The sequence below is a fragment of the Grimontia kaedaensis genome (assembly GCF_023746615.1).
Lineage (GTDB): Bacteria > Pseudomonadota > Gammaproteobacteria > Enterobacterales > Vibrionaceae > Enterovibrio > Enterovibrio kaedaensis.
Window position 1 is genome coordinate 2,360,187 of sequence record NZ_CP082275.1, and the last position, 461,373, is coordinate 2,821,559.

The 461,373-nt window shown below is 48.0% G+C and carries 385 protein-coding genes, 24 tRNA genes, 3 other RNA genes, 8 pseudogenes and 1 riboswitch (2 of these 421 running past the window's edge); of the genes and pseudogenes, 199 read left to right on the forward strand and 221 right to left on the reverse strand.

Annotated features, from left to right (window positions below; translation table 11 throughout):
* The 3 genes from K6Q96_RS10685 to K6Q96_RS10695 all read left to right on the forward strand — a co-directional run.
* On the forward strand, nt 1-1,873 hold the 3' portion of the coding sequence (locus tag K6Q96_RS10685; RefSeq protein WP_251875644.1) for an efflux RND transporter permease subunit. Its footprint begins 1,256 nt before the window's first position; only the last 1,873 of its 3,129 coding nucleotides appear in the window; its start codon lies beyond the left edge, outside the window; its stop codon occupies nt 1,871-1,873.
* Between the two features lie 55 nt (nt 1,874-1,928).
* Nucleotides 1,929-2,456 carry a copper-resistant cuproprotein CopI gene (copI, locus tag K6Q96_RS10690; protein ID WP_251875646.1) on the forward strand — a complete coding sequence of 176 codons (528 nt, stop codon included), beginning with the start codon at nt 1,929-1,931 and terminating at the stop codon, nt 2,454-2,456.
* 73 nt (nt 2,457-2,529) lie between these two features.
* Nucleotides 2,530-2,694 (forward strand): hypothetical protein, encoded by a 165-nt coding sequence (locus K6Q96_RS10695; protein ID WP_251875648.1) that lies wholly within the window; start codon nt 2,530-2,532, stop codon nt 2,692-2,694.
* 6 nt (nt 2,695-2,700) lie between these two features.
* Here the strand turns inward: K6Q96_RS10695 and K6Q96_RS10700 are convergent, their stop codons facing one another.
* Together K6Q96_RS10700 and K6Q96_RS10705 are read right to left on the reverse strand one after the other, a co-directional pair.
* Nucleotides 2,701-2,862, reverse strand: a complete 162-nt coding sequence (locus K6Q96_RS10700) for a hypothetical protein (protein ID WP_251875650.1) — start codon at nt 2,860-2,862, stop codon at nt 2,701-2,703.
* A 9-nt stretch (nt 2,863-2,871) separates the two neighbouring features.
* Nucleotides 2,872-3,216 carry a hypothetical protein gene (locus K6Q96_RS10705; protein WP_251875652.1) on the reverse strand — a complete coding sequence of 115 codons (345 nt, stop codon included), beginning with the start codon at nt 3,214-3,216 and terminating at the stop codon, nt 2,872-2,874.
* Nucleotides 3,217-3,708: 492 nt separating this feature from the next.
* On the opposite strand from K6Q96_RS10705, the gene K6Q96_RS10710 reads away from it, so the two are divergent.
* Nucleotides 3,709-4,620, forward strand: a complete 912-nt coding sequence (locus tag K6Q96_RS10710; protein ID WP_256481719.1) for a LysR substrate-binding domain-containing protein — start codon at nt 3,709-3,711, stop codon at nt 4,618-4,620.
* Nucleotides 4,621-4,681: 61 nt separating this feature from the next.
* Here K6Q96_RS10710 and K6Q96_RS10715 read toward each other — a convergent pair whose 3' ends face one another.
* From K6Q96_RS10715 to K6Q96_RS10740, 6 genes are all read right to left on the reverse strand, one after another.
* Complete coding sequence (locus K6Q96_RS10715; RefSeq protein ID WP_251875656.1) at nt 4,682-5,584, reverse strand: DMT family transporter; 903 nt, start codon at nt 5,582-5,584, stop codon at nt 4,682-4,684.
* Entirely contained in the window at nt 5,577-6,641 is a 1,065-nt protein-coding gene (locus tag K6Q96_RS10720; protein ID WP_251875657.1) for a PLP-dependent cysteine synthase family protein, read from the reverse strand. Before K6Q96_RS10720 ends, K6Q96_RS10715 begins: the two co-directional genes overlap by 8 nt.
* Nucleotides 6,638-8,005 carry an alanine racemase gene (locus tag K6Q96_RS10725; RefSeq protein ID WP_251875658.1) on the reverse strand — a complete coding sequence of 456 codons (1,368 nt, stop codon included), beginning with the start codon at nt 8,003-8,005 and terminating at the stop codon, nt 6,638-6,640. The genes K6Q96_RS10720 and K6Q96_RS10725 overlap by 4 nt, the downstream gene beginning before the upstream one ends.
* A 227-nt stretch (nt 8,006-8,232) precedes the next feature.
* A complete protein-coding gene (locus tag K6Q96_RS10730) occupies nt 8,233-9,264 on the reverse strand; it encodes a hypothetical protein (protein ID WP_251875659.1) in 1,032 nt (343 codons plus the stop codon).
* A gap of 222 nt (nt 9,265-9,486) precedes the next feature.
* The gene (hchA, locus tag K6Q96_RS10735; protein ID WP_251875660.1) at nt 9,487-10,353 is read right to left on the reverse strand and encodes a glyoxalase III HchA; all 867 of its coding nucleotides are present in this window, start codon (nt 10,351-10,353) and stop codon (nt 9,487-9,489) included.
* 75 nt (nt 10,354-10,428) lie between these two features.
* Nucleotides 10,429-11,370 (reverse strand): NADP-dependent oxidoreductase, encoded by a 942-nt coding sequence (locus K6Q96_RS10740; protein WP_251875661.1) that lies wholly within the window; start codon nt 11,368-11,370, stop codon nt 10,429-10,431.
* 119 nt (nt 11,371-11,489) lie between these two features.
* On the opposite strand from K6Q96_RS10740, the gene K6Q96_RS10745 reads away from it, so the two are divergent.
* A complete protein-coding gene (locus K6Q96_RS10745) occupies nt 11,490-12,407 on the forward strand; it encodes a LysR family transcriptional regulator (protein ID WP_251875662.1) in 918 nt (305 codons plus the stop codon).
* A 192-nt stretch (nt 12,408-12,599) separates the two neighbouring features.
* Here the strand turns inward: K6Q96_RS10745 and K6Q96_RS10750 are convergent.
* Nucleotides 12,600-12,690, reverse strand: a tRNA-Ser gene (locus K6Q96_RS10750).
* A 353-nt stretch (nt 12,691-13,043) separates the two neighbouring features.
* On the opposite strand from K6Q96_RS10750, the gene K6Q96_RS10755 reads away from it, so the two are divergent.
* From K6Q96_RS10755 to K6Q96_RS10765, 3 genes are all read left to right on the forward strand, one after another.
* Entirely contained in the window at nt 13,044-14,681 is a 1,638-nt protein-coding gene (locus K6Q96_RS10755; RefSeq protein ID WP_251875663.1) for an acetolactate synthase large subunit, read from the forward strand.
* Nucleotides 14,682-14,699: 18 nt separating this feature from the next.
* Entirely contained in the window at nt 14,700-16,091 is a 1,392-nt protein-coding gene (locus K6Q96_RS10760) for an aldehyde dehydrogenase family protein (RefSeq protein WP_251875664.1), read from the forward strand.
* Nucleotides 16,092-16,268: 177 nt separating this feature from the next.
* Nucleotides 16,269-17,729 (forward strand): PAS domain S-box protein, encoded by a 1,461-nt coding sequence (locus tag K6Q96_RS10765; protein ID WP_251875666.1) that lies wholly within the window; start codon nt 16,269-16,271, stop codon nt 17,727-17,729.
* A gap of 31 nt (nt 17,730-17,760) precedes the next feature.
* Here the strand turns inward: K6Q96_RS10765 and K6Q96_RS10770 are convergent, their stop codons facing one another.
* The 4 genes from K6Q96_RS10770 to K6Q96_RS10785 form a co-directional block, all read right to left on the reverse strand.
* Nucleotides 17,761-18,969 (reverse strand): NupC/NupG family nucleoside CNT transporter, encoded by a 1,209-nt coding sequence (locus K6Q96_RS10770; RefSeq protein WP_251875668.1) that lies wholly within the window; start codon nt 18,967-18,969, stop codon nt 17,761-17,763.
* Nucleotides 18,970-19,401: 432 nt separating this feature from the next.
* Nucleotides 19,402-20,097, reverse strand: coding sequence for a VC0807 family protein (locus K6Q96_RS10775; RefSeq protein ID WP_062661012.1), 696 nt, complete (start codon nt 20,095-20,097; stop codon nt 19,402-19,404).
* Between the two features lie 458 nt (nt 20,098-20,555).
* Nucleotides 20,556-20,632: transfer RNA gene (locus tag K6Q96_RS10780), tRNA-Asp, on the reverse strand.
* Between the two features lie 42 nt (nt 20,633-20,674).
* Nucleotides 20,675-20,765, reverse strand: a tRNA-Ser gene (locus K6Q96_RS10785).
* Nucleotides 20,766-20,999: 234 nt separating this feature from the next.
* Here K6Q96_RS10785 and K6Q96_RS10790 point away from each other — a divergent pair.
* A complete protein-coding gene (locus K6Q96_RS10790) occupies nt 21,000-22,379 on the forward strand; it encodes a bifunctional NUDIX hydrolase/phosphatase PAP2 family protein (RefSeq protein ID WP_251875670.1) in 1,380 nt (459 codons plus the stop codon).
* Nucleotides 22,380-22,441: 62 nt separating this feature from the next.
* Here the strand turns inward: K6Q96_RS10790 and K6Q96_RS10795 are convergent, their stop codons facing one another.
* The 4 genes from K6Q96_RS10795 to K6Q96_RS10810 all read right to left on the reverse strand — a co-directional run bounded on the left by K6Q96_RS10795 (nt 22,442) and on the right by K6Q96_RS10810 (nt 26,384).
* The gene (locus K6Q96_RS10795) at nt 22,442-23,791 is read right to left on the reverse strand and encodes a dicarboxylate/amino acid:cation symporter (RefSeq protein ID WP_251875672.1); all 1,350 of its coding nucleotides are present in this window, start codon (nt 23,789-23,791) and stop codon (nt 22,442-22,444) included.
* Nucleotides 23,792-24,127: 336 nt separating this feature from the next.
* Nucleotides 24,128-24,607 (reverse strand): hypothetical protein, encoded by a 480-nt coding sequence (locus K6Q96_RS10800; RefSeq protein ID WP_251875674.1) that lies wholly within the window; start codon nt 24,605-24,607, stop codon nt 24,128-24,130.
* Entirely contained in the window at nt 24,604-25,536 is a 933-nt protein-coding gene (locus tag K6Q96_RS10805; RefSeq protein ID WP_165013092.1) for an ABC transporter ATP-binding protein, read from the reverse strand. The genes K6Q96_RS10800 and K6Q96_RS10805 overlap by 4 nt, the downstream gene beginning before the upstream one ends.
* Entirely contained in the window at nt 25,533-26,384 is an 852-nt protein-coding gene (locus K6Q96_RS10810) for an ABC transporter ATP-binding protein (RefSeq protein WP_251875676.1), read from the reverse strand. The genes K6Q96_RS10805 and K6Q96_RS10810 overlap by 4 nt, the downstream gene beginning before the upstream one ends.
* Nucleotides 26,385-26,548: 164 nt before the next feature.
* On the opposite strand from K6Q96_RS10810, the gene K6Q96_RS10815 reads away from it, so the two are divergent.
* From K6Q96_RS10815 to K6Q96_RS10835, 5 genes and pseudogenes are all read left to right on the forward strand, one after another.
* Nucleotides 26,549-26,929: a cysteine-rich CWC family protein gene (locus K6Q96_RS10815; protein ID WP_251875678.1), complete on the forward strand. Its 381-nt coding sequence runs from the start codon at nt 26,549-26,551 to the stop codon at nt 26,927-26,929.
* Nucleotides 26,930-27,001: 72 nt separating this feature from the next.
* Nucleotides 27,002-27,226 (forward strand): annotated as a pseudogene (locus tag K6Q96_RS10820) (PTS fructose transporter subunit IIB); the annotation flags it as partial.
* A 210-nt stretch (nt 27,227-27,436) separates the two neighbouring features.
* The gene (manA, locus tag K6Q96_RS10825; RefSeq protein WP_251875681.1) at nt 27,437-28,624 is read left to right on the forward strand and encodes a mannose-6-phosphate isomerase, class I; all 1,188 of its coding nucleotides are present in this window, start codon (nt 27,437-27,439) and stop codon (nt 28,622-28,624) included.
* A 373-nt stretch (nt 28,625-28,997) separates the two neighbouring features.
* On the forward strand, nt 28,998-32,222 hold the full coding sequence (locus K6Q96_RS10830) for a glycoside hydrolase family 3 protein (RefSeq protein ID WP_251875683.1): 3,225 nt from the start codon (nt 28,998-29,000) through the stop codon (nt 32,220-32,222).
* A 349-nt stretch (nt 32,223-32,571) separates the two neighbouring features.
* Nucleotides 32,572-32,937 carry a DUF805 domain-containing protein gene (locus K6Q96_RS10835; protein WP_256481720.1) on the forward strand — a complete coding sequence of 122 codons (366 nt, stop codon included), beginning with the start codon at nt 32,572-32,574 and terminating at the stop codon, nt 32,935-32,937.
* A gap of 44 nt (nt 32,938-32,981) precedes the next feature.
* On the opposite strand, the gene K6Q96_RS10840 is transcribed toward K6Q96_RS10835, so the two are convergent.
* A complete protein-coding gene (locus tag K6Q96_RS10840) occupies nt 32,982-33,266 on the reverse strand; it encodes a Bor family protein (protein ID WP_251879632.1) in 285 nt (94 codons plus the stop codon).
* Between the two features lie 632 nt (nt 33,267-33,898).
* Nucleotides 33,899-34,174: pseudogene (locus K6Q96_RS10845) on the reverse strand (tryptophan synthase subunit beta); the annotation flags it as partial.
* A 457-nt stretch (nt 34,175-34,631) separates the two neighbouring features.
* On the opposite strand from K6Q96_RS10845, the gene K6Q96_RS10850 reads away from it, so the two are divergent.
* The 3 genes from K6Q96_RS10850 to K6Q96_RS10860 all read left to right on the forward strand — a co-directional run bounded on the left by K6Q96_RS10850 (nt 34,632) and on the right by K6Q96_RS10860 (nt 37,579).
* Nucleotides 34,632-35,657 (forward strand): calcium-binding protein, encoded by a 1,026-nt coding sequence (locus K6Q96_RS10850; protein ID WP_251875685.1) that lies wholly within the window; start codon nt 34,632-34,634, stop codon nt 35,655-35,657.
* Nucleotides 35,658-35,817: 160 nt separating this feature from the next.
* Nucleotides 35,818-36,534: an AraC family transcriptional regulator gene (locus tag K6Q96_RS10855; RefSeq protein ID WP_251879633.1), complete on the forward strand. Its 717-nt coding sequence runs from the start codon at nt 35,818-35,820 to the stop codon at nt 36,532-36,534.
* Between the two features lie 103 nt (nt 36,535-36,637).
* A complete protein-coding gene (locus tag K6Q96_RS10860) occupies nt 36,638-37,579 on the forward strand; it encodes a DMT family transporter (RefSeq protein ID WP_251875687.1) in 942 nt (313 codons plus the stop codon).
* 12 nt (nt 37,580-37,591) lie between these two features.
* Here K6Q96_RS10860 and K6Q96_RS10865 read toward each other — a convergent pair whose 3' ends face one another.
* Nucleotides 37,592-38,851, reverse strand: a complete 1,260-nt coding sequence (locus K6Q96_RS10865; protein WP_251875689.1) for a sensor histidine kinase — start codon at nt 38,849-38,851, stop codon at nt 37,592-37,594.
* Nucleotides 38,848-39,534 (reverse strand): response regulator transcription factor, encoded by a 687-nt coding sequence (locus tag K6Q96_RS10870; protein ID WP_251875691.1) that lies wholly within the window; start codon nt 39,532-39,534, stop codon nt 38,848-38,850. Before K6Q96_RS10870 ends, K6Q96_RS10865 begins: the two co-directional genes overlap by 4 nt.
* A 125-nt stretch (nt 39,535-39,659) precedes the next feature.
* On the opposite strand from K6Q96_RS10870, the gene K6Q96_RS10875 reads away from it, so the two are divergent.
* Both K6Q96_RS10875 and K6Q96_RS10880 read left to right on the forward strand, forming a co-directional pair.
* Nucleotides 39,660-40,673, forward strand: coding sequence for a glycosyltransferase family 2 protein (locus K6Q96_RS10875; RefSeq protein WP_251875693.1), 1,014 nt, complete (start codon nt 39,660-39,662; stop codon nt 40,671-40,673).
* Nucleotides 40,670-42,100 carry an ArnT family glycosyltransferase gene (locus tag K6Q96_RS10880; RefSeq protein ID WP_251875695.1) on the forward strand — a complete coding sequence of 477 codons (1,431 nt, stop codon included), beginning with the start codon at nt 40,670-40,672 and terminating at the stop codon, nt 42,098-42,100. The genes K6Q96_RS10875 and K6Q96_RS10880 overlap by 4 nt, the downstream gene beginning before the upstream one ends.
* Nucleotides 42,101-42,144: 44 nt before the next feature.
* Here the strand turns inward: K6Q96_RS10880 and K6Q96_RS10885 are convergent, their stop codons facing one another.
* Together K6Q96_RS10885 and K6Q96_RS10890 are read right to left on the reverse strand one after the other, a co-directional pair.
* Nucleotides 42,145-43,041, reverse strand: coding sequence for a DMT family transporter (locus tag K6Q96_RS10885; RefSeq protein WP_251875697.1), 897 nt, complete (start codon nt 43,039-43,041; stop codon nt 42,145-42,147).
* 169 nt (nt 43,042-43,210) lie between these two features.
* Nucleotides 43,211-43,468, reverse strand: coding sequence for a hypothetical protein (locus K6Q96_RS10890; RefSeq protein ID WP_434802145.1), 258 nt, complete (start codon nt 43,466-43,468; stop codon nt 43,211-43,213).
* On the opposite strand from K6Q96_RS10890, the gene K6Q96_RS10895 reads away from it, so the two are divergent.
* From K6Q96_RS10895 to K6Q96_RS10920, 6 genes are all read left to right on the forward strand, one after another.
* Nucleotides 43,467-43,694: a hypothetical protein gene (locus K6Q96_RS10895; RefSeq protein WP_251875699.1), complete on the forward strand. Its 228-nt coding sequence runs from the start codon at nt 43,467-43,469 to the stop codon at nt 43,692-43,694. The two genes, K6Q96_RS10890 and K6Q96_RS10895, sit on opposite strands and share 2 nt — an antisense overlap.
* A 95-nt stretch (nt 43,695-43,789) precedes the next feature.
* Entirely contained in the window at nt 43,790-44,275 is a 486-nt protein-coding gene (locus K6Q96_RS10900) for an acyl-CoA thioesterase (RefSeq protein ID WP_251875701.1), read from the forward strand.
* 571 nt (nt 44,276-44,846) lie between these two features.
* Nucleotides 44,847-46,214 carry a calcium-binding protein gene (locus tag K6Q96_RS10905; protein ID WP_251875703.1) on the forward strand — a complete coding sequence of 456 codons (1,368 nt, stop codon included), beginning with the start codon at nt 44,847-44,849 and terminating at the stop codon, nt 46,212-46,214.
* Nucleotides 46,215-46,278: 64 nt separating this feature from the next.
* Nucleotides 46,279-47,496: a hypothetical protein gene (locus K6Q96_RS10910; protein ID WP_251875705.1), complete on the forward strand. Its 1,218-nt coding sequence runs from the start codon at nt 46,279-46,281 to the stop codon at nt 47,494-47,496.
* Nucleotides 47,497-48,084: 588 nt separating this feature from the next.
* On the forward strand, nt 48,085-51,174 hold the full coding sequence (locus K6Q96_RS10915; protein ID WP_251875707.1) for a calcium-binding protein: 3,090 nt from the start codon (nt 48,085-48,087) through the stop codon (nt 51,172-51,174).
* A gap of 200 nt (nt 51,175-51,374) precedes the next feature.
* Nucleotides 51,375-53,195: a hypothetical protein gene (locus K6Q96_RS10920; protein WP_251875709.1), complete on the forward strand. Its 1,821-nt coding sequence runs from the start codon at nt 51,375-51,377 to the stop codon at nt 53,193-53,195.
* Nucleotides 53,196-53,478: 283 nt separating this feature from the next.
* Here K6Q96_RS10920 and K6Q96_RS10925 read toward each other — a convergent pair whose 3' ends face one another.
* Together K6Q96_RS10925 and K6Q96_RS10930 are read right to left on the reverse strand one after the other, a co-directional pair.
* Nucleotides 53,479-54,639, reverse strand: a complete 1,161-nt coding sequence (locus K6Q96_RS10925; RefSeq protein WP_251875711.1) for a CHRD domain-containing protein — start codon at nt 54,637-54,639, stop codon at nt 53,479-53,481.
* 205 nt (nt 54,640-54,844) lie between these two features.
* Nucleotides 54,845-55,474: a glycine-rich domain-containing protein gene (locus K6Q96_RS10930; RefSeq protein WP_251875713.1), complete on the reverse strand. Its 630-nt coding sequence runs from the start codon at nt 55,472-55,474 to the stop codon at nt 54,845-54,847.
* Nucleotides 55,475-55,836: 362 nt separating this feature from the next.
* Between K6Q96_RS10930 and zwf the strand changes: the two genes are divergently transcribed.
* From zwf to gnd, 3 genes are read left to right on the forward strand one after another with little or no spacing between them, the layout of a single operon-like run.
* Nucleotides 55,837-57,333, forward strand: a complete 1,497-nt coding sequence (gene zwf / locus K6Q96_RS10935; protein ID WP_251875715.1) for a glucose-6-phosphate dehydrogenase — start codon at nt 55,837-55,839, stop codon at nt 57,331-57,333.
* A 1-nt stretch (nt 57,334) separates the two neighbouring features.
* Complete coding sequence (gene pgl / locus K6Q96_RS10940; RefSeq protein WP_251875717.1) at nt 57,335-58,054, forward strand: 6-phosphogluconolactonase; 720 nt, start codon at nt 57,335-57,337, stop codon at nt 58,052-58,054.
* A 13-nt stretch (nt 58,055-58,067) separates the two neighbouring features.
* Complete coding sequence (gene gnd / locus K6Q96_RS10945; RefSeq protein ID WP_251875719.1) at nt 58,068-59,516, forward strand: decarboxylating NADP(+)-dependent phosphogluconate dehydrogenase; 1,449 nt, start codon at nt 58,068-58,070, stop codon at nt 59,514-59,516.
* 56 nt (nt 59,517-59,572) lie between these two features.
* On the opposite strand, the gene K6Q96_RS10950 is transcribed toward gnd, so the two are convergent.
* From K6Q96_RS10950 to K6Q96_RS10985, 8 genes are all read right to left on the reverse strand, one after another.
* Nucleotides 59,573-60,262 (reverse strand): GNAT family N-acetyltransferase, encoded by a 690-nt coding sequence (locus tag K6Q96_RS10950; protein WP_251875721.1) that lies wholly within the window; start codon nt 60,260-60,262, stop codon nt 59,573-59,575.
* On the reverse strand, nt 60,259-60,729 hold the full coding sequence (locus K6Q96_RS10955) for a DMT family transporter (protein ID WP_251875723.1): 471 nt from the start codon (nt 60,727-60,729) through the stop codon (nt 60,259-60,261). Before K6Q96_RS10955 ends, K6Q96_RS10950 begins: the two co-directional genes overlap by 4 nt.
* Nucleotides 60,726-61,352: a nitroreductase family protein gene (locus K6Q96_RS10960; protein WP_251875725.1), complete on the reverse strand. Its 627-nt coding sequence runs from the start codon at nt 61,350-61,352 to the stop codon at nt 60,726-60,728. Before K6Q96_RS10960 ends, K6Q96_RS10955 begins: the two co-directional genes overlap by 4 nt.
* A 101-nt stretch (nt 61,353-61,453) precedes the next feature.
* Nucleotides 61,454-62,053: a Crp/Fnr family transcriptional regulator gene (locus K6Q96_RS10965; protein ID WP_251875726.1), complete on the reverse strand. Its 600-nt coding sequence runs from the start codon at nt 62,051-62,053 to the stop codon at nt 61,454-61,456.
* 680 nt (nt 62,054-62,733) lie between these two features.
* On the reverse strand, nt 62,734-63,702 hold the full coding sequence (locus K6Q96_RS10970) for a LysR family transcriptional regulator (RefSeq protein ID WP_251875727.1): 969 nt from the start codon (nt 63,700-63,702) through the stop codon (nt 62,734-62,736).
* A 65-nt stretch (nt 63,703-63,767) separates the two neighbouring features.
* Nucleotides 63,768-65,015, reverse strand: a complete 1,248-nt coding sequence (gene apgM, locus K6Q96_RS10975) for a 2,3-bisphosphoglycerate-independent phosphoglycerate mutase (RefSeq protein ID WP_251875728.1) — start codon at nt 65,013-65,015, stop codon at nt 63,768-63,770.
* Nucleotides 65,012-65,794 (reverse strand): hypothetical protein, encoded by a 783-nt coding sequence (locus K6Q96_RS10980; protein WP_251875729.1) that lies wholly within the window; start codon nt 65,792-65,794, stop codon nt 65,012-65,014. The genes apgM and K6Q96_RS10980 overlap by 4 nt, the downstream gene beginning before the upstream one ends.
* Nucleotides 65,795-65,805: 11 nt before the next feature.
* Entirely contained in the window at nt 65,806-67,221 is a 1,416-nt protein-coding gene (locus tag K6Q96_RS10985) for an SLC13 family permease (protein WP_251875730.1), read from the reverse strand.
* A 740-nt stretch (nt 67,222-67,961) separates the two neighbouring features.
* On the opposite strand from K6Q96_RS10985, the gene K6Q96_RS10990 reads away from it, so the two are divergent.
* The 5 genes from K6Q96_RS10990 (at nt 67,962) to K6Q96_RS11010 (ending at nt 70,132) form a co-directional block, all read left to right on the forward strand.
* A complete protein-coding gene (locus K6Q96_RS10990; RefSeq protein WP_251875731.1) occupies nt 67,962-68,417 on the forward strand; it encodes a RidA family protein in 456 nt (151 codons plus the stop codon).
* Nucleotides 68,418-68,655: 238 nt separating this feature from the next.
* Complete coding sequence (locus K6Q96_RS10995; RefSeq protein ID WP_251875732.1) at nt 68,656-69,198, forward strand: carboxymuconolactone decarboxylase family protein; 543 nt, start codon at nt 68,656-68,658, stop codon at nt 69,196-69,198.
* Nucleotides 69,199-69,296: 98 nt separating this feature from the next.
* A complete protein-coding gene (locus tag K6Q96_RS11000) occupies nt 69,297-69,437 on the forward strand; it encodes an OsmC family protein (RefSeq protein WP_251875734.1) in 141 nt (46 codons plus the stop codon).
* A 3-nt stretch (nt 69,438-69,440) separates the two neighbouring features.
* Nucleotides 69,441-69,677, forward strand: a complete 237-nt coding sequence (locus tag K6Q96_RS11005; protein WP_251875736.1) for a hypothetical protein — start codon at nt 69,441-69,443, stop codon at nt 69,675-69,677.
* A gap of 26 nt (nt 69,678-69,703) precedes the next feature.
* The gene (locus K6Q96_RS11010; protein WP_251875738.1) at nt 69,704-70,132 is read left to right on the forward strand and encodes a hypothetical protein; all 429 of its coding nucleotides are present in this window, start codon (nt 69,704-69,706) and stop codon (nt 70,130-70,132) included.
* 131 nt (nt 70,133-70,263) lie between these two features.
* Here the strand turns inward: K6Q96_RS11010 and K6Q96_RS11015 are convergent, their stop codons facing one another.
* A complete protein-coding gene (locus K6Q96_RS11015) occupies nt 70,264-70,860 on the reverse strand; it encodes an OsmC family protein (protein ID WP_251875740.1) in 597 nt (198 codons plus the stop codon).
* A 137-nt stretch (nt 70,861-70,997) separates the two neighbouring features.
* Between K6Q96_RS11015 and K6Q96_RS11020 the strand changes: the two genes are divergently transcribed.
* The 3 genes from K6Q96_RS11020 (at nt 70,998) to K6Q96_RS11030 (ending at nt 73,410) form a co-directional block, all read left to right on the forward strand.
* Nucleotides 70,998-71,477 (forward strand): Lrp/AsnC family transcriptional regulator, encoded by a 480-nt coding sequence (locus tag K6Q96_RS11020; RefSeq protein ID WP_251875742.1) that lies wholly within the window; start codon nt 70,998-71,000, stop codon nt 71,475-71,477.
* 329 nt (nt 71,478-71,806) lie between these two features.
* Nucleotides 71,807-72,514 (forward strand): hypothetical protein, encoded by a 708-nt coding sequence (locus K6Q96_RS11025; RefSeq protein WP_251875744.1) that lies wholly within the window; start codon nt 71,807-71,809, stop codon nt 72,512-72,514.
* An 8-nt stretch (nt 72,515-72,522) separates the two neighbouring features.
* Entirely contained in the window at nt 72,523-73,410 is an 888-nt protein-coding gene (locus K6Q96_RS11030) for a hypothetical protein (RefSeq protein ID WP_251875746.1), read from the forward strand.
* Between the two features lie 238 nt (nt 73,411-73,648).
* Here the strand turns inward: K6Q96_RS11030 and K6Q96_RS11035 are convergent, their stop codons facing one another.
* Nucleotides 73,649-73,939 (reverse strand): hypothetical protein, encoded by a 291-nt coding sequence (locus K6Q96_RS11035; protein ID WP_251875748.1) that lies wholly within the window; start codon nt 73,937-73,939, stop codon nt 73,649-73,651.
* 329 nt (nt 73,940-74,268) lie between these two features.
* Between K6Q96_RS11035 and K6Q96_RS11040 the strand changes: the two are divergent.
* The 3 genes and pseudogenes from K6Q96_RS11040 to corA form a co-directional block, all read left to right on the forward strand.
* Nucleotides 74,269-75,024 (forward strand): annotated as a pseudogene (locus tag K6Q96_RS11040) (transporter substrate-binding domain-containing protein); the annotation flags it as partial.
* Nucleotides 75,007-75,252: a ribosomal protein L7/L12 gene (locus K6Q96_RS11045; RefSeq protein ID WP_251879634.1), complete on the forward strand. Its 246-nt coding sequence runs from the start codon at nt 75,007-75,009 to the stop codon at nt 75,250-75,252. The pseudogene K6Q96_RS11040 and the gene K6Q96_RS11045, both read left to right, overlap by 18 nt.
* 207 nt (nt 75,253-75,459) lie before the next feature.
* Entirely contained in the window at nt 75,460-76,416 is a 957-nt protein-coding gene (gene corA, locus K6Q96_RS11050; protein ID WP_251875750.1) for a magnesium/cobalt transporter CorA, read from the forward strand.
* Between the two features lie 28 nt (nt 76,417-76,444).
* Here corA and K6Q96_RS11055 read toward each other — a convergent pair whose 3' ends face one another.
* From K6Q96_RS11055 to K6Q96_RS11065, 3 genes are all read right to left on the reverse strand, one after another.
* Nucleotides 76,445-77,539 (reverse strand): 2OG-Fe(II) oxygenase, encoded by a 1,095-nt coding sequence (locus tag K6Q96_RS11055; protein ID WP_251875752.1) that lies wholly within the window; start codon nt 77,537-77,539, stop codon nt 76,445-76,447.
* A gap of 87 nt (nt 77,540-77,626) precedes the next feature.
* Nucleotides 77,627-78,262, reverse strand: a complete 636-nt coding sequence (locus tag K6Q96_RS11060; protein ID WP_251875754.1) for an SCO family protein — start codon at nt 78,260-78,262, stop codon at nt 77,627-77,629.
* 9 nt (nt 78,263-78,271) lie between these two features.
* Nucleotides 78,272-81,241 (reverse strand): galactose oxidase-like domain-containing protein, encoded by a 2,970-nt coding sequence (locus K6Q96_RS11065; RefSeq protein WP_251875755.1) that lies wholly within the window; start codon nt 81,239-81,241, stop codon nt 78,272-78,274.
* Nucleotides 81,242-81,542: 301 nt separating this feature from the next.
* On the opposite strand from K6Q96_RS11065, the gene K6Q96_RS11070 reads away from it, so the two are divergent.
* Both K6Q96_RS11070 and K6Q96_RS11075 read left to right on the forward strand, forming a co-directional pair.
* Nucleotides 81,543-82,073 (forward strand): YbhB/YbcL family Raf kinase inhibitor-like protein, encoded by a 531-nt coding sequence (locus K6Q96_RS11070; protein ID WP_251875756.1) that lies wholly within the window; start codon nt 81,543-81,545, stop codon nt 82,071-82,073.
* A gap of 7 nt (nt 82,074-82,080) precedes the next feature.
* Nucleotides 82,081-82,851 carry a helix-turn-helix transcriptional regulator gene (locus K6Q96_RS11075; RefSeq protein ID WP_251879635.1) on the forward strand — a complete coding sequence of 257 codons (771 nt, stop codon included), beginning with the start codon at nt 82,081-82,083 and terminating at the stop codon, nt 82,849-82,851.
* Between the two features lie 400 nt (nt 82,852-83,251).
* Here the strand turns inward: K6Q96_RS11075 and K6Q96_RS11085 are convergent.
* The 3 genes from K6Q96_RS11085 to K6Q96_RS11095 form a co-directional block, all read right to left on the reverse strand.
* A non-coding RNA gene (locus K6Q96_RS11085) (RtT sRNA) lies at nt 83,252-83,397 on the reverse strand.
* A gap of 45 nt (nt 83,398-83,442) precedes the next feature.
* Nucleotides 83,443-83,588, reverse strand: a non-coding RNA gene (locus K6Q96_RS11090) — RtT sRNA.
* Between the two features lie 45 nt (nt 83,589-83,633).
* A tRNA-Ser gene (locus K6Q96_RS11095) sits at nt 83,634-83,724 on the reverse strand.
* A gap of 357 nt (nt 83,725-84,081) precedes the next feature.
* Here K6Q96_RS11095 and K6Q96_RS11100 point away from each other — a divergent pair.
* Complete coding sequence (locus K6Q96_RS11100) at nt 84,082-84,441, forward strand: HopJ type III effector protein (RefSeq protein ID WP_251875757.1); 360 nt, start codon at nt 84,082-84,084, stop codon at nt 84,439-84,441.
* Nucleotides 84,442-84,483: 42 nt separating this feature from the next.
* Here the strand turns inward: K6Q96_RS11100 and K6Q96_RS11105 are convergent, their stop codons facing one another.
* The 15 genes from K6Q96_RS11105 to K6Q96_RS11175 all read right to left on the reverse strand — a co-directional run bounded on the left by K6Q96_RS11105 (nt 84,484) and on the right by K6Q96_RS11175 (nt 96,520).
* Entirely contained in the window at nt 84,484-85,416 is a 933-nt protein-coding gene (locus K6Q96_RS11105) for a DHH family phosphoesterase (RefSeq protein WP_251875758.1), read from the reverse strand.
* Nucleotides 85,417-85,600: 184 nt separating this feature from the next.
* Nucleotides 85,601-86,566: an arginine deiminase-related protein gene (locus K6Q96_RS11110; protein ID WP_251875759.1), complete on the reverse strand. Its 966-nt coding sequence runs from the start codon at nt 86,564-86,566 to the stop codon at nt 85,601-85,603.
* A gap of 192 nt (nt 86,567-86,758) precedes the next feature.
* Nucleotides 86,759-87,253, reverse strand: coding sequence for an Lrp/AsnC family transcriptional regulator (locus K6Q96_RS11115; protein WP_251875760.1), 495 nt, complete (start codon nt 87,251-87,253; stop codon nt 86,759-86,761).
* Between the two features lie 112 nt (nt 87,254-87,365).
* Entirely contained in the window at nt 87,366-91,391 is a 4,026-nt protein-coding gene (locus K6Q96_RS11120; RefSeq protein ID WP_251875761.1) for a zinc-dependent metalloprotease, read from the reverse strand.
* A gap of 12 nt (nt 91,392-91,403) precedes the next feature.
* Nucleotides 91,404-92,207: a hypothetical protein gene (locus K6Q96_RS11125; protein ID WP_251875762.1), complete on the reverse strand. Its 804-nt coding sequence runs from the start codon at nt 92,205-92,207 to the stop codon at nt 91,404-91,406.
* A gap of 705 nt (nt 92,208-92,912) precedes the next feature.
* Nucleotides 92,913-92,989: transfer RNA gene (locus K6Q96_RS11130), tRNA-Met, on the reverse strand.
* A 37-nt stretch (nt 92,990-93,026) separates the two neighbouring features.
* Nucleotides 93,027-93,102: transfer RNA gene (locus K6Q96_RS11135), tRNA-Gly, on the reverse strand.
* Between the two features lie 32 nt (nt 93,103-93,134).
* A tRNA-Met gene (locus K6Q96_RS11140) sits at nt 93,135-93,211 on the reverse strand.
* 37 nt (nt 93,212-93,248) lie between these two features.
* Nucleotides 93,249-93,324: transfer RNA gene (locus tag K6Q96_RS11145), tRNA-Gly, on the reverse strand.
* Between the two features lie 32 nt (nt 93,325-93,356).
* Nucleotides 93,357-93,433, reverse strand: a tRNA-Met gene (locus K6Q96_RS11150).
* A gap of 63 nt (nt 93,434-93,496) precedes the next feature.
* A tRNA-Gly gene (locus K6Q96_RS11155) sits at nt 93,497-93,572 on the reverse strand.
* A 4-nt stretch (nt 93,573-93,576) separates the two neighbouring features.
* A tRNA-Cys gene (locus tag K6Q96_RS11160) sits at nt 93,577-93,650 on the reverse strand.
* Between the two features lie 157 nt (nt 93,651-93,807).
* Nucleotides 93,808-94,416 carry an alpha-ketoglutarate-dependent dioxygenase AlkB family protein gene (locus tag K6Q96_RS11165; RefSeq protein WP_251875764.1) on the reverse strand — a complete coding sequence of 203 codons (609 nt, stop codon included), beginning with the start codon at nt 94,414-94,416 and terminating at the stop codon, nt 93,808-93,810.
* A gap of 97 nt (nt 94,417-94,513) precedes the next feature.
* Nucleotides 94,514-95,122 (reverse strand): 2OG-Fe(II) oxygenase, encoded by a 609-nt coding sequence (locus tag K6Q96_RS11170; protein WP_251875766.1) that lies wholly within the window; start codon nt 95,120-95,122, stop codon nt 94,514-94,516.
* Nucleotides 95,123-95,236: 114 nt separating this feature from the next.
* On the reverse strand, nt 95,237-96,520 hold the full coding sequence (locus K6Q96_RS11175) for an NAD(P)/FAD-dependent oxidoreductase (protein ID WP_251875768.1): 1,284 nt from the start codon (nt 96,518-96,520) through the stop codon (nt 95,237-95,239).
* Nucleotides 96,521-96,921: 401 nt separating this feature from the next.
* On the opposite strand from K6Q96_RS11175, the gene K6Q96_RS11180 reads away from it, so the two are divergent.
* Nucleotides 96,922-97,965, forward strand: coding sequence for an ABC transporter substrate-binding protein (locus tag K6Q96_RS11180; RefSeq protein WP_251875770.1), 1,044 nt, complete (start codon nt 96,922-96,924; stop codon nt 97,963-97,965).
* A gap of 62 nt (nt 97,966-98,027) precedes the next feature.
* On the opposite strand, the gene K6Q96_RS11185 is transcribed toward K6Q96_RS11180, so the two are convergent.
* Nucleotides 98,028-98,762, reverse strand: coding sequence for a sulfite exporter TauE/SafE family protein (locus K6Q96_RS11185; RefSeq protein WP_251875772.1), 735 nt, complete (start codon nt 98,760-98,762; stop codon nt 98,028-98,030).
* 143 nt (nt 98,763-98,905) lie between these two features.
* Between K6Q96_RS11185 and ltaE the strand changes: the two genes are divergently transcribed.
* The 4 genes from ltaE to K6Q96_RS11205 all read left to right on the forward strand — a co-directional run bounded on the left by ltaE (nt 98,906) and on the right by K6Q96_RS11205 (nt 104,338).
* Nucleotides 98,906-99,916, forward strand: a complete 1,011-nt coding sequence (ltaE, locus tag K6Q96_RS11190) for a low-specificity L-threonine aldolase (RefSeq protein ID WP_251875774.1) — start codon at nt 98,906-98,908, stop codon at nt 99,914-99,916.
* 71 nt (nt 99,917-99,987) lie between these two features.
* Nucleotides 99,988-100,911 (forward strand): DUF808 domain-containing protein, encoded by a 924-nt coding sequence (locus tag K6Q96_RS11195; RefSeq protein ID WP_251875776.1) that lies wholly within the window; start codon nt 99,988-99,990, stop codon nt 100,909-100,911.
* A 105-nt stretch (nt 100,912-101,016) separates the two neighbouring features.
* Nucleotides 101,017-101,784, forward strand: a complete 768-nt coding sequence (locus K6Q96_RS11200; protein ID WP_251875778.1) for a 3-hydroxybutyrate dehydrogenase — start codon at nt 101,017-101,019, stop codon at nt 101,782-101,784.
* A 178-nt stretch (nt 101,785-101,962) separates the two neighbouring features.
* Nucleotides 101,963-104,338, forward strand: a complete 2,376-nt coding sequence (locus K6Q96_RS11205; protein ID WP_251875780.1) for a Lon protease family protein — start codon at nt 101,963-101,965, stop codon at nt 104,336-104,338.
* An 88-nt stretch (nt 104,339-104,426) separates the two neighbouring features.
* Here the strand turns inward: K6Q96_RS11205 and K6Q96_RS11210 are convergent, their stop codons facing one another.
* The 3 genes from K6Q96_RS11210 to K6Q96_RS11220 all read right to left on the reverse strand — a co-directional run bounded on the left by K6Q96_RS11210 (nt 104,427) and on the right by K6Q96_RS11220 (nt 107,454).
* Nucleotides 104,427-105,812 carry a TRAP transporter large permease gene (locus K6Q96_RS11210; RefSeq protein ID WP_251875782.1) on the reverse strand — a complete coding sequence of 462 codons (1,386 nt, stop codon included), beginning with the start codon at nt 105,810-105,812 and terminating at the stop codon, nt 104,427-104,429.
* Nucleotides 105,799-106,341: a TRAP transporter small permease subunit gene (locus K6Q96_RS11215; protein ID WP_251875783.1), complete on the reverse strand. Its 543-nt coding sequence runs from the start codon at nt 106,339-106,341 to the stop codon at nt 105,799-105,801. The genes K6Q96_RS11210 and K6Q96_RS11215 overlap by 14 nt, the downstream gene beginning before the upstream one ends.
* Before the next feature lie 72 nt (nt 106,342-106,413).
* The gene (locus tag K6Q96_RS11220) at nt 106,414-107,454 is read right to left on the reverse strand and encodes a TRAP transporter substrate-binding protein (protein WP_434802167.1); all 1,041 of its coding nucleotides are present in this window, start codon (nt 107,452-107,454) and stop codon (nt 106,414-106,416) included.
* Nucleotides 107,455-107,698: 244 nt separating this feature from the next.
* Between K6Q96_RS11220 and K6Q96_RS11225 the strand changes: the two genes are divergently transcribed.
* From K6Q96_RS11225 to K6Q96_RS11240, 4 genes are all read left to right on the forward strand, one after another.
* Complete coding sequence (locus K6Q96_RS11225; RefSeq protein WP_251875785.1) at nt 107,699-109,069, forward strand: cache domain-containing protein; 1,371 nt, start codon at nt 107,699-107,701, stop codon at nt 109,067-109,069.
* A gap of 36 nt (nt 109,070-109,105) precedes the next feature.
* Nucleotides 109,106-109,756: a response regulator gene (locus tag K6Q96_RS11230; protein ID WP_251875786.1), complete on the forward strand. Its 651-nt coding sequence runs from the start codon at nt 109,106-109,108 to the stop codon at nt 109,754-109,756.
* 181 nt (nt 109,757-109,937) lie between these two features.
* The gene (locus K6Q96_RS11235) at nt 109,938-110,627 is read left to right on the forward strand and encodes a hypothetical protein (protein ID WP_251875787.1); all 690 of its coding nucleotides are present in this window, start codon (nt 109,938-109,940) and stop codon (nt 110,625-110,627) included.
* Between the two features lie 33 nt (nt 110,628-110,660).
* Entirely contained in the window at nt 110,661-111,401 is a 741-nt protein-coding gene (locus K6Q96_RS11240; RefSeq protein WP_251875788.1) for an SDR family NAD(P)-dependent oxidoreductase, read from the forward strand.
* Between the two features lie 69 nt (nt 111,402-111,470).
* Here the strand turns inward: K6Q96_RS11240 and K6Q96_RS11245 are convergent, their stop codons facing one another.
* From K6Q96_RS11245 to K6Q96_RS11260, 4 genes are all read right to left on the reverse strand, one after another.
* A complete protein-coding gene (locus K6Q96_RS11245; RefSeq protein ID WP_251879636.1) occupies nt 111,471-113,558 on the reverse strand; it encodes a VIT and vWA domain-containing protein in 2,088 nt (695 codons plus the stop codon).
* A 141-nt stretch (nt 113,559-113,699) separates the two neighbouring features.
* Nucleotides 113,700-114,443, reverse strand: a complete 744-nt coding sequence (locus K6Q96_RS11250; RefSeq protein WP_251875789.1) for a helix-turn-helix domain-containing protein — start codon at nt 114,441-114,443, stop codon at nt 113,700-113,702.
* Between the two features lie 493 nt (nt 114,444-114,936).
* The gene (locus K6Q96_RS11255; RefSeq protein WP_251875790.1) at nt 114,937-115,389 is read right to left on the reverse strand and encodes a hypothetical protein; all 453 of its coding nucleotides are present in this window, start codon (nt 115,387-115,389) and stop codon (nt 114,937-114,939) included.
* 216 nt (nt 115,390-115,605) lie between these two features.
* Nucleotides 115,606-115,836 carry a hypothetical protein gene (locus K6Q96_RS11260; protein ID WP_251875791.1) on the reverse strand — a complete coding sequence of 77 codons (231 nt, stop codon included), beginning with the start codon at nt 115,834-115,836 and terminating at the stop codon, nt 115,606-115,608.
* Nucleotides 115,837-115,927: 91 nt separating this feature from the next.
* Here K6Q96_RS11260 and K6Q96_RS11265 point away from each other — a divergent pair, with 91 nt between their 5' ends.
* Nucleotides 115,928-116,950, forward strand: a complete 1,023-nt coding sequence (locus K6Q96_RS11265; protein WP_251875500.1) for an IS110 family RNA-guided transposase — start codon at nt 115,928-115,930, stop codon at nt 116,948-116,950.
* A 431-nt stretch (nt 116,951-117,381) separates the two neighbouring features.
* On the opposite strand, the gene K6Q96_RS11275 is transcribed toward K6Q96_RS11265, so the two are convergent.
* The 7 genes from K6Q96_RS11275 to K6Q96_RS11305 all read right to left on the reverse strand — a co-directional run bounded on the left by K6Q96_RS11275 (nt 117,382) and on the right by K6Q96_RS11305 (nt 125,061).
* Entirely contained in the window at nt 117,382-117,699 is a 318-nt protein-coding gene (locus K6Q96_RS11275) for a hypothetical protein (RefSeq protein WP_251875792.1), read from the reverse strand.
* 181 nt (nt 117,700-117,880) lie between these two features.
* Nucleotides 117,881-118,288, reverse strand: a complete 408-nt coding sequence (locus tag K6Q96_RS11280; protein WP_251875793.1) for a GNAT family N-acetyltransferase — start codon at nt 118,286-118,288, stop codon at nt 117,881-117,883.
* Nucleotides 118,289-118,528: 240 nt separating this feature from the next.
* Entirely contained in the window at nt 118,529-118,903 is a 375-nt protein-coding gene (locus K6Q96_RS11285) for a hypothetical protein (RefSeq protein WP_251875795.1), read from the reverse strand.
* Nucleotides 118,904-119,036: 133 nt separating this feature from the next.
* A complete protein-coding gene (locus tag K6Q96_RS11290; RefSeq protein WP_251875797.1) occupies nt 119,037-119,549 on the reverse strand; it encodes a hypothetical protein in 513 nt (170 codons plus the stop codon).
* 467 nt (nt 119,550-120,016) lie between these two features.
* A complete protein-coding gene (locus tag K6Q96_RS11295; RefSeq protein WP_251875799.1) occupies nt 120,017-121,060 on the reverse strand; it encodes a GMP reductase in 1,044 nt (347 codons plus the stop codon).
* 345 nt (nt 121,061-121,405) lie between these two features.
* A complete protein-coding gene (locus K6Q96_RS11300; protein WP_251875802.1) occupies nt 121,406-122,866 on the reverse strand; it encodes a chitinase in 1,461 nt (486 codons plus the stop codon).
* Nucleotides 122,867-123,303: 437 nt separating this feature from the next.
* Complete coding sequence (locus K6Q96_RS11305; RefSeq protein ID WP_251875804.1) at nt 123,304-125,061, reverse strand: chitinase; 1,758 nt, start codon at nt 125,059-125,061, stop codon at nt 123,304-123,306.
* A gap of 369 nt (nt 125,062-125,430) precedes the next feature.
* Between K6Q96_RS11305 and K6Q96_RS11310 the strand changes: the two genes are divergently transcribed.
* Nucleotides 125,431-126,135 (forward strand): DNA alkylation repair protein, encoded by a 705-nt coding sequence (locus tag K6Q96_RS11310; RefSeq protein ID WP_251875806.1) that lies wholly within the window; start codon nt 125,431-125,433, stop codon nt 126,133-126,135.
* On the opposite strand, the gene K6Q96_RS11315 is transcribed toward K6Q96_RS11310, so the two are convergent.
* The 4 genes from K6Q96_RS11315 to K6Q96_RS11330 form a co-directional block, all read right to left on the reverse strand.
* Complete coding sequence (locus tag K6Q96_RS11315) at nt 126,136-126,369, reverse strand: hypothetical protein (protein ID WP_251875808.1); 234 nt, start codon at nt 126,367-126,369, stop codon at nt 126,136-126,138. It abuts the gene before it with no gap.
* 188 nt (nt 126,370-126,557) lie between these two features.
* On the reverse strand, nt 126,558-127,691 hold the full coding sequence (nspC, locus tag K6Q96_RS11320) for a carboxynorspermidine decarboxylase (protein ID WP_251875810.1): 1,134 nt from the start codon (nt 127,689-127,691) through the stop codon (nt 126,558-126,560).
* Nucleotides 127,692-127,756: 65 nt separating this feature from the next.
* Nucleotides 127,757-129,001, reverse strand: coding sequence for a carboxynorspermidine synthase (locus K6Q96_RS11325; RefSeq protein ID WP_251875812.1), 1,245 nt, complete (start codon nt 128,999-129,001; stop codon nt 127,757-127,759).
* Nucleotides 129,002-129,047: 46 nt separating this feature from the next.
* Nucleotides 129,048-131,951, reverse strand: coding sequence for a pyridoxal phosphate-dependent class III aminotransferase (locus K6Q96_RS11330; RefSeq protein ID WP_251875814.1), 2,904 nt, complete (start codon nt 131,949-131,951; stop codon nt 129,048-129,050).
* Between the two features lie 912 nt (nt 131,952-132,863).
* Here K6Q96_RS11330 and K6Q96_RS11335 point away from each other — a divergent pair.
* Nucleotides 132,864-133,493, forward strand: coding sequence for a DUF2238 domain-containing protein (locus K6Q96_RS11335; protein WP_251875816.1), 630 nt, complete (start codon nt 132,864-132,866; stop codon nt 133,491-133,493).
* A 117-nt stretch (nt 133,494-133,610) separates the two neighbouring features.
* On the opposite strand, the gene K6Q96_RS11340 is transcribed toward K6Q96_RS11335, so the two are convergent.
* From K6Q96_RS11340 to K6Q96_RS11380, 9 genes are all read right to left on the reverse strand, one after another.
* Nucleotides 133,611-133,697, reverse strand: a tRNA-Leu gene (locus K6Q96_RS11340).
* A gap of 148 nt (nt 133,698-133,845) precedes the next feature.
* Nucleotides 133,846-133,921, reverse strand: a tRNA-Gly gene (locus tag K6Q96_RS11345).
* Between the two features lie 3 nt (nt 133,922-133,924).
* A tRNA-Met gene (locus tag K6Q96_RS11350) sits at nt 133,925-134,001 on the reverse strand.
* A 64-nt stretch (nt 134,002-134,065) separates the two neighbouring features.
* Nucleotides 134,066-134,141: transfer RNA gene (locus K6Q96_RS11355), tRNA-Gly, on the reverse strand.
* A gap of 4 nt (nt 134,142-134,145) precedes the next feature.
* A tRNA-Cys gene (locus K6Q96_RS11360) sits at nt 134,146-134,219 on the reverse strand.
* 276 nt (nt 134,220-134,495) lie between these two features.
* Nucleotides 134,496-135,698, reverse strand: coding sequence for an enoyl-ACP reductase FabV (gene fabV / locus K6Q96_RS11365; RefSeq protein ID WP_251875818.1), 1,203 nt, complete (start codon nt 135,696-135,698; stop codon nt 134,496-134,498).
* A gap of 153 nt (nt 135,699-135,851) precedes the next feature.
* Nucleotides 135,852-138,146: an acyl-CoA dehydrogenase gene (locus K6Q96_RS11370; protein ID WP_251875820.1), complete on the reverse strand. Its 2,295-nt coding sequence runs from the start codon at nt 138,144-138,146 to the stop codon at nt 135,852-135,854.
* A gap of 51 nt (nt 138,147-138,197) precedes the next feature.
* Nucleotides 138,198-138,875, reverse strand: a complete 678-nt coding sequence (gene psrA, locus K6Q96_RS11375; protein WP_251875822.1) for a TetR family transcriptional repressor PsrA — start codon at nt 138,873-138,875, stop codon at nt 138,198-138,200.
* A gap of 527 nt (nt 138,876-139,402) precedes the next feature.
* Nucleotides 139,403-140,254, reverse strand: a complete 852-nt coding sequence (locus tag K6Q96_RS11380; RefSeq protein WP_251875824.1) for an SDR family oxidoreductase — start codon at nt 140,252-140,254, stop codon at nt 139,403-139,405.
* 315 nt (nt 140,255-140,569) lie between these two features.
* On the opposite strand from K6Q96_RS11380, the gene K6Q96_RS11385 reads away from it, so the two are divergent.
* Nucleotides 140,570-141,424 carry a MurR/RpiR family transcriptional regulator gene (locus K6Q96_RS11385; RefSeq protein ID WP_251875825.1) on the forward strand — a complete coding sequence of 285 codons (855 nt, stop codon included), beginning with the start codon at nt 140,570-140,572 and terminating at the stop codon, nt 141,422-141,424.
* Nucleotides 141,425-141,553: 129 nt separating this feature from the next.
* Nucleotides 141,554-142,999 (forward strand): pyruvate kinase, encoded by a 1,446-nt coding sequence (pyk, locus tag K6Q96_RS11390; protein WP_251875826.1) that lies wholly within the window; start codon nt 141,554-141,556, stop codon nt 142,997-142,999.
* A 60-nt stretch (nt 143,000-143,059) separates the two neighbouring features.
* Here the strand turns inward: pyk and K6Q96_RS11395 are convergent, their stop codons facing one another.
* A complete protein-coding gene (locus tag K6Q96_RS11395; protein ID WP_251875827.1) occupies nt 143,060-143,665 on the reverse strand; it encodes an HD domain-containing protein in 606 nt (201 codons plus the stop codon).
* On the reverse strand, nt 143,658-144,245 hold the full coding sequence (gene rimJ / locus K6Q96_RS11400; protein WP_251875828.1) for a ribosomal protein S5-alanine N-acetyltransferase: 588 nt from the start codon (nt 144,243-144,245) through the stop codon (nt 143,658-143,660). The genes K6Q96_RS11395 and rimJ overlap by 8 nt, the downstream gene beginning before the upstream one ends.
* A gap of 30 nt (nt 144,246-144,275) precedes the next feature.
* Here rimJ and K6Q96_RS11405 point away from each other — a divergent pair, with 30 nt between their 5' ends.
* Nucleotides 144,276-144,746, forward strand: a complete 471-nt coding sequence (locus K6Q96_RS11405) for a methylated-DNA--[protein]-cysteine S-methyltransferase (protein ID WP_082804253.1) — start codon at nt 144,276-144,278, stop codon at nt 144,744-144,746.
* Nucleotides 144,747-144,764: 18 nt separating this feature from the next.
* Here the strand turns inward: K6Q96_RS11405 and tyrR are convergent, their stop codons facing one another.
* From tyrR to pspA, 6 genes are all read right to left on the reverse strand, one after another.
* A complete protein-coding gene (gene tyrR / locus K6Q96_RS11410) occupies nt 144,765-146,303 on the reverse strand; it encodes a transcriptional regulator TyrR (protein WP_251875829.1) in 1,539 nt (512 codons plus the stop codon).
* A 510-nt stretch (nt 146,304-146,813) separates the two neighbouring features.
* On the reverse strand, nt 146,814-147,827 hold the full coding sequence (locus tag K6Q96_RS11415) for a YcjF family protein (RefSeq protein ID WP_251875830.1): 1,014 nt from the start codon (nt 147,825-147,827) through the stop codon (nt 146,814-146,816).
* A gap of 8 nt (nt 147,828-147,835) precedes the next feature.
* Complete coding sequence (locus K6Q96_RS11420; RefSeq protein ID WP_251875831.1) at nt 147,836-149,230, reverse strand: YcjX family GTP-binding protein; 1,395 nt, start codon at nt 149,228-149,230, stop codon at nt 147,836-147,838.
* Nucleotides 149,231-149,301: 71 nt separating this feature from the next.
* A complete protein-coding gene (pspC, locus tag K6Q96_RS11425) occupies nt 149,302-149,688 on the reverse strand; it encodes an envelope stress response membrane protein PspC (RefSeq protein WP_251875832.1) in 387 nt (128 codons plus the stop codon).
* Nucleotides 149,685-149,915: an envelope stress response membrane protein PspB gene (gene pspB / locus K6Q96_RS11430; protein WP_002539261.1), complete on the reverse strand. Its 231-nt coding sequence runs from the start codon at nt 149,913-149,915 to the stop codon at nt 149,685-149,687. The genes pspC and pspB overlap by 4 nt, the downstream gene beginning before the upstream one ends.
* Before the next feature lie 27 nt (nt 149,916-149,942).
* A complete protein-coding gene (gene pspA, locus K6Q96_RS11435) occupies nt 149,943-150,608 on the reverse strand; it encodes a phage shock protein PspA (RefSeq protein ID WP_002539260.1) in 666 nt (221 codons plus the stop codon).
* A gap of 186 nt (nt 150,609-150,794) precedes the next feature.
* Between pspA and pspF the strand changes: the two genes are divergently transcribed.
* The 6 genes from pspF to K6Q96_RS11465 all read left to right on the forward strand — a co-directional run bounded on the left by pspF (nt 150,795) and on the right by K6Q96_RS11465 (nt 157,176).
* Complete coding sequence (gene pspF, locus K6Q96_RS11440; RefSeq protein ID WP_251875834.1) at nt 150,795-151,805, forward strand: phage shock protein operon transcriptional activator; 1,011 nt, start codon at nt 150,795-150,797, stop codon at nt 151,803-151,805.
* Nucleotides 151,806-151,916: 111 nt separating this feature from the next.
* Entirely contained in the window at nt 151,917-153,536 is a 1,620-nt protein-coding gene (gene sapA, locus K6Q96_RS11445; protein ID WP_251875836.1) for an ABC transporter substrate-binding protein SapA, read from the forward strand.
* Between the two features lie 3 nt (nt 153,537-153,539).
* On the forward strand, nt 153,540-154,502 hold the full coding sequence (locus K6Q96_RS11450; RefSeq protein WP_251875838.1) for an ABC transporter permease: 963 nt from the start codon (nt 153,540-153,542) through the stop codon (nt 154,500-154,502).
* A complete protein-coding gene (sapC, locus tag K6Q96_RS11455) occupies nt 154,489-155,376 on the forward strand; it encodes a putrescine export ABC transporter permease SapC (protein WP_251875840.1) in 888 nt (295 codons plus the stop codon). The genes K6Q96_RS11450 and sapC overlap by 14 nt, the downstream gene beginning before the upstream one ends.
* The gene (locus K6Q96_RS11460; RefSeq protein ID WP_251875842.1) at nt 155,376-156,386 is read left to right on the forward strand and encodes a peptide ABC transporter ATP-binding protein; all 1,011 of its coding nucleotides are present in this window, start codon (nt 155,376-155,378) and stop codon (nt 156,384-156,386) included. The genes sapC and K6Q96_RS11460 overlap by 1 nt, the downstream gene beginning before the upstream one ends.
* A complete protein-coding gene (locus K6Q96_RS11465) occupies nt 156,370-157,176 on the forward strand; it encodes a peptide ABC transporter ATP-binding protein (protein WP_251875844.1) in 807 nt (268 codons plus the stop codon). The genes K6Q96_RS11460 and K6Q96_RS11465 overlap by 17 nt, the downstream gene beginning before the upstream one ends.
* 56 nt (nt 157,177-157,232) lie before the next feature.
* On the opposite strand, the gene pyrF is transcribed toward K6Q96_RS11465, so the two are convergent.
* The 9 genes and pseudogenes from pyrF to K6Q96_RS11510 all read right to left on the reverse strand — a co-directional run.
* Nucleotides 157,233-157,928, reverse strand: coding sequence for an orotidine-5'-phosphate decarboxylase (gene pyrF, locus K6Q96_RS11470; protein WP_251875847.1), 696 nt, complete (start codon nt 157,926-157,928; stop codon nt 157,233-157,235).
* A gap of 6 nt (nt 157,929-157,934) precedes the next feature.
* Complete coding sequence (lapB, locus tag K6Q96_RS11475) at nt 157,935-159,104, reverse strand: lipopolysaccharide assembly protein LapB (protein ID WP_251875849.1); 1,170 nt, start codon at nt 159,102-159,104, stop codon at nt 157,935-157,937.
* Between the two features lie 6 nt (nt 159,105-159,110).
* The gene (locus K6Q96_RS11480) at nt 159,111-159,395 is read right to left on the reverse strand and encodes a LapA family protein (RefSeq protein WP_002539246.1); all 285 of its coding nucleotides are present in this window, start codon (nt 159,393-159,395) and stop codon (nt 159,111-159,113) included.
* A gap of 484 nt (nt 159,396-159,879) precedes the next feature.
* Nucleotides 159,880-160,161 carry an integration host factor subunit beta gene (gene ihfB, locus K6Q96_RS11485; RefSeq protein WP_002539244.1) on the reverse strand — a complete coding sequence of 94 codons (282 nt, stop codon included), beginning with the start codon at nt 160,159-160,161 and terminating at the stop codon, nt 159,880-159,882.
* A 75-nt stretch (nt 160,162-160,236) separates the two neighbouring features.
* A complete protein-coding gene (gene rpsA, locus K6Q96_RS11490) occupies nt 160,237-161,907 on the reverse strand; it encodes a 30S ribosomal protein S1 (protein WP_062660896.1) in 1,671 nt (556 codons plus the stop codon).
* Nucleotides 161,908-162,010: 103 nt separating this feature from the next.
* On the reverse strand, nt 162,011-162,697 hold the full coding sequence (gene cmk / locus K6Q96_RS11495; RefSeq protein ID WP_251875851.1) for a (d)CMP kinase: 687 nt from the start codon (nt 162,695-162,697) through the stop codon (nt 162,011-162,013).
* Between the two features lie 165 nt (nt 162,698-162,862).
* Nucleotides 162,863-164,146 carry a 3-phosphoshikimate 1-carboxyvinyltransferase gene (gene aroA, locus K6Q96_RS11500; RefSeq protein WP_251875852.1) on the reverse strand — a complete coding sequence of 428 codons (1,284 nt, stop codon included), beginning with the start codon at nt 164,144-164,146 and terminating at the stop codon, nt 162,863-162,865.
* A gap of 103 nt (nt 164,147-164,249) precedes the next feature.
* Nucleotides 164,250-165,350, reverse strand: a complete 1,101-nt coding sequence (locus K6Q96_RS11505) for an ion channel (protein WP_251875853.1) — start codon at nt 165,348-165,350, stop codon at nt 164,250-164,252.
* 191 nt (nt 165,351-165,541) lie between these two features.
* A pseudogene (locus K6Q96_RS11510) lies at nt 165,542-166,750 on the reverse strand (nucleobase:cation symporter-2 family protein); the annotation flags it as partial.
* 110 nt (nt 166,751-166,860) lie between these two features.
* Between K6Q96_RS11510 and K6Q96_RS11515 the strand changes: the two are divergent.
* A complete protein-coding gene (locus K6Q96_RS11515; protein WP_251879637.1) occupies nt 166,861-167,616 on the forward strand; it encodes an MBL fold metallo-hydrolase in 756 nt (251 codons plus the stop codon).
* Between the two features lie 58 nt (nt 167,617-167,674).
* On the opposite strand, the gene serC is transcribed toward K6Q96_RS11515, so the two are convergent.
* Nucleotides 167,675-168,757, reverse strand: a complete 1,083-nt coding sequence (serC, locus tag K6Q96_RS11520) for a 3-phosphoserine/phosphohydroxythreonine transaminase (RefSeq protein ID WP_046304070.1) — start codon at nt 168,755-168,757, stop codon at nt 167,675-167,677.
* Nucleotides 168,758-169,012: 255 nt separating this feature from the next.
* Entirely contained in the window at nt 169,013-171,646 is a 2,634-nt protein-coding gene (gene gyrA / locus K6Q96_RS11525; RefSeq protein ID WP_251875854.1) for a DNA topoisomerase (ATP-hydrolyzing) subunit A, read from the reverse strand.
* A 714-nt stretch (nt 171,647-172,360) separates the two neighbouring features.
* Between gyrA and ubiG the strand changes: the two genes are divergently transcribed.
* From ubiG to K6Q96_RS11550, 5 genes are all read left to right on the forward strand, one after another.
* Nucleotides 172,361-173,074 carry a bifunctional 2-polyprenyl-6-hydroxyphenol methylase/3-demethylubiquinol 3-O-methyltransferase UbiG gene (ubiG, locus tag K6Q96_RS11530; protein ID WP_251875855.1) on the forward strand — a complete coding sequence of 238 codons (714 nt, stop codon included), beginning with the start codon at nt 172,361-172,363 and terminating at the stop codon, nt 173,072-173,074.
* 45 nt (nt 173,075-173,119) lie between these two features.
* Complete coding sequence (locus tag K6Q96_RS11535) at nt 173,120-173,776, forward strand: HAD family hydrolase (protein WP_251875856.1); 657 nt, start codon at nt 173,120-173,122, stop codon at nt 173,774-173,776.
* Nucleotides 173,777-174,177: 401 nt separating this feature from the next.
* Nucleotides 174,178-176,457 (forward strand): class 1a ribonucleoside-diphosphate reductase subunit alpha, encoded by a 2,280-nt coding sequence (gene nrdA / locus K6Q96_RS11540; RefSeq protein ID WP_251875857.1) that lies wholly within the window; start codon nt 174,178-174,180, stop codon nt 176,455-176,457.
* Nucleotides 176,458-176,524: 67 nt separating this feature from the next.
* Nucleotides 176,525-177,658, forward strand: coding sequence for a class Ia ribonucleoside-diphosphate reductase subunit beta (gene nrdB, locus K6Q96_RS11545; RefSeq protein ID WP_251875858.1), 1,134 nt, complete (start codon nt 176,525-176,527; stop codon nt 177,656-177,658).
* A complete protein-coding gene (locus tag K6Q96_RS11550) occupies nt 177,655-177,945 on the forward strand; it encodes a 2Fe-2S iron-sulfur cluster-binding protein (RefSeq protein ID WP_251875859.1) in 291 nt (96 codons plus the stop codon). The genes nrdB and K6Q96_RS11550 overlap by 4 nt, the downstream gene beginning before the upstream one ends.
* Nucleotides 177,946-178,006: 61 nt before the next feature.
* Here K6Q96_RS11550 and K6Q96_RS11555 read toward each other — a convergent pair whose 3' ends face one another.
* Nucleotides 178,007-178,738: a DeoR/GlpR family DNA-binding transcription regulator gene (locus tag K6Q96_RS11555; protein ID WP_251875862.1), complete on the reverse strand. Its 732-nt coding sequence runs from the start codon at nt 178,736-178,738 to the stop codon at nt 178,007-178,009.
* Between the two features lie 32 nt (nt 178,739-178,770).
* On the reverse strand, nt 178,771-179,481 hold the full coding sequence (locus tag K6Q96_RS11560; RefSeq protein ID WP_251875864.1) for a glycerophosphodiester phosphodiesterase family protein: 711 nt from the start codon (nt 179,479-179,481) through the stop codon (nt 178,771-178,773).
* Nucleotides 179,482-179,755: 274 nt separating this feature from the next.
* On the opposite strand from K6Q96_RS11560, the gene K6Q96_RS11565 reads away from it, so the two are divergent.
* The 6 genes from K6Q96_RS11565 (at nt 179,756) to glsA (ending at nt 186,752) form a co-directional block, all read left to right on the forward strand.
* On the forward strand, nt 179,756-180,754 hold the full coding sequence (locus K6Q96_RS11565) for a C4-dicarboxylate TRAP transporter substrate-binding protein (RefSeq protein WP_251875866.1): 999 nt from the start codon (nt 179,756-179,758) through the stop codon (nt 180,752-180,754).
* Between the two features lie 58 nt (nt 180,755-180,812).
* Nucleotides 180,813-181,283 carry a TRAP transporter small permease gene (locus K6Q96_RS11570; RefSeq protein ID WP_002539218.1) on the forward strand — a complete coding sequence of 157 codons (471 nt, stop codon included), beginning with the start codon at nt 180,813-180,815 and terminating at the stop codon, nt 181,281-181,283.
* 9 nt (nt 181,284-181,292) lie between these two features.
* On the forward strand, nt 181,293-182,579 hold the full coding sequence (locus tag K6Q96_RS11575) for a TRAP transporter large permease (protein WP_251875868.1): 1,287 nt from the start codon (nt 181,293-181,295) through the stop codon (nt 182,577-182,579).
* 226 nt (nt 182,580-182,805) lie between these two features.
* Nucleotides 182,806-184,185, forward strand: a complete 1,380-nt coding sequence (gene gad / locus K6Q96_RS11580) for a glutamate decarboxylase (RefSeq protein ID WP_251875870.1) — start codon at nt 182,806-182,808, stop codon at nt 184,183-184,185.
* A gap of 72 nt (nt 184,186-184,257) precedes the next feature.
* Nucleotides 184,258-185,817 carry a glutamine/gamma-aminobutyrate antiporter GadC gene (gene gadC / locus K6Q96_RS11585; RefSeq protein WP_251875872.1) on the forward strand — a complete coding sequence of 520 codons (1,560 nt, stop codon included), beginning with the start codon at nt 184,258-184,260 and terminating at the stop codon, nt 185,815-185,817.
* Nucleotides 185,814-186,752: a glutaminase A gene (glsA, locus tag K6Q96_RS11590; protein WP_251875874.1), complete on the forward strand. Its 939-nt coding sequence runs from the start codon at nt 185,814-185,816 to the stop codon at nt 186,750-186,752. Before gadC ends, glsA begins: the two co-directional genes overlap by 4 nt.
* A 46-nt stretch (nt 186,753-186,798) precedes the next feature.
* On the opposite strand, the gene K6Q96_RS11595 is transcribed toward glsA, so the two are convergent.
* Nucleotides 186,799-188,058: a CinA family nicotinamide mononucleotide deamidase-related protein gene (locus K6Q96_RS11595; RefSeq protein ID WP_251875877.1), complete on the reverse strand. Its 1,260-nt coding sequence runs from the start codon at nt 188,056-188,058 to the stop codon at nt 186,799-186,801.
* A gap of 273 nt (nt 188,059-188,331) precedes the next feature.
* Between K6Q96_RS11595 and K6Q96_RS11600 the strand changes: the two genes are divergently transcribed.
* Both K6Q96_RS11600 and K6Q96_RS11605 read left to right on the forward strand, forming a co-directional pair.
* Nucleotides 188,332-189,519 (forward strand): aromatic amino acid transport family protein, encoded by a 1,188-nt coding sequence (locus tag K6Q96_RS11600; protein WP_251875879.1) that lies wholly within the window; start codon nt 188,332-188,334, stop codon nt 189,517-189,519.
* A gap of 148 nt (nt 189,520-189,667) precedes the next feature.
* Complete coding sequence (locus tag K6Q96_RS11605) at nt 189,668-190,555, forward strand: DUF3943 domain-containing protein (protein ID WP_251875881.1); 888 nt, start codon at nt 189,668-189,670, stop codon at nt 190,553-190,555.
* Nucleotides 190,556-190,643: 88 nt separating this feature from the next.
* Here K6Q96_RS11605 and K6Q96_RS11610 read toward each other — a convergent pair whose 3' ends face one another.
* The 3 genes from K6Q96_RS11610 to cysB all read right to left on the reverse strand — a co-directional run bounded on the left by K6Q96_RS11610 (nt 190,644) and on the right by cysB (nt 193,643).
* A complete protein-coding gene (locus tag K6Q96_RS11610) occupies nt 190,644-191,366 on the reverse strand; it encodes a sulfite exporter TauE/SafE family protein (RefSeq protein WP_062660877.1) in 723 nt (240 codons plus the stop codon).
* Nucleotides 191,367-192,575 (reverse strand): methyltransferase, encoded by a 1,209-nt coding sequence (locus K6Q96_RS11615; protein WP_251875883.1) that lies wholly within the window; start codon nt 192,573-192,575, stop codon nt 191,367-191,369.
* 93 nt (nt 192,576-192,668) lie between these two features.
* Nucleotides 192,669-193,643: an HTH-type transcriptional regulator CysB gene (gene cysB, locus K6Q96_RS11620; protein WP_251875885.1), complete on the reverse strand. Its 975-nt coding sequence runs from the start codon at nt 193,641-193,643 to the stop codon at nt 192,669-192,671.
* 320 nt (nt 193,644-193,963) lie between these two features.
* Between cysB and K6Q96_RS11625 the strand changes: the two genes are divergently transcribed.
* The 6 genes and pseudogenes from K6Q96_RS11625 (at nt 193,964) to K6Q96_RS11645 (ending at nt 200,749) form a co-directional block, all read left to right on the forward strand.
* Nucleotides 193,964-194,719: a DNA repair protein gene (locus tag K6Q96_RS11625; RefSeq protein WP_251875887.1), complete on the forward strand. Its 756-nt coding sequence runs from the start codon at nt 193,964-193,966 to the stop codon at nt 194,717-194,719.
* A gap of 375 nt (nt 194,720-195,094) precedes the next feature.
* Complete coding sequence (locus K6Q96_RS11630; protein ID WP_256481724.1) at nt 195,095-197,068, forward strand: methyl-accepting chemotaxis protein; 1,974 nt, start codon at nt 195,095-195,097, stop codon at nt 197,066-197,068.
* A gap of 10 nt (nt 197,069-197,078) precedes the next feature.
* The gene (locus K6Q96_RS11635; protein WP_251875891.1) at nt 197,079-198,377 is read left to right on the forward strand and encodes an ABC transporter substrate-binding protein; all 1,299 of its coding nucleotides are present in this window, start codon (nt 197,079-197,081) and stop codon (nt 198,375-198,377) included.
* A 310-nt stretch (nt 198,378-198,687) separates the two neighbouring features.
* Nucleotides 198,688-198,897: pseudogene (locus tag K6Q96_RS25045) on the forward strand (DUF3100 domain-containing protein); the annotation flags it as partial.
* Between the two features lie 3 nt (nt 198,898-198,900).
* Nucleotides 198,901-199,062 (forward strand): annotated as a pseudogene (locus tag K6Q96_RS24930) (M20 metallopeptidase family protein); the annotation flags it as partial.
* Between the two features lie 217 nt (nt 199,063-199,279).
* Nucleotides 199,280-200,749 (forward strand): multicopper oxidase domain-containing protein, encoded by a 1,470-nt coding sequence (locus K6Q96_RS11645; protein WP_251875895.1) that lies wholly within the window; start codon nt 199,280-199,282, stop codon nt 200,747-200,749.
* A gap of 110 nt (nt 200,750-200,859) precedes the next feature.
* Here the strand turns inward: K6Q96_RS11645 and adiA are convergent, their stop codons facing one another.
* A complete protein-coding gene (gene adiA, locus K6Q96_RS11650) occupies nt 200,860-203,154 on the reverse strand; it encodes an arginine decarboxylase (protein WP_251875897.1) in 2,295 nt (764 codons plus the stop codon).
* A 384-nt stretch (nt 203,155-203,538) separates the two neighbouring features.
* Between adiA and potE the strand changes: the two genes are divergently transcribed.
* Both potE and K6Q96_RS11660 read left to right on the forward strand, forming a co-directional pair.
* The gene (gene potE / locus K6Q96_RS11655) at nt 203,539-204,858 is read left to right on the forward strand and encodes a putrescine-ornithine antiporter (protein ID WP_251875899.1); all 1,320 of its coding nucleotides are present in this window, start codon (nt 203,539-203,541) and stop codon (nt 204,856-204,858) included.
* Between the two features lie 8 nt (nt 204,859-204,866).
* Nucleotides 204,867-205,256, forward strand: coding sequence for a hypothetical protein (locus K6Q96_RS11660; protein WP_251875901.1), 390 nt, complete (start codon nt 204,867-204,869; stop codon nt 205,254-205,256).
* A 50-nt stretch (nt 205,257-205,306) separates the two neighbouring features.
* Here the strand turns inward: K6Q96_RS11660 and K6Q96_RS11665 are convergent, their stop codons facing one another.
* From K6Q96_RS11665 to K6Q96_RS11675, 3 genes are all read right to left on the reverse strand, one after another.
* On the reverse strand, nt 205,307-206,281 hold the full coding sequence (locus K6Q96_RS11665; protein WP_256481725.1) for a LysR substrate-binding domain-containing protein: 975 nt from the start codon (nt 206,279-206,281) through the stop codon (nt 205,307-205,309).
* A 160-nt stretch (nt 206,282-206,441) separates the two neighbouring features.
* Nucleotides 206,442-206,912: a low molecular weight protein-tyrosine-phosphatase gene (locus K6Q96_RS11670; RefSeq protein WP_251875906.1), complete on the reverse strand. Its 471-nt coding sequence runs from the start codon at nt 206,910-206,912 to the stop codon at nt 206,442-206,444.
* Between the two features lie 86 nt (nt 206,913-206,998).
* Nucleotides 206,999-207,727 (reverse strand): dienelactone hydrolase family protein, encoded by a 729-nt coding sequence (locus tag K6Q96_RS11675; protein WP_251875908.1) that lies wholly within the window; start codon nt 207,725-207,727, stop codon nt 206,999-207,001.
* Nucleotides 207,728-207,971: 244 nt separating this feature from the next.
* Here K6Q96_RS11675 and cobO point away from each other — a divergent pair, with 244 nt between their 5' ends.
* Nucleotides 207,972-208,562 (forward strand): cob(I)yrinic acid a,c-diamide adenosyltransferase, encoded by a 591-nt coding sequence (gene cobO / locus K6Q96_RS11680; protein WP_251875910.1) that lies wholly within the window; start codon nt 207,972-207,974, stop codon nt 208,560-208,562.
* 230 nt (nt 208,563-208,792) lie between these two features.
* Here cobO and K6Q96_RS11685 read toward each other — a convergent pair whose 3' ends face one another.
* A complete protein-coding gene (locus K6Q96_RS11685) occupies nt 208,793-209,836 on the reverse strand; it encodes a metal-dependent hydrolase (RefSeq protein WP_251875912.1) in 1,044 nt (347 codons plus the stop codon).
* A 489-nt stretch (nt 209,837-210,325) separates the two neighbouring features.
* Here K6Q96_RS11685 and K6Q96_RS11690 point away from each other — a divergent pair, with 489 nt between their 5' ends.
* The gene (locus K6Q96_RS11690) at nt 210,326-210,769 is read left to right on the forward strand and encodes a CBS domain-containing protein (protein ID WP_251875914.1); all 444 of its coding nucleotides are present in this window, start codon (nt 210,326-210,328) and stop codon (nt 210,767-210,769) included.
* A 37-nt stretch (nt 210,770-210,806) separates the two neighbouring features.
* Here the strand turns inward: K6Q96_RS11690 and K6Q96_RS11695 are convergent, their stop codons facing one another.
* The 5 genes from K6Q96_RS11695 to apbC all read right to left on the reverse strand — a co-directional run bounded on the left by K6Q96_RS11695 (nt 210,807) and on the right by apbC (nt 216,807).
* Nucleotides 210,807-211,829: a putative urea ABC transporter substrate-binding protein gene (locus tag K6Q96_RS11695; protein WP_251875916.1), complete on the reverse strand. Its 1,023-nt coding sequence runs from the start codon at nt 211,827-211,829 to the stop codon at nt 210,807-210,809.
* A 147-nt stretch (nt 211,830-211,976) separates the two neighbouring features.
* Nucleotides 211,977-214,112 (reverse strand): AsmA family protein, encoded by a 2,136-nt coding sequence (locus tag K6Q96_RS11700; protein WP_251875918.1) that lies wholly within the window; start codon nt 214,110-214,112, stop codon nt 211,977-211,979.
* Between the two features lie 107 nt (nt 214,113-214,219).
* The gene (dcd, locus tag K6Q96_RS11705) at nt 214,220-214,801 is read right to left on the reverse strand and encodes a dCTP deaminase (RefSeq protein WP_251875920.1); all 582 of its coding nucleotides are present in this window, start codon (nt 214,799-214,801) and stop codon (nt 214,220-214,222) included.
* A gap of 83 nt (nt 214,802-214,884) precedes the next feature.
* Nucleotides 214,885-215,526 carry a uridine kinase gene (udk, locus tag K6Q96_RS11710; protein WP_251875922.1) on the reverse strand — a complete coding sequence of 214 codons (642 nt, stop codon included), beginning with the start codon at nt 215,524-215,526 and terminating at the stop codon, nt 214,885-214,887.
* Nucleotides 215,527-215,712: 186 nt separating this feature from the next.
* Nucleotides 215,713-216,807 carry an iron-sulfur cluster carrier protein ApbC gene (gene apbC / locus K6Q96_RS11715; RefSeq protein ID WP_251875924.1) on the reverse strand — a complete coding sequence of 365 codons (1,095 nt, stop codon included), beginning with the start codon at nt 216,805-216,807 and terminating at the stop codon, nt 215,713-215,715.
* Nucleotides 216,808-217,013: 206 nt separating this feature from the next.
* Between apbC and metG the strand changes: the two genes are divergently transcribed.
* Together metG and K6Q96_RS11725 are read left to right on the forward strand one after the other, a co-directional pair.
* Nucleotides 217,014-219,050, forward strand: a complete 2,037-nt coding sequence (metG, locus tag K6Q96_RS11720) for a methionine--tRNA ligase (protein WP_251875926.1) — start codon at nt 217,014-217,016, stop codon at nt 219,048-219,050.
* Nucleotides 219,051-219,278: 228 nt separating this feature from the next.
* Complete coding sequence (locus K6Q96_RS11725) at nt 219,279-220,091, forward strand: hypothetical protein (protein ID WP_251875928.1); 813 nt, start codon at nt 219,279-219,281, stop codon at nt 220,089-220,091.
* A gap of 343 nt (nt 220,092-220,434) precedes the next feature.
* On the opposite strand, the gene K6Q96_RS11730 is transcribed toward K6Q96_RS11725, so the two are convergent.
* The 6 genes from K6Q96_RS11730 to lrp all read right to left on the reverse strand — a co-directional run bounded on the left by K6Q96_RS11730 (nt 220,435) and on the right by lrp (nt 229,275).
* Complete coding sequence (locus tag K6Q96_RS11730; protein WP_251875930.1) at nt 220,435-221,997, reverse strand: methyl-accepting chemotaxis protein; 1,563 nt, start codon at nt 221,995-221,997, stop codon at nt 220,435-220,437.
* 309 nt (nt 221,998-222,306) lie between these two features.
* Complete coding sequence (gene serS / locus K6Q96_RS11735; RefSeq protein ID WP_251875932.1) at nt 222,307-223,593, reverse strand: serine--tRNA ligase; 1,287 nt, start codon at nt 223,591-223,593, stop codon at nt 222,307-222,309.
* Between the two features lie 158 nt (nt 223,594-223,751).
* On the reverse strand, nt 223,752-225,086 hold the full coding sequence (locus tag K6Q96_RS11740) for a replication-associated recombination protein A (protein ID WP_251875934.1): 1,335 nt from the start codon (nt 225,084-225,086) through the stop codon (nt 223,752-223,754).
* A gap of 15 nt (nt 225,087-225,101) precedes the next feature.
* A complete protein-coding gene (gene lolA, locus K6Q96_RS11745; RefSeq protein WP_251875936.1) occupies nt 225,102-225,698 on the reverse strand; it encodes an outer membrane lipoprotein periplasmic chaperone LolA in 597 nt (198 codons plus the stop codon).
* An 11-nt stretch (nt 225,699-225,709) separates the two neighbouring features.
* Complete coding sequence (locus K6Q96_RS11750; protein ID WP_251875938.1) at nt 225,710-228,517, reverse strand: DNA translocase FtsK; 2,808 nt, start codon at nt 228,515-228,517, stop codon at nt 225,710-225,712.
* 263 nt (nt 228,518-228,780) lie between these two features.
* Nucleotides 228,781-229,275, reverse strand: a complete 495-nt coding sequence (gene lrp / locus K6Q96_RS11755; RefSeq protein WP_040528471.1) for a leucine-responsive transcriptional regulator Lrp — start codon at nt 229,273-229,275, stop codon at nt 228,781-228,783.
* A 165-nt stretch (nt 229,276-229,440) separates the two neighbouring features.
* Here lrp and ald point away from each other — a divergent pair, with 165 nt between their 5' ends.
* From ald to infA, 7 genes are all read left to right on the forward strand, one after another.
* The gene (ald, locus tag K6Q96_RS11760; protein ID WP_062660850.1) at nt 229,441-230,556 is read left to right on the forward strand and encodes an alanine dehydrogenase; all 1,116 of its coding nucleotides are present in this window, start codon (nt 229,441-229,443) and stop codon (nt 230,554-230,556) included.
* A 121-nt stretch (nt 230,557-230,677) separates the two neighbouring features.
* The gene (gene trxB, locus K6Q96_RS11765; protein WP_251875940.1) at nt 230,678-231,640 is read left to right on the forward strand and encodes a thioredoxin-disulfide reductase; all 963 of its coding nucleotides are present in this window, start codon (nt 230,678-230,680) and stop codon (nt 231,638-231,640) included.
* A 136-nt stretch (nt 231,641-231,776) separates the two neighbouring features.
* Complete coding sequence (gene cydD, locus K6Q96_RS11770) at nt 231,777-233,546, forward strand: heme ABC transporter permease/ATP-binding protein CydD (RefSeq protein ID WP_251875942.1); 1,770 nt, start codon at nt 231,777-231,779, stop codon at nt 233,544-233,546.
* Entirely contained in the window at nt 233,539-235,260 is a 1,722-nt protein-coding gene (gene cydC, locus K6Q96_RS11775) for a heme ABC transporter ATP-binding protein/permease CydC (RefSeq protein WP_251875944.1), read from the forward strand. Before cydD ends, cydC begins: the two co-directional genes overlap by 8 nt.
* A gap of 109 nt (nt 235,261-235,369) precedes the next feature.
* Nucleotides 235,370-236,086, forward strand: a complete 717-nt coding sequence (gene aat, locus K6Q96_RS11780) for a leucyl/phenylalanyl-tRNA--protein transferase (protein WP_251875945.1) — start codon at nt 235,370-235,372, stop codon at nt 236,084-236,086.
* Nucleotides 236,079-236,783 carry an arginyltransferase gene (locus tag K6Q96_RS11785; RefSeq protein ID WP_251875946.1) on the forward strand — a complete coding sequence of 235 codons (705 nt, stop codon included), beginning with the start codon at nt 236,079-236,081 and terminating at the stop codon, nt 236,781-236,783. The genes aat and K6Q96_RS11785 overlap by 8 nt, the downstream gene beginning before the upstream one ends.
* Nucleotides 236,784-236,995: 212 nt before the next feature.
* Nucleotides 236,996-237,214: a translation initiation factor IF-1 gene (gene infA / locus K6Q96_RS11790; RefSeq protein WP_002539157.1), complete on the forward strand. Its 219-nt coding sequence runs from the start codon at nt 236,996-236,998 to the stop codon at nt 237,212-237,214.
* Nucleotides 237,215-237,302: 88 nt separating this feature from the next.
* On the opposite strand, the gene clpA is transcribed toward infA, so the two are convergent.
* On the reverse strand, nt 237,303-239,564 hold the full coding sequence (gene clpA / locus K6Q96_RS11795) for an ATP-dependent Clp protease ATP-binding subunit ClpA (RefSeq protein ID WP_062660844.1): 2,262 nt from the start codon (nt 239,562-239,564) through the stop codon (nt 237,303-237,305).
* Nucleotides 239,565-239,621: 57 nt separating this feature from the next.
* Nucleotides 239,622-239,942, reverse strand: coding sequence for an ATP-dependent Clp protease adapter ClpS (gene clpS / locus K6Q96_RS11800; RefSeq protein WP_062660843.1), 321 nt, complete (start codon nt 239,940-239,942; stop codon nt 239,622-239,624).
* 813 nt (nt 239,943-240,755) lie between these two features.
* Here clpS and cspD point away from each other — a divergent pair.
* The 3 genes from cspD to K6Q96_RS11815 all read left to right on the forward strand — a co-directional run bounded on the left by cspD (nt 240,756) and on the right by K6Q96_RS11815 (nt 242,626).
* Nucleotides 240,756-240,977 (forward strand): cold shock domain-containing protein CspD, encoded by a 222-nt coding sequence (gene cspD, locus K6Q96_RS11805; protein ID WP_078751316.1) that lies wholly within the window; start codon nt 240,756-240,758, stop codon nt 240,975-240,977.
* A gap of 294 nt (nt 240,978-241,271) precedes the next feature.
* Nucleotides 241,272-241,595 carry a hypothetical protein gene (locus tag K6Q96_RS11810; RefSeq protein WP_251875947.1) on the forward strand — a complete coding sequence of 108 codons (324 nt, stop codon included), beginning with the start codon at nt 241,272-241,274 and terminating at the stop codon, nt 241,593-241,595.
* Between the two features lie 341 nt (nt 241,596-241,936).
* Nucleotides 241,937-242,626: a cytochrome-c peroxidase gene (locus K6Q96_RS11815; protein WP_251875948.1), complete on the forward strand. Its 690-nt coding sequence runs from the start codon at nt 241,937-241,939 to the stop codon at nt 242,624-242,626.
* A 48-nt stretch (nt 242,627-242,674) separates the two neighbouring features.
* Here K6Q96_RS11815 and icd read toward each other — a convergent pair whose 3' ends face one another.
* Nucleotides 242,675-243,922, reverse strand: a complete 1,248-nt coding sequence (gene icd, locus K6Q96_RS11820) for an NADP-dependent isocitrate dehydrogenase (protein ID WP_251875949.1) — start codon at nt 243,920-243,922, stop codon at nt 242,675-242,677.
* 223 nt (nt 243,923-244,145) lie between these two features.
* Here icd and K6Q96_RS11825 point away from each other — a divergent pair, with 223 nt between their 5' ends.
* The 5 genes from K6Q96_RS11825 to K6Q96_RS11845 all read left to right on the forward strand — a co-directional run bounded on the left by K6Q96_RS11825 (nt 244,146) and on the right by K6Q96_RS11845 (nt 249,311).
* Complete coding sequence (locus K6Q96_RS11825) at nt 244,146-244,805, forward strand: pseudouridine synthase (RefSeq protein WP_251875950.1); 660 nt, start codon at nt 244,146-244,148, stop codon at nt 244,803-244,805.
* Nucleotides 244,806-244,889: 84 nt separating this feature from the next.
* On the forward strand, nt 244,890-246,002 hold the full coding sequence (mnmA, locus tag K6Q96_RS11830) for a tRNA 2-thiouridine(34) synthase MnmA (protein ID WP_251875951.1): 1,113 nt from the start codon (nt 244,890-244,892) through the stop codon (nt 246,000-246,002).
* Nucleotides 246,003-246,015: 13 nt separating this feature from the next.
* A complete protein-coding gene (hflD, locus tag K6Q96_RS11835; RefSeq protein ID WP_251875952.1) occupies nt 246,016-246,636 on the forward strand; it encodes a high frequency lysogenization protein HflD in 621 nt (206 codons plus the stop codon).
* Nucleotides 246,637-246,658: 22 nt separating this feature from the next.
* The gene (gene purB / locus K6Q96_RS11840) at nt 246,659-248,029 is read left to right on the forward strand and encodes an adenylosuccinate lyase (RefSeq protein ID WP_062714054.1); all 1,371 of its coding nucleotides are present in this window, start codon (nt 246,659-246,661) and stop codon (nt 248,027-248,029) included.
* A 148-nt stretch (nt 248,030-248,177) separates the two neighbouring features.
* Entirely contained in the window at nt 248,178-249,311 is a 1,134-nt protein-coding gene (locus K6Q96_RS11845) for a ribosomal protein uL16 3-hydroxylase (protein WP_251875954.1), read from the forward strand.
* Between the two features lie 56 nt (nt 249,312-249,367).
* On the opposite strand, the gene K6Q96_RS11850 is transcribed toward K6Q96_RS11845, so the two are convergent.
* The 7 genes from K6Q96_RS11850 to K6Q96_RS11880 form a co-directional block, all read right to left on the reverse strand.
* Complete coding sequence (locus K6Q96_RS11850) at nt 249,368-251,488, reverse strand: methyl-accepting chemotaxis protein (protein WP_251875955.1); 2,121 nt, start codon at nt 251,486-251,488, stop codon at nt 249,368-249,370.
* A 112-nt stretch (nt 251,489-251,600) separates the two neighbouring features.
* Nucleotides 251,601-252,596 carry a murein tripeptide/oligopeptide ABC transporter ATP binding protein OppF gene (gene oppF, locus K6Q96_RS11855; RefSeq protein ID WP_251875956.1) on the reverse strand — a complete coding sequence of 332 codons (996 nt, stop codon included), beginning with the start codon at nt 252,594-252,596 and terminating at the stop codon, nt 251,601-251,603.
* Nucleotides 252,596-253,561: an ABC transporter ATP-binding protein gene (locus K6Q96_RS11860; protein WP_251875957.1), complete on the reverse strand. Its 966-nt coding sequence runs from the start codon at nt 253,559-253,561 to the stop codon at nt 252,596-252,598. The genes oppF and K6Q96_RS11860 overlap by 1 nt, the downstream gene beginning before the upstream one ends.
* A 9-nt stretch (nt 253,562-253,570) precedes the next feature.
* Entirely contained in the window at nt 253,571-254,482 is a 912-nt protein-coding gene (gene oppC / locus K6Q96_RS11865) for an oligopeptide ABC transporter permease OppC (protein WP_251879638.1), read from the reverse strand.
* A gap of 13 nt (nt 254,483-254,495) precedes the next feature.
* Nucleotides 254,496-255,419, reverse strand: a complete 924-nt coding sequence (gene oppB, locus K6Q96_RS11870) for an oligopeptide ABC transporter permease OppB (RefSeq protein WP_251875958.1) — start codon at nt 255,417-255,419, stop codon at nt 254,496-254,498.
* Nucleotides 255,420-255,491: 72 nt separating this feature from the next.
* Complete coding sequence (locus K6Q96_RS11875) at nt 255,492-257,132, reverse strand: ABC transporter substrate-binding protein (protein WP_251875959.1); 1,641 nt, start codon at nt 257,130-257,132, stop codon at nt 255,492-255,494.
* 629 nt (nt 257,133-257,761) lie between these two features.
* Complete coding sequence (locus K6Q96_RS11880; RefSeq protein ID WP_251875960.1) at nt 257,762-257,920, reverse strand: hypothetical protein; 159 nt, start codon at nt 257,918-257,920, stop codon at nt 257,762-257,764.
* A gap of 795 nt (nt 257,921-258,715) precedes the next feature.
* Between K6Q96_RS11880 and K6Q96_RS11885 the strand changes: the two genes are divergently transcribed.
* Nucleotides 258,716-261,232 carry a glycosyl hydrolase family 18 protein gene (locus tag K6Q96_RS11885; RefSeq protein ID WP_251875961.1) on the forward strand — a complete coding sequence of 839 codons (2,517 nt, stop codon included), beginning with the start codon at nt 258,716-258,718 and terminating at the stop codon, nt 261,230-261,232.
* 242 nt (nt 261,233-261,474) lie between these two features.
* Here the strand turns inward: K6Q96_RS11885 and moaE are convergent, their stop codons facing one another.
* From moaE to moaA, 5 genes are all read right to left on the reverse strand, one after another.
* On the reverse strand, nt 261,475-261,915 hold the full coding sequence (gene moaE, locus K6Q96_RS11890) for a molybdopterin synthase catalytic subunit MoaE (RefSeq protein WP_062660834.1): 441 nt from the start codon (nt 261,913-261,915) through the stop codon (nt 261,475-261,477).
* Between the two features lie 3 nt (nt 261,916-261,918).
* Nucleotides 261,919-262,164: a molybdopterin synthase sulfur carrier subunit gene (gene moaD / locus K6Q96_RS11895; RefSeq protein ID WP_002541946.1), complete on the reverse strand. Its 246-nt coding sequence runs from the start codon at nt 262,162-262,164 to the stop codon at nt 261,919-261,921.
* Complete coding sequence (moaC, locus tag K6Q96_RS11900) at nt 262,161-262,640, reverse strand: cyclic pyranopterin monophosphate synthase MoaC (RefSeq protein WP_251875962.1); 480 nt, start codon at nt 262,638-262,640, stop codon at nt 262,161-262,163. The genes moaD and moaC overlap by 4 nt, the downstream gene beginning before the upstream one ends.
* 3 nt (nt 262,641-262,643) lie before the next feature.
* Nucleotides 262,644-263,156 (reverse strand): molybdenum cofactor biosynthesis protein B, encoded by a 513-nt coding sequence (moaB, locus tag K6Q96_RS11905; RefSeq protein ID WP_251875964.1) that lies wholly within the window; start codon nt 263,154-263,156, stop codon nt 262,644-262,646.
* Between the two features lie 37 nt (nt 263,157-263,193).
* Entirely contained in the window at nt 263,194-264,180 is a 987-nt protein-coding gene (moaA, locus tag K6Q96_RS11910; RefSeq protein WP_251875966.1) for a GTP 3',8-cyclase MoaA, read from the reverse strand.
* Nucleotides 264,169-264,304: riboswitch (molybdenum cofactor riboswitch) on the reverse strand. It overlaps the preceding gene by 12 nt.
* A 489-nt stretch (nt 264,305-264,793) precedes the next feature.
* Between moaA and K6Q96_RS11915 the strand changes: the two genes are divergently transcribed.
* Complete coding sequence (locus K6Q96_RS11915) at nt 264,794-265,363, forward strand: LON peptidase substrate-binding domain-containing protein (protein ID WP_251875968.1); 570 nt, start codon at nt 264,794-264,796, stop codon at nt 265,361-265,363.
* A gap of 162 nt (nt 265,364-265,525) precedes the next feature.
* On the forward strand, nt 265,526-266,413 hold the full coding sequence (yvcK, locus tag K6Q96_RS11920) for a uridine diphosphate-N-acetylglucosamine-binding protein YvcK (protein ID WP_251875970.1): 888 nt from the start codon (nt 265,526-265,528) through the stop codon (nt 266,411-266,413).
* Here the strand turns inward: yvcK and K6Q96_RS11925 are convergent.
* The 3 genes from K6Q96_RS11925 to uvrB form a co-directional block, all read right to left on the reverse strand.
* The gene (locus K6Q96_RS11925; RefSeq protein WP_062660829.1) at nt 266,375-266,734 is read right to left on the reverse strand and encodes an Hpt domain-containing protein; all 360 of its coding nucleotides are present in this window, start codon (nt 266,732-266,734) and stop codon (nt 266,375-266,377) included. The genes yvcK and K6Q96_RS11925 overlap by 39 nt on opposite strands.
* 3 nt (nt 266,735-266,737) lie before the next feature.
* Nucleotides 266,738-268,189: a quorum-sensing sigma-54 dependent transcriptional regulator LuxO gene (gene luxO / locus K6Q96_RS11930; protein WP_251875972.1), complete on the reverse strand. Its 1,452-nt coding sequence runs from the start codon at nt 268,187-268,189 to the stop codon at nt 266,738-266,740.
* A 305-nt stretch (nt 268,190-268,494) separates the two neighbouring features.
* Nucleotides 268,495-270,519, reverse strand: a complete 2,025-nt coding sequence (uvrB, locus tag K6Q96_RS11935) for an excinuclease ABC subunit UvrB (RefSeq protein ID WP_251875974.1) — start codon at nt 270,517-270,519, stop codon at nt 268,495-268,497.
* Between the two features lie 176 nt (nt 270,520-270,695).
* On the opposite strand from uvrB, the gene K6Q96_RS11940 reads away from it, so the two are divergent.
* Nucleotides 270,696-271,424 (forward strand): SDR family NAD(P)-dependent oxidoreductase, encoded by a 729-nt coding sequence (locus K6Q96_RS11940; protein ID WP_353621786.1) that lies wholly within the window; start codon nt 270,696-270,698, stop codon nt 271,422-271,424.
* Nucleotides 271,425-271,426: 2 nt separating this feature from the next.
* Entirely contained in the window at nt 271,427-272,272 is an 846-nt protein-coding gene (locus K6Q96_RS11945; RefSeq protein WP_251875978.1) for an amidohydrolase family protein, read from the forward strand.
* Nucleotides 272,273-272,338: 66 nt separating this feature from the next.
* Here K6Q96_RS11945 and K6Q96_RS11950 read toward each other — a convergent pair whose 3' ends face one another.
* Nucleotides 272,339-273,514: a mandelate racemase/muconate lactonizing enzyme family protein gene (locus K6Q96_RS11950; RefSeq protein WP_002541964.1), complete on the reverse strand. Its 1,176-nt coding sequence runs from the start codon at nt 273,512-273,514 to the stop codon at nt 272,339-272,341.
* A 33-nt stretch (nt 273,515-273,547) separates the two neighbouring features.
* Nucleotides 273,548-274,315, reverse strand: coding sequence for a class II aldolase/adducin family protein (locus tag K6Q96_RS11955; protein WP_251875980.1), 768 nt, complete (start codon nt 274,313-274,315; stop codon nt 273,548-273,550).
* A gap of 744 nt (nt 274,316-275,059) precedes the next feature.
* Here K6Q96_RS11955 and K6Q96_RS11960 point away from each other — a divergent pair.
* From K6Q96_RS11960 to K6Q96_RS12025, 14 genes are all read left to right on the forward strand, one after another.
* Nucleotides 275,060-275,135: transfer RNA gene (locus tag K6Q96_RS11960), tRNA-Asn, on the forward strand.
* Between the two features lie 349 nt (nt 275,136-275,484).
* Nucleotides 275,485-275,560: transfer RNA gene (locus tag K6Q96_RS11965), tRNA-Asn, on the forward strand.
* 145 nt (nt 275,561-275,705) lie between these two features.
* Nucleotides 275,706-275,781, forward strand: a tRNA-Asn gene (locus tag K6Q96_RS11970).
* A 327-nt stretch (nt 275,782-276,108) separates the two neighbouring features.
* Entirely contained in the window at nt 276,109-276,690 is a 582-nt protein-coding gene (rsxA, locus tag K6Q96_RS11975; RefSeq protein ID WP_002541126.1) for an electron transport complex subunit RsxA, read from the forward strand.
* The gene (gene rsxB, locus K6Q96_RS11980) at nt 276,690-277,274 is read left to right on the forward strand and encodes an electron transport complex subunit RsxB (RefSeq protein WP_251875982.1); all 585 of its coding nucleotides are present in this window, start codon (nt 276,690-276,692) and stop codon (nt 277,272-277,274) included. The genes rsxA and rsxB overlap by 1 nt, the downstream gene beginning before the upstream one ends.
* Nucleotides 277,271-279,832, forward strand: coding sequence for an electron transport complex subunit RsxC (rsxC, locus tag K6Q96_RS11985; RefSeq protein WP_251875984.1), 2,562 nt, complete (start codon nt 277,271-277,273; stop codon nt 279,830-279,832). Before rsxB ends, rsxC begins: the two co-directional genes overlap by 4 nt.
* 2 nt (nt 279,833-279,834) lie before the next feature.
* Complete coding sequence (rsxD, locus tag K6Q96_RS11990) at nt 279,835-280,896, forward strand: electron transport complex subunit RsxD (protein ID WP_251875986.1); 1,062 nt, start codon at nt 279,835-279,837, stop codon at nt 280,894-280,896.
* The gene (gene rsxG, locus K6Q96_RS11995; RefSeq protein ID WP_251875988.1) at nt 280,893-281,525 is read left to right on the forward strand and encodes an electron transport complex subunit RsxG; all 633 of its coding nucleotides are present in this window, start codon (nt 280,893-280,895) and stop codon (nt 281,523-281,525) included. Before rsxD ends, rsxG begins: the two co-directional genes overlap by 4 nt.
* Entirely contained in the window at nt 281,522-282,214 is a 693-nt protein-coding gene (locus tag K6Q96_RS12000; protein WP_251875990.1) for an electron transport complex subunit E, read from the forward strand. Before rsxG ends, K6Q96_RS12000 begins: the two co-directional genes overlap by 4 nt.
* Before the next feature lie 24 nt (nt 282,215-282,238).
* A complete protein-coding gene (nth, locus tag K6Q96_RS12005; RefSeq protein WP_002541119.1) occupies nt 282,239-282,880 on the forward strand; it encodes an endonuclease III in 642 nt (213 codons plus the stop codon).
* A gap of 319 nt (nt 282,881-283,199) precedes the next feature.
* Entirely contained in the window at nt 283,200-284,114 is a 915-nt protein-coding gene (locus tag K6Q96_RS12010) for a LysR substrate-binding domain-containing protein (RefSeq protein WP_251875992.1), read from the forward strand.
* Between the two features lie 91 nt (nt 284,115-284,205).
* Nucleotides 284,206-284,622: a lactoylglutathione lyase gene (gene gloA / locus K6Q96_RS12015; protein ID WP_251875994.1), complete on the forward strand. Its 417-nt coding sequence runs from the start codon at nt 284,206-284,208 to the stop codon at nt 284,620-284,622.
* Nucleotides 284,623-284,803: 181 nt separating this feature from the next.
* The gene (locus K6Q96_RS12020) at nt 284,804-287,704 is read left to right on the forward strand and encodes an HD domain-containing phosphohydrolase (RefSeq protein WP_251875996.1); all 2,901 of its coding nucleotides are present in this window, start codon (nt 284,804-284,806) and stop codon (nt 287,702-287,704) included.
* A gap of 405 nt (nt 287,705-288,109) precedes the next feature.
* The gene (locus K6Q96_RS12025) at nt 288,110-291,007 is read left to right on the forward strand and encodes an HD domain-containing phosphohydrolase (RefSeq protein WP_251875998.1); all 2,898 of its coding nucleotides are present in this window, start codon (nt 288,110-288,112) and stop codon (nt 291,005-291,007) included.
* Nucleotides 291,008-291,069: 62 nt separating this feature from the next.
* Here K6Q96_RS12025 and motY read toward each other — a convergent pair whose 3' ends face one another.
* Nucleotides 291,070-291,948 (reverse strand): flagellar protein MotY, encoded by an 879-nt coding sequence (motY, locus tag K6Q96_RS12030; RefSeq protein WP_251876000.1) that lies wholly within the window; start codon nt 291,946-291,948, stop codon nt 291,070-291,072.
* A gap of 164 nt (nt 291,949-292,112) precedes the next feature.
* On the opposite strand from motY, the gene rnt reads away from it, so the two are divergent.
* The 5 genes from rnt (at nt 292,113) to K6Q96_RS12055 (ending at nt 299,910) form a co-directional block, all read left to right on the forward strand.
* Nucleotides 292,113-292,784 carry a ribonuclease T gene (gene rnt / locus K6Q96_RS12035; protein ID WP_251876002.1) on the forward strand — a complete coding sequence of 224 codons (672 nt, stop codon included), beginning with the start codon at nt 292,113-292,115 and terminating at the stop codon, nt 292,782-292,784.
* A 289-nt stretch (nt 292,785-293,073) separates the two neighbouring features.
* Nucleotides 293,074-294,348 carry an outer membrane protein transport protein gene (locus K6Q96_RS12040; protein WP_251876004.1) on the forward strand — a complete coding sequence of 425 codons (1,275 nt, stop codon included), beginning with the start codon at nt 293,074-293,076 and terminating at the stop codon, nt 294,346-294,348.
* A 445-nt stretch (nt 294,349-294,793) separates the two neighbouring features.
* On the forward strand, nt 294,794-296,050 hold the full coding sequence (locus K6Q96_RS12045; RefSeq protein WP_251876006.1) for an outer membrane protein transport protein: 1,257 nt from the start codon (nt 294,794-294,796) through the stop codon (nt 296,048-296,050).
* 23 nt (nt 296,051-296,073) lie between these two features.
* Complete coding sequence (locus K6Q96_RS12050) at nt 296,074-298,419, forward strand: VolA/Pla-1 family phospholipase (protein ID WP_251876008.1); 2,346 nt, start codon at nt 296,074-296,076, stop codon at nt 298,417-298,419.
* 168 nt (nt 298,420-298,587) lie between these two features.
* Nucleotides 298,588-299,910: a Na+/H+ antiporter family protein gene (locus K6Q96_RS12055; RefSeq protein WP_251876010.1), complete on the forward strand. Its 1,323-nt coding sequence runs from the start codon at nt 298,588-298,590 to the stop codon at nt 299,908-299,910.
* 63 nt (nt 299,911-299,973) lie between these two features.
* Here the strand turns inward: K6Q96_RS12055 and K6Q96_RS12060 are convergent, their stop codons facing one another.
* Nucleotides 299,974-300,312: a Grx4 family monothiol glutaredoxin gene (locus K6Q96_RS12060; RefSeq protein ID WP_046302831.1), complete on the reverse strand. Its 339-nt coding sequence runs from the start codon at nt 300,310-300,312 to the stop codon at nt 299,974-299,976.
* 261 nt (nt 300,313-300,573) lie between these two features.
* On the opposite strand from K6Q96_RS12060, the gene sodB reads away from it, so the two are divergent.
* Nucleotides 300,574-301,158: a superoxide dismutase [Fe] gene (gene sodB / locus K6Q96_RS12065; protein WP_002541102.1), complete on the forward strand. Its 585-nt coding sequence runs from the start codon at nt 300,574-300,576 to the stop codon at nt 301,156-301,158.
* Between the two features lie 124 nt (nt 301,159-301,282).
* Here sodB and asd read toward each other — a convergent pair whose 3' ends face one another.
* Nucleotides 301,283-302,401 carry an aspartate-semialdehyde dehydrogenase gene (gene asd, locus K6Q96_RS12070; protein ID WP_039850385.1) on the reverse strand — a complete coding sequence of 373 codons (1,119 nt, stop codon included), beginning with the start codon at nt 302,399-302,401 and terminating at the stop codon, nt 301,283-301,285.
* A gap of 577 nt (nt 302,402-302,978) precedes the next feature.
* Between asd and nhaC the strand changes: the two genes are divergently transcribed.
* Entirely contained in the window at nt 302,979-304,421 is a 1,443-nt protein-coding gene (nhaC, locus tag K6Q96_RS12075; protein WP_251876012.1) for a Na+/H+ antiporter NhaC, read from the forward strand.
* Nucleotides 304,422-304,429: 8 nt separating this feature from the next.
* Nucleotides 304,430-304,648, forward strand: a pseudogene (locus K6Q96_RS12080) (M20 family metallopeptidase); the annotation flags it as partial.
* 74 nt (nt 304,649-304,722) lie between these two features.
* Here the strand turns inward: K6Q96_RS12080 and K6Q96_RS12085 are convergent.
* The 7 genes from K6Q96_RS12085 to yejK form a co-directional block, all read right to left on the reverse strand.
* A complete protein-coding gene (locus tag K6Q96_RS12085; RefSeq protein WP_251876014.1) occupies nt 304,723-306,126 on the reverse strand; it encodes a TRAP transporter large permease in 1,404 nt (467 codons plus the stop codon).
* Nucleotides 306,123-306,680 (reverse strand): TRAP transporter small permease, encoded by a 558-nt coding sequence (locus tag K6Q96_RS12090; protein ID WP_251876016.1) that lies wholly within the window; start codon nt 306,678-306,680, stop codon nt 306,123-306,125. The genes K6Q96_RS12085 and K6Q96_RS12090 overlap by 4 nt, the downstream gene beginning before the upstream one ends.
* Nucleotides 306,681-306,734: 54 nt before the next feature.
* The gene (locus tag K6Q96_RS12095) at nt 306,735-307,721 is read right to left on the reverse strand and encodes a TRAP transporter substrate-binding protein (RefSeq protein WP_251876018.1); all 987 of its coding nucleotides are present in this window, start codon (nt 307,719-307,721) and stop codon (nt 306,735-306,737) included.
* A gap of 310 nt (nt 307,722-308,031) precedes the next feature.
* Nucleotides 308,032-308,355 carry a nitrous oxide-stimulated promoter family protein gene (locus K6Q96_RS12100; RefSeq protein ID WP_251876020.1) on the reverse strand — a complete coding sequence of 108 codons (324 nt, stop codon included), beginning with the start codon at nt 308,353-308,355 and terminating at the stop codon, nt 308,032-308,034.
* Between the two features lie 234 nt (nt 308,356-308,589).
* Nucleotides 308,590-311,085: an ATP-binding protein gene (locus K6Q96_RS12105; protein ID WP_251876022.1), complete on the reverse strand. Its 2,496-nt coding sequence runs from the start codon at nt 311,083-311,085 to the stop codon at nt 308,590-308,592.
* 9 nt (nt 311,086-311,094) lie between these two features.
* Nucleotides 311,095-312,387, reverse strand: coding sequence for an Hpt domain-containing protein (locus tag K6Q96_RS12110; protein WP_251876024.1), 1,293 nt, complete (start codon nt 312,385-312,387; stop codon nt 311,095-311,097).
* Nucleotides 312,388-312,578: 191 nt separating this feature from the next.
* On the reverse strand, nt 312,579-313,592 hold the full coding sequence (gene yejK, locus K6Q96_RS12115) for a nucleoid-associated protein YejK (RefSeq protein WP_251876026.1): 1,014 nt from the start codon (nt 313,590-313,592) through the stop codon (nt 312,579-312,581).
* 76 nt (nt 313,593-313,668) lie between these two features.
* On the opposite strand from yejK, the gene K6Q96_RS12120 reads away from it, so the two are divergent.
* The 5 genes from K6Q96_RS12120 (at nt 313,669) to K6Q96_RS12140 (ending at nt 318,674) form a co-directional block, all read left to right on the forward strand.
* The gene (locus K6Q96_RS12120) at nt 313,669-313,887 is read left to right on the forward strand and encodes a DUF1414 domain-containing protein (RefSeq protein WP_251876028.1); all 219 of its coding nucleotides are present in this window, start codon (nt 313,669-313,671) and stop codon (nt 313,885-313,887) included.
* A gap of 56 nt (nt 313,888-313,943) precedes the next feature.
* Nucleotides 313,944-315,818: a DUF3413 domain-containing protein gene (locus K6Q96_RS12125; RefSeq protein WP_251876030.1), complete on the forward strand. Its 1,875-nt coding sequence runs from the start codon at nt 313,944-313,946 to the stop codon at nt 315,816-315,818.
* Nucleotides 315,819-315,931: 113 nt separating this feature from the next.
* Nucleotides 315,932-316,008, forward strand: a tRNA-Pro gene (locus tag K6Q96_RS12130).
* A 95-nt stretch (nt 316,009-316,103) separates the two neighbouring features.
* Nucleotides 316,104-316,862 (forward strand): sulfite exporter TauE/SafE family protein, encoded by a 759-nt coding sequence (locus K6Q96_RS12135; RefSeq protein ID WP_251876032.1) that lies wholly within the window; start codon nt 316,104-316,106, stop codon nt 316,860-316,862.
* A gap of 216 nt (nt 316,863-317,078) precedes the next feature.
* Nucleotides 317,079-318,674: a GGDEF domain-containing protein gene (locus tag K6Q96_RS12140; protein WP_251876034.1), complete on the forward strand. Its 1,596-nt coding sequence runs from the start codon at nt 317,079-317,081 to the stop codon at nt 318,672-318,674.
* Here the strand turns inward: K6Q96_RS12140 and K6Q96_RS12145 are convergent.
* The 3 genes from K6Q96_RS12145 to K6Q96_RS12155 all read right to left on the reverse strand — a co-directional run bounded on the left by K6Q96_RS12145 (nt 318,656) and on the right by K6Q96_RS12155 (nt 323,375).
* On the reverse strand, nt 318,656-320,590 hold the full coding sequence (locus K6Q96_RS12145; RefSeq protein ID WP_251876036.1) for a DNA topoisomerase III: 1,935 nt from the start codon (nt 320,588-320,590) through the stop codon (nt 318,656-318,658). The genes K6Q96_RS12140 and K6Q96_RS12145 overlap by 19 nt on opposite strands.
* Before the next feature lie 111 nt (nt 320,591-320,701).
* Complete coding sequence (locus K6Q96_RS12150) at nt 320,702-321,250, reverse strand: NAD(P)H nitroreductase (RefSeq protein ID WP_251876038.1); 549 nt, start codon at nt 321,248-321,250, stop codon at nt 320,702-320,704.
* 115 nt (nt 321,251-321,365) lie between these two features.
* Nucleotides 321,366-323,375 (reverse strand): NADPH-dependent 2,4-dienoyl-CoA reductase, encoded by a 2,010-nt coding sequence (locus tag K6Q96_RS12155; protein WP_251876040.1) that lies wholly within the window; start codon nt 323,373-323,375, stop codon nt 321,366-321,368.
* Nucleotides 323,376-323,536: 161 nt separating this feature from the next.
* On the opposite strand from K6Q96_RS12155, the gene sppA reads away from it, so the two are divergent.
* Nucleotides 323,537-325,393, forward strand: a complete 1,857-nt coding sequence (gene sppA / locus K6Q96_RS12160) for a signal peptide peptidase SppA (protein WP_251876042.1) — start codon at nt 323,537-323,539, stop codon at nt 325,391-325,393.
* Between the two features lie 96 nt (nt 325,394-325,489).
* The gene (gene ansA / locus K6Q96_RS12165; protein ID WP_251876044.1) at nt 325,490-326,500 is read left to right on the forward strand and encodes an asparaginase; all 1,011 of its coding nucleotides are present in this window, start codon (nt 325,490-325,492) and stop codon (nt 326,498-326,500) included.
* 65 nt (nt 326,501-326,565) lie between these two features.
* Here the strand turns inward: ansA and K6Q96_RS12170 are convergent, their stop codons facing one another.
* Nucleotides 326,566-326,850, reverse strand: a complete 285-nt coding sequence (locus K6Q96_RS12170; RefSeq protein ID WP_251876046.1) for a YeaC family protein — start codon at nt 326,848-326,850, stop codon at nt 326,566-326,568.
* A gap of 464 nt (nt 326,851-327,314) precedes the next feature.
* Here K6Q96_RS12170 and K6Q96_RS12175 point away from each other — a divergent pair, with 464 nt between their 5' ends.
* Both K6Q96_RS12175 and K6Q96_RS12180 read left to right on the forward strand, forming a co-directional pair.
* Nucleotides 327,315-329,081, forward strand: a complete 1,767-nt coding sequence (locus K6Q96_RS12175) for a calcium-binding protein (RefSeq protein WP_251876048.1) — start codon at nt 327,315-327,317, stop codon at nt 329,079-329,081.
* A 156-nt stretch (nt 329,082-329,237) separates the two neighbouring features.
* Nucleotides 329,238-330,104: a DUF2989 domain-containing protein gene (locus tag K6Q96_RS12180; RefSeq protein ID WP_251876050.1), complete on the forward strand. Its 867-nt coding sequence runs from the start codon at nt 329,238-329,240 to the stop codon at nt 330,102-330,104.
* 70 nt (nt 330,105-330,174) lie between these two features.
* Here the strand turns inward: K6Q96_RS12180 and msrB are convergent, their stop codons facing one another.
* Nucleotides 330,175-330,570: a peptide-methionine (R)-S-oxide reductase MsrB gene (gene msrB, locus K6Q96_RS12185; protein WP_251876052.1), complete on the reverse strand. Its 396-nt coding sequence runs from the start codon at nt 330,568-330,570 to the stop codon at nt 330,175-330,177.
* A gap of 488 nt (nt 330,571-331,058) precedes the next feature.
* Here msrB and gap point away from each other — a divergent pair, with 488 nt between their 5' ends.
* From gap to K6Q96_RS12215, 6 genes are all read left to right on the forward strand, one after another.
* Nucleotides 331,059-332,054, forward strand: a complete 996-nt coding sequence (gene gap / locus K6Q96_RS12190; RefSeq protein WP_251876054.1) for a type I glyceraldehyde-3-phosphate dehydrogenase — start codon at nt 331,059-331,061, stop codon at nt 332,052-332,054.
* Nucleotides 332,055-332,154: 100 nt separating this feature from the next.
* A complete protein-coding gene (locus K6Q96_RS12195; RefSeq protein WP_251876056.1) occupies nt 332,155-333,018 on the forward strand; it encodes a D-hexose-6-phosphate mutarotase in 864 nt (287 codons plus the stop codon).
* A 40-nt stretch (nt 333,019-333,058) separates the two neighbouring features.
* The gene (locus K6Q96_RS12200; protein WP_251876058.1) at nt 333,059-333,265 is read left to right on the forward strand and encodes a hypothetical protein; all 207 of its coding nucleotides are present in this window, start codon (nt 333,059-333,061) and stop codon (nt 333,263-333,265) included.
* Nucleotides 333,266-333,458: 193 nt separating this feature from the next.
* Nucleotides 333,459-335,393 carry a PrkA family serine protein kinase gene (locus K6Q96_RS12205; RefSeq protein ID WP_251876060.1) on the forward strand — a complete coding sequence of 645 codons (1,935 nt, stop codon included), beginning with the start codon at nt 333,459-333,461 and terminating at the stop codon, nt 335,391-335,393.
* Between the two features lie 36 nt (nt 335,394-335,429).
* A complete protein-coding gene (locus tag K6Q96_RS12210) occupies nt 335,430-336,701 on the forward strand; it encodes a YeaH/YhbH family protein (protein WP_251876062.1) in 1,272 nt (423 codons plus the stop codon).
* Between the two features lie 43 nt (nt 336,702-336,744).
* Nucleotides 336,745-338,289: a SpoVR family protein gene (locus K6Q96_RS12215; RefSeq protein WP_251876064.1), complete on the forward strand. Its 1,545-nt coding sequence runs from the start codon at nt 336,745-336,747 to the stop codon at nt 338,287-338,289.
* A 61-nt stretch (nt 338,290-338,350) separates the two neighbouring features.
* Here K6Q96_RS12215 and fadR read toward each other — a convergent pair whose 3' ends face one another.
* The gene (gene fadR, locus K6Q96_RS12220) at nt 338,351-339,202 is read right to left on the reverse strand and encodes a fatty acid metabolism transcriptional regulator FadR (RefSeq protein ID WP_251876066.1); all 852 of its coding nucleotides are present in this window, start codon (nt 339,200-339,202) and stop codon (nt 338,351-338,353) included.
* A 668-nt stretch (nt 339,203-339,870) separates the two neighbouring features.
* Here fadR and nhaB point away from each other — a divergent pair.
* Together nhaB and dsbB are read left to right on the forward strand one after the other, a co-directional pair.
* Complete coding sequence (gene nhaB / locus K6Q96_RS12225; RefSeq protein WP_251876068.1) at nt 339,871-341,457, forward strand: Na(+)/H(+) antiporter NhaB; 1,587 nt, start codon at nt 339,871-339,873, stop codon at nt 341,455-341,457.
* A gap of 85 nt (nt 341,458-341,542) precedes the next feature.
* Nucleotides 341,543-342,079 carry a disulfide bond formation protein DsbB gene (gene dsbB, locus K6Q96_RS12230; RefSeq protein ID WP_251876069.1) on the forward strand — a complete coding sequence of 179 codons (537 nt, stop codon included), beginning with the start codon at nt 341,543-341,545 and terminating at the stop codon, nt 342,077-342,079.
* 57 nt (nt 342,080-342,136) lie between these two features.
* On the opposite strand, the gene K6Q96_RS12235 is transcribed toward dsbB, so the two are convergent.
* Nucleotides 342,137-342,523 carry a (deoxy)nucleoside triphosphate pyrophosphohydrolase gene (locus K6Q96_RS12235; protein WP_251879639.1) on the reverse strand — a complete coding sequence of 129 codons (387 nt, stop codon included), beginning with the start codon at nt 342,521-342,523 and terminating at the stop codon, nt 342,137-342,139.
* Nucleotides 342,523-343,167, reverse strand: a complete 645-nt coding sequence (locus tag K6Q96_RS12240; protein WP_251876070.1) for a YecA family protein — start codon at nt 343,165-343,167, stop codon at nt 342,523-342,525. The genes K6Q96_RS12235 and K6Q96_RS12240 overlap by 1 nt, the downstream gene beginning before the upstream one ends.
* A gap of 203 nt (nt 343,168-343,370) precedes the next feature.
* Here K6Q96_RS12240 and K6Q96_RS12245 point away from each other — a divergent pair, with 203 nt between their 5' ends.
* Entirely contained in the window at nt 343,371-344,045 is a 675-nt protein-coding gene (locus tag K6Q96_RS12245; protein ID WP_251876071.1) for a Rossmann-fold NAD(P)-binding domain-containing protein, read from the forward strand.
* A gap of 73 nt (nt 344,046-344,118) precedes the next feature.
* On the opposite strand, the gene dusC is transcribed toward K6Q96_RS12245, so the two are convergent.
* The 5 genes from dusC to K6Q96_RS12270 all read right to left on the reverse strand — a co-directional run bounded on the left by dusC (nt 344,119) and on the right by K6Q96_RS12270 (nt 348,892).
* Nucleotides 344,119-345,093, reverse strand: coding sequence for a tRNA dihydrouridine(16) synthase DusC (gene dusC / locus K6Q96_RS12250; RefSeq protein WP_251876072.1), 975 nt, complete (start codon nt 345,091-345,093; stop codon nt 344,119-344,121).
* A gap of 213 nt (nt 345,094-345,306) precedes the next feature.
* The gene (locus tag K6Q96_RS12255) at nt 345,307-346,086 is read right to left on the reverse strand and encodes an avidin/streptavidin family protein (protein WP_251876073.1); all 780 of its coding nucleotides are present in this window, start codon (nt 346,084-346,086) and stop codon (nt 345,307-345,309) included.
* Nucleotides 346,086-347,276 carry a pepsin-like aspartic protease gene (locus K6Q96_RS12260; RefSeq protein WP_251876074.1) on the reverse strand — a complete coding sequence of 397 codons (1,191 nt, stop codon included), beginning with the start codon at nt 347,274-347,276 and terminating at the stop codon, nt 346,086-346,088. Before K6Q96_RS12260 ends, K6Q96_RS12255 begins: the two co-directional genes overlap by 1 nt.
* A gap of 12 nt (nt 347,277-347,288) precedes the next feature.
* On the reverse strand, nt 347,289-348,206 hold the full coding sequence (locus K6Q96_RS12265) for a sensor domain-containing diguanylate cyclase (RefSeq protein WP_251876075.1): 918 nt from the start codon (nt 348,204-348,206) through the stop codon (nt 347,289-347,291).
* Between the two features lie 245 nt (nt 348,207-348,451).
* Nucleotides 348,452-348,892 (reverse strand): YcgN family cysteine cluster protein, encoded by a 441-nt coding sequence (locus K6Q96_RS12270; protein ID WP_251879640.1) that lies wholly within the window; start codon nt 348,890-348,892, stop codon nt 348,452-348,454.
* 217 nt (nt 348,893-349,109) lie between these two features.
* Here K6Q96_RS12270 and K6Q96_RS12275 point away from each other — a divergent pair, with 217 nt between their 5' ends.
* Nucleotides 349,110-349,373 carry a YkgJ family cysteine cluster protein gene (locus K6Q96_RS12275; protein WP_002541050.1) on the forward strand — a complete coding sequence of 88 codons (264 nt, stop codon included), beginning with the start codon at nt 349,110-349,112 and terminating at the stop codon, nt 349,371-349,373.
* Here the strand turns inward: K6Q96_RS12275 and K6Q96_RS12280 are convergent.
* A complete protein-coding gene (locus K6Q96_RS12280; protein WP_251876077.1) occupies nt 349,370-349,951 on the reverse strand; it encodes a sugar O-acetyltransferase in 582 nt (193 codons plus the stop codon). The two genes, K6Q96_RS12275 and K6Q96_RS12280, sit on opposite strands and share 4 nt — an antisense overlap.
* A gap of 122 nt (nt 349,952-350,073) precedes the next feature.
* Between K6Q96_RS12280 and K6Q96_RS12285 the strand changes: the two genes are divergently transcribed.
* Nucleotides 350,074-351,483 carry a hypothetical protein gene (locus K6Q96_RS12285; RefSeq protein ID WP_251876079.1) on the forward strand — a complete coding sequence of 470 codons (1,410 nt, stop codon included), beginning with the start codon at nt 350,074-350,076 and terminating at the stop codon, nt 351,481-351,483.
* 49 nt (nt 351,484-351,532) lie between these two features.
* Here K6Q96_RS12285 and K6Q96_RS12290 read toward each other — a convergent pair whose 3' ends face one another.
* The 14 genes from K6Q96_RS12290 to K6Q96_RS12355 all read right to left on the reverse strand — a co-directional run bounded on the left by K6Q96_RS12290 (nt 351,533) and on the right by K6Q96_RS12355 (nt 368,966).
* Entirely contained in the window at nt 351,533-351,991 is a 459-nt protein-coding gene (locus tag K6Q96_RS12290) for an FKBP-type peptidyl-prolyl cis-trans isomerase (RefSeq protein WP_251876081.1), read from the reverse strand.
* A gap of 158 nt (nt 351,992-352,149) precedes the next feature.
* On the reverse strand, nt 352,150-352,887 hold the full coding sequence (locus K6Q96_RS12295; RefSeq protein WP_251876083.1) for a 3'-5' exonuclease: 738 nt from the start codon (nt 352,885-352,887) through the stop codon (nt 352,150-352,152).
* Between the two features lie 9 nt (nt 352,888-352,896).
* Nucleotides 352,897-354,780, reverse strand: a complete 1,884-nt coding sequence (locus K6Q96_RS12300) for a DUF294 nucleotidyltransferase-like domain-containing protein (protein ID WP_251876085.1) — start codon at nt 354,778-354,780, stop codon at nt 352,897-352,899.
* 111 nt (nt 354,781-354,891) lie between these two features.
* Nucleotides 354,892-356,526, reverse strand: a complete 1,635-nt coding sequence (locus K6Q96_RS12305; protein WP_062660770.1) for a BCCT family transporter — start codon at nt 356,524-356,526, stop codon at nt 354,892-354,894.
* A 440-nt stretch (nt 356,527-356,966) separates the two neighbouring features.
* Nucleotides 356,967-358,598 (reverse strand): BCCT family transporter, encoded by a 1,632-nt coding sequence (locus K6Q96_RS12310; RefSeq protein WP_251876087.1) that lies wholly within the window; start codon nt 358,596-358,598, stop codon nt 356,967-356,969.
* Nucleotides 358,599-358,805: 207 nt separating this feature from the next.
* Nucleotides 358,806-360,359 (reverse strand): cryptochrome/photolyase family protein, encoded by a 1,554-nt coding sequence (locus K6Q96_RS12315; RefSeq protein ID WP_251876089.1) that lies wholly within the window; start codon nt 360,357-360,359, stop codon nt 358,806-358,808.
* 108 nt (nt 360,360-360,467) lie between these two features.
* Nucleotides 360,468-360,671: a cation:dicarboxylate symporter family transporter gene (locus K6Q96_RS12320; protein ID WP_251879641.1), complete on the reverse strand. Its 204-nt coding sequence runs from the start codon at nt 360,669-360,671 to the stop codon at nt 360,468-360,470.
* A 166-nt stretch (nt 360,672-360,837) separates the two neighbouring features.
* Complete coding sequence (locus tag K6Q96_RS12325; RefSeq protein WP_251876091.1) at nt 360,838-362,028, reverse strand: putative manganese transporter; 1,191 nt, start codon at nt 362,026-362,028, stop codon at nt 360,838-360,840.
* 185 nt (nt 362,029-362,213) lie between these two features.
* Entirely contained in the window at nt 362,214-363,839 is a 1,626-nt protein-coding gene (locus K6Q96_RS12330) for a methyl-accepting chemotaxis protein (RefSeq protein WP_251876093.1), read from the reverse strand.
* 224 nt (nt 363,840-364,063) lie between these two features.
* Complete coding sequence (locus K6Q96_RS12335; RefSeq protein WP_251876095.1) at nt 364,064-365,521, reverse strand: nucleoside hydrolase; 1,458 nt, start codon at nt 365,519-365,521, stop codon at nt 364,064-364,066.
* Nucleotides 365,490-366,968, reverse strand: a complete 1,479-nt coding sequence (locus K6Q96_RS12340; protein ID WP_251876098.1) for a GGDEF domain-containing protein — start codon at nt 366,966-366,968, stop codon at nt 365,490-365,492. The genes K6Q96_RS12335 and K6Q96_RS12340 overlap by 32 nt, the downstream gene beginning before the upstream one ends.
* A 31-nt stretch (nt 366,969-366,999) precedes the next feature.
* Entirely contained in the window at nt 367,000-367,494 is a 495-nt protein-coding gene (locus tag K6Q96_RS12345; RefSeq protein WP_251879642.1) for a hypothetical protein, read from the reverse strand.
* 150 nt (nt 367,495-367,644) lie between these two features.
* Entirely contained in the window at nt 367,645-368,493 is an 849-nt protein-coding gene (gene hdfR, locus K6Q96_RS12350; RefSeq protein ID WP_251876100.1) for an HTH-type transcriptional regulator HdfR, read from the reverse strand.
* 143 nt (nt 368,494-368,636) lie between these two features.
* Complete coding sequence (locus tag K6Q96_RS12355; RefSeq protein ID WP_251876102.1) at nt 368,637-368,966, reverse strand: hypothetical protein; 330 nt, start codon at nt 368,964-368,966, stop codon at nt 368,637-368,639.
* A 297-nt stretch (nt 368,967-369,263) separates the two neighbouring features.
* On the opposite strand from K6Q96_RS12355, the gene K6Q96_RS12360 reads away from it, so the two are divergent.
* The gene (locus K6Q96_RS12360; RefSeq protein ID WP_251876104.1) at nt 369,264-370,469 is read left to right on the forward strand and encodes a pyridoxal-phosphate-dependent aminotransferase family protein; all 1,206 of its coding nucleotides are present in this window, start codon (nt 369,264-369,266) and stop codon (nt 370,467-370,469) included.
* Nucleotides 370,470-370,488: 19 nt separating this feature from the next.
* On the opposite strand, the gene K6Q96_RS12365 is transcribed toward K6Q96_RS12360, so the two are convergent.
* From K6Q96_RS12365 to K6Q96_RS12380, 4 genes are all read right to left on the reverse strand, one after another.
* Nucleotides 370,489-371,469 carry a hypothetical protein gene (locus K6Q96_RS12365; RefSeq protein WP_251876106.1) on the reverse strand — a complete coding sequence of 327 codons (981 nt, stop codon included), beginning with the start codon at nt 371,467-371,469 and terminating at the stop codon, nt 370,489-370,491.
* Nucleotides 371,470-371,645: 176 nt separating this feature from the next.
* Nucleotides 371,646-373,118, reverse strand: a complete 1,473-nt coding sequence (locus K6Q96_RS12370) for an EAL domain-containing protein (protein ID WP_251876108.1) — start codon at nt 373,116-373,118, stop codon at nt 371,646-371,648.
* A 280-nt stretch (nt 373,119-373,398) separates the two neighbouring features.
* Entirely contained in the window at nt 373,399-374,469 is a 1,071-nt protein-coding gene (locus K6Q96_RS12375) for a hypothetical protein (RefSeq protein WP_251876110.1), read from the reverse strand.
* A gap of 78 nt (nt 374,470-374,547) precedes the next feature.
* Complete coding sequence (locus tag K6Q96_RS12380; protein WP_251876112.1) at nt 374,548-375,597, reverse strand: hypothetical protein; 1,050 nt, start codon at nt 375,595-375,597, stop codon at nt 374,548-374,550.
* Between the two features lie 418 nt (nt 375,598-376,015).
* Between K6Q96_RS12380 and K6Q96_RS24875 the strand changes: the two genes are divergently transcribed.
* The 4 genes from K6Q96_RS24875 to K6Q96_RS12395 all read left to right on the forward strand — a co-directional run bounded on the left by K6Q96_RS24875 (nt 376,016) and on the right by K6Q96_RS12395 (nt 379,024).
* The gene (locus K6Q96_RS24875; RefSeq protein ID WP_256481756.1) at nt 376,016-376,138 is read left to right on the forward strand and encodes a hypothetical protein; all 123 of its coding nucleotides are present in this window, start codon (nt 376,016-376,018) and stop codon (nt 376,136-376,138) included.
* Nucleotides 376,131-377,384: a glycine betaine monooxygenase oxygenase subunit gene (gene gbca / locus K6Q96_RS12385; RefSeq protein WP_251876114.1), complete on the forward strand. Its 1,254-nt coding sequence runs from the start codon at nt 376,131-376,133 to the stop codon at nt 377,382-377,384. The genes K6Q96_RS24875 and gbca overlap by 8 nt, the downstream gene beginning before the upstream one ends.
* Nucleotides 377,385-377,517: 133 nt before the next feature.
* Nucleotides 377,518-378,633 (forward strand): glycine betaine monooxygenase reductase subunit, encoded by a 1,116-nt coding sequence (gene gbcB / locus K6Q96_RS12390; protein WP_251876116.1) that lies wholly within the window; start codon nt 377,518-377,520, stop codon nt 378,631-378,633.
* Nucleotides 378,634-378,883: 250 nt separating this feature from the next.
* On the forward strand, nt 378,884-379,024 hold the full coding sequence (locus K6Q96_RS12395) for a hypothetical protein (protein ID WP_251876118.1): 141 nt from the start codon (nt 378,884-378,886) through the stop codon (nt 379,022-379,024).
* Nucleotides 379,025-379,143: 119 nt separating this feature from the next.
* Here K6Q96_RS12395 and focA read toward each other — a convergent pair whose 3' ends face one another.
* Nucleotides 379,144-379,986, reverse strand: a complete 843-nt coding sequence (gene focA, locus K6Q96_RS12400) for a formate transporter FocA (protein WP_251876120.1) — start codon at nt 379,984-379,986, stop codon at nt 379,144-379,146.
* Between the two features lie 371 nt (nt 379,987-380,357).
* Here focA and K6Q96_RS12405 point away from each other — a divergent pair, with 371 nt between their 5' ends.
* The 5 genes from K6Q96_RS12405 to K6Q96_RS12425 are packed head-to-tail and all read left to right on the forward strand — an operon-like array spanning nt 380,358 to nt 385,973.
* Nucleotides 380,358-381,383: an ABC transporter permease subunit gene (locus K6Q96_RS12405; protein WP_251876122.1), complete on the forward strand. Its 1,026-nt coding sequence runs from the start codon at nt 380,358-380,360 to the stop codon at nt 381,381-381,383.
* Nucleotides 381,383-382,429, forward strand: a complete 1,047-nt coding sequence (locus K6Q96_RS12410; protein WP_251879643.1) for an ABC transporter permease — start codon at nt 381,383-381,385, stop codon at nt 382,427-382,429. The genes K6Q96_RS12405 and K6Q96_RS12410 overlap by 1 nt, the downstream gene beginning before the upstream one ends.
* 13 nt (nt 382,430-382,442) lie before the next feature.
* Nucleotides 382,443-384,269, forward strand: coding sequence for an extracellular solute-binding protein (locus tag K6Q96_RS12415; protein WP_251876124.1), 1,827 nt, complete (start codon nt 382,443-382,445; stop codon nt 384,267-384,269).
* A 10-nt stretch (nt 384,270-384,279) separates the two neighbouring features.
* Nucleotides 384,280-385,143: an ABC transporter ATP-binding protein gene (locus K6Q96_RS12420; RefSeq protein ID WP_251876126.1), complete on the forward strand. Its 864-nt coding sequence runs from the start codon at nt 384,280-384,282 to the stop codon at nt 385,141-385,143.
* 2 nt (nt 385,144-385,145) lie between these two features.
* Nucleotides 385,146-385,973 (forward strand): ABC transporter ATP-binding protein, encoded by an 828-nt coding sequence (locus tag K6Q96_RS12425; RefSeq protein WP_082804245.1) that lies wholly within the window; start codon nt 385,146-385,148, stop codon nt 385,971-385,973.
* Between the two features lie 101 nt (nt 385,974-386,074).
* Here K6Q96_RS12425 and K6Q96_RS12430 read toward each other — a convergent pair whose 3' ends face one another.
* The 3 genes from K6Q96_RS12430 to K6Q96_RS12440 all read right to left on the reverse strand — a co-directional run bounded on the left by K6Q96_RS12430 (nt 386,075) and on the right by K6Q96_RS12440 (nt 389,430).
* Nucleotides 386,075-386,596 carry a DUF2058 domain-containing protein gene (locus K6Q96_RS12430; RefSeq protein WP_251876128.1) on the reverse strand — a complete coding sequence of 174 codons (522 nt, stop codon included), beginning with the start codon at nt 386,594-386,596 and terminating at the stop codon, nt 386,075-386,077.
* Nucleotides 386,597-386,679: 83 nt separating this feature from the next.
* Nucleotides 386,680-388,656, reverse strand: a complete 1,977-nt coding sequence (locus K6Q96_RS12435; protein ID WP_251876130.1) for a RecQ family ATP-dependent DNA helicase — start codon at nt 388,654-388,656, stop codon at nt 386,680-386,682.
* Nucleotides 388,657-388,830: 174 nt separating this feature from the next.
* Nucleotides 388,831-389,430: a hypothetical protein gene (locus tag K6Q96_RS12440; protein WP_251876132.1), complete on the reverse strand. Its 600-nt coding sequence runs from the start codon at nt 389,428-389,430 to the stop codon at nt 388,831-388,833.
* Between the two features lie 490 nt (nt 389,431-389,920).
* Between K6Q96_RS12440 and K6Q96_RS12445 the strand changes: the two genes are divergently transcribed.
* Nucleotides 389,921-390,373, forward strand: coding sequence for a GNAT family N-acetyltransferase (locus K6Q96_RS12445; RefSeq protein ID WP_251876134.1), 453 nt, complete (start codon nt 389,921-389,923; stop codon nt 390,371-390,373).
* Nucleotides 390,374-390,495: 122 nt separating this feature from the next.
* Nucleotides 390,496-391,476 carry an oxygen-dependent tRNA uridine(34) hydroxylase TrhO gene (gene trhO, locus K6Q96_RS12450; RefSeq protein ID WP_251876136.1) on the forward strand — a complete coding sequence of 327 codons (981 nt, stop codon included), beginning with the start codon at nt 390,496-390,498 and terminating at the stop codon, nt 391,474-391,476.
* A 241-nt stretch (nt 391,477-391,717) separates the two neighbouring features.
* Here trhO and K6Q96_RS12455 read toward each other — a convergent pair whose 3' ends face one another.
* Nucleotides 391,718-392,107 carry a DMT family transporter gene (locus K6Q96_RS12455; protein ID WP_251876138.1) on the reverse strand — a complete coding sequence of 130 codons (390 nt, stop codon included), beginning with the start codon at nt 392,105-392,107 and terminating at the stop codon, nt 391,718-391,720.
* Between the two features lie 31 nt (nt 392,108-392,138).
* The gene (locus K6Q96_RS12460) at nt 392,139-392,462 is read right to left on the reverse strand and encodes a DMT family transporter (protein ID WP_062660737.1); all 324 of its coding nucleotides are present in this window, start codon (nt 392,460-392,462) and stop codon (nt 392,139-392,141) included.
* Between the two features lie 646 nt (nt 392,463-393,108).
* Here K6Q96_RS12460 and K6Q96_RS12465 point away from each other — a divergent pair.
* The 4 genes from K6Q96_RS12465 (at nt 393,109) to K6Q96_RS12480 (ending at nt 397,963) form a co-directional block, all read left to right on the forward strand.
* A complete protein-coding gene (locus K6Q96_RS12465) occupies nt 393,109-393,537 on the forward strand; it encodes a MarR family winged helix-turn-helix transcriptional regulator (RefSeq protein WP_251876140.1) in 429 nt (142 codons plus the stop codon).
* A 485-nt stretch (nt 393,538-394,022) separates the two neighbouring features.
* Nucleotides 394,023-395,633 (forward strand): hypothetical protein, encoded by a 1,611-nt coding sequence (locus K6Q96_RS12470; protein WP_251876142.1) that lies wholly within the window; start codon nt 394,023-394,025, stop codon nt 395,631-395,633.
* A 234-nt stretch (nt 395,634-395,867) separates the two neighbouring features.
* Nucleotides 395,868-396,830: an alpha/beta fold hydrolase gene (locus K6Q96_RS12475; RefSeq protein WP_251876144.1), complete on the forward strand. Its 963-nt coding sequence runs from the start codon at nt 395,868-395,870 to the stop codon at nt 396,828-396,830.
* Between the two features lie 62 nt (nt 396,831-396,892).
* Complete coding sequence (locus K6Q96_RS12480) at nt 396,893-397,963, forward strand: MBL fold metallo-hydrolase (RefSeq protein WP_251876146.1); 1,071 nt, start codon at nt 396,893-396,895, stop codon at nt 397,961-397,963.
* A 42-nt stretch (nt 397,964-398,005) separates the two neighbouring features.
* On the opposite strand, the pseudogene K6Q96_RS12485 reads toward K6Q96_RS12480, so the two are convergent.
* From K6Q96_RS12485 to K6Q96_RS12505, 5 genes and pseudogenes are all read right to left on the reverse strand, one after another.
* A pseudogene (locus K6Q96_RS12485) lies at nt 398,006-398,180 on the reverse strand (alpha-amylase family glycosyl hydrolase); the annotation flags it as partial.
* Between the two features lie 63 nt (nt 398,181-398,243).
* Nucleotides 398,244-399,677, reverse strand: a complete 1,434-nt coding sequence (locus K6Q96_RS12490; protein ID WP_251876148.1) for an SEL1-like repeat protein — start codon at nt 399,675-399,677, stop codon at nt 398,244-398,246.
* Between the two features lie 3 nt (nt 399,678-399,680).
* On the reverse strand, nt 399,681-400,256 hold the full coding sequence (locus tag K6Q96_RS12495; protein WP_251876150.1) for a tetratricopeptide repeat protein: 576 nt from the start codon (nt 400,254-400,256) through the stop codon (nt 399,681-399,683).
* 420 nt (nt 400,257-400,676) lie between these two features.
* An RNA gene (gene ffs, locus K6Q96_RS12500) (signal recognition particle sRNA small type) lies at nt 400,677-400,773 on the reverse strand.
* A gap of 136 nt (nt 400,774-400,909) precedes the next feature.
* On the reverse strand, nt 400,910-401,644 hold the full coding sequence (locus tag K6Q96_RS12505) for a VP0952 family biofilm-associated protein (protein ID WP_251876152.1): 735 nt from the start codon (nt 401,642-401,644) through the stop codon (nt 400,910-400,912).
* Nucleotides 401,645-401,755: 111 nt separating this feature from the next.
* Between K6Q96_RS12505 and K6Q96_RS12510 the strand changes: the two genes are divergently transcribed.
* Complete coding sequence (locus tag K6Q96_RS12510; RefSeq protein WP_251876154.1) at nt 401,756-402,067, forward strand: MGMT family protein; 312 nt, start codon at nt 401,756-401,758, stop codon at nt 402,065-402,067.
* Between the two features lie 6 nt (nt 402,068-402,073).
* Here K6Q96_RS12510 and K6Q96_RS12515 read toward each other — a convergent pair whose 3' ends face one another.
* Nucleotides 402,074-402,493 (reverse strand): YbaY family lipoprotein, encoded by a 420-nt coding sequence (locus K6Q96_RS12515; protein ID WP_251876156.1) that lies wholly within the window; start codon nt 402,491-402,493, stop codon nt 402,074-402,076.
* Between the two features lie 267 nt (nt 402,494-402,760).
* On the opposite strand from K6Q96_RS12515, the gene tesB reads away from it, so the two are divergent.
* On the forward strand, nt 402,761-403,627 hold the full coding sequence (tesB, locus tag K6Q96_RS12520; RefSeq protein WP_251876158.1) for an acyl-CoA thioesterase II: 867 nt from the start codon (nt 402,761-402,763) through the stop codon (nt 403,625-403,627).
* Nucleotides 403,628-403,692: 65 nt separating this feature from the next.
* On the opposite strand, the gene K6Q96_RS12525 is transcribed toward tesB, so the two are convergent.
* Entirely contained in the window at nt 403,693-404,616 is a 924-nt protein-coding gene (locus tag K6Q96_RS12525; RefSeq protein WP_251876160.1) for a porin, read from the reverse strand.
* A gap of 289 nt (nt 404,617-404,905) precedes the next feature.
* On the opposite strand from K6Q96_RS12525, the gene K6Q96_RS12530 reads away from it, so the two are divergent.
* Nucleotides 404,906-405,289: a VOC family protein gene (locus K6Q96_RS12530; RefSeq protein WP_251876162.1), complete on the forward strand. Its 384-nt coding sequence runs from the start codon at nt 404,906-404,908 to the stop codon at nt 405,287-405,289.
* Between the two features lie 243 nt (nt 405,290-405,532).
* Complete coding sequence (locus K6Q96_RS12535; protein WP_251876164.1) at nt 405,533-406,771, forward strand: hypothetical protein; 1,239 nt, start codon at nt 405,533-405,535, stop codon at nt 406,769-406,771.
* 33 nt (nt 406,772-406,804) lie between these two features.
* On the opposite strand, the gene K6Q96_RS12540 is transcribed toward K6Q96_RS12535, so the two are convergent.
* From K6Q96_RS12540 to K6Q96_RS12555, 4 genes are all read right to left on the reverse strand, one after another.
* The gene (locus K6Q96_RS12540; RefSeq protein ID WP_251876166.1) at nt 406,805-407,443 is read right to left on the reverse strand and encodes a helix-turn-helix domain-containing protein; all 639 of its coding nucleotides are present in this window, start codon (nt 407,441-407,443) and stop codon (nt 406,805-406,807) included.
* 33 nt (nt 407,444-407,476) lie between these two features.
* Entirely contained in the window at nt 407,477-409,264 is a 1,788-nt protein-coding gene (locus K6Q96_RS12545; RefSeq protein WP_251876169.1) for an ABC transporter transmembrane domain-containing protein, read from the reverse strand.
* Nucleotides 409,261-411,006 carry a SmdA family multidrug ABC transporter permease/ATP-binding protein gene (locus K6Q96_RS12550; protein WP_251876171.1) on the reverse strand — a complete coding sequence of 582 codons (1,746 nt, stop codon included), beginning with the start codon at nt 411,004-411,006 and terminating at the stop codon, nt 409,261-409,263. The genes K6Q96_RS12545 and K6Q96_RS12550 overlap by 4 nt, the downstream gene beginning before the upstream one ends.
* 87 nt (nt 411,007-411,093) lie before the next feature.
* A complete protein-coding gene (locus tag K6Q96_RS12555; protein WP_251876173.1) occupies nt 411,094-411,558 on the reverse strand; it encodes an Lrp/AsnC family transcriptional regulator in 465 nt (154 codons plus the stop codon).
* Nucleotides 411,559-411,752: 194 nt separating this feature from the next.
* On the opposite strand from K6Q96_RS12555, the gene K6Q96_RS12560 reads away from it, so the two are divergent.
* Nucleotides 411,753-412,823 (forward strand): PLP-dependent cysteine synthase family protein, encoded by a 1,071-nt coding sequence (locus K6Q96_RS12560; RefSeq protein WP_251876175.1) that lies wholly within the window; start codon nt 411,753-411,755, stop codon nt 412,821-412,823.
* Here the strand turns inward: K6Q96_RS12560 and K6Q96_RS12565 are convergent.
* Nucleotides 412,820-414,088 carry an eCIS core domain-containing protein gene (locus K6Q96_RS12565; RefSeq protein WP_251876177.1) on the reverse strand — a complete coding sequence of 423 codons (1,269 nt, stop codon included), beginning with the start codon at nt 414,086-414,088 and terminating at the stop codon, nt 412,820-412,822. The two genes, K6Q96_RS12560 and K6Q96_RS12565, sit on opposite strands and share 4 nt — an antisense overlap.
* A gap of 359 nt (nt 414,089-414,447) precedes the next feature.
* On the opposite strand from K6Q96_RS12565, the gene K6Q96_RS12570 reads away from it, so the two are divergent.
* Both K6Q96_RS12570 and queC read left to right on the forward strand, forming a co-directional pair.
* Nucleotides 414,448-414,891 (forward strand): GNAT family N-acetyltransferase, encoded by a 444-nt coding sequence (locus K6Q96_RS12570; RefSeq protein WP_251876179.1) that lies wholly within the window; start codon nt 414,448-414,450, stop codon nt 414,889-414,891.
* Between the two features lie 95 nt (nt 414,892-414,986).
* Nucleotides 414,987-415,673 (forward strand): 7-cyano-7-deazaguanine synthase QueC, encoded by a 687-nt coding sequence (gene queC / locus K6Q96_RS12575; RefSeq protein ID WP_251876181.1) that lies wholly within the window; start codon nt 414,987-414,989, stop codon nt 415,671-415,673.
* Between the two features lie 74 nt (nt 415,674-415,747).
* On the opposite strand, the gene K6Q96_RS12580 is transcribed toward queC, so the two are convergent.
* Complete coding sequence (locus tag K6Q96_RS12580) at nt 415,748-415,972, reverse strand: helix-turn-helix domain-containing protein (protein WP_039850349.1); 225 nt, start codon at nt 415,970-415,972, stop codon at nt 415,748-415,750.
* Between the two features lie 8 nt (nt 415,973-415,980).
* Nucleotides 415,981-416,529, reverse strand: a complete 549-nt coding sequence (locus K6Q96_RS12585) for a DUF2975 domain-containing protein (protein ID WP_002540961.1) — start codon at nt 416,527-416,529, stop codon at nt 415,981-415,983.
* Nucleotides 416,530-416,714: 185 nt separating this feature from the next.
* Between K6Q96_RS12585 and K6Q96_RS12590 the strand changes: the two genes are divergently transcribed.
* A complete protein-coding gene (locus K6Q96_RS12590) occupies nt 416,715-417,221 on the forward strand; it encodes a peptide-methionine (S)-S-oxide reductase (protein WP_251876183.1) in 507 nt (168 codons plus the stop codon).
* Between the two features lie 41 nt (nt 417,222-417,262).
* Here the strand turns inward: K6Q96_RS12590 and K6Q96_RS12595 are convergent, their stop codons facing one another.
* The 3 genes from K6Q96_RS12595 to K6Q96_RS12605 form a co-directional block, all read right to left on the reverse strand.
* Complete coding sequence (locus tag K6Q96_RS12595) at nt 417,263-417,580, reverse strand: DUF1244 domain-containing protein (protein WP_251876186.1); 318 nt, start codon at nt 417,578-417,580, stop codon at nt 417,263-417,265.
* Nucleotides 417,581-417,699: 119 nt separating this feature from the next.
* Entirely contained in the window at nt 417,700-420,828 is a 3,129-nt protein-coding gene (locus tag K6Q96_RS12600) for a multidrug efflux RND transporter permease subunit (RefSeq protein ID WP_251876188.1), read from the reverse strand.
* Complete coding sequence (locus K6Q96_RS12605) at nt 420,829-421,896, reverse strand: efflux RND transporter periplasmic adaptor subunit (RefSeq protein ID WP_251876190.1); 1,068 nt, start codon at nt 421,894-421,896, stop codon at nt 420,829-420,831.
* A gap of 294 nt (nt 421,897-422,190) precedes the next feature.
* Here K6Q96_RS12605 and K6Q96_RS12610 point away from each other — a divergent pair.
* From K6Q96_RS12610 to K6Q96_RS12625, 4 genes are all read left to right on the forward strand, one after another.
* Nucleotides 422,191-422,275, forward strand: a tRNA-Tyr gene (locus tag K6Q96_RS12610).
* A gap of 65 nt (nt 422,276-422,340) precedes the next feature.
* Nucleotides 422,341-422,425 (forward strand) — tRNA-Tyr (locus K6Q96_RS12615).
* A gap of 65 nt (nt 422,426-422,490) precedes the next feature.
* Nucleotides 422,491-422,575 (forward strand) — tRNA-Tyr (locus K6Q96_RS12620).
* A gap of 65 nt (nt 422,576-422,640) precedes the next feature.
* Nucleotides 422,641-422,725: transfer RNA gene (locus tag K6Q96_RS12625), tRNA-Tyr, on the forward strand.
* Between the two features lie 48 nt (nt 422,726-422,773).
* Here the strand turns inward: K6Q96_RS12625 and K6Q96_RS12630 are convergent.
* Together K6Q96_RS12630 and K6Q96_RS12635 are read right to left on the reverse strand one after the other, a co-directional pair.
* Nucleotides 422,774-423,736: a glutathione S-transferase family protein gene (locus K6Q96_RS12630; RefSeq protein WP_251876192.1), complete on the reverse strand. Its 963-nt coding sequence runs from the start codon at nt 423,734-423,736 to the stop codon at nt 422,774-422,776.
* Between the two features lie 143 nt (nt 423,737-423,879).
* Complete coding sequence (locus tag K6Q96_RS12635; RefSeq protein WP_251876194.1) at nt 423,880-424,314, reverse strand: hypothetical protein; 435 nt, start codon at nt 424,312-424,314, stop codon at nt 423,880-423,882.
* Between the two features lie 206 nt (nt 424,315-424,520).
* On the opposite strand from K6Q96_RS12635, the gene xthA reads away from it, so the two are divergent.
* Nucleotides 424,521-425,327 (forward strand): exodeoxyribonuclease III, encoded by an 807-nt coding sequence (xthA, locus tag K6Q96_RS12640; protein ID WP_251876196.1) that lies wholly within the window; start codon nt 424,521-424,523, stop codon nt 425,325-425,327.
* A gap of 154 nt (nt 425,328-425,481) precedes the next feature.
* On the opposite strand, the gene K6Q96_RS12645 is transcribed toward xthA, so the two are convergent.
* The 4 genes from K6Q96_RS12645 to K6Q96_RS12660 all read right to left on the reverse strand — a co-directional run bounded on the left by K6Q96_RS12645 (nt 425,482) and on the right by K6Q96_RS12660 (nt 428,949).
* Nucleotides 425,482-426,204, reverse strand: coding sequence for an ABC transporter permease (locus tag K6Q96_RS12645; protein ID WP_062660713.1), 723 nt, complete (start codon nt 426,202-426,204; stop codon nt 425,482-425,484).
* An 11-nt stretch (nt 426,205-426,215) separates the two neighbouring features.
* Complete coding sequence (locus K6Q96_RS12650; protein ID WP_251876198.1) at nt 426,216-426,917, reverse strand: ABC transporter permease; 702 nt, start codon at nt 426,915-426,917, stop codon at nt 426,216-426,218.
* Between the two features lie 396 nt (nt 426,918-427,313).
* Complete coding sequence (locus K6Q96_RS12655) at nt 427,314-428,078, reverse strand: transporter substrate-binding domain-containing protein (RefSeq protein ID WP_251876200.1); 765 nt, start codon at nt 428,076-428,078, stop codon at nt 427,314-427,316.
* A 100-nt stretch (nt 428,079-428,178) separates the two neighbouring features.
* Nucleotides 428,179-428,949 (reverse strand): ABC transporter ATP-binding protein, encoded by a 771-nt coding sequence (locus K6Q96_RS12660; RefSeq protein ID WP_251876202.1) that lies wholly within the window; start codon nt 428,947-428,949, stop codon nt 428,179-428,181.
* Between the two features lie 371 nt (nt 428,950-429,320).
* On the opposite strand from K6Q96_RS12660, the gene K6Q96_RS12665 reads away from it, so the two are divergent.
* A complete protein-coding gene (locus K6Q96_RS12665; RefSeq protein ID WP_251876204.1) occupies nt 429,321-430,964 on the forward strand; it encodes an ABC transporter substrate-binding protein in 1,644 nt (547 codons plus the stop codon).
* 73 nt (nt 430,965-431,037) lie between these two features.
* Here K6Q96_RS12665 and K6Q96_RS12670 read toward each other — a convergent pair whose 3' ends face one another.
* Entirely contained in the window at nt 431,038-432,195 is a 1,158-nt protein-coding gene (locus K6Q96_RS12670; RefSeq protein WP_251876205.1) for a tetratricopeptide repeat protein, read from the reverse strand.
* Between the two features lie 162 nt (nt 432,196-432,357).
* Between K6Q96_RS12670 and ycaO the strand changes: the two genes are divergently transcribed.
* From ycaO to pflA, 5 genes are all read left to right on the forward strand, one after another.
* The gene (ycaO, locus tag K6Q96_RS12675; protein WP_251876206.1) at nt 432,358-434,109 is read left to right on the forward strand and encodes a 30S ribosomal protein S12 methylthiotransferase accessory factor YcaO; all 1,752 of its coding nucleotides are present in this window, start codon (nt 432,358-432,360) and stop codon (nt 434,107-434,109) included.
* Between the two features lie 433 nt (nt 434,110-434,542).
* Nucleotides 434,543-436,087, forward strand: a complete 1,545-nt coding sequence (locus tag K6Q96_RS12680; protein ID WP_251876207.1) for a DUF3360 family protein — start codon at nt 434,543-434,545, stop codon at nt 436,085-436,087.
* Nucleotides 436,088-436,285: 198 nt separating this feature from the next.
* Nucleotides 436,286-438,562, forward strand: a complete 2,277-nt coding sequence (pflB, locus tag K6Q96_RS12685; RefSeq protein WP_251876208.1) for a formate C-acetyltransferase — start codon at nt 436,286-436,288, stop codon at nt 438,560-438,562.
* A 210-nt stretch (nt 438,563-438,772) separates the two neighbouring features.
* Complete coding sequence (locus tag K6Q96_RS12690; protein WP_251876209.1) at nt 438,773-439,984, forward strand: EAL domain-containing response regulator; 1,212 nt, start codon at nt 438,773-438,775, stop codon at nt 439,982-439,984.
* A 154-nt stretch (nt 439,985-440,138) separates the two neighbouring features.
* Nucleotides 440,139-440,879, forward strand: a complete 741-nt coding sequence (pflA, locus tag K6Q96_RS12695; RefSeq protein WP_251876210.1) for a pyruvate formate lyase 1-activating protein — start codon at nt 440,139-440,141, stop codon at nt 440,877-440,879.
* Nucleotides 440,880-440,953: 74 nt separating this feature from the next.
* Here pflA and K6Q96_RS12700 read toward each other — a convergent pair whose 3' ends face one another.
* Nucleotides 440,954-441,601 (reverse strand): energy-coupling factor ABC transporter permease, encoded by a 648-nt coding sequence (locus K6Q96_RS12700; RefSeq protein ID WP_251876211.1) that lies wholly within the window; start codon nt 441,599-441,601, stop codon nt 440,954-440,956.
* Between the two features lie 204 nt (nt 441,602-441,805).
* Between K6Q96_RS12700 and K6Q96_RS12705 the strand changes: the two genes are divergently transcribed.
* On the forward strand, nt 441,806-442,312 hold the full coding sequence (locus tag K6Q96_RS12705) for a YfbU family protein (protein ID WP_251876212.1): 507 nt from the start codon (nt 441,806-441,808) through the stop codon (nt 442,310-442,312).
* A gap of 177 nt (nt 442,313-442,489) precedes the next feature.
* Here K6Q96_RS12705 and K6Q96_RS12710 read toward each other — a convergent pair whose 3' ends face one another.
* Complete coding sequence (locus tag K6Q96_RS12710; RefSeq protein ID WP_157487757.1) at nt 442,490-442,630, reverse strand: hypothetical protein; 141 nt, start codon at nt 442,628-442,630, stop codon at nt 442,490-442,492.
* Between the two features lie 38 nt (nt 442,631-442,668).
* On the opposite strand from K6Q96_RS12710, the gene K6Q96_RS12715 reads away from it, so the two are divergent.
* From K6Q96_RS12715 to speB, 3 genes are all read left to right on the forward strand, one after another.
* Nucleotides 442,669-442,860: a hypothetical protein gene (locus K6Q96_RS12715; RefSeq protein ID WP_251876214.1), complete on the forward strand. Its 192-nt coding sequence runs from the start codon at nt 442,669-442,671 to the stop codon at nt 442,858-442,860.
* Between the two features lie 111 nt (nt 442,861-442,971).
* Entirely contained in the window at nt 442,972-444,891 is a 1,920-nt protein-coding gene (gene speA / locus K6Q96_RS12720; RefSeq protein ID WP_251876216.1) for a biosynthetic arginine decarboxylase, read from the forward strand.
* Nucleotides 444,892-444,941: 50 nt separating this feature from the next.
* A complete protein-coding gene (speB, locus tag K6Q96_RS12725; protein WP_251876218.1) occupies nt 444,942-445,895 on the forward strand; it encodes an agmatinase in 954 nt (317 codons plus the stop codon).
* Between the two features lie 137 nt (nt 445,896-446,032).
* Here the strand turns inward: speB and K6Q96_RS12730 are convergent, their stop codons facing one another.
* Entirely contained in the window at nt 446,033-447,856 is a 1,824-nt protein-coding gene (locus tag K6Q96_RS12730) for a hypothetical protein (protein ID WP_251876220.1), read from the reverse strand.
* A gap of 327 nt (nt 447,857-448,183) precedes the next feature.
* On the opposite strand from K6Q96_RS12730, the gene rlmA reads away from it, so the two are divergent.
* A complete protein-coding gene (gene rlmA / locus K6Q96_RS12735) occupies nt 448,184-449,014 on the forward strand; it encodes a 23S rRNA (guanine(745)-N(1))-methyltransferase (RefSeq protein WP_251876222.1) in 831 nt (276 codons plus the stop codon).
* Between the two features lie 119 nt (nt 449,015-449,133).
* Here the strand turns inward: rlmA and K6Q96_RS12740 are convergent, their stop codons facing one another.
* Nucleotides 449,134-451,677: a LamG domain-containing protein gene (locus K6Q96_RS12740; RefSeq protein ID WP_251876224.1), complete on the reverse strand. Its 2,544-nt coding sequence runs from the start codon at nt 451,675-451,677 to the stop codon at nt 449,134-449,136.
* A gap of 400 nt (nt 451,678-452,077) precedes the next feature.
* On the opposite strand from K6Q96_RS12740, the gene K6Q96_RS12745 reads away from it, so the two are divergent.
* From K6Q96_RS12745 to K6Q96_RS12780, 8 genes are all read left to right on the forward strand, one after another.
* A complete protein-coding gene (locus tag K6Q96_RS12745) occupies nt 452,078-453,010 on the forward strand; it encodes a ChaN family lipoprotein (RefSeq protein WP_251876226.1) in 933 nt (310 codons plus the stop codon).
* Nucleotides 453,011-453,150: 140 nt separating this feature from the next.
* Nucleotides 453,151-454,107: an AAA family ATPase gene (locus K6Q96_RS12750; RefSeq protein WP_251876228.1), complete on the forward strand. Its 957-nt coding sequence runs from the start codon at nt 453,151-453,153 to the stop codon at nt 454,105-454,107.
* A 5-nt stretch (nt 454,108-454,112) separates the two neighbouring features.
* Nucleotides 454,113-455,054: a DUF58 domain-containing protein gene (locus K6Q96_RS12755; protein ID WP_434802168.1), complete on the forward strand. Its 942-nt coding sequence runs from the start codon at nt 454,113-454,115 to the stop codon at nt 455,052-455,054.
* A gap of 2 nt (nt 455,055-455,056) precedes the next feature.
* On the forward strand, nt 455,057-455,572 hold the full coding sequence (locus K6Q96_RS12760; protein ID WP_251876232.1) for a DUF4381 domain-containing protein: 516 nt from the start codon (nt 455,057-455,059) through the stop codon (nt 455,570-455,572).
* Nucleotides 455,565-456,530, forward strand: a complete 966-nt coding sequence (locus tag K6Q96_RS12765) for a vWA domain-containing protein (RefSeq protein WP_251876234.1) — start codon at nt 455,565-455,567, stop codon at nt 456,528-456,530. The genes K6Q96_RS12760 and K6Q96_RS12765 overlap by 8 nt, the downstream gene beginning before the upstream one ends.
* Nucleotides 456,523-458,472, forward strand: coding sequence for a vWA domain-containing protein (locus K6Q96_RS12770; protein WP_251876236.1), 1,950 nt, complete (start codon nt 456,523-456,525; stop codon nt 458,470-458,472). The genes K6Q96_RS12765 and K6Q96_RS12770 overlap by 8 nt, the downstream gene beginning before the upstream one ends.
* A gap of 13 nt (nt 458,473-458,485) precedes the next feature.
* Nucleotides 458,486-460,147: a BatD family protein gene (locus K6Q96_RS12775; RefSeq protein WP_251876239.1), complete on the forward strand. Its 1,662-nt coding sequence runs from the start codon at nt 458,486-458,488 to the stop codon at nt 460,145-460,147.
* Between the two features lie 314 nt (nt 460,148-460,461).
* On the forward strand, nt 460,462-461,373 hold the 5' portion of the coding sequence (locus K6Q96_RS12780) for a trypsin-like peptidase domain-containing protein (RefSeq protein ID WP_251876241.1). It continues 834 nt past the right edge of the window; the window shows 912 of its 1,746 coding nt (coding positions 1-912); its start codon is at nt 460,462-460,464; its stop codon lies beyond the right edge, outside the window.

A 461,373-nucleotide genomic window follows, 5' to 3' on the forward strand; every position in this document is an offset into this window, starting at 1 on the left:
ACGAACGCCGCTGACGGACAAAAACCGCTGGCAGGTGATCAGCAAAGCCGCAGAGGAAGTCGGTGCACCGCTGTTCTTCTCGCTGCTGATCATTACGCTGAGCTTTGTTCCTGTGTTCGCACTGGAAGGTCAGGAAGGCAAGATGTTCTCGCCGCTGGCATTTACCAAAACCTACGCAATGGCTGCTGCTGCGGGTTTGGCGATCACGCTCGTGCCTGTGCTGATGGGTTATTTCATTCGCGGAAAGGTACTGCCTGAGAACAAGAACCCGGTAAACCGCGGTTTGGTGGCGCTGTATCGCCCACTGTTGAACCTCAGCCTGAAATTCCCGAAAACCATGATTGTGGTGGCGATTGCACTGATGGCATCAGCTTACTACCCCACCAGTAAGCTCGGCAGCGAATTCATCCCACCGCTGGATGAAGGCGACCTGATGTACATGCCAACCACTTACCCTGGCATTTCCATCGGTAAAGCGCGCGAACTGCTGCAACAGACTAACAAGCTCATCAAAACCGTACCGGAAGTGGAATCTGTCTGGGGCAAGATTGGCCGTGCCGAGACCGCAACTGACCCTGCCCCACTGACCATGATTGAAACCGTGATCCAATTGAAACCTCGCGAAGAATGGCGTGACGGTGTCACGACAGATTCACTGCGTAAAGAGTTCGATGATCTGGTGAAATTTCCCGGATTAACAAATGCCTGGGTAATGCCAATCAAAACCCGCATCGATATGCTGGCAACAGGAATCAAGACACCGATTGGTATCAAGATCGCCGGCCCAGATTTGGCGGTGATTGAAACCATTGGTTCCCAACTTGAGCCAATCCTGAACGACGTTGAAGGCACAGCCTCCGTTTACGCAGAACGTGTGGCAGGTGGCCGTTACGTCACCATCGACATCAAACGTCGTGCCGCCGCCCGTTACGGCCTCAGCATCAAAGATGTCCAGCAGGTCATCACTACGGCGGTGGGTGGCATGAATGTCGGCGAAACCATCGAAGGCTTGGAGCGCTACCCGATCAATGTGCGCTATCCGCAAGATTACCGCGACTCAGTGGTGAAGCTTCAGGAGCTGCCTTTGGTAACACCAAACGGCGCGCGTATTGCACTGGCAGATGTCGCAGATATTCGCTATGAAGATGGCCCTCCGATGATCAAAACGGAAAACGCGCGTCCTAACGGCTGGGTGTTTGTCGATATCGATGGCCGTGATCTGGGCTCTTATGTGGCAGAAGCACAGCAAACAGTCGCAGAACTGTTGGTACTGCCAGCGGGATACTCACTCGCTTGGTCAGGGCAATACGAATACATGGAACGCGCCAAAGAACGCCTGAGCGTTGTGGTTCCTGTGACGATCGCCATCATCATGCTGCTGCTTTACATGAGTTTCCGCCGTGTGGGTGAAGTGCTGATTATCATGGCTACCCTGCCGCTATCTCTGGTTGGCGGCCTGTGGCTGATGCACTACCTCGGCTTCAACTTCTCCGTCGCTGTTGGTGTTGGTTTTATCGCCCTTGCCGGTGTTGCTGTGGAGATTGGGGTCATCATGCTGGTGTACCTCAATCAGGCTTGGTACTACCGCAAACTCCATACGTGGGAAGAAAACCAACCACTGACAGTGAAAGATCTGACCGACGCGATTCGCGAAGGTGCTGGCCTGCGTGTGCGTCCGGTCATGATGACGGTGCTGACAGTCATTATCGGCCTTATCCCCATCATGTATGGCGAGGGCACAGGCTCCGAGGTCATGCAGCGTATCTCCGCTCCAATGATTGGTGGCATGGCCTCTGCGCTACTGCTCACCCTGCTGGTTCTCCCAGCCATCTTCAAGCTTTGGAAAAACAAAGAAGTCACCCAAAACGCATAACAAATTCACTGGGCTGAAAAGCTCAGTGATTACCAATTTTAAAAGGAAAAATACGATGAAAAAGACACTGATTGCACTTTCTCTGGCTCTGCTTACCACTGGTGTATTTGCTGACACGATGGACCACGTCTCTAAGGACCACAGCACGATGAATCATGGAGAAATGGACCACTCTAAAATGGACCATTCAAACATGATGAATATGGAAGGTATGTCAGCTGTGGGTATGCCGGCTACAGGCGCAAAACCAGACAAAGTCATCCACGTTATCCTGACTGATGACATGCGCATCAACTTCAAAAAAGACGTGACTATCGAACCAAACGACGTGGTGCAGTTTGTCGTGATAAACGCAGGCAAAATTGCCCACGAGTTTTCTATCGGTTCGATGGAAGAACAACTGAAACGCCGTGAGATGATAAAAACCATGACGAGCGATCATGATTCAAGCAGCACTGTGGCCGTTAAACCGGGGAAAGCGAAGCAAATACTGTGGCATTTTCACGGCGACAAGAATGTGGAGTTTGCCTGCAACATCCCAGGCCATGCGGAAGCAGGTATGGTGAAGAGTGTGAAGCTTTAACGCATCAGACAAAGCGCCGCAATGATGAGGCGCTTTCATTTAAAATGATAGTGAGCCATTCAAGGTGTTTCGAATGACAGTTATCTGGGTTGGCATTAAAGAAATAGGCTTCAGTGGCGCTCTGCGCACCTTGATGGGCCTGCTGCTGGTCGGAAGCTCGTTGGATTTGTTTGATGTCGAGGGAAAGAAGAATTATCAACTCTCCAATGCCCCTCAACGGCGCCACTTCCCAATCTGATTCACGTTACAGGAACTGAATGCCAACCACCAGCCAGTGGCGTTTGGTTCCACGGTCAAAACGTTCCTGATAAATCCCAATTGTGGCTAAATTATAGCGATAAGCAGATTTTGGCTGTTTCAGGTATTGGTGGCTGTATTCGTATCTCTCATCTGCACCAAAAGACACCTGCTCTTTTTAAGGTAAAGAAGATGCAATTGCTGTGTTAGAAAAGCAGGCGCGCTTGGCCGGTAACTCATTGAGATAGCGATATTGACGAGCCGCAGCCGCGCCTGCGACTTGCTTCAAAGCTTTCCTGAAAACCTGATCAGTTTCGAGTACGTTTATAACTGGTTGACCAGATGGTGATATTTTCAGACAAGCGACGTAATCGTAGTCAGGGAAGCGTTCTAACGAATAAATTTGACGGGAGTCGATATCGATTTTGGGATAAGCATTAAGCGGAACGGCCTCCGCAGCTAAGGCCACCATGCACAAAACAGCCACTTTTGAAATCGCCCTAATTTGCACCCAAATCACCATCAATGAACCAAAGTTCAATCAATTTAAGAGTTTGAATTTAAGCGAGATAAAAGCTTAGTGCAAAGATCAAAAGGCAGGTGTCATCGCAAAGTACGACAAGTAGCGGTCTCTCTTTTTTCGAAGGTGTGGGGGACATTTTCCATTTATTTTGGCAGATGAGTTAGCCTGCCGAAAAAGGAATTACTGTTCCACTTACCAAGGCTGTTGATACCTTCCATCGATTCATCTCACAATAGAATGACCAAATAAACATACATCATCACTTCAAGCCGAAATGACCATCAAACCAGATAAAGTGTAAAGAAATCCGACAGAAGCACTATATACAGCGGTTAACAGAGCGATGACTCACTACTCTCTGTAACAGGTGTGTGGTCATAATTAGATTCACCTCTCATATCAAACCCAAAATTTCGGACATTCGTTGCAACACCGAGACAACAGAGGTCATATAATCCTTTCACTATTGAACCAGGACTCAATAATTAACCGATGTCACGATGTACTCCCTCTTATAAGAGCCTTGAGGTGTTCCTCGCCGTTGCCAGAACTCAATCCTATTTCCTTGCGGGAGAGGAAATGTGTATTGATGCAACAGGCGTCTACAAGCACATTAAGACTGTCGAGAATTACTTTGATCAGCGACTGGTGCTTGGCAGTAAGGGGAACGTAAAACTTAGTGAAGCCGGAAAGCAATTGGCAAAGCAGTTGAATGATGGCTTCGAGATCATCAACTCTGCCTGCTCAACGCTTAAAAAAGACGATTCGCTGAATGTAAAACTCCCTATTTCTTTCGGGCTGCGCTGGCTGCTTCCTAACACCCACGATAACTTTTCACTAGCCTCCGAGTTCGGCCAATTTCACTTTCATGTTGCCTACAGCCATACCATCGACTTTGCAGATGAAGACTTTGATATGGCAGTGGTTTATACCGTTAACAGCAAAGACCAAAAGTTCTACGATGAGCAGCTTGTCGCCGTCGCTAAGCCTGAATATCTTGAAACGCTCATCGACGCCTCATGGCCGGAATTACTCAAGCACGGACGTATCATTCACCCTTCTTCAACAGAAGCTGATTGGGAGATTTTCCTGGACAAGTTGGATATGGATGTTCGCCAAAGTTGGTGTTCGCAACGAATGATGACGGATTCCATTAGCAGTGCCATCTCGATCGTAAAAGAGATTGGTGGAATTGCAGTCGTCGATCCTCTCTTTATTCAAAACGAACTCGCCACTGGAGAGTTGGTCATGGTGACGCCGGAAGTTGTGCCGACAGGCTTTGGCTATAAGCTTGCTGGCTCGCGCGTTATGCCGGACGAAGACGCTTATCGCTTTTTGGAAAAGTGGCTGACAGAAAATTGCCTGTTCAATCTCCCTGCTCTATCACAGGCTGATGTCGCATAAAAAGAAACTCGCCCCAGGGCGAGTTTTTTATCGTGTGTAGTGGCTCATCTAACAGAGCGTATTAAGAGTTTGCTGGCACTTCGTTACCTAATTCATCTCGCTGCTTTTCACCCGGTCTTCGCATGTTTGCTAACATGCTTGCTCCTAAGATCAATGCACCACAGACTACATCAGTCAATGTTGGGACTTCATTGAAGAACATCACGCCGATGATGAATGCCATAGGTACTGACAGGTACAACAACACACTGCCTGTTGCCACATGCGCACGACGAAAACCCATAATAATGAAATAGTTATAGGCATTACCCAATACGGCTGCGAGGAGTACAACACCCCATTGCATAGCCGAGATTTCTACCCAGCCTTCCACAAACACCGTCATTGGGAGGGATACGGCGGCCAACGGTACTGCCAACCAGAACAGCATAAACTGAGGGTTTTCCTCTGAGCCCAAACGCTTATTCAACACGTGCTCAATCGCCAGCGTCAGTGCTGCCACGATTGGCGCAATCACACTAAACCCGCTGCCTGCATCTTCAGGTCTATTGATATAAAACACCGCGCCAAAACCCACTAAACTTGCGATAACGTTCTTCAGCGAAATCTTTTCACCGAGTAGAACAACAGCCAGCGGGATAATGAAAATGGGCTCTGCAAACAAAATGGTAATCACGGTGGCAAACGGTAGGTTGGCCAAGGAGTAAAACAAGGCGTAGCAACCCACTAGGTTAAGCGCAAAGCGCCAGTAGTAGATACGGCGATCTTTAATCTTCTCGCGCTTTTTCCAGTAGTAGGCCACCACAGGCAGGATGACTAAAGCGCCGATTATCCAGCGCATAAACAGCAACTGCCATGTCCCGATATCGCCACCAGCGAGCTTGATGAATGCATCCATGGCTGTCGCGGAAACGACAGCCAGGAAAATCATCGCCAGCCCACTCCAATGCGTTTCTCTATGCAAAAGACGCCTCCTTGTCCTCTTGCTCAGTATCAAACCATGGCGTTTCGACACGCTGTGGTTTAGCAACAACATCGTTCAAGTGCTCATAAACAGAGCCATGGTAAAGTCCTTTACCATGCAGCCATTCATCGTTGTAAACCGTGTTCAGGTACTTTTCTCCACCATCGCAAATCAGGCAAACCATGTTGCCGCTGCCTTCACGCTTCGCACAGCGTTTAATGGCTTCGTAAATCGCGCCACCCGCTGACCCACCCACCAGCAATCCGTGCTCACGGGCAAGATATCGACAGGTTGTGAAAGCTTCCGCATCGCTAACGCGAACACCTTCGTCAAGAAGGTCGGGGTCGTAAAATGGCCCCATCACATCACCTTCTGGCATACCCGTCCCAGATTGCCAGTAAGGCCCACTTGGGAAACCGAAAATCACCGAACCAACCGGTTCCACACCGACAATTTCCAGCGCGGGATAACGCGCGCGAAGGGCCTCGCCTACACCTACAATACTACCGCCTGTACCAACACAACAAACCAGGCTATCAAGGTTGTCGCCAAGTTGCTCCTGAAGCTCTACCGCCAACGTGTTGGTGTAACCTGCAGGGTTCGCGGCGTTATTGCACTGATCCATAAAAAGACCACCATCAATCGAAGCTGCGAGGTTTCGTGCAGTTTCAATGCGGGCAACCGTTGCCACTTCATCATCGGCAAAGTCGCCTTCCAACAGGTGTATTTTCCCGCCATAGGCTTTGACTGCTGCGAGCTTGTCAGGTGCCGCGTGATGGTCAACAACCGCAATGAAGTTGATGCCAATCTCGGCACACATATATGCAAGGGCAGTGGCTGTGTTTCCAGAAGAAGATTCCACCACTGTTCCGCCACGCTTCAATCGGCCGGAGCGAAGCGCATCGAAGAGCATTTCGCGCGCCATGCGATCTTTCATGCTTTGTCCGGGATTATTCTTTTCCACTTTCAGCCAAAGTGTCCAATCACTGTGGGCAAACCTCAAGGCAAGCATCGGTGTCTCACCAATCATCTGGTGCATAGCTGTGCAGAGTTTCATCCTCGTACCTCCTCGATTGAAAAAGAATCTTCCTTGTTATCCAGAACAACTTTGTTAGGGATAGGTAAACCATGAAAACGGGTTTCCAGCAGGTCCATCAGGTAACCGGCTGTATTGTTGAAAACCAGCAAATCGCCGGCTTTGGGCATTTGGGAGAAAGGCACCTTGCGATAAGTCAGTACATCTTCTTCAAGGCAGCTCTGCCCTGCGATATAGGCGCGGACGGCATTAGTGGGTTTAATTGCCTCTTGAGAGACAGGAAGATGGACAGGATCGACGATAAATTCCGAATTGAACCAGGTTTCAGAGAAACTGAAGCTGAGGCCTTTTACTACGACACAGTGGTCTCCAGCATTAGTGGTTTTAGTTCCAAGTACCTCAAAAGCGGTAAACCCTGCACCATCCGTTAATGCACGTCCTGGTTCAACATTGAGTTCAATGTTGTTCGCTTTCAAACGCTCAGCATTGCCGCTTTCGAGCAGCACTTTTTCTACAGCAGTCTCCAACGTATCTGGGTGCCAATAGGGATAAAAGCTTTTTGGCATTCGACCCGCGACAAAGTCCTGCTTGTCGATGGCATTTTGGAAGCGTCGCCAAGTGGCTTCCTCGACATAGCGAAGTGGATAGCCACCGCCAATGTTTATTGCTTTCCAGCGAATAGCTGCGCCATACCGCAACGCATCAGCAATATCCAATAAGTCAGAGAGTGCTTTACCACGCTCTAGAGGGCAGTAACCGGAAAGGTGAAAGCCTGCGCCTTCCAGTTCAATATTCGACAAGCTATCAGCAACCAAAGAGGCTGCTTTCAATTTGTCGGTGTTCATCCCAAAACGGGTGTAAGGCTGCTCTGCATTCCAGCGAAGTAACACACGTGCGGTTTTTCCAATCGATACTGCAAGGCTCTGGATTTGAAGCAACTCTTCATCGCTGTCGACAACAATTCTTGCCTCTTGTCTCAGCGCCAGTGTCAGAAACTCTAATGATTTAAAAGGGCCCGATAAGCTGCAGTCTTGCCCGCGCACACCTTGCGTTAATGCCAATTGGAACTCTTCAAGCGATGACACATCGATACCAATCCCTTCTTCGGCGGCCGCCTTGACCAGCGCAGCAGAACGATTGGTTTTCATGGCATACAACACTTGAAACCGCTCTCCCAAATATCGGGAAAGCACATGCTTCACACCCACAATATTTTGCTTAATTCGATGGGGTAACATGGCGTGAAATGGGGCGTTTGCCGCTTTGGTGATAAGGGGAAAGAGTTGGCGATAAGGAAGCGACAGATCCTCTTTTGCAGGGAAACGGATGTCGAAGTCGTTATTCGCTTCTACCGCCGCCCTCGTATCCATACTGATATTATTCATTGCGTCTCCAGCGTCCATGCTACAAATCAGGACAGCCGCGTGAAAAATTCAAGCATCTTGGCTGTGTTCAAATACCCGAACAATCTGAGGCACTCGCTCCTGAGAGCATCAGATTGTCGGTATCTATGATTAATTTTCAGGACACCACACGCTATGGAAATAAGTGCACATTAGTCTGCATTTTTTGCATCCCTTTGTTGCGAAAGCACTCTTCTGTTTATCTGCATCTAACTAAATACTGGAGGCGGCGTTATTTCACTCGCCGGAGCCTGTGGCGCATAATCCGCATGCTTAGCAACAGTTCTTCCTATGCCAGAGTTGGTCAGGAAAGGGATTATCCAAATCAGCCAAGGCGGTTGCGGACAATCAAACGCTGAAGAAGTATCTGACAACACTGCTTCGGTGAAAGGTGCACCTAGCTGAAAGATATCTCCAGTACTGAGTTCAAACTCAGCCAAAACATGTTGCCAGACAGATTTACTCATCCATTTTTTGAGAAGCACTTCATAACTGACCCTCACCAGTTCCGCATTGATTTGTTCATCCTGGCCCAGTCGCTCTTCCAAACAAGCGAGTGGTGGCGGAAGACGTTCACCAATCATCAGTTGAACCATGTCTATGACGGTCAGACGAACTACACCGTATCCCATCAAATCGAACACAACAGAGGGCAGATCAGCACGTTGGGTTCCAGCCAGTGGACGGCTCATATCTTCTACATTTCGAAGTTTGACCCTAAATGAAGCCAACATTTGGTCTCTGCTATCGGTCGCAGCTGCCCGCCCCTGCTGTCCTGACATGATGGTCAGAGCACGAAGCCGATGCAGCGTGGCGAGAACGAGGCTAAGCGCCATGTCCGCTTCTTTTTTGTTTTCAACAGTGCGGCTGAAATTACCTTGGGAATAGCCACTCAATCTACACAGCTGAACTGCGCTGAAATTGAGTTTTTCCAATTCTCTCCGAACAGCTTCAGATGGTGGAGCATGAAGTCTCAGCATACGGCACGCCGTCGACTGCAACTCACGGACAAGCATTCGGGTGCTTTCTGCGTCTCCCCACCGATTTAGTGGGAACAAAGCTGGTAAAAATTTTGATGCGGCGCGGGCGGAACCATCCTGCATACCTGCGAGGCAAAACATATCACTCCAAGAAAGAACCACTGTATCTATCCGTTCCTGATAGCAGAGGTCTGCGGTAAATGTTCCGTTGTCCTGAAACGACAACGGGCGAAGGCAATGGGCATAAGTTGGTTGTGTCATCACTCCCCTCTAAATCAAAAGCGAGGTATATACAACGCTGACTTCTTGGGTCAGCTCGAATTGATGACAGCGTACAAGCTAAGACTGAGGGATATTTGGAATTGTTTGCAACCGCAATTGCAGGAAATGCACCTCCATGATTTCCAAGCACTTTTGTTGCATATTGAGAGCATAATACAAAAGCCCGCCACCTAGGCAGGCTTCTGTATCGATGAAAAACGCTTAGATATCAACGTCGTTATACGTATCTAGCAGTGTTTTTGCTGCCAGCTTACCCAACTCGTTGGCAGCAAGTGGACTCGCGCCAGTCAGCAACAAACGATCGCGACAAACAGTGTTATCCGATTTAGTGTTCATCAGCGTCATACCCAGGCCTTCTAGCTTTCCGCTCACGCTACTTGGCATTTTTCCTGGCAAATACCCCACCTTGGGGGTCATCTCATCAACGGAATCAGGGAAAACTGCCAGCTTATAGCCTTCATAGAGAAATGGCTGTTCATCAAGCGTGGTCGCCAACAAGGCCGCTGGGCCATGACATAGGGTAATCGTGAACAAATCATTGCTATCCGCCCATCGCAGTAATTTATCGACATTGTGATCGTCTGGAATGCCCAACATGGCTCCGTGCCCACCAGGGATAAACACTGCGGCGTATTCATCACTGTTTTGCAATGATGCTTCTAAAAAGTGCTGCAATGAACCCGGTGCTTCGAATTGCTGCTTATATTCCTCATAGAAAGCTTTCACGTATTCATCTTTCTCTGGGAACGCCCACATTTCTAAAACCACAGGCTTCCCTGTTGGTGTGACTATCTCAAAGTCAAAGCCAGCATTTTTAAGATGAAGCATGGGTAAAATCGCTTCCACAGGATGATTACCTGTCGAAAACATTTTCCCATTTTGCATGGTCATGTTTTTTTGCTCAGTGAAGATCACCAGTATTTTTTTGGGGCTACCGTTGTACTTTTGATATGTGACATTCTCGAAGTCAGTTTTATCAACCGTTGCTAACTTCAGAGCCAATTTTGATGGCGAATAGGAACCATCAGCTTCCTGTTTAGGCGCAATTCCAAATAATTTCTTCAGCATATCCCTTTCCCTAATGAGTATTTCTGAAAAGGGATATCACCTGAAATCCCTTTATAGTCACTTCTTCAGTCGTTATCAGACAGAAACATTGATGATGATTTTGCCTTGTGCGCGACCTGTTTCGCTGCGCTCATGCGCTTCAGCGACCTGCCCTAGCGTGAACTCACTGTCGATACTTACTTTCAATTTCCCTGCATCGGCCAGCTCAGCAAGCTGTTCTAATTGTGGGCGGTTTGGCTGAACGAAGCAGAATTGCGCATTTACACCATATTTAGCGGCCATTTCTTCTTCAGGAGATGTCGCGATAGACACCAAGCGACCACCTTTTTTCAGCGTTTTGTAGCTCTGGTTTTGAGTTTCACCGCCAATGGTGTCGAAAACAACATCCATATCTGTCAGTTCAGAAAAGTCCTCATTGCGATAATTGATAACGTTGTCAGCGCCAAGGTCTTTTACAAGCTCAATGTTACGCGATGACGTTGTCGTATAAACATTCGCACCTTTTTGCTTCGCAAATTGGATAGCGAACTGACCAACCGCTCCCGATCCACCATGGATCAGCACTTTTTCGCCTTCTTTCAGATCGACATACTCAAAGAGCGCTTGCCATGCGGTTAATGCCGCCAAAGGCACACCAGCAGCCTGTTGCCAACTGAATGACTTTGGCTTCAAAGCCACTTCGTCTGCAGCTGCCGTCATGTATTCCGCATAGCTTCCGTTTTTAGCAATGTCAGGTCGGCTATAAACTTCATCACCCATCGCCAAGCTACTTACATCTTCGCCAACGGCAACCACTTCACCGGCTACATCCCACCCCAGTGTTAGCGGCAAAGGGTGATTCAATAATGGCTGTAAGTAACCCTCTCGGATCTTCCAATCTACTGGATTTACAGAAGCTGCACGCACTTTAATCAGCACTTCGTTTGCCGCTGGCGCCGGGATATCAATATCATTCAGTGACAGCACTTCCCTGCCACCAAATTCACTAATTTGAACTGCCTTCATTGAACCAGTCATCACTTTCCTCTTTGAACCTTTGGTTTGAATATGAGCAAAGCGTACACGGATTGAACCGCCTTGATTAGACAGTTAACCGTCACTATATTGTTTCCATTTAATCAACAATTGATATTGAAATGGCATTTAAAGACGAAAATTTTCAAGCATTGATTCTTTTTGCTCACATAAATCGGCAAGGCAGTCTGTCTGCTGCTGCCGATCTTTTAGGTATCAGTCGCTCATCAGTCAGTAAACAGCTAGCGGCATTAGAGAAGAAGATTGGTTCAAGGCTGTTCAACCGGACGACAAGAAAAATCGTGCTAACCGATGTTGGCCGTAAAGTATTGCAGGAAGCACATAGCGTTGAGTCAGCACTTCAGCGAATCGAGCATATTAGTGAAGACTCTCGCTCAGTGGTCTCAGGGCATATCAATATCTCTGCCCCTATTGCTCAGGGGCGAATCCATATCGCCCCACTACTGACAGAATTTATCAATCTCCATCCCAAAGTTACTGTCAATCTTCAACTTGAAGACAGGTTTATCGACATGATCGCAGAGAATGTCGATGTTTCTATTCGTGTCGGTTACTTGCCAGATTCTTCACTCATCGCACGCAAGCTCGGCGACGTGTCCTGGGTGCTTTGTGCTTCCCCAAAATACTTAGAAGCAGCACCACCACTAAAAGCACCGAGTGATTTACTCAATCACCGTTGCCTTTACTATCGAAATTCGAAAGTCAGCATGAACACCTGGACGTTCGTTGGAGAACATGGCGAAGAAGAAATCACCGTATCGGGACCTTTTTCAATTAATGACCCCGGCGTGTTGATTACTGCAGCTTTGGATGGTGCAGGAGTGTTACTGATTAACAGAGGATTACTTGGCAACACCATAGAAGAAGGAAGACTAATTTCCTTGCTTGATAACTATCAAGTGGTTGGCGGATTGCCCACTTACGTGGTTTATCCGGAAAGAGAGTTTATTCCCGCAAAAACCAGAGCCTTGGTAGAGTTTCTGGTTGAGAAAATGCCTTCGAAGATGAGTAGTGATTAAACGGAAACTCTGACTACCCAAATACGAAAAAGCCCGCTCACTGAGCGGGCTTAATCTAATTTGGCGGAGAGATAGGGATTTATGCGGTCGCTTCGCTCGGCTGAACCTAGGGTCTAGGGTTCTGCATCCCTATCCCCACAGGTTTATTCCAAATACGAAAAAGCCCGCTCGGTGAGCGGGCTTAATCTAATGTGGCGGAGAGATAGGGATTTGAACCCTAGATACGCTATTAACGTATGCCGGTTTTCAAGACCGGTGCTTTCAACCACTCAGCCATCTCTCCGTAAGTGCGGCGAATATTAACGGGGTCGTGGAATGCTGTAAACCCCTTTTCTACACATTCGTGTTTAAGTGTCTCTTTTTTAAACGCATAGACTGCATCAGAGCCAGATTGCACCGAATTCAAAGCCAACAGGCGCAAGTTCAACGCTGAAAGGCGCAATTAACCCTCGGATTTAGCCAGTTTCTCAAGGTTGTGACTACACTGATGAAAAAAGCCTTGAGTTATTGATAGGTATATCACTTTGATAACCGAAGAGATGAAGGCACTTCCTGCTTAACATTGAACGTCGCAGAAAGGTCTGAAAGTCATCTCGTGAAGCACAAGGTCATTAGCCAACGAGAAGAGAGACGACAATGAAAACTTCAGATTTGTTTGTACGTGCGCTGGAAAATGAAGGTGTCGAATATATCTACGGCATTCCGGGTGAAGAAAACCTCGATTTTCTGAACTCGCTAAAAGACTCCAAAATTGAACTGATCCTAACGCGACATGAGCAGGCAGCCGGGTTCATGGCGGCAACCTACGGCCGTTTAACCGGTAAGCCTGGCGTTTGTCTCTCAACCCTTGGTCCTGGTGCAACAAACTTTGTGACTGCTGCTGCCTATGCGCAACTCGGTGCGATGCCGATGATCATGCTGGGTGGCCAAAAGCCAATTCGTAAGAGTAAACAAGGCCGCTTCCAGATTGTTGATGTGGTCAATCTCATGAAGCCAATTACCAAATACTCCGAGCAGGTGGTCGATGGTAATAACGTCCCTGCGATGGTGCGCGAATCATTCCGCGTATGCAAGGAAGAGCGCCCGGGAGCAGGTTATCTGGAACTGCCAGAGGACATCGCGGACGAAGACTCAGGTGCGACAGTGTTCGATGTTGTTGAGCACCGCAGACCTGATGCGAACGAAAAATGCCTCGACCAAGCGGCGGAAATGATCAAAAAGGCCAAAATGCCGTTGTTACTGATTGGTGCAGGTGCCAACCGTAAACGTTCCAGCCAAGCACTTAAAGAATTCATCGATAAAACGGGTATCTACTTCTTCAATACTCAGATGGGTAAAGGTGTGGTGGATGAACGTCATGAGCGCTTTATCGGTACTGCCGCTCTCTCAAGCCACGACTTCTTGCACTGTGCGATTGAAAAAGCAGACCTGATTATCAACGTGGGTCACGATGTGATCGAGAAGCCACCGTTCTTCATGGAAAAAGGTGGCACCAAAGTTATTCACATCAACTTCTTTGCGGCGCGTACCGATGAGGTGTACTTCCCGCAACTTAACGTGGTGGGTGACATCTGTTCTTCAGTAGGTCGCCTGACAGAAAAAGTCGGAGAGCTGTCGCAGGACATGAGCTACTTCGGCCGCGTCAAAGCCCACGTTGATGAGCGCACCACCAAATACTTTGAAGATCGACGTTTCCCTATCCTGCCCCAACGTTTGGTGAAAATCCTACGTGACCAACTGGATGATGAGGACATCGTCACCCTTGATAACGGCGTATACAAAATCTGGTTTGCACGTAACTACCAATGCCATACGAATAATACTCTGCTGCTGGATAATGCACTGGCAACCATGGGGGCAGGTTTGCCTTCAGCCATGGTGGCGAAGCAGCTTTATCCCAACAAAAAAGTTGTGTCGGTTAACGGCGACGGCGGCTTTATGATGAACTCGCAGGAGATCGAAACTGCAGTACGTATGGGGCTGGATCTGGTGGTCATCATCCTGAACGACAGTGCCTACGGCATGATCAAGTGGAAGCAGGAAGGTATGGAATTCGACAATTTTGGTCTGGATTTCGGTAACCCTGATTTCGTGAAATACGCCAACAGCTTTGGCGCGATTGGCCACCGTCCTGATAGCCACGACGAGTTCCAGTCGATTCTGAAGCACGCTCTAAATAGCCCTGGCGTGCACCTTATCGATTTACCAGTGGATTACTCACTGAACCATTCCATTTTGAATGTTCTTATCAAGGAAAGCCGTTCAATCGGATAAAGGGAGAGTGTAAACATCATGTCTGAACTGAACGTCTATCGCCCCTATGATGGCGGTTTGATTCGGTCGCTGCCAATGCAGACAGCGGACGATGTAGAAACAGCGCTGGCGACTGCTCACGCGCTGTTTCTCGACAGAAGCGCATGGATGCCACCGCATCAACGGATTGAGATTCTGGAGAAGGTTATAGAAATCATGTCATCGCAGGTGGAATCGCTCACCCGCATGGCAGCTGAAGAAGGTGGTAAGCCTTACATCGACTCTAAAGTAGAAGTGCTTCGTGCTATCAACGGTGTAAAGCTGGCCATTGAACACATTCCCCAGATCAAAGGCGAGCAGATCCCGATGGGACAAACTGCTGCTTCCGTGAATCGTATGGCTTTTACAATTCGTGAGCCAATTGGTGTTGTGGCTTCAGTGAGTGCTTTCAATCACCCACTCAACCTTATTGTTCATCAGGTGATTCCAGCGCTTGCTGTCGGTTGCCCTGTGATTGTAAAGCCTGCGCTCACCACGCCTCTTTCTTGTCTAAGGCTGGTTGAGATCATGCATGAAGCCGGCTTACCCAAAGGTTGGTGTCAGGCACTGGTCTGCGATAACGATGCGTCGAGCAAGCTGGTTTCTGATTCAAGGGTTAACTTCCTTTCATTTATTGGCTCAGCCAAAGTTGGCTGGATGCTGCGATCGCAACTTGCACCTGGCACGCGCTGCGCACTGGAACACGGTGGCGCCGCTCCTGTCATTGTTGATGATAGCGCCAATATCGATGAAGTTGTGCCTATGCTTGCTAAAGGCGGCTTTTACCACGCTGGCCAAGTTTGTGTATCGGTTCAACGCGTTTACGCACAGCAGGGGTTCTGTCGTGAACTTGCAGTCAGACTGGCTCAGGCTGCTGAAAAAATGAAGGTCGGCGATCCACTGGATCCGGACACAGAGGTCGGTCCGTTAATTCTTCCACGCGAAGTGGATCGCGTTGATGAGTGGGTTCAGGAAGCCGTGAAAGGCGGCGCTGAGTTACTTTGTGGGGGCGAAAAAATCTCTGAGAGCTGCTACGCCCCTACAGTACTGCTGAATCCACCGCATGATGTTCGTGTCTCCCAGATGGAAATCTTCGGCCCTGTGGTGTGTGTTTATTCTTATGCGGACAAACAAACGGCAATCGATCGTGCCAACGGTCTGCCATACGCTTTCCAGGCGGCGGTTTTTACCAATGATTTGGAGGATGCATTGAATGTCACTCAGCAGCTCAACGCGACAGCAGTCATGGTGAATGACCATACGGCGTTTCGCGTTGACTGGATGCCTTTCGGTGGCCGTGATGCTTCTGGCGTGGGCCTTGGCGGTATTCAGTATTCCATGCATGAAATGACGCGCGACAAAATGCTGGTATTCAAAAGTAAGCACTTGTAATTCAGCACCACTACGCAATCCCTCTGACTCACCCTTTATGAAGAGTAAAGGCTTCAATATTGGGTGAGTCCTTCTTTCTGGGTTCCCCTCTCTATTAAAGCCCGTCTAATCAGTTAGTTTAGGTAAAATGTCTTATATTTAATTCATTAATAACAACTTCAAGACAAGCGAGGTAGCGTGAATATCCGAGCCCGGGCGGTGCTCTACACCGCGTTCATTTTTACGGCTGTCATTCTTGCGTTCATCACTCTGGCATTTGGCTATCTGGCCGATGCCCGTAAAGAGGAGATGAATTACCGCGCCAAAGAGCTCGCAGAGCTTGTGTCTGTTACCTTCGAGATCCCACTGCTTGAAAAGAACCACACCATTATCCGTGATATGACGGATCGCTTCGTTGCTCACGAGGATTTGACCTATTTAACGATTGACCAAGGTGACTCGCTGATAGCACACAGCCGAAGTCTGGATACACCCAAAGATGGTATCACCGTAGTGATAAAGGAAGTTGAAGGTGATGAAGGTAGACTTGGCACCGTGATTGTTGGCTATCGCAATCACTACTCCGACAACATGGCTTCACCCATCGGCCAAATGCTCATTTGGGGTACCAGTGGTATCGGCCTTTTTGCCATTGTGGTGATTTATATCTTACTCTATTCCATCACACGCCCGTTGCGGAAACTTCATCAAATTAAAAAAAACGGCGAGCCAACATCCAGATTCAGTCTGTTTGATGTTGATGAAATAGAAACCACGGTCAATGAGGTTAATCAATTACGAAAAAAGATGGACAGGAGCTACAACAAACTTCAGTCCTCATTGCGGGACCATGAGTTTTTCCACCAACAAACCCGAATCCTTGAAGAGCGAAGCCAAGCCATTTATCACGCATCCTTGGACGCCATTGTTGTGGTTGATGATCAAGACACCATTATTGAATTTAATCCAATGGCAGAGCAGCTATTTGGCTGGTCGAGAGATGAAATACTTGGCCTAAGACTAGCGGAAACCATCATCCCCGAAAGACTGCGCGAGAGCCATATCATAGGAATGCAACACTTAATCAAAACGGGTGAAGGTCCAGTACTTGACCAACGTATCGAGCTGCCAGCAATGCGTAAAAGCGGACGTGAGTTCACGATAGAAATTTCTATCTCGTCAGCAAAAACCAAGAATGGCTATATCTTTGTCTCGTACATCCGCGATATCTCACTTCAAAAGGCGCGGGAAGAAGAACGGCAGCAAACTGTTCAGGCATTTGAAATGGGCTTTCCTATGCTGATTGCCGATGCCAAAGGCCATATTGTTCGCATCAACCAAGCTTTCTCTGACATGTTGGGATATAAACCAGAAAATGTCATCGGTGAAAAGCCACGCTCATTAACTGAAAACCCTACAGACAAACCCTTCCACACGAGGATATGGTTATCACTTTTAGGGCGTGGTTTTTGGCATGGGGAGCTGGAGCTGAGGCATAAAACCGGGCACGTGATTCGCGTAAAATCGAAAATGAAGTCACAGCGTAATGAAAGCGATGAAATGCAATTCTATGTCGCTCATTTCGAAGTGCAAGGCGACTGTCACCAAGAGGTTAAGCCGGAAACTTATCTTGAAGATGAAAAACAAAGCCCACGGTAGCGGGCTTGTTCATTCTTAGGTTTTTAGCAGGTTATAGCGTGATAAACACGCCAGCCAACGCAGCACTCATCAAGTTAGCCAACGTTGCCGCAACCACTGCGCGGAAGCCAAGCTTCGCCACATCCTGACGACGCTCTGGTGCCATAGCACCGATAGAGCCTAGGTTAATCGCGATAGAACCAATATTGGCAAAGCCACAGAGTGCAAAGGTCACGATGATTTGGCTGTGCTCAGACAGGGTGTCCTTCACATTAACGAAATCCATAAAGGCAACGAACTCGTTCAGAATCGTCTTTTGACCAATCAATGCACCCGCACTCAGCGCTTCATTCCAAGGAATACCTGCAGCAAATGCCAATGGAGAGAACAGGTACCCGAAGATCAGCTGCAATGTCAGGTTTTCATAGCCAAACCAAGCCCCCACAATCTCGAAACCTGCGTTTACCATCGCAATCACGCTCACGAATGCAATCAGCATGGTACCAACAGCAACTGCCACCTTGACACCATTCATGGCACCGGATGCCAGCGCGTCAACCGCATTAACATCAGCACTTTTTTCCAGCTCGATGTTTGATTGTTCTATCGCGACTTCACGCTCTGGCACCAGCATTTTTGCCATGAGAAGACCACCCGGCGCCGCCATAAAGCTCGCCGCAATCAGATATTTCAGTTCTATCCCCAATGCGGCGTAGCCACCCAGTACAGAACCAGCAACAGAAGCCATACCACCCACCATGATGGCAAACAGCTCTGAACGGGTCATGTTCTTCAAGAATGGTCGGATAACCAGTGAAGACTCACTCTGGGAAAGAAAAATGTTGCTGGTTGCAGCCAGAGACTCAACCTGAGAAGTACCTAGAAAACGTCGAATAGCGCCGCCAATCACTTTGATTAGCCATTGCATGATACCGAGGTAGTAGAGAAGAGAAATAATGGCGGAAAGGAAGATGATGAGAGGAAGAACGCGGATAGCAAAAATGAAATTACCACTTGCCAGATCACCAAAAACAAAACCGATGCCTTCGTCCGCAAAAGCTAATAATCCTGAAACGCCGTTGCTGATTGAACCGAGAAGAGATTGACCAAGAGGGAAATAGAGAACCAACGCGGCAAAGCCGGCTTGAAGGGAGAAAGCGCCGAGAACAGTTCGCCAATTAATGTCACGACGACTGTCTGAAAGTGCGTAAGCACACGCCAACAGGGCCAATACGCCGGCCAAGCTGTAGATGATTTGCATTATGTTACCTTGCTTATGTATCTGGATTTTGGCGTGTTTTGATAATACGCGCGCAGGCAAAGGCAACATGGCAGGAGGCTGCAGATGTTGTCTTACCCAAAGGCGAATATCAAAGGCCCATATACCCAAACGACCTGGAGACACAGGTTGTAATTTGTTTGGGTATTAATGCTCACAGTTACGCTGGGCCCAGTTCCTTGGGGCAAGTTTCCATTTTGCAGCCGATTGAAAGCTTGGTTATTCACGCCATTCGTTAACGAAAAGCGCTCGCTTTAACCGGGCGGGGAATATAGCAAAGCCAAACCGTATGTGACAATGATCACTTTTGTTAAATTTCACAGTTTGATGGCAAAACAGGCTGATTTGGATAAAAACTAAAACGAGAAAGCCCGGCGAGAATGCCGGGCTTGTCGATGTATCTTTAAGCTGAACTCACTTCATATGGAAGATTTGTTCAGTTTCCAGTGACGTCATTGCACGCACCTGACGCCATACGTAGTAGAAGATACCCAGCATCATCAATGTGCTTGGAATAGCAATCATTGGGTAGCTGTAGAGCGTCATTTTGCCCAACTCTTCATTGAATGCCACTGTGCCCGCTGGGCTGGTCACAATCCAAGTCGCGAGGAAATAGTTCATTGCAGACGAGAAAACGAAAGTACTGGCAAACAGATAGTTAGATACCGTAAGACAACGCTCAAATGACTGTGTATTGTTTGTTTCCGCAAGACGCTCTTTGATAAGTTCGAGATTTAGGAGGGTGTCGTTGAAGATCATTTTCTTCACGATGGGATAAGGCGTGAAAGTGGAAATCAGGACCGCAAGGCCAATCACACCAGGGATCAAGGCTTCTTTTATCGCCAACCATTGAGTATCCAGCTCAAGCAAACCAATCCCGCCTGTCAGCAACACACTGACAAAGCCCAGTGCCGCAATCAGGTTCAGTTTTTTGCTTCGAACAAGTTCCAAACCACCGTAAGCTACTGGGAAGGCTAGCGCCACAACCAGTGCCATCACGGTACCGAGATGCTCCTCACCGCTGAACTTCATCAAAATGAACGAAGGCAAAAATACGTTAAAGACAATTTCGAACAGTGCGTTCGGCTTTTTGGTTTCGGTATTACTCATAATCTTCCAGTTTAAAGCGCCATGTTATTTTTCAGGCTTTGTTGAATTGTTCCCTGACAGCCACGAGATGTAAAGCCTGACCACACCATCCTGTGTAACGGCATGTGTATCTTGCTTGGTTTTTAGGCAGCGATTTGATGTGAAAAGTTCCGAAAAAGCTCAAATGAGGAGCATTTTGAGAGACAAAAACCCCGACATTTCTGTCGAGGCTTCATTGTGTTGGCGGAGCGGACGGACTAGAACGCGCCGGGCTCCCGGACGCGACCCAAAGTGCGAAGCACTTTCTGGGGCGCGAATAAGAAAAAAGCCCCAGTCTTTCGACTGAGGCTTAAATCGTTGGCGGAACGGCCGGGCTGGCGCTCCAGCGGGGCTCAAGCCGTATGGCTCGTGAGAGTCCCCCTATTGGAATCTGATAAATACAAAAAAGCCCCGCAGTTTCCTGCAGGGCTTTGTTGTGTTGGCGGAGCGGACGGGACTCGAACCCGCGACCCCCGGCGTGACAGGCCGGTATTCTAACCAACTGAACTACCGCTCCAATTCTTGTGAAATTCGGCTTTGAAGCCCAACTTCCAGAATGTGGCGGAGAGATAGGGATTTGAACCCTAGATACGCTATTAACGTATGCCGGTTTTCAAGACCGGTGCTTTCAACCACTCAGCCATCTCTCCGTAAGTGCGGCGAATATTATCGAGCTCTCGGAAGGCTGTAAACCCCCTTTTTGCATGTTTTAATTCAAATGCTCAAAAAGCCACCAAGAGGTGTGCATTTTCTTGCTGCACATCAGAAAACTCAACATCTTAAAAATGGGAAATTAACTTTCAAAACGAATTTTAAACTTTCTCGCACCCTGAATGTCAGTGACTGCTAGAATGCCCATTATCTAGAACAATTCGAACATGACGATGACAAAAAAACTGCTCACCTTCTTCCTTTACTTTTTTGCCCTTTCACCTACATTTGCTACCGAACAATCGGAAACCATCAGAGGCGCTGCCTGTTTAGTCTCAGATGATCAAGGCCGCGTGTTAGTCACCCGGGATATTCTGAATAACCGAATTTCAATACCCGGCGGCTTTGTAGATAGCGATAATCCTGCTGACGCTGCGATCCGAGAAACCCTCGAAGAAACGGGTATTGCGGTTGAAGTAATCAAAGAGTTTACACGATTAGATAGAGCCGTTTTGTTTGATTGTCGTGCCCTATCCCCTATTGCCATCCACAATCAGGAAGATGGCAATGCCATGGTGGCCAGTTGGCAAGCGGAGCATTTTGGCCGGGAAGTTCGCAACGTCTCCATGATCAAACCAAGCTCAGTAGACATTAAAGAAGTCCGATTCCCCGATCAGGTAAGAATGATCCCAACCTGGCTGGAAACAGCCACACCCAGCGAAACCGCCCACTTCGAAGAGTTCAGTCATATGAGTGCTGAGTTCAATGTGTGGAATGCGTCGATTAACCAAATGTTCCAACAAGCCATCAAAGCAATGCCTTCCATTTTTGGTGGACTGCTTACAGCGTCCTCGGCAATGGGAAGCGGCGTGTTGTTCTTCTTGCTTATCCCAATTGCAATGGCATCTGGCGGCGTAAAACGGGTTTCTCAATTGATGTTTACAACTGTCGCTGTCACCTTGATTGTCAGCTTCGCAAAGCTGCATTTTGCCGTTCCCAGACCCTTTTATCTGTTCCCAGATCTCCAGCTTACAGGCGCTTCAGGCTTTGCGTTCCCGAGTGGCCATACAGCCACAGCCTTTGCAGTATGGGGGCTGGTTTATCTGTGGTTAAAAGAAGCAGGTAAGGGATATCTCGCTATTTGGTTAATACCGTCGGTATTGGTGGCATTAAGCCGCGTTTATCTTGGTGTCCATTATGTTACCGACGTGCTGGCCGGAGCCGTGATTGGTACGTTGGTGGTTTCAGTTTCACACACTTTGACTCAACGCCAGAACAAACTTGTTTCGCCAGTATTGTGGGCACTGATTGGCGTTGTCACCCTTCCGCTCGCCGCCACCCAGATCCAGCCAACTTTTCTCTACTGTGCGGCTTTTTCACTGACTTTCGCTGTGATGCTATTCCTGACCAAAAAGCAAATCCCGGCTATTGATACACCTTTAGGTAAGAAGGGTTTCATTTGGGCATTTGTCAGTGTCGCGGCAGTTGCCGGGTTGATTGGCGGTGTAGGGCTAGTATCCAACTCAAGTATCGAAATTCTTGCTGCAATCACACTAGGATTTACTGTGTTGCCTGTGCTGCTGGCTTGGGTGGTTCCTAAACTCGGTAGATAACTCACCAACAACTCATCACAAAAAAGAGCGCCCTAGGGCGCTCTTTTTATCTAACAGGAAGATTAGCCTTTTGCGATATCTGCTAGTTCTTGTTCCGCATCATGGTCAATTTCCACGTGCGCAACAATACCAGCGCTCGGATCGTTGAAGACTGACTCATCCAGCTTGCCTTCGCTTTTAGCAACGATACAGCTGACTGCCGCATCACCAGTAACGTTAACCGCGGTACGAACCATATCCAACAGACGGTCAACACCCAGGATAAGGCCGATACCTTCCAGTGGCAGGCCAACCTGTGCAAATACCATCGACAGCATGATCAGGCCAACACCCGGTACACCAGCAGTGCCGATGGAAGCCAGTACGGCCATCAGAATCACGGTAAGGAAGCCACCTACGCCCAGATCAATACCGTAGATATTGGCGATAAACACCGTCGCTACGCCCTGCATGATCGCTGTACCATCCATGTTGATGGTTGCACCAAACGGAACAGTGAAAGAGCCCACAGAGTTCTTCACGCCCATACGCTCAGTCACAGTGCGCAGCGTAACAGGAATCGTCGCGTTCGAGCTTGCAGTACTGAATGCGAATACCTGCATATTGCGCGCCTTCTTCATGAAGGTCACGATGTTCAGGCCAGAGAACACTTTCAAAATGGTTGGAATAACCACAAAGAGGTGAACCAGCAGGATGCCAATCAGCACAACCACATAGCCTATCAACTCAACAAAGAGTCCCAAGCCGAGGTTGGCCATGGCTTTGGCGATCAGACAGAATACTGCATAAGGTGCGATTTCCATGATGAGGGTAACCATCTTCATCATGATTTCGTTCAGCACTTCCACCAGCTCAACGACTTTCTTCGCTTCTTTACCCACCATCAAAATACACACACCCATCAGAATGGCGAAGAAGATGATTTGCAGCATCTCGCCTTCGGAAAGCGCATTCACTGGATTGTTAGGGATGATGTCGATAAGCACTTGAGAAAGTGGTGGTGCTTCGCGGCCTGAGAACGCAGTATCAGCGGCCATTTGCATGCCAGTACCAATGCCGCTGATTGATGCGATTGTGATTGCCACAGCGATCGCAACGGCGGTCGTCAGAATATAAAGCGCGAAAGATTTCGAGCCCACTCTGCCGAGCGTTTTAATGTCACCAATCCCGCATACCCCGCAAATCAGCGAGAAGAGTACCAGCGGAACCACCATCATTTTCAACGCGTTAACAAACATTTTGCCCACAACGTGGAACAAGCCGTTTGTGATATAGGTGTCTACAAATCCACCTGCTGGGTTTAAGCCCAGAATGTTAATAGCGAGTCCAAGAATAATACCGGCTACCAAGCCGACAATAACCTTGGCGGTTAGGCTCATCTTGCCATCACCGTTTGATGCAGCGTCTACCATATTGCCTCCATGACTTTAGTTATGCAGTCGTGAAAACCCTTTCTTTTGTCTTACTTACTGGCAATTGGCAAAATTTGCACGAGCTAATTATGCATAATTAGTCACAAAGAGAGATATTCCATTCACTCAATGAGAAAGTGGTTGAATTAGCTTAAAAATTGACCAGTAGCGAGCGACTTATTTCGGGTAACCTCACAACTGGCAATAGATATATCGTGAATCTAAATTCAGCATTGTCTCGAATTTGAGTGATTTTGAAGTTTTTGTTAACGAGCCATTAACGAAATATGCTGCATGGGAATAAAGACAGAGAATTGGTGAGTCTTGCAGCAGGTTCTATCCTGCTGCGACTTCCTGGGAAAGGTTTAAGTGATTTTGTGCGGTCATGAAACTCACGTGGGCTTCAATCAAGGTTTTGGCTTCACTTTGCCAGTACTCGCCCTCTTGGCACTGGCAGTACTCAAGCAATACCACAACTAAGGCATCCATCCGTTGCAGGCACCATTTCTTCACTTTCAAATCGTGCCCTATGTTGCTGCCCATATCCTGCATCTTGCTGTAGGCGAATTGGAGGAAAGCGTAAGCACCTTCAACACTGTCCTGAGCGTTAAGATGATGATGGATGCGCATACACGCATCCAACCAATAACCAATAGCCTGACTCTTAGACTCATCAATGTATGGAAGAAACAGTGATGGGGGCGCTTGCTTCACCATTTCTTCCAAACAGCAAATCTCATTGATGTTCTGGTTACAATACCAACGCTGAACTTCGCCCAGCCAGACATCTACCGTCAGTTCATTGGACTGGCTCATGCCGCCGACTCCCAATTACGCACAAAGTGATTGTCGGAGACTTTCTGAATTTCAGGCTGCAGTTTCGCACTGAGAATACGAACTTCATCGGCGTTCTGGGAGTAATTTTCAGTTTGGTGGATAAGGTCCGCGAACGGCAGGTCCGGATCCGGCACCGCTGAGATCAGAAGCTTGGTATATGGGTGCTGCGGGTTGGAAAGAATCTCCTGCGTATCGCCCCACTCTACGATTTGTCCGCGATACATCACCGCCGTTTCTTCCGCAATGTAATGCGCTGTCGCTAGGTCATGAGTAATGTAGAGAAAACCAATGCCCATCTCTTTCTTCATGCGCTGCATCAGATTCAGCACGCCCAAACGGATTGAAACATCCAGCATTGAGGTTGGTTCATCCGCCAGAATCACTTCCGCACCTACACCCAATGCCCTTGCCAGGTTGATACGCTGTCGCTGACCACCGCTTAGCTGATGAGGAAACTTGGAGAGACAATCCGGATCCAGCTCGACCAGTTCCATCAGTTCGCGTTGGCGTTGCTTCACTTCCTCTTCGGTCGTGGCCTGGTTATGGATTTTCAGCGGTCGAGCAATATGGTGATCGATTGTGTGAGCCGGGTTGAGCGAACCAAATGGGTCTTGGAAGACCATTTGTACATTACTGCGATATTCGCGCAGTGCTTTGCCCGAATTGATGGTGTCGATACTCTGCCCTTTGAACAGAATATCTCCTGTCGTCATCTCATGTACCTTGGTAATAAGACGCGCCACAGTACTTTTTCCGCAACCAGATTCTCCGACCAACGCTAATGCGCGCCCTTTGTGAAGATCAAAGCTGATTCCGCGCAGTGCTTCAAAGGGTTCTTTTTTAGAGAAACCGCCACCTGCAAGGAAGGTTTTTGAGACGTTCTTGACTTCAATGATTGGCTGGCTCATGCGGTTGCTCCCTGTTCAAACTTGGCTTTGCTCCCATCTCTGTCATGGATATTAGGGAAAGAGGCCCAAAGCTTCTGGGTGTATTCGTGTTGCGGGTTCTGGCGAATTTCTTTTGAAGTATTTACTTCCACTATTTCGCCGTGACGCATGATGGCAATGCGGTCACTGAGTTGAGTCATCAAAGCCAGATCATGGGTAATGAAAAGCACAGAGAAGCCAAATTCTTCTTTAAGGGTGAATATCTGCTGAAGGATTTCGCGTTGCACCACCACATCAAGCGCAGTGGTGGGTTCATCCATGATGATAAGTTTCGGGCTCAGACTCAGTGCAATCGCAATCACCAAACGCTGACGCATGCCGCCACTGAACTGGTGCGGGTAGTCTCTCAACCTGTCACGGGGAATATTCACCAAGTCCAACATCTTGTAGGCGCGATCAATCGCTTCTGCACGCGTCCACCCTTTGTGGTGACAAATCACATCCACGAATTGCTCTTCGAGCGTGAGTACCGGATTCAAAGAATTCATGGCACTTTGGAATACCATGGCGATCTCGCTCCAACGAACCGCTGCCAGCTCTTTGTTGGACAGCGTGCGCAGGTTTCTCTCTTCTAGCCAGATTTCGCCGCCGGAAATGTACGCAGGTGGCTTGTGCAGATTGTTCACCGAAAATGCGATGGTACTTTTCCCGCAGCCGGATTCCCCAGCCAACCCGAAGACTTCACCTCGACCAATATCAAAGCTGACCGATTTCACCGCGCGGAAATGACCATCATCCGTGATGTAGTCAACGCATAGATCTCGAACCCTTAACAAAGGGTCACTATGAAAGGCGTGTTCACTTGCCATGTAGATTCACTCCCAAAACAATATTGAATGCAAATTATTATCATTTCTTTTTGCAGTAAAATAAGTTATTAAAAAAAGTGAATTAGATCGCAGAGTGTTGTTAGAAGGATCCCGAACACCCTTTCAGGTACAATTCCCGCTCATTTCTCGAATACGTGGTAAGCATGAGTCAATGTCCCGAGTGCGGAAACGCGCTTGAATGCACTGCTGAGTCTGGTCAATGCTGGTGCATGCAGTATCCCAATATTCTTCCTCCGGCAGCAGGAGACAACCTCTCGTGTCTGTGTAAAACCTGTCTGGCAAAACACATCAACGAGAAGCTGGAAAGCCTCTATCAGGAATACAGCACCAATGATTTGATTCGCCTGGCAAAGCCCTATCGCGAGCAAAAAGAGTTAGTAGAAGGGCTGGATTACACCATCGAACGTGGATTCTATGTATTCTCGGCTTGGTACCATTTACGTCGGGGCTCCTGTTGTGGCAATGGCTGTCGCCACTGCCCATATGGCAAAGCAGAACCATCAGGCTACAACAACGTGGGCTAAATCACGGACTCGTTGACGTTCTTAACTGAAAATACGCCGCTTTTTTTCACCCAAAAAAGACAACCCAGAAGAATGAAAATCGTTGCTGTCACCGCCTGCTCAACAGTCACTGCCCACACCTATATGGCTGCTGCCGAACTCAAAAAATCAGCACAACAAATCGGTATTCCAATCGCAGTGTAAACCCAGGGCGCGATGGGTATTGAGAACCCGCTCAGCATTCAGGATATCGCCTACGCGCATGTGGTATTGATTGCCTCCGACATTAAAGTAGAAGACCGCGCCCGTTTCACTGGTATGTATGACAGTGGGTGCAGTAGCGACCGCGCTGGTTGCAGTTCCCCTGAAGAAAATGCGTCAGGCGAAAGCACAAAACGAAGTAGCAACGGCATAGTCAGATGAAAAACGCTCCCTGCGGGGGAGCGTTTTTATTTGCAGAATATATAGGCAAGACAAGCGCAGAATTTGATAAACTTCTGCCAGTTGCAAAAGACCTGAAGAAGAACAATGACAACACAATTTTTCCCTCTGAAAAACGTTATCCAGGACTATGCTTGGGGCAGTTACACTTCGCTGACTGAACTCTTTGATATGCCGAACCCAGAGAAAAAACCACAAGCGGAAATCTGGATGGGTGCTCACCCAAATGGCTGTTCAAAAATCGCTGTCGAGAACAAAGAAATCCTGCTGTCAGATTTCATTGGCTCAGACATGGAAAACATTCTGGGCGCATCCACTACCCAACAATTTGGTGAACTGCCTTACCTTTTCAAAGTGCTGTGTGCTGAAAAAGCGCTGTCGGTGCAAGTTCACCCAAGCAAAGCTCAGGCTGAAGCCGGTTTTGCAAAAGAAGAAGCAGCAGAAATTCCCCTGTCAGCAAGCTTTAGAAACTACAAAGATCCTAACCACAAGCCGGAATTGGTTTTCGCGCTGACTGATTACATGGCGATGAACGGCTTCCGGGATTACAGCGATATTCTGGGCTTCTTCCATCAGCTCAACATTGAAGAGTTGGCTTCACTGGTAAGTGCTTTGCAAGACAACCAGAACGAACAAGGCCTGAGTGACTTCTTCGGCGCCCTGCTTTCTCTGGAAGGCGAAACCAAAGACACAGCAGTATCTAAACTACTGGCCTATGCAGACGCGAACCAAACTGATGAATTGTTTGGATTGCTGTTGACGCTGTCTGAGCAGTACCCAGGCGATATTGGCCTGTTCTCACCACTGATCCTGAATACGCTGACTCTTCAGCGGGGTGAAGCGATGTTCCTTGATGCCTGCACGCCGCATGCTTATATCAAAGGTACAGGTCTGGAAATCATGGCGAACTCAGACAACGTGCTTCGCGCAGGTTTGACACCAAAACATATGGATGTACCGGAACTGATTTCCTGCACACGATGCTTGCCAATGCCAGAAGAAACCATCCTGCTAGCACCAAGCATTCAAAGCAATGCGCAGCACTACCCGATTCCTGTGCCGGATTTTAAATTTAGTGTTTATCGAAACACCAAAAATGAAGTCCTGAGCACACAGAGCGCTGAAATCCTCTTTGCTATTGATGCGCCTGTTACTGTTTCACACAGCAATGGAGAAACGGTCACCTTGAAAAAAGGCGAATCCGTTTTCATTCCAGCGTATGTCGGCGATTACCAGACCAGCTGCGAAGGTCTTTTTGCCCGCGCCTATAACTAGGGGCTGTTGACCCTAATCACACCTAAGAAAATCCCCTAAGTAAGATCGCCCGGCATTTGCTGGGCTTCTTTTTGTTTGTACCTAACTCAAGTTTTTGCATATGCATCAACGAGATTCATTACAATCAATTTAACAACGTTTTTCCACCATCTGAGAAAGTGTTGCTAAAGCCAAATGCGCTAAGATATTTGTTCAATTTGCTATGTTTAACATCAGGAAATGTCCCTACCATGCCTAGCTTCCTGAACACCTAGTGTCTCAGGAGTTAGTGTGCTCGAGGGAGTTATCTTGCATTTAAAGAAAGCGCTTTCAAATGCCAGCAAGATAGTGAGCACGCAGTTTAAATAGAACTGACTACCCTCGGAGGGGCTCTATGCTCAAAGGAAAAATCATAGTGTCAGGAGTGACATCGCTAGCCATTCTGACGGGATGCTTTCTCGAATCGAAAGTCCCGTACTTCCCAGACTGGCCGCAGATTAACAGCGCAATCAAAAAAGATCCGGAGATAGAAAGCCGGGTTGCAGAGATACTCGCGCAAATGACGCTGGAAGAGAAAGTTGGACAGATGATCCAACCTGACCTTCGAAGCGTGACACCAGAAGAGGCGAAAGAATATAAGCTGGGCTCTTTGCTCAATGGTGGCGGTGGTTGGCCTGATGGCAACAAATACGCCACCGCTCAAGATTGGGCTGAGGAAGCTGATAAATACTATCTTGCCATTGAAGAAGCCTATGCAGACCGTGGTTTCCGTATTCCTTTCATGTGGGCAACTGATGCCGTGCATGGCCACAACAACGTTTTTAAAGCCACAGTCTTCCCACACAATATCGGCCTTGGTGCCGCCAACAATCCCAAGCTCATCAAACAAATCGGTAAAGCGACTGCACGAGAAGTCGCAGCGACTGGCCTTGACTGGACATTTGCCCCCACCGTCGCTACACCGCGCGACTATCGCTGGGGACGCGTTTATGAAGGCTATTCAGAAGATCCTGAAATTGTTTATCAATACGCTGGCAAAATGGTTGAAGGCTTGCAAGGTGGCACAAGGGGCCTGAAAAGCGAACGCCATGTTATTTCCAACGTGAAACACTGGCTCGGTGATGGCGGTACCACTGATGGTGTCGACCGCGGAATGAATGAATATAGTGAAGAATACCTTCGTAATATTCACGCAACCGGCTACTTCTCAGGCCTGGATGCTGGCGCGCAAGTGGTCATGACATCGTTCAACTCTTGGCATAACGAAGCCAACTACGATGTGATGGGCACCGACAATTACAATAAGAAGCTCCACGGCAGTAAGTACATCGTCAACGATGTACTGAAAGACAAAATGGGCTTTGATGGGCTGGTTGTCACAGACTGGAACGGTCACAGCGAAATCAATGGTTGTACCGCAGGCAACTGTCCGCAGGCGGTGCTCGCCGGTAATGACATCTTCATGGTCACTGCCCGTAAAGACTGGCAGGCATTTTATCGCAATGTCATTGACCAGGTGAATGATGGCACCATTCCAATGAGCCGTATTGACGATGCGGTCACCCGTATTCTCCGTGTAAAAATGCGTGCAGCACTTTGGGAAAAACCGCAGCCTACCGAGCGTCGACTGGCGGGCAATCAGGATGTCCTGGGGTCAGATGCACATCGCGAACTGGCACGTAAAGCGGTTGCTCAATCGTTGGTACTCCTCAAGAACAAAGACAAAGCCTTACCCTTGTCGTCGCAAAAGCAATATCTCGTGGTGGGCAGTGCTGCCCATGACATTCAAAAGCAGACTGGCGGCTGGTCGTTGACCTGGCAAGGTACCGAGAACACTCTGGAACGTGACTTCCCAGGTGCAACAACCATGCTGATGGCAATGCAGGCGCAAGTCGGCGAAGAGAATGTTTTTACGGATATCTCTTCCGCACCTCAGGATGCCACTGCCGTCGTGGTGATTGGTGAAGACCCTTACGCCGAGATGTTTGGCGACATCAACAAAACTAAGACGCTGGAATACGCAACGCTCAAATCCTCTTACGGCGCTGATCTTCGTCTGATTAAATCGCTCAAAGAGCAAGGCTTTAAAGTCGTCACCGTATTCTTCTCTGGCCGCCCACTTTATGTAAATGAAGAGATCAACCACTCTGACGCCTTTGTAGCAGCATGGCTACCAGGCACGGAAGCGGGTGGTATCACTGACGTGCTGTTTGGTGTTGATGACAAAGACTTCCGCGGTCGTCTTTCTTTCTCCTGGCCAAAAACCAAGTGTTCTACCACCATCAACCGCAAAGCGCCGAATCTGATGGACTATCAAACACCGGAGATGGAGCAAGATATCGAAGGTGACCATGCACCGCTGTTCGCTTACGGCTATGGCCTTTCTTACAACAAGAGGAAAAGCAGCAAGCTGAAAACCGATCTGGATAATCTTCCACTCGATCCACGTGAATACGGTTGTGGCCTGGATGCACCAGATGACGGTATTGCGACCACCAATCTAGAAATCTTTGGTCGTTCAGCCGATGACGAATTTATACCTCGCATTGCAGGATCATCGAATGGTTGGGTCGGCGTGACCGTGTCCAACGGTACACCAACAACCATTGGCTCTATTACCACTACACCAATCGATCACCTCCACCAGCAAGACGCAGTCAATGTGAAATTCACTGGCGAAGCGCCAGCGCAGATCTACATGCAAACTGCGGATGAGCAGGTCACCGACAAGCAAAGTTACCTGAATGCGGATGCTACCCTGCAGTTTGATATCGACATGAAATCAACCGCGCCGCAAAGCATGATTCTGGCAACGCATTGTGAGTGGCCTTGTCTGGGTCAGGTCCCTATCCACAAAGTGCTTCCAGCGCCAAGTGGCCAAGATGAAACCAAGTGGACGACCATCAAGATCCCACTGCAGTGTTTTGCTGACGAGGGCATGGCATTCCAGATTCTTAACACGCCGTTCCTGATTTATGCCGATGAGGAAGTCGAGTTCAATCTGGGTGAGGTTCGCTATGTGCCACGCAGTCTCGATGCTGCAGAAGACGCTATTACCTGTGAAGAGTTGAAAGTGCCGGTTGAGCCGCCACTCGAAGGCGATATCGTTGATATCTGGGAAACGTGGGAACCAAACATCAACACTTGGCAAGCGCGTACAGACACTTGGGAAGGTTTGACAGACCATGTTGTCGTGACTGGCAACGATCCTTCAGATAATACTCATGAGTTCACCGTGACTTACGATGCGGCGAGCCCTGAGTATTACAAAGGCTTGGTGCTGGTGCAGGGTAAAACCTTAAACCTGTCTAATTTCACTTCAGGCAACCTGACGTTCGATATTTACATCGAAACCTATGGTGAACCTGCAAACCCTGGTGAAACCCAAACCGAAGAAGTCGTCGTCAAGATGGAATCGACGGCTGGCTCTGGCAATGACTATCCATTGGGCAGCCTTGCCACTGGACAATGGCACACCATTTCAGTACCCGTTGCGGAGCTGAACACGGGCGCTTTGGATATCACCAAAGTGAATACGCCGTTTGCCACCTTGTCTGACTGGAATGCCTCGCAAGCTGGTGTGGTCTATCGAGTGCGCGATATTAAGCTCGAGCAGTAACTGACACTTACCCCAAAAAGCAAAGCCCGCATCTGCGGGCTTTTTCATCCAATTTCAAAAACAAGGTCAAACGTCAGGATCGTTGGAAATAAGAATATTTAATAGTCACTTTTAATTTGATAATGGATAGCAGAATACCATTATTGAATAAGAGCATTAGTTTAGAATGAAAATAATTTCTCATATCCAAAGCATTCATTTCAATATATCAAAAACTCGTTAAATAAATATTGCACCACCTTGCCATAATTCTTTTTCATCCTATTAATCATTATAGCTAATCACCTCATTATATAGTGATGAATTTAGCTTCTATGATGGAAACTCATAAGCAAGATAGGAGTGCAGTATGTCTTGGTATATTTATGCTTTAAGAAACTTTTCTGACTTTTCAGGGAGAGCGCGAAGAAAAGAGTATTGGATGTTCCTTCTAATCAACATCATCATTTTTATCTTAATCTCTATTATACAGAAGGCGGTTCACATCCCACATGTTGATATACATATGATTTATTCACTGTTTATTGCGATACCTGCGTTTGCAGTTTCAGTTAGAAGACTTCACGACATAGGAAAGAGTGGATGGTGGGCATTGCTTGCGTTGATACCAATCGTTGGCTCGCTCGTGTTGCTATATTTTCATACCAAAGACAGCGAGGAGGGCGACAACCTGTATGGGTCGAACCCCAAACTAAACAGCATGTTATCAAATTGATAAAGTTTAAGGACTTGCCGATCCAGCGAGTCCTTTAAACAATACTATTTACAAAAAACTCTGGCATCACGAGGGGTGTAAATACCAAAAGTGACAAAACCCAAAACACCATCTAGGAAGGTTTGCTGAACTTCCACTTTAGCGACATTTTCTGCACCACCGCATACGGAAGCTGCATCAACTGTTTTCTTTTGGCCAATACCTGATACAAAAAAGCTCTGCATCTGTTCATCTTCCAAAGTACCATCATTCCCATTGACAACAAACGTTTGTTGAGCGCAACCTGACATGACAAGTACTAATGACAATACTAAAAGTTCTTTTTTCATCATAACTCTCCTCACGTTAAAGTGTGTGAGTGACTAAAAAAATCAGCCACTACCTTAACGAATATGAATGATCACAGAGTAAATGTTTGTATAAAAAACAAGAAATAACCATCAACCAAATAACTTTAGCAAGCACTAAATAAGAGAAGCTTTGCGTAAATATTGTATATTCTAATTACATCTTAGGTTAGTAATAGGTATCTATTGATATTTTTTCATTAATAAGTAAAAAATAATATTATTTGATTAATATCCAACCGAGAAAATATTAACTAATTAGCAGTGACAATGTTAGGTTCATCCAAAGATTAATAATATGTACCAATAAGAAATGAAAAAATAAAACTGACTTCATATCAATACATACAGGTATAAATCAACCAGCACAATTTAACCAAAAAAGAACTAAACCCTAACATAAACTTAATGGTTTTCGTTCTCAAGACGTGTCAATTTTGTCTGACTTTATTAACAATGCATTGTGTTCGGACAGTTACGCACTCACTATCAATGACGTACAGCTTGCTGTGCACTCTGTTTGGATAACTTTTCAAATAGAGTACGCAACAGGTCACCTATCCCTTTACCATGCAGGTGACTTGTTGCACCCATCCAAACAAAAAATGCCCACCGATTTGGTGGGCACCGGTGTGGTAGAGAACTTCATACTTTAGGTAGATGTCAGTACCGTATTTGGCTGATAGATTTTCCGCATGGAATATTGGGCTTGGACGACCCACAAAATGCTTATAAAGCCGAGCCAGTTCGGTTTTAAAGGCAGGATCCTTGCGACATTCTTCATAGGCAGCCGCAATTTCAATCATGATGGATTCCAACTCAGGCGGGATAAAGCTGCCGCCATACTCCCCAAAATATCCCTGCGCATCTGGGCATGGGTTACTCCTGATCTCTGTCCTTGGATGATCCCTCTATGCCTTCTTGGAAGTTGGCGTAAAGGCCGATGAATAGTCCACACAAAATATATTGATTAAAGAAGAAGCAATACGGTAAATCGACAGTTTTGTGACAGCCAATGGCGGTGTGCATCACATTTTACAGCTGTTTGTGGTACCTTGAACCAGAAACGCATGAATTTACCAATAAAAACATTGCGTTAGTAAGACTGCTGTATCACCTCGCACTTTACATGTGCCTACTCCCCACAAATGACTGTAAAGCTAGACATATTCAAGCCTATCGACAGGTGACAACCCAGCCATGAGAATCTCATATTACCTTTCTATTCAGCAAGATAGTTCTTATCCTCGATACAGATAAATGCCTTCTTAATCAGTCATATTGGTATGGCCTTTCATGCATTTGGGCACAAACAACGTCAATAATGTAGATAGAGGGATATAGATAATGACAGCCATATATGGATCTACCTGTGCTGACACCATCATCAGCAATTGCAACGTGGACTGGATTTACGGCAAAGGCGGCAATGACTACATCGTTGCTTATGGGAATGAATGTCTTATCGACGGTGGCGACGGTCATGACAAAATCATTGGCAGCAACAGTAGCGATCACATCAAAGGTGGTAATGGTAACGACTGGATTGAAGGCGGTTGCGGTGACGACAAACTTGATGGCGGCAATGGTTGCGACACCATTCAGGGTGGCAATGGACACGACCTGATTTACGGAGGTTGTGATGATGACGCGCTTTATGGCGGAAATGGTAATGACACCTTAAAGGGCGAATGGGGTAACGATTTCCTTCAAGGCGGTTGTGGTGACGATAAACTTTGGGGAGGCGATGGACACGATACTCTCTTCGGTGGCGACGGTCATGACTATCTTGATGGTGGTTGCGGCAATGATGTCATGAAAGGCGGCAACGGTAATGACAAGTTGGTCGGTTACTATGGCGATGATCAGTTATTCGGTGGCGCAGGATGCGACGAACTGTTCGGCGGTTGTGATAACGACTATCTGCACGGTGGCGACTACAACGACTACCTGAATGGCGGCTGGGGACACGATAAACTGGTTGGTGGAAACGGTGACGATAAACTTGACGGCGACTGTGGTAATGACACCCTTGACGGTGGCTGCGGTAACGACAAACTCGATGGTGGTTGGGGTAATGATCTGATTGCAGGTGGTCAGGGCAATGACATTTTGACCGGAAACCTCGGCAAAGATACCTTCTATTTTGATGCTCATGATGGTCACGATAAGATCACCGACTTCAACTGCTGGGACGACAAAATCCAGATCGATGACTCTCTGGCAACATCCATCCATCAGATCAACATCACCAAGTCTTGGGGTTGTATTACATTGGACTTCTGTGATGGCACTTCCGTCCAGGTAAACAACATGTGGGGTTGTTTCGACGCAAACTGCATCGACTTCGTCACGGGTTGCGAGCTTATTTAAGCCCTTCGTTTAACTCACCATTAAGGCGGCTCTGGCCGCCTTCATTGTTTTTACGTCCTCTTTTGGGGTTTCGAAAGGATGGTTTGCGGCGCATTGGTTTTTGCCTTACTGTCGGTGTCATTGCAACGTACTTTTCACGTTCAAGGATGATATGGAATTCATGGAAAACAGCCTCAGCATTCGCGCCTATACCCGACAGCGGCAAGGTCACGCCCATGACTATCATCAACTGGTATTGCCGCTTCAGGGCACGATCCAAATTGAGCTTGATAACTATTCCGGTGGGGTTGGTGTTGGCGAATGCGTGGTGATTCAAGCTGGCACTTTTCATCACTTCCACGCCAATGAAGCCGCCCGGTTTATCGTGGCGGACATGACTGATCTGCCGAAAAACATCATGGCATCTGACTTCGCGGTGTTTTCCATCAGCGCCCCCTTGTTGAGCTACCTGTATTTCGTAGAAAAACAGTTGGAGCATGAGGTGGATGATTTGCTGGAAGGCGCAGTATTTGATGTTTTCTCTCGCTTGCTCGAGCAACAGGAAAACAACGAAGTACCGGATCCACGAATCCGCACTGTCCAGTCACACATTGTCGAGCATCTTGATGCCGAGCTTTCGATAGAATCCCTGGCTGCGATTGCTTGCTTGAGCCCCACCCAATTTAAAAAGCGATTCAAAGAGATGTTAGGCATGAGCGCTTTTCAATACATCACCTTACAACGTATGGAAAAAGCCAAAGCCTTGCTGACACATACAGACTTGCCCGTACAATTAGTCGCTGAGCGGGTCGGCTATGGGGATCTTTCTGCATTCAGCCGCCGCTTTTCCGCGCACTTCGGCATGTCACCGAGAGTCTTCGCAGGCAACAGAGAATAAAGCGCCCTTTTAGCGGCAACAAACGTCCTTTCAGCAAAGTTATCTAACCTAACAAACACTATCCTTGTTTTCATTCGAACAAATCACATTGGATGATTGAGCAATGAAAGGCTTCCTCCCAAACATAGACAGCACACTTCAAGGCAGTCTGGCCATTCTATTTTCCTCGATTCTCTGGGGAACTACTGGCACAGCAGCGGCTTTCGCACCAGACATCAGCCCCTTGGGGATTGGTGCTTTTTCTATGGGAGTGAGTGGGTTATTACTTGCATTCATGGCAAGAAAGCCACTTCAAGCCGATTGGTCGCGGATTCTTCAGTCTCGCACTACTTTGTTCATTGGCGTGGTCGCACTGGCGATCTATCCCCTCGCTTTTTACTCTTCCATGCGCATGGCCGGTGTCGCCGTGGGTACTGTGGTGTCGATTGCCAGCGCCCCTTTCATGACGGTCGTGATCAACCGTCTTTTTGGCAAAGCGGACGATGTCACTTTTCGTTGGGTGATGAGCTTTTTACTTGGTACTGTCGGTATCGTCATGCTGACGTTTGCGGAATCAGGTCACGCTGCCGTTGCTTCTGACAACAGCCAGAAATTGCTCGGTGTATTGTTGGGCCTGGTAGCAGGTCTTTCCTATGCTACTTACGCTTGGGTGGCAAAGCAGTTGATCGATACTGGCGTCAAATCTGATTCAGCCATGGCAGCGATTTTTGGCTTGGGTGCATTACTGCTGCTGCCGACCTTGCTATTCACTGGCGACAACCTTTTCTCTGGTTGGAACAACGCCAGCGTCTCACTCTATATGGCGTTGATCCCTATGTTTGTTGGCTACCTCGCTTTCGGGTTTGGACTTCGTCACGTGGACGCTAGCAAAGCCACCTTGTTGACGCTATTTGAACCTGTCGTCGCAGCCTGTTTCGCGGTGTTGGTCATCGGTGAAGTCATCGCGCCTATTGGTTGGGTAGGTATGGCACTCATTATGGTTTGCTTGGTGTTGCAGGCAACGGAAAGGAAATCCACAGAATGGCCATTTCCTGAGGCAATCTAATCGAACATAAATCTATGCTCGAGAAAGCCCGATAACTTGCGCTGTACAGCCACCCATTTCATTGTCATCCAACGAAATTTGCCAGTGATGTTTGCGCGCAATTTCGTTGGCAATCACAAGCCCAAGACCATAGCCTTTTGGCACCTGACCAGAACTTTGCAGGCCAATCCCACTATCTGCCACCTGAACACTGTCTTCCGTCAGCGTAATGGTAACTTTCCCTTGAGTGGTGTATGTGAAGGCATTTTTTATCAGGTTGCCGATGAGGATGCCGACCAGCTTGCGTGACACCGTCAGCGTCGGCGCTTTTTCTTCTACAACCTCAACAGTCACTTTGTTTCCTTCCAGCAGGGTCGTGAAGTGTTCAACCAACTTTTCAATTTCAGCTTTTGTGAGTTCCCATGGCTCCACCTCATCGTGACTGTCCCGCGTCAATGAAAGCAGCGTCTCCACATATTCCTGCATGGCTTCTACAGCGTTCAACATGCGAACCCGCTGTTTGGCAACAAAATCGGGATCGTTGGAATGCTCAAGTAACGTCAGGCTACCTTGCATCACCATCAAAGGGGTTCGCAATTCATGGCTAGCAAATCGGTTGAAAGCCCGCTCACGCTCCAGCATTTCAGCGATCTGCGACTGATAAGTGTTGATGCTGTCCGTCAGTGTTACCAGTTCCACCGTTTTCCCGGTTTCAGGCAAGGACAAGGGTGACACATCCCCTTTGGTTTTATCGCGAAGCTGTTGCACCAGCGAAGACAACGGCGAAGTCAGGCGTTCAGAGATCCTGAGGACCACCAGCAAACTCAGGATGAGCAACCCAAAAGAAAGCAGCAACTGATTCGTTTGAGACTTCATCGCCTTATCTTCACTGAGCTCAAAGATAGGGTCTGAATTGACGATGTACACATCCTTCCAAATACCTTGATGCTCAATGTTGACCTTCATGATGAAAAAGTCCGTAGCTTGCGCTAAGCCACGTTTGTAGATTTCGGTTGCTACATTCAGCGGCAAATCGGGCGTAACCGTTAAACTCTCCGGAACGTTATCGAATCCAACATAAGCGGTGGTAAATGCATTGAGTGGCACGGTGTCCGAGTCGAGCATTTCAGGGGATAAGCCCTGCGCTATCTGCTCCATTCGGTATTGAGCGGTAAAATGCTCGAGATTCTCGACCGTGGTTTCAAAGACAGTGAAATGGATAGTGATGATGGCAAAGGCGACAACGGAAAAATAGGTGAAGGTTAATTGCTTGGCAGACTTTATCTTGCTCACGCTGCATCCCCTTCACTTTTTACCATTTGGTACCCCACTTTCGGCACGGTGCGGATGTAGCCAAACTCGAACGGTTTATCGATAAGGTTACGCAGCTGGTAAACATGGCTACGAAGCACATTTCCTTCCGGTTCGTCATCGCCCCAAAGCGCAGTATTGAGTTCTTCTTTAGTGACCACCTTGGGGGCACGGCTCATCAAAAGACGTAATAAGGTGAACATCGAAGGGTTAAGCACGAATTGGCATCCACGACGACTTGCGGTGAAGGAAGACAAATCCAGTGACAGTTCATCAAAGGTTAAGCGTTTGGCGGAAACGTCCCCGGAATGCCGACGATGCAGCGCATTCACGCGGGCTTCGAGAACTTTCAAGTCAAAGGGCTTCACTAAATAGTCGTCCGCCCCATGATCGAAGCCAGACACAATATCGTCGTTCTCACCCATGGCGGTAAGCATCAAGACCGGTGTATCAACGCCCGCCTCCCTCAGCTTCTTACACACCGTCATACCATCCATTTTTGGCAACATCACATCAAGGATAATGATGTCGTAATGTTGCTCACAACTCAGCGACAATCCCTGGGAGCCTGTCAACGCGTGATCCATGGTGTGCCCCAGAATCTCAAAGTAATCAAAAATCACACCCGCAATATCTGCATGATCTTCAACGAGTAAAATTTTCATTTTTCACCATCATGTCGCTGATTTACACCGTCATTCTCACATAAAAAATGTAGAAAAAAAGTCGATAACGCTTTTTTCACTGCCCACCGTTTACCTTGCTTTCAACATAGCAAGGAGTGACGACGATGACAGTAATTCACTACATTTCAACGGCTTCAGACAAACGGACAGCACCGCTCATTTCAGTCGTGATCCCGTTTTACAACGAAAAATCGGTGATTCAGACATGCCATGACCGCGTAGTTGCCGCCCTCGATAATCTAGGCGCTCACTGCGAAATCATTTATATCGATGACGGAAGCAATGATGACAGCGCGCAAATGGTGTCGGAACTGTCATCTGAATTGCACGACATCAGCTTAATACGTCTTAGCCGCAATTTTGGTAAAGAAGCCGCCATGTCCGCCGGCATCAAAGCCACACGGGGTGAAGCTGTTGTACTGCTGGATGCTGATTTACAAGATCCACCAGAGCTCATTCCAGAGATGGTCGAGCAATGGCGACAAGGTTATGACGTTGTCGATATGCAGCGTCGTGAGAGGTTGGGAGAAAGCGCATTTAAGCGTTACACCGCGGCCATCTTCTATAAGGTGCTGAACCGCCTTTGTGATGTACCAATCCCCGAAAACGTGGGTGATTTCAGACTACTGGATCGCCGTGTCGTCGACACCATCAACGATCTGCCAGAGCGTACCCGCTATATGAAAGGACTTTTTGCCTGGCCAGGTTTCCGTCGCACTATGTTGCAATTTGACCGCGACCCGCGTCTTGCAGGCCAAACCAAATGGAATACCTCCAAGCTGGTTAATCTCGCCGTGGAAGGCATTACCTCTTTCAGCACCAAACCTCTGCGCCTTGCGACTTTTGCAGGTGTTGCCACTGCCTTAGGTGCAGCGGCCATGGCCGCAGTGATTTTCATGAAAACCATGATCTGGGGTGACCCTGTTGCAGGGTATCCAAGCATGATTTTGGTCGTGCTCATTCTTGGCAGTGTTCAACTGCTCTCCATTGGCCTAATGGGTGAATACATAGGACGCCTGTTTATCGAATCCAAACAACGCCCGCTGTATTTGGTTGATACCCATTTCACCGCACCCGCAACACATTCCTCAAAAGCTGTTACTGAGAAAACACAATGAAAACCCTCTTCAACAAACTTTCTTCTTTGAGCCTTTGGCAATTAGCAATCGCCATGATCGCTGTTTCTTTGATTGTTCGTTTCGCTTCCCTTGCTATGTACCCTCTGATGGACACTACAGAAGCAAGATATGGTGAAATGGCGCGCATCATGTTCGAGACCCAAAACTGGGTGACTCCGATGTTCGACTATGAGGTGCCTTTTTGGGGTAAGCCGCCACTATTCACATGGCTTAGTGCAGGTGGCATTGCCCTTTTTGGCAACAACGAATTTGCAGTGAGACTCCCTCATCTCTTAGTCGGTATGGGGATTATTGGGTTGGTTTACCTTTTCGCCGTTAACGCGGGAAAATCCCGTTCTGAAGCTGCTCTGGCGGCCGCTGTTTTGGCGAGCTGTGCAATATTCATCGTCATTTCTGGCGCTGTCATGACAGACACAGCCTTAACGTTAGGTATTACCATCAGCATGGGCAGTTATTGGCTAGCGCTGGAACGTCAATCCAAAACTGCCGGTTACCTGTTCTTCGTTGGTTTGGCCATGGGCTTACTGGCAAAAGGTCCACTGACGCTGGTTTTGGTTGGTATCAGTCTGGGGCTTTGGATAAGTATTGGCGGTCGGTGGCTGCAACCATTCAGAGTACTACCTTGGAAAAGCGGACTCCCGCTGATGTTAGCCATTGCGCTGCCTTGGTACCTGATTGCCGAATGGCAAACGCCGGGCTTCTTGAATTACTTTCTGATTGGCGAGCATTTTATGCGGTTTGTGGTTTCCGGTTGGGAGGGCGACCTCTATGGCACTGCCCACAACGAAGCTCGTGGCACTATCTGGCTGTTCGCCATTCTTGCAGCGCTTCCGTGGACCCCCGTTTTCTTCTACCAGCTTTTCCGTCGCTTCCGCGCTGGCTCAGAGAGTATCTCTAACAACTATATCCAGTTTCTGTGGTGCTGGATGCTCGCCCCATTGCTACTATTCACTTTTGCGGGGAACATACTTTCAAGCTATGTCATGCCAGGCATTCCTGCCTTTGCACTCCTTATCGCTGCCTATCAGAGCGAAAAGCCGCTGACGTCAAAGGTCTATCTAACGGGCTTTATCACACCAGCACTTATCTTGGGAGCAGCCACTACGTTATCACTCGGCATCACTGGAAAAACTGGCGAGAATTCGCTGATGTCTCTTTGGCATAAGCAGCCTGAAGCGCATTTTTCAGACCTGTATTACGTCGGCCACAGACCTTTTTCTGCTCAGTATTATTCAGATGGAAAAGCGCGCAAAGCGCTGGGGGAACTCGACGCTACCATTGAAGGGTTAAACCAACCCGCGTTTATTGTTCACTCCACCAAAGAAGTGAATGTCTTCGATAACTGCGAAAAGCGCGGAAACAGTGAAAAGCGGGTATTGATTTACTGCACGCCGGATAATGGTTAAGGAAAAGGCGACATTAAGTCGCCTTAGTTTACTTATATTGGTGACTAGCTGCCGCTTTTTGTGTTCCTACGGATAAGGTTCCGAAGCGGTTGCGCACCACGGTAAATCAGCAGAGACGCCAAAATCAGCGAACAGCCCGCAATTTTGTGGGCTGGCATGGCTTCGTGATACCAAACTACACTCAGGATCACGGTCCAAACGGGTTCCAGAATCATAATGATTGCAGCGTTTGCTGCACTCGCACCTTTCTGCCCCAAGGTTTGCATCAGATAACGTAAGCTAGTCGCGACAAGCACACTCAGTCCAAACCATACCCAGATATTTGAAGGCACATGTTCTGGCCAAGTTTCCGTGAGCAGAGAGGCAATTGTTGCCACCACACCTGTCACAAATAACTGCACGCAGGTCAGTACTAACGCAGGAATACGCTGGGCGTAACGGCTGTTGGCATTGAAATGAATCGCCAGACAGAGTGCTGCCAGCAGGAACCAGATTTGGCTCGCAGATAACTGCCAACCCACACCACCGAGTGACAGCAGAGCCAGTCCACATACTGCTATTGGCATCGACACCCAGAAGATGCGCTGCGGTGCCTGCTTAAACAGCAACCAAGCAATCGGTGGTACAAACAGCATGGAAAGGCTCATGATGAATGCACCCTCACCAATCGAAGTACTGACGGACATGGCATAAATCCATGAAAGCAGTGCGCAGGAAAGAATGCTTCCAACCCCACCCGCACGAACAAGATCAGCCTTTTCCGAACGTCTGAATGCCTTTAGACAGAAAGGAAGTAAAAATAGGGATGCAGCAAGAAAGCGAAGGCCAACAAAACCAAATGGTGGCAATCCTTGAATCGCCTCTTTAGAGAAAATCCAGCCCCAAGCTGCCAGTATAGTGGCAAACAACAAAATCAAAGAAGCGCGTCTTTCAGACAACATTTCACACCAAAAATGAAAAGAACAAAGCGGGGAGCATTATCCCACTCCGTTTCAGCGCTGAACATTGAAATTGCGAAAAATAACAAAAAAAGCGGTGCCGAAGCACCGCAAGAGTCAGAAGGAGCTCGCCAGCTCCGTATATGAGCGACACTCCGCCCTCCTGGGGGAATTAGGAGGAACCGAGCACCGTAGTCATATCCGTTTTTATGTTGTCAGATTGAGTACCAAAGATAGCCTGCAAATTGTCACCAACCACCACTACATCGACAGCACCCAGCGCTTTAATTGAATCTATATTGGCTTGCTTGATGTCCTTCAGGTTCACACGTAGTCGAGTGATACAGGCAAATACCTTGGTTTCCTCGGATTTCCAGTCCCGTTTTAACCAGAAGAAAGGCTCAATTCCCATTCTCAAAGATGTCGACATGACGCCATTTGATCTCTGTGCAAAAACATCCAAACAGGCGTTTATTCATGCCGAAGCAAATAACACCTTACTCCCTAGCGTGCCCGATTCCATGGCCGTCGCCCCCCAACTTCAGGAAGCCATGCTTGAACTGATTAACCACTACTTCAATGACGATAACTTTACCGAAGAAGAAGCCATCAACCAGTTAATAAAAATTGCTGCCGGTGTGCACTTCAATCGCTAGCGTTAATCGCTAACCATAAGAAATTTCAATAAAGCTCTACAGCCCTTACTGTGTTTGTTATAAATAGAATATACCTCATGCAGTAAGGACGAAGAATGAGTGCAGGACAAAGGGAAATGACATTACGTTTTCTGGCAGAGCCCGGAGACGTTAACTTTGGCGGTAAGGTACACGGTGGTGCCGTGATGAAGTGGATTGACCTTGCAGCCTACGCCAACGCAGCAGCATGGAGTGGCAAATATTGCATTACTGCATACGCTGGCGGTATTCGCTTCGTGCAACCGATTCACGTTGGCAACCTCGTCGAGGTCAGTGCCAAAGTCATCTATACGGGCACATCTTCTATGCACATTGCGATTGATGTGCAGGCCAGCGACCCAAAAGAAATGAAAAATCGTCTGACTACCCACTGTATCGTTATAATGGTGGCCGTGGACGAAAATGGTAAGCCCACACCTATTCCGAAATGGGTACCGGAATCTGACGAAGACAAAGAGCTTGAGCAATCTGCCGTTCGCCTGATGAATATGCGTAAACAAATCGGCGAAGAGATGGAAGCGCATGTAAAGCTTCTTAAGTAGCGAAGACTGCTGTCCTAGCTTGTTCAACTATATAGTTGAAGTTAAGAGCATTGAATTATTCTGAAATAAGAGGCATCTCAGCCTCTTATTTTATATATATCAAGTAACTAAACACCAAGCCGAAAAAATATTCAAAAGAATCACATATCCATTCAGACGCATCATACCAACAATTAATTCGAATGACTCGAGCGAAATACCCAGAAAAATAGTAAAAATTCCCATTTCTCTTCTCTTTCAACAGTATTTCATCCAAATTCCATACTTTCTTACTTTTTCCTGTATCACTTTTTCAGAATTTTCTTAGCGAGACTGTTGAAAATACAAACGATAAAAAGATTCAAGCATATGATTTTCATGCAACTAATTATCTTAATTAGCGAAAACTAAAGAACCTTGCATTTTTTCTACTGACTTCCCCTTCTAAACAGAATGACAAATAAGCCCACTTCACCCTCTCATTTTTGAGACTCACCGCTATGGAAACTCATCAACTGTTACGTCAGATTTCGCTGGCAAGAAAGCGCTTGCAATACGATCGATTTTCTCAATTACACAAACGGAGCTTTAAATGGCAAACATCATCAATGGAACAGAAAATGATGACCACATCACCGGCACAAATGGCGTCGATTTTATCTATGGCAACGGCGGTAACGATTACATCGAAGGCTGGGACGGCACTGACTATATCTATGGTGGTGATGGTGATGACACTGTTATCGGCGGCAAAGGTACAGATGAAGTACATGGTGACGCGGGTAACGACTGGGTCCGTGGTGGTCTGTCAAACGACAACCTTTATGGTGATTCTGGCGATGACCGAGTTGAGGGCTTTGATGGTGACGATAACCTATATGGCGGAACCGGTGCTGATGATCTTTATGGCGGTCAAGGCCAAGATAACCTTTATGGTGGTGATGGCGACGACAAAGCACGAGGTAACGAAGGAGATGACTTTGTTAGCGGTGGTTTAGGTAACGATGTTCTCTTCGGTAATGAGGGCAACGATGAAATCAATGGCGATGAAGGCAATGACGTGCTGTGGGGTAATGAAGGTGAAGACTTTATCCGTGGTGGCGAGGGCGAAGATTCACTCTGGGGTGGCAGCGACAACGACCAACTTTATGGTGGCGCCGATAACGATCAGCTGAGAGGTGAAGACGGCGCTGACAAATTGGGCGGCGGCTTAGGCAATGACAAGCTTTACGGCGGCAGCGGTGGTGATGAGCTATACGGTGATGTAGGTAATGATGAACTTTATGGCGGTGGTGGCAACGACTATCTGGTCGGTGGCGACGGCGACGACATCATGCACGGCGAGGGCAATGATGACCGCATGTTAGGTGGCGCTGGCAATGACACCATGTACGGCGGAAACATGCTGGATTACATGCATGGCGGCACGGGCAATGACACCCTGTATGGCGGCAACAACAATGATGAACTCCGCGGTTCAGAAGGTCACGACACCCTGTATGGTGAAGCAGGTGAAGATTACCTGAATGGCGGAAAGGGTAACGACTATCTGGACGGCGGTCACCATGCAGACATTCTTGAAGGACATTCAGGTAATGACATCCTGAAAGGTGGCGCTAACAGCGATAAGCTCTACGGTGGTGGTAACGATGATTGCCTATACGGTGAGAACGGCGACGACTTCCTAGTGGGCGGTAATGGGAATGACTACCTGGTTGGTGGTTTTGGCGCGGATACCTTCTATTTTGAATATCGCGACCACTACGACACCATCGCAGACTTCAGCAAAGGACAAGGCGACAAAATCCAAATCGACAGTTCTCTGCTGACGAAATTTAATCAAATCAGTATTACCCAAGTTGGCGCCGATACCGTGCTTGATCTGGGTAACCACACCACAGTGACATTGGAAGACTTCAATGCCAACAAGGTGACCAGCGATATGTTTGAATTCGTTTAAATCACTATTTGGATGCTGGGGTTCAACACTACCCCAGCATTCTTAATGGTTCATGGAGGAGCCAATGAAGAACTTCATAAAGCCTACCTTGGCAGTGTTACTGATATTGAACGCAAACATCGCCTTTGCAGAGTCTAAAGAGCGCATTACAGGCTTCGTATTACGCGGTGATGTTGATGGCTCAGTTAACAACTTTACCTCTAATCGAAATGGCTACGACGACCCCTATCAACTCGTTTCTGTTGAAACAAGTGATGGGCAAATAGAGCAGAAACCCATTGGTGAGTTTATTGATGGACTTGTTGTTCAAGTGGAGTGGCGTCACCTTCAGAAAGAAAAAGCCGGCCCGATCACTGAGAATAATGTCATCGATCAGGCTATTGCACGCGTCAATGAGTGGAACAATGATCCTGAAACAACCAACACTATTGGCATTAAGTTACGTGTTTTTTCAGGTGTTTTTTCTCCAAAATGGCTCACTTATCATGAGCACAATGGGAAATACAAGCTGAAGAATTGTGAGAAAGGACAGAACGCGACTGCGGAAGAAATGTGCGGCGTAAAAGCCTATTTCAAAAATAACAAGCAAGGCATCATCCCTTCCCATTGGAAGCCATCTTTCAGAACACACTGGAGAGACTTGCAGGAGAAACTTGCAGATAAATACGACAACATCCCTGTGATCAGAGAACTAGCAGTTTCAGGATGTATGACACACCATGCAGAAACAATGTGGCGTAACAAAGGCGATTACAACCGACCAGACGGCACACACAACGTCCAAGCCTTGTTAAATGGAGGTATGACCCTTCAAAGTGACAAATCATGCCTTCGCTGGCAAATAAAAGTTGCTGCCAAGAAATGGGACAAAACTCCAATAGCCATGGCATACAACATGTGGAATGACTACGAAGTTGTTAATGACGAATTGGTTTGGACAACAAAACCAGAGTTCACAGAAGAGTTAATGCAAAAATGCATTGATGAGGCAGGTACAAACTGCATTCTCGGCAATAACTCGTTGGGAATGAATGATATTGGAGATGAGAGCAATACCGATGATGTCACCTATTACCTGAAAGAGTTTGGTGACGCCGGGCACCATATCTATGTCCAAACCGAAACGAAGATAGATCAGCAATGGGTTGCACTCAATCATGCTGCGGACGTACTCAATGCGCAGATGGGAGAACTTCCCAAAATTAAAGCGATGAACAAAGAAAGTTCAACCTTTCTTACGGGCAGCGAAATGCAAGATGCCAGAAGTAATTTAAAGTTCTAACCAAAGTTTTTGCCGGGTTATTCCGGCAATTTTTTTGGCTTTCAATACGCAGTTAAATGGGGCTCAATGAGGAGCTCTTTCGTCTAAATAAACTATCTCCAAACGACCTGAAGATGCTCGTATTAAGAGGTCATCAATGCGTTCAGTTCGAGGCAAATTTCAAGAGGAATAATCATTCTATTTCCGTGGAATTTAACGAAGAAGTCGGCGTATTGATGGCCTCCCTTCGGGCGAGTTGACTGACGCCGTGCTCCTTGTTGTTCCTTTTTGATGGAGGTGACTACACCTGCAAAGGAACGCTGCGATCACAACGCCAGTCAATCTCGCTGAATCCTGCATCTTCAGGTTGTTTGGGTATACACCTATCAAATTTTATTCACTCTTTTGAATACGCTTAGTTTTGTATTTATTTGTGAAGCTATACAGTGCAATCCCCTTCTGTCTAATAACTAATACAACATTCACAGGCATGGTTTCGTCTAATCGTGTCGAAGGAAAAAAATAATTATTAGCAACGATTTCAAAACTTCTCATTCCGTCTTGTGCGTTAACAAACTTGCCAACGGAAAGCATTCCATGGAGAAAGGTATGTCTATCAAAGAACAAAGTCTGTCCAGCGGGGGAGCGTTTTCACTGACGTTTAGCACTGCCACCAACAACCTTACTGACCTCATTGATACCACAACAACATTTACCGAACTTGTCGGCTCAGAAAACAACGACGTCCTCTACGGTGTTGAAGGTAATAATCGCATTTACGGACTCGGCGGAAATGACACGCTTTATGGTCATGATAACAACGATGAGCTTTATGGTGGCCGTGGGTTCGATTCTCTCTACGGGGGCGATGGAGATGATGAGCTGTTCGGTGAGGAAGACGGAGACAGAATACGTGGTGGTGCCGGCCAAGATAAGCTCGATGGTGGTGAAGGCAATGATACCCTCTATGGCGATGAAGGAAACGACTTCCTGAGTGGCGGTGCGGACGACGACACACTCTATGGAGGCGATGGTGAAGACGTGCTCCGCGGTAATCAGGGCAACAGAGATAGGCTTTACGGAGAGGCTGGAGACGACATTCTTATTGACGAGGATGGAGGCACCCTTTCTGGTGGTGATGGTAACGATACTCTGACTGTCCACGGGAGCTCTACCCTGGCTGGAGATAACGATAACGATACCCTTAATGGCAGCAGCGCAAACGATACACTCAGCGGCGGCGGTGATCATGATGTCCTGAACGGCGGTGATGGTAACGATACCCTCTATGGCGGCGATTGGCGCTTATCTGGTAGCTACACAAATCCCGCTCACGACGATGGTGACGACATCCTAAACGGTGGAGCTGGTGACGATACCTTATATGGTGACTACCAAGTTAGTACACATGACAGCGCCACAGGTGACGACACCCTTGATGGTGGAGACGGCGACGACATTCTGTATGGTGATTTTCGTTTCAACAATTTCAACAGTATTGGAGGCGACGACACCCTTTCCGGTGGAGCCGGGGACGACTATCTAAATGGTGGCGATGGGCAGGATATCGCCATGGGTGGTGATGGCAACGACGTGGTTTACAGCTCCGAAACAGCAATTGGCGGTAGCGGAAATGACAGAATCTATGGCGATTCAGGTTCATCTGATATTCTCATTGGCGGTGCTGGTGATGACTGGGTGGAAGGCTATGGAAATGATGTCGTCAGAGGAGGCAGTGGCAATGACGTATTAACAAGTCTTGGCAACAAAGATACGCTATTAGGCGGTGAGGGAAATGATATCCTCCATGTTGTTGGCAGCTTAGGCAATGGCGCTGTCCTGTTTGCTGGATCTGGTGACGACATCCTGTCCGGCAATGCCAATAACCAATGGTTTCATGGCGGCGCAGGCTCTGACACTTTCCACTTCGGGGCTTCCTTGTTTTTTGACCTCACTAAAGGTGAGAATGCCGTCCCCTCCTATTTCACAGGGCATGACAAAATAGCGGACTTCGAAATCGGTATTGATACCATCGCCATCGACAATGCGATCGCTTCCGGCTTTGATGATCTTGTTCTGGAACAAGTGGGTTCAAAAACTGTCATCTACCTTTCCAACGTCTCCACCATTACCCTCAACAATGTAGATGCATCCTTATTAACCGCAGAAGACTTTTCATTCACAAACACATCAACATTCAATGACACCCTGGGCACTTGGGCATCTCATATTGAAAGTTTCTGGCACTATGGCGGCGACATCAATACGAATTCTTGGGTTTTTGGCGGTGAAAGCAACGACGTTATCAACGCGCGCCACTACATAGATGGTGGCGCAGGGAGTGACACGTTAATCAGCAGCGGTGAAAAAGAGATTCTAGTGGGTGGTCAGGGCTCTGATACATTCGAACTCCAGTTCGGGTCGCGTGGCATCACGACGATTAAGGACTTTAACGTCAACGAAGATCAGTTGATATTTGAGGCCTTTATCAGTTATTCCAGGTTTAATTACTCAGAGAGACCGAGCCTGACTTTCTCGCCATCAAGTTTCGCACCCACCGCCTATGAAAATGGTACTGTCCTTAAGATGGATCTCGGCTTTGAAATCTATTTAGAGGGCGTCGACCCGGACTCAATATCTTTAGATGACATCACACTTCGTCTCCGAGCTGCATCCGACGGTATTGGAAATACGCTCATCGGAGGCAACGGCGATGACTCTCTTGATGGCAACTCCGGCAGCGATACTCTCGAAGGCCGCGGCGGTAATGACACCCTGATTGGAGGCGGCGGTCATGACGCACTGTTCGGCGGCGAAGGCAATGACGAGCTGTTTGGTGATGGTGGTAACGACGGCCTAGAAGGTGGTCAAGGAGATGACAGGATTCACGGTGGGGAGGGAGAGAATAAGCTCTCCGGTGGTGAAGGGGCTGACACTTTTATAATCGGTAATTTCAGCACAGAGTTTGCGGGCTGGGACAGTTACGACTGGAACTCTTACAATAACTACAGATATGAAGATACCATCACAGACTTTGAGGTAGCTGTTGACTCCCTAAAGGTTACCCATTTATTGGATGACAACACTATCCAATACCTCGCTAACGATGACAACATCTTCAGAGCGAGTGATTTGATTAAGCAAGTAGGCAATAACGTTGTGGTTCAAGGCTCATTAACTGCCAGCTCCACCCTTCAAAATGTTCAGCTCGATGACATTTCGGATGAGCAGGTTTCCTTCACTTTAATTGGCAGAAACTCCGCCAATCATATCGTCGGCGGCGCCAGTGATGACGCCCTGTTTGGACGTAAGGGCAACGATATATTGGAAGGAGGCGACGGAGATGACTGGCTGCAAGGCGATGAAGGTTACGATACGCTCACTGGCGGACAAGGTGCAGACATATTTGTGCTAAGCGATGAACGTCAAAATTACAACAGCAGCGTTGAAACAGATACCATCACCGATTTTGAAATTGGTATCGATAAGATAGCATTCAATGACTACTCCTATCTCTCAATGAATTTTGACGATTTCATCATCACACAGCAAGGCGACGACACCTTGGTTCAGATGATCCACAAATTCGACTTTGGCGGAGAGACGGAATATGTTGATGATAACGTCAATGTGCTGCTGAAAAACATTAACGCTGAAGACATCAGCGCTGCTGATTTTGATTTCTTCTATCTGTCTTGATGTTTCACTTTATTGTTCTGAAAACAGCGCCGATTGGCGCTGTTTTTCCAACTTAGACTTCAAAAAATCTTACACCGTGTATCAAAACTAAGCCATTCAAGCTGATGGGCATTTAGTAGCATCAATTTAGACAAGGGAATTCTAATAAAAGCTCATTGGTTAGCAAGAAAGTCTCACCAGAATCATGGAAGTTGGCAGTCATGAAAAATCTAGTTTTAACTCTATTCTCTGTTTTGCTGGTAGTTAGTTGTGGTGGAGGTTCTGGTTCAGGAGGGGGAGCAGATAATAACGGTTCAAATTCAGGTATTTTACCTCTTCAATCAGAAATCGATCTATATGTAACAACTGAGAACCGATATGCCTCCTTTAATCTACCAATAGAAGTATCAATACCTGAATCTACAAGTGAAGTTTATTTGTACGTCGGAAGCAACCTTGGTTCTTCATCAGGAATTAGCAACTTATCACTATCAATTTTCCTTGGAGGAGAGTCTAACGTTAGCTTTGACTACTACTTGCCTGAGTCAAATCCTGGAGGCGATTACAAGGAAGTGCTCACACTGTACTTTTGTTATGATGAGAACTGTAACAGCACGATAGAAGGTTCTCCTTTCGACATTACTCTCAATGTGAACACGACGCTCCCTACCATCTCAAATAGTACAATACGCTCGTATACCGTGAAACGGAGAATCGATGACCCAACTGAGATGGTATTTGATATAATAATACCGATAGAAAATTCTCACAGAAGCTCAAACTCCTATGTGGAATTTTCTGGAGATGCTTCATTTTCAGTGATCCAGTGTCCTTTCAACTCTGACAGGACTGAAGCAACATGTCCTGTTACTATCGAAAGCCTAAATACAATGTCTTACTATACGATGGATCAGGGGTATACTTTATCAGTTAACCTATGTTATGCCGATTACTGCTTTGGCTCAAATTCGGACAATATATTAATTTCGGTGATGTTCGAGAGTGAACAGCTTTCAACAATTAGCTCAGAACTCCCAAAAACGTTGGTTGGCCGATATGATGAAGACAACCATTTAACATACAGTCGATTTTACAACGCCTTTATATATTATGGCTCTAGTTCTGAAACCAATAGAAACCTAATGATAAAGCCAGTTAATGGTGGTGAGACGATAATAATACCGTTACGACCCTCTATTTTCGAAAAACTCGGAAAGATTCATGTCGATGATGGCTCAGGTCAAATATTTTACCTGAGATCATCTGACGACCGAAGCGCACTTTATAAGCTGACTCCTGATCTAAATTCACCACAAGAGTCTATTACAATAGAGTATATCAACAGTGTTCCTTCACCAAGTGATGCGTTATTTAAAAATGACAGCTTGTTTTTATCTTACACCAATCAATCGTATAGCGATTCACATCTGACAGAAATAAAAATATCAACTGGTAATGAGATAAAAAGGAACTCTGAGATATCGACATCGGAAGTTAGAAGGATTAGTTTGACGAGCCTTGATGGAAATATATTTTCAGGTATAACCGAGTCACGTAAGAACACCATAGTCAGGTTCCGAGAGGGAAATATAGAGGAACAAGACATCAACAGTATAGAATATCCTTATTCCTATGAATGCAATGAGATTTTGTCTACTGAAGATATCATACTAAATAGATGCGGAAGAAGATTTGAAAAAGACTCTAGTAACAATGATATCATGGTTGAAATAGAACCAATCCCACGCCCAAGTTGGTTTGATCACGAAAATGAAGAAGAAAATCGATTCTTGGTGTCAGCTTTAAAAATGGATTTTGGAAATTATATCTATGTTGAACGGAGCAGGAAAGATTGTGTAGATGACTGTGTTAATTATCTAACTATAGCGAACAAGGATAACTCTGAAATCCAAGAGTTTTTTCTCCCTAGCAGTCTATCAATTGCTTCAGGGCTACATGTTGACAAAGATGGGAGCCTATGGGTATCGGGCAAGTCAAGTCTAGGCTATCTCGTTGCTCAAAAGGTAATGCTGCCGCAGTAAACCAAAAGCTTAAAACTAACAAACAACTATGTCGCTGTTAGCGTTTTATTTGAGGCTCGAGATGAGCCTCAAGCCTCGACATTTTTCACATAATCTTTGCCAATTAACAAACCAAGCGAGCCTAAATCTATAATACAGCAGTAGTTGACAGTTTTTGGGAGTACTAGTTATCCAATAAAATAGAGGTTTATGACCAAGGGTTAGGGAGAAGGCTCAATGAAAAAGCCAAAGTGTTGAACAAAGCGATACTTCTGCACCGCTTTGTCTAGGTAAAACCGAAAAGCTAGGGCGCAATCTGCCCTCGAATTTCACCACTTCCAACCGCAGGTGTATGCACATTCACATAGTGCCCGCCTGACTGAAACATCGCTTTTTGTTCGTCGGTCAAGGTGGTATCTAATGGCGTTTGCCACACGTTAGGGTCATCCACGCTTTGTTCCAAGACAACCACAACGCCGCCATTGGTGCCAGTGATACCTTGGTGGATATGTGCCGCCACTGCATCTTCAACACCTCGGGTAACCAATCTTAAATCCAGGTGACCGTTTACATCATTCAGCAAGGCATAACCATCACCGCTCGCGTCTGTCGTAACAGGCGGAACTTCCTGATCACCCGACAGTGGGAAAGTGTAAATGGAATAGTCAGGCGAGAAAATCTGCCCACGGATTTCGCCGGGTGGGTTCGCTGGCGTGTGGAAATTGGTGTAAAAGGCGCCTGAAAGCATGTCTTCAAACGTTTCTGCGCTTAGTGACGTGTCTTCAGGCGCCGTCCACACATTGGGATCCTCCGCGTTTTGATCCAACACCACCAGCACGCCGCCATTGCTGCCAACGCGACCAGTATGGATATGGGCTGCGACTGCATCTTCAATGCCCTGCGAATTCACCCTTAGATTCAGCGTTTCTTCGACGCTATTGTAAGCCAGATACCCTTGTCCACTGGCATCAGTCGCTACAGACGGCACCTGTTGGCTGCCATCCGCTTTGAAGGAGAGAATAGTGATAGTCTTCGGCACAATTTGCGCGCGCACTTCGCCGGAAGGCACCGCTTCGGTGTGAACATTGATGTACCAATCGCCGTTCTTCAGCGCTTCCATTTCGGCATAGCTTAAGCCGTTCTCACGAACCACTAAATAGCGCTTTTCACCGTGTTTCCATTTGTGCTTTTTAGGCGCTTCAAAGGTGTATTCCACACCGCCAGTTTCCCCTATTCCGCCGTTGTGAATATGGGCAAACTTAAAACCTTCGATACCATCGATATACAGCCTGGCCCGAAGCTTTTTACGTTTTTCATCAAGCTGAACACGCGCCTTTGTCGACAGCTCTGAATCATTGAGTGGCACTGCCTGGCTGCCACTCAAGGTTAAGTGATACGTTTGCGTTGCCTCAAATCCACACGCTGACAACAGAAACACTGCCATCAACACCACTAGCTTTTTCATCCTAAAATCCTCTTTTGTCCTAAATGATCAGGTTTCTTCTTTCACCTGTTTTCTGAAGACGAAGATAGGATTCGGGTAGATGCAGCGATTTGCACCATGCCCCTCAAAGCATTAGTGAATAGTCAGGAGTGAAATGTAAAACGCGTTATCGAGACAATAGTCTCTAAAGGTTTATTGCAGAGGAGAGCGCTAAAATCATGTCTGGTCAGTCTCCCCCGCCACCACAGCCACCACCATCTCCTGAGCAACCCATTCCACCCCCGCAGCCAGAAGAACAGCCAATGTGACTGGCACAGTAGGTATTTGAGTTGCTCTTCTGGCAGTCGAGCGAGTACTTAAAGCCATCGTCAATATTTAGCCTTGAGTCTATGTCGAAAAGGAGCGGAAGCTTTGATGGGTTCGCGGAATTGATACCTTCACGAGCGCAAGATAATCGCCATGCCCGTTTAATACCGTCCAAAGCCATCGTTGGTGTCACCATCGCTTCGGTGGGCGTATGGTGCAGAAACCGGTCAAATGCTTTGTCACAAAATCCTTTGTATTCTCTAGTGAACAAAATGAACTCATGCCAAGCGACATCCACAACCTGTGAAGGCATCGCGACCATGCGTTTATTACCCTCATGACAAAGAAAGAAATATTCTTTCAAACCATCGATAACTAGGGATAGATTTTCATCAGTCAGGTGGGGATAACGCTGGTGAACCTTTGTTTTGATCGCTTTGTTGAAACGGTATGTGCCAATGAATACCCGCTGTGCCTTTCGCTTTTGGTACCGTGAAACGTAGAAAAGTACCACAACTAAAAAAACGCACCCTATGTACCAGATTTCCATATCACACTCCAATCCCTTTTGTTGGCTACGCTAACGGAATACAAAGGCAGTTAAAATGGGCGAATTCTCAAAACTAAGTGAAAATCATAACTATCAACGAGAATAATGAACGTGGAAGTAGAGAGGTTTCAGCCTAAAGTTCAAGCCGACGACTTGGGAACCAAGCTCACAAGATATGAACGTAAACTCATACACATTCCCCCAAGTTCGTACACAAATGAAGCGTTAAAGGCACTGCCTATTAAAAAGATAGGAAGAAACAATCATATTTTGGGGAAAATGCTGGTATTTTATTGGCCTCACGACCTTGGGCACGTTTCTCCATTCGAGACTGATTAATCGCCCATCGCAGGGAAATCCAAATGGCGAAAGAAAACAACAATATTGTGATTTTTGGTGCGTCAGGTGATCTTGCTAAGCGCAAGCTGATCCCGGCACTCTATCATCTTTATGCAAATGGCATGATGCCAGAGAACTTTACGATTCTTGGCGTTAGCCGCACCGACTACTCTGACGACGCTTTCCGCGACAAACTCGCCGCGTTTTTAAGAGAAAATGAGAAGGTGGATGAAGCCGTTCTCGCGCGTTTTAGCCAACACCTATACTACCTTCCTATCAATCCTGCTGAGTCCAGCGAATACAGCAAACTGGTTACCCGTCTGGACGAGCTGAGCGAAAAACACCACACCGGCAACAACAATCTCTACTATCTGGCGACGCCGCCAAGCCTTTATGGCGTCATTCCAGAGTGTCTGGCAGACCACAATTTGCACGACCAATCCAACGGCTGGAAACGCCTGATTGTTGAAAAGCCTTTCGGCTATGACACTGCATCTGCAGAAGAGCTGGATAAGAAACTCCACCGTAATTTCAACGAAAAGCAGCTGTACCACATCGACCACTATCTGGGTAAAGAGACGGTTCAGAACCTGCTGGTATTCCGCTTCTCTAACGGCATGTTTGAGCCGCTGTGGAACCGCAACTTCATTGATTACGTTGAAATCACGGGCGCTGAGTTCTTAGGTGTAGAAGGTCGTGGCGGTTACTACGACGGCTCAGGCGCAGTGCGCGACATGCTGCAAAACCACCTGCTTCAGGTACTTGGCATGGTTGCGATGGAGCCACCAGCGGCCATTCGCTCCGACTCCATTCGAGATGAAGTCACCAAGGTTATGCAGAGCTTCCGTCCACTGAGTGACGATGACCTGAAGAACAATCTGGTGCTTGGTCAGTACACAGGCTCCAACGTTCGCGGCGAGAAGCTACTAGGCTATCGCGAAGAGCCGGGCGTGGCCGAAGATTCACGTACCGAGACTTACATCGGCTTGAAGATGTTTGTCGACACCTGGCGCTGGAACGGCGTGCCTTTCTATGTACGTACAGGAAAGCGCTTGCCAACACGTGTGACCGAAGTGGTTATTCACTTCAAGAAAACCCCTCACCCAGTGTTTGGTGCCAATGCCCCTGAGAACAAACTCATCATCCGCATTCAGCCAGATGAAGGCATTCTGATGAGCTTCGGCCTGAAAAAACCAGGCGCTGGCTTTGAAGCCAAAGAAGTCTCAATGGAGTTCCACTACCAGAACCTGCAAGAAGCACAGCTTCTGACCGCCTACGAACGCCTGCTGTTAGATGCAGTGAAAGGCGACTCGACGCTGTTTGCCCGCTCTGACGCGGTAAAAGCATGTTGGGAGTTTGTTGAACCCATTCTGCGCCATAAGGAAGATCCGGATGTACTGTTCGGTTATGCCGCAGGCACCTGGGGCCCAGAAAAAGCGGATGCGCTGCTGAAACGCGATGGACGCGAATGGCGCTACCCATGTAAAAACCTAACCAATACAGAATATTGCGAGCTGTGAAATGAAGGAATTCCGCATTTTAGATACTGCAGACGCCGTAGTGTTAGAACTTGCGTCGTCAATGAAAAGCCTGAGTGAACAAGGACGTCCCGTTCATATCTCACTCTCTGGTGGCAGAACACCAAAGCTACTGTTCAAACTGCTGGCACAGCCAGAATGGGCTAACAACATTCAATGGCAAAACCTCCACTTTTGGTGGGGTGACGAGCGCTGTGTGGCACCGGATGATGCTGAAAGCAACTACGGCGAAGCCAACACCCTGCTGTTGAGCCATATCGATATCCCTGCTGAGAATATTCATCGCATTCGTGGTGAAGAAGATGCAGAGCAAGAAGCTAAGCGATTGGCTGACGAAATCAAAGCAGAAGTGCCAGAGAAAAACGGCTTACCTGCGTTTGACTGGATCTTACTTGGTATAGGAGATGATGGCCATACAGCGTCACTCTTTCCAGGCCAAACTGACTACGACGAATCTAAACTGACTGTGGTTGCGGCGCACCCGCAATCAGGACAGCTGCGTGTTTCGAAAAGTGCATGTCTGCTGAACAATGCTGACCGCATCAGCTACCTGGTACTGGGCGCAGGCAAAGCAGAAATGATTGAAGCAATTCACGGTGAAAACGCCGACGCAAACCTGCCTTATCCGGCAGCGCATATTCAATCAACACATGGCACAACAGAATGGTATTTAGATGCTGCTGCCGCGAAGGCATTGGCGTAAGGAGTTTATAGAAATGAAAGGCGATATCGGCGTAATTGGTCTGGCAGTAATGGGCCAGAACCTTATCCTGAACATGAACGACAACGGCTTCAAAGTGGTTGCTTACAACCGCACTACGTCAAAAGTTGACGAGTTCCTTGAAGGCGCAGCAAAAGACACCAACATCATTGGCGCATACTCACTGGAAGATCTGGTTGAGAAGCTTGAAAAACCACGCAAAGTCATGCTTATGGTACGTGCAGGCGACGTTGTTGATCAGTTCATCGACGCCCTAACTCCTCTGCTGGATGAAGGCGACATCATTATCGATGGCGGTAACTCTAACTACCCAGACAGCACACGCCGCATGAAAGATCTGGAAGAAAAAGGTCTGGTATTCATCGGCGCTGGCGTTTCAGGCGGTGAAGAAGGTGCACGTTTCGGACCTTCAATCATGCCAGGTGGTAACCCAGCAGGATGGCCAGCAGTAAAACCTATTTTCCAAGCGATTTCTGCAAAAACCGACAGCGGCGAAGCGTGCTGTGACTGGGTTGGCCGTGAAGGTGCAGGCCACTTCGTGAAAATGGTTCACAACGGTATCGAATATGGCGACATGCAGCTGATCAGTGAAGCTTACCACTTCATGAAAGAAGGTCTGGGCATGAACCATGATGAAATGCAGGCGACCATGACTGCATGGAACAAGACCGAGCTGGACAGCTACCTGATGGAAATCAGTTCTGAAATCGTGGGCTACCGTGACGAAGACGGCGACATCGTGCTGGAGAAAATCCTTGATACCGCAGGCCAGAAAGGCACCGGTAAGTGGACAGGCATCAATGCGCTGGACTTCGGTATTCCACTGACGCTGATCACTGAATCTGTATTTGCACGCGCTCTGTCTGCACGTAAAGAAGAGCGTGAAGAAGCCGCTGCTCTGTTCCAACACAAGATTGGTCCAGTAGAAGGCGACCGCGAAGTTTGGCTGGAAGCACTGCGTAAAGCACTGCTGGCTGCAAAAATCATCTCTTACGCGCAAGGCTTCATGCTGATCCGCGAAGCGTCTGAGCAATACAACTGGGATCTGAACTACGGTAACGTTGCCCTGCTGTGGCGTGGTGGCTGTATCATCCGCAGTGCGTTCCTGGGTAACATCCGCGATGCATACGAAGCGAACCCAGACCTGAAATTCCTGGGCTCTGACGAATACTTCAAGAACATTCTGGAAGATTGCATGGGCTCATGGCGTAAAGTGGTAGCGAAGACCTTCGAAATCGGTCTGCCATCACCAGGTCTGTCTTCAGCACTGACCTTCCTTGATGGTTACACAACTGCACGCCTGCCAGCGAACATGCTGCAAGCACAACGCGACTACTTCGGTGCGCACACTTATGAGCGTACTGACCGTCCACGTGGTGAATTCTTCCACACCAACTGGACAGGTAAAGGCGGCGACACCGTATCGACCACCTACAACAGCTAATCCCTGTTGCTGGAACACAAAAAGGAGCCGAATGGCTCCTTTTTCTTTTCTGGCGGTTACTCCGCCAATACGCTGGTTAACATCGCCAGTTGCTGAAAACCCAATTGTTCGTAAAGTGGCAGCCCAGCTTTGGATGCCTGAAGGGTGACATATTCGCAGCCGAGTTCTTTAGCCAGTGCCAGACTATGTTGCATCAGCGAAGAGGCCACACCCATCTTCCTGAACTCTCTCAGTGTCCCCAGTTGATGAATACCCAAGGTGTTTCCCGTTTTGTAGAGAATCACAGTGCCCGCGATTTCACCTTCTTTGTACAGCGCAAAAATATGGCTGTTGTTGTCGGCGTTAAGGTGCTGAATCACCGCTTCATCAATCACATAGTTGAAAGCCTTTGAACAGGCGACAGTCCAGTCAGTGACTTGCTTTGGCGTCGATACCCGCTCAATCTCTTGTCTAAACTCAAACTCTGCGTCTTGTGGTAATTCGTAAGTCATCACCACCAATTGCATCGCCACTGACAACGTGAGGCCGTGCTGATCGCTAAGCAATTGAAGACATTTTTCATCCAACTCATCTACCGTGGATGCTCTTTGCCCTGAAGAGAAATTCACACCATGAAGGCTCAAGCCGGGGTTCCAGCGCTTATTCGGCCAACTGAGATGAACAAACAGTTCTCCTTCCTGCTTAGCACCCAGCGCCTGCCAGTAGAGATTCAAATTATCGAGGTTGGCTTGCAACGCAGCGTTCATGAAAAGTCCTTATTGATTAATACAATACCCAGCACCAGCAATGCAGCACCGAATAGTTTGATCGCTGAGATCGACTTGATTGGGCTGTCGAATGCGCCAAAGTGACTCAGCAACATGGCAATAATGATTTGCCCTGCCAGCGAGTAACTCATCAGGTTCCCTACCCCCATTTTAGGGATAAGAAAATACAAGCTACCCACACCTATCACACTGAATACACAGGACAACCAGAGATACCAAGGGATCTGGGTCAGCTTTTCCCAATCCAGACCTGTGTTTGAGGCCGAAATCCCACCCGCGTTGTAAAGTACCGCAACAGCGAGGCTCACGAGAACAAAACTGGTCAGGAAGGCATAGCTCGTTGCGAGCCAGCTGTTACCAAGCATTTGACCCAGTTGCGCATTCATCGCCGCCTGAATGGCAATGCAGCCACCCGCGGCAAGAGCCATTAACGTTAAGCTGCTCATAACGTTTCTACCAATTGGTCACGGGACAAACGAAACTTAGGGCGATTTGCTGTGCGGTCAGTGTCCGAACGCACGCCAACAGGACAAATAATCACAGCGTTGAGCCCTTGCTTATCCAGTCCTAGCACTTCGTTGAGTCCTGCGGAATCAAACCCCGTCATCGGGCATGCATCAATTTGCTCAACGGCAGCGTGGCTGACCAATGTTCCCAATGCGATAAAGCATTGCTGTGCGGCCCACGCTGCCTGTTGCGGCTGGCTAAGTCCCAGCAAGCTGCTGGCAATTTGATCTTGATAAGCGCGTAAGTCTGACGCTGGACGGCTCTGATTGGCAGCTAGCTGTTCAATGAAGTCTTCAATGTCTGCCTCATTGAGCGATGTCTTGTGTGCCAGAACCAAGAGGTGAGAATTGTCAGCGACTTTCTGCTGACCATAACTGTGCGCTAAACAAGCTTGTTTCAGCGCCGGATTTTCAATCACCAGCAATTTAAACGGTTGAACGCCGTATGAAGAAGGCGCTAAACGAACACTTTCGATAAGGCCATCGATAGCTTCCTGGCTGAGTGCCTGTTCTGAAAACTGGTTAACGGCGTAGCGCCAATTCAATGCTTCTAATACGTTCATCTCTGTCTCTCCTTGCGTTGATGGAGAGAGATTACGCAATGCCGAAACCAGACGCCTTTACATATGTTGATTTATACTCAAACAACCTGAAGATGCCAGATTCAGGTTGTTTGGGTAGAGTAAATTTGTTTTCTAATTCGGCTCAGCTGAGTGGCAGTAATGCCGAGATAACTTGCGATATGGTATTGAGGCAATCTGGGGGCGATTACAGAAAAGTCGGTCAGAAACGTCTGATATCTGTCTTTAGCTTCATGCTCGAGATAACTGATTTCCTTCGGCTCCTTTTCCAAAAGCCAGTGCTTCTCCAAATAGTGGATATGAAAACGCATTAAATCCGGATACGTAAACAGAGCGGCCCGAAACTGTTGGAAGTCAATTTCGACCAATTCACAAGGCTCCAAAGCCTGAATGGCAATCCGGCTAGGCTCTCTTAGAAGCAGCGCGCTCATGCAACCGGGAAACCTGCCTTCATCGAAGAAGTTTTTATTGTATTCATTGCCCTCTTCATCCAGCAAAAATGCACGCATCAAACCTTGGTGAAGAAAAGCAAAATGCGTGGGAGTTTGCGCGATATCGTAAAGCGTTTCACCTGTACCAATGCGTATTACCTTGCAGCAGGCCATGAGCGCCTGCATGGATGCTTCATCAATCGCATAATAGCGGCGCACCGTCTCTTGTAAGTGTTCGAGCGAAGGGAGCATAAGAATATCCTTATTAATTTTATTTTCGGCAAAGTATGCGCAATTAAGAATGCTTGGTATGAGCGAGCTGATCCAAAGACTTAATATAGAAAAGACCTGGTAAGTGAAACCGGGATTGACGAAAAAACCGTGTTTCTGCGGAAAGGTTAACATGAGTCAGAAAAACAAAGGCCCTAAGATGCAATCCCAGAGCCTTAACGATTGAATGGCTGTTATATGAACCTAGCCAGTTCAATCAGTCCCTGTAAGTACGTTAAACGTCATACGAGCCGCTGACAAAGTCCAAATCAACATGATTCAGGCCGTGATACCGCCTTTTGAGCAGCACTTCTGTGCCATCAGAGATGGCCATTGTTGTGCCGTGTGAGTTCACTGACGCATTAATCTCAGAGACAGACCAACAAACAGCAAGCCATTGAAACGGTGGCGAATAATGAAATTTTTAATTAATTGATTTTTATGTGAATAACTTGAAATTTTTGACTAATAAAATAGTCAAACTGCAAAGACAACAGATTGCATGAACTGAGGACTTACCCAATTTTCAGCGTTTTAAAATGTATGGAAACTCATACTTTACAATTCATTAGTAGGAGCACTGAGTCTCTGCTTACACTGCTCTGTCTTGCCTAAGCGAAATGTTATGATTCCTCTGTCAGGTTGTGGCAAAGACCAGAGGGTCAAACTAGCGTTGCGGCTCGCCGATGCTCCAAATCGCAACAGAGCGTCGGGTACATCTTCGCTAAGTCTTTCTTGAGGTATTCGACAAATGCGCGGGCTGTGGGAGATAGGCTAACTGTTCTGCGGTGTACCAACATAACAAAACGATAAACGGTGACATCTTCGATAGAAAACGAAAGCAGTTTCCCAGAAGACACTTCATCGTGAACCAGAAAGTGAGAAGCAATAGCAATACCGGCATTCAGTTCTACTGATTTTTTGACGGCTTCCATGCTACCCAGCGATACCACTTGCTTGAAGTCCATACTTTTGCCGCTGGTTGTTTCAAGGTTTTTGACCGTAGAGCTCTTTCGATTAGAAGTCAGTAGTGTCTGACCTTGAAGGTCATCTAAAGAAATGGAATGTTTACCTTCCCATTTGTCTTTCACCATGGGGTGCTGAGGTGACACGATGACCGCAAGACCATCTCTTAGAATAGGCTCGAACATCAATTTCTTATCATCAACGCCCACATCAGCCGGCTGAGAGACAAACCCCAACTCACACTCTGATCCAAAGGAGATCTCATTGATCACATCCTTTGCGTACTTTATCTGGGACTCCAGTTCAATGCCTGGGAACCTGAGATGAAAGCTGGATAAGATCTGAGGAAGGATATAGGTTCCGGGTGTATTGGAACTGCAGATTTTTAGCTCACCAATAGAGAGTTGATCTATGTTTAACAACTCGTTCTTTGAGTCACGAAGAGCAACTATTATAGCTTCACAATAGGGCAGAATTTGCTGTCCCGCCAAAGTCAGTTCAACACCTCTACCATCCCGATGAAGTAATTGGACTTTATAGTAATCTTCTAACTTCTTAATCCTCTGGGACATCGTCGCTTGAGTACAAAAACACTCTTCAGCCGCCTGAGTAAAACTTCCCAAACGGGCAATGTTAACAAACGCCTCAAAATTCTCGATTCTCACCGTAGATCCCTCTCGAAGATGAGAAACAGCATGACAGTAAAATTATCACCGCCATGCTGCTTTTATTATGCGCCGAGTTTTCTAACAGCCTCCAAGTGATCCATCTGAATATGGAAAAAATCTATCGCTGTGAGGTTGTTCAACGCGCCATGAACAAGAAATTTCTCGCCAAAATCTTCCACGGGCAAACTTCTTACATTCCCACCCGCGAAGAATGTGGGTACCGGATCCCCAGAGTGGTCACGCCTATCGCAAGGCGTTGAATGATCACTGGTATATCCAATGTAGCACTGTTCCAAATCTATCTGCTGAAGAATATGGCCAACCATCATATCGAGCTTAATTGCTGTGGAGACCTTTGTCATAGGCTGACAGTCGTGACCAGCCAAATCAGGAGCCTTCACATGCAGTACAACCCAGTCGTATCCGTCTTTCAGTTTACTGACAGCCAGTTCAGCTTTGCCAATGTAGTCAGTATCATAGCCTGCTGTAAAACCTTCCTGATGGAATACATCCAGCCCTGCCATTCTGGCAATACCCAGCACCGTTCTGTCACCCGCCACACATGCACCACGGATGCCAAAAGACTCTGCCATTTTGGGGGCCTGAATTTCACGGCCAATACCCCTCAACAAAATCATATTGGCAGGTGGCAGTCCGTCTAGAATACGCTTCTGATTCACAGGATGAAGACTCAAGACTGAGTACATTTTCTCTGTCAGCTCATTGATAATCCTGGCTGTTTCGAGCGCATTTTTATCTTCAACTAACGCAACGCTTTGCTGGACCCGCTCACCTTCTTTTGCAGTACCAGGATCCGTGGTAGTGATATGCTCTGAAAGATTTTGACCACGAATAACAACCGCCACTCTATGTGCGCTTAGAGCACGGGCAATCACTCTGGCGCCATTTGAAAGTACAATGCCGTCGATCGATTTGGCCAGTTCATCCGTGTTTTGATTAATGCGGCCAGCACGCCGATCAATGACGGTCAGTTCATCATCAACCGTCGCGAAATTGCCACGAAACGCAATATCGCTCGGAAGTAAGTCAATACCCGCGCCGTAAGCTTCTATCGGTCCTCTTCCCGTATACACCTCGTAAGGGTCATAGCCAAAAATAGCTAGGTGACCAACATCTGTACCGACTGGAACGCCGGGCTTTACTGGATAGACGTTGCCAAAAAGACCTTTGGATGCAAGCTCCTTTAAATTAGGTGTCCTCGCATATTCGAGCGGCGTCAGCCCATTTAATAATGAGATAGGGTTATCTCCCATACCATCGGCGATGATTAGTAGTGCTTGCTTGCTCATTTTTGCCCCTCTGGCAGTGATGATTCTGACTCGTTGTTTTCTGAAAGTACGTCTCTGCGTTTCCATAACAAAGCCGCCGAAAGTAGGAGAACGATGCTCCAAAGTACCCATTTAATCATTGGAGATGGTCGATACAGTCTCACTTTGAGTTCAACGTCATCCCCTGCGGATACACCAGAGCGCTCAACGCTCACCTCTTTCCAGCCGTCATTTTCACCAATCTCAAAAGTTTTCTTTTTCTTTGACCATTTAGGTGTCACCACGCCATAGAGCTCTGTGCCTTTTGGTACTGAAAACTGGGTAGAAAACTTATCAATGGTTGACGGCGATGTATTTACAAAGCTGTACGAGACACGGGTAACGCCCCCCGGATGACTGTACTTAAGCTTCGCCTTCTTCTCTTTGTAAACCTTCTCGACATTGAAAGTTTGTGTGAGCGCGACAGGGCGACCATCTGCTTCGAAACGGTACAAAATAGCCTCTCTGCCATGAATCGCCTGCTTGATCGGCTTTTCAAGCAAGGTCCCGCCTAACACTTCGTAATTCGTCAAAGACCCCTTCTTATATGCGGGCAGATAAACCCACCCTTCACTGTTAGGCATCGCGATGACATCAGTGATTATCTTTCCATCAGTACCGGAGGGATAAATAACTTCATGATACTGTTCAATGTTTCCGAAGCTTTCAGCAAGTGCCATTGTCGAGAAAGCCAACGTAGCGCCTACCAGACTTAAACGGGATAGATTCTTTAAACTCAGTTTCAATAAATGCTTTAACATGACAAACCCTCCTATGGTGTGATGCCGAGATATGCGAACCAGGTAAACGAGGCTCCAAACATCAAGCACCATTTGGCCAACAAGGTTAAAACACCATAAGTAAGCTGGTTATTGACTGAGAAATAGCCCGTACTGTAGTAAATCAGGTTGGCTTTGCTGTGTGGCGGAAGTGTAATGGTGTCCGCGATGGTAAACGCCGCAGGCAGCGCCAGCATGAGAGGTGGGACACCCGCACTTTCTGCTAACCCAATCAGCGTTGGGATCAGAATAATGGTCCGGACGGTTTTACTCGTAAAGACAAAGTGACTGAAGCTCGATATCGCTATTACAACTGCGTACAACATGGTGAAGCTCATATCTTTCACACCAAAGTGGCTGAAAATACTGCCCAATGCCCATGAAGCCACGCCCGTTTCACTAAGAGAGACGCCCACAGCATAAGCACCAGCCGCAAACACCATCAAGTTCCATGGAATCTTCGCTTCTTTCCATGTCAGTATGCCAACATAAGGCATGAAGAAAATTGACGCTGAGATAACAGCAACCATGACAAGACTGATCTGGAAACCGAATAAGTCCATGTGCCATTTATCTGTCGCCCATAAAAAAATGGTAACGAAAAAAATAGAAGCGGCTTTCTTTTCATCCAGTGATACTGGGCCCAGTTCAAGATACTGTCTGTTAATTTCTTTTATTTCTTCCCCCCCTGCCTTAGCAGCGCCATTTGGTTTAAAGAGGAAAATACCGATAAAGAAAGAAGCGATAAGCGTTAGGACCGCGATAGGCGCAGAGGCAATAAACCATTCCCCCCATGATACAGAAGAACCCGTTAGTTCCTTCATCAAACCGATCGCAAGAATTTGAGGAGCTGTTGCTGTGACAATCGCAGAAGTCGAAATATTATTAGCTTGTAACCCTTGAATGGAGAGGAGTTTACCTAAGTTCTTATTTCCACTTTCTACATTGAAGGCTTTTGCAATTAACAGCACAATCGGTAAAAGCATTGCTGCACGTGCAGTTGTAGAAGGAACGATAAACGCGATAGTGAAGTTTGCTGCCATTAATGAGAGCAGCATAGATTTCCAGGTTTTACCAAAACGCGTGATGATAGCTAGCGCTATCCGCTTTGCAAGCCCGCTCTTCTCCATACCAGATGTAATGATGAACGCAGATATCATCAACCAAATGACACCATAGCCCATCGTACCCAGCGCATTTTTTTCTGCCCACCCGCCCAATATCGACAAAAGTGCGATCGATATCATAGAAACTGCGTAATTGGGTAGGGATTCAGTAACCCATAGGATGAGAGCGAATAAGAAAATACCTAGAGACATCTTGCCTTCAAAACTAATGCCTTCTGGGGTTGGAATAGAATAAAAGATTGCTAGAACTACCATCGCTAAAGGTAGCCCAACGTAATACATTATTTTCTCCGTTTTACTTTTTGATTTTAGATCTCTCACAATGCTTACCACTAGCATTCTCCTTTGCTTAGAGTTTGTGAAACAGTCTTATAGATATTATAAATCTTGATATTCACCAAGATGAAAAAAGAGACTACATTCCGCTAATTATCTAATCCAATTAAAATAGTAAATAACATGAATAACCTTCTTAAATACCTGTAGAGCCACTCAAATAAAAACGCATAAGCCATTGATATTAATAAACTAAAGCATGATTAATCGTGAGAGTCGTTGAGACATCATAGCCGGAGACCAAAGAGCCATAAACGCATATAAAAAATATGAAGACTAGCTATCTATACATCATAGAAAACAATTCATATAAATTAACCAGGAATATTATGACGACCATTTAATACTAGAAAATTAAAATAAGAGACAAAAAATAAGTAAATACATCTCCTCCAATAATAAGAAATGTATTCACTAATGGGAATTGGTCATTTTAAATGAGAAAAAGTTAGGAAAAGCAAAGCTTGGTTTGCAGGTAATATTGACTATACAAAATTTGCTGGCGGGCGCTTAAACACTGGAGTTTGATTGAACACACAGTCTCACCTCAAAACTGAAACCCTCCGCATCCAACTTCCGATGATCTCTCGTCTCTTAACTGGCTATCTATACCCAAACGACCTGACATCGCCAAATGACAAATGACAAATGACAAATGACAAAGCAGTGATAATTAGGAGACTATAATGCGAAATATCTTGCTCATACTCAGTGTCAGCTTTTGCTTAGTAACCCTCTCTTCTCTCGCGAAATCCTCAGACGATATTGAATACCTCAACTCAGGCAAAGTGCTCCCAACCAACCTTCCATTTTCAGAGGCCATTCGCGTCGATGACACCATCTATCTTTCTGGACAGATTGGCATTAAGCCAGGCACGTTGGAGTTAGTGGCCGGAGGCATTGAAGCTGAATCAAAACAAACAATGGAAAACATAAAAATGTCACTCGAGGCGAATGGCTACAACATGAGTGATTTAGTGAAATGCACCGTGATGCTGTCTGATATTTCAGAGTGGGCGACATTCAACGGAGTATACAAAACCTATTTTTCCGGAAAGTACCCGGCGAGAAGCGCGTTTGGCGCAGATGGATTGGCTTTGGGCGCCAAAGTTGAAGTGGAATGCATTGCCGCTGTTGACTGATTGACCCCAGCCACACAACCATGAAAAAGGCCGAATTTTAATGGCCTTTTTTTATTTAAATTCATAATGATATAGTCATTTCGCCGATACCTACTCTACTCATCATCTTCCCTCTTTCTTGGAAAATACACTCTTATTTTAAGTTTCGACTAAAAACTATATTGACCCAAGATCTCTAGGCTGGTAGATTTGTTTCGCATCGAAACAATTAAGCAATGCCACTAAAAGGAGAAACACAATGGCAAACCTAAACCCAGTCAACATCGCTACTGCTGATAGCAAGCAAGCCGAATTGTTTGATCAAATCCATAATGCATTCGGTGCCGTCCCTAACATGTTCAAAACAATTGGCCACTCCTCGTCAGCATTGGAAAGCATGTGGACATCATTTGGTGCACTAGGCAAAGGAAACATAGGCGCTAAGCTTGGTGAGCAAATTGCAGTATTGGTCGCAGACATTAACCGCTGTGAATATTGCCTTTCCGCACACACTGTTTTGGGACAAAATGCAGGAGCAACCCTAGAGCAAATGAACGACGCTCAGCGCGGTATTGCAGAAAACGCTAAATCGCAGGCGGCACTGGATTTTGCCTCCAAACTGGTCAGATTCAATGGTCAAGTGAGAGAATCGGATATACAAACAGTCCGAGACGCAGGTTTCTCCGATTCAGATATTGCTGAAATTCTTGCTCACGTCGCTTTGAATATCTTCACAAACTACACCAACGTCGCTTTTGATGTAGAAGTCGATTTTCCAAAAGTTAGCCTGACCAAACGTTAATTAAATCAGGGGTGGGAGTTTTGCCTTTCGACCACCCCATACCCATCCAGATAATGGCTGAAAAGTAGTTTCTCCCAAACAGTAAGACAAAAAACTTCATGTTTGAAATTGATGAACCTGAAGCCTTGCTGGGCGAAAACCGCTTCCCAACACCTCAAGACTATCTACTCGGGGGCTTGGCAGGTTGCATGATGGCAAGCTTTGTCGTAACTGCCGCACAAAAGGGCATCGAGATCTAGAGCGTGAAGTTGACCATTGCCGGTGACTTGAATCTGCGCGGATTCCTACAAGTCGACCCCTCAGAAAAAGTGGGATTTGATGAAATTGAGTACCACTTTGAAGTGAAAGGAAACGGTACGCAATCCGACTATGACGACATCATCCAAACGGTTCGGGAACGCTCTCCGAATTATCACACCATTCAGGATGCCGTTACGTTGAAGGCCGTATCTTCGGTACATACGCATAGCGAAACCTAAGCTTTGATGGCAACGGGAAAACAAAGATGAATAAATTCCAGAAGATAGCTCTCGTCTGTTATATCGTTCCTGCGTTGACACTATTTATTGTTGGCACCATCTACACCTTTCAAGGTGAATTTATGCGTTATCACTCAGTAGCCGTTCAACTCAATTGGGAAGACGTACCAGGAACTTTTCAGGTCCTGATTACTGCATTGATGAGGGCATTTGGTGGAGTCAGTGTTGCACTTTCCTTCGCCATATTTCTGATCCTTGTTTTCCCGTTTCGTTCACAAGAGCCTTGGGCTGACTGGGCCATTCCAGCCATCTTGATTGTTGCAAACATAGGCTCGTTCTATGCCATGAGCCACGTACTTTTGAACACCGAAGCGCAACCTCCCGTTGAAGCAGCTTTTGTCAGCCTCATTTTTACCCTGTTAGGGCTGTTATTTAGCATTAGGAAGAATCGCTAACGGATTGACACTGGGTGCGTAGAGGTGGAATGTATCTCGGCGATTCAGAGAATAATTCTGCGCCGTATACAACTATAAAGGCAGCCAAATTGGCAGCCTTTCTTTTGAACTTATTTCAGATATACAGAGACCTATTCACCCGAGCGGCTGATCGCCTCTTTGCCGTTATAGACCAAGCGCGTCGACCAAGGGATAGGGTTTCTCAGCGCAAAATGCGCCATGCAGCCATTTTCAGCTTCATCCAACAGATCTTTAATTCTCTCTTCCGGCTCAGGGCTCTCAATAATCACGTGCGTTTCGACAATATCGCATCCACCGTCAGTCATATAACCGTGCTCACGCATATGACCGAGGTTGGTTCTGAACACAATGCGTTGTTCAAGCTTCAACGAATCCACCTGAATTTTACGGGCAGTGAGAATGTCAGTTAGGTGTGTCATCAAACAAAAGCCGATACCCGCTGAAAAGAATGCTAACGGTGGTGGCGCTGTGTCATTGCCAACAGGCGGCTGTTCATCGCAATAGAGCTTTACCGGACTGAAACCTGGGATATTAACGGAAACCACCCCCGTTTTTTTCTGCATGTCTCCAGCCTCAGCGCTTAGGTTCACTTCAAAGCGATACGGTTCCGGATGACGGGCTTTCGAAAACGTGGATTGTTGGTACTGCGTGGTCGCGGGCTGTTCACTACTCAGTTCGCCAACATGAAAGAACTTATCGTTCGACATTGTATTCTCCTTATATGGGCTAGAGGCTGATTAAATCTTACCCAATAGCAGGTGGAGAATGCCGTCAAAGTCATCCTTGAGACGAGGTTTTATGGTGTTATCATTCGATTAAGAACGTCATAATGAAGGAAATCATCATGCTCACTAATCAGGACAAAAAAATACTCTCACAGCTTCAAGAAAACGGACGCATGACGATTGTGGAGCTTGCCAAAGCTACCGACATGTCAGAATCGACCTGTCTAAGACGCACAAAAAGCCTCGAAGATTCCGGTGTGATAAAAGGCTATGGCGCAATGCTTGATGCCGAAGAGGCGGGATTTGGTGTGACGGCTTTTGTTCAGGTCAGTATTGATCAAAAGAGCGAAGCGGCGTTTGATTTGTTTAAATCAGCAGTTAAAGATCATCCGCTGATCCTGGAGTGCTATTCCCTTTCCGGTCCCTTCGACCACTTGATGAAAGTCGTCGCCAGAACCAATAAAGAACTGTCGCACTTTGTATTAAAAACACTGAGAAGCTTTCCCGAAGTGAGAGAAGCGCAAACCCTGTTTGTGCTGGATGAAGTAAAACACACCACAGCGCTGCCGATTCATTTGCCGGAGCCGATCAAACGATAACCCCCACGGCGAAAGACGCACTATTTTATATGGGAGTTTTTCAAGATATCTTGCGCTAATTGAGCCCAAATATTTAAAACAGGGGCTTAAGCCTCTTCTGACCAAATCCCAACAAGCATTGATTCTTCAAGCACTATTTCAAATTAAAAGGTTCCATCAACTTAGAAGCAATTCTTTAAATTCTCATATTTGGCGTCATTTTATCTAAAAAAATACAAATTTATCTGACAACCTAAACACAACGTTAGAAAAAGCGATTGCAACAACAGGCTGTTACGGAAAATCGCTAAACGTCTTGTTGGCAGAAACTATATATTCAAGGATTGATAATGAGAGATTTTTTCGCTGGAATAAAAACACCCCTCTTAGTGCTTGGCTTACTCTTACTAACGGGCTGTGCGGCGACACCACAACCCACTGTAACGCTTGATGCAAATAGTCCAATAACAAGCAACAGTTCAGTATCTTTTTTTTATGCCGGTCCAAACCCTGACAAAGCAACCACGCATATTTTTGGTGCTGGCTGTTTATTATGTTACGGCGTTGCCGCTGGTCTAACACAAACATTAGATTCTCACTTAGAAGCAACCATATCCACCGATGAACTTAGCGATATTAAAGAAACCGTATTAGCTAATTTTAATGGTCTTGCTGGAGACGTCGTTGAAGTGAGTCAAATTGATTTCGATAGCCTCAAATCATTCGATGGTGGTCTTGGCTTCGCCAAGAAAGACTTCACAAGCCTGAAAGAACAATTAGGTACTGATTTCCTCTCTGTACTCTCAATTTACCGACATGGCGCATACCGGGGCTTTAATAGTTACTTCCCAACAACAGATCCTCAGGGTCACGTAGCTGGCATTCTCTATACTGTCGATCTGACTAACAATCGCTTGGTACAGTTCCTAGAGTTTGACGAGAGAGTTCAGCCACAAGGTGAATGGGATGAGCCGCCAGCATTCCCCAGCGTTACTACTTCCTACTACCAAGCCACACAGAATGTCAAAACGACATTAAACAATCACTTAGTTAAGTAGGTAAAGAGATGCTATTGAGGACAGTTACCCTCATTTTCTTGCCGTTGGTGTTGCTTGGATGTCAGTCTTCATCCAAGCAGGTCACAGACACACAGCACCTTAACGAGATCGAAGGGAATTACTTACCAGAAAGCCGCATAATTTTTGCAGTTCCTGGCGAAGATAAAGTTACCTTCCTGGGGCTACATGATGGTAATGATTCAATTGAAGCTGGTTCAATGCTGTACATGGCGGATGCGGGGCTGGTTGGCTTGATTGCTCAAGTAGCGACTCATGCTGCAGTGATAGATTCGGCACGAGATAGTAAACTCGCCGAGGCGCAATCCTCTGCGAATAAAAGCATCCAAAGCCTGATATCTGCTACTGAAACATGGAAACTCAGCACACTTGTTGGCGATAGTGATATATTTGCAGCCGAGATTGACAATTCGATTCAATTCAAACCCACTTTTTTCAGTGACCCGCAGAAAAAAGTACTTTCCATGAAGTCAGTCATCGCAGTGCCAAACAGTTTAGGTGAAGCAGCAACAAGCAAAGATGCCATTGTCTATCAAAACTTGATTAGTGTTTTTGACTATCAACTACTGCCAGATGACTTGCAACTCGATACCGACATCGAAAGACTCGAACTGCAAATGAAGCGCCTCCTTTCGCTTTCTTTGCACATCGCTAAGCAAGAGTTAACGGGGGAATACCGACAAGAAACGCAACCAAAACACTATACCTATATCGTCAATAATGGCATGCAGCAATCCGTCTATCGTGGATACCCCGTTGATGAAAAGTGCGGCTACACAGTGATACGAGATCTTCGTTCTTGGTTGATTGCAGTGCCAATTGATAAGGAAAAATCCACATCGAAGTGTTTTGGTTTGACCGCAGCCTCTGCGGAATAAAACCAGTCTTAGCGCCCTCTTCCTTTTAGAGGGCCGTTCATTGCTACTCAAAATCCTTGCACCTCTTCTCGTGTCAGCAAAGCACTCTCACACTTTGTGTTAAATACACTGAGAAGATATCCTGAAGTTAGAGAAGCGCAAACCCTGTTTGTTCTGGATGAAGTAAAACACACAACAGCGCTGCCGATTAATTTGCCGGAGTCGGTTAAGAAAAGTTAAATAGAGACGGGACTTGTGTTTAGTCTCTCGGGTCATCAGACATTGAGGTGGTATCAGCATCTTTCATTTTATCTTTTTTGCCCCACTCATCTTCCACACGCCATTCAGCGCTATCTGTCATTGCTTCCGTGTATATAGAGGAAGAAGTGCTATCACGCTGCGCGAGTCTGTTTAGGTGGATATAGAAAACCACGCCTAGGAAAAATAAACCGAAGGAAATCACCATCAGCAAAGAGTTCGATATCCACAACGAGATACCAAACACCCCCAGCGATACCACAACCATCACTAAGCCAACTGTACTTTTCATTTTGAAGTCCTTTCCTTAATACTCACACTCAAGGTATCAAATAAAACGACTAACCAGCGTTTCATTTTTAGACCAAGTCGTTAACACTAAAATAGCTCTCAATAAGTATAAAACCGCCCGCCTTTTCCAAGGTCTGAACACGGGTATGGCGATGCTCCAGCTTATTTCTAGGGCGGTACGCTGTGCTTTTGAATTGTTGACGCTTTGTTGATTGATGAGAGGCTAGTGATTTCAAAAAGCAAAAGCGTTACATACTCATTAGTTAGACCCTGTCGTTTTGAAGGGATTGCTAGATTAGAACGTCCAATAACCAAAAAAGACGTATCACTATGAAAGCATCACATATCATCGCGTCATTGGCTCTGACCCTCTCCAGCTTTGCAGTTGCAGATAAACTGGACGATATCATCGATGCTGGCGTTATCCGCGTCGGCACCACCGGCGATTACAAACCTTTCTCTTTCTATGATGGCCAAAACTATTCAGGCTATGACATCGATGTCGCACAATATTTAGGGGACCAACTCGGCGTAAAAGTTGAGTTTGTGTCGACAACCTGGAAAGCCCTACTTGATGGCTTGAAGGAAGACAAATACGACATTGCTATGGGCGGTATTACCCGCCGGATGCAACGCCAGCTGAACGCCGAGCAAACCCAGGGTTATATGGTTTTTGGTAAGTGTTTCCTCGTCGCGAAAGGCAATGCCGGAAAGTATGACTCTCTGGAAAAAGTGAACCTGCCTTCTGTTCGCGTCGGCGTGAACATTGGCGGCACTAACGAGAAGTTTGCTGATAAGAACTTACCTAATGCGAGTTTTACCAAGTTTGAAAACAATCTGGATGTGCCAAAAGCCGTCGCTGCGGGTGACGTGGATGTCATGGTGACGGAAACCCCTGAAGGGCTTTTCTACGAAGTCACCAACGACAAACTGGAAGCCGCACGTTGTGAAGAACCCTTCACGCGCAGTCAGTTTGGCTATCTCATTCCTAAAGGCGAACAGGGTCTGTTGAACGCCGTCAACTTCGCCATTGATGAAATGAAGCTCAAGGGCATCGACAAACAACTGATGCAGAAAAGCCAGCTTATCGCTGAGCAAAAATTCAATGTGCTACTGACAGCCGCTGATGGAAAGAAAGTCGACATCATTCAGGCAGTGAAAGACGCGACGGGCCTGAGTCTGATTGAATCTAAATCTGTAGTAGAAAACCTCCCTGCCGTGCTGAGGGAAAAGCTGCCTAAGGCCGAAGCTGAAACACTAGAGAAAGCGCTGGAAGCAGCTGGCGCTGCTGTCGAAATCAAACCAGTTCAATAAACTCTCACCAATAAGTAGGGCTGGCTCTACAGTCAGCCTTGCTCCACACAGTAAGAACTAGACAAAACCCAATTTAAACTGTCTTCCTCCTGTGACGTAAGCGCCAATAGCCACAGTCCACCTTGAATCTCAGCGGGTTCTGAACACAAAATTAAAACACAGCACCGCTATTCTCTCTCCTGTTCACTGCATTGCTAAGGGGTCACTATGCTGCGTTTGTTTACCATTGAATCTGGCGCGATAACTGAAATACCGATTGGCGAAGGTGCCGATCTTAAGCAGTTAGTCGGGCAGGCAAAGTGGATCGACGCGCACGACCCTAGCGACACTGAACGCGAATTAGTCAGCTCTCTACTAAGAATTGATCTGCCTGAATCCGACGATGTGGAAGAGATTGAAACCTCCGCCCGTTACTTCACGGATAAAAGCGGTCTGCATGTTCACTCTCTGTTTCTCTCCAAAAGCGAAGGAAGACATACCACCGTCACGGTCGCTTGCATCTTGCAAAGTGAACGATTGATTACGATACGTGATGGCGATGTTGCCGATTTTCGGTTGTTAAGGCTACGCGCACGGCGCCGTCAGGTACGCTGCAAAGACGTGGAAACACTGCTGGTGACCTTGCTTGAGCAGAAAGTCGAAAACCATGCGGATACTCTGGAAGATTTGCATCGCGAGTTGGAAAAAGTCAGCCATGCTGTGTTGGAAGATGACGACTCTGACTTGGAAGAAAGTATCGAGCAGCTAGCAAAACTTGAAGACAGTAACGGAAAAGTACGCTTGTGTTTGATGGATAACCAGCGCGCAATTTCTTTCCTGCTTCGTCATTTACAAAGCCGGAACGAACACAGGGAAACCCTGCACGAGATCGGCCGGGATATCGATGCTTTGATGTCCCACACCACCTTCCTTTTCGACAAGATCAACTTCCTGATGGATTCGACTCAGGGGTTTATCAATATCGAGCAAAACCAGATCATCAAGATCTTCTCGATCGCCGCTGTCGTTTTCCTACCTCCAACGGTAGTAGCCAGCATCTACGGGATGAACTTCCATTTTATGCCAGAACTGGAGTGGAAGTATGGCTTCCCTTTCGCGATCGCTTTAATGATCGCATCTGGGGTTGCGCCTTTGCTTTACTTCAAGAAAAAAGGGTGGCTATAAGGCACCCTAATTTATCTTGTCCCGCTTACTATTGAGATTCAGACTGCTCTAAAAACTGCAGATTTTCGCGACGTATGTCTGCCGAAACATCATCATACAAGAACGGCAGGAAAGCGTATCGTGAACCCGAAATCACGGGTTTCGCTTCGTGTAAAAGCGAGCATGAAAAAACGCAGGCGCCGCCGGTAGGAGCCACATACTTTTGCTGACCGAATTCCGGGAAACAAAGCTCTCCGCCTTCGTATTCGCCCGTATTCAGATTGATAGAAACCGCAAACTTTCGGTGTGCTGTGCCTTTTGTCGTGTTATCGCGATGAGGTCTGAAATGCCCTGCGCTTTCTCCGTCGTAACAAGCCACCAAATAGCGCTCGATACGCGTGACATCAAATTGGAACGCCTTTTTTATTTCAGGGAGCAATCGGTATCGGATTCTCATCAGGCATGCGGCTCGGAGGTCTGAATCCTGAATTGTCTCATCACTTCTGTGCTTGTGAGCCCGGTTATGCACTTCCACGGTTTTACCTTCCCGCTCCTGCATAAACCCGGATTGTTTACCGCCTCTTTCCTCATAATATTTGATAAGCGTCTGACAAAATTCAGGCTCAAATACACGTGGAACTATCAGTACAGGTGCTGGCGTATCCGATATTCTGCCCTTCTTGATGGGTGGTAGCGACGATAGGACTTCGAGAACTTTGGATAGGTGAGTTTCACCATAGTTTTTGGAGGTGATGGCAATATTAGCGACAACACGCAAGCGTTCGTCCAGGATGAAAGTTTGCGCCTTCACTCTACCCTCTCCATCACGCGCACCAAACTTGGCAGCCACAGACATATCGAAATCCTGCAGGAGATACATCGCAAATGTGCGGTCTTCAAAAAGCGACTCTGAACCATCGCGGGGGTCGCTCGTCACACCCAGAAACCCGTAAGAAAGTGCATTAAACGTGTCTTCAAACGTGAAGAAAGCATCCACCGTTTTTCGCGTTTCTTCCATTCTCACTGAGCCTAAAAAGCTCAGGACGATATATCGGCCTGCCATGGTGTGAAACCGAAACCTGGGGTTCTTAGGTGATGGACACTCAAACCACGGAGCTGGTTCGCCGATCCTTGGTTTATTCATATGTAATATCCTGATGACTGAAGTTAAGCCGGTAACGTTTCGGCGTTTTCGGCTCCTAATCTATGTACTTCGAAACCCAGGAACCGGTCACTGACGAGCCGCAATGCGATCCAGACTAATCTGATGGAGAGATGACACGTCATTGACAACTCTCTCAATCACGGCAACCTGATTGGCGTATCGCTGGATAATCACCCCTTCGCCGTCAAACAAGAAGAACTTTGCGGTGTGCTCTAGTTCATTGGCTTTACTAGTCTGGGATTGAATACCGAACATGCCAGCCGCTTTAGCAATAGATTGAGAAGTTCCAGTCAGAAAGCGCCAATTTTCCGCGTCGATGTTCATTTTCCGGGTGTAGTCTGAAAGCACATCTGGTGTTTCTTGCTCTGGAAGTAAAGAAACAGACAGCATGACAAAGTCACTCCTCGCCGCCGCTGGTATTTCTCTACGGATCGTTTTCATATACTGGGTCTGCATTGGGCACACCGTCTTGCATGTGGTGTACATGAAGTTAAGTAAGACGATCTTTCCACGAAAATCACCAGTGGATACCACTTCTCCTGTTTGATCGACAAATTTGATTCCCGCCAGCTCCTTGGCAAATAACAAAGGGTCAATGGCCTTTGGCATTTTTGTCACTGGGTCAATTGGCGCTCCCTGTAAAGGGAGCGGCGCTAACAACGTTAAAGTTAAAATCAAAGCAAAATGCTTTAACCGTTTCATCTTCCCCTCCTAGCGGCAAGTAAGACCTATGCTATCAACATACCAGCCACCTTGACCGAACAGGCCTGTAGAAACATCACCGTTACTACACGCCAGCGTATTCAGGCTTCCTGAGTTTTCACCGATAGAGGATGTCGATACAGCACTCCCTGCTCCTGTGGTGTTCTGTCCCGTCAATGCCTTACATTGAACGTCAAGATAACCGAGTACTGAGTTATACACACCAGTACCCATTGCGGCGCTAACGGAAGCAACACCAGAACCGACTGGACAAGTCAGCGCAAATGCATTTCCACCTGTTCCCCCAATACCGCCGGATACGGTTCTTGGTTGACTAAGCCAGTTACCATTGTCATCAACATTAACGCACTGCGCGGAAATATAGTCCAGGATGTCTCCTGCTCTTCCAGAAATCCCCACTAAGACTTCATCTGCAGCACATTGGCTCGAAGCTGCGCTGCCACCCGCACCACCGAATAACTCTGTGTTGTATCCTTGGGCACTATTGGATTTCACCTGAATGATATGGCCTTCAGATGGGGTTCCGTCTGCGTTTAATGCGTACAGTATGTAATGACCTGGAGGAAGGTAATTGCGGTCAGTCGAAACGGATGTGCTTATTTGCTCATTGAACTGGGTAAAGTTCAGTTCATAGAATCGTTGTTCCATGTTGAATGAGTGGGTCACCGCACCAGTTCTTACAAATGTCAGGCGCGCGATATCTTCATTGGACGTAAAGCTGATAGCACCGTTTTCTGGCAAGGTTGCTGGCACACCTGAGATTACAGGTCTGGTTCTAGGTTCTCCAGATTCGTTTAGCAAATATCCAGGTGAGAATATTTCTGCATTTGTATTAGTTAATGGGCCAGGCGCTCCACCACCAGTGATCAGTACTCTTCCGTCTGGCAGTAAAAGAGATGTAGAGTGATACAGTCTTGCGAGACTAGCTTTTGCTGCTGTCGTCCATTGACCCGTTTCCGGATTCCAGATTTCTGCCGTATAGGCCTCTTCAACCAGAGTATTATCTTGGGCAGAGCCGCCGGTTACCAAGACAGTGCCATCAGGAAGAACTGTCGAATTGGCCCAAGCATAGCGACTGTGATTCATGTCGTTGGTGTCTGAGACAACTGGCGCGCCATTTCTAATATCAATGAGGATCGCCCCTGTTTGGCTCGGACCACCTACTTGGAGTATTTGGCCTGGACGGTACATCACTGCAGTGGAGAAGTAATATTTTACATCGCTCGTGAGCTGGCCAGCATTTTCAACTGTGCCATTTCCTTCCGTATCCAGGTAATACATCATTGAACCTGATACGCCGAAGATTTTTCCGTTTGCAGCCACCCACTGTCTTGGGTACCACCAACGTATTTCGTAGCCACCAAATGCGTCATTACTTGAAGCACCGATTAATGATCTCCATTGTTTATCTTCTTGTGAATAAATCTCTGGAGTGATACTGGGGTAGCCATTTCCATCAATCCCCGCAACCAGCAATACATCGCCACTTGGCAGTGTGGTGGCAGTTGGATACCAACGTGGCGAGTTCATTTCCGCCGTCTTCACCAGTGAGTTGTCAGCCTCGTCAAAAACAACCGCATCCACAACACCTTTATTCAAGCCAGCCCCATAGCGCGCATCACCGCCTGAAATCAGAATGTCTTTAGTGTCTGACATCACAACAGGTGCACTACAAAATGAGTCGACCTCTAACGTGTTTAACAGGGTTTGATGGGAATCAGAACCTGTACCATTAGTTGGGTTCCAAACATCGTAGAAGTAATGGGCTCCCTGTACGCCTTGGTCATTGGTACCAAAGGTCATGACCTGGCCACCCGCCGTCAGCACCGAGTGAATACCAATCAATGGCCAGTCATGAACCTCGCTCCAGCTTCCGGCGACTCTCGGATCGGCGTAACAAGTCACGCCTAATCGGTCAACAAATCCGCCAGCACGGCCAGTGATGCCTGTGGCTGCCATATTGTTGCAATTAAGATTCTTAGATGGCTGACCCGACAGCCCCGCAACACCATAATCGCCTTCGTTTCCGCCAGACAGCCTCGAACGAGAAACCAGTGGTTGGCAAAAGGCAGTGACCCTTCCAACAAACGTCGCACCATTATTTGGTCCATCCGCAACTTCTAGGCGAGATACCGCTTGGTCTCTTGGGCACATTAGTTCATACCCTGTACCACCAGCTCCACCTGCTATCTCTGAATTTTGTGGCGTATCCAGCCAACTACCGTCCGCTGCAACGTCAACGCAAATAGCGCCAATACTGTCGATGATGGCTCCTGCGCCACCGAATACACCAGCAAGAACTTGCTCATCTCCACACTGGTAACTGAACGGAACACCCCCGAGTGTGCCCACTTCAGCCGTTTCAGTGATCACTGATTTACCGAAATTAGAGGCAGTGTTGCATCTCAGTGCTATTTGGTCGACCAGCGCACCAGAACGTCCGGTTATTCCTTGAGCAGCCTTACCATCTGCACAAGATAAATCGGAGAATTCGTCCCCTTCCAGACCTGCAGTTCCAATAGTGGTCTGCGCGCCTGAGACTGAGGTTGAACCTGATAGCGTTTTACAATGCACCGCCACCTTGCCGACTACGTCAATGCCCCACTCCGTTGACGGATACGCGTTGATTCCGGACACTGCACTGCCATTGGGACAAACTAAATCAAACGCACTACCACCGTTTCCACCGGCTTGCGCTCCATATGTTTCAGGCGTTCCTTGCCAGTTTCCCAGAGCGTCAACCTGAATACATACGGCTCTAAGCTGGTCTATAACACTCCCTGAACGCCCACGAACACCAACCAAGACCGAGCTGTCGGGGCAGTCAACAAGATATGGCCCACCACCAGAACCACCAACCCGCGCTGTTTCTGTAATTGGGGCAGCTTTGACGTTAAGGGAAAGAAGTGAAGAAACCATCAGGAAAAGAAAGAGTGACTGTGCAATCCTTGCAGGCATAAACAATCTCCGTCATTGAAAACGTACGTAACTTATTCATGCGGCTCAATATACGGATAAAGTTCTACTACAATCGTCTCAAATAAAAGAGGCGACATGTAAAACAGTGATGACTAATAATATGCATAGTCAGAGAAAGTCATGCGTGCCCTTGTGACTGGATTGAATAAAGTTCACACTCAGTTTTAAATCATAAAAGCTCAAAATGTCTTATTTTTAGTTAAATTTTGAGCTTTTATGTAAATTTACTCTTATCATTGGTCGGTATTCTGGCTCTCAATTAATGAGAAGGAGAGCCAAAATGAAATTCACTGTTTTAATTCCAGTTCTTGCTGCTGCCGCATTTAACAGCCAGGCATTCACCTTAACGAGCAATGATATTCAGGAAGGGGCGCGAATGGCGGATACTTTCGTGTTTCAAGGCTTTGGTTGCGCCGGAGAAAACCTCTCACCGCAACTGAGCTGGAAAGATGCACCGGAAGGCACCAAGAGTTTTGCTGTTACTGCTTACGACCCCGACGCACCGACAGGCAGTGGATGGTGGCACTGGGTGGCCTTGGATATTCCGTCTTCTACCAACAGCCTGAAACAAGGGGCTTCGGGGCATTTGAAGCAAGGACATGAGATGGAGAATGATTATGGTGCAATTGGATTCGGCGGTGCTTGCCCGCCAAAAGGTCATGGTATGCATCGCTATCAATTTACCGTTTGGGCTTTGCCTGCTGAGAAGCTGGCTCTGCCAGAGAACCCATCCAATGCATTGATTGGCTATATGTTGAATGCAAATGCGCTTGATAAAGCAACACTGACTGCAACCTATGTGAGCGAGTAAGAACATGATGACGAGAGCGCTGGTGCAAACAGGTCAGTTTCGTGGCATCACTAATCAGCCGCTGCGTAATGTGCTCGTTTACGCTCCGACGATTGTCTGGGTAAGCCGCGGGCTCAAACAACTCTGGTGGCACGATTGCTCTCGTCAATACTCGTCACAAGACTGGTTGGTGGTTCCAGCCAGCCATTCCCTCACTTTTATTAATGAGCCATCACAAAGCGATTTCTTTTCAAGAACACTGACCTTTCTGGAGCCGCCGCCACGTGAATGGTTAGAGGAAGCGCAGCAAGTATCAGTCACTGAAGAACCGCGGCTTACCGTGACTCCGCAACTTGCCTATTGCTTTGAAACCCTCTACGAAATGGCAGGGAAGTCGCTCTCAGAAACGACTCAGAAGCAGTTACTGATGGCGTTCTATGCAGAGCTGAAAGAGGCCAAGGCACTGCACCTGCTCTATCCTGGCGCAGAAACCTCACTAAAAGAAAAGCTCGCCAGCTACCTCAGCCTAAACCCTGGCGAGGCGCATAGCATTGAAGCCATTGCGGCAAACTTTTCCATGAGTCCCGCGACGTTAAAAAGGAAACTCGCTGCGGAAGACAGCTCCTTCCGCTCTATTCTTACCAATGTTCGAATGGTCTACGCCTTATCACTGATGCAGAAATCCCGTTCACAGCTCAACGTAGCGCTGGCATGTGGTTATCAATCTGAAGCGCGGTTTTCTCATCGTTTTAAGAAAGTATTTGGTCTGTCTCCCAAGGAATATGTTCAAACCCTTTAGCCTGTTAATTTCAACCTATTTTGCCTGCGATATATGCTCTTCCCCTTGATTTGACTCCAATAGGAAAAGGGCTAAATGCTCATCGTTGACATGAATAGGACGTTCGCTCTACCAAAGCATAGAATGATACTGTTCTCATCTCGGGTGCTTCTTAAGGTGTTGGTTCTGCTGCCGTTCGGCTGGTTAAAACCTGGGGAGCCAAAGTCATCACAATTGCTCGTTCTTTCAGAGAAGCAAAGTTACGTGAACTTGTTGCCGGGATAGCGTGGCCAGATTTTCTAAAGGTATTGCGCCCTCGTGGTAGGCGCGCAGTTTCAGGGGCTAGGGTTCTGCACCCTATCTCCACAGGTTTGTTCCAAATACGAAAAAGCCCGCTATCTCTAGCGGGCTTAATCTGATTTGGCGGAGAGATAGGGATTTACTCGGTCGCAAGCTCCCTTGCCCTTCGGGCCGTTGCCTACTCGGCTTCGCCGGGCAACGTTGTCTCGCTTCGCTCGGCTGAACCTAGAGTCTAGGGTTCTGCACCCCTATCTCCACAGGTTTGTTCCAAATACGAAAAAGCCCGCTATCTCTAGCGGGCTTAATCTGATTTGGCGGAGAGATAGGGATTTACTCGGTCGCAAGCTCCCTTGCCCTTCGGGCCGTTGCCTACTCGGCTTCGCCGGGCAACGTTGTCTCGCTTCGCTCGGCTGAACCTAGAGTCTAGGGTTCTGCACCCCTATCTCCACAGGTTTGTTCCAAATACGAAAAAGCCCGCTATCTCTAGCGGACTTAATATGATTTGGCGGAGAGATAGGGATTTGAACCCTAGATACGCTATTAACGTATGCCGGTTTTCAAGACCGGTGCTTTCAACCACTCAGCCATCTCTCCGTAAGTGCGGAGAATACTACTGACAGTTCGGAACGCTGTAAACACCTTCCTTCACTCACAAAGTTCGATTGATGCTTTTGAAGTCGATGTGCTCCTATTGTGTGCAGTAGCAAGCGCAATCTTAAGAAATACTCACGAAACGCCTTGATGTTTGCCTTATTTTAAAGACAAATCTTCATAAGTTTTCACGCATAACAAGGAAACGTAATTGATACTTCACTTTACTCTATCATCCTGTTAAAACAGTTTGTTATAGAAATGCTTTAGCGAGGTTTTTGCGCGAATTATCTGATACCTACCTCATTTCAGGTTCGTGATTAAAGCCAGTTTGTTAAGCAATCAGCAGTTAGGATTATCATGCAACTCAGTAACTTCTTACTTAAGCTTTCGAACACCCCCGAGCTCGTTGAATTTGAAGACACCATTTCAGTCATTGATCGTTTTTACCACTACTCTCCGGCTGAATTTATGAATGGCGACTTAATTAACAAAGCCGGTCAAAACACGGGTTCATGCAAGATTTTTGCGTTTGGAAAGTTGCACGGTCTTGATGAACGCGCGGTACTGGCATGTTTTGGCAGATACTATAGGGATGATGTTCTCGGCCATCCAAGTGGCAAGGACCACCTGAACATTCGAAATTTCATTCATAACGGTTGGAAAGGCGTTTCTTTTGACAGACTCCCCCTGTCACCCAAGCAGCCCAGAAACAGTTAAACGAAAGCCCCTCAATTGAGGGGCTAGTTTGTTTGTCTGTTCTTACCCATCTTTGTTGATTTGAACGATAAGTTCGTCTTCTATCTGTGCGGCCATCTCGTTTGGCACCTGACACGTACCTGCATTTTCGTGGCCGCCACCGCCGTACTTCAACATCAATTCACCAATGTTGGTCTGCGATGTTTTATCAAAGATAGATTTTCCGCACGCAAACACTGTGTTTTGTTTCTGAAAACCCCAAAGTACGTGCACAGAGATGTTGCACTGCGGGTACAGGGCATAGATTTCAAAGCGGTTACCTGGCCAGATTGTATCTTCATGACGTAGATCCAAAACGACCAAGTTGCCACAAACAGAAGTGCAGCGCCTGATTTGCTCTTGAAACTTTTCACGATGGCTAAAATAAAGATCGATGCGCTCTTTGACGTCAGGGAGAACCATTATTTCCTTGATGGGCTTGTCTTTGCAGTAATCGATCAGGTCCATCATCAATTCGTAGTTTGAAATACGAAAGTCCCGAAAGCGACCGAGGCCAGTTCTCGAATCCATGATGAAATTCAGCAATCCCCATCCTTCTGGATAAAGCACTTCATCTTTGGTGTATTGCGCAGAATCGCCTTTGTCGACTTCTTCCATCATTTCGTCCCAAGACTCTGGGAAGGTATTCTCGCCGCCAAAGTGCTTCCACACGACACGAGCGGCGGATGGCGCATCAGGGTCGATGATATGGTTGGCACTTAGCTCCTGATTACGAATCAATTCGGAAGAGTGATGATCGATACAAAGGTGGGCTTTGGCGTTATAGGGTAAGTTGGTCGTAATGTCATACTCAGTAATATCAACGACCCCGTCCTGCATGTCTTTCGGATGCACAAACTTGATTTCATCGATCAGGTCGATGTGCTTTAACAGCACCGCACACACTAATCCGTCGAAGTCACTTCGTGTGATAAGACGATATCGTCTTTCTGGCATTCGCTTCACTCCCATAAATGAGGGCGCACCCTCTGATGGCTTTCTTCTCATCGATGTTGCTACATACCTTAAGAATAAGACGAATGCCCGAATCTGCAACTTACTGAGAGAAGCGATTGAATGCAGTACTTTGTCAGAAAAGAAAAAAGCTGCTCTTCAGCAGCTTTTTTTTAGGCTATTTGGTTCATCGTGGCAGAAAATTCTCGCCCAGCATGCATCTCACGCTGCCCCCACCAATGGTTTCAATGGTTGAAACATCTATAGGAACCAACTTGCCATGCTGACGTAGCACGCGCTTTTGCTCTAAGGTAAAAGCGTTATATGCAGAGAGGGACATAGCAATCAGTCGCTCGCCTTTTCTGTTCTGTAGTTGAAGAATGTTGCCGCAGAATTGACCCATTTGCTTCTCGCTGATCGAAATGACATCTTTTGTCTTTTGCAACGAGTTCAGCACCCTGCGACGTTCAAACTCTTCAATGATCTCATCACAGATCACCGCAAACCCTTCACCCACAGCCATCATCACATTGGTATGATAAACGGGCGAGCCAGAAGACATTCGTGTATCGAAATAAATGACCTCTTTGAATCCAGCTCGGTTTACATACTGCTGGAGCAAATCACGATCACAACGTACTGATAGAGCAGCGTAAACGGTGGAGTTAGCATGATCCATGATCATAACTCCGGTGCTTTCCAAAAAGGTTTTTGGTGCATGTAAATCACCAAGGCTATGTACTTTTGGAGCTTTGAATCCGGACTCTCGCAATGCTTTGACTAAGGTATCCGATCGAACTTCACGACGGCGGTTTTCACATGCCATTGGGAAGAGGTAAATATCACCAGTAATAGAGGTAGAAAACCAATTGTTGGGGAATACGGCATCCGGCGTTTCGCCTTGCTCTGAGGAATAGTCCATTACCGTCACATTCACACCGTGTGACCGCAATAGCTCTACCATGTCATAGAACTCATTTAGCGCTTTGTTGCGGATCTCTGCATCAGAAAGAGCCAAGGACTTTTGGAACTCGTTGTCTGCGCTTGTTTCCACGTTAAATTTGAAATCAATGGGTGGCACCATCACTACAGCGTTTGCTGCGTGGACAGTGGCCTGAGAGTTGATCGTATCTCTCGGAATGGGTGCGACCATCTAAACACCTCAACATTTTATTAACATTATTGTTATGAGGTTAATTTTAGACAGGGTCTCGAAGGAAAGTTACCTAAATGAGGCGAGAATATATAGCTCGAGTTGAGTTATTACCCTTTAAAAGCGATTTCTTTAGGTAATTTACCCATAAAGCACAATATTAGCCCTTCACTTTTCCTTAACGTTTCGCTCTCAAGACAAAACGATAAGGTCAGGATTGATCCCAGCACTTCGCTTATATTCGGCAATCACAATTTCACTGCGGGTTTGAATAACACCTGGAAGTTGAATAATACGGGTCGACATGAACTTCTGATAAGCCTTGATGTTCTTCACACGCACTTTCACCATGGCGTCGAAGTCTCCAGAAAGCGAATAACACTCTTCAATCTCGGGAATCAACATGGCTGATTTGGCGAACTTATCGAAGATGGAAAGATTGGTTTGATCAAGGCGCATATGAATAAACACAACCACATCTAAACCCAGTTTCTCTGCGGAAATATCCGCATGATAACCAGAGATGTACCCTTCCCTTTCGAGACGTTTTACCCTTTCAGAGCATGGTGTGGTTGTGAGGTTTACCCGCTTAGCGAGCTCAACAACCGGCAGGCGGCCATTGGATTGGAGAATGCGGAGGATTTCGATATCTGTGCGATCGAGAGTGGTTACATTAGTGTTTGCCATACCAAGTCTATCATACAGTTAATAATAAAAGTCATATTAACGTTTAATAGACAATTTAACCAAAAAAGAGCCGACAATCGTCGGCTCTTATAGATTAAATCAATACAACTAGTTACTTTTCCGCAAGAACTGGCATTTGAGAAAGCACTTTGTAGTACTCACCGGCAACCGCATCGTAGTTACCTGATACATAGGCACCGAGTAGTGCGTAATCGAGATCCCAAAGCACCTTCTGCTCAGCAGTCGCAGACGCGTAACCCGCAGAGTAAGCATCAACTGCACTTAAAAGTGTTTCTCTATAGCCAAACGCCAGCAGCTCATAGGTTTTCTTAATAGCGTCTACTACTTTAACAACACTGTGAGTTGAACCGCCCTTGAACGACATTGTTGCATTCGCTTTGTCATAAACAACATCGCCACTCTCAATTGCTGCATTAAGATATGCATCCAAAATGGTATTGAGGTCGCCAAGTTTTGCTGCGCTCCAATCTGCAGGTAGAGCAGCAACTGCATCGTTGATGAACGCTGAATCAGCAAAAGTTACTGGCGTGCGATATGCGACAAGAATCCCCAACATATCCCCATAAGCAGTAGTGATTTGCTCATAAGTAGCACTCAATTCAGCTTTCGCATAGTTATCGAGTGTCGACTTCGTCGTGTAACCGTTGCTACCAACTAACTGAGAGGCGTACTCATAGGCTAAAGAATTAGCTTTGGTCACAAAGTAGCGACTATTTGCGATAGAGAAATTCAATGGATCACCCGGAATGATGTCTTCCAGAATAGCAGAATTGATTGAATAACTAGCACGCTGCGCTACTGCCTTTTCTCTAAGATCCAAATCCGAAGTAAAAGAGGACTCTGCCGCGCGATTTAAAATCAAGCCGGCCAAAGATTGACGTTTACCCGTGTCCACGCCAAAGAAATCAAGTGTCCAACTACGGCTCGGTGGAAGTGATTCGATTAACTGAGTTTTGTGCAGGTTTACGTCTACAGTAGCAGTACTTGTAACGTCATTTCCATTTGCATCAACCAACTTCACAGGCGTAGTTAGAGGAGCGCCAGACAACAAATTGTTAACTATGTTGTCAAACTCTGCTTTTACTCCAGGCCAATCCATTAATGAAGAGTGATCACCATCATCAGTCCAACGAAGAGTATAACGTCTCGCAAGTACGTGTGTAGCAATCAATTTATCTGGCCACATACCCAGTGCGGAAACCGCATTGGAGTATGGAACATCGGGGTTCACTGAACGCGTTGAATTTAGGAAACGGCCATTTTCAGTCTCCGCAATAACCTGTACAGCTCCAAATCGACCAAACTGATCTTCAAGCAATGGTTTGATTTCGGCGTCAAAACACGATGCAAAACCTACCTGGTAGTTTGACGGCAACATAAATGAGCCAAGGTTAATGACAGCACCAAGAGATGCGACTCTTTGCTGACCATCTGTGGTAATCAAACACTGATGTTCCGGTGTAGCCATAACATCTAGCATAAACTGAGCAGCACGCTCTGTTGCCAAGCCGTAATCACAGTACCAAGCGTTACTTGCGCTACCAGAAGTACAGCTTTGCTGAGTGAGACGCGCGATGAAATCCAATGGTTTGTCAGAAGCTTCAGCAAAACCATAATTGCGGAATATTCCATCTATCATCTCAGCATGCTCTAACATCTCACGTACTTCGTTCATTTCGCGATAGCGACGAACAATGTAAGAAGGGTAGTCAGAGTTATAAAGGCGACCATCTCGGTAAACAGAAGTATTTCTGCGGTCAAAGCTATCTAAATAGTTTTGCCAGTAATAGGTTGCGATTTCCTCGCGCGTTGTTCCTTCATCAAAGCGGTTACAATCGCTGTTCAGAGAAACATTGCCATCTGTACAGAATGCATAGTCTTTCCTAGCGACGTCAACACCAGTGCTTTCATCCAAAGAATCTAAGTATTCAATAACGCCGTAACGCGCGCTACCAAAGTCATTTTTGAAGTAATCTACATTAACTTGTGCATCCAATCGGTCCAAGTCACAGGTATAAACGAAGCCTGCACTAGGATTGCTTTCATCTGAAAGCCCTTTTTGTGTGCACGCCAACAGTCCCTGATTTACCAATGCACCGGTTTCGGTGTCCACAGCACCAAAAGCTTCTGGAGCAATTACATCTACTTGACGTCCGTAACCGAATTTAAATGCCGCTAAGTCATACAAACCCCAAGTCGGAGTCTCGTCAAGCATACTTGGCGCGTAGTCCATCGTGGAACTATATGCAGGTACTGCGTTCATTCCTAAAGCTCGTGACTGGGCTTCAGTGAAGAAGTTCGCCTTGTCATTAGATGCTTTGAAGTTATGGCGTAGACCTAAGTTATGGCCGATTTCGTGTACAAACGTGTTAGCGTAGGTTGTGACAGTAATGGCGTCGGCAACCTTTGGTTTCACGTCTTCTGGCAACTCATGCCAGTATTTTAGGCGCTTGGTTCCTGTCGTTTCATCAACAACAAAATAGCTATCATCTACCAGAGGAAGGCGGTCGATTTCAGCTTTTGTAGTCGAAGATACCCAAGAAGCCTCTAGCGGATACATGCTATTACGAGCCCAAAAATCTAAGCGACGCTCTTCCTCAAGTTGGATATTCTCAAATTTGTCATCAAATTGACCAGCCAATTCACCAGGAACAAATTCTGTAACTTGGCTAAGCGCAAAATCTTCACTAAATGAAGGTTCATAAGCAGGCACATCAAATTTTTCAAGTGCAGCAAACGTAGCGCGCAATCTTTGATTAGATACTTTTTCCGTGACTTCTGGGGAAGGCGATTGGATCTGGCCATTTGCATCCATATAAGCGAAGCCAGGTGACAACTCTCCTCGATTGTAAACACGCGCCATATTGTCCCAGTATATCTTCACACCAGTTCGCGCGACACCAGAGTATTGATTAACATGAGCTTTGACAATCTCGCCAGTTAAAGGATGGGCAACCGATGGTCCATAACCTAGCAGTCCGTTATCCAGAGGCTCATCAACTAGATTGATGACGTTGTAACGAAGGTCGCCAGGATGTACACCCTCTGCTGAAGCAGGGTTGACAAGACGAATAGGCGGGACACCGGTCTTATCAAGACTCAGTGTTTTGTTCATCTTATCAACAGTTTCAATCGTCGCATCAAGGAAGATTTTGTTCTCAGGCTCGAAGAAGTTGTCTGACAGATAGTAGTCGATACTTGGTAAGCTTGGATTGAATCGGTTCAGATAAACAGCATCTCGAGAGTATTTGTTCGTTACCGGATCAATAACTCTGGTCGACGACGTAAAGAAGCCGATTTCATTCTCATCATTTACAGGATAAAGCACTGGTGTGTAGTCATTTGACTTCACCATGTCTTCATGCACCAGCGAGTAGAAGAAGCGAGATTTAAAACCACCATCGCGTAGAATGTCGTCTATGCCTGCTTTAGTATCATAGCTTATATGACCATCCAGAGCATCAAGGTTGACGCTAAAAGTTCGCTCAAGTTCAAAATTGATGACACCATTTGATGGATCAAACTCCCAATGAATTAGCTCCGCGTCTCCAACCTCGGTCAAGCCATCTTTAACACCAAAAAGTTCAACATAGTTAATATCGACTGTTTCAGTATCTACAAACTTTGGGGTGAAGTGGGTACTGCTTTTGACGCTAAACTTACCATCTTTGATTTGTTCTTCACTGTTTGTGCAGTCACCGTAACTATCTTCCTTACAACGATATGCTGCGAAATCACCAGGTACTGTGACTACAACAGGGAAGTTTGTATTTTCGTCATCCGAGTTTTCAGTTGGAACATTACAAAAACCATTGGCATCTTTGCTAAGAGACTCGTTTGGATAGTTTTTATCGTACTGTCGCACCTCTAGAGCGCTTTCTGAGAAACAAAGCTCTACAAGTTTGGGTACCCCCTGTAAAAACGGGAACTGGCTTAATGCGAAGCGAGGCGCAGCACCAGTTGTCGGTACATATAGCCAACGGCCCTCTTTGAATTCAGAAATCGCTCTTTCTTTATCAGAGCGTGTTTCTAGTGTTTGGTATTCTTGGTCATCTGCCCCACAGCCCGCCAAAACGGCAGCGATGGACGCAGACAATAAAAGTCTGTTTAGCTTCATACCAAAGTCCTTTTAGAATGAATAAGTTAAAGTGGCGGTATATGTGGCCGATCTTTCGTTGAATAATTCGATATTTCCGAGCGTGCCACGCTCAGCGTCGAAATATACACCGGAGTTTGACGCAGACAACGCCCCTGAGAATGAGTCAGTAAACTGGTAGCTCGCACTTAGCTTGCCAACATAGGTCCAGTCACGACGAAAGCCTGCGTAGGTCCACGAAGTACCACCGATGAATGAGCCCGATAAATAGGCATCACCCACGCCATATCCGACACTGGAAACCACAGAGACAACATGTTCTGTAAGCACTTTTCCATTGACGGTTGTTTTGTATTGATGGAAATTTTTGCTATATCTCGGAGCGATAGAAAGATCAAAGCCAGCAGCTTTGCCAGTGATAGAGAGACCAATACGACTCGCCGTAATCAGGTCTTCCTTTCTCGAAGTTTCCGATGTAGGCAGTGTGAACTGAAGCGAAGCTTTTACCTTTCCGGTCTCTCCGAAATCAAACAGGGCCGAGCGAGAAACGCCCAAAACTGTGTTTGTAAAGAAATCTCCGGTTCGATCTTCGTAAGCGCGGTAGCCTCCGCCCGATAGGTAACCTGAATAATCCTCCGAAATTTGATATGTTGCACTCGCACACCAGTTCAGCGATCGAACCGAGCGATAATCATCTTTGTCATGGCCATTTTGGCTGTAATAGACACATGCAGACCCACCCCATGGAGATGATTCTTCAGTGTCAGCGTAAACTGCTGGAGACATACTTGCCGCCAACAAAACGATGCCGCCACATCCAAGCTGCGTCTTTTGCATAGATATCTTCCTTGAACTGCATCCTGAGTTTCGAACTTTTTATTTCAAGTACAAATAAATCGCCTGGCATCTATATTTAATAATGTATGTATATCTAACTAGATATCGCATATATGGAATTAATGCACGCTTTTGTACTCCGAGATAAGTACATCACATTGCATTTAATGATCACCATTTATTCACATTTGATTGGACACATGTCTCATAATTAACAAATATGACACATACAATGTTTCTATATATTTCCACATTCACACATATAGACAATTTAAACTTTATCTCATTGAATTTTTGATATTTATACAGATCGCTTGTTATATTGCATGAAAATTCATACATGGCCATATAAACTAACTATGAAGGGATATGCAGCACATAGATCTGATTTGTCACGAAATCTTACAATTAATGAAAGGACTAGAGAGGCACTTCTTTAGAAGGTTATTCCGAAAAATAAAAAATTACATAGATTTGACGGCAATTAATTCACGAAGGAGATTTACACTTAGTATATTTCCCCTAAGAAGAAAAAGAGATAAGTGATTAAATATCAACCACCACTGCCCAAGGTTTAACTTATATAAAATTCGATTTTAAATTCAACTCATATGAATATTTATTTTAGGTTAGCGAAGTTTTGAGGCAGGTAAAATTTATAGGGGAAAATAAAAAAGCCCAGACTTAGGTCTGGGCTTTCGAATGTGGTTGCGGGAGCCGGATTTGAACCGACGACCTTCGGGTTATGAGCCCGACGAGCTACCAAGCTGCTCCATCCCGCGTCCGTATTTCACCGTTCAGGTACGATGACAACTTAATTGGAGCGACACACGAGGTTCGAACTCGTGACCTCAACCTTGGCAAGGTTGCGCTCTACCAGCTGAGCTAGTGTCGCATGTTACCCGGCTAAGCCGAATAAACTAAATGTGGTTGCGGGAGCCGGATTTGAACCGACGACCTTCGGGTTATGAGCCCGACGAGCTACCAGGCTGCTCCATCCCGCGTCCGTATTTCACCGTTCAAGTACGATGACAACTTAATTGGAGCGACACACGAGGTTCGAACTCGTGACCTCAACCTTGGCAAGGTTGCGCTCTACCAGCTGAGCTAGTGTCGCATGTTACCCGGCAAAGCCGAATAAACTGAATGTGGTTGCGGGAGCCGGATTTGAACCGACGACCTTCGGGTTATGAGCCCGACGAGCTACCAGGCTGCTCCATCCCGCGTCCGTATATCATCGTTCTAGCACGATGAGAGCTATTCCCATCTCTCAATCCCTTTAAAGAGATTGGAGCGACACACGAGGTTCGAACTCGTGACCTCAACCTTGGCAAGGTTGCGCTCTACCAGCTGAGCTAGTGTCGCATCATGGAGGCGCGTCCCGGAGTCGAACCGAGGTCCACGGATTTGCAATCCGCTGCATAGCCACTCTGCCAACGCGCCTTCGTTTGTCTCGCTTCAGTAAGTTGCCTTCCGCTGCGGTACGGTGCGCATTCTACGGATTCGCGTGATCTAGTCAACACTAATTTCGAAATAAAAGTTCGTTCGCTTAAAATCGCGGCAAAGCCGATATAAATCGACCATATTGAGCCTTTTTTGGTCAGGATTTCGCTAAGAAGTTAATATTCCGAAAAGTGAGGTTGATTCTCGCCCCCCTCAGCTTTGCGGTTTTCGGCACTGCATGCTGCCAATAAGTCTGGGTTTTGCCCGCCATAATCAGCAGAGAACCAGAACCTAATTCAAATTCGCGTTTTTCTCCAGTTTGAAGATGACGAAGAACAAAGCGGCGAGTTTCACCAAAACTAAGCGAAGCGATACTCGGCTCGGTACCTAACTCCGTTTCATTGTCTTGATGCCACCCCATGTAATCCTGTCCATCACGATAAAGGTTCGCGAGCACAGAATTGTAAGCCACACCAGACGTTTGCTCACATTGAGACTTCAATGAAACTAATGATTCAGGCATACGTGCAGCCTTAAGGTGAAGCCCTGAATATGAGTAGGCGTCACCAAACCACGCCTGCATTCGAGGTTGCAGCACTTCACGGCCGAACATTTTGATGGGAAGCTGGTCCCAAGGAAGAGATCGGGAGAGATGGTGAAAAATATCAGAAGCGATGCTGGTGGGAATAAACTCAGGCTCCCAGAACAGTCTCCCGTCTGGAATGTCTATCCATCCTGTATGCTGAAAAAGATCGCCCTGAAACATCTCACCTCCACCCAATGGTCTGTTGACCCTAAGTTATCAGAGATGAAGATACCGTTTTACCTCCCAACAATCGAGCGAGATAAAACGGTACAACAAATTAGCGAGATGGGTCGACGCGGTTTCCACGCATGCCGTTCACACGGAACCAGCCTGCAATGCTGTAACGCTCTCGGTTGGTCGGAAGTACCTCATGAGGAAACTCCTCCGATAGGAACACCAGCAAACGTCCAGCTTTCGGCCAGAGGGTATTGAGATGGTTATCGTTGATATCATAAATCACAATCTCGCCACCATCTTCGTCCGCCCACTCATCATTGAGGTACATTACCGTGGTTAAACGGCGGTTGGAACGGCCTTCGAAAGTATCGAGGTGTTTTTGATAGAAATCGCCAATGTCATAATGCGCGAAGTGCGCTTCATACTCGAACAAACCCAAAAAGAAGTGGCGGTTGACGTCGTTCTTTATCGCTTCCATTCGAGAGAAAAAATCGTCCGAGGCAGGATGCTTTCCGCGTTCCAGCCAAGAAATCTTGTCACTACGGATTTGTTTGTTGGTATGGTGCTGCAGGTGTCGTCCGATGCCTGCAGGTTTCATGCTTTCAGGAATGGCATCACGAAGTTGTTCGACTTCTTCTGCATTCAGGAAATCATCCCACACGTACCAACCTTGGGTATGAAGTGCATCTAATAACTTATCTGTGTTCATTGTCTGCACCTCCAAATACAAGGGGTAGCGAATCTACCCCTTGTGCCAGTGCTGCTTCAAATCACAGATTTTATGGAAAGGATTTAAAAATCTAATCGTGAGATGGATGTGCCATTAGTTCGCCAGAGCGTCTTCCATTTTGGCTTTCCAGATCGCCATCGCGAGCGCAGGTTTACGCAGCACTTTCGGCGTTGGGATCCAGCCATGATCGATACGTGAGAACACGTCAAAGCGCCCCGCCTGCCCCGCTATTGCTTCAGCAACAACGCGGCCTGCAATATTGGTCAAACCAACGCCATGACCAGTGTAGCCATGAGCTGTATAGATATCGTTACCCAAATGCGAGATTTCCGGCATGTAGCTGCGGGTCACCGCAAACAGACCACCCCAGTGATATTCCATCTTCACGTCACCCAGCTGTGGGAAAACTTTCAGCATACGTTGACGCAGACGCTCCTGACTGTCTGAATACTCGCCATTGAACGGATGGTTCACACCGCCGAACAGAATGCGTCCGTCAGCGGTCGGGCGGAAATAATCCAGACAGTTATTCAGATCAGACATCGCCATCTTGTTGGTGATTGGCTGACGATCGTCAAGCTGCTCGGTTACAGCGATGTAAGAAGCCACAGGCAGCACTTTTGATTGCGCCTTGCGATGCAGGCCATCAAGGTAAGCGTTACAAGCCAGCAGAACCTGTTTTGCTTTCACGCTGCCCTTTGCGGTTTTTACCGTGTTAAAGCCCGCGCCTTTTTCCAGTTTGATCACAGGGCTGTTTTCATAGATCTCTGCGCCAACGGAAATCGCCGCTTGCGCCAAACCCAGTGTGTAGTTCAGGGTATGAACGTGACCGCTGTTTGGGTCGAATAAGCCCCCCAAGTAACGACGGGTGTTCGCTACCTGCTCAATTTTGTCAGTATCCCACCACTCAGCAACTGGATAGTTGTAACGACCATGCTTCAGCTCATGCCAGGACTTCAGCTCTTTCTCCTGACCTTTATTCAACGCCAGCTCGATGTAACCCTCCTGAAAGTCACAATCGATGTTGAACTCGCTGATGCGTTCACGAATGATATCGATAGATTCAACGGACAAATCCCAAAGCTGCTTGCCCCATTCTGGGCCATACTCTTCGTCCACTTCGCGAAGACCCAGACAGTAACCCACCAGCGCCTGACCACCATTACGACCTGAGCCACCAAACGCGATGCGTTGGCCTTCCAGCACTACCACGCTCATGCCCTTCTTACGAAGTTCAATGGCTGCGTTTGTGCCCGTCAAACCCGCGCCGATAATACAAACGTCTGCTTGAATATCACTGGTTAACTCTGGCTGTTCAGGCAAAACATTTGCCGTTGCTTGATAGTAGCTATCGATATACCCGTGTTCTTTCGCCATTTCGCGACTAAATCCTGATAAAAGGGTTAATTAAAAAGATGGCGAATATTCGCACTAAGCCACATTCCAAGCAAGGGATTCTTGCCCCTTGACCAAGCTCAAAAATAACTGGGTTCGTTGATGCTGTGCGCGGCGCACAAATTGGCACCTTTTCAAGGGGATTCTCATTGACAGAGGGGACAAATGTTTTGATGATGCGCGTTCATTTTTCAGCTTGGTATTTACCCAAACTACCTCAAGGCGCTTTTTCAGCGAAAAGACAGGTTTTGTGAGGGGCATGGTGGAAGGCGAGTAAATGGTTCTACTCCCAATCATGCTATGAGCAAGACACGTAGGCGAGAGGACGGAAATCTGCCTGTGCCTTAAGGTAGTTTGGGTATGCCACTTAAGGATAAAATCAAATGAACCAATATCTTAAAGGGGTGAAAGCGGCAAGCATCGCACTTACCGCAACAGTTTCTTTCAACGTTTCTGCAAGCGATGAAGTGCTGAATATCTACAACTGGGCCGAATACATGCCAATGGGTGTGATTAAGGCGTTTGAGAAGGAGTACGATGTTTCAGTTAACTATTCTACGTTTGAAAACAATGAATCCATGTATACCAAGCTGAAGTTGCTTGATGGAAAGGGCTATGACCTTGCGTTTGCATCGACATACTTTATCCAGCGCATGAGCGACGAAGGCATGTTGGCGAAAATCGATAAATCGAAAATCCCACATGTTAAGGACATTATTCCTGGTCTGATGGGTCAACCATTCGACAAAAACAATGACTACTCCCTGCCTTACATCTGGGGCGTGACGGCTATCAGTTACAACGGCGACATCGTTGATGGCAGCAATGTGACCAAATGGGCTGATCTTTGGAACGACGAGTTCGCAGGCCAAATCATGCTGCTCGACGACGTGCGGGATGTTTTCGGCATGGCACTGAAAGCCAAAGGCTACAGCATCAACACCACCAATGAAGCAGAGATCAAAGAAGCTTATGAAATGCTGAAAGATCTGCGTCCAAATGTCGTGGTTTACAACTCAGATGCACCGCACGTACCTTTTGTGACGGGCGAAGTCGGTATCGGTCAACAGTGGAACGGTAACGCCTACCTGGCGCAAGCCGAGATGGAAAACATCGAGTTTGTTTACCCAGATGAAGGCTCAATTCTTTGGATGGATAACTTCATCATTCCGAAAGGCGCAGAGAAGGTCGACCTGGCACATAAATTCATCGACTTCCTGTACCGCCCTGAAAACCAAGCGGCAATGGTCGAAGAGCTGGGTTACCCAGCACCAAGCAAGCGTGCAAAAGAAAAACTGTCTGCGGAATACACTGAGAACAATGTAATTTTCCCATCAGACGAAGATGTTGAAAAAGGCGAATTCACTAACGATGTGGGTGAAGCGGTCAGCATCTACAACCGTTACTGGCAATTGCTGAAAAGCTAACTCGCTTTAACGAAAAAACCGCGGCCATGAGCCGCGGTTTTTTTTATTCTGATGAGTTACAGCTAATTCGACGACTTAAAGAAAAGCATGTGTGCCGCACTCAGTGAAATCGCCCCACGCACAATCAACTTAAGCTGCTCTGCAGAAATTCGGGCAAACACCTTGTAGCCAATAAACATCCCGATAAACAGCGCCGGCAAACCACTCGCACTCGCCTGTAGGGTTTCTGTGTTAATCAAACCTAGACTCACCAAGCCCACCAGCTTCATGATATTCAAGGTCAGGAATGCCCAAACCCGTGTCGCCACATAGGCGGATTTATCCATTTTCTGCTCAAGGAGGAACAGTCCCATCAGTGGGCCAGCGGCATTTGCCAGGACTCCAACAAACCCACACAATGCACCAGCAACACTCGCCGCATAACGATTGGTGAAAACAGGGAGCGGATGGTAATCCAGCCAGATTGACATACCGAGTAGTGTGAAAATCAAAATACCCAGAATCGTCATGAAAGTATGTGGGTCGATGTTACCCAATACATAGGTGCCACCGATGACGCCAAGCGCGCCAAAAGGCAGGAGTTTTGCCAGTACACGCCAATTCACATTTTTCCGGTAAGTCAGCACGGCTATAAAGTCGGTAAGGAGGTAAAGCGGAATGATCACACCCAGCGCTTCCGGCCCAGGAAATGCCAGCATAGTCAGCGGCAAAATGATAAGCCCCATCCCACCGATTGAGAACTTTGAAAAGCCTGTCACAAGACAGGCTAACGAGATGAAAACCAGCGACATATCCATATATTTCCTCCCCTTGGTATCGACCCCGCCCTTCTGACTCAAGTTATGGACGACAGAATGATTCCTGATGTTTTGTAATTACTTTTTCTTCAATGAGGAGTAATCTGCTTACTCGATCATAGATGTAATCAGGACAGATAAGAATGATTGATTTTCGCTCAGACACAGTGACACAGCCGGATCAAAAAATGCGCGAAGCCATGGCTAATGCGCCCGTGGGTGATGACGTATATGGTGACGACCCAACGGTCAATGAACTGGAGCAGTGGGCTGCTGAGCGCCATGGTTTTGAGGCAGCGGTATTTACCTCATCAGGCACCCAAGCAAACTTGCTGGGTATTTTGGCACATTGTGACCGTGGTGACGAATATTTGTGCGGTCAACAAGCGCACAATTATAAGTATGAGGCAGGTGGTGCAGCAGTGCTGGGCTCGGTACAACCTCAACCCATCGAAAACAACAAAGACGGAACCCTGTGCTTTGAAAAGCTCGCGGCAGCGGTTAAACCGGATGACTCTCATTTTGCGCGTACCAAACTCTTCAGCTTAGAAAATACTATTGGCGGTAAAGTACTGCCCTTGGAGTATCTGGCGAAAGCAAGAGAGTTCGTGAATAAACACAACCTGAAACTTCATTTAGATGGCGCGCGTGTATATAACGCATCAGTGGCTATGGGTGTAGATATTAAGGAAATCAGCCAGCACTTCGACTCCATGACCATTTGTTTGTCAAAAGGTCTCGGTGCACCGATTGGCTCTTTGCTGTTAGGCGATGCTGACTACATTCAGCGTGCACGTCGACTGCGTAAAATGGTCGGTGGCGGCATGCGCCAGGCTGGCATCTTGGCGGCAGCAGGTAAGATTGCCCTGACGGAAAACGTCGAACGTCTCAAAGATGATCACGACAACGCCCGTTACCTGTCTGAAAATCTTGGGGCGATTCCGGGTTTCAACACCTTTATCTACCCGGTTCAAACCAACATTGTTTACGCCGATGTTGCAGCACATATCGACATTCATTCGATTGCTTCAACGTTGAAAGAACAGGGGATTCTGTTCTCGCCTTCTCACAAGGCAATGCGTTTTGTGACTCACAAAGACGTGAAGAAATCTGACATAGATACGCTACTTTCGGCTATCGAAAAACAGCTCTGAGCGGTTTTTTGAATTAACGATGAAAGAGGCGGTTATCCGTCTCTTTTTGTATAGATAGAAGAGGAAAAACCATGGCAGGGGCCAGCCTTCTTACACTGCTTGATGACATTGCCACGATTCTGGATGACGTTTCCGTCATGAGTAAAATCGCCGCGAAGAAGACGGCGGGTGTACTGGGTGACGACCTCGCCCTCAATGCGGAGCAAGTTTCCGGTGTAAAAGCCGACAGGGAGTTGCCCGTCGTTTGGGCCGTTGCCAAAGGGTCCTTTCTCAACAAACTGATACTCGTTCCCGCGGCTCTGGCTATCAGTGCGATTGCACCTTGGCTGATCACTCCTCTTCTTATGCTGGGCGGCCTTTTCCTTTGTTACGAAGGTGCAGAGAAAGTACTGCATACCTTCTTCCACAAAGATGAAGAGCATCCCGCCAGTGAAGCGCAGGACTTCAATACCGCTACGCTGGATGCCGCAGAATACGAAGCGCAAAAAATAAAAGGCGCGATCAGGACGGACTTTATCCTCTCGGCCGAAATCATTGTCATCACGCTAGGTGTAGTATCAGAAGCTACCTTCCTCACCCAAGTTGTCACCCTGTCTGGCATAGCGTTTTTAATGACGATAGGCGTTTATGGCTTGGTCGCGTTGATCGTCAAAATCGATGATGCAGGACTTTATCTCAGCCAGAAAGCAGGCAGTATCAAACAAGCCGTAGGTCGCGGTCTGCTCTCCTTTGCACCCTACCTGATGAAAGGGCTGTCTATTGTCGGCACCGTCGCCATGTTCTTGGTTGGCGGTGGCATCCTCACCCACGGCATACATGTGCTTTCTGAACTCATTACAGACGCTGCTCAGGAAACTGCGCTGATACCGACAGTGGGCACTGTGATTTCTGCGCTGATACCAACACTGCTTAATGGTTTGATTGGATTGGTAGCAGGGCTGATTATCGTTGGACTCTTTAGTTTGGGCAGTAAACTGAAGCCTTCAAAGTCATAAGTGTTAACTTCACGACCGATTTGCGTACTACTACGGATTGCCACATTTCTTGTCTACCCTTAACGTTGTTTGGATATAAATCAGTCAACGTTAGGGAGAACGGAAATGACGGCAAAACATGTATTTATTACTGGTGGTGCAAGTGGAATTGGCTTTGGCATGGCGCAGGGTTTTGCCCAAGCAGGCCATAAAATCACTCTTTCAGATATCAATAAAGAAGCGCTGGATAACGCCGTCAGCAAATTGAGAAGCCAATTTGATGTGGATGTTCAGGGCGTTGAACTGGATGTCACCAACTCCGAACAATTGGCTTCTGCGCCTTCTCGTGTTGATGCCCCAGTCGATATTCTCGTTAACAATGCAGGCATCCAATTTGTCTCCGCGCTGGAGCAATTCCCCGAGGACAAATGGCGTCTTATCATCGACATTTTGCTATGCGGCCCAGCCATGCTGACCAAAGCCTTTCTTCCTTCCATGTATGAATGCAACTTTGGGCGAATCATCAATGTTGGCTCCATTCACAGCCTTGTCGCCTCGCCGTATAAATCCGCCTACGTGTCTGCGAAACACGGCTTGTTGGGCTTTTCCAAGACCATCGCGCTGGAAAGCGCAGAGCATGATGTCACCATCAACACGCTTTGTCCTTCTTATGTGAAAACACCGCTGGTGGAAAATCAAATCATGGCACAGGCGCAGAATCACGGCATTACGGAAGAAGAAGTGATCAACACTATTATGCTTAAGCCGATGCCGAAAAAAGCCTTCATAGATCTGAGTGAGCTTGCCGACACTGCCCTTTTCCTATGCTCCCCAGCGGCAAAAAATATCACAGCACAGGCAATCACCATCGACGGTGGCTGGACAGCACACTGATTCCTTGCTCCCAAAGCTGAACCATATCGACTACTTTTTGCGCACTTGTTCACTATAATCCGGTGAATAAAGTGCGCCAGTCCACATTGCCAACACGTCCGCGATTCTTTATCTCAAAATCAGTAAGTTAACGGCGCTACACTGAGTTTTATGAGAAACACAGTGAAAGGAGAGCGCTATGCCACATCAGCCATTAACCAGTGACATGCTCTATCGCACTTCACAGCTGACCAAACTCGACGTTTCATCTACCAAGCATCTTGAACCGCTCGAAGAGATTGTGGGGCAGGATCGTGCTCGTCAGGCCGTTGAGTTTGCGATGTCCATTAAGGAAAAAGGCTACAACATCTACGCAGTCGGCCAGAACGGTCTTGGCAAGCGCACCATGGTGATGCGCTATCTCAGCCGCCATTGGCAATATACCCATCCGGTTTATGACTGGTGTTATGTCGCCAACTTCCAGGACTCCCGCGTACCGAAAGTGCTGCAAATGCCAGCTGGCCGCGGTCTCAAGCTGAAAAAAGATCTTGAGAAAATGATGGGACGTCTGGGGAAATCCCTGCAGCTCGCCTTTGACAATGAGATGTATTACTCCCGCGCTGATGCACTCAAAAACCGCCTGACAGAGATGCAGGAAGGTGCCTTGGGAGAACTCAGCCAGGAAGCAAAGCTGCAAAGTGTCAGCCTTTCCATCACAACCTCCGGTGACTATCAGTTCATTGCCTTGAATGGCGAAGAGCCGCATACCGAAGAAACCTTCGACGCTCTTTCTCAGAAAGAACAGGAGCATTTCGATCAGGCCATTCGCGATTTGGAAATCCAGCTCCGCGGATTGGTGCGCAAGCTGACCGAGTGGGAAGAAACTTACGCTGAGAAACAGCAAAAGCTGGATGAAGAAATTGCAACCGAAGCCATTTCCCATCATATGGTTAAGCTGATCGAGTCTTATTCTGACCTGCCTCAGGTGAAAAAATACCTGAAAGAAATGCAAGGCGATGTACTGGAGAACCTCGATATCTTCCTGCAGGAAAGCGAAGAACAAGCCGCCCTCGCCTATGCGGCGCTGGATAAGAAATTGCCGCGTCGCTATCAAGTCAATGTGTTGGTCGCGCAGGAAGAGGAAGTGCCGCCGGTGATCGTGGAAGATAGCCCGACCTACCACAACATTTTCGGCTATGTAGAAAACGCAACCTACAAAGGCACGGTGTTCACCGATTTCTCGTTGATCCGCCCCGGCAGCATCCATCGAGCAAACGGTGGCGTTCTGCTGATTGATGCGGTGAAAGTTCTTGAGCGTCCTTACGTTTGGGACGGCTTGAAGCGTGCGCTGAGCTCGCGTAAAGCTTCGCTGAGTTCACTCGAGCGCGAAGTGACCCTCAGCGGCACTATATCTCTGGAACCAGAGCCAATTCCACTGGATGTAAAAATCATCCTGTTTGGCGACTATCACACCTACAAACTGCTGCAACACTATGATGCAGAGTTCAGTGAGCTGTTCCGTGTCACCGCAGATTTTGAAGACGACATGCCGCGCAATGAAGATAGCGAAATGAAGTACGCCATGTTCATTTCCAGCATTTGTCACGACAACAACCTGCTGCATTGCGACCCCGGAGCCATTGGCCGAATCATTGAGCACAGCAGTCGTCAGTCCTGCGATCAGGATAAGCTTTCCCTACACTCAGCCGATATTGCGAACCTGCTGCGCGAATCGAACTATCAGGCCAGAGTCAGCAATGCCAACATCATCCGAGCATCCCACGTCGAAAAGGCGCTGGCGAGCCGCGACATGCGTGTCAGCCGCTTACGTGATCACGTCATGGAAGGTTTCACCACAGGAACAACCCTGATTGACACCAAAGGCAAAGCCGTGGGTCAGGTGAACGCGCTCTCCGTGCTGGCAACCAACGATTTCAGCTTCGGTGCACCTAACCGAATCACGGCGACAACCTCGTTTGGTGATGGCGCTGTGCTGGATATCGAGCGCAGTGTCGAGCTGGGTGGCAGCATTCACTCTAAAGGTGTCATGATCCTAACTGCCTACCTGTCTTCGCTGTTGGGTAAACAAGCGAAAATACCGCTGACCACTCGCATTACCTTTGAGCAATCTTACGGTGGTGTGGATGGCGACAGTGCTTCTATGGCGGAATTTTGTGCGATTCTGTCTGCGATTTCCGGTATACCGCTGCGTCAGGATCTGTCTATTACAGGTTCAATGAATCAGTTTGGTCAGGCACAACCGATTGGTGGTGTGAACGAGAAAATCGAAGGCTTCTTCGACGTATGTACTATCAAAGGACCTAAATCTTCTCAAGGCGTGATTATTCCCCGCTCCAACGTGCACAACCTGATGCTACGTAAAGACATCATCCATGCCGTTGAAAAAGGGAAATTCCACATCTACGCCATTGATCATGTCAGTGAAGCTATCGAACTGTTCACGGGTATCCCAGCAGGAAAACCAGATAGCAAAGGCAAATTCAAAACTGATACTGTGCTGCATAAAGCCGCGGAAAAGCTGGATGCACTCAGAAAGAAAAGTTCAAAAGCCTAATCGCATAAGGTAATGAGCAAAAAGCCGACTGAAAAGTCGGCTTTTTCTTTGTGGCAAGGATTTGTTGAACTGTGTTGGTTAGCCCAGATTAACCATAAGCAATTGACGGTAGCCAGAGTATCAGGTTCGGCCAGAACACCAGCATCACCAATGCCAGCAGTTGAAGGATAATGAAAGGAATCACACCCTTATAGATATCCATCAGTTTCACTTCCGGAGGGCATACCCCTTTCAGATAGAACAACGCAAACCCAACGGGTGGCGTTAAGAAGCTGGTCTGCAAAGCCATGGCCACCAGCATGACAAACCAAACCAATTCTGGATTATCCAGCCCCGGATAGTCGCCAATGCTCAAATCTAAACCTAATACCACAGGCGCTAACAGCGGCAGCACAATCAAGGTGATCTCAATCCAATCAAGGAAGAAGCCCAACAGGAAAATCACCAACAGGATGAAAGCCACAATGCCGTAAGGGCCAAATGGTAAGGCTTCAAAGGCACTTTCGATAAACTCGTCGCCGCCCAGCTCACGCAGCACCAGTGCAAAACAGGTCGCACCAATAAATATCGCGAAGATATAAGCGGTAGTTTTGTAGCTGTCGAGCAGCACTTCTTTCAGCACTTCGAGCGAGAAGCGCTTGTAGTAAACCGCCAGCAAAATAGCACCGAATGCACCCACACCTGAAGCTTCTGTTGGTGTCGCTATCCCCGTGAAGATAGAGCCTAACACCACAATGATCAGCATGAAGGTTGGCACAATCGCTTTGGCTACATCTTTGATGACTGCCCAATCAACGCCTTTCGCATCTTCCGGCAAAGGCAGGGAATCTGACTTCACCACACCCATGATCAAAAGGTACACAATATAAATTGCACCCAGCATCAACCCCGGGAACATGGCCCCCATAAAGAGGTCACCTACAGAAAGTCCCAGCTGATCTGCCATGATCACCAACATAATGGAAGGCGGCAGTAAGATCCCCAGCGTACCCGCAGAAGCAACAGTACCTAACGCAAGTGGTAGGTTGTAGCCTTGCTTCATCATGGCGGGCAGAGACATAGTCGCCAGCAATACGACAGATGCACCGATGATTCCCGTCGACGCCGCGAGGATAATACCAATCGCCATGACCGTAATCGCCAAACCACCATGTACACGGCCAAACAACGCCTGCATCGCATGCATCAGACGATCCGCGACACCAGATTTATCCAGCATGTTCCCCATGAATATGAACATCGGTAAGGCCACCAATATCCAGTTGTCCATGATCTTATAGAGACGATTAACCACAAGCCCGAGAGTGGTGAAGTCCAGCCCTGTCCAGGTGTCGAGGTAGATATCGCTGTAATAGCCAATGAGAGCAAACGCGACACCCACTCCGCCCAGAACCCAAGCAACTGGAATGCCGATGAACAGCAGTACGATGAAGCTGCCAAACATCGCCAGAATAAGAATCTCATTCGCTTCCATGCGAACCTCCTTTTTTCAGGTAAGTCACTGCGCGGAGCAATCGGGCAAGGCTGGCAAATGCCAACAAAGCCGCACTGAATGGAATCGCGGATTTGATCAACCATCGCCAAGGCAAACCAGAAGGCGCATTCGAGCGCTCATTGACCCGCCAAGCTTCATATACAAAATCCAGAGAGTGAATGAAGATGACGTACATAAACGGCCAGACGAAAAACAGCACAGTGATGATTTCTATCCAGGATTTGGTTTTCTGCGAAAAACGGTGATAAAAAATATCAACCCGAACATGTGTTCCGGTGATCTCGGCATAAGACAAACCAAACAAAACGCCGATGGCATAGAGGTGCCACTGCAACTCTTCCAGCGCAATTTGGCCATTATTGAAAACTTTTCGAAGCACTACCTGCGTGATGATAACCAGAACCAGAATGAGATAGCTCCAAGCCAGTGTGCGTCCGACAACCCGGACGAGATGCTCAATGCTGTCTGCAAGTGGTGAAGCAGGGAGTGAGTGAGAAGGCTGGGTCATAACGAGCTCCTACACCCATAGAAAAAGGAAAAATGGGCAGCATCCTGCTGCCCAAAACTACGCAACCTGTTATTAACCGCGCGGCAGGAACCCTTTCGATTCCCAGATCTGGTAGTTTTTACGGAAGTCAGACATGTCAGCCCATACTTTTGCGAAGTAAGGATCTTTTTTCTGCTCTTCCACCACTTCCAGCCAGGTAGATTCAAACAAATTCAGCATTTCTTCGTTCCAGTAACGCAGTTCAACGCCTTGTTCCTGAGCTTTCTGCATCGCTTCAAACTGCATCGCCTCGCCTTCTGCGATGGAGTTGGTCATTGAAGCCAGACATAGCGTTTCCAAAGCAGCTTGCTGATCTTTTTCCATGCCATTCCATGTATCTTTGTTGATCAGAAGTTCAAACATGGTCGCTTGCTGGTGCCAGCCAGGGAAATAGTTGTATTTCACAATCTTGTGAAAGCCCAAACGCTGATCGATAGCTGGCTGAGAGAACTCACTGGCATCAATCGCACCTTTTTCCAGTGCACCGAAAATTTCACCGCCTGGCAGTTGCACGGTACCCACGCCCAGTTTCTCCATCACTTGACCACCCAGACCGAAGAATCGCATCGTCAGCCCTTTCAGGTCTTCAGGCTTATCAATAGGTTTTTTAAACCAGCCTGACGTTTCTGGTGAGATGATGGCGCATGGAAGCACTTTAACGTTGTAACCTGCTTCGTCGTACATGCCTTGGTAGAGTTTCAAACCGTTACCGTAGAACATCCACGCCATGTATTCCGGCGCTTCAGGACCAAAAGGTACTGCTGAAAACAAGGCTGCTGCTGGCATTTTTCCTTGCCAGTAGCCTGCTGTTGCATAGCCAGAGTTCACTTTACCGCTTGATACTGCATCAAGAATTTCCAAAGGGGCAACCAGCTTGCCTGGCTCATAAACTTTCATCTTGATGGTATTGCCTGAAATTGGCTGAACTCGCTCAGAGACCCACTTTATAGGTGTGCCGAGCGCAGGTAGGTGTGTACCAAATGCGATAGGCGTTTTTAGCAATACTTTGTCAGCCAGTGCTGAGCCTGAAAAACAAAGTGTTGCTAAAGCGACCGCTTTGATTGATGTTGACATTGCCTTTTTCATTGTCCACTCCTTGGTGCGCAGCTTCACTTTTTGGGATGTATTTAGATGCTGCATATGGGGTTGAGGTTTAGAGCACATTGACACCGTTAAAAAGTTGTTAACATCCAGACTATCCCTGCAACATCGAAAAAAATATCAGTTAGAAAACGGACTTAGCGTCCATAGCATTGCGTAGTCGTTGTACGTAGTTATACGTAATCGAGAAAAGTTCAACGAAGGTGACGGAGTGATAATGACGAAGTTATCAGGCATGGTAATGCCACTAAGGATAAAATTGCTGGTACTGGCAATGCTTCCTTTGCTCTTGATGTTTGGCCTTATTATTGGATTGGTGGTGATTCAGTCCGATGCACTGTCTAAGAATCAAGCCAATCTCATCCGTTCGGAAACCCTCTCGTCCAAGAAACAAGAATTGCTCAAGTACGTAGAACTTGCCCGGGCATCAATTTCTCCGGTTTATGACGCTGCCAGCGAAAACGATGAAAAAGCAAAGCAGCAAGTTATCGATATTTTGAATAACCTCACTTACGGTGAAGATGGCTATTTCTTTGCCTACACCTATGATGGCACCAACCTGGTTTTGCCCTATCAGCCTGAGTTTGTCGGCCAGAATATCTGGGAAGTGGAAGACAGCCGAGGGTTCAAACTCCTACAGGCGCTGATTCGTACCGCCCAGCAAGGTGGCGGTTTTGTTGACTATTACTGGCATAAACCATCCCGTAAAGAACAGGTAAAAAAGCTTAGTTACGCCATTGGCCTCGATAAGTGGGGTTGGATGGTAGGTACCGGTGTTTACATTGATGACATCGAGATTCAGGTCGAATCCGTTCATAGCAAAATTGACGAAACCATCAGCAAGACCTTCATCGGTTTGGGGATCGCGCTGATCATCACTATCGGGATCGTGGTGAGTCTTACCACCAGCATTCACATCAATGCACGCGAGCTGGCCGACCAAAAACTGCAGGCACTCAACCGACAGCTTATCGAATCTCAGGAAGAAGAACGTACCCGCGTTGCACGAGAGCTTCACGATGGCATCAATCAGATTCTCGTCTCTGTGAAATATCGTCTCGATAACATCAAAGACGCTAAATCTGACAGTGAACGCCGACAAAGCATCATGTTAGGCCAATCAACCTTGAGTGAAGCAGTCCGCGAGCTTCGTCGTATATCCAAAGATTTACGTCCTGCCTTACTTGATGATCTTGGGCTTTTGGTGGCATTGGAAGATCTCGCCAAAGAGGTCTCCCAGCGCTCTGGGATGCACGTATTGTTTGAGCACCATCTGGATATGAGCAAGGTATCGAAATCAGCAGAGATCACCCTGTTCCGTGTCGCTCAGGAAGCACTCCACAATGCTGAGAAACATGCTGAAGCAAAAGCAGTAGACATGATTTTGCAGGAAGAAGAGGGTGAAATTGTGCTAACCATCGCTGATGACGGCATCGGTTTCGAAGAACATAGAGTATCGAACACCAGCCAATCGATGGGCTTAAAAAATATGCGAGAGCGTATCGAGAACCTCGATGGCACCTTCTCTATCAGTAGCTTGCACGATCAGGGAACGGAAGTGCGGGCAATTGTCCCCATCGCGGTATAGACGCAGAAAGGATTTAAGAGTCACAAGGAGAAACTCATGACCACGCTATTACTTGCAGACGATCATGTCCTGCTACAGGACGGATTGATGGAGCGCTTATCCAAACAGCCTCAGTTCACCATTATTGGTGCCGCAAGTGATGGAGAATCCGCTATTGAGCAGTCTTTGGCGTTGGGACCGGATATCCTGCTTACTGATATTTCCATGCCGAAAAAAACCGGTTTGGAGGTACTGAGTGAACTGAGGGAGAAAGCCCCGGAAATCAAAGTCGTCATCCTCAGTATGCACAACAACAAGGAGTACATCGTTTCTGCATTCCGCGGAGGTGCCAAAGGTTATGTACTGAAAGATGTATCTTCTCAGGAATTGGTTCAGGCTCTGGATATCATTGCAGGCGGTGGTTCTTACTTCAGTGCCGGGGTTTCCGAAACTCTGATGGAAAGCATGAGCCAGATGGAAAACAAAGAACACGATGACAACACCCCTACTCCCAGAGAAAAAGATGTGCTCATTCTCATCGCTAACGGCGCTTGCAACAAAACCGTCGCCCGCGAATTGAACATCAGCGTACGCACCGTGGAAACACACCGTTTGCGAGTGAAGAAAAAGCTCGGTGTGACCTCAACAGCAGGCTTAGTGAAGTACGCCATCGAGCAAGGCTGGGTCAAAGGGGAAATTGAACACTAACCATTCAGAAAGCGAATTCAGCGACGCTTACGATTCACGTAAAAAATGTCGGTACGATTCGCCCGATAACGTACGGATTCTCAGATGGTTTTTGTTCTCACTTTTTGACTAAAGCTAACGAATTTCCTGCCGAAAAAAGTAATCTGTATGTACTAATCGAACTGAATGATGGAGGGTTGTTATGAATCAGGAGCAATTCCCTATCCCTGAATACCCCACACTTGCCTTCAAAGGGGTGTCGTTTCAGTCTCTTAACCAACAGGCACCTAATTACGCCAACACGGCAAGATGGTATGCAAGGCTTATAATCTCTGCTGCCTTCATGCTGTTTGCTGTGATAACGACGGTATCCTGCCTCTACTTTGGTCTCACCACAGACATTTTCTTTATCGCCACACTCGTCGGTACCTTGTTGGTTTACATGATATCCATGCCAGTGTTGACCAAAGCTTTCGTTACATCTGAACGCATCAAGAATAAAATGAAGGCCAAAAAACGCCGCTTTTACTTGCGCTCGCTTGCCAATACACCAATAAACGATCGTCTCGATGTTGCCAATTCAATATGGGAAGCACTGCGGAGTGAGGAGTGGTCTTTATGTATCACTTACGCGCACGCAGCAGACCGTACACGCACGGTTTATTGCTGCCAGCAGATCGGAAAAATTGCCTCAGAATTGACGCATACCACACCAGATGTGTACACCGATGCTATGCTTAAAACAATGAATAATCAAAGAGGTAGCGTACGGTATTTCTTTGACATCCTGAGCATGCTTGGCGAGCAACAGTTCCACGAAGAACATGAAGCGGAGAAACATGTTCGCAATACAGAGCGGATTATGGTGGACGATATTTTCACGCACCGCTAGCCAGGTATTTCTTTTTGCCGACATGGAGCACGCATGAAAATAGTTCTCGTCACTGGCGGTAGCAGCGGCATTGGTCTTCAAACCGTGCTTTCCTTTCATGATGCAGGATATAAGGTCATTACCTGTTCCCGAAATGAAGAAAAGTGGAATCAGGCAATGGCAAAATATCCACAACTTTCAGCGGTCGATTACCTGCCCTTAGATTTGAAAGATGTTCATCAGGTTGACCGTTTCTTCGGCTATATACGCGAGAACTATGGCCATATCGACATCGCCATCAACAACGCCTCACCCATCATTGAATCACGGGGGGAGTTTGCTGCCCTCCCGATAGATGCACTCTACAGCACCATGATCAGTGATTACTGGGTGCCTGCATTATGTCTTCGCTATGAACTTCCTTTGATGCAGGAAGGTGCTTGCATCATCAATGTCAGCTCCGTTAACGGGGTTCGCCCAACCCCGAATGCCGCCATGTATTCCGGTACCAAGCATGGGCTTGAGGGGATTACACGATCTGTGGCAGTAGAAGCGATCCGAAAAGGAATTCGGGTAAACAGTGTAGCTCCAGGTGTTACCTGGACACCTCGCTGGGAACAAAAACAGGAAGAAATGGGAACATCACTCAAACAGACCGTAGAGAGTCAGGTGCCCTGCCAACGGTTTGCCGATCCGCAGGAAATTGCGGATGCGATTGTTTGGCTGAGTTCCGATAAAGCAAAATACATCGTCGGACATACCTTGGTCATCGACGGCGGATTGAGCCTGACATAAATAATGAGAACCAAAGCAAAGAGGCTGCATTTAGCAGCCTCTTTTCGTTTAGTTTCGTTCACGACGTTTTTATCGATTTTGCTTCCTGCCAACCATCACTCGGCCAATACCGAACAACATCATAGTCAGCAAAACCAGGATGTTCATACTGCCGCCACTGCTACCACCGCCGGAATGCGTCGGAGCGGGTTGGGTAAACATCGGCTGAGTATTATCAGCACGCGTTGGTTTCACCGGTTTGCTCTGTCTCACTTCACGGGCGCTTTGCTCTTTCAGCACTCGTGTCTGGTTTTTGCGTTCCATACCCAGCTGCTGAAAAACTTCTTCCTCTACCACCAGAAGCGAGGTGTAATCGGTCAACAAGCCATATTCCAGCGCGATATCTTCAATCGCCTGCTCTTTGTCGCTGTCCTTTTGCTCCAGATAATCCATTTGCTCCTGCAAGTCACGAATCGCTGAGAACGCCCACATTCTCTCGAGCTCAGGATGCTCAGTCGCAGAGTCTGGCAACATTACTTTGGTGCGGTATTCACGGGACTCACCACCAATATCCATAGTCAGCTTGATATCCGCCTCGCCGCCTTTGAAGTAATGACCAAACACAGTCAATTGCTCACCACGGTAGAGACTGCTGATTTGCTCCGGTGTCAGGTCTTTAATTTTCACGTCATCAATATCGAGTTGGATATTGCGGTATGCCTGATAGGTCAGCTTACTGGTGATGTTCATCAGGTGACCAATAATGTCATCTGCGTTGGATACCGACGTTGCCACACCATTGGACAACTTGGTCATCGGCACCAATAGCGGCGTATTGGCACTGTTACCCATGATGAAAGTAAACAGGCGTACATCGTGTTTTTCCATCAGCTCAAAGAAGCGGCGTTTTTCCGTTACTCCCACATTCGCTACACCGTCTGTGACCAAGACAATACCAGTAGGACGATCATCATCCAGTTTGCGAATAGCCGCAGAGATGCCTTCATATAAATTGGTGCCGTTATTGGGTTCAACCTGCTCGACCGACTGCAATGCTTTGTTGACGTTCGCAGAGTTGGCCGCGACAAATCCGCCGGTTAAATCATAGGTATTGCTGTCAAACATCACGACGCGGAATCTGTCTTCAGGAGGTAACTTGCCCAGCCCCTGACGAACACCTTCCACCAGCGTTGAATATTTGCCAGACATGGAACCAGATTTATCCAGAACAAACACCCAATCACGTCCTTGCGTCACTCGTGTCAAATCATCACCCGGCGTGAATGTCAGTTTCACCGTACCGCGCTTTGAAGCCTGAGGGTCACGGTACGACACCATATCGACACGGCCCGGCAAACCATCCTGTAAACGCCAGTAGAAAACCACGTCCTGATGGAGTCTCATCGAAGCCTGCACGGTTTGCTGGGACTCGCCCTCTTGCACCGTATTAGCGATGTGATTAGTGATATTCGCTTTCCACGAGGTGTGCTCTCCATCAGCTTCCTGACTAATAACTGCCGAAGGGTGAGCAGGCAGCCTTACACCATCAACAGGGTAAGAAGAACGCAATGTCACGTTGAATGAAAAGTCTTGTTCGACTTTGTCGTTGCGGGTCCAAAAGCTATTTTTCGCTTCATCTACACCGCCTTCTTCCAATGGATACACATAACGCCCGATGCCATGATCCAGCAGTGCGTCTTGCATATACACAAGCTTCACTTTCACACTCTGCTGGGGCTGTACTGGGTACACCCTCATATCAAAGGTTTTGAATTCGTCTTTTTCTGTCAGTGCTGTGGCGTTGCCCTGCGCTTTTTGGTCGTCATAGATTTTACGGGCTTTTTCCTTGGAAACCGACTCTGCGATTACCGGTGAGCCGTTAATCCAGTAGATGAACTCGCCGACAACGGCTTTTTGTGGAACGGGAAAGGAATACAGGGCTTCCAGTTCAACATTGTTTGGGTTGTAGAACGTCTGTTCTATCGACGTGGTGGCGTAGCCATCCTGAATGGCGACATCAACATGGTGGGATTCAATTTGAAGATCTTTATGTTGGCTGTTGACGGGTTTGAGGAGTCCCGCCGCCAACGCTTTCGGCGAAAACGTGGCGATAAACATGGTGACAAGTAATACGCCCCATATGGCGATTTGTGAAATCAATTTCGGTCGGTTCAGCATCATTGCCTCCTTTACCTTCTGTCATCCGAGAGTTTTTCTCCTGTCGACCAGTAGGTTGAACGAAGGCATAGAAGCCACAAAGCCCGTCAGTCAAAGTGGCGAATGATGATACTGCGGGTACTATCGGGCGTGACTTTTTGGCTACTCTTCCCCGGTTTCAAATTCATCAAACAACGGAAACGTCCAACGACGTAATGCGATAACCATAGAAGTACCATGTCGCTCCTGCATGGATAAATCACTGTCGCTGTTGCACGATTCATAGAACTCTTTGACCAGACGTTGAATGCGTTGCTGAAATTTATAATTGGTTGGCAAGGACATCAGCCCGGTCGACATCACCAGTTTTTCGTCGTCCTTGGCAAAGTGCGTGCGGAAGAAAGTCTTAATGACCTGTTGCTGAAAAAATTGTTGGATAGGACCGCCGGCAACCCAGGAGAATGATGGAGAGATTTTTAGCTTAATGCGGTTTCCCGGCATCAGCTCAATCACCTTGATGCGATCAAGGTGAGCCAGCTTCTGAATTAACTGAGGTTCATTAAGATTGTACTGGCTAAGGATTTGTTCGAAGCGATAGCCGTTGGTGATACAAACCGCCACCAGAAGTAACGCCTTATCAGCTACTAACTGCTCTTCCTGCTCCCAAGTCAACGAAGAAAGGCTCTGACTCTCTTCTTCAGCAAGTTTAAACAGCGCCGTCATTTCCAAATCAATCAGGTTGCACACCGCCGACAAACGCTCAAGGCTCATACTGCCCCCGTTTGAAAAAAGCCGCTTTACCGAACCTTCGCTCAAATCCAGCGCTTTTGCGACATCCTGATAATTCACACCGCGTGATTTTAACTGTTTTTTCAGCGCCTGAATGACCTGATCACACTCTGACATTATTCTCTCCTTGATTAGCCACTTAACGTTAAGCGGAATCTAGTTAAAAGCCAAGCGGATGTCTGCTTGCCTGTTCAAAGAAGAACATTTCCTCCGCTTTACGGGATCATCCAATTGCAGGGAGTTACCCAAAAGGCGCTCCTAAGAAATCCGCGGTTAAAAAAGCCCAAAAGAAGAAACGTTAACACCAGCTTTTAAGTAAAACACCGCTTCATCAGAGGTGGCGTTTTGGGCTTTTGATCCTTTCCACTTTAGAAGGGGGAAGTTAGATGCAGGCTTGGTTTTTGGATTGGTTTTGGACAATTTTGAGTTAGGAGTAACGTTAGTGGCTGTCTAGGTCAGATAACTTCAGATAAGGGAAAGTGAAGCAGAAGACGTTGTTGTGTTCGAAAGCATTGGCTGAGATTTTGTTTCTGCGACAAATGCATTGACTCACTGGCGGTGAGGTAAAACGTATGTAAGACAATAAGGACCTATATGTCTTACCAACAGCTTAATTTTGATTACCGCTTAATTCATTAGCTAGAATCGAATACAACTCATCAAACTGCCTAATGTTCACCGGCACTATGAGTTTTTCATCATTCTGTTTTAACTCAATGATCATTTCTTTTTCTTTATAGCCATTTGAACTTTGCGACACATCCAAAATTTTAATTTTGGATATTTTGTCGATGTTAAATTCTTTTACCGCACCATCAGTTCTTACATGAACAACCTCTTTACCATTAATTAAGATTGATTTTGTCAATCGTCTTTCTTTAATCATTCTCTGAACCGCACCTATACTTAGTAGAGCCCAAATCCCGAGTATAGCTGAAGGATCTTCGAGCATTGGCGATATACCCTGCTTTATAACTGTCAGTGTAAATGGAACAGTACCCGCAACAAAGATCAGTATTAGATGTCTAGCCCTCCAAAGAAGGCTATAGTCGTAAGTTTTCACCAAGATTAGTCTCCTGTCTTAATGCATTGGTATCTAGAAGTTCCTGTCCTGCCAACACTCGCCCTAACTCTAAAGATCTCGGTCTCAAAATTCATTGAACCTCCATTCGCTTAACGCTGCAAATAAACGGCTAAAAATAGTTGGCTAAAATTTGTGAGGTACGAACAAAGCCAACTGTTTTTTGTCCGCACTTTTAATTTGCTTTGTTAGTATGCTTTATTTTTGAGGCCAAATAGCGGGCTTTACAAAACGACTGCTATCGAAACTACCAACTAAACTTTTAGCCTTATACATACCTGACTTTATTGAAGCTATTTCATTTGTGTTCAGCTTGACTGTGTAGTCGACCATCGCAGGCCCTGTTTGAACCAGATACGTGAGAAATATCTCCTCACCTCTTTCAAAACAAACATAGCTCCATTGTTCTTCCTCAATTACGATATCCATCGATTCTCACTAGCATACTAACGAATGACATGGATTCCCCCTCATGAGGATTTGCCACACTTAGGTGTCGCGTTAAATACCGGAGGTAACCATGTCTTCTCTATTCTTTTGTGGCGTTGACCTCGCCAAACACCACTTCTCATTGCACGCAGTTGATGACCGGGGAAAGGTCATCCTTCATAAATCCGTGTCACGCGCTAAATTACTGACTACATTAGCAAATATGCCAGCTATGCGTATAGGCATTGAAGCGTGTAGTGGTGCGCATTATTGGGCCAGAGCGTTCACCCAATTAGGCCATGATACCCGCATCATGGCGGCTAAGTATGTCAGCCCCTACCGCACAAAAGGCAAGAACGACCTTAATGATGCCATTGCTATCTGTGAAGCTGTTCAACGACCCAATACGCGCTTTGTTCCTGTTAAATCACCTGAGCGCCAAGCCATTCTTGCTATTCACCGAATGCGTGAGCATTGGGTGCAGGAGCGGACTGCCCTCATTAATCGTATCCGTGCTTTGCTCGCCGAATTTGGCATCGTCGTTCCAACCGGACGTGCCGCTGTCCATCGCGAGGTTCCTCTTATTCTCGAAGCCGCTGAAAACGGCTTACCTGATATCGCCCGTGCTGTCCTGGCAGATTGCTTCGAGCACTTACAGACACTGAATCAACGTGTCGAAGACACCGACCAGTGCTTTGAGATGGTAGCCAAAGCCAGCCCTACTGCGCAGCGTATGCTCAACGTCCGAGGCGTCGGACCTCAAACCGCCACAGCCATTATTGCTGCCATCGGTAACGGTGAGCAGTTCGACTCCGGCAGAGACTTCGCCGCCTGGCTAGGACTAGTCCCGAAACAGTATTCAACCGGCGGTAAACCTCGCCTTGGGCGCATCAGTAAACGGGGCGACAAGTATCTACGAACCTTGTTAGTTCACGGCGCGAGAGCCGTCATAACCAACCTCGGGGAAAAACAGGACAGGCTCAGTGTCTGGGGGAGAAACGTCCTCGAACGACGAGGGATGAACCGAGCCATTGTCGCACTGGCAGCTAAGAACGCCCGCATTATCTGGGCGTTGTTACACAACCAAACCGAATATCAAAACTACGCCGCCTGAGTATGAGGCGGCGCTGGGAAACACACCAACCGGGTCATTGCAGACGCAGCTGATGAGGATAGGTTAAGACCATTTGCAGAGAGCCTGTTAATGCGGCGGGCACGTTGATGCCTTCTAACGAATTAGGCACTGCAACCGCGTAATGTCATCAGGGCCATGACGTGAGTCAGTGAAAGGCCGAATGTAGAGCGGCAGTCCAAAACCCATCTTCAAAAGTCTAGCGGATGTTTGACGAACGGGGGAATCCATGTAGCCTTGTTAAGGTGTGAGGCACGCAATACCGAAGCTCCCGCATAATACCTTAACCACTAAAACCAACGCATAGTAAAAATGCCACGCGTGCCGAATCACTCTTGAACAATTTGTTATGTTTATTACCACTCGCCAGTACGTTACCGTATATGAGCAGAACTATTTTACCGGCTAAAAATTTAGCTATTACCTGCTGCTAAAAAAGCAGAAAATCCCATAAAAACAAAGGATATGAAGAGTGACACCATAGAATATCGAATGACAGTAAACAACCAAGAGCTACTTTCAGGATACTTCGAGATATTTTCGCTACTTCTTACGTAATTAAAGAGAAGCGCACTAGAAAAAGGAACAAACAATAAGTAGATCGCTTTATATCTACTCGGGTCTATTCTTTTCATCTGCAATCCGAGAGAAATACTACTCCCAAGGAGCACTATCATTGAAGATATGAGCACTAGAAAAGCCGCAAATGCTAGTAGCGAATACACATCCATGAACTCTCCTTTTCCAAAATAAGCATCTGAATATTAACTATAGTTTTCTAAAATCGACTAAGAAACATAACGCCTTGTTAAGTAGCAGCTAACTACCACTGTACCCAAACAAAACCACAGTAATCACTAAACTCAAACAAACCAAAATCGCCAAACGTTAGCTGTCTGCTTGAACAATTTGTTATGTGCTTCGGAGCATCATATGTACTGGCAGCTTTTCGAAACCTAGCTTGCTCCAAAAGTCTGAGGTTGTCTCTAGGTTCAATACAGATACTGTAGTAGCACCTTTTCGTTTTAATCGTTTGATTAGCTCTTCAATGAGCTTCGTTCCAATGCCACTACTTTTCAGTGTTTGAGCAACTGAGACCAGTTGAATTTGTGCGCGAGAACCATCGTAGAAGCCCTTGGTAAAGCCAGCAACCTTCCCCTCTACTTCAGCAACTATAAACACTGCGCCGTCGCATCGAGAAACCCTTTTCATTGAGTGCTTATCTTCAACTTCGGGATAATCGAACTGACCATTTTCAATAAGAATACTCTCCAAAATATCTCCGTCAGACTCAACAAAGTCCCTCAACTTTATCAGCACTGCTAACTACTCCTTGTTGGCACATAACGTCGCAATAACGGGCGCTTACCAAACCACCCAAAATCGCTTTAATCTCCTGTATTCACAACACTTTGAAAAGCTACCAGAGCGACAAAGCGTCCCGTTTATAGTTTTGTTATAGCAAGAACCAAACTATAAATGGCTGGCCGCTAACCTGCTTTATGAACAGCGAAATTGAACTCGATTTAGAACTGACCTATCAATTACAAAAGTCAGGTATTAGCCTAAAAACTCAACGTCAAGTTGTTCAAAGAGCAATGTTATAGACAAATCACCCACTATCTGTAGCAAATACCCACACTTTCCTGTTGAGGTATGCTTACCGTCTCGATTTGTATGGAAAAAATTATGCTTCATTAGATAACTATTCCCACCGTCATCCATAACTTCAAAATAAACCTCATCAATGAGAAAAGGCTCTTCTAAGTCATAGTCCATGTGCTCTATAACCAATCTCTTAACACCCTTGAATGAGTATAATTGGCTATCTTTACCAGTTTCATGTGTAAGCGAGAAATCAGCAGTCTTCTTCTCCAATGAATACTCAAAAGAGTTTATTTGGTAATGTTCAAGCGAGATAATTTTTTCGTACATACTAATCCAACATTCGAGAAGAGGAAGCTTAGAACAACTAGCATAATCAACAAGAAGATATAACGCAGCCATAAACGGCGAGCGCGTTTTTTGCGAGTCCAGCCCCCGAAGGGGGCGCTGTTTAATGGCCTTGTTATAAATTTTTGGGGCTGACACTTGTAGGCGTACTCTGACTAGCCTTGCTAGAAAAGTGGGTCAAATAGAATTTAGAACTACCAATTTTAACCCCAGCCAGAAACACCGTGATAATGAGTGTAAACAGCGATATCCACACTTTGTACTCTACGTTTTTTGCTAGCCAAGGAACTGTGATTTTTTTTGGTAATTCGACTTCAACTTCTTCAGGCGTTTGCTTGTCGTTATTATCTCTAACCTTCTCCTCACTCATTTTTGCAGCAATAATCGCCTGATTTACAATACCAATGCATTCATCGATACTGGTTTGGGCATCATTTGCATACCCCATACGAAACGAAACACCAGCTGAAGTTTTTGCCCGACCAAAGCGAGCCTCATATTGTGGATTAAAAGCTAGCAACGGTTGAACTTGATCACACCAGTCCTCAAATTCCACCAAGCGTTGAAATTCAAAACCACGCTCTTTCTTTAAACCTTCTAGTACTTCAACGTTTAGGATAACTCTCACTAAATTTATAACAGCTTATTAGCGGGCAACTTGCCCGTTTAGTACAAACCCGGGACGCCCGATTAGTCCGCTTACACTTGTGCCAGCTTACCATATAGCCGCGTAAAATTAGTGAGTTGAGTTTTATGGTTGCAACTTGAATGGGAGAAAACGGGCGTCCCGTACTAAAAACCAGCTCATTTTTACTATATCCATCTCACTGTGTATTTATACAGATGAAATGCATGAGAAAAAATTAAACCTTGTGGGATGATTTGGGCAGTCGGATGGTCGAAGCGCTAACTCACTTTGGGGCAATTCCAAACTAGAAGCCCCAAAGCAGCATCAACGCCAAAAGAAAAGATACAAAGAACACATTGCACAAATACAAAAACGCCTCTTTTGCTTTACCTTGCATACCAAGGTGTGGCTTAAAAAGAGGCGTTTTCAAATTATGCTTGTTTTAGCGGTTTCGCTATGCGAACAACTTACTCTTTACCGAATACGTTGTTTTCTTGTTCCTGTACGCGAATGAAAGTCGTGCGTTTTGTCAGTTCTTTTAATTGCGCAGCACCTACGTAAGTGCAGGTTGAACGCACACCACCCAGAATATCTGCAATCGTATTGTGAACTGAGCCACGGAAAGGAAGCATTACGGTCTTACCTTCTGCTGCACGGTATTTCGCCACGCCACCAGAGTGCTTGTCCATCGCTGATTGTGAAGACATACCGTAGAACTTCATGAACGACTTGCCGTCTTGTTCAATCACTTCACCGCCGCTTTCTTCGTGGCCTGCCAGCATACCGCCCAGCATGACGAAGTCTGCACCGCCACCGAACGCTTTTGCTACATCACCTGCACAGGCACAACCGCCGTCACCTACGATACGGCCGCCAAGACCGTGCGCAGCATCCGCACACTCGATAATGGCTGACAGTTGTGGGTAGCCTACACCGGTTTTCACACGAGTCGTACACACAGAACCAGGACCGATGCCTACTTTCACGATATCTGCACCCGCCAAAATAAGCTCTTCAACCATGTCGCCGGTAACCACATTACCCGCGCTGATCACTTTATCTGGGAACTCTGCACGTACTTTCTCAACGTATTCAACGAGGTGCTCAGAGTAACCGTTAGCGATGTCGATACAGATGAAGATCAGCTCTTCTGACAGCGCCATGATTTCCTGGGTTTTTACGAAATCAGCTTCAGACGTACCAGTAGAGACCATCACATTGTTCAGCACTTTCGCATCTGCACCAGCGACAAATGCCGCCCAGTCGTCAACCGTGTAGTGTTTGTGAACCGCGGTCATACAGCCATGTTCAGCCAGCGCTTTAGCCATATCAAATGAACCTACAGAGTCCATGTTTGCAGCAATAACAGGAACACCAGACCATTGACGGCCACTGTGCTTGAAGGTAAACTCGCGGGTTAATTCAACTTGAGAACGGCTTTTTAGGGTAGAACGTTTCGGGCGAAACAGTACATCTTTGAAACCCAATTTCAAGTCTTGTTCGATACGCATTTGTCTTTCCTTACATCATTTAGACAATGTGCCCTTTCGGACAGATTGCTTTCCTGCGTATGAATCAATTGGCAGATTGTTCATTACGCAACCAGAAAGCAGGCACAAAAAAACCGGAGCGTTGGCAGACGCTCCGGTTTTCAGCATTATAGGCACAGAAATTTTTCAAGCAAGTCTGATATTTATCATTTTTTTGTGATACCTTTTGTCAGATTACAACCTCGAAAAAGCCCTTTTTTCAGCCTATTACTCCCCTTAACAGACTCTGTTATCTATCTGATTAAAATAGAAAAACCGCGTATTCCTTATCGAAACACGCGGCTGATTTTTAAGGCTTATTCTTCCTTACAGTACTTTTTTCCAAGGTCCCCACGCTTCACTCAGTAGTGGATCATCACCTTGTGTCCAGTAAACCGCTTCATAAGTCACACCGTTTACTACCACACGGTCGCCCGTGTTATAAACCTTGGTAGCACTCCAAGCATTCGGATCTACTGGCTCGCCGTTACCACCCGGAGTACCGGTAGAAGGCTTGTCTGCATCAGCGACAACACGTACGGTTGGCCAGTTAGCGTGTGATCCATAGAAGTTAGTCACACACTTCTCGTAGTCGCCCGGTACCAGCGCAGAGTAAGCGGTTTGGAAGCCCACCAGCTCACACTCAAATGAGAAACCGCCTGGACGGTCCGGGTAGTATTTCCAGTTACCATCCCAGTTGGTGTAAAGCACATCGGTTGCGCCTTGCAGGTTCAGGCTACCGAATGGCGTTTGCTGCCAACAGGTGTTTTTCTCGTCGGCTTCAATTGGAATTTGGTAGTGCGCTGCTAAGCCTTCCCAGTAACGGATACGGTTAACTGGCTGACCTTTGGTTTTGTTTTGTTCACCACACTCGATACCACCATTGATAATGTTAATTGTGGTACCAAACCCGTAGCCGATACCTGCGTCAATTTCACGTTGCGAAGGTTTCCAGGTACGGTCGATAACGTGCAGCATCGCTGGTTTCGGTGCCTGTGGTGTCAGGAAGAACCAAATCGCTGAAGCCAGGTTTAGCCAAGAGTCTGCCACCAGTGCTGGGTCATTCAGCAGGCGCGTGGCGTCTCCGTCAAACATCACTTCAGAGAACATGCCATAGTTAAAGTGGTATGAAAGCTGCTTTGCACCACGGCCAAAGTATCCCTGACCTGTCGCACAAGGCCAACGACGGTTTTGCCAGTCATCTTGACCACAACCTGTGGTGTAACCTTCCTGCCCTTCTGCCCAGCCCATTTCGCGAACATGCACAAGAGCCTGTTGCCATTCTTCTAGCGCCAGCGGGTTGTCAGACAGGTTGTCTTTAGCAATATGGCCGCCAGTTTCCTGCGAGAAGTGTGCAAATGCGGTAATGATAGATTTCTTACAGATGGCATCTGCGTCGCGACCGTCTGTGTAATCACCACAGAAAGCCGGGAACTTACCAATCGCTTTAAGGAAGCGGGTGTAAGTGTATTCCGGTGCGGCCATTTGGGTCAGGAAGTTCCAGTCCGTTTCTGGGAAAACGCGCTCTACACGCTTCACGTTTTCTGGGTTGTTTGCTGCTCCAGGCAAAATCGCATCAACTACAGAGTTCGGCTGGGTACGCAGTGCCTGAGACCAAGTGTCGTACATTGGGTCCAGCGTCAACGCATCTTCCGCTGCCTTAATTTCGGACTGGGAAACAACAAACCCGTTCACGTTATTTGGGTCTTGTACAGGGTCCATGGTCACTGCGCTGTGAGCGAAGAAGCTCGCGCCGAACATAGCGGTAAATAAAGCCGTTCGTTTCATCTTAAATTCCTTATCAAAACTTTTTCTGCAACCGTCTTTAAGACGTGCCTGCTTCGCGCTTTTTTGCTCTTTGCTCTTTGCGCGTTACTGTTCAGCGCTGTTTTATTCAGCGATTCGCGGTAACCCTTGGCGATTTAGAGGTCTTTTATTGATAGCGCGGACAACACGACTATATGCATGCATGAATACACAAGACGACAACTATTGAGGACAGGAATGCCAGAATGAATGGTGCGCCGACGAAAAGTGAGACGCTTACATTTGTTGTACATTGATTTTTTGACCACGAACCTTGGATCAACAAGAAAACACAACACAATGCACTGAATTTTCGGCAATTGATATTAGGTTTATTCTGCGAGGCAGGTCATTTAAAACAGGATAATTTTTCTCGACAAGCCGCGTCCTAGTGGACGCGGCTTGATTAAAGAGTAAGTTTACATCTTTTTCCAGGGTCCCCATTGCTCACCGGAAGCTGGGTCATCACCCTGTGTCCAGTAAAGTGCTTGGTAAGTTGCGCCGTTAACCAGCACCTGATCCCCACCAAAGTAAACCTTGCTCGCACTCCAAGTGGTTTCTCCCTCATCTGGCGTGGTACCCGTATCAGGATTTGAACCGCCGGTATCGCCACCAGTGCCTGCATCATCACCTGTGTCTGTACCAGAGCCACTCCCTGTATCTGGGTTGGTACCCGTGTCTGGGTTAGTTGATGTGCCACCACCAGTCGTATCGCCTGCAACGACCTTCCAAGCGCCCCACTGACCTGCTGTTTCTGGGTTCACACCCTGATTCCAGTATTTGGCTTCGTATGTCACGCCGTTAATCGTGACACGGTCACCGGCTAGGTATACGGCTTTATCATCCCAGGTATTCTCCGATGGAGTACCGCCGTCACCCGGATTTGAACCATCTCCTGGGTTGGTATCAATGGTTTCAACAACACGAACCACAGGCCAACCCGCGTGAGATTCATAGAAGTTGCTGACACATTTCTCGTAGTCGCCCTCTACCAACGCTGAGTAAGCCGTTTGGTAACCCACCAGCTCACACTCGAACGAATAACCGCCCGGGCGATTAGCATAGTATTTCCAGTTACCATCCCAGTTGGTGTAAAGCACATCTGTTGCGCCTTGTAGGTTGAGGCTGCCATAAGGCAGTTGTTGCCAACAGGTGTTGGTTTCATCTGCTTCAATCGGAATATTGAAATGTTTCGCGAGCCCTTCCCAGTAACGGATACGGTTAACCGGCTGGCCTTTATCTTTGTTCTGTTCACCACACTCAATACCACCATTGATGATGTTAATCGTGGTACCAAAGCCATAGCCAATGCCTGCATCCAGTTCACGCTGTGAAGGCACCCAGGTTCGGTCAATCACATGTAGCATTGCTGGTTTCGGCGCTTGTGGCGTGAGGAAGAACCAAATTGCCGAAGCCAGATTTAGCCAGGAATCAGCCACTAAACCGGGCTCATTGAGCAGCTTGGTTGCATCACCCGCGTACATCACTTCTGAAAATGCGCCGTAGTTAAAATGGTAAGAAAGCTGCTTTGCACCTCGACCGAAGTAGCCCTGACCCGCTGCACAAGGCCAGCGTTTGTTTTGCCAGTCATTCTGCCCACAGCCAGTCGTATAACCTTCCTGCCCCTCTGACCAGCCCATTTCACGGACATGGACGAGTGCCTGCTGCCACTCTTCCAAACCTTGTGGGTTATCCCAGTAGTTGTCTTTTGCAATATGACCACCGGTTTCTTGAGCAAAGTGCGCAAACGCAGTCACGATCGACTTCTTACAAATCGCATCAGAATCACGGCCATCTGTGTATTCACCGCAGAACGCAGGGAACTTGCCAATCGCACGAAGGAACCGGGTATAGGTGTATTCCGGCGCTGCCATTTGAGTCAGGAATTCCCAGTCAGATTCTGGGAAAACACGCTCGACACGTTTGACGTTTTCAGGATTGCTGGCTGCGCCCGGTAAAATTGCTTCCACCACATCATTGGTGCGTGTACGTAGCGCCTGTGCCCAAGTGGTGTACATCGGGTCTTGGGTTTGTGCAGCCTCTGCGGCTTGCACTTCTGCCCGGGTGACAACATAACCTTCTGGGTTTTGCGGATCAGGCTGCGGGTTCATTGCCATCGCACTTGGCGCAGCAAAGGTTGCAGCGATCATCGCGCTTAGAAAAGCGGTCTGTTTCATCTTCTAAAGTCCTTATCAAAATAAATGGTTGGCAGGTTATTTCGCTTCTACTTCTTTGGTATTTAGCGATTTTCTCGCTCCGTAAGATCTCTTACAGAAATCGAATTTTTCTGCCACATCAACTATATGCATCATGAGACAAAGGACTCGACAAGTATCCAGCAAAGAAATGTCAGACTGGATGCAACCTGACTAAATATTGATAAAGCATGGTTTGTTGTAGGGTTAATTTTTGAAGTGAAGCAAGTTTAGTGCAGTATTCGTACGTTTCAACAATCTGAAGCCAAATCATCTTTTCGAATGAAATTTTCATTTCTATCAGTAAGCTAGTGGTTTCATGCTTATAATTCCCTCACTGGAGGGAAGGATATGATTGACGCGCAACGCATCATTGCTGAGGCACAACAATTAGGCGACGCCAAGATCGCCGAACATTCAGGTAGGTTCTTTAAATCTGGCCCCGGCGAATACGGTGAAGGCGACAAATTTATTGGCATTCGGGTGCCCGTGGTCAGAGAGCTTGCCAAGCTTCATAAATCTGCTTCTCTCAAGACAATTTCAGTGCTGCTGGAAAGCGAGTGGCATGAAATCAGGCTGCTTGCCTTAGTGATTCTGTCTGAGCAATTTAAGAAGGCAGATGCAGAACAACAAAAGGTCATTTTTGATTTCTATCTTTCCCGAACACACCTTATTAATAACTGGGATCTCATCGACAGCTCCGCGCACCATATTGTGGGTGGATACCTCACCGATAAAAAGCGGGATATTCTCTATTCGCTGGCAGAATCAAGCAGTCTATGGGAACGACGGATAGCGATGATGGCGACCTTCCCTTTCATACGAAATAACCAGTTTGACGACACCATCAAACTTGCAGAAAAGCTGCTTCAAGATAAAGAAGATTTGATCCACAAAATGTGTGGCTGGATGCTGAGGGAACTCGGGAAAAGAGACCTTCCCCTGCTACGCACTTTTCTCGATAGACACGGCCCAGACATGCCAAGAACCATGCTGCGCTATGCCATTGAAAAAATGTCTACAGAGGAAAGAAAGCACTATTTGGCCGTAAAGTAATTACAGTGCACGGATTTTCTTATCCAGCTCATAACCTTGATCGGTCACCAGTTTTTCAAGCACTTCAATGCGGTTTTTAAGCGCATCAATTTCAGCGAGCAGCTCCCCTGAACCCTCTGCGACTTTGTTCGCTTCGAATTCACGCACCTGTGCCCGGTAGGCAAAGTAGCTTTTCAGTGTCCGTGTTCCAACAACCAGCGCAACAATGATGATGACAAATAGCAGTGCGTCCATTTTTGCTCCTCCTGAGCGAACACGCTAATAACTCAGCGTGTTTAGATAAATCCCCGCGATGGTCGGATCATTAGTCAGTTTTAGTGTGATTTCCAAGCAATAAAAGCTGACACTCTGACACGATTCATAAAATCAGAAGAAACGAGTATTAAAAAGGGAGCCGAAGCTCCCTTACATTTGAGTTTAAATCAGCTCACTGACCACTGTGACAATGTGCGTTTGAAGTCCTGATAATCAAATTCGTTGAGCAATTGGATGTCACCATTGCTGCGTTGGCAATAAACCGATGGCATGCGAAGGCCGTTAAACCAGTTCAGTTTCACCATGGTGTAACCTGCACTATCAAGAATGTGCAGGCGCTGGCCCACTTTAAGTGGTTCGTCAAAACTCGCCACGCAGAACTGATCACCCGCTAGACAAGAGCAACTGCCAATGACATATGTGTGCTCGCCATTCTCGCTGGCTTCACCAATGGAGGCAGGTTCGTTGTAGATGAGCGTGTCCAGTCGATGAGCTTCAGTCGCGCTATCGACAATCGCTGTTTTCATCTCGTTTTCGACGATATCCACCACGGTAACGACCAGGTCGGTCGTCTTGGTAATAATGGCTTCGCCTGGTTCCAGATACAGCTGCACACCATGGCGCTCACCGAACGCTTTCAGTGCAGCTGCCAGTTTTTCAATGTCGTATCCCGGCCAGGTAAAGAAGACACCACCACCGAGACTCACCCACTCTAATTTGTCGAGGTAGCTACCGAACTTTTCTGAGATGGCATCAAGCAAGCCGACAAAGGCGTCGACGTCTTTGTTCTCGCAGTTCATATGGAACATCACGCCATTGAGTGACGCAAAAATCTCAGGGTCAATCTGATCGAAATGAACGCCAAGACGGGAGAATTTACGCGCTGGGTTCGCGAGATCCTGACCCGCATAGCTCACACCTGGGTTCAAGCGAAGGCCAATCGACGCTTTTCCTTCCACCAGATGGCGATAAGCTGTCAGCTGAGATTGGCTGTTGAAGATCATTTTGTCGCAGATGTCCGCCACTTCACGCACATCATCTTCACTGTAACCAACGCTATAGGCGTGGGTTTCGCCACCAAAGGTTTCGTGACCCAATTTCACTTCAAATGGACCACTGCTGGTCGTGCCGTCAAGGTAAGGCTTGATGATGTCGAAAACACCCCAGGTAGAGAAGCATTTCAGTGCCAGTACCAGCTTAACGCCAGAGAGCTCTTTCAGGAGTTTCGCTTTCTCGAGGTTTTCAATCAACTTATCTTCTTCAATCAGAAAATATGGAGTTTTTAATTCTGTTGGATTCATGGTCTTTCTCTACAGAAAAGCCTGCACAACAGAAACTGTCATGCAGGCATTTACTTAAGTCGCGCTTATTTCAGGATGTTGATAACTGGCTCGCTTGGTGACAGCTCTTCAACGCCCCAGTCCAGACCAATTGATGGCATCAGCTCCAGGAATGGATCTGGGTCCAACTGTTCCATGTTGAATACGCCTTTGCCATTCCACTCGCCTTTGAAGTAAAGCAGCGCTGCAGTGATGGCAGGAACACCGGTAGTGTAAGCAATCGCTTGGTGTTCAACGTCTTTATAAGCCACTTCGTGGTCAGCATTGTTGTATACAAATACGCTGCGCTGCTTGCCGTCTTTCTTACCCTGAACCCAGGTACCGATACAGGTTTTACCTGTGTAACCCGGCGCCAGAGATGTAGGATCAGGCAGCAGTGCTTTCAGTACTTTCAGCGGCTCAACCACAGTGCCGTCTTGCAGCGTAACTGGGTCTGGGCTAAGCAGGCCAATGTCGCGCATACAGTTGAAATAGTTCAGGTAACGGTCACCAAAGCCCATCCAGAACTCAATACGTTTAGCGGGAATAAACTCTTTCAGGGAGCGCACTTCGTCATGCGCCATAGAGTACACTTTGTGGCTTCCGACCAGAGGGAAATCAAATTCCATCATACGGGTGTGACAACCCACTTGCTTCCACTCACCCTCTTCCCAGTAGAAAGAATCGCCTTGGATTTCCAGCATGTTGGTTTCTGGGTCAAAGTTGGTCGCGAACTTTTTGCCGTGGTCACCGGCATTCACGTCCATCACGTCAATGGTGTCGATCTCGTCGAACAGGTGCTTGTACGCGTATGCAGCAAAAACACTCACTACGCCTGGATCGAAGCCCGCACCCAGAATACCTGTGATGCCGGCTTCTTCGAATTTCTCGCGGTAGCCCCACTGCCAGTCATAAGCTTGTGGCACCTGCTGACCTTCAGAACACAGGTCAACAGCAACAGAGGTATCGAGGTAAGACGTTTTAGTCTGGTAGCACGCTTCCATGATGGTCATGTTGACCCATGGAGGACCCGCATTGATAACCAGATCCGGCTTCACTTCATTGATCAGTGCAACCAGCGCTTCCACGTCGTCAGCATCAACCGCTCGTGATTCCAGCTTGTAGCTGGAATCTTTCTGGTTGTTGCGGCCTTTAATAGATTCAATGATCGCTTCACATTTACCTACAGTGCGGGAAGCAATGGTGTAGTCGCCAAACACATCGTTGTTTTGCGCTGCTTTGTGCGCAATAACCCAACCAACACCACCTGCACCAATTTGTAAAACTGCCATGTTAAATTCCTTTCAAAACTACCGGTTCAAATGCCCGGCAAAAAATTCAGAGTGAAGACTGCTTGACGATTTCGCCGCCCAGCGTTTCAAGTTCAGTGAGTAGTTGCTCAAAATCTGTCAGTGACAGGCATGGGTTGAGCAGCGTAAATTTCAGCGCAATATCACCATCGACCACGGTTTCTCCGACCACAGCGCGACCCTGTACTAAGGCATCCAAACGGATTTGCTTGTTGAGGGCATCCAGGTCCAAAGATTTATTTGAGCCGGTATAACGGAACAACACGGTAGAAAGACAAGGCACAGCCAGCAGCTCGAAGTCTGGGCGGTGATTCACCATATCCGCAACTTGCTGCGTTTGGTTCAGCAGGTGATCAACCATAGAACCCAGTGCCTGTGGGCCAACGTTTTGCAGCGTCATCCAAACTTTCAGTGCATCAAAGCGACGTGTAGTAGCGATAGATTTGTCTACCAGATTCGGCAGCACATCTTCTTCACGGTTGAGGTAATCGGCGTGATGGCGAATAAAGCCAAAGTGCGCTTTATCTTTCAGCAGCACTGCGCCACAGCTGATTGGCTGGAAGAACATTTTGTGGAAATCGACTGTCACGGAGTCAGCACGTTCAATACCTTCGAGACGGGCGTGGTGACGACTCAGGATCAACGCACCACCATATGCCGCATCTACGTGCATCCAAAGACCGTGTTTTTCAGCCAGATCCGCCACATCATCCAGATCATCGATAGATCCGTTATCCGTGGTACCCGCGGTGCCAGTGATCACAAACGGGATCAGGCCTTCAGCTTTCAGAGATGTCACCGCTTCTTCTGCTGATTCGATGCTGATGGTGCCATCGGTGTAGGTATCGACGCAGACGACTGCATTTTCACCCAGACCCAGCAATGACGCTGATTTCTGCATAGTGAAGTGGGAGTTCTTCGAGCAAATCACGCGAAGCTTGTCGGCGTATTCCGGCAAGCCATCTTTCTGCACATCATGACCGCTGGTTTGCTTGATGATGTGGTCGCGCGCCATCAGCAGACCCATCAGGTTGCTTTGGGTACCACCGCTGGTGAAAACACCGTCTGATTGCTCATCAAAGCCAAAACGCTTGCAAAGCCAGTCAGTCACTTCTTGCTCTACGAAGGTCGCTGCACTTGCCTGATCCCAAGAGTCCATAGACTGGTTCAGCGCAGTGATAAAGGCTTCTGCAGCCACAGCAGGCAGCATTGGCGGTGTATGTAAGTGCGCGATGCAATGAGGATGCTGAACAATGATGGAATTCTTACCGATCAAGTCCGTCGTCTCATCAATCACATCCGTCAGCGACTGAGGGTTTTCGCCCAATTGCGCGCGGCGGATCTGAGATTGCAGCACCATAGGGTCGAGGCCACTGTATGGTGAGTCTGTGGTTTCAAACAGTTTCTTCAATGCCAAGGTGCTTTGATTCATTGCAGATTCAAAGCCATCAGCGCCGTTTTTACCGACATGAATGAAATGCTCGCGCCAGCTTTGCTGGATGCTGTCCATTGGCTGCGAAACAGGTTTTGGTTCAACCAGCGAGTCAATCGCCTCTTCCAATGCTTTCAGCGCGAAGTCGATTTGCTCAAAAGTGATGATGATTGGCGGCAGGAAGCGCAGTACTGAACCGTCGCGTCCGCCTTTTTCGATGATTAATCCGCGCTCAAGCGCCGCTCGCTGAATGGCAACAGTCAGTTCCGGGGCTGATTGAGGTTCACCAAATTTATTCTTGGCGCCTTCTGGGTCGCAGATTTCCACACCCAGCATCAAACCCTTGCCGCGCACTTCAGCGATACAAGTCGTTTTCTCAGCAATTTTCTCAAGACCACGGCGAAGGTATTCACCCGAAACCGCAGCTTGGTTTGCCAAGTTGTCACGACGGATGATTTCCATCGCTTTCGCACCAGATACCATCGCAAGTTGGTTACCGCGGAAAGTACCAGTGTGTTCACCTGGACGCCAGGTGTCGATTTCTTTGTCGAACACCAACAGCGACATTGGCAAACCGCCACCGACTGCTTTAGAAAGGCAAAGAATGTCTGGGGTGATGCCTGAATCTTCAAACGCAAAGTGGGAGCCAGTTTTACCGATACCACATTGGATTTCATCGAAAATCAGCAGAATGCCATGCTCTTGGGTAATACGGCGCAGTTCTTTCAACCAGAACGCTGGCGCGGGGATGACTCCACCCTCGCCTTGCACTGGCTCAACGATAATGGCAGCAGGTTTCTGCACACCACTTTCGTCATCAGCCAGCATACGTTCAATGTAACGCAAGCCCTGACGCGCGCCTTGTTCGCCATGAAGGCCATATGGGCAGCGCAGATCGTATGGGAAAGGCAGGAAATGAACATCTGCCATCAAACCTTGACGACGTGCTTTGGTACCAAGGTTACCCATCAGCGCCATGGTACCGTTGGTCATGCCATGGTAAGCACCATGGAACGCGGCAATAGTGTTACGGCCAGTGGTTTGTTTGGCGAGTTTAATTGCCGCTTCAACGGCGTCAGCACCCGAAGGACCACAGAACTGGACCTTCGCGTTTTCAGCAAAGTCTTGCGGAAGAAACGCCATCAGCTCACGGATGAATGCATCTTTCGCTGGCGTCGTAATATCCAGCGTTTGATAGGGAATGCCAGCGTGAAGCTGTTCAATCAAAGCCTGATTGATTTCAGGATGGTTGTAGCCAAGTGCCAGAGTCCCCGCGCCTGCGAGGCAGTCCAGATAAATCTGACCGCGGCTGTCTTCGACCAGTGCACCATTCGCTTTTGCAATGGCAACCGGCAAGCGGCGAGGATAAGAACGAACCTCAGATTCGTAATGCTCCTGACTCAGTAGCAGTTCGTCTGGTGTCAGGTCGTGAAGGCCTTGTAAAACCGGGACAGGGCTCGTCGCCAGCTTGTCCTGTGTTTCGTTAGGAAAGTTAATCATTGTTGTTGATCTTCCATGTTCACCACCCTCGCTCTGCAGAATTTGCGTGTAGCAGTCCCTTCGCACAAATCTTGTGTTAAGAGGAATTCAGCAGATGAGTCGTGGAGCACACCCCCGAAAGTTCGGGAAATACCCGCAGAATCACGTCATGCGATATCGGCGGAAACCATAGTGTGTTCGAGCGCGCTAAAACAAAGACGGCAAAGCATCACGATCGAGTCGTGGGGGAACAGCTTTTAAACGTTTGGAAAGCGTCTCTTTTGATCGGGTGTATCAAGGCTCAGTAATAATACTGCAATTTGGTAAAACGAAGCTGAAGTGGAGGTAATACTTAATCACTGTTGGGTTCCTCAATATGCCCCGACTTCGTTGAAGCCAGACAGCTCTATTAATGCCCTTCTACTAGGAAACCATTTCCTAGTACCTACGGTGCGACGACAACTTCTTCAACATTGCGCCGCGTGTGTCTCGAAAAGCTCTATGTTCGAGATTGTCGCGAAAGGTAACATAGCCACTTTTTTGAACTCAAGCGTTTTTTTCCATTCAGTTAAAATTCGATTAATTCGGTTACATCTGTTACCAATTATGGCTATTCAGCCTTACCGAGGTAGTCTAGAAAGCTATTCACCTCCGCTGTGCTGGCAACTGGCAAAACATGGAGGAAAGCAATCTCGATGCTGACGCTAATTAGAAACTTTTCGGGGATGCCATTCTTTTAGGAGAGATAATCCAGATATCGGCTTTTGTGTCATTCTGCCCAACGCCATGAGTCCTCTTATTCACGTACAAGATGACGACATCAATCTCAGGTCAAAGTCATCAGACTTACAATACTTTGCGCCTACTACGCTAATGGCCTAAGCTAGCTAACTGTGTGGGTAAGTGACTGTTATTAAAACGTTAGGTATCTAAATGAACAAAGCAAACTCAACAATCTGGCTCGCTATCTTCTTTGCTGTTTTTATTTGGTCAGCAATCAACCCAAAAGATCAGTTCACCTGGTTCCTTGAAGTAGCGCCAGCACTTATTGCACTTATCGCTCTAGCGATGACCCGAAAGTCTTTTCCGCTCACCCAAATCACTTACTTCTTTATTCTGGTTCATTGCGTGATTTTGATGGTTGGTGGGCATTACACATACGCAGAAGTCCCCCTGTTTGATTACATCAAAGAGATAACTAATACCGCACGCAATAACTACGACAAAGTAGGTCACTTTGCGCAGGGGTTTATTCCTGCCTTGGTGGCTCGCGAAATACTGATTCGAAACTCTGTTATACCCTCACCACGCTGGCGCAATTTCTTTATCGTATCGTTCTGTTTGGCTTTCAGTGCGTTCTATGAGCTGATCGAGTGGTGGGTTGCCATTATGTCTGGAGAGTCTGCTGAAGCTTTCCTTGGCACTCAGGGCTACATTTGGGACACGCAATCCGATATGTTCCTGGCAATGATTGGTGCGATCACATCGCTTGTTCTATTGGGCAAGATACATGACAAACAACTCGCGAAGCTTAACACGCGTGAGCCCATCAGCCGTCAGTGACCGGGAAGTAGGTGGCAACTGCGAGTGAAAATCGGAGCTAGCCCCCTTCACTTTCACGCCGAGAAATGACCAAAAGAAAAAGGCCTACAAGCTTATGCTTGTAGGCCTTAATTTAAATGGTGCCCCGGGCCGGACTTGAACCGGCACAACGCGAACGTCGAGGGATTTTAAATCCCTTGTGTCTACCAATTCCACCACCAGGGCACGCAATCCTGTGATTGCGATGATAGGCACCATCTGCAAATAATTTGGAGCGAAACACGAGGTTCCCGATCTTCAAGGCTTAGGCGTGACCTCAACCTTGGCAAGGTTCCTTGCATATCACACTTCCGATGAATCGAAAGTCAAAATTTGGAGCGACACACGAGGTTCGAACTCGTGACCTCAACCTTGGCAAGGTTGCGCTCTACCAGCTGAGCTAGTGTCGCAATTGGTTGCGGGAGCCGGATTTGAACCGACGACCTTCGGGTTATGAGCCCGACGAGCTACCAGGCTGCTCCATCCCGCGTCCGTATCTCATTGTTCTCGCACAATGACAGCGATTCCCATTTTCTAATCTCTTTAAAAGAGATTGGAGCGACACACGAGGTTCGAACTCGTGACCTCAACCTTGGCAAGGTTGCGCTCTACCAGCTGAGCTAGTGTCGCATCATGGAGGCGCGTCCCGGAGTCGAACCGAGGTCCACGGATTTGCAATCCGCTGCATAGCCACTCTGCCAACGCGCCTTCGTTTGTCCCGCTTCAGTAAGTTGCCTTCCTCTGCGGTACGGATTGGCATTCTACATAAGTTTTTTGGGCTGTCACGCACTAATTTCGGCGTTTTGGTTTGTTTGCTTCTTTATCGAGCAAATCTGATAAATATCAGCCACATTGATCAAAGTTTTAGCAAAAATCTCTGGCATTTTTCATCGCAGCCCTTATGTGGCGCGGCCTGCAAACGCTCAAAACAAAAAGCCAGCGAATAATTCGCTGGCTTCAGTTTCACTATTTCAGCTGTCTGAATTAGATAGCTTTAACGTCAAAATCCACTTCTGGGTTAACGTCTGCGTCGTAATCCACGCCTTCAACACCAAAGCCGAACAGTTTCAGGAATTCTTCTTTGTATTCCACGTAGTCTGTCAGCTCTTTCAGGTTCTCTGAAGTGATTTGTGGCCACAGATCACGGCAGTGTTGCTGGATGTCGTCACGCAGTTCCCAGTCATCCAGACGCAGACGGTTTTTATCGTCTACTTCTGCTGCTGAACCATCAGCTTTGTATAGGCGCTGACTGAACATGCGGTAGATTTGCTCCATACAGCCTTCGTGAACGCCTTCAGCGCGCATTTTCTTGAACACCATAGCGATGTACAAAGGCATCACTGGAATCGCTGAGCTCGCTTGAGTCACAACCGATTTCAGTACGGCTACGTTTGCAGTACCGCCTGTCGCTGACAGTTTGTCATTTAGAGCCGCAGAGGCACGGTCCAAGTCCATCTTCGCACGGCCCAATGCGCCGTCCCAGTAAATTGGCCAAGTCAGCTCAGTACCGATGTAGCTGTATGCCACGGTCTTACAACCGTCAGCCAGCACACCTGCGTCAGACAGTGCTTGAATCCAGAGTTCCCAATCTTCTCCGCCCATCACGGTAACCGTGTCTGTAATTTCCTGCTCAGTTGCAGGTTCAACACTGGCTTCGATAATTTGGTCTTTGTTGGTGTCTACTGCTGTAGAAGTGTAAACATCACCGATTGGCTTCAGTGATGAACGAACCACTTCACCTGTTTTTGGCAGTTTACGAACTGGAGAAGCCAGTGAGTAAACCACCATATCAATCTGACCAAGATCTTCTTTAATCAGCTCGATCGCTTTCTTTTTCGCTTCATCAGAGAATGCATCGCCGTTCAGGCTCTTCGAGTAAAGACCTTCTTCCTTGGCGAATTTGTCGAATGCCGCAGAGTTGTACCAACCCGCTGTGCCCGCCTTTTTCTCCGTGCCTGGCTTTTCGAAGAACACACCGATGGTCGCTGCACCGCCGCCAAACGCAGCAGCAATGCGCGATGACAGGCCATAGCCGCTAGATGAACCTACTACCAGTACACGTTTTGGTGCATTGGCAATAGGGCCTTGGGCTTTGGTGTATTCGATTTGCTCTTTTACGTTAGCTTCACATCCTTTTGGATGGGTAGTCGTACAGATAAATCCGCGAATTTTCGGTTTGATGATCATATTCAACCTTCCTTTCAAAGTTGGGCTTAGGATAAATACTTCATCTTGTTTTGGCACTTGTTTTTGTCGCAAAACCCCGATTTCGGGTAGTGGTTGGAGGTGTTAGCAAGAAAAAACGCCGCAGTTGCGGCGTTTTTGAGAACAAATCTGCTGTTATGCAGCTTTACCTTTCTTCTGGCTAGCTGGTGCAGACTCAGATTCTGACTTAAACCATGACGGGTCAAAGTTATCCACCTGAATCGCTTCGTAACGCAGCCCATCGGCGTGTTTGATTTGGTCGACTTCTTCTTGGGTCAGAATATTCTGCTCAAGGGCAGCATCCAAACGTTCGGACAGCAAACCTTTCGCAGGAATTTTCTTCGCCTTTGCCGCAACCGCCATTTTCTTCTCCAGCGGCTTAACGGCCACCATGGCTTCGAAAGCACGCTCCATGATACCCACAGGGTCAGTTGCTTTGTCACCGACATAACAGAGGTGCGTCAAACGCTCGCGATGTGCGCCCGGAGTCATCAGCAAATCTGCAATTTGCGTGGCCAGCTTGTCTGATGGAGCTTTATAATGCATACCCAGTGGGAACAGGATGGCACGCAGCGAGAAGCCAACACCTTTTTGCGGGAAGTTGTTGAACGCACCGTCAAACGCTTCCGCACATTTGTTCAGACAATATTGCAGTGAGTAGTGAACGAATGGCAGATCAGCTTGTTGACGACCCTCATCCTCATAACGTTTCAATACAGCAGATGCAAGATACAGGTGGCTCAGCACATCACCCAAACGGGCTGACAGCATTTCACGTCGTTTCAGCTCGCCACCCAGTGTCAACATAGCAACGTCTGCAGTCACAGCCAGCGCTCGGCTCATACGGGACAGTTGACGGTAGTAAGCCGCCGTTTCACCCGATACCGGTGTTTTGTTAAAGCTTGAGCGGGTAAATGCATTGGTGAAAGACATCAGTACGTTTTTGGTAGCAAAGCCAATGTGCTTGATCAGCAGGGAATCGAACGCTTCTGCACCTTTTGCTTCATCTTGCTCTGCCGCCGCTTCCATTTCTTTCAGCACGTATGGGTGACAACGTGTCGCCCCCTGGCCAAATATCATCAGGTTGCGGGTTAGAATATTCGCTCCTTCTACTGTGATTGCCACTGGCATACCAAAGTAGTGGTGACCAACATAGTTCAAAGGCCCCAACTGGATAGCACGGCCCGCATGAATGTCCATCGAATCATTCAGGATGGTGCGCGCCAGTTCAGTCATGTGGTATTTAGCAATAGCAGTCACAATGCCCGGCTTCTCATGCATATCCAGAGAAGTCGTGGTCAGTGTACGCGCCGCTTCGAGCATATAGGTGTAACCACCAATGCGCCCCATCGCCTCGCCAACACCTTCGAATTTACCGATGTGCATACCAAACTGCTTACGTACATAAGCGTAGGCACCTGTTGTACGTGCGGTAAGGTGACCGACTGCCGTGCCCAGTGCTGGCAGTGAAATACCACGACCCGCTGACAGACATTCCACCAACATACGCCAGCCACGACCAACATAGTCTTGACCACCGATAACCCACTCCATCGGAATGAACACGTCCTGACCGCGTGTTGGGCCATTCATGAAGGACAAACCTAACGGATTATGACGCTCACCAATTTCAACGCCTTTGTGATCGGCTGGGATCAAGGCACAGGTAATGCCAAGTTGCTCTTTGTCGCCCAAAAGGCCTTCTGGATCGTGTAGTTTAAAAGCAAGACCCAGCACGGAGGCAACTGGCGCTAGCGTAATGTAGCGTTTGTTCCACGTCAGGCGGATACCCAGCACTTCTTTCCCTTCGTGCTCGCCCATACATACGATGCCCTTGTCAGGGATAGATCCCGCATCTGAGCCCGCTTCAGGTCCGGTCAAGGCAAAACATGGAACATCCTGACCATTTGCTAAACGCGGCAGCCAGTAATTCTTTTGGTCCTCAGTACCGTAGTGCGTTAACAGCTCACCCGGGCCCAGAGAGTTTGGTACCATCACAGTCACTGCCGCACTCAAGCTACGCGTTGCGATACGCGAAACAATCGTAGAGTTTGCATAGGCAGAAAATTCGAGACCGCCGTACTCTTTTGGAATGATCAGTGAGAAGAATTTTTCTTTCTTTAGGAACTCCCAAACTTCAGGCGGTAAATCTTTGCGCTCCTGAACGATTTCAAAGTCATCCAGCATACCCAGCAATTCTTCTAACTGGTTATCCATAAACGTTTTTTCTTGATCAGTTAAGCGTGGTTTTGGATACTGCAGCAACTTGCGCCAGTCGGGATTACCGGCGAACAACTCGCCATCCCACCATACACTGCCAGCTTCCATTGCCTCACGCTCAGTTTCGGACAGGGGCGGAAGAACCTTTTTGAAAAACTTAAACGCTGGGTCGCTTAAATAACGTCTTCTAAGTGATGGTTGAGAGCTCATGATTCAGATCCTTGTATTTGTAACACGTTAATTTTTTATTATTTTTTAGCTTTATACTGCACTGCGCGGAATATCGCGCGGCACAAGTGATAGTTCCTGATTGGCAGGCGCATCCACACCAGCAGCCAGATAAGGGATCAGTCGGTCGAGAATGTCTTCGGTGGTGACATTGTTACCGAAATCATTCTCAGCGATTTCACTTAATGCTACGTTCGACGCCATGGTGAAAATCACCGCGCCCAGCGTAAAGTGAAGTCGCCAGAAAACATGTTCAGGTTTCAGTGAAGGGTTTGCTTTAATGACAGCCTGGGTAAAGAGGGTCAGCACGGAATCGTAACGCGTTGTAATAAACCAGCGGAGGTGACCCTGTACGTCCGTATAGCCACGGCCGATGAGTTGCATGAAAGTCGATGCGCCATGGCGGCGAAAGGTGTCCAATCCCAAAAGTGGGCGCTTGGTACATGCAAACACTTCTTCCATTGAAATATCATCTTTGACCAGCAGCAGTTTTAATTCCTGCTCCAGTTGCGGCATGAATTGTTCGAGATACCGGGCGAGTACCGCACGCACAAGTGACTTCTTATCACCAAAGTGATAGTTCACTGAAGCCAGGTTAACACCTGCCTTGCTCGTGATGGTGCGGAGTGAGGTCTCTTTGAAACCATGCTCAGCAAACAGCTGCTCCGCGGCATCCAGAATTTTTCCTTTGGTTTCGCCTTTCCCTGCCATTTTCATTCACCTGTATTAAACACCTGTTTAACTTTACATCCCGTTAGCATTAATAACAACCCCAAAACAATCATCAAAAAATTCGATGTTAATGGGTAAAAAAAATGGGTTGAGATAACTTGTTGTAAAGTAATGTCATTCGGTGAAAAGGCTCAAAGTCACACTCATTAATGAGAAAAAAATCGAACCTTTGGGGAACAATTGGCTTTTCATCAGGTCACATATAATGCCACTGCTTTTTCTTAGAAGTTTTTATTCTTCTGGAGCCCGTACACTGATTTGAGTACGGGCTTTTTTTCGTCTGAAGGTAAGGGTTGGTCACAGTGAGGGGGCGAAAATTTTTTTCCGAAAACTTTGAACTTTATGAAAACACCTCAGTCTGAATGTATGTAGATAGTTGATAAGTGCCTTTTGATGTAATGCTGGCCGCCAAACATGCTTTCTGACTTATCGCTAGATGCTGCTGCTTTTTCTTACTCCTGCTTACAAATATTTATGTTGCCCGCTTCAAATGAAGCGGGCTTTTTTTATGCCTGCTCTGATTCACCTAGCTCAGGCAGTGGCATATCAAATGGAGATGGGTACTTAAGTGTCAGTCCCAATGTCTCTATGGTTTGGGCTGAATCGATAACTTTCCCCTCCCCTCCGTCTTCAATAAACATTGGTTCCTTTAAGTCCAATCCTTTTGCCGCCCAGCGATAGAATTCAGAACGGGTTGGGTGGTCGGTTGCACTCAAGTGGAATCTCTCTCCACCTCTCTCAAGTGCAATAATTGCACTGATGGCTTGGATGCAATCTTCGCGGTGAATAAGATTCACAGGATCTAACCCACCACTGACATTTTCTCTTCCTGCTAAGTGTTTCCCTGGATGCCTTTCATCGCCAATAAGCCCAGATAGTCTTAACACTACACCATGTTCACCAAACTCTTTCAGGACATAATTTTCTATTTCCCGGTGCGCTTTACCAGATTCCGTCGTTGGTTCACAGGCTGTGCTTTCTTTAACGACTCCTGTGACACTCCCATAAACAGAAGTGGTACTGATAAAGATGAACTGTTTGACACCACCAGATTTTGCGGCGTCTACCAGCCTCTTCATTGCACTGACAAACTCGTTGCCATCGACTGTACGTCTGCTAGGGGGGATATTGGCAACAAAGACATCGCTTTCAAACAAAGGCTGTGATGAAGGATCGCGCTTTTCGCTAAATATATCGAACACAACGCCGTTTATGTGTTTCAATTTTAGCGTTTCAAGAGACGCTGAACTGCGTTTACTTCCCGTAACCGCATACCCTACTTGATGCAGTTGTTCGGCAAGTGCAAGACCAAGCCAACCACATCCGCTTATTGACACTGTTTTATATGGTTTCGACATAGAAAGTTCCCTGTAAGCCATTTTCAATTCTTAGCTTTATTCATTCGAGACGTGCCACAAGAACCGAACTGATTTCGCATTTGGTGAAAAAAACCTTCGGCATTGTGTAATTAAGCAACTAAAAGCGTGAATGAATACAAATTTTTTAAAGGTAATTTTTGGTTAAAATGTCTTTAAACGAATCCAACCGTTAGACTCGACTATAACATTGTTGGACATCGAAATATTTCACCCAATAGCGTCAGACCGCGCTGCCAGTCAAATAAGGCAGCAAAGACTGACAAAACAGACAGCGGAAGTAACGCGGTAATCTGAATGAACACCCTGGAAAAAATACAAAAAAATATTGAAAACTTTAGTAAGTCGGAAAGGAAAGTCGCTGAAGTGATCATCGCTTCTCCTCAGACTGCTATTCACTCCAGCATCGCCACACTCGCCAAAATGGCAGACGTCAGCGAACCAACGGTGAACCGATTCTGTCGCCGGCTGGATACCAAGGGCTTCCCTGATTTTAAGCTTCATCTAGCGCAAAGCTTGGCGAACGGTACTCCTTATGTGAATCGAAATGTCGAGGAGCACGATAGCGCTGACGCTTACACCTCTAAGATTTTCGAATCGACGATGGCATGTCTGGATGTAGCAAAAAACAGCATTGACGCCCATCAAATCAACCGAGCTGTGGATTTGCTGACTCAGGCCAAGAAAATTTCTTTCTTTGGTTTAGGTGCTTCAGCGTCTGTTGCTCACGATGCACAAAACAAATTCTTCCGCTTCAACATTCCCATCGTCTGTTTCAATGACATCGTTATGCAGCGCATGAGCTGTATTAACTGCACAGATGGTGACGTAGTTGTTGTTATTTCGCACACAGGCCGCACCAAGTCGCTGGTAGATGTAGCAAATCTAGCAATGGAAAATGGAGCGACCGTCATTGGCATTACTGAGAAAGGCTCACCTTTGGACAAAGTCTGTTCTCTGACCATCACCCTCGACGTACCAGAAGACACTGACATCTATATGCCAATGGCAAGCCGCGTAGTTCAGATGACCGTGATTGATGTACTGGCAACGGGCTTTACACTGCGTCGTGGCCCTGGGTTCCGCGAGAACCTAAAACGCGTGAAAGAGGCTATTAAGGACTCTAGATTTAACAAAGAATCACTCACCTGATTTAAAGGGCAGACTTAGGTCTGCCCTTTTTCTTTTAGTTCCGCCAGCTCAGCTACACTTCTTAATAAAGATAATTATCACTATCTATACAGCTATCTTGTCGCAAGCATTTTTACTCAGGAGACTTTCATGTCTGAGAATTTACGTCGAACAAAGATCTTGACCACTTTGGGGCCAGCTACTGATAAAGAAGATGTGCTGGAACAAATCATTGCTGCTGGCGCAAACGTCGTTAGGATGAACTTTTCTCATGGTACCCCTGAAGACCATATAGAGCGTGCCAATAAGGTACGTGCTATCGCAGCTAAGTTGGGGCGTCATGTCGGTATCCTCGGCGATCTACAAGGGCCAAAAATTCGTGTTTCCACTTTTGCCGATGGCAAAGTCCAGCTCGCAGTTGGTGACCGTTTTGTCTTAGATGCTGCGCTCGAGCCCGGCAAAGGAGACAAAGAGCGCGTGGGGATCGACTATAAAAACCTGCCAAGTGATGTTTCGGCTGACGACGTCCTTCTTCTCGATGATGGGCGCGTGCAGCTGAAGGTACTCTCCGTCGACGGTACTAAAATCCACACAGAAGTCACCGTTGGTGGGCCACTTTCGAACAACAAAGGTATCAACAAAAAAGGTGGCGGCCTCTCTGCGCCTGCTCTGACCGACAAGGATAAGCAAGACATCCTTACGGCAGCAAAAATTAAAGTCGACTTTCTAGCAATATCCTTCCCACGCAATGGTGACGATATGCGTATGGCACGCTCATTAGCCGAGAAGGCAGGGCTAGAAACTAGCTTGGTTGCTAAAGTAGAACGCGCTGAGACTGTGTCTTGTGATGAGAATATTGACGATATTATCGAGGCTTCTGATGTCGTCATGGTGGCGCGTGGAGATCTGGGTGTGGAGATCGGCGATCCTGAACTTGTGGGTGTACAGAAAAAACTTATCCGCCGTGCGCGCTCGCTGAATCGATGCGTTATCACTGCAACCCAGATGATGGAGTCAATGATCAAAGCGCCCATGCCAACGCGAGCCGAAGTCATGGACGTCGCAAACGCTGTCTTGGATGGGACAGATGCCGTTATGCTCTCCGCAGAAACGGCTGCGGGCGACTATCCGCTGGAAACCGTGAAAGCCATGGCAGAAGTTTGTATTGGTGCAGAAAAAATGCCTTCGATTAATGTTTCAAACCATCGCCTCAACAAAGAGTTTGAGTTAATTGAAGAAACGGTTTCCATGGCAACCATGTACGCTGCGAACCATATGCCACAAGTTAAAGCGATGGTGACATTGACCGAGTCTGGTAGAACAGCTCTGATGATGTCGCGGATTAGTTCTGGCAAACCTATTTTTGCCCTATCCAGACATGAATCGACTCTGTCACGATTAGCGTTATATAGGGGGGTCACCCCTATCCACTTCGAAAGTGATACAGGTGCAGGCTCAGAGGTCGCTCACAGAGCCATTGCGCACCTTAAACAACTGGGGTACTTAGACCAGTGGGATGTGGTGATTATTACTCAGGGTGACATCAACGAGTATGTGAAAACCACAAATACTATGCGATTAATCACCGTGACTTAACCCCAAAGAATCGTCCAGAAGCCCCGAAAATTCGGGGCTTTGTTGGTTATTTGATTCCTCTTACTTCTTTAGCCAACCTTGTTCAACTGCATGCGTCAGCATCATTTGTACTTTTTCCCAGAGCAGTGAGGAGCCTTTTTCAATCTTGCCATTGATGTTCAGCGCCTGGTCATAGCGCACACCATATTCTTTCCAACTCTGCCCTTCGCTGTGGTAGTTCAAAAGCATAGGCAACATACGATCCAATGCTTTGCCATAGCGCGCCTCGGGCGTTTCACCTGCTTCAAACTCTAACCATAGTGACATAAGCACATCCCGCTGGTCTTCTGGCAAAATACCGAAAATTCGTTTGGCTGCTTTCAACTCTTTCTCTGGCTGAAGTTTTGCCGCCTCTAAATCGTAAATGAAGGTGTCGCCTGCATCGATTTCAATCACATCATGGAGCAGCAGCATCTTCACCACTTTCGCAATGTCTACAGGCTCATTAGCATGTTCTTCCAGCAACAGTGCCATCAAAGCTACCTGCCAGCTGTGCTCGGCAGAATTTTCTAATCGCCCATCATCACTCTTCACACGGGTTCTTCTTAACACAGCTTTGAGTTGGTCAATCTCCACTATCAGTGCCAGCTGCTTTTCAAGTCTTTCTAATGCAGACATTTCACTCATTGATTGAAGCCACCCATTTGGTGTTAATGACAGAGGTGAGGATGTGGTCTTCCCACTTCCCGTTAATCAGCAAATAATCCTTGGCTTCGCCTTCTTTCTTGAACCCAGCGGCTTCCAGAACGGCTTCACTGCGCTTATTTCTTGGCATGTACGACGCCATGATGCGGTGCATATTTAAGTGATCAAAAAGCCACTGATTTGTTGCTTTCAGCGCCCGGCGCATGATGCCTCGCCCTTGCGCAGATTCTGCTAATGAGTACCCAACATTACAAGCATGAAACGGGAACTGCATGATGTTGTTGTAGGTAATAACGCCACAAACTTCGTCCCTGCCTTCTTCAAAAATCATGAAGTAGTACGCGAGCCCATGACGCTGTAATTCAGTCAATTGAATGACGCGTCTTTCCCAACCTTCATAAGTAAAAAAGCTGTCCGGTCTCAAAGGTTCCCAAGGTGTCAGATATTGGCGATTAGCCTGAAAGTAATTCACGATAAGTGGGAGATCAGGCTTCTGAATCGCACGAATGACAAGATTATCAATACGTAAATGCGGGAAAGGGTTTATAATTTCGACAGACAATTCGCCTCCTATCCAACTGTGTCGTTACTTATGTATTACGATAGCTTTGAATCACCGCTGGGGAAAATTCACATATTGGCTGATGAGTCTGGGCTCAGACAATTGACCTTATGCCTTCATCATCCTGTTGAGTCCTGCAAACAGTGGAAGCACTCCCCCAAACATCTCGCCCAGTACAAGAAACAAATCATCGAGTTCCTTAAAGGGGAACGCGCCAAGTTTGATATTCCCCTCGCGCCTGATGGCACCGAATTCCAACATAAGGTCTGGCAAGTGCTCCGTGAAATCCCATACGGAGAAACAAGGTCTTACGCTGATATCGCGCGGGAAATCGGTAATCCTCAAGCTTGTCGGGCCGTCGGGATGGCGAATAATGTCAATCCTATCCCTTTGGTCATCCCTTGCCACCGTGTTATTGGCAGTGATGGCGAGTTGACCGGCTATCGCTATGGTTTGGAGATCAAACAAAAGCTCCTCACCATGGAAAAAAACGGTGGCTGAGGCCACCGTTTTTGTTTTCTATCTCTTACCAATACCGTATTCGCGAAGTTTGTTTGCCACAGCAGTGTGAGAAACGCTGAGCCGCTTTGCGAGCTTTCGAGTTGATGGATAACTGCGATAAAGGTTCGATAGAATACCTGACTCGTAACGCTTCATGATGTCATCCAGCGAGCCTTCCAATGTCTCCTCAGTCAGGAAGGCACTTTGTTCCGTTTCCGGCAATTGGATGTCATCTTTGGTCAGGCAACCTTCCTCGATTTGTGTCATTGCGCGGAACAGCACATTTCGTAGCTGTCTGACATTGCCCGGCCAAGAATACTGGTTCAAAAACTCGAGTACACCTTGTTGCAACATCGGTCTTTCCTGACCCAGTTCAGCGGCGAACTGATTCAGGAAGAGTTCAGCGAGCGGCTGCACATCCGAAGGACGTTCGCGCAGCGGCGGGACGGTCAGGGACAGGACATTCAATCGATAATACAAATCTTCGCGGAACTGCCCCGCAGCGACGCGCTCTGACAGATTTTTCTGAGTTGAGCAAATCACACGGACATCAACCTTGATCTCTTTTTCTTCGCCAACACGGCGGAAGGTGCCGTCTTGCATAAATCGAAGCAGTTTAATCTGCAGGTGCTGGCTCATTTCGCCCACTTCATAAAGGAACACTGTTCCTCCATCAGCCTGCTCTAGCTGACCTTTCTTACCTTCACGCCCTTCCATCGGCGCGCAGCCAAACAGCTCGGTTTCTGCGGCATCATCCGGCATGGAAACACAGTTCACCAGCAGGAATGGATGCTCTGCGCGATGTGAGCGTTGATGACAGGCTTTGGCCAGCATTTCTTTACCAGTGCCGGTTTCACCTTGAATCAGGAGTGGCGCATCCAACGTGGCAAATTTCTTTGCCTGATTGACCAAAGTGCGGAATTTGCTTGACTGCCCGACCAGATGCTCAAAACCATGTTCACCCGGCGTACGATATAACGTCGTTGGCAGATGGTTCATGGAAACTTGCTTGAGCTGTATTACCGCGCTGGCAAGCACGTCTTTGTCTTCACTGTCGGTTACATATACTGGCATCACTTCCATCAGGTAGTCCATACCTGAAAGCACTACCTGGCGATGGATTTGACCGGCGTTATCGCGCTCCAGCCAATGAGTGAAGTTGAAATCAGGGAACACACTGTTGGCCGTTTCGCCAATCAGGTCAGATTCTTCGCTACCCATCAAACGCAATGCGGCCTTATTTGCCATATCGACTTTGCCACTGAGATTGACCGAAAAGACGGGGTCGCTCAGTGTTTCGAGCAATGCGCGCAGTTCACGGTGTTCGCGCTCGGCTGGCAGAAATTGAATTTTCCGCACATCAGTCACACCGCTGATAAGACGGATTTCCGACATCAATTGCCTGAACTCTTCGAATTCTATTTCGGGGCAGTTGAGATAGATAATGCCGACCTGGTCAATTTCGATACCACGCAAGTCAATGTTACGACGTGCCAGAATGTCGAGGAGTTCGCGGGTTAATCCAAGTCGATCTTCGCAAAAGACCTGTAATCTCACGGTAGTGTCCTGTATGCAGTGGGGCTGACGGCATCCTGTATACCGGTGTCAGCCGCGTTGAAATGAATAGTCGTTGAGGTTAAACCCTCTAATCCCTGAAAGCGTGAAATATTCAATTAGCCGTATAAAAAAGTGTCAGGAATTGTTGACAGTGAAAGGAGTGTGCGCCTCTCAGGCCATTGAGTCAAGCGGTGCCAATGAAAACGTGAGAGAGCTAATCCTCTCCCTGCAAAAGGAAAACAGCGCCATTGGTGCCAGGGGCTGTTGACCTTTGGTGATGTTTTTTTGCAGCAGTTTGTGGGGATTTTGTGCAAGGCAGAGGCTTCGATGTGTAGCTCGCCTACATGAGAAGCCGATAACGCAGTAGAAATTCCCCACAAACGCTGCCCGAAGGGTTCGACTACGCGTCCCGAACCCTATGCGCTTTATGCTTGCTAGGCGGCATACACCTCGCCGCGCCTAAAGCGCTTATGGCGTGAACAAAATTCAACCACCAAAGGCCAACAGCCCCTAGTTTCCTGGAGTCAGTTTGGTGAGTAACTGCTTACGCATGTCAGACAGCTTTGGGGCGTTTGTACCAATGTAAGGCATTGGGCGCATCACAGACATGGCTTTGTAACCGAGTCTTGCCGTCAACAGCCCAACACCCAGCCCTTGCGCTGCTCTTGCGGAGAGCTTGCCCGCAATATCGACCGAAAGCAGGTCCGTGCCGATATCTGTGATCGCTTCACTGGCGCCAGCAAATGCCATGTTAGCTAACACTAACTTGAGTAATCGAATGCGCGACCAGTAGCCCAGCTTCACACCGTACACGGTAGAAATTTGCTCCAATAGTCTGAAGTTACGCCATGCCACCAGCAGCATGTCGGCGATCGCCAACGGGCTAAGTGCAACCATGACCGCAGCTTCTGACGCATATTTGGTCACCATTTTTTTTGCGCGAACGTCTTGCTCTGTCACCACCATCTGGTCGTAAAGCTCGAAGACTTCGCGGTCATTGTGCGTCGCCGCCAACGACGTCTGCCATTTGTCATAGCCTGCGGTCAGTTCAACGCCTGACTGTTTTGAAAGCTTCTCGCAGACGCCTTTTGCTTTGCCGATGCCTTCAGCCGCCATAATAGCAGTGACTTCATCACGTTCGTCCTGTCGGCCTTTTAGGCGACGGAGTGCCAAAAATTCGCGCCCCAATGCGCCTAAGCCCATCGCTGCTATACCAGCAACAAAACCGCTCCAGCCGACCGTCAGCCAATCTCCGGTCTGCACTGCTGTCCATACAGAATCAACCGTTTGCCAACAGACCAAACCAATACCTGCTACTGCCAGCGCGCGCAATCCCCAACGTTTTTTTCTGGGAGAGGTTAGAGTCGCTTCCAGTGCTTTTTCGGCATCACTTTCTTCTTCCACGCTGGTGACAGCAAACGATGTGTTGTCCTGCTCAAATTGACGTTGAAGCGTCAGCTCAGGCAATTCATCCTGTTGTTTTTCAGGCTCATCAAACACGACGGCTTTTTTATAATCGTTCATCTCGCCTCCTACCTCAGTTTGTCGCCCAGCAAATATTGCAATGCCTTGTCCACGCGAATATGCGGCAAAGGCTCGTCTACATCGGTTTGCATCGGTCGGAACTGACGAAACTCGAATTGGTTATCCTGCCAGAAGGACTCTCCCGGTAACCTCGACGGCACATCACCCGGGTACATCAACATTGGCTCACCATTTTCCAACGTTCCACGCAGTGCAGACATGGTTTCACCCTGATGATTGACCATGCCAGGCTCAGTCGCTTGAATAGAAGCGAGGCTGACACACTCCATATCGATACCCTCAAACGAGGCAGTTTGCCAGGCTTCATGGATCAGCTGCTGAAGCAGAGAAACCAGATTCGGATGTTGGTCTGGCGTCACATGATCGGCTTTGGTCGCTGCAAACAGTATCTTGTCGATACGCGGAGCAAAAAGCCGGCGCAGCAAACCGCTTTTTCCGTAGCGGAAGCTTTGCATTAGCTGCTCCAGAGCCATTCGCATATCGTTAAACGACGCTGGCCCCGCATTCAGTGGTTGCAGTGTATCCACCAGCACGATCTGTCGATCGACTTTAGAGAAATGCTCTTGATAGAAGCCTTTCACAATATGCTGGCAGTAGTAATCGTATCGCTGTTTCAGCATGGCGTAGTTGCTGCCTTTCGGCGCGTTCGCCAGTTGGCTCTCACCATACTGATTGTCAACCAATGGGAAAAACTGGAGCACGGGTGCACCTGCATATTCGCCCGGTAACACAAATCGGCCCGGTTGCACCCAATGCAGTCCCCCTTCTTCCTTGCAGGCATGGAGGTAAGCAGTAAATTTCTCCGACATCTCGCCAATCAGTTTTTCATCGGCATCCGCTAACGGGTCGAAGCTGTTGATCGCTTCCAGCCAATCCTCTGCCAGTTCTTTGCGCTTACCGGTCAAGATGCCACTTTGTTTACGCGACCATTCATCAAAACTCATGGAAAGCAGCGGCAAATCAAGCAGCCATTCGCCTGGATAATCAACGATATCGAGATACAGCGTCGCCGTATCCTGCAACAACTTCATCGCCCCTTTTTCAGGTCGATAACGGATTTCCAGCCTGATCTCGCTGACATCGCGCGTTGGAGAAGGCCATGTTGGCGGATGCGCGCGCAATGATTGAATGCCAAGATCGTAGTCAAAGGCGGGAATATGCAGCTGACTCTGCTGAACACGTCGCGCACCGAGAACACGTCCTTCGCGGACAGGCGCAAACAAAGGCATGCGCGGATTGGTCGCGCTGTGCAGCAACTGATTGATGAGTGAGGTGATAAAGGCGGTTTTACCGGCACGGGAAAGTCCCGTCACTGCAAGGCGAACATGTCGGTCGAGACTACGGCTCACCCATTTATTCACCTGACGCTTCACTGAATTCATAAATAGCAGCACCCCTCAAAAGATAAATCCCCCGCGATAAAAGCGGGGGATAACGTCATCATGGATTTTGATTAGAGCTTTTTGAACTGTCGATTCAATTCGTACTCTTTTGATGTTACATACGCTTCCATTTTGGCAACGTCGTGTTCCATCTCTCCCATTTCATTATCAATATCAGCCAGCAATTGGCTTGCTGATTTCCCTTGTTGCCAAGGTTTTTGTTTCACTTGATGCTCCTTGTAATGGAAAGTCCGCTTTGCCTCTTCCGGCGGCATTTTTTCAAGGATGAGCATCGCAGCAATGTATGCCACGATAACGAAAAAGCCCAGTCCCATCAGAAATGCCGTCACAGTCAGGATCCTCACTAACCAGATTTCCATCCCAAAGTAATCGGCGACACCTGCACAAACGCCACCGATCTTCCCGTTTACAGGATCACGATACAACGTTTTGCTCATTGTCTATGTCTCCAATTTGGCGCTTCCTCATCAAGAATGCGCTCCAGAGAATGAATGCGGTCTTGCAATGCTTCCGCACGATTTGCCAGGGCTTGCAATTGCTCAAACTCATCACCACTCAAGCCCTGGCCGACTTGTCGTTTACTGCGGTAGTGGAGCCACAACCACAGTGGTGCAACGAATACAAAAAACACCACCAGTGGAATTGAAAGAAACGCCATTGACATGCCTACTCCTTACCTTTTGTGAGGGGCTTATTCTTTGTCCTTAAGTTCCGCTTTCATGCGCTCAAGTTCTTTTTCGATTTCGTCCTGCGCTTGCAGGTCTGCAAATTCGTCTTCAAGACGCTTACCTTTACCGATGCTGTAGCTGTCTGCTTCTGCTTCCAGCTCATCAATGCGGCGCTCGTATTGCTCGAACTTTGCCAGTGCTTCATCAGTGCGGCCAGTATCGAGTTGGCGACGAACATCGCGGCGTTTGCCGGCTGCTTCGCGGCGAATTACCAGCGCTTGCTGACGGGCACGGGTTTCTGCCAGCTTGGTTTCAAGCTCAGCGATCTCGTTACCCAATTTACCGATAGTTTCTTCGACCAGATTGTACTCTTCTTTGAGAGTCAGCAAGACATCGTGCACTTTTTGCTTTTCAATCAGTGCTGCGCGAGCCAGATCTTCACGAGACTTCTGAAGTGCTAGCGTCGCTTTTTCCTGCCAATCGGTCAGTTGACGCTCAATGCCTTCGATTTTACGCGCCAGTTCTTTTTTGTCTGCCAGCGCACGTGCTGAAGAAGTGCGAACTTCAACCAGTGTGTCTTCCATTTCCTGAATGATCAGGCGAACCATTTTTTGTGGATCTTCTGCTTTATCCAGCAGTGAATTGACGTTAGCGTTAACAATATCTGCAAAGCGAGAGAAAATACCCATTGTGATGCTCCTTATTGCCGAATGCGCTCTGTGCGCTTACAGGTGAGGGAAAACCTCATTTTCCAGATATATATCAAGCCCCGTGCCAACTTTTATATCCTATAAATTACAACAAGTTAACTCATTGCGTGCATTTTCCTCTCATAAGGGTATGATGAAATAAACTAACAGTTGGCAAATTTCACCATGCAGAAACCTGACAACCTGATTGGCGAATCCGATCACTTCCTTTCCGTTCTCGATCATGTCTCCCGTCTTGCGCCGCTCGACCGCCCCGTTCTGATTCTGGGGGAGCGAGGCACAGGTAAAGAGCTTATCGCCAAACGCCTGCATTATTTGTCACGCCGTTGGGATGGACCGCTGGTCACCCTGAACTGTGCAGCATTAAGTGAAGGCTTGATTGACTCTGAGCTGTTTGGCCATGAAGCCGGTTCATTCAGTGGCGCAAAAGGAAAGCACAAAGGTCGTTTTGAGCGGGCGGAAGGCGGCACTCTGTTTCTGGACGAATTAGCAACATCACCACTTGGCGTTCAGGAAAAGCTCCTTCGTGTCATCGAATATGGCGAATATGAACGCGTGGGCGGCAGTGATGTGTTGAGCGCTGATGTCAGGCTAGTCTGTGCAACCAATGAGAATTTGCCTCAGATGGCCGACGACGGTGAGTTTCGTGCTGACCTGCTCGACAGGCTTGCTTTTGATGTTATCCATCTTCCACCGCTTCGTGAGCGTCAGGGAGACATTCTGCTTCTCGCCGAATATTACGCACTGAAGATGTGCCGTGAACTCGGTTACAGCTACTTTTCCGGCTTTTCGACGGAAGCGGTGAAGCTACTCAATACCTATCGCTGGCCCGGTAACGTACGTGAACTGAAGAATGTTGTGGAGCGCGCCATATACCGTCACGCTGACGAAGACAGCGAGATTGACGCGGAAGACATTCAACTCGACCCGTTTAAAGCCCCTTGGCGAAACGAGAAGACTAATGAGAAAACGGAGTCGAAATCAGAAATCACCTTCCCACTCGACTTGCGTCAATGGCAGCAAGAGCAAGAAAAGGACATTGTTGAAAAAGCGATGGAACAGGCACGTTTTAATCAACGACGCGCCGCAGAGCTGCTTGGCTTGAGCTACCATCAAATAAGAGGGTTGCTGCGAAAATACAATCTGGTTGGTGAGGAAAACACCGATTCAGTATAAGTTTTTCGCCAATTGTACTGAAATTACCCAGATATTTGCGCCGCCACTTGGTGACTCCGTTGCTTCAGTGGTAAATTAAAACACTTAACTTTATCACCTAATCATTGGCTTATGAGCGCTTTAGGCCGCTTGCTACTGGCAAGCGTAACCATCCTCTTCTTAGCAGGGTGTGAAGATCCGTTCTCCGACAACGCTGCGCGTAACCGTGGTTTCATTTATTGCGGCCCGGGTCAACCTAACACCTTTAATCCACAGTTGACCGATGGCGGCCTGACCGCTGATGCGCTCTCCAGCCAAATCTATGATCGGCTTCTTCAGCTTGACCCACAGACTTACAAACCTGTTCCTATGTTGGCGCAGAGTTGGGAAGTAAGCCCAGATGGTAAGGAATACGTTTTCAATCTCCGCCAGAGTGCCAGTTTTCAAGTTACAGACTGGTTCATTCCCCACCGCGGCGTAAATGCAGAAGATGTGGTTTTCAGCTTTAAAAGATTGATTGACCCAGAGCATCCTTTCCACACGGTTTCAGGCGGCGACTATCCGTGGTTTGAAAGTATGGACTTTGCTGGGTTAATTGATGATGTCATTGCACTTGATGACTACACAGTCAAATTCGTACTGTCTCGACCAGATGTTTCATTCCTGTCTACCCTCTCTACAACCTATGCGGTCATTCTTTCTGCGGAATATGCTGAACACCTTTTAACCAAGGGGACGCCAGCCAAAATTGACTCGCACCCTGTCGGCTCAGGAGCATTTTATCTGGACGAATACGAGCCTCACCGCTTCATTCGATTGAAAAGACATTGGGGATACTGGAATGGTGCTGCGCCTATGGAGCAAATCGCCTATGACATCAGCAATCGCGGAACAGGTTCACTAAGTAAGCTCATCACACGAGAGTGTGATGTGCTTTCGTCCCCCATTGCGAGCCAGCTTTCGGTTATAGAAAATAACCCTGACTTTGTTCTTGCCTCACAGACTGGTATGAACGTCGCTTTTCTGGCGCTCAATACCCGCCACCCCGCGCTTTCTGAATTGGAAGTTCGTCAGGCTATTAGTCTGGCAATCAACCGCGATGCTCTCATTCAGTCGGTTTACTACGGTACGGGAACACCTGCGACTGGCATGTTGCCACCCATGTCATGGGCGTACAATGAAAAATCTTCCGTTGCTTTTGACCCTCAACTCGCCCTAAGCCTGATGGCAAAAGCCGGTTATCGTCATGGCTTTGACGTGGATCTGATTGTGCCTTTAACGCCCAAAGCCTATAACCCAAGTCCCAGAAAAACGGCGGAGTTAATTCAGGCGAATCTGGCTCCAATTGGTATCACGGTCAATATCATTGCGCTCGAAGACATCAACCGTAAGTTACTGCGTGATGACATTGATGAGCTTGGTATGGTGTTAACCGGATGGATTGCAGATAACGGTGACCCAGATAACTTCCTGAGGCCATTGCTCTCCTGCAACGCCAAATTCACTGGCTGGAACCTCTCCAACTGGTGCAACCGTTATTTTGACCGCTTCATTGATTCTGCAATTGCCACCGACGAGCGAAACGAGCGCCGCAATCTTTATTTGAAGGCACAGCGCATTCTTAATGAGCGTATGCCAGTGATCCCACTGGCACACGGTGTTCACTACCAGGCGCGAAATGCGTCACTTCAGGGCATCACGTTAAGCCCGTTTGGAGACAAGTCTTTTGCTAACGTATCCAGGAGCCGCTGATCTATGTTGATCTACGCAATTCGCCGGCTCAATCTTTTCATTATCACGCTGCTGATCCTAAGCATGATCGGCTACAACATCGTCAAGCTCGACCCACTCTCAGTGTTTAATCAATACGAATATTGGGCAGGTTGGGCGCAGTATCTGCGCGAGATCATGCAAGGTGATCTCGGTATTGCTGCCAATGGCCAACCGGTGACAGAGTCTTTATCCCGAGTATTCCCTGCAACACTGGAACTTTGCTTCTTTGCTTTCCTAGTAGCCTTGTTACTGGGTATTCCATTTGGCACTTTAGCAGGCATTCGCCGTGGTTCTTCCACAGACATGGTCATTTCATCGCTCACGCTGGTGACTTTCTCCATGCCGATCTTCTGGATGGCTATACTGATGATAATGGTGTTCTCGCTCTATTTGGGCTGGTTGCCAGTATCAGGCCGTTACAACTTGCTTTTCGAAATCCCAACCATTACCGGTTTTGCGTTCGTTGATGTGCTGCTGTCCAATCATCCACAGCGCAGTCAGGCGTTGGAGGACATTATCCGCCACCTCATTATGCCGACACTAGTGCTAGCTGTGGCGCCAACAACCGAAATCATCAAGCTATTGCGTGACTCCGTTGCAGACGTGATGAGCCAAAACTACATCAAGGCAGCAGCGACTAAAGGGTTGTCTAAATCAGAAATCGTCATGCGTCATGTGCTGAAAAATGCCCTACCGCCAATTATTCCTAAGTTCGGGATACAGATTTCTACCATGATGACCTTTGCCATCATTACAGAGTCAGTTTTCAACTGGCCGGGTATTGGTACCTGGCTGTTGGATGCACTGAGCTTCCAGGACTATGTAGCCGTACAAGCTGGTGTGCTTGCCGTTGGCAGTGTTGTTCTTATCGCGAATATTTTCTCTGATCTCACCGGAGCTGCGATCAGCCCTCTGGCAAGGAAGGAATGGTATGCCCTCAAATAGTGTTTATTTAGAAGAGCGCATTCCAACGCAACTTGAGCGCTCATGGAAAGCGTTTCGGGAAAATACCCTTGCGGTGTTCGGCTTCTGGTGTCTGTGCATTTTGCTTTTGGTCACCATCTTGGCACCTTGGATTGCCCCTTACGGCGCGCAGTTCCAGACTGGTGAGCTACTCATGCCACCTTCTTGGGACACCAAAGGTACAGTTGATTACTTTCTGGGTACAGACGATCTAACGCGGGACATGCTTTCCCGGCTGATTGAAGGATCCCGACTCACCTTTGGCTATGCGGTACTTGTCGCTTTAGCAGCAGGTGTTCTGGGTGTACTTATCGGTATTCTAGCAGGTATGACTTCGGGTCTGAAATCCAGCTTCCTAAATCACCTATTAGACACAGTGCTGTCTATTCCCTCCCTACTGTTGGCAATCATTGTGGTTGCGTTTCAAGGTCCCGGGGAGCTGAGTGTTTTGCTGGCGGTATGGCTAGCATTAATCCCACGCTTTATCCGCGCGGTCTACACTGCGGTCCATGCGGAAATGGAAAAAGAGTACATTCTGGCAGCGCGTTTGGATGGGGCGAACAGCTTCTATTTACTGTATCACTCCGTATTACCTAATATTCTGGTAACACTGAGCACAGAATTGACCCGCGCGATTTCGGTAGCCATTCTAGATATTGCAGCACTGGGCTTTCTTGGTCTCGGCGCACAGGCACCGTCTCCGGAATGGGGCGCAATGCTGGGCGATTCGATCGAACTAGTATTCACCGCACCTTGGACGGTGACCTTGCCAGGACTGGCTATCATGATCAGCGTACTTGTCGTCAACCTGGTGGGTGATGGCATTACTCAAGCGATTAATGCGGGGACAGAATAATGCCGTTGTTAGATATTCGACACCTGACGATAGAAATCGAAACACCGCAAGGTCTGGTCAAAGCGGTCGACCGGATGAGCCTGACCATCAGTGAAGGTGAAATCCGTGGTTTGGTCGGTGAATCAGGCTCGGGTAAGAGTCTGGTAGCTAAAGCCATCTGTGGTGTCACTAAAGATAACTGGCGCGTCACTGCAGATCGCCTTCGCCTTGGTAATATTGACCTTCTTGCCCTTCCTGCACGTGAACGACGCCACGTTGTCGGCAAAGACATTGCGATGATTTTCCAAGAGCCTTCGACCTGTCTCGACCCATCTGAACAGGTGGGCTATCAGTTGGAAGAAGCCATTCCTTCTGACTCATTCAGCGGGAGTTGGTGGCAAAGACTTTCGTGGCGCAAACAGCAGTCCATCGCGCTGCTGCACAAGGTGGGAATTAAAGACCACAAGCGCATCATGAAGAGCTATCCGTATGAACTCACGGATGGTGAGTGTCAGAAAGTCATGATTGCGATGGCTATTGCTAACCGCCCTCGCCTTTTGATTGCTGACGAACCAACCAACGATTTGGACCCGATCACACAGGCTCAAATCTTCCGCCTGCTCAGCCGTACCAACCAGTTGGCAAATACTACCATTTTGCTGATCAGCCACGACCTGACTACCGTGACCCAATGGGCGGACCGAATTACCGTGATGTATTGCGGGCAATCTGTTGAATCAGCAGGGCGAAAACAGATCCTGCAAGCGCCTCATCACCCTTATACAGATGCGCTCCTTCGCGCGATGCCGGACTTCAGTCAGGACATTCCGCACAAGAGTAAACTGGAAGCCTTACCCGGCTCGATTCCTCCTTTGCAGCATTTGCCAATAGGCTGTCGTTTAGGCCCCCGTTGTCCTTACGCCCAGCGCAAGTGTGTAGAGGTTCCTCGGACGCGCAAAGTGAAAAATCATAAGTTCGCCTGTCATTTCCCACTCAATATGGAAGTCAAAAAGCATGACCGCACTGCTTGAAGTCGATGGCTTGTGTAAAAACTATCAATACCGCACAGGTCTTTTCACCAAGCGGGTGATAGAGGCGGTAAAGCCTGTTTCTTTCTCCATAGAAGCAGGCGAAACCCTGGCATTTATTGGTGAGAATGGTTCCGGTAAATCTACCCTTGCCAAGATGCTCGCTGGCGTGGTGTCACCAACGGGTGGTGAGATTCGTGTGAATGGCGAAGTGTTGGGCGCAAGCGATTATCAAACCCGCTGTAAACTTATCCGGATGATTTTTCAGGATCCCAACACATCATTGAATCCACGAAACCAGATAGGGCAAATTCTCGAAGCGCCACTTAAGCGAAACACCAATATGACGCCCCAAGAACGCGAAAGACGTGTTGTCGATACGCTACGTCAGGTGGGACTGCTCCCCGAACATGCCTACTTCTACCCACAAATGCTGGCAACTGGTCAAAAGCAACGTGTATCCCTCGCTAGAGCCCTAATCCTTCAGCCTTGTGTTATCGTCGCAGATGAAGCATTGAACGGACTGGACATGTCGATGCGTTCGCAGATCCTCAACTTACTTTTAGAGTTACAAGAGTTGATGGGACTTTCCTATGTTTATGTGTCTCAGCACATGGGAGTCGTGAAGCATGTCGCCGATAAAGTCATGGTGATGCAAAACGGCGAAGTCGTTGAGTCTGGTACTGCCCAGCAGGTCTTTACTGCCCCTGAACACGCATTGACGCAAAGACTGATAGAAAGCCACTTTACTGCGCCAACACTCGACAGGCGTTCGAGATACCATATGGCCTAATGCGAAAAAGCCCTGCAATGCAGGGCTTTTTATTAACTTCTCAAATACTATTGGCGTTATGCCAATGATGCATTGATTTCCGTTAGCACAGCCATTGGGTCTGCAGCTTGGGTGATCGGACGACCAATGACCAGATAATCAGAGCCAGCCGTTACTGCCTCTACCGGTGTCATGATACGTCGTTGGTCACCCGCATCGCTGCCCGCAGGACGAATACCAGGCGTCACCAGCTTAAATTCCTGACCAAGCGCGCTTTTCAACATAGCAGACTCATGCGCTGAACAAACCACACCATCAAGGCCGCTGTTACGGGTCAGCGTTGCCAGCGACATCACATGTTCCTGTGGCTCGCGGCTAATACCGATACCCGCCAAATCGCTTTGCTCCATGCTGGTCAGCACCGTTACGCCAATCAGCATTGGTTTATCTTTACCATAAGGTTCAAGCGCTTCACGTGCTGCCACCATCATGCGCTCGCCACCACTGGCGTGAACATTCACCATCCAAACACCCAGTTCTGCTGCTGCAGCAACCGCTCGCGCACAGGTATTTGGAATGTCATGGAACTTAAGGTCAAGAAAGACAGTGTGTCCACGCTCGTGCAGTTTACGAACGTAGTCAGGACCATACAGGGTAAACATTTCCTTACCCACTTTCAGGTGACAACTGCCTGGCTCGATGCGATCGACAAACGCCAGCGCCTGATCAATGTTTGGGTAATCCAATGCAACAATTACTTTAGGGTCCTGCATTCCTATTTATTCTCCGTCTAGGCCTCGTATCGGTTTTATCGACCCCCACCCTTTACAGGACGGACAATGCCAGTAAAGCGAGTGAGTCGAAAAGCCACACTTTCGACAGCGATAGTGTGGCTTCACTTTTAATTGTTCCTCTACCAAGTGCTTCAGTGTGTTCAAGCTGGTTTTACCGCGGCCTTCTTCTGCTTGTTCTACGTGCAGTTGCATCAGCTTATGGAAGCCTTTCATGGTAGGATTTTTCGTCAACTGACGGGTGAGGAAGCTTTGCGCCATGGCCGCATTTTCATGGTCGCTGATAATATCAGACATCATCAGTTCTGCTGAAGCACCAGTGTTCTTTTCGATGCAGCTTTTTAAAAAGCGAACCAAGGACATTTCTTTGCCCATTTCGCTATAACATTTATCTAGCAATGGCAGAGCTTCACTAACAAAATCAGGGTCTTGCTCTAGAACTTGCTCAAGGACTCTCGCTGCATCTTTATAGTCTTCATTGCCAATATCAAGACGGGCAAGCATTAGAGAAGCGCGCACACAAGCTTTGTCAGTAGTCAGGGCTTTCTTAAGAAGTTGACGAGCACCTTTCTCATCATTATCGCCCATAGACTGCATCGCCAGCTCACAGTAGAAATGGGAAATATCGCGCTTGAGTTTGCTCTTACCACCTTTAACCAACTTGCTAGCTATATCGATCGCCTTTTCCCATTCGCGGGTTTGTTGATAAATGGCAAGAAGTTGCTGGAGGGCAAATTCTTTGTAGTCAGGTTCATCGACGAGTTGGTGGAAAATCTTTTCTGCTCGGTCAAAAAAGCCGGCAACCATATAGTCTTTGGCAAGCTGTTGAAGCGCAAGGTTACGCTGGTCAAGCGTGAGATTTGGACGGGCAATCAGATTTTGGTGAATACGAATAGCACGGTCTACCTCTCCGCGGGAGCGGAAAAGGTTACCGAGAGCAAGGTGGGTGTCTATCGTCTCGTTATCGACCTGGAGCAGTTCTATAAAAAGGTCCACCGCTTTGTCAGATTGGTCTGACAGAAGAAGGTTAAGACCTGCGACATATTGTCTTGATAGATGATGCGACTGATCCTGTCTACGATGACGAGCATTCCTGTTACCCATATACCAACCGTAACCGGCGGCAATTGGCAGCAACAGAAACAGCAGCTCTAGCATTTACGCTTATTCCTTAACAGGGTCCGTACGCAGTTTGTCCAACTCTTGACGCTGCTTGTTTACCTGCTTTTTCAACATAGCTGCTGACATACGTGCTTTTAAGTAAAGCATGCCGCAAATCAACCAGCCAAGCGCAAAACCAGTGCCAAAGACTACGCCCAAAAGTAGAGATAATCGAAACTCTCCCTGTGCCACCAGATAATTGAAGTTCACGACTTCCTGATTCTGTGCACCAAGGGCGAGTGTGATAAGAAAACACAGGACGAGTAATACGATACCAATAATCTTCACAGTCACTCCCTCATTATTCTCTCCGGTTCAAGATGCTCAACATGTTGCATCAAACACTTACCGGACTCTTATACCTAAATCCCCTCGGCAACTGCGATGCCCAGAAGAAGAGATTTGGGTATATACCTAAATAACCTGAAGATACAGGATTCAGCGAGTTTGACTGGCGTTGTGATCGCGGCGTTCCTTTGTAGGTGTAGTCACCTCCATCAAAAAGGAGCAACAAAGAGCACGGCGTCAGTCAATTCGCCCGAAGGGAGGCCATCAATGCGCTCACTTCTTCGTTAAATTCTGCGGAAATAGAATCACTATTCCTCGCCAAATTTGCCTTGAATTGAACGCATTGATGACCTCTGAATGCGCGCATCTTCAAGTTGTTTGGGTATATATGTGATTATGCAGCAATTTGGCTTGTCAGACCATTGCAATGGGCATAAAAAAAACGGCATACGAATAGCATGCCGTTTTTTTATTCGAAATCGAATCAGCTAATGTTGACTCGGTCGCGAAGCTCCTTGCCTGGTTTGAAATGAGGGACGTACTTGCCGTCGAGCTCAACCTTATCACCAGTTTTTGGATTGCGTCCAACACGAGGAGCGCGATAATGCAAAGAGAAACTACCAAAACCACGAATCTCGATTCTGTCGCCTTCCTCGAGTGTAGTGGCCATGTGTTCAAGGATTTCCTTGATGGCATCTTCTACCTGTTTGGCAGAAAGATGGGTTTGTTGACTACATAGTCTTTCGATCAACTCAGACTTGGTCATGATCACCCCGCTTTTAGTATGTTTCTCAACAGTATAACTGTAGAGGGAGAATTTTTCCCCCTCACTTTACATTAATTATTCGCTTTTCGCAGCTTTGAACGCGTCAGCCATTGCATTACCGAACGCGCCTTCTTCAGCTTTGTTCAGAGTTGCCATTGCTTCTTGCTCTTCAGCTTCGTCTTTCGCGCGAACAGACAGGTTGATTACGCGGTTCTTACGGTCAACACCAGTGAACTTCGCTTCAACTTCGTCGCCAACAGCCAGAACCAGAGTTGCATCTTCAACGCGGTCACGTGATGCTTCAGAAGCACGCAGGTAACCTTCAACGCCTTCGATCAGCTCAACGGTTGCGCCTTTAGCGTCAACTGCAGTTACTTTACCCTTAACAATCGCACCTTTCTTGTTGTCAGCAAGGTAGTTGTTGAATGGGTCTTCTTCCATCTGCTTGATGCCCAGAGAGATACGCTCACGCTCAGCATCTACTTGCAGAACAACTGCAGAGATCTCGTCGCCTTTCTTGAAGTCGCGAACTGCTTCTTCACCAGCAACATTCCAAGAAATGTCAGACAGGTGAACCAGACCGTCGATGCCGCCGTCCAGACCGATGAAGATACCGAAGTCAGTGATTGACTTGATCTTACCAGTTACGCGATCGCCTTTGTTTTGCATTTCTGCAAACGACTGCCATGGGTTAGCTTTACATTGCTTCAGACCCAGGCTGATGCGACGACGCTCTTCGTCGATGTCCAGAACCATAACTTCAACTTCGTCACCCACGTTAACAACTTTAGATGGGTGAATGTTTTTGTTGGTCCAGTCCATTTCAGAAACGTGTACCAGACCTTCAACGCCTTCTTCGATTTCAACGAAGCAGCCGTAGTCAGTCAGGTTGGTTACGCGACCAGTCAGTTTGTGACCTTCTGGGTAACGGTTAGCAATTGCTACCCATGGATCTTCACCCAGTTGCTTCAGACCCAGTGATACGCGAGTGCGGTCACGATCGAACTTCAGAACTTTAACCAGAATCTCGTCACCTACGTTAACGATTTCTGATGGGTGCTTAACGCGTTTCCAAGCCATGTCAGTGATGTGCAGCAGGCCGTCAACACCGCCCAGATCTACGAATGCACCGTAGTCGGTCAGGTTCTTAACGATACCTTTAACTTCCATGCCTTCTTGCAGAGAAGCCAGCAGTTCATCACGCTCAACGCTGTTTTCAGATTCGATAACTGCGCGACGAGAAACAACAACGTTGTTGCGCTTCTGGTCCAGCTTGATAACTTTGAACTCCAGCTCTTTGCCTTCAAGGTGAGCAGTATCACGTACTGGACGTACGTCAACCAGTGAACCTGGCAGGAACGCACGGATGCCGTTCAGCTCAACAGTGAAACCGCCTTTAACTTTACCGTTGATAACACCGATAACAGTTTCAGCTTCTTCGTAAGCTTTCTCCAGTTGGATCCAAGCTTCGTGGCGCTTCGCTTTTTCGCGAGACAGTTGAGTCTCACCGAAACCATCTTCAATCGCGTCCAGTGCTACGTCTACTTCAGCACCAACTTCGATTTCCAGCTCGCCAGCAGCGTTTTTGAACTGCTCAGCTGGGATAGAAGATTCAGATTTCAGGCCTGCGTCAACCAGAACGTAACCGTTCTCGATAGCTACTACAGTACCTTTAACGATCGCACCTGGGCGGGTTTCTAGCTCTTTAAGAGATTCTTCAAAGAGTGAAGCAAAAGATTCAGTCATTAATTTAATCTTCAATATTTAAACTACCACGGGTGTCCTACCACGTGGGGTTGATAGTAATGTCAGTCATCATCCTTGCGACCAACGGTTTAAACCCGCTGCTTCAAGAAGCAACGGTAAGTTTACTTTCAATATAGGACAATGCTTGCTCTAGCACCTGCTCAATGTTGAGAGAGGTCGAATCCAGAACTAAAGCATCATCTGCGGGACGCAATGGTGCAACTGCGCGGTTGCGGTCACGATCATCACGTTCCTGAATTTCGCTCAAAAGGCGGTCAAAGTTAACATCTAACCCCTTTAGTTGCAACTGATTCATGCGGCGCTGGGCGCGTTCTTCAGCGCTTGCATCCAAGAAGATTTTCACTTCCGCTTTAGGGAATACTACTGTGCCCATATCGCGGCCATCAGCCACTAATCCCGGAGCATCTGCAAACGCGCGCTGACGACGCAACAAAGCTTCACGAACGCGCGGCAATGCCGCGACTTTGGATGCCGCCATACCCGTTTCTTCTTTGCGCAGTTCGCTGGACACATCCTCGCCTTCGAGGATCACCTTCACCAACTCACCTTCCGCTTTAAACTGCACATCTAAATGGGCAGCTAATGGTACCAAAGCGTCTTCTGAATCAGGATCAACGCCATGGTGAATTGCTGCCAGCGCAAGCACACGATAGATGGCGCCTGAATCGAGCAAATGCCAGCCCAGCTTCTCCGCCAATAGCATGCAAAGGGTACCTTTTCCGGCACCGCTAGGGCCATCAACAGTAATTACGGGTGCATGGGTAGACATAGAATTCTCCAGATCGTTTTAAAATAGAGCAACTTAGTTGATGGATACTCACCAACTTACTGCGAATTACTCCATAGAATCGGTGGCGTATTATAGGGAAGTCTGGGCAAAAAAAACAGGCCAGCGAATCGCTGACCTGTTGTCTGTTACTGACAGTCTGTTCCTTTAGCTTTCCGACAGGGAAGCCAGTTTATCGAAGTAGTCTGGAAAGGTTTTAGAGGTACATTTCGGGTCATTGATGGTCACGGGCGTATCACTGAGCGCCACCAATGAGAAACACATCGCCATACGATGGTCATCGTAGGTATCAATCGCTGCATGTTGCAGGTTTGGTGTCGGTATAATAGTGATGTAATCTTCACCTTCTTCGACTTCCGCACCAACTTTACGCAATTCTGTGGCCATAGCCGACAGGCGATCCGTCTCTTTAACACGCCAGTTGTACACGTTACGGATAGAGGTAGTACCTTCCGCGAACAGCGCTGCTGTAGCGATGGTCATCGCTGCATCAGGGATATGATTGAAATCCAAATCGACGGCTTTCAATTCACCACGACGTGCAATCACATAATCATCGCCCCACTCTATTTCAGCGCCCATAGCAGCAAGTGCATCTGCAAATTTCACATCACCCTGAACGCTCTTTTTACCAATTCCCGTTACTTTTACTTCACCACCTTTGATTGCCGCAGCAGCCAAGAAGTAAGAGGCAGATGACGCATCACCTTCAACAAGGAAATCGCCTGGCGCGATGTATGATTGATTACCCTTAACATGGAAGGTCTGGTAATTGCTATTTGCGACTTCAACACCGAACTGCGCCATGATGTGCAAGGTGATATCAATGTAGGGCTTTGAAACCAAATCGCCTTTGATTCGAATATTGGTATCACCACTGAAAAGAGGAGCCGCCATCAAAAGCGCAGTCAGAAACTGACTCGAAATCGTACCGTCGATTTCTACGTCGCCACCTTTAATGTCATTACTGACAATTTTCAGCGGTGGGTAGTTTTCATTTTCCAGATAGGTCACGTCTGCACCGACTGTGCGCATCGCATCGATCAGGTGTCCAATTGGGCGCTCCTTCATACGAGGCTCACCCGTCAGTACATATTCACCTTCGCCAAGACAAAGCGCCGCCGCCAGCGGGCGCATCGCAGTGCCTGCATTACCTAGAAAAAGTTCGAGGGGTTCAGACGTTTTAAATGCGCCACCCAGACCTTCGACTTCACACTCGGTTTTATCGGCTGAAAGACGATAAGTCACCCCCAGCTTGCTCAGTGCATTGAGCATGTGGCGAATATCATCACTATCAAGCAGGTTGGTCAGGCGGGTTGTGCCTCTAGCCAACGCGGCAAGTAAAAGCGCGCGGTTAGAAACACTTTTAGAACCGGGAAGATTCACTTCACCGTTAATTTTAGAAATGGGTTGTAACGTCAACTGCTCCATCTGAACAAAATAAATCCTTAATTTTTCGTATCTCGAGAGTAACGAAAAAGCAGCGCCGGGGCTACCCTTTGCTGCTTTTAAACACCGATTAGTATCGTGGAGTTTAACGGGTCATTTTCTTAACGAAAACCACAACGAACAAAGCTATCGTAAAGCTTCCAGTGAATGCTTCTGATGCAGCGACTAACCGCGACATTCCTATTGGTATAAAGTCACCATAGCCGAGCGTTGTAAAGGTCACCACGCTATAATACAGACAATCAAAAAACGCCATCATATTGGCGTCAAAGGCTTGGGATTGTTGGAACCCGACATACTCCCCAGCAAACTGGATACCGGTGAAGAAGTAAATCATGGCGCACAGAAAAATTAGCGCTAGTGAGAAAAACACGACCCGAATAGGACTTTCTCCGTACCCACAGAAAAGATCAACGGTTTTCGACATCGCCCGCTGAGTGGAAAACAAGGGCATTTGATATCGTCGCATGGTCAGTTCTTTTTGAAGGAAATGCCCAGCCATGGTGAAAATGCCCTGCGCTTCTGAAGCTTTTCGTAGATCTCGATAAATCTCTTCAGACTGCTCATAAAGATCGAGAGCTTTTTCCATGTCACCCTTTTTCTCAGCGACCCGCCCTTCCACTTCTTGCTGCAAGGTGTCACCAATCTTAATGTTATCAATCTTGGTGTCTGTGAGCTTCACGCCCAACAGATTACAGTTTAGGAAGCTTGCACAATGGATGTTTGCATCATGCAAGTCTGCTTTCATCAAGCTGCCGTTATCAAACTTGGCGTTAAATAGGTGGGCATTAGTCATGTTCGAGCGGTAAAAATTAGCATAGCTAAGGTCGTGGCCGCCTCCCGGTCCATGCTTCACCAAATTCACATCAACGAGATTGGCGCGCTTACAAATAATACCTCTCAGCTGTCCACCACGCTTAGCATATTCCTCAAGCTTCTCTTTTACACCTGGTTGGTCTTTTGGGGTATTTTCATCATGCCAGAAACAAAAGCCCGACTCTCCTGCGGGTTCATGACAACAATGCGCCTCCCCTTCGGAATCCTGATATTGGCATGTCATGACTTCTTGCTCTGGGTTATCAGTTAACTGGCTGTTGTAACTTTCCTTTTCACTTCCCTGCGTACCTTCTAATTGGGACTTCATGTCTGCACCTTTCAGGTCAAGTGATTCAGAACGATTAGACATAACTGCACCTCCACTTTCTCAGTATAGAAACAAGCCAGAAAAAACAAGAAAACGATATGAGGTCAAAGATTGGAGATTGGAGATTGGAGATTGGAGATTGGAGATTGGAGATTGGAGATTGGAGAAAAGGGTAGCGGCGAGATGCATCACCACCACTACCCTTCTAGCAAAGTGCGTTAAATTTCTTTTGGCTAACTGTCCGGTTGCAACACCAAATTCAGGATAATCGCCGTCAAACCACCTGCCGCCATGCCCGATGAGAGAATGTTTTTAATCCACTCAGGCATAAACTGAAGGATTTCTGGCTTCTGAGCGATACCTAATCCCATTGAGAATGAAAGCGCCATAATGAGAATCGCGCGACGGTTTAGCTCACAGCGGGAAGTGATACGGATACCCGAGGCCGCAATGGTACCGAACATCACAATGGTTGCGCCGCCGAGTACAGGTTCCGGAATGAGCTGAACCAGCGTTGTGACCCCTGGCAAAAGACCCAAAATCACCAGCATACCCGCAACGAAGTAACCGATATAACGGCTTACAACGCCTGTTAACTGGATAATGCCATTGTTCTGGCTAAACGTAGAGTTAGGGAAACTGTTCAATATAGCCGCCAATGCAGAGTTCACACCATCCGCCAATACGCCGCCTTTGATTTGTTTCATGTAAATCGGCCCTGACACGGGCTGCTCCGATGTTTCCGAAGTCGCCGTAATATCACCTATCGCCTCAAGAGAGGCCACCCAAAAGACGATGATGAGAGGAATAAGTAGCGCAAAGTCGAATGAGATGCCGTACTGCATCGGCTGTGGGATGGCAAAGAAGGCGACATCTTCTGTTGGCGCGCTGTTCACCATACCCAAGGCATAGGCGATGATTGTGCCGACTGTCATCGCTATCACAATCGACGATACACGCAGATAAGAATTATCGATACGATTCAAAAAGACGATCACAGCCAGTACTGAACCAGCCAGCAACAGATTTTTCAAATCACCCAAGGTGCCATTTTCTATCGCGGCATAACCGCCACCCATTGAGGTTAAGCCTACCTGAATTAGCGTCAAGCCAATCAAGGTAACGGCGATACCGGATGCTAGCGGAGTAATAATACGCTGCGCATGCTCCAGCACACGGGAAAGAAAAACTTCAGTCAGGGAAGCGACCATAATGGTACCGAAGATCGCTGCCATCATGGTTTCCGTTGACGTACCGCCTACCTTCATCGCCAAACCAGCGCCAATAATTGGCCCCAAAAAGTTAAAACTGGTGCCTTGAATGGAAAATAGCCCCGATCCCAACGGACCGAATGTACGGATCTGGATAAACGAGGCAATACCTGAAGCAAACAGTGACATGCTCACGATGGTGTTAGTGTCACTCGTAGGAAGCACAAGTGCCTACGCTTTGTTCTGATTTAACACTTCAACTACAAATAGGCAGAAAAGTTGATACAAACGGGTATACTCTCACTGGTCAGATGAGAGAGGAGCCCCACGTGTCGACACTGATCAAACTGCACCAGTTAGACGGGTACATTCAATCCATTTACCTTGCGGAGCATCATCATGGACTCTTACTTTTGGATGGGTGCAGCCGGGCTGACGTTGATAAAGTTTGCCATTTCATCACAGAAGATCTGAACCGCCCTTTAAACGATCTGAAGTTGGTCGTCGTCACTCACATGCACCCCGACCACGCGGGTGGTGCAGTAAAGCTTCGAGAGTTATCGGGCTGTCAGGTAGCAACAGCCAACGTCCCAGGCGATTGGTATCACGGGCTTGACGGCATGCTGATGCACTGGAGCGACTTGCTTTTGGCAAAGTGGGTAGCCAAACGAAAAGGCCAGCCGGCACAAAACATTTGGTACAACAGAAAGCTGAAAGCAGATGTGTTGTTGAATGATGAAAATCCACTGCCAGGCTTTACGGAATGGAAAGCGCTTTTTACCCAGGGGCATACCGATCGCGATTTGTCTCTCTACCATGAACCGACGCACCGTGTTTACGTGGCCGACTTAATGGTCACAGTCAAGGGACATTACATCCCGCCTTTTCCGGTTTTCTACCCTAATCGCTACAAAGCGTCGGTCGATAAAATCGTACAACTAAAGCCTCGAGGCGTCTGGCTTGCCCATGGCGGTGAAATTGAATTGACGGAAGAAATTATCGCTCATTTGAGAGCGCGCTCACCGAACCGCCCGATCACCCATTGGCGCTCGGTGAAAGCCAAAGTCAGGCGTGCAATTTTCAAAAAAGTGGCATAAAAAAACCGCCAGTTACCGGCGGCTTTTAGAAAGCAGTGGTTAGCGCAAACTTGGCTTATTACGCGTTTTTGGCTTCGAAGTCTTTCATAAAGGCAACCAGTGCCTGAACACCTTCCAAAGACATCGCATTGTAGATAGATGCACGCATACCACCCACATCACGGTGGCCTTTCAGCGCTTTCAGACCAAGCGCATCTGATTCAGCCAGGAATTTCGCATCCAGCTCAGGATTCACCAACTGGAAAGGCACGTTCATCAGAGAGCGGTTGTCGGTATGGATGTTGTTCACGTAGAAGTCAGAACCATCAATGAAGTCGTAAAGCAACGCGGCTTTCTCTTCATTTTTCTTCTGCATGGCTTCCACACCGCCCTGCTCTTTCAGCCATTTATAAACTTCACCCGCCAAATACCAACCAAATGTCGGTGGCGTATTGAACATAGACTCTTTGTCTACCAACGTGGTGTAGTTCAATACATTCGGCAGGAAATCCTTGGCTTTGCCCAGCAGATCGTCGCGAACAATCACCAACGTGATGCCAGCAGGACCGATGTTTTTCTGCGCACCCGCGTAAATCACTCCGTACTTAGACACATCGATAGGACGAGACAGAATCGTTGAGGACATATCTGCCACGATTGGCTTGTCTGTTTCTGGCAAATCCCGGATTTCAATCCCGTCGATGGTTTCGTTTGGACAGAAGTGAACAAATGCAGCATCGTTGCTCAGCTTCCAGTCTTTCGCAGGCAAGATCGCGCGTTTGCCATCGATTTCCGTTTTTACTGTTACCACGTTAGGTGTGCAGTATTTTTTGGCTTCTTTTACTGCACTTGCTGCCCAGTAGCCGCCGTCTACATAGTCAGCAATGGTGTTGCTGCCCAAAAGGTTCATTGGCACTGCAGCAAACTGCGCACGGGCACCACCTTGTGCGTATAGAACGTGGTAGTTATCAGGAATAGACAGCAGTTCACGGAGGTTTTTCTCGGCGTCATCAACAACAGCCAGAAATTCCTTACTGCGGTGGGAAATCTCCATGACGGAAGTACCCAAGCCGTTCCAGTTAGTCAGTTCACCCTGTACTTTTTCCAGAACCGCTTCCGGCAACATCGCCGGGCCAGCAGAGAAGTTATATACCTTTTCCATGATTTTTGAATGCTCCTGCATTAAATCGCTTATTTATGGCTTTCTAATTTTGTCACTGAGGAAATTCATTCCCGACAACGCCCGCAAATGGGGGCAGTGAGAAGCCGTGATGAATTGTTGTTCGTTTTGTTTTATCACCTTTCGCAAGCGATTGGAACGGAAAGTGTTGATCTAATGACGACACAATTAAAAAGGGAATAAAAAAAACGCAGCGAATGCTGCGTTTTTTTCAGATTGATGAATACAGGCCAGGAATTACTCCTCGGTCGCTTCTCCATCTGTTGAGTCTTCTGCTGGTGCTTCGGCAGTTGGTTGCGCTTCTGCGTCAACTTCACCGTCTTCATCCAATGGCAGCAACTCTTCATCAGGCTCATCGATGCGCTGAAGACCAACCACTTTTTCGTCTTCAGAGGTACGGATTAGCGTCACACCCTGGGTGTTACGGCCAACCTGGCTGACTTCTGCCACACGGGTACGTACCAGCGTACCTGCGTTGGTGATCATCATGAACTCATCACCGGTTTCAGCCTGAACAGCACCAACTACACAGCCGTTACGCTCAGAAACCTTGATAGATACAACACCCTGAGTTGCACGGCTCTTCGCTGGGTACTCAGCAAGCTCTGTACGTTTACCGTAACCGTTTTCAGTTACCGTCAGAACGTCACCGTCATTGTGAGGGACAATCAGAGAAACAACTTTGTCGCCCTCTGCCAGTTTGATACCGCGAACACCAGCTGCGGTGCGGCCCATGCCACGAACCTGGCCTTCGTTGAAGCGGACAACTTTACCAGACTTCGAGAACAGCATGATGTGGTTATCGCCAGTAGTGATATCAACACCAATCAGAGAGTCGTTTTCACGAAGATTCACTGCGATGATACCTGCGCTACGAGGACGGCTGAAATCAGTCAGCGGCGTCTTCTTCACAGTACCGTCACCGGTTGCCATGAAGACGAACTTGTCTTCTTCGTACTCTTTAACAGGAAGGATCGCAGTGATGCGCTCATCCTGCTCTAGAGGTAGGAGGTTGACAATTGGCTTACCACGAGCAGTACGTGATGCTAGAGGTAATTGGTACACCTTCAGCCAGTACATACGGCCACGGCTTGAGAAACACAGAATAGTATCGTGTGTATTTGCCACCAGAAGACGCTCAATGTAGTCTTCTTCTTTCATGCGAGTCGCTGACTTACCTTTACCACCACGACGCTGCGCTTCGTAGTCAGTCAGAGGCTGATACTTCACGTAACCTTCGTGCGACAGGGTCACAACAACATCTTCCTGATTGATCAGATCTTCGATGTCGATGTCGGCACTTGCAGCTGTGATTTCAGTGCGGCGCTCATCGCCGAAACCATCACGAACAGCAGTCAGCTCTTCGGTGATCACTTCCATCAGGCGCTCAGGGCTGGACAGAATGAACATCAGCTCGCCGATCAGTGCCAGCAGCTCTTTATATTCATCCAGGATCTTCTCGTGTTCGAGACCTGTCAGTTTGTGCAGGCGCAGATCCAAGATAGCTTGCGCTTGTTGTTCAGTCAGGTAGTACTTACCGTCACGAACACCGAACTCGTCTTCCAGCCACTCAGGACGCGCAGCATCAACACCGGTTGCTTCCAGCATTGCGGCGACAGTACCCAATTCCCAGCCACGGTTTTGCAGCTCTTCGCGCGCAATCGCAGGGGTTTGTGCATTACGGATCATCTCGATGATTTCATCGATATTCGCCAGTGCAATCGCCAAACCTTCAAGGATATGGGCACGGTCGCGTGCTTTACGTAGTTCGAAAATAGTACGACGTGTCACCACTTCGCGGCGGTGATTCACGAAGCACTTCAGCATATCTTTCAGGCCAAACAGGCGTGGCTGGTTGTTATCCAGCGCAACCATGTTGATACCAAAAGAGGTTTGAAGCTGAGTTTGTGCGTACAGGTTGTTGAGGATAACCTCACCTACCGCATCACGCTTACATTCGATAACAATGCGCATACCGTCTTTGTCAGACTCATCACGCAGTGCACTGATGCCTTCAATCTTCTTATCTTTAACCAGCTCGGCGATCTTCTCGATCAAACGCGCTTTATTCACCTGATAAGGGATTTCGGTAACGATGATGGTTTCTTTACCGTTCTTCTCGACTTCAATATCTGCTTTCGAACGCAGATAGATCTTGCCACGACCAGTGCGGTAAGCATCTTCAATGCCTTTACGGCCATTGATCATTGCAGCAGTTGGGAAGTCTGGGCCTGGAATGTGAGTCATCAACTCTTCAATCGTGATGTCTTCATTCTCAATGTACGCCAAACAACCGTTAATAACTTCTGTCAGGTTATGCGGAGGAATATTGGTCGCCATACCTACGGCGATACCGGAAGCACCGTTCACCAGAAGGTTAGGAATACGGGTAGGCATTACCTCTGGGATCTGTTCAGTACCGTCGTAGTTAGGAACGTAATCGACAGTTTCTTTATCCAGATCAGCCAACAGTTCGTGGGCGATTTTCGCCATGCGAACTTCGGTGTAACGCATTGCTGCCGCTGAGTCGCCGTCAATCGAACCGAAGTTACCCTGGCCATCGACCAGCATGTAACGCAGTGAGAACGGCTGAGCCATACGAACAATGGTGTCGTAAACAGCGCTGTCACCGTGTGGGTGGTATTTACCGATCACATCGCCAACAACACGCGCAGATTTTTTATATGCTTTGTTCCAGTCATTGCCCAGTACATTCATCGCGAAAAGAACGCGGCGGTGTACAGGCTTCAGGCCATCACGCACATCTGGAAGAGCACGACCCACGATAACTGACATCGCGTAGTCGAGGTATGAGCTTTTCAGCTCCTCTTCAATGTTGACGGGCGTGATCTCTTTAGCAAGATCGCTCATGGAGCCAATATCCCTCAGGTAAGTATGTCAAAAATGACTACGTGCAAGACAGGTGAGAATACCATAAAAGCGGGCAAAGAGTCACAGCCTAAACCCGAGATAAATCACGAATTACTCTTATTTTGGCGCTCTAACGCACGACAGGGCCAAAAAACGCTCAATGACAGGGTGGAACCAGCAAAATTTGCCAAAAAGGCTTAGAAGCGCTCAGGCGTCTTTTTTCATATCCAAAGCCGGCTAAATCGCCATTCAGCAGAGAAAACCACCTACTTCACGGATCCGGACGTAATAAAGGATGGAAAAGTACAATGGGAACCTGCTCTCAATATCCCTTGTTTCTGTAGGTAAAATACCCATGACACAGCAAAGTGGCGTTAAGAAAAATCGGGGGCGCGCTATGTTACATCAAGCAATCAATGCGGTGGGTATGGCAATCATTGTTGGAAAATACACTTTGTTAGGGCTTCTGGCTGCTGTTGCCGTTACCAATGCCGCTTAACTTTTATCCAACACGATAACCATCTACTTTTCCAATCTCGCCGGGGGTCTGCCCCCGGCTCTGTGATCTCCTCGCTCAATCTATAACTATCCGTCAACCGTAGTAACATTCAAATCTTAAAGACTTCAACCTTGTTGTATTGAGCAATGAATCTTCCACCTGCAATGGCAATCAAAACGGGTATAATGGAAAAAAATTTTAGGGATAAGATGTAGATGACAACCCAACTCAACGTCGATCCGGCGGAAATTCAAAAATTCGAAGACATGGCTTCCCGTTGGTGGGATCTGGAAGGCGAGTTCAAGCCTTTACACCTAATCAATCCCCTTCGCCTCAACTATGTGATTGAGAAAAGCGACGGGATTTTTGGTAAGAAAGTACTCGATGTTGGTTGTGGTGGCGGTATCTTAGCAGAAAGCATGGCACGAGAAGGTGCCGATGTAACCGGCCTCGATATGGGCAAAGAGCCACTAACGGTGGCACGTTTGCACGCGCTAGAAACAGGCACGATAGTCTCTTACGTACAATCTACTGCCGAAGAACATGCTGAAGCACATCAGGGCCATTACGATGTGGTGACTTGCATGGAAATGCTGGAACACGTTCCTGATCCGGCTTCTGTGATTGCTTCCTGTGCGAAGATGGTAAAACCGGGCGGTCACGTATTCTTCTCTACCCTAAACCGCAACACTAAATCCTGGTTGTTTGCGATTGTCGGTGCAGAGCATGTGATGAAGATTGTGCCTAAAGGCACGCATGACCATAACAAGTTCATTCGCCCTTCTGAATTACTGAAGATGATTGACTACACGCCGCTTCAGGAACAGCACATGACAGGGTTGCATTACAACCCACTGACGGATCGATACTGGCTGTCACCACGTAATGTGGACGTGAACTACATCGTACATACTCAAAGCCCGGAATAATCCGGGCTTTATTTTGCAGCACTAAAACCTGAACAAGGAACATTAATGAAAGGAAGCGTAGAAGCAGTTCTGTTTGATTTGGATGGCACCTTACTGGATACCGCGCCGGATATGGCCAATGCCGCAAACTGTGTTTTAAGAGATCATGGGCTCCCTCCTCTTTCTGAAAGCCAAATTCAGGCCAATACCAGCCATGGTGCCAGAGGGCTACTTCGCACAGGCTTTGGCGATGCGCTGCAAGGAAAAGACCTCGACCAACTGCGACTTTCCTTCCTCGAGCACTACGCAGAAAACATTTGCACCACAACCACACTATATAGTGGTGTCATCGAATTGCTTGAACAACTCACCGAACGGCAGATCCCCTGGGGTATTGTGACAAACAAGCCGGGATTTCTTACTGGAATGCTCCTTCCCTACTTCCCTTTGCTCTTACAGGCCAGAACCATAGTCTGTGCCGATACTACACCACATGCAAAGCCACACCCTGCGCCGCTGCTCCACGGCGCTTCGATTCTGACTATTAAGCCAGAACAATGCCTATATGTTGGGGATATACAGAATGACATTGTGGCTGCCAAAGCCGCCAACATGATGTCTGCGGTGGCGTCATGGGGGTATATCGGCGAAACCGATCGACCAACCGAATGGGAGGCCGATCAGATTTTTAATAAACCTGTAGAGATTCTGTCATTATTCTGATCCCAATCACACTGGCCCAGAACAGAAAATAACCACTATTCAGACGCTTAACGGGATGCACCGAAAGCGTCATCAGGCAAGCAGAATATTTTTTTTTATTTGATTTCGTACCGTAAAAAACGTTGATTTTTTCTATACCATTGCCTTACTTGGTATAAAACAGTGAGTGAGCACTAACATAACAATTCCCATCCCCAAGATATCCACAGACACCTGTCTCAGCGGGAACTTGCATTATCTCCCCCTCACCACTATCTTGTTACTCAAGACGAGCGTAGACCCCATATATAGTGTTTTAGTGACTACGCCATAAGTTTTATATTGATCACAAATCATCCTTGCAATTTGTGAAATTTTACAAAAACAGCTCTTCAGGCAAGGAAATACCGGGAACAAGATAAATGAACCAACAAATTACCGTCCAAAAGCGCAGTGGTGTTAAGGAAAATATAGATCTCGACAAAATCCACCGCGTCATCACCTGGGCCGCTGAAGGCCTCGACAATGTCTCTGTATCACAAGTCGAACTCCGTTCTCACATTCAATTTTACGACGGTATCAAAACTGAAGACATCCATGAAACCATCATCAAAGCTGCTGCAGATCTGATCTCTGAAGAGACCCCAGACTACCAGTATCTGGCAGCTCGCTTAGCGGTTTTCCACTTGCGTAAGAAGGCTTACGGCCAATTCGAGCCACCAACACTTTTTAATCATGTCAGCAAAATGGTTGATATGGGCAAGTATGATAAGCACCTACTAGAAGACTACACTGCCGAAGAATTGAACATTCTTGACAGCTACATTGATCACTGGCGCGATATGAACTTTTCATATGCCGCAGTGAAACAGCTGGAAGGTAAATATTTGGTACAAAACCGTGTTACTGGTGAAATCTACGAAAGTGCACAGTTTTTGTACATTATGGTTGCAGCATGTCTGTTTGCCAACTACCCGAAAGAGACCCGTCTCGACTACATCCGTCGCTTCTATGACGCGGTATCTCTGTTCAAGATTTCTCTGCCAACACCAATCATGTCTGGTGTACGCACACCAACCCGTCAATTCAGCTCTTGCGTACTGATCGAGTGTGATGACAGCTTGGATTCCATCAACGCAACGGCGAGTGCAATTGTTCGCTACGTGAGTCAGCGTGCAGGTATTGGTATCAACGCTGGTCGCATCCGTGCCCTGGGTAGCCCAATACGCGGAGGCGAGGCTTTCCATACCGGTTGTATTCCTTTCTACAAATACTTCCAGACAGCTGTTAAGTGTTGTTCACAAGGTGGTGTACGTGGTGGTGCAGCGACCCTGTTCTACCCAATGTGGCACCGTGAAGTAGAAAGTCTGCTGGTTTTGAAAAATAACCGCGGTGTTGAAGAAAACCGTGTTCGTCACATGGATTACGGCGTTCAAATTAACAAGCTGATGTACACCCGCCTGATCAAAGGCGAGAGCATTTCACTGTTCTCACCATCAGATGTACCTGGACTGTACGACGCGTTCTTTGCAGACCAAGAAGAATTTGAGCGTCTGTACGTTCAGTACGAGAACGACCCATCCATCAAGCGTGAAACCCGCAAAGCGGTCGAACTTTTCTCGCTGATGATGCAAGAGCGTGCCTCAACGGGTCGTATCTACATTCAGAACGTGGACCACTGTAATACTCACAGCCCGTTTGACCCTCAGGTTGCGCCGATCCGTCAGTCTAATCTGTGTCTGGAAATCGCGCTGCCAACTAAGCCTCTGACCAACGTTGAAGACGATCAGGGCGAAATTGCACTATGTACTCTTTCTGCATTCAACTTGGGTGCGATTAAAGAACTGGACGAGCTGGAAGAACTGGCTGACCTGACTATCCGTGCTCTGGACTCACTGCTGGATTATCAGGATTACCCGCTGCCAGCAGCACGTAAAGCGACCATGAACCGCCGTACACTGGGTGTAGGCGTGATCAACTTTGCTTACTATCTTGCGAAAAACGGCGTGCGTTACTCAGACGGCAGCGCAAACGGCCTGACCCACCGTACGTTCGAAGCGATTCAGTACTACCTGTTGAAAGCGTCTGTTGGCCTGGCGAAAGAGCAAGGCGCATGTCCTTCGTTTAACGAAACTAACTACGCGAAAGGCTTGCTGCCAATCGACACTTACAAGCGTGATTTGGATGCGATTTGTGACGAGCCACTGCACTTTGATTGGGATGCATTGCGCGCAGAGATCATGGAGCATGGTCTGCGTAATTCAACGCTTTCTGCACTGATGCCTTCAGAGACTTCTTCGCAAATCTCTAACGCAACCAATGGGATCGAACCACCGCGAGGCTTCGTATCAATTAAAGCGTCTAAGGATGGCATCTTGAAGCAGGTCGTTCCTGAGTACGACAAATACAAAGACAACTACGAGTTGCTTTGGAACATCGAGTCAAACGACGGTTACTTGCAACTGGTTGGTCTGATGCAGAAGTTCGTGGACCAAGCAATCTCTGCCAACACGAACTACGACCCAAGCAAACAGGCAGGTGGCAAGGTACCAATGAAGCTGCTTCTTAAAGATCTGCTTTCTGCCTATAAGTTGGGTGTTAAAACCCTGTACTATCACAACACCCGTGACGGTGCAGACGATGCGCAGAAAGATCTCGCAGCACAAGATGATGATTGCGCAGGCGGCGCTTGCAAAATCTAAGTACAGAATTTGGAGGGAGCATTGGCTCCCTCTTTGAAGTTTCAACCTGATTGGTAAATTTACGGCAATGGCTTACAGCACTTTTTCTAAAGAAAACAATAACGCACTCAAAGAACCAATGTTCTTTGGTCAGCCGGTTAACGTTGCTCGCTACGACCAGCAAAAATATGAAATTTTCGAGAAGCTGATTGAGAAGCAGCTTTCTTTCTTCTGGCGCCCCGAAGAAGTCGATGTCTCCAGTGACCGCATCGACTACAACAAGCTACCAGAGCATGAGAAACATATCTTCATCAGCAACCTGAAATACCAAACGCTGCTGGATTCAATCCAAGGCCGCAGCCCGAATGTGGCACTGTTGCCGCTGGTTTCTATTCCAGAACTGGAAACCTGGATTGAGACCTGGTCTTTCTCAGAGACCATTCACTCGCGCTCTTACACTCACATTATCCGTAACATCGTGACCAATCCGGCACTGGTGTTTGATGACATTGTGGTGAACGAGCACATCATCAAGCGAGCGAATGACATTGCGGGTTACTACGATGACCTGATTAAGGCCACCAGCGATTACCATCGTTTAGGCGAAGGCGAACACACGGTTAACGGCGAAACCGTTGTCGTGTCTCTGCGCGAGCTGAAGAAAAAGCTCTATGTTTGTCTGATGTCTGTTAACGCGCTGGAAGCCATTCGTTTCTACGTAAGCTTTGCCTGTTCATTTGCGTTTGCTGAGCGTGAGCTGATGGAAGGTAACGCAAAGATCATTAAGCTGATTGCCCGCGATGAAGCCCTTCACCTGACTAGTACCCAGCATATGCTGAATATTCTGCGTTCCGGTGAAGACGATCCAGAGATGGCCGAGATCGCTAAAGAGTGTGAGCAAACTTGTTTTGACCTGTTCAAAGATGCGGCTGAGCAAGAAAAAGAGTGGGCAGAATACCTATTCAAAGACGGCTCAATGATTGGTCTGAACAAAGACATTCTGTGCCAGTACGTGGAATACATTACGAATCTGCGTATGGCAGCTGTTGGCCTCAAACCTGCGTACCAAGGCGCGAGCCAGAACCCTATTCCTTGGATCAATGCTTGGTTGTCTTCTGACAACGTTCAGGTTGCTCCACAGGAAGCAGAAATCAGTTCGTACTTGGTTGGCCAAATAGACAACGACGTTGATATCGACGATCTGGGTGATTTCGAACTATGAGCCGAATCGCTATTACAGTGAACGGACAAACGCTGGTGGGCAACACCCATCAGCCTCTGCTCGAGCAACTCGAGCAAGCAGGTCTGCAGCCAGAATTCCAATGCAGGAATGGTGTTTGTGGAGCCTGTCGCTGCAAGTTAGATAAAGGCAATGTTGCTCAGGGAGACGCGATGGCATACCTTGCCGTCGGTGAGATCCTGACGTGCCGCTCGACCCCCAGTGAAGATGTTTCATTGGAATTCGATTACCAAGTTTCTTTTGTAGCAAAAAAAGCCGCGAACCTCTGACTCGGTCGCGGCCTCCTTTTCCTCTGACAGTCAAACCACCTGAATATCTACCTCGCGGAGGCTATTTCACCTCACACACAGCAATATCTGAAGGCAGTGAATCTTGGTTTGTATATACCTTAGTGAAATCAGACAACCTTGCTACCTTAGATGACGCAAACCTGCCCCATTTACTGGCATCTGCCAATAGCCAAGTTTCCCTAGAATTCGCAATAATGGCTTTAGATATTTCTGCCTCGATGGGCTCATGCTCCATAGCAAAATGACTTCCGGTGACCGACCCGCAACCGACAATGCCGATGTCAGCTTCGAAATCTTCAAAGAACCTCAAAACACTTTGCCCAACCACATCCTGATGCTGGCTTCTCACTAACCCACCTGCTAAAAAAACATCCACATTGGGGCTTCCCTGAAGCACCTTCTCGACCTCAAGGTTGTTTGTCACAATACGCAGTTTCTCGTATTGCGCAAAACATTGCGCAATGTAAGCCATAGACGTGCCTATTCCCAAGAACACGGTAGAGCCTTCAGGAATATGGCTTACTAGCTTCTTCGCCAGTCTTTGTTTTATCTCGGACTCAAGTTGAAAACGAAACTGATAGGTTGTATTTGTCAGAATAGCCGGGAGGCTGACTCCTCCATGAACCCTACGCGCCAACCCCTGCTCAGAAAGGCAGTTCACATCGCGCCGGATAGTTTGGGTGGTGATTGAGAACATCTCTGCCAGTTCTTCAATCTGCACATTCCCATTGGCTTTTAGATAATCGAGGATTTGTCTTTGTCTAGGTGTCATAGAAGTCGTCCCCACTATCATCAAAAGTCCATTTATGGCGAAAATATCTCTGGGTCATCCGTAATGATGTGAGTGACCCCTTTATTGAGAAAGTCTTGCACCCTTCCAGCATCATTTAAGGTCCATATATTTAGCTGGTAGCCCTTTTGAGTAATGGCCTCTGCCAATTCGCCCGTCAGAGTACGTTGGTCACAATGAATGCTGAATAGCTCTAAGTCCTCAATGTCACAAAGAAAGTCTGGTGAACTTTGGTCTGTGATAAGTCCCACCCGATAGTCCGGCAGCATCTCGGCACAACACTTTATAGCCGCCAAGGAAAAGCTTGATAGTAAAAGCTGATCTAAAGGGAACTGGGTTTCCTTCACTACCTCTGCAACCTTTTCAACCAACAAGACTACATCTGTCTCGTCGTAACACTTTATCTCGAGATTGACGCCCATCCCTCTTTTTGCACAGAGTGTAAGCGTCTGGTGTAACGTTGGAATGCATTCATCACGGAACTGTTCGTTGAACCATGCGCCCGCATCTAACAACGTCAGTTGCTCAAGCGAGAAGCTATCCAATCGACCTTTTCCGTCTGTACATCTGTCGACTGTTTCATCGTGAAACAATACCGGCACATCGTCAGAGGTAAGCTGGGTGTCCAATTCTACCCAATCAAGGCCACTGTCCGCTGCCGCATTGATCCCAGCTAAGGTATTTTCGGGTGCGATGGCTGCCACACCTCGATGACCAATTATCATTTTTCCTTCCATAAAATGTTCATTTGAAATTATAAGTACTCACACGCCACAAAACCAAGAATGCACAGCGTATACCTGCAGACTCAAGCTAACAAAAAGCGAGCTGTTAACATGATCACAACATTCGAACGAACATATAGATGTTCATTTGAAACATTCTCGTAATACCGTATCGTTATTCGAGCGACCTCACAATAATTACAGAAACGCTATTACATTAAGCCAAAGTGCACTTGGTAAAAAATGGACCTCACTAAGAACTAAAGGCAACAGAATGAAAAAATTACTCCTTGGAACTGTACTTTCCCTATCAGCGATCTTCGGCATGGCCTCGAATGCCCTAGCTGCAGATAAAGTGAACATCAACATGAGCCTTGTGTTTCAGCAAAATGAACTGCTGACACAAGAACTGATTAAAGTCGCAAACAAGATTCGTGAACGTACAGACGGCAGCGTTAATATCAAAGTCTTCCCTGGCGGTCAGCTTCCTGTTTACAAAGACAACCTTGAGCAGGTTGTAAACGGTGCGAACTGGATTGCGGTAGAAGATCTGAGCTACCTCGGTGACTATGTGCCAGATTTCGCAGCGCTGGCTGGCCCCATGCTTTACAACAATTACGATGAATATCTCGCGCTGATGAAATCAGATTACGTAGCCGATCTGACTGCACAGGTTGAGAAGAAAGGTATCAAGGTACTGAATGCCGATTACATCTTTGGCTTCCGTCATATGATCACCAATAAAGAGATCAAAACACCGGAAGACATGAAAGGCATGCGTATCCGTGTTCCTGGTAGCCAACTGTTTATCAGCACACTGCAATCAATGGGTGCGGCACCTGCGGCTCTCCCATTCCCAGAAACTTATGCCGGTGTTCAGCAGGGTGTTGTAGATGGTTTGGAAGGCTCAATCCTGACCATGTACTCAACAAAAATCTATGAAGTTGCTAAAAACATGTCTAAGACAGGCCACTTCCTAGGCACCGTTGGTCTTTATATCTCGCCAAGCGTTTGGGATAAGCTTTCTGAAGAACAGCAAAACATCGTGGTGGAAGAGATCGTTGCCGGTGCGGAATCTAACACTGAGCAACTGATTAAGCTTGACGAAGAGTACACTCAGAAGCTGAAAGAACAAGGCGTGACTTTCAACGATGTTGACACGGCTGCGTTCAACAAGCTGACCGCGGAAGTTTACAACCAGTTCCCTACCTGGAGCGAAGGCGTTCACGCGACCATTAACGCGGAGCTGGAGAAAATCCGCGCATCAAAATAAACACCTTTTAACGCCCCGCTTGCTCTAGTGGGGCGTTTTTCTATGTGTTGGAGTTGTAATGCGATTTATATACAACTTAGAGGAAATCCTTGCCTCTATAGCGATTTCTATCACTGTTCTGGTAGTCATCATCAACGTTTTCTTACGCTACGGTCTCGGCTTCGTCGTGCCATGGAGTGAAGAGCTTTCCGTGATTTGCTTTACCTGGGCGGTCTACTTTGGGATCAGCTCTTGCTACAAGCACAAGCTGCACATGGGCGTTGATGTCATTCTGAGTTTTATCCCTGCGTCAGGGCAGCGATATTTTCGCTTGATGATCTCTTTCTTTCTCTTGGCGCTTAACATTCTCATGGCTTACCTGAGCTTCAACTACACCATGCTCTCAACGAAAGTGACCCCCGTCATGGGCATGTCATATTTCACCATCAACGGGGTGTTGGTTGTGTGTTTTTCATTAATGGCGATTCATACGGTTCGGTTCATCCTCGACGACCTCAAGCCATCTGAACCTTCTAACGAAGCGCAGTAGGTGAATGCAGTGGATATCTATATACCTATCATACTTCTTTTTGTTTTATTCCTTTTAAACATCCCCATTGCGTTCTCTTTAATAGCATCAGCAATGGTGTACTTCCTGTTTATCAATGACTCTTTGCCCGTCAGCCTGGTGATGCAGCGTTTTATTTCCAGCGTGTCGTCATTCCCCCTTTTGGCCATACCCTTTTTCATTATGGTCGGGTCAATCATGAACTACTCGGGAATAAGCCGGAACCTGCTTGCCTTTGCTGACTCTCTGATTGGTCATAAAACCGGTGGCTTAGCACATGTGAACGTCATGCTGAGTACCCTTATGGGTGGCATTTCAGGCTCTGCAAATGCTGATGCTGCCATGCAGTCAAAGATACTGGCTCCTGAGATGACGAAACGAGGCTACGACGTGGCGTTTACTGCCGCTGTCACTGCTACTTCTTCCAGCATCAGCCCAGTCATCCCACCAGGCATCAACCTCATCATCTTCGCGCTGCTCGCCAACGTATCTGTGCATTCGATGTTTATTGCCGGATATGTGCCTGCGTTTTTGATGGCAGCGTCACTGATGATCACCATCGCTTTCATCGCCAAAAAGCGTAACTACAAGCCTTCCCGTGAAAAGCCCGCCTCAGCAAAAGAGCGCTTTCATTATTTTGGGAAAGCCATACCTGCGCTGCTGATCCCATTCGGCATCATCCTGGGTATGCGCTTTGGCCTGTTTACGCCAACAGAAGCCGGTGCGATTGCGGTGTTGTTATGTACCATCATTGGCCTTTTGATCTATCGCGAGCTTAAACCTCAGCACTTTGTGCAGATCTTGCGGGAAACCATCCAAGGCACCAGCAGCGTCATGTTTATCATCGTGGGTGCATTGGTCTTCGGTTACTACATGACTCTGGAACAAATTCCCCAGAACGTCGCATCCATGTTGATTGGTCTTACCGATAACAAGTATGCGCTACTGCTGATCATCAACATTCTTCTGCTCGTTGTCGGTATGTTCATTGAAGGCGGTGCGGCGATGATCATTCTCACGCCACTGCTGCTACCAGCTGTGCTTAACCTTGGCATCAACCCTGTACACTTCGGTATCGTGGTTATCGTGAACATTATGATTGGTGGTGTCACGCCGCCGTTTGGTTCCATGATGTTTACCGTTTGCTCGATACTCAGGGTAAGAATGGTCGACTTTGTGCGTGAAGCAGCCCCTCTGCTGGGCGCATTGTTCGCTGTGTTGATGTTACTGACTTTCTCCGAAGGGTTAGTCATGTTCTTACCGAACTTGTTTAAATAATTCTCCTCACTCTAAAGTGCGCCTTATATTGGGCGCACTTTATTCTCCGCTCACAGATATGTCACCTTCAGGACTTCTCTGCCTCTTATCTCATATTTCAGTCACTTCATAGAGATATGCAATCTAATACTGAAACAGGTCTCAACGAGTAAGGCGCACCTAGGATTTTCCATACCGTTGAAAACTCAATCAGGACTGCAATAAAAACCCTTATAAGGAGCAGACAATGGGATTGCACTTCACCAACAAACAAGACCCAGAAATAGAAGATATTTACGAAGAGGCCCTCTCTCAAACCCAGCTTCCCAAGTATTCTCTTCCCCAACAAAGCCAATCACCGGAGCTGATTGCCCAGCTGTTGAAAGATGAGTTGTTGATGGATGGCAACGCGCGCCAGAATTTGGCGACGTTCTGCTCGACCTGGATGGAGCCCAGTGTTCACGATTTGATGGATGTCTGTATCGACAAAAACATGATCGATAAAGATGAATACCCCCAAACCGCAGAAATTGAAGCCCGCTGTGTTCATATCCTCGCTAAGCTTTGGAACAGCCCGGAGAGTGACACTACGGTCGGCTGTTCAACCACTGGCTCTTCGGAAGCAGCCATGCTGGGCGGCCTTGCCATGAAATGGAACTGGCGAGCGAAACGCGAGGCACAGGGAAAACCCGCCGATAAACCCAATATTGTTTGTGGGCCCGTGCAAATTTGTTGGCACAAATTCGCCCGATACTTCGATGTGGAAATGCGCGAAATTCCGCTTGATGGTGACGAAGTCTGCATGAACCCAGACAAGCTTTCAGAATATGTCGATGAAAACACCATCGGGGTGGTTCCGACTCTTGGGGTGACCTACACCTGTGTATTCGAGCCGGTAGAAACCATTTCCAAAAAGCTGGATGAGCTCCAAGCGGAAACCGGTCTCGACATTCCTATTCATGTTGACGGCGCTTCAGGTGGATTTATTGCACCTTTTGTTAATCCTGAATTGAAATGGGATTTTAGGTTGCCCCGCGTGGTTTCCATCAATAGCTCTGGTCACAAATACGGGCTCGCCCCCCTCGGCGTTGGCTGGGTAGTATGGCGCGATAAACAGCATCTTCCGGAAGACTTAGTGTTCAGCGTGGATTATCTCGGTGGGAACATGCCGACCTTCGCGCTGAACTTCTCGCGGCCAGGTGGGCAAATTGTCGCGCAATACTACAACTTCCTTCGTCTTGGCTTTGATGGCTATAAAGGCATTCAGACGACGTGTCTGAATACCGCTCAGTGGCTTGCAGATGAGATAGCTAAGATTGGACCCTTCGATCTTTTCTACGACGGTCGTGGAGGCTTACCGGCACTGAGCTACAGCCTAAAAGAAGGCGATTGGGGATTTACCCTCTATGACCTCTCTGACCGAATGCGAATGCGAGGTTGGCAAATTGCTTCTTATCCTCTTCCTGGCAATCGTCAGGACACTGTCATTCAACGCATTATGATCCGACATGGCGTCAGCAAAGACATGGTTGCGTTGCTACTGGAGGATCTGAAGCGCTGCGTTGACTACTTCAAGCAATACCCGCAAGTCCACTCTGGTGCGACTTCTACTTTCCACCACGGCTGATCTTTGTCTTACAGCTCTTTACATCACCCACTGTCAGGCCAGATCCGGCCTGACAGGTAAAGGACTATCCAAATGAATAACAAAAAAGATTCTTCAGTTGGCGCAAATGAAGTAGGAAAAATCAGCGTCGTTACCTTCGCGATCATGAATATTGTGGCCGTAGTCAGCCTCAGAGGGCTGCCTGCAGAAGCCGAGTATGGATTGAGCTCAGTGTTCTTCTATGTCTTCGCTGCGGCATTCTTTCTGGTGCCTGTCTCATTGGTCGCGGCTGAGCTCGCTACAGGCTGGCCCGAAAAAGGCGGCATATTTCGCTGGGTTGGTGAAGCCTTTGGGCCAAAGCTCGCCTTTATGGCAATGTTCTTGCTCTTCGTTCAGGTGTGCGTTTGGTTTCCCACGGCATTGACGTTTGGTGCTGTTTCGCTGGCCTTTATCGGCCCGGACCAAACCTTTGATGCTGCACTATCTGAAAACAAATTCTTCGTTTTGGCTATCGTGCTCGCAATTTACTGGTTCGCAACCTTTGTCGCTTTTCGCGGGGTAGCAGCCTTTACCTTGCTGTCTAAATGGGGCGGTATCATTGGTACCATTATTCCCGCTATTATCCTGATACTGCTTGGCTTCGCCTTTCTGTTCAGCGGCGAAAAAATCCAGATTGAAATGGAATGGAAAGACTTGGTGCCTGACCTTTCCAACTTCAACAATGTGGTGCTGGCCGCCAGTATTTTCCTTTTTTATGCCGGGATGGAGATGAACGCCATCCACGTAAAAGATCTCGATAACCCTACCCGTTCATATCCCCTTGCCATTGGTATGGCGGCATTGGGTACTGTGGTGATCTTTGTGCTTGGCACACTCGCCATCGCCTTTGTAATCCCAAGTGCAGATATCAACCTGACCCAAAGCCTGTTAGTGGCCTACTTTGACATGTTCAAATGGGCAGGACTGGGTTTCCTCGGTCCGATTATGGCGATTTGCCTCGCCATTGGCGTGCTGGCTGGGATTGTCACATGGGTTGCAGGCCCATCCACTGGTTTGCTTGAAGTCGCCAAGGCGGGTTATATGCCAAGGTTCTGGCAGCACACTAACAAGAATGGCATGGCGACCCATATTCTCTTAGTGCAAGGCATCATTGTGAGTTTCCTTGCCGTTACCTTCGTGGTTCTGCCGTCGGTAGAAGCGGCTTACCAAATCCTGAGTCAGCTAGCTGCCGTTATCTACCTCACTCTGTATATGCTGATGTTCTCAGCGGCGATTTACCTCCGCTTCAGTCAGCCCAACCGACCCCGCCCCTATCGTGTGCCGGGAGGAAAGAAAGGTTTGTATGTGTTTGCCGGGGTGGGTTTTACCAGCTCGGCGATTGCCTTCGCGTTCAGCTTTATCCCACCCAGTCAGATTGCTGTGGGTAGCCCAACAACCTTTATTTCTATCCTTGTTGGCCTCAGTCTGGTGTTCGCGATTATTCCTTTTCTGATATATGCCGCGAGGAAACCGCACTGGCGGAGCGAAAACTCAGACTTTGCACCATTTACATGGCAGGTAGAGGGTGTGCATCCTGGCATTGAAAATCATTCAGACCGACACACGGAATCTGTCACCGAAATGCATCGAGAAGGAAAAGGAGACGCGCAATGAGTCATCTACCTTCCGCCAGCGAGCTTCAGGCTTTGGTTAACGATACTTACCATCAGTTTCGCGATCTCCCCGGTGGTGAGAATGCCAGTTACATTCCTTATCTTGCTTCAGTTCCTTCAGAACTAGCAGCTTTAGTCGTGGTCACGGCTGATGGTGACGTTTATCAAGCTGGCGACAGTGACTTTGGCTTTGCCATTGAATCCATATCCAAAGTGGTGACGCTGGCTTTGCTGATGGAAGATGTCGGATCCGAAACGGTTCGTGAAAAGATTGGAGCGGAACCTACTGGCCTTCCATTCAATTCCGTCTTGGCTTTATGTGAACATCAAGACAAGCCTCTCTCTCCGTTGGTCAATGCGGGCGCAATGGCCAGTGTCAGCTTGTTAACAGCAGATAATCCAGAACAAAGGTGGCAACGCATTCTGGACATGCAGCGTCGAATCAGCGCGGGAAACGTGACACTGTCAGAGGAAATCAACCAATCTGAACAAACCACCAATTTCCATAACCGTGGCATCGCATGGCTGCTTTACGCCGCGGGGAACTGTTACTGCGATCCGATGGAAGCTTGCGAGGTTTACACCAGACAGTGCTCCACACTCGTCACGTGTAAAGACCTGGCTGTGCTAGCCGCCACATTTGCAAACAAAGGTGTCAATCCACTATCTGGTGATCAGGTTATGTCCCGAGACAATGTGGCACCTTTACTCGCAGAGATGACCATGGAAGGTTTATATGACTACTCCGGTGACTGGGCATTTGAAGTGGGTCTTCCCGGCAAAAGTGGCGTGGGTGGAGGATTGCTTGCCGTTGCTCCGGGGAAATGTGGCATTGCGGCATTCTCTCCGCCCTTGGATGAATCCGGCAACAGTGTGCGCGGGCAGAGGATGATTGCGGAACTCGCGAAAGCACTCAATCTAAATATCTACCGATAGCGTTGGAATGTATGCAGAAAAATGGCCTGATTATCAGGCCATTTTTTCATTGTTCAGGGTCTTGTGCTTCCTCGACGGGAATATGAAGCGATTCCAACGTCACAAGAGAGGCAATCTCTGGGAACATGTTTTGACCGGTTAGATAACGTCTCAACAGGTCGAGCAACATGGTGCTGCAGTAAATCCGAAAGTTCTCCGGTGTCTGGTTGCGACGGGGCTTCACGATCACTCCCCAATCGCCCTCCTGAGAAGACAAACCAAGAGCTACTCTGTCTGCTTCAAGATTTCCGCAAGCAAGACCAATATTGGCACCGGCATTTTCACGGGAAGCAGCAGCCATGGCGAGCACAGCAGCCAGCGGATTGTAATCTCCATCTGCTGTCAGTGTTGATTCATTCAACACCCAAGACTGGACAAGTGCTTGGCGCGTATCGTCATCTTGGTTCAGCCAATTGGTGAGATAACCACCAGAGAATTTTTCGGCTACAGCCAGAGTGAGACCACAGTCCTCGAGCAATACACCTACAGATTCCAGCATGGGAAGGCCATCACCTACCATCAAATCACCAAGGACATTACGCACACCATCAGCCACCAGCGAGATATCCGAGTGTTGTCGTGGTGAGAACACTTTCACTTCAATGAAAGGTAAGGCGGAACGGTAGCCTAACTCGAAACCTTCCGGTAACGCCAATGATTCAAGCTTGTCGTTCAGTAGAGACTCAGAGAAGCCAAAAGTATAGAAGCGGTTAATTTCCCGGCGGTAAGTATTGGGGAAGCGCTCTTGAAGCCTTGGCAGAATTTCGTTATCGAACATCTGCTTGAACTCACTCGGCACACCTGGGGTGAAGAAGAAAAGACAATCATTAAGTCCGGCAGCAAATCCACATGCACTGCCTACAGGGTTATCTACCAACTCGCTGCCTTCGGGTAACATTGCCTGTTTGATGTTGCTTTTAGGCATTGTCTTGCCGTTCTTTTCAAAACGGTTTTTTAACTCCGTCAGCCAAAGGCTGTTCAGTTCGAGATCGACGTCCATCGCCATTGCCATGGCTTCTGTAGTCAGGTCATCCGTGGTTGGCCCAAGACCACCATTGACGATCACCACATCAGACACCTGACTACATCTAACTAGCTCAATGGCGATGTCATCCAGAGCATCTCCCACCGTCACACGGCGGTGCATAGCGAACCCTTCCTCAAAGCAGCGTCTAGACAGCCAAGCCGCATTGGTATCGGTGATGTCTCCGTGAAGCACTTCCTCACCAGTGCTGAGCATTGCAACTCGAAGTTTGCTGTGTTCCACCGATATCTCCTTGTTCGGACTGTATTAATACTCAAACGTTATCAGGAAGCCCGTTCAAGCACAAAAAATACTCACCAGATACGATTCAAATTCAACGTGCTTTCACAGCTTGGATGAACAACTTCAATCGCAAATAAATAATTACATCAACCGTACCTTAATGCTTACATTTATCTTTACAGCAAAATAGAATTCTATATTCTGGCGTGGCAACAGAAGTATCAACCCGGTTCCATGCCAATTTCGTAAATATATCATTACAAGAAGTCGACTATGCGCAGTAAAGTTTTAGGAAGCATTCTCATTATTGCTAGCACCACCATCGGAGCCGGTATGTTGGCACTCCCCCTTGCATCGGCCGGGCTGGGATTCACACAGTCCATTTTCCTGATGTTCGCCATGTGGATGCTGATGAGCTATACCGCATTATTAATGCTAGAGGTTCACCAACATGCACCAGCAAACGCGACCCTAAATAGTCTGGCACGACAATTCCTTGGCAAAAAAGGACAGTGGGTTGCAACGGCCGCCACATTGTTTCTACTTTACGCACTTTGCGCCGCTTACATTGCGGGCGGTGGTAGCCAGTTCCATAACAAATTGTCTGCACTCAGGATGGCAGAGTCGCTTCCTCAGAATACTGGGATTGTGCTGTTTACTGTGCTGGTCGCTACCGTCGTCATGTTAGGTACCCAAAAGGTAGATGTGATTAACCGCGGACTGTTTTTACTCAAAGTCGTATTGCTCGGTCTTTCTCTTGCCTTACTACTTCCGTTAGGCAAGAGTCAGAATCTGGTGTCTCTACCTCTTCAAGAAGGCTTACTCATCGCAGCGATTCCAGTCATGTTCACTTCATTTGGCTTTCATGGCAGCATCCCTTCAGTGGTCGCCTACACTGGGCTTAACATTAAAGTACTAAGAAAAGTCATGCTGATTGGGTCAGCACTACCTCTGGTTATCTACGTACTTTGGCAAGCCGCAAGTTTTGGTGTATTAGGGGCGTCAACGCTTTCTCAAAACTCTAATCTGGGGATGTTCATTCAATCTATCAGTGCGGCGGTAGATTCCACGCGCATCGCCAATGCGATTCCTCTATTCGCTGATCTGGCTCTCGCGACTTCCTTTCTGGGCGTGAGTCTGGGTCTCTTTGACTTCATGGCTGATATGTTGAAACGCCCAGCATCTACAAAAGGCCGAATTCAAACTGGTTTAGTGACTTTTATCCCTCCCATGCTGGTCGCTTTGTTTTACCCGCAAGGATTCATTGCAGCTTTAGGTTTTGCCTCCATAGCATTGGTCATTTTGGCTGTCGTACTTCCCGTTTTAATGGCTCTGAAAGTGCGCCGTTTAGGTTTAAATCGCGACCAATATCAAGTTTCCGGTGGAAAAGTAGCCCTTTCCGTTGCTATGATTAGCGGCCTTTCCGTGATTGCCTCACAATTAGCACACGGTATTGGGTAGTAACCATATGTATCGGTGCCGTTCAGAAAGGACGTACTGAATCGCATCGACGGACGAAAATTCGTCTAACTCAAGAATTTATATGCCAGACCACTCGCACAATTTGTCGCGATGAGGTTTGGCATTTTGTTTGTGTGGGAGATCCTACGTGCGCTTTCGCTCTACTATCGCAGCCGCCGCTTTATTTGTAACTCATTCTGTCTCTGCATTCGATGCGTCCACCATCAACTTCGAGCAGCAGGCCTATGTCTACAACAACCAGTTGAATTACAGCCACACTGCGCTGGAGACAGACAAGCCTATCCAGAACGGGTATTCTTTTGATGTAAATGAGTACCGTTCACAAGGACTGCCTCGTTACCTATCTACCTCTTCCGGTAAAGACTGGGATTACCTGATGGGTCAGACCTACACCATTCTTGGCCTAAGTGTGGCAACTGTTGGCCTGATGACTTTCTTGCCTGAAAGCGTCACCAACTGGACAGCAGAAGATCGTGACTTTTCCAACCTTGGTAAAAAGTGGTGGGACAACGTATCTGAAGGTCCTGTCTGGGATAAAGACGACCACTACCTGAACTATGTGATGCACCCTTATTTTGGTGGTGTTTACTACACCGCTGCGCGTCACTCTGGCTTCAACGAGTTTGAGTCTTTCCTTTACTCGTTCACCATGTCGACTTTTTTCTGGGAATACGGTGTGGAAGCCTTTGCAGAAGTTCCTTCGATTCAGGACATCATCGTCACACCTTTGTTTGGTGCGGCTGTCGGTGAGTGGATGTATCTGACCGAACAAAACATTGTTGCTGACGGCGGCGAAGTTTTAGGTTCAGATACGCTGGGTGGCGTCAGCCTGTTCCTGTTGAACCCTGTAGGTCACATCCACGGTTGGGTAACCAACTTGTGGCAAGGCGACACTGACGTTCGCATGAACTATGACCCATGGTTCAACAACCAGGAAGCAGCGCGTTATGCGGCAGATGCGGGTACGCCATATGACAGCCAGTTCATTGGTATGCAGGTCAGCCTAAAGTTTTAAAGGGCCTTTGAGCCATGAGAAAAGCCAGCGATTATCGCTGGCTTTTTTGCATCTGTGAAACTGGCAAAGCACCTCTGGTTTAAGTCGACTAAGCAAGCCCCTTGCTGAGAAGCGCGATACCGGCAAAACCACATAAGATCAGCAATCCGTACCTTACCCACTCAGCCCTGACATAAGGCGCCAGGCGAAGTGCCAATAAAGAAGACAACAGAACAAATGGCAAGGAGATCAGGCTAACTTTCAAGTGCCATAGCTCAAAGTATCCCGCCATAGCTTGCGCACCTAAAGAAATCGCGCAACTGAAAATGAAATACCCTGCAAGCGTCGCCCGGAGTTTCACCACATCCATTTTCTGCAGCACCAATGCCATCGGTGGACCGCCTATCCCAGTGGTTGTCCCCATAACGGCAGCTGCAAATCCCGCCCAGAACATGTTCTTGTTGTTTGGTTCTACGGCAAATTTGAAGATACTAGCCACTACAGCAATCAGCACTGCTGCCCCCATCAGTAACTCAAGCGCATTGACGGAGAGATAGAACAGCAACGCGGAAGCAACAAAGGTTCCCGGTATCCGCCCGACGAATGCCCAGCTGATCCCTTTGAACGACAACTGACTGCGGTATTGCCAGGTATTCACTATCGCCAGTCCCAGCGTCACAAGTGTCACTGCCGCAGGAACCAAAGAGGGTTCAATGAACATTAGGATTGGAGCAGATACAATGGCAAGCCCAAAGCCAATCAAACTTTGAACAAAAGCACCGGCACTCAATGCCAGTGTGATTAAGACAAGTTCTTCCGTGCTCAGTGCCATTCACTTTTTCCTTATGGCATGAATAAGCAAATTCCTCGGCGTCAGTTCGCGAGAGCAGAATGTCGAGATGTCTGTGTGGTAGCCGTTTTCTGTCAGGTAAAGGGCCCGGTCGAGAACCAACCATATTTCGAGGGGGCGTCGGAACAGCGTTCTTACTGTCTCCATCTTCTCTACGGTATGGAAGCGGGTTTCTCCGATTAGAAGGAAATCATCGAAACAAATGCCCTCTGGCAGAATGATGCTTTTTTGTTCAGCCGCCCAATAACAGAATGCCTCAAAACCCTCATTCAACAAAGATTTTTGTACATTGGGCACAGGTAAATATTTATCAGATTCAGACAAACTTCTCTGTAACGCATCAAAACCAAGTCGGAAGCTCACTTCGACAAAACGTTTATTCCTGACGGTTTGTCCCGCCGTCACGGTTTCCTGCAGCGGTAACTTTAAATCGTGCTTACTAAGCAACAATGTCGACGCTTTTGCTAACGAAGACAAAGGTTGATAGTGCTTGTCCTGAATCAAGTGATAGCAACAAGGTGATACTGATACCGATGAAGGTTTGGCTACCACCGCGTGACGTAACAGTGTCACATGCAAGTCACCGCACGCATGCAGGGCAACCGCGTGATCACACGCTTCAACGAGCTGTTGGCTTTCTTTGGCAAAGGCATCCCCCTGCACGAACTGCATCGGTAACTGATGCTGAGCAGCGTAAGCCTGCCCATCCTCACAGAGTGCCTGCTGCCACTCCAAGCTGGTGACATTTGCTTTTTTCGTTACCGCCAGAATGCGTCCTAAAAAACCTTTACCAGCGCACCATTCTAACCAGCGCTCTCCTTCACCACCGGGCACTGCCGCCGTGAACGTACTGACTTGAGACCATTTACGGCCCGGAACCCCGGTCGACCAATGAGAGTCACAGGAAACATCCTCGGTTTCTTGCTGTGTTATCGCAGATAAACTGACAAAAGCGTCTGCTTCCGGAAGCCACTCATTGAGCACTTTGGCTAATGCTGTAGGGTTTGCTTTCCAGGTTTCCAGTTCCTGAAGAGATTGAGAGTCCAACCATTCACATAGTTCTGGATGGCTCTTTCGCCACGGTAAGTCGAGGCAATCAAAGGGAACGCCCTGCCAAAACGCCTTATGCAAAGACAATAAAGCATCTAACTGAGTAAAGCGTTCAGTGAGAACATTGAAGGGCACTGACAAGAAAGTACTCCACCCGCATTGCGGAATCACCGGAAAAACAGGCGAAGTATATACCCATCTCAGGGAGAGGTGCAGGACTTCTCTTAACGAAGGCTATCGCACAGGAAGGTCAAACTGGTCGAAGAACTTCTCTACTTCGTTTGGGTCTTTTATCTGAATCGCTTTTTCTATGGTTTCGCGGGTAAGATGCGATGCGAAACTCTCGATGAAATCGTACATATAGCCTCGAAGTACCGTGCCTCTTCTGAAGCCAATTCGTGTCGTGCTGGCATCAAAAATATGACTGGCATCTATCGCCACCAAATCTTTATCTAATTCATTGTCATAGGCCATACGAGCCATCACACCAATACCCACCCCCAGACGGACATAAGTTTTAATCACGTCAGCATCCGTGGCAGTAAAAACAATATTTGGTTTGAGTTTGGCTTTGTTGAACGCTGTATCCAAACTGGAGCGCCCGGTAAAACCGAACACATAAGTCACCAACGGGTACTGAGCAATATCGTAAATGGTGATGGAAGAACGCTGTGCCAGCGGGTGATCTTTCCGTACGATCAATGAACGCGTCCAGTGATAACAAGGCAACATCAGCAAATCTTCGTAAAGGTGCGATGCTTCTGTTGCAATGGCAAAGTCAGATGTCCCCTTTAAAACAAAATCAGCAATTTGGCTGGGGGCTCCCTGATGCATGTGTAGGGATACTTTCGGGTAGCGTTTCACAAAACGTGAAATCACATCAGGCAATGCATATCTCGCCTGCGTATGGGTCGTCGCGACATTCAACTGGCCACGTTCCGGGTTGGTATATTCCTGTGCCACTGATTTGATGCTGTCGACCCGTGAAAGAATGTCTCTTGAAATTTCAACAATCTGACTGCCAGCGGGAGTCAGTTTAGTGAGGTGCTTTCCACTGCGACCGAAAATTTGCACACCCAACTCATCTTCGAGCGCACGAATTTGTTTACTAATACCCGGTTGGGACGTGTAAAGGCTTTCTGCTGTAGAAGAAACATTGAGGTCGTGGTTAACCACTTCGACGATATATTTTAGTTGTTGTAATTTCATAAAGTTGCAGCAAGAGAGAAATGGGACTAATGCTGTTATAGCGCTAAATTCAGCGAAGGCGTAGCCTTATAGCACGTAACCTTTATCCAGCGCCCAAAATACCCTACCTTGCCTTGGCTTCAAGGCTAATGATTATGGGCGATAACTTAATGATAGCGCGGTAAATAAACGTGCGTTCTGGCGCAGTAAGTTGGAGAAAAGGATTACGCTACGTCAGAATTTAGCTAAGATCGAAAATAGTACTAACAAACTATGACCCTATCAGCAGATCGTGTATCTTAGGCAGTCATCGTTTAAACAGGGATTATCGACGCTCACTTATGAATATCGCCTTAATTGTTGGCCTATGCGTCATTTTGCTCGGTCTTATTGTTGGCTACAACATTATGGCCCAGCAACGTCAGCGCGTGGAGTCATCAAAGCGCCAGGAAATGGCTAAATATATTGCAGTTATTGATGCCACTGAAGAGCTGATCGGTAACGCACATAACCTTCCTTACAGCGGGTCCCTGCTGGTTTGTTTGAACCAGAAAATTCTTGATGCTCTCAAAACCATGCACGAGATCGACAAGAGCGATCGCTCTCTCCCTCAGCGTATCGCTGATGTGCAGCAACAGGTTAATCAGATCAAGCAGGCTTACCAAAACAAAGAATCCACCTCTTTCCGTGTTCCTGACACCGATCGCGAAGCCATTTCAATGCTGAAGTTGGTCAAGCGTCTTCGCGCAGTCATCAAGGCAGAGCACACCAAGGGCCGTATGCAAACTCAAGCGTTTGTGGCTGAAAACTCGCGCCTTGAGCAGATGCAAATGAAGATAAACATCGAGAATGTGTTGAAACGCGTAAACGATGCGAAGATCAAAGGTCAGATGGGTACTGCCCAACAATTGCTGAAAAAGGCGTTGGATGTGGTGAGCGCCAAGAATGACCCATACTGTCAATCAGCGAAAGAAAGCCTCTCCGCCATGCTGGAAGATGTCAATTCCGCGCTGAATAAAACCACTGCTGCCCAGCAACCAAAAGAAAAAGAAGGCGACGAGTTGGACGAACTTTTTGCGCCTAAGAAAAAGTGGTAACACATTAATCTCCTCTCTTATCAAAAGCCCCGAACAAGGGGCTTTTTTTGTACCTTCCACTCGTCACTGCAAACCCATACTCCTTCAGACTGAATAGCCAACAATCCGTACACATAGAATCACTTTCGATACACTTGTTCATAATTTATTTTAATCCGCGAATTATTTGTGCGTCAGATAGCATTTTTTCATTAAAGAACAACGTACGGTGTGCCGATATGAATGTTTGATGTCACAATCCTCGGCCTTTTTTTGGTTTCTCCCAAGCCTTTATTTAGAGGCGAAAATTTGGAAGCCGTTGTGACTCAAGGCTGCCGTGCTATGCCGCGCAGTGTTTGAATCCCCATCGCCAGACTGTCGTAGAGTGAGAGAACAATGAAGTTGTCCGTCGTACAGAGAACAGTTGCAGGTTTTGTCTTAATGTTCGTATTAATGGCATCACTAAGCAGCGTTAGCCTGTTCAACGCCAAGACCCTACAGGGCAAGGTTGAACAAATCACCGACCAATCCACCCCCATGGTTGTTGCATCCGGAAATCTGATCACTCAGCTGATGCGCACCAACCTATTGGTAAGAACTTTCCACAATGACCCATCTGAATCAAGCCAAATTGACCAAACATTTGAAGAACAGAAACGCCGCTTCTTTGACGCGCTCAACACCGCTCAACAGGGGCGCCCGACTGACGCCGAACGCCAGCAACTGAATGCTATATCACAAGCGTCGAACGGCTACTTTGAGCAGGCAAAAGTACTGATTGAGCTGCAGAAGCAAGCCAACCAGTTGATTGCTGAGCGAGAAGCGTTGGATCTTAAATTCCTGCGTTTAGAGGATACCTACCAGTGGGCTGCTAACCTTCTTTTGCAAAAAGCTTCTGTGAAGCGCTCACTGCACAACCGCGCAGAACTCATTACCAGTGGTATTGCCCGTGACCTGAAAATGCTGCGCCGCGCTGATCAAGACACCAACCTTGATAAGCTTCGTGCCACTATGGCAAAGGACATCGAAATCGCGTTCAAACGCCTTGAGCTGATTAACGTAGAGGATGATGTAAAAGCCCGCTACTCAAGAAACCTGAAGAAAGTCGAGTCACTGACGTTAGGTGATAACGGCCTGATTGAAGTGCTGAGACAACAACAGCAGGTTAATACCCGCCTTCAACAGGAAAGCCAACGGACCAACCGCCAGATGGAAGATATTCAGGGTCAACTCGAAGGTTACGCTCAGTACGCTCAGCAACTGGCCACCAGCAGCCGTAAAGATGCTGAAGCAGCAGTAAGCGAAGCTTTCCTTTATGTCATTCTGATGACCTCAATTGCTGCGGTTGTCAGCCTTTGGGTTGGCGTCAGCACCACTCGCAGTATTCAAAAGCCCCTGGCATTGATCCGAAACGTGCTCGATAAGATGACCGACGGCGACATGCGCACCCGTGCAAACTACAACGCGCAGGATGAGTTTGGAGAGCTCAGTCGCTCGATTGATGAACTGGCGAATACCATGGCGCAAACACTAGCCAAATTTGGTGACGGTGCACAGCACCTGCTTGATGAGGCAAGCCGTGCAGCAAACGTTAGCGAAAGCGCCATGTCACGGGTAGAAGACCAAAAATCTCGAACCGATCAGGTAGCAGCAGCAATTTCTGAGATGGAAGTGAGCGCAAAGGAAATCTCCCGCTCTACGGAACTAACAGTGTCAGAAGTAGAAAGTACGAATGATGCGGCGAATAGTGGTCGTTCACAGGTTTCCCGCAGCCGTCAGTTGACGGAACAGCTCTCCGGCAACATCGAAGAGGCGGTGAACAACACCCAGCAGCTCAACCAATACTCCAACAACATCGGCTCTATCTTGCATGTGATTCAGGATATTGCAGAGCAAACCAATCTGCTGGCACTGAATGCAGCGATTGAAGCAGCACGTGCAGGTTCTCATGGCCGTGGCTTTGCCGTTGTCGCAGATGAAGTGCGCGCCCTAGCGACTCGCACCCAGCAGTCGACAGAAGAAATTCAGCAGATGATCAACAACCTGCAAGGCAATGCTTCGCGTATGGCGGAAACCATGAGCACCAGTCAGAAACAGATGGAAGAGTGTCTGACACAAACCCGCATGACTGATGAAACCCTGCAGGACATTGTTTCACGCATGAATTCCATTCACGAGATGGCTGTGCACGTAGCTCAGGCGACCGAAGAACAAATCAAGGTGAGCCATGATGTTGCAGAACACATCAATGGTATTGCGCACGTGGCTTATGAAGCAGAGAAAGATGCACGCGCATCAGCTTCGAGCAGTGAAGCTCTGGCAGACTTGGCACAAGACCAGCAAAACCTGATTGCAAACTTCCGCGTTTAAGGAGCAGAGAATGAAGAAATTAGCCCTGCTGCCTATCGCAGCACTCACCTTTGCCGCTGCAACGCTGGCGAATGCACAAACCACGCTGGTGATTGATTCATGGCGTAGTGATGACGCCGTATGGAACGAGAAAATCATCCCAGCGTTCAACAAACACTACCCAAACATCAAAGTGGAATACCGCTCACCACCAGACCTGGATGCCTCCAAGTGGAACGGTGACATGGAAGCTCGCTTTAAAAGTGAATCCGCGGGTGACTTGATTGCCTGCCGCCCTTTTGATGGCTCGCTGGGTCTTTTCGAACGCGGTCTGTTGAAAGAAGTGACCGAAATGGAAGGCATGGAGAACTTCCCGAGTTTCGCTCTGGCACCTTGGCAGACTGACTCTGGCGCACAGACGTTCTGTTTACCAATGGCATCTGTTATTCATGGCTTCTTTTACAACAAAGACATCTTTAAAGAAGTCGGCGTGAATGAGCCAGTGACCAAAGCCGACTTCTACTGGGCGCTGGAAAAAGCCAAGCGCGCGGGTTACCTGCCACTGGCAATGGGCACCAAGGACAAGTGGGAAGCAGCAACCATGGGCTTCCAGAATATTGGTCCAACCTACTGGAAAGGTGAAGATGGCCGCGATGGCCTTCTAACCGGTAAAGAGCGCGTCGACAGCAAACCTTACCGCAATACCTTCCGCGAACTGGGTAAGTGGGCAAGCTACATGGGCGAAGACTTTGATCAGCGAGGCTATAACGACGCGATCAAAATGTTTGCCGACGGCAAAGCTGCGGTTTACCCGGCAGGTTCTTGGGATATCGGCACCTTCCGTGGAAAAGTCAACATGGGCGTGTTCCCGCCACCGGTTGAAAAACGCGGCGACGCTTGTTATTTCAGCGACCACACAGACCTTGGTATGGGCATCTACTCCAAGTCTAAAAACCCAGAAGCAGCGGAGACCTTCCTGAAATGGATGACCACCGCAGAGTTCGCAGAGCTTCTGACCAACGAAATCTCCGGCTTCTTCTCGCTGTCTAACCACTTCTTTGATGTGAAAGACCCGATTGCTCAGGAGATGATCTCCTGGCGCGACCAGTGTGATTCGACCATCCGTAACTCGGCACAGGTTCTGTCCCGAGGAGAGCCGAACTTCGAACTTGAGATTTGGGAAACCAGCGTAGGAGTGATGACAGGCCAAATGAGCCCTGCTCAAGCTGCTAAGCAACTGCAAGATGGCCTTGAGGAATGGTATCAGCCTCAGAAAGAAAGCAAGCAAAGTGCCTCAAACGGCAACTGTAACTGTGCGCCTTTGTTGTAATCAAGATTAATGAACTCAAACCCGGCCCTCGCGCCGGGTTTTCTTTTATCTGCGGCTTGCCGACCTTGTTACCGAATGACACTGAAAACCAACAGTTACAACACCAAACCCAAGCGTATTTTACCGGCCTATAACTACTAGTTCCGTGAGGGAATGTCATATTTAGTTTTCATCTAGATCCCGATACCGACCGTTGATCTCGTTCACGTTTCGCTTTTCATCCATCCCTATAATCAGCGGCGATTTCCACTTTTACTGTTGAATAACTATGAGCACAGAAGAAAACAAAAGCGTTCAGGCACGCGTCATCATGACCAGTGTCATCGCGGTATCCGCACTGATTTTCCTTTCCCAGTTTGTTATCGGTACCAAGAATATTGATCTGGGATTTGCCACTATTTCTATTCTGCCAATACTGTTTGCCGTGATGTTCGGTATGGCACTATCAGTAAACTGGACTAAGTCCAAGGTCAAAGCGTGGGACAAAGTCTTCACTGAGAAAGAAGAAGGTTCCTGCGGCAAGATGGTGAATGCAGCAGAAGATCGTAAAGGCGCGATGTTCTTCCTCGGTAGCGGTAACAAATAGGCAGGCATCTGTAATTACCTGCACTCAAACCATTATTTTGAGGGTGACGACTTCCTTTTAGTCGGTGCGCAGATTTTTATCCATATCGCCTGCCACTAAGCTTAACTTCCCCCATCAAAAACCAAAGACAAGACGCTTTTCGCTCTGGCCTTTTTCTATTCTCAACAATTTTTCATACCTTAAGATATAGGAATCTGGACAACCCATAGTCTTTTCTTGTTTGTATCACTTTTGAGCTAGGCTCTAAATGGACGAACACAGTCTGATATTAAATAATCCGCAACCAAAACATATTTAAGTAAATTAGGGAAAAAGGATGACCTGTTTCAGACAAAAGAAAGGGGCATATAGGCGCCAGAAAGGTTTTGCCAGCCGACGCGTGGCTTTAGTCATGCTATTGGTCTCCGCACTTATTTTTGCTGCTATTGTTGCCAGCACTGCTCTGCGCGCTTCTCCAGCGACTGCAGCAGCAGTAACGCCCTTGAGTATTCCGACACTCATTGACAGCCGAACTCAAAATGGCCCGATAGTCATCGATATCAAAGAAGGCGAGCACGAGTTTTATCCCGGGGTTAAGAGTAAAACCAGCGGCTACAATGGTGGCTATCTGGGTCCAACAATAAAAATGTACAAAGGTGAAAGTACAGACATTGCGTTTACCAATCATCTTGATGAACCGACGAATATTCACGGTCATGGCTTACACGTCGTGGGAAAGATTGACGGTGGACCACAAAACAAAATCCTGCCCGGAGACACATGGACCGTTACCATTCCTGTCGTGCAACAGGCCTCAACTAACTGGTATCACCCACACCTTAAAGGCTCCACTGCCAAGCAGGTTCATTCTGGACTGGCGGGTTTTTATCTTATTGAGGATGATCATTCACTGTCTTTGGGGCTACCAAACACCTACGGTGTTGATGATATTCCTTTGGTCATTCAGGACAGAAACTTCGTTGACGGAAAGATGACGCCATACCCGGCTAACGACATGCCAGAGGATTTGAGAGAAGGCACGCTTGTGGTCAATGGCACCATCAACCCCTACACGATGGTACCTCAATCATTTGTCAGATTGCGTTTACTCAATGGCTCCAACGCCCGCTCGTATGAGTTCTATCTGGAGGGCGACCAACCTTTCTATAAAATAGCGACAGAAGGTGGCTTGCTGACGTCCCCGGTAGAAATAACATCTTTAAAAATGGCGCCTGGAGAACGGAATGACATCGTCGTTGATATGTCAGCCGTCGAAAACCAGAAGGTGCTGGCAAGGCTGCTACCCCAGAACTACAACGGATTCAACGCTTTTCGCATTCCTTTCTCAGAAAGCCAATCTGTTCTTGAACTCCGGGTTGACAGCTCGCTCGAGGCGCTAGCATCTGCGTTACCCAAGCAACTCAATACCATTACCCCTTACCTTGAAAAAGATGTTCAGGTAGAGCGCATTTTTGAGCTGGATGATATGTCCATCAACGGTCAGAAAATGGATATGAAAGTCATTAACCATGAATCCAAGTTAGGACAGCTGGAAAAGTGGACAATCAATTCAGGTAGGCATCCATTCCACATGCACGGTACGTCTTTTCTGATTTTGTCGATGAACGGAAACCCGCCAGCGCCAGAGGACCAAGGTTGGAAAGACACCATCTATCCAAATGGTGAGGCCGAAATTCTGCTGAAGTTCGATTATGAGGCTCCCGAACAATGGCCATACATGTACCACTGCCATATTCTGGAGCATGAGGATATGGGAATGATGGGGCAATTCACCGTCGTCAAGTAAATCTGGTGGAACGAAACAAGTAATGATGGGGCAATTCACCGTCGTCAAGTAAATCTGGTGGAACGAAACAAGTAAGGGGAAGCCATTGGCTTCCCCTTTTTCTTTGGCGTTTAAACCGATTTCACGCACATCACATGATAGATACCATCATGCATCTCTGTACCCTCGGTTTCTTTTTCAAAGCCCGGGAATTCTTCATCCCACACTTCTAGGCTCTTGAGGTACTTGATTTGCGGACTGTTCTCGTCACCGAAGCTCTCTCCGGACATTAACATCGGAATGCCCGGTGGATATGGGATAACCGCATTGGCGGCAACACGCCCAACGAGTTGATGCGAAGGTACCATTTCCACGTTATCAGCCACGATAGCCTGATATGCGGCACGTGGTGTCATCACAGCTTCTGGCAAAGTTTCGTAAGCCGCGTTCAATACTTCACCCGGATTGTGCTGTTTCAGGTAACTGAAGATCTTATCGCCCAAATCCTTAAGCCCCATGTCGCCATAGACATCAGGGAAATCTGACGCCAAGTCAGGCAGTGAATCCACCAGCGGTGTGTTGTTGTCGTAGTGACGCTTGAAGCCCATCAGCGTATTGACCAGTGTCGCCCACTTACCTTTGGTGATACCCATAGAGAAGAGGAACATCACCTGAAAATCTGTGGTACGGGTCGGCACGATACCGAAGCGTCCGAGGTAGAGTGTAACCAGTGCGGCTGGCACACCTTTATCAAGCAGTTTGCCATCTTCGCCCATACCCGGCGCGAGAATGCTAACCTTGATTGGATCGAGCATACACCAGTCTGCGGGCATGTCTTTGAAGCCATGCCAGTTATCGCCAGGATGCATCACCCAGGCATCCTGACTCTCGCATAGCAAGTCTGCAGGCGCATCTTCGAAGGCGTACGTTTCCCCGGTTTGTGGGTCTTTGACGGTGTCCGCATTCCATGGCGTGAAGAACCAATCACCATTTTCTGTGTATTCACGATTCAGCCGCCCCATCGCCTGACGGAAATCTACCGCCTCGCGAATCACTTCCAGCGTCAACGAATGGCCACGATTACCCGCCATCTGCGATACGGCAATATCATTCGATGCACAAATCGCATACAGCGGAGAAGTGGTCGCGTGCATCATGTACGCTTGGTTGAAACGCTCAAAGCTGATGGCGCCTTTACCGTTTCTCACATGCAGCCAAGACGCTTGGGACAAGGCATTCAACAGTTTGTGTGTAGAGTGAGTCGCAAACACGGTTGGCGCATCCGGATCTTCAGTTGGCTCACCACGCATCGCATAGTGTTTGTCATAAATCGGATTGAAGCGCGCATAGCCATACCAAGCTTCATCGAAATGAATTCGATCGCTGCTCTCGGCCAGAATGTCCTGTGCCCTTTCAGCGTTGTAGCAAAGACCGTCATAGGTACAGTTTGTCAGCACAGCATAAACAGCACGTTGGTCTGCATAATCTTTGGTGAGTGAGTAATCTTTGGCACGCTGATCAAGCACCTGCTTGGAGAGCTGGTCAGGATAGATGGGGCCGATAATGCCGTAGCGGTTGCGTGTTGGCAGCAAGTAGACGGGCCGTGCACCGGAAAGCATCAGTCCCTGCTCAATCGACTTGTGACAGTTGCGGTCACAAATCACCAGATCATTCTCGTTCATACAGGCGGACATAATGGTGCGGTTGGAGCCTGATGTACCCGTCACCAGCGAGTAAGATTGGTCAGCGCCAAATACTTTGGCCGCATAGCGCTCACTGTCACCAAAGTAGCCTGTGTGGTCAAGCAATGAACCTAAGCTGCCGCGTTCGATCCCCATGTCGGTGCGGAACAGTCCCTCACCGTAGTAATTGTAAAAGCGTTGCCCAGCTGGGGTCTTAGTAAAGCCTACCCCACCTTGGTGGCCAGGTGCTGCCCACGAATACTCATGAATGTCGTCATACCTCATCAATGCGGACATCAGTGGAGGCAGCAGCTGCTTACGGTAACGGTTCATTGCGGCGACGGCGCGACCAGCAATAAAGTCTGGTGTGTCTTCCAGAATCCAGGCGAACTCATCGACTTTTTCCATCATTTCACGGGTAACGTGAAGGGTGATTTTCTTTCGCTCAGCCAGCAGGAACACAGGGACATTTTGCTGGCGACGGTTAAGCTTTTCTATCAGCACATAAAAGCGCTCATTTTCTTCGCTTTGGGACCCGCTCATGGCTGATGTAAGCATCAGACAATCAAGGGCAGTATTCGAAAAAATCACCGAATAACAGTCATCAAAGCTTGTCGCTACCATGACTCTTGCGCCGCTGCTTTCCAGCTCTGCAATCAGTCTTTCAATCGCATTACCCACTACACCTTCTTTATGGGCTTCTTCCAAAATCAGAACATTAAATTTCTTTCCGTAGGTTTTCATAGCCAGCTCCGACACTGAATGAGGAGAAGTGTTTTATTTGAGTCCCATTCACCATAGAAGAGCACTTTGCTAGACAGAGTCGCAAAAAAGACAAATTTGCAGAAAAAACCAAAATGAAATTTGATGCATTGCCGATAGGGCGCATGATCTATCCCCTATTTTTATTGGCTTACAGAAATGTGTGTAATTGGTTTCATTCGGACGAACTGCGCTTTTGTCTTGTAAAAGAACCAAACACCTCACCTCTCCACTTCTACTTTCAATTCGACAGGCAAAGCCTTTTCACTTGTTTCGATGCAGCGGCGGGAGATCGTCAATCGAATGTGTATGCAGCAAGGCTGAATACCTGCATTTCTTGCCCAAATAATGCAGTGGAGAATCAGTATGGCGTCAGAACAAAATAAAATGGGATTGGTGGGATTAACCACCATAGTGACTGTAAACATGATGGGCTCGGGCATCATCATGCTGCCAGCAAGCTTGGCTCAAACCGGGGCAATTTCGCTGCTTTCATGGGTAGTGACAGCGTTGGGCGCAATGTGTATTGCCTACGCCTTCGCCAAGTGCGGTATGTACTGTAACAAAGACGGCGGCATGTCAGCCTATGCCAACGAAGCACATGGGAAATCATCGTTTTTTATTGCTTCGTATACCTATTACGTCTGTCTGGTGATCAGTGCGGTGGCGATCGCAGTCTCTGCGGCTGGTTATTTAGTGCCCTTCTTTCCTTGGATAAAAACCACCCCTATTCACACCTTTATTGCTGTGGTCGCCATTTTGGTTATCACCATGGTAGCCAACTTCTGGGGGCCAAAAATCACCGGGCAAATCTCCGCCATCACGGTTTGGGGTATCATCATTCCTGTGGTTGGCTTATCCGTTGCAGGTTGGTTCTGGTTCAAACCTGAAGTCTTTGCAGAAGCATGGAATCCCCATCAGGACACCACCATCACCGCGGTGTCATCAGGCATCGCTTTGACACTCTGGGCTTTTTTGGGGATAGAGTCAGCCGGCGCAAATTCGGGGGCCGTGGAAAACCCCGAAAAGAACGTTCCTCTGGCCTGTATGCTCGCCACCAGCTTCACCGCTATCGTTTACATAACATCGACTTCAGTGATTCAGGGGATCATCCCGAACGCAGAACTGGCCAAATCCGATGCGCCTTTCGGGTTGGTTTATACCTACATGTTTAACGAAACTGTCGGTAGCGTCATTACCGCACTGGCAGTGATCGCCTGTATCGGCTCTTTGCTTGGCTGGCAGTTTACCAATGCGCAGGTATCGAAAGCCGCAGCGGATATTCGTCTGTTCCCGAAAGTGTTCGGTGAGGTCAATAAAGATAATGCGCCAATTAAAGGCATGCTGATCATGCTGGGGCTCGAATTGCTGCTGGCAGTGATGACGATTTCGCCAAATTTGGTCAAACAGTTCAATGTGCTGCTTAATCTGGCCGTGTTTATCAATATGGTACCGTACATCCTGTCGTTGACCGGTCTTGAAGTTATTCTTCGTAAACAGAACGTCAGCCAGAAGGAGTATAAAACGGCGGCGGTTATCGGGACTTTTGCCGTGATTTACAGTATCTATGGCGTTTATGCCTGTGGTCAGTCTGCCGTGTTCTGGGGCTCCATCCTCACCATGTTCGGCTATATCTTCTATGGATTCGTCGCGGCACGTGACAGAAATGACGGCACACCGGCTTAGGAGGAAATATGTCAGACATTGAAGCCCAAGCAATGAAAAAGCTGGCGATTTTCCTGTTGGTAGGTGTGGCCATTGCGACTCCGCCATTTGCATTAAACGCTGCCGAAGAAGTGGCGGTTGAAGAATCAGAAACCGTCTTGCTCCCAACGGACGATGCCATGACAGCAATTGAAGTCATCATAGGTAAACGCATCCCGGAAACTGTTTTGGATGATGGCAGACCGCACCATGTATATCGGCCGAAAACCCCTATCTTCCATCAGAACCATCCGGAAAATGAGCCTGAGCCACCCGCGATCCGGAAGCATCTTTTAGTTGACCACCCGGAGCTAAAAAACAATCAAGGCAGGGTCATCCGGACACCGCCAGATGTTGAAGGGGAAACTCCCACCAATTAAACGCAAAACGCCAGCAATAAGCTGGCGTTTTTCATCTCACTTTTTCCGCGTCAATAAACGGGGAGTTCAAGCCCTTCAAACAGCTTATCGACTTTATCGCTGCTGTTTTGCATCAGCACACTTTCCATCAGCGTTTTAGTCAAATGTGGCGAGAATGACATCAGGAAGTCATACATGTAGTTCTGCAGCAAGATGTCTTTCGAGAAACAAATCCATGCATTACATGGCTCGAACAGATGATCGAGGTTGATATAAGTCAGACCGGTGTTTTCGATATCTCGCGCCGCCAAGGTAGAGATAATACCGATACCGAATCCGAGTTGGACATAACGTTTGATTACGTCAGCATCCATAACAGTCATAAAGTAGTTTGGATTGATACCCGCGCGTCTGAAGGCTTCATCCTGAACCTGACGGCCAGTTGAACCCGGCTCGTAACTCAGAATCGGGTATTCAGACAATTGCTTGAGCGTTGGCTTGCGAACATCTGCCAGCGGGTGGTCTTCCGGCACCACCAATCCCATCGTCCAGAGGTACGCAGGCAGCTGGATTAAATCGTTGTCTGCACCAATATCGTGGGCCACGATGGAAAAGTCAGAATGCCCTTTGCTTATCACGCCTTTGGTTTGCAACGGCAGTGTTGGATGCAGGTGGAAATTGATGTTCGGGTATTTTTTGGTGAAGTAGGACACGCTGTTTGGCAGCAGATAACGCGCAATGGTATGCGTGGTGTAGATGTTCAGCGTACCTACACTCGGATCCAGATGCTCGTTTGCCAACGCTTTGATTTTTTGCTCCAGCGCCAGCATGCGTTCAACCTGCTCAAGGATTCGTTCACCTATCGGGGTAATACCGCTGAGGTTCTTACCACGACGTTCAAAAATCCTCACACCCAGCTCTTTTTCCAGCAATCCAACCTGTTTACTCACGCCTGGCTGGGTCGTAAAAAGTGACTGGGAGGCCGCGGACACGTTTAAATTGTTGTCCTTTATCGCTTTTAGATATTTAAGCTGCTGAAGTTTCAATCCCTTACCTCACAAAAAGCTATCAGCTATAGATCTTAAATTTATAAGAGCGATCAAATTTAAACAAGCACTAAGGTAGGAATTTGCTGGTTGCTGCGAACATTGTTCCGTTAAAGACGAAAAATCCCGCTGTCAGGGGGCTTCAGCAAGAGTCAGAGGTTTATTTCGCCATCACTTCATCCAGCACACTGTCGCTGGCTTCTTCGATGAGATCCAACACCAGCTCAAAGCCTTTTGAGCCACCATAGTATGGGTCTGGAATTTCAGCCAGCGATGAGTTGCCATGGCTCAGAAACAAGGAAACTCTGTCACGAAGATGGTCAGGGCAGCGGTCCAGCAGGTCAGCAAGATTCGCTTTGTCAGAAGCCAGAACCATGTCGAACTTTTCAAAGTCACCATCTTCAACCTGACGCGAGTAAATGCCGGTGAAATCATAGCCTCTGGCTTCTCCGGCTTTCCTTGCTCTTTCATCAGGATTAGCGCCTGAGTGATAGCCAATGGTACCTGCCGAATCGATTTCAACATCCAAACCGCGCGCCTTAGCTTTGGCACGGAGTATTGCTTCTCCGGTAGGCGAACGACAAATGTTACCCATACAGACAACGAGAATTTTCGGTTTGTTATTAGACATTGGCACTCCGTTCCCCATTCATTACGAACACTGTAACGAATCAAGGAACGGAGAGCAAAACCATGGAGACAGGTGTTTGAGAGGCCCTACAGATTTTCTTCTAGGAAGCCATTGAAGGTCGCCCAAGAGCGCTTATCCGCCACTTCACGATAACGAGGAGACTCAAACACTGTGAAAGCATGAGGTGCACCGGAATAGACTTCAATCAGATAGGGTATTCCGGCTGCTTCCAGTTCTTCAGAGAGATCCGCCACATCACTCATTGGAATCGCAGTGTCCGCACCACCGTGGGAGATGAAAATCGGTGCCGTGTCTTTGGCATAACTCTGATCGCTTGGTGTCGCCAGTCCACCATGGAAAGTGGCATAACCATTGATACCATTGCCTTTGCCAGAACGGGCAAGCTCTAGCGTTGCTGCGCCGCCAAAGCAATAACCTGCAACCACCACATCTTCTACACCCATTTCCCGCGCTTTATCTAAACCCGCCAGAATCAGGGTTCGCATTTTCTCCCGATCTTTATAAAGCTTTCCTGTTTCCGCTTTCTTGGCATTGGTATCAACAGGACGGTTGCCTTTGCCATATAGGTCGACCGCAAAGGCGTTGTAACCCATCGAAGACAGCATATCGGCGCGCTTCTGCTCATAGCCAGTCAGTCCATCCCAGTCATGGATTAAAATCACTGAGCCTTTAACGTCGCCATCAGCAGGCGCGTAATACCCCTCTAAGGCCATACCATTAGCACTGTAATCGACCACTTCCCCTGCCATTACACTAAAAGGCAGGGCCACCAACAGCCATCCTAACTTTTTCATCTTTTATCCCTCGTGGTTTCATACCCAAACGACCTGAAGATGCTCGCTGAATCCTGCATCTTAAGATTGTTTGGGTATATTCTGACTGATTGTAGTTGACCAATTTCTGTACGAACGCCAATACCAGAGCGATTTACTCAGATTTACACTCTTCCAATACAAGTGGGTTTTGGTATGTTGTGATCCACGATTGCTGGCCACCCATACTGCTTCAGCCAAATAATTTTGAAAGGAAGAAAATCTAATGAGCGATGAGCGCTACAAAGCCCGACAACAAAAAGTCAAAGAACAGGTCGACGAGCGCGTTGCCGCTGCACAGATTGAAAAGGGTTTGCTGTTGGTGATTACCGGAAACGGCAAAGGGAAATCGACTTCAGGGTTCGGCATGATCACCCGCGCGACCGGTCACGGTCAGAAGTGCGGTGTGGCCCAATTCATAAAAGGCACTTGGGAATGTGGCGAGCGCAACCTGCTGGAAAAATGCGGTGTTGAATTCCACGTTATGGCAACCGGCTTTACCTGGGACACACAAGACAAAGCCGCTGACACCCAAGCCGCACAGGAAGTCTGGCAGGAATGTAAACGCATGCTGGCAGACCCAAGCTACGACGTCGTGCTACTGGACGAAATGACCTACATGGTCACCTACGGCTACATCGAGTTGGACGAAGTGGTAGAAGCGCTGGAAAACCGTCCAAGCGAGCAGTCAGTGATCATCACTGGCCGCGCTGCCCACCGCACACTGACTGAGATGGCAGATACTGTCTCTGAAGTTCGCAATGTGAAGCATGCTTTTGATTCTGGCATCAAGGTACGCAAAGGCATCGATTGGTAATAAGCCCTTTCCGTCACACCTGATAACCAGATAAAAAAAAAGCCCAGCATTGCTGGGCTTTTTATACCAATCACAGTAGGTAGATGATCAGAAATAGCGCAGGAAAAATGCTCGAGAACAAGGCGGAAAATTTCGATAAGTAGTTATTCTAAAATCAAATTTTTCAACGCAGTTATCGAGCATTTTAACAAGCTAGGATGAGCAGATATTTACTACGATTGGTATCACTGTTAGTTGGATGACAAGTCGTTACGGAAGCAATCATGCTCATTACATAGCATGGCATCAATGCTTTGCCAGCCGAGGAGACGCATCCACAATGCTGGAATTTGTCTTGGCAGCACCGGGCCTGGGTCTAATTGTACTGGTGGCACAAGTTGCCAAACCTGATTTTCCCCCTGCTCAGCCACCACAAAGCTAAACGGGTGATACATGGCCATACCAAGGCGCAAATCCGTCGCCGTTAATGCGTCACCATCTTGCTCGTAGCGCACAAAGCCACGGGTGAAGTTTTCAAAGTCAGCGAGTAGTTCCGGCTTACTAGGGAATGCCCAATCGCCTCGTACCATTGGCATCCAATCAATGGTTGGATCTTCATCCAGCAAAGATGTCAGCCCCTCCCAGTATTTATCGTCATCCAACACCACCACGCGCCAAAGCAAGGTGTTTAAAGGTGTCGGTCCAATAAATACCGGTTGTCCTTCAAGGTGCGTACCTGCGACGTTTTCTCCTACTCGGTCTTTTACCACGCCAATCGCAACGAGCGACCAGGCGAGATACAGACTAGAAATCGCCAACCCGACGCCACACAGTTTGGCGGCACGGCTACGCCAAATAAACGCTGCCAAAACTGGAATGAGCAGCGGAACGGTGTAAAGCGGGTCGATGATAAAGACGCTGGAGATTGCCACTGGCGGCATATCCAATGGCCAAAACAGTTGGGTGCCATACGTCGTGAAAGAATCCAGAATGGGATGTGTCACCAACACTGCGGTGAACAATGCCCAGAGTTGCCATAGTGGCCATTCTTTGGCGAATAATCGTTTCCAGAAAACCGCCAGTACCGCTGCAAACGGGAACAACACAAAAAGGGAATGACTAAATCCGCGATGTTTAATCATGTTGGAAATTGGGTCGCCATAATCCAGTACCACGTCCAGATCGGGTACTGTGCCTAGCGCGGCACCAGCAAGAAGCACTTTTGGGGAGCAACGCTTACCGGCGACTAAGCCGGCAACTGCAGCGCCAAGGGCTGCCTGAGAAATAGAATCCATGAACGTTCGTTTTCCTTTAAAGCTGAAGGCATTTCTTTTTCTTGTTCAGGTGGCTGATTCTAGCGCACATTCTGACTGGGTAAATCAAATATACCCAAACAACCTGAAGATACTTGAATTCAGAGGTCATCAATGCGTTCAATTCGAGGCAAATTCCGCGAGGAATAGTCATTCTATTTCCGTGGAGTTTAAGGAAGAAGTGGGCGCATTGATGGCCTCCCTTCGGGCGAGTTGACTGACGTCGTGCTCATTGTTGTTCCTTTTTGATGGAGATGAGTACAACTGCAAAGGAACGCCGCGATCACAACGCCAGTCAATCTCGCTGAATCCTGCATCTTAAGGTTGTTTGCGTATACATAAATTGAAACGAATAACTGTGTTGGCGCAGATCTATTCCTACTGGATTTCTGGGCGATGCCTCCCAACATTACGTCCTTATTTTTGTAGGTTTAAAGGAGTCAATCCAAACAATGAGGAGAGGTCTACACGATGCCGGGAAAAGTTTCCGATTACATGACACGTAAACTGGTGACCATCAGCCCCGACATGGGAGTGCGCGAAGCGTATTTCCTCATGAGGGACAAAGACATTCGCCACCTTCCTGTCGTAGAAAACGACGAATTGGTGGGGATCATCAGTGACCGACAACTTCGTCGCCCCAACTGGGCCGATGAAGCGCCTGACATCGGACACCCTTACCTGCTTTCAGATGACCTCAATGCGGGTGATGTCATGGTACCGGATGTGATCACCTGCCACACCTACGAAACCTTATCAAAAGCCAACCAAAAAGTGCTCGACCATAACGTCGGCGCTCTGCCTGTTCTTGATAAAACAGAGACCTTGGTAGGCATTTTATCCGCTGTTGATTTATTGGCAGCTTTGCAGGATATGCTCAAACGGGAAAAGTCATTGAAAAAAGCGAGAGCTTAACAAAATAGAAATGAGGCAGACCCGGAAGTCTGCCTTTTTAAAGTCGGTTTTCAGCTGCCATCTGCATGTAAAGGCTGTCTATTCTGAATCTTATATTAGTAGAATCACCCAGCACTGAGCCATCGGGGAATAAGATACCAATTTCATCAAGGTTAGTAATCTCACCCAGAAGTCCGTGTTCAAAGCAAAACTGCCGCACTCTATCCATCGCATTGATTGTCGATTTACTGTTAGCGACCTTGACGCCTCTTCTCGGGCTGTACAGCATTTTCGTCGAGCCCAGTTGTTGAAGAATAGAAACCCTTGAAGTTCCGGCACTTTCTGCCATGGAAGAAACCACAGACATGTCTTCGTTTCTAAGGCTCTCCATGGTTTCATACCAAGCGCCTGTCAGCGCTCTTTTTAGCCTGTCATCCGTATCCGTTCTGGTTACCATCAAATCCAGAATTTCGCCTTGAAGCTCTGAGGAATCGAATATCAGTTTGGCTTTGGTTTCTGACTGTGCCTTTTTAAGGATAGGGTTCCAAGTTACCAGAGTGGGTGCTTTTCCTGATCGGAAAACATCAAGTATCTCGGAGTCAGGAACGCTCACTAAATTGACGTCCGCTTCACTCAGACCAGCTCTATTCAAAGCCCTTGCTAACAAGTAATGTGACACAGAATATTGAACCAGCAAGATATCCTGTCCTTTTAGGTCAGTCACACTGCCAGCCTCGCGGCTCAAAATGCCATCATTTCCATTGCTGTAGTCACCAATTATCAGCACGGATGTATCCACACCCTGAGCAGCCGGAAATGCCAGCGCGTCCATTTGCGTCATGGTGCAGGCATCAAATTCGCCGGAAGAAAAACGCTTCAGAGAGTCCACATAATCATCGACTCTTTTGATGTTCACCTCAATGTCATACTTGTCACCCCACCGCGCCATTGCACCACTGGACTCAATGTACGCCCATGGTTCCCATCCCACATAATGGCTCCAGCAAACATTGAACGAATCTTTCGCCCAAGCGTTTCGTGCTATCGCCAGCAAGAAGAACAGTGGCAGGTATTTTCTCATTGGGTGCTCCACTCCAAACGGAGAGTTCTTGTTTTAGAGACAATTACTTATCGAGTATAGCAACGGATATTGAACTTAAGTATCTGGTGAAACGAGTAAAAAGAAAGCCGCAGAACGCGGCTTTCAGGTTGGTATCGAAAGGGCGTTTTAGTTGAACAAACCTTTGAGCAGTTTGTCTGCTGCCTGTTTCACTTTGTCATCTTCAGCTTTGTCACCCAGTAGCTTTTTCAAACCACGCTCTGCTTCTTTGCGTGCTTTTTCTTCCAGTACTTTGTTACTGGTTAGCAGGGATTTCACATCTAGGTTGTAACTTGGTGCTGTCCAAGTGCCGCCGATTTTCACTGGAATGGTGACATCTTTAAGTTCATCAATGTCTTTGCCGCCCTGTCCTTTACTGGTGCCTACTACAGAGACAAACACTTCGAAATCCAGGTCTTCTTTCACCAGGTTGGTTTGACCTTCACTACGCACACGCAGTGCTGGTGCTTCCATCTTCATGTTGCGGGTAGATGCGATACCTTTGCCAAGATTGAAGGTTGCTGTCAGTGCACTAAAGTCCGTTTTACGGGTTTCTTCAACATACTCAGCACGCTTGCCTTTCAGTGTTGCTTTCGCTTCGCGGATCATCTCTGGAATGTTGATGCCGTTAATTGCACCATCAGCAAAGTTGATAGCCACGGTACCCGTTATGCCAGTTCGCAGACGTTTTTCCGACAGGCCAACACCACTCACATTTGCATCTATGCTGCCTTTACCTGCCAACATATCCTGATTTGCTGCAGCTTGCAGAAGTGGAAGAACGTTGACGTTCTTGATGTCTTTTTTCACCTGATAACGAGCAGGAGAAGTGGTCGCATCAAGTTTGCCTTCCACCTTGATTGTCCCGCCGTATAACTTGGCATCGAACTGTTTGACATTAACCTTGCCACGGTTAACCGCAAAGTTTGCAATCACTTCTGTGACTTGCACCTTGCTGGCAACGAAATCATCGATAGTGATCTTACCTGCGATATCCAATCCCTTCAGAGCAGAAAGATCAGGTTCAACATCACTCAGCGGTTTCTTCTCAGCAGGCTTTTCTGCAGCGCCGCCTTGCGAGCCACTCGATGCTGCTGGTTTATCTGCAGCTGTATTACCACCTGGGAACGTATCAAGGTTGATTTTAGGACTGTGGACATCAAATCGAATAGCTGGAATATCAGCCAGTGCAACCGACGCTTTACCATCAAGGTTCAGCTCGTCTACTGCCGCTTTCAGGTTTTCCAGTGACAGTTTCTGTGCCTTGTTATCAAAAGTCACATCGCCACCCATACTGATTTTCATCTCAGGGCGAGGCAACGACTTGCCTGCTACTGTCGTATTCAGTTCCAGCGCTTTTGCGGTGATCAAGGTGATGGCTTCGTCGACTTCGACTGTGGTTTTGCCTTTAGCATCAAACGACATGTCCGCGGCTTTACCTTTGGCGGAAAAATCAAACACCATAGGAATAGCTAGGCCAAGACGGTCTGCTTTCAACGTGAAGGTTTCCAGTTGAGTTGCTGCATCGTTGGCGCTTGCTTCAAGTGATAATGTGCGCAGTTGAGACTTCATGATCTCTTTGTCGATCATGGCTTCTGCATCACCTTTGGCAGAAAACATCAGCGCGTTTTGTTTGCCTTCCACATCAAATTCAATCGGCACCCAAACACCGGTTTCCAGTTTACCAATGGTCAGGTTCAGTTTGCTGATTTCACTGTTGGTGTGGGCTTTATCGTCACGCACTGTAGCGCTGGCATCCAGAAGCTCAAGACCACCAATTGAAATAGTCCATGCCGTTGCTGGTTCGCTGGCTGGTGCGCTAGATTCAAGTGCAGGATCGGCTTTGCCGGCAGTAGTACTTTCAGCCCCGGTTTCACCGCTAAGACCATCAAGGTTACTGACACCGTTTGGCAGGGTTTGGATAAACACATGCGCACCGTGCAAACTAACAAGGCCGATATCCAGCGTGTCAGAAAGTAGCGGCATGACAGCCACTGACAGCTCAGCCTTACTCAGTTTGAGCATGTCCGGCTCTGCAAAGCCTTCCGGGTTCTTAAACGCCAGTTGTTCAACAGACAGACCCAGGCTTGGCCAAAATCGCCAGCTGATGTCTCCATCAATAACCAGCTCACGCCCCGTTGCTTTTTTCACTTCATCAGTGATCAGGGGTTTGAAGTCGTTGGGGTTGATGAATGCGACGATGGCACCAATGGCCACCACAACCAGCAGCACAAGTCCAAGTAGTATGTAGAGAAGCTTTTTCATGATGATGTACATTTCCTGTTGAGATGCGGTCGAGAGTATCGAAACATGAATAAAATTTCTGCATTAAATCCAGCAATTTCAGCCATTTTCCATGCGCCAGTGTTCAACTAATCCTCATCAATCTTTGAGGCAACCGCTCCCTGTTGATTTTTATATTTGGCGTTTTGCCGCTTGTGATATGGACACTCCGCAGGGCTGCTCATCGTTTCGAAGCTCAAAGCACCGATTGGCATGCCAGGACGAAGCGCGAGCGGCAATCTGCCGCTGTTATAAAACTCCAGAACAATCTTGCCTTGCCAACCAGGGTCAATACGATGAGCCGTGACGTGGACCATCAAACCAAGTCTGGCCAGTGAAGAACGCCCATCTAACCAGCCCACAATATCATCGGGCAAGGTCACCACTTCATGAGTTACAGCCAGAGCCAATTGTCCAGGATGGAGAAAGAATGCGTCACCTTCAGCAATCTCTATTTCATCGCTCATCACTTTATCGAGCTGTGCAGACACTTCTTCGCGTGGGCCGGATAAATCAATAAACGGAGCGCCATGTTCACTAAAGACACGAAACTTGTTCCCCAAGGTCACATCTGCTGTGACACCTGAGATGGCTTCATCTGCTGGCCTCGGTTCAATGATGATCTTGCCATCATCCAGGTACTCCCTGATGTGTTTGTCACTCAATCTCATCGCTCGTTCCCTCGAAAAATAGAGTTTGCTTATTTTTAACTAACTTCAGGTATAAAAAAAGCCGGTTTTAACCGGCTTTTCTTTTATGCTTTCAGTAATTTGGCGATATGAGCCTTCAGCACATCAATCGCTATTCGGTTCTTACCACCGCGCGGTACAATGATGTCCGCGTATTGCTTCGATGGCTCGATAAATTGCATGAACATCGGGCGAACAGTCTGCTGGTACTGTTGGAGCACAGATTCCATGGTACGACCACGTTCTGCAACATCGCGCTTCACGCGACGAAGTAGACAAATGTCCAGTGGGGTATCCATAAAGATGCTCGCATGCATCAGGTCGCGAAGGCGTGGGTCGGTCAGAAGAAGGATACCTTCTAGAATGATCACCTTCTTCGGTGTCAGAGTGGTGGTTTCGTCCATGCGGGTATGTTCAGCATAGCTGTACTGCGGGACTTCAACCTCTTTACCTTCCGTTAGGTCTTGAAGGTGCTTGCACAGCAAATCGTGGTCAAGCGCCTGAGGATGGTCATAGTTGGTCTTTACACGCTCTTCCATACTGAGGTGACTTTGGTCGCGATAGTAGCGGTCTTCCGTGATAACACCGATCTGATGATCACCAACTTTTTCTTTTAGTTCTTGATAAATAGTACTAGCGATCAGACTTTTACCGGATGCAGATGCGCCTGCAATACCGATAATGACACATTGGTTGTTGTCACTCATAAATGAATACCCGGAGAATTGGCGATAAATAAACCGCATGATTATAGGGAGTTGGCCTCCCTCATGCCATCTAAATGTGTGATAAGGGTCTCAATTAAAAGTAAGATGTACATTGTTTCATCATTGTGCATACGATTTGCGCGGCAATTCTCGCTCTCAATGTGAAACTTGTCAGCGACTCACTTGCTACTCACCAAGCGTGGTAATTGATATTTTTTCTGCCACAGGCTCTCCGCGCCAGAATAACTGACTCGCGACTTTTTCTGCCAGTGCCAGATACACCGCCGAATGTTCGCTTTCTGGTTGACTAGCAACAGTCGGCGCGCCGGCATCAATGTCTTCACGAATATTGATATGAAGCGGCACTTGAGCGAGCAGTGACAAACCGTGTTCCGTCGCCATCTTGGCTGCCCCACCCTGACCGAAAATGGGCTCATGGTGACCACACTGACTGCAGATATGGTAGCTCATGTTCTCTATCACTCCGAGGACCGGAACCGCGACCTTCTCAAACATGGCTACACCTTTGATAGCATCCGCTAAAGCAAGATCCTGAGGCGTGGTGACTACGACGGCTGCCGTGACGGGGAATTGCTGCGCAAGACTCAACTGAATATCACCAGTACCCGGTGGCATATCAACTACCAGATAATCCACATCTGGCCAATGCGTTTCATTCACAAGTTGCGCGAAGGCTTTTGATGCCATTGGTCCTCGCCAAACCATGGCATTCTCATCCGGCACTAAATAACCGATGGAATTACTGAAAAGACCATGAGCTTCAACTGGCTCCATGGTTTTGCCGTCCAATGTCGTTGGCTGTTTGCCCTTGGTACCCAGCATGATTGGCAGCGAGGGACCATAGATGTCTGCATCAAGAATACCGACTTTGGCTCCTTGAGCACGAAGGGCTAGCGCAAGGTTCACTGATGTTGTTGATTTACCTACGCCGCCTTTTGCAGAACTCACAACAACAATATTCTTTACCCCTTTAATAAGCGGTTTTTCGCCCGCTTTGAGTGGCGCAACTTTCTGCTCGATGACTAGCGTTGGCACATCCTCACCCGCAGCTTTCTGAGCTTCAATCCAGTCTTTTAATGCTTCAATCAAAGAAGATGCAGCAAAGGGAAACGAGACTTTTAACTCTCCGTTTTTTGCTTGAGTCACCATGCCTTGTCTGTCTGCCCAGCCTTCAACGAGCGAAATGTGGGTAAATTGATTAAGGAACGTTTTCACGGTATCTAAGTCAGTTTGTGAATTCTTATTGCGGCCGAAAAACATAGGACATGCACTCTTCAGTAATGATGCTTCTAGCCTAATGAATTTTTTACGATTTCACACCCTTTCGAGAGCAGGGGTATTCGATACTGTCACAGATGACCATTTTCTCTGTCTCTCAAGCGCTTCAAACTATGTTTTCTGGGCCTGATCAGGTAAGATTTGCGCCATTCATTCGATTCAATTGTCAAAAGCGAACTATCTAAATTATGGCTGCAAACCAACGTAAAATTCTGGTTACCTGTGCACTGCCTTATGCGAATGGCTCTATCCATTTGGGTCATATGCTCGAGCATATTCAGGCAGACGTGTGGGTGCGTTATCAGCGCCTGCGTGGCAACACTGTAAACTTTATCTGTGCAGACGACGCACACGGTACGCCAATCATGCTGAAAGCTCAGCAATTGGGTATTGATCCTGAAGCCATGATCGCTGAAATGCAGAAAGAACACGAAGCAGACTTCGCGGGCTTTGACATCAGCTTTGACAACTACCACAGCACGCACAGCGAAGAAAACCGCGAGCTGGCGTCTTACATCTACACCGAACTGAAGAACAAGGGCTACATCAATAGCCGTACGATTTCTCAGCTGTTTGACCCTGAGAAAGAAATGTTCCTACCAGACCGTTTCGTAAAAGGCACCTGCCCGAAATGTAAGTCTGAAGATCAGTATGGTGACAACTGCGATAACTGTGGTGAAACATACAGCCCAACTGAACTGATTAACCCTAAATCAGCAGTAAGTGGCGCAACACCAGTACTGAAAGATTCTGTTCACTTCTTCTTTGACCTGCCACAGTTTGAAGACATGCTGAAAGCATGGACCAAGTCTGGTGCGCTGCAGGAAGAAATGGCGAACAAGATGAACGAGTGGTTCGAGTCTGGCCTGCAGCAGTGGGACATCTCCCGCGACGCACCTTACTTCGGTTTTGAAATCCCGGAAGAACCAGGTAAATACTTCTATGTATGGCTGGACGCGCCAATTGGATACATGGGTTCATTCAAGAACTTCTGTAATAAGAATGGCAATGTCGATTTCGACGAATACTGGAGCAAAGACAGCGACGCTGAGCTTTACCATTTCATCGGTAAGGACATCGTTTACTTCCACAGCCTGTTCTGGCCAGCCATGCTGGAAGGCGCGGGCTTCCGTAAACCAAACAACGTATTCGTCCACGGTTATGTAACCGTTAACGGCGCAAAGATGTCAAAGTCAAAAGGTACCTTCATTAAGGCAAGCACCTACCTGAAGCATCTTGACCCAGAATGCCTGCGCTACTACTACGCAGCCAAACTGAATAACCGCATCGATGACCTTGACCTAAATCTGGAAGATTTCGTTCAGCGCGTTAACTCTGACATCGTCAACAAAGTGGTTAACCTTGCATCTCGTAACGCAGGTTTCATTGCGAAACGCTTCGACGGCATGCTGTCTGCAGAATGCGCAGAACCAGCGCTTTATGAAGAGTTCACGTCTGCAGCTAGCCGTATTGGTGAGCTGTTCGAAAACCGCGAATTCAGCCGTGCAATCCGTGAAATCATGGCGTTGGCTGACAAAGCAAACCAATACGTTGACGAGAAAGCACCTTGGGTCGTCGCCAAAGAAGAAGGCAAAGACGCTGAGCTTCAAGCAATTTGTACCATGGGTATCAACCTGTTCCGTGTACTGATGACTTACCTGAAACCAGTGATGCCAGAACTGGCAGAGCGTTCGGAAGCCTTCCTGAACGAAACCCTGAGTTGGGAAGGTATCGCGACACCACTGACTGCTCACAAAGTTGAAGCATTTAAAGCACTGTTCAGCCGCATAGATCCAAAGAAAGTTGAAGAGATGGTTGAAGCATCTAAAGAAGATGCAGCAGCCGAGAAAGCGGTGGCTGAAAAAGCGAAAGGTCCTTTGGAAGAAGATCCTATTGCGGATGAAATAGAGTTCGGTGACTTTGCGAAAGTGGACCTGCGTATCGCAAAGATCATTTCTTGCGAATCTGTTCCGAAAGCTGACAAGCTGCTGAAATTCCAGCTAGATATTGGTGGTGAGACCCGTCAAGTGTTTTCCGGTATCAAGTCTGCGTACAACCCAGAAGATCTGGTTGGAAAATACACTGTCATGGTGGCTAACCTGAAACCGCGTAAGATGAAGTTCGGCATGTCAGAAGGCATGATTCTGGCAGCTGGCCCAGGTGGCAAAGATCTGTGGCTGCTTGAGCCACATGAGGGTGCACAAGCTGGTATGCGCGTGATGTGATCGCGCTGTGGAAATTGAAAAGGAGCCTGTTGGCTCCTTTTTTGTTTGTGCACCCAAGGGAGTATTTTGTCGACCCTCATCACACTTTTGCACCATGTTGGTTAGTTTATGCGCCATTGCTGTTCAGAAACTTCGGCAAAAAATCACATCTAATTGTTTATTAAGACTTTTTAATTTGGCACACACACTGCACTACTTGTTCAGGCACTCAGGAAAGAGGAACAAGTTATGGCACTGTTATCTATCATCACTCCAAACTGGTTAGTTCGCATGACAAAGGGTCTGTCGAGCTCTCAGCAATCCCGTCGCGACCATTATCGCTCTCAAATCAGTGATCTTCGTTCACTGCTTTGGATGCTTCACGACCACAATACCCGCTATATTCGCTGCCCCCAGTCACCTCAAGCCAGCAAAGCTCGCAAAGAGATTGAAGAGTTTTGTGAGCAGTTGCTAACTGAGTGTAACAACCCCCAACGCCCTTTATTCCGGGTATTGAAATCACGCATGGAACAGGTACTGTCATCACTGCCCAACCAAACAAAAGCAGGTTGGTATGCTATCCATCACAGAGCGTCAGACCATCTGATATACATCATCGACGAAGTAACACGCTCTTATCTGGCAGAAGGCACAATGGATGCAACCTACGAAGAATATCAGGCATTCTGGCAAACCTGGATTGACACTAAAGAAGCACAACTGCGTTATGAGCAGGCTGTAATGCGCCTTGCTGAAGGGAAAACGGCCGCATGGCAATCAGTGAACCTACAAAGCCGTATTTTGCAAAAACGTATGCACCAGCTTTCTCTAATGTCGAGTGGTGATGCAACACTGGCCTTCGATCGTGTGGACAACCGTTTCGACTCCGTCATCCGCTCTACAGAAGAAGAGATTCCAGCTTCCTCACTGATTAAAATCAGTCAGGACTTAAGCGTTATTCTTCTTCACCTTTTTGACCGTGAGTTGATTGTCCGTACTACTGATAACGAGCCAGTTAAGGCTAAAGATGAACTCAAGGCCCTGCCGATGAAAGCCAGTTAGCTCGTTAATCAAGTACAAAAAGGTCAGCCTTTGGGCTGACCTTTTTAGTTGTCAGTTAGGGGTTACCTCTTATAGAAGGGGGTACACCTTAACCTTGGGCTAAGCCCGCAAAGGGCTCTTGCTAGTTACCGTCTTCACCTAATACCCGCAGGAGTACTTTGCTGACTCATTAGATACGGACGAAGAGACAATTCTTAGATACGTGAGAAACGAGTACAAAGTTGCCAATGAGGAGCACTACGCCAAATGGCGTTAACTAAGAAACAAAAACACAAACGGCTCCCTTAGATGGAGCCGCTTCAAAACACCTTTCGTACAGGTGGTTTTTTACTTATTTTCCACGTTAGCTTACACGTCGGAACTGTGCAACCAATTGTTTCTGCGCTGTTAGTGCATTCACTAAGCTATCTGCTTCCTGAACCGTTTCTTGCGCAATGTTCAGTGACTGGTGAGAGAGTTCAGACACAGACTGGATATTGCCGTTCATTTCATTAGAAACCGCGGCCTGCTCTTCAACCGCTGTTGCAACCTGATGGTTACGGTCATTGATGTCAGACACCAATTCCTGTGAACGGCGAAGCGCATCACCCGCTTTTTCTGCGCTGGTCACACACTCACCTGATAAGGTGGTACCTCGCGCCATTGCGTCCACCGCTTGCTGCGTTCCGTTTTGAATAAGGGAGATAACATCCTGGATTTCAGACGTGGATTCTTGTGTACGTTGTGCGAGCGCACGTACTTCATCCGCCACCACTGCGAAACCACGGCCTTGCTCACCGGCACGTGCAGCCTCAATGGCGGCGTTGAGTGCCAGAAGGTTGGTTTGCTCAGCGATACCCTGGATAACATCAGACACAGAACCAATACGCTTGCCGTGTTCTTCAAGCTCGGATATCACGCTTGATGCGTCGCTAAGCTGCTTAGCAAGGTTCTGAATAGCATCGACAGTCTGACCAACCGTTTCCATACCGGTGAGGGTGGCATCCTGTGCTTCTGTCGCTGCATCTGAAGCGCTCTGTGTATTGCCGGACATATCGTTAGCTGTTGCAGACATTTCGTTAATTGCCGCTGCTATCTGCTCAGTTTCCGCATTCTGGTTTTCAAGATTGCTGGCAGTGCGCTCACCATTTGCTTTAGCGTTGCTGGCAGCATTGAGAACTTGGTCGCTACCGTCGAGAATACGCCCCACAACAGCATTAATCTCGGCCGCACGCATTTTGAGTGCCAGCTCGATTTCAGAAACATCATCTATCGCGCCGTTGTAAAGAAATTCCATCAATGGGTTGTCGTATGCTTCCTTCGCCAGCTTGGTGACGTTCTCCAGGCGGCGCGTCAGCATGAACATCGCCACAATAGAGAAAACAAATTGCACCGCAATCGCCGCTGCAAAACCAGCAAAGAAGCCTGCCGCACCAGCCAGAATTGCACCAGGGACAAACCACATTGCTGCACGTTGCCACATACGGGTACGCGGCATTTTTAGCGCTGAGGGTGTTTTACCAGCGAGAAGCTGTGGGTAGACTTTTTCTGCTCGTTGGACCGCTTTTCGATCAGGCGTCGTTCGTACAGATTGGAATTCGACGATCTGGCCATTTTGTTTGATAGGGGAAGCAAAAGCATTTACCCAATAATAATCGCCGTTTTTAGTGCGGTTCTTTACTAAGCCCATCCAATTGTTACCGGCTTTGATAAAGTCCCACATGTTCTGGAATGCTGCAGGCGGCATGCTGGGGTGACGAACAAGGTTGTGTGGTTGACCCACAATTTCGTCTAACGTGTAGCCCGCCACTTCGCAAAAATCCTTACTCGCGTACTTAACGATACCGCGTGGATCGGTTGTTGAGAGCAAATTGTAATCGGCGGGGAACTTTATTTCTTTATCCGTTACAGGATTATTGACTCGCATACGACACTACCCTTTCTTAGTTGCGACGATTTCTAATAAGTAATAGTAGACGAATAAACAGGAAGGAAATGATAAGGTTGCAAACAAATAACCACAATTTAATTAATACTTTATTAACTTGATGATTTACCTGATTGTTTCTCGATATTATGAAAAAAGTTTCGTCAATTAAGGTGTATTAATATGTCACTCATTAAGTATGACTCTTCAAACTAGTTGTACTAATAAATGGACACCACGAAAAGGGTAATTTTTTGTTTTAAATAAAAAACCGGCCATGACGGCCGGTTTTTTTATATTTCGATTGTATTAACCGATGTGAGTGAGGCCACCCATGTAAGGACGAAGTACCTCTGGCACTTCAATACGACCATCTTCCAACTGGTAGTTTTCAAGGATTGCTACCATGGTACGACCGACCGCCAATCCTGATCCGTTGAGTGTGTGCAGCAATTCCGGTTTCTTCTCAGCCTTACGACGGAAGCGGGCCTGCATACGACGTGCTTGGAAATCGCCCATGTTTGAACAAGACGAAATCTCACGGTAAGTGCCTTGCGCTGGTACCCAAACTTCCAGATCGTAAGTCTTTGTTGAGCCAAAGCCCATATCACCAGTACACAGGATCACCTTACGGTAAGGCAGATTCAGCAGTTGCAGAACTTTCTCAGCATGGCCAGTCAGCTCTTCCAGTGCTGCCATTGAATCTTCAGGCTTCACGATTTGAACCAGTTCCACTTTATCGAACTGGTGCATACGGATAAGACCACGGGTATCACGACCATATGAACCTGCTTCTGAGCGGAAACATGGCGTGTGAGCTGTCATTCGGATAGGCAGTTCAGCTTCTTCCACTATAGTGTCACGTACCATATTGGTCAGTGGCACTTCAGCGGTTGGAATAAGAGACATGCCCACGCCCTCTTCGGTCGCAGGTTGAGTGTGGAACAGGTCTTCGCCAAATTTAGGCAGCTGACCAGTACCAAACAGGCTGTCTGCATTCACCAAGTAAGGCACGTACATTTCGGTGTAACCGTGCTCGGTAGTGTGCAAGTCCAGCATGAATTGTGAAATGGCACGATGCAAGCGCGCCATCTGACCTTTCATCACGATAAAACGTGAACCAGACAGTTTCACTGCGCTTGCGAAATCCAGACCGCCTGTCAGCTCGCCCAGATCAACGTGGTCTTTCACTTCGAAGTCATAAGTTTTAGGCTCGCCCCAAACAGAAATTTCTACGTTTTCAGATTCATCTTTACCTACTGGCACTGCATCATCAGCGATGTTTGGCACACCCATCGTGATATCGTTCAGTTGGTCCTGAAGCTCTGCCAGTTCAGCTTTTGCTTTGTTCAGCTCATCGCCTAGGTTTTCTACCGCTGCCAGCAGTGGCTGGATATCTTCACCTTTCGCCTTCGCCTGACCAATGGACTTGGATCGTGTATTACGCTCAGCTTGCAGCTCCTCGGTGCGTACTTGCAGCGATTTACGCTTTTCTTCCAGATTGCGGAGAGTGTCAACGTCAAGCTTGAAGCCACGACGTGCCAGTTTTTCAGCTGTTGCGTCCAGCTCGGTACGAAGTAGTTTTGAATCCAGCATGTTAATCCTGTGAATCGTTAAACAGTGCCTTAAAAGAAGTTGACGCTGCCACGCACTATTATGGCAACGTCAAATTGAAAGGATTTTTCTTCCTGAGATGGGTGACTTTAACCACCACATTTATTGGGTAAAACAATACCCAAATTGACCTTTATTTCCTAGCGTTTTCGAGGGCTATTTGCGTTCAACTGCTCAAGAAACGCCAGCTTTTCTGCGATTTTGATTTCCATACCACGATTTACTGGTTGGTAGTATCGCGTGCCTTTCATTTCTTCAGGGAAGTAGCTCTCACCAGCCGCATAGGCATTTGGCTCATCATGGGCATACCGATACCCATCGCCATACCCCATTTCTTTCATCAATGTGGTCGGGGCATTACGAAGATGATTAGGCACTTCGTAATCAGGGTGCATCTTTGCATCGCGCAAAGCCGCTTTCCATGCCACATAAACTGAATTACTTTTCGCCGCACAAGCCATGTAAACGGTAGCCTGGGCAATCGCACGCTCGCCTTCGGCCGGCCCCACACGGGTAAAACAGTCCCAGGCATTAATCGCAATTTCCATTGCACGCGGGTCAGCGTTGCCAATGTCTTCTGAAGCAATTGCCAACAATCGACGGGCAACATAGAGCGGATCGCCACCAGCCGTAATAATTCTGGCATACCAATATAAGGCGGCATCTGGATCAGAACCGCGGACAGACTTGTGGAAAGCAGAAATCAGGTCGTACCAAAGGTCACCCTTATTATCAAAACGGGCAATCTTTTCTCCCGCTACTTCGGCAAGCAACGGCAAGGTGATCAGCTTTTTACCGCTGGCATCTGATTCTGCCATATCTGACAGAAGTTCGAGATAATTCAGCGTCATTCGCGCATCGCCAGAGGTAAAATCCGCCAGTTGCGTTTTTACACCCTCGGCGAATTCCAGATTTTCAGCTCCCAATCCACGTTCTGTGTCAGACAACGCTTGGTCGATCACTTCCAACACGTCATCCGTATCAAGAGACTTAAGCTTGTAAACACGGGCACGGGAGAGAAGAGCGTTGTTTAATTCGAAAGACGGGTTTTCCGTCGTCGCACCGATAAAGGTGATGGTACCGTCTTCGATATGCGGCAGAAAAGCGTCCTGCTGGCTTTTGTTGAAGCGGTGCACCTCATCCACAAACAGGATAGTGCGGCGACCTACCAGCTGATTTTCCCTAGCCTTGTCGATCGCGAGGCGAATATCTTTAACACCGGATGTAACCGCAGATACCCGCTCAATTTCAGCATTGGCATAACCGGCTGCCACTTCCGCCAACGTGGTTTTGCCCGTACCCGGTGGACCCCAAAGGATCATCGAGTGCAACTGTCCACTTTCAAGTGCACGACGGAGTGGCTTACCTTCATCGAGGAGGTGCTTTTGGCCTATGTATTCGGCGAGATTGGTTGGCCGCATGCGCGCGGCCAAGGGGCGAAAGTCGTCCGCGAAATCCAGACTGAGGTTACTCAAATTAGCCTTCTCTGATTACTGTCGCTGGTCGTCCAGCTCAACACCTTCTGGAACAGTAAAGCTGAATAGCGAGTTTTTGGGTGTCACGTTCTTCACATCATCCAACTCAAAACGGCTTTGTTGGCCGTCCTGCTCCACCACAGCAAATTCGGTAATTTTGCCGTCAGCTTTCACACTAACAACAAATTCCCCCAAGTTTGAGGCTTCTTTTGGAGACAAGGTGAAAGTATCACCTTCTTGCTTAACGTTGTAGTTTTCCCAATCACTTGGATTGTTGCGGGTCAGCAGAACAAATGGCGTCTGTGAAGTCGCATCGTCCAGCCGCATAGCTGTGACTTGTTCAATGAAGGGGCTGTAATACCACAGCGTTTCACCGTCTGAAATCAGGTAGTTTTCGTCCGGCGTGACAGTTTCCCAATTGAACAGATTTGGGCGCTTCATGGCCAGGCTGCCTTCGCCTTCACTGATCACGTCCCCTTCCGGGCTGGTAACGGTCTGTTCAAAATTCGCCGTGAAGCTGTTGAGCTTTGACAAGCGAGAATTCAGTTCTTGCTGCGGGTTTGCAAACACTGCAGGAGCAACCAACAGCAAAGAGAACAACATTTTTTTCATTCTAATTCCAATCAATCTCTTGGCGGTGGTGGCGGTGCCAACACCTCACGATTCGAGTTATGGCCTGGCGGGCTGACAATGCCCTGCACTTCCAACTGTTCAACAATGCGCGCGGCTCGGTTATAACCGATTTTAAAGCGGCGTTGTACTCCTGAGACTGATGCGCGGCGAGATTCGGTCACAAACTCAACGACTTGGTCAAAAAGCTGATCTAGCTCTTCGCCGTCCCCGCCCTCTGGAGCCTCACCCGGCAACAAACCATCGCTGCCCTGATCACCGCTGGTAATTTCAGAGATGTACTGTGGCTTACCACGCGCCTTCCAGTTACTGACCACGCGGTGAACTTCATCATCATTCACGAATGCCCCATGCACACGTGCCGGATGGTTTGAACCGTTTGGCATAAACAGCATGTCACCCATACCAAGCAGGGATTCCGCCCCGCCCTGATCCAGAATGGTTCGCGAGTCTGTTTTGGTTGATACTGTAAACGCCATGCGGGTTGGGATGTTTGCTTTAATCAAACCTGTAATCACGTCCACAGATGGACGCTGTGTAGCCAGCACAAGGTGAATACCTGCTGCACGAGCCTTTTGGGCAAGACGCGCAATCAACTCTTCTACCTTCTTGCCCACTACCATCATCAAATCTGCAAATTCGTCGACAATCACAACAATGTAAGGCAGTTTTTCCAGCACTGGTGCGGTTTCATCCATGCTGTCGCCTGGCTTCCAAAGCGGGTCAGGGATCGGATGGTCGGCCTCAGCAGCTTCACGAATCTTGTCGTTGTAGCCCGCAATATTACGGACCCCTAGTGCAGACATCAGCTTGTAGCGACGTTCCATTTCCGCCACGCTCCAACGAAGCGCGTTGGCGGCGTCTTTCATGTCAGTGACCACTTCGGTCAACAAATGTGGGATACCTTCATAAACTGAAAGTTCCAACATTTTCGGGTCAATCATGATGAAACGGACATCATCCGGGCCCGCTTTATAGAGCATACTGACGATCATCACGTTTACACCGACGGATTTACCGGAGCCTGTTGTACCAGCCACTAGCATGTGTGGCGCTTTGGCAAGGTCCGTCACAATCGCTTCACCGGCAATGTCTTTACCTAGAACGACTGACAGCGGTGATTTCGAAGACTGGAAGCGCTCACTCGCCACCACTTCTGACATGAACACGGTTTCACGGCTGGTATTCGGCAATTCAAGGCCGATATATGGCTTACCTGGGATCACATCAACAACACGAACTGCACTGGTTGATAGCGAACGGGCAATGTCTTTTGACAAACTCATGATGCGGCTAACTTTCACACCCGGTGCCAACTCAAGTTCAAAGCGCGTGATAACCGGACCAGGGAAAATCCCCTTCACAGTGACTTTGATTTTGTATTCTTCGAGGCGCGTTTCAATCAAGCGAGCCTGATACTGAAGTTCTTCATCCGATGCACGGGTTGCGGTGTTACGCGGTGGATCGAGAAGATCAATAGTCGGCAATGGTTCTTTCGGCTTGGGCAGGTTCGGTTCATCTTTAATAAGAAACGGATGCACGGCACCCGCCGCATTTTTCTGCGCTTCACGAATAGTTTCGAGGAATGGGTCTTCTTCGTCAGGAATCACTGATTCTGCCTGAGCGCGGTCAAGCTCAGACAAGCCATCAGTATTTCCAATCACAATGTCTTCACGTGCTTCTTCAATCACAACGGACTCTGTCGAACCGAAGTTGACATCGTCATCCCAAGGAGCACCATCGCTCTCGGTCATGCTCTCTTCTGAAAAAGCTTCTTCAGGAGCCGTTTCCGAAATCAGTGTTTGGTTGACCTGCTCTGGTTCAGCAGGTACTTCGGCGTCATCATTTATCTCGGCTTCTTGACTATTGCCGACAAAAACTGGCTTTGGCTCAGGCGCGATGACAGGCTCTTCGATTTCTGGCTCCAATGTCATCACTGGCTCTTTGCGTTCTAATAAGGCTGCATTTTTTTCCATCGCAGCATGAATCACTGGCGGAACAGTAACCACGTTATCTTCATCGCCTTCATCTACACGCTGCGCTTTGTTCAGCAGAGAGACATCTGCAAGTTCCCGTTTTTTCGCTGCGGGCTTAGCAAATAGGGGATCAGATTCGTCCACCTCTTCGGCGGACTCTGATGTATCAACGGTTGAGCCAATCATTTGCGGCTTATCACCACGGGCACGGTTCACCAGCCAAGTAATAGCTGACAGTGTTTTTTCACCTAACGTATCGACAATTGTCAGCCATGAAATCCCAGTGAATAGGGTAAAACCCGCCGCCCACAGGAACATAAAGACCAGCGTTGTCCCCAGTAGGTTAAACAGAGGCATTGAAAGTTCAGTCAGCACGTCGCCAACAACACCACCAGATGAAAAGAACCAGAAGTCATCGAAGTTGAGATCCGCTAAACCACAACTGGTTAACAGCAGCAGCACAACACCGAGGATTCGGGTTGCCAGAATGGTGTAGTTCAGTGGTTCTGATTCACTTCGGCGACGGAAGAAAACCCAACCACCAAGCAGCAAGAGAAAAGGAAGTGGATAAGCAAGCGTACCCAATGCAAAAAACAGGGTATCAGCTACCCATGCACCAGCATTGCCCGCAGCATTTTGTACTGGACCATCCCATGCAGTCTGAGACCATGATGGATCTGATGAATCGTAACTGAGCAGAGATACTAGGAAGAACACAGCAGACAGCAGCGCAATGATCAGTGCGCTCTCTTTCAAACGTTGTTTTCCGTTCAATCGACGTGAGGTGTCTGTCTGTTTCTGCTCCTGGCGCAAGAAGAACTCCATTATCACCTATCTTTCTAACTTTAAGCCCTGAAATCGTTTCATAACCCATCAGTACTATGGCTGATTGGAGCGGCTTTATTATTCATTATGATTGCCTGTGCCCATTTGACGAAAAACGCTTCAATGATGGGCAAATACTGGGTTAATACCCATGCTTTTGCAAAAGTGTACACCAAACAAAAAAACAAACCGAGCAGCAAGCTGCTCGGTTTGTAGAATATAACACTTATCTCAGCCCTCTTTGTCCGCGGGCTGTGAGCATGTTAACGCGTTTTGATCACCAGATGGTTGGTCTGTTTCACTTCTTCCATCACCACATAGGTGCGGGTGTCATTAACACCCGGAAGACGCAGCAGGGTTTCACCCAGCAGCTTACGGTAAGCAGACATATCTGATACGCGCGTTTTCAACAGGTAGTCGAAATCACCGGAAACAAGATGACATTCCTGAATATCTTCAAGCTGTTGAACGGCCTTGTTAAACTGTTCGAACACATCAGGAGCACCACGGTTCAGGGTGATTTCTACAAATACCAGCAGCGACGCATCAAGAAATTGAGGGTTCAGTAACGCGGTATACCCAGAGATGTAACCTTGCCTCTCGAGACGACGAACACGCTCAAGACAAGGGGTTGGAGACAGTCCTACTCGTTTAGAAAGCTCGACGTTTGAAACACGTCCATCTTTCTGAAGTTCATTAAGAATATTTCTGTCAATACGGTCCAATTCCTTGGAGGGTTTCTTTTTGGCTTCAACCATTTTTTATTCCACCTTTTTACTTCCTTGCAATGTTAAATGCCATTTTTTCTAACATATTTTATATATTTAGCATCAAATCCGGCTTTTGGCGAACTATACTAGCTCTAAATACAACAATATTACAAAACAACAGCCAATAACTCTATAAAGAAGCGAGGATTCAGGATGATCATTGGTGTACCTAAAGAAATCAAAAACCACGAGTACCGTGTAGGCATGGTCCCTGCCAGCGTTCGCGAGCTGATATCCCATGGCCACACTGTTCACGTCCAGTCCCAGGCGGGCGCGGGTATCGGCTTCAGCGATGATGACTACATCAAGGCTGGTGCTTCTATTCTTCCAACTGCAGAAGATGTCTTCGCAGCTGCTGAAATGATTGTCAAAGTTAAAGAGCCACAGGCAGTTGAACGTGCCATGCTTCGCGAAGGGCAAATATTGTTTACCTATTTGCACCTTGCACCAGATTTTCCACAGACACAAGACCTTATCAAGAGCAAAGCTGTCTGTATAGCCTATGAAACCGTAACAGATTCTAAGGGTAGATTGCCACTTCTGGCGCCGATGTCAGAGGTTGCAGGACGAATGTCTATTCAAGCGGGTGCACAGGCGTTGGAAAAATCGCGCGGTGGCGCAGGTATGCTGCTAGGCGGTGTTCCTGGCGTTGAACCCGCTAAAATAGTGGTGTTAGGCGGCGGCGTGGTCGGCTCAAATGCAGCAAGAATGGCTGTTGGAATGCGGGCAGATGTCACAATTTTAGACCGCAACATCGATACACTTCGTGCTTTGGACGAAGAGTTTCAGGGACGCGCAAAAGTTTTATATTCAACAGAAGAAATTCTTGAAAAACACGTTCTCGCCGCAGATTTGGTCATCGGAGCAGTGCTTATCCCTGGTGCAGCAGCACCAAAATTGGTAAACGCAGGCCACATTAAGCGAATGAAACCAGGTGCAGCCGTCGTCGATGTTGCTATCGACCAAGGTGGCTGTTTCGAAACCTCGAAAGCAACAACACATGCCGACCCAACCTATATTGTTGACGATGTGGTTCACTACTGTGTAGCAAACATGCCCGGCGCAGTGGCCCGTACTTCCACATTTGCACTGAACAATGCCACCCTTCCTTATATAGTGAAACTGGCAAACTTGGGTTATCGCGACGCGCTGCTTTCTGATCAGAACCTGTTGAACGGTCTTAACGTGATTGACGGTAAAGTCACCATCCGTGAAGTCGCCGAAGCATTTGATCTGGAATATGTTGACCCAAAGGCCACGCTGGCTTAATCGAAGGGTCATAACAGATAACATTTTTCGATAAAGGGCACCGCATGGTGCCCTTTCTTTAGCTCTACAATTTCCCTACAATCGGTTCCATTGCATAACACTAAATCCACCCGGAGAAATAATGAGCAACGTAAAGCATGCAAGCCTTCTAATCTTAGGTTCTGGCCCTGCTGGTTACACCGCTGCAGTTTACGCGGCGCGTGCTAACCTGAACCCAGTGATGGTAACTGGTCTGCAACAGGGCGGTCAGCTAACGACCACGACAGAGGTTGAGAACTGGCCGGGTGACGCTGAAGGTCTAACTGGCCCAGCACTGATGGAGCGTATGAAAGAGCACGCTGAGAAGTTTGATACTGAAATCCTCTTCGACCACATCAATGAGACTGACCTGACCCAACGCCCTTTCCGCCTAAAAGGCGATAATGGCGAATACACCTGTGATGCACTGATTATCGCAACGGGTGCATCTGCTCAGTATCTAGGCATGGAGTCAGAAGAAAACTTCAAAGGCCGCGGCGTATCAGCTTGTGCGACCTGTGACGGGTTCTTCTACCGTAACCAAAAAGTGGCCGTAATTGGCGGTGGTAACACGGCTGTTGAAGAAGCACTTTACCTCTCTAACATTGCTTCAGAAGTTCACTTGGTCCACCGTCGTGACAGCTTCCGTGCGGAGAAAATTCTGGTTAACCGCCTGATGGATAAAGTCGAGAACGGTAACATCGTTCTGCACACTGACCGTGTTCTGGATGAAGTACTGGGCGACGACATGGGTGTGACTGGCGTTCGTATTAAAGACACGCAATCTGACAATACTGAAGAGCTGGATGTGATGGGTCTATTCGTTGCTATTGGCCATAAGCCAAACACTGGCATTTTTGAAGGTCAGCTGGACATGCACAATGGTTATATCAAGGTGCAGTCAGGCTTAGAAGGCAACGCAACGCAGACCAGCGTTGAAGGTGTTTTCGCTGCAGGTGATGTTATGGACCATATTTACCGTCAGGCAATCACTTCTGCTGGTACCGGCTGTATGGCAGCACTGGACGCTGAGCGTTTCCTGGACGCACAAGCTAAAACCCAGTAATCCACTTCTGTTAGGCCCGTTTGTATGCGGGCCTATCATTTTGCCATTTCAGCCTTCCAAAGACCGATATCAGCCACAGGGATCGCTCCCACCCGGTTCATTCGTATCGGTAACATAAAAATACCAATGAAGTACTATGGATAAAAAGAAACAGCGCTCGCTCGCTCAATGGCTCAAGGGGCAAAGCAAGCTTGGCAAAACTTGGCTTATGACAGCAATTGGGCTGGCATTCTTGTCTGGCCTTTTTCTTGTTGCTCAGGCCGCCCTGCTCGCCAATATTCTTCATCAATTAATTATCGAGAAAACCGACAAATCAGAGCTTTGGCTCTCTTTCGTTGTTCTCGGTATCGTCGTCTGTATCCGAGCCCTATGTAGTTGGGGCAAAGAGCAAGCAGGTTATCGCGCTGGGGAAGCTGTCCGTCTTCATATCCGAAGACTGATTCTCGATAAACTCCATACGTTGGGTCCTGCCACTATTCAAGGCAGACCCGCAGGCACATGGGCCAGCCTCATCCTCGAGCAAGTAGAGGAAATGCAGGACTTCTTCGCTCGCTATCTGCCACAAATGGCCATTGCGGTTCTTATCCCTTTCATTATTTTGATTGCCGTATTCCCTTTGAACTGGGCGGCAGGTTTGATTTTCCTAGTGACAGCGCCATTAGTGCCATTTTTTATGGCCTTGGTGGGAATGGGTGCCGCTGACGCTAACCGCCGCAATTTTAGAGCACTACAGCGTCTTTCCGGACATTTCTATGACAGGCTACGCGGTCTTTCCACTATTCGTCTGTTCGATCAGGCTGAAGCAGAAAGCAATCATCTTCGCATCGCCTCCGAGGACTTCCGTAAACGCACTATGGAAGTGCTTCGACTTGCATTCCTTTCGTCCGCCGTGCTGGAGTTTTTCACTGCACTATCGATAGCGGTGACAGCGGTCTATTTCGGTTTCAGCTATATCGGCGAACTGAGTTTCGGCCATTACGGTATGGGTATTACCCTATTCATCGGTATTTTTGTTCTGGTACTGGCCCCAGAGTTTTACCAGCCACTGCGCGACTTGGGTACCTTCTACCATGCCAAAGCACAAGCAATTGGTGCTGCAGAATCCATCGTTAACTTCCTCGACTCTACGCCAGAACACCAAGCGTCTGGCAGTGCAAAAGTATCTGATGAAGCAATCACTATTAAGGCGACGGACCTTGAAGTGCTCAGCCCTGATGGTGCCGTTCTTGCCGGTCCAATCAGCTTTGAAATTCGAGAAGGCCAAAAGGTCGCGCTTGTTGGCCAAAGTGGCGCAGGTAAAACCAGTCTGATTAACGCAATCCTCGGATTTTTACCTTATCGTGGCAGCCTGTCTATCAACGGTCTGGAGCTGAAGAACGCCGATTTGGCTTACTGGCGCAAGCAGGTGAGCTGGGTAGGCCAAAATCCGCAGTTATTCCACGGCTCAGTGAAAGACAATGTTTGTCTTGCAGCCCCTATGGCAACTGATGAGCAAATACAACGTGTGACCAAAGCGGCTTACGCTAACGAGTTTATCCAGCGTCTCGAAAAGGGTCTGGAACACACCGTTGGAGATCGTGCATCTGGCTTATCTGTGGGCCAGGCACAACGTATTGCCGTTGCCAGAGCACTGCTTCAGGAAGGGCGTTTCTGGGTGCTTGATGAACCCACCGCGAGCCTGGATGCTTCCAGCGAAAGATTGGTAATGGAAAGCCTCGACCATGCCACCAAAGATACCACCACACTGCTGGTGAGCCACCGCATCGACCAATTGGGCGAATGTGACAATATTCTGGTGATGCAACAAGGCAAATTGATACAACAAGGCAATTTCGAACAACTGAAACATGAAGGGGTCTTCGCCGAGATGATCCAAGCTGTCGATAGGAGCGATCTCGATGCGTGATTTGATTCCTTTCCTGAAACTCTACAAAAAGCACTGGTTTGGACTGTCACTTGGCATGTTGCTGTCTTTCGCAACGCTGGCTGCTGCAATTGGCTTGCTTACCCTATCGGGTTGGTTCATTGCTGCATCTGCAGTAGCAGGCCTGCTGACGACAGCAAACTTCAATTACATGCTTCCTGCAGCAGGTGTGCGTGGATTTTCCATTGCCCGAACAGCTGGCCGTTGGGGTGAGCGCGTTGTCAGTCATAATGCCACCTTCAAGCTGCTCGCAGACCTTCGAATCTTCTTCTTTGAGAAACTGACGCCGCTGATCCCAGGTAAAGTCGGCAACCTACGTGACGCCGATATCCTTAACCGTCTGGTGGCGGATGTGGATGCGATGGATCACGTTTATCTTCGTCTGGTCAGCCCGCTGATTGTCGGTATGCTAGGGATTTTCGGTATCAGTGGCTTCCTGTATTGGTTTGATCCAGCTATCGGCTTAACGCTTGGCGCCATCTTGCTGTCGCTAATGTTGGTCCTGCCTGTGGTGTTCTACCACCTTGGTAGGTCACACGGCGTTGAAATCACTCAATCCAAGTCTCAACTTCGCATTTCTTTATTGGACTGGCTGCAGGGTCATGCTGAGCTGCAAATCTTCGGCGCCGCTGATCGTTATCGCGATGCCGCAGTGGAAGCAGAGCAGCGTCTGTTGTCATCACAAAGACAAATGGCACGTATCACTGGTCTGGCAAACGGTGTATTGCTCGCAGCAAATGGCCTGACACTGGTATTGATGCTCTGGCTTGCAGCTGATGGTATTGGTGGCGAGCTGCCAAATCCGTATGTTGCTATGGTTGCATTCGCTACCATGGCCAGCTTCGAATTGATGATGCCTGTGGCTGGTGCGTTTCAGTACCTGAGCCAAACAATGACCTCTGCAAAACGCCTAAACGAAATCATTGAAGCAGACCCTGAGACGCCGTTTGATCCTATGGGTTACAACAACACCGCTAAAGGTGACATCGCTTTCAATGAAGTGACTTTCTCATACTATGGCGCTGAGAAGCCTGCAGTGAATGGCATTTCACTTTCAGTGAAAGCAGGAGAAAAAGTGGCCCTATTGGGCCGTACCGGTTGCGGCAAATCAACCCTGTTACAGTTGATCACCCGTTCATGGGACCCATCATCAGGTAGCATCAGCATTGATGGCGTCGCTTTAGATACCTGGCGTGAATCCGCACTGAGAACTTCAATTGCTGTCGTCAGTCAGCGAGTAGACGTATTCAATGGTGCGCTGCGCCATAACCTCTCTATGGCGAAACCAAATGCGTCTGATGACGAGTTGATTTCCGTTATTGAGCAGGTTGGTCTTTCTGCTTTGCTGGAAGGTCCCGGCCTGGATACCTGGTTGGGAGACGGAGGTCGTCAGCTTTCCGGTGGAGAAAGACGCCGCCTTGGCATCGCAAGAGCACTTCTTCGTGACGCCCCTATCCTGCTGCTGGATGAGCCTACGGAAGGTCTTGATGTAAAAACAGAGCAACAGATCCTTGCTTTGCTTCTGGAGCATGCCAAAGGCAAAACCGTACTGTTCATTACCCACCGTCTGGTGGGGCTGACCGAAATGGACAAGGTATGTTTAATGGATGAAGGGCGGATTATCGAACAGGGCTCTCATCAAACCCTGAAAGAAACGGGTGGTCGATACAGCCAACTGCTTCAACGAATTCAATAATCTCTCAATATCCAAACAACCTGAAGATGCTGGATTCAGCGATTTTGAGTGGCGTTTAGGTATAAACTAAAGGGAGCCTAGCTCCCTTTTTTGAACTTAAAGAAGTGATATGACCATCTATTTGCCACCACTGGATGATGACAACCCCGATTTTTTCCCCCCCGTGTCATCGGCACTGGAAGACCCCGATGGTTTGCTGGCTATCGGTGGAGACTTGTCGCCAGAACGCTTACGTGCAGCGTATTCAAGGGGCATATTCCCTTGGTTTGGTATTGACGAGCCATTGCTCTGGTGGTCACCCTCTGAGCGGGCGGTCATCGATCCAATCTCCTTCGTGCCAAGCCGAAGCCTGAGAAAGTATGTCCGTAAACAAGGCTACCGGGTATCTATCAACCGATCTTTCGATCAAGTCATTCAGCATTGCGCGCTAATCCGTGGCGAAAATCAGGTATGGATTACATCTGAAATGCGCGAAGCCTATACGCGATTGCATCAATTAGGTTCCGCCCACAGTGTTGAGGTATGGCAGGACGAAGAGCTAATAGGTGGCTTGTATGGGGTTAACGTCGGTTCACTGTTTTGCGGGGAATCTATGTTTTCACTCAAAACCAACGCTTCAAAAACAGCGCTCTGGTACTTCTGTGAACACTTTAAACGTCATGGTGGCAAGCTGATTGATTGTCAGATGATGACAGACCACCTTGCCTCGCTGGGTGCCGAGCCGATTCAAAGACAGGACTTTACCCAGTTGCTCTGTGAGCTGAAACACCAGATCACAGATGCGTCTCTCTTCCGTTCACAATGGATTGGCTTTAACCATGTCTAACCATTCAATAAGAATTGGTGTAATGGCACCGTCTACATGCAGCTATTTGGCCAATCAAGAAGAGTCTGTCGCAGTCGTTCTCGATCCTGAACTTCACACTGATCGCGGATATGGGTTTCTTGTGCAAAGTGGTTTTCGCCGGAGTGGCAACAACATATATCGGCCTTATTGCAACGCCTGTACAGCTTGTCACTCTCTTCGGGTTGATACGCGAGGGTTTGTTCCATCGAGGAGCCAAAAGCGTCACCTAAGCCAATTGAAGCGCCTTTGCATCGAGTTCAAAGACCAGATGGACACAGATTGGTTTTCTCTTTATGAGCGCTACATTTCAGCCCGCCACCGTCATGGCTCAATGTATCCAGCGAATAAGCAGGACTTTCGTTCTTTCGTGCAAAGTGATTGGCAGACTTCCAAGTACCTTCATCTCTACGAAGATGAAAAACTCATCGCCATCGCGATTACAGACATTTTAGAAAATGGATACAGCGCCATTTACAGTTTCTTCGAGCCTGATCACTGCTGGTCTCTGGGTTCGCTTTGTGTGCTGGCTCAAATAGAACAGGCTCGGAAACACGGCATTCCATGGCTATACCTTGGATTCCAAATCGACGCCTGCAGCGCTATGAACTATAAGCAGAAGTTCAAACCTCATCAGCGCTATGTGGCTGGCAGTTGGATAGATGGCGATCAGTTTTAAGCAATTAGGTTTAAATATTCCCAATGGTTCACCTCTCGGTTTTCTTCAATCCAACCGGCAGAAAAATGCGCAAACCTTAACCGATAGCTGATTTTTGCTGGTCAGTGCGGATGCAAAGGGGTAAAATTCCGCCCCTAAACTTTACAGACTCAATCAATCAAGGCATTATCTGCCGGTCAAAAATTGGCTGATCGGTAGCCCAAGAGGATTAAATGGCAAAAGAAGACGTAATTGAAATGCAAGGTACCGTTCTGGATACCCTGCCAAACACTATGTTCCGCGTAGAACTAGAGAACGGCCACGTAGTTACTGCACACATCTCTGGTAAGATGCGTAAAAACTACATCCGTATCCTGACCGGTGACAAAGTTACCGTTGAGATGACGCCTTACGACCTGTCTAAAGGTCGCATCATCTTCCGCGCGCGCTAATCCTCACGTCTCGCGAACACAAAAAACCCGGCAATGCCGGGTTTTTGTCGTTTTACAAAACCGGACTATAGTGCGTCCGGTTTGATATTTAAGCGGGTTCCATTTCGTCGCTGAAGCTGAACGTCAGTTTGTCGTTCTTCACGCCAACTTTGACCGTTCCGCCATTCACTAAGCAACCAAACAGTAACTCGTTCGCCAGGTTTTTCTTCACATGCTCCTGCATGACTCGCGCCATTGGGCGCGCGCCCATCGCTTTGTCGTAACCTTTCTCCGACAGCCAGAGTTTGGCTTTGTCAGTCACTTCCAGCGATACACCGCGTGCATCCAATTGGGCTTGCAGTTCCACCACGAACTTGTCCACCACCTGCAAAATGATGTTCTTATCGAGGTGGTTAAACCAAATGATGTTGTCGAGACGGTTGCGGAATTCCGGTGAGAACACCTTCTTAATTTCCGACATCGCATCGTGGCTATGATCCTGCTGGATAAGACCAATCGATTTGCGAACTGTTTCCGTCACACCTGCATTGGTCGTCATTACCAGAATCACGTTACGGAAGTCTGCTTTGCGGCCGTTGTTGTCTGTCAGCGTACCGTTATCCATCACCTGCAGTAATAGGTTAAAGACGTCTGGGTGAGCTTTCTCAATCTCATCCAGCAACACCACACAATGTGGATGCTTGATCACTGCATCGGTCAACAAGCCACCTTGATCGTAACCAACATAGCCTGGAGGCGCACCAATCAGTCGGCTGACGGTGTGACGTTCCATGTATTCGGACATATCAAAGCGCTGAAGTTCAATACCCATAGCTCGTGCAAGCTGGACAGTAACCTCAGTTTTGCCCACACCGGTTGGACCGGCAAATAGGAAAGAACCTACCGGTTTGTTCTCTTCACCCAAACCAGCGCGGCTTAGCTTGATTGCTTCACACAAAGCACTAATTGCATCGTCCTGGCCGAACACCAGCATTTTAAGTTTCTGCTCAAGCGACTGAAGGACATCACGGTCGGTTGACGAAACTGATTTCTCTGGGATACGCGCCATTTTGGCAATCATGGCCTCGATGTCACCCACACCCACGGTCTTCTTACGCTTGCTGGCAGGAGCCAGACGACAGCGTGCCCCTGCTTCATCAATCACATCAATCGCCTTATCTGGCAGATGACGCTCGTTGATGTATTTAGCAGAAAGCTCAACTGCTGCACGAATCGCTTTATTGGTGTACCGAACTTCATGGTGAGCTTCGTACTTAGGCTTCAAGCCCATCAGGATCTTGGTGGTGTCATCCAGTGATGGCTCGACCACATCGATCTTTTGGAAGCGACGCGCCAACGCACGCTCTTTCTCGAAGATGCTGCTGTATTCCTGATAAGTGGTTGAACCGATACAACGGAGCTTACCGCTCGACAGCAGAGGTTTAATCAAGTTAGCAGCATCGACCTGACCACCAGACGCTGCGCCCGCTCCAATAATAGTGTGGATCTCGTCAATGAAGAGCACCGCGTGGTCTTCTTTCTCTAGCTGCTTAAGAATACTCTTGAAGCGCTTCTCGAAATCACCTCGGTATTTGGTACCCGCAAGCAATGAACCAATATCCAGGGAGTAAATGACACAATCCTGAATAATCTCGGGAACCTGGCCTTCTACGATACGCCACGCGAGACCTTCAGCTATTGCTGTTTTACCAACGCCAGCCTCGCCCACCAGTAGTGGGTTGTTCTTACGGCGGCGACATAGCACCTGGATGGTGCGTTCCAATTCTTTGTCTCGGCCAATCAGCGGGTCGATACCACCGACACGTGCCAATTGATTCAGATTGGTTGCAAAATTCTCGAGACGCTCTTCCCCACCTTCAACGGCCGCTTCATCAGAAGATAAATCCGCACCAGGCAATTCTTCATCGCTGCTGGAAGACTTGGTTGTGCCGTGTGAAATGTAGTTAACAACATCCAGACGGCTAATGTCGTTTTTCTTAAGAAGGTAGGCAGCATGCGATTCCTGCTCGCTGAAAATCGCGACCAGTACATTCGCGCCACTGACTTCGCTACGACCTGACGACTGCACATGAAATACAGCACGTTGAAGCACACGCTGGAAACTCAGGGTTGGCTGGGTTTCACGGTTATCGTCGTCGACAGGGATAAGTGGAGTGGTTTGTTCAATGAATGCTTCCAGCTCTTTACGCAGAGCATCAAGATCCGCACGGCAGGCGAGTAAAGCTTCTCTAGCCGCTACGTTTTCCAGAAGCGCCAGTAGCAGATGTTCAACTGTCATGAACTCATGACGTTTTTCACGTGCTCTCGCAAACGCCCCGTTGAGGCTTGCTTCGAGTTCTTTGTTTAGCATAAGGCACCTCCCTCAAATACCACATTATGGTGTGCCGGAGAAAACCGGGTTTACGACTTAGGCCTTCTCCATTGTGCACAACAGTGGGTGTTGATGTTCTTTCGCATGCATCATGACCTGCGCGACTTTCATCTCGGCAACTTCCGCGGTGAATACGCCACAAACGGCTTTGCCTTCATAATGCACCGTAAGCATCAGCTGTGTTGCTTTCTCTATGTCCATAGAAAAGAACCGCTGCAACACCTCCACTACAAACTCCATGGGGGTGTAGTCATCATTATTCAATACCACTTTGTATAATGATGGCGGTTTTACCTTGGTTTCTTCCGCTTCCTTTACGTCAGAATCCGGAACTATCCATTCGTACATTTTGCTCATAAGGGATTACAATCTTTAAGGTAGCTCAAGTGTTTCTTATAAAACAACTATTTATACGTCAGAATCATAGATTGAGACATCAAACACAGGAATCTCTACCACTATTTAAAACGTAATGCACAGATTGTATTCCAGCAACCGTTTCATTGCTACGGGGCGTTCACAATCGCCTGCTATTCACCACAGAATTAACACTGATCACGCCTTTAAAAACCAGACCGAGATCATATCCATTCAATTTCACTTCAATATCTGGCATTTAGCGAACCCCTGATGTCAGATTTTCCGTACATAAAAATTCAAAATTATTTGGTCTCATTTTTATTAAGTTGTCTCGGAAAATAAAAACTTAATTTCTCAAATGAATGTTTAGGGATTTCATATCACCAATCGAAATATCAATTGATTAGTGTATTAATCTAACAATTCACCAACCACTCTTTGAGTGATAAATTACTAGTTTTGAAGGGAATATTCTTTGAAGTACGACCACTTCTAATACCCATGAAACATGTATTCATTGATGGAGTTGTAAATTAACCCCACATATCAACCTCTTACTGAATAAACTTTGGCTTCATATGTGAAACTAAGTTTACAAAAATGATACCCCCATCATCCTTCTGCTAGAACGATAGCCATTTTTATTAAAATGTTGTTATATGGGGGCTCGCAGGCTTGACTGTCTAAATCTTTCTACTAGAGTGGGAATTGAAGTAAAAACATACTGCATCAACTACTTCTGAGTAACGTGATTGCAAAGTTTGATTTTACTCATAGTTATGCAATTTGAATGCAAGAGGGATGTTTCGCATGGCAACTGGTACAGTTAAATGGTTTAACAACGCTAAAGGGTTTGGGTTCATTTGCCCTGATGAAGGTGAAGGCGATATTTTCGCTCATTACTCCACCATCCAAATGGACGGTTATCGCACGCTGAAAGCGGGTCAAACCGTGAATTATGAAGTGCAGGAAGGTCCGAAAGGTTATCATGCCAGCCAAATCGTTCCCGTCGAGAATGAAGCTTTAAAATAACAGTGTTGCTACAAACTTTTTCGCTGCCGGAAGGTCGAGAATCGAAAGAGCGGACGTCAAGTTCGCTCTTTTTTGTTTGTGCTTACCCTACGCATTATCTCTCCGCCACTAGCCACAACTTTCCGCTGTCTTCGCCGCAAACCTTTTGAAGCACCAACGAAAAAATCACTGTTAACTCATTGATAATAAACAGAATATCCTAATATTACCACTCACCAAAACCCAATCACCCATTACATTGAAATTGCGCTAAGCCAGTGGCCCAAATACAAACAAGGTGACTTGGGAGGCACCATGAAAACAAAAACCTATCGACTAACTGTGTTAGTCACTCTTATCTATTCATCTCTTTCTTCCGCATCCTTATCCTTTATTGATAACCAGAGTGGAAATTTCGACACGGTATGCGTCAGCAGTCATCACCCGACATTAGGCGGCGTGGACGCATTATCCATAGCTATTGGTGTCGACACCGTAAACCCAAACTTACTTGGTCCTGGAAGAGAGCACCTTGTCACGGCTGTTAACTATGATGGTAGCCCTACCATGCCGCGTAATGTTCCTACCTCCTTCGATCTGAGTTTTATGACCGCCATTTATTCCATGATGGACGCTTAGAAGCACTCCTTCCTGTTCCATTTCAACACGGCGCTGTTGGACCAATTAGTACACCTGATTCCGGTCAAGGCATTGCTGACCCCGGTGCAGGCGCAAATCTTTCGCACGCTCAAGCCGGATTTTCCGTTACTCCTCAAGAGGAGATGCGGGGCTTTTCATTTGCACAGGGTAATACCAATCAAGAAATCAGAGACTTAATCGCGTAAAGGCTTAGAGGGGAGTTGGAGCCGTTGGCCGTCAACCATTGGCCTGCGCTATTCCGTCAAATCTACAACTCCCCCGACGCATCGCTGGAGGAAGTGATTAATAGCGATACAATTCGAGAGGCTTTGGGAGACTAAATGCGGTCTCAGTCGTTTGTTGATAATCGCTGGTATCGTTACAGCAAAGGAGACAAAGCAGCACTTGACCTGATGGAAAAGCGAGGCGCACTGAAGTTTCTCTCAAACAGTTCTGAAGGTTGTTCCAACTGTCAGTCCTGCCACCAGGGAGATTTAATGACAGATGAGGGGTTTCACAATATTGCAGTACCTCAAATTGGCAGAGGTAAGGGGGATGGTGAAACGGGTACTAATGATTTTGGCAGATACCGTGAAACCTCTGCATTACGCGACGCCTATGCTTTCAGAACCCCTTCTCTGCTCAATGTTGAAATGACATCGCCTTATGGTCACAGTGGAGCCTTCAGCACGCTGGAAGATATTATCAAGCATCACATGGATCCGTTTTACTCCAGTGCATTTTATACCTACGATGGCCCACAGCCGAATATCCAGTTAGCTGATCAACGATCGAATACCTTTGAAGCGCTATGGACAATGTTCTTCCAGCAAGCAACCGGACAGAGCATCCTTCAATCTCCATACTCCTACCGGCAAACGGATATAGAGGATGTTTCCGCTTTTCTGCGTTCATTCACCGACCCTTGCACTCAAGACCGGGCTTGCCTTGAGCCCTGGCTGGTTGACGAAGATATCGACCCTGACGGATTACGTGTCTATGCCGTCGACAAAAACCTAAACCCGCTGTAAAAACAAAAAACCCGGCCAAAGCCGGGTTTTTCAGCATTGAAAGCCAAATTACATTTGGTCAATCATGTCTTGCGCGAACTCAGAACACTTACGCAGGGTTGCGCCGTCCATCAGACGCTCAAAGTCATAGGTCACAGTCTTGTTGCTGATCGCTTTCTCCATTGAGCTGATGATCAGGTCAGCGGCTTCAGTCCAACCCATGTGACGCAGCATCATTTCAGCAGACAGGATCAGAGAGCCTGGGTTCACTTTGTCCTGACCCGCGTACTTAGGTGCAGTACCGTGAGTTGCTTCGAACAGTGCAATGCCGTCGCCGATGTTTGCACCAGGGGCAATACCAATACCACCAACTTGTGCAGCAAGCGCATCTGATACGTAGTCACCGTTCAGGTTCATGGTTGCAATCACATCGTACTCCGCTGGGCGCAGCAGGATTTGTTGCAGGAATGCGTCTGCGATAACGTCTTTGATGATGATCTCTTTGCCCGTATTAGGGTTTTTCAGAGTCATCCAAGGACCACCGTCCAGGAGCTCAGCACCGAATTCTTCTTTCGCTACTTCGTAACCCCAGTCTTTAAACGCACCTTCGGTAAACTTCATGATGTTACCTTTGTGCACCAGAGTCATCGAGTCACGCTCGTTGTCGATGGTGTACTGGATAGCAGCACGAACCAGACGTTTAGTACCTTCTTCAGATACTGGCTTGATACCAATACCACACTCCTCGTCGAAACGGATTTTCGTTGCACCCATTTCTTCTTTAAGGAATTTGATGACTTTGTCTGCTTCTGCAGTGCCAGCTTTAAACTCAACACCCGCGTAGATATCTTCCGAGTTTTCACGGTAGATAACCATGTCAGTCAGTTCTGGTTGTTTCAGAGGGCTTGGCACGCCATCGAAGTAACGTACTGGACGAGCACAGATGTACAGATCCAGCTCCTGACGCAGTGCAACGTTCAAAGAACGGATACCACCGCCAACAGGGGTAGTCAGAGGGCCTTTAATAGCAACTTTGTATTCACGAATAAAATCCAGTGTTTCAGTCGGCAGCCATTGGTCTTCACCATAGATTTGAGTCGACTTCTCACCAGTGTAGATTTCCATCCAGGAGATCTTACGGTCACTGCCATAAGCTTTTTCTACTGCCGCATCCACAACTTTGAGCATTGCAGGACTAACGTCAACACCAATGCCATCACCTTCGATGTAAGGGATAACTGGGTTGTTAGGAACGACCAGCTTGCCGTTTTCTACCGCAATTTTCTCACCAGCTGGCACGACTACTTTACTTTCCATTTAATTCTCCTAGCGTCCATTTGTTATCTTGCGCTGACCAAACAGAACAATTTTCTGTCGCACTATGACACATTAACTTCGTCCTGTAGCACGTCAGTTAATTGTTCTGTCTGGTATAACATGCGGGCAAAAGAATACTGTAATTCCCGCAACACGCCAATCACATAATTCCATGTATAATACCAAGGTCTCATTTGTTACCCGACCTGATTGACACGACTTAATGACGTTTAAAACCACCCCTAATAGAGGCGCCAAAACGCCATCTTCAAAGCCGAATTTCCGACGCACTTCACGACGACGCAGCGACAAACCTTCGCGTCCGAGAGGGCCGACGAAAGTTATTCTATTCAATAAACCTTTCAACACCCTGACACAGTTCACGGGCGAGTCGGGGGATTCGACCTTGGCCGATTTCATTCCAGTGAAGGACGTTTATCCTGCTGGGCGGCTCGATAAAGATAGCGAAGGCTTATTGGTGTTGACGAACGATGGCATTTTGCAGGCACGCCTGACCCAGCCTCAATCCAAGTCCGCAAAAATCTACTGGGTGCAGGTTGAAGGCGAACCCTCTGAAGAATCCTTGAACGCGCTTCGTGATGGCGTGGAGCTTAATGACGGCCGGACACTTCCTGCAGGCGTGGAGGTAATGGCTGAACCCACTATTTGGGATCGCAATCCACCTATTCGACATCGTCCTACCGTGCCGACAACCTGGCTAGCCATCACGCTGACAGAAGGCCGTAACAGGCAGGTTCGTCGCATGACCGCTGCAGTAGGTCACCCCACTTTGCGTCTGGTCAGATACAAAATGGGCAACTGGACCGTCGATGACTTGCAACCCGGTGAATGGCGTGAAGTACCACCGCCTGCACGCAATTAAATTGTGACTCACATCTCATCTGTAACCGCGTAAAGGTTTCTGTTAAACTCTGCCCCCGATTTTATTGGAGCTAGAAATTTCGTCATGTCAGATAACAGCAGCAAAAAAGTTATTGTCGGTATGTCCGGCGGCGTCGACTCCTCAGTGTCCGCCTACCTACTGAAGCAACAAGGCTATCAGGTAGAAGGCCTTTTCATGAAAAACTGGGAAGAAGATGATAACGACGAGTACTGTTCGGCAGCGGAAGATCTGGCCGATGCGCAGGCCGTGTGTGACAAATTGGGAATCACCCTGCACACCATCAACTTCGCCGCAGAGTACTGGGACAATGTATTCGAGCACTTCCTGACCGAATACAAAGCAGGCCGCACTCCGAACCCAGATATCCTGTGCAACAAAGAAATCAAATTCAAAGCCTTCCTCGAGTTCGCCGATGAAGTGCTGGAAGCTGACTACATTGCAATGGGTCACTACGTGCGCCGCACTTTCCCAACTCAGGCAGGTGAAAAAGCGCAAATGCTTCGTGGTCTTGATAGCAACAAAGACCAAAGCTACTTCCTATATACACTGAGCCACGATCAGGTTGCACGCAGCCTGTTCCCAGTTGGCGATTTGGAAAAGCCAGAAGTTCGGCGCATTGCCGAAGAGCAAGATCTGATCACCGCGAAGAAGAAGGACTCCACTGGCATTTGCTTTATCGGTGAGCGCAAGTTCACCGACTTTCTGTCGAAGTACCTGCCAGCGCAGCCAGGCATCATTGAAACCGTTGATGGCGACGAGATTGGTGAACACCAGGGCCTGATGTACCACACTCTGGGTCAGCGCAAAGGTCTTCACATCGGAGGCCAAAAAGGTGGGAACGGCAACGAAGCGCCTTGGTATGTGGTTGATAAAGATGTTGAACGCAACGTTCTTATTGTTGCTCAAGGCCACGACCACCCTCGCCTGTTCTCAAAAGGCTTGGTGGCAGGCCAACTACACTGGGTAGATCGTGAAACGATTGCCGAACCATTGAAGTGCACCGTAAAAACGCGATACCGCCAGCAAGACATATCATGTACCATCGAACCCATTGATGGTGACCAGATCAAAGTGATTTTTGATGAACCGCAATCAGCGGTGACTCCTGGTCAATCAGCGGTATTCTATAGCGGTGATGTTTGCCTGGGTGGCGGCATCATCGAACAGCGTATTTAAGGAGCACTCATCTGTGGCTAATACTTTGTTTGATCGTACCATCGCGTTCGCAGGTATCTGTCAATCCGTCAAACTGGTTCAGGAGATAGCACGCAAGGGAAGTTGTGATTACGACGCTCTAAGTGCCAGCTTGAACAGTATTATCCTCACGAATCCGTCTTCAACTTTGGAGGTTTTCGACAATGAAGAAAACCTCACTATTGGTTTGAACACACTGATTAATGAATTAGATAACAGTCCGGGTGGCAGTGAGCTTACCCGTTATCTGATCAATCTCCTCGCGTTGGAACGCAAGCTGTCCGGTCGCCGTGACAGCCTTGCGCAGCTTTCGGATCGCATCGAAACTGTCCAGCGTCAGGTCCAACACTTTGAACTGCTCGATGATCAAATGATCAGCAACCTTGCCAGTATTTACCTCGACACCATCAGCCCACTGGGCCCACGTATTCAGGTAACCGGTAACCCTGCCCAACTACAACAAACCGGCGTACAACACAAAGTGCGCGCCCTGTTGCTTGCAGGTATCCGTGGCGCAGTGCTTTGGCGTCAGGTAGGGGGCAAACGTCGCCACCTTATCTTTGGCCGTAAGCAAATGATCGAGCAAGCCAAAATCATCCTAGCCAGAAATTCGTAATATTTAATTCAGGAGAAAGCCCATGGAACTGTCAGCATTGACAGCTGTTTCACCGGTTGATGGCCGCTACGGGACGAAAACGATTGCGTTACGTTCTATCTTCAGTGAATTTGGTCTGCTGAAGTACCGTACTATCGTAGAAGTCCGTTGGCTGCAGAAGCTGGCTGCAACAGATGCCATCAAGGAAGTACCGGCATTCAGCGCAGACGCAAACGCACTACTCGACAAAATCGCTGCAGAATTCAGCGAAGAAGATGCACAGCGCATCAAAGAGATTGAGCGTACCACCAACCACGACGTAAAAGCGGTTGAGTATTTCCTGAAAGAAAAAGTTGCAGACAATGCAGAGTTGAACGCGGTTAACGAATTCATTCACTTTGCATGTACCTCAGAAGACATCAATAACACTTCTCACGCCCTGATGCTGAAAGAAGCACGTGAGCAAGTGATCCTGCCAGAAATCCGCAACGTGATTGACGCGATTAAAGCACTGGCTGTTGAATACCGCGATGTTCCTCTTCTGTCACGTACCCACGGCCAGCCAGCCTCTCCATCTACGATGGGTAAAGAAATGGCGAACGTGGCGTACCGTATGGAACGTCAATACAAGCAAATCGAAAGTGTTGAGATTCTGGGCAAAATCAACGGTGCAGTAGGTAACTACAACGCGCACCTGTCTGCATACCCAGAAGTTGACTGGCACCAGTTCAGCGAAGAGTTCATTACTGAATCTCTGGGCGTCACCTGGAACCCTTACACCACGCAAATCGAACCGCACGATTACATCGCAGAGCTGTTTGATGCGATTGCTCGCTTCAACACCATTCTGATCGACTTCGACCGTGACGTATGGGGCTACATTGCACTGGGCCACTTCAAGCAGAAGACCATTGCAGGTGAAATCGGCTCTTCAACCATGCCGCACAAAGTGAACCCAATCGACTTCGAAAACTCAGAAGGCAATCTGGGTCTGGCGAATGCAGTATTCGGCCATTTGGCACAGAAACTGCCAATTTCTCGCTGGCAGCGTGACCTTACGGATTCAACCGTACTGCGTAACCTGGGCGTAGGCGTAGGCTATGCGATCATCGCTTACACCTCTACCCTGAAAGGTATCAGCAAGCTGGAAGTGAATCGCGAAGCGCTGGAAGCTGAGCTGGACAAGAACTGGGAAGTACTGGCTGAGCCTGTACAAACCGTGATGCGTCGCTACGGCATTGAGAAACCTTACGAGAAGCTTAAAGAACTGACTCGTGGTAAACGTGTAGACGGTGAAGGCATGCGTGCATTCATCGACGGTCTGGATCTGCCAGAGCATGAAAAAGCGCGTCTGAAAGAGATGACGCCAGCCAACTACATCGGTGATGCAATCAAGCTGACTGACGCGCTGTAATTTAGCTCTTCAGTCTGAAAGCCCGAATACGCCAGTGTTCGGGCTTTTTTAATGCATCTCGTTTATACCCAAACAAACCTGAAGATGCTCGTATTCAGGTTGTTTGGGTATATACTCTCCCCCAATCCCAAGAAACAGCAATCCCACTATGTATCAGTTAAATTTTGATCTGAACGATTTCCTTACCCGCTTCTGGCACAAAGAGCCTGTTGTGATTAAAAACGGTTTCATCGATTTTGAAGACCCTATCAGCCCGGATGAAGTGGCGGGTCTGGCGATGGAAGAAGAAATCGATTCCCGTTTTGTGTCCAACCTGGATGGTAACTGGGAAGTTCAACATGGGCCATTTGAGAGCTTTGAAAGCTTCCCAGACACGCACTCCCAGCTGATCGTGCAGGCAGCCAACCATTGGCACCCGGGACCGCGTGCGTTATCCGAACCTTTCCGTGGTCTGCCGAACTGGCTGTTCGATGATGTGATGGTTTGCTTGTCCATGCCGGAAGGCGGCGTGGGTCCGCACATTGACCAATATGACGTGTTTATCTGCCAGGGCATGGGTAAGCGTCGCTGGCGTGTCGGTGATAAAGGTGAATACAAAGATGCCAATCACCATACTGGCCTACGTCAAATTGAAGGCTTCGAGCCGATTATCGACGAGATCCTTGAGCCAGGCGACATCCTTTATGTTCCGCCGGGCTGCCCGCACGAAGGTAAAACTATTGAAGTGTCACTCAGCTATTCAGTAGGCTATCGCTCGCCGAAGAAACAAGAGCTTCTTAACGGCTTTGCAGATTTCGTGCTAACCAACGAATTGGGTGATAAGCACTTCTACGATCCGAATATTCAAACCCGTGATGACCACGGCATGATCCCAACAGCAGAATACAACGCGCTGAACGACATGCTGATGAAGCTGATCAACGATGAAGACGCAAAAGCGCGATGGATGGGTGAGCAACTCAGCCAGTCTCGCCATGAGCTAGACATTATGCCAGCGGATCCACCATGGCAATCTGATGAGCTTCAACAGTTTATGGAAGACGGTTTATATCTGGAAAAAGTGTCTGGTCTTAAAGCGCTTTACCACGAAAATAACCCTTCACTGGTTTTCATCAACGGTGAAACCATTGAACTGCCAGAAGGTTGTGAAGCGGCAGCGAAAGTCTTCTGCGACATGGAATACTTCTCGGGCGAAGATTTGGGGGCAATTGCTAACAACCCTGCCCTTTTGGCACTGTTGCTTGATTTTTGCAATCAGGGATTGTGGTATCCGCAAGCCTAATGCGCTGAAATAATGAAAGAAAAAAGCCTTCCGTTTGGAAGGCTTTTTCGTGTTTATTAAACCACAAACTGTTGCACAACCTGTCGTTGCTGCTCCGAAAGCGAAGCAAGCCTTTGCCCGATATCTGCAGACTGCTCTGCATGGCTAAGAATTGCTTCACTCTGCTCACGGATATTGGATACGTTCCGGTTCACTTCAGTGGCAACTGTTCGCTGTTCTTCCGCAGCGCGGGCGATCTGTTCATTCATGTTCTCAATCGCCACAACAGCGTCCGCAATAGTGCTGAGACTATCTGCCGCTTTCTCAAACTTTTGAGTTGTATCAACCGCTAACTTATTGCCCTCATTAATAGCATTAACAACGGACTCGGTGCCTTTGCCCACTTGCTCGATGACAGTACGAATTTGACCAACAGAATCAGAGGTACGAAGCGCAAGTTGCCTCACTTCTTCAGCAACAACAGCAAAACCTTTCCCTTGATCTCCCGCTCTGGCGGCCTCAATCGCAGCATTCAATGCCAGTAAGTTTGTTTGATCTGACACACCTTCTATGACACTAAGTATCTGGTTGATATCGGTATTGCTTTTCTCTAGATTTTCCACAATGGGAATAGCGTCAGAAAGTCTGGAGGCAAGTTCTTGCATTGACAAAGAGGAAGCATCGATTTCACCTCTTCCTTCTGAGGCAGCAGACGTTGCAAACTGTGTGGCACTCAATGCACTTTCCGTATGATTGGCAACCTCTGAGGCGGTATGACTCATTTGTTCCGCAGCGGTGGCAACCATATCAACTTCCCTGAATTGGTGCTGACTTCCATCCCGGGTGTTGCCAGCAACACTAGCAGCGCCGTGTGCAGTATTATCGATTTCTTCAACAGACTCGACGACATCTTTAATCGCCCGCTGCAACTTATCTAGAAAACGGTTGAACCAGATGGATAACTCACCAATCTCATCTTCTCGGGTTACAGGGATTCTCTGAGTCAAGTCCCCCTCTCCACTCGCAATGTCTTTGAGTTTGGCGACAACAAACTGCAGCGGTTTGACAATTTGACCTGCGGCAAAATAGACAATAACTAGACCAAACCCAATCACCAAAGCACTAACCAGCCATTGAATGTTTCTGGCTTCGAGGTGTTGTTCGGATATTGTCGACGCTAGTTTATATGCACCATCAAGAACAGAATCTGCAGGTAATTCAACATAGACACCCCACGGCTGAGCTCCCGTCGTTAAAGGTGTAAATACTCTTAACTTGCTTCCATCACGTGTCCAGCTAGTTTGAGGGTCTCCCTGCTCAAGCCAAGTCTTGACGTCTTTCGGAAGCACCCTTTGTGCAATAAGGTCATCACCGACTTCCGCACCAATTGCGTCACCTGTGATTAACTTGCCATCAGAAGAGATGAGATATAGATTCCCCACGCCATTGAACATAGCTTGGTCGGCTTGAGAAATAATGTTGATTAACCTATCAAGACTTACGTTGACACCCATAACGCCAACAACTTCATCTTCTACTTTAAGAGGGACAATGATGGTTGTCGTTAATGCGCTACCTCCATCAGCATATGGGGTAATTACACACAGTGACTGAGCGCTCTTAGCACAGCTATACCAATCAAAGCGTTGCTCTCCAAACAAGGCCTCACGGCCAGCAATAACTTCTTCTGACAATACCGCCTGACTCTGCTCGGTTACGTCACCAGACCAATAAGAGGCAAACCTTCCCAGCTCATTGGCCCCTGCATAGTCTGCACCATGATAATTACTGTCTTCACCATCTAATTGGTCTGGTTCAAATACCGCAAAGGCGCCGGTGATCTTCGGAAAGTTTTCAACAGAACGTCTAAGGAGCTCACCGACAGAGTTCCTCAGCTCCGAACTGTTTGTATAGTTTTCTTCGGCATTGTGTTTTAAGAACAACACACTCTGGGCCAACATTTGAGCGCGATATGATGCTTCGTCAATAAAAGCTTTCGCAGCGGCTGCCTGGATCAAAGCATCGGACATCACTTGATGTTCGCTGCTTTGTTTAAGGGATTTTAAGGATAGCTGGCTTACAGTCTGTTGGCTTTTACCATTGAAGTAGCCAGAGATACTTAGCAAACCGACCGCCGAGACCAACAGGCAACACCCTGCAATGAAGGTAACTTTCCATTTAATTGAGAGCTTTGTCATACGTACTTCCTTTACGTAATCTTTTTTAGTTTTATGGGACTACAAGTTTCAAAGTGTTTAGTGGATGAATAATAAAAAAGCGCGGAATTCCGCGCTTTTTTTAGGGATTTATTTACAGGTGTACCTGCAAGCAAGAGACAGAGTGCAAATCCGTTCCTGCAAGCCTTGGTTTCGTCTGCGCACAAGCGTCTGTCGCTTGAGGGCAACGGGTACGGAATACACAACCCGAAGGCGGGTTCATCGGCGAAGGCAGCTCACCTTCCAACAGCTGAATTTCCTTGTTCCGCTCTTTAATAGGATCCGGCACCGGAACCGCAGACATCAGGGCTTTGGTATACGGGTGCCGCGGGTTGTCGAACAGCGCATTACCCTCAGCCAGTTCCACGGCGTTACCGAGATACATCACCAGAACGCGATCAGAAATGTGCTTCACTACTGAAAGGTCGTGCGCGATAAAAATTAGGCTTAGGCCCATTTCTTTTTGCAGCTCTTTCAGCAAATTCACTACCTGAGCCTGAATCGACACGTCCAGTGCAGAAACCGGCTCGTCACAGATCACCAGCTTTGGTTTCAGGATAAGCGCGCGGGCAATACCGATACGCTGACACTGACCACCCGAGAACTCGTGCGGGTAACGGTTAATCACGTTAGGCAACAAGCCGACACGGGTCATCATTGCCTGCACCTGCTGTTTCACTTCGTCCTTAGACAGTTCTGGATAGAAGGTTTTCAGTGGCTCAGCGATGATATCACCCACAGTCATACGTGGGTTTAGGGATGCCAGTGGGTCCTGAAAAATCATCTGGATTTCTTTGCGCTTCTCACGCAGGTCGTTCCCTTCCAGCTTGGTCAAGTCCTGACCTAGCCAGACAACCTGACCTTCGGTTGCCTGCACCAAGCCAATCACAGCGCGGGCAAAGGTGGATTTACCACAGCCTGATTCGCCCACGACACCTAAGGTTTCACCCTCATAGAGCTTGATGTCTACGCCATCAACGGCTTTCAATGCCGTTGGCTTTGCCCAAGGCCATACTGACTTGGACGCGATATTGAAGTGCACTTTCAGGTCTTCAATATCCAGTAGCAGTTTTTTATCCATTGCACCCATTACCAAGCCTCCTGATCAGAAAAACATGCGCGCAAACGTCCGTCAGCAAAAGGCGTCAGGATAGGAGATTCGCTCTTACAGCGGTCACCAACGCGATGGCAGCGGTCCTGATACGGACAGCCCGGTGGCAGTTTCAGAAGGTTTGGCGGGTTGCCCGGAATCGTCGGTAGAATTTCACCTTCCGTATCCAGACGTGGAATCGCCTTCAATAGCCCTTCTGTGTATGGGTGGCTTGGCTTGTAAAAAATCTCATCGACTTTGCCATATTCCATGGTACGACCCGCGTACATGACCAGCACTTTGTCGCAAGAGCCGGCGACGACGCCGAGGTCGTGGGTGATCATGATGATGGCGGTGTTGAACTCAGATTTAAGCTCGGTAAGCAGCTCCATGATCTGCGCCTGTACGGTCACATCAAGGGCTGTGGTTGGTTCATCAGCAATCAGCAGTTTTGGTCGGCACAGTAGCGCCATCGCAATCATCACACGCTGGCGCATACCGCCCGAGAATTCATGCGGGTACATGGTAATACGCTTACGCGCTTCTGGAATTTTCACCGCTTCCAACATGCGAACAGACTCTTCGAATGCTTCCGCTTTTCCCATGCCTTTGTGCAGCATGAGTACTTCCATCAGCTGATCGCTGACTTTCATAAACGGATTCAAAGAAGTCATTGGATCCTGGAAAATCATCGCGATTTGTTCCGCGCGGATTTTGTTCAGTTCCTTCTCCGGAAGGTTCAGGATCTCATTACCTTCAAACTTTGCGCTGCCAGAAACAACGCCATTTTTCGCCAGCAAACCCATGATAGAGAACACGGTCTGGCTTTTACCTGAACCCGACTCACCTACGATACCCAGCGTTTCACCACGGTCGAGTGAGAAGTTCAGATCGTTAACTGCGGTCACAGACCCATCCTGGGTTTTAAACTCTACGCGCAGATCTTTTACATCTAACAGGCTCATACTTCCTCCTTATCGATCCTTCGGATCCAGCGCGTCACGCAAACCATCACCCACATAGTTAAAGCAAAGCAGTGTGGTGACCATAAACAGCGTTGGGAAAGCCAACTGCCAGATAGCCAGTTCCATGGTTTGGGAACCTTCCTGTAGCAGCGCGCCCCAGCTGGTCATTGGCTCTTGAACACCCAGGCCCAAGAAGCTCAGGAATGACTCAATCAGAATCATGGTTGGGATAAGCAGGGTTGAGTATACTGCAACGATACCCAGCACGTTCGGTACGATATGACGGAGGATAATATTCTTAGTGCTAACACCACATACGTGTGCCGCTTCAATAAATTCCTTGTTACGCAAGCTGAGAGTCTGGCCACGTACGATGCGAGCCATATCCAGCCAGGCAATAGCACCGATAGCCACGAAAATCAGGAAAATGTTACGACCAAAGAAGGTCACAAGTACGATAACCAGGAACATAAACGGAATCGCATTCAGAATTTCCAGGATACGCATCATCACGCGGTCAGTACGACCACCAATATAGCCGGACGTTGCGCCGTAAATGGTACCAATCACAACAGCTACTAGAGCGCCCATCAGGCCTACCATCAAAGAGATCTGGCCACCAACCAAGGTACGCACATAGATGTCACGACCCAGCGCATCGGTACCAAAAATGTGGCCTTCTTCGCCGAAAGACGGCGCAGCGTGCATTGCATACCAATCGGTATCGTCGAAAGTGTAAGCCGCAAACATTGGGCCAATCAATACCCATGCCGTGATACACATCAGGATGAACAGACTGGTCATTGCAGCTTTGTTACGCATGAATCGGATACGCGCATCTTGCCAAAGGCTTCGACCCTCTACTTCCAGCTTCGCCGAGAAATTTTCGATAGCTTCGTTATTTTCTTCTCTTTTTAAAATCATGATTCAAACCTCAATAACGAATCTTCGGATCCAGCCACGCCAGAAGAATATCGACGATAGCGTTGAAGATAATAAACAGCGCACCAATCAGGATGGTGACCCCCAAAACCAGCGAGTAATCACGGTTGAACGCTGCGTTAACGAACAGTTTTCCGATCCCCGGCAGACCAAAGATGGTTTCGATAACCACCGAACCAGTGATGATGCCCACGAACGCAGGCCCCATGTAAGAGACCACTGGCAGTAGCGCTGGACGCAGAGCGTGTTTGATAACGATGTATCTCATGCTTAGGCCTTTCGCTTTCGCGGTTCGGATAAAGTTACTGTTTAAGGTTTCAATCATGCTGCCACGAGTAATACGGGCAAACGTTGCGATATACAGGAACGACATGGCGACAATCGGCAGAATCATGTACTGGATTGCACCGCCATTCCAACCACCAGCAGGGAACCATCCAAGACCGATGGAAAAGATATAGATCAGTACTGGGGCAAGAACGAAAGACGGCAACACAACCCCAAACATCGACGTGGACATGATGAGATAGTCCACCCAACTGTTTTGCCGCAATGCAGCGATGGTGCCGATAGTGACCCCGATGATGACGGTCACAATGAATGCATAGAAACCTACTTTTGCAGAAACAGGCAGTGCAGAGGCGATCAGTTCGTTGACGGTATAGTCTTTGTATTTAAAGGAAGGACCGAAGTCACCGCGCAGTACCACGTTGCCAAGATAGGTGGTGTATTGCTCAAATAACGGCTTATCCAGTCCGTATTTGGCATTAATGTTTTGCATTACCTCTTGAGGCAAAGTTTTTTCCGAAGAAAAGGGATTTCCGGGCGCGAAACGCATTAAAAAGAAGGAAATCGTAATCAATACCAAAAGTGTTGGTATCGCTTCCAGTGTACGAGTCAAAATCAATCTAAACATAAAGCATCCTACTTATGTTCGAAAAAACATGCGCCTGTAGCTTGGCCACAGACGCATGGAGTAGCGCTATTATTATTCTGCGATGATAAACATATCTTTCGAGTAGATATTGTCTTGCGGGTTCTGGTCTGGGTAGCCACCTACCTGCGTTCCAACCAAGCGAGGTTGCACGTATTGGTAAATCGGTGCGATTGGCATATCTTGAGCCAGCTGCGCTTCAGCAATAGCGTAGTATCCATTACGCTCAGCTTCATCTTTCGCCACACGGATAGCATCGCTCATCGCTTTATCAAATACTTCACTTGAGTATTTCTGGTCGTTTGAACCGTTCTCAGTCATCGCGATAACCAGGAAAGTAGACGCTTCGTTGTAATCCGCGCACCAACCTGCACGACGAACATCAAAGTTGCCTTGCTTGCTGCTATCCAGGTACGTTTTCCACTCTTGGTTTTCAAGCGTTACGTTAACAAAGTTACCCAGAGATTTTTTCCACATAGACTGAATCGCTACTGCAATTTTCTTGTGGTTTTCGCTGGTGTTATACAGAAGCGTGAAATCCAACGGGTTACCTGAACCGAAGCCTGCATCTGCCAGCAGCTTCTGAGCCTCGGCGATACGCTCTTTCTGCGTCATCTTCGCGTACTCAGGTGCTTCAGGAGCAAAACCAGTAATACCGCTATGAGTCAAAGCGTAAGCAGGTTTCTGGCCTTGACCAAGAATCGCTTTAGTGATGATGTCACGGTCGATGGTGTACGACAGTGCCTTACGGACACGTACATCATCAAAAGGTGGCTTCTGGGTATTGAAGCCGTAGTAATAAGTACACAGGCTTGGAGAAACGACTACGTTGTCTGGGTACTGCTTCGCCAGACGACGGAACTGCTCGTTAGGCACTTCATATGTGATATCGATTTCGCCAGACAGGAAGCGGTTCATTTCAGCATTCTGGTTTTCGATTGGCAGGAAAGTCACCTGATCAAGAACAGTGTCTTTGTTGTCCCAGTAGTTTTCGTTGCGCTCAAGAACGATCTTCTCGTTCACCACCCAGTCAGACAGAACAAATGCACCGTTGCCCACGAAGTTACCAGGCTTAGTCCAAGAATCACCGTGTTTCTCAACCGTACCCTTGTGAACCGGGTACATAGTGGTATGAGCCATCATCTTAACGAAGTAAGGCAAAGGAACATCAGTTTCGATTACCAGGGTTTGGTCATCAATCGCTTTAACACCCAGCTCTTCAATCGATTTTTTCCCGGCGATAATGTCCTTCGCGCCTTTCATCTGGGTTTTTTCGATGTACCAAGCGTAAGGAGACGCGGTGTTTGGATCAACGACACGCTTAAAGCTGTATTCGAAATCATGCGCCGTAATTGGGTCACCATTGGACCACTTCGCGTCTTTACGGATTTTGAAAGTGAACGTCTTGTTGTCTTCAGTGCTCCATGACTCAGCAACACCTGGGATGGTGTTACCAACGGCATCCTGAATGACCAGACCTTCCATCAGGTCACGCAATACATGAGACTCAGGCACACCTTCTACTTTGTGTGGGTCAAGAGACGCCACTTCAGTACCGTTACCACGAACGAGCTCTTGCTTAGGTGACAGTTTCACACCGGCAGGTACATCGGCTGCAGTCGCAGTGAAAGAGGTGGCGGCTACTGCCATACCAGCGCTAAGCAACAGCGCCTGAGTGATTTTGTTCTTATACATGCAGATACTCCATTTTATCCTTCAGTTGCATCCATGACACTCTCCGCGACCATAAAACGGGAAGCGAATTAAGCTGCTTACCGCCACAAAATATAGGTGCTTTACGGAGAATTGTTTGGAACATTACCAAGCATCAAAGCAATTTGCCACAAAAACGACAAAAAAAGTCACATATATCTAACATAGCGAACATTATCAGCATCTATCACTATTTCATTGCACTGCATTGAACATATGCTTCACCTTCAGATGCAATCAAAGTGAAATATTGTAGATATCGCCTAAAAAGCATATTTTTTAAGCATTAAAGTCTGGTGTTATCGGTATCTTTTACAACAAAAATCGTTAATACCAGCCGTTTAAAAAACAATCAAAAGCGTATTCATTCACTAACCATGAATAGAATTCACCCACCTCAAACCAACAAAAGATAACACCTAGCCTGGTAACTCACTGAAAAAAATCAATAATCCATTAATTTTACAATTCGTTAAACTATTTTCACCGCATAACATAAGTGGTCAGTGGATAAATATTGGTCAATGTTGCGACCAAATATGTCGCACATTCGCGAAGGCAATAAAAAAGCCAGTTGGAATCAACTGGCCTATAAATGGAAATGAGCGGTTTTACTTTTGCTGATCTTGCGTTTGAAGAGGATCTTGGTCCGTACTTTTCTGCTCTTTGCCCTCAACAAGGGTTCCTGTGTTGCTCTCATTGATGTCGTCTGGCAGAACCTCTTGCAGCATCTGCCTCATCTTTTTATTGCTAATACGTCTATGTCCCATTGTGATCCTCCTGATTGATTCATTCCACCATGGCACACTCAACTGCGGTGCACATTCGCTGGTTGATCAACACAGCTTTGTGTTATTTACCAGCAATAAAAGTGTAGCAAAGCCTACCCACTCACCCGCTCCACATTTGAAACAATGAGATAGCGAGCACGTAGGCGTCTAAAAACACTACAAATTATGATGTTTTAATAACGTACGGTAATAAAAAAATTGCTGGTTAGAATTTATTCGTTCTAATTAAAGATGTGACACAGATTAAATTGTGAAAGTCTTAAATATTGCGCACTATGTCTCTGTACCGATGTAATGAAAGTTTGTTTTATCGGCACTGAGGTGCAACAACCAGAATCAATCAACAATTAAACAAAGAGACGATCACGAAAATGAGACCTGCCGGTTCCCAATCCAGACCTCTGTGCTCTCGCGTCCGACATGGCTTTATCCCTTCTGCCAAAAAGCAGGCAAACGAAGAAAAAGCAAAAGGCACCCGTTGATACACAGTTCATTATTTAAATGAATAACCTCTCTACCGAGAGGTTATTTTTTTTCTGCAAACTTAATTCGTCAAGACGATAAAGTGTGCGATTTTTGTGATGACCTGTTCAAAAACCACCCGCAATGTAACGAGCTCGTTACTTTTTTCTCTTCTACACCTCTAATTCCTTACCCTCTGATTTTGCTTTAAATCCGTTTCTTACCAAGTATCAGGACAGAGTCAGCGTAGATTGGCTCATATTCACGCGATGAACAGATAATTCTCGCTATAAATTTTCGAGGGATATTAAGATGAACAAACGGGCTTTTCTAAAGGGGCTACTCGCAGCCTCTATCGCCAGCGCTACCGCCGCGCCAGCCATGGCGGCACCTGGTGCCCCAATCATTTCATGGATGGAAACCAACTTCGCCATCATTGAGGTGAACGATGCTGCCAGCGCATACAAAGATTTGGTGACGGTGAAACCTTACGCGGAAGTTCCAGTCACTTGGGACCGTTGGTCTGGTGAGCCAGGAGATACTTGGCGCGTATTGCTTAACGGTGAAGTCGCCCATGAGGCAAGCGTGGCTCCTGCAGCCAGCCAGAAAGAATCAACGATTCTTCAGGTTGCTAAAGGCGGCAAATACGACATGGTCGTGGAGCTTTGTAGTGGCACAGGTGCAGATCAAGCGTGTACCAAGAGTGATCCAAAACAAATCCTGGTAGCGGACACTGACGGTAGTCACCTTGATCCATTGCCAATGAATGTTGACCCTAACAACGGCAACTACACTACACCAGCTAACACTGTCATGGGCGCATACTTTGTTGAGTGGGGCGTTTACGGTCGCAAATTCCCTGTAGACAAGATTCCAGCGCAAAATCTTACCCACATTATTTATGGTTTCGTGCCAATTTGTGGCAATAACCCATCTCTTGATGATGGTCCTCTGGCCGCTCTGAACCGTGCGTGTGCCGGTTTGCCTGATTACGAAGTTGTCATTCACGATCCATGGGCGGCGGTTCAAATGCCTCACCCACAATCAGGTCAAAGCCACTCTTCCTCTTATAAAGGTACTTACGGCCAGATCATGGCGCTTAAACAGCGTTACCCTGACCTGAAAATCCTTCCTTCTATCGGCGGCTGGACGCTGTCTGACCCATTCTATGAGTTTGGCGATAAAGCCAAGCGTGACAAGTTTGTCGCTTCTGTGAAGAAATTCCTGCAAACCTGGAAGTTCTATGACGGTGTTGATATCGACTGGGAATACCCAGGTGGCTCAGGCGCAAACCCTAACCTCGGCGACCCAGCGAAAGATGGCGACACTTACGCAATCCTGATGCAAGAACTGCGCGCAATGCTGGATGACCTTTCTGCTGAAACTGGTCGCACGTACGAACTGACTTCTGCAGTTGGTGTAGGCTACGACAAGATTCGAGACGTTAACTATGTAGATGCTGTTCCTTACATGGATTACATCTTCGCCATGACTTACGACTACTACGGTGGTTGGAACAACGTTGTGGGTCACCAAGCAGCATTGGACTGTGGCAGCCACATGTCTGCTGACGAGTGTGCAGGTAAAGGTGTTGATGCAGATGGTAAACCACGTAAAGGCCCTGCATACACAACGAAAAACGGCGTAAACCTACTGCTTGAAAAAGGTGTTCCACCTGAGAAACTGGTTATTGGCGCAGCTATGTACGGCCGTGGTTGGACAGGTGTAACTGAAGCCAGCATGTCAGATCCAACTAACCCAATGACGGGTGTAGGTAACGGTAAAATTGCGGGTTCTTGGGAAGCAGGCGTTATCGATTACAAAGATATCGTGACTGACTACGAGAATAAAGCAGGTGTTGTTCTGGGCTATGACGAACAAGCTGAAGCACCATGGGCTTGGGATCCATCAAACGGTGACCTTGTCACATACGACAACAAACGCTCTGTTATGGCTAAAGGTGCCTACGTTCGTCAAAACAACTTCGCTGGTCTGTTTGCTTGGGAAATCGATGCAGACAACGGTGATATTCTGAACGCAATGCAAGAGTCGCTTGCGGGTGACCCAGTTGACCCTGTTAACAAAGCACCTGTAGCCAATGCTGGCGCTGATGTTACCGTTAACGCAGCAGATGCTGTAACACTTGATGGCTCAGCGTCGAAAGATACTGACGGACAAGTTGTTTCATACAGCTGGAAGCAAACCTCAGGTCCTTCAGTTGCATTGACTGATGCAAGCACTGCAACCGCATCTGCTGATATTCCAGCAGTCACTGCAGATACCCAGTTCGTGTTCTCACTGACAGTGACCGACAATAAAGGCGCAACTGCGACCGATACTGTTGTGGTAACTGCGAAAGCAAAAGTTATTGATCCAGTCAACGAAGCACCTGTAGCCGCGCTGACGGCACCAGCTAATGCTAATGCAGGTGATGTTGTTCTGGTCGATGCCAGCGGTTCAAGCGACGCAAACAATGATGCACTTACCTATACTTGGGATGTTCCAGCGGGTGTAACTGCAACACAAAACGGCGCTTCACTGACTTTCACTGCTGGTAGCTACTCAGTGGATACAACACTGACCTTCTCTGTGACAGTATCAGATGGCAAGCTGACCGACTCTGCAACCGTATCGGTTGTCGTAGCGAAAGATGAACCTGTAGTGACTTGTCCTAACGCTTGGGCTGAAGGTACTGTTTACAACTCAGGTGACGTTGTGACTCATAAAGGTGTTGAGTACTCTGCCAAGTGGTGGACCACCAACGAAGAACCTGGCACAACTGGTCAATGGGGTGTTTGGAAAGAACTGGGCGCAGCAAGCTGCCAGTAATCTAAACCTCTACCAACTAGAACGACAAAGGGATGCAGATGCATCCCTTTCTTTGTTTCGGTGAAACCTGAAAGAAATACCAATCACAGTAGATAGGTGATCAGAAATAGCGCAGGGAATTGCTCGAGAACAAGGCGGAAAATTTCGATAAGTAGTTATTCTACAATCAAATTTTTCAACGCAATTATCGAGCATTTAAACAAGCTAGGATGAGCAGATATTTACTACGATTGGTATAATAATTACCAGCGCTTTGCTGCGTCCTCATCACTGTCACGCGCTTCAATCCAACGCTCTTGGTCGGTAAGACGCTCTTTCTTCCAGAATGGCGCTTTGGTTTTCAGGTAGTCCATCACAAACTCACAAGCTTCAAACGCAGCGCCACGGTGCGCACTGGATACCCCCACAAAAACAATTTGGTCGCCGATATCTAATGCACCTACACGATGGATAACGCGAACATGTGTCAGCGGCCATCTTGACTGCGCTTGCTCTACAATCTCAGCCAGAGACTTTTCCGTCATGCCTGGGTAATGCTCTAAGGTCAGACCCGTGACATTGTCGCCAAGATTCATGTCGCGAACTTTACCGATAAAGGTCACGATAGCGCCATCGCCAGCATGATCATTCAATCGCTGATATTCTTCTGCGACGGAGAAATCCTGCTCTTGTACCGAGATCATTTATCAGCCTCCGGTCACCGGTGGGAAAAAGGCAACCTCGTCACCTGCTTTCACTGGCGATGACAACTCAGAAATGGTCTGGTTGATTGCTACCAGAAGCTTACCCTGCTCAAGAGCAAGAGCCCATTTGTCGCCTTTTGCGGCAAGATGCGTGCGGATTTCTTCCGCTGACTGGAATTCACCTTCCAGTGTCAGTGATGCCGTACCGACAAGCTCTTTAACTTGCGCAAAAAAGAGTACCTGAATCATCCTTCCACCTTAAAGTGTCCTGATTTGCCGCCTGTTTTTTCCAGCAGACGAACCTGACTGATAACCATGTCTTTCTGGACAGCCTTACACATGTCGTAGATTGTCAGTGCTGCCACTGAAGCAGCCGTTAACGCTTCCATCTCCACACCTGTCTTGCCTGACAGTTTGCAAACTGACTCAATACGCACCTGTAATGTTTCTGGCAACGCTTCCAGCGAAACTTCGACCTTCGATAGCATCAATGGATGACATAGCGGAATCAAATCCCAAGTACGCTTTGCCGCTTGAATACCCGCAATGCGCGCTGTCGCAAAGACATCACCCTTGTGGTGTTTGCCTGAAACAATCAACTCCAGTGTTTCGGCGGCCATAGTAACTAATGCTTCCGCGCGTGCTTCACGAACTGTCTCCGCTTTACCGGAAACATCCACCATGTTTGCCTCGCCTGAGGCGTTAATATGTGTAAAGCCGCTCATGTTTTATTTACCCAAATGCGGCATGAAGTTACATGGGCGATGGCTAGCATCCAGCTGCTGTTTGACAATGCCATTCCAGCCAGTCCGACATGCACCTGTTGAGCCAGGCATTGCAAAGATAACCGTGTGGTTTGCAAAACCTGCAATCGCACGAGACTGAATAGTTGAGGTGCCAATTTCTTGATAAGAAATTGCGCGGAATAGCTCTCCAAAACCTTCTACCTCTTTGTCAAAAAGCGGTTTCAGGGCCTCTGGCGTGCTGTCACGGGAAGTAAACCCAGTACCACCAGTAATCAAAACTGCTTGCACGTTTTCATCAGCAATCCACTGCGAAACAATCGCGCGGAGTTGGTATACATCGTCAATCACGATTTTCTTATCCGCGAGTTGGTGACCCGCTTCTTGCAACGCATCAACCAAAAACTTGCCCGAAGTATCATTTTCTTCCGTGCGAGTATCAGAGACAGTCAGGACTGCAATTTTTGCAGGCGAAAATTCAGTAACAGCGTGACCCATGAAATTTGAACCTCAATGATTGATATCTGGAACGGCGTTATCCGCCGATAGAAGCCAGGTGCGGCGTCATACCCGTGTGCCCCTGGTCTAGAAAATGACTTTGCTTTTTATTTGCCAGCGCACCTTGAATGCGTGCGATAAGCGATTCTTCCTGTGAGTCATCCTGAAGTAAATCGCGAAGCTCAACGCCATAGTCACCGAAAAGGCACATGTGGAGCTTGCCCACTGCAGAAACGCGCAGACGATTGCAGGAATCACAGAAATCTTTTTTGTATGGCATGATAAGCCCGATTTCCCCCGCATAATCAGAGTGACAGAACACCTCTGCTGGTCCATCACTTTGGCTTCGCACCTTCATGATCCAACCGTTGGCGATCAAATGATTTCGGATAGACACACCCGACAAATGGTGATTTTTAAACAGGGAGTTCATCTCACCCGTTTGCATCAGCTCAATAAAGCGCAGTTGGATAGGTTTGTCTTTAATCCAGTTAAGGAAAGCGGGCAACTCGCCACTGTTGAGATCTTTCAACAAAACAGCGTTAACTTTGACCTGTTCATACCCTGCGTCGAAAGCAGCGTCAATACCACGCATCACCTGGTGAAATTTGTTCTCGCCAGTGATCTGGTGAAACATTCTTGGGTCAAGGCTATCCACACTCACGTTAATATTGGTGAGGCCAGCATCACGCCATTGCTGGGCATGTTTCTCGAGACGGTAACCATTTGTGGTCATCGCGACCTTCTCAATACCTTCTTGCGCCGCAATCATAGCAACAATGTCAGTGAAATCTTTTCGAAGCGTCGGTTCGCCACCGGTGATACGGACTTTAGAAGTACCACAGTCAGCAAATGCATCCACCACGCGATGAAGCTCATCCAACGTCAGGAAGCTTGAGTTTTTTTGCGTAGGCTTGTAACCGTCCGGCAAGCAATACGTGCAACGGAAGTTACAGACATCAGTAATAGACAACCTCAAGTAGTAAAACTTGCGGTTGAAGGAATCTTCAAATTGAACAGCCACGAAACACCTTTCCAAAAACGGGAGACGGCCACATTTCTACGACCGCCCTGGTGACTCAGGGTCACGGCCTAACACGCATATTCTGGCGAACTTAGCGGGATAGGCTTCGGAGTTACCTGCGTCCGGTATTGTCACTTGTGACAATAGGACCGGAGCTTTAAGCGTAATCTAGCAAAATTTATCTTTTACTAACAAGAAATGTCCCTCACTTTCGTGCAGATTTGCCAATGCCTTAACTTTTTACTCACTGTCTCAAAACACGAACAGATCTGTGACGAAACCTTCAAGCACAATTTTCTCACAACCGACGTGTGCAAGTTCTAATTGGACATGGAAAAGGAATTTTCAACCAATCCGTCGTTTCCGATCCATACTCAAAACTGGCAAAACGTGGTCTCGCATTGCATTTTGAGAGGTTTCAAATCGCAAATTCAAATTGCATTTTGCAACTTCAAAAATGAAATGTCTGCAAAATCAGTCATGTAGTGTCTGGGCATTGAATTTGCACTGTCGATTGTACGACACGGGTATCTAAGTAGTTCCGATATTTAATACATATAAAAAAAGGCGGCTCAGGGAAGAAGTGCTAAGCCGTCAGCAAAACCGGGAGCTTATGATGACAATTACTTTGCCAATCCTATTCAACAATCGTCACATCCTTCCTTCGGGACGTTTGCCATTGCGCGTAACCCCTGGAGAGCAGTTAAACACCGTGAAGTATGCCATGCGAAACGGTTTGGACCTTGGCGTTTGTATGGATGAAACCAGCCCTATCGGTGCTGGGATTGGAACAAGAGTTAAAATTGAAGACTTCAGTCTGGCGCCGGAAAGCGGTGCTTTAACTATCACAGTTTGTGGTCACGAAAGCTTTGTGATCGACAGCATTAAGGAAAATGATGTCGGTGTTGTTGAAGCAGTATGCCAGACACTTCCAGCTTGGCCAGAGCGTGCGGTAAGTAACGATGCTCAACCTTTGGCCGAAAGGCTTCTTATTATGTTCGAGCGTTATCCAGAACTGAGCTCGTTGCACAAAAAGCCAAACTTCGATGACCTAAGCTGGCTTTGCCAGCGCTGGTTGGAGCTTCTGCCAATTCCGGCGAGTGAGAAACAAGTTCTGATGGCAGCACATACCTGCAGTGACACTGCCGAGTATTTGCTTAGCTTGATGAAGGAGCCTCACTGATTTCGCCTCAAATTTATCCAACAAAGACCAGCGTACGCTGGTCTTTTTTTGTCCGCTGCGTGATCAAAAACCTAAAATAAAGTGAGAATTTGCGAGAAACCGCATTCTTTTATGACACATGCCTTATGATTGGCAATAGAAATCGAATAAAAACGAAGCGCGATGAAAGAACCAAAACAAAAAATCGTAGCCATTGGAGGCGGGCATGGTTTGGGACGTGTCCTGTCAGCTTTGCGCGAGCATGGCGATCTTGTCACAGGTGTTGTGACAACTACTGACAACGGTGGCTCAACAGGCCGTATTCGAGCGTGCCAGGGAGGTATTGCCTGGGGCGACACAAGAAACTGTATTAATCAGTTGATCACTGAGCCTTCTATCGGTTCGATGATTTTCGAATATCGTTTCAAAGGCAACGGCGAACTTGATGGCCATAACCTTGGCAACTTGATGCTCACGGCGCTGGATAACTTATCCATTCGCCCTTTGGAAGCAATCAACCTCATCAGGGATATGCTCAAAGTATCAACACATATCGTACCAATGTCTGAGCACCCTGCCGATCTTGCTGCCCAAACAACAACCGGTGAAGTGATTGCTGGCGAAACCGACGTGGATGAATTACCCGAGCCTCCTGCGCGTCTGATGCTAGAACCTGTAGTGCCTGCGACTAAAGAAGCTGTTATGGCTATTCACGAAGCCAAATTGGTAGTACTAGGCCCTGGAAGCTTTTTGACCAGCGTAATGCCACCGTTGCTGTTGCCTGAAGTCAACCGGGCACTCAAGCAGACGGACGCAAAAGTCATATTCATACGAAATCTTGGCAAAGAGCATGGTCCTGCCGGGCAAATGTCGTTGAAAACGATGTTGAACTGGTGCGAACGCTCGATGGGTGGACGTCGGATTGACGTGGTATTGGGGCCGGATATTGACGAAGAACTTGGCGATGATTACCAGCAAGTGGTGACAGATTTAGCATCTGCCAACCACCAGTGGCGTCATGATAGGGACAAATTATCCCAGGCGGTCGAGCAGATCTTGCTGACCTGCTAACGCTTTATATTGCACTGCGGTGCCCTGCAACATCGTCGTCAAACGAGGCAGTTGGTCTTGAACCCATGATTCCTGACCTTGTTTTACACGAGATTCACACTCACGCGCCAGCTCTGCCAGTTCGTCTGCGCCGAAGCTGGCTGCGCTACTTTTAATTGCATGGCTGATCTCTCGTACTTGCATTGCGCTCGGTGCTTCTGAAAGTTGATCAGAATATCGGCTTAGTTCGTCACTAAATACCACAAGCAGAGATGACACTGTATCTTCACCTACTTCAACTGCCAGCCGTCGCAACGTCTCATGATTCACTGTCGACGCCATAATTTAGTTCCTTTTTTCTTGTGATTCTTGCCAACTTTGCAGCTTGCGATAAATAGTTGATGGGCTCACTTCTAACAGGCCTGCCGCCTGAGGGATGTTTCCATCACATGCATCAATTGCAATTTGTATCGCTCGCTTTTCTACCAACCACAAGGGTTCAATATCGGCTTTCGTCACCGCCCCTTGATTCAACAACGCTGATGCGACTGACAAATCGTCGTCGCGCGAAGGAGCAATTGCTGTTTGCGTAGTTGCTCTAACGGGAGTAGATGCAATTTTGACACCAGAAACTGTATTTAATGGCGGAGGCAGCATTTGTTCTGTGACTTCTCGCGCATTGTGTAGCACAACAATGTTGCGGATCACATTCTGTAATTGCCTCACATTCCCTGGCCATTCGTAGCTTAACAAGCGGCCAGTAACTTCTGCGTTGAAGGTCCGAAAATCTTTTCCTTCCTCCATAGCAAACATAAGCAGCAGGGACTGAGCAATCTCGACGACATCCTCACCACGCTCGCGCAGCGGCGGAAGCGTCAAAGGGATGACATGCAGGCGATAGTAAAGATCTTCGCGGAAGTTGCCTTTCATCACCTCTTCCCAAGGATCACGGTTCGTCGCACAAACAAACCGCACATCGACTTGTTTTACTTTGGAAGACCCCACTTTCTGGAATGTGCCCGTTTGAATGAATCGCAGGAGTTTAGACTGTAGATCAAGATCCATTTCACAGATTTCATCCAGGAACAGCGTACCTCCATCAGCCATTTCTGCTGCGCCTTCTCGTTCGGACGCTGCGCCAGTAAAGGCGCCTTTCATGTGGCCAAATAGCTCACTCTCAATAAGATCTTTCGGGATAGCAGCACAGTTAATCGCGACAAACGGCTTTTTGGCGCGTGAGCTTGCGGCATGAACTGCTTCCGCACACACTTCTTTACCCGTGCCGCTTTCGCCAGTAATGAACACTGTCGCCTTACTAGGCGCAGCGGAGTCAATAACACGGTAAACAGCCTGCATTGGCACACTGTGCCCGATGAAGCCGTAATACGCTCCTTCAGGAGACTGGCCACCAATTTTACTTTTTGGTTTCAGCGCGTTATTGACAGTTACCCGTAACAAATCAGCTTCGCAAGGCTTAATCAGAAAGTCGCTTGCGCCGTAGCGCATTGCTTCCACAGCCGCATCAATTGAGCCATGCGCAGTCATGATCACAACGGGAATATCCGGGTGAAGTTCGCGAATTTCAGAAAGCACATCGAAACCGGAAATGTCAGGCAGTCGCAGATCCAAAAGGACCAACGCAAAATTACCTGAAGAAAAATGGTGAATCGCTTCCTGACCCGTACTTGCTATCTCAACCTCGACATCCAGTGGATTGAGATAAGACTTGTACAGTGCAGCCACAGAAGCGGTGTCTTCCACCATTAAGATGCGTTTTTTGGCGCCAGAATCTAGCATTGAACCCCCGCCATCGATCCCTCAATAAATCAATCTTTTTCTTAGAAAGTCAGTACCAATTATAACGCCGATTTTCGTCAACAAAGGAGAATCGGTGCGTTTTGCATTGCAATTTGCAAAAGAAATTGCAAATAAGGCAGTTCTAATTCTTTGGAATTGCTATGTCGTGCGTTAAAAATGTTGGCACACTTAATGCTTAATTTAAAGTGACCCTTCTGGGTCACCTAGCCAACTGACGTTGTTTGTGAGCACTTCGTTCACTGAAACAAGACAGCCAACCGACCTTCTTGCGGTTGGCTTTTTTTTTAGCTGTTCTGTATAAATAATGTCCGCAAATCAGCAATTTCATCACGTAGACCAGCGGCCGTTTCAAACTCCAGGTTTTGCGCAGCTTCGTACATTTGCGCTTCCAGTTTCTGGATTTGAGCTTCAATTTGTTGCGGTGACTTGGCCACATAAGCGGCATCTTCTTCTGCCACCGCCTTAAGCGATGAAGACACTTTTGGCTTCTGCGGCCGACGTTTGCCGCCTAATTCCATTACATCAGCAATCTTCTTATTGAGCTTCTGAGGAACAATTCCATGTTCTTCGTTATGGGCCTGCTGTTTCGCACGGCGACGCTCTGTCTCTTCTATTGCACGCTGCATAGAACCTGTAATGCTGTCCCCATACAGAATCGCCTTACCAGCAAGGTTACGCGCTGCACGACCGATAGTCTGAATAAGAGACCGGTCTGAGCGCAGGAAACCTTCCTTATCTGCATCCAGAATAGCCACGAGTGACACCTCTGGCATGTCGAGGCCTTCTCGCAGCAAGTTGATCCCCACAAGGACGTCAAACTCACCCAGTCTCAAATCCCGGATGATCTCCACACGTTCAACGGTATCGATGTCTGAGTGCAGGTAACGAACACGCACGTCGTGCTCTTCCAGATATTCTGTCAGGTCCTCTGCCATACGTTTGGTCAGTGTAGTCACCAACACGCGCTCGTCTTTCTGCGTACGGAGACGAATTTCAGAAAGCAGATCGTCCACTTGAGTCGCTACTGGGCGCACTTCTATTTCTGGGTCTAGAAGACCCGTTGGCCGCACTACCTGATCAGCGATTTCACCATCTGATTTCTCGAGTTCGTATTTACCCGGCGTTGCAGACACATAGACGGTTTGCGGTGCCAGCGCTTCGAACTCGTCAAACTTGAGCGGACGGTTATCCAGAGCAGAAGGTAATCGGAAGCCATACTCCACCAGCGTTTCTTTGCGCGAGCGGTCACCTTTGTACATCGCGCCTATCTGCGGCACAGTAACGTGCGATTCGTCGATGATGAGAAGACCATCAGCAGGCAGGTAGTCAAACAAGGTTGGTGGTGGCTCACCTTCGGTTCGGCCACTCAAGTAGCGTGAGTAGTTCTCAATCCCTGAGCAATAACCCAGCTCTTGCATCATTTCAAGGTCAAACAGGGTGCGCTGGGAAATACGTTGCTCTTCAATCAGCTTATTGTTTTCCAGCAAGACTTTTTTTCGGTCAGCCAGTTCAACTTTGATGTGCTCAATGGCGTCCAGAATTTTCTCACGCGGCGTCACATAGTGGGTTTTCGGATAAATCGTCGCCCGAGGCAGATTACGTTCAGAAATAGAGCCGGTCAGCGGGTCAAAAACGCTGATGCATTCCACTTCGTCGTCAAATAGCTCAATACGGATAGCATCGCGATCAGATTCCGCGGGGAAAATATCAATCACTTCACCGCGCACGCGGAAGGTACCACGACTAAAAGCCTGATCGTTTCGGGTATATTGAAGCTCAGCAAGCCGTCGCAGAATCATGCGCTGCTCTATCATGTCCCCACGGCGCAGGTGCAACATCATCTTGAGATAGGAATCAGGATCACCCAGACCGTAAATTGCAGAGACGGAAGCGACAATCACCACATCGCGGCGTTCCATCAGCGCTTTGGTTGCGGAAAGACGCATTTGCTCAACGTGTTCGTTGATAGACGCATCTTTTTCAATAAAGGTGTCGGAAGCAGGCACATACGCTTCTGGTTGGTAGTAGTCGTAATAAGAAACGAAATACTCCACCGCATTTTCTGGAAAGAACTCTCTCATCTCACCATACAACTGCGCTGCCAGCGTTTTGTTGGGCGCCAATATCATGGTTGGGCGTCCAGCCTCGGCAATCACATTGGCCATGGTGTAGGTCTTCCCCGACCCCGTCACACCCAACAACGTTTGATGTGCAAGACCAGAATCCAGCCCATCCAACAATTGGTTGATGGCGGTAGGCTGGTCACCTGCCGGTTTAAATGGCGATTGCAGTTTAAAAGTCTTGCCCATCTTGCTTCCGTGACTCAATCATCAAACCACTCATTTTGCGCGCTTAGTCCCCTAAGTCAACTGACAAGATACTGACAAGGCTCGGAGTTGTTGACACATTCGGTTTCCACACCGAAGATCTCTTCCATACTAAAGAGGTCGGCACAGTCCACCAACATGAATATTTGAGGAAAATGATGAAAAAAGTAGCGGTAGTAACCGGTGGCTCAGCAGGGATCGGCCTCGCGGTCGTCGATGGATTTATTGCAGAGGGATACACCGTTTACTCGCTGGATATTCATCAAGGCCCTCGCGGAAACTGGGTGAATTGCAATGTGACCGACTCAGCTGCTGTCGATGCTGCTGTTGATGAGGTCATTGCAAACGATGGTCAGATTGACGCTTTGGTGTGTAACGCCGGTATCCATTTCAGCTCAAACATTGAAAACACCAGTGAAGAAGATTTCGATCGTGTCATGAGTATCAATGTCAAAGGCGCTTACTACGCGATTCGCGCTTGCCTGCCAACCATGAAAGCGGCGAAATCTGGTAGCATCGTGCTGCTTGGTTCAGACCAATGCACCGTCGCTAAGGGCAATTCCTTTGCTTATAACCTGAGTAAGCACGCGATTGCGTCGATGGCAAAAACCACTGCGCTCGATTATGCCCAGTTCAACATCCGCGCCAACGCCGTATGTGCGGGCACCACAGAGACACCGCTGTATCATAAAGCGGTTGATGCCTACTGCGAGCGTTCGGGGGCAGATAAAGAAGTCGTCCATAAAGAAGAAGGCAATTTGCAGCCACTGGGACGCATCGCTCAGCCGGAGGAAGTGGCCAACATGGTCGTTTTCTTAGCTAGCGAAAAAGCCAGTTTTATCACTGGCAGCCTTCATGCTGTTGATGGCGGCTACACGGCACAGTAACCATGAAGTTTATCGATCCTCACCTGCATTTATTTGATCGCCAGAAAGGTAAATACGGTTGGCTGCAAACTGGCAATCCCCCTTTCTGGCAGGAAAAAGCCGTTATACAAAGGGACTTTTCTGAATCAGACTTGCAGGTTTCTGCACCCGCAGAACTCGTTGGTTTTGTGCATGTCGAAGCAGGATTCGATAACGAAGCCCCCTGGCGAGAAATCGAATGGCTCGAAAGCACCTGCCAATTACCATTCAGAAGCATTGCCTGTGCAGACCTGACCCTCTCTTCCGAAGTGTTTAGTGAGCAGGTGACGCGCTTGAAAACGCTGAGCTCTGTGGTGGGGGTTCGACATATTCTGGATGACGATGCGGTAACCTTGCTAAGCAATCAGCAGGTAAAACGGAATCTCGCACATCTAGAAAAAGAAGGGGTGATCTTCGAAGCACAATTTGATGCCAACGACGACAGAGCTGTAGCTGCATTTCTCGATGTCATTGGTCACTTACCTTCTCTCCATGTTGTCCTTAACCACGCTGGTTTTCCACCACCAGCAAACTCTGCGGGCTGGAAGGAGAATATTGAGAAGCTTTCTGGTTTGAATAACCTTTGGGTGAAGGCATCAGGTTGGGAAATGGCGGACAGACACTTTCCGGTTAATGCCATTGCACAAACCATCGAAACTTTAATTGCCGCATTTGGACATGACCGAGTCATGCTGGCGAGCAATTTCCCTCTGACACTGTTTAGAACGTCTTACACAGAGCTTTGGCAAGACTATCTCTCACTCGACTTTCCTAGGGAAGATTTCCAGAAGGTCATGTACCAAAACGCCTCCACTTTTTATCGCTTTTAGGCTGAAAGACAGAGAAAAAACAACCCGCTCAAAGGCGGGTTGTTTCGTCAGTATCCCATCGAGCGATTACTTAATCTCAATACGTGGCGAACGCATGACCACTTCATCGTTCAACTCAATGCCGATACCCGGCTCTTCCGAGACCTCAAAAAAGCCATTCACCGGCTGAGGATCCTGAATACACAGTTCGCGGTTCCACGACTTAATCGCATATGTATGATGCTCGTGGATCAGGAAGTTAGGAATGGCGGTTTCCAGGTGCAAAGACGCTGCAGTGGCCACAGGGCCACCACAAACGTGCGCCTGAATGCGAACATCGAAGATATCCGCGTAATCACAGACTTTCTTTGTTTCCGTAAAGCCGCCACACAGGCCGATATCCGGCTGCAGCACGTCAACACTTTGGTCTTCAAGATACGGGCGCACACCCCAACGGTTATACAAACGCTCACCACCTGCAATTGGCACGTTCACGCGATCTGCCACTTTCTTATGCAGGGAATGGTTGAGGTAGTTCACTGGCTCTTCGTAATACATGCAGTCGAACTCTTCAGCGATCTCACCCAGCTGAATCGCCGTTGTTGCACCCGGCAAGCTGTGGCATTCAAAAATGATGTCCACTTCGTCACCTACCGCCTCACGAATGGCTTTCATACGTGCGCGATACAATTTCATTTCTGCACGGGAAATGATTTTGGTGCGCTCGTAGTACGTGTTGCCATCTTTGTCGTACATGATTGGGTCAACCTTGACAGCATCATAACCTTCAGCAATCGCTTTAAGCGCCGCTTCTGCATACTCTTCCGGCTGTGACAGTGCCTTGAACTCTTTGTCCCAGTCAAACTGAAGCTGAGAAGCATAGGTACGAAGCTTGTCATTTACCTTACCACCCAGCAGTTGGTAGACAGGAAGGCCAAGTGCCTTTCCTTTGATGTCCCAAAGCGCCGTGTCAATCGCACTCATCGCGGCATAGACAACAGGCCCACCGCCCAATCCCCAGAAACTCTCTCGCAGCATACGCGACCACAGCATTTCTGTCTGGAATGGGTCATGACCAATTAAGAATGCCTCGGCCATTTCTTTAATCATGTTTGCGGCTGCACTGTGCCCCAAATCGTAAGCAAGACCTGCCTCACCGACACCACTGATCCCTTCATCAGTGTGAATACGCACAAATACCGGGTTCCAAGGTGGCCTTTCCGGGCAATGAATATCGAAAACTTCGACTGACGTGACTTTCATCCATGTACTCCAAATCGTCTTATTATTTTGTCTTTATTCCATAAAGCTTGGGTCAAGGCGCCAAGCTTTCCGAAGAAGTGATGGCCAAGCAAGCTGTCCACCCGTTGCGCCAGAATGAACAACATTAGCCTGCGCAAAGATATTATCCTGGATAGGCTGAGGCACAGAAATTGCCTCTTTGCCTGCTGCCTGCAACATTAACTGAACTTCGCAAGCACGCTGCATATCGTAAAAACGCATGAAGGCGTCACCCACGGTTGGGCCTAACGTTAAGCCGCCATGGTTGACCAACAACATATGATTAGTACTACCAAGATCTTCCTGTAATCGCTTACGCTCATCTCCATTCACCGCAAGCCCTTCATAGCCGTGATAAGAAAGCGAAGGCAGTGAGAACATCGAATACTGGCTAAGCGGCAGTAAACCTTCTTTTTGACTCGCGACTGCAATGGTTTCATTGGTATGCAGATGGATCACACAGTGTGCATCCGAACGTGCTTCATGGATCGCACTGTGAATGGTGAAACCGGCAGGGTTAATCGTAAATGGGGTGTCATCGAGGATATTTCCATCCAAATCGACTTTTACCAGGTTCGACGCAGTGACCTCGTCAAACGCTACACCAAAAGCATTCACCAGATAAGTATCGGTATCAGGAATGCGTAGAGAGAGATGAGTATAGATAAGATCATCCCAGCCCATGTGAGCAACCAGGCGATAGCAAGCCGCTAGGTCGACTCGACGTTGCCATTCAATCTCACTAATTTTTCCTTTTAGGTCCAGCTTAGGTAGCGCTTCCACAATTTATTCCTTTTTTGCTCGTTCCCTGCCCTCTCAGCTTGTCTTATTTGTCTTCGACAGGCAAATAAGAGGCAAGATTGTGCGTACTTAAGAAGAAAATAAAGAACCTACTCAGTGTGTACAACTTAAAATTATCACTTTATCAAGATCAACTGGGCAAAATTCACTCAATCACTTTGTATTTAAAGTCTTTTACACCGCTCCGTTTAATTTTACTTCACTGAAGAATACTCAATTATGAGATCCTATGGGGATAAAGGTGTTGATTAACACACTTATCCACAGAATTTGTGGGTAACCCTCGCGAGCACAAACCAGAAACGTGTTCCAAAATGTCAAACCCTTTTTCCCATACTCACCAGCAAATCGACTAATCGCACACGAAAAGCAACAATGAGAGCTATATCACACTATCAATTTACTAGATCTTGTTTCCATCTTACGCATTTTAGCCAGCGGGCAGACACTTCTGACTCCAGTGCTGTTTAAGTTTTGTTCAATCTAAGTTAGGCCCTTTTCAGAAACGCAAAGACATCGCCTTTTAGAGGTGTTGTGATAGCGACTGAAATTTTTCAAATAGGCAGAGATCCAAGCTTTTATTTGCACCATAAAAAGCCCACAGAACAAAAAATCAGCCAATCTTGATCACACATTAAGCAGATGATTTAAATTCATCAAAATGTGGGTTTTCGGTGGTTGACAGCCTAAAGGGCGATAGCTAAGATTCGCCCCGCTTTGAGCGATTCCCCCTTAGTTCAGTCGGTAGAACGGCGGACTGTTAATCCGTATGTCGCTGGTTCAAGTCCAGCAGGGGGAGCCACTTTTCGTTAACTTGTTTAAGAATGAGTTAGCCGTCAGGATTGTCGCTTCGCGATATGTCGCTGACCTAGGCGGCCCCGTTGCAAGTCCAGCAGGGGGAGCCACTTTTCGTTAACTTGTTTAAGAATGAGTCAGCCGTCAGGATTGTCGCTTCGCGATATGTCGCTGACCTAGGCGGCCCCGTTGCAAGTCCAGCAGGGGGAGCCACTTTTCGTTAACTTGTTTAAGAATGAGTCAGCCGTCAGGATTGTCGCTTCGCGATATGTCGCTGACCTAGGCGGCCCCGTTGCAAGTCCAGCAGAGGGAGCCACACTAGATACATCGCCGCGGCGGTGAATCACAGAATCTGTTCCCCCTTAGTTCAGTCGGTAGAACGGCGGACTGTTAATCCGTATGTCGCAAGTTCAAGTCTTGCAGGGGGAGCCACTTTTTAGATGATTGGTTTTCGAACGAGTCATCGGTTTGTCGAAGTATCGCTTCGCGATTTGTCACAAGCCTGGGCGGCCCCGTAAAGTCTTACAGGGGAACCACTTTCGACGCATCGCCAAGGCGGTGAATCACAAAAATCTGTTCCCCCTTAGTTCAGTCGGTAGAACGGCGGACTGTTAATCCGTATGTCGCTGGTTCAAGTCCAGCAGGGGGAGCCACTTTTCGTTAACTTGTTTAAGAATGAGTTAGCCGTTAGCACTGTCGCTTCGCGATATGTCGCTGACCTAGGCGGCCCCGTTGCAATTCCAACAGATGTAGCCACTTTCGAAAACCCAGCCTAGCGCTGGGTTTTTTGTATTTGTTTTGTGGATATGACGCACAGGAATTGTTACTACCTATTATCTAGACTGTAAGCAATCGCCCAGATCCGGGCAAAGTTTGTCCGCTGCAGCAATTTTGATGAAAAACCCTTTCTCCTATCTGTTGTTATAGGCGCTTCAAAGGCCGATAATACAAAGATCTCTTTAAAATTTTCAAAGAATGGCATGACTGAGTATTTATTGCTTCTTGTCGGCACCGTCCTGGTAAACAACTTTGTGCTGGTTAAGTTCCTTGGCCTGTGCCCATTTATGGGCGTGTCCAAAAAACTTGAAACCGCCATTGGGATGGGGCTTGCGACCACGTTCGTACTGACACTCGCATCAGTGAGTGCTTACCTGGTCGAGACTTACATTTTGGCCCCATTGGGTCTTGAGTACCTGCGAACACTGAGCTTTATCTTGGTGATCGCGGTTGTCGTGCAATTCACTGAAATGGTCGTGCATAAAACCAGCCCAACGCTTTACCGTCTGTTGGGTATTTTCCTGCCGCTAATCACAACAAACTGTGCCGTATTGGGTGTCGCACTGTTGAATATCAATGAACGCCACAACTTTATCGAATCCATCATTTATGGCTTTGGCGCTGCAGCGGGCTTTTCCCTCGTATTGATTTTGTTTGCAGCAATGCGTGAGCGTATTGCCGCGGCTGACGTTCCTCAGCCATTCCGCGGTGCATCAATTGCTATGATCACAGCAGGACTGATGTCATTGGCATTTATGGGCTTTACAGGGTTGGTGAAACTGTAATGACTGGAATTTTGATTGCGATTATTGCTATCGCTGTCCTCGCGGCTGTGTTCGGTATTTTGCTGGGCTTTGCTTCTGTGCGCTTTAAAGTCGAAGCGGATCCGATCGTCGATCAGATTGACTCCATCCTCCCGCAGACACAGTGCGGACAATGTGGTTATCCTGGTTGTCGACCTTATGCAGAAGCCATTGCCAATGGTGACGCCATAAATAAATGCCCTCCAGGTGGTCAGCCGACTATCGAGAAGCTTGCTGACCTGATGGGGGTGGAAGCCACAGAATCTGCGCACGATGAAGAAAAAAGCGTAAAAAAAGTCGCCTTCATTCACGAAGACGACTGTATTGGCTGTACCAAATGTATTCAGGCTTGTCCGGTGGACGCTATCATCGGCAGCACCAAAGCCATGCACACCATTATCAAAGATGAATGTACTGGATGCGACCTTTGTGTCGCCCCTTGCCCAACTGACTGTATTGAAATGATCCCTGTTCAAACCACGCCTGAAACCTGGAAATGGCAACTTGACCAAATTCCAGTTGTTCAACTTTCTGTTGATGAAGATAAAGGGATCAAACAAGTATGATTACCCTAATCGAAGAGATCAAACAGGGACATGTCTGGGATTTTCACGGTGGTATTCATCCACCAGAAAACAAACGCCAGTCGAGCGAAACTTCCATTTTGCCTGCCGATATTCCCAATGAAATTGTGTTGCCAACCAAACAGCACATTGGCACAGCTGGCCAACTACTGGTAAATGTCGGTGATAAAGTCCTAAAGGGCCAGCCACTGACCAAGTCAGACATCCTGCAATGTTGTCCCGTGCACGCACCGACGTCCGGTGAAGTCGTGGCAATCGAGCCACGTACCATCGCGCACGCATCTGGCCTTACCGATAACTGTATTGTGATTAAGCCAGATTTCGAAGATACCTGGGGCGACAAAAACGCACTACCTGATTTCCGCGAAGTCTCTGACGAGGCGTTGATCGATCATGTTCGCATGATGGGTATCGCGGGCATGGGTGGCGCAGGATTCCCAGCAGCCCGCAAGCTGCAGACTGGTCATGCGCGCACAGAAATTCTGATCATCAACGGTGCTGAATGTGAGCCTTACATCACCGCTGATGACCGTTTGATGCAAGAGCGCGCAGATGAAATTGTTCAAGGTATTGAGATCCTCCAACATATCGTGAGCCCGAAACTCACCGTCATGGCGCTGGAAGACAACAAACCAGAAGCGATTGACGCCCTGAAATTGGCGACACAGGGTAAACCTGACATTGTCGTTCAGGTAGTTCCGACCAAATACCCGTCTGGCGGTGAAAAGCAGCTCATCAAACTCATCACCGGTAAAGAAGTACCTGCAAAAGCCATCCCTGCCGCAATCGGCGTGATGATGCAAAACGTCGGTACAGTCTTCGCCATTAAACGTGCTGTCATCGACGGTGAGCCGCTGATTGAGCGTGTCGTCACCTTGACAGGTACCACGTTGAAAGAACAGCGTAACCGTTGGGCACTGCTTGGCACGCCTGTCAGTTTCTTACTCGATAAGCACGGTTATGAACCAGACAAAAAGGTAGAGCGCGTGATCATCGGCGGCCCGATGATGGGCTACACCATTCCGCACCCTAACGTGCCAGTCACCAAAGTCACCAACTGTGTATTAGTGCCTTCACGTCGTGAAATAGCGCCGTCAGAGGGTGAGATGGCCTGCATACGATGCAGCGCCTGTGCAGAAGCCTGCCCTGCTTCGTTGCTTCCACAACAACTTCAGTGGTACGCCAAAGATCAGGATTACGACAAGTGCGAAGAGTATAACCTGTTCGATTGTATCGAATGTGGTGCTTGTGCCTTCGTCTGCCCAAGTGAAATTCCACTGGTGCAATACTATCGTCAGGCTAAATCTGAAATCCGAGCGCGCGATGCGGAGCAGCAAGCCGCCGAGCGCGCTAAAGAGCGTTTCGAAGCCAAAAAAGCGCGTATGGAGCGTGACAAAAAAGCACGTGAAGAGCGCCATAAGCAAGCTGCGGAAAACCGTCGTAAAGCGATGGAGAAGTCCGGCGAAGGCGATGCGATTGCTGCTGCCATTGCACGTGTGAAAGCCAAATCAGAAAATGAATCTGCAGCTACGGCAATGAAGCCAGCTGTGGCAGCTGCTATTGCCAAAGCAAAAGCCAAACAGGCAGAGGCTGCCGCGCAAGGGCAGACCGAGCCAGATAACAGTGAAATGGCAAAGCTGCGCGAAGAGCGCAAGCGTCAGGCGCGCGAGCGTAAAGCGCAAAAGGCATCGGAATCAGAAACTGAAAACGCAACAGACGACAAGAAAGACGCTGTTGCAGCGGCGATAGCCCGCGCTAAAGCACGTAAAGCGGCTCAGCAAAGCGAGTCTGAACCCGCTTCTGATAACAGCGCCGCTGGAGAAGATCCGAAGAAAGCCGCAGTTGCAGCCGCCATTGCCCGAGCCAAAGCTCGCAAAGAAGCGCAACAAGTTGATGCGGCTACCCCTACTGCTGATTCTGCTCCAGAAGAGCAAGCTCCCATTGAGGAAGATCCGAAGAAAGCTGCTGTGGCTGCTGCCATTGCCCGTGCAAAAGCACGCAAAGCGGCACAAGAGGCAGAAGCTGAAGCGCCTGCTACTGATTCTGCTCCATTAGAAACTCCCGTTGAGGAAGATCCGAAGAAAGCCGCTGTCGCTGCTGCCGTTGCCCGTGCTAAAGCACGTAAAGTGGCACAACAGGAGAAAGCAGAACCGCCTACTGCTGATTCTGCTCCAGTAGAAGTTACTCCTGCTGAAGACGATCCGAAGAAAGCCGCTGTCGCTGCTGCCGTTGCCCGCGCTAAAGCACGCAAAGCCGCACAACAGGCGGAAGCTGAAGCGCCTGCTGTTGATGTTGCGCCGGTAGACGAAGCACCTGTTGAAGACAATCCGAAGAAAGCCGCTGTTGCTGCTGCCGTTGCCCGCGCCAAAGCACGCAAAGCCGCACAACAGGCAGAAGTTGAAGCGCCTACTTCAGAGGCTGCTCCAGTAGAAGATACTCCCGTTAAAGAAGATCCCAAGAAAGCAGCGGTTGCTGCTGCCATTGCACGCGCTAAAGCGAGAAAGGCAGCGCAAATGAAAAATAAGAATGAGGAAGAGTAATCGTGGCCTTTTTTATAGCCAGTAGCCCGCATAGCCACAGTCGCAAGAGCACCAGCGACATCATGATGACAGTGATACTGTGTACTTTGCCCGGCATCGCTGCGCTTTGTTACTTTTTCGGTTGGGGTGTTTTACTGCAGGTAGTCATGGCAGCACTGACTGCGGTGGCTGCAGAGGCGGCTGTTGTGGCTCTGCGCGGGCGTCCTGTTAAACACTATCTTAAAGACCACTCTGCCCTGCTGACGGGTGTGCTTCTGGGTATCGCCATTCCACCGTTCGCACCATGGTGGATTGTGATTATCGGTATACTTTTCGCCATCGTCATTGCTAAACATCTCTATGGTGGGCTGGGCCAGAACCTGTTCAACCCTGCCATGGTCGCTTATGTCGTACTGCTGATTTCGTTCCCGGTTCAAATGACCACCTGGCTGCCACCAACTGAATTGTTGGTTCAGCCACTTGGCTTTACTGACAGCTTCGCCGCTGTCTTTACTGGCCTCACCACTGATGGCTTCAGCGTGAACCAACTGCGAATTGCTGTAGATGGCTCAACCATGGCGACGCCGCTGGATACCATTAAGACCTCTTTGCTGGCCGGTGAAACCGTCTCTGAGGCGGTTGAGAAGTCAGTGTTTGGCAGTTTTGCAGGTATCGGTTGGGGCTGGGTGAATGTCGCCTTCCTTGCTGGCGGTCTTATTCTGCTGAAGAAGAAGATTATCCAGTGGCAAATCCCCGTTGCTATGCTGGCATCTCTTTTTGTGTTCAGCTTGGTAGGCTATGCAATCAGCCCAGATGGCGTGGCTTCGCCATTGATGCACCTTTTCTCCGGTGCCACCATGTTGGGTGCTTTCTTCATTGCCACTGACCCAGTTTCTGCTTCAACCACTACACGAGGTCGACTGATCTTTGGTGCAATGATCGGCGCGTTGGTTTATCTGATCCGTACCTTTGGCGGCTTCCCAGATGGCGTAGCGTTTGCCGTGCTTATCGCAAACATGTGCGTACCGCTGATTGACTACTACACCAAACCAACCACTTACGGTTACAGGAAGGAAAGCAAATGATCCGCGCGATGCGAAATAATGGCGCAATCCTTGCGTTGGCGGCACTGCTTTCAACAGGCTTAGTCGCCGTCACCAATACACTGACGAAAGACACTATCGCAGAGCAGCAACGCATGCAGCTTTTACGGGTTCTAAATCAAGTGATCCCAGAAGAAATGCATGACAATGCATTGGCGAAAACCTGTACGTTGGTGACCAGCCCAAACCTTGGCACCCGTGAACCAATGCCAATCTACATTGCCACCAAGAATGGTGAGCCGACGGCCATGGCAGTCGAAGCCATTGCACCGGACGGTTATAATGGCGCCATCAAAGTCTTGGTAGGCGTCAATACCAATAACACTGTGCTCGGTGTTCGCGTGCTGAGCCACAACGAAACCCCGGGTCTTGGCGATAAAATCGATCTGAATGTCTCTGATTGGGTGCTGTCTTTCGATGGTAAAAATATTGAAAGTGAAGACGATAAGCGTTGGGCGGTTTACAAAGATGGCGGTCAGTTTGACCAGTTCACCGGTGCCACCATCACACCGCGTGCCGTGGTTAGCGCAGCGCGAAATGCGGCTTGGTATGTCATGCAGAACAAAGACATTATTGTCCGCCAACCTCTGAATTGTGGAGCTTCATCATGAGCCAGAATAAAGAGTTAATGACAAACGGAATGTGGGCCAATAACCCCGCGTTGGTGCAGCTTCTAGGTCTTTGTCCTCTGCTTGCGGTTTCCGCGACTGTAACCAACGCATTAGGGCTTGGCATCGCAACGCTGCTGGTTTTGGTGGGCTCGAACCTGACCGTTTCGCTGGTCCGCGAATATGTGCCAAAAGAGGTGCGTATTCCCATCTTCGTTATGATCATTGCGTCACTGGTAACCTGTGTCCAACTGCTGATGAATGCCTACGCATTCGGCCTTTATCAGTCGCTGGGTATCTTTATTCCCCTGATCGTGACCAACTGCATCATCATCGGCCGCGCAGAGGCATTCGCCTCCAAGAATACGCCATTACCTTCGGTGTTGGATGGCTTCTGGATGGGCATGGGCATGACTGCAGCGCTGGTCGTACTGGGTGCCATTCGAGAAGTACTGGGTAACGGTACTTTGTTTGATGGTGCTGACCGGCTGCTTGGTGATTGGGCTGCAGGACTTCGTATAGAAGTGTTCCAATTTGATAGTCCATTCCTGTTAGCGATGCTACCGCCGGGTGCCTTTCTGGCTGTGGGTTTCCTCATCGCTATAAAGAACGTGGTCGACGAAAAACAATCGAAAAAACAACCAAAAGAGAAAGCCGTGATCGAACGTGTTCGAATCACGTCCACAGATTAAAGTTAAGCATTCAATGGATGAGCAATGAATAACGAAAAACGTGTTCAGATACTGGAGCGATTAAGAGCAGAAAACCCTCACCCGGAAACTGAACTGAACTGGAGCACGCCGTTTGAGTTGCTGATTGCAGTATTGCTTTCGGCGCAGGCAACGGATGTAAGCGTGAACAAGGCAACGGATAAACTCTATCCGGTGGCTAATACGCCACAGGCGTTGTTAGACCTTGGGGTTGATGGCGTAAAGGAATACATCAAAACCATTGGCCTGTTTAACTCCAAAGCAGAAAATGTCATCAAGACATGTCGAATCATCGTTGAACAACACGGTGGTGAAGTACCTGAAAACCGCGAAGCACTGGAAGCTCTGCCTGGTGTGGGTAGAAAGACAGCCAATGTCGTGCTCAACACCGCCTTTGGTTGGCCAACCATTGCGGTAGACACGCATATTTTTCGCGTATCAAACCGCACCAAGTTTGCGATGGGGAAAAACGTCGATCAGGTAGAAGAAAAGCTACTGAAAGTCGTGCCAAAGGAGTTCAAGGTCGATGTTCACCACTGGCTTATTCTGCACGGCCGCTACACTTGTGTGGCTCGCAAACCGCGTTGTGGCAGTTGTATTATTGAAGACCTCTGCGAATTCAAAGAAAAGATTTACCCAGACGAATAAAAAAAGGCTGCCGTTGGCAGCCTTCTTTATAAATATTTCTGATAGTCGTGGGACCCACCACTGTCACATCTTGTGTCGCGTATACCAATATCTTTCTTCAAGTGGCAGTTCATTCCATCGCTCTTGATCACAACTTTACGCTCCCTAAAACCACTTCCTAATCCAATAATTTTAAGCATTTTTTCTATAATCATATTTCTAGCCCTCTTTGCTGACGGTCGCATCATTCTTTCTCTGTTGTTATGGTTTAATGTCATTTTGTTAGTATTTTGTACTCAACACGAACGATGAAATCTGACAACAGATATAAGCTGAACTTATGGACAAGCAACTTCGCTATCTCAGTGCACTCCGTTACTTTGAAGCTGCCGCGAGACTGAAAAGCTACAGCGCAGCAGCAAAAGAGTTGAATGTGACCCAGGCAGCCGTCAGCCAACAACTGAGAGGGCTGGAAGATAACCTTGGCTGTAAGCTGTTTTTTAGAAATGGGCGGGAAATGCAGCTCACCGATAAAGGCCACCAGCTGCTTGCACCTATTACCGAAGGGTTTGAAAGGATTATCGTCGGTTTAAACCGTATTCAGACTGAACCTCTGGAAGGCGTATTGACCGTCACCGTCCCACCCTCGTTCGCTTCATTGTGGTTAATGCCGAGACTATGGCGATTTACGTTGGAAAACCCCACCATCACGATTCGCATACATAGCGATATCAAACGGGTGGCGATCCTACATAGCGATATTGATCTAGCCATTCGGCAGGGCAAAATCACAGAGAGTGACACAGCGGGGAGCATTCGTTGCGAACACCTCTATCAAGAGGAGGTTTACCCACTTTGCTCCGCTGAGCTTGCCCGTTCTATACAGTTTGATTCCCCGGAAAAACTCAAGCGGTGTTGGTTGATACATGGCGTGAATTCTAAAGAGATAGTTTGGTCAAAGTGGTTTGAAAAAGCCGGTGTGAAGTTCGATAACAGCGCACTGCGATGGATGGAAGTACCTACATTCGATATGGCTCTCAATGCAGTGATTGCGGGTCACGGTGTATGTTTGGGAACGGAAAGCCTGTCGAAAGCACTTATCGATCAGGGTCTTCTGGTCAAACCCTTTGATATCGGGCTGACGCCCGGCATGCAGTTTAGTTTGTTGTATGACGGCGCTTCCTCAAGGCTTCCGCGCATTGAAGCATTTCGAAACTGGCTGTTCCGTGAGTTGGAACAATCACAATATCGCTGAAACCTTCAGAGGGTTCTTTTGCTTAAGGCTCTTGGGGTTACGAAAATTTTGTTGGTAAACTGGGCGCGACAATATAATTAAGGAGAATGTCATGAGCACTGGTCGTATTCTGCATACCATGATCCGCGTTGGCGATTTGGATCGTTCAATTGCCTTCTACACCAACGTGATGGGCATGCAGCTTTTGCGTAAAAGCGAAAATGAGCAGTACGAGTACACGCTGGCTTTTGTTGGCTATGGCGATGAATCACAGGGTGCAGTGATTGAGCTGACCTACAACTGGGGCACCTCTGAATATGAGCACGGCTCTGCTTTTGGCCACATTGCAATTGGTGTAGACGATATCTATGCGACTTGCGACAAACTGCGTGGAGCAGGTGCGAACATCACGCGTGAACCAGGCCCGGTAAAAGGCGGCACTACAGAGATCGCCTTTGTTGAAGACCCAGATGGCTACAAAATCGAGCTGATTCAAAACAAGAGTGCTTCTGCAGGCTTAGGTAACTAATCGGGACTGGCGTCTGTTTTCTGGTTACTACACCTCATGTTGAGAGGTGTAGTAACAACTATCTTAACGTTTCAAACTCATCCAAAATATCAATACCTTGAATTAAAATTCAATCATAACCCTTCCCTTTTCAGAAATTCTGATAGGCTTTTAATAGTGTCTCACCGATAAGAAAGCCAGTATGTTCTGGAAAAAGAGTACGCTGCAAATTCATATTGCCAGCATATTTTTCATCGTCGTTTCTTTGTTATCTGCCTTGCTGATCGTCCTCAGCTACCAGAACTCTAAATCGCTAAATGAACAATTAGCCAAAGAACGCATGTCCCAGAATGGTGAGCAGGTCAAACTCGCATTCCAGAAAAAAGTAGTTCCTGTTCTTGCTGCATTGGAGACCCTTGCAGCATCGGATTACGGGCATGATGTTCATGCTTCCAACAATCCCAACTGGCTTGCTTCGGTCGATGCGATTATGAAAGTCACACCGGATGTGCTTTCTATTTATGTGGGTTACGAAGATGAGAGCTCTGCCTTTATCCGCTCTACTGTACCGGCATTTATGCGAGAACAGTTTTCGACACCAGACAATTCTCACATCATGGTCGACATCAACCTGAGTAATGGCGAACAAACACGAACCTTTTACGACAAAAATCTGGAGTACATTGGTGAAACGACAGACACCATCTCCTACAAGCCAACGACACGCCCTTGGTACAAAGACACCCCGCAGAATGGTGACGTGTTTATTACCGACCCCTATTTTTATCTCTTTATCAAACGCATGGGCATCACGATCTCAAAGCGTATCCCTGCCAACGGTGGCGTGTTAGCCGCCGACATTACCCTATCTTCGATTAATGAATTCTTAAAATCTCTCCCTCAGTCGGAAGAAGCTAGAATCATGCTGTTCGACGAAAACAAGACTATTCTGGGCCAAACTGGGATTCTCCCTGAAGCTCCATTAAATACAACGCAAGACACCTACCTTGAAGCAGTACAACGTTCTCCTTTGGCTTCATTACTTGAGAGAGATAACTGGCAAGAGGCATCCCAAAACCTCAGGTTCGAAGGAAAAGCGTGGCGGTTAAGCCTAATAAATATAGATTTTGGAAGCGGCAAAGGGCTTTGGCTTGCTAAAGCCCTTCCTGAAAGCACTCTGATCGGCAGTGCGATAGAAGCAAGAAACAACCAAATAACCATCAGTTTTATTATCCTTGGAGTTGGGATGCTTCTGATTATGTGGGCTTCAGCAAAAATCGCTACCCCACTAAAACTACTAAATAAAGCGACGCAGCAAATAAGAAATCTCGACTTTCATGGAGTGAAAACACCCGATTCCAACATCATCGAAGTCCGAGAGCTTTCAGATTCAATATGCATGATGTCCGAAACCATCGGAGATTTTCTCGATACACTCCAAAGTGTCACAAATAACCCCAATTTCGAATCCCTGCTGACAGACATGGTCAGCCACTGCCACAAAACTGCTGGGGCTGATTATGTCCTCATGTGGGCGGCAGACATGGATGATAGAACCCAGCTTTCTCTCGCTGCACATCACCCAGAGGCGACCAAAGAAACCGACATGGATTTCAACCAACTGTTGTTCGATCTTCCACAAATGGCGAAAGCCTTGGATAACCATAGTTTCTTTACATTCACACCGCAGGAGCATCCGTCCGTCAGGGGACATTTACCTGATGACCTTGTGAGGGCTTGGGTATTGCCGCTTCATAACCGTGAAGACGAGCGCGTAGGTTTTGTATTTATCGGCTTTAACCACACTATCTCCCCTGAGCAAGAAGAAAAACTTGGTTTTATTCAGGAGTTCCTTGGCTTTGCCTCGTTGATAAAGGAAAGCTGGGATCACATTACGGCACAAAAGATCCTGTTTAAATCCTTCGTCGAGATGTTCGCATCCGCGATTGACACCAAATCCCCTTATACCGGAGGACACTGTCAACGCGTGCCTGAGCTCACCTTTATGTTGGCTGAAGCAGTCAATGAAGATAAGGCTCATTTCCCAGACTTTACACTTGACGACAAATCCCGTGAAGCACTGTATTTTGCAGCGTGGTTGCATGATTGTGGCAAGGTAACAACGCCAGAATATGTCGTCGACAAAGCCACCAAACTCGAAACCATTTATAACCGAATACATGAAATTCGAATGCGTTTTGAGGTGCTAAAACGTGACGCCGAGATTGAATGCTGGAAGCAGATTAGCGAAGGAACATCTGCTGAAGATGCAAAGGCAACGATGAATAAACAAAGAGAAGTGCTGGATAACGAATTTGCTTTAATCGCAAAAACCAACATAGGTGGTGAGTTCCTGGATGAAGGCAGCGAAGAACAGCTCAAACAAATTGCCTCAAGAACCTGGACCCGCACGATAGATGACACTCTGGGGCTATCTTGGGAGGAGGAAATACGCAGAAAGCGCCGGGGCGAGCAAAAGCTACCTTGCAAAGAAAATCTTCTGGACAATCGGCTAGACCACAAAATTTACTGGACCGAGCAGCAGCTCAAAAAGTTTGAGAACTGGCCATTTAATATCAAGGCACCTGAACATAAATTTGACTTGGGCGAACTCTATAATCTGGGCATTAAACGAGGCACACTCACTGAGGAAGAACGCTTCGCGATTAATGATCATATTATTCAAACTATTATCATGCTTCAAAAGTTGCCGTATCCAGAACACCTGAAAAGAGTGCCAGAAATAGCCGGTGGACATCATGAAAAATTGGATGGAAAGGGCTACCCGCTTGGATTGTCAGATACCAATCTTCCGGTGGACGCGAGAATTATGGCCATTGCAGACATTTTTGAAGCACTGACAGCCAGCGATAGGCCCTACAAGAAAGCGAAAAAACTGAGCGAGGCACTTAAAATTCTCGCTTTCATGGCGAAAGACAGACATGTTGATGCAAATTTGTTCAAAATATTCATGGAACAAAAAATTTACCTTAAATATGCGCAGGATTTCCTCCCTGAGAGCCAGTGGGACGAGGTAGATGAAGCCTCGCTATTGGAAATAGTCTTTCCAAAAAATCCGGTGCAAGAAGAGGCACGTCATTGATATACCCAAACAACCTGAAGATGCAGGATTCAGCGAGATTGACTGGTGTTGTGATCGTGGCGTTCCTTTGCCGGTGTAGTCACCTCCAACAACAAAGAACAACAAAGAACATAGCGTCGGCCAACTCGCCCAAAGGGAGGCCATAAATGCGCCCACTTCTTCGTTAAATCCCAAGGATATAGAACGACTATTCCTCTTGAAATTTGCCTCGAGTTGAACTCATTGGTGACCTCTGAATGCGAGCATCTTCAGGTCATTTGGGTTTGGACACTTTACGTTAGAGCAACTTATTTATTTGCGATAAATATTCGTGACTTAATTCAAAGGCTTCATCAAAAAAATTTGTAACCCATCCATGTCTGATAATCTTACTCGAGTGTCTCATAAATAAGATAATGGATTATCATGGCAGGGCGCAGCTATACACTTCAAATACATATCGCAGGTATCTTTTTCATTGTTGTATCTCTGCTTTCAGTTCTTCTCATTGTACTGAGTTACCAGAACTCGAAAGAACTCAACCAACAACTTGCTGCAGAGCGCACATCGCAAAACGCAGAACGCATTAAACTTTCCTTTCAAAAACTGACATCACCCGTACTTACAGCCATGGACGCGCTGGCAAACTCAGACTTCGGTCGTAGTCTCTATTCTTCTTATGATGATGACTGGTTATCGAGTATTAACGCCATTCTTGAGCGAAACCCCGATGTGTTATCTGTCTATGTTGGATATCCCAATGAAAGTTCGGCCTTCATAAGGTCAACCAAGCTCGACTTTATGAAAGAGCAATTCTCCACTCCAGAAGACAGTCACATCATGGTGGATATTAACAGCAAGGCAGGTCACCAGATCCGGACACATTACAACAAAAATCTAAAAAACATTCGAATCGACACCGACTTAATCAGCTATGAACCCACTCAACGGCCTTGGTACAAAGCTGCTCCTGAAGATGGCAGCATTCATGTCACTGACCCGTACTTTTATCTTTTCATACAACGCATGGGTATCACGCTCACTCGCAAGTTTGCAAAGGTTGACGGCGTTCTCGCGGTAGATATCACGCTCGATTCGCTGAACAAGTTTCTTTACTCGCTCGTTGATACCGAAGAAACCCAACTCATGCTTTTAGACGACCATAAAAGCGTTTTCGCCCACACTGGATTTCTCCCAGACACCTCTTCAGGCATTAACCAGCGGATGTACTTAGAAGCTATGTCTGCATCTCCATTTAACCACCTTTTTGTCACCAGTGATTGGCGCGAATCCAATGCAACCCTTCTTCACAACGGAGAAAATTGGTCGATCAATCTGGTTAGGATAAGCTTTGGTGGTGAACGCGGACTTTGGCTGGCGAAAGCCGTACCGGAGCGCCTGATGATCCAAAGTGCCCTAGAAGCCAGAAACAATCAGATCACCATCAGTATCTTTGGCCTAATGATTGGCACACTAATGGTAATTTGGGCTTCAAAGCGGATAGCTAATCCTCTAAAAGTACTGGTTCAAGAAACCGAGAAAATTCGACGACTCGATTTTTCAAATGTCTCAACGCCGACCTCCAAAATCGTGGAAGTCAGAGAGCTCTCCGAATCCGTTCATATGATGTCTCAAACCATACAAAACTTCCTGCAAACCCTGCATCGTGTTTCAAATAGTTCGAATTTCGATTCTTTGATGGCAGATATTGCACTTCACTGTCAGCAAACTTCCGGAGCCGAATACGTGATGCTTTGGACCAATTCTGCTGAAGACAGAGAAGCGCTAACACTAACTGCCCAATATCCTATTCCATCGGAAGGTAAGCAGGTTGATTTACAAAAGCTGTTGGCAGATTCACCACAAATTGAAAAGGCGTTACAGGGGCAACATTTCTTCAGTTTCAAACCATCATCGACAAATATAGAGCGCGGATTGCTCCCCGAATCGCTGAAACATGCTTGGCTTGTACCTTTGTACAACCGGGAAAATGATTGCGTGGGCTACGTGTTTATGGGCTTCGATTCTTGCCCAGGCGATGCTCAGGAAGAAAAGCTCCAGTTTATCCGCCAGTTCCTTGGCTTTGCTTCGCTCATCAAGGAAAACTGGGATCGTGTGGCCGCGCAGAAACATCTGTTCAAGTCATTCATTGAGATGATGGCATCAGCCATCGATACCAAATCTCCATATACTGGTGGTCACTGCCAGCGTGTTCCTGAACTCACTTTCATGCTCGCTGAAGCGGCCAGTAAGGACAAAACACGCTTCCCAGACTTCACGTTAAATGAGCAATCACGCGAAGCGCTTTACTTTGCTGCTTGGTTACACGATTGCGGCAAGGTCACCACACCGGAATATGTGGTCGATAAGGCTACAAAACTCGAGACAATTTATAACCGTATCCACGAAGTTCGCACCCGCTTTGAAGTGCTCAAGCGCGATGCCGAAATCACTTACTGGCAAAGACGTCTGGAAGGTAAAAACGAGGCTGAGCTTGACATCTGGTTAGCTAAAGAACATCAAGCGCTCGACGAAGAGTTTGCCTTTGTCGCCAAGTGTAACGAAGGCGGTGAATTTATGGATGCCAGCAACATCGCCAAACTGGAGAAAATTGCAGAGCGCACCTGGATGCGTACCATTGACGATATTCAAGGCCTTTCGTGGGAAGAGGAAGCGAGGCGCACTGCTCGAGGAAGTTTCATGTTGCCTTGTAAAGAGCATGTGCTTTCCGACACCCTCGATCAGAAAATCCCATGGTTGCCACAACAGCTCAGAACCTTTAAAGACTGGGAATTCAAGCTACCAGTGCCACAGCTTCAGTACAATCGCGGCGAACTCTATAACCTTTCCATTCAGCGCGGCACGCTGACGAATGAGGAACGCTTCATCATCAACGACCATATCATCCAAACCATCAACATGCTTCGGAAACTACCTTATCCTAAGCACCTCGAGCGCGTACCGGAAATTGCAGGTGGTCACCACGAGAAACTCGATGGCAAAGGTTACCCTTACGGACTGGATGAAAACTCTCTGTCAGTTGATGCTCGAATTATGGCGGTCGCGGATATTTTCGAAGCCCTGACCGCTAGCGATCGCCCTTACAAGAAAGCTAAAAGTCTGAGTGAAGCACTCAAAATTCTCGCTTTCATGGCGAAGGACAAACACATCGATGAGCAACTGTTCAGACTCTTCATCGAAGAGAAAGTCTACCTCCACTATGCTGAGCAGTTCCTGCCCAAAGAGCAGCATGATGATGTTAACGAAAAAGCCTTGATGGCTATCATCACACCTGAACCCGAGAAAGAGCCAGAGACGGCATAAATAAAAAAAGCCCCGCTGCAATGAGCGGGGCTTTTTAATGTATTCCATCGAATCTTTTCTGGTTAGATAATCGTTCGACCCAGAGATATTACCACGCGACGGTTCTTGTTCCGGCCAATGGGACTTTCGTTTTCTGCAATTGGACGACGCTCGCCGTATGCTTCTACCTGAATTCTGTCTTTCGGCAGGCCCAAAGACATAAAATACTCTTCGAGTTTTTCAGCGCGAACTTCAGACATTCTCTGGTTAGCCGCTTTCGCACCACGCCCATCGGTATACGTCGCCATCAATACTAAATCGATATCTGGGCTGTAACGAACAAACTCGGCAATTTGCGCCAATCTCGCCATAGACGCTTTGTTGAGCTCATCACCATTCTCATTGTAATGAAGCACTGTAAACGCGATATCTTCAAACGAGTATGGAAGTAAACCCGCCACACAACTACTGAATTCGTTGTAAGGCTGTTGGAATGCAACCGATGACAAAGCAATATCTACACGCTTGCCCCTACTTTGCCATTCCTTGAAGCTAAAGGTTGGGTATCGGCCATTCTCCAGCTCTGACAGCATACTCCAAGCAGTTTGCCCATCGACATAACCGTTGAACTGCTTGTAGAAACGTAGGCGATCGATATACTCTGCAGGCTCACCTGCAAACCAAACCGGAGGCATTGAGATTAAGGAGACATTTTGCGTTTCACCCATCGGACGACGCATCTCCAACTCAAAATCCAGATTGATTTTCTTGCTGGCACGGGAAGTGAATGTCGCCATGCCATAGTTCGGGATCATGTGCTCAATACGGCACTCGATCGGTGTGTCCACCGCCACCTTCCAAACAGACTCCGTCGGCTTCGCTCCGTAATACTTACTCGCTGACACCGAGAGCGGTGCGAGGCTTGCAGCAATACATAATGTCAACAGCGAGGCTTTCTTCATACTCTGGCATGTCCTGTGACTAAGTGAAATGGTATTGCTTACCTTATCGGAAGGCAGGCGCTTATCTTTAGCCCTATTTTAATCGCTCTCGCCAAAACTAGAAAATGAAAATCCAGCCAGCTTCTGACATAATGCACGCCTCATTTTCACAAGTTATCCGAAGCATGACCCAAGAAACCAACCTAAATACGCTTAAAGCAAGATTTCGTGGCTATTTTCCTGTTGTTATCGATGTTGAAACCGCAGGGTTTAATGCCCAAACAGACGCCCTGTTGGAAATCTGTGCTGTCACATTAAAAATGGACGAAGACGGTTGGCTCTCTCCCGATAAAACGATTCACTTTCATGTTTCACCGTTCGAAGGCGCAAATCTTGTAAAAGAAGCACTCGAATTCAACGGTATTAAAGATCCTTTCAGCCCCCTGCGTGGCGCGGTAGAAGAGGAGCATGCGTTGAAAGATATCTTCAAACTGATCCGCAAAGAACAGAAAGCGGCAGGTTGTCAGCGCTCCATCATGGTCGCGCACAATGCAACCTTCGACCACAGCTTCGTGATGGCGGCGTCCGGGCGCAGTCACCTCAAGCGTAATCCATTCCATCCGTTTGCAACTTTCGACACTGCAGCACTGAGTGGATTGGCCTTTGGACAAACTGTACTGGCAAAAGCCTGCCAAACCGCCGGTATCCCTTTCGATAACCGTGAAGCACACTCTGCCCTCTACGATACAGAGCGCACTGCCGAACTATTCTGTGAGATTGTTAACAAATGGAAAAAATTGGGTGGCTGGCCAATTTTCTTAGCGGAAGAAAAATCCGAACAGAGCACTGGCGAATAAGCACCCAATAGCGAACATTAGAAACGGCGTAGTGGTATAAATTTAAAGGCATTCCGCCGTTTTTTTTACCAATCAAATCAAGTGTTTTAAACAAAAGTCTGAAATTACTCTCAACAAGCATAATTTTAGGGTCTAGATCTCGCGCAAACTATTGATAACAAAACTACAACATTTGGCAATTTGCTACTTATACTGTCTTAGAACGATTCGACACCTGCGCCGAACATAATCGAGTGCTCAACGTCGAAGACGAAAACAATAAAAGGCAGTGACAGAGAGGCAATACAAAATGAAACGTTTTACTCAACGTACCCTAATCTCCACAGCCATTGCGCTGGCCACATTCCAGGCCCACGGCGCTGGCTTCCAAATCAGTGAACATTCCGCCAGCGGTTTAGGTCGCGCATTTGCCGGTGAAGCAGCAATCGCAGATAATGCCGCGGTCGCTGCCCGTAACCCGGCAGCAATGACAATGTTCGATTCCGCACAGGTTTCGGGTGGTCTTTCGTTCATCCAACCGGATGTGGACGCAACACTGAAAAGCAGCAATTTAGGTGGAGCCGAAACATACTCGGATGTTGCACCGGACGCATTAGTGCCTTATGCACACTATGTAAGACCACTGAATGACAGGATGGCTTTAGGTGTTTCAGCTTTTTCTAATTTTGGGCTAGCTACTGAATATCCATCCGATGCTTCAGCGGGGCCTGCAGCAGGCAAAAGCGAGTTAGCCACTGTAGATTTCAACGTGAATTTCGCTTATGAGGTAAATGAACAACTTAGTTTGGGTCTTGGCTTAAACGCTGTTTATGCTGACGCCTCGTTGGTTCGAAATGCAGGTAACCTTAGCCCCTTCATACCCGGTACAACAGCAACTACAGAGATAGCACATCTTGAAGGTGATGGCTGGGGATATGGCTGGAATGTTGGTGCATTGTGGCAGTTTGACGAGAACAATCGTCTGGGTGTTGGCTATCGTTCGCAAGTCGACATAACGCTGGACGGGGACTATCGCGGTACTTCGAATACAACAAGCCTAGTCTCTGGACAAACTGTTCCTGGCGAAGTTGAACTCAACCTTCCGGACATTTTTGAGTTCTCTGGCTATCACAAAGTCGCACCAAAATGGGCAGTTTCATACAGCGTAATGAGAATTGGTTGGAGGAGTTTCGAAGAGCTCAAAGCTACTGGTTCGTCTTGTACCAGCTCGGATGGTGTAGGAGTGTGTTTCCTCAATGAAGAAAATTGGGAAGACAGCTGGCGCTATTCTATTGGTGCAACCTACTTCCTGAATCCAACTTGGACGCTTAGAGCAGGTTTCGCTTATGATGAAAGCCCTGTACCAGAAGAGTACCGCACTTTAAGTATCCCTGACACTGATCGCAACTGGTATACAATAGGCGCAACATACACTGCAAGCGAAGCCTTTACTATCGATGCCGGCTTCGCTTATTTGAACGGCGATACAGTTGAAGGAACAGAATCTAAGAGTGTAGCTACTTATAACTTTGAAGCAGGCGGCGACGCTTACATCTTCGCATTGGGTGCAAACTACTCCTTCTAAGCAACTGTTTCACAAAAGAGAAAAAGCCGATTCTTTGCAATCGGCTTTTTTGTTTCTTATCACAAAAGTGAAATTCCACAGTAACAGGCGTGACTTGATTCTCTTCAGTTTTCCGCTCAAATTCAAACGCATGGTCAAATTCTAGCCATATTGTGTCTATTCATTAATGAGTTAATACAGGCACTTCAGAAAATGAAAATCCAAATTAGTGTATTTACTTAAAACGAGAGTTTTAAAACTAGGCATAAAATACCGATAATTCAGACACTCACGAAATATTTAACACCTATTTAACATCACTGCATGTCATGACATATTAAGCATCGTAAAGATCCGACCAGTAGTCATAATAAATTGCTATAGGCTGCAACGTTTTTCCAACTTATTGAAATAATTGGAATTCGGTTAAATATTGACCAACTACTCAATTTGGACGAGAGGCTGTATGTCAAAAAAACTATCAAGAAGCGCCCTTGCGGTTGCCATTGCTCTCACCGCCCCAAGTGCTTGGAGCGCGGGTTTTCAGGTATCAGAACATTCTGCTAGCGGATTAGGCAGAGCTTATGCAGGTGAAGCGGCTATTGCCGACAATGCATCGATCATCGGCCGAAACCCGGCTCAAATGACAATGTTCGAAGAAAGCCAAGCCTCCGGTGCCATTCACATTGTTAATCCCGAAATCGATGTCACCGACACCAATAGCGGCCAAAAAGCGTCTGACGTTGCGCCTATGCAACTTGTTCCTGCTTCTTATTACGTCAGCCCTATCAATGACAAATGGGCTTGGGGTGTTGGCCTTTACACCGTGTACGGCGTTGCTACAGATTATCCGGATGCGTTTCAGGCAGGTGATGCTGCGGGTGACACCTCTCTCGCAAGCGTCAATCTCAACCCTTCAATCGCATACAGAGTCAATGACCAATTGAGCTTGGGTGTTGGCGCAAACATTGTGTACGCCATCGCTGAGTTGAACCGCCACCTTGGCGGCACTGCTCCCCTATTTGGTGACTCCTTCACTGCCAGTGACAAATTGATCAGTATGGAAGGCGACACATGGGGATTTGGTTGGAATGTCGGCGCGCTGTTTGAACTCGACGAGAATAACCGATTTGGCATTGCTTACCGCTCAGAAGTTGAACTCGATTTTGAAGGAGATTTTACCGACCATCGAGGCTCAGTGACAGGTACCGTTGGAAACAAGGTAACTGGTAATTTGTCCGTCCCTCTTCCTGCAATTGCAGAGCTATCCGGTTTCCATCAGGTACGTGATGATTTAGCTGTTCACTACAGCATGATGTGGAGCCAATGGAGCTCATTTACCGAACTCAGAGCAACCGGAAGCGAATGTGCTGCTGATGATATTCAGGGTGTGTGCTTCCAAAAAGATGAAGACTACAAAAGTGTATTCCGTTGGTCCATTGGCACAACCTATGACGTGTCCGATACGTGGACGCTCCGTGCGGGTTTTGCTTATGACGAAAAAGCCGGTAAATCCACTCTCAGCATCCCTGATTCAGACAGATATTGGTACTCCGCAGGAGCAACTTATCGCTACTCTCCGTCGCTCACATTTGATGCTGGCGTCACTTACATTGCGAGTAAGTCAGGCACATTTACTGAAAGCACACGCATCGGAGAACGAGAATTTGACTCAAAAGGTGCAGCATACATTGGCGCACTTCAAGCCAACTACACGTTCTAAGCACAATTGCAGGAGACTTAAATATGTATAAAGGACTAATTGTGAACAAAAAGCTCGTTGTGCTTGCCGTGTCATCAGCCTTGGGTTTGACCGCTTGTGGCGGAGAAGCCGAACTAAGCGGCGGAACAACAAACAACAGTTATGAAGACTACATTCAGGAAAGCCTGAAATCACCAACGCAAATTGATTTTCAGCTTGCTGGTGCGGGTTCTAATGTCCCAGGGCCGAGCTTTATCTTGATGAACCAAACTGACGGAACATTAGATATTCCAACTGGAGGTGACAACGCACTCTCCAACCCCGCTGCAGCGATGGGAACCATGGATGGTTGGCCAGTATCCATGCCGATGGTTTTGTCATTTAAGGGAGCAGGCTTAGCAGACGGTTTTGCCACTACCGGCATTAGCATTGTGAAACTGACCGAAGGTCTGACCGATGAAAATCCGAGCGTCGAACGTGTTCTTCAGGTCGGTGTGGACTTCAACGTTATGACAAGCGCGGATTCAGATAGTGCTGTTGTGATATTCACACAACCATTAGAGGCTTCTTCAGAGTATGCGTTTGCAATCACCAATGCATTCACTGACACCAATGGCGAAGCCGTGGGCATGACAAGTTCATACGCCACTTTAATATCGCAAACCAACCCAACGGTTGTAGACTCACTCAAAGCAGCAAGCGCTGTCACCCAAGGGGTCAATGCGATCTTTGCAGCGACTGGTATTCAACCTGAAGACATCGTTTACAGTTCTTGGTTCTCAACCCAATCTGTTGGCAACACTCTCTATGCCACGAAAGCGGCCATCGCTACAGGAGCTGAAGCAGGTAACTTCAATACGGTATGGAAGGGTTCTGCAAATCCAAATGGTGTAGATATGTCACAGGCATATCTGATGTCTGTACCTGCATCAGGCCAAGACTACGCAGCAGCTATACAGGCTGATTCGAACTTTTCCGCGTTTGTGGACCCAGATGGTACTGTTGCGCCAGCACTCATCGGTGCTTATGCAGCGGGTACGGTAACAGTCACAAACGGAACAGTGAAACTACCCTACTTCCTAGAAAAAGATGCATCTTCTTGGAACACCACTCCTTTTGAATCAGGAATGCCAAGTTTGGCGGTTATCTCTAGCGCTCTAAGTGATACTGGCGAAGCGAGTACTGTCACACAGCAACTGGTGCAAGCGGGTATTGATGTTTCAAAGCTAACTGACGACACCAGTGAACAACTTAAGCTTATTGGCTTAACTCTCGAAAATAGCACAGGTTCGCAGTTAGATTCAGAGCGTGTCATTACAGGGTACAGCCCAGTTCCTCAGGTCAAGTCTCTGGATGATGTGCCATTTATCCTGTTCACGCCAACAACAACAACAGGCGCAATGGAACTAGTGATCTATCAGCATGGTATCACTTCTGCCAAAGAAAGTGCCTATGCCTTTGCCGCTAACCTCATCAACGGCGCTAAAGGTTTAGGTAAAGATATTGCTATTTTGGCAATAGACCAGCCTATCCATGGTGAACGAAGCCTAGATGCAACTCGCTCAGCAAATGTTGACCCAACGAACTATCTAAATCTCTCTTACTTGCCTGTAGGACGTGACAACTTACGCCAAAGTATTTTGGACAACGTGGGGCTTAGGGCTGCAGTTTCGATTTCTCAAGGTGCTGGTCTCTTTGGGAGTACGCCACTAGCGACCCTCGATGATACAACAACCAATAGTCCTTCATTATTCGGTCATTCACTGGGAGGAATTACGGGTTTCGGAACGGTTGCTACTGCCAACAATACGCTGGGTAGTGCTGACGCAGATAACTTGTTCAAGTATTCGCGCATTGCTGCTGCAAATACTGGCGGCCAAATAGTGAACCTTTTGATTGCTTCAGGATCTTTTGGACCTTTGATTGTGGACACGGTAACTGCGGGTGTTTCCGATGCTGAAAAAGAAGGCGTCCTGAATCAGTTTGCCTACGCTGCGCAAACTGTTCTCGATACCGTGGATCCTCTCAACCTTGTTAGCCTAAATGATGCCACAGAGACAAACGTTTTGAATGGCCTACCTATCTACATGCAGCAGGTAAAAGACGACGATACTGTCCCCAACTCTGTAGCAACTGCGCCGTTTGCCGGCACTATTCCATTGGCAACAATCTTGGGTTTGAATGAGGTCACCCAAGCATCGACTGCAACGAGCGGTGGTCGCAACTTCACCAAGTTTAGTAATGTTGGCCATCACAGCTCTGTGATTGCGCCTCAAGATGTAAACTTGGCAGATCTTAGCCATACCACTGAGATGCAATCTCAACTTGTGCAATTCTTAACCGGTGTAGCTGAAGACTTTACTGTCGCTGACTCCAGTGTGCTTGAATAAGTTCTAATCAGTAGAAATATCGAAAGGCCAGCCCCCGCTGGCCTTTTTTATCTCCTAGCCAATTCCTTTCAAATTCCCCTCGACAATGTAAAAAATATCAGCAAACTGTGATCTTCGTCTTTTTGGGATAGATTTTGCCCCGTTGGGTGTTTGTAGGGATAGGAAGTAATGAATCCAGTTGTTATTGCTGTTTGCGTGATGCTGGCGTTGGCACTTTTAAGAGTCAACGTGGTGGTTGCGCTAACATTTAGTGCCGTCTTGGGCGGTATGGTCAGTGGTCTAACACTGCCCGAAACCATTTCTGCGTTTGAAGGTGGCTTAGGTGGTGGTGCAACCATCGCACTGAGTTACGCTATGTTGGGCACCTTTGCAGTAGCGATTAGCCGCTCAGGTATCACGGATCTTTTGGCGCAATCCGTTGTGAAGAAACTGAATGGCAAAGAAAATCACCATGCTTCTTCAGCGCTGAAATACATGGTGCTTGTGGCTCTTGGCCTGTTGGCAATCTCGTCCCAGAACGTGATTCCCGTACACATCGCTTTTATCCCTATTGTGATTCCACCTTTGCTGCATGTGTTTGCCAATCTGAATCTTGACCGTCGATTGGTGGCCTGTGTGCTGACCTTTGGTTTGATCACTCCTTATATGGTGTTGCCAGTAGGTTTCGGCGGCATTTTCCTCAACAACATTCTGCTGAAGAATTTGCACGATAACGGTTTGGATGTCGTCGGCAGTCAGGTGCCTCAAGCTATGTTGCTACCAGCGGCTGGTATGTTGTTTGGTGTGTTGGTTGCTGCCTTTGTCAGCTACCGTAAGCCTCGCCACTATTCGGAAGAAAAGATCCTAGCTGCAGAGCCTGAAAAAGCAGAGTTCAAACCGCAGAATATTGTTGTTGCTGTGATTGCTATCGCCGCCGCACTGGGTGTTCAGCTCACCACTGGCTCTATGATAGTCGGTGCACTTGCTGGCTTTATGGTGTTTACCTTTGGCGGTGTCATTAAGTGGAAAGATACGCAAGACGTGTTCACCCGCGGCGTTCACATGATGGCGATGATAGGCTTTATCATGATTTCTGCAGCAGGTTTCGCGGCAGTGATGAAAGCGACTGGCGGTGTAGAAACACTGGTTGCTTCTCTGGCATCCACCATTGGTGACAACAAACCGCTGGCAGCGCTGTTGATGTTGGTCGTTGGCCTTCTGGTGACTATGGGTATCGGTTCTTCGTTTTCAACGATTCCGATTATCGCCACCATTTACGTGCCACTGGCATTAGCGTTTGGCTTCTCACCGATGGCGACCATTGCCTTGGTCGGTACTGCTGCAGCCTTGGGTGATGCGGGCTCTCCAGCTTCCGACTCAACCTTGGGCCCAACTTCAGGTCTGAACGCCGATGGTCAGCACGAGCACATCTGGGATACCGTGGTGCCAACATTTATACACTACAACCTGCCGCTGATTGCGTTTGGTTGGATTGCAGCAATTACGCTGTAGCCAGAGTGACATATACAAAAAAGCCGCTGATTTGTCAGCGGCTTTTTTTGAGAAGGAAAACACTTAGCTGTTTTCTTCTGCGTCGCGGCGTGTCGCTGCGTTTTTGATCAAAGGCTGAAGCTCACCCTTCTGGAACATTTCCAGGATGATGTCACAACCGCCGATCAGCTCACCATCAATCCACAGTTGTGGGAAAGTTGGCCACTGCGCGTAGATTGGCAGCTCAGCACGGATATCCGGGTTTTGCAGGATATCGACGTACGCAAATTTCTCACCACACGCCATCAGCGCTTGGCTAGCCTGAGAAGAAAAGCCACAGCTAGGCAGCTTCGGCGAGCCTTTCATGTAAAGCAGGATTGCGTTCTCTTCAATCTGCTGTTTGATTTTATCAATAGTTTCCATTACTTCCTCGAACACCAAGTGTGATGATGACAACGATTCTAACTGTGTTAGCGAAGGAAAAAAACGCCTAAAATCTCTAGGGTCAAATTCCGCCGCTTTTTTTAAAATTATTCTTTTAATAAAGTAAAAACTTGCTAAACTGTTTCGCAGTCGGTCTATAAGTAGATTCGTTCACTTATGGGTACAACCTAGAGTGTACGATAAATCTACAGGAAGCAATAATGTCAGGGGGCGACCCCGCCTATCATGGAGAATCGAGTAATGGCATTTCAACTACCAGCTCTTCCTTACGAGAAAAACGCGCTTGAGCCACATATCTCTCAAGAGACTCTGGAATTCCACCACGGTAAACACCACAACACTTACGTTGTTAAGCTGAACGGCCTGATCGAAGGTACTGAGCTTGAGAACAAATCTCTGGAAGAGATCGTTAAGACTTCTACTGGCGGTGTTTTCAACAACGCAGCGCAAATCTGGAACCACACTTTCTACTGGCACTGCCTGAGCCCAAATGGCGGCGGCGAGCCTACTGGTGATGTTGCAGATGCAATCGCTAAATCTTTCGGTTCTTTCGAAGAGTTCAAAGCGAAATTCACAGATTCAGCAATCAACAACTTCGGTTCTTCTTGGACTTGGCTGGTGAAGAAAGCTGACGGTTCTCTGGACATCGTTAACACTTCAAACGCAGCAACCCCACTGACTGAAGACGGTGTAACTCCGCTGCTGACTGTTGACCTGTGGGAACACGCTTACTACATCGATTACCGCAACCTGCGTCCAGACTACATGAATGCATTCTGGGCACTGGTTAACTGGGAATTCGTAGCACAGAACCTGGCTGCTTAATTCCAAGTTAAACGCTAAAGCATTGATAGATACCTCGCCTCGGCGGGGTATTTTTTTGCGTGTTTACTAAGGGCACAAAAAAGCCGCTGTAGTCAGCGGCTTTTGTTCAATCTGAAAGTCGCGTTTACGCCACTTCAGAAAGGATGATGCGCAGTGTACGACGCAGCGGCTCAGCTGCACCCCAAAGCAATTGGTCACCCACGGTGAATGCGTTAAGGAAGTCGTTACCCATCGCCATCTTACGCAGACGGCCAACAGGAACAGACAGTGTACCGGTCACTTTGGTTGGAGAAAGCTCTTGCACCGTGATATCACGCTCGTTCGGGATCACTTTTACCCAATCGTTGTGTGATGCAATGATGCTTTCAATTTCATCCATTGGCACATCTTTCTTCAGCTTCAGTGTCAGTGCCTGGCTGTGACAACGCATTGCACCGATACGCACACAAGTACCGTCGATAGGTACTGGGCTGTCTTGAATGCCAAGGATCTTGTTGGTCTCAACCGTCCCTTTCCACTCTTCTTTGCTCTGACCGTTCTCACGTTTCACGTCAATCCAAGGGATCAGTGAGCCCGCCAGCGGAGCGCCGAACTCAGACGTTGGGAAATCACCAGAACGCATGGTTTCAGCAACCTTGCGGTCGATATCCAGAATAGATGTAGCAGGGTTTGCCAGATCCATGCTGACAGCGTCGTTGATGGTGCCCATCTGGGAGATAAGCTCACGCATGTTTTTCGCGCCTGCACCCGATGCCGCTTGATACGTTTGCGCGGTCATCCACTCAACCAAGCCTTCTTGGTACAGACCACCTACTGCCATTAGCATCAGGCTGACAGTACAGTTACCGCCCACATAGGCTTTGGTGCCTTTGTGAATGCCTTCTTGAATTTGTTTGAAGTTCACTGGATCCAGTGTGATGATCGCATCATCTTTCATACGCAGCGTAGAGGCTGCATCAATCCAGAAACCTTTCCAGCCAGCCGCCAGCAGTTTTGGATAGACCGCTTCGGTGTAGCTGCCACCCTGACAGGTAATGACGATATCCAGCGTTTTCAGGCTTTCGATATCGAATGCATCTTGCAGCATTCCCGCATCTTTGCCGTAATTTGGCGCTGGGATGCCTACTTGAGAGGTGCTGTAGAATACTGGCTCGATAACGTCGAAATCGCCTTCTTCTACCATGCGTTGCATCAGTACGGATCCAACCATACCGCGCCAGCCGACTAAACCTACTCTTTTCATTCGCACTCACACTCCTTGTAATAAAATTCTCAGCCTATATTGAAAAGTCACAACACAAATAACAAGCGAAAACTGCGCATATTTGTATCGGCAAAGAACTAAAAATAAATCGTAACGGACAAAGGGCACAACGGGCCACGATAATACGACGCACTGCAAGCGTACAGAGAGATCCTTAAGGCGTTTTTAGACAGCGGAGGGATCAGAACAATGTGTCTTCAGTGAGGACATCTCGCCGTGACGGAATATTAACGCTATCGCGTCATGCCAAGGTCATCAATGTAACAAATATACAAACATCAGTAAAACGAGAACCAAACAGCAGCACGCCTATCCCGCCAACAAAAAAATCACACTAAAATAACGCCCCGTCAAATGCGATAACATCCGGTGCGCAAAGGTCACAGAAACTAAAATACTTGTTCCCCGTACTCACCCTCTTTCGATAAAGTACCCGCCGCCGCCAGGAAGGTAGCTTTCAAGCCCATAGACAGTGTTCACTTCACTACCCTCTGCCAACAGGCAATAGGTATCTCAGGCAGGAGCCACAGGGCCAAACTCAAAAAAGGTTTGAACTATGCAAAGACACCCGGTGCGACTTCCTTCTGTATTCCAAGTATTCGCAGCGTTAGGTCTGTTCCTGTTAATGGCGTTTTCTTTTACCGCCCAACTAGACCTGCCTATCCAGCTTGCTCTCTACATTGGCTGGTTCGTGATCATCGGACTCGGCATTAAGCTGGGACACAGCTACAAAGAGCTGGAACAGGCTGCCACTCAAGGCATCGCTAATGGTCTCGGTGCTGTTTTGATCTTGTTGGCAGTTGGCGCTCTGGTCGGCACCTGGATAGCTGGCGGTATCGTTCCAACAATCATTTATTACGGTTTAAAGGCGATTCACCCTTCTATTTTCCTCGCCACGACCATGATTATCTGTTCGCTGACTGCATTGGCAACGGGCACGTCCTGGGGCGCTGCAGGTACCGCTGGCATTGCGATGATGGGTATTGGACAGGGCTTGGGCGTTCCCGCCCCCGTGACAGCAGGTGCTGTGCTTTCAGGCTGTTACTTTGGTGACAAGCTTTCCCCACTTTCTGATTCCGTGATCCTCGCGTCTTCCATGTCAGGCGTTGAAATCGTCGAGCACATCAAAGGCATGCTGCCTATCGCGATTATCAGCTACATCATTAGTGGCATTCTCTTTACTACGCTGGGTCTGCACTATGCGGGCAATGTTGATATGGCTCAGGTGAACGATGTGATTCTTGCGATGGAACAGCAGTTCGTTATCACCCCACTGAGCTTCGTACCTGTGGCGATCGTACTGGTATTGCTGGCGATGCGCCTACCCTCATTTCCAGTGATTTCTCTAGGCTCTGTGCTTGGTGTTGTCTGGGCCATCGCGGTTCAGGACATGAACCCACTGACAGCGATGAACACCGCCTGGGCACCTTTCTCGATTAAGTCTGGCGTCTCTTTCATTGATGCGATTTTGAACCGAGGTGGTATGGAATCTATGCTGGGTTCTGTAGCGGTGATTGTGTTTGGTTTAGGTTTCGGTGGTCTTCTAGATAAAGTGGGCGTGTTGGAAACCATCGCCAAGCTGTTCGAGCGTAAAGTTGAATCTGCAGGCAGTCTGGCAACGTCCACTCTCGCCACTGCCTTTCTTGGTAACGTCTTTGGCTCAGCTATGTACGTCTCACTGATCCTGACCCCTAAAATCTGCGCCAAGAACTACGATCGTCTCGGTTACCAACGCAAGAACCTGTCACGTAACGCCGAGTTCGGCGGCACACTGACTTCGGGCATGGTGCCTTGGAGCGACAACGGTATCTATATGGCCAGCATTCTGGGTGTGGCAACGCTCTCATACGCGCCGTTCATGTGGCTGAGCTTCGTGTGCATTATCGTCACTATTCTGACTTCTTACATGGGTTGGTTCGTTGATCGTTGCCCACCAACAACAGAAGCGTCAGAAGTAGCACAAACTCACACTCTCGACGCAGTTGCGCAGAAAGCCTAATGGCGTAGGTTGAAGAAACTGGCTGTGAACTTGGGATGGACATTACCTGGCAAGCGGTCGGCGGCGGTTCAGTTGCCAACCTGACCGCAGTGCTGGGTGTTCCTACACTGGATGGTCTGGGCCCAATTGGCGCGGGTTTCCACAGCGACGAAGAATGTCTTGTACTGGAGTCTATCTCACCACGTATCGAACTGCTTAAGCGCGTGATCTCCAAACTAGCAGGCTGATACGCATTTTAGAGACAATAAATTTTGGAAAGAATAAAGGGGCATAAACGCCCCTTTTCTTATCGTATCGATTGTTAGGATTTATAGCCCCTGAGCGAATCGAGATAATCCGGCAGGAACAGCGATATTTGCGGAATGTAGGTGATCAATATCAGGAAGAACAGCAACAGACCTAACCAAGGCAATGCAGCCTTGATTGCCCAGCCCATGCTTTCTCCAGTGATGCCCGCCGTCACAAACAGGTTCAGTCCAACAGGTGGCGTCAGCATTCCTATCTCCATGTTCACCACCATAATGATCCCAAGGTGGATAGGGTCAATACCCAACTGAGTAGCTATCGGGAATAGGATAGGCGCCATAATCAGTAAGATGGCTGAAGGCTCCATGAAGTTACCTGCAATCAGCAGCAGAATGTTGACCACTATCAGGAATCCCCACGCCGGTAAGCCCCAGGCGATAATAGATTCCGCAATGGTATGGGGGATACGCTCTGTCGTCAGCACATGAGCAAACAACATGGCGTTAGCGATAATGAATAGCAGCATAATGCTGACTTTCGCCGCATCACGTACCACGTTGTTCACTTCTTTGTCCGTGAATGATTTCACCATCACAACAGGCAGCGCAGCAAAGTTTCGCAGCAACATGGAAATGCTACCTTCGCCTTCTTTGCGCCAAGGTGTGTTTTTAAGCGGACCTATATCTCGGTAGCCCCATACACTCACCAGCCAAGCATAAACAGCGGCTACAGAAGCTGCTTCCGTCGGGCTGGCGACGCCTCCATAAATCGAACCCAATACGATGATGATCAACATCAGGCCGCCAAGAGCATGAAGTCCTGATCGTGTCAGCGCACCAACACCGGGAAATGGCTGTGAAGGCAACCCTTTGATGCGTGCAACAATGTATATTGCAATCATCAAGATACCGCCCATCATTAGGCCGGGTATAAAGCCTGCCATAAACATACGAGACGCCGACACTTCGGTCGCAGCCGCGTATACAAGCATCACGATTGAAGGTGGGATCAAAATCCCCAACGTTCCCGCGTTGGCAATAACACCTGCTGCAAACGCTTTTGGATAACCGGCTTTCACCATCCCTACGATGACGATAGAGCCAATGGCCGCCACCGTGGCAGGAGAGCTGCCTGATACCGCCGCAAACAGCATACAAGCCATGACAGAGGCCATCGCGAGGCCACCACGGATATGACCGACAGAATCAATCGCAAAGTTAATCAGTCTGCGCGCAACACCGCCCGTTGATAAGAACGCAGAAGACAGAATAAAGAAGGGAATAGCCAACAAGGTGTAATGCTCACTGGTTGCCTCAAACAGCTTTAGTGCGATAGAGGCCAGTGAATCATTAGAAAACATCAAAATGGTTGCAACGCTCGACAAACCCAGTGCAATCGCGATCGGCATGCCCATGAACATGCAGAGAAAAAGCAACCCAAATAATACGGCGATGGTCATTTGTTTTGCTCCTCCCGGCTTTCCATTTCCTTCGTTACTTCTTCAGCGAGATGCATGCTCTCTTTGGCTTCATCTACCAGTCCAAAACCAGCTCGGGTTCCCGTTAGAACTTCATAGCCAATGGTCAGGACCCTTAACGTCAGCAGACCAAAACCCAAAATCAAGCACGACATGGCTTTCCATTTCTCAATCGGCATGTCTTCCATTTCAATGCCAATCATTTTCATCTTGCTGAGATAAATCCAAGAACCATAGATAAACAGGCCGCAATAAACTAAACAGAGCGCAAGCGCGAACAGCGTCACCGCTTTTTGTTGGTTAGGCGGAAGATGTTTGATAGCTGCATCGACACCGATATGCGCACCTTGACGCAATCCCCAGGATGCGCCCATCAGAACTAACCACGCAGAAAGATAGAGCGTCAGCTCCTGAGCCCAGAGCAAACCCTCGTTGAAAAAGAAGCGAAGAATCACTTCAAAAAACACCAGCAGTGTCATTGTCACCAGAAGCAGGCCAATCGCACCCTCTTCGAAACGGTGTAACAACTTAACCATTTGAAACTCCATTATTAAAAAGCCCGACCTTGATCCTTGGCCGGGCTACAACATTTACTGGTTAGAAGCCACTGCGGCTTCAATCACCTCTGGACCGATTTCATCCTGGAATTGGTCCCACACAGGCTTCATCACTTCAACCCACTGCTGACGCTCCGCGTCCGTCAGCGTGATGATTTCGCTACGGCCTGAATCCAGAATGTTCTGGCGGTCTTTCATGGCTTTATCGTTGGCAATGGCATTGCCGTGTGCAACCGCTTCGTCCAGTGCTTTTTTCAGTACTGCTCGGTCGTCATCTGGCAAATCATTCCAGAACTCCATAGAGGTCGTCACCATGTAATCCAACACGCCGTGATTAGATTCCGTGATGTATGGCTGCACTTCGAAGAACTTCTTGGAGTAGATGTTTGACCAAGTATTTTCCTGGCCATCAATCGCACGGGTTTGCAGCAGGGTAAAGACCTCTGAGAAAGGTTTCTTCAGCGGCACAGCTTCAACCGCTTCAAACTGGGCTGCCAGCACGTCTGAACTCATGATGCGGAATTTCTTACCGTCAGCATCAGCAGGCACACGCAATGGGTCATTTGCAGACAGTTGCTTCAAACCATTGTGCAGATAGCCAAGACCAATCAGACCTTTGCTGTTCACTGAGGAAAGCAGCGCCTGACCGGAAGGGCTTTGCTGGAAACGGTCAACCGCTTCCATGTCCTCAAACAGGAAAGGTAGATCGTAAACCTGCAATTTTTTGGTGTATTTAGAGAACTTGGAGAGAGAAGGGGCAATAAATTGAACATCTCCAAGCAGCAGCGCTTCCATTTCTTTACCATCGCCGAAAAGCTGAGAGTTTGGGTAAACCTCAACCACATATTTGTCACCGATCCGCTCTGCAACCAGATCGCGGAACTTCAGCGCCATTTGGCCTTTTGGCGTATTTTCAGCCACCACATGTGAAAACTTGATGGTATCCGGTGCCGCTTGAACACCCGCGCTCATACCCGCGCAGAGCGCCAGCACTGAAAACATCGTCGTTAGCTTTTTCATTGCTTTTCCTCTCATTCCTTGTGTCGTTATGTCCCAAACACAACTTTGGGAACATTTGCCCTCTAAGGTCTAGCTGAGGAAAAAGAAAAGCATCCAGATGAAAACAAATAATTAACAACAATAAAACAAAAGTGAGATATGCCGTGAGGCAAATGGGTAATATTCCACCCATTCGACGTTTAAAACTTAGAGGAAGGAGGGTTCAAGGAAATGCGAGGAAAAATGACAATGATTGGGTAAAGGAAAATTGATTGATTAAAAGTCATCGCCAAACGTGAGAGAACATTTGGCGAAGTCAAAAGCCGAAAAGTTAATTCAGTAGTGAGCCCACGTAGCGTTTCGCAATCCAAATTGGCTTACGCCATCTGGCTTTAGGCTCTGCCCAACGGATGATGTGGTTAATCTCCAAGCGCTTAACGTCTGGGTAACACTGCCTTAGGCACTCACGGCATGACAAAGTACCACTGTCGCGACAACACTGCTCTGAACGCTGCGTCTCGAACGCAATCAAGTCTGAGCATTGCTGGCAGAGCTGGCTGCCGCGGTGAATGTGCTTACAATAAAGCGTCGTCATCGCGCGGACAAGCCACAAAGGCTGGCGTCTAGGCGCGGACGTTGTCGGTTGAATTTTCATAGCCGCGCTATTTTGCTTAGCGGCGCTTAAATTCCTTTGACCAAGATCAAGCTTTGGTGAAGAAGTCACCGGCTTTACACTAGGACCTGTTGACCGTTGGTGATGGTTTTTGCAGCAGTTTGTGGGGATTTTATGCAAGGCAGAGGCTTCGACATGTAGCTGGCCTACATGAGAAGCCGATAACGCAGCAGAAAGTCCCCACAAACGCTGCCCGAAGGGTTCTGCCCTGTCAGCTCACACCTCTTTTTCTACGGATAACACTTTCGCGCAGGCGACATAAATATCGTTTTCACGCAGTGGTTTACCAATATGCCCCTGCATTCCATTACTGATGCAACGCCAAATGTCGTCCTTCAGCACGTTCGCTGTCATCGCAACAATCGGTGTGTGCTGGTTGAAGTTGTTGGTGGAGCGAATTTGGCGTGTCGCTTCCAATCCATCCATCATTGGCATTTGAATATCCATAAAGATCACATCGTAGCCCTGCAAAGTCGCCTTATCGATGGCTGCAACACCATCTGTCGCTTTGTCCACCGTAAAGCCAAATTTGGCCAGCATCTTCTCTGCAATCATCAAGTTGATAGCGTTGTCTTCCACCAATAAACAATGTTTGCCCCTAAAAGAACCATTGTGTTGCTTCAACAACTCTCTACCCCTCACATCCGCTCCATCTTTCTCTATCTGGAGTGGCAGGAAAACTTCGAACTCAGCACCGCAGCCAGGCTCGCTGTAAACGGAGATAGAACCTCCCATCAGGTCGATGAGCTGCTTGGTGATAGCAAGCCCTAATCCAGAACCACCAAATTTACGCGTGGTCGAAGTATCAGCCTGCTGAAATTCATCAAAAATAACCTTGTGTTTTTCTGGAGAAATACCAACACCTGTATCTTTCACACGGATGCAGACACCGGTGTATCCACCATTTTCTTTACGCATTGAAACACTGAGGCGAACAATTCCATTTTCTGTAAACTTTAGCGCGTTAGAAACAAGGTTGAGCATGATCTGCTCTATACGATGTGCATCACCCAAGAACCGACGGGGACAGGCATCCTGATAACTGAATTCAAACACTAGCTGAGGTTTGTTGTTGATGGTCGGCAACATTAAGTCACGCACATACCGACCCAGCTTTTCAAGATCAAAAGGCGCTTCTTCCAGTTTAAGATGATTAGATTCCATTTTGCTGAAATCGAGAATATTGTTGATCAATGACATCAAGCCGCGGGAAGAGTGAGCGATCACTGACAAGTATTCAGCCTGTTTACCGGACATGGGTTCATCTTGCATCAAAGATGCCGCTCCGAGTATCCCATTCATTGGCGTACGGATTTCATGGCTGATGTTGGCAAGGAAGAGTTGCTTCGCCCGAGCGGCCTCTATGGCTCTTTCACGGGTTTCAACAAGGTTTGAACTAAGCTGATTAAACTCTGAAACCAGCATGCCCAGCTCGTCCTTATCTGGGTAATCAATCGGTGCAAAAGGCGCACCGCCTTTTTGCTGGACAAGCGCATTCCGCACTCTAGCCATTGGGCGAACGATCTGAAAATGAATCGAAACATAAGTGATGCAAACCAGCACAATTGCAACTAATGCCATCGCGAAGAAAAGATCGTTTTTCAGTTGTGTTGCTTCCACTAAAAGCAGGCGCTCAGGCAATGCGCCGACAAGCATCCAATTTGTATCAGGCAAAGTACGCCCAAACACGAGCGTGGTTTCATTGAGAATTGGATCGGTTTCCAATCGGTGGATAAATAGTCGCTCTGTGCTCCGGAATACAGAAAGGTTTGGCATCAGATCCGAAGCGACCGACACTGCATAGCCCAGATCAATTTCCGGAGATGATGCGACAATGGCCTTTGCTAAATCCATAACATTAGAATTGCTTTGGCGAAGTAGACGTTCACCTTGCGTAGCCTGACTGATAACTAGCGCTAATTCCGCAAACTCTGGTTCAGCGCTCGCTATTTCTTTTGCGCTAGGTAAGGGTGTTAAGGAAGGGTCATCCGCATATTTCGCGTCAGGGAAAGACATCATCGCACCTCCCCTGTCGAACATCAGCATGTAACCGCCGAGCTTTTCTCCACTTCGAGTCAAGAATGCTTGCAATCGCTCTAACTTGACATCGATGGTAACAACACCCACAAACTCATCTTCTTTGAAGATAGGCACGGTACAGGTCACCATCGGCTCGTTGGTATAAGGGTCTATGTATGCTCGAGACCAGTATGCTTTATCTTTCGCGTATCTCGCAGGTGCATACCACTCAGAAAGCTGGTAAGGCGTGGCATCGATTTCATTGTAATCATTGATGCGGCGATATGAGCCATCTTCCTCAACGGCGATGAATACCGATGATTTAACCAAATTCGCGTTGTAAACGTAGGGTTCAGGCCAAAAGCCGCCACTGGCAACCATATCCCGGATATTGGGGTTTCGGAACATGCTCGCCAGCTTCTTTTCTATATCGGCATCTGTATCTTGCAACGAAAGCGAGTTGGCAAGGGAAAGGGCGATGGTACCGACGCTGTTGGAAAGCTGCCCCAGACTCTGAGCCACGGTTTCAACCTGAGCTTCTACTCGTTGGTTGGCACTGTCACGAACCATGCTGTTACCCGTGGTATCAAGCACATAAACGATAGTCACCACGACTACGGCCAGCATCATCCCCAGTATCCAAAGGGCTTTGAAGCTCATTGTTTTGTACCAGGGTACGTCCTTCGTAAACACGCTGATTCCTTAAGATGCGGTGGTTCGGTGAGATCTCTCTATCTCTTTTAAAACAGCCTGAATGCTCACACTCAACAACTTTTCAAACTGCTTAACTTCGTTTTCGTCAATCATCTCACCCTTTCGAAGGCGCAAATCCGCTTGGGTACAGAATGCTTGAAGCGCAGAAGCACCAATGTTGCCAGAAACACCCTTGATGTTGTGAATTAGCGTACGGGTGCGGGCAATCTCTTTTGAATCAAAATGTTTTCTGAGCATTTGCCCGTCATTTTGGTGTTCAGCCACAAACATAGTTAACACAGATTCAATGGCCTCTTCGTCATCTTCTAGCTGCTCTTTCAATACAGAAGCTTCAAAAAGAGGCTCATCAGGTTCTTTAAATTTGAAGACGCCCGCCCCCTCATGGGCCTTGCTCTCTGCTTTAATTCTGTTGGCATTTTCATCTTTTGAATGAGTTTCGCTTTCAGCGTCTTTTCGTGAGGAAAGGAAAATCAAGCCAACAAGAAAACCAAAGCCGATGAACATGGCTGTCATTGTCTGGTCGAGAAGCACCAAAGTTCGGGTTGTCCAATAGCTTTGAAGTTGGGTTATCGAGCGCACAAACTTGTGATTAATCACCGCATCCACACTTTCAAGCTGGCGATTCAATCGCTCCAAACCTGTATACAGTGCAAACAGTTCGCTGCGTGTCATGCCTTCTGGCATCTTGGAAAACTCAGACTCTAGCTGTCCTACGTAGCCATTAAAGCGCGCAATACGGTTGCGGTGAGGAGAATCATTGAGACCATGCAGCTCAAAGAGTAAATAACTACTGATCCCTTGGACCAAGCGCTTAAGTTCTGGTTGCCTCACATCATCATGAAGTTCCTTCAACTGCTTGGTCACTGCAGAAATCGAATAAACAGATGCAAGTAAGTTATCTACATCTTCAACAAAGGCATCTGCTTCCAAGAGCGTGCTTTGAATGTCATCCCAACTGTCTTCGATGGTGTGAGATTTTGTGCGGAGTAACAAATAGCGGAAATGCTGGACCTCTTTTTCCAACTGAACGAGCTCATTTTTCTGGTTAATCATTGAAGCCGACACCGTCTGCCTCAACTGTTGAGCTGCATTGTTCAGTTTAACTACATGCCCGGCATGCTCGCGGGTATGGTTCATATCGGAGTAGGAAATCAGGGCATATACCACGGAGATACCAAAGCCGATCCAAAGAAGAAGGGTCAGCCATTTTTGGCTGGTGCGTACATTGCCTGAAAGTAATGAAGATTTATTTAACTGAAGCATTTCGGGCAGTGGTGTCACAGTTAGTCCTTTGTCTGGCAATGCCGTTCCGAATTGCGGGAACGAAAGCACATTGTCTCAAAAATTTACGATAGTTTCTTATAAATTAGGCAATATGTCTTATTTTGCAAACATTTGGCCTTAAAATTATCTAACTTAGAAGACAATATGGAATGAAATAGTGTATTTCATTCCATATCGCTGTTCGTGATCTACTCGTCGACGTTCAAGCGGCGTGTCAACTGGTCCCGAAGGTTTGGTGGTGTGCCTTTGATTGTCAGTGTGTCCGTGTCCTGATCGTAGAAAACGCGCTCGCCCAACAGCATGCTATCAAAGTTAATGGATAGACCGCCGCCACCGCCAACAAACTTAGTCAACTTGCGCATAGAAGTGCGATCGGCTGGGAAACTTTCTTCTAACTCATATCCTTGTTCAGAAGCAAACTGGTAAAAATCCACACCCTGGTCGTTCTGTGGTAGTTCACTTGCCAGCTCTTTTACCACCACTTCATCGCCAGATTGCAGTTGGCCATTACAGTAGTCGTATACCTGCTTGCGATATTGTTGTTTTTCTTCCTTTTCGAGGCGCGAATCTGCACAGTAATCCTCGACCGCTTGCATCAATACTAGGTTTTGCTGTTTAGAGTCCATGCCCACTTCTGCCTGCATAAAATCCAAGAAGAAGTCTGCGACTTTTCGCCCTACGCGACCCTTAACATAAGTCAAATAGCGATTGGATTCTGCATCGCTCTCCCAGGTAGAAAGGTCAATGCGTGCAGCGATATCCATCTTGGCAACATCCAGATAATCGGTACTGCTGATTTCCAGGTCATCCGTGACTTTCATGCTTGATTTTGATTCTAGCAATCCAATGAAAAGGTATTCTGTTGCCAAAGAACGGTATTCCGCAATGACCAGAACACCTTCATCAGCAAAAGGATACTTCGACAATTCGCTCTTGAGGCGCTCGGCAGATTGGGAAGAAAACGCCAAAAAGTCCATTTCTTGATTGCGACTTGCCTTCAACCATCCACAAAACTCACTTTCTTCAGCAAATTGACCGAAGCCTTTCCCAGCTTTCGCGTTATACACACGATGGATTTCGCTGATAAGATTTTCCGTGGAAGGTGAATGAGTTAACAGTTGATCTCTCAGTTGAACAACCAGCGTGTCTTCACCCTCTTTTTTGATTTGATGAAGAATAACGTTTGAAAGCGTGAGGCTCATAATTGAAAACATTTTTCGTCGGACTAAAGTGTGGGGTATTATACGCGGCTTCTCCTGACACAAGACAAGAGTTTCTATGCCTGTTACTTCTAAATATCAAGATAAAAACGTTGAACAGATCCTGAGCGATGTGGTCAATGTTCTTGAAAAGCACAAAGTATCTACTGACCTGTCGTTGATGGTTGTTGGTAATATTGCAACCAACATCATTAACAACAACTTGCCAGCAGATCAGCGTAAAGTGATCGCCGAAAAATTTGCTCAAGCTCTGCTGTCTTCTATCGATACAGAGTAATAAGTCGCGTTTATAAAAGTGACGCGCAGCAGAATAAAGAGAAGAATTGACCTTATATGGTAGACAGCGGAAACACCTACAGGGATAAAGTGTCCCAGCTCGTGAGCTGGGGGCACTGGTTCAGCTTTTTCAACATTATCGCAGCCATGTTGCTGGGCACTCGCTATATCGCTCAGTCTGGTTGGCCAGAAACATTGTTAGGTCAGACCTATCAATTACTGACATGGATTGGTCACTTCGGTTTTCTGGTTTTCGCTGTCTATATTCTGGTTATCTTCCCAGCAAGCTTCATTATCCCTTCACAACGGTTAATGAGGCTCTTTGCTGTTCTGGTTGCCACCGCAGGGATGACTGTCCTGCTGTTGGACATCTACGCCTACGAGACCATGCATCTTCACCTCAATCCTTTGGTGTGGGAATTGCTACTCAGTGGCGAAAAGACGGACATGAATGCCCACTGGCAATATCTGTTTGTGGTCGTGCCTGCCATATTCCTGCTAGAGCTCATTATTTCAGAATGGGTCTGGCGTAAACTTCGTAAACTTTCACGCAAGCGAGTCGGTGTGCCGATTGCCAGCGTGTTCGCGCTCTGCTTTATCGGCAGTCATCTGATCCATATCTGGGCAGATGCTTTCCTTTACAGCCCAGTGACCGCCCAACGATCTAATTTCCCGGTTTCCTATCCAATGACGGCCAAAACCTTCATGGAGAAATACGGGCTGCTTGACCGCCAGGAATACCAGCGTCGCAAAGACGCCATTGGTGATCAGGAAAGTGAGGTCATCCGCTACCCGCTGGAGAAACTCTCTTTTGCGGCTGATGCGCAAAAATTCAATCCGAACCTTTTGGTGGTAATGGTAGAAAGCCTGCGCGCTGATATGTTGGACCCAGTGGTGATGCCCAACCTGAACCAGTTTGCCAACAACAATCTGAAGTTCTCACACCATTACAGCACCAGCAATGATGCAATGGCTGGTATTTTCGGACTTTTCTATGGCTTACCTGGCAGCTACGCGCAAAGCGCTCGCACAGAAGGCTTGAGTCCACTTATTGTTGATACTCTGGAAAAACGCAACTACCGCTTCGGGTTGTTCAGTGCAGATAACTTTAAAAATCCAATTTATTACCAAAGCGTTTTTGGCAAACACTTAGAACAAGCCTCCAAGATACAAGCTTCTGAAACTTGGGTGGCTGACCATATTGCCGCAGATAACCTAGATAGCTGGATCAAGGAAGGCAGCGTCACGCAGCCTTGGTTTGCCTATCTAGAACTCAAAAGCGTCACCGATTATGAACAGGGTGGTGACTACGAACGTCCATTCCAGCCATCACTCGATAACGATATGGCAAGTGTGGGCGAACAAACATCGCTAGTGCTGAAAAACAGTTACAACAATGCGGCATATTATGTCGATACTCTGTTGGGCGAGACACTCGATACCTTGGAAGAAAATGGCCAGCTCGACAACACAGTCGTGATTATTACTTCCAACCATGGCACAGAGTTTAACGAAACTGGCTCTAACAGCTGGGGAGCAAACACTAACTACAGTAAGTATCAACTGCAGGTACCACTCGTGGTGCATTGGCCAAACCAGGGACCACGCGAAGTGGATGTTTACAGCTCACACCTCGATATCGTGCCAACATTGATGGAGTCTATGCTGGCTGTTGACAGCCCATCAATCAATTACACCAGCGGCATGAACCTATTCGAGCTTTCTGACAAACCGAGAAAATGGGTAATTGCTGGTGATAGCCGTGACATAGTTGTGGTTCAACCCGATAAAACCACGGTGGTGGATAAATTCGGTAACTACCGTGTGTATGATAGCAATTACAAGCTTCAGCCTGAGGGCAAACCACAGTTGTCTGTACTTATGCAGGTGATGCACGAGCTCAAACGCTTCTACCATCCAGAAGAAAATTAAAAAGAGGCCACCGTCAAGGTGGTTTCTTTTTATCCAAATGATTGAAATTCGCGGATTTAATAAAGAAAGGCGATTGACAGTCAAATACTCTATTCGTACCATGATCCAATAGTCGGTCTGTAGCGCAGCTTGGTAGCGCACTGTCATGGGGTGTCAGGGGTCGGAGGTTCAAATCCTCTCAGACCGACCATCTATTCAAGCCCACAGCTTTTTAGCTTTGGGCTTTTTCGTTTTTGCTTTCTTGGTTAGTATTCATTTCCTCATTTAAGTTATCTGGATAGCGAAATGGATGTCTCTATCGGTTTTGGCGTCTTGCTGGTCGTGCTTGGCTTTATCGCTGGCATTATCAATACCCTTGCAGGTGGCGGTTCAAACCTCACCATCCCAGCATTAATTGTGTTGGGTATGCCTGCTGAGGTGGCCAACGCCACCAACCGTGTTGGTGTGTTTATGCAAAGCGTTTCCGGCGTGGCTGGATTCCGCCACCACAAGCGTCTGGATAACCATGATTTGCTCCCCATACTGATCCCTACCCTTGTCGGTGGTGCAGTGGGAGCCGCCGCCGCAGCCTGGCTGCCCTCTTCTATCATCAAGCCACTCCTGCTCGGCACCATGCTTCTGATGGCATTTATCATGCTGGTAAAGCCTCAGGCAGTGATGCCCGATGAAGGAGAGCTTGCGCGTAAGGTTAAGGACACACCCGCAGCATGGATTGGACTTGGTATTGCGGGTTTCTACGGTGGATTTGTTCAAGCGGGTGTTGGGTTTGTGCTGATAGCCGCGCTGTGTGGAACGCTTCGCTATGACCTCGTGCGCGGTAACGCCTTAAAGCTAGTCTGTACGTTAGCGTTTACTGCCGTCTCGCTCGCAATCTTTATCTGGCAGGATTTGATCCTCTGGCTGCCCGGTTTACTGCTTGCGTTAGGTTCCATGTTTGGTGCTTGGTTGGCCGTTAAGTTTGCCATTAAAGCAGATCCCAAACTCCTCAAGTGGTTCCTGTTCTTGATGACTCTTGTAGGCGTTATTTTTGCGTATATTAGCTAACAATGACTGTATATTTTTACTGACGAATAAGCCAAATAACCTTACAGTGAATAAACTCATTACCCACATCACACACCACTAAACTCCGCTGTGAAGTCTGTCGAATATGAAGGAAAATTAGACATTGCTAAAAACAATTACTGTCATACTGGTCTTCTGAAGATTTAGAACTAAAATCACATTTTTCGTCAGTAGTCAGCAAAGGGAGTAATGGGCATGATTGCTTTGGATTACGCATTCTGCCTGAAAACAGGCGAAGCGATTTTTCCGCAAGAAAACCTGGATGCATTCTGTTTAGCCTTAGGGCAAACGCTCAATACCCTTGCTGGCGATAGCCACTGCCAAATATTTCTAAAGTCTGTAAATAGCTCAGACTGGAGGCAACTTTCTGATATTAAAAATGAAAACCTGACTGCCGCCTTGCCTACTGTTGAGCTAAATGAATCGACTCAAGCTCTGCTTTTATCTCTTCTCGCCGCTGACGATCACAAGCTGAGGAATGACCAATATCATTTGTTGCTCCCACTAAATATGCGTGGTGAGTTATTAGGCTGTCTGGTGATTTCAACAACTCAAGAAATCGCCGTCGATGCCAATGCGAAAAACATGCTGGCATTACTGCTTTCAGGTGCGCTGGATAGCCACCTACAACACCAGCTATTGGCTTGTGAACAAGCTAAACATAAAAATACCGAAAAGAAACTGGTGCAAGAAGTCTGCTCACAAAAGGGGCTCTTGGAACAGCTCCATATCCTACACAAAATCTCGTTGAGGCTCTGGCATGCCCACTCCATGGACAACATGCTTCACACTGCCGTCTATGAGTGTATTCATGCCCTCGATTTTGACCGCATGGCGATATTCCTACTCAACAGTCACACCGGCTTGATGCGGGGCACTTATGGAACCGATATCGACGGCAAAGTCACCAATGAGCAATGGTACTGTACGGCGATTCATGAGCATCACCATGCCAAGACGACGCTGGACAAGAAGCGCCATATAACTATTAACGAGGGATCTGAGCTTTATCATGACAACAAGGAAGTTGGCACTGGGTGGAATGCCACTATCTCGCTTTGGGATGGTGATGAACCGATTGGTTGGATAGCTTGTGACAACCTGATAACAGGGACTCCGTTAAAAAGCTACCACAGTGAGCTGTTAAAGCTATTGGGTATTACCATGTCGCAGCATCTTATTCAACGTCGCGCTCAGGACGATCTCAAAGCCCTAAACCTCTCACTGGAACACCGCGTCGCAGAAAGAACTTCCCAGCTCGAGGAAGCCAACAGGCGCTTAAACCAGATTTCCCGTGAAGACAGCCTGACCCAAGTGCCGAACCGCCGAATGCTGGATGAAAGACTGGAAGAGGAATGGCGCCGCGCTCTAAGATATCAAACACCACTAACCATACTGATTGTCGATATTGATCACTTCAAACAGTACAACGACAAATACGGCCACGCTTTGGGCGATCAATGCCTAACCCAAGTTGCTGGAGCTCTTAGCCAGGTCGAGAGACGCGCAGGCGCACTGTTAGCACGATTCGGCGGAGAAGAGTTTGTTTTCTTGTTACCGGGCAGTAACCGAGAGAATGCAATATCTGTGGCTAACCGCGCGCTGCAAGCCGTACGCAAACTGGAGATCCCGCACGGTGACTCACCCGTTGCGCCGATCGTGACCATCAGTGCGGGGGGGAAAACCACTATCCCAGAAAAGCCCAACAATCAGCAACAGCTGTTCATTGACGCCGATGTCGCGCTCTATGAGGCGAAGAACGCAGGGAAAAATCAGGCCTTTGTTTTATAACGGCGCTTTTTAGCTGGCGACCTTCCCTTTCCTTTCTTGAACCGATTTGGTTGAGCTGGCAGCGAACGAAGGCTATCCGGCACTGAGCCATGTCTGACGGTTTGCATTAGCACATTTAATTCAGACTCCAATGCAGTCATAAAAGGTTGATAAGCCCCTTTCTTTTCTGCCATATCATGAAGCTGGCGTTCCCATTGCGCCGTCATATCCGGATAGGCTGCTTTCTCAGGCAACGCATCAATCAAGCCTTTTCCAGAAGCAGTTGAGCGGATCTGCTTTCCCTCCCGAGAGAGCAGACTGCGTTTGAACAGCAAATCTAGAATCCCAGCCCGGGTTGCTTCAGTTCCCAATCCGTCTGTATCTCGAAGGATTTTCTTAAGCGATGGTTCTTTTACAAATCGGGCAATCCCTGTCATCGCCTGCAGCAACGTCGCTTCTGTGAAATAACGCGGAGGCTCAGTCATGCAATCTTTAATATTACCGCGCGCACAGGTCAATACAGTGCCTTTATCCAGCGGTGGTACCAAACTTTCGATATCTTCATTCTGCGCTGATTTATCTCGGGACAGCAGTGCTCGCCACCCCGGAGACATTAGCTTTTTCCCTTTTGCGATGAAAAGACCACCCGCAATCTCAAAGTCCAGTTTGGCTTCTGCGTACTCTGCGGGAGGATAAAATTGCATAAGGTATTGGCGAGCGATGAGTTCATACACATCACGTTCGCGCCCACTCAATGCGCTGCTGCTTTTCGATGTAGGAATAATCGCGTGGTGAGCTTCAACCTTACTGTCATTCCAAGCTTTCGACTTAAGGGAAAGGTTGGCATTGTTGACCGCTGTCGACAACGCATCAGTCGTTTTCGCTATCGCGGTAGAGACGCTTTGAGCTTCTTTGAAATGGCCTTTAGGGAGATAACGGCAATCAGAGCGCGGATAGGTAATCACCTTATGCTTCTCGTACAAGGCCTGACAACAGGCCAGTACATCGGCGGCGCTCATATTAAAACGCTTGGCCGCATCAATTTGCAGTGCAGACAGACTGTAAGGTAACGGTGGTGATTGTTTGGTTGTCTTGCGCTCTGATTTGGTCACCGTTGCAGGCTGACCTTCAATACGACGCGCCACGTTTTCGACCAGATTCCTCGCTAATACCCGCCCTTCTTCATCCTGCCATGGCTGGCAGGCTTCACTCGGCTGCCAACGTGCCAGAATGTCGGTACCTTGGTAAGGGATGACCGCATCCAATTGATAGAAAGGCTTGGGAATAAACGCTTCAATTTCGCGATCACGGCGGACCACCAGCCCCAGCACCGGTGTTTGCACCCGACCGACAGAAAGCACGCCTTGATACCCCGCCTGCTTTCCCAGCAAGGTGTAGGCGCGGGACATGTTCATGCCGTAGAGCCAATCCGCTCTTGAGCGCGCCAATGCTGACACTGAAAGCGGAACAAAGTCCATATTGCTGCGTAAGGCTGATAATGCCTTTTTCACCGCCGAGGCGTTCAGGTCATTAATCAACAGACGCTGGATTCGTTTTTTCTTGGCTTCAGAAAGCTTGGCGTGACTGAAGACTTCATCCACCAACAACTGACCTTCACGATCCGGGTCGCCTGCATGCACGATTTCATCAAACTGCTTGAGCAGTTTTTTCACCACGCCTAATTGTTTGGCGGCAGATTTACGCGGTTTTAAAATCCATTGCTGCGGAAGAATAGGAAGATCGTCAAGTCTCCAGATTTTATACTTTTCGTCATAAGCTTCTGGCTCTGCCTGCTCGAGCAAATGACCGATACACCAAGTCACCGTATCGCCATTTCCGGCAACAACATAGCCTTCGTGATTCTTGTGGGGCTTGGGAAGTGCTGCGACAATCGCGCGGCCTAGGCTGGGTTTTTCGGCGATAAAGAGTCTGGTCATATCGTTTGAAGTCTCGGACGATGAACCCACAATTTATCGAAATTCAGGGAAGTTAACAACAATTAACTGGATATACATCCAGTTAATTGCTTGAGTAAGATACAGAGCGTGTTATAGGTAAGTCACGTATTTTGCGGTATCACGCTTTGGCACACCAGCAGGCGTGCAATCTGGCGTACCTACATAGAGGAAACCAACAATTTCGTCATCACCTGACACATTGAATGCTTCACGAACAACGGGATGATACGCCCATTTACCCGTGCGCCAGAAACCTTGGAAGCCCTGCGCAACAGCCGCCATTTGCATCGCCTGCGCCGCGCAGCCAGCAGAAATATGCTGTTCAATCACTGGCACTTTGTCATGTTGCTTGGTACGGGCAATCACGATGATAACCATGGGCGCGCGATAAGGCGATTTGGTAGCTTTCTCGACCACGGCCTCTTCTTCTTTGTCAGACTCTGCCGCGCTTTTCAAAATGGCAGAAAGCTTATCCAAACCTTCTCCAGTTGCAACCACAAACTCCCATGGGGTCAGTGCGCCGTGGTCAGGTGCTCTAAGGCCAGCAGCCAGCATGTTATCCAAAGCTTCACCACCCGGAGCAGGAGCCAGTAAACGAGGAATTGAGCGGCGCTGGGTAAGAAGAGTTATCGCGTCCATATGTCATGTCGTCCCGAAAAGAGTTAGAAAATCACTTCCTCAAAATAACACAAAACCCGAGGGTCGACTCCACTCGGGTTTTGTGGTTTTTCATAGGATAGAGCAGAGTAACTGCCTAGAGTGAAATAGCCAGCTTAACGCCCTGACGAATCGCACGCTTGGCATCCAGTTCTCCAGCATGTTCCGCACCGCCAATCACATGAGCTTTGATGCCTTGCTCTTCGAGAGTTGAAACCAATCCGTTGACCGATTCCTGCCCGGCACAAACAATCACATGATCCGCTGGCAGAATATGGTGCTGACCTTCAAGCGTGATGTGCAGACCAGCATCGTCAATCTTTTCGTATGCCACCCCACCTAGCAATTCCACGCCGCGTTTTTCAAGCGTCTTCTTGTGGATCCAGCCAGTTGTTTTGCCAGGGCCTTTACCAACACGCCCTGCTCTGCGTTGCAACAACCAAACCTGACGCTGCGCGACATAATGAGGTTGTGGGTGTAGACCACCTTCATAAGAGATAGTTTTGTCGATGCCCCAGTCTTTTAACCAATCATCCAGCGTGTGATTTTCTGGCTCAGTAATCATGGTAGCAACATCAATACCTATACCACCGGCTCCGATAATGGCAACACGTCCACCCAGTTCAGGTTGCTCACGGATGAAGGTCTGGTAATCAATGGCTTTTGGATGATCGATACCCGAAATGGCAGGAGTACGAGGTTTAACGCCAGTCGCCACCACAACTTCATCGAAGCCTTTCAGAAGTTCTGCATCAACTTCGGTATTTAAACGCACTTCAATACCTGATTGCTCTACTTTTCGGGTGAAGTAACGGATAGATTCTTTGAATTCTTCCTTACCGGGAATTTGCATTGCCAAATTGAATTGGCCGCCGAGGGTATCGCGCTTCTCAAACAACACCACCTCAAAACCACGCTCAGCGGCTGTCGTCGCGAAAGACATGCCTGCCATACCACCACCGATAACCGCAACGCGGCGTTTGTTGGTAGCAGGAGTCACCACCAGCTCAGTTTCGTAACACGCCTGCGGGTTCACCAAACAGCTTGCACGTTTCCCTTTGAAGACATGGTCAAGACAAGCCTGATTACATGCAATACAGGTGTTGATATCGTCTGAGCGATCTTGCTCAGCTTTCGCCACAAATTCGGCATCGGCCAGAAATGGACGCGCCATGGAAACCATATCTGCTTGACCGGAAGCAAGGATATTTTCGGCCACTTCCGGCGTGTTGATGCGGTTGCAAGTAACCAGTGGAACATTTACCTCACCTTTGAGGCGTTCTGTCACCCATGCAAACGCAGCGCGAGGCACCTGAGTCGCAATGGTCGGCACTCGGGCCTCGTGCCAACCAATACCGGTGTTAATGATGGTCACACCCGCTTTTTCCAGCGCCTTGGCAAGTTCTACCACTTCATCATGCGTACTGCCCTGCTCGACCAGATCAAGCATCGACAGACGGAAAATGATAATAAAGTCGCGGCCTGCACGTTCGCGTACTGCTTTCACCACCTCCACAGCCAAACGGATACGGTTCTCGTAGCTGCCACCCCAGCTGTCATAACGGGTATTGGAACGCGCACAGATGAATTGATTAATCAGGTACCCTTCTGAACCCATGATTTCGACGCCGTCATAACCCGCTTCACGGGCAAGTTCCGCACTCTTTCCAAAGTCTTTGATAGTGTTCAGGATTTGGCGTTCACTCATGGCAGAGGGCGCGAATTTAGAGATAGGCGATCGCATATCAGACGCACTCAGTGCGAAAGGATGCATCGCGTAACGGCCAGCATGCAGAAGCTGGAGAGCAATTTTACCGCCGTTTTCGTGTACTGCATCAGTGATTGTACGATGCGCGCGGGCTGCTCGACCGCTGCTGAATTGGGCACTCAATGGGTGAAGTCGACCACGGAAGTTCGGGGAGAAGCCACCTGTTACAATCAGGCCAACACCACCTTTTGCCCTTTCGGCGTAGAAGGCGGCGAGCTTCTTAAACCCGTCATTCGATTCTTCCAATCCAGTATGCATAGATCCCATGAGTACGCGGTTTTTCAACTGCGTAAAGCCAAGATCCAACGGCGCGAGTAGGTGTGGGTAAGGCGAATTCATGATGCGCTTCCATGGTTATTATTAGTTCTGGTCAGACCAAGATAAGCCACTCAAACAAAAGTTTCAAACGTTTGTTTACATTTTTACAACATTAATCACCTCTATTCTAATCGGGTAGGATTCGTTACGATTAACAGCAATAAAAGAAGCTGGATAACCAAATGAAAACGCTTTTTAAATTTATCGGCACACTGCTGAAGTGGTGTTGGAAAGCACTCAGTTTTGCCCGTCAGTTGATTCTGAATATTCTGTTTATCGCCATGTTGGTTGGGATTTACTTCCTCTTCACTATGGAGCATGACGCTCCAACCAAACCGGTTGAGCAACCAGAACGAGCACTTCTGGTTGATATTTCTGGGCCAATCGTTGAAAAACAGCGCCGCGTCGACCCCTATGATTTCGCGACACGCAATCTTTTCGGTCAACAAATGCAGTTTGAAAATGTGCTTTACGATATCGTTGAGCAAATCCGAGCTGGTGCGAAAGACGACAAAATCAATGGCATGGTGCTAAGCCTTTCTGATATGTCAGAAACCAGTCTGACCAAGCTCCGTTACATCGCCAAAGCGATTAATGAGTTCAAAGCGACTGGCAAGCCTGTGGTTGCCATTGGCGGACACTACAATCAAAGCCAGTATTACCTCGCCAGCTATGCCGATGACATTTTTATGGCACCGGACGGCGCAGTACTGTTGCGTGGCTACGGCACTTATAACCTCTACTTCAAAGACCTGTTGGAAAACCTCGATATCACCACGCACGTTTTCCGCGTCGGGACTTACAAATCATTCGTAGAACCTTACACCCGTGCGGGCATGTCTGAGGAAGCGCGCGAAGCAAACTCTGTTTGGCTGAATCAGCTTTGGGGCGCTTTTGTCGATGACATTGCTACCAACCGCAACATTGAGGTTTCAACACTTTCACCGGATGCTGACACCCTAATTGCTAACCTCAAGGCAGCAAATGGTGATTTCGCGAAATTGGCTTACAACATGGGCTTGGTTGATGAGCTGATGACCCGTCAGCAAATCCGTACCCATTTGGCAGAAGTGTTTGGCAGCGATGGGGAAGACAGCTTCAACTATGTGAGCTTCTATGATTACGCGCCGCTGAACTTTGAATTACCTAAGGCAGATCAAATCGCCGTTGTTGTCGCAAGCGGTGCCATCGTGGATGGCTTTGAATCTGAAGGCACTATCGGTGGTGATACCACAGCTGCACTTCTTCGTGATGCACGCCTGAACGATGCAATTAAAGCGGTGGTTTTGCGTGTAGACAGCCCTGGCGGCAGCGCCTTTGCATCAGAAGTGATCCGCAATGAAGTGGATGCTCTCAAGCAGGCAGGCAAGCCTGTCGTTGTATCTATGTCTAGCGTGGCAGCATCTGGTGGTTATTGGATATCCTCAAGCGCGGACCGCATTCTGGCGCAGCCAACAACCATCACAGGTTCTATCGGTATCTTTGGCATTTTGACCACCTTCGAAGACGTGCTGGCGAAATACGGCGTTTATAACGACGGTATTGGTACCACGCCGTTCGCCGGTGTAGGCGTGACCCGTGCGTTACCGGAAGAAATCAGCAATATCATGCAGCTTGGCATCGAGAACGGTTACCAGCGCTTTATTGGCTTGGTAGCGAGCCAACGTAACCTTTCTCTGGAAGACGTTGACCAAATCGCGCAAGGCCGTGTATGGACGGGTTACGACGCGATGAAACGTGGCTTGGTTGACCAAATGGGCGACTTTGATGATGCGATTGTAGCAGCGGCCGAACTGGCACAGGTGACGGATTACTCACTGAACTGGATGGAAGAGCCTTTGACGCCAGCGCAGCAGTTCATCTACGAGTTCATGAACCAGGCAATGGTGACACTGGGCCTGACGGAAACAGTAAAATTGCCAGACGCAGTTCAACAGTTTGCTAACCATGCCGTTACCGAGATAAACAACCTGAATAACTTCAATGATCCAAACGGGCAATATGCGCTCTGCCCAAATTGCAGTTATTACGAAAACTGAGACCTCTCAACAACCCCCGGCGAAATCCGGGGGTTTTTTTCGTGCATCCACTCCGTATAATGCGCGCACTACCTCGGCTACATTTAAGTTGTGAAGATGGAAAGAAAACACATTTATATCGCCTACACTGGCGGCACAATCGGCATGCTGAAATCAGAGCAGGGCTACATTCCTGTGTCTGGTTTTATGCAACAACAACTCCAACAAATGCCGGAATTCCATCGCCCAGAGATGCCAGAATTCACCATTCACGAATACAGCCCACTGATCGATTCTGCCGACATGACCCCTGCGGAGTGGCAGCGCATTGCGGACGACATTCGTGATAACTATGAAAAATACGATGGCTTTGTGATTCTCCATGGTACAGACACCATGGCTTACACCGCTTCCGCGCTCTCTTTTATGCTGGAGAACCTGGATAAACCCGTCATAGTGACAGGATCACAAATCCCGCTGGCGGAGCTTCGCTCTGACGGTCAGGCGAATCTGTTGAACGCACTGCATATCGCTGCGAATTACCCTATCAATGAAGTGACCTTGTTCTTCAACAACCAGCTTCTTCGCGGTAACCGTAGTACCAAATCCCATGCAGATGGTTTCAATGCTTTTACGTCGCCAAATCTGCCGCCTCTGTTGGAAGCGGGTATTAACATCCAGCTCCACGGTGCAGAAATCGATAAGAAGCCGGAAGGTGCTTTCAAAGTTCACACGATTACCGAACAGCCTGTTGCCATTATCATGATGTATCCGGGGATTTCGCCGGAAGTGATCCGCAATGCGCTGAAACAACCAGTTAATGCGATGATCCTGCTGACCTTTGGTGTGGGCAACGCACCTCAGAATCAAGAGCTGCTAGGCCTGCTTCGCGAAGCGACTGATCGCGGCGTCGTGGTGTTGAATCTGACCCAGTGTCTGGCAGGTAAAGTCAATATGGGCGGTTACGCTACAGGTTGTGCGCTGGCAGAAGCAGGCGTTCTTAGTGGGTATGACATGACTCCGGAAGCAGCACTGGCGAAACTGCACTTTCTTCTGAGTCAGGACTTGCCAATGGATGCCATTCGCACCCAACTACAACAAAATTTGCGCGGTGAGCTATCGCATTGAGCCTAAAAATTAGTAAGGCCAGTAATCATGCTGGCCTAACTGATAACGCTGATTAAAGTCTTCCACTACTCGTCGTTCAACTTGGTTTGAACGATGGTGTCTTGGTCCGGTGCAAACTCTCTTTTGAGCTGTGCTTTCGACTTCATCGTGATATCACCGCCAGCGGCAACTGACATGTGCTGTGGGTCAGTGTTGTGGCGGGATTGATAAAGCATCACCACCTGCATGGCATTGTCGCGCTGCTCAGGCGTCAAAGGTGTACCCTCAGGCCACTTCCCTGTTTCAACAGCGTACAGCAAGCGCTCAAAAGCCTCTGGCGTAATAGTGGACAGTAACTGCTCAATATCCATGGTAATTCCTTTTTGTTCTTATGCACTCAAAAGCCAACACAAAAGAGCGCTGGGCTGCGGTGAGAAATGCAACCCATTTAAGAGTTCATATTCAGGGTTCAAAGTAAACCAAACCGCTAAAGTACAACGACTAGTTGACAGAAAACACAACAAAGGTTTTGGAGTCAGTGTTTTCTCATACCAAGACTCAATCTTTCGTAGCACTTTAGTACCTATTTCAATTCTGCTACGCCCGCAATACTACTGATTTTAATCTGAATACGCACCTCACGGCTTGAGAGATCCCTGACCTTTTGCCACTTTATGCGACGGCGCTCGGTCAACAGAAACTGGTTTCACTAAAACCAATTGAACAAAAAACCAGACACCATGTCGTGAAATCTGTCCCGCCCGTTTAATACACTGACTCCACGACGCTGTACCCGTGGTCTCTAGAACAATACTTTTCGATCAAGGTACGCCTTATGGCATCCATTTCTGGCGATAACACAAATAACAATCTGGTCGGTACCACCGACGACGACCAAATATATGGTCTATTGGGAAACGATACACTGCGTGGCTATGAGGGTAACGACGCGGTGTACGGTGATTCTTCAGAGTCTGAAATCACCGCCTTGTCTCCTGATACCGATGGTTATTACTCGCTACAAGAAGAGACGCTGGTGACAGTCACTTTGTCACAGTTTAATTTCTCTACTGTTGAAGAGAAAAGCCTGGGGTATGCGATCCTAGACGCTTCAGGCGAAGTGATCAGCCGCGACATCATTGTTGATTACGTTAGTCTTGCTGAACGTGGGTCGGCTGTTGACATCAATGTGCCAGGCGGTGCCAAACTCGTCTTCTTTACCATGCCTTCAACCGAGTTATTTGGCTTTGAGTGGCGCCCATTCGATCTCAATGATGTTGACACTAACATCTCATCTTCTGACGTCACCATAGCTGTTGAAGAGATCGACAGTGACACCAGTACGCACGGCAATGACAACCTCTACGGATACGAAGGTGACGATCGTCTCTACGGCGAAGGCGGTAATGACTTTCTCGTCGGCGCAGATGGAAACGATATCATCTCAGGTGGTGATGGAAACGACACGCTTTGGGGCGGCAACGATGACGACCACCTGCATGGCGGAAACGGTAACGACATCCTCCAAGGTCAGAACGGCACTGACAAGCTTGAAGGCGGTTCAGGTGACGATACCCTTTATGGCGGACGTGGTGATGACACTATCCTCGCCGGCGGCGACAACGACTTGGTCTTCGGGCAGGACGGCGATGACTACATACGCGGTGGAAGCGGAAACGATGAAATCTGGGGTGATGCCGGTAACGACACTATTCGTGGCGACCAAGGCGATGATTACATTAACGGTGACGATGGCGAAGACCTGATCTTTGGCGGCTCTGGCGACGACGAAATCTATGGTGCCGCAGACGATGACGATCTCCGTGGTAACGCGGGTAACGACACCATCTATGGCGAAGATGGCAACGACTTCCTTCGCGGAAATGGCGGAAATGACTATCTCGATGGTGGAGATGGCGATGATACGGTTTACGGCAACATAGGCAGTAATACTCTGCTGGGCGGCAAAGGTAATGACTACATTTTTGCCGGATGGGGCAGTTTCGATAACCTGCTCGACGGTCAGGAAGGTGAAGATCTCCTAAATGGAGGAACAAATACAGACACACTGATTTTTGACCTTGATGACTTCCAGGGCCAGACACTGACACTTCCCAGTGACAGAGTAATTAACAAGCACATCTATGATGCGGCTACCGGCTTTGATGTTCTGAAAATCTCTGGTTCAGTGCACGCCGATTTTACCGGAGAGGCCTACCAAACAATGCCAGGTGTTACTGGTAACATCATTGCGGGTATTGAGGCTGCCATTGGTGATGCTGGCGATCAGACAGTTACCATCAACATCCACGAAATTGACGCGCAGTCAGACACCACAACACGCGACGATTGGCAAGGATTTGTGGCTTGGCTTGGTGAAGGCGACGACACGCTGAATCTGACTGGCGTTCAGTGGCAGTACGAAGCTGCTGGCACGTCAAATGCTGATATTACACCGGCAATGCTCGAAAAAATGGGACTAACAGCCACACAAGCTGCTGATTTACAGGCTTATGTTTTCACTGATATCCGCGATGGTGATCAAGTGACCATTTGGACTGATGCTGAAAACATCACTTATCTTGGTACTGATATCGTCTGATATCAGCAAACTTTATTAAAGGGCCAGCCAACGTGCTGGTCTTTTTTATCTTCTGTGGACTCACGCAAAAGTCGTGAAATGAACATAAACTGAAAAGTAGTGTTTATGTTATAAGTCATATGTGTATCAATAGAGACGATAAGAGCCACGAATACGATGAAGAAAGGCTTATTGAATAATCCGATGAAGCTGGCGTTTGCCGCCATGACTCCACTCTTGCTTGCGGGCTGCTTTGAGAGCAACCGCAGTACTGCCCAGCTTTGTGAAAATTATCCTCAGATCTGTCAAAAGCTTAACGTCCGTGATGGCCAATGCCGTCATGAGCGCACCGACCTTATTTGGAAACGCTACGACGTCATCAAAAAAGATTCAGACCTGAATAAATTCGACGAATTGTTGCTGACAAAGAAGTATGCCAAGTGTATGGAGCTTGCCGCACAGATCGAAACCACAACGTTGAAATCGAAAAAGACGCTGCGAACAGAAGCGTTGTTCCATGCCTATGACGCTATTGATAGCATTGAGCAGAAGTTGAAGTCTTCTTATCAGCCTTCCATCATCTACTATCGCTGGACACAGGGTGACAACGAAGCGCTGGAGCAGTTCCTTAAACTGGAAGAAACCGAGTATTTGGACACGCCAGAGCTACAATTGGGGCTGGCCACTTACTACGTAGATAAAGACAAAGAACACACAATCAAACTGCTATTGAAAGCCCTCTCATATTATGATGGCCGCGCTGGCGAAACCCGTGAAAAGGCAATTCCAGATGTAGTTAAATCTCTCGCAACGGCCAATCATTCAATAGGAAAGCTTGATGATGCCTACATGTGGGCGCTGGTAGGCGGAGAATTGGGGCTGCCAATCGCTAAAGAAGCACAGCTTAAACTGCTATACCCAATGGCAGATTCAAGGCGTGCAACTATTGCTGACATTGCAAAAGATATAGCGTCTGAAATCGAAGATGGTGATTTTGAAAAAGGGCTACTTTTGCAGCTTGCAACATTGGGTGATCCGACCTGATAAATGCCACCTCTTAAAACCGAAAAGTGCGCCGAGAGCGCACTTTTTGTTTTCTGGTACCCAGTGAATTTCAACTTTTGCTTTCATCGTTCTGCTCAGCAAAAGTCATCGACACAGAATTCACGCAGTAGCGCTGTCCTGTTTCTGTCGGCCCATCATCAAACACATGACCTAGGTGGCTATCGCACGCTGCACAACGGATCTCTGTTCTCACCATCCCATGACTTTGGTCTTCAAGATAACGAACAGCACCATCTACGGCCAAATCAAAGCTTGGCCAGCCGCAGCCAGAATCAAATTTTGTACTCGAATCAAATAAAAGAGCATCACAACAGACGCAGTGATATGTTCCTTTCTTATGATTGTGTAATAAAGCACCAGTATATGGCGCTTCCGTATGCCCCAGACGGCAGACCTTATATGCCTCTTCAGACAGAGACGCTTTCCACTTATTATCTGATGTCATGACTTCCTCTTTTGCGGGAAATTTCGCTTTCCGGCAAGCCGGAAATTGGCAAAAGATTTTTACCTGCTTATCACCCTAAGTACCACCCCGGATAATAAGCTTCGCCTGTCAGGTCACAGCTTCAGTGGCTAGATGACTTTTGTCTCATCAACAATGGCTTACGCCCAGCGCAGGCAAACTCGTTTTCGATTCTCAGTTTTCGCACTTACCGAACAGCATATTGTCACCATACTTGTTTAGCGAAGCAGATATGCGCCTTAAAGAGTATGACAGATGGCGTTGTACAAATATCAAGCTAGGGTGTTTTACGGGAATATCTCAAATATTTTGTAGCACATTCAAATATTGTTTGGGCGATGTAAAAATAATCCGTACTAATTTTTGACTTTAAGCAATTTAGATGGGTTTTTTGCTTGCATGGGTGGTACCGATTCTGTAATTTTACTACCAATTTCCTTTCACTAGATATTAAGTTGTGGAGCAACATAATGACTATCAAAGTAGGTATTAACGGTTTTGGCCGTATCGGCCGTTTCGTTTTCCGTGCATCTGTTGAGCGTAACGACATCGAAGTTGTAGCAATCAACGACCTGATCGACGTTGACTACATGGCGTACATGCTGAAGTACGATTCAACTCATGGTCGCTTCAACGGTACTGTTGAAGTTGTAGACGGTAACCTGGTTGTTAACGGTAAGACTGTACGTGTAACAGCTGAGCGTAACCCAACTGAACTTCAGTGGGACGCAGTAGGCGTTGACGTTGTTGCTGAAGCTACTGGTATCTTCCTGACTGACGAAACTGCTCGTCAGCACATCACTGCTGGTGCGAAGAAAGTTGTTCTGACTGGTCCATCTAAAGACGCAACTCCAATGTTCGTTATGGGTGTTAACCAAGAGACTTACGCAGGTCAAGACATCGTTTCAAACGCTTCTTGTACTACTAACTGTCTTGCGCCAATCGCGAAAGTACTGAACGACAAGTGGGGCATCGAGTCTGGCCTGATGACTACTGTTCACGCGACTACTGCAACTCAGAAAACTGTTGACGGTCCTTCCGTGAAAGACTGGCGTGGCGGTCGTGGTGCTTCTCAGAACATCATCCCATCATCAACTGGTGCAGCTAAAGCAGTTGGCGTAGTTCTTCCAGAACTGAACGGCAAACTGACTGGTATGGCTTTCCGCGTACCAACTGCAAACGTTTCTGTTGTTGACCTGACTGTTAACCTGAAAGAAGCTGCTTCTTACGCAGAAATCTGTGCGGCAATGAAAGCTGCTTCAGAAGGCGAGATGGCTGGCATTCTGGGTTACACTGAAGACGAAGTTGTTTCTCAAGACTTCATCGGTGAAGTTCAAACTTCAGTATTCGACGCGAAAGCTGGTGTTGCTCTGACTGACAAATTCGTTAAAGTTGTATCTTGGTACGACAACGAAATCGGTTACTCAAACAAAGTTCTGGACCTGATTGCTCACATCTCTAAGTAATCATTCCGGATTGCCGATAAGGCATGAGTGACAAAAAGGCGGCTGATGGCCGCCTTTTTTGTACCTGAATTTTTGTAGCTAATTTTCAAAAGGCACCTTCATGGACGTTAAGCAGCTCCCTACCCTTGCTGTTCTCTCTGACTATGTCACCGTCTGCGAACTGGACGGTATTAAAGTTGTTCGTGTTATTCATCCAAAAGCCACTGCCGCTGTTTCACTGTTTGGCGGTCACGTGCTCAGCTTCACGCCAACCGGCAAAAAAGAAACCATCTGGATGAGCGAAAAGGCGGATTTTACCGGTAACAAAGCCATTCGTGGCGGTGTACCTGTCTGCTGGCCTTGGTTTGGCAAAGCTGCAGAGCCTTCACATGGGTTTGCACGAACCAGCGAATGGAAACTGAACAACCATCGAGAAAACGAACAAGGCGTAATCATCAGCCTGACGTTGTCAGACAACGCAGAAACCCGCGCGATTTGGCCTCATTCATTCCATGCAGAAATTTTGGTGGAAGTCGGTGACACACTCAAAGTCAGTTTGATCTCAGCCAATACCGGCGAGCGGGCAATGCAAATCGGTGGTGCGCTCCACTCTTACTTCAACATTGGTGATATCCATCAAACCTCAGTGTCTGAGCTAGGCAACGAGTACATTGAAGCAGGTGAGCGTAAGCCAAGCTCGGGTAGCGCGACGTTCGAAAGCGAAGTTGACCGAATCTACACACAGGCAGCTAAGACTGTCGTCATCGAAGATGCAGCCAATCATCGTCGTATCGCTGTAGAGAACTCAGGTAACAATGGTGTGGTAGTCTGGAACCCATGGCAAGCACTGGCCGAAGGCATGGCTGATATGGAAAACGACGGATTTTTGACCATGGTTTGTGCAGAATCCGCTGTGTACGACAGAAGCGTGACGCTGCAGCCGAGTGAAAAACATACGCTTTCAACGGAAGTAATTTGTAAATAAATCTTTAACTAACAGTGATTTCATCAAAGCCGGAACCTTAATGTTCCGGCTTTTTCGTTTTCTGGCACGTGCAATGCAAGTTGAAAGAGTCCGTCATGATACCAAGCCAAACATGGCGAAACGCGCTGTTTGGGAAGTCTTAAGTGTGACGGAAGTTAGAAACCCACAAAAAGGCGTCTCTTTAGTGAGAATCCTCTATTGGGAAGGGATCGATAGAAGAATTCCCTGTGTATATACGGCAGAGTAGAGATGTTAACACATTCATATCGTGATGGGCTGAATACAAGGCCTTATCACAAAAGGGAAAAATATTGAAAAAACAAGCAATTCAACCAAGCAAATTGATCAGTTGCTACTAGTCTTAAAAGAGTGAGGATATGAAAGCAACTGCGCCGATATCCTTTCTAATTGATAACAGCACGATTTTAGGGGGCAGGACCATGAGTATTTTCGACCACTATCGTCAGCGCTACGAAGAAGCAAAAGACGAAGAGCTGAGCCTTCAAGAGTTTCTGGACCTTTGCCGGGAGGACCGCAGCGCATACGCAAACGCGGCTGAAAGGCTGTTAATGGCCATAGGCGAACCTGAAATGATCGACACCGCGCTTGATCCTCGCTTGAGCCGACTTTTCTCAAACCGCGTGATCTCTCGCTACAAAACGTTTGAAGATTTTTATGGCATGGAAGATGCCATCGAGCAAATCGTTTCCTACCTCAAGCATGCTGCTCAAGGTTTGGAAGAGCGCAAACAGATCCTCTACTTACTTGGCCCAGTGGGCGGTGGTAAGTCTTCACTGGCTGAAAAACTCAAAAGTCTGATGCAGAAAGTGCCAGTTTACGTGCTGACTGCAAACGGCGAACGCAGCCCAACCAACGATCATCCTTTCTGTCTGTTTGATGCTGCGGAAGACGGCGCCTTGCTGGAAAGTGAATACGGCGTACCTCAACGATACCTTCGCACCATCATGTCACCTTGGATTGCCAAACGTCTGCATGAATTCGGCGGTGACATTACCAAGTTTAAGGTCGTCAAAGTCCGTCCATCTATTCTGGACCAGGTTGCTGTCGCGAAGACAGAGCCAGGTGATGAAAACAACCAAGACATCTCGTCACTAGTTGGTAAAGTCGATATCCGACAACTCGAGCACTTCGCTCAAGACGACCCAGATGCATACAGCTACTCAGGTGCGCTGTGTAAAGCTAACCAGGGTCTGATGGAATTCGTTGAGATGTTCAAAGCACCTATCAAAGTGCTTCACCCGCTGCTGACAGCGACGCAGGAAGGTAACTACAACGGAACTGAAGGTCTCTCTGCCCTGCCGTTTGATGGCATGATCCTAGCTCACTCGAATGAGTCTGAGTGGCAGACCTTCCGCAACAACAAAAACAACGAGGCATTCCTTGACCGTGTTTACATCGTGAAAGTGCCTTACTGCCTGCGTGTCTCTGAAGAAATAAAAATCTACGACAAACTGTTAGAAGGCAGTGAGCTGTCGAATGCGCCTTGTTCACCTAGCACGCTCGACATTCTTGCCCGCTTCAGTGTGCTTTCCCGCCTGAAAGAGCCGGAAAATTCCAGCATCTTCTCGAAAATGCGTGTTTATGACGGTGAAACACTGAAAGACACGGATCCAAAAGCCAAGTCTTATCAGGAATACCGAGACTACGCAGGCGTCGACGAAGGCATGAATGGTCTGTCTACCCGCTTCGCGTTCAAGATCCTTTCCCGCGTATTCAACTTCGACCATTCCGAAGTGGCGGCAAACCCTGTTCACCTGTTCTACGTGCTTGAACAGCAAATTGAGCGTGAGCAGTTCCCGCAGGAAATAGCGGAGAAGTACCTGGAAAACCTGAAGGGCTACCTGATTCCTAAGTACGTCGAGTTTATCGGCAAGGAAATTCAGACTGCCTACCTAGAGTCTTACTCCGAGTATGGCCAGAATATCTTTGACCGTTACGTGACCTATGCAGACTTCTGGATTCAGGATCAGGAGTACCGCGACCCAGATACTGGCCAACTGTTCGACCGCTCTGCGCTCAACAGTGAACTGGAGAAAATCGAGAAGCCTGCAGGTATTAGTAATCCTAAAGACTTCCGTAATGAAATCGTGAACTTTGTCCTTCGTGCACGCGCTAACAATGAAGGTAAGAACCCGGTTTGGACCAGCTACGAGAAACTTCGCACTGTGATTGAGAAGAAAATGTTCTCGAATACCGAAGAGCTGCTGCCGGTCATTTCCTTCAATGCGAAAACGTCGACCGAAGAACAGAAGAAACACGACGACTTTGTCGCCCGTATGATGGAAAAAGGATATACCCGCAAACAAGTTCGCTTGCTGTCTGAGTGGTACTTGCGTGTGCGTAAATCCTCGTAAGTCTGTCTAGGGATGTATTGAAATTACGGGGGGCTTATGGCGCATTTTATTGATCGAAGGCTCAACGGGAAAAACAAAAGCACGGTGAACCGTCAGCGTTTCCTGCGACGTCACAAGCGACAAATTAAAGAGTCTATTGCTGATGCCGTGAATAAACGTTCCATCACTGATGTGGATAGTGGCGAAAGCGTTACTATCCCTTCCCGAGACATTCGAGAGCCAGTATTCCGACAAGGCAAAGGCGGACAGCGTGATGCTGTCCACCCTGGCAACGACCAATTTATCCCCGGCGACCGCATAGAGCGCCCACCAGGCGGTGGGCAAGGCGGCGGTGCTGGTGAGGGTCAGGCAAGTCCAGATGGTGAAGGTCAGGATGATTTTGTATTCCAGATTTCGAAAGACGAATATCTGGACTTACTGTTCGAAGATCTGGAACTGCCAAACCTTCAGAAGAACCAGATGAACAAGCTGGTTGAATGGAAAACTCATCGTTCTGGTTTTAAAGCCACCGGTGTTCCCGCCAACATTGCGATTGTGCGCTCGCTCCAGAACTCTTTGGCACGCCGTACTGCTATGTCAGCAGGAAAACGACGAAAGCTTCGTGAACTGGAAGCAGAACTTGAAGCGCTAAAAAGCACTGAGCCTGGACAGCCACTCGAAGAGAAACGTATCCAGGAAGAAATTGATGAGCTGAAGGCGAAGATCGCTGCAGTACCTTTCATCGATACCTTCGACCTGCGATATAAAAACTACGAGAAGCGTCCACAGCCTAGCAGCCAGGCGGTGATGTTCTGCTTGATGGATGTGTCAGGTTCGATGGACCAAGCCACAAAGGACATCGCCAAGCGCTTCTACATTCTGCTTTATCTCTTCCTCACCCGAACCTACAAGAACGTGGAAGTGGTGTTTATCCGCCACCACACACAGGCGAAAGAAGTGGATGAGCATGAGTTTTTCTACTCACAGGAAACTGGCGGCACCATAGTGTCCAGTGCACTTCGACTGATGAACGACATCGTGAAAGATCGCTATCCGTCTAATGAGTGGAATGTTTATGCCGCACAAGCATCAGATGGTGACAACTGGGCGGATGATTCACCGGGCTGTCGCGAGTTGTTAGAAAGACAGCTGCTGCCTGTTTCACGGTACTACGCCTACATTGAAATCACCCGTCGAGCCCACCAAACACTGTGGCGCGAGTATGAAGCGGTGGCAGAAAGTTACGAAAACTTCGCCATGCAGAACATTCGCTCTGCCGACGACATTTTCCCAGTCTTCCGGGAGTTGTTTAAGAAACAGGTGAGCTAATCCCTCACCTCTTTTTCCGGGATAGAGATCCAAGGAGGACGCTATGGCAGTCGCAGCAAAAAAGAAAAAGAAGACGCTCAGTGATGGTCCTGACTGGACGTTTGAGCTGCTAGAAAACTACCACACAGAAATCAAACGTGTGGCAGCACACTATCGCCTCGACACCTATGTGAACCAAATTGAAATAATCACTGCCGAACAAATGATGGACGCCTACTCCAGCGTAGGTATGCCTATCAATTATAACCACTGGTCTTTCGGCAAAAAATTCATCGAAACTGAACGCGGTTACAAGCATGGCCACATGGGTCTTGCCTATGAAATCGTGATTAACTCCGACCCTTGTATCGCCTACTTGATGGAAGAAAATACCATCACTATGCAAGCTCTGGTAATGGCGCACGCTTGCTACGGACACAACTCGTTTTTCAAAGGTAACTACCTATTCCAAACCTGGACAGACGCAGGCTCAATTATCGATTATCTGCTGTTTGCCAAAAACTACATCAGCGAATGTGAAGAAAAATACGGTGTCGATGAAGTCGAAAAGCTACTCGACTCCTGCCATGCGCTGATGAACTATGGTGTAGATCGCTATAAGCGCCCGCAAAAGATTTCGATTGCGGAGGAAGTTGCGCGCCAAAAGTCTCGCGAGGATTATCTGCAAAGCCAAGTGAATGCGCTTTGGCGCACCATTCCAACCAGTGAAAAGGTACGTGAAAAAACCGTAGACCGGTTTCCATCAGAGCCCCAGGAAAATATCCTCTACTTCTTTGAGAAGCACGCACCACTATTGGAGTCTTGGCAGCGTGAAGTGATACGTATCGTCAGAAAAGTCAGCCAGTATTTCTACCCGCAAAAGCAAACGCAGGTGATGAACGAGGGCTGGGCAACGTTCTGGCACTACACCATTCTCAATCATCTTTATGATGAAGGTCTGGTGACTGACCGTTTCATAATGGAGTTCCTGCACAGCCACACTAATGTGGTTGCACAACCTCCGTATAACAGCCGTTTTTACAATGGTATCAATCCGTATGCGCTTGGTTTTGCAATGTTTCAGGATATTCGCCGTATCTGTGAAGACCCAACTGATGAAGACAAATACTGGTTCCCTGAAATCGCAGGCAGTGACTGGTTGGAAACCTTACATTTCGCGATGCAGAACTTTAAGGACGAGAGCTTTATCAGCCAGTTCCTGTCACCCAAAGTGATGCGAGACATGAAGTTCTTTGCCATCAATGACGATGACAGACAAAACTTCATTGAAGTGACCAGCATCCACAATGAGGAAGGTTACCGCCAGATCCGTGAGAAGCTGTCGGCGCAATACAACCTCAGTAACCACGAACCCAATATTCAGGTGTTCGATGTAGATTTACGTGGCAACCGCTCGCTGACCTTGCGTTACGTGCCACATAACCGCATCCCGCTGAACGATTCCTACGAAGAAGTGCTCAAGCACGTTCACCGTTTATGGGGTTTTGAAGTCGTTCTGGAAGAAGAGCTTCCGGACGGTAAGAGCAAGATTATTTCTACGTGCCCGAAGCGCCCTCAGTTTGACCCCGACCTGATACCGGGAAGCTAAGCCAACAGGCACAAAAAAACCGCCCCTGCTGGCGGTTTTTCTTTTTAGAGAGGAGGGAAAATTACGCTTCTTCCTGCTCCATCAATTTTGCAATGGTGTCACGGTTAGAGAACCAAATCGCACCACTCTCACGGCCATACTGCTTAATACGGTCAGCTACGTCCAAATGACGACCTTCATTGGTGATAACCAGTAAATCGCGATAAAACTGAATCGCCAGTTCACAAGCACGCTTGTCCATGAAGTAGTAGCCACCAACACGGGAGTAGATTTTACGCATGCCGTTCATGGTCAATACATAAACTTTGTTCCCGGAGCGTTGTGCCATGCCCTGAAACAACATGTAGTCGAAGTGGTTAAATGCACGACCGCGGCAAACCGCTTCACAAGTTTCCAAATCAGTTTTGCCAAAGGTATCGTAAATTTTCTTCACATCCTGCTGAATCGCATCTTTCTCTTCAGCAGCTTCAATGAAATTTGCAAAGCTATCGCTCGCCAGCAAAGCCTCACAACGGCCAATCACTTTTTCAATCAGGTCAGCACACACTCGTGGGTCGTTTTTCACTGCGTAACGCATGTATACGCCACTGATGTCGGTACGCGCAGACAGTAGGTTTTCCAACACACCATGAACGTCTTCACCTTCAAGGGTGACTAGCGTATCTAGGATGTTGAGACCAGAGGTATTCATGTAGTCATTCACACGTGTTGGCTTTCCGTGTTGGATGGTCAGCCAGCCATCACGAGCCAGGCGCTGAAGCACCTCTCGAAGGGTAGTACGTGTGACACCAATCAGTTCTGACAACTCGCGCTCTGCGGGAAGAATTGAGCCTTGAGGAAAATGATTATTCCAAATGCTCTCGATAATATATTTCTCAGCAAAAGTTGCCGGGCTATCCGCCTTAATAACCATTTAGTGTTGTTTCCAAGTTGCTTCTTATCTTGATTAATAACTCATCATACCACTTATCATCACAACCTAGAAACCTATCAAGGGTATCGTTTGCGCCCATTTGACCGCGATTTGACGGGCGTACATCACAGTTAATTAAATTTTCATCTGACTTGAACAGTGGCTTTTCCTAGTTTCATAACCACAACATGCACTTTTATGTGCGTTTTAAACCACAATAACTGACCAGCTACCAATTTTTCCACCTCTTCACACGCGACATTGATTAAAAGAAAGACGATTGTTTTCTGCTACGCGTTATCCTTGATCACCATCACTGTATACAAGCATTCCCATGCATAGAATAACGGCGCCCAAATGTTACAGGATATTTCAAAACCCCAGGGTTGAAGTCGCGTTTTTTCGTAACATACTCCAGTAATTTAATTAACATGCAAAGGATTGTTGACTGTTTGAAAAGTCGCTGTATTGTGTGCTCCGAGTTTGCCTATGCGATAGGTTTCAGCGGTGCTTTTCGTCGACTTATCGGCGTTTAAGGGTCAGATTCCAGTCATTTCAACAAAATTTGAAATTATGTAATTTTGCCGCCCCCTCTCGCAACAGAGCGTTTACATCTTCATTTCAAGCCTCCAAAGATACTTGCTGATATAAGAAACAGAGACATAAACATGGCCATTACGCTAAGGAATGCTTTCATCAAGAACTTTCTCGGTAAGGCGCCCGACTGGTACAAAGCGGCGATTATTGCGTTCTTGATTATCAACCCAATTGTTTTCGCTATCGATCCGTTTATCGCGGGTTGGTTGCTTGTGGTGGAATTTATTTTCACTCTGGCGATGGCGCTTAAATGTTACCCACTCCAACCAGGCGGCTTGCTCGCTATCGAAGCCGTAGCAATAGGCATGACGAGCCCGGCAACTGTCAAGCATGAGCTGGTTGCCAACTTCGAAGTACTACTGCTCCTCATCTTTATGGTGGCAGGTATCTACTTCATGAAGCAGCTACTGCTGTTCATATTTACCAAAATCCTGCTCGGTATTCAGTCGAAAACTCTGTTATCTCTGGCTTTCTGTTCTGCAGCAGCATTACTTTCTGCATTCCTTGATGCGCTGACAGTTATTGCCGTGGTTATCAGTGTGGCTGTTGGTTTCTACTCCATCTACCACCGTGTTGCTTCAGGTAAAGACTTCCAATCAAGCCATGACCATACTTCAGACGAATCTGTTCGCGATGATCTAAGCCGTGATGACCTTGAGAACTACCGTGCATTCCTGCGTAGCCTGCTGATGCATGCTGGTGTCGGTACCGCACTGGGTGGTGTAATGACCATGGTTGGTGAACCTCAAAACCTAATCATAGCTGAAAAAGCGGGTTGGCAATTTGGTGAGTTCATCGTTCGAATGTTGCCTGTTACCTTGCCGGTTCTATTCTGTGGCTTGGCCACTTGTGCATTTGTCGAAAAGTTTGGCTTGTTTGATTACGGTGCGAAACTGCCTGAAAACGTTCGCCAAATCTTGGTTGAATTTAACAACGCTGAGCGTGCTAAACGAACAAACTATGACGTAGCAAAGCTGGTAGTGCAGGCGCTGATCGCTGTATGGCTGGTGATTGCACTGGCGATGCATCTGGCTGCAGTAGGCCTTATAGGTCTAAGCGTGATTATTCTGGCGACGTCTTTCACAGGTGTTATCGACGAGCACCACATTGGTAAAGCATTCGAAGAGGCTCTGCCATTTACTGCCCTGCTTGCGGTTTTCTTCTCAGTGGTTGCGGTTATCGTTGACCAAGGGCTTTTCACACCTGTCATCAGCGCCGTACTGGAACTGGAAGGCGGCGCGCAGCTCACCATGTTCTATATTGCGAACGGATTGCTTTCCATGGTGTCAGATAACGTGTTCGTAGGTACGGTTTATATCAATGAAGTGAAAGCGGCACTGATGGATGGCATCGTCACTCGTGAACAATTCGAACTTCTTGCTGTCGCAATCAATACAGGTACTAACCTTCCGTCGGTAGCAACACCAAACGGTCAGGCGGCGTTCCTGTTCTTGCTGACATCAACGCTGGCACCGTTACTGCGCTTGTCGTACGGGAAGATGGTTTACATGGCACTGCCATACACCGTCGTGATGGGTCTGGTAGGTCTCGCAGGTATCGAATTGCTGCTGCTTCCAATGACGGAATGGTTCTATGAAGCGGGTTGGATCACACTTGGCACTGTTGAAGCGGCTGGTGCAGTGAGTACTGGTCACTAAAGGTTGCTTTTCAACCGGTTACATCTTTGAATAACAAAGTCCCGCCTTCGGTGGGGCTTTGTCTTTTACAACGGATTCGTATTATATGTTGTCGTATTTCAACGAAATATCCCGTGGTCGCGGCGCTTGGTTTCTGCTGATGCTGTCGGGTTTAATCCTCGAAGGCTGTGCGCTGTTTTTCCAACACGTGATGGACTTGGCTCCTTGCGTCATGTGTATCTACGAGCGTGTTGCCATGCTGGGTGTGGTGGGGGCGGGGCTCATCGGTATGATTGCTCCGCAAAATTCACTGGTACGCTGGTCAGGACTGATTGCCTGGGGTGTTGCGGCGGGTTGGGGCCTTAAACTATCCATCGAACATGTTGGCTACCAATTCCCGGATCCGAACGACCTGTTTGGTGCGACCTGCGATATCTTTGTTTCTTTCCCTTCATGGGCGCCATTGAACCAATGGGTTCCATGGATGTTTGAAGCCAGCGGCGATTGCAGCAAGATTGTTTGGCAATTCCTGACACTGTCTATGCCTCAATGGCTGGTCGTCATTTTCGCAGCAATGCTGGTTGTGTTGGCAGTTGTTGTGTTATCTCAGCTGTTCGGCAAGCGCGAGCGCCGCCTCTTCTAGTTGAGACCATCGCGTCGATAGAATCATAAAAAATCCCAGCCTTGGCTGGGATTTTTGTTATTTGCTTTTCAGTAGCGCTACCAAGGGCTTATCTGCATCACTGAAGATATAATCGTCCAACTCAGATTGGCTTACCCATGCCTTTGCCTGATGGCAATGCAGGGTCAACTCACCGTCCACCAGCTTACAGCGGTAGCTTTTGAGTAGTATCGACTTGGCTGCATAATGGTGGAGTGTTTCAGTGAGATACTCACCAACCTCTACCTTAATGGACAACTCTTCCAATAGTTCTCTGGCTAAAGCCTCTGGCTCAGTTTCTCCGTGCTCCACTTTGCCACCAGGAAACTCCCAAAGACCGCCTTCATGGTCAAAGCGCTGGGTAATGAGAATGCTATCACCGTCAGTGAGTACACCAGCGACAACCAATATTGGAGAAGTCGTCATCACTTACCGCAGCACTTTTTGAATTTCTTTCCGCTGCCACAAGGGCATGGGTCATTACGACCAACAGTTTTGTACGGATTCACTGCACGAGCACCGGAACCCTGCTGCACTTCATCCGCCGCCAGCGCCACTTCGTTAATCATCAGAGGTAGTTGCTGGTAGTACTTTTCTGGCGATGGCAGTGCCGCCAGCCCTGCTTCTTTCATCTGATCCAGCGTGCCTTGTTCATCATGCAAGAACAGCATGGTGGTCATCAGTGCCGAAAGCATGCGTCGGCTACCATCAGACACTTTGATCTCCTGCCATGCCGGTTCAATATGAGGCCAAACCGCAAGAAAGCCTTCGGCAAAAGCCTGATGATTTTCATTTCGTGATGCGTCGAGTGACAACTCTACAGGCAGTTCGTAGGTGTGTTTCATCAGTGCCACATACTGCTGCTCAAATCGCAGCATCACCGCCTTCTTCTGCTCAGTGGTGATTGGCTCTAAATCGTCTTCGTCCATTCCACCTGTCACCAGAATAGGCAACCAGCTATTTTCAGGATCCAAAGGTGCCGGAGACAGGTTAGCAGCCAAAAGCGCACCTTCAATAAAAGTGGCTGGCATACCTTCCCAGTCACTTTGTAATTCGACCATCGACGTCATTGTGGTTCTCTAAAGATGTAAAAAACGGATCATAACCCAAAACGCCCGTCAACGCTGATTTTCGACTTCTCCTTATGAAAACAAGGTCATTTTCTCACGACCAGAACTACGCGATAAATCGAATAAATGGCCTAAGACACTGAATCATTTTGCGCAAACCGTGCTAGTCTTAGCCGCAGTTGATTCTTGAGGACTTTCAGTCAGTGCCATCGTCTCGAAGTGTCATTATCGCTGGGGCAACCGGGTTGGTAGGTGACGAGTTATTACATCAATTATTGGGAGATCCTGATATCTCCCATATCCACGTTGTAACGCGACGCCCGGTTGCTGTGGTTTCTGACAAAATCATCATTCATCAAAGCCCAGATCTCTCTGTCACTCATTGGCAACCTCAGTGGCAAGTGCCACTTCAAGGGTATATTTCCTTAGGTACAACCAAGAAGCAGGCAGGGTCGAAAGCGGTACTAGAAGAGGTGGATTACCACCTTGTGGTCAAAGTGGCACGTATGATGGCAGTGGTCGGCGTTAAGCATCTGGCCGTGGTTTCCAGTATGTTGGCTCACCCTTGGTCACCATCCCATTACCTGCGCTGCAAAGGTAAAATGGAGCGTGCACTTTCAGAGATGGGGTATGAACGCCTTTTGGTGGCACGTCCCGGACCTTTGGTTGGGGAGCGTGAAGAGCCTAGAAAGGATGAACAATTCCTGCAGCGGATCATGCCTCTATTTACCCCTTTCCTCGCTGGCCCATTAGCAGATTTTGAACCTGTGGAAGCGGTGCGTGTTGCGCGCGCGATGATTGCAGCACTTTCCGAACAAAACTGGCCGGGTCGAATTGATCACCGTATTATGCCGGGCCGGGTGTTGAATCAGTACTAGATTTCGGAACAGAGAATCCAAAGAGAAAAGGCAGACCGAAGTCTGCCTTTCTCATGTTTCTTGAAGTCAATTTCTAAGCAAAGCTCTCAACAGCAGCCTGACTCTTCACACTGTTGAGCGTGCTGATGATTTCCCCCAGAATTTGTTGTTTATCTTTAAGCTGGCGAATACGCACAAACAGCTCTTTCGCTTCTGGATATTCCGCCTGCAGATAACGGAACCATTGTTTTACGCGATTTGGGTAGTACATGCCCTTATCACCACGGATTTCAAATTCTGAATAGCGCACTAAAAGGTTCAAGACTTGATGCCAAGACATCGGTGCGGTACCGGTTTTAATATGTGCCGCGAGGTTTGGCATATTCAGCGCACCGCGGCAAACCATCAAGGTTTCACATCCCGACACTTCCGCACATTTTAGCGCGTCATCTCGACACCAAATATCACCATTGGCAATCACAGGAATAGACAAGTTCTTTGCCAAATCGCCAATCAAATCCCAGCGAATAGTCCCCGCCTTATAAGCATCTGCTTTGCTGCGACCATGAACGACAATTTCACTGGCCCCACCAGATTGCACCGCATCAGCAATTTCACGATAGGCAGAGACATCATCAAAGCCCAGACGCACTTTGGCGCTGACGACTTGATCGGAAGGCACTGCATCACGCACTGCTTTCACCACCTCATACATCAGCTCAGGTTCTTTCAGAAGAGCCGCCCCACCTTTGTTGCCGTTTACCGTCTTGGATGGGCATCCAAAGTTAATATCAACCCCAGACGAGCCAAGTTCCGCCACCAGTGCGGCGTTTTCACCCATGTATTGCGGAGACTGACCTAACAGTTGCACGCGCACTGGGGTGCCGGAAGACGTTTTACCGCCGTTTTCCAGCTCAGGACTTAGCTTGTAGTAGACGCGGGGAGGCAGTTTCGCATCGACGACACGCACAAATTCGGTCACGCAAAGATCGTAAGGGTTAATCTCAGTCAGCATTTGACGCATCAAAGGGTCAAGCACGCCCTCCATTGGGCCCAAGGTCAATTTCATAGCGGAATCGCTCTATTGATGGCGAGCGTATGAAATATAGTGGGGGGATTACTCAAAGACAGCCTCAATGTTATTGCGCACTTGGATCATCAGACACCATCGTATCCAAGTGACCTTGTAAACTGTCGCGCATCATATCAGTGAGGCTTGACGATGTGTAGCGAGATGCACCTCTTGTTCTAGAGTACAAAAAGATAGGGAGACCGTACAAAGCTATTTTTCAATGTTAAGTCTCCGAAAAGTTGTACTTTCCATGCGTGTCTGCATGAAACTGTCTTGTGGGGAGGTTTGCTCTGCATGCCAGCTATTCAAGGTCATTGTATCTTTTCCAGACTCAAGCATGCCTGACAAAGAGAAAGCAGATTGCTCATCTGACTCATACCCAGATAGCGACAAGCTTTGCGCCATTCCCGGTTCGGCGTCGACGTCTATAAACCCAGTAAGCATCACTTCCGAATCCCCGCGTACCAGCCATGCTGACGTTGAGCCAGAAGCCCCTTTCACATGGTAAATATCAAGCAGTTGGCGCTGATCGAGACTGACCCACTTTCCAATGACAGGGCGTTCTTCAATGCTACACTCTTCAGGTAAGTCACTCATTACTGACTCAAGATCAACGTCCGCTGAGGACTTGTTAAAAATTAACTTATCAACGAAGTTGCCTTTCTGATAGCTGCCAAATGGTACGGAAACAACGATCACATTGGTTAGCGTTAGCTTGCCATCATGCTGAAGTTGCCCAACCATGGAGCCAGCCCAATGCCAGCTTTCATCTTTCTCTCCTTCAGCGATATTTTTCCAATAAATGGAGAGCGCCACAGATTGCCCCATCGTCTGAGTTGGGGCTTCGCCAGAGCAATGACCTACAAGTTGATAAACCCCTTTGGAGCCAGTGTGTGAGCTATACCGGCCAATGATCCTGTTCTCTATCGCGAGGAGTTCCATCTTGGATTGAAAATCATTGTGCCAAATTCCCGTTAATTGCTTATGCATTATTTTGCCTTTAGCTTATCAAATAGACTGGCGGGCTCTTTTTGCTTGGTCTGGATAATTTTTGACCCACCAGGCTTATTAAAAATCCATACGCCTTTAGGTACCAATTGACCGTCTGATGGCTCTTCGTACTCGTAAACCGTGTATAAGTGGTCCATCAATACAGAGCCCACCAATAACATGTCTTCCGCACCTTTCAGCCACTGAAACTGTGAGACCGATTGCCCTTTGTGCTGTCCTTCCTCAATGTCACGTCGATATACATCGCTGGTGATTTCCAATAACCCATATTCGTCATCCGCACTGTCGGTCAGAGAAATTGAAACCACAGGACTGCTCTCTGTCGTCTGTTCAAAGACCTTTTTCAGTACTGTTTTGTCTCCTTTGAACGCAGAAGAACCACTGTCTAAAGTAAAATATAGGTCTTCTCCAATAAGGTTATCACCAACGCTTATTGAGGCATTCTCGGAGCTCCAAAGGTAAGGGACTTCTTCCCGATAACGTGCCCACGGTAAAAAGAGGTACTCAAGCGACGTTGAATACGCATCATCGAGCAATCCAAAACTAACGGTTCCTCTCGCTGATTTGTCTTCGCTCATGTCGCTTAAAAAGCTGATAAATGGTCTCTTTTTACTGACGAACCCTTTATCCATAAGATCGAGCAAAAAGTGGGAGTGAGTAGGTTCCCCTTCATGAGATTGTGCCAGCCTGAAAGTACCAGACAGCTTATCGAGAGGAACTTCAGACACTTCGCCGCTAGGTAGCCCAATACCACCATCCCAGTCCAGCTCATCAAACTGTATGCCTGAATATTTTTTGGACAAGTACAAAGATATGGATAAACAGGCGTCCAATTCCTTTTGAATTGGCATACAAAGTTTATCTCTGCCCTCTTCAACTTCCATGCTCCCCCACGGACCGAAATCAACCGTTGTCCCAGTCTGATCAATCCATTCAAAGGTTGATGATTCAGAAAACATGAAGCGACCATTCGCATAATGTTGGCAGCCATCATCAGAACAAAGGCTAGATGTCACCCAGTTAAAGTTACTCCCTGTATCAAAACAGAATTTAAGCGTTTGTCCCGGCGTACCTATATTCAACTCGCAGAACCAGGGGGTTGCACCATTGTTTTGGAAAGGTCCTTTTTGGAGTGGCAAGGAGAAACCATCAGTTTTTTTCCGTAGCATAGTTCTTTTCTTTTAGCGGCAAGAGGAGAAACGGCTGACTTTATTCCTGCCCGTTTTCTTCGAGTGGTACATCGCAGTATCGGCTCTTGCCATGATGCTTTTTATGTTGTCGTCTGAATCACGGACCTCAGTCACACCGATACTCACCGTCAGCTTTATACTTTTCTCTTCCGCTACGAAGCGACTGCTTTCTAGCGAAAGCCTTAGTTCCTCTGCTTTTTGGTAGGCAGATTCTATGCCTGAATGTAAAAGAATAATGGCAAACTCTTCACCGCCAATCCGCCCGAAAAAATCAGATCCCGTCAGTTTTTCATTCAATAAGTTAACCGTGAACTGAATTGCCTCATCTCCGCAATAATGGCCAAGCGAATCATTAATTTGCTTAAAGTGATCAATGTCGAGCATAAGCAAAGCGAAGGGAGTACGGTCGGTTTGAAACTGTTTCAGTGCGCCTCGCAGTCTTTCAGTAAAAGCGCGCCTGTTCGCGATACCAGTGAGATCATCCGTTTCCGACAGTTCTTTTAGACGTTTTTCCAAGAGGTGACGCTCAGTAATATTTTTCGCTATCCACACAACGGTGCGCTCGCCATTTTCAATCAGTGGAATAGGTTTAATGGTGGCTTCAAACCAGATCTGTTCAGGTGCGATAACATCGTCAGGTAGGTCGATCATGTTATCGGTATCAAACTTATACGAGGCGAGTTGTACCTGATTCGTTTCAAGCGCTTTTTTGATATACGAATGAAACGTTTCGGCCATTTCAGCCGGAGCGACGTCATATAGCGATGAGCCGATGAACTGCTTACAGTCAAAGCCAGTGGCGTTATCTTCTCCACCGTAAACGTCGATATATATCCCAGATTCGGAGAAGATAAACGTATGCTCTGGCAAGGAGTCCAAAACCGTGTAATAGCGGTCCTTCAATTCCATCTGATGGCCTGGCTTGTATATTGTTTGATAATGAGAGTATCAATAAGTTAGAAACAGGAGATTCAAAGTCAATCAAGCACAGCTACTTACGATATATCACTCGCAAACATATCAGAAACTTATGAGTCAAAGTTTTTACAGCAGGCGGAGAAATACACCCAACAATCGAATGTCATAAAAATACCGCCTTGATAAAAGCGGTATTTCAAAGAGTAGCCATGGTTGCAAAAAAACGATTTAAAGCGCTATCTGCGCGAAGGATGATTGATGATGTGGTCTTCCCAATCAATCACGTCGATTTCGTAAACCACTTTCTCACGTACTGATTCGTTCGCAGCGTGCATCGCGTCTTTCGACCCGGTAATTAGCGGATGCCAGACTGGAAGTGGTTTGTCTTCTGCCAGCAAACGGTAAGCGCAGGTATCTGGCAGCCAGTAGAACTCTTCAATCTTCTCGCGGGAAAGCTTCAAACAGTCTTCGTCATAGCTAAAGCGGTTCGGGTAGTCTTTACATGAGCAGGTCTTGTCATCCAGCAGGCTGCAAGCGATGTTGGTGTAGTACAACTCCTCGGTATCTTCATCGATCAGTTTGTGAAGACAGCACTTACCGCAACCGTCGCACAGTGATTCCCACTCTGCGTCAGTCATTTCAGTCAGTGATTTTTGTTCCCAGAAAGGCGTTGTCATGCTTACCCGTACCTGCCAGTCAATCTTGATAAAGGCGCTCGTTATACCACCCATAGCAGAAACTGCAAGCTCAAGACGGAATCCCTGCTTTCAGCGGCTGTCAATCAAGGGCTTATGGGCGATGACTATCAACATTTTGCGTTTACTCAGCGTGAGTGATACTGTGCGCGCCCACTATTGGATTATAACCAAATAACCCGTTCATTGAGACCGAGAGATGACTGATACCGCTGTAAGCTGTCGTTTAGGTTGTGGTGCTTGCTGCATCGCGCCAAGCATTTCTTCGCCTATTCCAGGTATGCCCAATGGCAAACCGGCCGGGGTCCGTTGCATCCAATTGAATGAAGAGAATCTTTGTAAGATTTTCGGCCAGCCTGAGCGCCCTGCCGTGTGTGGGCAATTCAAAGCTGACCGGGATATTTGTGGAAGCACCAATCAATATGCGATTGACGTGCTCACAGAGTTAGAATCGTTAACTTAACCTCGTTCGGCGATCTCTTCAGCAGTCAGATCACGCACCACTTTGGCCGGGTTACCGACAGCAATCGTGTTATCTGGAATATCTTTTGTCACCACACTGCCCGCGCCAATGACGCAGTTCTTGCCAATCGTCACACCGGGCAGCACAATCACCCCGCCACCTAACCATGCATTGTCACCGACGGTAATGGGCAAGCCATATTCTTCCAAATCATAAACGCGGCGCTGAACATCCAGTGGGTGTGTTGCTGTCAAAAGTTGCACGTTGTTCGCCATCATCACGCGATTGCCTATGGTGACAGGCGCGACATCCAAAATCGTACAGTTGAAGTTCATAAAGACATTCTCACCAAAGGTCACATGAATTCCGTAATCACAGAAAAATGGCGGCTCGATATACACAGACTCCGGTGCGTTTGGTAACAAATCACGCTTGGCGGTTTTCCACTCATCACTTTCTGGCAGGCTTTGGTTAAAACGGCGCATCGCTTCCCGGCAGCGCATTTTATCTGCCACCAGCTCTTCATCACTCGCGCGATAAAGCTCACCACTTAGCATTTTTTGCTTCTCGGTTTTCATTTTTTGTCCTTTGTACCGACACTGTTATACAACCAAGCAACTTTAAGATGCCGGATTCAGCGAGCATCTTCAGATTGTTTGGGTATAGTTCAAACCGAACAGTAACTTATAGATAGGGCACAATGCTGAGATCCCGGTTCTTTTTCTTACTATTGGCAACGTTGTTAGTTGGGTGTGTCACGCCTCACCAACCTAGCCTTTTCAGCCAAAATGATGCGGTGTGCGAAAGTCACCTCTCTGCTTATTACAAGAATGTAGAACATGAGCGTGATTTCAAACTGCCGTACCATAAGGATGACCGCTTTCCCCATCTAGCTTTCGATCGGTTCAGTACTTCCTTTGTCAATGAGCTAAGTGATGCGCCTGCCAAGGCGCAGTGGCTCGCTTACGTCGCACAGAGAGGAAAAAAACAGTTGGAGACGGCATTGACACTCGTTCCCATCAGCGCCGCTGAGAATAATCTGATGATGCAGTGTCAGGAACAACTGGTTGAGGAGAGCATTGAGAACCCGAAGTTCTGGAGTGAGTTAGAGAAACATCCTCCTACCGTGCCGACAGCTTACGAACATTGGAAACGTGTATTAGGCGTTTATCCAGTCGCCAGCCTTGTCGCGGAAGGGCAGATTGAAGAGGAGCAGGAGCGCATAAAGGCGGATTTTGGTAGAACGCTCACACAACCTTTTCGTTATGGTGAACCCCCCTCACCTATGGCACAGCGTGAAGTTGCCAAAGTGCTATCAGAAGCGAGCAAATACTCATCCTTAAATTGGCCTTTGCTGACTGAATCTGAGTCTGCAGCACTACTTGATCGCTTTTCACCGTTCTTCTTGGTGGAGACCTTATCAGTGGACGATATTCCCGGTGCTTTGGCTTTTGAAAACCGGGTATTTATCGATACCCAAAAGCCTGTGCTCTATCGCGACGTGACCTATACGCGTTTTCATGGGAAAGTGTTGCCACAACTCAACTATGCTTTGTGGTTTCCCGCAAGAACCGCCAAAAGTGCCTTGGACCCCTATGCTGGAGAGTTTGATGCGGTAAACATCCGTATTACGCTGGGTGAAGATGGCAAACCGCTCATTCTGGACTCCATTCACCAGTGTGGCTGTTATCACATGGTGTATGCATTGAGTCCAACACTTCGGTTTTTAGAGCGTAATGATGAAAAACCAATCCAAAACTATCTATTCCCCAACACGGACGAGGGCCGTTTTGAAATCAGCCTCACGGCCGAAGAACACATGATAAACGCGGTTCATGTTATCGATAACATCGCGCCAGATATCGAGCTCCAAGCAGGGGCAAGCGGTGAAACACTAGTACTCTCTGACAGTCAGGGAAACAAGCACACGCCTTTTGATGAGTATGGCATTTTAAATGAAAGCCTTCGCGGTGAGCGCTGGTTCCTGTGGCCATTTGGCGTGCGCTCACCCGGCGCAATGAGACAACACGGACAGCATGCCATTGCCTTTATTGGAGAACGTCACTTTGATGATGCCTTCATCCTAGAAACCCTGTTAGATAGGCACTAACAAAAAAAGCGAGCTCAACGGCTCGCTTTTTCTCTTCACTTTTCAGTGATTAGTGAACATGGCCGTGTTCGATTTCTTCGGCAGTTGCTTCACGCACTTCGCGGATAACACCTTCAAATTGGAGTACGACACCCGCCAATGGATGGTTGCCGTCAATCGTCACTTCATCGCCTTCAATCGCGATAATAGTTACCTGAATGTTGCCCTGTGGACCCTGCGCGTTGAAGACCATGCCCACATCCAGTTCATCAACACCCTGGAAAACGCCACGCTCAACCACTTGAATCAACGCTTCATTGCGCTGGCCATATGCGTCATCTGGTTGGATTTGAACAGAAAACTCTTCGCCCTCTGCACGACCAGCCAATGCTTTTTCCAGACCAGGAATAATGTTTCCTGCACCGTGAAGATACGCTAAAGGATCTTGGCCTTCCGAAGTATCAATCAGCTGTCCTTCTTCATCTTTTACGGTGTAGTCGATTTTTACGACTTTGTTGTCTTCAATCATCTTGCCATCCTTTGTCGGCAGCGAATTTATGCTGATAACAGCGCACTCTCTGACTGTAACACAGTGTGCAATGCACTAAAAAAATCGGCCCAGTTGCAGCGTTTTGAATCCTAAAAACGTGAACTTAGGCCAATATCATTGATTTTAGTCGCTGGGATTTAACGCCACAGTGCCTTGATAGGGTAATCGCGGCCAAATCGATGCGCGATTTGTGCCTGAAGCAACTCAGCTGTCGCAATGGCATCAGTCAACGCATTATGTCCCTGATAGAAAGGCAGGTTATAACGTCGACGGCTGTCAGCAAGACGGATAGATGTCAGTGGTTTTCTCAGTAAGCAAGACCAGAATTTCTGGGAAGGTTTGCGGTAATACCAGGATTCAATCTCCAGAGTATCGACCACCGGAAACAACAAGGTTTCACCAAGCCGACTTTTGACCGCTGCTTCAATAAAGTCGCGCTCAATACGGCGGTAATGCACCACCACGATCTTTCCTTCCAGAGAAGCCAATACCTCTTCCAGAATGCGGCGTAAGTCCGGCGCATCACTCACGTCAGAGTGGGTAATGCCATGGAAAACCACGGAGTCATCTTCTAGCGGTCTTCTCGGCTTTACAATCCAATGCTTGGCTTCGCGGCAATGGATACGGTTAAGTGTAAACGGCACTAAACCGATGCTGACAATATCGTTTTTGCTGGGATCCAACCCGGTGGTTTCCAGATCAAGTGCGACGAACTCCACATCCGATACCGGAGTCTCCCCATCAACTACACCCGCCTCATAAAAACGCTTCAGAAGAGGCACCTTGGCTTTTTGCTTCAATCGCTCATTGAGCGTTGACCAATTAGGCCCCGCCTTGACGTCTTTTGTACCGTTTTTAGGTTCAAGAATTAACACAGCGTTTCCCTAATTACTGCGGTTAGGCTGGTAACGATATTTCAGGAACTTCTGAGCGTTACTCATGATCTGGAATGCATCCTTGAGGTTGCGGCGCTCAAATTCAGACAGATTTTCCGGCTCAATATTGTTATCCGGCTCAATTTCCTGTTCGACATCAATGGCCTGATGGCGAATTCGAACCATGGAAATGAATTCCATCGCATCGCGAATATCTTCACCACGCCCTTTTGGCAAAATACCCGCTTCGATAATGTCATCCAGACGCTCAAATGAGTTCTGGGAACGGGAGCCCACAGCCAACGCATGGACACGGATCAGGTCTGCCAATGGCGCAGTACCACGACGTTTCAGGTTCATTGAGTTCTTGTGGCGGCCATCCTGCTCCATCACAAAGCTTTTAAAGAAACCCAGTGGTGGCGTGCGGTTCAGAGCATTGCGAGCCATACAGGCCAAGAATCGATTGTTTCGTTTTGCACGGCGAGAAACGAAAGCCTTTAGCGTTTCCGCCCAGTTCGTCGCGCCGTAAACGCCATCCAGATCGAAGAAGATATTGCTGTTCAGTAATGACTGAGGGTTTGGCTGATCAATCCAGTCTGCGAACGTTTCTTCCCACTCGGCACGGGTCTTACGCCACTCCGGATTGGTCGCCATGATATTGCCGGTACAATAGCTGTAACCACATTGTGCAAGGCCATCACTCACGAACTTTGCCAAGTTTACGAAGTATTCTTCATGTTCCGCAGGATCGTATTTGTCATCCAGAATCAGTGCGTTGTCCTGATCGGTGACAATCAGTTGTTCGTCGCGCGCCATAGAACCAAGCGCGAGGAAACAATAACCCACAGGTGGTGGGCCATACTCTTCTTCATACAGTTCAAGAAGGCGTTGCTTGAAACTCCTGCCTATCACCGCCATTGCAGAACCAATCATATGTGAATTCGCGTCTTCCGAAACCATACGAGAGAAACAGGCTGGGACATCTTTCGACAACGCAGCCAGATCGTCGATGGTTTGCTGACGGAAAATGCTGCTCACGATAACCAGGCTGCTTTGGGATTCATAACGAACGATATCCGATAGCGCGACCACGCCCACAGGCTGCTGATTTTTCATGATGGGTAAGTGATGTAGGTTGTTACGAAGCATGGTCAGCATGGCTTCGAACACATAGGCATTATGATCAAGCGTGATGATTTGCGGAGTCAGAATCTCGGTGATCGGCGTGTCATAGGCCAAACCTGGTGCAACTACGCGGGAGCGTAAATCGCGGTCGGTAATAATGCCGGCAATGCGTTCCTGATCGACGCCTTCATCGTCCTCTTCTAAAGTCATCACAAGTAATGAAGACACACCTTCATCTGTCATGACTTGTGCTGCATGCCGAACGGAAGACTCACAATCCACGGTCACAGGATCACGCAAAATCAGGTTAGTGACTTTAGAGGTAGTGAGGTCGTTGCTGTCGCGATGGTTCTCCACCGCCTGACGCAAACGAGTGCCATCTTCCACTTCCATAAAGTCTGAGAAAGCTTCGTAACGTTCACTGAGATCATCAAAAACCGTATCGGGAATGAAATAGACCAGACTGTCTTCTATCGCTTTGGCCGGGAAACGAACTCGGCGATTCATCATCAAACCCCATTGCCCAAAGGTTCCTCCTTCAGACAAACGGTTGAATAGCTCCCCTTTACGGCGATAAATTTCAACCACACCACTTCTGACAATACACAGGTCCTGAATCGGCTGGCCGTATTCGTATATCTGGGTATCTGCACGGAAATAGGAGATTTCTACCTGCTTGGCGACTTCGTCCACTTCCTCTTCAGGCAGTTCATCAAACGGGGCATGTTGTTTGAGAAACGCTGCGATTTCTATTTGTTCCGCTTCCATTACTTCTCAATCTCTCAGTGAGCGTTCTTATTCGAATCACTCTAACTACAAACCAGACAAAACGGGGCAGACGTTGAGTGTCTGCCCCGTTTCAGTTAGCGATTGAATCACCTAGCTTCTCGGTTCAGACATCAAGCCTTTGATGACCGAGACACAGGCAACCAACAATACTATGGTGAACGGAAATCCGGTTGAGACCGCCATCGCCTGTAATGCAACGAGACCGCCACCCAGCAGAAGCACAATGGCAACCAACCCTTCAAACGTACACCAGAAAACTCGCTGTGGTACAGGTGCATCTACCTTACCACCAGCAGCGATAGTATCGATAACCAGCGAACCGGAATCTGATGAGGTCACAAAGAAAACCACCACCAGAACGATACCGATAAATGATGTAATCGACGCCAATGGCAATGCATCCAGCATTGCGAACAGCTGCAGCGGAAGCGCTGCTTCGGTGACTGCCGTATAGCCATCGTTCACCAGTTGGCTAATGGCAGTGCCGCCGAATGCGGTCATCCAAAGCACACATGCCAGTGAAGGGATCAGCAGTACGCAGACGATAAATTCACGTACCGAGCGACCGCGTGAAACACGCGCAATAAACATACCAACGAATGGGGACCATGAAATCCACCATGCCCAGTAGAATGCCGTCCAACCTTGCGAGAAGTTAGCGTCTTCCCGCCCAAACGGATTCGCCAGCGCAGGTAAATGTTCAACGTATGACGCGATATTGCCGAAGAAACCAGTGACAATAGCCAGCGTTGGGCCCATCACAATCACGAACAGAAGCAGCGCGATTGCCAGCATCATATTGATTTCAGACAAGCGCTTCACACCTGCATCCAGACCCGCCATGACAGACACCAACGCCAGTCCGGTAATGAAGATCACGAGGACAATTTCTGTGGTAGTACCCAGTGGAACACCAAACAGGAAGTTAAGACCTGCCGCTGCCTGAGACGCACCAAAGCCAAGAGAAGTTGCTAAACCAAACAGAGTGGCCACCACGGCGAGTATATCAATGACATGACCTACCCAGCCCCATACGCGCTCACCGAACAACGGATAGAACACAGAACGCATGGTCAGAGGCAAGCCTTTGTTAAATGAGAACAGCGCCAAGCCTAATGCCAGAATCGCGTAAATCGCCCAAGGGTGGAGGCCCCAGTGATAAATGGTGGCCGCCATCGCCAAATCTTTCGCGGCTGCCGCATCACCGGCTGCTGCTCCAAGCGGAGCCCAGTCAGTACGCACGCCATTTTCGACCGAAGTACCGCCAAATGCAGATGCATAGTGTGAAAGTGGCTCTGAGACACCGTAGAACATCAGGCCAATGCCCATACCGGCGGCAAATAACATGGAGAACCAACCAGCATAGGTGTAATCCGGTGTTGCTTCTGTACCACCCAACCGCACTTTACCCAGAGGGCTGACCACAAGCACCAAACAGACAATCACGAAAATATCGCCTGCTGACAGGAAGAACCAATCCAGATTTGACGTCAACCAGCTTCGAATCTCACCAAAAACTGGGGCGACATCTTTTTGGAAAGCAAGAGTAACGAAGACAAATAGAACGACGGCAAGGCCGGAGATCAGGAAAACACGGTTGTGAATATCCAGGCCCAACGGCCCGATCTTCATGGCAATGTTGTCCTGCCCAACCTGATAATCTGTGTCTATGGGGTTGACGTCACCATCCGGTTTCATCAACTCTTCATGACTTTTATCGCTCACAGTAAACTCCTTAATCCGTTTGGCGAGTTAAGCAGTCAATGGCGTTGAATATGCATGGTGGAATAACGGAAAACGAGGCTTTCTATCATCAGGCATATTGAACGCTCACTAACTTAAGGTCTAATGACCTAAACACTCTAACATATCCTTAGTGTTCAATGCTTCAATAGTGAGAAATGAGTCGAATTAATCGCTGTAATTGCACAATAATTAGCCACAATATCGTGTTAATCAGGCAGACAGCCAACGCAAATAACCATTGAGCTCTAAACATTGGATTCGCGTACTAACCCTCTATTTCTATCCCTGCGTAAGGTGGGTGAATTACGCAAATGCGCCGCTCTGGATCCAGTTTCGGTCAATGTGTCAATTACGTTTTGTGTTTGGGATTTTGCATAAAAAAGAAAAATCCGGGCGCAAACCCGGATTTATTTTTTAGCTTACTTGCGTGGCTCAGACATCAATCCCTTCACTAGGGAGAACGCACACATCAGCAGTACGATACAGAATGGCAAGCCAGTCGACACAACCATTGCTTGTAGTGCACCAAGACCGCCGCCCAGCAACAGAGAAATCGCTACCAAACCAACAAACGAACACCAGAAGATGCGTTGTGGAACTGGCGCATCTACCTTACCGCCAGCAGAAATGGTATCGATAACCAGTGAACCTGAGTCTGAAGAGGTGACAAAGAACACCACAACCAGAATGATACCCAGCAGAGAGGTAATGCTCGACAAAGGCAGGCCATCCAACATGTTGAACAGTTGAAGCGGCAGATCCGCATCAACCACCGCGCGGTAGCCATCCTGAAGCTGCTCAATCGCTGTGGTACCAAATGCCGTCATCCAAAGCACACACACTGAGGTTGGGATCAGCAGTACACAGATGATGAATTCACGAACGGTGCGACCACGCGAAACTCGAGCGATAAACATACCCACGAATGGGGACCAAGACATCCACCACGCCCAATAGAACGCAGTCCAGCCTTGTGAGTAGTTTGCATCTTCTCGGCCAAATGGATTCGACAGTGCTGGCAGGTTCTCAAAGTACGCCACCATGTTGGTACCGAGGTTGGTGAAGATTGATAGGGTTGGACCCACTACAATCACAAACACCATCAGCAAGGTCGCCATCGCCATGTTGAACTCAGACAAACGCTTCACACCGGAGTCCAGACCCGCCACTACCGACATCAGTGCCAAACCCGTGATACCAATGATCAGAATTACCTGAGTGGTAATTCCGCTTGGAATGTTGAACAGGAAATCCAGACCAGCTGCCGCCTGCGACGCACCAAAGCCCAGTGACGTAGCCAAACCAAATAGGGTTGCCACAACCGCAGTGATATCAATGATATGGCCCGGCCAACCCCAGATGCGTTCCCCAAAGATTGGATAGAACACGGAGCGGATGGTCAGCGGAAGACCTTTGTTGAATGAGAACAACGCCAGAGACAAAGCCAGCAGAGCGTAGATTGCCCATGGGTGCAGGCCCCAGTGATAAATCGTCGCGGCCATACCCAGATCTTTTGCAGCAACCATGTCGCCCGCAGCACCACCCAATGGTGCCCAGTCAGTACGAACGCCGTTTGCCTCAACCACACCGCTAAAAGAAGATGCATAGTGTGAAAGTGGTTCAGACACGCCATAGAACATCAGGCCGATCCCCATACCCGCAGCAAACAGCATGGAGAACCAACCAACATAGGTGTAATCAGGCGTCGCTTCTGTGCCGCCGAGACGCACTCGTCCCAATGGGCTGAAAATAAGGATCAGGCAGAGAATAACGAATAGGTTACCTGCGCCGATGAAAAACCAGTCCATCTGGGCAGTGAGGGTGTTGCGCATTTCGTTGAACAAAGGCCCAACAGAGTTACGAAACAGCAGAGTGACTAACACGAACAGTGCAATCATACCGCCTGAAACCCAAAATACGCGGTTATGGATATCAAGACCCAAAGGACCGATTTTCAGGGCGATATTATCCTGACCTACTTGGTAGTCAGTATCGATAGGCGTCACCGCACCATCTGGTGACATTAATTCATCGTGGCTTTTATCACTCACAACGACAACTCCATTTTACATTCACAACATTCAGGCCAATTTGCCTGAATAAACGCAAACTATTACCGTTTACGTCAGTGAGGTAAAACAAAAATAACTTGTCGTATCAGCATGATTTTTCGATATTAACACCCCAAGAAACACCCAAAGCATCACCCATTCATCATGCCAATTATTGAGATTTAAATATCAATATAAATTAACCAGTTAGAGATTATCGAGAACACTTAAATAGTGTTCAGCTTGTTCAAGCACTTCATCCCGCTCTTCGTCAGATTTACTGTCCCACCCACGATAGACCATGCCTGCGCGCGGATTCACAGCAATTCGGGCACGATGCCGCTCCATAAAATGCCAATAAAGGCTATTCAGAGGACAAGCGCCCTCACCTACTTTTTCTTTCACTTTATAATGGCAATTGGTGCAGTAGTCGCTCATCTTGTTGATGTAGTTTCCGCTCGCACTGTAAGGCTTGGTCGCAAATAGCCCACCGTCAGCAAACAAAGCCATCCCCCGGACATTTGGCAGCTCTACCCACTCAATAGCATCGACGTAAATCCCCAGATACCAGGCATCAACTTCTTCCGGTGCTATGCCCGTAAGCAGGGTGAAGTTACCGGTAACCATCAAACGTTGAATGTGATGCGCGTAACCGTAATCGAGCGACTGCTGAATAGCTTGTTTAAGGCATTGCATCTTCGTCTCGCCCGTCCAGAAGAATTCAGGTAACTTCCGTGCACCGCCCAATGCGTTCATCGTTGAATAGTCCGGCATATTCGCCCAGTAAAGCCCTCTGACAAATTCGCGCCAGCCCAAGATTTGTCTGACAAAACCCTCTATCTGATTAATGCTTATCCCGGATTCAGGATGGCGATAGGCACGAATAGCAGCGTGAATGACCTGCATTGGATGAAGCATTTTGCTGTTTAGCGCAAAGGAAAGACGGGAGTGATAGAGACTCCAACGATGAGGGCTCTCGGATGTCATCGCGTCCTGAAAGCTACCGAATTTTGGCAACAGGTACTGACAGAAGTAGTCGAGCAGTGCCAGCGATTGTTTGCGTGTGACAGGCCAAAGAAGCTGCGAACTAGCAAGCCCGATGGTTTCCACACCATGACGTTCCAAACGCTCGAGAATTGCAGACACATCATTAGCGAATACCAAAGGCTCAGGAATACATTCAAGCTCTGCTTTGGTCAGCTTGGCGCGATTGTCTTTGTCGTAATTCCATTTTCCCCCTTCCGGTTTGTCATCTTCCATCATCACGTCAAACTGCTTGCGCATTTTGCGGTAGAAAGACTCCATCAGGTGGTGTTTCCCCGCAGTGAAATGTTGGTTTAAGGCGTCATCGGGTACCAGAAAATGCTCGCAACCCAACTGGGTGGTCTCAATATCTAAAGATGCGCTAAACAGGCGAAGCTGTTCGCGCAAGCGGTATTCATCCGGAAGCTGATGCTCAAAGCGCGTGACACTGTGTTTATCAATCAATGCCTTTAACAGTGCGTCCAGCGAATCGAAGGATTGTGTTTCATCCAGCGTCATGTGTTTCACATGATGACCCGCTTTCTCCAAGGCAGTCGCAAACCCTTCCATTGCGGCGAAAAAAGCACAGACCTTCTGAACGTGATGAGGGGCATAGTCTGTTTCCTGACGAAGCTCTGCCATCAGGTACAACACGCCGTCATCACGTTCGCTAAACCAGGAATGACTGGCATTGAGCTGGTCACCGAGAATGAGTCTGAGGGTATGGATTTGGGTCATTGGTCTGCTGCCATTTCTGCAATTTTTCAACAGTATGGATTACGTTATGGGAAGACGAGAGATCAAAAAACGCCAGACAAGCTGGCGTTTTTCTTAACCAATGAAGATTTACTGTGAGTGAGGTCTGCCTGCCAACACGAAGAAGTATTCCGCCAAGCTGACAACCGCAGACAAACCCAATGTCGTGAACAGTTTCGCCATCAAACAGAACACACCGAATGGTGCGAGGTTCATCAGAAGCGCAACCATATTCATATCACTTCGTTCAAATCGCGGAAGAATGCTGCGATACGTTCGCCCGGTTTGCCGGATGCACTTATCGCAATACCAAACAACAGTGCAAAAATGATGATTTGCAGCGCGATGGTCTACGACTGTTCAAAAAGCCATCAACCCTATTAACAAAGTCAGGTACACCAAAACGACGCTCCTCCTGGAAGCGGAAAAGCGACGTGGAAGGTACATACCCAAATAAGGATTAGCTTTCTACCAGCCAGAAGTAGCTATAAGCGGCGATTAAAGCGGGTAGAGAGGAGTATAGCGTTGCCACAATAGCAGCTTTTGGCGCCAGAGCTATCGCTGGGAAAAGTGCATCGCCATCATTGGAGATAGCATTTCCTATTTGTGCCGACATGGGTATTGCGCCGCTAATGTATAAGCTGGTGACCAAAATCTGGGGACCACATCCAGGAAGTAGACCCACTATAACCCCCATCAAGGGAACCAAGGCTCCCCAACCAGAAAAGAGTTCCGTGAGATCCAGCCCCAGCCAAAGCACACAAAGCTCAAACACCAGAAAGGCTGCAATCACCCAGACCGTTACAAAGTTGGTGTCCTGAGCGACACGCTGGAAAAGATGCGATTCACTGTCTTTGGGATCTTCTCCCACCAAAGACTCATAATTCTCCGCCTCTCGCGCCAGCGCCCAGAATGTCACTGTCATGATTGCCAGTGCCGCTCCAGCCCATTCAGATGCGCCTGTAGGTAAATGGAGCAAAGTATCAGTATCAAATTGCATCGAGCCAAGCAGTGCCATTACCAATGAGGGAACCAGCAGCCACTGCCAAAATCGGCCCTGCACACTGATGTGTGTTTGACTGTCTGATTGATTGGCACAAGCAGGTAATTTTGATGAGAGGTTTTTAGGACGCATGAAGTCATCATGGTGCAGCGCATCAACGATTTGTCCAGAAACCACACCCACTGCAAAACCCAAACCAATCATAAAGATACCATCTGATGGCCTTGTCGCCAGTAGCAGAAAAGCCGCATCCCCCATGGTAGCCGTCAATACAGCGACAACACTGCCAAAACTGAGGTGACCACGCACAAACTGGGTAATAACAACGATAGCCCCTCCACATCCGGGTAGAGCACCCATTGCCGCAGAAAACACCACCTGAAGGTTTTTCCGCTTCGCTAAACGTGAAAACCAAGCTCCCTGCCGATCGAACGTGTCCGTCAAATAGTGGAACAATGCCAATGTCGCGGCGACGTAAGCAGCGACCTGCCAAAACGCATCCGCTAAAACGGAAATGGTTACTGCGCGTGTTGGTTCGGCAAAAATCAATGCAAGTAACATTACAGGTGCAAAAAGGCGGCGTTTTTTAATCGCCCACAAATGCCCTTTGGATACTGGCGCTAAGAGTCGTGAAAGTAGTCCTGTCATCGTTTGAATTATGATAATGAGAATTATTATCAATAATAGATCGTAGGTGAAGAATTGCAACAGGTTGTTTGAATATATATACCCAAATAACCGGAGGATGCAGTGTTCAGGTAGTTTGGGTATGGGAGGGAGAGAAAAGAAAACCGCCCCGAAAGGCGGTTTGTAAAATGGTTTAAATCTGGCGCTTAAACGCGGAAGAAGGCAAGTTCTTGCTTCTGGTTTTCAGCGAGCTGAGACAATTCCTGACTCGCCGATGCACTCTGACTGATACCGGTAACATTTTGGGTAATGATGCTCGACATATTAGTAATATTACGATTGATGTCCTGAGTCACAGCAGACTGTTGCTCAGCTGCCGTAGCGACCAGTGTGTTCATGTCAGTGATTTGTGCCACAGACTGGGTAATACCGTTCAAGGCATCGTTCGCCTGCTGGCTAAGCTCTTGTGTACGAGCCAGAACATCCATGCAGGTTCCCATACTGTCACCCGCTTGCGACGCCTGAACCTGCAGACCTTCGATAATTTCCTGGATCTCTTTAGTCGATGCTTCAGTGCGCGCTGCCAACATACGTACTTCATCTGCCACCACCGCAAAGCCACGGCCAGAGTGGCCCGCACGCGCGGCTTCAATCGCAGCGTTCAGTGCCAGCAGGTTTGTCTGCTCGGAAATACCACGGATCACTTCGACCACATGACTGATACGTTCAGACTGCTCGCGTAATGTGGTCACAACACTGGCGGTATTTTCAATCGATTCTGCCATTTGAACAGCGGCTTGCGTGCTCTGCTCAAACACTGCCAAGCCTTGCGCAGCAAGCTCATCAGTCTGACGCGCTGCATGGTCTGCATTCACAGCGTTGTCTGATACGTTGTCTGCTGTGCTGGAAAGCTCAGTGACCGCAGAGGCAACTTGTTCAATTTCAGCCTGTTCTTGCTGCGCATTCACCGCAGACTGATTCATTACTGCTGCCAGTTCTGTTGAAGCTGCTGCGACTTCATCACTGATACTGAACAGTGTTGTCACAGTATGACGCAGTTGGCTGATAGTTTGGTTGGTGTCACGACCTAAACGCGCCAGCTCGTTTTCACCATCATCATTCGCCTGAACATTCAGATCACCCGTCGCCAGACGACGCATCACGTCCTGAAGCTCTTCCAATGGTTTCACAATCACACCTGAAAGCCACCAGCCAAATAGCATCGCCAGCGTTAATGCTCCGACCATCACAAGGCCTAGAGTCACCATCATCTTGTCTGCATTGTCGTCAGACATTTCCAGATCTTGCTCTACTAACGGGTTGATGAATGCAGACAGTGCAGTGATGTCTTTCATCATGTCTGCACCCAGCTCACGGTATTGATTCACCATTGCGTTGTAGCGTGGCATCGCAATTTGCTGGTTAAAATAAGCTTCTATCGTTGGTTGCGCTTTGGTCTCGGTATAACGCATGTAGTCGCTCACGCTTTTTTCGATGTTAAGCGCCAAATCGCGAAGAACGTTTGTTTTCGCCATTTCGCGTGAAATCGTCAGTGCTTCATTACCCAGCTTGGTGACATTGTCATCCATTTGCTTGGTTCGCTGTGAATCGTAGATGCCGTAAATCGCCTCAACACGCATTGCCCATACAATGTCTGTCAGTTTAGACACACGATCTTTGTCAGTCGCTGCCTGACGGGCAGTATTGCTGACGTTGTAAACCGCAGATTCAACTTCGCTTTTAGCGAAGAACATCACTGCGAAAGTGCTTAGAACCAAAATAAAGATGGGGATCAGAATTTGATATCGGATAGAGATGCTTTTTAGAGACATTTGTCGCTTAAACCTGAGTCTGCATGATTAAAATTGCGCGCATTATGAGACTAAGATCAATATTTGCCAACCATGAATTCTCTTCTAGCAATATTTATTTTGGTATTTTTTTAAGCGCCAAATTTGCGTCAGAATCGTCAAATTTTTGAGGAAGAGTATTCAGATAAATCAGGTATTGTAACTAGTGGTACCTTTGGGCTAGAGGCACCACCAAATCTGGATTACTATACGATACCTCTAAAGACTCCTACGCGTCGCCCCTCCTCCATTTCCCACTGTACTCCGTAACGGTCAATCCAGTAGAAGAATGTTATTGGGAAACCATCTAACTCAACTGGATGATAATCTTCAGATGGGTTGATCATCCTTACGCCTTCCTGCTCCTTCAAGTAATGGAAGACCTCATTGCAGTTAGCGACTTCCATCGCAATATGGCGTGGGCCACCAAGATCATACGTCTTTGGCTGAGGAGGTAATTCACAACTCCCCTGAGGCTTGCGGTAATGCATCAATTCAATATAAACACCTGCATTGGGGTGCTTGATAAATAGTACATCCAACTCTACCGGCTGCTTGCCAAGACCTGCATCAAGCGCAAAGCTCTGCATGGTCACGCCAGGGTAATACATGGCATTACCTTGTTCATCGTGCGCCCGTTCGAAACCTAAAACCCGCTGGTAATACTCAGCCGCTGCTCCGACATCATCCACAATCACGTTGATATGAGACAACCCGAGTACTTGTTGCGCGATGGTCTGCTTCGAAAGTCTCGCCAGCATGTCTGCTTTAACGCCGCTTTCGACATCAACACAGTAGGATACCGGATAACCCGTCGTTTCTTCATTACAAACCAAATATGGCTTGTTCACCCCTTTTTCTGTATCACTGGGGGCAGACACTATATGCGCAAACCGTGTCTCTTGGGTAAACCAAGACGGACTTAACACATAGGCTGCGGCCACCATATCGAAGGGGTTAAAGCCTTGACGGGCGCCCAAAATAATTTCCCACTCAGCCCACCATCCCAGCGAATGCCTTGCAAGGAAACTTCCCATTGGACCTTGTTTGCGAAGCTTCGCCAGATCTTCAAAATCTACCCAGACTTTCTTACACACGCCGAATGGCACGAGCACAACAGGTACGCCGCTTTTTAACACTGCTTCAAATGCGGCAGTGTCAAACTCGAAATTCAAATCGCGAAAAGGTTTGAGCTGGAATGTGCCGGATTTGAAAGTTTCATCCACCGACTCTCTGCCTGCAACAGCAACAACTTTTTCGATCTTCCCAGCAAGATCTGGGCGGGCTTTCAACAAAAGCGCGATATTTGTCAGTGCACCGATCGCCAAGATGGTCATTGGCCCCTGTTCAAGTTGCTTAGCCAACTCCGACACAGCGTCAGGAATCGAGTCAGAATCTTGCTTAAAATCTGTTGCTGCCCCCTGATAAACCTTGTAGCTATTCGCCCCAAAGTCCTGAACAAACTGCTTAGCTATTTGAGTAGATTCGTTGATGTCATCGGTGTTTCCGCGGGTTGAGCTAATCCCAAGGATTTCGATTTCAGAGCTATGCATTAGACTGCCTAACGCGTAGCCATCATCTACATCTTTGTATTGTAAAAACTTATGATGAGCACCAATAGTAATATCTGTGTCAATCCAAAGTCTTGATTGCTTGTTTATCACAATGTTCCTTCCCTGGGGTTTGATGTTTATCTATTTCCTTAAAAATGACTCGGTTGCGTCCTGCCCGTTTAGCGACATATAGCTGCTTGTCAGCAAAATCGAACACATCTTGATAGCTCAAGGACGTCGCGCGCGGAGAAACCATCACAGCACCAACCGACAACGTGACAGCGCCATGTTCGGAGACATGATGAATACCCATCTCCTCCACCTCAGACCTCATTCGCTCCGCAATGCGTATCAGGCTTTCTGCTTCATACACCTTGAGCAGCACGACAAATTCCTCACCACCAATTCGAAAACAAAGATCATTGTTGCGGGTAGTACTGAGCAAGACATCTGCGATCTTCTTTATCACCTCATCGCCTTTACCGTGACCAAAAGTGTCGTTGTAGAGTTTAAAGAAGTCGATATCACACACAATGACCCCAAAGCTCGCTCCCTGGTTACGAGTGTTATTAAACAAGGCTTCCGCACGGTTTTCGTAGTTATGCCTTCCGCTTAATCCTGTCAGGGCATCGGTATCCGACAAATGCTTCAGCAGCTTAAGCTGTGACTGAGTTTTACGAGTCAGACGGTGAAGACCACGAGCAAGGGTGCCAATTTCATCGCTACGGTTTATCTCGTCTAACGCCGCAATATTCAGTTGTTCAATATCTTTGTCCATCTGTTCCGCCAGTGTTCTAAGCGGCGCAACCAACCAATGGGTAACCCCTGCAATAAGGAGAAGAGAAACCATCAAAGCAATCACAGCTTCGATAGCGATGGTGAGATAAATTTCATGTTTGAGGGAGAAGAGGTTTGAGGCATCAAATACAGCGTAAATATTGCCGCCATTTTTATTAAACAGCGGTAATTGCAGTGTCACAATACCGTATTCAGGTAGTAATTCGTACTTACCAGATTGCGGCTTCAAAGGCCAAGGCGCTGAAAACTCGCTGGTTCGCGCCACACCTAGTTCTAATGCAGCCAAATCATCGTCGGCTTTTTTCAAAAGAAAAGTCAGTTTCCTCTTAGTAACGTCATTCAGGTTGTGTTGCTGCAAATTTATCGCGAGGTCTTTACGGCGTTGTCGTGCGTTAGACAGTTCTTCGCTACTGACGTCAGTTCGCCAGATATCGCCACTCTCTCGGAGATAGCGAACACCGACCTTATTGTCTTTGTAATCAGAAGTGCCTTGAATATCCAGGAACAACAATGCTTCGATATTAGTGAGAGATTCTTTTTGCGAAGGCATAGTAAGAGCAGTGTAATTCCGACCCGCAACGGCGGCGGAGATTTCACGCATCAGTGGCAATACGGACTGTTCAATCAATGCCGCTTCGTGGTTAACTCGGGATTCCCATTCACTTTGATAGCGAGAGTAGCTCATTCCCGCGATCAGAATAATCACCAGCATCAAGTGAGAAACAAATAGCAGCTGATTGATCGTAAATCGGTTCAGCATTTATATCTCCTTCCCGACAGACAATGAGCGTCTACTCATAAGGCGATAAAACTGGCTCCGTGCAGGTGCCATTGATACAAATATCTTTGTAGGTATCGTGGCAGCGGGCGCAGAATTCGGGTTCAAGCGTGGGGTGCATGCTAGCTATATCTTCGCCTTTACGGTTATAGCTGCCATACATTGGCAGGCCGCTGAAGTGTTCAGTCACCCAAATAATGCCCTGTACTTCAGAGACAGCGACCACCGTTGGGCCATCGGTGTAAGGGCCATGCGTCTTGTATTGCTCGAGCTTTTCTGGATTGACGCGAATGGTAAGTGGTGAACCTTGGCCATCATTAATCCAGGCATAGGCTCGGACAGCCTCCTGAATGAAAAGTGATGTATCTGGAGGAAGAACTGTGTCCGCAGGCAAGGTCAGGGACTCTTTTACGACGGGCCAATCTTCCCAGCCCTCTGGGTAACTTGCTACTGAGTCTGCATAAGTCAATGAATAAATTGAAATAGTCAGCCACAACCCGACAGCCATGCCAATCCTTGCAAAATACATTCATTTCTCCCAAATAAAACACTCGAGTCAGAAACTATCCAACTTGAGTATTTTAACGGTTAAAAAAAAGTATCTAAAACGCAGATCGTCAATAATCGAGCCCGTTAACATTAACGCGAGAAAAGCGCGTTAACTTTCCTTTTCAAGACTGATAACAAGCTGTTCAATCTCTTCATGTTTGTCGCTGCTAGAAAGCCAAACCAAGTAGAGTTCATTGGCCATCGCCGGGCTCTCTTTCACCACATTAAGAGCACCTGCTTCAATCCAAGGCTCAGCAACGGTCGACGGCAAGAAGCCAACACCACCCCGGTTTAACAGAAATTTAAGCGCTGGCTGACAGGCATGGCTATGCAAAATTGGGGTACGCTGCAACGCCATGATACGGCTGTGTTCCAGGCCAAAGCGCGTTCCCCAGTCCAGATAAACCATCGGCAGTTCACCGATAGATTCCATGTCTTGATCCGGCTCGCTGGAAACCAGCAGTAATTCAAATGAAGTGATACGGTGTTGCTGCAGATCCGCCAATTTAGGGGGTTCACTGGTCAGTACCACATCCACTTGTTTATCAAGCAATGCAGTAGAGATTTGCTGGCGATTCAAGGATTCAGTGCGAAGCGCCCAATCAGGTTGGCTGGATTCCACCTGCTCTAACCAGTCACTGCAGCTGTCCATTTCCCAGATAAGCGACGTCGCCCCAACCGTGAGTTGCTGCTGATAGCTACTGGTTAACGCCACATCCTGACGCGCCCTTCCCCACGTCTGCAAAATGCTTTCCGCGTAAGGTACAAAACGCTCACCTGCCGCTGTTAAACGCAAATCGCCGCGCTTACGGGTAAATACAGGCGTTCCCAGTTTAATTTCCAGCTGGCGGATGCGAAAGCTGACAGCAGACTGCGTCAAATACAGGTTGGTCGCCGCCTTACCAAAGTGGCGGGTCTTGTTCACTTCCAGGAACGTGCGTAGTAGGTCGGTATCCATAATCAGCAATAAATCAAAATAATTTCGTCAACTTGCGTTATCAGGGAAAACCCTTATCGGGTCAAGGGTAAAACGCACAAATCAGCGCAATTGCGGATCAATTGAACGCGCGGCACGTAGTGGCAGGAATACTTAGTACAAGTTTACGTTGTATCGTGGTGGCGAGAGACAGGTTTAGGCAAAGAGAAACATAACGCATATGCGGCCAACCCCAAACACCAAGCCACAACGAACAAACCCCAGAACTCAACGAAACTCCCTATCAGCAAGGACGCTGATAGCAAGAAAGTTACCACCAATAGAATATTCATGATGGTTGCCAGATAACGGTTTGCCTTGAAGCTTTTTCCCCAAAAAACAAACACGCAAAGGTTAATCGCCGCGACCTGCCGACTGTAGTACCTATCGAGATACATCGCGAGCCAGAATCCCCACAGTGAGCCCACTGCTATGTCGAGCCAAGTCTCAAACATCGAGCCTCCAAAACATGAAACTGTTTCCACCCGAGCTTAAAAAATTGATGTTTGGGTGGAATGCGTAACACAGTGTAAGCCTTGCGCAACCAGTTACATGTCTCATTATGGAGACTATGAGTGTCACGATGCTTACCGCAAGTAACTGAATTAAAGGACAACAGTTTGAACATCAATTTGCGATGAGTTAGCTCCCAATGCACATGGAAATCCCTGTGTCGCTGTGCGACTATGCCTTTACAAGCAATGCCTCCGACAAGAAGTCGCCCAAGCACAGAATCAACACAGGAGTTATACGTGCGCATATCTGCCCCCATCGTCGAATCACTGGATAACATCCTTCCCGAAGAACCTTTGTTGATGATGGGCGCTGGCCCTGTGCCAATTCCTGCCAAAGTCGCCGCCGCCAACGGTATTGTGATTAACCACCTTGGTGAGACCATGTCACGTATCATCGACCAGGTTAAATCCATGTCACGCTATGTATTCCAGACCGAGTCTTCACACATTCTTGGTGTTGCAGGTCCAGGGTCTGCGGCGATGGAAATGGCGGTCGCTAATCTGGTTGCGCCAGGTGACAAGGTGCTGTCTGTCAGCAATGGCTTTTTCAGCGGCCGTTTGGCGGAAATGTCTGAACGTGTTGGTGGAGAAGTCACCCGCTATACCATCGCTGAAAGGCAAGCAGCGAACCCTGAGGAGATCGCCAAAGCGGTTGCCGAAATACAGCCCAAAGTACTTACTATCGTTCAGGGTGAAACCTCCAATACGGTTTGTAATGGAGCGCTGCCGGAAATCTGTAGTGCAGCGAAAGAGGCAGGATGTCTGGTGATTGTTGACGCTGTCTGTACCCTCAGCACCATGCCCCTCAACATGGATGAATGGGGAGTGGATGCCGTAATCACAGGTGGCCAGAAAGGCTTGAGCTGCATTCCCGGCGTTTCACTGGTGGCCTTCTCTGAGCTAGCCTGGGACAAAATTACCAAACGGGAAGATACGCTTCGTCACTGGTGTCTTGATGCAAAGCTGGCGGACAAATTCTGGTATCAAAGCTCCTACCATTACACCGCGCCGGTTTCAGGCATTATGGCCATTCATGAAGCACTGCGACTGATTTGCGATGAAACCTTAGAAAAGCGCTTTGACCGCCACCTCAAATGCTCCCTTGCCCTTCAGGCTGGTATTCAAGGTCTCGGGCTTTCCCTTTATGCCGACAAAGCCTCGCGACTGAACTCTGTCGTAGGTATCAATGTGCCGGAGGGGTTGAACCAGAAAGAGATTCTGGCGGCGATTTCACGAGATTTCAAAGTGGAGATATCAGGGTCATTTGGTCTGAACATTGTTCGAATCGGACAAATGGGCGAGCAATGCCGCGTGCACAACATCTTCCGTACTATCCACGCTTTAGGTTCGACTATCCAAAGACTCGGTGGCGAAGCAAACTTACCGTTAGGTGTGGCAATGTTGGAAAAAACGTTGCAGGAGTACCAGCCACAGTTTGGCTGACAGGAGTAGATCGGAAGGTTCAGGGTGACGTCAAGTTGGGTTGAAACGGCTCGCCATCGATATGCATAACGCCATCCTCAAGGGTGATAACAAACTCATGGTTTGGCGAATATTCTCTGCCTTCTGAGCCAAGATGTAAGTACTCGCTATCAAATTCGTAGAGGTGGGTGACCGCTATCCTAACCAGCTTACGGTTCCTCATGTAGCGTAGCAGGTTGCCATAAGCACTTCGCAGCGCCGCATTGTTCTCACCCTCACCAAGAAAGTAAATGCTGTAGGCGCGGGCTAACATCAAAGCCAGCGTTTTTGAGCCGTCATCGTTTTGCATGCCAAGGCTTTCTGGCTCAACTTCATGGTCATCTTTGATGGCTAACACGTTGCAATCAAATTCTCCCAAATACACCAGTAAATCGGTATCAGAAGACATATGTTTTGACGCTTCATTAATCAATGCAGAAACCATAGACTGTGCCCCCTCCCAGTAGGGTGAAGGTGAACTGCCGCTCGCCACAACTTTGCTTTCCACATGAATATCAATACCCGTACCAAAAAGGAAATCATGAACTGAGAGCGTGACGTCTTCGTTTTTGCTTGTCAGTAAGGTGACAAACTTAGGCTCAAGCAAGACTTTGGGATGCGGTGTATTTTCGAAAAAGTGGTCGCCCAGCTTCACAGCCGCCGAGACCTTGCGTTGTTCTTTGCCAACCAGAAAGTGGAACGTGGTTTTTTTGGTCAGGAAATTGTAGCGAGGGCGTTTAAATATATTGAAGCGCACTTTCTCACGGCTACAGAGCAAAAATAGATGAGGTTCTGAAAGCTTTTGATCGAGATGGTTTTTCAGGTTGGCACGGTAATCGACCACATATTGGCTAAGTTTACGGATTTCCTGCGAAAAGCGTTCGTCCTTAAGCAAGTCGCACCACAAAATATCCGAGCCAGTCAGTTCCGAATGGCAACTCACCAGCGCTGGATTTTCGATTAATCGAAGTGCCGCAACCACATCCCTATCCTTATGTTTACGCAGTCATTTTAAGCGTAGTGGATATTCGCCTGATCACCCATGAATTTTGCCGGATTGAGATCTGTGATATCCGCGTGCAACGCGGCGCTGCAAGGGCTGTTGGTATGGTATACCTAAAAATATCGGATTCAACGAGGTTGAGTACTATCTTCAGCTTATTGGTAACGCTCAAGCAGGTCATTCATTGTCAGCGGCTTGGCATAGAAATAGCCCTGCTGGTACTGACAACCACGCTGATTGAGAAAATCGACCTGTTTTACGTTCTCGACACCTTCCGCCACGATGGCGATATTCAGGCGGTGTGCAAGCTCAATGATAGACTCCAACACCGGCGCATTGACCGAATCTACCCCAACGGTATCGACAAAACACTTATCAATTTTTAGGTAGTCGATATTCAGTCGTTGAAGCATGGATAGGGAGGTGTGCCCAACGCCAAAATCATCGATCGCCACTTCCACTCCAAGCAGGCGAGCAGTGTCGATTTGTGCAATCGCCGCTTCATCCAGTAGCTGTCGTTCGGTGACCTCCAAAGTGATAGCAACCGGCAAACTCTCGAAGGTATTCATCAAGCTCGACAGCGTGCTTTCAAAATGAGGGCACATTATAAATTCAGGCGGCACGTTGATACCCAAATGATAGGTTTTGTCAGTACTTAATAGCGCCATATCCTGCGCTGCTCGCGCAAAAACATAGTAGGTGAACTCAATACCTAGCTGATTTTGCTCAATGGCAGGAATAAAAATATCCGGCCCAACGGCTCCCATTTTCGGGTGCTGCCAACGTGCCAATGCCTCAAAGCCGTACAGCTCTCCCACAGCGTCGCAGACAGGTTGATAAACCAAGTAAAACTCGCCGCGCTTAAGACCTGACTTAATCTCCTCCACCAGCGAGTAGCGCGGTTTCAAACGCATGATCACCAAATGGATAAACAGGGACATCAGCAGTCCCAGCGGAATACTCGACAGCGTAAACATCAGCATGGAGTAGCGGACGTAGTTGTCGGCTGGCTCAACACCCAACTCGACATGAAAACGCTGCGACTTGAAGTATTGCATGTTTTCGAGGTTGTACTGACTTCTGTTGAACAGACATTTATCACCAACCCAGACAGCCAGCTTTTCGTATTGCAGCGAGTCTGAGATGTCCATGTAGGCGATAAACTCGGCCAAAGACACCACCGCCATGCCAAGGGATGCAGGGTTTACCTTATCCTGAGACACGACAACTACTACGCGCTCTTTACCCGCACTGCCCGCTCTAGGATAGCTATGGATACCTGGAGTCAGGTCTGCGGTCAACAGTGAAGGAGCCACCCAATCAAACACGGTATCTGATTGACACATGACCTGACCGTTTTGCACTGTCACAAAGTCATGGATGCTCGGCCAGAGTTCCAAACGGCGTTTGATTGAATCACAATTGGAGTCGTCACTCGTGACCACTCTGACTTGATTGGTCAGGGATTCAATTTTGCGCTCAAGCGTTTTCAGGTATATCACGCCAAAATCATCCACATGCTTATCGATAGATAACTTGGAGAAATACAGCCCCAGCAACACAGCAAAAAACATCGGCACACATACCAGCGTCAGGTAGTAAACCAAATCTCGCCCATTGCGTTTCATGCTCGAAAACCTTGTTGATTAAAGATGAGAGACCGCAGGATTGCGGAAGGTGCTGGTCCACTTTTTACGCGCATCATACGCCGAAAAGACGTGCTTTAATTGATTAAGAGCAATCCATCCACAGACAGTTTATAAGTTAGAAAAAGTGGGCACCAAAAATAATTTGCGATGCATATCACGTGGGAGGGTGAAGTGTCATAGAAAAACTAGAGTCAACACTCAAATTTTTGATGTCCGGCAGGAATATCAGGGAATTAAATAACTCACAAAGCCCTTATTTTCACGCCTCGCCGGCTAGGTGCTTTAAAAACTGTAGTTGCTGGCGTTCTTGCTCTGAAGGTTGGTACGGCAAATCATTCAAGATGTCGGCATCCAATTCACCCAGCTCTATCTGCCCAACCTTACTGACACCATATTGTGTTTCCTCACCTGGTCGACCAGACATTCGTTCCAACTGAATATCCTTCAACGAATACGCTCCGCTTTGACCTGAGAAAACGGATTGATGAGCTTTCAATAAAATCTCTCCCTGCCCTTCACTCAGCTTTTGCTTTTCGGTCAGGACGGCAACAGGCCTACCATCTTCTCGATATAAGTTGGCGCGAAGACGATAAAGGCCGGCTTTTCTAGCGTCGATACTAATAGGTATCATCCAGTCGGCTTGTTGTGTGTACGCAGGCTCAGCTCCTATGACAAACGCTACGGGATTGGCATAGCTAATGTCAGCCGTTAACACATCACTGCCACCTTCAAAGCGCACCGTGACCTTCAGCCTTAGCTGTGAAGATGCCGCCTCATCAGGCTGCATTTCCCCATCAGCATTTTCACTGTTTCCACTGGCCACTTCTTCACGACTGCCAATGTCTAATAACGAGTAACGCATACCAAGCACAGGAAGTGAGCTTTTCACTTTAAAAGGCACAGCCTCTGGGTAGAAAAAGCGATATTTATCAAGAGACAATACAGCAGACTCCTGCCCATCAAGAATCGGCATTTCCACTTCAGCAAAACGGTTTGGGGTCAGATAAGGGCTGTCTGACGACAGGATAGGTTGGGAATAAGGCGGATAATGCAGTTCTTGCTCGAAGGTTTGTGCCACCATAGAAAACTGTGCGGTCATCGCTTCCGGTATCTCCATCACCGGCAAGGGTTCATCTGGCATTTGTTCAGGCTCAATTTGCTTGGCAAGGGGCAACGGTTGAGGCTCTGATCCTGATGAAGACGCCGTCTCTTTTTCGGGCACCATCGTGGCAAGGTCCTGAACGGGCGTTTCTGTTTCCGTATCTCCAAGTAGCCAAACACCCAATCCTGCGAGTGCCAAGGTTATCAGCACCGTACCCGCTTTTCTCATTGACTCTTCCTTGTTAAACACCATCCAATACAGAGCGGAAAATCAGTTCCGGAGGAGACTTGCTCCTCCGGTTATCACTCATCGCAGGCTAGACACCAACTCTGACATGGTTTGATCGTCCGAGCCGTTCACATAACGGTAGTACGCCCATCCCCACCATGACCAAGAATCAGACGTGCTGACAGAAACCTGTGTGCCATCCCCTAAAGACACACGACTGTTCGCCGCGGTCACTTTTCCTTGATGAACATCGCCGATCACACCACCATGGGTGTAACCACTGCCCATCAGCATCGGATAGTGCTGCGGCATAAAGCTCGATACACCGCGGGATTGACTCGCCACCTTGCCATCATAGGCGACAGTACGAGAACAGCTATTGAAATTGCCCACAGTGCTTGAGCCACAGGTTGAATGCGATGCGACAACACCATCATCATGACCGGGTAAGAATGGCGATGTCACACCAAGATATTCGCTCGAATCACCGGTGAAACGGATCCGAGGAACCCTACCATCCGGGAATGGAGCGATTTGCCGAGCATTTGCCACTTTAAGGTCATTTAACACACCTGTGTTGCTGCTATTTGGCATTTCACCCAACCAAAGTGATATTGCAAATTGTAAAGTTGTGTTTAAAACACCACCACCTTCAGCAATATTTATTGCTAAGTCCGCCAGCTCAGAACCACCGCCTGCACCTGCAAAATCAAACGTAGAGATAATATTTAACGGTGGTAATCCTTCGTTTAAAAGCCAATTTTCTTGGTTATCTAAAATATAACGTGTCACCAGATCACCGGTAGAATGCGTAACAAAAATACATCCATTGGCACAGGTATTACTTTGCGCAAGTTGTTTTAATTTCGGCCATGCATAGTCACTGGCAATTTTCCCTGCGACGCGCTCATGAGAAGGCCAATCGATTCTTACATCGGCGTGGGTATTCCAATACTGCTCCCAGTACTGCTCACCATTAGCATTAACCTCTTCTGGGCCAGGTCTGGCGGCGAGCTGAGAGGGTTGTAAGCCATGAACCAGCACGACAGGATGCTGGCCTATGGCGGCTGTTGCTGAAAAAGAAAAAGCTGCTGTTGAAAGAGAGAGCATTGCAATCGTTTTTTTCATTTTAAACCACCCTTTTGTATTGGTTTCGCTCAGCGTAGGGTAGAATCAAAAATATAACAATTCATTAACATAGATCTCGCTCTCGTTATTTGAAAATCTAATTGATAAATTTATTTTTAATGTAAAAGTCAGCGACATTGTTTGTATAAATGCGACAAGACATTCGACTCACATAACAGCCATTACATTGGGACTTTCAAAACAAAACTCTATTTTTATCCATGAGAGCTAAATAAAATCAATTGCATAAAATAGCTAGAATATTTTTGTTGATATAGTCAAACCTCTGCATCCTCACCAATTCTCATGCCAATTTCTCCGCGATGACCCATGACGCCGCGGTATGCTCCTTCTTAGTCGTATACAAGCAATCTCTAAGTCGTAATTAAATAATTTTCCACATAGAAACAGGGTCATTATGCAGGTATACCCAAGCAAACTGCTGGCCGCAGTGTGGGCGGGTTGGATGCTAATTGCTTGGACTGACGTTCAAGAGAGCCTCGATATGACTGGTACTTCACTAGGGAAAGAAGATGACTAAAGTGCCCGCACAACGCATTGATAATTCGCTTATTGACCGCAACGCCGTGAAAACCATGCTGGAAAGACGTATCCCCGACCACACGTTGGAGCAGCCGTTTTACAACAGCGAAGCCTTGTTCCAGATAGATATGGAAGAGATCTTCCACAAAGAATGGATTTTCGCTGGCATGAGTTGTGAGCTGCCAAAACGCGGCAGCTACATCACGGTCGATATTGGTCTGAGCCCTGTCGTCATCCTGCGCGATAACAAAGATGAAATCCGTGCTTTCCATAATACCTGTCGTCACCGCGGCTCGAAGATCTGTCTGGCCGATAAAGGCAAAACGCCAAAACTCGTCTGTCCTTATCACCAATGGGCTTACGATTTGGATGGTTCACTGGTCTACAACGGCCAGGATATGGATGAGAGCTTTGATCGATCCACCCATGGATTGGCGTCTGTTCATTGTCAGGTTGCTGGCGGCTATATCTTTGTTTGTCTTGCCGAAACAGCGCCGCCCATCGAAGACTTCGTGAAAGATATGGAGTACTACCTAGAGCCACACGATCTCTACAATGCAAAAGTCGCGGTACAGAGCGAAATCATTGAGAAAGCTAACTGGAAACTTGTGGTGGAAAACAACCGCGAATGCTACCACTGCGATAACTCCCACCCTGAGCTTCTGAACTCCTTGTTAGAATGGGACGACAATAATGATCCCCGCGCCACACCGGAATTTATCGCACTGGTTGAGAAACAACAGACCTTCTGGACTGATATGGACATCCCGTACCAATACCAAATGCGTTACGACAACCGTAACCGCATTGTCCGTACCCCACTGAAGGAAGGAACACATTCAATGACGATGGATGGCCAGGCCGCCAGCAAAAAGCTCCTCGGACGTATTACCTCACCAGATCTTGGCGCCCTACGTATTCTTCACCTGCCAAATTCTTGGAACCATGGCATGGGCGATCATCACATCGCGTTTCAGATCCTGCCAATCAGCCCACAGGAAACCAAAGTGATCACCCGCTGGTTGGTGCACAAAGATGCTGTCGAAGGCGTCGATTATGACCCTGAAAACCTTCGCCATGTCTGGGATGCGACCAATGCGCAGGACAGAACCTTGTCTGAAAATAACCAGCTGGGCGTAAATTCCATGGGCTATCAACCGGGTCCCTATTCCAAAACCTATGAGTTCGGAGTGATCAACTTCGTCAATTGGTACTGCGAGCGCATGAAAGAAAATCTGGGTTAGAACCAGTGGCAAATTGTGGGTAATTCAGGGTGGTGCATTCAGGTATGAGTATGTCGTGCCTGTGTAATCTGAAACCCTGAATCCACCCCAAAATCGCTGCAGGAAACCGCGAAAAATCTTAGGGAAAATCACTATGAACGAACTGGAACCCTTACCCGAAGACAGCCTGAACCCGGTTAATACCCAGACATGGGCAAATGGACGTCACGTCGTGCGCTGCGTTAAGGTGATTCAGGAAACACATGATGTAAAAACCTTCTGCTTTATGAGCCAGACACCCATCATGTTTTTCTTCAAGCCAGGCCAGTTTGTGACCTTGGAGCTGGAGATTGGTGGCGAGCAGATCATGCGCAGCTATACAATGTCGTCCTCCCCTTCAGTTCCGTACAGCTTTTCAATTACGGTGAAACGGGTCAAAAATGGGTTGGTCTCTAACTGGCTTCACGACAACCTTCGGGTAGAAGATGAGATTGCCGTTCATGGCCCTGTAGGCAATTTCAACTGCATCGATTTCTCTACCGACAAAGCGCTATTCCTCTCTGGCGGCGTTGGCATTACGCCCGTCATGTCAATGGCAAGGTGGTGGTACGACACCAACAGTTTGGTCGACATGAAATTTGTCCATAGCGCTCAAACTCCAAAAGACATCATCTTCAAGAAAGAGCTCGAACTGATAGCGTCACGCATCGACAATTTCGAGCTCAGTATCATCTGTGAACGCTACGACATCGGCGAGAGCTGGCACGGCTATCGCGGCTTTCTGACCCAGGAAATACTCGAACTCATCGCTCCGGATGTTCTTCAGCGCGAAGTCTACTGTTGTGGCCCCGAGCCTTACATGAGAGCCGTGCGTGCCATGCTTAAAGACATCGGCTACGACATGTCGCGTTACCATGAAGAAAGCTTCGGTGAGACACCACCGGAAGCCATTGAAGATGCAGAGGAGTCTGCAGAACTGGCACAAATTGCGGATGAGCAGCCACAAGCTGGATTCTGCGTGGAATTTATTGATGAAGGCATGTCTGTCACGGTGACCGAAAACGAAACCGTGCATGCTGCCAGTACCAAGCTGGGCGTACAAATTCCCAAAGCATGCGGCATGGGGATCTGCGGTTCGTGCAAAGTGAGGTTACTGTCAGGGAATGTCAATATGGAGCACAACGGCGGGATCAGCGACGAAGAAATTGAAGAAGGCTACATCCTCAGCTGTTGTAGCAAGCCTCTTGATGATGTGTCGATTGAGACCTGAACCCCCAATATCCCGCCAACTGATTGATACCAAAGAAGCTCCTTTACGGAGCTTCTTTGGTTTTATCACCATTCGTACAAGATTTCAGACACAAAGCCTGCCTAACACAACCATTACCGAACGCTAACAAAACTCAGCGGGTTATGAACCAAAGTGAACTTACCAAGACGCCATATTGACGAGGTGGCTTGGAACAACTGCTGCAGCAAACACCCAATTAATAACTCCAATGGAAATAGGAGATAGAAAAATGACTATGTTCAAAACACTGATGTTAACCTTCGCAGTATTTTTCTCAGGCCTTGCACTCGCCAGCGACACCGCGACTGACTGCTCGGAAGGTTCTGAAACCCCAGAGTGTCAGATAAAGGATGACAGCAGCACTAACTGATCGTGCTGGGCAGCGCTGTGAATTCTGCTTGTTTCCCTTAGCGCTGACATATCCTGAAAAATGACACGCCAAAAGAAAGGCCAGTGATCACTCACTGGCCTTTTTGACTTCTTCTCTTCTTAATCGCGCAGGTAAATCATCCAATACCACATGCCAACAAACAGGCCACCGCCTATGATGTTACCCAAGGTCACTGGCACCAGGTTGTTGATGAAGAAATTGGTAAAGGTCAGATCCGCAAAGTCTGCCACGTTCATGCCTGTTATCGCCCAGAAAGACTCAGGCGCGAAGTACTTGATACCAATAGCCATCGGCACTTGAAACATGTTCGCAATGCAGTGCTCAAAACCTGCCGACACAAACATGGCCACCGGCAGAATCATCACCAGAATCTTGTCAGTCAGAGTACGGCCTGAGTAGGTCATCCATACCGCAATGCACACCAGCACGTTACACATAATGCCGAGTGCCACAGCCTGGAAAAAGCCATGGTGCAATTTGTGCTGCGCGATGTTCATGGCGTTAATGCCCACCTGTCCGTTGCCGAACATGTATTGCTGAGCGATCAACATACAGATCACCAGCAGAATCGCACCAATCAGGTTGCCGCCGTAAACCACCAGCCAGTTCTTAAACAACGCGCCCCAGGTAATCTTACCACTGGCTCGCGCCACCAAAGTGAGTACCGAACTCGTGAATAGCTCGCCACCGGTAATGATCACCAGGATTAAACCCAGACTGAATGCCAGACCACCAACAAAGCGTGTCATACCCCAAGGCATGTCACCGGCACCTGTGGTTACTGTTGTATAGAAAATGAATGCAATACCGATATGAATACCGGCGGATATCGCCAGAAGGAACGATTTGAAAGGGTCTTTGGTTGCTTTCGCTACACCAATTTCTGCAGCACGCTCCGCGATCTGCGGCGGTGGCAGAGAGTCAAACTGAGTAAAGTTCATGGTTAATAGCACTTAGTGTGAACAGGGAGGGCGCGGATAATCTCTCCATTTACTTACTTTTTCAAGGGGAAATTTATATCTCACATTTAATGCACAAAATGTCCAGATAACGTTCAAGAAGATAGTGTCAAAACCTTTGTTGGCGTAGCCTGAACCCTAAAGTGAATTTTTGAGTTAATTCGCAATAAGTCTCTTGGGCGATGAAATCATCACAAAGACGTAACACAATTCACTTTCAGGATTTCTATAACCGATAATTTTGTAGGTAAAAGTAGGGTTGTCTGCAAATATCACCCTGAATTTTAATGGTTTGCCATCATCTTTAGGCAGTTAGGTCTTTTGGCCACAGTGGACAGGGAGAGAGTCAGTCTGTGTTAGCGTATTTATTGCGACGGTTATTGCTCGTCGTTCCCACATTTCTTGGCATCACATTAGTGATCTTTGCCATCACCCGATTTGTGCCGGGTGGGCCCGTTGAGCGCATGCTCGCCCAATCCAAGTTTATGGAGGAAGGATCGGCGCAAACCCAGAGCTTTCAGGACAACTCCTCGCTGGATGAATATCAGCTGGAAGAGCTGAACGCCTTCTATGGCCTCGACAAACCTGTGATGGAAGCATATTGGGAGTGGCTGAACCGCCTCTTGGTGCTGGACTTTGGTGAATCTACCCGCTACTACGAACCTGTGCTGGATATGATTATCGAGCGGCTTCCTGTCTCCATGTTCTATGGCGGCATGACTTTCCTGATTGCCTATTTGGTCTCTATCCCTCTCGGCTACTACAAGGCCGTTAAGCACAATACTGCCTTTGATAACGCCTCTTCCGTGCTGATCTTTGTGGGTTATGCCCTTCCGGGTTATGTGGTCGGCATCCTACTATTGAGTGTCTTCTCCTTCCATCTCGACTGGTTCCCCATGGGTGGATTTACCTCTGATGACTTTGACGATTTAGAGTCCAAAGGTGAGATGATCAAAGACGTGCTCTGGCATGCCGTGCTGCCACTAATTTGTTACATCATCGGTGATTTCGCCACCCTGACCATCACCATGAAGAACAACCTGATGGAAAACCTCTCCGCCGATTACATCCGTACCGCCATAGCTAAAGGTCTGCCATTTAAAGACGCGGTGCGTAAACACGCGATGCAGAACAGTTTGATTCCCCTGGCGAGCCATTTCGGTAACTCGCTGTTGTTCTTCCTGACTGGCTCCTTCCTGATCGAAGTGGTGTTCAACATCGACGGCATTGGCCTGCTTGGCTATGAAGCCATTATGGAAAGGGATTATCCGGTGGTGATGGCCATTGTGGCACTGAACGCCGCTATGCTGCTGGTGGGTAACATCGTTTCAGATATCTGTGTGGCACTTGTGGATCCACGAGTAAGGTTTGGTGAATGATGATGACTCTCAGCCCACTGACGCAAAAGAAGATCAAACGCTTCAAGGAAATCAAACCGGGTTATTGGTCTTTCATTGTCCTCTCTACCCTATTGCTGCTCTCCCTGTTTGCCGAGTTTTTCATTAACAGTAAAGCCCTGATGGTGCGCTATAACGGCGAGCTGTTCTTCCCTGTGGTGAGCGATGTTCGCCTCGGCACCGAGTTTGGACAGGATTACCAAAGCGAAGCAAAATACCGCGAGCTTCAAGCGCTGTTTGAGGAAGAAGACAAAGGCAACTTCGTGATCATGCCTTTGGTGCCTTGGAACCCGTATGAGCAGGATTTTATCGAGGGAGAATTCCCACCTTACGCACCAAGCATTGAATCACAGCACTACCTTGGCACCGATGTCATTGGCCGCGACGTACTGGCGCGCTTATTCTATGGATTCCGCATCGCCATGATGTACGCCCTCACCACCATGACCATCTGTTTTGCGATTGGTACCGTGATTGGCTGTGCCATGGGCTTTTTCGGTGGCAAATTCGACCTTATCAGCCAGCGCTTTATTGAAGTCTGGTCGATGATCCCCTTCCTCTACGTCATCATGATATTGGTCTCTATCACCAAACCCACCTTTACCCTCTTTGTCGCCATCAACGTCATATTCGGCTGGATGGGGATAACCTGGTACATGCGGACCATGACCTACAAAGAATCCGCACGGGAATACGTGATGGCCGCGAGAGCACTTGGCGCATCTACTACACGTATTCTGCTAAAACATATTCTGCCTAACACCATGGTCATGGTGATCACACTGGCACCCTTTACCATTGTGGCGAACATTACCGCGCTGACGGCTCTGGATTACCTTGGCCTTGGCCTTGCGCCACCAACACCGAGCTGGGGCGAGCTGCTACAGCAAGGTAAATCGAATCTCGACAGTCCATGGATTGTTACCTCAGTGGTCACCGCCACTGTGCTGGTGCTGACCATGGTGACCTTTATTGGTGATGCGGTTCGCGCTGCATTCGACCCGAAAAAATTCACCCGTTATGTCTGACAAGGAAGTGACCATGTTTAAATTGACCACACTCGCCGCTTTAAGCGCACTCGCTTTCACCGCGCAAGCCGCCGAACTTCCTGCCAACCTTGACTGGCAGACAAACTGGGACGATCCGGTATTTGCGTCTGACAAAGCCAAGCGTGGCGGGACATTGCGTACTCACCTCGCCAGCTTCCCTCTCACGCTTCGCACCGTGGGGCCAGATTCAAACTCAGGCTTACGCGCTTACTTCCTTGATGAAGTACCGGGACTCGTCACGCGCCACCCTGACACCTTGAACTGGATACCTGACATTGCCACCGAATGGGCATTTGCTGGCGACAACAAAACGGTCTATTTCAAACTCAATCCAGACGCAAAGTGGAACGACGGCAAAGCCATCACGGCAAGCGATTTCGAATTCATGCTCACGTTCTACCGTTCCAAAGACATTGTTGCGCCCTACTACAACGACTACTACACGAACACCATTGCCGATGTAGTGAAAATCGACGACCACACGCTTGCCGTTAGTACTGTGGAAGAGAAAAACCAGGAAGAGTTAATGCTGACAGTCGGTGGTTTGAACCCCAAGCCATCGCACTTTTTCAGCCGAGGGAAAGACAAAAACGGCGACGGCATGGACGACAACTATGTCCGTAAATACAACTTCAAAGCAGAGCCGACAGCAAGCCCATACTTTGTCGACAAGATTAAGAAAGGTAAGAGCCTGACGCTGAAGCACGTCGGTGACGATTGGTGGGGTTACGAAAACAAGTACTATCAGAACCGCTATAACGTCGACAAAATACGCTTCACAGTGATCAGAGACCAAGATCTGGCTCGCCAACACTTTGAAAAAGGCAAGCTGGATGTGTTCGAGCTGACCTTGCCAGAAGTCTGGCATGAAAAGACAGATGGCGAAGTCTACCAAAAAGGCTATGTTCATCGTTTCTGGGGCTTCAACGAAGTACCTCAAGGTGCCGGGGGATTGTGGCTCAACACCGCTCAGCCGTTATTGGGTGACATCAATATCCGACGCGGCATCATGCATGCTACGGACATGGACGGTTTGATTGAAAAGCTGATCCGCGGGGACTATACCCGTAAGCCACACGCCACAGGATCAGGTAACGGAAAATACTCTTGGGAAGGAGCAACGCCACCAGCCTTCGATGCAGAGTTAGCGATTTCCCATTTCACGAAAGCTGGCTTTGACAGCGTCGGTGGCGACGGTGTGCGCGTCAACGACAAAGGGGAGCGCCTTTCCTTTGAGTTGGTCTACCCATATCCATCCTGGACACCACGCATGGCTTATCTCAAAGAGCAGGCGAAGCTGGCTGGCCTCGATTTCCAACTCAAACTGATTGATGGCGCTACCGGCTTCAAATACATGTCGGAGAAAAAGCACCAATTAGCCTTCATCAACATGGCTTCAAAAGAGATCCCAGGGTATTGGGAATACTTCCACTCTGATAACGCGAATAAGCCACAAACTAATAACTTCAATAACTTCAGCACACCAGAGCTGGATGAATTGATCACCCAATACCGCTCAGAGTTTGACCTGACCAAAAAACAGCAACTGGCTCATGAAATCCAACGCATTATCCAAGATGCGTCTGTCGTCGTGCCAAGCTACATCCTGCCTTGGAGTCGTCAGGGCTACTGGCGCTGGATGCAGTACCCAGAAAACCCGATGCAGAAAAGAATGGATTACCTGTTCACCGTTGGCCGAATTTATGGCTTGAGCACCTTCTGGATTGATACAGATGTGAAAAAAGAAACGCTCAAAGCCATGGACGAAGGCAAAGCATTTGAGCCCGTGACAGTGATTGACGATCGCTACAAGCGATAAGGCAGGAAAGATGATGGAACCGGTTCTCAGCGTCCGCGGATTAGAAACAGAATTCACCACCGATGACGGCGTGGTGAAAATCCTCCACGGCGTGAATTTCGATGTCATGGCAGGCCGAACGCTAGGTTTGGTCGGTGAATCGGGCAGTGGTAAAAGCGTGACCGCCATGTCCATCATGGGCTTGCTGCCTAAGCCTTATGGGCAGGTCACCTCTGGCGAGATCCTCTATCGCGGCACCGATTTAGTCAGCTTGCCGCCGGAAGAGATTTACCAAATGCGCGGCAACCGGATTTCGATGATTTTTCAGGATCCGATGACCGCGCTAAATCCGGTGCATTCCATTGGCAAACAGCTGACCGAAGTGCTGGCGCTCCACAACCCGGAGATGAGCAAGAAAGCGCAGCAGGCTGCCGCGCTTGAAATGCTGGAAAAAGTCAAAATTCCGCTGCCGGAAAAGCGGCTCAATGAATACCCGCATAACCTTTCCGGCGGCATGCGACAACGTGTGATGATTGCGATGGCATTGGCCTGCAGACCCGACATTCTGATCTGTGACGAGCCAACGACCGCGCTGGATGTGACGGTTCAGGCGTCGATTCTCGACCTGATGAATGACCTGCAGGAAGAAACCGGCATGGCGATGATATTCATCACCCACGATTTGGGCGTAGTCGCGGAAATCTGTGACGATGTGGCGGTGATGTATGGCGGAAAGATCGTTGAAAATGCTGACGTGTTTGATCTGTTTGACCACCCTCAGCACCCATATACCAAGCGCTTACTCGGCCTGATGCCGGATTTGACCACCGAACCCAAGCAGTTGATCGATATCCCTGAGATCGACCCTGCGCTGTTTCCGGAATTTCGAGGTTAACCATGGAAGAGTTGCTAAGAATCGACAACCTTTGCAAACACTTCGTTTCCGGCAAAGGTATTTTCAAAAAGGGCTACACCATTAAAGCGGTGGATGGCGTTTCCTTCAGCGTGAAACGTGGCGAAACCTTAGGTCTGGTCGGCGAATCTGGCTGTGGAAAGAGCACCCTTGGGCGCACCATCCTTAAGCTTTATGAGCCAACAGGTGGAAAGATATTCTTTGAAGGCAAAGACATCACCGACCTCAGCCCCCGCGCCATGCGCCCGCTTCGTAAAGAGATGCAAATCGTGTTTCAGGATCCGCTGGAATCCCTTAATCAGCGCCACACCGTGGGCATGATTCTGGAAGAGCCTTTCGAAATCCACAACATCGGCACCCGCGCAGAGCGTAAACAGTGGGTCGAAGAACTCTTAGTCAAAGTTGGCTTGCCTGTAGAAGCGGCCAGCCGCTATCCCCACGAATTTTCCGGCGGCCAACGTCAGCGTATCGGCATTGCACGGGCTATTGCACTGAAACCCAAGCTACTGATTTGTGACGAATCCGTATCCGCATTGGATGTATCTGTGCAGGCGCAAATCCTGAACCTGCTATTAGAGCTGCAACAGGAAATGAACCTGGCGATGATATTCATCTCCCACGACCTTTCTGTGGTGCGTCAGGTGTCGGATAACGTCGCGGTGATGTATTTCGGCAACATGGTGGAATACGGAAACGCAAAAGCGCTGTATGCCGATCCGCAACATGAATACACCCAAACACTGCTGTCCGCTGTGCCGGTGAATCACCCGAGAAACCGCAAGAAAAAACGGCCTGCGGAAGCCACCAGCTAATACCAATCGTAGTAAGTATCTGCTACCTACTGTGATTGTTATAAAAGCAAAAAGCCCTGTCCGGAAACAGGGCTTTTTCTTTTCTAATCAACAGGCTGTGCTTACCACATCAGATCGTCAGGGATCTTGAAGTCTGCGTATGGATCGTCCTCGTCCATCGCCTGCTCATCTACCGTGTTATTCAACACGATAGTGTTTTCATCTCGCTGAACAATCTTGTCCGCCACCGCACCAGGAACAATCGCGTAACCTTCACCGTCACGGGCAATCGCTAAGCGACCATTCACCAATTGGTCTTGCGTCGCTTTATCGACGTAAATCTTTTTCACCAGCGTGCCGTCAGTGAAGTTGTACCCGATATCACCGTCTTTGCGGTCAATCTTGTTCATCTCGACCAATTGCTTCACCTGCGCGGCAATCGCCTTTTTCTCGGCTTCCTGCTGCTTCTGACGGTTCAGTTCCTGATCTTGCGCCACCTGCGCAGCGCGCTTTTCTTCAACGGCGGCTTTGGCTTCTTTTGCCAGCGTGCGCGATTTCTTCGAGCTCTTACCGGCCTTCTTCATTTTCTTTTTGTCGATAAGACCAGCTTGAAGCATCTGCTCTTGTAGGGATAGTTTTGCCATGTTGACTCCGTAGCGGGCGCTATTTCCCGAATTATTGGCCGAATCATACCATTTAAGCCAGATTCGGCGCACCTCCAAACGGGTTAAACACCCATTGCTGACACCTGCGCTTTTACTTGTGCAAACGGATAGGCAGCCAGCTTGCCGAACCCTTCCATTTTCCCTGCGCGTATACGTCCGGTCAGTGGCGTAGCAATGCCACACAGGAACCTTGTCGCCGCCTCTGCTGAGACTTGCGTGCCGTCTTTGGCGGCGGCATCAAGCAAAGGCTGGATCAGACGCTGCAACTCAGCAGCATCCAGCTCTGCTTGAGCACTGGCTTTCGGCAACAGCGCGATATTGCCACGACAGACAGAACAATGCCCACACTGCGCTGGCGCATGTTGGTCAGCGAAATACGCTGCCAAGCGATGACTCAAACAGGTCTCGGTTTCAAACAGCGACAGCATGGCTTCCACGCGGTTAATTTCCGACGCTTCTTTGGTGAGGAAGAGTTGATGCATCTGCTCGCTCAACTGCGCTGCTTGCTCACCCTGACATGCCTGAAGCTGAGTAACACGGTAAACGTCCATCATCTGCTTGCTTTCAAGCTCTATCCAGCCTTTGTCAGCAAAGTAATCCAGCGCGGTAACAGCACGCTTTCTTTCCGCGCTGTAACCTTGCCAAAGCGCATCAAAGTCAACGCTATGCCAAGTTCGGGATTTTGGCGAGCATTGGAAAATCGCCTCCACAAACTGCCTTCTCTCGCCCTCAAACTGGTTCAATACCTGCTCAGCCTCCACCAGCATTTTGAAGCGGTAATCGGCGAAATAACTGAACTGCGGCTCAATGATGCCTGCAAGCTCCAAGTAAACCAGCAAGGTTTTTAGCGGCAATTGGCGCACATTAGATTCTTTGGAAAGGCGGGTCAGCATCACTTCCCAGGCTCTACCCGCAGGCGTCGAGCCAATCTCATCAATAACGGCGCGAATGGCCATCAAATCCGGTGTGTCACCATAAACAAAGTTTTCCAACACACTGACCGATTCGCGGTTGGCCAGAACCGAACAGACCGACGGCAAACCATCACGCCCTGCCCGTCCGATTTCCTGACTGTAGTTCTCCACTGATTTTGGCAAATCGTAGTGAATAACCGCACGGATATCGGCTTTATCCACGCCCATACCGAATGCAATGGTCGCCACAATGCAGTTGATTTCACCGCGCATAAAAGCGTTTTGAATCCGCTGACGATCATCACTTGCCATGCCTGCGTGGTAAGCCTGCGCGGCAACGCCAGCTGCTCTGAGTTTGCCTGCCACACTCTCAGCAGTTTGCTGCAAGGTTACATAAATAATGGTGGGCTGAGGAAGCTCCACGCTCTGCATCAAGCTCAGTAGGGCTTCGTCTTTCTCCTGCTCAGCACAAGGAAGCACATTGAGATCCAGATTCTGACGATAAAAACCCGTTACCTCGACATTCTCAGGGGCGATGCCGAACTTATTGCGCATGTCTTCAATAACCTGCGGTGTTGCCGTCGCGGTGAGAAGCAAAACTTGAGGAATATTGAGCTGGGCGCGGTAAGCCGGCAGTTTCAGGTAATCAGGACGGAAATTATGCCCCCACTCTGAAATACAGTGCGCTTCGTCCACCACCAGCAAAGAAATCGGTACCGAGGAAATAAACTGACGGAAACGCTCGTTCTTCAGACGCTCGACGGAAATCATCAGGATTTTGGTTTCACCTGCTTTCACCGAACGCATGACTTCGCGCGACTCATCATAGGTCAGGGAAGAATCAATCGAGGCGGCAGCAATGCCCTTTCCACGAAGAAAATCGAGCTGATCTTTCATCAGAGCCAGCAGCGGAGAAATCACCAAAGTCAGGTGAGGAAGATGAAGCGCAGGAAGCTGGTAACAGAGAGATTTGCCCGAGCCTGTTGGAAAGATTGCCGCCGAAGAATGCCCGGCCAATACCCTTTCGACCACATTCTGCTGACCACCGCGTAAGCCTTCAAAGCCAAAAACCGTTTGGAGTGTGTTCAAGTACGCATTCTTTGCTTGCGAAGGTACGTGCATCATTTGCCTCATTTCATCGGGTCAGTTCTGCGAGCAGTCTACACTGCGCAACCCTATGCTTCGAGTGCAAAAACCGTTTAGACCGAGCACGCTCCAGTTTCGGGTGAAACCCAATCAAGCAGCATCATCCACTTGCCAGAAAAACGCATAAAAATCACTCCCAGACTGAGGAAACTATCACCAGAACCTCCACCATGGCTTCTTGATTTCAAAAGTGAAAGTCGCTTCTGACTCATCGCTGCCTGAAAGCATCATAGGTAGACCATTAGCAAACACATCACTGCAATCTTCATCATGCTTGAAACCCACTAGCGTGCTGGCTAAGGCCAATGGAACTTCAAAGACATGGTCGACATCTGCCGACTCACCACCATCTTCTTCTTGATCAGCCAGATACTGCGCTTTCAACGTCTCAAATCTCGCAGGCAATTGCCCTTCTGCTGTCAGGTTCATGAGGCTTTCCTGCGCATTATGCGTCACCTGCCAACGCTTCTCACCAGCGAACCAACACTCGGCGGAAGACACCATGACATGCTCCTCTACCGAACAGGCGATGACCATGCCGATTCGAGAAAGATCAGCCAACGACTCTTTAGCAATGATGAGGTTATTCGCCTCCTGAACAACCACCAAATACCAATCATCCCGCAAAGCAACACCTGCTAACGCAGATTCAAAATACTCGTCGGTCTCTGTCGTTGCCGTAAGTGCTAACGTCTCCAATACTGCATCTTGGTTTTCGGTTTTAACCGCCACCCAGGAAAGTGAAAAGCCCATTTCTTGTCCTTCAGAAAATTCGATGAGGTAATACCCAAACAACCTGAAGATGCTCGTATTCAGAGGTCATCAATGCGTTCAATTCGAGGCAAATTTTGCGAGGAATAGTCATTCTATTTCCGTGGAGTTTAACGACGAAGTGGGCGCATTGAAGGCCTCCCTTCGGGCGAGTTGACTGGCGTCGTGCTCTTTGTTGTCCCTTTTTGATGGAGATGACTACACCTGCAAAGGGACGCCGCGACCACAACACCAGTCAAACTCGCTGAACCGCGCATCTTCAGATTGTTTGGGTATAAGACTCAACACAATAGCAATGCGCCACGCCCGATTTTGTCTTGTCTGTATGCCACACCGGGAATTTCTGCGGCTATCCACGCCTTTTCACTTTTCGACGCTGTTGAGGCTATGGGTTTAAAAATACAATTGCGCCCGAATATCCGAGAAACCGAAAACAGGCTCGGTTGATTAAAACAATGACTTTGAGGTTTTTTTGATTAAAAGAATTCACCAGCAGGACGAGGCTATTCAGCAATTTGTGGATGCAGCTTTCAATACACTGAGAGCCACTTACAAGCCCAATGAAAAAGCGATAGCGAGCCGCTCAGAAAATCAAAAAGACCAATGGGAGCTTTGGGGCTACTTCCAAGGCACACAATGCATTGGCTATGTTGAAACCCGATTGGATAATCATGACCTCCAGTTCCGCACCCTAGCCGTCCACCACCTCGCCCGTCGCAGAGGCATCGCCAGACAGCTATTGGCCGCGGTCCAACATGCTTATCCTTCGTCTAAAACAGCCTCACTGTGGTGCGTTGCTGAAACGGGAAACCCTGCAATATTTGAAGCTATGGGCTTTAAGACATGCCAACGCTTCTCGTCAGAAATACTGGTTTTGCTATCAGGTGAACCCGCAACAGAAGTGCAAATGCGCCGCACAGCATAGAGAGCATAAATTTTTAACCATACTTTCTATCCGTATTTAGCCATATCTTGCTCCGCTATACTTCAACCGCTCAACTAAGAAGGCTCTGGATTTACGCTCCAGCCCGCTAAATGGAAGATAAAATGAATCAATACGTTGTATGCGCACTCTATAAATTTGTGCGCCTTGAAGATTATGTGGAACTCCGTGAGCCGTTGAAGGCGCTTATGGAGGAGAATGAAATTCGCGGCACCTTGCTGCTGGCAAACGAAGGGATTAACGGCACCGTCGCCTCCACGCGTCAAGGTATCGATACCCTGTTAGCTTGGCTTAAGAAAGACCCTCGCCTTGCTGATACGGTCTACAAAGAATCATTCGACGAAAACCAGCCATTCAACCGCACTAAAGTGAAACTCAAGAAAGAGATCGTCACCTTGGGTGTGGAAGGCATCGACCCACGTCATGTGGTCGGCACCTATGTGAAACCTGAAGATTGGAACGATCTGATTTCTGACCCGGAAGTGTTTGTCGTGGATACCCGCAACGATTACGAAATCGAAATCGGCACCTTCAAGAATGCAGTTAACCCAAAAACCGACACCTTCCGCGAGTTTCCGGAATACGTCGCCCAAAATATGGACCCAGCCAAACACAAGAAAGTGGCTATGTTCTGTACAGGCGGAATTCGCTGTGAAAAATCAACTGCCTATATGAAAGAGCAAGGCTTTGATGAGGTTTACCACCTGGAAGGCGGCATACTGAAATACCTGGAAGAAGTGCCGCAGGAAGAGAGCCTTTGGGAAGGCGATTGCTATGTATTTGATGGCCGTGTGGCAGTAAACCATCAGCTTGAAAAGAGCGGTTACGCCATGTGTAACGCCTGCCGTTTGCCTATCACTGAAGAAGACATGCAGTCTGAAGCGTTCGAGCAAGGCGTCAGCTGCCCTAAGTGCATCGACAAACACACCGACGAGCAAAAAGCCCGTTTCCGTGAACGTGAAAAGCAAGTGCAGCTCTCAAGGGCGCGCGGCGAAATTCATGTTGGTGGCGAAGCTGACCAAATCATTACTCAGCGCAGAAATGAAAAGCTGGCGAAGAAGGCAGAGCAGCGAAAAGCAAAGTAAGGCTGTTTGATTGCCCCAAACAAAAATCCCCTCAGCGGAAACGCGAGGGGATTTTTTGTTCAAGCATTAAAGACGTCGTCCCTAAATGAACCGTTTGCTTTTGGGGTCATTTTCCCTTTGCCTTAGAGTGAAATCATCGACGGCGTGTACACTTGTTTTTCTCTTGGGTAGGCCATTTGAATTGTGCTTTTTCCAGCCGTTTTTTTCATACTTCGTCGGTGCTTCGATTGGTGATTTCACATTACCGAGTAGCCAGTTTGTGTTCAGTTTCTTGCAACTTTTCACTGCTGGATAATTTTAGCCAAATCACCCCAAGGATAATCACGGCAAGCCAGAAAGCCTGCATGAGGGTTAGCATCTGATCGAAAACAAACGCACCAAATATAGATGCACCAATTGCTCCAATCCCGGCCCAAACAGCGTAACCGATACCAACATCAATGGTTTTAAGGCTCACACTCAGGCAGTAAAGGGTTAAGAGGAAGAAAATCACTGCTGAAATAGACCAACTGAGAACAGTAAACGCTTCACTACCGCCCACACTGAGCGCATAACCTATTTCAAAAATCCCTGCCAGAATGAGCATTAGCCATGCATGAGTATTGCTGGATTTCTTAGTTGTAGAAGTCATCGTTATATCCTTATAAAAATTGAATTTTGTCTTACGCAGCGCCGCTCATGCGCAGCCCAATCACACCGCCAATAACGAGTGCAATACCAAGTAGCTTTTTAGCGTTGAGTCGTTCGTTGAAAAACATTGCGCCTAAAATAACGATCCCCACGCCTGCGGTGGATGTCCAAATTGAATAACCAACACCCACATCAAAATCGAGTAAGGCAAGGCTTAAAAAGAATGTTGCGATTGCACCACTTATTAAGGTTGCAGCCGTCCATCCTGGACGTGTAAAACCTTTCGCATTACCTGCAGAAATAGCTACAGCAACCTCGAAGATGACGGCAGTTCCTAGATATAACCAACTTAACATTTTGCTTTCTCCTTATTTATTGTTTTATTACAACGCTTTACTTCAATTTCGCTTTTGAGTTAGAGCCCATTGAAAGCTTTCTTGAACTCCTCCGGGTTAGGTAACCCGGTAAATTTGTGTTCTCCAACAGGCAATACGGGCACACAAGATCGGTATAAATATCAGGGGGTTTTCTTCATCTTGCATTCCTTCACGTGTGCACTCAGAGTGCTGCGGGTCTGGAAATGACTTTCCGAATCTTGCAGTTCGCTTCAATCCTTCTCTCAAATTTGTTGCATGTGCAAGCAATCTATATAGACAATCAGCGACCGTCAATATGCTTGCACATGCAAATATGTTGACAAGGAAGTCAAATTGACAGGGGGAGGACAGTGGCTAAACGGGTAGAGAAATCTTTGATAAATACCTAATAAACAAAAAGATACAAATAATTGACACGTTAGTTAGTTGGCACCGATGACAGCGATAAAAACAGAATCCAGTAGCGCTGATTGAGGCTACAGATCATCAATTCTTGCGATACAGTTAACAAATTGTGGTCAGCAGTTATAATCCTGACGATTGATATAGATGCATGTACAAGATAATGTGGCGCGAGAAGTGGTGTGGCAATAAGCGCCTATCCAAGAATATTTAGGACGTACAAATGATACCGCAAAGCATGTTGTGGCTAAGGGTTAAAATAGTTGTCGACAGCGTTGAAAACCAAATAGCGAAAGAGCTGCAAAGAGAGCACGGCCTCGGCTTGACTGATTACCGAGCATTGACGTTGCTCTCTGAATCTGAAAACTCTGAATTAAGAATGCAGGAGTTGGCCAAACTGCTCGGACTAAACCAAAGCTCGGTCACTCGTCTTGTCGAAAGGCTGGAAAAGGGCGGCTTTACCATCCGAGATATCTGCCCGAAAGACAAACGTGGTGTGTATACCGTTCTTACAGGTAGAGGCCGAGATATTCAAGAGAGGGTCGGAAAACACTTCACTGAGTATTTAAACAATGCACTCGATACTGTTGCCTCTGATAGCGACAATAAGATCGTAGTGGATTGTTTAAAAAACATCACAAAAGATAAATAATATCAAAAATTTACACACTTAAAGTGGTTTAAATACCCACTAACGGAATCCCCTCAGCGAAAACGCGAGGGGATTTTTTCTAGGTAAGCCAGCAACCCAGAATGCTGCACTTCATCAAGTACCGCACCAATGCTCAATTTATGGACTACCAGCTTTTTAGTAGCATAATTTTTGATGATTTCCGTCAGCATCCACTCAGACTTTTAAAATGCTTACCTCATTCTTATTTCATTAATTAGGCTGATTTACAGCTTAGTGTCACTAATGAGAACCCCCCTCTCGAAGAGGTATTCGTACAATCGCGAAGTTGGTAAGTCAATTTCAACGATTGACGCCGTAAGCAACGCAATAAGAGAAGGGTGCCTATGATGAAAAAATCTATTCTCGCCTCACTGGTAGTGACCGCTTTATTTGCCCAACCAATACAGGCCGCATGCCTTGGAAATGTATACTCCCTTAATGCTGGCAGAGGGGACGTTGGTATCTTGGTAGACATCCAAGAGAATGAAAAGCTAACGGGCTCTTATAACGGCAGCCGAGCGATCGCAGTGTCAAGAGCATCATTCAGTAGCTCTGCCATGACCTATGACAGCATCAATAACCGCATTTATTATGTCAGTGCACCACGCCCTACAAGATACTTCGTAGAAGGACTGGAAGATCTTGTCACTGCGGAGGAGTTGAAAAATATAAGTTTCCACGCGGCTGCCTCAGAATCCACTCAACTTGCCTATTATGATCCATCTACAAAGCAGCATACTGTCGTTGGCAACGTCCAAGACACTTTCCGCATGGCTTTTGATAGTTCATCAGGACAAATCTTCGCCTCTAACAACAATGAGATCTTCTCTATCGACCCGTCGGATGGCACTACAACGCCGATTGCAGACTTCGATATAAATCTTCGCAGCAGTGGTTTTAGTTCTTGGGGCGACTTTGTGTTTTACAAAGGCGAATTACTGTTCGTCACCAATACTCGTACTTTCTCTATCAACACTTCTACAGGCGCTGCGACGCTAAAAGCGTTCCACAGTATTGGTTTCATCACCAGCGCCACACTAGACCAAAATGGCCAAATGCTCATCGCGGCTAAGAATCAAAATGTGACCGGAAATATCAACAGTACAATCCTCTGGCGTTTGCACCCCGAGACCGGCGAAGTCGTGAAAGTCGGGCTTATACCAGCCAGACTCAGCGCTATGGCTACAAATACGCAAGAAGATTACACCTGCTACCCTGCAACGGTATTCCCAAGTCAGCGAGAAAATGACGTTGATAGTGTCCTCGGTAGCACGGTAGAAGAGGGCAATACAGCCACCTTTACCGTTAATTTTGATAAAGATACGGCATCAGCGACAGATATTAATCTTACACTCAATAACGGCAGCGCTGTCATTAACAGTGATTTTAGTGGGGCGGTGACTATCGAGTTCGAAGATGGTTCGTCGGTCAGTGCAAACCTGAGTAGTAGCGCTACGAATGTAAGCGTGCCACCTGGCAATGGTTGGCTGAAAGTCAAGGTCAACACCATCGAAGATACCGTGTTTGAAAGTAACGAGAATTTCTCACTCAGAGCATGGTTTCGCGACAATGAGAGCGATGCGAAATCGGCTTCATCGACAATCACGAACGATGACTACCAAATTACCCAGTTACTCGGTAACCCCGAGATGAATTATCGTGGCGTTTGGAGTGAAATCGAAAACGGATTGAATGGAAGAAATCTGGACCACAGTTACGGCTCGTATAATTTCAACACGGGTGGTCAAGGCCAAGGGGCAGCAGTCTATCAATACTTCAATGTCGTTCCGGGTCAGCAATATTCCGTTCAAACAAGGTTCTGGGCGCAAAGAAGCGGTACGGGTGGCACACACGGTGGCGAAGTAAGAATTTCCAACGGTAGTAACAATAGCAATATCTACTCCAGAAGTTTCTCGTTAACTGAAGGTAATTCAACGAACATCAACTTCAACTTTACCGTACCTTCTAACGTAAGCTACCTGCGAATACAGATCACAAACACGTCTGTATCATGCTGCGTGGAAAGCACCGACTTGAATGTAGATTATGCACGAGTCACCGGGCCTAAACCCTAATTGAACAAGGTAATGCCTAACGTTTGATTGGCCAGAACTAAAATCCCCTCAGCGCGGAAACGCAAGGGGATTTTTGTTCAAGGATTGAAGATATCATCCCTCAATGACTTTTGGGCCAAAAGGAACGTCGGCAATTAAACTTTTAGCATCTTATGAATAGACTGAAATAAAGAAAAAGCGCCTAACTCTGCGCTCAAGATTCATGTTGCAGAACAAATCACTCAAGGATGGGAAATGAAAAAACTGAATCTATTTGATCGGCTCAACGCTGCCTCACTGCTGCTTGTCTCTCCAGAATGGCCTAAAGTGAAAGCAGCTCAAAAGCGAGCGCAATCGTTTGAAAACCCTGTTGTCAATATACCACTGGAGACACGAACTATTGCTGGGCGAAAAATTCGCTTAGCAGAAGCAGGTTCCGTTGACGCACCAACAGTTGTTCTACTCAGCCCATTCCCGGCTAGTATCCTCAATTTTGCAGGTTCTTGGGAATCGCTCACTACCAATTTCAGAGTAATAGCAATAGATTTACCGGGTTTTGGTGGCTCTGAAGGTGATCGACATGACATGACGCCAACCGCACAGGGAAATCACCTTGCTGCAATCTTTGACGCTCTTGAACTGAACGACATTCACCTTGTCGCTCCTGATGTAGGAATGGCCTCTGCCCTTAGTTATGTGCTCGACCACGAACACAGATTAACCAGTATGGTGATAGGCCACAGTATCGGTAATCCCAATCCAGTAGAGCTTGGTTTTATGATCGACATGTTAGCCAAGTTTGGTTTCATGCGAGCCACTAGCGCACTGCTAGGTGCTGGTCCACTGATTGCTTATTCTGCCAAGATTGGAGCTGTGAGGCATCAAGCCAGCGCCGTTGAAATTGATGATTATAAGAGCTCCTATGCTGGTAGGGCGCCTGAAGTCATACATTGGTTTAAAGATTTTTATGCAAAGTCAGAAGCAATTGCGGCGCGCCTAGGTGAAATTCAGATCCCAACATTAGTATTTTGGGGGGAATTAGATGTGCTATTTAAAGCCAGTAATGCAGAACGTATTCATGCAGCACTACCTAATAGTAAACTACATGTTCTCCCCGAAGCCGGTCACTTCTCATGGGCGGATCAACCGAAAATGTTCGCCTCAATGATTGAAAGCTGGGTGGTGAATGAGCACAAACAGATTAATACATCTGCTTGAATATCCTTAATTAACCCGTTGTTCTGGCGTAATAAATGCTAATTTTTCTGATAAGGGAAACCATGAAGTTTGGCTTGTTGATGGTAACTAGTCTTGCCCTAATAGCCTGCGGCACTCAGCCAAGCTATAACTCCGAAGCAAATTACCAAGCTGGCAAGTTCTACAACCCAGAGCAACAACCTAACAAGGTTGGCTTGTTTGGTGCGATCAATTCCATCTACTTCAATAGCAGTGAGTACCCTCTTCCTTCTGAGCCTCTGCCCGTTAAGCCTGTATTATTAAGCATCATGGAGGCAAGCACTGAACCTTCGATGGTGAAGTTGGGCCACTCCAGCGTCTTACTTCGTCTTGATGAACAGTATATTTTGTTTGACCCAATGTTTTCTGATCGCGCTTCACCTGTGAGCTGGGCCGGGCCTAAACGTTATACCCCGCCAGCACTCTCTCTAGACGCTCTTCCACAGCTCGATGCGATAGTGATCTCACACAACCATTTTGACCATCTGGATGAGCGGACTATAAAGGCTTTGATTCAACGTACAAAACATTTCTATGTACCTCTTGGCATTAAACCTTTAATGGTTCAGTGGGGCGTACCTGAGGAAAAAGTAACCGAACTCGGTTGGTGGCAAGAAGCGCAACATGAAAATACTCTTATCGTCGCTACGCCATCACAACATTTTTCTGGCCGCTCGCTCACGGATAGAAACGAAACACTGTGGGCATCTTGGGTGATTCTACATGAAGACTTACGCTTATATTTTAGCGGCGACTCTGGCTACTTTTCGGGTTTTAAAGACATTGGCGACAAATACGGCCCTTTTGATGTGACGTTAATGGAAAACGGTGCTTACAACAGTTTATGGCAGTTTGTACACTTGTTCCCAGAACAGACTGTGCAAGCCCATCTTGATCTTCAGGGGCATTATTTAATTCCAATACACAACGCTACATTTAATTTAAGTAACCATGCCTGGTTTGAACCACTCGAGAAGATAGAACAAGAGGCACGATCTCATCAGGTAGAGCTTGTCACCCCCATGTTCGGCGAAGTGATGACACTAAGTACGATGAATGAATTTACACAGCGTTGGTGGAAAGCATATCTGCCGGGCACTTCATCTGCGCGGTAAGTTTTATTGAGAAAAACTTCAACAAGGCATATGTGAAGACAAAGCCAACCACCGCTCTGCGACATCTATTGGTAATAACGCTTTGGCGTTCTCTCTATTGATATGGAGAACGACATGGTAATGGTTGCTCATAATGGCGTAGGCGAACGCAGCGAGATACGCAGTGATAGTAAAGTGTCGTATCAACATTAATGAGTGAGAAGCGAGCGGTTGTCATGGCGAATTCGAATACCTATAGTCGTCATTGGATAAGGATCAACAAACCTGCCTCAGGCCTATCCTAATCACAGTCAGAATAATTTGAACTGATGCATTTCAAAGCCATCCATTTAGCCTCTTTTATTTGAACCGAATTCAAACGGGTATTCGCCTCGAACTCTTCATCTGGGGATTGGTTGTAGTGACGAATGTAAAACCACATGTAAGATTTTAGATCGCTCTGCTCTACTCCTTTGCCCCTTTTATACGCCCACCCAAGCTTAGATTGCGCACGCAAATTTCCACGTTCCGCAGACATGCGATAATATCTAACAGCCTTCTCTTTATTTTGAGGGGTGCCATATCCCATATCGTACAAAACGCCAAGACTAACCTGAGAGAAGCTGTCTCCTTGTTCCGCAGCTAGCTCAAAGTATTTAATTGCTTTTTGATACGTTTTATAACTTCGACGTTCGCCTAGTCCCTCTGAATACATCCATCCAAGGTTAGCTTGAGCATTTTTGTAACCTTGGTCTGCTGCCATTTTGTAATACTCTAGCGCCTTCTCATAATCTTGAGTTACAACCAATCCATTTCGGTAAAGCCAAGCAAGTTTGGTTTGCGCACGAGCGTATCCTTGTTCCACAGCTAAGCGATAATACTCCAAAGCTTTTGTATCACTCTGAGTGACACCTTTCCCCTCTTCATACATCCAGCCAAGGTTGGTTTGCGCACGGGCGTATCCTTGTTCCGCAGCTAAGCGATAATACTCCAAAGCCTTTGTATTACTCTGAGTAACACCTTTCCCTTCTTCATACATCCAGCCAAGGTTGGTTTGCGCACGGGCGTATCCTTGCTCCGCAGCCAAGCGATAATACTCCACGGCTTTTGTATCACTTTGAGTGACACCTTTCCCATCTTCATACATCCAGCCAAGGTTGGTTTGCGCACGAGCGTATCCTTGTTCCGCAGCCAAGCGATAATACTCCAAAGCTTTTGTATTACTCTGAGTAACACCTTTCCCATCTTCGTAAATCCGGCCAAGCTTGGTTTGCGCACGAGCGTATCCTTGTTCCGCAGCTAAGCGATAATACTCCAAAGCCTTTGTATTACTCTGAGTAACACCTTTCCCATCTTCATACATCCAGCCAAGGTTGGTTTGCGCACGAGCGTATCCTTGTTCCGCAGCTAAGCGATAATACTCCAAAGCCTTTGTATTACTATGAGTAACACCTTTCCCATCTTCATGCATCCAGCCAAGGTTGGTTTGCGCACGAGCGTATCCTTGTTCCGCAGCTAAGCGATAATACTCCATAGCTTTTGTATTACTCTGAGTGACACCTTTTCCATCTTCATACATCCAGCCAAGGTTGGTTTGAGCTCTGGTATGACCTTTTTTTGCTGCTGTGTGATAATACTCAACGGCAATTTGATCATTTTGTGGCACTCCCAAGCCTTTTTGATACATCCAGCCAAGCTGGGTTTGAGCAAATACATAACCTTGGTCAGCGGCCAATTCTTAGTACGTCACCGCTTTCTCGTAGCTTTGCTCAACACCAGAACCAGATTTATACAAATTAGCCAAGCTATATTGCGCTCTAGCAAAGTTTTGTTTCGCTGACAAACGGTAGTACGTCAAAGCCTTATCATAGCTTTGCTCAACGCCCTGTCCCTTTTCATACATCCAGCCAAGGTTGAATTGAGGTAGTGCAAAGCCCTGCAAAGCCGCTAAACGATAATATTTAACCGCCTCTTCAAAATTTTGTTTTACCCCATTGCCATTCTGGTACATCCAACCAAGATTATTTTGAGCAGGAGCATAACCTTGATCTGCTGACATTTTGTAATATTTCACTGCCTCACTGGCACTTTGTTTTACACCTTGCCCTTCGTCGTATGACCATCCAAGTAGATATTGGCTTTCAGCATCTCCTTTATTTGAAGCCGATCTTAGCTGAGCAATGGTTTTTTCAGTATTTGGTGCATTCCATGACCTCTCAAATACCTCTAAAAGTGGGGAGTCTGTATAGTGGCTCTCTCTTGAGGTACAGCCAGCTACCAAAAGGAATATCATCCAAAAGTGTACTTTCTTCATACACCACCCTTGAGTTGTAATTTAGGCTCAATGAAGTAAACAGAATCCATTTCAGAAAGTACATACCTTTGATACCAAAGGTCCGTTAAATATTCGGGACTCATTATAATCACTGTATGAAAGTGTTTTAAGCTTTGTCGAAAAACATTTGCCTATCGTTTCTCTTAGTTAAACACCAAAAATGGTCATTCAGACCAGTGTTTTAGTCACATCGATGCTGAAAATAAACAAAATGTGAAGCCAACAAATAAGTACTGTTGCTGCTTGTTTTATTCTAGTTAAGGTATGTTTTCTAAATCGTTGGATGAGATTGAGGTAATTAAAAGGGAATTTCGGATGAGTAAATCGAATTTTTTGCGTGGCTGAACAGTCCCGGGAATGTAAAAAAGAGAAATTTTCAGAACGCTAGATGGGTGGAAGCCCCCTCAGCCACATCCCGGCACACACGTCCCAAGCGCGGGCTGCTTCCTTCCGGACCTGACCCAGTACACAAGTTAGTGTTGCGGGAGGACCAAGGGGGCCTCCATAGATTTGATACACCAAAAATCTCTTGAGAAAGAAACCGTTGGTTCGAGCGCATTATGTGGGATGGCTACGCCCAATGCAAGGGGTTATCTGGCTTTCAGCAACCAAGTGGTGAGAATTTACCCGCCCTACTCTTCTTCGTTTTCTGTGTGGAGAAGGTAATCGCCGAGCCAAGCAATGGTAAGAGACAACAACCAAGCCACAAACACCGGGTTTGGCACTGAGAATTGCGGGAAGACCACGATGGTAGCAAAGGCAATGGCTGGAAGAATCACGCAGAGCTTATCGCCGCGCTGTTCCCCACCGATGCGCTGGAGTTCCTGGAGTACCAGCACCAGCATACCGCCGCAGAAGGCGAACATGGCACCTTGGGTTTGTCCGCCTGCCAATAGCGCAACAATCAGCGCCACAGGCCACCAGCTGATTTTCTTCACTGGCTTCCAGAAGTAGGTCGCGACCCAAACCATGATGACGCAAAAGATCTGCATTAAGGTGTAGCTGATGGCACCACCGAGCTTCTCGTCGCCTTGCAGTGCGAGTACTCCGCATTCCATGGCGATAACGACTGAGATAACCAGCAATGAGACCTGCCAGTTACGGCGCTCTCCGGTAATGAGCACCAGAGCGGGAAGGATCATCCAAAGGCTGAGTGAAATGGCAACGGGTTGGTAAGGCATCATGGCGCCAAAGCCAATCAAGCCAAGTGCAAGAATCCATACAGCGATACCGCCGGAACCTGCAAAAAAGAGAGCGGGGATCGCGAAAGCAAGCAGGGGGATATCGCCTTCAGCAAAGGCAGAAGAAAGTGCAGCGCCCATGACCGTGACTGCTGCTGTCATCATTAACGTCGTCGCATACCACATTTAGCACCTCCTGCGCTTCATGCCGACAGTGATACCTCATTCCTGCGATAATCTTTTTGTTGTCAGGTGAGGTATGATGTTTCTAATTATAATTTCTCCGTCAGTTTCAATATGCCCAATTTTGATGACCAAATCTATGCAGTACTTATCCAAATCCCCTCAGGAAAAGTAACAACTTACGGTGATGTCGCAAAATTAGCAGGGTTTCCCCGTCACGCACGCCATGTCGGCAAGCTTCTTGGCTCACTGCCGAAGGATTCCAAGCTCCCTTGGTTTAGGGTGATCAACTCCAGTGGGATGATCTCACTGAAGGGAGAGAGCTTTATAAGACAACGTGAGAAGCTGTTGGATGATGGGGTAGAAGTTAAAGAAAGCGGCGCAGTGTCATTGCGCCGTTTCAGGTGGGATGGAGAACCCGCTTAGTGCTGTTTAGCGCACCGCGCTGACCACTTGCACTTCTACATTCTGGGTTTTCGCCGGGTCGTTAATCACATGGGTAGCGGCGTCGCTGATGAAGATCAGTTCGCCGTCGACTTCGATGCGCGCGCTCACGTTGTAGGTGTGGCCTGGTTTGATCTCTGATGGCGAGTAAGTCAGCGAGAATGGCAATGGTACCTGACGGCCTTCGGTCATGTAAGACTGGCTACTTATCACGTCCATTGGCGCATCAGCTAATGAAACATCCGCCAGAGTCACCGTGAGTTTTGCGTTATCCGGCAGTGCAATACGCTGAAGGTAAAAGACTTCGCCAGTTACTGTTGCCATGTCCGGGTCCTTTATAATGTCAGTGCATGCGGTAAACGCTAACGCCATCAACGCAGCAAAAAATCCAAAAAAGGCCTTCTTCATGGTAAAACTCCAAGTGACGCAAGCGTCTAATATACTGATAAAACCAATAACAAGTTTATCACCGTTGCATTTTCAACCATTAAAAAAATGTGGATTTGAGATCACACCTTTCAACATCCGCAGGTTGTCGCGCTAGGTAGAGTAATGTGTGCCACCTAATAAGGTTAGAGAGCATACATGCTGATTAAGTTCGAAATAAACGACATGATGAGAGCGATCTGTCATTTTTCTGTCAATTATGATGTCAGACTGGCTTAAAGAGGATTTATGAGTACGAAATTGGAAGAACTGCTGGCTTTGCTTAAGCTAGAGCAGATTGAAGAAGGGCTGTATCGTGGACAGAGCGAGAACCTTGGCCTGCCTCAGGTTTACGGTGGTCAGGTGATTGGTCAGGCACTTTCCGCCGCCAAAGGCACTGTCGAGAGCGACCGTTTTGTGCATTCCTTCCACAGCTATTTCCTTCGCCCCGGCGACCCAGAAAAGCCTATCGTTTATGACGTAGAAAATTTGCGTGATGGTCAAAGCTTCAGCACCCGCCGCGTGAAAGCCGTGCAGTACGGAAAGCCCATTTTCTACCTGACGGCCTCTTATCATAAGAATGAACCAGGTTATGAGCACCAGTTCACTATGCCACAGGTTCCGGGGCCGGAAGGCTTGATGTCAGAAAAACAACTGGTTGAATCAATCGCCCAGCACCTACCGAAAAAAGTGATTGAAACATTTGGTGGCGACCGCCCGATTGAAGTTCGTCCCGCTGTAGTAGTGAACCCTCTCGCCCCTGAAAAACAGGAAGCCAAGCAATACCTTTGGATCCGCACCAATGGCAAGATGGTCGACGACCCGCGCGTTCACCAGTATCTGCTGGCATACGCTTCGGACTGGGGCTTCTTAGTCACCGCATTGCAGCCTCATGGCGTGACCCTAATGACTCCAGGGCTGAAAGTCGCCACCATCGACCATGCGATGTGGTTCCACCGCGAATTTCGTATGGATGAGTGGCTGCTATTCGCGATTGATAGCCCATCAGCCAGCGGTTCACGCGGTTTGGTGCGTGGTGAAATTTATAACCTGAAAGGTGAGCTGGTCGCTTCTGCAGTTCAGGAAGGCTTAATGCGGAAAAGTCCGAAGGCTTAACAAGTAGAACCAATAATGACAAAGGCCAGCGCATTGCTGACCTTTTCTGTTTTCGCGCGATTAACTTAGAAATCGTAGCGCATACCAGCTTGCAGCTCGTCATCTTGACCATCAAGGCCTTCGAATTTGTAGCCTGCGTAAGCGCGGAAGTTGCCGTTGAATTTGTAAACCGCTTCAGCAGCAAAGTTGTTTGCTTCTTCGGTATTGGTGTTGTCGTACTCACCAAAGTTATATACCGCCACTAGCTTCAGCTTCTTGGTCGCTTTGTATTGTGCCGCTAATTCGTAACCAGTGTAGTCTTGGTTGCCTTTTGAACCCGCTGTGTACAGTGCGCCCAGCGTGAGGCCGTTTTGTGAGTATTCGGCTGCCAAGTTGATTTGGTCATCACTCTCTGTACCCGCATCTTGAGAAACATAACCCGCGCCCAGACTCACTACACCAAAACCATACAGGGCTGAGATACCGTAGCTGTCGGCGTCTTTCTCGTCGGCTGAAATGTAGTTGGCTTGAATAGACAATGCATCGAACTCGCCTGCGTATAGGAAGTTGTTCTCACGCTTATCTTTGTTACCTGAAACCAAGTCTGCCGCATCGCCACCAAAGGTTGCCATCACGTCGGTAATGTCAGTCAGCTGAACCTGCGCAGAGTCTTGCTTACCGTAAGAAAACTCGCCGGCAGACGTACCGAAACCGGCAAAGAAATAGCGGTTTTTCAGGCTGTCGCTGCCACTGAATTCTGCTTCGTATTTACCGAAACCGTAGAAGTCATCAGAGATTTCTGTTTTGCCTTTCAAGTTGAAGCGCGCGCGGGATTTGTCCTCAAAAGAGCTATTCGTATCGCTCTCGTTATTGTCAGACACGTTGAAACGCGCTTCAGCACGGCCACCGACTTTCAGGGATGTTCCTTCGCTGTCGTATACCGTCGCCGCGAAAGAAGAAGTTGAAGCCAGTGCGATAAGCATTGCAGAGGTTAACGCTGCGTTTTTCATTTCTTACTACCTTATTGTATTTGAGGGGCTTTCTTGCCCAATAAAGAAAAAGCGGAGGCTAAGGTAGGGCTGAAAAATGACAGTTCGGTTTCTGTCGGGTGACGTTTATGTTCCACCGGAATGACCAAATGATGACTATCGACTGACCTCTCAATACATTGAAATTTCGGGATATTAACCACACCGTAAGTTACGAGGCATATCTTTCGATTTAGGCTGTCGGAAATCTTCAAGACTCCTTTTCTACCAAAAGACAGAATGAACAAAACACCAATAAGGAGAGAGAGTGATGAAATTTCGATACGCAATTATGTACGTGGAAAATGTTGAACAAACATTGGCCTTCTACGAACAAGCCTTCGGACTGGAACGCGCCTTTCTGCATGCAAGTGGCGATTATGGCGAGCTAAACACAGGCGACACCAAACTCTCTTTTTCATCACTAGAGCTGATGACTTCGCTCGGCAAGCACCCAAGTTCTGGAAACCCGTATTCTCCCAACTTTGAAATTGCCTTTGAAACCGATAATGTAGCAGGAAACCTTGCCAATGCCCTGAAAGCAGGGGCGGAGTTGGTGCAGGATGCTGAAGAAATGCCTTGGGGACAAACCACCGCTTACGTACGCGATTTGAATGGGTATCTGGTAGAGATTTGTACGACAGTAAATAGCTAGCTCACGCACAAACTAGGGTTAGCGGACTGTGGCCGCATGCCAATAACAACCTATTTGATATAGGTGCTTTCACCATGCCTCCACCAGGAAACAAACCGCTAACGCTAGCAACATCAAAACAACACCAAATCACATCACTTAACACCATTGATAAGAAATTTTATAGACATTGATTTCGATATTTTATCTACGTATGATTCGCGCCTTATTTTGAACACTGTTTTTTATTTTATTGGAGGTCTAATGAAGAAGATATTATTCGCATCAGCAGCAGTGAGTTTAGTTGGCTGTGGCGGTGATGAATCTTCAGGTCAGCAAACCGTTCAAATACCAAGCATCCCGCAAATGTCTGTCGCACCAGCCTCGGGCAGTGTAGCGAACACTGAACCTTCTCCCATCAGCTATATCGGCCTAAAAGCAACGTCATCTAATACAGGGTTCTTCAAAGCAGATAACCGGGGAGACTGTCAGGCATACATGCATCTGGACAACATCACTAATGGCGGCTGGGTGGATGAAAGTGAGGACCAATACAGAGCACATTTGCCTCAATATCTGTTGAATACCTATAAAGACTTTCCCGGCGTCGCCAGCGCAAGAGTAGCGGGTAAAGTTGAAACGTCAAATGTAGCAGCGAAAGACTGGATTGCTAATTTCTACTATGCATCAAATTTTTACGATTGCGATACTCGCAATCATGCCCATTTTGACTCGGTAGAAACTGACAGCAATGGCATCGTCAACCTACGTGATGCTTGGTCTGTTGTGCAGCAAAAGGACGGCCGTCTGGATAGAACGACCTATGTCGGTTGGCTGAAGGATAAAAATAGCAATGAGACGACAGGCATGTCTCACTCGTTCTCACAAGATGATGCTGGGAAGTACAACCACAAGCTAAGAAGCCTTGCGACTGGAGATAGTAAAACTGTCGACCTTATCCGTGATTTCACGTTTGGTAACCAATCATACGAAAGCTTGATTAAAACCTATTTTGCCAACATTAGAAATGGTTCGGGTGCGTGGTATCAAATTGTAGGCGGAACTCGCGTTGGCGAGTACAAACTGAGTGCAGCTTCCAGCACTAAAGCTTACTTTGCCGTCAACATGGTCTCTGCTTTCTTTGAAGGTATAGGTACCAAAGTCAGTTGGTGTACGGTAGGCGCAAAAGGTCAATCTCCTCTCACTCCGCAAACCTTTAACGACCTTCGAACTAGTGGTGATCTTGAACAAGCAGGTGCTTATTGCGATCCCTTGGATGACACCAATAACGAGTCCAGATATTACGATGCCGCAGGTAAAACAGTCAGCGACCAAACTACTATTGGCCTGTTAGATGCCAATACAGACACGATCAAAAGCCAGTTAGAACAGTTTACGGACAACTCAACGCTTTATAATAGTTACTCTCAGGAGGAATACTTCAAAAGTCAGGAACTCTCCCATGAGATCAATAAATTGCAAGCCGATTTACGTTTGAGATAGTAGCTCGTACCCAAGTGAGATAAGACATAGAACTTAGACCACTTGGGTGTCATAACCTGGCATGTAAAGCTGTACGGTAAGATCTTTTCTGACTAGCAGCTCACTGGGCGTCACGCCGAACCAGCGTTTAATTTCGCGGCTGAAGTGCGCCTGATCGGCGTAGCCAAATTCAAAGGCAGTATCAATCAAGGGTGCACCCTCGGCAATGGCACGGGCACTTTGTCTTACCCTTGCCAATTGCTGCCAGAATAGAGGTGATTTACCGCTATGTTTGAGAAGGTGCCTTTGCAAGGTTCGCTCACTGACACCAAGCGAACGCGCAATATCAGCCACAGAGCCCACCCGCTCGCCTAGGCTGAAAAGCGCTTCATCGACATTGCTAAAGCGACGTGAAAAGGCAGCAATCTTATCGAAAAGATCATGGCTGTCTTTTCCAATGGCGGCCATTAACTGGCTTTCGTCCACACATGTTCCCGGTGCTAAGCGATAACCAGTCATTTTTGCGTTTGGCCCTATATCAACGGCAATAGTGGCATCAAACAGCGGGGAGACATGCACCTGCTGCACACCCTCGGTTTCTGTCACAATCACATCACGGCAGCCGTCAGGCACCACATAGGCAGTCCCTTTTTCTGTCGGATTAGATGTCCAGATATCGATGATGGTTTCCATACTCTCCCCGCCCGGTGTTGAAAAGCCTTTAGCTTAGGCGACTCCTTCCTGCGTTTCTGTCTCACCAGAGGCAATTTGCTCCAGCTCTTCCAGATGTGCTCGGGTTTGTTGTAGCTCGTACATCTGCCAGTAACGACCTTTGTTCGCCAAAAGCTGCTGATGGTTACCCTGCTCTTCCACGTGACCACGATGCAGCACCAGAATGTTGTCGGCATCGGCAATGGTCGAAAGACGGTGCGCGATCACCACAATCGTCATGGTATTTCGCAGTGCTGCCAGTGCTTGCTGCACACGCTCTTCGGTGCCGGAGTCGATGTTGGCGGTCGCTTCATCCAGAATCAGGATGCGCGGCTTATCCACCAGCACACGCGCCAGCGCCAGAAGCTGCTTCTGACCCGCGGAAAGCGTAATGTCACCAGTACCAATGGCGGTATCTAACTCTGACGGCAAGTGCTTCACGTAGTCCGCCATATCGACCTGTTCCAACGCCTGCCAAATCGCTTCATCTGAAATATCGCGGCCAAGGCTCACGTTGGCGCGGAAGGTATCAGATAGCACGTGCGGGTCTTGCTGAACCATGGCAATACCAGAACGGAGCGCGTTTTGGGTCAGGGTCGACAGCTCTCTGCCACCCAACTTCAGCGTGCCTTTTTGTACCGGATAAAAGCCCATCAGCAAGGAAGCGAGCGTACTCTTACCGCTGCCAGTATGTCCTACCAGAGCCAGGAAGCCGCCCTCTTTAACCGAGACATTCACATCGGTCAGCACCTGCGTTTTACTGTCATAGCTGAAGTTCAGCCCTTCAATATCGATGGTGCCGGATTCAATGGCGCGGTCATCGTCACCATAAACATATTGTTTGGCATCCATAAGCTCGAACAGACGCTCGCCCGCCATGATCGCCTGTTGCAGCAAAGACAAGCGCTGCATCAGTTCTATCAATGGCTCAGTGACACGGCCGAGGTAACTGATAAAGGCGTAAAGCACACCCACACCAATCAACTCATTGCCGTGCCAACCGAATAGCGCAGCCAAAGAGATCAGTGCCACACCGGACATCAAATCGATCAGCGGGCGAAGATAAATGCCGTTGATTTTCACGATGCGCACTTCGGTGTTGAAGTGTTGCTCGGTTAAATCTGCAAAGCGCTCTGAGAAACGCTGCTCCTGTCCCATCAACTGAATTAGACTCATCCCCTGAATCGACTCACTCATCACACTGTTAATGTCGGTCAGCAAGTCTCGCGAGTCGCGATAAGCGGGTGACGAGCGGCGTTGGTAGTAATACATTACCAAAACCACAGAAGGGATAAGAATCGCTACTACAACCGTGAGTGTCGGGCTCAATAAGTACATGGCCGTCAGCATGGCGATGATCAGCGCTGTCGCTTGCAGGAAACTCGCGACCACTTGCACGTAAAGCTCTTTCAGCGATTCGGTATCGTTGGTGACGCGCGAGACCAATTTACCTGCTGGTACATAGTCAAACGCCGACAAAGGCTGGTTGATGATGCTGGCATACACACGTTTGCGAATAGTTTGGACGATTTCAATCGCGATTCGGCTGAACCGGATCCCATAGGCATAGTGCAACAGACCTGAGAGTACCGTGACCGCAATGTAGGCCAAGGCCAGCCCCCATAGAACATTTGGTGGATAGTAATCCTGAGCGACATAGTCATCGAGGAAAATTCGAATTAACCACGGGCCGCTGACATCGGCTACCACCGCAAACAGCAGGAAGATAGCCGCCACCGCGAAGCCTGCTTTGTCATTAAGCAGGTAACTCAGAAGGCGTTTTAAGGTTCCACGTTTACTCATAGCGCCTCCTCCAGTGCTTGTTCGAGTTGCTGATAACGCTGCATTTCGGCATACCAGCCGTTGGCATTCACCAAGGCTTTGTGCGTGCCACGCTCTTCAATATGCCCTTTTTGCAACACGATGATTTCATCGGCCGATTCCAACGCCGACAAACGATGTGCAATCACTACGGTGGTCTGGTGCTGTGCGCGGTCGTGAAGATTTTTCAGGATGTGGTGCTCAGTGCGGCCATCCACCGCTGATAGGGCATCGTCCATTACCAAAATTTCCGCATCCAGCAGCAAAGCACGGGCAATGGAAATCCGCTGTTTTTGACCACCGGAAAGCGTAATACCCTTTTCTCCCACCAGCGTTTCGTAGCCTTCCGGGAACTGCATGATGTCTTCATCAATACACGCAAGCTTCGCCGCTTCACGGATTTCTTCGCGTGTTGCGTCCGGCTTACCCAGCGCAATGTTGTCGGCAATGCTGCGAGAGAACAAAAACGGAGCCTGAGTAACAACCGCAAGCTTGCCGCGCCACTCGCCCAGCTTGAAATCGCGAAGGTCTGTACCGCCATAGCTGACGCGACCCTGAACAGGATCTTCCAAACGCAGCATCAAAGACAAAATGGTGGTTTTACCGCTGCCCACTGGCCCCGCCACACCCAGCATTCTTCCGGGTGCCAATTCAACATTCACATCGCGAAGCGCTGGAATGTCATGTCCGCGCCAAGTGAACTGATCAATCGCGATAGAAAGGGTTTCACGTTCTGCTGGTAAGGCTTTATCGCCGTCTACCAAATCCGGCTTTTCTTCCAGCAACTCTTTAATACGTTTCCACGCAGCCGAACCACGTTCGATGATGTTGAATAACCAGGCAACCGCCAGCATCGGCCAGATCATCAAGCCTTGATAAAGGGTAAATGCGGTCAGCTCGCCCAAGGTTAAGGTGCCATTTGCCACCATGTAACCACCACCTGCAATCGAGCAGAAAAACGAGGTACCAATGGTCAGGAAGATCACTGGGTCAAACATGGCATCGACTTTTGCTACGGCCATGTTCTTTTCGCCCGTGTCATCCGCCACCGCATTAAAGCGGTCAACCTGCTGAGACTCCAAACCAAACGCGCGGATCATCCGAATGCCATTGAGCGACGATTGGGTTTCTTCCGAGAGCGATGAAAATGCCGCCTGTGAAGCGCTGAATCTATGATGGAGCTGTTTACCGAAGCGGTTCACCATAATCGCCATCACTGGCATGGGTGCCAGCGCCAACAGGGTCAGTTCCCAGCTGATGGTGGTGGTCATGACAATCAGCACCGCAACCCCCATGATCAACGAGTCTGCCAGCGTCAATACGCCCTCACCCGCCGTCATCACAACAGCCTTCACATCATTGGTGGAGCGCGCCATCAAATCGCCCGTGCGGTAACGCTCAAAAAAACGTGGCGCATGGCGGGTAAAGTGCTGATAAAGCTTGTCACGAAGTACGGTGCCGAGCTGCGCCGCAGCGCCAAACAGCCATACGCGCCAGACAACGCGCATGAAATACACCACGATCCAGAGCGCAACAATCGCCCCAAGCGCGATAAACATTTGGTTTTTGCTGATATCGCCTGCCATGACACCGTCCACCAGCCAACCAATGGCTTTCGGCGGGATCAGTTCAAAACCGGCGACGAAAAATAAGAGTACAATGGCGCCGACATAGCGTTTCCACGCCATTCGGAAAAACCACCCGAGTTCCAAAAATATGCGCATTCATCCTCCCCTGCGCGAGCCAACTTACTTTTCAGGCCTCTGACTTGCCTGACTTTTATTGCTCAAGCTTTTGTTTGCTGAGTCTTTTTAGAGCGGTAACGCGGTAGTGTATTTCAAAGGCTCCATCGCGAACGTTGACGTGACGTTGGTCAGGCCATCAATACTGTTAACCAGCTTTTTATAGAAGCGGTCAAATGCCGCCATGTCTGCCACTTGCACCTTTAACATGTAGTCGTATTCTCCTGCCATGCGATAGCATTCCATCACTTCAGCGAAGGGGGTAATGACATCCACAAACTTGCGGTACCAGGTTTCAGAGTGGTTTGAGGTTTTAATTTGGACAAAGGCGGTGAACGAGAGCCCCAACGCTTCAGGGTCTAAAAGGGCGACACGCTTTTGCAAGATGCCACTTTCTTCAAGACGTTTGAGACGTTTCCAACAAGGCGTGGTTGTGAGGTTTACCCGTTCGGCAAGATCTGACAGTGACAGCGATGCGTCACGCTGCAAGCAATCTAACAATTGGCGATCTACATTATCCAGTGAAATTGTCATAACTGTTTTACCATTTCCGAAATTACAGGCGAAAAATTCTCCCTTACTGTGATTAAAAGAAAAATTTTACTTTTAGGCAACAATGATAGAATGTTTTTCTCTAACGAGCGATATTTAGACGAGAAATGGTAAAAATTTACTTCATAAGAGAGATTATATTATTGGTATAACCTTGATTATTATGAAGTAAGCCAATGATGACTGAAGTAAACGCTCCTGCTAATTCCTCACAATGGGTTTGCGACGCAATTCGTAAAATCGAAGCGGATTTCCAGCGCTCAGCGGATACCCACCTGATCAAACTGGATCTGCCGTATTTCCCAGAGATCGATATCTACCTGAAAGATGAAAGCACCCATCCAACGGGTAGCTTGAAACACCGTCTTGCACGTTCCCTTTTCCTTTACGCACTGTGTAATGGCTGGATCAAAGAAGACACCACTATCATCGAGTCATCTTCCGGCAGTACGGCAATTTCTGAGGCTTACTTCGCTCGCTTACTTGGCCTTCGTTTTATCGCTGTTGTGCCGCGTACCACGGCGAAAAAGAAAATCGAACAAATACAGTTCTATGGCGGCGAAGCCCACTTTGTTGATCGCTCTGACGAAATTTACGCAGAATCACGCCGCCTTGCGCAGGAACTGAATGGCCATTATATGGACCAATTCACCTACGCTGAGCGTGCCACCGACTGGCGCAGCAACAACAACATCGCCAACAGCATTTTCAGTCAGATGAAGTACGAGCGTTACCCTGTGCCAAACTGGATTGTGATGAGCCCTGGTACCGGCGGTACTTCCGCCACCATCGGCCGTTTCATCCGCTACCGTTGCCAGCATACGCAATTGATGGCGGTTGACCCAGAAAACTCGGTTTTCCATGATTTCTACAAAACCGGTGACCAGTCACTCACTTTGGATCGCGGCGGAAAAATCGAGGGCATCGGCCGCCCTCGCGTTGAGCCAAGCTTTATCCCAGGCGTGATTGACCGTATGGAAACCATCAAAGACGTAGACAGTGTCGGCACGGTCCACTGGTTGGAAAACATCCTCGGTCGAAAAGCAGGTGCATCAACAGGCACCAACTTATATGGCGTATTGATGCTGGCAGAAGAGATGCAATCACGCGGCGAAACAGGTTCTATTGTCACCCTGCTTTGCGACAGCGGCGAACGTTACTTAGATACCTATTTCAATGAAGAGTGGGTGGACGCGAACATTGGTGATATCGCGCCGACGCTGGAATACCTGAAGAAGTTTGGTTAAATAAAGGTTCGCTTGGCATTGCTGTATCGAAACCACGCCACGCGAAAGTTTCTTCCTTTATAAGCTGTGGGGCAGGTCGGATTACAGGTCGGCCTGTCACCTTTCGGTGAACTGACACCTGGCCATCCGTCATAGCCCGCAACCGCCCACTCAGTGGAGGGAATGAAGTTTCCTGACGGTGTTCCCCAAGGCGTAATACCAGTACCTTTATAATAATTGATCCAACTTTTCATCTCACTCTTGGTGAAACGCTTCATACCAGAAGTATTACTTTGTGCTTTATAGTGGTCATAGCAAAGCTTGCACATCTTTCCATAAATCACATAGTTGGGCGAGCCTGCATAACTACACTCACTATCGACTTCTACAGTTGAACCGCATGGCGGATTTGCCCCTTTTGTCGCACAAGCTGGGCGATAATTCTGGTAAATCCATGCATTGTTATGAAGCTCAAAGATATCCCAAGCAAACCCACCGGTTTTGTAGCTATCCAGCGCGTCACAATGGTCTTCCCGATCTTTTTTGGGCCACCCACCAAACGTTGAACCGGTGCGGGATACCGCATTTTTAACTTGTTGCGTGACATCTGGTCCACAAACAGGTGCTGGACTTGTCTTCGGTGACGCTGACTTATTATTGGCTTGTTTTTGAATTTTCCCTGTCGTCGCCGACGCGTTTTGTTGCTGAATGACGTGAGTCAATTCATGTGCGATCAACCGCTTACCCACATCTGTACCCGGTGCATATTGCTGGGGTGAAAAAACAATGTGATTGCCTGACGTATAAGCATTCGCTCCAATCGCCTCAGCAGAAAGACCTGCCAACCGACTTGTATGCACTCTGACACTTGAAAAATTGTACCCAAACCGAGAAGACATAAATGACTGGGTTTCATTATCCAGCGGCCGCCCCTTCTCCCCCAGCGCTTGATGAACGATGTCTGGGGCTTCAGTACTTCTGGCGGCCGAACTGGAAAAATTGGTGATGGGTAGGGATGCAGATCGATGGACCGTACCGCTTCTTGCAACTTGGCCAATGTTGTGACGAGGTGATACTAAAGGTTGAGACATTGAGACCACATTATTTGCCATACGATCAGCTTCCTGCTCAAACTGATCATGTCCAGTCGCTATCATCAGTGACTTCGGTTTGGACAAAATCTCTGACTTTTTATGCCTCAATGGAGATGCTTGTGCCTGATTGGCTGCACATTTCGGACATGCACATGGCTTTTTCTCGTTGGTGCTCAGCTCAACACTGTACATAGCGATACCTCCTTAGTTCAGTCTATGGTTGACTTTTAAGGCGTGATGTCTAGTTTTCAATAACCACAGACGTTTCATGCGCTACCGATCCCCGCACACGAAATTGAGCGTCGTTGACCCTGAAAACTTGGTTTTCCATGATTTTTACAAAACTGTTGATATCGCGCCAATGCAGGAATAACTAAAGAAGTTTGAGTAATTAAAGTGAACTTTAGTAAAAGCGCACTTCGGTGCGCTTTCATTTTTCAACTGGGCGGGATCTCTCTCGAAAGCCATTCAACAGAGGTGTAAATGCACTGACCTTCATCGATTCCACATGCCATTCTGGCACGCTGATTCCTTCACCAGCACTTTTTATTATGACCATCTCTAAAGCAACACTAGAAGACGTTAACGGCGTCGCCTATCTTTTTAACCTCTACCGTATGTTCTATGGCAAAGAAAGTGACATCGACCTCGCTTGCAGCTTCATTCATTCCCGACTTGAAAACCGGGATTCAACCATTTTTATTGCCAGAGATGAAGCCGGACATGCTATCGGATTTACTCAGCTATACCCCACTTTCTCATCGGTCTCCGCAACCAAAAGCTGGATTCTGAATGACCTGTTTGTACTGGACTCCCAACGCGGTAAAGGCATAGGACAAGCCCTGTTAGGCGCAGCTAAAGCACTGGCGATTGATACAGGGGCGAATGGGTTGGCGCTCGAAACTGCACCGGATAATTTTGGCGCACAAAGGCTTTATGAGTCGTTGGGTTATGTTAAGGATGAAACCTATTTTCACTACTTCCTCAGCGTATAAACGCACAGACAATTATCACGCGACCATAGAGCTCGACAAACAGTTAGGCTAAACTCCTGCTCCTATAAACCATCTTTCCGGTAAAGGATGTAGCCATGAAAAAAGCTGTTGTCGTCTTTAGTGGCGGACAGGATTCAACCACCTGCCTGATTCAGGCGCTGTCTGAGTTTGACGAAGTGCATTGTATTACCTTCGACTATAACCAGCGCCACAAGCAGGAAATCGACGTCGCGCGTGATGTTGCGAGCGCGCTGGGTGCCACTTCGCACAAAGTGATGGACGTTGGTCTGCTGAACGAACTGGCGATCAGTTCGCTGACCCGTGACAACATTCTGGTTTCTCACGAGCTTCAGGAAAATGGCCTGCCAAATTCTTTTGTACCAGGTCGTAACATTCTGTTCCTGACACTGGCAGGCATTTACGCTTACCAGTTGGGCGCACAAACCGTGATCACCGGTGTGTGTGAAACAGACTTCTCTGGCTACCCGGATTGCCGCAATGACTTTGTGCAGGCAATGAATAAGTCGCTTGTCTTGGGGATGGATCGTGAGCTCGAAATCCGCACGCCGCTGATGTGGCTGAACAAAGCAGAGACCTGGGCACTGGCGGATAAATACGGCAAGCTGGAGTTTGTACGCGACCACACCCTGACCTGCTACAACGGCGTGATTGGCAAAGGTTGTGGCGATTGCCCTGCTTGTGACCTTCGCCAGAAAGGTCTGGACAGCTACCTGGAAGACAAAGAGAACGTGATGGCGTCGCTGGACAGCAAAAGTGTCTGATTGCCCTAAATCGGGATATCTATCTAAAGTAAAGAGAGCTCACTTGAGCCCTCTTTTCTGTTCAAATTCCGCGTCTATTCAGATTCCGCAGCTTTGTCAGCAGCGTAGATCAATATATCCCCTGGCTGACATTCCAAAACCTCACAGATCTTCTCCAGCGTACTAAACCGTACTGCCTTTGCTTTTCCGTTTTTCAGTATTGAAAGATTCTGCTCCGTCACACCCACCAATTTTGATAGTTCTTTGAGCCTCATTTTGCGCCTGGCCATCATAACGTCCAGGTCGATTGTAATTCCCATAACTTTCCCTAAATTGTGTGCTGGTGTTCTTCGGCGATGATTTGTGCCTCACGCATAACCCAGCCAACTGTCAGTATCATAAAGCCACAGAGCACAGTAACAATATCTACACTTCCCAAAGAGAGAGAAAGCACACGCTCGCCTGGCGGATTATTGAAGCTGAGGATAACGGATATCAACCCACCAAAAACCAGATTTGCCAGAACCCAATAGAAAAAGGTGAACCCCAGCAGGCGGTAGCAATTTGCGGTATCTACCGAGAAGATCTCAGCGGATTCATAGCGGCGAAACAGTTTTACCAGCAGAGCCATACCGTAGAGCAACACACCGATAGGCAAGGCACTCGCAAGAACAGCAAAAATACGGGTTTCTAAGGTCAACGGTGCTGATGTATAGGCACTGATATCACGCGTATCACCAACAATCCCAAACCGCGAAATAAAATCCATGTCCGTTTGAGCCGTCATCCAGTAGTAGATAGCGCCTAAGGGCAAAAGGCACATCAGTAGTTGGATCGCTCTTCTGATGTTTCGACTGTAAGTTTGTATTTTCTGCATAGCACTCTCTCCTCGGGTATGGGCTTAAGATACAATCAGAACAAAAAAGATCAATAATAAATTATCGTTAAACGATAATTTATTATTGAAAAAACATGGCATAACGATGGGAATTAGACCATATGAAAGAATAACGCCTCATCTCCGGTTCTACTCTATACCTATCTTGTTCTATTGGAGGCGATATGTATCTTGCTGTCAGTGGTACTTGTTACTGGTGCATGGAAGCCATCTTCAACGCGTTAAAAGGCGTGTCGAATGTCGAACAGGGATTTTTAGTCACAGAAGATCGTAAGCATGTGGAGGCGGTGCTGTTTCGAATCGACGAAGAGGAAATTTCGCTAGAGGATGTGATTCGTGTGCATTTGGACTCGCATGCTTGCACATCAAATCATTCATTCAGGGAAAGCTATCCAAGCGCCATTTACCCAACGAATACGGCACATATAGCGCAGTGCGCAAAGGCCTTGGAGAGCGCTGCGTCAGATTACGCAAAGCCTGTGGTAACTAAGGTTTCGCCTATGGTGGCGTTTTATCCGACACCAGCCCGCCAGCAAAACTACTTCTGGCGGAATCCCGCGAAGCCCTTCTGCCGCCGCGTGATTGCGCCAAAAATGGAAGTGTTGAAAGAGCTGTATCCAAAACTATTAAGCCGCGATGCCTTCACCTACCTTTCAGACGAAACCGCATAAAAAAAGCGCCAATCGGCGCTTTTCTCTTTTGGTATTGAGGCTTACTTGTCTTCTTTGGCTTTCTGACGAGCGTTGAATGCCGCCATTTGCTCATCCGTCGCTGGCAGTTGGTGGTTGGCTTTCCACTCGCTGTAAGGCATGCCGTAAACGCGCTCACGCGCTTCTTCGTCACTCACTTCAATGCCAGCGTTATCGGCTTCAGCTTTGTACCATTTACCCAGACAGTTACGACAGAAGTCCGCCAGGATCATCAGATCAATGTTCTGCACTTCTTTGTGATTATCCAAATGAGACAGGAAACGACGAAACGTTGCTGCATCCAACTGATCTTGCTGTTCTTGGGTCAGTTTATCCGACATGACTGGCTTCCTTTATCTTCGTTATTTATTCGAGGTCTATGGTTGTAAAACATACCAATGGATGCTCGAAAACAAAAGAGCGGACCTAGGATTCTAGGGCCTGCTCTTCCTTGTATTCATCAGTGCGGCTCAAAGTCACCATGGCCTGGGCGGTGTGGCTTGAACTTCTCAAGCTCTGCGTTGAGCTGTGCTTCCACATAACCTGGCGAATGCGTCTTCACCGACAGCAGACGGTACATCGCTGGGATAACGAACAGAGTAACTGCGGTTGCAAATGCCATACCTGCAAAAATGACCGTACCTACCGCCACACGGCTTTCGTAGCCTGCCCCAGTCGAGATGATCAACGGAATAGCACCAATAATGGTGGTGAACGCTGTCATCATGATTGGGCGAAGACGGCGCACGGAAGCGTCGATAATCGCTTTCTCAAACGGTTCGCCGCGGTCACGAAGCTGGTTGGCAAATTCAACGATAAGAATACCGTTTTTAGTCACCATACCAATCAACATGATCATGCCAATCTGCGAATAGATGTTGAGCCCCTGACTGGTTAGCCACAAGCCAACAAAACCGCCAAAGATCCCCATAGGTACTGTCAGCATGACCACCAGCGGGTTTACAAAGCTTTCAAATTGCGCCGCCAGAACCAGATAAGCCACCAACAGAGCCAAGCCGAATACGATCAGAATGCTGCTTTGGTTATCTTTAAACTCTGCCGATTCACCTGCATAACTGATGGTGATATCCGCTGGCAGCAACTCAATAGCCCTTGCATCAAGAAAGTCCAACGCATTGCCTAGGGTATAACCATCGCCAAGGTTGGCTTTTAAGGTGATCGACTTTTGTTTATTGAAGTGGCGTAGCGTTTGAGCAGAGGCCACCTCTTCCAAGTCTGCCAAGGTATCAAGGCTAACCAGATCGCCATTGCGGGTGCGCATGTAGATTTGGCTAATGTCATCCTTGCTGTTGAAGCGGGCTTCGTCACCACGTAGATAAACGTCGAACTCTTCACCACGGTCAACAAAAGTGGTTTCACTCTTACCACCCAGCATGATTTCCATGGTGTTAGAGACTTCATCTGCACTGATGCCCAGTTCAGCCGCACGCTTGCGATCAATGCTGACTACCAGCTCTGGCGTGGTTTCCGCGTAATCCAGATCCGCGCCCTGAAGAATAGGGCTTGCTTTGGCTTCATCCAGCAGCACTTGCGCCCACTTGTTCAATTCCTGATAGTCAGGGCCACCCAGAATGAACTGAACAGGCTCGCTCGAACCACCCCGGAAACCGGGCATAAAGGCGCGTACGAAAATATCAGGGATACCGCCCAGCGCTTTTCTCACTTCTCCCAGCGCTTGTGCTGCAGTCTGGTCACGGTTATCCCAGTCTTCGAGCTGCATAATCACGAAACCTGTCTGGTCGCCAGCCATTCCGCCAAACGCTGGCGCCTGCATACTGATAGAAGTCAAAAGGCCTTTTTCTACCAATGGCATCAAGCGACGTTCAACTTCCTCCATGTTACCAACCATGCGGTTGTACGCCGTGCCTTCCGCGCCTTTTACAAAGGCCATCAATACGCCACGGTCTTCCTGTGGCACTAATTGCGCAGGCAAGTTTTTCATTAAATAAGCACTGCCGCCGATACAGGCGAGGATAATCAGTGGCGCAACAAAGCGGGCTTTCACCGCCACAGTGACCGCAGCGCGATAGCCGTTCTCGAACTTCTCAAAGAAGTTGTCGACCATGCGGTTGAACGCGCCACGTTTGACGTTGGCCTTGAGAATTTTGCTGCCTAGTACTGGAGTGAGCGTCAGTGCCACGATTGACGAGAAAATCACCGACATCGCCAGCAGCACCGAGAACTCGGTAAACAGCTTGCCGACCATGCCTTCCATAAAGGAAATCGGCAGGAATACCATCACCAGAACAGCAGTGGTCGCCACCACGGCAAAGCCAACTTCGCGGGTCCCTTTAAATGCTGCTACCAGCGGGGTTTCGCCCTTCTCGATGTGGTGGAACATGTTCTCCACGACCACAATCGCGTCATCGACCACCAGACCGATCGCCAAAATCAGCGCCATCAAGGTCAACAGGTTGATTGAGAAGCCAAAGAAGTAAGCGGCAATAAAAGCAGAAATCAGGGAAACCGGAACCGTTACTGCCGGGATCAGTGTCGCCCTCGCCTGACCGATAAAGATGTAGAGCACCAGAACCACCAGCGCGCCAGTGACAAACAGGGTGCTGTATACCTCATCAATCGAACGTTCGATAAACACGGTGGAATCATAGTCTACCCAAAGCTTCGCCCCTTCTGGCAGGAAGGGCTGGAACTCATCCACCAGTTCACGAACGGCAATGGCTACGTTCAATGGATTGGCATCAGACTGCGGCACAATGCCGAGGCTGAGGTTGTTCACGCCGTTGTTTTTGTAGGTTGCGTTTTCGTTCTGGGAGCCGATATAAACATCAGCGACGTCTTTCAGGTAAATCGGGCTACCATCGCTCGCAGTGCGAACGACCAGATAATCGAAATCTTCTGGTGTCTGGTACATCCGCTCGGTACGCACTGTCATCTTGGTGACATCGTTACGGATCTCACCGCCCGGACTTTCGAGGTTTTCGCGGCGAAGTGCCGAGGTAATATCTGAGGTTGTGACACCACGACCTGCCATCAGCACCGGATCGAGACGCACATACATCACTTTGTAGAGAGCACCGTAAAGCTCCACCGAGCTCACGCCCGTCAGCAGGCTGAATTTATCTTCCAGCACACGCTGCGCGTATTCGGTGAGCTGAGTACGGTCCATTTCCGACGAGGCAAGGTTGATATAAATGGAGGCTTCACCGGAGCCATTGGACTTGGATACAATCGGCTCGTCGGCTTCATCAGGCAGACGACGCTGTGCACGAGCGACCGCGTCACGCACATCACTGACTCCTTCGGTCAGGTTCCAGTCAATATTGAACTCAACGGAAATACGCGACATACCGTTTCGGCTGACAGAGGTAATTTCCTCAATGCCGCTGATGCCGGAAAGCTCGTCTTCCAGAACCTGAGTGATCTGGCTTTCCATGATGCTGGCTGATGCGCCTGCATAGCGGGTCATTACCGACACAACCGGGCTATCAATATCCGGATACTCACGCACTGCCAGCTTGCTGAAGGAAACGATACCGAAAACAAGGAGCAGCAGGCTCAGAACAATCGCGACAACGGGTCGCTTAACCGAAACATCTGAGAGCCACATTTACTTGCCCTCACCCTTCGCCGTCAGATCGTTGACCTTGGTGCCGTCACGCATACTGACCAGACCTTGCACCACGATGCGATCGCCAATGTCTAAACCGCTTTCTATTGTGACCAAGTTGTCGATACGCGCACCCAGTTTCACCTCAGTACGGTGAGCAACGCCTTTTTCATCCACCAAATACACAAAGCGTTTGGTGCCCGAGTACTCAATAGCCTGTACAGGGATCACCGCGCTCACCATAGGTGCAAAACCCATGGTCGCTTCCATCATCATACCCGGGCGCAACAGACGTTCGTCGTTCTTAATGACGATGCGCGCACGCAGGTTCAGGGAGTCATTGTTCACGCGTGAGTCAACGGCTGTGAGCTGACCTTCAAATGTCTTGCCGCGCCATGCTTTGGAATTGGCGACGACTTCGATGTCTTTGCTGAGCTCAGACAGGTATTGTTCAGGCACATTCACGTCTAATTGCATTTGGGAAAGATCGTCGAGGTGCAGTAGTGATTCGCCCACGGACACCAGTTGGCCGCGGGTGATATCCACCAGACCGACGGTGCCATTGAACGGCGCTTTGATGAAACGATCATCCAGATCGGCTTTAGCAGCATCCAAACGCGCTTTAGCAACGTCCACACTTGCTTGCTGGGCATCGAGTTCTGTTTTGGTCAGCGCGCCGCGCTTGTGCAGTTTGGAGAACTCCCTCAGCTTACGCAGTTCATCTTTGTGGAATGCCAGCGCCTCGGCCACTGCGGCTTCTGATTTGGCCGTATCCAGCGTCAGCAGCGGGTCGCCTTCCTTCACCTGTTGGCCAGCTTTCACGTAAACCGCTTCAATCTTGCCTGCCACTTCAGGGGCAATCACCACAGAGTTTTCGGACTTGAGGTTACCAATCAAAGAGAGGCTTCGCGCAACCGGGCGCGATTCAACTTGGGCAGTAGCGACTGCAATAGCGGGTCTTGCAGGACGCGCTGAAGGTTTGTCTGCGGCTTCGGTTTTACCCTGCCAGGCAAAATATCCGGCGGAGCCAAGCAACAAAACGGCAGCGAAAAGGACTTTATTTTTCATTTTATTAACCGTAAATAACAACTCGCGATAGTCTACTCTATGCCTATCCTGCGTGCGGTAAAGAAATGTAAATCCAGTAAAAGATTTGCCTGCAAGCAGTTGGCGGAAAGAGGCACTCTGAATTCCATCTGAGTACCCAATAAAACCCCGGTTGGATTCCCAAAACGCGGTAAAATTCCCTGTTTCCTGTCAATCAACTGTTTCAACGCCGAAAAAACCAGCAAACGCGCGGCATTTTCGAGAAAAGTGCTTTACAGACATGCTTCGTTTGATAATATTCGCCCCGCACAGCGTGGTGGGATTCCCGAGTGGCCAAAGGGATCAGACTGTAAATCTGACGGCTCCGCCTTCGAAGGTTCGAATCCTTCTCCCACCACCATCTTTCAGCTTCATTGCGATGTTCGTTTGATTTCCGCGGTGCAGCATACAACTAGAATAACTCGTGGTGGGATTCCCGAGTGGCCAAAGGGATCAGACTGTAAATCTGACGGCTCCGCCTTCGAAGGTTCGAATCCTTCTCCCACCACCATCTTTCAGCTTCTCCGCGATGTTCATTTGATTTCCGCGGTTCAGCATACAATCAGAATAACTCGTGGTGGGATTCCCGAGTGGCCAAAGGGATCAGACTGTAAATCTGACGGCTCCGCCTTCGAAGGTTCGAATCCTTCTCCCACCACCATCTTTCAGCTTCTCCGCGATGTTCGTTAGATTTCCGCAGTGCAGCATACAACTAGAATAACTCGTGGTGGGATTCCCGAGTGGCCAAAGGGATCAGACTGTAAATCTGACGGCTCCGCCTTCGAAGGTTCGAATCCTTCTCCCACCACCATCATTAAAAAAGCCAGCTCATTGAGCTGGCTTTTTGCTTTCCTGCAAACTACACGCTTTCACGACCATGTGGCGTGGTCAAATCCTGCACTGGCCCTTTTGGCACAACACGAGTTGGGTTGATGTTGGCGTGGCTGTAGTAATAGTGACGCTTGATGTATGGCATATCGACCGTCTCGGCCACACCCGCAACCTGATATAACTCTTTCAGATAACCGAAGATGTGCTCATATTGGGCTATCTGCTGACGGTTACATTTGAAATGTCCCACGTATACCGGGTCAAAACGCACCAGCGTGGTAAAGGCGCGCCAGTCAGCCTCTGTAATTTGATCGCCTGCCAGGTAACGGTTGTTCGCCAAATGCGCATCCACTTTGTCCAATGCAGCAAAAAGATTGTCGAACGCTTCTTCATAAGCTTCTTGCGTGGTGGCAAAACCACAGCGGTACACGCCGTTATTGATGTTTGGGTAAACATAATCGTTCCACTCATCAATCACACTACGCAGCGTTTCTGGGTAAAAATCTTCCGTGTTACCTGTTACTTCGTTGAATGCAGTGTTGAGCATGCGGATGATTTCAGACGACTCATTGCTGACAATGGTTTCAGTTTTCTTGTCCCACAGCACAGGCACGGTAACGCGCCCGGTGTAATCAGACTTCGCCTTGGTGTAAAGCTGATGCACATAGTTAAAGCCATAGAGTGACTCAGGCTCATCAAACTGCCAGCCTTTCTCCATCATGTCAGGACTCACCACAGATACGGTAATGTGCTCTTCAAGGCCTTTCAGTTTACGAAAAATCAGCGTGCGGTGAGCCCATGGGCAAGCAAGCGATACGTACAGATGATAGCGACCAGATTCAGCCTTAAAACCGCTCTCTCCCGATGGACCCGCTTCACCGGTTGCCGTCACCCAAGAGCGGAAACCTGCATCCTCTCGCACGAATTTACCACCAGATGATTTGGTGTCATACCAGACGTCATGCCAAACACCTTCCACTAATTTGCCCATATCCAATCTCCTTATGTTGTTGAGAAGAGTATATGAGAAGGATAAGGAGATGTCGGCAGGAGGGTTTCGTCAGAGTCATTCGAAAATTTGGAACAATAGTAAAATGACCCCGGCGGGACTGCTACCGGGATCAGGGGGAGAGATTAGGATTTGCCGCCGAGCATGTAAATACTGAAGCTAATATCCAAGGCAGTACTACCATCAGGGAAGGTCTCATTGATCAGGATATCTTCACCCTCGATCTTGAACCTAATAGTGGGATCCTGCGCCTGATCTCGCCAACGGCCGTCTTTTCCTTGCGCCCAAACAGCACGTGTTTTGTCGATTTTGCAGCGATAATGCCATTTCTTGCCATCATCTGGCCGCTTGTAGGAGATATGAAAAACATCCTTTTCTGTCTCTGGCTCTACGACCTTTTTATCAACCATCATGATAGAAGGACTTTTCCCTTTGATAGCAGCCAAACTCGCCCGACAGATTTGTTCTTGTGTGAAATCGCCGTACTCACTGCACCCAGCCACCAAAGTCATTGTCAGTGAAGCCACCGACACTTTCACCAATGAAACTGTGTTCATCATTTGCGCTCCCTTCGCTCAAAAACCGATAACACCTTGAGTGTCCGAAGATTCTTTTCTTTACAATCATAGTTGCAATAAGTAGATATCGCTTTACAAATGGGACGAAATTGCATCGTTAATAAGACACTAATATTCTGCGAGCGGTTGTAATTTCAGATAAACTGATCAGCACTCAACAGACTTCAGACAAAGAGAAGTAAATCAGCATGAAAGTCATTTCTTTTAATATCAATGGATTGCGCGCCCGCCTTCACCAACTTCAGGCGCTGATTGAAAAGCACCAGCCAGACGTTATCGGTCTGCAGGAAATCAAGGTTCATGATGAAGCCTTTCCTGTCGAAGACGTCGAAGCGATGGGCTACAAAGTCTATTTCCATGGTCAAAAGGCGCATTACGGGGTTGCAATGCTCTGTAAGCAAGAGCCACTGAAAGTACAAAAAGGCTTTCCGACCGACGAGGAAGATGCACAGCGCCGTATGATCATGGCAACGTTCAAAAATGACGATGGCAGTGAAGTGACAGTGTTGAACGGTTACTTTCCTCAGGGTGAAAACATCGCCCACGAAACCAAGTACCCTGCCAAGCGCAAGTTCTACAAAGATCTAATGACCTATCTCAATACCTCACACAGCAATGACGAGAAACTGATTGTTATGGGTGACATCAACATCAGCCCGATTGATTTGGACATCGGTATTGGTGAAGTGAACCGTAAGCGCTGGCTAAAAACCGGTAAGTGTTCTTTCCAGCCCGAAGAACGTGAAATGCTGGCAGCGTTGATGAATTGGGGCTTTATAGACACCTTCCGCCAGCAGTTCCCAGATGTCCACGACAAGTTCTCGTGGTTCGATTACCGCTCCCGCGGTTTTGACGACAACCGTGGCCTGCGTATCGATGTGATTCTGGCCACCCCTTCACTGGCGGCAGACTGCACGGATACGGGTATCGATTACGAGCTGCGTGGTATCGAGAAACCTTCCGACCACGCGCCGATCTGGGCGGAGTTTAGGTAGATCAGGGCCTAGGAAGAGAAGGACCTAGGTCCTAGGGAAAAGCCAAAGCCCAAAAAGAAAAACCGCCATTCACTGGCGGTTTTTTGTATCTAGCTCTTCCTAGGACCTTTCTTTTCCCAGGACCTAGGGCCTTTCTATTTCCTAGGACCTACTCTTAAGACTCCAACGGTCTCAAATGTCTGTGCCAGCGGTGCTCTAGGCGTTTAAAGCCATAAACAATGGCGAAGGTCAGACACAGGTAGATAGCCGCCACAAACAGGAAGGCATCAAATGGCGCGTAAAAGCGTGCATAGATGTCCCTTGCTGCGCCTGTAAGGTCGATGATGGTCACGACCGACGCAATCGAGCTTGCATGCAGCATGAAGATAACTTCGTTGCTGTACGCTGGCAGTGCGCGACGGAATGAAGATGGCAAGATGATGCGGCGCAGAATCGTAAAGCGCGACATGCCGTAAGCCTTGCCTGCTTCGATTTCACCTGCAGGTGTTGCCACCATGGCACCACGGAGGATTTCCGTTGTGTATGCGGCCGTGTTCAACACAAAAGCAAACAGACATGGATAGAAAGCATCTTCAACAACGGCCCAGAACATACTTTGTTGAATACCTTCAATGGTCGCTACACCGTAATAAATCAGGTAAAGCTGGATAAGCAGCGGCGTGCCACGGAAGATGTAAACGTAAATCCAAACCGGACGATTAATCCAAGGGTTCTTTGAAGTTCTCGCTACCGCCAGTGGTACCGACAGAATAAGACCCAGTACCAGAGACAGAAATACCAATTGGACTGTCACTGTCAGACCACTCCAATAGTGGAGAATGGTGGTCGACGTGAAGATATCGTTTTGGTCGAGGTAAGCATAAATTGATTCTAACATTCCGTGTCTCCTTAGCCTCTTACTACACCAGCACTGAACTTACGCTCCAAACGCTTGAGTCCAAGCTCAGAGATAGAGGTGATCAGCAGGTAGACCATTGCGACCGGAATAAAGAACTTGAACGGTTCGTTAACCGCACCAGCGGCTTCTTTGGCAAGGCGCGTCATGTCCGCTAAACCAATCACTGAAACCAGTGCTGTTGTCTTCACCAGCACCAGCCAGTTGTTACCAATCCCCGGAAGCGCATGGCGCATCATTTGTGGGAACATGATGCGACGGAAGATCATCCAGGGGCTCATGCCATACGCAGTCCCTGCTTCCAACTGACCACGGTCAACCGCCAGAAATGCACCGCGGAAGGTTTCAGCCATGTAAGCACCGAAGATAAAGCCAATCGTCGAAACACCGGCAGTAAACTCATTGATGTTGATGAACATATCAATTTCATACTTTTCGTAAAGCCAGTCAGAGAAGTTGTTCATCATGATTTGAGCGCCGAAGAAAATCAGCAGCATCAACACCAGATCGGGTACACCCCGAACCACGGTGGAATAAACCGTTGCCACACCTCGGGCAAAACGGTTCTTAGAAAGTCGCGCCAATGCGGTTACCAATCCCAGTAACACCGCAATCACAGCAGAAAGCACCGCCAATTCGACGGTTAATATTGCGCCCATGAAAATGGAAGGGCCATAACCATGCAGATCTAACATCCTTTCCTCCTGCACGAATAAACCGATAGCGAAACTACCGCTTTATGGATCTTGTATTCAGTTTTCGCTTATCAGTCAAAAGGGAGCGAATCCCGCTCCCCCTAGAGCTTTATCAGCCCCCAAAATCAGAGGGCTGATGACTCTGCCATGTGTTGCCATTTAGGCTTAGCAGAGTTCCTGCAAAGTAGTTGGTGAGTATTTTTCCAACTATAGATTGCTGTAAATAGATTGTGCTGTATCAAGTCAGTACCAACTATGCCCAGCAATCCAATCTGCAACGTAGTTGGAGCTAGAGCAAGGCGCCGAGCACGTGAATCCCCATGAGCATAGGTTTCCTATGTGATTGGGGTGAGCGCGCGCAAGCAACGCAGCTATCGCTCCAACTAAGAAGCAGATTTACATTTTGATATCGTAGGCAAAGTACTTCTTACGAATCTCGTCATACGTACCGTTTGCTTTCACCTGAGACAGAGACTCGTTAAAGATCGCTGCCAGGTCTTTGTCACGCTTACGGAATGCTGCTGCTACACCGTTACCCAGTTGAACGTTGTCACCCACTGCTTCGAAGTTGTCGCCGTCTTTACCGCCCAGGATTGAAGATTCACCTACTGGGAAGTCGATAAGAACGATATCCAGACGACCACCTTGCAGATCCAGAACCAGATCATCACCTGTGGTGTAACGCTTCACTTCGGCTACTTTGCCGAAAGTATCAGTCGCGTAGTTGTCTTGGATGGTACCGCGCTGAACGCCAATACGTTTACCTTTTAGTGATGCTACATCTGCTGGGTTCAGACCTGAACCTTTTGGCGCAAAGAAGCCACTTGGGGTGTTGTAGTATGGTTCTGAGAACAATACCTGCTTGGCACGCTCTTCAGTGATCGACATTGACGAGAAAATTACGTCGTACTTACGTGCTTGCAGACCTGGAATGATGCCGTCCCATGCTTGGATAACCCAACTACAGTTCAGTTTCGCGTTTTCACATACAGCGTTACCCAGATCCACTTCGAAACCAGTCAGCGTGCCGTCTGGTGCTTTGTATTCGAATGGTTCATAAGGCACATCCACAGCGATGCGTACGTCTTTCCAGTCTTTTGCCTGAACCGCTGTCGCGCCCAGTGCAGCCGTAACAGCAGCAGCAACTAACCATTTTTTCATCTTTCTGTCTCCTTATGGAAATATTGTCCAGATGGCGTAACTCCTTTGCCATCTGCCTTGTGCGTTTTAACGCGTTGGGGCTTTCGTATTAAAAAATTGCTCAGTAAATCGAAGAGATAAACTGTTGTAATCGCTCCGACTCAGGATTAGTAAATAGCTTAGCTGGGTCGCCCTGCTCTTCCACTAAACCTTGGTGTAAGAACATCACATGGTTGGAAACGTCACGTGCGAAAGCCATTTCGTGAGTCACGACCAGCATGGTACGACCTTCTTCAGCGAGAATTTTCATGACATTGAGGACTTCGCCCACCAATTCCGGGTCGAGCGCCGAGGTCGGTTCGTCAAACAGCAGCACTTCTGGCTCTACTGCCAGCGCGCGCGCAATCGCTGCACGCTGTTGTTGACCGCCTGAAAGGTGTCCTGGGTAGTAATCGCGACGTTCCCACAGACCAACACGTTGTAAGAAGGCTTCTGCCCGCTCCATCGCTTCCGCTTTTGGTACACCAAGAACATGAATAGGTGCTTCAATGACGTTTTCAAGAACAGTCATGTGGGACCAAAGGTTGAAACCCTGAAACACCATGGCTAAACGCGAACGAATACGTTGAACCTGTCTCTCACTGACGGGGACGGCTTCGCCATGACGGCCGTTCTTCATTTCGATCAGTTCGCCATTAACCCAAATCTCGCCCGCGGTTGGGGTTTCCAGCAAATTGATACAACGAAGGAAGGTACTTTTACCTGAACCGGAAGATCCGATAATAGAGATGACATCGCCACGGTGTGCGTCCAGTGAGATACCTTTTAATACTTCGTGTTGACCAAAGGTCTTGTGAAGGTCTTTGACTTGCAGCGCTACTGCTTCCGTCATGCGCTTGACTCCTGTCTTTCTGTTTGCACGCCGAGCTTAATTTGAGTGCCAACCTCATTCCAAATTTGTGTGGGCACTCTTTTTTATATGGCTTAGTGGTACGAGTTCAGAGTAACTATGGCGTAAATTGTCATTTTCTGCCGTGCCACAACACATTTCACTACTGAGGCTCGTTTATCTGAAAATAACATCCATCAGTTTCAACAGCAACAATTTGTTAACCTTTAAGTGAATAAAAAATAAGTCATTTTCAATGCATAATTAAACACAATGAGTGCTTTATCAAGAGTTGAATCGATTGATGGTTTTAAGTGGTTAGTGTAGGGTGTATTTCGATAAAAATTTGCTTGTAGATCAATATTGAGAGAGCTATGTTGCCACGCTTGCTGACTTTGTGTTTCGCGCTCATCTCTTTCGCCAGCTCAGCCACGATCAATACACTTACAATAATTCCCGAGCTGTCGAACGGCTTTGTCAGAAACTACAACCCTTTCCGCGCCGATACACTGGCGACGACGAGAGACTTCATCTTCGAGCCCCTGTTGGTTTTTGAGGAGGGCGTCGCACATTTCCGTCTAGCCGAAAGCTACACCTTATCCCCCGATCTGAAAGGCATTGTTCTTACCCTGCGGGATGACATTAAGTGGTCTGACGGTACGCCATTCAGTGCCGACGATGTGGTGTACAGTCTCACGCTACTCAAGAATGAACCCAAACTGGATTACAATTCACTCGGTGAGTGGATTGAGCGCATAGAAAAACGTAATGAAAATGAGGTATACGTCTCGTTAAGCCGTCCGAATGCCCAAATTGCCCACCGTTTGCAAGACGCCATCATTGTTCCTAAGCACCAGTGGGAAGACATCTCTGACAAGCGTTTTTACCTTAATGCCCAGCCAGTCGGCACTGGCCCTTTTACTGACATTAAAGCCTTTAGCAGCAACAACATCGTTCAATGCCGTAACCCTTATTACTGGCAACAGGATAAGCTCAAGGTTGACTGTATTCGCTATCCCCAAGTCAAAAGTAACGATGAGCTTATCAGCCGTCTCAGTAACGGAGAATTTGACTGGGCGAGCGCCTTTATTCCAGATATTGAACGTAACTACGCATCCTATTCGCGTGATTACCATTATCACCACAAACCCTCCACCATCGTCAGCCTCATGTTTAACTTCAAACATCCGAATGACGAAATGCGCAAAGTTATTCAGGACGTACGTTTCCGACGTGCTGTCTCAATGAGCCTTGCCCGAGATCTTTTCACCAATGTGGCAGTTTTTGGGCAAGGTGAAAAAGCGGCTTTTGCCAGTGGTATGGAGTCAAAATTTGAGGACTGGGTGCCAAATTCGGCCGCAGAGCAGCATCTTTACTACATTCGCTTTCATCCTAAGGCTGCTTCACGCCTGCTTGATGAGCTGGGTTTAGAAGATATTGATGGCGACAGATTCCGCGAGTTACCCTCCGGCGAGCCACTTACACTGCGGATTATCGCTCCTAGCGGTTGGAGTGACTTTATCTCCGCCGCCAATGTAGCTGCCGAGATGTTTGCGGCAGTGGGCCTTCGTGTAAAAACGGAAGTTTTGCCTTTCCCTGAGTATGAAGCCCGGATGGCGGAAGCGGACTATGACCTTAGCATCACCAATTACTTTTCCGGCCTAACACCGTTCAAGTATTTTAACTCAGCGTTTAACAGCGCCTACCAAACCCCGACCTCTCCGCGCTTCGCGCAGCACTTTTACAAAGACGATGAAATCGATGGGTTATTGGCGGATTTCCTGCTTCAAACCGAGCCTCGGAAGCAGCGCGAGGTTATCAGAAAGCTGCACCTTCTTGTTGCTGAGCAGCAAGTTACCGTGCCGCTTTACTACAAATTGGAAACCGTTGAATTCACCACGACCCGCTATAAGGGCTGGAGAAAACATATTGATGGCACTCCAAATGTTCCACCGATTTGGCACACAGAGAGACCAAGGCTGATCCAGCTTTTGGAACTGGAACCCGTTGAGCCTTGAGTAGAAAAAGAAATGTCCAACTTTACGGGGTCACTTCAAAACGCTCGGGCTTTTATTTATTGGATATGCGTTACTATTTACCCATCAAATCCAGGGTTTTAAGCCACACATCAGCATCACTATTAGGATCAAGAAGCTTCAAGCGCTCGTAGGCCGAACGTGCGAGTTCCAGCTGATTGGTTTTCATCGCGCTGTAACCAAGAATTTCCCATAAGAATGGGTCTGTATGTCCACCCATGTCGATGCCGAGTTGTGCCACCTTTGCTGTATCTTCCCATCGCTGTAGTTGGGAAGCGATTCGTGTTTGTGCTTTAACCAAATAAAGCTCTGGCTCTTTGTTCAGCACAGAAACCACTTCCCAGGCTTCGGCCCATTCCTTAGCCTGAATATGGTACTGAAGCTTTCGTTTCAGTACCTCGCGGTTGACCGTAACCGATTCTGAACTGATGCCTTGGTTCAACAAGCGCTTGGCCTGATCGATATCCCCAAGCATACTCGCATACTGGGACATATTGAGGTAGTCCGCCTCTGTCAGTTCAGCACCAGCTTTGACTTCAGCCTGTAAGGTTTTCAGCGCTGCTCGGACTTCACCCAAAGCGGCATAGGATGCTGCTTTTTTGCGTTGCCAGCGAACATCATGACCATACTTGTCCTGAATCACTCGTGTAGTGTTAATCAACGCACGATGCTGTTGTAGCTGTTCTTCACTTAAAAGCTTAATCTGCCAGATAAACTCCGGCACATTGCCATAACGGGCAATAATAGCGTTAGCCTGTTTTAACGCTTCTTCATATCTCTTTTCGCTGAACAGCGCACGGGTATAAAGGTGCTCAACCGGCTGGAAGGTAGGAAACTCAGCCAGATACGTTTTACCGTATTGAATGGCAACTTCCGGACGGCCACGTTTCATTGAGAGCGACACCAGCGCGCCCAGTACGTCTTGCCTTAAACTTTCTGGTAATTTTCGGTATTCCAGCGCTTTGGTGTAGGCGAGATACGCGCGGTTGTAGTCACCTTCATTCAGATAGATGTAACCGAGCAACCGCTGATGTAGTGCATTCTGCTCCTCGTTATCCGCAACAATCGCCTTAGCCAGATCGGCTGCTTTATCGACCTCATCATTAGAGAGCAGAGTTTCGATACGATTCAGGTGACGGGCAAAATCCGGATCACTGGCAAACGCCGGTAAACTTGCACAAAACAGCAATACGCCAACACCAAAAAGTTTCATATCCCTCAGCCAATAACGATTTGATATCTCGAATATAACTTAGATTAGACACACTGCGCCTGTAAAAACGTCTATTTTTTGCAGGGACGCAACATATCTACCGTGGCGTCTTACAAGCGGGCTCTATATACTCCGCGCCTTCTTATAAATACTGAGAATCCCATGAAAACCTATATCCCTGGTAAAGACGCTGCGCTCGAAGAGTCCATCAACAACTTTGAAGCTAAATTGACAGCTGCCGGTTTCAACGTTGAGCCTGTTTCCTGGCTTAACCCTGTACCGAATGTCTGGTCAGTTCACATCCGTGATGTAGATGCACCAATGAACTTTACCAACGGAAAAGGCGCCAGCAAGAAAGCCGCTCTGGCCTCTGCGCTCGGGGAGTATTTCGAGCGTCTTTCATGCAACTATTTCTATGCGGATTTCTATCTGGGTGAAGAGATCGCACAAGCACCATTCGTTCATTACCCGGACGAGAAATGGTTTCCCCTCACTGATGACGACATGCTGCCAGAAGGTCTGCTCGATAATGACATGCGCGCATTCTACGATCAGGAAGAAACCCTGATGGCGAGCGATCTGGTCGATCTTCAATCGGGCAATGAAGAGCGCGGGATCTGCGCGCTGCCGTTTATCCGCCAGAAAGATCAGCAGACCGTTTACGTGCCAATGAACATTGTCGGTAACCTCTATGTTTCTAACGGTATGTCAGCGGGTAATACTGCGACCGAAGCGCGCAGCCAGGCGCTGTCTGAAGTGTTTGAGCGAGCCATTAAAAACCGCATCATTGCTGAGCGCATCAGCATGCCGGAAATTCCTGCAGAAGTTATTGCCCGCTTCCCTACTATTGAGGCTTCTATTGAAGCCATGCAGGCAGAAGGTTTCCCGATTACGGTTTATGACGCCTCCATGGGCGGTCAGTACCCGGTTGTTTGCGTGACTTTGTTTAACCCCAACAATGGCACTTGCTTTACCTCTTGGGGAGCACACCCTCGCTTCCAGGTGGCTTTCGAGCGCACTGTGACCGAACTCCTTCAAGGCCGCAGCCTGAAAGATTTGGACGTTTTCGAAGCACCATCCTTCCATGATGAAGATGTGGCTGACCACCACAACCTGGAAACACACTTCATTGACTCATCAGGCACGGTTTCTTGGGATATGTTTAAGTCCACACCGGATTACGAATTCACTGAGTGGAACTTCGAAGGTACTTCAGAAGGAGAAGTCTCCTGGCTTCTCGGTAAGCTTCATGCAGAAGATGCGGATGCGTATATTGCCGATTACAGCCACCTTGGCGTGAACTGTTGTCGTGTGATTGTGCTAGGCTGGTCTGAAATATACCCACCTGAAGAAGTACAGCTTAGCAATAACAACCGCGGTACCGATCTACGTGATGCTATGTCCATGCTGCTCGCAACGGGTTTCAGTGATGAATCGGTTGAGTCTCTGTTTGATGTGCTGGAGATGTCAGACTTTGATGAAAGCTACATGGTGTGTGAATTGATGGGAGTACTACCTGATACAGGTACCGCTTGGAAATCACTCACCATTGGCGAACTGAAATGTTTACTGGCGCTGGCGATGGGTGACATGGAAACAGCACAGGATTTAGCGACCTGGAGCTTGGAATACAATACAACCATCTACAGTCAGGAACGCATCATGTTTATGCGCTGCCTGATCGCAAGCCTCGAATTGGCTCAGGATGAAGCACGTGATGCCGCAGAATACCGTCGCGCATTTGGTTTTGTGTACGGCGAAAGCATCACCGAAGCCGTTTGGAGTTCAATCTGTGGTGATCTCCGCTTCTATGGCCTTGAACTTGAGAATGCAAATTTAACCTCGTTCGGAGTGCATCAGAAACTTCTGGCCTCCTACGAAAAACTCCAACAAGCAAAAGCCAACGCTGCGTAATAACGTTTTGCGATCTTGCACTGAAGAAGTCTGTACCGGGGAAACGGGCACAGGCTTCTTCTTTTTCTTCAAGTACACCATGCGTAAAAAGCGATTAACACCTCCATTTCATTGCAATTTAGTGCATTTTTGTTGCACATCTCCCGCACCACTTTTGGTAATTTTATTTCAGAAATCAAAATAAATTCGGTAAAAACGGCAATATCTTTATCATTTATATCGTTTTCCGTTTCTAGCAACTTTCAAATTCTGTAATTTATTTTCACGAAAATGATTTAGATCAAATTTGCTTAGGGGAGGTTTGTTAGTATGTTTGTAACGCATTTTTGGCTCCCGGCCTCACCTCTCTCAGCAGCGCATTCATTGCGGAATAAAAGCTAAAACCCGCGGGGAGCGAAACCAGTTCTGTTTGCTTTTGTACGAAGAGGACTTTATGTCAACTCAAGCTCCATCAGAGCGCATCGGCGATAAGGCGCAAAGCGAGTATCAAGCTAAGCACCGACCTGCCTCAGAGTTCGCGACCCGTTCAGATTACCTGGACCACGAACTTCAAATCATGAACCCGCGCCGCTGGAAGCTAAACCTTCCTGGCCGCGATTTCCGTTTCGAACTCGAAGACCTCGTTCCTGCACTGGCGGGTACCATCGGCATTATCGCGATGTACTCAGCAGTCATGATGTCCTGGGCTGATGGCCTGACCCAAGCTTGGGATCACATCAATCTGGGTAAAGAGTTCGCAATCGAAGTAGCACGTGTAGAGATGCTTATCCCAGCCCTGCTGTTCTGTGTGCTTGCCTCTGGCTTTATCAACCCTCGCGCTAACCTTGCCGGTAACCACGGCCCAATGATCCCGCTGATCGGTACCATTGCGCTGGCTGGTGCTCACCCTCTTGCGCTTGCATTGCTGCTGGGTATGTTCGGCTTGATGCTGAGTTACTTCAAAGGGGGCTCCAAACTAGTGAACCTCACCAGTGAAGGGGTTGCCGGCGGTCTTCTTATTTTCCTCGGTTTCACCGGTGCAATGAGCCAAATCGCAGACATCCAAACTTGGGCAAAAGGCCTTGAGTCTGCAACCGTCGCAAAAGGCAGCATGGGTTATGTTGGCCTTGTGGTTCTGGCTGTGAACGTGGTGCTTTACGCTATGCTTGCGCGCATCGGTAAACGCTGGTTGGCAATCCCTGCCTGTGCATTCACTGGTCTGATTGCAGCACTGGCGCTGGGCGCTGGCTTCGATCTGACTTTCACCACTGAAATGGGTCTGCCTAACCTTAACCCTGTTTACTGGTGGGGTAGCACAGAGCAAGGTTGGATGCTGGGCCTGCCGAATCTGCAGCACTTCATCGCCTCTCTGCCATTTGCGATTCTTGCTGTAGCTATGTGGTCTCCTGATTTCCTTGGCCACCGTATTTTCCAAGAGTTGAACTATCCGAAGAAAACCGAAAAAGTGCTGATGGACGTGGATGACACAATGACTATGTGTTCTATCCGCCAGATGGTTGGTACTGCCGTAGGTGGCGGTAACATCACGTCTTCTTGGGGTACTTACATGATCCCTGCAGCAATTGCGAAGCGTCCAATTCCTGCTGGTGCGATTCTGCTGGGCTGTTTGGTGATGTTCATCGCTATCCTTGGCTTCCCAATGGACGTAGCAGTATGGCCACCGGTAATGCGTATCGCACTGCTGGTAGGTGTATTCCTGCCGCTGCTTGAAGCGGGTGTTCAGATGGTTCGTGAAACGAAGGATTCGCAATCAGCAGGTATCTGTATCTTCGCATCAATGGTTGCTAACCCAGTACTGGCTTGGGCACTTGCAATGCTGCTCGACAACAATGGTCTCATTGGTGACAAAGCGCGCGCGAAAAAACTGTCTTTCGTAGACCGTATCGTGATTCCAGGTTCAGTATTGGTTATCTGTCTGGTTGCTATGCTCGCGGTTGGTATGCTGGAAGATCAGTTCGGCATCCCTGCTCTGATGTAAATATGGCTTGGGCAGCCTTAACTGGCTGCCCAAATTACTGTTCATAAATTGGCTAGAAAGCGTAAAATCAAACGCGTTTTGAAAGACCGTTTTTGCTTTTACAGTTTTTATTGATCGTGTACGACCACTGGCTCAACGGTGGAGCGACATTAAAGTCGCTAAGTACTTGTTTTCTTCTACTAAAAAGGTAGGTACAACATGTCTGAGCAATTTGCTAAAGCATGGGAAGGTTTCGCTGACGGCGAATGGCAGAACGAAGTTAACGTTCGTGACTTCATTCAGAAGAACTACACCCCTTACGAGGGCGACGAGTCTTTCCTTGTCACTGAAGGTACTGAAGCAACTAACAAGCTTTGGGAAAAAGTGATGGAAGGCATCAAGCTTGAGAACTCAACTCACGCGCCTGTAGACTTCGACACTTCTGTAATCTCTACCATTACTGCTCACGACGCAGGCTACATCAACAAAGATCTGGAAAAGATCGTTGGTCTGCAAACTGAAGCTCCTCTGAAACGTGCAATCATGCCAAACGGCGGCGTTCGCATGATCGAGGGTTCTTGCAAGGCTTACGGCCGTGAGCTGGACCCAATGGTTTCAAAAATTTACTCGGAATACCGCAAGACTCACAACCAAAGCGTTTTCGATATCTACACGCCAGATATCCTGAAATGTCGTAAGTCTGGTGTTCTGACTGGTCTGCCTGACGCATACGGCCGTGGTCGTATCATCGGTGACTACCGTCGCGTAGCACTGTACGGTGTAGACTTCCTGCTGAAAGACAAAGCGAAGCAATTCCACTCTCTGCAAGAGAAACTGGAAGCAGGCGACGATCTGCAAATGACCATGCAGCTTCGTGAAGAAATCCAAGAGCAATACCGCGCTCTGAACCAGATGAAAGAAATGGCTGCGAAATACGGCTACGACATCTCTGGTCCTGCAACTAACGCACAAGAATCTGTTCAGTGGCTTTACTTCGGTTACCTGGCTGCCGTTAAGTCTCAAAACGGTGCTGCAATGTCACTGGGTCGTACTTCTACGTTCCTTGACGTTTACCTTGAGCGTGACATAGCTGAAGGCAAGATCACTGAAGTTGAAGCGCAAGAAATCATCGACCACTTCGTGATGAAGCTGCGTATGGTTCGCTTCCTGCGTACTCCTGAGTACGATGAGCTGTTCTCTGGCGACCCAATCTGGGCAACAGAATCAATGGGTGGTATGGGCTGTGACGGCCGTACGCTGGTCACACGTACTAACTTCCGCTTCCTGAACACTCTGTACACTATGGGTCCAAGCCCAGAGCCAAACATCACTGTACTGTGGTCTGAGCAACTGCCTGACGGCTTCAAGCGTTTCTGTGCGAAAGTATCTATCGATACTTCTTCTATCCAGTACGAAAACGATGACCTGATGCGTCCAGACTTCGACAACGATGACTACGCAATCGCTTGTTGTGTATCTCCACAGGTTGTTGGTAAACACATGCAGTTCTTCGGCGCACGTGCGAACCTGGCGAAAACGCTGCTGTATGTAATCAACGGCGGTGTTGACGAAAAACTGAAGATGCAGGTTGGTCCTAAGCAAGATCCAATGACTGACGAAGTTCTGGACTTCGACAAAGTTTGGAATGGTCTGGACAACTTCATGGATTGGCTGGCGAAGCAGTACGTCACTGCGTTGAACGCTATCCACTACTCACACGACAAGTACAGTTACGAAGCGTCTCTGATGGCCCTGATGGATCGTGACGTTTACCGTACTATGGCTTGTGGTATCGCTGGTCTGTCTGTAGCCGCTGACTCACTGTCTGCTATCAAGTACGCAAAAGTGAAACCAGTTCGTGACGAAGACGGCATCGCAATCGACTTCGAAATCGAAGGCGACTATCCGAAATTCGGTAACAACGATTCACGTGTTGATGACATCGCATGTGAAATGGTTGAGAAGTTTATGAACAAGATTCGTAAACTGAAAACTTACCGCGATGCAGTACCGACTCAGTCTATCCTGACCATCACTTCAAACGTTGTGTACGGTAAGAAGACGGGTAACACGCCAGACGGTCGTCGTGCAGGCGCGCCATTCGCACCAGGTGCAAACCCAATGCACGGCCGTGACGAGAAAGGTGCAGTAGCCTCTCTGACTTCTGTCGGTAAACTGCCATTCGCACACGCTAAAGACGGTATCTCTTACACCTTCTCTATCGTGCCTAACGCACTGGGTAAAGACGGTGACACGCAGAAAGCTAACCTTGCTGGTCTGATGGATGGTTATTTCCACCATGAGTCTGGTATCGAAGGCGGTCAGCACCTGAACGTTAACGTTCTGAACCGTGATACGCTGGAAGACGCAGTTAAGCACCCAGAGAAGTACCCACAGCTGACTATCCGTGTATCGGGTTACGCCGTTCGCTTTAACTCTCTGACTGCTGAGCAGCAGAAAGACGTTATCGCACGTACTTTCACTGAATCTCTGTAATCTGAGTATTCATTAAATTGAAAAGCACCTCCTCCGGGAGGTGTTTTTTATGCCTGTTTCAAAAGGAAATGGCACTCTAGCCCCTCCCTCTAACCGCATTGCGTTCTGTCGACGCTCGTAAAATTAACGACCATACTGAACCAAGCTGTTCTATCACAACAACTTTCGCATCGCCCTTCGATGCAACCATGTGCGCTTTAGGGGAACGCAATGAATATCTTGCTAGTGGAAGACCATCCCTTCCAACGAGATGTGATTGCTGGGCAGTTAATGCAACTCATATCAGGTGACGACTCGCTGATTTTTGCAGAATCCGGAAACGCTGCACTGGAGAAAATATTTCAAGAAAAACCTGATCTGATTTTCTGCGACTTAGAACTGCCAGATATGGATGGTATCAAACTCCTAAGCAATGCCGCAGAACGCGGATTTATGGGATGCATAGTCATCACGAGTGCCGCCTCGCAGAAGGTATTGGATACCGTTAAAAGCATGTGTGAACACATGAAGCTCAACGTATTGGGCATCCTACCCAAACCAGCCTCTATTCCACTGCTGAAGTACTACCTGACGCTCGCGCAAGAACATGACACCGAGTACCCGCAGGATTTACTTCCTCTTTCTGACGACGAAGTACTGGAAGGATGGAAAGCCAACCTGTTCGAGACCTGGTTCCAACCGATTGTCCGTCTTGATACCGGTGAATGGGTGGCTTGTGAAGCATTGCAGCGAATGAAGCACCCCACAAGAGGAACGCTGACACCGATATCCTTTCTCCCGCAAATCACTAACCTAAACCTGGAAGCGGAACTCACTTTCTCAGCGATCAATTGCGTTATTGCTAACCAGACGTATCTGGATGGTCATGCTGTTGGCATTAATGTTTCAGTGACCAACCTCATCAAGCTTAACTTCGTCGATGAAATCATTGAAATGGGTCACCAGTACCCTAACCTCAACCAACTGATTTATTTTGAGTTGCATGAACCCGAGGACTTTTCTCAGATTGCTCAATTGCAAGAAGCGGCTTCCCGGCTCCTGCTCAACGGATTCCGCATCGCGATTGATGATTTTGGTTCTGGCTACAGCACCCTTCAACAGGTGGAATTCCTACCGCTGGATTCTTTGAAAATCGGCCTGAACCTTGTGCTTCCTATGCTGAGCTCCCGCACGGCTTACGCTTTGGTGGAAGCAAGTACCTTGGTCGCAAATCGTATCGGCGTAGCATCAGTTGCAGAGGGCATTGAGTGCATTGAAGTGTGGCACTCGCTTCGCGATATGGGTTGCGACTACGGGCAGGGCTTTTTCATCGCTAGAGCCATGCCTGCTGAGCAACTACACGACTGGCAGAACATCTGGGAGTCTGTGCTTGAAAGCCGCACGCTTTGCCCTCCTATCGCACTGAACACTATCGATATCTAATCCTAGGCCCTGAAAAAGGCGCGGTATTCGCGCCTTTCTCCTTTCCTTACAATTTCCCGTCTCATAACACCGTCGCAGGGTCATATTCCTTTAGGTCACCACGTTTCTGTAATAAAATAACACCTTACTTTTTACAGTAGTTTTGGAGATGCTCATGTCGGTGATTGGCCGTATTCACTCTTTTGAGTCTTGTGGAACCGTTGATGGTCCTGGCATTCGATTTATCGTTTTCATGCAAGGATGCCTGATGCGCTGCAAATACTGCCACAACCGCGATACGTGGGATCTGGAGGATGGCCGAGAAGTCACCGTCGAAGAAATCATGAAAGAAGTGGTGACCTACCGTCACTTCATCAACGCCTCCGGTGGCGGTGTGACGGCTTCGGGTGGTGAAGCCATGCTTCAACCTGAATTCGTTCGTGATTTCTTCCGTGCAGCAAAAGCGGAAGGTATTCATACCTGTCTGGATACCAATGGTTACATCCGCAAGCACACTGACGTGGTTGATGAAGTGTTAGATGCTACCGATCTGGTGATGCTCGATCTGAAACAAATGAATGATGACATCCACAAAGACCTGATTGGCGTGTCCAACCGTCGTACACTGGATTTCGCACGTTACCTGCACCAGCGCGGCCAGAAAACCTGGATTCGTTACGTCGTGGTTCCAGGCTACACTGACGATGAAGAATCCGCACACCGCCTGGGTGAGTTCATCAAAGACATGGATAACATCGAGAAAGTGGAAATGCTGCCATACCACCAGCTTGGCGCGCACAAATGGGAAGCGCTGGGTTACGAGTATGAACTCAAAGATGTCAGCCCACCGAAGAAAGAAACCATGGAAGCGCTGAAAGCGATTCTGGAAGGCTACGGCCACAAAGTGGTTTACTAAACTCGAACGGATTTAACGAAGACCGGCCTCGCGCCGGTTTTTCTTTAACCACCAAAGGTCAACAGTCCCTAGTGTCATCTATCAGGCGACAAGTATTCTCTGTCGTAGAAGGTTCTCAGCCAATGCGGGCGATACACTGCCAGTAAGGTCACCGCCATGCCGTTGAGCAGCCCTTCGGGGAACCAGATCAGCAGTGCCAGCGTCAGGTAATTATCGAGAATCGTATCCCAGCCATGAAGGCCAGACACCCAGTAACCTGTCGACACCGTGCAAAGGTGGAACACTATGGTAAAGGCCGCATTGAGAAAACCGGCGATGAAGATATAGATGAATAGGTGATGACTGAGATAGCGGTAGGAAAGCAGGAAAATTGCATAGCTGACCACAGCTGGAAGCACCGCCGTGGTGAACGCATATAGCCCAACATCAGCAAATGGCAGCAGGCCAAATCCCACCATTAGAGTCAAAGGAATCACTGAAATCCAAATAGCGATTCTCGGGCCGTGACACAGCGTGAGCACTGTCATTCCCAGAAAGTGGATATCCAACCCTTCGCTGATCCCTGCCTTCAATGCCCACAAACAAAAGAGAATGATCCCGCTGGCAAATACTAAGTGCTGGTAGTCCTTTTCCGTGCGCATTTTTTGCCAACCAAGCGGCGACCGGCATAGCCAAAGCGACACCAGAAAAAACGTCCAACCAAACACCTGCCAATAAATCATCCTTGCTCCGTTATCCTTGGGCCTTGAGCTACAAAAATGGTGCAATTTTCAAGTTAAAAAAGCGTAACTAACCTGTATTCAGATCAAAAAAGTAGCCTGCTCCAACTGTTAATCTGTGGCACATGGATTGCCAAACTAGCTCGCTTCAAATCAAAACTAAGAGGCTGTTTGGACTAAGAATTTTTATCTTTCGAGGCCACTATTATGGAAATGACACACGCTCAACGTCTTATCCTATCTAATCAATACACGCTAATGTCCCAACTTGATCCACAAAATGCAGAAAAATATCGTCGTCTACAAACTATTGTAGAGCGCGGATATGCCCTGCAAATGCGTGAATTGGATAAAGACTTTGGCGACATGTCAGAAGAACTGTGCCGCCAGGTAGTTGATATCATGGAGATGCACCACGCACTTCAGGAATCTTACCGCATGTTGGAAGACGGCACCCGTTGCGAATGTGATGTGGATGCACGCCGCCTTCAGTTCTGGGGCTTTGATGCCGCGACTGAAGCACATCTGGTGGACTATGTACGTTTCCTGACCGATGTGGAAGGTTTGCACCCACAATTCGACAAAGGCTCACACCATTTCAACAGCCAAACGCCAATGCTGGCAAAATACCAGCGCATGCTGCAGGTATGGCGCAATTGCCCTCGTCAGTACCACCTGTGTGGTAACGAGCTTTGCCAGATCGTGGGCGCATAAGCTCCAAAAATCCCAATCAAAAGCCGCTGTTTTTAGCGGCTTTTTTGCATTTAAATTCCACTCATAACCTACTGTTTAAATTAAATTTATCTCACATCACCTGGATGAGAGGATTGATAAACAATTTTGATTGTCAGTGACAAATTAATTTATTTGCGCCCAAGCTAAAACGGTTGTCTAATCGCCACGCACCCAACCGGTTTTGATGATGCCGTCGAGGTGTATACGGGCTAGGTCGAGCAACTCGAGATTGATTGCAATGTGCTGGAACAACCTCAAGTTGCAGTTTCCACGCAGACCAGCCGTTTTCTCTGTCATACCGTGCAGCAGTAAGCACGCCCTTTTTAGGAATGGCAATGAAATCTATCGCAAACCACGCTGTTCAGGCAGAAGGCCCGAGTACTCTTTGCGACACCGCAGCTAACATCCACCCGCAAAACAAACCCCAGAGCCTGTCGACTCATGTACGCAGGAAGCGGGCATCGTTAAAGCGAACACGCAGCGCAGAAACTGTGCTTTTCGAACTGTCGCTTCAGATGCCTGAGTAAGGTCTGCCAGCGTTACCCATTATTTTTATCTGGTACACAGCACCGGTGACGGCCACCTATTATCTGCCGTCAGCGGCGTTTCCTGTACCCAATCACCACTGAGGAACGAACATGAGTGATTGGTCTATCAATGACGCCCGCGATGTCTACAACACGCCTTACTGGGGTCAGTGTTACTTCGATATTAATTCTCAAGGCGAGGTGATTGCCCGTCCGGATACCCAACAACCGGACAACAACATCGCGCTTTCAACGCTGGCTGATGAACTGATTGCCAAAGGCGCTTCCCTGCCTGTGCTGGTGCGTTTCCCAGAGATCCTGCACCACCGCGTAGACAGCCTTTGCACCCACTTCAACGATGCCATTGCTGACTACGGCTATGAAGGCGAATACCTGCTGGTTTACCCGATTAAAGTGAACCAGCAAAAAGAAGTGGTTGGCGAAATCCTGAAAAGCCAATACGCCAGCCAGGAACGTCAGCTGGGTCTGGAAGCAGGCAGCAAGCCAGAGCTGATGGCTGTGCTGGCCATGGCGCGCCAAGCAAGCTCTGTGATCGTATGTAACGGCTACAAAGACCGCGAATACATCCGTCTTGCATTGATTGGCGAAAAGCTGGGACACGAAGTCTATATCGTGCTCGAGAAACTCTCTGAGCTCGACACAGTGCTGGCAGAAGCAAAAGCGCTGGGCGTGACACCGCGTTTGGGTCTGCGTGCGCGTTTGGCGTCTCAAGGCAAAGGTAAATGGCAGGCAAGCGGTGGCGAGAAGTCGAAATTCGGTCTGTCTGCATCTCAGGTAATGACGGTAATGAACCGCCTACGTGAGCTGGACATGCTGGATACGTTGCAACTGCTGCACTTCCATCTGGGTTCGCAAATCGCCAACATCCGCGACGTACGCTCGGGTGTGAACGAAGCGGCGCGTGTATTTGCCGAGCTCTACCAAATGGGCGCTGGCATCACCACGCTGGACGTGGGCGGCGGTCTGGCAATCGACTACGAAGGTACGCGCAGCCAAAGCAGTTGTTCTATGAACTACAGCCAGCGCGAATACGCCAACAATGTGGTGTTCACCATTGGTGATGTGTGTAAGGCATTCGATATCAAGATGCCGCGCATTATCTCTGAGTCAGGCCGTAACCTGACCGCGCACCACGCCGTGCTGATCACTGACGTAATGGGCGTTGAAAGCTACCAGCGTGAAGAAGTGTTTGCGCCTGCAGAAGATGCATCGCAGATCCTTCATAACATGTGGCGTTCATTCAAAGACCTGAGCCAGTCGACGGACCAGCGTTCTTTGGTAGAGATTTACCACGATAACCAGAACGATCTGGCGGAAGTACACATGCAGTTCGCGATGGGCTTGGTGAACTTCGCCGAGCGCGCTTGGGCAGAACAAATCAGCCTGCGTATTTGTTACGGGCTGTCTTGCAAGATGTCCCAGAAAAACCGCGCACACCGCCCGGTACTGGATGAGCTGAACAGCCGCTTGGCAGACAAGTTCTTCGTGAACTTCTCCCTGTTCCAATCACTGCCGGACGCATGGGGTATTGAGCAGGTGTTCCCTATCCTGCCGCTGTCGAAGCTGGATAAAGAGCCGGAAAGCCGCGCAGTGCTGCTGGATATTACCTGTGACTCTGACGGTGCGGTTGAGCAATACGTCGAAGGCCAAGGCATTGAAAGCACGTTGGCTGTACCAACGTGGAGCGATGAATCGCCATACCGCATCGGCTTCTTCCTTGTGGGTGCGTATCAGGAAATTCTGGGCGACATGCACAACCTGTTCGGTGATACCGATTCTGCCGTTGTTCGCTGCAATAAAGATGGCGGCTACGAGATTGAATCTATCCACCACGGCGACACCGTGGGTGATGTGCTGCGTTACGTGCATCTGGAAGCAGAAGAGTTCCTGAGCCAGTACGAAGAAATGGTGAAAACCCTGCCAGAGCAGGAGCAAGACGCGATTCTGTCTGAGCTTTCTGAGGGTCTGAAAGGCTACACCTACCTCGAAGACATTCACCACAACCGTTAATGATTTCGGCTGCCTGCATCGCGGGCAGCCCCTTTTTCAAGGATTTATCAATGGCAACATTGGCCAACTACCCAGACTACTCCCTGTACGCCAACGCGTTCGGTTTCCTGCGCCAACCACTGGTTTTTAACCCACAAGGTTGCGACGCTGACGTGGTGATCACAGGTGTTCCTTTTGATATGGCAACCACGGGCCGTTCTGGCGCACGCATGGGCCCTGGCGCGATTCGTCAGGCATCCACCAATCTGGCGTGGGAAAGCAAAAAATGGCCTTGGGATTTCTCCCTGACCAAAGAAATCAAAATCGCTGACTGCGGTGATTTGGTGTTTGATTGTGGCGATGCACGCAACATGAGTGAACGTCTGGAAGCGCACGCCACCAGCCTGCTGGCAGAAGGCAAAACCCTGCTGACGTTTGGCGGCGACCACTTCGTGACCCTGCCACTGCTGCGCGCCCACGCAAAGCAGTTCGGTGAAATGGCACTGGTTCACTTTGATGCCCACACCGACACCTACGATCAAGGCAGCGAGTTCGACCACGGTACCATGTTCTACACCGCGCCCAAAGAAGGTCTGATTGACCCGCATGCATCTATCCAGATCGGCATCCGTACTGAGCATAGCGATGAGCTGGGCTTCCGGGTGGTAGATGCCGCAACGGCGAATGATTGGTCTGTTGAAAAAATCGTTGAAGCGATTAAAACCCGCGTTGGCGACCGTCCGGTTTACCTGACCTTCGACATCGACTGTCTGGATCCAGCTTACGCGCCGGGCACAGGCACTCCTATTTGCGGCGGCCTAAGCACTGACAAGATCCTGAAAGTGATTCGTTCACTGCAAGGCATCAACCTGATTGGTATGGATGTGGTAGAAGTGGCGCCCGCCTACGACCATGCAGACCTGACCTCTCTGGCGGCTGCAACTATTGCGACCGACCTGCTGTATGTTTGGGCGGCGAACCAGAAGCATTGCCAGTCAAATATATTATCGACATCTCAGCCCTAGTCCAACTGTTTGAACCAAGTTTTTGTTGGCTTGAAGGGGCTCTATGAACGAGACACATGTGAGCTCCAATTACCCCTTTGTTGCATTCATCGACCAACACTCTAGAACTATACCTCTCTTCTAAAATGGGACATTTACTATTCCAGCGTTACAAAACCTGTGATGGCGGACGGGAAGGAAGCATCGTAGTCCGTACCGATTAACCAAATCGTATTATTGTAGGTAAATGCCTGGGGCTCGAACTCATTGACACTATTTCCGTCATTCAATGAAAGTTGATGCGAACTTATGAGTTGGTTGTTGATATCAAATTTCGTCAGATAATAAGCGTTGTTTGTATGGTCTTTTTCGAGCGCGACTAGCGTGTTATCCGCAGAAGGTAAAAGGCTAACCAACTCTGATATAGAAATCGAACCAGTGAAATCTTCAGACCATGGACGCCGAGGCAGAGTTCCCAGCGAAGTGCCATCAATGCTCGTGTTTTCATCAGTGAGAATTTTCTGACCACATTTTGTATAAAAGATGTTTTCAATCATGGTTGAAATTTCATGGCAGATGGACCTATGAGATACTACGGATAGTTCCTTGGTGTACCTCGTCGTTGTCTCATTATTCTCATGATCAACACGAGTCATCGACATTTGTCTACCATCATTTTTGAACAGATAAATGCGGTTATCAATAACATAAAAATCATCGAACGCCTGATTGATAGAGAAGAGCAACTGCTCCGACGTAAGGTCATAAGCATTCAACTCTGAGTTCGTAAGAGCTAAAAACAGAGTATCCTCCACCTTCATCATACTTTTTACTTCAACGTCGAAATCAGGTGTATTTATCTCAAAAGTATCAATAAGCGTATCTTGAGCATTATTGAAATCTGGCGTAACGAATAAAAAGGCAAATGTTTTTTCAAAAAAATCACCGAGCACGACTATCGGCTTACCCGTCGTAGGATCTTCGTACATACCATAACTCGTGAAGACTCCAGTTTGATATGCTTGAGGAACAGGTGTAGCAATACTTCCTGAGCCGTCTCTTTTATACAAGAGCAGCTGAGGACTTGATAACGAAGCATATCCTCCAATCATATCACCACTTGTGTAGAATCGCCCCCGTTCGTATATCGCATCCATATCAAGCGTTTCAGTAAAGAGCGCTAGTGGCTGCTCAATCACAGTAAATTCGATATTTTGAACAAAACGATCGGCAGGCTTTTCGCAATTAGCATCGAATTGATAGCACAGCGATACAGTAAATTCATCACCTGCATCAATCTGAGCCTGTGTCATATTGTGAAAAGACTCACGGAAATATGTACATCTAACTTGCGTTCTTTCTAGATTAAAATCGCAGTTCGAAATGAAATCAGAACTATTCGTCTGAGATACAACATTAAAAGACTCTTGATTGTTCGCATTGCCAATTTCAAACGTATAAGTGTTTCTTATTTGCCTTGTATCATTCTTAAAGCGCTCGTCTCTGAGGTTCACAGAATAACTGTGTTCAAGCGTTTGCTTTATGACACGATAGTTCACATCAACAGCAAAAGGAGAACCCGTTATCTCTCGGGAGCACGCTTCATCGTAGCAGACTTGAAACCAAAGCTTATCAGTGTAAACACCAGATTCCCTGTCTCTAAATCCGTTTGAAAAAATGGTAACACCAGGTTCTCCGTTGAACAGTCTAAGTTGGTAGTCATAAGCAAAAGGCTCCGTACTCTCTCGCCACGAGGAGTAGTATAAGCTTTGCACGCTCTCTCCATAAGAAAAGTTGAAAGGGATAAAAAGATCAGGCGCACTGTTTGATAGGGGCAAAACCTCGTACTGAGTTTGCCGCGGAGTAATGCTAGCGCTATCTGGTGAAGGGGTAGCAGAAGAAGTACTTTCATCTCCACCTCCTCCACAGGCAATAAGAGATATAGAGATAAAAAGAAACCAACAAATCTTAACTACTGACATTTTAACGTTCCCTATTCTTTTGTGATGTCATGCCTCTACGGAGTCACTGATAACCCATTAAAAATTCCTTTATTAATTTATAAAATTAATAAGTTACTTAACGATTCTTTACGATTACCTAGTGAATATTTAAAGTGCGCTTACTTTATTTGAATTCAGAACTGCAAGGAGAATAACAAGCTGAGACTCTTTTGAGTAGTTTGACTACTATATAACTCGCTCCACTAAAGTAAAACTGCCATTATATAAAGAGCGATCTGTATCCCTTGAACCCTCAGCCCCCACACCGTATCCTTGCCGCTCATTCATCCTTGCCGAAATTTCACTATGTCATCTTATCTTTGTCCGCTGTGCCAAGAGCCGCTGAACCTTTCTGACCGCACGTATAAATGCGCCAACAATCACCAGTTCGATCTGGCGAAAGAAGGCTATGTAAACCTACTCCCCGTGCAGCATAAGCGTTCAAAAGATCCCGGTGACAACAAAGAGATGATGCAGGCTCGCCGCCAGTTTCTGGATGGTAGTCATTACCAGCCAATGCGAGATGCAGTCAGTGACTTGCTCACCTCACTGCTTGCTGGAAAAGACAGTGCGGAGCTTTTGGATATCGGTTGTGGTGAAGGCTATTACACCAGTTACTTTGCGGATCAGCTGGCTGGCACTAAGGTGTTTGGTCTCGACATTTCCAAAGTCATGGTTCGCTATGGTGCCAAACGTTACCCGAATGTGGATTTTCTGGTGGCTTCCAGCCAGCGCCTGCCTTTTGCGGACAACCAGCTGGATGCTGTGGTGCGCATCTATGCGCCATGCAATGGCGATGAACTGGCGCGCACAGTGAAAGACAATGGCGTGGTGGTGACGGTCACACCGGGACCGCGTCACCTTTATCAACTGAAAGCGGGCATTTACGATGAAGTGCATCTTCACGATGTGCCCGTGGAAGATTTGCCGGGCTTTGAACTGGAAACCGAGCAAACCGTCGCTTACCCAATGACGCTGAATAGCGCTGATGCAACGACCTTGTTGCAAATGACGCCCTTCGCATGGCGCGCGCCTGAAAGCCTATGGCAGACCCTGAAAGACGCTAAAGAGTTTGAATGTGAAGCTGATTTCACGCTTCGGGTGTATCGTGCGAAAAGCGAAACCGAATCATTCTAGAAACCTTACCAGACCACATTTAACACTCTTCCCTAATATGGAAAAAGCCAGCAAAAGCTGGCTTTTAATTGTTGATTTCAATGGACAAAAAGAATTTTGGTTATCTGTTCAAACGTGGGTTAATCAGGGTGAATAACCTCATCAACAAGATAACCTTCTTCACCAACGGACAAATGCGTTTGGGGGAAGGCATCCTGAAGCCAATTTTGAGGGATCTGACCCAATACCCGTGATGGAGGATCCATAGGCTGACGGCGGGCATCATCAGATGCCCATATGCCCGAATCAGCGCTTAGAGCATCTAGAGATAAACCAAACTTCCCATCGCTGCTATGGCAGGACAAACAAAAGTTATTGCCGGCTTCACTAGGTCTAGGTTGATTCCAAACCACTACGTTAGGTTGATGAAGCTGCTCTCCTACCCACTCATAAGCATCTTTATCGGCTAAATGGCTATAACCATCTTGGGTGTAATCCGTTAAACACTGGTTGCCATTACTTGAAGAGATCAAGCTTCCATGACCAAGATTACACACATATTCGTTGTTGATTCTACGATGATTAAAGAGCCTGACTTCATCAATCCACCCTTTAAAGCCTTCACCAATCTTCATTGTTCCCCTAGCCAGTGAAAAGTCTCTTCTGAGAGGTTTCGCCAGTCTGAAGTCGGCAACCTCGTTCCCATCTATGAAAACGCTGACTCTATTTGCCCTGTTTCTTTTTTTGCGCACCTCAATAGCAATATGCTTCCAACCTTGCGTGCCAATCTGATACTGGTCAGTAATGTCTCGGCTATTTAATCGTGAAGTACCTGCTGAACCAAATTCAATGAAAGTACTTCCCGCGCTGTCACTTCGCAGTGAAATCTGTCCACCAGACGCTAAACTCACCAGGGTGTATCTTTGATCAGTCTGAGCGTCCATTCTTGCATCAACAAACATACTCAATAACCAACCATTGCTGTTTGAGGGTTTGGAGGTGAAATTGTAAGCAAGGTGATTTGCTTCATGAAGCCAAAGTCCTTTACCTTTAATTCCTCCCATTGCTTGAGGCTCTATCCGTTTATAGCTTCCTCCAACAACCTCTCCATATGATGGAATGCTATTTGATGTCCCTGTAGCTGCATTCTGAACCATGACAGAGTTCTCCGTTGATAAAGGTTGTATCTGGCGGCCAACTTGCAATCCAAAGTGGCCATTCATGTCAGAGACGATCAGAGCATTCAAATCCATATAATCATCAAAAACTATCTCATCGGTTGCTTTACCGTTACTGATCTGCCAAACAACATCACGCGGTGTTAACGGCTTCATGTTGGGGTTGTAGTTAAATAGCTGCTCAGTGGAATCAATGATTGTGCTGTTTCGGTTCCACGCATGCGCTGAAGTACTGTTATTGCCATTATCTCGACCAACACCCGCGTCTACCCAGCCCCTATTTCCACGGTAAAGTTTTACACTTGGGCGATCTCCAATTTGAAATCCCCAGTCAGTGTTATTGATCAGATTATCTGGGATAACAATTTTACCGCGGGTCCAAAGACCGGCCATAGCAACAGTGAGTGTCCCCACCGAGCGTTGAGTCCCCAAACATGCATCACACCCATCTAAGGCGTAATCGCCATCCTCAAGAAAGCGACCTTGAACAGTAAAAAACAAGTTATTGCCATCTCTATCAATCCAAGGATATGTAGCTCCAAAGCCAGTAGTGAAATTCTCATTGTTTGGTGAGACACGAGACCCATTCGGGTACCTAAAGTGCTGGCTGGCAAAGCCATATTTATCGTTGATTTCATCATCAAATGGGGCGTATTTGATAGGGCGCTGCTGATCCCAGCCAGACACATCACAGGGGGCTTTGTCATCATTGTAAGCATAAAAGATGTTGGCATATGACGTAGTGTGAGTATTGCCGTTATTGTCTTGCCATGTCACGCTCGGCGTACTGTCACCAAAGCGGGCAACAAGCAATCTACCATCACCTGTCACCATCGGCTCAAGCAGACTGTCTCCCTTGTAAACAGGACCTTGTTGCATTTCTCCTGGCGTTGCCGACTCAATATAGGCATCTTTCGTTTTTGGGTTAACAACCACCACGTCAAACGGAATGCTAACCAACCGTTTCACACCGTCCCCGTTGTTGTTGTTTTTCATTCCTATGATGGTGAGCTTGTATTTGTCTCTCGTGGTGCCATCAGTTGCCTCTGGAGACAGCTTTGATACATATTCGTTTTCAAAAACAGAAAGATACCTAGGATCACTGGCATTTTGAGCTTGCTGACGCAAATAGAAGTCCGTAGTGTCACAAACAGCCACATGAGAAAAGCCACCATCGAAGTATTCCTCTCCTGACATCCTAACTCTTAAAGAATCAGCGTTACCCAGTAAACCTACTGTGCTATTCGCTGACTGACTAAAATGAGCAGTAAGCGCTTCTGGCTTACGTAAATAAAATTCGATCTTACGGTTGGCCGTTTTAGGTACCACTACAACGCGGCCATCGGCAGAAGAACGGTTTGAGGTAATATGAGGTTGAAGATAATCACTATCATCAATCATCACGACGTCACGATCTATCGTGGGTAATTCTGGCAACTCACTGTTAGAAGGAACGGCAAGTGCCGATGAAGATACCAATGCAAAAATACTGATACTGCGTCTCATAATTATTCCCTTAAATTGCAACACTCCAAGCACACAAAAGTGCATATTCAGCCCAGCCAGCAAAAAACTTTTTTTATTTTAAATATCAGAATCTTATAATTTAAAGCAAAAATAACCTTACTTTCTCAAGGTTAATTTTCAATAACAATACCCTCATCCTGAGTTCATTTTTGTCTCAAAAAAGAGATAGGCAGACTTTACATATGATTCATGTTCTTATTTTTGAGTGAGGTGTTTTGTAGTAGATGGAAATAATCAACACATTTTTAATGAGTTGTCAGATAAAACACTCTTTCCTCCCAGATAAGCAATAAATGAGTAGGTCGCGAGGCTAAAAACTATTATTAAATATTTATTGTTCTTTATAGTGTTTATCTTTCTATACAGGGAATTAGCGGCTATGAACTTACGCTTTTTAGTTTTCTCTTTGTCTTTGTTAGCTGGTTGTTCTGCATCAACCACTTTAACTAAGACAAAGACGCTTTATGACTACAAAATAGAATCGGCCTCTAGCCAGCACTACAGTTTAGAAGCGTTGACCAGCGAACTTCTCGCCGCTGACGTCATCCTCGTTGGCGAATGGCACACCCATCCTGGAATACACCTTTTCCAAACCCAACTACTCGCTACACTGGCTTCCCGTCACTCCAATATCGCTCTTTCTATGGAGCAATTTTCCCGTGCCGATCAAACAGTTCTTGATGGGTACCTTGCCGGAGATTTCGGCGAAAACAGCCTCCTCAGCAAAACCAATGACTGGCCAAACTACGCAGGCAGTTACCGCCCACTGGTTGAATATGCCAAAGCCCATGACTTGCCAGTGATTGCAGCCAATGCCCCGGAAGACATTGTTCGTTGTATTGGCCGAGAAGGTAAAAGCTATCTTGATAAACTCTCGGCAGAAGAACGTGGTTGGGTCGCTAAAACCTTGAGTGATGAAGATTCACCATATAAAGAGAAGTTCTTTGCTACCATGTTCCATGGCGATGAAACCAAGACTGAAAACCAATATCAGGCTCAGATAGCGTGGGACGATACCATGGCGGAAAGCATCGTCGACTTTTTAGCGGAAAACCCGAGTTATAAGGTGATGCATATCGCTGGCGCTTTTCACGTTGAAGGCGGTCTTGGCATTGCTGCCCGCATTCTCGCGCGCAACCCAGACCTCAGTATCGCAGTTATCTCACCACAAACTGACGACGCAAAACGCCACTCAGAAAACGGCGATTATCGCTTAATTGTCAATTCATTACCGCCACAATGGATTTCTACAGAAGAAATGAACCAAGCCATATCCTCAATGCGCCATGGCGCTAACGTGTCTTGCGAGTAATACATTCAGGGGAGGCGCTCTCCTCCCCTTGAAATTCCCACCTACAATCCATATTTGTTTTCGAAAGGAACCTTAGAAGCCTCTCACGGTCTGACTCAGGTCACAATTTCACTCTGTCTATCTCAGGGGTAACAAAAGCTATGTTAGCGGATACGTTTCAACGACTTAACACTTACCTGCAAAGTCAGGTTATCGGTCAACCTGAACTGGTTAAGCAACTGCTCATCGCCCTTCTGGCGGACGGACATATTCTGGTAGAAGGCCCGCCGGGACTGGCAAAAACCCGCGCGGTTAAAATGCTGTCTGATTGCATCGAAGGGGATTTCCACCGCATTCAATTTACCCCTGACCTCTTGCCTGCCGACCTGACAGGTACGGACATTTTCCGCCCTGAAACCGGCGAGTTCACCTTCCAACCGGGACCGATTTTTAACTCACTGCTGCTGGCAGATGAAATCAACCGTGCACCCGCGAAAGTGCAGGCGGCCATGCTGGAAGCCATGGCGGAAAAGCAAATTACTGCTGGTAGAAAAACCTACCCATTGCCTGAGCTTTTCCTTGTGATGGCGACACAGAACCCAATTGAGCAGGAAGGCACATACCCGCTGCCAGAAGCACAGCTTGACCGCTTCTTGCTGCAACTGAACGTGGATTACCCAGACGAAAGTAGTGAACTAGACATCCTGCGCTTGAACCGCGGTGAAGCACAAGGCATTGCCAAAGAAGAGGCCGTTCACCTCAAGCAAGAAAGCATTTTTGAAGCGCGTAAGGCAGTGCTGAACATTCACATGGCCGATGAAGTCGAGAAATACATCATCCGACTGGTGATGGCGACACGTCAGCCAAGCCGATACAGCGACAGACTGGCAAGCTGGCTGCAAATGGGCGTGAGTCCGCGTGCAACCTTGGCACTCGACCGATGCTCTCGCGCACACGCATGGCTGGCAGGGCGTGACTTTGTTACACCGGAAGACGTACAAGCCATGGCCTATCCTGTGCTGCGCCACCGCCTACTGCTGAGCTACGAAGCACAGGCAGAAAGCATTGCCGCAGACGCAGTCGTGACGCACCTTATCGAGCAGGTCGCAAGTGTATGACCGACATGCGTATTGAGCTGCCAGCACACAGTGATGGCGTCAATGTCTCTTTAGCAGAACTGCTGCACTATCGCCAACAAGCGGTGCGCTGGCTGCCGCCTGCGCTCAGCATTTGGTCGCAGTTAAGCGGTCAGCATGCCAGCCGTCAGAAAGGGCGCGGCATGAACTTCTCAGAGGTGCGTCCGTATCAGCCGGGTGATGACATTCGCGCGATTGATTGGCGAGTGACAGCGCGAACAGGTAAAGCCCACACCAAGCTGTTTACCGAAGAACGCGAACAACCAGTCATGCTGATGATTGATCTCAGCACCAGCATGAAGTTTGGCTCGCAACTGATGCTGAAATCGGTTCAGGCGTCGCACTTTGCCAGCCTGTTGAGTTGGTTAGCAGTCAATCAACAAGACCGTATTGGCGCGGTGATTTACAACGGCGTTCGCTTGCGTGAATGCAAACCGACGGCGCGTCAGCAAGGGCCTTTGCGTCTTATCCATACCTTGATGGAAGCGCACGAAGAAATGTTGGCGACGGACTCACAACCTGATGCCAGCGCAGATTTTCACAGTGCGCTTCGTCACTTGCATCACCTGTGTCCGAAGGGTAGCGATATTGTCATCGTCAGCGACTTCTATGCGCTGAAAGCCGAGGACAAACGACGCCTCAGTCAGCTTCGTCAGCACAACCGCATTCAGTTTGTGCGCGTGTTTGACCCACTTGAACAAGGGCAAACTGATTACCGCGGCCATGAACTGGTGGCAGACAACAGACAAACCGCGTGGCTCGATTTCTCTGCGAAAAAGACCCGCGATGGATTAGCAAAACAGTATCAAGAGCAGCAAGGGTTTATTGCCGACATGGCGCGCTCGCTCGCCATTCCGATGCACAGCATCAGCGCGGCCATTCCTTTACTCAAGCAACTTGGCACCTCTTCAATGAAGGCTAAGCACTAACCATGGCAAATAGTGTGTCTACTCCAACGCTGCCATTGGCAGATATTCATCTTCAACAAGCACCCGGTATTTGGCCGCTGGCGTGGGGTTGGTGGCTGGTGATCGCTGCTGTGCTTGTCACATTGGCGCTCATCTTACTTTGGCTCCGTAAACGCAAAACGCATGTCGCAGCACGCAATGAGGCGCTGAACGCCTTGGTGCAAACCACTTCTATCTCGGATATCAATGCTCTTCTAAAACGTGCAGCGCTGAGTTACTTCCCGCGTGAAACTGTCGCGGGATTAACTGGCGAGCGCTGGCTGGCATTCCTTGATAGCCAACTCCCCGCCGCGCAACAAGGCTTTGTCGCTGAATCCGCCCTTTGGCTAAAAGGCGTATTTTCTAACGCGCCACCAACAGACGCCGAACTCACTCAGGCAAGAGCCCTTGCTGCACGTTGGCTGCAAAAAGCCATTCCGCCTAAGTCGCAATCCGCGCTAAGCACATCTTCGTCGAAATCGGAGGCTCACCATGTTTGAGCTTGCTTGGTGGTGGGCGCTCTTATTATTGCCGCTTCCTTGGCTGGTATACCGCTTTGTGCGCCCTATTCCCCGCCCAGCAGCCATTCACCTGCCTCAATTGCCGCAAGGTCTGGGTAGCCAGCAAACGGGCAGCCGTTTGCGCATTGTGCTGATGTCCTTGCTTTGGATAAGCCTTGTCGCAGCGCTAACTCGCCCAGTTTGGTATGGCGACCCCATCCAAATTCAACCGGAACACCGCGATATGATGCTCGCGGTTGATTTATCGGGTTCGATGGAAATCGAAGACATGCTGCTGCCAAGTGGTGGCGCCATTAATCGTTTAGATGCGGTCAAGCACGTGCTGTCAGAGTTTATTGGTAAGCGAGATGGTGACCGCTTGGGCTTAGTGCTCTTTGCTGACCATGGCTATCTGCAAACTCCTTTAACGCTCGACAGAAATACCGTTGCGCAGCAACTGGAGCGTGCCGTGCTTGGGCTGATTGGTAAGCAAACGGCGATTGGCGAAGGCTTGGGTGTCGCCACCAAAACCTTTATCGACAGCAAAGCGCCACAACGCGTCATCATCTTGTTAAGTGATGGTGCCAATACTGCGGGTGTGATTGACCCACTGGAAGCCGCCAAGCTTGCCAAAGAATACGATGTGACGATTTACACCGTTGGGGTGGGCGCTGAGGAAATGCGCCAACGCAGCCTGTTTGGTTCTCGCGTCGTGAATCCTTCTCAGGATCTGGATGAGCGCATGCTTTTGGCTATCGCACAATCGACAGGTGGCGAGTATTTCCGTGCACGTAACCCTGAAGAATTAGAGAAAATCTATCAAATCATCGATCAACTGGAGCCTATTTCCACCGTGCAGCAAACGTGGCGCCCACGCGATGAAATGTTCCGTTATCCACTGGCGTTAGCCCTGTTGTTGTCGGCATTGATTGCCGTCTTAAGGAGACGCAATGGCTGATTTTACTTTTGTGTATCCCATGTGGCTGCTCGCCGCCATTCCGCTGGCGTTGCTTTTACCTTGGCTGCGCGAGAAAGCGCAAAAGTCAGGGCTAATTGCCCCGCATTTGTCGGCGCTGCTGGCGGGCGGTAATGCCACAAACAGTAGCAGGAAACGTTGGCCTATTGGCGTATTGGCGCTGGCTTGGTTGCTGGCCGTACTTGCATTGGCGGGACCAAGTTGGCAAAAAACCGAATTGCCTGCGGTGAACCTTGTCGGTGCCCGTGTGCTGGTGATGGACATGTCGCGCTCTATGTACGCCGAAGACATTGCGCCAAGCCGCTTGGCGCAAGCTCGCTTTAAAGCCTTGGACATGCTGCCAGGCTGGAACGAAGGCAGTACGGGACTGGTGACTTATGCGGCAGACGGTTACATCGTCAGCCCGCAGACACAAGATGCAGCGACGCTGAAAAACCTCATTCCTAACCTTTCCCCCGCGTTAATGCCTATCGCGGGCAGCAATGCAGCAGCGGGGGTTCAACAGGCTATCGACGTACTCAAGCAGGCAGGATTTGCCAAGGGTGACATTATCGTGATCACTGATGGCATGAGTGAGAAAGAGGCCTCTCGCACATTGAACCTCCTAAATGGCGATGACTACCGCGTTTCTATTCTTGCGGTGGGCACTCAGCAAGGTGCGCCTATTCCGCTACCTGACGGTTCGCTACTTGAACAAAATGGCAGCCCTGTGATTGCCAAGCTTGATCTTGCGCCTTTGTCGGAAGTCACCAAAGCAACAGGTGGTTTACTGCAAATGTGGCAACCGACCGATCAGGACGTCGACACTCTGATTGCCTTCACTGATAAGCCGCTTTCCGGTGCCGCAGACACCGCGAAGAAGACCATTGAAGAGCGCATCAACGATGGCTATTGGTTGATTGTCCCTTTGTTCTTTCTTGCGCTGATGAGTTTTCGCCGAGGCGTGGTATTGGCCGCCCTGTTTTTGGTGATGCCAATCGAGCACGCCAATGCCAACGTCTTTAAAACCGAAGACCAACAGGCCTATTCGCAGTTTGAAGCGGGTGATTACCAAAACGCTGCGGAGACGTTCGAATCGCCGCAATGGAAAGGCATAGCGCAATACAAAGCAGGCGATTACCAAGGTGCGGTGGATACGCTTTCGACATTGAAAGACCCAACTTCCCAATACAACTTGGGGAATGCCTTGGCACAAGCAGGCGACCTTAAAAAAGCCGCGGACACTTACCGCTCCTTGCTGGACGCAAATCCTGATCATACAGATGCGAAACGTAATCTCGATGTCGTGGAACAAGCGCTGAAACAACAACAACAACAACAACAACAACAAAACGGTGGCGAACAAGAGTCGCAACCGCAACAAGGTAACCAAGACCAACAAGACCCATCTGAAGGGCAAGATAGTCAATCGCAGGACGGCCAATCAGAGCAAAATCAGCAGGGTCAGCAGGGTCAGCAGGGTCAGCAGGGTCAGCAGGGTCAGCAGGGTCAGCAGGGTCAGCAGGGTCAGCAGGGTCAGCAGGGTCAGCAGGCTGAAAATAGCCGCTCCGGCTCAGAAGACAAGACATCCGAAAGCGAGGCTGCATCTAACGGCGACTCACAGCCTAAAACAGAGAAAGGCGACCAAGCGTCTGAATCAAAGAGCAACGCTGCCAATACCCAAGAGGGGCAGCAAGGGGATGATCAGAGCACTGAATCTGACGCAGCGATAGCAAAACAAAGCAGCGAAGATGGCGAAGAGCCAAATGCGCAAGCGAGTGCTAACGCAGGGGAAAGCGGTGACAGTAATGGCTTACAAGCCAGCCACCCCGTACTGAAAAAACTCGAGCAAGTGCAGGACGACACTGCCGCGCTAATTCGCGCTCAACTCATTCTACAGGCAAGGGAAAAAGATGCCCCTGAGCCAACAGAAAATTCATGGTAAACGAACAATGAGAATGACACGTTTAACATCCCTTGCTCCATATCGCCGCACTGGCGCATTCTTGCTGGGATTGGTATTGCTCTTGGCATCAGGCTCTGCGCTTGCGGCCTCTGCCGAAGCGACTGTATCGCAAAATGTGGTCCCTGTTGGCGAGGCGTTTCAGCTTACCGTTTCCGTCGATGACAGTGTCGATAACGAAGCGCTCGATTTATCGCCGCTGGATACAGATTTCATCTACGGCCGTCCGAGCGTCAGCAGCAACACTTCTATCATCAATGGCAGTATGACCCGCAGCACGGTGTGGCGCGTTGCGGTCGCGGCGAAAAAGATGGGAACCTTCACCCTGCCTAGCCTAGACATTGAAGGCATGAAAACCGAACCCATTACTATTCGGGCGGTGGAAGCGAGAGACAAAAGCGCAGCACAGGACACTGAAACCGTAAAACTGACCGCGACACTCGATCGCAACGCTGGCTACGTCGGTGAAACCTTTAACTACCGTGTCCGCTTAATGATTGGCACCCAATTAGACTCCCCTGCGCTTCAAGCGCCATTTGGCGATGGATTGGAGGTGAAACAAGTGGGTGAAGATGTTCAGGCAGAGGCTGTCGTTAATGGCCGCCGCTATGTTGTTATCAGCCGACTTTATCAAGTGACGCCAGCCAAAGCAGGACAGCTAACACTGGAGGGCGCGGTATTTAGCGCTTCAGAAGTGAAAGGTCGCCGTGGTTGGGGACCATCACTGGGTGTTCCTATTGCCCGCCAAGCGGAGTACATGACGCTCGACATCAAAGAAAAACCGAGCGATTACACTGGGCTTTGGCTACCAACACCTTCTCTGGAGCTGACGCAATCTTGGCAACCCGATGCGATATCAGAGCCTTTGGGTATCGAGGTTGGTGAAGCTATCAATCGTGAAATCACGTTAAAAATTAAAAACATTGAGCAAAGCGCGATGCCGGATATCGCTATCGATTATCCACAAAGCGTGCGCGTTTATGCGGATAAGCCCGAGTACAGCCGCGATGGTGATTACACTGTCATGACGCTCAAACAGGTGATTATTCCGCGCGAAGCTGGAACCGTGATCTTGCCTGCGCTCAGCATCAATTGGTTTAACACCATTAGTGGGCAAAAACAGACCAGTGAGATTGCGGGCCTTCAGCTGGATGTGAAACCAGGCAGCGCTGTCACCGCACCATTACCACAAACACCCGATGTGTCTGCACCTCAAACGGTAACAACAGCGCCGACAACTGCGGCCACTGTAGTGAAAGATGCTGGTATCTGGCCTTGGGCGACGGGCATTTTTGCGCTGCTTTGGCTCGGCACACTGGTTTTGTACGTTCGCAAGCGCCCGGTGCTCAAAGTTAAGGAGTCTGCCGCCCCTTCCCGTAACGTCGCAGAAAGTCCGCTTCAGAGTGTCATTGAGGCAGTTAACGCCAACGACACCGTTAGAGTAGCAGCCGCAATGCGCGTCTGGGACAGATCTGTCCTGCCAGACACCCTTAACGCACAAATTGATGAGGAAGTTTCCGCCATGATGGCAAGCCGTTACGCGCCATCATCTTCAGTATGGAAAAATACTCAGCTGCTGGCACTTCTGAAAAAAGCAGGAGAGGAAGGAAAAGCCAAACGCCTATCCCGACCACGCCATTTAACCGAATTGTTGTGAGACAGCTAGTCTGGAAAAAATGCCCCTGTGGGGCATTTTTTCGTTCAGAGGCCACGGATAACGTTGATGGCGAATACCCGCGCGTTTCTCCTTCAGACTGGCACGAAACCATCGCTTTGGTCCCAGGTTCGCCCCCAAACTGCCCTGCATCACATATCTATTAGGATACCAGACGGGCATTAGAGACTCGCTGCACTTCCGTATAACAAAAGACTGACTGAGAAAGCGCTTAATTTCATACGTTATTAAGAAAATAGCCCCAATGCCCTCCATCTACTATTGGCCGAACTTTCACATGGACAGTCGCTAGTATTATGTTTAATAAAAATAATCTGAAGCAAAACCCTTCCCTAAACCGCACAGTCGCGCACTGCATTTCATTGGGAATGCTCACCCTTTCTTCTCAGGCTTTCGCCGTTGGTATCAGTGACGCCAAGTTCATCGAACTTGGTGGCTCACTCTCAAACGATCAAGCCACCGTCAGAAAAGTTTATGACCACTTAAATCAAATCTCGCGTGAACAAAGATTCGACGCCGTAGGCCGTATCATTGCAGGCGGCGCGCTTTGTACTGCCACCTGGCTGGGTAATGAAGGAGACAAAGCCGTCATCCTCACCGCCGCTCACTGTGTGCAGGGTGATAACAAAGCTCAGGAGTCAGTCTATACCGGACAGAATGTCTCCTTTCGCACCGGAGACGGCAGGCTGATAGCTTCAGGCACTGCGACGACCCACTTTATCGGCTACACGGGCTGCCACTCTGACATTGCAATAGTTAAGGCTCCTCTGCTCACTTCACCGATAAATGCGAAAGGTGGTGCAGTTCCCCAACCCGTGATTGCTGACGCACCAGATTTCAATCAATACGTTGGAAAACCTATGACGCTCGCAGGCTACGGTATTCAAGGCACCCCTAGCCTTGGGAAAGTTTCCAGCGGCCGTGCGTATGGTTTAGGGCATATTTCACGCGATGTTGGTGGCTGTCTGCGAAATCCAGCCAACACAGAAGAAGCCTGGGCGTTTGGTGCGCCAGGTGATAGCGGTTCCACTACTTGGCAATGGCGTGAAGGCCAGTTTATCGGTGTGGGGGTCACTTCATGGTGGGCGGGGTGGAATGGCCGCCAGTCAGGCCATGGCCGCGTCGCACCGTATCAAGACTGGATGAAGAAAACCTACCCGGAAATCAGCACAGTCACCCGCTCCCGCACATTGACCGAAACCGAGAAT

Coding starts and splice junctions, on each gene's coding strand:
- K6Q96_RS10815 (WP_251875678.1), top strand. CDS start 26,549: ATGAGTCAATGTCCCGAGTGCGGAAACGCGCTTGAATGCACTGCTGAG.
- K6Q96_RS11310 (WP_251875806.1), top strand. CDS start 125,431: ATGATTGACGCGCAACGCATCATTGCTGAGGCACAACAATTAGGCGAC.
- msrB (WP_251876052.1), bottom strand. CDS start 330,570: ATGACATCAGATAATAAGTGGAAAGCGTCTCTGTCTGAAGAGGCATAT.
- pyk (WP_251875826.1), top strand. CDS start 141,554: ATGTCTGAGAATTTACGTCGAACAAAGATCTTGACCACTTTGGGGCCA.
- rnt (WP_251876002.1), top strand. CDS start 292,113: ATGACCCAAGAAACCAACCTAAATACGCTTAAAGCAAGATTTCGTGGC.
- K6Q96_RS11185 (WP_251875772.1), bottom strand. CDS start 98,762: ATGGATATGTCGCTGGTTTTCATCTCGTTAGCCTGTCTTGTGACAGGC.
- K6Q96_RS12755 (WP_434802168.1), top strand. CDS start 454,113: ATGCGTATTGAGCTGCCAGCACACAGTGATGGCGTCAATGTCTCTTTA.
- pyrF (WP_251875847.1), bottom strand. CDS start 157,928: ATGCAGGACCCTAAAGTAATTGTTGCATTGGATTACCCAAACATTGAT.
- K6Q96_RS12270 (WP_251879640.1), bottom strand. CDS start 348,892: ATGACAACGCCTTTCTGGGAACAAAAATCACTGACTGAAATGACTGAC.
- K6Q96_RS10980 (WP_251875729.1), bottom strand. CDS start 65,794: ATGTTAAAGCATTTATTGAAACTGAGTTTAAAGAATCTATCCCGTTTA.
- K6Q96_RS11075 (WP_251879635.1), top strand. CDS start 82,081: ATGACGAGAGCGCTGGTGCAAACAGGTCAGTTTCGTGGCATCACTAAT.
- K6Q96_RS12155 (WP_251876040.1), bottom strand. CDS start 323,375: ATGAATTCGCCTTACCCACACCTACTCGCGCCGTTGGATCTTGGCTTT.
- K6Q96_RS12435 (WP_251876130.1), bottom strand. CDS start 388,656: ATGATGCACGTACCTTCGCAAGCAAAGAATGCGTACTTGAACACACTC.
- K6Q96_RS11030 (WP_251875746.1), top strand. CDS start 72,523: ATGCTATTGAGGACAGTTACCCTCATTTTCTTGCCGTTGGTGTTGCTT.
- K6Q96_RS12010 (WP_251875992.1), top strand. CDS start 283,200: ATGGACAAGCAACTTCGCTATCTCAGTGCACTCCGTTACTTTGAAGCT.
- lapB (WP_251875849.1), bottom strand. CDS start 159,104: ATGCTAGAGCTGCTGTTTCTGTTGCTGCCAATTGCCGCCGGTTACGGT.
- K6Q96_RS11610 (WP_062660877.1), bottom strand. CDS start 191,366: ATGGCACTGAGCACGGAAGAACTTGTCTTAATCACACTGGCATTGAGT.
- gbca (WP_251876114.1), top strand. CDS start 376,131: ATGACTAAAGTGCCCGCACAACGCATTGATAATTCGCTTATTGACCGC.
- zwf (WP_251875715.1), top strand. CDS start 55,837: ATGGCGAAAGAAAACAACAATATTGTGATTTTTGGTGCGTCAGGTGAT.
- K6Q96_RS10950 (WP_251875721.1), bottom strand. CDS start 60,262: ATGAACGCTGCGTTGCAAGCCAACCTCGATAATTTGAATCTCTACTGG.
- manA (WP_251875681.1), top strand. CDS start 27,437: ATGACAACACAATTTTTCCCTCTGAAAAACGTTATCCAGGACTATGCT.
- K6Q96_RS11210 (WP_251875782.1), bottom strand. CDS start 105,812: ATGGAAGCGAATGAGATTCTTATTCTGGCGATGTTTGGCAGCTTCATC.
- K6Q96_RS12505 (WP_251876152.1), bottom strand. CDS start 401,644: ATGTGGTATGCGACGACGTTAATGATGACAGCAGCAGTCACGGTCATG.
- K6Q96_RS11420 (WP_251875831.1), bottom strand. CDS start 149,230: ATGAATTCAGTGAAGCGTCAGGTGAATAAATGGGTGAGCCGTAGTCTC.
- K6Q96_RS11120 (WP_251875761.1), bottom strand. CDS start 91,391: ATGAAGCTAAACAGACTTTTATTGTCTGCGTCCATCGCTGCCGTTTTG.
- K6Q96_RS10895 (WP_251875699.1), top strand. CDS start 43,467: ATGACGCCATTTGATCTCTGTGCAAAAACATCCAAACAGGCGTTTATT.
- K6Q96_RS11220 (WP_434802167.1), bottom strand. CDS start 107,454: ATGTCAACATCAATCAAAGCGGTCGCTTTAGCAACACTTTGTTTTTCA.
- K6Q96_RS12210 (WP_251876062.1), top strand. CDS start 335,430: ATGGCGCATTTTATTGATCGAAGGCTCAACGGGAAAAACAAAAGCACG.
- udk (WP_251875922.1), bottom strand. CDS start 215,526: ATGAGTGACAACAACCAATGTGTCATTATCGGTATTGCAGGCGCATCT.
- hdfR (WP_251876100.1), bottom strand. CDS start 368,493: ATGGATACCGACCTACTACGCACGTTCCTGGAAGTGAACAAGACCCGC.
- K6Q96_RS12580 (WP_039850349.1), bottom strand. CDS start 415,972: ATGGGAATTACAATCGACCTGGACGTTATGATGGCCAGGCGCAAAATG.
- uvrB (WP_251875974.1), bottom strand. CDS start 270,519: ATGGGCAAGACTTTTAAACTGCAATCGCCATTTAAACCGGCAGGTGAC.
- K6Q96_RS11260 (WP_251875791.1), bottom strand. CDS start 115,836: ATGGATATCGTAATTGAGGAAGAACAATGGAGCTATGTTTGTTTTGAA.
- K6Q96_RS12760 (WP_251876232.1), top strand. CDS start 455,057: ATGGCAAATAGTGTGTCTACTCCAACGCTGCCATTGGCAGATATTCAT.
- K6Q96_RS12370 (WP_251876108.1), bottom strand. CDS start 373,118: ATGAAACGCAATGGGCGAGATTTGGTTTACTACCTGACGCTGGTATGT.
- psrA (WP_251875822.1), bottom strand. CDS start 138,875: ATGGCAGGGAAAGGCGAAACCAAAGGAAAAATTCTGGATGCCGCGGAG.
- K6Q96_RS10720 (WP_251875657.1), bottom strand. CDS start 6,641: ATGAAACTCTGCACAGCTATGCACCAGATGATTGGTGAGACACCGATG.
- K6Q96_RS12055 (WP_251876010.1), top strand. CDS start 298,588: ATGAATCCAGTTGTTATTGCTGTTTGCGTGATGCTGGCGTTGGCACTT.
- K6Q96_RS11875 (WP_251875959.1), bottom strand. CDS start 257,132: ATGTATAAGAACAAAATCACTCAGGCGCTGTTGCTTAGCGCTGGTATG.
- K6Q96_RS12480 (WP_251876146.1), top strand. CDS start 396,893: ATGAAGTTTGGCTTGTTGATGGTAACTAGTCTTGCCCTAATAGCCTGC.
- lrp (WP_040528471.1), bottom strand. CDS start 229,275: ATGGTTGAAGCCAAAAAGAAACCCTCCAAGGAATTGGACCGTATTGAC.
- K6Q96_RS12330 (WP_251876093.1), bottom strand. CDS start 363,839: ATGTCTCTAAAAAGCATCTCTATCCGATATCAAATTCTGATCCCCATC.
- K6Q96_RS11065 (WP_251875755.1), bottom strand. CDS start 81,241: ATGCCTGCAAGGATTGCACAGTCACTCTTTCTTTTCCTGATGGTTTCT.
- nhaC (WP_251876012.1), top strand. CDS start 302,979: ATGCAAAGACACCCGGTGCGACTTCCTTCTGTATTCCAAGTATTCGCA.
- focA (WP_251876120.1), bottom strand. CDS start 379,986: ATGAACTTTACTCAGTTTGACTCTCTGCCACCGCCGCAGATCGCGGAG.
- K6Q96_RS12670 (WP_251876205.1), bottom strand. CDS start 432,195: ATGAAACTTTTTGGTGTTGGCGTATTGCTGTTTTGTGCAAGTTTACCG.
- K6Q96_RS11105 (WP_251875758.1), bottom strand. CDS start 85,416: ATGCCAGAAAGACGATATCGTCTTATCACACGAAGTGACTTCGACGGA.
- K6Q96_RS12375 (WP_251876110.1), bottom strand. CDS start 374,469: ATGAGAAAAGCGGGTACGGTGCTGATAACCTTGGCACTCGCAGGATTG.
- K6Q96_RS11240 (WP_251875788.1), top strand. CDS start 110,661: ATGAAAATAGTTCTCGTCACTGGCGGTAGCAGCGGCATTGGTCTTCAA.
- K6Q96_RS11110 (WP_251875759.1), bottom strand. CDS start 86,566: ATGGTCGCACCCATTCCGAGAGATACGATCAACTCTCAGGCCACTGTC.
- K6Q96_RS10860 (WP_251875687.1), top strand. CDS start 36,638: ATGAAAGGCTTCCTCCCAAACATAGACAGCACACTTCAAGGCAGTCTG.
- K6Q96_RS11880 (WP_251875960.1), bottom strand. CDS start 257,920: ATGGGACATAGACGTATTAGCAATAAAAAGATGAGGCAGATGCTGCAA.
- K6Q96_RS12525 (WP_251876160.1), bottom strand. CDS start 404,616: ATGAAAAACGCAGCGTTAACCTCTGCAATGCTTATCGCACTGGCTTCA.
- moaC (WP_251875962.1), bottom strand. CDS start 262,640: ATGAGCGGCTTTACACATATTAACGCCTCAGGCGAGGCAAACATGGTG.
- K6Q96_RS10930 (WP_251875713.1), bottom strand. CDS start 55,474: ATGGAAATCTGGTACATAGGGTGCGTTTTTTTAGTTGTGGTACTTTTC.
- K6Q96_RS12410 (WP_251879643.1), top strand. CDS start 381,383: ATGATGACTCTCAGCCCACTGACGCAAAAGAAGATCAAACGCTTCAAG.
- K6Q96_RS10840 (WP_251879632.1), bottom strand. CDS start 33,266: ATGAAAAAAGAACTTTTAGTATTGTCATTAGTACTTGTCATGTCAGGT.
- K6Q96_RS11415 (WP_251875830.1), bottom strand. CDS start 147,827: ATGAACGATTATAAAAAAGCCGTCGTGTTTGATGAGCCTGAAAAACAA.
- gbcB (WP_251876116.1), top strand. CDS start 377,518: ATGAACGAACTGGAACCCTTACCCGAAGACAGCCTGAACCCGGTTAAT.
- asd (WP_039850385.1), bottom strand. CDS start 302,401: ATGAAAAGAGTAGGTTTAGTCGGCTGGCGCGGTATGGTTGGATCCGTA.
- K6Q96_RS12355 (WP_251876102.1), bottom strand. CDS start 368,966: ATGTTTGAGACTTGGCTCGACATAGCAGTGGGCTCACTGTGGGGATTC.
- purB (WP_062714054.1), top strand. CDS start 246,659: ATGGAACTGTCAGCATTGACAGCTGTTTCACCGGTTGATGGCCGCTAC.
- K6Q96_RS10995 (WP_251875732.1), top strand. CDS start 68,656: ATGGCAAACCTAAACCCAGTCAACATCGCTACTGCTGATAGCAAGCAA.
- K6Q96_RS12530 (WP_251876162.1), top strand. CDS start 404,906: ATGAAATTTCGATACGCAATTATGTACGTGGAAAATGTTGAACAAACA.
- K6Q96_RS12235 (WP_251879639.1), bottom strand. CDS start 342,523: ATGACGACTTCTCCAATATTGGTTGTCGCTGGTGTACTCACTGACGGT.
- yvcK (WP_251875970.1), top strand. CDS start 265,526: ATGAAAGAACCAAAACAAAAAATCGTAGCCATTGGAGGCGGGCATGGT.
- K6Q96_RS11195 (WP_251875776.1), top strand. CDS start 99,988: ATGGCAGGGGCCAGCCTTCTTACACTGCTTGATGACATTGCCACGATT.
- K6Q96_RS12750 (WP_251876228.1), top strand. CDS start 453,151: ATGTTAGCGGATACGTTTCAACGACTTAACACTTACCTGCAAAGTCAG.
- K6Q96_RS11000 (WP_251875734.1), top strand. CDS start 69,297: ATGTTTGAAATTGATGAACCTGAAGCCTTGCTGGGCGAAAACCGCTTC.
- K6Q96_RS12285 (WP_251876079.1), top strand. CDS start 350,074: ATGCTGAGATCCCGGTTCTTTTTCTTACTATTGGCAACGTTGTTAGTT.
- gnd (WP_251875719.1), top strand. CDS start 58,068: ATGAAAGGCGATATCGGCGTAATTGGTCTGGCAGTAATGGGCCAGAAC.
- gap (WP_251876054.1), top strand. CDS start 331,059: ATGACTATCAAAGTAGGTATTAACGGTTTTGGCCGTATCGGCCGTTTC.
- gyrA (WP_251875854.1), bottom strand. CDS start 171,646: ATGAGCGATCTTGCTAAAGAGATCACGCCCGTCAACATTGAAGAGGAG.
- K6Q96_RS12645 (WP_062660713.1), bottom strand. CDS start 426,204: ATGTTAGAATCAATTTATGCTTACCTCGACCAAAACGATATCTTCACG.
- sppA (WP_251876042.1), top strand. CDS start 323,537: ATGAAAACGCTTTTTAAATTTATCGGCACACTGCTGAAGTGGTGTTGG.
- K6Q96_RS12205 (WP_251876060.1), top strand. CDS start 333,459: ATGAGTATTTTCGACCACTATCGTCAGCGCTACGAAGAAGCAAAAGAC.
- K6Q96_RS12570 (WP_251876179.1), top strand. CDS start 414,448: ATGACCATCTCTAAAGCAACACTAGAAGACGTTAACGGCGTCGCCTAT.
- K6Q96_RS10925 (WP_251875711.1), bottom strand. CDS start 54,639: ATGAAAAAGCTAGTGGTGTTGATGGCAGTGTTTCTGTTGTCAGCGTGT.
- K6Q96_RS12420 (WP_251876126.1), top strand. CDS start 384,280: ATGATGGAACCGGTTCTCAGCGTCCGCGGATTAGAAACAGAATTCACC.
- K6Q96_RS12090 (WP_251876016.1), bottom strand. CDS start 306,680: ATGGTTAAGTTGTTACACCGTTTCGAAGAGGGTGCGATTGGCCTGCTT.
- K6Q96_RS11600 (WP_251875879.1), top strand. CDS start 188,332: ATGCGCAGTAAAGTTTTAGGAAGCATTCTCATTATTGCTAGCACCACC.
- pspC (WP_251875832.1), bottom strand. CDS start 149,688: ATGAGCAAAACGTTGTATCGTGATCCTGTAAACGGGAAGATCGGTGGC.
- K6Q96_RS11325 (WP_251875812.1), bottom strand. CDS start 129,001: ATGGCAGTTTTACAAATTGGTGCAGGTGGTGTTGGTTGGGTTATTGCG.
- speA (WP_251876216.1), top strand. CDS start 442,972: ATGAGTGATTGGTCTATCAATGACGCCCGCGATGTCTACAACACGCCT.
- K6Q96_RS11450 (WP_251875838.1), top strand. CDS start 153,540: ATGTTGATCTACGCAATTCGCCGGCTCAATCTTTTCATTATCACGCTG.
- hchA (WP_251875660.1), bottom strand. CDS start 10,353: ATGCTGAAGAAATTATTTGGAATTGCGCCTAAACAGGAAGCTGATGGT.
- K6Q96_RS12545 (WP_251876169.1), bottom strand. CDS start 409,264: ATGAGTAAACGTGGAACCTTAAAACGCCTTCTGAGTTACCTGCTTAAT.
- K6Q96_RS11845 (WP_251875954.1), top strand. CDS start 248,178: ATGTATCAGTTAAATTTTGATCTGAACGATTTCCTTACCCGCTTCTGG.
- K6Q96_RS10790 (WP_251875670.1), top strand. CDS start 21,000: ATGACAAAAAAACTGCTCACCTTCTTCCTTTACTTTTTTGCCCTTTCA.
- K6Q96_RS12460 (WP_062660737.1), bottom strand. CDS start 392,462: ATGTTAAGTTGGTTATATCTAGGAACTGCCGTCATCTTCGAGGTTGCT.
- K6Q96_RS11330 (WP_251875814.1), bottom strand. CDS start 131,951: ATGATTAACTTTCCTAACGAAACACAGGACAAGCTGGCGACGAGCCCT.
- K6Q96_RS12325 (WP_251876091.1), bottom strand. CDS start 362,028: ATGACAGGACTACTTTCACGACTCTTAGCGCCAGTATCCAAAGGGCAT.
- K6Q96_RS10800 (WP_251875674.1), bottom strand. CDS start 24,607: ATGAGCCAGTCCAATGAACTGACGGTAGATGTCTGGCTGGGCGAAGTT.
- K6Q96_RS11945 (WP_251875978.1), top strand. CDS start 271,427: ATGAAGTTTATCGATCCTCACCTGCATTTATTTGATCGCCAGAAAGGT.
- K6Q96_RS10870 (WP_251875691.1), bottom strand. CDS start 39,534: ATGAAAATTTTACTCGTTGAAGATCATGCAGATATTGCGGGTGTGATT.
- K6Q96_RS11305 (WP_251875804.1), bottom strand. CDS start 125,061: ATGAAACAGACCGCTTTTCTAAGCGCGATGATCGCTGCAACCTTTGCT.
- K6Q96_RS12045 (WP_251876006.1), top strand. CDS start 294,794: ATGTCAAAAAAACTATCAAGAAGCGCCCTTGCGGTTGCCATTGCTCTC.
- K6Q96_RS12540 (WP_251876166.1), bottom strand. CDS start 407,443: ATGGAAACCATCATCGATATCTGGACATCTAATCCGACAGAAAAAGGG.
- K6Q96_RS10850 (WP_251875685.1), top strand. CDS start 34,632: ATGACAGCCATATATGGATCTACCTGTGCTGACACCATCATCAGCAAT.
- cspD (WP_078751316.1), top strand. CDS start 240,756: ATGGCAACTGGTACAGTTAAATGGTTTAACAACGCTAAAGGGTTTGGG.
- K6Q96_RS12060 (WP_046302831.1), bottom strand. CDS start 300,312: ATGGAAACTATTGATAAAATCAAACAGCAGATTGAAGAGAACGCAATC.
- K6Q96_RS11940 (WP_353621786.1), top strand. CDS start 270,696: ATGAAAAAAGTAGCGGTAGTAACCGGTGGCTCAGCAGGGATCGGCCTC.
- potE (WP_251875899.1), top strand. CDS start 203,539: ATGGCGTCAGAACAAAATAAAATGGGATTGGTGGGATTAACCACCATA.
- K6Q96_RS12680 (WP_251876207.1), top strand. CDS start 434,543: ATGTCAACTCAAGCTCCATCAGAGCGCATCGGCGATAAGGCGCAAAGC.
- K6Q96_RS12120 (WP_251876028.1), top strand. CDS start 313,669: ATGCCTGTTACTTCTAAATATCAAGATAAAAACGTTGAACAGATCCTG.
- K6Q96_RS12340 (WP_251876098.1), bottom strand. CDS start 366,968: ATGCTGAACCGATTTACGATCAATCAGCTGCTATTTGTTTCTCACTTG.
- K6Q96_RS11645 (WP_251875895.1), top strand. CDS start 199,280: ATGACCTGTTTCAGACAAAAGAAAGGGGCATATAGGCGCCAGAAAGGT.
- speB (WP_251876218.1), top strand. CDS start 444,942: ATGGCAACATTGGCCAACTACCCAGACTACTCCCTGTACGCCAACGCG.
- K6Q96_RS12630 (WP_251876192.1), bottom strand. CDS start 423,736: ATGGGCAAATTAGTGGAAGGTGTTTGGCATGACGTCTGGTATGACACC.
- infA (WP_002539157.1), top strand. CDS start 236,996: ATGGCAAAAGAAGACGTAATTGAAATGCAAGGTACCGTTCTGGATACC.
- lolA (WP_251875936.1), bottom strand. CDS start 225,698: ATGAAAAAAATGTTGTTCTCTTTGCTGTTGGTTGCTCCTGCAGTGTTT.
- K6Q96_RS11025 (WP_251875744.1), top strand. CDS start 71,807: ATGAGAGATTTTTTCGCTGGAATAAAAACACCCCTCTTAGTGCTTGGC.
- K6Q96_RS10985 (WP_251875730.1), bottom strand. CDS start 67,221: ATGTATTACGTTGGGCTACCTTTAGCGATGGTAGTTCTAGCAATCTTT.
- K6Q96_RS12255 (WP_251876073.1), bottom strand. CDS start 346,086: ATGCATAAGCAATTAACGGGAATTTGGCACAATGATTTTCAATCCAAG.
- K6Q96_RS12665 (WP_251876204.1), top strand. CDS start 429,321: ATGTTGCCACGCTTGCTGACTTTGTGTTTCGCGCTCATCTCTTTCGCC.
- K6Q96_RS11180 (WP_251875770.1), top strand. CDS start 96,922: ATGAACCAATATCTTAAAGGGGTGAAAGCGGCAAGCATCGCACTTACC.
- K6Q96_RS10695 (WP_251875648.1), top strand. CDS start 2,530: ATGACAGTTATCTGGGTTGGCATTAAAGAAATAGGCTTCAGTGGCGCT.
- K6Q96_RS11125 (WP_251875762.1), bottom strand. CDS start 92,207: ATGCAAAAGACGCAGCTTGGATGTGGCGGCATCGTTTTGTTGGCGGCA.
- K6Q96_RS10810 (WP_251875676.1), bottom strand. CDS start 26,384: ATGGCAAGTGAACACGCCTTTCATAGTGACCCTTTGTTAAGGGTTCGA.
- sapC (WP_251875840.1), top strand. CDS start 154,489: ATGCCCTCAAATAGTGTTTATTTAGAAGAGCGCATTCCAACGCAACTT.
- K6Q96_RS12200 (WP_251876058.1), top strand. CDS start 333,059: ATGTTCCGGCTTTTTCGTTTTCTGGCACGTGCAATGCAAGTTGAAAGA.
- K6Q96_RS12495 (WP_251876150.1), bottom strand. CDS start 400,256: ATGAAGAAAGTACACTTTTGGATGATATTCCTTTTGGTAGCTGGCTGT.
- ubiG (WP_251875855.1), top strand. CDS start 172,361: ATGACAACCCAACTCAACGTCGATCCGGCGGAAATTCAAAAATTCGAA.
- nth (WP_002541119.1), top strand. CDS start 282,239: ATGAATAACGAAAAACGTGTTCAGATACTGGAGCGATTAAGAGCAGAA.
- K6Q96_RS11170 (WP_251875766.1), bottom strand. CDS start 95,122: ATGAACACAGATAAGTTATTAGATGCACTTCATACCCAAGGTTGGTAC.
- K6Q96_RS11115 (WP_251875760.1), bottom strand. CDS start 87,253: ATGGCAAACACTAATGTAACCACTCTCGATCGCACAGATATCGAAATC.
- K6Q96_RS11235 (WP_251875787.1), top strand. CDS start 109,938: ATGAATCAGGAGCAATTCCCTATCCCTGAATACCCCACACTTGCCTTC.
- K6Q96_RS12175 (WP_251876048.1), top strand. CDS start 327,315: ATGGCATCCATTTCTGGCGATAACACAAATAACAATCTGGTCGGTACC.
- K6Q96_RS11730 (WP_251875930.1), bottom strand. CDS start 221,997: ATGCGAGTCAATAATCCTGTAACGGATAAAGAAATAAAGTTCCCCGCC.
- K6Q96_RS12180 (WP_251876050.1), top strand. CDS start 329,238: ATGAAGAAAGGCTTATTGAATAATCCGATGAAGCTGGCGTTTGCCGCC.
- K6Q96_RS11670 (WP_251875906.1), bottom strand. CDS start 206,912: ATGTCTAATAACAAACCGAAAATTCTCGTTGTCTGTATGGGTAACATT.
- K6Q96_RS10725 (WP_251875658.1), bottom strand. CDS start 8,005: ATGAATAATATCAGTATGGATACGAGGGCGGCGGTAGAAGCGAATAAC.
- gloA (WP_251875994.1), top strand. CDS start 284,206: ATGAGCACTGGTCGTATTCTGCATACCATGATCCGCGTTGGCGATTTG.
- K6Q96_RS11285 (WP_251875795.1), bottom strand. CDS start 118,903: ATGTACGAAAAAATTATCTCGCTTGAACATTACCAAATAAACTCTTTT.
- K6Q96_RS10705 (WP_251875652.1), bottom strand. CDS start 3,216: ATGGTGATTTGGGTGCAAATTAGGGCGATTTCAAAAGTGGCTGTTTTG.
- K6Q96_RS11560 (WP_251875864.1), bottom strand. CDS start 179,481: ATGATAATTGGTCATCGAGGTGTGGCAGCCATCGCACCCGAAAATACC.
- pspB (WP_002539261.1), bottom strand. CDS start 149,915: ATGTCAATGGCGTTTCTTTCAATTCCACTGGTGGTGTTTTTTGTATTC.
- cobO (WP_251875910.1), top strand. CDS start 207,972: ATGAGCGATGAGCGCTACAAAGCCCGACAACAAAAAGTCAAAGAACAG.
- K6Q96_RS11230 (WP_251875786.1), top strand. CDS start 109,106: ATGACCACGCTATTACTTGCAGACGATCATGTCCTGCTACAGGACGGA.
- motY (WP_251876000.1), bottom strand. CDS start 291,948: ATGAAGAAAGCCTCGCTGTTGACATTATGTATTGCTGCAAGCCTCGCA.
- K6Q96_RS12345 (WP_251879642.1), bottom strand. CDS start 367,494: ATGGCTGTCGGGTTGTGGCTGACTATTTCAATTTATTCATTGACTTAT.
- K6Q96_RS12690 (WP_251876209.1), top strand. CDS start 438,773: ATGAATATCTTGCTAGTGGAAGACCATCCCTTCCAACGAGATGTGATT.
- K6Q96_RS11335 (WP_251875816.1), top strand. CDS start 132,864: ATGAACAAAGCAAACTCAACAATCTGGCTCGCTATCTTCTTTGCTGTT.
- K6Q96_RS12730 (WP_251876220.1), bottom strand. CDS start 447,856: ATGTCAGTAGTTAAGATTTGTTGGTTTCTTTTTATCTCTATATCTCTT.
- dusC (WP_251876072.1), bottom strand. CDS start 345,093: ATGAAATTGACCTTGGGCCCAATGGAGGGCGTGCTTGACCCTTTGATG.
- gad (WP_251875870.1), top strand. CDS start 182,806: ATGGGATTGCACTTCACCAACAAACAAGACCCAGAAATAGAAGATATT.
- yejK (WP_251876026.1), bottom strand. CDS start 313,592: ATGAGCCTCACGCTTTCAAACGTTATTCTTCATCAAATCAAAAAAGAG.
- K6Q96_RS12465 (WP_251876140.1), top strand. CDS start 393,109: ATGATACCGCAAAGCATGTTGTGGCTAAGGGTTAAAATAGTTGTCGAC.
- K6Q96_RS10880 (WP_251875695.1), top strand. CDS start 40,670: ATGAAAACCCTCTTCAACAAACTTTCTTCTTTGAGCCTTTGGCAATTA.
- pflB (WP_251876208.1), top strand. CDS start 436,286: ATGTCTGAGCAATTTGCTAAAGCATGGGAAGGTTTCGCTGACGGCGAA.
- K6Q96_RS12510 (WP_251876154.1), top strand. CDS start 401,756: ATGCCCAATTTTGATGACCAAATCTATGCAGTACTTATCCAAATCCCC.
- K6Q96_RS11625 (WP_251875887.1), top strand. CDS start 193,964: ATGAATATCGCCTTAATTGTTGGCCTATGCGTCATTTTGCTCGGTCTT.
- K6Q96_RS10730 (WP_251875659.1), bottom strand. CDS start 9,264: ATGACACAACCAACTTATGCCCATTGCCTTCGCCCGTTGTCGTTTCAG.
- K6Q96_RS12040 (WP_251876004.1), top strand. CDS start 293,074: ATGAAACGTTTTACTCAACGTACCCTAATCTCCACAGCCATTGCGCTG.
- K6Q96_RS12100 (WP_251876020.1), bottom strand. CDS start 308,355: ATGAAAATTCAACCGACAACGTCCGCGCCTAGACGCCAGCCTTTGTGG.
- K6Q96_RS12740 (WP_251876224.1), bottom strand. CDS start 451,677: ATGAGACGCAGTATCAGTATTTTTGCATTGGTATCTTCATCGGCACTT.
- K6Q96_RS10915 (WP_251875707.1), top strand. CDS start 48,085: ATGTCTATCAAAGAACAAAGTCTGTCCAGCGGGGGAGCGTTTTCACTG.
- nrdB (WP_251875858.1), top strand. CDS start 176,525: ATGGCTTACAGCACTTTTTCTAAAGAAAACAATAACGCACTCAAAGAA.
- cmk (WP_251875851.1), bottom strand. CDS start 162,697: ATGTCTACCCATGCACCCGTAATTACTGTTGATGGCCCTAGCGGTGCC.
- K6Q96_RS12775 (WP_251876239.1), top strand. CDS start 458,486: ATGACACGTTTAACATCCCTTGCTCCATATCGCCGCACTGGCGCATTC.
- K6Q96_RS12000 (WP_251875990.1), top strand. CDS start 281,522: ATGAGCCAGAATAAAGAGTTAATGACAAACGGAATGTGGGCCAATAAC.
- apgM (WP_251875728.1), bottom strand. CDS start 65,015: ATGAGCAAGCAAGCACTACTAATCATCGCCGATGGTATGGGAGATAAC.
- corA (WP_251875750.1), top strand. CDS start 75,460: ATGCTGCGTTTGTTTACCATTGAATCTGGCGCGATAACTGAAATACCG.
- K6Q96_RS24875 (WP_256481756.1), top strand. CDS start 376,016: ATGCAGGTATACCCAAGCAAACTGCTGGCCGCAGTGTGGGCGGGTTGG.
- xthA (WP_251876196.1), top strand. CDS start 424,521: ATGAAAGTCATTTCTTTTAATATCAATGGATTGCGCGCCCGCCTTCAC.
- glsA (WP_251875874.1), top strand. CDS start 185,814: ATGAGTCATCTACCTTCCGCCAGCGAGCTTCAGGCTTTGGTTAACGAT.
- K6Q96_RS12765 (WP_251876234.1), top strand. CDS start 455,565: ATGTTTGAGCTTGCTTGGTGGTGGGCGCTCTTATTATTGCCGCTTCCT.
- oppB (WP_251875958.1), bottom strand. CDS start 255,419: ATGTTTAGATTGATTTTGACTCGTACACTGGAAGCGATACCAACACTT.
- K6Q96_RS11915 (WP_251875968.1), top strand. CDS start 264,794: ATGATGACAATTACTTTGCCAATCCTATTCAACAATCGTCACATCCTT.
- metG (WP_251875926.1), top strand. CDS start 217,014: ATGGCTGCAAACCAACGTAAAATTCTGGTTACCTGTGCACTGCCTTAT.
- K6Q96_RS11200 (WP_251875778.1), top strand. CDS start 101,017: ATGACGGCAAAACATGTATTTATTACTGGTGGTGCAAGTGGAATTGGC.
- adiA (WP_251875897.1), bottom strand. CDS start 203,154: ATGAAAACCTACGGAAAGAAATTTAATGTTCTGATTTTGGAAGAAGCC.
- K6Q96_RS11850 (WP_251875955.1), bottom strand. CDS start 251,488: ATGACAAAGCTCTCAATTAAATGGAAAGTTACCTTCATTGCAGGGTGT.
- fadR (WP_251876066.1), bottom strand. CDS start 339,202: ATGGTTATTAAGGCGGATAGCCCGGCAACTTTTGCTGAGAAATATATT.
- rsxA (WP_002541126.1), top strand. CDS start 276,109: ATGACTGAGTATTTATTGCTTCTTGTCGGCACCGTCCTGGTAAACAAC.
- nhaB (WP_251876068.1), top strand. CDS start 339,871: ATGGCCATTACGCTAAGGAATGCTTTCATCAAGAACTTTCTCGGTAAG.
- K6Q96_RS11370 (WP_251875820.1), bottom strand. CDS start 138,146: ATGAGCTCTCAACCATCACTTAGAAGACGTTATTTAAGCGACCCAGCG.
- serS (WP_251875932.1), bottom strand. CDS start 223,593: ATGCTGGATTCAAAACTACTTCGTACCGAGCTGGACGCAACAGCTGAA.
- oppF (WP_251875956.1), bottom strand. CDS start 252,596: ATGGGTGCAATGGATAAAAAACTGCTACTGGATATTGAAGACCTGAAA.
- mnmA (WP_251875951.1), top strand. CDS start 244,890: ATGTCAGATAACAGCAGCAAAAAAGTTATTGTCGGTATGTCCGGCGGC.
- K6Q96_RS11565 (WP_251875866.1), top strand. CDS start 179,756: ATGAAAAAATTACTCCTTGGAACTGTACTTTCCCTATCAGCGATCTTC.
- K6Q96_RS11660 (WP_251875901.1), top strand. CDS start 204,867: ATGTCAGACATTGAAGCCCAAGCAATGAAAAAGCTGGCGATTTTCCTG.
- icd (WP_251875949.1), bottom strand. CDS start 243,922: ATGGAAAGTAAAGTAGTCGTGCCAGCTGGTGAGAAAATTGCGGTAGAA.
- ansA (WP_251876044.1), top strand. CDS start 325,490: ATGGAAAGAAAACACATTTATATCGCCTACACTGGCGGCACAATCGGC.
- K6Q96_RS10910 (WP_251875705.1), top strand. CDS start 46,279: ATGAAGAACTTCATAAAGCCTACCTTGGCAGTGTTACTGATATTGAAC.
- K6Q96_RS11250 (WP_251875789.1), bottom strand. CDS start 114,443: ATGTCAGAGTGTGATCAGGTCATTCAGGCGCTGAAAAAACAGTTAAAA.
- K6Q96_RS11015 (WP_251875740.1), bottom strand. CDS start 70,860: ATGTCGAACGATAAGTTCTTTCATGTTGGCGAACTGAGTAGTGAACAG.
- K6Q96_RS11460 (WP_251875842.1), top strand. CDS start 155,376: ATGCCGTTGTTAGATATTCGACACCTGACGATAGAAATCGAAACACCG.
- K6Q96_RS10745 (WP_251875662.1), top strand. CDS start 11,490: ATGGCATTTAAAGACGAAAATTTTCAAGCATTGATTCTTTTTGCTCAC.
- K6Q96_RS12440 (WP_251876132.1), bottom strand. CDS start 389,430: ATGGGCTTTTCACTTTCCTGGGTGGCGGTTAAAACCGAAAACCAAGAT.
- rlmA (WP_251876222.1), top strand. CDS start 448,184: ATGTCATCTTATCTTTGTCCGCTGTGCCAAGAGCCGCTGAACCTTTCT.
- K6Q96_RS12135 (WP_251876032.1), top strand. CDS start 316,104: ATGGATGTCTCTATCGGTTTTGGCGTCTTGCTGGTCGTGCTTGGCTTT.
- K6Q96_RS10990 (WP_251875731.1), top strand. CDS start 67,962: ATGCGAAATATCTTGCTCATACTCAGTGTCAGCTTTTGCTTAGTAACC.
- K6Q96_RS11885 (WP_251875961.1), top strand. CDS start 258,716: ATGAACAAACGGGCTTTTCTAAAGGGGCTACTCGCAGCCTCTATCGCC.
- K6Q96_RS10955 (WP_251875723.1), bottom strand. CDS start 60,729: ATGAGCAGCTTAACGTTAATGGCTCTTGCCGCGGGTGGCTGCATTGCC.
- clpA (WP_062660844.1), bottom strand. CDS start 239,564: ATGCTAAACAAAGAACTCGAAGCAAGCCTCAACGGGGCGTTTGCGAGA.
- K6Q96_RS12600 (WP_251876188.1), bottom strand. CDS start 420,828: ATGTGGCTCTCAGATGTTTCGGTTAAGCGACCCGTTGTCGCGATTGTT.
- nrdA (WP_251875857.1), top strand. CDS start 174,178: ATGAACCAACAAATTACCGTCCAAAAGCGCAGTGGTGTTAAGGAAAAT.
- K6Q96_RS12315 (WP_251876089.1), bottom strand. CDS start 360,359: ATGACCCAAATCCATACCCTCAGACTCATTCTCGGTGACCAGCTCAAT.
- K6Q96_RS11695 (WP_251875916.1), bottom strand. CDS start 211,829: ATGAGAAAATACCTGCCACTGTTCTTCTTGCTGGCGATAGCACGAAAC.
- K6Q96_RS12605 (WP_251876190.1), bottom strand. CDS start 421,896: ATGAAAAATAAAGTCCTTTTCGCTGCCGTTTTGTTGCTTGGCTCCGCC.
- K6Q96_RS11550 (WP_251875859.1), top strand. CDS start 177,655: ATGAGCCGAATCGCTATTACAGTGAACGGACAAACGCTGGTGGGCAAC.
- K6Q96_RS12275 (WP_002541050.1), top strand. CDS start 349,110: ATGACTGATACCGCTGTAAGCTGTCGTTTAGGTTGTGGTGCTTGCTGC.
- K6Q96_RS11750 (WP_251875938.1), bottom strand. CDS start 228,517: ATGGAGTTCTTCTTGCGCCAGGAGCAGAAACAGACAGACACCTCACGT.
- K6Q96_RS11570 (WP_002539218.1), top strand. CDS start 180,813: ATGCGATTTATATACAACTTAGAGGAAATCCTTGCCTCTATAGCGATT.
- pspA (WP_002539260.1), bottom strand. CDS start 150,608: ATGGGTATTTTCTCTCGCTTTGCAGATATTGTTAACGCTAACGTCAAT.
- K6Q96_RS11675 (WP_251875908.1), bottom strand. CDS start 207,727: ATGAAAAAGTTAGGATGGCTGTTGGTGGCCCTGCCTTTTAGTGTAATG.
- K6Q96_RS12475 (WP_251876144.1), top strand. CDS start 395,868: ATGAAAAAACTGAATCTATTTGATCGGCTCAACGCTGCCTCACTGCTG.
- K6Q96_RS12705 (WP_251876212.1), top strand. CDS start 441,806: ATGGAAATGACACACGCTCAACGTCTTATCCTATCTAATCAATACACG.
- pflA (WP_251876210.1), top strand. CDS start 440,139: ATGTCGGTGATTGGCCGTATTCACTCTTTTGAGTCTTGTGGAACCGTT.
- trxB (WP_251875940.1), top strand. CDS start 230,678: ATGAGCAACGTAAAGCATGCAAGCCTTCTAATCTTAGGTTCTGGCCCT.
- K6Q96_RS12745 (WP_251876226.1), top strand. CDS start 452,078: ATGAACTTACGCTTTTTAGTTTTCTCTTTGTCTTTGTTAGCTGGTTGT.
- sodB (WP_002541102.1), top strand. CDS start 300,574: ATGGCATTTCAACTACCAGCTCTTCCTTACGAGAAAAACGCGCTTGAG.
- pspF (WP_251875834.1), top strand. CDS start 150,795: ATGCAGAAACCTGACAACCTGATTGGCGAATCCGATCACTTCCTTTCC.
- K6Q96_RS12395 (WP_251876118.1), top strand. CDS start 378,884: ATGACTATGTTCAAAACACTGATGTTAACCTTCGCAGTATTTTTCTCA.
- K6Q96_RS11810 (WP_251875947.1), top strand. CDS start 241,272: ATGAAAACAAAAACCTATCGACTAACTGTGTTAGTCACTCTTATCTAT.
- K6Q96_RS11295 (WP_251875799.1), bottom strand. CDS start 121,060: ATGCGTATCGAACAAGACTTGAAATTGGGTTTCAAAGATGTACTGTTT.
- ihfB (WP_002539244.1), bottom strand. CDS start 160,161: ATGACCAAGTCTGAGTTGATCGAAAGACTATGTAGTCAACAAACCCAT.
- K6Q96_RS10855 (WP_251879633.1), top strand. CDS start 35,818: ATGGAAAACAGCCTCAGCATTCGCGCCTATACCCGACAGCGGCAAGGT.
- K6Q96_RS11060 (WP_251875754.1), bottom strand. CDS start 78,262: ATGAAACGGTTAAAGCATTTTGCTTTGATTTTAACTTTAACGTTGTTA.
- K6Q96_RS12565 (WP_251876177.1), bottom strand. CDS start 414,088: ATGTACAGTGTTGAGCTGAGCACCAACGAGAAAAAGCCATGTGCATGT.
- cysB (WP_251875885.1), bottom strand. CDS start 193,643: ATGAAATTACAACAACTAAAATATATCGTCGAAGTGGTTAACCACGAC.
- K6Q96_RS11690 (WP_251875914.1), top strand. CDS start 210,326: ATGCCGGGAAAAGTTTCCGATTACATGACACGTAAACTGGTGACCATC.
- K6Q96_RS10830 (WP_251875683.1), top strand. CDS start 28,998: ATGCTCAAAGGAAAAATCATAGTGTCAGGAGTGACATCGCTAGCCATT.
- K6Q96_RS10795 (WP_251875672.1), bottom strand. CDS start 23,791: ATGGTAGACGCTGCATCAAACGGTGATGGCAAGATGAGCCTAACCGCC.
- K6Q96_RS12650 (WP_251876198.1), bottom strand. CDS start 426,917: ATGTTAGATCTGCATGGTTATGGCCCTTCCATTTTCATGGGCGCAATA.
- K6Q96_RS11395 (WP_251875827.1), bottom strand. CDS start 143,665: ATGAGTGAAATGTCTGCATTAGAAAGACTTGAAAAGCAGCTGGCACTG.
- K6Q96_RS12195 (WP_251876056.1), top strand. CDS start 332,155: ATGGACGTTAAGCAGCTCCCTACCCTTGCTGTTCTCTCTGACTATGTC.
- K6Q96_RS12050 (WP_251876008.1), top strand. CDS start 296,074: ATGTATAAAGGACTAATTGTGAACAAAAAGCTCGTTGTGCTTGCCGTG.
- K6Q96_RS11825 (WP_251875950.1), top strand. CDS start 244,146: ATGACGTTTAAAACCACCCCTAATAGAGGCGCCAAAACGCCATCTTCA.
- K6Q96_RS12095 (WP_251876018.1), bottom strand. CDS start 307,721: ATGAAAAAGCTAACGACGATGTTTTCAGTGCTGGCGCTCTGCGCGGGT.
- K6Q96_RS10920 (WP_251875709.1), top strand. CDS start 51,375: ATGAAAAATCTAGTTTTAACTCTATTCTCTGTTTTGCTGGTAGTTAGT.
- K6Q96_RS11535 (WP_251875856.1), top strand. CDS start 173,120: ATGAAAGGAAGCGTAGAAGCAGTTCTGTTTGATTTGGATGGCACCTTA.
- K6Q96_RS11315 (WP_251875808.1), bottom strand. CDS start 126,369: ATGGACGCACTGCTATTTGTCATCATCATTGTTGCGCTGGTTGTTGGA.
- K6Q96_RS12660 (WP_251876202.1), bottom strand. CDS start 428,949: ATGACGGAAGCAGTAGCGCTGCAAGTCAAAGACCTTCACAAGACCTTT.
- K6Q96_RS12085 (WP_251876014.1), bottom strand. CDS start 306,126: ATGACCATCGCCGTATTATTTGGGTTGCTTTTTCTCTGCATGTTCATG.
- ycaO (WP_251876206.1), top strand. CDS start 432,358: ATGAAAACCTATATCCCTGGTAAAGACGCTGCGCTCGAAGAGTCCATC.
- K6Q96_RS12710 (WP_157487757.1), bottom strand. CDS start 442,630: ATGACAGAGAAAACGGCTGGTCTGCGTGGAAACTGCAACTTGAGGTTG.
- K6Q96_RS12290 (WP_251876081.1), bottom strand. CDS start 351,991: ATGATTGAAGACAACAAAGTCGTAAAAATCGACTACACCGTAAAAGAT.
- tesB (WP_251876158.1), top strand. CDS start 402,761: ATGAGTACGAAATTGGAAGAACTGCTGGCTTTGCTTAAGCTAGAGCAG.
- K6Q96_RS11785 (WP_251875946.1), top strand. CDS start 236,079: ATGTCTAACCATTCAATAAGAATTGGTGTAATGGCACCGTCTACATGC.
- K6Q96_RS11010 (WP_251875738.1), top strand. CDS start 69,704: ATGAATAAATTCCAGAAGATAGCTCTCGTCTGTTATATCGTTCCTGCG.
- K6Q96_RS12150 (WP_251876038.1), bottom strand. CDS start 321,250: ATGGACGCGATAACTCTTCTTACCCAGCGCCGCTCAATTCCTCGTTTA.
- K6Q96_RS10965 (WP_251875726.1), bottom strand. CDS start 62,053: ATGCTCCCTTCGCTCGAACACTTACAAGAGACGGTGCGCCGCTATTAT.
- K6Q96_RS12515 (WP_251876156.1), bottom strand. CDS start 402,493: ATGAAGAAGGCCTTTTTTGGATTTTTTGCTGCGTTGATGGCGTTAGCG.
- trhO (WP_251876136.1), top strand. CDS start 390,496: ATGAATCAATACGTTGTATGCGCACTCTATAAATTTGTGCGCCTTGAA.
- K6Q96_RS11055 (WP_251875752.1), bottom strand. CDS start 77,539: ATGAATAAACCAAGGATCGGCGAACCAGCTCCGTGGTTTGAGTGTCCA.
- nspC (WP_251875810.1), bottom strand. CDS start 127,691: ATGAATCCAACAGAATTAAAAACTCCATATTTTCTGATTGAAGAAGAT.
- dcd (WP_251875920.1), bottom strand. CDS start 214,801: ATGAGATTGAGTGACAAACACATCAGGGAGTACCTGGATGATGGCAAG.
- K6Q96_RS11815 (WP_251875948.1), top strand. CDS start 241,937: ATGCGGTCTCAGTCGTTTGTTGATAATCGCTGGTATCGTTACAGCAAA.
- K6Q96_RS11630 (WP_256481724.1), top strand. CDS start 195,095: ATGAAGTTGTCCGTCGTACAGAGAACAGTTGCAGGTTTTGTCTTAATG.
- K6Q96_RS12260 (WP_251876074.1), bottom strand. CDS start 347,276: ATGCTACGGAAAAAAACTGATGGTTTCTCCTTGCCACTCCAAAAAGGA.
- K6Q96_RS12415 (WP_251876124.1), top strand. CDS start 382,443: ATGTTTAAATTGACCACACTCGCCGCTTTAAGCGCACTCGCTTTCACC.
- rsxC (WP_251875984.1), top strand. CDS start 277,271: ATGATTACCCTAATCGAAGAGATCAAACAGGGACATGTCTGGGATTTT.
- K6Q96_RS11700 (WP_251875918.1), bottom strand. CDS start 214,112: ATGAAAAAGCTTCTCTACATACTACTTGGACTTGTGCTGCTGGTTGTG.
- K6Q96_RS12265 (WP_251876075.1), bottom strand. CDS start 348,206: ATGGAATTGAAGGACCGCTATTACACGGTTTTGGACTCCTTGCCAGAG.
- K6Q96_RS12455 (WP_251876138.1), bottom strand. CDS start 392,107: ATGACTTCTACAACTAAGAAATCCAGCAATACTCATGCATGGCTAATG.
- K6Q96_RS11275 (WP_251875792.1), bottom strand. CDS start 117,699: ATGGATGTGTATTCGCTACTAGCATTTGCGGCTTTTCTAGTGCTCATA.
- K6Q96_RS12280 (WP_251876077.1), bottom strand. CDS start 349,951: ATGAAAACCGAGAAGCAAAAAATGCTAAGTGGTGAGCTTTATCGCGCG.
- K6Q96_RS11020 (WP_251875742.1), top strand. CDS start 70,998: ATGCTCACTAATCAGGACAAAAAAATACTCTCACAGCTTCAAGAAAAC.
- K6Q96_RS12535 (WP_251876164.1), top strand. CDS start 405,533: ATGAAGAAGATATTATTCGCATCAGCAGCAGTGAGTTTAGTTGGCTGT.
- K6Q96_RS11950 (WP_002541964.1), bottom strand. CDS start 273,514: ATGAAAGTCACGTCAGTCGAAGTTTTCGATATTCATTGCCCGGAAAGG.
- K6Q96_RS11925 (WP_062660829.1), bottom strand. CDS start 266,734: ATGGCGTCGACAGTGAATCATGAGACGTTGCGACGGCTGGCAGTTGAA.
- K6Q96_RS12585 (WP_002540961.1), bottom strand. CDS start 416,529: ATGCAGAAAATACAAACTTACAGTCGAAACATCAGAAGAGCGATCCAA.
- moaE (WP_062660834.1), bottom strand. CDS start 261,915: ATGATCTCGGTACAAGAGCAGGATTTCTCCGTCGCAGAAGAATATCAG.
- K6Q96_RS12560 (WP_251876175.1), top strand. CDS start 411,753: ATGATGACTGAAGTAAACGCTCCTGCTAATTCCTCACAATGGGTTTGC.
- moaD (WP_002541946.1), bottom strand. CDS start 262,164: ATGATTCAGGTACTCTTTTTTGCGCAAGTTAAAGAGCTTGTCGGTACG.
- K6Q96_RS10875 (WP_251875693.1), top strand. CDS start 39,660: ATGACAGTAATTCACTACATTTCAACGGCTTCAGACAAACGGACAGCA.
- K6Q96_RS12380 (WP_251876112.1), bottom strand. CDS start 375,597: ATGAAAAAAACGATTGCAATGCTCTCTCTTTCAACAGCAGCTTTTTCT.
- K6Q96_RS11245 (WP_251879636.1), bottom strand. CDS start 113,558: ATGCTGAACCGACCGAAATTGATTTCACAAATCGCCATATGGGGCGTA.
- K6Q96_RS12430 (WP_251876128.1), bottom strand. CDS start 386,596: ATGGCAAAACTATCCCTACAAGAGCAGATGCTTCAAGCTGGTCTTATC.
- clpS (WP_062660843.1), bottom strand. CDS start 239,942: ATGAGCAAAATGTACGAATGGATAGTTCCGGATTCTGACGTAAAGGAA.
- K6Q96_RS12770 (WP_251876236.1), top strand. CDS start 456,523: ATGGCTGATTTTACTTTTGTGTATCCCATGTGGCTGCTCGCCGCCATT.
- K6Q96_RS10885 (WP_251875697.1), bottom strand. CDS start 43,041: ATGTTGTCTGAAAGACGCGCTTCTTTGATTTTGTTGTTTGCCACTATA.
- gadC (WP_251875872.1), top strand. CDS start 184,258: ATGAATAACAAAAAAGATTCTTCAGTTGGCGCAAATGAAGTAGGAAAA.
- queC (WP_251876181.1), top strand. CDS start 414,987: ATGAAAAAAGCTGTTGTCGTCTTTAGTGGCGGACAGGATTCAACCACC.
- K6Q96_RS11725 (WP_251875928.1), top strand. CDS start 219,279: ATGGCACTGTTATCTATCATCACTCCAAACTGGTTAGTTCGCATGACA.
- K6Q96_RS10805 (WP_165013092.1), bottom strand. CDS start 25,536: ATGAGCCAGCCAATCATTGAAGTCAAGAACGTCTCAAAAACCTTCCTT.
- K6Q96_RS10740 (WP_251875661.1), bottom strand. CDS start 11,370: ATGACTGGTTCAATGAAGGCAGTTCAAATTAGTGAATTTGGTGGCAGG.
- K6Q96_RS10775 (WP_062661012.1), bottom strand. CDS start 20,097: ATGAGTAATACCGAAACCAAAAAGCCGAACGCACTGTTCGAAATTGTC.
- K6Q96_RS12595 (WP_251876186.1), bottom strand. CDS start 417,580: ATGTCGGATAAACTGACCCAAGAACAGCAAGATCAGTTGGATGCAGCA.
- K6Q96_RS11035 (WP_251875748.1), bottom strand. CDS start 73,939: ATGAAAAGTACAGTTGGCTTAGTGATGGTTGTGGTATCGCTGGGGGTG.
- K6Q96_RS11385 (WP_251875825.1), top strand. CDS start 140,570: ATGAACACCCTGGAAAAAATACAAAAAAATATTGAAAACTTTAGTAAG.
- K6Q96_RS10890 (WP_434802145.1), bottom strand. CDS start 43,468: ATGTCGACATCTTTGAGAATGGGAATTGAGCCTTTCTTCTGGTTAAAA.
- K6Q96_RS12240 (WP_251876070.1), bottom strand. CDS start 343,167: ATGACGTCGATGGTCGAATTACAAAGTGACTGGGAAGGTATGCCAGCC.
- K6Q96_RS12655 (WP_251876200.1), bottom strand. CDS start 428,078: ATGAAAAAATGGTTAGTTGCTGCTGCTGTTACGGCTGCACTGGGCGCG.
- K6Q96_RS11505 (WP_251875853.1), bottom strand. CDS start 165,350: ATGTCTAATCGTTCTGAATCACTTGACCTGAAAGGTGCAGACATGAAG.
- K6Q96_RS12700 (WP_251876211.1), bottom strand. CDS start 441,601: ATGATTTATTGGCAGGTGTTTGGTTGGACGTTTTTTCTGGTGTCGCTT.
- K6Q96_RS10770 (WP_251875668.1), bottom strand. CDS start 18,969: ATGCAAATCATCTACAGCTTGGCCGGCGTATTGGCCCTGTTGGCGTGT.
- K6Q96_RS12145 (WP_251876036.1), bottom strand. CDS start 320,590: ATGACCAGACTCTTTATCGCCGAAAAACCCAGCCTAGGCCGCGCGATT.
- K6Q96_RS12555 (WP_251876173.1), bottom strand. CDS start 411,558: ATGACAATTTCACTGGATAATGTAGATCGCCAATTGTTAGATTGCTTG.
- aat (WP_251875945.1), top strand. CDS start 235,370: ATGACCATCTATTTGCCACCACTGGATGATGACAACCCCGATTTTTTC.
- K6Q96_RS12170 (WP_251876046.1), bottom strand. CDS start 326,850: ATGGATATTGAGCAGTTACTGTCCACTATTACGCCAGAGGCTTTTGAG.
- K6Q96_RS12550 (WP_251876171.1), bottom strand. CDS start 411,006: ATGCGCATATTTTTGGAACTCGGGTGGTTTTTCCGAATGGCGTGGAAA.
- K6Q96_RS12715 (WP_251876214.1), top strand. CDS start 442,669: ATGAAATCTATCGCAAACCACGCTGTTCAGGCAGAAGGCCCGAGTACT.
- dsbB (WP_251876069.1), top strand. CDS start 341,543: ATGTTGTCGTATTTCAACGAAATATCCCGTGGTCGCGGCGCTTGGTTT.
- K6Q96_RS10710 (WP_256481719.1), top strand. CDS start 3,709: ATGTCACGATGTACTCCCTCTTATAAGAGCCTTGAGGTGTTCCTCGCC.
- K6Q96_RS11265 (WP_251875500.1), top strand. CDS start 115,928: ATGTCTTCTCTATTCTTTTGTGGCGTTGACCTCGCCAAACACCACTTC.
- K6Q96_RS11175 (WP_251875768.1), bottom strand. CDS start 96,520: ATGGCGAAAGAACACGGGTATATCGATAGCTACTATCAAGCAACGGCA.
- pgl (WP_251875717.1), top strand. CDS start 57,335: ATGAAGGAATTCCGCATTTTAGATACTGCAGACGCCGTAGTGTTAGAA.
- K6Q96_RS11225 (WP_251875785.1), top strand. CDS start 107,699: ATGACGAAGTTATCAGGCATGGTAATGCCACTAAGGATAAAATTGCTG.
- K6Q96_RS12125 (WP_251876030.1), top strand. CDS start 313,944: ATGGTAGACAGCGGAAACACCTACAGGGATAAAGTGTCCCAGCTCGTG.
- K6Q96_RS11405 (WP_082804253.1), top strand. CDS start 144,276: ATGTATTACGATAGCTTTGAATCACCGCTGGGGAAAATTCACATATTG.
- rpsA (WP_062660896.1), bottom strand. CDS start 161,907: ATGACTGAATCTTTTGCTTCACTCTTTGAAGAATCTCTTAAAGAGCTA.
- cydD (WP_251875942.1), top strand. CDS start 231,777: ATGGATAAAAAGAAACAGCGCTCGCTCGCTCAATGGCTCAAGGGGCAA.
- copI (WP_251875646.1), top strand. CDS start 1,929: ATGAAAAAGACACTGATTGCACTTTCTCTGGCTCTGCTTACCACTGGT.
- K6Q96_RS11045 (WP_251879634.1), top strand. CDS start 75,007: ATGCAGAAAAGCCAGCTTATCGCTGAGCAAAAATTCAATGTGCTACTG.
- K6Q96_RS11380 (WP_251875824.1), bottom strand. CDS start 140,254: ATGTCGAAACCATATAAAACAGTGTCAATAAGCGGATGTGGTTGGCTT.
- luxO (WP_251875972.1), bottom strand. CDS start 268,189: ATGCTAGATTCTGGCGCCAAAAAACGCATCTTAATGGTGGAAGACACC.
- moaB (WP_251875964.1), bottom strand. CDS start 263,156: ATGGGTCACGCTGTTACTGAATTTTCGCCTGCAAAAATTGCAGTCCTG.
- K6Q96_RS12590 (WP_251876183.1), top strand. CDS start 416,715: ATGTATCTTGCTGTCAGTGGTACTTGTTACTGGTGCATGGAAGCCATC.
- K6Q96_RS11215 (WP_251875783.1), bottom strand. CDS start 106,341: ATGACCCAGCCTTCTCACTCACTCCCTGCTTCACCACTTGCAGACAGC.
- cydC (WP_251875944.1), top strand. CDS start 233,539: ATGCGTGATTTGATTCCTTTCCTGAAACTCTACAAAAAGCACTGGTTT.
- K6Q96_RS10960 (WP_251875725.1), bottom strand. CDS start 61,352: ATGAACGTATTAGAAGCATTGAATTGGCGCTACGCCGTTAACCAGTTT.
- ald (WP_062660850.1), top strand. CDS start 229,441: ATGATCATTGGTGTACCTAAAGAAATCAAAAACCACGAGTACCGTGTA.
- K6Q96_RS11685 (WP_251875912.1), bottom strand. CDS start 209,836: ATGGATTCTATTTCTCAGGCAGCCCTTGGCGCTGCAGTTGCCGGCTTA.
- K6Q96_RS12020 (WP_251875996.1), top strand. CDS start 284,804: ATGTTCTGGAAAAAGAGTACGCTGCAAATTCATATTGCCAGCATATTT.
- apbC (WP_251875924.1), bottom strand. CDS start 216,807: ATGTTTTTCGGCCGCAATAAGAATTCACAAACTGACTTAGATACCGTG.
- K6Q96_RS12300 (WP_251876085.1), bottom strand. CDS start 354,780: ATGGAAGCGGAACAAATAGAAATCGCAGCGTTTCTCAAACAACATGCC.
- K6Q96_RS11100 (WP_251875757.1), top strand. CDS start 84,082: ATGCAACTCAGTAACTTCTTACTTAAGCTTTCGAACACCCCCGAGCTC.
- K6Q96_RS11165 (WP_251875764.1), bottom strand. CDS start 94,416: ATGTTTCAGGGCGATCTTTTTCAGCATACAGGATGGATAGACATTCCA.
- ltaE (WP_251875774.1), top strand. CDS start 98,906: ATGATTGATTTTCGCTCAGACACAGTGACACAGCCGGATCAAAAAATG.
- K6Q96_RS12425 (WP_082804245.1), top strand. CDS start 385,146: ATGGAAGAGTTGCTAAGAATCGACAACCTTTGCAAACACTTCGTTTCC.
- sapA (WP_251875836.1), top strand. CDS start 151,917: ATGAGCGCTTTAGGCCGCTTGCTACTGGCAAGCGTAACCATCCTCTTC.
- K6Q96_RS11070 (WP_251875756.1), top strand. CDS start 81,543: ATGAAATTCACTGTTTTAATTCCAGTTCTTGCTGCTGCCGCATTTAAC.
- K6Q96_RS10755 (WP_251875663.1), top strand. CDS start 13,044: ATGAAAACTTCAGATTTGTTTGTACGTGCGCTGGAAAATGAAGGTGTC.
- K6Q96_RS12635 (WP_251876194.1), bottom strand. CDS start 424,314: ATGATGAACACAGTTTCATTGGTGAAAGTGTCGGTGGCTTCACTGACA.
- K6Q96_RS10835 (WP_256481720.1), top strand. CDS start 32,572: ATGTCTTGGTATATTTATGCTTTAAGAAACTTTTCTGACTTTTCAGGG.
- serC (WP_046304070.1), bottom strand. CDS start 168,757: ATGGAAAAGGTATATAACTTCTCTGCTGGCCCGGCGATGTTGCCGGAA.
- rsxG (WP_251875988.1), top strand. CDS start 280,893: ATGATCCGCGCGATGCGAAATAATGGCGCAATCCTTGCGTTGGCGGCA.
- aroA (WP_251875852.1), bottom strand. CDS start 164,146: ATGGAGCAGTTGACGTTACAACCCATTTCTAAAATTAACGGTGAAGTG.
- K6Q96_RS11300 (WP_251875802.1), bottom strand. CDS start 122,866: ATGAAACGAACGGCTTTATTTACCGCTATGTTCGGCGCGAGCTTCTTC.
- K6Q96_RS10900 (WP_251875701.1), top strand. CDS start 43,790: ATGAGTGCAGGACAAAGGGAAATGACATTACGTTTTCTGGCAGAGCCC.
- rsxB (WP_251875982.1), top strand. CDS start 276,690: ATGACTGGAATTTTGATTGCGATTATTGCTATCGCTGTCCTCGCGGCT.
- K6Q96_RS11635 (WP_251875891.1), top strand. CDS start 197,079: ATGAAGAAATTAGCCCTGCTGCCTATCGCAGCACTCACCTTTGCCGCT.
- K6Q96_RS12140 (WP_251876034.1), top strand. CDS start 317,079: ATGATTGCTTTGGATTACGCATTCTGCCTGAAAACAGGCGAAGCGATT.
- fabV (WP_251875818.1), bottom strand. CDS start 135,698: ATGATCATCAAACCGAAAATTCGCGGATTTATCTGTACGACTACCCAT.
- K6Q96_RS11465 (WP_251875844.1), top strand. CDS start 156,370: ATGACCGCACTGCTTGAAGTCGATGGCTTGTGTAAAAACTATCAATAC.
- K6Q96_RS10905 (WP_251875703.1), top strand. CDS start 44,847: ATGGCAAACATCATCAATGGAACAGAAAATGATGACCACATCACCGGC.
- K6Q96_RS11555 (WP_251875862.1), bottom strand. CDS start 178,738: ATGACACCTAGACAAAGACAAATCCTCGATTATCTAAAAGCCAATGGG.
- K6Q96_RS11205 (WP_251875780.1), top strand. CDS start 101,963: ATGCCACATCAGCCATTAACCAGTGACATGCTCTATCGCACTTCACAG.
- K6Q96_RS12215 (WP_251876064.1), top strand. CDS start 336,745: ATGGCAGTCGCAGCAAAAAAGAAAAAGAAGACGCTCAGTGATGGTCCT.
- K6Q96_RS12025 (WP_251875998.1), top strand. CDS start 288,110: ATGGCAGGGCGCAGCTATACACTTCAAATACATATCGCAGGTATCTTT.
- K6Q96_RS10760 (WP_251875664.1), top strand. CDS start 14,700: ATGTCTGAACTGAACGTCTATCGCCCCTATGATGGCGGTTTGATTCGG.
- K6Q96_RS11860 (WP_251875957.1), bottom strand. CDS start 253,561: ATGAGCCTGTTAGATGTAAAAGATCTGCGCGTAGAGTTTAAAACCCAG.